This is a genomic window from Pseudomonas sp. BR20 (assembly GCF_050780135.1).
GTDB lineage: Bacteria > Pseudomonadota > Gammaproteobacteria > Pseudomonadales > Pseudomonadaceae > Aquipseudomonas.
The window spans coordinates 6,308,319-6,647,475 of sequence record NZ_CP172012.1 but is presented as its reverse complement, the minus strand read 5'-3'; the positions used below and the strand labels follow the sequence as shown (position 1 = coordinate 6,647,475).

Below are 339,157 nucleotides of genomic sequence, written 5' to 3'. Positions count from 1 at the left end.
ACGGAATTCAGGGAGTCGTTGTTCAAAAGGGCGGGCATTTTAACAGGCTGGCAAGATTCTGCTGCCCTGGATCGACGGTGTGACGTACCACTCGATCTAAATTTGCCGCTTTTGATACTTTGCCGCAGGATGTCTGGGTTTTTAAGACAATTGCTTACAGCCTGCGTATTTGATAACCCCTATCATTGGTGATTATCAGGCCGCACGTCATAATGCCCGCCGCCAACGAATTTTTGCAGAGTCTAGGGAGCTAGCTTGTCTACGCCTGTCGAACCCTTGCGTTTGCTGCTACTGGCCGATACGCCTGAGTGGGCAGCGTTGTTGCGCGAGTGCCTGGCGCCGATGGGCGATGGGGCTGTGCTGATCAGCGCACCCAACTGGGACTCGGTGAGTCGTCTGTTCGATGACGACGACAGCGCCGTGCTGTTGACCACGCCCAGCCTGCAACCCGGCCCTGGTCGTTGCAGCTTGCCGTGCGTGTTGTTGTTGGAGCAGGAACCGCTTGTTTCGCCGCTCGGCGTCAGTGACTGGCTGATCCGCAATGCGTTGGACGCCGACACCCTGCGTCGTTGCCTGCGCCATGTGCGTGAGCGTGGTGTGCTGGAAAACACCCTGCAACGCCTGGCCGAGCAGGATCCGCTCACCGGCATCGCCAACCGCCAGGGCTTTCAGACTCTGCTGGCCGCTCGGTTGGCCGAGAACGAAGGCCGCGGCTTGGCCCTCGGTCACCTGGACCTCGATAATTTCCGCCATGCCAACGATGCCCTCGGCCATCAGGCTGGCGACCGCTTGATCCTGCAAGTGGTCTCGCGGCTCAAGAGCCAGCTCGAAGCCGGTGATCAACTGGCGCGCCTGGGCAGCGACGAATTTGCCCTGCTGATTGATACGCGCCGCGCGCCCCAGCGCGCGGAGTGGATGGCCGAGCGCATCACCGAAGCGATGGCCGAGCCGTATTGGGTGGATGGCGAAAGCCTGCTGATCGGTTGCAGCCTGGGCGTGGCCCATGCCCGCGCCCGTGCCGGCGCCGACCCGCTGATGTGGCACGCCCACATCGCCATGCAGCAAGCCAAGAGCACCCAGGGCTGCACCTTTCACATCTTCAACGAGCGCATCAACCGCAACGCGCGCAGCCTGGCCGACCTGGAAAGCGAGCTGCGCCGTGCCTTGCGCCGCGATGAACTGGAACTGCATTACCAGCCGCGCCTCGACCTGGACGACGGGCATATCGTTGGCCTGGAAGCCCTGGTGCGCTGGCGCCACGGCGAGCGTGGCCTGTTGCCGCCGAGTGAATTCGTGCCACTGGCCGAACAGAGTGGGCTGATTGTACCGTTGGGTTACTGGGTGATTTCCCGGGCCTTGCGTGACATGCAAGACCTGCGCGAACGCGGCCTGCCGCCGCTGCATATGGCGGTAAACCTGTCGTTTCGCCAGTTCCAGGACAGCCAGCTGCTTTCTACGCTGAGCCGGCTGATCAGCGAGCGCGGCGTGGAAGCGCAATGGTTGGAATTCGAACTGACCGAAACCGCCGTGATGCGCCGCAGTGACCTGGTCAAGCAGACCATGGACGCCCTTGGCCGTTTGGGCGTGCGGTTTTCCCTGGATGACTTCGGCACCGGTTTCTCTTCGTTCGTGCACCTCAACAGCCTGCCGATTGCGTTGTTGAAAATCGACAAGAGCTTTGTCGGCGGCATGGAAGAGCGTGAGGAAAACCGCAAGCTGGTGCACGCCATGATCAACCTGGCGCACAACCTCAATCTGGAAGTGGTGGCCGAAGGTGTGGAAACCCCCGAGCAACTGGCGCTGTTGCGGCTGTTCGGCTGCGACCAGGCCCAGGGTTACCTGATCAGCAAGCCGCTGCCGTTGCCGGAGTTGGTGGAATACCTGACCTTCGGCAATGGCCAGCACACCTGCGTGAGCGAGGGGCTCTAGTCAACCTGTGCAGCCTGAAAGCCGGTGTCGGCTTCGGGCTCCGGGCCTTCCCGGCGAATCATCCGCTTCATCTTCGCTTCAAACGCCCAGGTCAGGCTAATCGCGGCGCAAGCCAGGCCCAGCGCCAGGCCCCACCACACGCCGGTGGGACCCCAGCCCAACGTGAAGGCCATCAACCAGGCTGAAGGCGCGCCAATCAACCAGTAGCAGCCTGCACCGATCAGGAAGGTGGTCTTGGCGTCTTTGAGCCCGCGAATGCAACCCATCGCGATGGTTTGCACGCCGTCGAACAGTTCGAACCATGCTGCGACGGCGAGCAGGCTGACGGCCAGGACGATCACATCGTGGAACGCCGGGTTGTCGTGGTCGATTAGCAGTCCAATCAGCGGGTCTGAAAACAGCCACAGCACGGCGGCAAATCCCAGCATTATTGCCGCGCCAAAGCCTATGCCGACGCGCCCGGCCATGCGCGCATGCAGCAATTGCCCGGCGCCGTAATGCTGGCCGATGCGCATGGTCACCGCGTAGGACATCCCCGCGGGCACCATAAAGGCCACCGACACGATTTGCAGGGCGATCTGGTGCGCTGCCAACTGCGTGCTGCCCATGGTGCCCATGCACAGTGCCGCAAAGGCAAACAGCCCGACCTCCACCGCATAGGTACCGCCAATCGGCAGGCCCAGGCGCCACAGCTCGCGCAAGTACTGGGTGTTGAGGCGCAGCAGCCCGGTGCCCAGCGGGTAGGCTGCATAAGCCCGGTTGCTGCGGATGTACCACATCAACGCCAGCGCCATGCTGTTGGCGACAATGGCCGTGACTAAACCAATGCCCATCAAGCCGAGCTTGGGCAGGCCGAACATGCCTTCGATCAGCGCGTGGTTGAGCAGGTAGTTGACCACCGTGCCGCCGAGGCTGATCACCATCACCGGAGTGGCCTTGCCGATGGCGCTGGTGAAACCGCGCAGGGCCATGAAGCTCAGGTAGCCAGGCAGGGCGAACGGCAGCATGGTCAGAAATTGCCCTGCCGAGTGCACGTTGGTTTCGGTCTGGCCGAACATCAGCAGCACCGGCTTGAGGTTCCACAGCAGCAGGGCCGCCGCCAAGGCCATCAGCCAGGCCAGCCACAGCCCGGCCTGAGTCAGGCGGGTGGCGCCTTCGATATCGCCCGCGCCGTGGCGGATCGCAACCAAGGTGCCCACGGCGGCAATCACGCCGATGCAGAAAATCGCGACGAACGAATAACTCGCCGCGCCCAGGCCGCCACCGGCCAGGGCTTCGGGGCTCAGGCGCGCCATCATCAGGGTGTCGGTCAACACCATCAGCATGTGTGCCAACTGTGAGGCAATCAACGGCCCTGACAGCCGCAGAATGGCCCAGAGTTCGGTACGTGCCGGATGCTGCATGATCATCACGCTCAAAAAGTCAGAGGGTTGGGGAGGGGTTGATTCTCGGCGCTTCCAGCCCATTGCACAAAGGGATAAATGCGATCGTTTGCATGATTAAAACTCATGTCTGATTGATTCTGGTAGGGTTTCAGCACTGTGCTGTCGGAGCTTTCCCAATGTCTCGTCGTCTTCCTCCTCTTTATGCGTTGCGTGCCTTTGAAGCGGCCTCGCGGCACAGCTCCTTCACCCGCGCCGCGGAGGAGCTGTCGATTACCCAAAGTGCGGTGAGCCGACATATCCGCACGCTCGAAGAGCATTTCGCCTGCCGCCTGTTCCAGCGCAACGGCCGCGCCTTGCAGCTCACTGAGGCGGCGCGCCTGTTGTTGCCCGGCGTGCGCGAAGGGTTTGCGGCGCTGGAGCGGGCCTGCCATACCTTGAATGCCGAAGATGACATCCTGCGCATGAAGGCCCCCTCCACATTGACCATGCGCTGGCTGCTCGCGCGGCTCAGCCGCTTCCGGGCGCTGCAGCCGGGCAATGAGGTGCAACTGACCAGCGCCTGGATGAGCGTGGACGAGGTGGACTTCAATCAGGAGCCTTTCGACTGTGCGGTGCTGCTGAGCGATGGGCATTTTCCAGCGGATTGGGAGGCCCGTTACCTGTTCCCGGAGCTGTTGATTCCTGTCGGCGCGCCGAACCTGCTGGAGGATGGACCTTGGGATGCCGCGCGCCTGGCCACCGCCGAGTTGCTGCACCCCACGCCCGACCGGCGAGACTGGCGCAACTGGCTGGAGCGCATGCAGCTGTCGTCCCAAGTGTCACTCAAGGGCGGGCAGGTGTTCGACACCCTGGAGCTGGGCATGATCGCTGCTGCGCGGGGCTACGGCGTGTCCATGGGCGATTTGCTGATGGTGGCTGAAGACGTCGCCCAGGGACGATTGAGCCTGCCGTGGCCGACGGCGGTGGCCAGTGGGGAAAGTTACTACCTGGTGTGGCCAAAAACCCGCCCTGGCGGCGAGCGCTTGCGACGGTTGGCGGATTTTCTGCAAGGCGAGGTGCAGGCGATGGTGTTGCCTGCGGTAGAGCGCCTCGACTGAAGGGGTGGAAGCGTTGGTTCGCAACCGTTTGCGTCATACCCCTGTGAATCGCTCAAGTATTGCTGCGGCCAGCCGAAGTAGGTGTGTTGGAACTATCGTGCACCAACGTTTCCCATCAGATAATTTGCCGAGCAGCGCTATGAGATCAGGATGATCCTGGCCTCGGCCAGGAGCTGTCATGTCTCAACCTCGCGCCCGGATTGCCTCCCAGTTAGGCCTCGCGTTAGCCGTGATTCTGGCTGTCGTTATCAGCGGCAGTACGGTGTTTGCCTTGCGTTCCCTCGACTCCGCCAACCTCGACACCCGCGAGGAACACCTGGCCAGTGAGGCGCGTCTGCTCGCCGACCAGCTCAATACCTTCCACGGCACCTTGCGCGAGAGCACTCAGCGTTTGAGCGGGCTGTTTGAAAAGCGCTTCGGCGCCGGGTTGAGCGTGCATGTGGACCAACCCGTGACCGTAGCCGGTGTTCAGACGCCCAGCCTGTACCTGGGCAGCGAGGTGCTGAATAACAACTTTGATGAAGTGGATGAGTTCAAGCAAATGTCCGGCGGCGTGGCCACCGTATTTGTGCGCAGTGGCGACGACTTCATCCGGATCAGCACGTCCCTGACCAAGCAGGATGGCAACCGCGCCATCGGCACCGTCCTCGACCGTCAGGGCCCGGCCTATCAGCGCGTTGTGGGTGGGCAGACCTACATCGGCAGGGCGGTGTTGTTCGATCGCTCCTACATGACCCAGTACAGCCCGGTGCGTGACAGCGGCGGTAAGGTCATCGCCGTGCTGTTCATCGGTTTTGACTACACCGATGCGCAGAACGCCCAATTCGAAAACCTCAAGCGTTTCCGAATTGGCCAGACCGGTTCCCTTGCGCTGCTGGATGAGCAAAAGCACTGGCTGGTGCCACCCGCCGGCGTGCAGGCGCTGGATCAATCGGTGCCGGTGATGCTGGACCTGGCCAAGACCCCAGGCAAAGGCCGCTTCTGGAGCGACAAGAACGAAGATTTCTATAGCGTTTCGGTACCGTTCGAAGGTGGTCCGTGGGCTGTAGTCGCGAGCATGCCGAAAGCTGAAATCCGTGCTGTGACCTGGGCCGTGGGTATTCGCCTGGTGATCGGCAGCGTGCTGGCGATGTTGCTGGCGGTGGGCGCCACGGTCTGGCTGCTGCGCAGCAAGTTGCAGCCCCTGAGTGACCTGGTGCGTCAGGCCGAGTCCCTGGGGGCGGGCGATCTGAGCGCGCGCTTGAACGTGTCCAGCCATGACGAAATCGGCCAACTGGCGCGCAGCTTCAACCAGATGGGCGAAGCGCTGTCGACCATGGTCTCGCATATCCGTAACGCAGCCGAAGAGGTCAACAGCCGCGCCCAGGCCTTATCCGGCTTGTCCGGCGGTGCCTATGAGGGCATGGAGCAGCAATCCGGCGAAATCACCAGCATGGCCGGCGCGGTAGAGGAGTTCAGCGCCACGTCGTTGAATATCGCCGACAACATGGGCAATACCGAACGCCTGGCCCAGGAAAACGCCCAGCAGACCCGCATTGGCCGCACCTCGATGCAGGAGGCGTCGTCGTCGCTGGAACACATCGCCACCGCCCTGAACAGCACGGCCACGGTGATCAACACCCTCGGCCAGCGCTCCCAGGAAATCGGCGGGATCGTCGGCGTGATCACCTCGATTGCCGAACAGACCAACTTGCTGGCGCTCAACGCCGCCATTGAAGCCGCCCGCGCAGGGGAGCAAGGCCGTGGGTTTGCTGTGGTGGCCGACGAAGTACGTAACCTGGCATCGCGTACCCGTGAAGCCACCGATGAAATTTCCGGCATGATCCAGAGCATTCAGAAGGAAACGGGCAACGCCATCAGCACCATGGAGCAAGGCAACGCGCTGATGCAGGAAGGCCTGTCGCGCAACGCCGACGTGGCCTCGGCCCTGGCGCGTATCGACGAGCAAAGTCGCTCGGCCGGCCAGCAATTCGCCGCGATTACCACCGCCACCCAAGAGCAGAGCAGCACCGCGACCTTGCTCAGCAGCAACCTGCAGAGCATCGCGCTGGCCAACAGCGAGCAGCGGGAAGTGGTGTCCAACCTGGCGATTACCGCCAAGGAACTGGAGACATTGGCGGCGAGCCTGCGCCATGAGGTGGATCGGTTTCGCTGAGCCACCGCTGTACAAAATGTGGGAGGTTCACCCCCTCCCACATTTGGCTCTGCGCCAAGCTTAAGTGATCGCCGCCGGGCGGTATTGCAGGGCCTCTTTCAGGTGGTCGCGGGTAATGGTATCTACCTGATCCAGATCCGCCAGGGTGCGTGCCACCTTGAGCAGTCGATGGGCCGCGCGCAACGATAGGGTCAGTCGTTCACAGGCCGTTTCCAGCCAGCTTTCATCCACCTTCGCGAGCTTGCAGTGCTCGCGCAGCCCCGGCAGATCAAGAAAGGCATTCGCACAGCCCTGGCGCTTTTGCTGATGCTCGCGAGCCTGGGCGACCCGCGCTGAGGCATGGGCGGTATCCTCGCCCACCTGTTGGATCGGGTTCAGCGCCGTCGTTTCCCTTGCCACGGTCAGGTGCAAGTCAATCCGGTCCAGCAGCGGTCCTGAGAGCTTGTTGCGATACCGCTGAATCTGCTCCGGCGTACAGCGACAGCGCCCGCTGGGTTCGCCCATATAGCCGCAAGGGCAGGGGTTCATCGCCGCGACCAGTTGGAAGCGCGCCGGGAAACTCACTCGGTCGCGAGCGCGGGAAATCACGATATGCCCCGACTCCAGCGGTTCACGCAGCACTTCCAACACCTTGCGATCAAATTCCGGCAGCTCATCGAGAAACAGCACCCCATGATGAGCCAGGGTGATTTCTCCCGGCTGTGGTTTCGAGCCGCCGCCCACCAGTGCCGGGCCTGATGCCGAGTGATGCGGTTGGCGGAACGGTCGATGGGGCCAATGGCTCAGCGGTGCCAGGCTTACAACTGATTGAATCGCGGCAACCTCAAGCGCCTCCTGTTCGCTCAACGGCGGCAACAAACCTGGCAGGCGGCTGGCGAGCAAGGTCTTGCCGGTGCCGGGCGGCCCACTGAACAAAAGGTTATGCGCGCCCGCTGCCGCAATCAGCAACGCTCGCTTGGCCGCGAGCTGGCCCTGGACTTCACTCAGGTCCGGATAGGGCTTGTTCAAGTACATCAAACCATCGGACTTGTATGGCTCGATCGGCACATGCCCATTCAGGTGCGCCACCACTTGCAGCAGGTGGTCCACCGCAATCACCTTCAACCCCGACGCCAGGCACGCCTCCTCGGCATTCGCCCGAGGCACTATCACGGTGCGCCCGGCCTTGCGCGCCGCCAGCGCGGCTGGCAACACGCCTTTTACCGCACGCACTTCGCCGGAAAGCGCCAACTCCCCCAGGCATTCCACGTCATCGAGCATCAACGCCGGCACCTGCGCGCTGGCCGCCAGGATTCCCAGGGCAATCGCCAGGTCAAAACGGCCGCCGTCCTTGGGCAGGTCGGCGGGCGCTAGATTGAGGGTGATCCGGCGGGCAGGGTATTGCAACGCGGAGTTGAGAATAGCGCTGCGTACGCGGTCCTTGCTTTCCTTGACCGCGGTTTCCGGCAGCCCCACCAGCGTCAGGGACGGCAGACCATTGGCCATATGCACCTCGACGGTGACGGCAGGGGCTTCGACGCCGATCTGGGCGCGGCTGTGGACGATGGCGAGGGACATGCTCGTTCCTTGAAAAGGGGAGGCCGCTTCCTGCGGTGTTTCAAGGGTAGACGAGGTAGGGAAGAGCGAGGCGGGGAGGTTTTACAGAACGTATCCAGAACAAAAGGTTGAGCAAATGTGCGAGGGGGCTTGCTCCCGATAGCAATGTGTCAGTCAGCATTGATACCGGCTGATACACCGCCATCGGGAGCAAGCCCCCTCCCACACTGATCGCATTTATTCAGCAGGAGGGGTCAACCGTGCTTCCAGCTCTGCAACTTTCGCCTCCAGGCTCTCCAACCGCGCACGGGTGCGGGCGAGAACCACCATCTGGCTATCAAACTCTTCACGACTCACCAGGTCGAGCTTGCTGAAACCGCTTTGCAGCAAGGCCTTGAACTGGCTTTCGATTTCATTGCGGGGCAGCGGGGTGTCGCCGCTGAACAGACGAGAGGCGTGGCCGCTCAGGGCGTCGAGGAGGTCTTTGGGCGCGAGCATGAGGAATATTCCGGAAAACTGTTGGCGGGCAGTGTATCACGCAGCGTCTATAGTCTTTTTCACGGCCTGAGTCGCACGCTTTTCGCGCATCAGGCTGGGCAGCTATGCGCTGTTTTAGTGCGCATTGCCGTCGCCAGATAGCCCCGCTGGTGGGCTTGAGTGGGCAAAGGACTGATTTCAGTGATTTTTACGGAGCTGGCAAGGTTTCTGCTTAGACGATCATGACCCATGCACTGATGCAGTCGCTGTGACGAATGCAGTGCGCCGACGGATCAGGGGTACAGGTTTCGTCACCAGTGGTTCGCTGGCGTCGCAATGGCAACTGCCCTGCGACGATGCGTTACAAAGCCAGGCACTGCGCTTAGACTTGAGACGGGTTTGTTTTCCTGGGGCAAGTCCACCAATTCGGGAGAGAGTTTTCATGAAGCTAGTCACTGCCATCATCAAGCCGTTCAAGTTGGACGATGTACGCGAGTCGTTGTCCGAGATCGGCGTGCAGGGCATTACCGTTACTGAGGTCAAGGGCTTCGGTCGGCAGAAGGGTCACACCGAGCTGTATCGCGGCGCGGAATATGTAGTCGATTTCCTGCCGAAGGTGAAGATTGATGTCGCTATTGACGACAAGGATCTTGACCGGGTTATCGAGGCGATAACCAAGGCCGCCAACACCGGCAAGATCGGTGACGGCAAGATCTTCGTGGTCAATCTGGAACAGGCTATTCGCATCCGTACCGGCGAAACCGATACCGACGCAATCTAAGCCGCCAAACCCCAACGCCCCAGGAGAAAACAATATGACTCTGCGTAAATTCGCAGGGCTCGGAGCCCTGTTGTCCATCGTAATGCCAAGCCTGGCCATGGCGGCAGACGAAGTGGCTGCTCCAGTCCTCAATTCCGGCGACACCGCCTGGATGCTCACATCCACTGCGCTGGTGCTGTTCATGACCATTCCAGGCCTGGCGCTGTTCTACGGCGGCATGGTGCGCTCCAAAAACATTCTTTCGGTAATGATGCAGTGCTTCGCCATCACGGGCCTGATCAGCATCCTGTGGGTCGTCTACGGCTATAGCATCGCGTTCGATACCACGGGTATGGAACAGGGTGTGGTCAACTTCAATTCCTTCTTCGGCGGCATGGGCAAGGCGTTCCTGGCGGGTGTGACCCCAGCCAGCATCACCGGGCCGGCTGCGCTGTTCCCGGAAGCAGTGTTCATCACCTTCCAGATGACCTTCGCCATCATCACCCCGGCACTGATCGTCGGTGCGTTCGCCGAACGCATGAAGTTCTCCGCCATGCTGATCTTCATGGCTATCTGGTTCACTCTGGTCTATGCGCCAATCGCCCACATGGTGTGGAGCGGCAACGGTGGCCTGCTATGGGACTGGGGCGTGCTGGACTTCGCCGGCGGCACCGTGGTGCACATCAATGCCGGTGTTGCTGGCCTGGTGGCGTGCATCGTGCTCGGCAAGCGTAAAGGCTTCCCGACCACTCCAATGGCGCCTCACAACCTGGGCTACACCCTGGTGGGTGCTGCCATGCTGTGGGTTGGCTGGTTCGGCTTCAACGCCGGCTCGGCGGCTGCGGCCAACGGCACCGCCGGTATGGCGATGCTGGTGACTCAGATTGCTACCGCTGCTGCAGCACTGGGCTGGATGTTCGCCGAGTGGATCACTCACGGTAAGCCAAGCGCACTGGGCATCGCCTCGGGTGTCGTGGCTGGTCTGGTAGCCGTTACGCCTGCCGCTGGCACTGTTGGCCCGATGGGCGCTCTGGTGATCGGCCTGGTGGCCGGTGTGATCTGCTTCTTCTGCGCCACCAGCCTCAAGCGCAAACTGGGCTATGACGACTCCCTGGACGCATTCGGCGTGCACGGTATCGGTGGTATCGTCGGTGCGATCCTCACCGGTGTGTTTGCAGCCCCTGCATTGGGCGGCTTCGGCACCGTGACTGACATCGCAGCTCAAGTCTGGATCCAGTGCAAAGGTGTCGGCTTCACCGTGATCTACACGGCCATCGTCACCTACGTCATCCTCAAGGTGCTGGACATGGTCATGGGCCTGCGTGTCACCGAAGAGGAAGAGGCTGTCGGCCTCGACCTGGCGCAACACAACGAACGCGGCTACAACCTGTAAGTACGCGAAAAAAAGATGCCCGGCTTGCCGGGCATTTTTTTGCCTGGCGTTTGTCAGTCATAACAAGCTGTGCCGGTTTTTGCGCAGAGTTTGTCATGCACTTTCCACCGTGCGAATGTCTTACAGGCATGTAGGCGTATTCGGCACTTTGTTTTTTCCCAGAGCGCGCTAGAATGCGCGCCGATGGGCGGAGAACTGTATGTGGCAACAGACCCTGATTACCCTGCGGGCCAAGCCCCGGGGCTTTCACCTGGTGACTGACGAGTTGCTTGCCGGTTTGCCTGAACTGAAGGCCTGCCGTGTGGGCCTGTTGCACCTGTGGCTGCAGCACACCTCGGCCTCGTTGACCGTCAACGAGAATGCCGATCCGGCGGTTCGTCGTGACTTCGAGCGTTTTTTCAACTCGCTGGTGCCGCAGGGCCGCGCCGGGTTCGAACACAACGACGAAGGTCTGGATGATCTGCCGGCGCACTTCAAGGCCAGTCTCCTGGGCTGCCAGCTGAGTTTGCCGGTCAAGGCCGGCCGCTTGGCGATAGGGACCTGGCAAGGTGTTTATCTGGGCGAGCACCGTGATCATGGCGGTGCTCGTAAAGTCCTCGCCACCTTGCACGGTGATGGGGCATAAGCCACTGGTTATCCGGTGGATGTTGATTTTTCCCCGGTGACCTCGACAGAGGATGAAGCTGGGCTATAACTAATCTGCTTTTCGCAAGTCATGAGGTAGAACATGAGCGACGATGATCTGGAAAACGACGACCTCGAAGTAGGTGACGACGACGAGGCCGAAGATAGTCTTGATGCGGCAGCAGTTGACGACGTTGCTGACGAGGCCGATGACGGTGGTGGCGATGACGCGGCTCCCAAAGCCAAGGGCAAAGCCAAGGCTGCTGTTTCGGTAGATGAATTGCCGAGCGTTGAAGCCAAGAATAAAGAGCGCGATGCGCTGGCCCGTGCGATGGAAGAGTTTCTTGCCAAAGGCGGCAAAGTGGTCGAAGTCGAGCCCAATGTGGTTGCAGACCCGCCCAAGAAGCCGGATAACAAGTACGGCAGCCGACCTATCTAAGGTCAGCCACCTGCTTGTAAGAAAAAGCCCGCCGTCGCTGCGGGTTTTTTCATGCCTGTAATAACCGGCTACAGGTCACCCCCAATCAAGTGTGGGAGGGGGCTTGCTCCCGATTACAGTAGGTCAGTCAATACATCGGGAGACTGATACACCGCTATCGGGAGCAAGCCCCCTCCCACATTTTTCTCACCCGTATTACTGCCAGCTATGAAGTAACGCCGGCAACTCCGTCAGGCTGCGAATCTGTGCGTCCGGGAGTTTATCCCCTTCCCACACCTTGCCCGACGGGTTAAACCACACCGCCCGCAGCCCCGCCTGCTGCGCCCCAGCAATGTCGTCCCCGGGGTGGTCGCCAACATGCACCGCCGCACTGGCATCTACTCCGCCGCGCTGCAGCGCTTCCTGGAACAGCCGCGCATCCGGCTTGGCGATGCCGATATCTTCAGCGCGCAGCGCAAAGTGAAAATAGTCCGCCAGGCCAACACGCTGCACATCGGCATTGCCATTGGTGATCACACCCAGCAGAAAGTGCTGGCGCAGTGCTTGCAGCATCGGCTCGGCTTCAGGGAAGGGTGTGAGCTGATGGCGGGCGTGAATGAACGCTTCGAAGCACACGTCGGCCATTTCCGTGGCCTCAGGCTGTGGGTAACCGGCCTCTTCAAACGCATGCATCAAGACTCGGTGGCGCAGGACGCTGATGCGGTGTTTGAGTTCGGGATGACGTTGCAGTACCTGCTGGCGCAGGCTGGCAAAATGCTCCAGGGGCAGGTCGCCAACTTTGGCGGCGTGGGTGGCCAGCCATTCGCGCATCGACGCTTCGGCGCCGATGATGACGGGTACGTTGTCCCAGAGCGTGTCGTCCAGGTCGAAGGTGATCAGCTTGATACTCATGAGTCGCCGCCCTTGATGCGTTTGGCCCGTGGATGGGCGCTGTCGTAGACCGTTGCCAGGTGTTGGAAGTCCAGATGGGTGTAGATCTGCGTGGTCTTGATATCGGAATGGCCGAGCAGTTCCTGCACGGCGCGCAGATCCTGGGACGATTCCAGCATATGGCTGGCAAAGGAGTGCCGCAGCATATGCGGGTGCAGGTTCTGCCCCAGCTCGCGCTCGCCCGCGGCCTTGACCCGTACCTGGATGGCGCGTGGCCCCAGGCGCCGACCTTGCTGGCTGATAAACACCGCGTCGTCCACCGGGTTGGCCAGGGCGCGCAGCGGCAGCCAGGTTTGCAGGGCTTCGCGGGCTTTCCTGCCCACCGGCAGCACCCGAGTCTTGCTGCCCTTGCCGAGCACCTGCACCAGGCCGTCGGCCAGGTCCAGTTGATCGAGGTTCAGCCCCGTCAGCTCCGATAGGCGCAGGCCTGAAGAGTAGAACAGTTCGAGGATCGCCTGGTCGCGATGGGCGAGGAAATCGTCCTCCACGGCGCCATCGAGCAACTGCAGGGTGCGGTCGGTATCCAGGGTCTTGGGCAGGCGTCGTTCGCCTTTCGGCGGAGCCAGGCCATTGGCCGGGTCGTGGTCGCAGAGGCCTTCGCGATTGAGGTAGTGATACAGGCCGCGCACCGCCGACAGCAGGCGCGACAGGCTGCGTGAGGACTGGCCCGCCTGGTGCAACCTTGCGATCAGGCTGCGCAGGCTCTGGATATCCAGGGCCTTCCAACTGCCGATCTGCTGTTTTTCGCAGTAGGCCAGGACCTTGTTCAAGTCCCGTCGGTAAGCTTCCAGCGTATGGGGCGACACCTGGCGCTCGTTGCGCAGGTGAGCGCAATAAGCGTCCAGTTGCCGTTCCATGGCTAGCGCACCGCGCGAAGGGCGGTGGTGAAGCGCGGCAATACGCGGCCCAGCACTTCGGCGATGTAGGTCAGGAACAGCGTGCCCACCGAGCTTTTGTAGTGCGCGGGATCGCGGCTGGCAATGGCCAGTACGCCGTGCAGGCCTTGATGGCTGAGGGCGACTACGGCGGTAGAGCCGATCTGCTTGCGCTGTTCGGCGCCGAACAGGAAGTCCAGTTCATGCTCGCGCAAGGTGCCGCTGATGGTCTTGCCTTCGGAAAGCAGGCCGCCGATCGCGGTTTGTGCGTCGTTGCCGCTGACCCAGCGACCTACCGGCATCGGGTTGTCGCTGAACAGGATCAGGCTGACAAAAGGCACCTGGAAGTCCTGGCGCAGGCTGTCTTCCACGGCAATCACCGTTTCTTCCAGGCTGCCGGCGTCCATCAGGGTAAGAATCAGGCGGCGGGTTTTCTCGAACAGACGGTCGTTGTCGCGGGCGACATCCATCAGGTGCGAGAGCTTGTGGCGCATTTCGATATTGCGCTCGCGCAGGATCTTCATCTGTCGCTCCACCAGCGATACGGTATCGCCACGCTGGTGGGGGATGCGCAGGGCCGGCAGCAGTTCTTCGTGTTCGACGAAGAAGTCCGGATTAGCCTCAAGGTACGCCGCGACGGCAGCGGCCTCCAGACTTTCGCTCGGGGTTGCTTGTGCGGGCACTTGAGGCTTATCGGTCATTGGCTTGGCTCACTCATAGACGGACCTGTCCTTCGTATACGCGCGAGGCCGGCCCGGTCATCATCACCGGGTGGCCAGGGCCTGCCCATTCGATGGACAAGCGTCCACCGGGCAGGTCGATCAACAGCGGCGAATCCATCCACCCCTGGCTGATCGCGGCCACGGCAGCGGCGCAAGCACCTGTACCGCAGGCCTGGGTTTCGCCGGCGCCGCGTTCCCACACACGCAATTGCGCGCGGGAACGGTCAATCACCTGCAGGAAGCCCACATTGACCCGCGCCGGAAAGCGCGGGTGGTTTTCGATCTTCGGCCCCAGTTCATGCACGGGCGCAGTGTTGATGTCGTTGACCCGCAGCACGGCATGGGGGTTGCCCATGGAGACGGCCGCCAGGTCGACGATCTCGCCGTCGACATCCACTGCATAGCTGGTGGCCTGCTCGGTGGCCTGGAACGGAATATCCGCCGGCACCAGGCGTGGCGCACCCATGTTGACGCTGATCTGGCCGTCGCTGCGGATATCCAGCTCGATCACACCGCTCTTGGTCTCGACGCGAATCTGCCGCTTGGCGGTCAGGCGCTTGTCCAGCACAAAGCGTGCAAAGCAGCGCGCACCGTTGCCGCACTGTTCCACTTCGGAGCCGTCGGAGTTGAAGATCCGATAACGGAAATCCACCTCCGGGTTGCTTGGCGCCTCGACGATCAACAATTGGTCGAAACCAATCCCGGTATGCCGGTCGCCCCACTGTTTAGCGTGCTTGGGCAGGATGTGCGCGTGCTGGCTGACCAGGTCGAGGACCATGAAATCGTTGCCCAGCCCGTGCATCTTGGTAAAACGCAGCAGCATGGCTTACTCCGGCAGCAGGCTTTCGCCAGCATACAACTCGGCTACCGTCTCGCGGCGACGCACTTCAAACGCTTGATCACCGTCCACCAGCACCTCGGCGGTACGCCCGCGGGTGTTGTAGTTGGAACTCATGACAAACCCGTAGGCACCGGCCGAATGCACGACCAGCAGGTCGCCTTCTTCCAGGGCCAGTTGACGATCCTTGGCCAGGAAGTCACCGGTCTCGCAGATCGGGCCGACGATGTCATAGGCGCGCACTTCGCTGTTGCGAGGCGTCACCGCGGTGACATTCATCCAGGCCTGGTACAGCGCAGGGCGGATCAGGTCGTTCATCGCCGCGTCGACGATGGCAAAGTCCTTGTGCTCGGTGTGCTTGAGGTACTCGACCTGGGTCAGCAGCACGCCGGCGTTGGCGACGATATAGCGGCCCGGCTCGAACATCAGCGTCAGGTCGCGGCCTTCGATGCGCTCACGCACGGCCTGGATATAGTCGGCGATCGCCGGGGGTTCTTCATCGCGATAACGCACGCCCACGCCACCGCCGAGGTCGATGTGGTGCAGGTAGATACCGCATTCGCCCAGGCGGTCGATCAATGCCAGCAGGCGGTCGAGGGCATCCAGGAACGGTGGCAGTGTGGTCAGTTGCGAGCCGATATGGCAGTCGACACCCAGCACCTCCAGGTTCGGCAGCTGGGCGGCGCGGATGTACACGTCTTCGGCGTCGGCAATGGCGATGCCGAATTTGTTCTCTTTGAGACCGGTGGAAATGTACGGGTGGGTGCCGGCATCGACGTCCGGGTTGACGCGCAGGGAGATCGGCGCACGAACGCCCATCTCGGCCGCGACGACTTGCAGGCGCTCCAACTCGTCGGTGGATTCGACATTGAAGCAATGCACGCCGACTTCCAGGGCCCGGCGCATGTCCTCGCGGCTCTTGCCGACGCCGGAGAACACGATCTTGTCGGCCTGGCCGCCGGCGGCCAGGACCCGTTCCAGCTCGCCACGGGAGACGATGTCGAAACCGGCGCCCAGACGCGCCAGGACATTCAGTACACCCAGGTTGGAGTTGGCCTTGACTGCGTAGCACACCAGGTGCGGTACGCCATCGAGAGGGTCGGTGAACGAGCGGTATTGGGCTTCGATATGCGCACGGGAGTACACGTAGGTTGGGGTACCAAAGCGCTGGGCAATCGCGGACAACGCCACGCCTTCCGCGAACAGCTCGCCGTCCCGGTAGTTAAAAGCGTCCATGGAGTTCCCTTATTCGTAGGTGTCGTGCTTATGCGCTTTGGATGGCTTTTGCGACGATTGCGCCTGTTCATTCGGGTCTTTGCTGTCATCGGGCAGGTACAGCGGGCCTTTTTGACCACAGGCACTAACGAGGCAAGCGACCGCGACGAGCGCAGCAAGGGAAGAGATCAGGCGCTTCATGGCGAAATCCTTGAATATGCATTAATTGCGCCCGAGTATACCGACCACCCGCCAGCTTGCCTATGCGCTGAAATACCCGTCCGGCGGGGGTTTGCCGAGATGACCGGGAAGCGGACTACGCTGGTTGAGGATATTTCACGCCGTCAATCGTGCTGAAATCGGTATCCTTTGCAATCGGCGAGGCTCGCCCGTATCGTGCGGCGCTTGAGCAAAACCAGACACTTTTGAGGTTGCCACAATGAGTTTGACCGAAGCCCGTTTTCACGACCTGGTGGATGCGACCCAGCAGGCGCTGGAAGATATTTTTGACGATAGCGGCCTGGATGTGGACCTGGAAAACTCGGCCGGCGTGCTGACCGTCAAGTTCGAGAACGGCACCCAGTTGATCTTCAGTCGCCAGGAGCCGTTGCGTCAGCTGTGGCTGGCTGCACGTTCCGGTGGTTTTCACTTCGACTACGACGAAGAAGAAAATCGTTGGGCACACGACACCACTGAGGAACTGCTGAGCGAAATGCTGGCTCGTCTCACGAAGGAACAGTCCGGCGCTGACCTGGACTTCGACGAGATTTGATCGTGACGCAACCTGCACCCGCACGCCCACCCAAGCCGCTGTTCAGTAATGTCAGCCCGGCGGTGCCGTCACCTTGTATCAGTTTGTGTCGCCTGGACGAGCAAAAAGTCTGCCTCGGCTGCTTCCGCCATGTGGAAGACATCCGTGAATGGCGCTCCGCCGATGATCAGCGGCGCCGAGTGATCGTGGCCCAGGCCGAGCAACGCAAGGCGGCGTCTTGAGCCCGTCTTGTTTATTTGCGCTGCTGTGATAGTGTCCGGGTACGCCTCAACTCATCGAGGCCCGTGAGAACCCCGCCTTTTCCTGGCGGGGTTTTGCTTTTTTGTGCAGAAAAAAGGAGTCTGCCTGAATCATGACCGCACCTTCCATCATCCTCACCCGTCTTGATGTGCAGCGTCTTGAGCAATTGATCGACCGTATGGACGAGACGCAGCCGGGCGTTATTGCGCTGCAAGCCGAACTCGACCGCGCCGAAGAAGTGGTTGGCCACGATGAAGTGCCTGCAACGGTCGTGACCATGAACTCCAGCGTGCATTGCCGTGAGCAAGGCAGCGGCAAGGACTACCACCTGACCCTGGTCTACCCGAAAGATGCGAACGCAGATGCAGGCAAGATTTCGGTCCTGGCCCCGGTGGGCAGTGCCTTGCTTGGCTTGCAGGTAGGGCAGCACATCGATTGGCCGGCACCGGGTGGCAAGACCCTCAAGCTTGAACTGCTCAGCGTTGAAGGCCAGCCGAAAGATGGCGGTGCCTTCCCTCTCTAAATCTGGCTCAGCGCTTCATTCAGCGCGAGCTCCAGCTCGGCCTTGTAGCGCAGATACAAATTGCTTGGGCTTTGCACATCACCGAGCAGCCCCGACAGGTCGAGGTCGGTGATGTAGCAGCGGTAGCGCTCGGCTTCCCGGCGTTGACCGACGATCTCCTGGGCGACCACGGCAAAGAGCTGGTCGCCGAATTCCAGTTCTGAAAATTCCCGCTGATTGCAGTACAGGGTAATGCCTACCTGGCCCTGCGCCGCCTTGCCGATAATCGCCTGCACGTCATAAAACGGTTTGTTGGCGGGATTTTGCGGGGCCGGCCGCGGCTCGACGCCGCGCGCGCGCGTGCCTCCCGACGGCAACAGTTGGTAGTACAAGGTTTGCACCTCGCCCAACGGTTGTTGCGTATCCAATGGCGACAGCGCTTCCCGGCGATAGATGATCGACTGCAAAAAGCGCTGCAGCGGTGCCAACAGGCTCTGCTCATCATGAAACGGCAAGCTCTGCTGCCAGAGCGCGTTGAACTCATCCAGCACATACAGCTCGGCGAAGCCTTCGTTGACCCGGTAGAACACCTGCACGCAATCGGCCATGCCCATGGGCAGCAACAGCGCCAGGTCGTGGTCTTCCAGGGCCATGGCATCCAGATGCAGCGGGCTGTAGCTGGCCAGCTCCTCGCTGAGATAGGCAACCAGTGCATCCTGGGTCGCCAGCGATACGTGGGTGGCCTGGCCCGGCATCAACTCCATCACGTGATAGTGCTGCTGCACTTGGAGCAAGTAGCGGTGGTTACCTTGACCCAGCAGCAGGTTTTGCGCGGTATCGAAGACTTCTTCCACGCGCTGGGCAATGAATTGCGCACGGTTATGGCAAAAGCAGCGCACCCGCAGGCGTGGCAAGTGATCTGACGGCAGTTGATTGAGGTAGTCGCGCAGGCAATCGAGCAGGGCGTGCGGGCCGTCGTAGCGGCTGACCATCACCTCGTTCCAACTGTTGAGCGTGACCTGGTCCAGGGTCAGTACGAGGTTGTCGCGCACACCGGCATAACTCAGGGAGTCGGTGCGCTCCGTCGTCATCAGGATATTCAGGTCGCGATGATGCTTGAGTGGGTCGACGCCGACGTTGATCAGCAACAACACTTCCTCGGGCACCGCTGAGCGCAGCAGGCGCGCTTCATCAACGCTGGCCAGGGGGAGGGCGATCGTCTGTTGCAGGCTGCCCAGCAGGTTGAACAGCTCGAATTCGGTCATGTCGCTGGTGCCGGGGTGCAGCGCCAGGCGGGTGCTGCTGTCGATGACGCCGTTACGGTGGCACCAGGTGAGCATTTCCAGCAGGTCGCGGCTGCGCTTGATCGGCGCGAAGTGCTCCCACTCCAGGGCTGTGAGGTTACCGTTGTACAGGCCCCAGTGGTGCTGGCCGGGCTCCTTGCGGTTGGGCGATTGCACCAGGGTCAGGGTGTCTTCGGCCAGGTCCGGGGCGATGCCGGGGTTGATGAATTCGACTTTGCCGGCCTTGCGTTCAAAGGCAGCATACAGGCGCCGACCGAGCACATTGAGGTCACGCTTGTTGATCAGGCTGACGGTCTGTTCGGTACGGGCGAATTGGGTCAGGAAGCGATAGCTGTAGTTCAGTTCGCTGACCAGGGCCCGGCGCTCGGAGGCCACCTGGCGTACTTTCCACTGGCTGCGGCTGTCCAGCAGCGCCAGTTGGCGCTGGTCCCAGCCCCACTCATGGGCCAGGCGTTCCAGCAACAGCCGTTGCCAGCTGGCATTGCGCTGGCCGGCGCTGAGTTTGCGGTTGACCTTCAGGTACAAGGCGCGGCGCACCAGTTCCAGGCGCTCGGGCTCGTTGCGTGCCCTGAGGTACTCCTCGATACGGCGGTACACCACGATGTACGGGTCCAGCTCATCCAGGTCCATCTGGTTGGCGAACACCGCGCGCTTGAAGCGCAGGCTCAGGCAATGCACGTTCGGGTGCTCGCTGGCGTAGACCTCGGTCAATAGCAGCTTGAGTACCGACTTGTAGGGCGACTCGATGCCCTTGAACAGTTGCCACAGCCCGGCACCAATGAATTCACCGGGAGGGATACGCGCCAGGTGGCCGAGGTCGAGGGTTTCATCGGCGCGGATAAAACGCTTTGAGATCAGTGTGTGGGTGAATTCCGCATAGCGGGTTTCTTCATACACCGGCACCAGCCACCAGATCGGCGTGCGCCCGGCCAGCCAGATGGCTGTGCGGTAGAACTCGTCCAACAACAGGTAGTGCTGGGTCGTGCCGCAGTCGTCGGAACTCAGCTGCGTATCGCGCTCGCCGAGTACGAAGCGCGTCGGCTCGATAAGGAAGAAGTGTGCCTCGGCGCCCATCGTGAGGGCCCAGGCTTCCAGCAGTTGGCATTTTTTGCGCAGCTCCGCGAGCTCGTTTTCACCCAGGTCGGGGGCGTGGCACACCCACACATCCATGTCACTCTGATCGGCCTGGGCCAGGGTGCCGAGGCTGCCCATCAGGAACAGGCCGTGGATCGGTTTGGGTTGATTGACCGGACGCGGCTTGTAAGAGAACGAGCGGGTCAAGCGCTGGGCTTCGGTCAGGGCCTGGGCGTCGGGCTCGAAGTTCGACAGCCCGGCTGGCGTGCTGCCCGATACGTAACCTGGCAACAGCGGATGATTGACGTGAAAAAACAGCGGCAGAAGGGTCAGCACGCTTTGCTGGCGCGGCGTCAGCCCTTCGACGGCACGCGCCATGCGCCCTTCATTGAGGGCCATGAAGCGCGCGCGCAATTGGGCCAGCACCTTGCGGTCGATGCCTTCGTCCAGGTCAGGGCGGATTTCATGGGTGCGGGTCATGTCGAACTCGGTGGCTCGCAGGGCCCGACATGGGCGGCCGTGTAGGAGTTTACATTCAGTAGTGCAGGAGGTTTAGAGGGAAATGGTTTTTGACGTCAGAATTTTCTCGTTCCCACAGCAACGCCCTCGGAATCCGCACGGGGCGGACTCCATGGGCGGTATCAAGTATCAGGCGGCTTCTTTGGTCGCGGCGGTCGTCAGAATAGTCAGCAGGCTTTGTGCGTGCTCGGCAGCGTCCCGGCCAAGGCTGGTCAGATAACCGCCATCTGGCTGGTCGATCAAGTCTTTGTCATACAGGCGCCGGGCAGCAGCGATGGCAGTGGGAGCGGCGGTCTGGTGGACTTTCAGACCTTCCTGGGAGCTACCCAGGTTGAAGAGTGCAAGGATTTCCAGTTCGGCAACCAACTCAGGGGTATACGACATAAGGACTCCAGACTTTCTAAAATTTATTAGAGGCTAGCAGGCCATAAGGTGAACGCACTTTGCCGAACTGTCCAGCGTGTTGCGGTGTGCCGGGATTATTCCTTTTCGGGAGGCAGCTCAGGCAGTGCCCGCAGCGCTGTTTCATACCATTCGGTATTGAATGCGCGGTCATCATCCAGCATCGCATCGATCTCGAAAGCCAACACATGAGCCATGAGGTTCAGGATCTCCTCACGCTCATAACCCACCAGAGTCAGTTTGTTGAAAGTGGCCTTGGCGGCAGGTGGGTTGTCGCTTTCGATCTGGTTTTCGATCGCTTCGATCAAGGTGTTTTCGGTGAACTCTTCTTCGTCGCTGTCGATATCGGTCGGCTCGCTCATGGCAGGCTCCTCAAGGAAAGGGCGCAAGTCTACCCCCATTCAGGCAGGTGATGCTGCTGGCCAGGCGGGCTATAACGCTTGCAGCGGCTTCATGTACAGCGTGAACCTCGCCTGTGCGGTGGGGGAGAAGCTGTTTCTGGAGAGGCTGCCTGCCATGCCCAATGCGCAGAAGGTGGCGGCGGACAGGGAAGCAGCGATGCCGGCGTTCATGGCGATGATTGCGGCCAAAAAGTGATCAAGTGTGTGAGGGGGCTTGCCCCCCTCACACATTTTTTAGCGACTGGCGAGCAGGGCCTGGCCGCGCAAGACGGCTGCCTTCACCTGCGCCGGCGCGGTACCGCCCACGTGGTTACGGGCATTCACCGAGCCTTCCAGGGTCAACACGGCAAACACGTCCTGTTCGATCTGGTCACTGAACTGGCGCAGTTCTTCCAGGCTCATTTCCGCCAGGTCCTTGCCGGTGTCCACGCCGTACTTCACCGCATGGCCAACGATCTCGTGGCAGTCGCGGAACGGCAGGCCACGGCGTACCAGGTAGTCCGCCAGGTCAGTCGCCGTGGAGAAACCGCGCAGGGCCGCTTCACGCATGATCGCGTGCTTGGGCTTGATCGCCGGGATCATGTCGGCAAACGCGCGCAGCGAGTCGCGCAGGGTGTCGGCGGCGTCGAACAGCGGTTCCTTGTCTTCCTGGTTGTCCTTGTTGTAGGCCAAAGGCTGGCCTTTCATCAGGGTCAGCAGGCCCATCAGTGCGCCGAATACACGGCCGCTTTTGCCACGCACCAGCTCGGGCACGTCGGGGTTTTTCTTTTGCGGCATGATCGAGCTGCCGGTGCAGAAGCGGTCCGGCAGGTCGATGAACTGGAATTGCGCACTGGTCCACAGCACCAGCTCTTCGGAGAAACGCGACAGGTGCATCATCGCAATGCTGGCGGCGGCGCAGAATTCGATGGCGAAATCGCGGTCCGACACGCCGTCCAGAGAGTTGCCGCCGACGGCGTCGAAGCCCAGCAGTTGTGCGGTGTACTCACGGTCGATCGGGTACGTGGTGCCGGCCAGGGCGGCGCTGCCGAGCGGCATGCGATTGGCGCGCTTGCGGCAATCCACCAGGCGCTCGTAGTCGCGGCTGAGCATTTCGAACCAGGCCAGCAGGTGGTGACCGAAGGTCACCGGTTGTGCGGTTTGCAGGTGGGTGAAGCCGGGCATGATGGTGTCCGCCTCACGCTCAGCCTGCTCCAGCAAACCTTTCTGCAAGCGGGTGATTTCGGCCAGGATCAGGTCGATTTCGTCGCGCAGCCAAAGGCGGATGTCGGTGGCCACCTGGTCGTTACGGCTACGACCGGTGTGCAGTTTCTTGCCGGTCACACCGATACGGTCGGTGAGGCGGGCCTCGATGTTCATGTGCACGTCTTCCAGGTCGACACGCCAGTCGAACGTACCGGCTTCGATCTCACCGCGGATGGTGGTCAGGCCATCGATGATGCTGTCGCGCTCGGCGTCGGTCAGCACGCCGACCTTGGCCAGCATCGTCGCATGGGCGATGGAGCCCATGATGTCGTGGCGGTACAGGCGCTGGTCAAAGGTGACGGAGGCGGTGAAGCGGGCGACGAAGGCGTCGACGGGTTCACTGAAGCGGCCGCCCCAGGACTGGTTGGTCTTGTCGGTGCTCATGGATTCGCTCGTGGTCTGCTTATTAAGAGGCATGAAAGTGTGGCGGCGATAATAACAGGGTTGCCCTTGGAGGCGGTGCTGCGGGTCGTCGGCATTTTTATTTGTGCAAAGGATGGCTAAGTGCCTTGCCGCCGACAGCGTCCAGGACGAGACTGGAGGCAGCTGCTTATTGATACGATATTTGACGATTGAGCAATATCGTCTCGGCGAGCGTCTACAGTTGGACTGATAGTGTGTGAATGCACCAAAGTCGGGTAATGCGGTCAGAGCCTGACTATCCATTTAAAAGGGGGGTATTCGGATTGTGCATCAGCAAACCCTACGACGATGCCCGAAGGCAGCAGGTCTTGGGCGCTATTGAACAGGTCCGGGTAAATATGGGTGCCGCTGTCAGGGCACTTTTTGCCGCTCGCGCTAGTCTTAGCGTGGATCGCTGTGACGCAAGTCACCGCACCTGTCTACGCTATCCTTGTGCGAGACTCACGCAGGAATCCAGCGCTATATGAATGTCCTGATCGTTGATGACGAACCCCAAGCCCGCGAGCGACTGAGCCGTTTGGTCAGTGATCTCGAGGGTTATACAGTCCTTGAACCGAGTGCCACCAGCGGAGAGGAGGCGTTGACGTTGATCGACAGCCTCAAGCCGGACGTGGTGTTGCTCGATATCCGCATGCCGGGCCTTGATGGCCTGCAAGTTGCCGCCCGACTGAGTGAGCGCGAATCGCCACCCGCCGTGGTGTTATTTGCGGCGCAGGAAGAGTTTGCCGCGCAGACACTGGAGGCCAGTGGTGTCAGCTTCGTGGTCAAGCCGGTGACTGCCGAAGCCTTGCTCAGGGCCCTGAAGAAAGCTGAACGCCCCAACCGCACCCAGCTTGCTGCCCTGACCCAGCCGGCCGCCCAAAGTGGTAACGGGCCGCGCAGCCATATCAGTGCCCGCACACGCAAAGGCATCGAGCTGATCCCTTTGAACCAGGTGGTCTACTTCATTGCCGATCACAAGTACGTGACCTTGCGACATGAGGCCGGTGAAGTGTTGCTAGATGAGCCGCTCAAGGCCCTTGAGGATGAATTCGGTGACCGCTTCGTGCGTATTCACCGTAACGCGCTAGTGGCCCGCGAGCGAATCGAGCGCCTGCAGCGCACGCCCCTCGGGCACTTTCAGTTGTTCCTCAAAGGGCTTAACGGGGATGCGTTGATCGTCAGCCGACGCCATGTCGCCGGCGTGCGCAAGATGATGCAGCAGCTTTAGCCCGGGGGTTTTGGCGAGACTGTATTCTTTATCCCGGTGCGACGTGGCCAGGGAGGCCCCGCACTTGCTGATTCAAATCAAAGCGTATTTGCCTGAGCTGTTATTATCTGCCGTATCTATTCAGTACGGATTGATCCATGTCCTCTCGCGAAATCCGCATCGCCACCCGTAAAAGCGCCCTGGCCTTGTGGCAGGCCGAATACGTCAAAGCACGCCTTGAGCAGGCCCATCCCGGCCTCAAGGTGACCCTGGTGCCCATGGTCAGTCGCGGCGACAAGCTGCTGGACTCGCCGCTGTCGAAGATCGGCGGCAAGGGCCTGTTCGTCAAGGAACTGGAAACAGCGCTGCTGGAAAACGAAGCCGACATCGCTGTGCATTCAATGAAAGATGTGCCCATGGACTTCCCCGAAGGCCTGGGCCTGTTTTGCATCTGTGAACGTGAAGACCCGCGTGATGCCTTCGTTTCCAACACCTTCGCGTCCTTGGATGACTTGCCTCTGGGCAGCATTGTCGGCACCTCCAGCCTGCGTCGCCAGGCACAATTGTTGACCCGTCGTCCGGACCTGCAGATTCGCTTCCTGCGTGGCAACGTCAACACCCGCCTGGCCAAGCTCGATGCCGGTGAGTATGACGCGATCATCCTCGCTGCCGCCGGCCTGATCCGTTTGGGCTTCGAAGACCGCATCACCTCGGCCATCAGCGTCGAAGACAGTCTGCCTGCTGGTGGGCAAGGCGCCGTGGGCATTGAATGCCGCACCGCCGACAGTGAAATCCACGCTCTGCTCAAACCCCTGGATCACCACGATACTGAAGTGCGCGTCACGGCCGAACGCGCCCTGAACAAGCACCTCAACGGTGGCTGTCAGGTGCCGATCGCCTGTTACGCCGTGCTCGAAGGTGAAAACCTGTGGCTGCGTGGCCTGGTTGGGGATCCGGAAGGGGGCACTCTGCTGACTGCCGAAGTCCGTGGTCCGCAACGTGATGCCGTCGCCCTGGGTGTCCAGGTGGCTGAAGAGCTGTTGGACAAGGGGGCTGGCGCCATTCTGCAAAAGGTCTACGGCGAGGCCGGCCCGCAGTGACCGACTGGCGAGTGCTGCTGACACGGCCTGCCGAGGAATCGACGGCCCTGGCGGCGGCGTTGTCCGAAGCCGGTATCTTCAGCAGCAGCCTGCCTTTGCTGGACATCGAGCCGTTACCCGTTACCCCCGAACAACGGGCCATCTTCGACGATCTTGGCCGCTATTGTGCGGTGATCGTGGTGAGTAAACCGGCCGCGCGGCTTGCCGTGCAACAGTTGGATCAAGCCTGGCCGCAACTGTCGTGGTTCAGCGTCGGTGCGGCCACCGCGCAGGTCCTGGCTGATCACGGCCTCTGCGTTCACTATCCCCAAACCGGCGACGACAGCGAGGCCTTGCTTCAATTGCCTGCGTTGCGCGAGGCTATCGCACGGCCCGGTGCGCGGGTGTTGATCCTGCGCGGCGAGGGGGGGCGGGAGCTGCTGGCTGAGCGTTTGCGCGAGCAAGGTGCTAGTGTCGACTACCTGGAGTTATATCGCCGTTTCCTGCCGACTTACGACACGGGTGTACTGACCCGGCGCATCCAGTTGGAACGCTTGAACGGCCTGGTGGTCAGCAGTGGGCAGGGTTTTTTGCACCTGCAAGCCTTGGCCGGACCCGATTGGCCACAGGTGGCACAGCTGCCGTTGTTCGTGCCCAGCCCGCGAGTCGCCGAGATGGCGCGGGCCGCTGGCGCAGAAAAAGTTGTGGATTGTCGCGGCGCGAGCGCCGCGGCTTTGTTAGTGGCGTTACGGAGTCATGCCGTTCCCACTCTCTGATACGCAAAGGACGGATACGTGAGCGAAACAGCCTTGCCTAAAGATGAAACCCAACCCGCACTTGATGCGCCGGTTGAGTCACCGGTCACCGCGCCGCGCCGCGGCAATGGCCTGGCAGTTGTCGCCCTGCTGCTTGGCGCTGCGGGTGTTGCCGCCGGCGGTTGGGGGATCTGGCAGGTCCGTGCCCTGCAAGCCAGCAGCCAGCAACAGCAGGGCCAAGTGCAGACCCTGGACGACCAATCCCAGACCCTCAAGCAAAGCCAGCAGCAACTGGCTGCGCGCCTGGCGCAGCTGCCGGGTGCGGATGAGCTCGAGGAGCGCCGTCGCCTGGTGGCCCAGTTGCAGGGTGACCAGCAGCGCTTGAGCCAGCGCCTGGAAACCGTGCTGGGTGCCAGCCGCAAGGATTGGCGCTTAGCTGAGGCCGAACACTTGATTCGCCTGGCGAGTTTGCGCTTGTCTGCCTTGCAGGACATCAACAGCGCCCAGGCGCTGGTCCAGGGTGCCGACGAGATTCTTCGCGAGCAAAGCGATCCAGGCTCCTACGCTGCCCGCGAACAGTTGGCCAAGAGCCTTGCCGCGTTGCGCAGTACTGAGCAGCCGGATCGCACCGGGTTGTATCTGCAATTGGCGGCCTTGCGTGATCAGGTCGTGCAACTGGCGGCCATTGCCCCCGAGTATCAACTGACCGAGCCCGCATCCCAGGGGCGCCCGAGCACCGATACCGACAACCGATGGAGCCAGTGGTGGGAGCAGATCTCCCGCTACTTCCGCATCGACTTCAACCCTGATGACAACATCCGGCCGCTGCTTGCCGGCCAGGGCTTGAACCAAGTGCGCCTGGCCCTGAGCCTGGCCCTGGAACAAGCGCAATGGGCGGCGCTCAATGGAGAGTCGGCGGTGTACAGCCGTTCGCTGGGTGAAGCACGCAGCGTGTTGCAGGACAACTTCAACCAGGACAACCCGCAGAGCAAGGCGATGCTGGCGCGTATCGCCGAGCTTGAGCCCAAAGCTGTCTCGGTAGTGACACCCGACTTGGCGGCGAGCCTGGCCGCAGTGCAGGCGTACCTCGAGCGTCGTCATCTGTCTGCTGACGAAGCCAAGGCAGCGTCCACGCCGGCGGCCACGTCGACGAAGCAGGAGTAGAGCCGATGAAGCGTTTCTATGTGATCCTGGTGCTGGCGATTGCAATCGCCCTGGCACTGGCTGTGGGCATTTCGAAACACACCGGCTACGTGCTGATTACCTACCCTCATGTGCTGCACTATGAGTCGAGCCTGTGGGCTACCCTGGTGGCGGTGTTTGTCTTCGGCCTGGCCATCTACTTGATCCGCGTATTGCTGAGCCTGGTCACCACCTCGGGTGGCGTGGTTAACCCGTGGTCGCGACGTAACCGCAGTCGCCGCGTGCAGATTGCCATCGAACAGGGCCAGATGGACCTCGCCGAAGGCCGTTGGGCCAGTGCGGAACGTCACCTGCACCGTGCCGCCGAAGCCGAGCGCCAGCCATTGCTGTACTACCTCGGCGCGGCCCGGGCGGCGAATGAGCAGGGCCGTTATGAAGAGTCGGACGGTTTGCTTGAGCGCGCCCTGGAGCGTCAGCCCCAAGCCGAGCTGGCGGTTGCCTTGAGCCATGCGCAGTTGCAGTTGGACCGTGGCGACACTGACGGCGCGCTCACCACTTTGCAGGCCATGCACGAGCGTCATCCCCACAACGGCCAAGTGCTGCGCCAATTGCAGCGCCTGCACCAGCAGCGTGGCGATTGGTCGTCGGTGATCCGCCTGTTGCCGGAGCTGCGCAAGGACAAGGTGTTGCCTGCCGGCGAATTGGCCGAACTGGAGCGTCGTGCCTGGGGGGAGAACCTGAGCCTGGCGGCCCAGCGCGAAGAGCAGGGCGAAGCCGGCTTGCAATCTCTTGAGCGGGCTTGGCAACAACTCACTTCCGCCCAGCGCCAGGAGCCGCAACTGGTCTTGGCCTATGCCGAACAACTGCGTCAATTGGGCGCCGATACCAAGGCGGAGGAGGCGTTGCGCGGTGCTATCAAACGCGGCTACGACAGCCACCTGATTCGTCTCTACGGTCTGCTGCGCGGCAGTGACCCGGCCCGGCAATTGAAATTTGCCGAAGGCTGGCTCAAGGACCATCCGAGCGATGCCAGCCTGCTGTTGACGTTGGGTCGTCTGTGTCTGCAAAACAGCCTGTGGGGCAAGGCGCGGGATTACCTGGAAAGCAGCCTGCAGGTACAGCGTAATCCCGAGGCCTGTGCCGAATTGGCGCGGCTGTTGGCCCAGTTGGGCGACACTGAGCGCAGCAACCAACTGTTCCAGGAAGGCCTGGGCTTATTGGATAACCGCTTGCTGGCGTCTCCGCTGCCAGTTCCTGCCCGAGTTTGATGTAGGAAAGAAGTCGAGGGCTGGCTCAGATCCGTCTGACAGCCAGCCCTTCAATGCTGCGCATATGCCGGCCCTGAGAGGCTTTGAAGCATACTCCTACGCTCATGCGCTTCAAGTCTTCCATCCTCTGACGGGATGTCCCTACGTTCTCACGGAATCGTCTGCTCTGGCGCGTATTGAAAGGGGTCAGGCCTTTCCTCTAACGTAACGACCTACCTCTCGCGATGCGGATAAAGCATGTCTTTGGCCCCTTCACGCTCCTTGTTTTTCCTTGCGTTCATGGCGGGTGCGCTGACGTTGGGTGCGTCCTTCTATCTTGAGTTCGGTGCCTCGTTACGCCCTTGTTTCCTGTGTCAGATGCAACGGGCCTTTCTGGCTGCCTTCACGCTGATCAATCTGGTCGCCGCCATCCACAACCCCAGGCGCTCCACTTTTTACCTGTATGGGTTTATGAGCATGGCATGTGCGCTGTTGGGTGCAATCACCGCCGTACGGCAGGTGCTGCTGCAAAATGCCGCACCAGATCAAGCCGCCGATTGTTGGCCCAGTCTCAGTCACATGATCGAAAACCTGTCGCTGTGGCAGGCGTTGCAATTGACGGTCAAAGGCACTGTCGATTGCATGGAAATAAGCTGGACGCTGTTTGACCTGAGCCTTCCCGAGTGGAGCCTGCTGTTCTTCCTGGGCATGTTGATCCTCGGTGCCATGCAGTTTTCCCGACTGTTTTTGAGTCGTCCGTTGCGCTCAGCAAGGCGCTGAGCGGAGGCCGCAGTTTGTAGGAAGGGATTAAACACTTGTATGAACTTTCTCTCCTGCGTACCTTGAAGCCATAGTCATGGGGGCATAATCTGGCCCGCACGCGTTATCGAAACCGTTTGTCAGACGCGGCCTTGTCCCGCTGCTGTTTTATCCTTGAAGTGTTGCGTGGGCATCAGGCGGCAGCGCCCCTATAGGGAAGAGAGATCATCATGCTGGAAAGTTGTCAGAATGCTCAGGAACGCTGGGGTGGGGTGCACAAGCTGATCGACAGCTGGTTGAAGGCACGTCACGAACTGGTTCGGGCCTTTGATGCTCTTGGCGCCAAGCCCGAGGCGCTGGCTGAGAATCGCAAGCCGTTGCAGGAGTTCTGTGAAGTGTTGGTGGACTATGTGTCTGCTGGCCATTTCGGTGTCTACGAGCAGCTGACCAAAGAGGCGGAAGCCTTCGATGATAAGCGTGGTCTTGACTTGGCCGACACTATTTATCCGCGCATCGATGTCATTACCGAGAAACTGCTGGCGTTCACCGACCTGTGTGATGCCGGCCAGTGCGTTGCTGAGAAATTCAAGGAGTTGGGTGGCCTGCTCCATGAGCGTTTCGAACTGGAAGATTGCCTGATCGAAGTGCTCCACAACGCTCATAAGGAAGAAGCTGCCACTCAGGCTTGATCATTGCTGGCGAGATAAAAAACGGTGCGCATGGCGCGCCGTTTTTTATTGGGTCAGTGACGGGTGTCGAGCAATTCGATCTCGAATATCAGAGGCGTATAGGGCGGGATCAACTCACCGGCACCGTCGGCACCATAGGCCTGGGTCGATGGGATCACCAGGCGCCATTTGGCCCCGACCGGCATCTGCTGCAACGCGCTGCGCCAACCGCTGATCACACTGTCCAGCCGAAACCACTGGGGTTGTGTGCTCTGATCGAAGACCGTGCCATCGGGCAATCGCCCAACGTAGTTCACTTGAACCTGATCATTCGCGCCAGGCTTGTTACCACGGCCGGGTGTCAGTTCCGTGAGCAGGATTCCATCGGCCAACTCGCGTACCCCTTTCGCAGCTTTTTCCTTGGTTAAAAACTGCTGCTCGGCGGCGAGCGCCTTTTCACTTTTTGGGGCTTGGACGTCGGCTTCGGCCTGTGCCTCATGCTGGGCAAGAATCTGTTCGATGCGCGCGTTATCCAACACCAGCGGCTTGCCTTGATAGGCTTGCTTGAGGCCGTCGATCAAGGCCTGGATCTGCAGGCCCGGGACTTCCTGGCGCAGACGCTCACCGAGGCTGGCGCCCAGGCTGTAGGCGAGGTCGTGCTGGTCTTGGGGCGTGATTTTTGACGGTGATTGCTCGCTCGCATTGGCCGCAGAAATCGCCAGGCCCAGCACAAGAAAAAGGTAACGCGACATGGGCATTCTCCTGCCGAAAGTGCGACGGATTATGCCAGTGCCGGTGCGTAAAAAGTGCCGCTTGTTTTCGTTATATCGATAAGAATTTTCGCACGTTGCAACGCAACGCAAACGATACTGTCAACATGCCCTAGCGGCGGTAAGAGCAGAGGGCTAGTATGAGCCGCACCCACGTCAGCTAGGAGGTAAACCATGTCGGCCAAACAGAAGCCTGTAAATACCCCGTTGCATTTACTCCAACAACTTTCGGGCAGCTTGCTCGAACATCTGGAAAGCGCATGTTCCCAAGCGTTGGCCGATGCAGAAAAACTGCTCGCCAAGCTGGAAAAACAACGCGGTAAAGCGCAAGAAAAGCTGCATAAATCCCGCACCAAACTGCAAGACGCTGCTACTGCCGGCAAGGCCAAGGCACAAGCCAAAGCCAAAGACGCGGTAAAAGAACTCGAAGACCTGCTGGATGCTCTCAAGGATCGTCAAGCTGAAACCCGCACCTACATTTCCCAACTCAAAAAAGATGCTCAAGAAAGCCTGAAATTGGCCCAGGGCGTTGGTCGTGTGAAGGAAGCCGTAGCGAAAGTGCTGGGTGCTCGTGCACCGGCTAAAGCGGCCGCCAAGCCAGTTGCCAAAACTGCTGCTGCAAAACCAGCCGCCAAGCCAACTGCCAAAACCGCTGCTGCAAAACCAGCCGCCAAGCCAGTTGCCAAAACCGCTGCTGCAAAACCAGCCGCGAAGCCAGTTGCTAAAACCGCTGCTGCAAAACCAGCCGCGAAGCCAGCTGCCAAAACTGCTGCTGCAAAACCAGCCGCGAAGCCAGCTGCCAAAACTGCTGCTGCAAAACCAGCCGCGAAGCCAGTTGCTAAAACTGCTGCTGCAAAACCAGCCGCGAAGCCAGTTGCTAAAACTGCTGCTGCAAAACCAGCCGCGAAGCCAGTTGCTAAAACTGCTGCTGCAAAACCAGCCGCGAAGCCAGCTGCCAAAACCGCTGCTGCAAAACCAGCCGCGAAGCCAGCTGCCAAACCTGCTGCTGCAAAACCGGCCGCGAAGCCAGTTGCCAAAACCGCCGCTGCAAAACCAGCCGCGAAGCCAGCTGCCAAAACTGCTGTTGCAAAACCAGCCGCCAAGCCGGCTGCCAAACCTGCTGCTGCCAAGCCAGCCGCCAAGCCAGTTGCAAAGCCTGCTGCTGCAAAACCAGCACCGGCCAAGCCCGCTGCACCTGCTGCAACCCCCGCAGCGTCCACTGCTCCAACCGCATCGGCCAGCAGCACTCCTGCACCGGTAGCGCCAGGCACCACCCCAACCAGCGCTTCCTAAGTGCCGGTGATCATGACGCGCAGCTGCTGCAGTGCGTCATGGTCAAGGTTGGCGGCATCCTCAGCCGCCAGTCCTTCCAACCACCTCTGTTGAGTCGTCTCCCCTTTCGGCCACGCCTGCGCCAACGCTTCCAGGCGCGTCAGCAATTGCCGTTCGGCATCCAGTTCCAGGGCTTTGACCCGCTCGCGTAACGCCCCCAGGGGCTCATCCTGCTGCGCTATGGCGCGCCATTGCACACGCAACTGCCGCAACGGTTCGATCACCTGTGCCTGCCACGGACGGGCCAACTGTTGAAGCGTTCGCATACGTTCAGGCTCAAATGCCGCACCCCGCTGTTCCAGCCATGCGCCGCAAAGCAACAGGCACACGTCCGCCCCTTGCTCCTGCAAGCGCAGGCAGACGGTTTCGACGCCCGGGCGGGCGTAAGTCGAGAGGGCAAAGCTCCACAGGTCAGCGCACATATTCACACCCAAGCCAGCGGCCAACGAAGCTGGTAGACTCCGCCGCCATTATGATCCGACTTCAAAGCCTAACATTACAGCGTGGCCCGCAACGTCTTCTCGAAGACGCCGAGCTGACCCTGCACGCCGGTCACAAAGCCGGCCTGATCGGTGCCAACGGCGCCGGCAAATCCACGTTGTTCGCCCTGCTGCTGGGTGAGCTGACCCCGGATTCCGGGGACTGCTTGCTGCCGGCCGACTGGCGCATCGCCCATATGCGCCAGGAGATCGACACTCTGGACCGCATCGCGATCGACTACGTCCTCGATGGCGACCTGCGTCTGCGCCAGGTGCAACACGACCTGGTCGAAGCCGAGAAAGCCCAGGACGGCGCCGCCCAGGCCCGCCTGCATGCGGAACTCGACAGTGCCGACGGCTACACCGCCGACGCCCGCGCCCGCAAGATGCTCGCCGGCCTTGGCTTCACCAACGAACAGATGGACCGTCCGGTCGCCGACTTCTCCGGTGGCTGGCGCATGCGCCTTAATTTGGCCCAGGCGCTGATGTGCCCCTCGGACCTGTTGCTGCTCGACGAACCGACCAACCACTTGGACCTCGATGCGATCCTGTGGCTGGAAGACTTCCTCAAGAGCTATCAGGGTACCTTGCTGCTGATTTCCCACGACCGGGATTTCCTTGACGCCGTGGTCGACAACATCGCCCACGTCGAACAGAAGAAGATCACCCTCTACCGTGGCGGCTACACCGCGTTCGAACGTGCGCGTGCCGAGCGCCTGGCCCAACAGCAGCAGGCGTTCGAGAAGCAGCAGGCGCAGCGTGCGCACATGGAAAGCTACATCGCCCGGTTCAAGGCCCAGGCCACCAAGGCCCGCCAGGCCCAGAGCCGGATCAAGGCCCTGGAGCGCATGGAAGAACTGTCGGCGGCCCACGTCGATTCGCCGTTCGACTTTGTGTTCCGCGAGTCGGTGAAGATCTCCAGCCCGTTGCTGGATCTTTCGGATGCCCGCCTGGGTTATGGCGAGAAAACCATCCTGGAGAAGGTCAAGCTGCAGCTCACCCCGGGCGCACGCATCGGTTTGCTCGGCCCTAACGGCGCGGGCAAGTCAACGCTGATCAAGAACCTCTCGGGCGAGCTGCAACCCCTGGCCGGTCGCCTGACCCGTGGCGAGAACCTGGTGGTGGGCTATTTCGCCCAGCATCAGTTGGACTCCCTCGATTCCAAGGCCAGCCCGTTGCTGCACCTGCAACGCCTGGCGCCGACCGAGCGCGAGCAAACCCTGCGCGACTTCCTCGGTGGCTTTGACTTCCGTGGCGCGCGCATCGATGAACCGGTGCTGAACTTCTCCGGTGGCGAAAAAGCCCGCCTGGCCCTGGCGCTCATTGCCTGGGACCGCCCGAACCTGCTGCTGCTCGACGAACCGACCAACCACCTCGACCTGGAAATGCGCCTGGCGCTGACCATGGCCTTGCAGGAGTTCAGCGGTGCGGTACTGGTGGTGTCTCACGATCGCCACTTGCTCAAGAGCACCACCGACAACTTCCTGCTGGTAGCGGATGGCAAAGTCGAAGAGTTCGACGGTGACCTGGACGACTACGCGCGCTGGCTCACGGATTACCGCCTGCGCAATGCGCCGGTCAGCAACACCCCGGTCAACCCGGACAAGACCGACAAGAAAGCCCAGCGCCAGGCCGCTGCCGCACTGCGCCAGCAGTTGGCGCCACACAAGCGCGAAGCCGACAAGCTGGAGGCCGAGTTGGGCAAGGTGCACGAACGCCTGGCCAGGATCGAAGCCAGCCTGGGTGACAGCGCCGTGTACGAGGCGGCACGCAAGGATGAGCTGCGCGACCTGCTGGCTGAACAGGCCAAGCTCAAGGTCCGCGAAGGGCAATTGGAGGAAACCTGGATGGAAGCCCTCGAACTGCTGGAAACCCTGCAAGCGGAGCTGGAGGCGCTGTCCTGATGGAAGCCTTGCAACTGCCGTTGCCTGCGCAATGGATCGAGCCTGTATGGATCGGCGTGCAAATCCTGCTGATCCTGCTGGCCGGCTACCTCGCCCAGCGGTTTGTCGCCAAGGGCCTGACGCGCCTGGGTGAGCGCTACCCGTTCCCGCCGCAATTGCTGATGCCGCTGCGTGGTGGATTGCGCTGGCTGATCATGGGCAGTGCGTTGATCTTTGTGCTGGGCCGGCTGGGTGTGTCCGCCACGGTATTGTGGACCGCACTGTCGGGGTTTGTCGCGGTGGCGGCAGTGGCGTTCTTCGCCATGTGGTCGGTGTTGTCCAACCTGCTGTGCGCCATTTTGATCTTTACCGTCGGGCCGTTCCGTCTGGGAGATATTGTCGAGCTGGTAGATACCGTCGATAAGCCAGGTGTGAAGGGCAGGGTAGTGGCGATCAACTTGCTCTACACCACGCTGATCGAAGTGGAAGCTGCAGGCACCGACAGCGCCATCGTACAGGTGCCCAACAGCCTGTTCTTCCAGCGCTCGGTGCGGCGTTGGCCAGGTACCCATGTGTTCTCGGGCGACCGCTAGCGTTTACATCCTGTAAAAATCAATAGCCAGCCGTTGGTCGGCAGAGTTAGCTTAAGGCATAACCGCTAACTCTCTCCCGAGGTGTGCAATGGCACTCGACACGTGGCTGGCCTTTTTCCTGGCAAGTTGGATCATCTCCCTGTCCCCTGGCGCCGGCGCCATCGCTTCGATGTCCAGCGGCCTGCAATACGGTTTCCTGCGCGGTTACTGGAACGCCATTGGCCTGCAACTGGGTCTGGCAATGCAGATTGCCGTGGTGGCGGGCGGTTTGGGTGCCATTCTGGCGGCGTCGTCGACCGCGTTCTATGCGATCAAATGGTTTGGTGTGGCGTACCTTGTGTACCTGGCCGTCAAGCAATGGCGCGCCTTGCCCATGGACATGGCCGATGACGCGGCGATACGCCCGCTCGGCAAGCCGATGGCGATGATGTTCCGGGGTTTCCTGGTCAACGCCAGCAACCCCAAGGCCCTGGTGTTCATGCTCGCGGTGCTGCCGCAGTTCGTGAATCCGCAGGCGCCGCTGCTGGTGCAGTACCTGATCATCGGTGCGACGATGATCAGCGTCGATATGGTCGTGATGGCGGGGTATACGGGGTTGGCGTCGAAAGTCCTGCGCCTGTTACGCACGCCCAAGCAGCAGAAGCGCGTGAACCGTACGTTTGCCGGGTTGTTCGTGGGGGCTGCGGGTTTCCTGGCCAGCTTGCATCGCGCAACGGCGTAAACCTCGGTACCTCTGAAGAAACCGAATTAAAAGTGTGGGAGGGGGCTTGCCCCCGATGGCAGTGTCTCAGCTACAGCTAAGCTGACTGACACCCTGCTATCGGGAGCAAGCCCCCTCCCACATTGGTTATGTGTTTCCAAAGGATTACCCTTCAGCGCAGGATCTTCGGCGCTTCATCCCTTGGCAGGTTATTACGCAACGCCGGCTGGCCAGGCTCTTGATAGCTGCCGCCCAACTGTTCCGCCAGTTGCCGTGCCACATCCTCACCCAGCGCCTTCGACACCTCCTTCACCACGCGCGGCCGATTCAGGCTCACGCGTATGTCGCGGCTGTTCACCAGCTTGGTGTCCTGGCCTTCGCCCATGGCGGTAAACGCCGAGGTGATTTCGTAGGTGCGGGTGTTGATCAGGCTGAAATCCGCCACCAGCGTCAGACCCAGCACCGCCGAGTAGCTGTTGGTGTGGTCCAGGGCGTTGATGTCCTGGGTGAAGTCGATGTCTGACAGCGTGCCGAACAGCACGTAGTCCGCGCCCTTGAAGTTACCGGCCTTGATGCGCTTGATCACGTCATAGACGTCACCTTTGGCATCGGCGGTGTAGGGCGTGCCCTGCACCAGCTGGAACTGGCGGGACTTGAGGATTTCGCCCTTGATATCACCGCTGAATTTACGCAGCTCGGTCTGTTCGATGTAGCTGCTACGGCTCTCGTACTCGCTGTAGTTCGATGCACCGCTGGCGTTGTAGCTGCTTGCCTGGAAGTTGTTGCTGGCCGAAACCTGGTGGATGTACTCCTCGACCCGCGCCTGGTAGGCCAGGTCAGTCACCGCGATTTTGGGCGCGGCCGAGGCGCCAAAGGCGCACAGCAGGCCGATCAAACCAATCCATGCACGCATCGCTTAGCGCTCCGTGGTCTTGCGGATTTCTTTTTCGTCCATCCATTCAGCCAGGCCGCTCTCGACGTCGATCAGCTGCAGGCTGAACTTGTAGAACACGTCCTTGTAGTCCGAACTGCGCTTGACGATGGAGCTGATGGAGCCTTCCAGGCGGTACTTGGCGGCGACCATGTTGCCGGTTTTGCTGACGGTGGACTTCTTGTACAAGCCGCTCTGGTTCTGCAGCTTGAGCTGGTCGACCTGGCTCTGCATGTCGGTGTTGTCACTGGCGAAGCGTGCGGTGCCGGTCTTCATCAGTTGGGTCTTGATCGACGTGGTGATCTCACGGGTGTCGATGTACTCGCTGGTCTTGTTCTTTACGTCATACACTTGCACCACCGGGCGGCCTTGCAGGATGCCGGACTGGGCCAGGGAGCGGGTCATGCTTTCGGCAATCATCTGCAGGTCGGTGGAGCCGAACTCGTTGGTCACTAGTTCCACGGCCTTGGTGTCGCCGTAGCTGATATTTTTACCGCCCAGTACCGGGGAGGTGTTCGCGCAACCGCTGGCCAGGACGGCAACCACGGCGAGAATCGAGAAACGTACAAACATGGGGAAATCTCTCAACAGCAAAAAGAATGAACGGCTCAAGGGGTTTTGACTTCAAGGCGGAAGTCCGCGGCCTGGGGCACATTGGCAATGGCGGGCAGGAAGGTCGCCTGGTTGGCGTACAGGTTCAGCACCTTCCAGGCCTCTTCATCGCCTACGGGGAAACCATCGGCGCCCAGCCAGGCGAAGCGGTAATACATCATCTGGTTACTGCTGGTGATGTTGCTCAGTTGCACCTTGGCGGTAAGGAAACCGTTCTCGCGGGCCACACGAATGGCGCCGACCGCGATGCCCTTGAACTTGCCCATCACCACGATTTTGCTCGCAGCACTGCCAGGTTCCGGTGGTGGCGGGGTGGCGCAGCCGGCAAGCAGGACCAGCGCCAGGGCGCCGAGGATGAAGTGACGCATAGCGTGCTCCTTAAGGTTGTTTGAGGGTGGCAATGGCCTGGAGCGGATTGTTCGGCACCACATGGGCGGCCAGGCCGCCGGCGAACACCTGGTTGCCGACCACGCGCAGCGTGATCACCTGGTAGCGCTGATCAGCCGTGATCGTCACCCGCGTGCCGCCCAGGGCGTTGGGCAGGCTGACCTGGTGCTCGCCGCGCTTGAGGCGCAGGCGGGTCACTTGGGTCATGTCCGGCAAGGTGCGCCAGGTGCGGGTGTCGGCGCCTTCGGTCACGGCCGAGGCGATACCCAGTACCAGGCCTGCCATGGGGTTGGTCTTGTTCAGGTTGTTCTGCGCCACTCCACGGGTTACCGCACGCACGGTGGTGCGCAGAATGATCCCTGGCATGTCGTCCCGCAGGGCACGGCGGGACATGGCCGTGGTGCTGTTGAGCGCCGTGAGGTTCTGTTGCTGGCCATCGACACCGATCTGGGCGAAGGTCGCCGTGGAGGTGTCGGCCTTGATCACCGGGAACGACAGCGGGGTGATCACCAGGTTGCCGTTGATCGGGATGGGCAGCGGCAGGCGGATCGAGTCGCGGGCGGGTGCGAGGCCGCTCTGCACCACGATCAGCACGTCGGTTTCATCGGCGCCGACCTTGGATTTGTCCAGGTCGAGCAACGCTTTTTCCAGCAGTGGCGTGTTAGGACGCAGCTCGACGGCCTTGCGATAACCGGGGGCGGCCAGGTCTTTTTCGCCCAGGGCTTCGTAGACGAAGCCGGCCAGGTAATGGCTGAACGCACTTTGGTAGCTGTTCTTCAGGCCGACCACTTCCGGCGCGTCGAGGGCTTGCACCGGGTAGCCGTGCAGGTCCTTGAGCTGGGTGGTCACGCCCTGGCGCTCGGCGTCGTCTTCGCGCTTGAGGTATTCCTTGTCGCGCAGGTCGGCGATCACCGCTTCGCGTTCGTGGGTCTTCTTGATTTCGGTGCGTGCACCGTCGAAGTCGTTCAAGGCCAGCAGGTTCAGGGCCATCTGCGTGGTCAGCATGACTTTTTCGTAGTCATAGCCTTCGTAGCGACGCACCTTGTCGTTGGCCAGGAAGCTGCCGAACTGGGACAGGTACTTTGCGCCGTCGAACTTGACCGACTCTTCCCACTTGTAGACTTGCAGGTCGGCGCTGTGCCAGGCGGTCTGGCTGCCGGTCAGGTCGCCCTTGGCCCGCAGCAACTCGCCCTTTTCGAAGAAATACAGCAGGTCTTTGTCTTCGCCGGTGTTGTTCTTTTCCAGCAGGGTCAGGGCGGCGTCGACATTGCCGGTGGCCAGTTGCTGGTTGGTAGCTTGCAGCTCTGAGTCGTAGCTGCGGAACATTGAACAGCCGGAGAGCAAGGTGACTGCCGCGAGCGTGAGCGGAGTTAAGGCGCGAAAAGCCATGTGACTTCTTCCCTGAAAGTAGCCGACCGATGTGGTAATTCCTCATAAAAACGAGGAACGAAATTCCCTTTCGCACTAACAGGGCGCGGCATTATAAGCACCGTTACTGGCAAAACAATGGCTTTTTGCTGCGATTGGTCGGCATAGATGCCACTACCGCGCGGCTGAAATTCCCCTCCCGCTCAAACGACAAATCACTAACGCCTTGAGTCAAACCCTTTAAGGCTTAACAATGTGTTACTTCGTATTTCCACTTGAGATTCATTCATGACTGGCCCCTTCCGTTTTCTCGCCTGGCTGCTGTTGCCGGCGTTGATGTCGTGCAGCTTCAACCTGTTGGCCGCGACGGCCGAGGGCGCCCCACAGGCCCTGCATTTGCTGGACTACATTGGCGCTGACTACCCGCCGACGGTGCAGGCGGGCAAGGTGGTGGATGATTCGGAATACCGTGAGCAGGTGGAGTTTCTCGGGGTATTGCAGGGGTTGGTGGCGGATTTGCCGCAAAGGCCCGAGCGTGCGGAGCTGGTGAAGGGCGTCAATGAACTGCTGGCCGCTGTCACCGCTCACGCAGATGGCGTGACCGTTGCTCGCCAGGCCCGCCAGTTGGGGGCCAAGCTGGCAGTCGCGTATGAAGTCAGCCAAGCCCCGGCCATCACGCCCGACCCGACGCGCGGCGCACCGCTCTACGCCCAGCACTGCTCGGTGTGCCACGGTACTGCCGGTGCTGGCGATGGCCCGGCCGGCGTGGGGATGACGCCGCCACCGGCCAACTTGACGGATGCAGCACGCCTGGACCGCCTGAGCCTCTACGCGATCTACAACACCCTGGGCCTGGGTGTCGAAGGCACCGACATGCCGTCTTTCGCCGACCAACTGGACGACCGCCAGCGCTGGGACCTGGCCACCTACATCGCCGGTTTCACCGCCGACCCGGCCGCAGCGAAAAGCGAACAACCCTTCAATCTCGCCGACCTGGCCCGTCAGACACCTGATGAAGTGCTGGCCGCAAGCGGCGCGGCGGCTGCCACGACCTTCCGCGCCCAGCGTGCGCAACCGCCGCAGGTCAAGCGTGGCCCGGCGCAGTTGCTCGATTACACCGCCACCACTCTGGACAAAAGCCTCGCGGCGTTCCGCAACGGTGACCACGACCAAGCCTATGACTTGTCGGTAGCGGCCTACCTCGAAGGCTTCGAGTTGGTGGAAAGCTCTCTGGATAACGTCGACGCCAATGTGCGTAAGGACACCGAGAAGGCCCTGATGGCTTACCGGCAGTCGTTACAGGACGGCCTGCCGATCGAACAGGTGCAGCAGCGCCTGGACGTGGCCAAGGGCAAGCTCGCCGAATCCGCAGGCTTGCTGGGCAGCGATGGCTTGAGCTGGTCGTTGAGCTACATCTCCGGTCTGCTGATCCTGCTGCGTGAAGGCCTGGAAGCGATCCTGGTGCTGGCGGCGATCCTCGCCTTCCTGCGCAACACCGGCCAGCAATCGGCGGTGCGCAGCGTCAACGTCGGCTGGGGCCTGGCACTATTGGCCGGCTTGGCCACCTGGGCACTGGCGGCGTATGTGATCGACGTCAGCGGCGCCCAGCGCGAATTGCTCGAAGGCTGCACGGCGCTGTTCGCCAGTGTAATGGTGCTGTGGCTTGGCGTATGGATGCACGACCGCCGCCATGCCGCGGCATGGCAGGACTACATCAAGAGCAGCCTGGTGGGCGGCGGTGGGCGTTTCGGTTTTGCGATATTGGCGTTCTTCTCGGTCTACCGCGAGCTGTTCGAAGTGATCCTGTTCTACGAAACCCTGTGGCTGCAAGCGGGCCCGGCCGGGCACAACGCGGTGCTGGCGGGTGGTGCCACGGCGTTGGTGCTGCTGGTGGGCCTGGCCTGGGTGATCCTGCGCGGTTCGGCGAAACTGCCGCTGGCGCTGTTTTTCGGCATCAATGCGGGGCTGCTGTGCGCGTTGTCGGTGGTGTTCGCCGGGCATGGCGTCAAGGCGTTGCAGGAAGCCGGCATCTTTGGCACGCGGCCGGTGGCGTTCTTTGACTTCGACTGGCTGGGCATCCATGCCGATGCGTACTCGTTGAGTGCCCAGGCCGTGGCGATCCTGGCCATTGTGGTGCTCTACGGCCGCAGCCGGCTGGCAGAGAAACAGCGAGTGGCGGCATAACATGCGCGTATGGATCGATGCGGACGCCTGCCCTAGGGCCGCCAAGGACCAAGTGGTGAAGTTCGCCCTCAAGCGCCAGTTCGAGGTCGTCCTGGTGGCCGGCCAAAGCCAGATCAAGCCGAGCTTCTCGTGTGTGAAGTTGATCGTGGTGCCCAGCGGCCCGGACGCAGCAGATGACTACCTGGTGGAGCACGCAGTGCCCGGCGAACTGGTGATCTGCAGCGATGTGCCCCTGGCCGACCGCCTGGTGAAGAATGGCGTCACCGCCCTCGACCCACGGGGCAAGGAGTTCAGCCCGGCGAACATGAGCGAACGGTTGGCGGTGCGCAACCTGTTTACCGACCTGCGTGAGCAGGGCCAGATGGGCGGTGGGCCACCGCCCCATGGGGAGAAGGACAAGCAGGCGTTTGCCAACTCACTTGACCGCATCCTGACCAAATTGATGCGCCAGGTCTGACCTTGTGGCGAGGGTACTCGCTACACCAGGCCGGCTTACTACCGTTAAGTTTACGGCTCCCTCATCAATCGTTCTCGTGGGTCAGCTCCAGCACCCGATCCACCAGCTTGTTGATGCCTGACGCCACCTCGCTGATGTTCTTGCCCAGCATATAGGCCGGCGTGCTTACCAACTTGCGTGCTTTGTCCTCGACAATGTCTTCCACTGTGCATTCGTGGTGGGTGGCGCCCATTTTGTCGAGGGCGGCGGCGGTGTCGGCATCGTTGCCGATGGTGCAGGTCACTCCCGGGCCGTAGATCTTCGCGGCCAGAGCCGGCGAAATGCAGATCAGCCCCACCGGCTTGCCGGCTTCTGCAAAGGCTTCAGCCAGCGCCAGTACCTGCGGGTTGACGCTGCAAGCGGCGCCCTCCAGGGCAAAGTCCGACAGGTTCTTCGCCGCACCAAACCCGCCGGGTACGATCAACGCATCGAAGTCTGCGGCACTCGCCTCGGCAATGTCCTGCACGGCACCTCGGGCAATGCGCGCCGATTCCACCAGCACATTGCGCGACTCGGGCATTTCCTCGCCCGTCAGGTGGTTGATCACGTGCAACTGCGCAATATTCGGTGCAAAACATTGGACCTGAGCGCCGCGCTGATCCAGGCGCAGCAAGGTGATCACGCTTTCGTGGATCTCTGCGCCGTCGTACACGCCACAGCCGGAAAGGATCACTGCAATCTTTTTGCTCATGGGCATTTCTCCTGGGGTCTTGGCGTTAAATGTCTACTAATTTGTAACCTGTTGCCAATGGGATCTCGCACCGCTGCACCTAATCTTGATGTAACAAAAATAGACCGGACCAGACCATGGACTTCGTGCCTTACGCGGTACCGTTTTTCATTGCCTTGATCGTAGTGGAGTTGCTCGCCGACCGTTGGCGTGGCCAGCGCAACTACCGGGTAGCGGACGCCATCAACAGCCTCAGCACCGGCGTACTGTCCACCACCACCGGGCTGTTGACCAAGGGTGTGGGGCTGCTGACCTACGCGTTCGCCCTCAAGCACCTGGCGCTGATCGAGCTGTCTGCCCAGAGTGTCTGGACCTGGGTGTTCGCCTTTGTGTTCTACGACTTCTGTTACTACTGGCTCCACCGGATGGGGCACGAACGCAATATCCTCTGGGCCGCGCACTCTGTGCATCACCAGAGCGAGGACTACAACCTCAGCACCGCCCTGCGCCAGACCAGCACCGGCTTCCTGCTGAGCTGGATTTTCTACCTGCCCCTTGCCGTGCTTGGCGTGCCGCTGGTGGTGTTTATCAGTGTGGCGTCCCTTAACCTGCTGTATCAATTCTGGGTGCATACCCGGCACGTGCCCAAGCTTGGCTGGTTCGAGTGGTTTTTCGTCACGCCATCCAATCATCGGGCCCACCATGCACAGAACGCTCTCTACATGGATCGCAACTACGGCGGGGTGTTCATTCTTTGGGACAGGCTGTTCGGCACTTTCCAGGAAGAAGACGACAACGAGCCGGTGATTTTCGGCGTGACCACGCCCTTGGCCAGCTGGAATCCGTTGTGGGCCAACCTGCAGTTTTATGCACAGCTTTGGCGTGATGCACGGCGTACCGAAAGTAAGTGGGACAAGCTGCGCATCTGGTTCATGCGCACCGGTTGGCGCCCGGCGGACGTAAAGGCCAAGTACCCGTTGGCCAAGCCGGATTTGAGTCAGTTCCGCAAATTCGAAGTGCCGCTGGACGCGCGCCAACAGGTCTACATCGCCCTGCAGTTCGCGGCGTATGTGGGTTTTGGCAGCTATTTGATGAATGTCGGCGAGGGTCTGCCCACCGCAGCGCTGATTGTCGGCTGGAGTGCGATGGCGCTTGGATTGTTTACCCTAGGCGTGGCCCTGGAGAATCGCCCATGTGCGTTAAAGGCCGAACTGATGCGCCTGGCGCTGAATGTGCCGCTGGTGTGGCTGGCGCCGCTGGTCGGACTGTGGCCGGCGAGCAACCTGGGTTGGTTGGGCCTGGTGAGCTACAGCCTGCTCAGCGTGATTGGCCTCTACTGTTGCAGAGGCCGGCTTACTCGACTGGTGTCTTAGGCGCTTCTACCGGAGCGGGCTCGGCGGCGGCGAGCCGCGCCTTGGCATCGGCACAGGCCTGGCGGGCGATACGGGCGTTCTTGAAACGGCGGCGCAGCCACAGGCCAAAGCCCAGCAGCAGCAAGGCGCCCAGTACCCACAGCTCGTATTTCTTGACGCTGCCCAGCATGCCTTCCAGCACGGCACCGAAGTGATAAGCCGCAGCACCCAAGGCCGCAGCCCAGATTGCAGCACCAATACCGTTGAGGATCAGGTAGCGCACTGGCGGGTAGCCTGACAGGCCGATCGCGACGGGCATTACCGTGCGTAATCCGTAGACAAAGCGGAAGCTCAGCACCCAGATATCCGGGTGCTTGCGGATATGTTCCAGGGCTTTGTCGCCCATCAATTGCCAGCGCGGCTTGCGCGCCAACAGTTTGCGGCCGTGCTTGCGGCCCATGTAATACCAAAGCTGGTCGCCGGCGTAGCTGCCGAAGAAGGCAACGACCACCACCAGGTTGATATCCATGTACCCACGGAACGCCAGGAAGCCTGCGAGAACCAGGATGGTTTCGCCTTCGAAGAACGTGCCTAGGAAGAGGGCAAAGTAGCCGAAGTCATGCAGAAATTGTTGAAGCATGGTCTGGGTGCTGGCGAAATGAACGCGCAGCCTACGCCTTCGTGAACATTCATGAAAGTATCGAGATGTGTCACGAAGTGAACAATTCCTACATTAAGCGACGAATGCGACTACAGGTCGCATCGTTAAGCACAACTGTCATACCTTCGTCATAATGCCCGCTTATAACTGCAACGCTCGCCCGTGAACCCGGGCTCAGGAGTCTGTCGTGAGTTTTACCCCTGCCAATCGCCTGTTCCCTGCTACCCGCCTGCGCCGTAATCGCCGTGATGATTTTTCTCGTCGCCTGGTTCGTGAAAACGTACTGACGACGAATGATCTGATCTTGCCGGTGTTTGTGCTCGACGGTGAAAATCGCCGGGAAGCGGTGGCGTCGATGCCGGGTGTAGAGCGTCTGACCATTGATCTGCTGCTTGAAGAGGCGGCGGGCTGGGTCGAACTGGGGATTCCGGCGTTGGCGTTGTTTCCGGTCACGCCGCCTGAACTCAAGTCCCTGGACGCTGCCGAAGCCTGGAACCCGGACGGTATTGCCCAGCGCGCCACCCGCGCGCTGCGCGAGCGTTTCCCTGAGCTGGGGGTGATCACTGACGTGGCGTTGGACCCATTCACCACTCACGGGCAGGATGGCATTCTTGACCAAGAAGGCTATGTTCAGAACGACATTACCGTCGATGCGTTGGTCAAACAGGCTTTGTCCCACGCGGCTGCAGGCGCCCAGGTGGTTGCGCCGTCGGACATGATGGACGGGCGCATCCAGGCGATTCGCGAAGCCCTGGAACTGGCCGGCCACGTCAATGTACGGATCATGGCCTATTCGGCCAAGTACGCCAGCGCCTACTACGGCCCGTTCCGCGATGCGGTGGGTTCGGCGCTGAACCTGGGCAAGGCCAACAAGGCCTCGTACCAGATGGACCCCGCCAACAGCCATGAAGCGCTGCACGAAGTGGCCGCCGACCTGGCCGAAGGCGCCGACATGGTGATGGTCAAGCCCGGGATGCCGTACCTGGACATCCTTTACCGGGTCAAAGAGGAATTCAAGGTGCCGACCTTTGTGTATCAGGTCAGTGGCGAATACGCCATGCACATGGCTGCAATACAAAATGGCTGGTTGAGTGAAGGGGTAATCCTTGAATCCTTGACGGCCTTTAAACGTGCCGGGGCGGATGGCATCCTGACCTATTTCGCCGTCCGCGCCGCCCAATTGCTTAGAGAGCAACAATAGCCCTCACAGGAACATTCGATGAATACCGAAGGACTCTCCGAAGTTGCCGTAAAAGACGCTCACCCGGTGGTGGAACAAGTCACCGAGACCCCGCCGGAGCACGAGCCGGTCGCGCCTGTGGTGGTAGCCGAAGCGCCAGCCCCTGCCCCGGTGGCCGCCGTAGTGACCAACCTGGATGACAGCAGCCTGTACATCCACCGCGAGCTGTCCCAACTGCAATTCAACATCCGCGTGCTCGAGCAGGCGCTGGATGAGTCCTACCCGTTGCTGGAACGCCTGAAGTTCCTGCTGATTTTCTCCAGCAACCTGGACGAGTTCTTCGAGATCCGTGTCGCCGGCCTCAAGAAACAGATCACCTTTGCCCGTGAACAAGCCGGCGCGGACGGCCTGCAGCCGCACCAGGCCCTGGCGCGCATCAGCGAGCTGGTGCATGGCCATGTGGACCGCCAATACGCGATTCTCAACGACATCCTGCTGCCGGAACTGGAAAAACATCAGGTCCGCTTCATTCGTCGTCGTCACTGGACCACCAAGATCAAAACCTGGGTGCGCCGTTACTTCCGTGACGAGATTTCACCGATCATCACCCCAATCGGCCTCGACCCGACGCACCCGTTCCCGTTGCTGGTGAACAAGAGCCTCAACTTTATCGTCGAGCTGGAAGGGATCGATGCCTTCGGTCGCGATTCGGGCCTGGCGATCATCCCGGCGCCGCGCTTGCTGCCACGGATCATTAAGGTACCGGAAGAGGTGGGGGGCGCTGGCGATAACTATGTATTCCTGTCGTCGATGATCCATGCCCACGCCGATGACCTGTTCCAAGGCATGAAGGTCAAGGGCTGCTACCAGTTCCGCCTGACCCGTAACGCCGACCTGGCGCTGGATTCCGAAGACGTCGAAGACTTGGCCCGTGCCCTGCGCGGCGAGCTGTTCTCGCGGCGCTACGGCGACGCGGTGCGCCTGGAAGTGGCGGATACCTGCCCCAAACATCTGTCGGACTACCTGCTCAAGCAGTTCAACCTCGCCGAGTCCGAGCTGTACCAGGTCAACGGTCCGGTGAACCTCACGCGGCTGTTCAGCATTACTGGCCTGGACAGTCATCCGGAACTGCAATACACCCCGTTCACCCCGCAGATCCCGAAACTGCTGCAAAACAGCGAGAACATCTTCAGCGTGGTGAGCAAGCAGGACATCCTGCTGCTGCACCCGTTCGAGTCCTTCACCCCGGTGGTCGACCTGCTGCGCCAGGCCGCCAAGGACCCACACGTGTTGGCTGTACGCCAGACGCTGTACCGCAGCGGCGCCAACTCGGAAATCGTCGACGCGTTGGTAGACGCCGCGCGCAACGGCAAGGAAGTCACCGCGGTGATCGAGTTGCGGGCACGCTTTGATGAAGAGTCCAACCTGCAACTGGCCAGCCGCCTGCAAGCGGCCGGTGCGGTCGTGATCTACGGCGTGGTGGGCTTCAAGACCCACGCCAAGATGATGCTGATCCTGCGCCGCGAAGCCGGTGAGATCGTGCGTTACGCCCACCTGGGTACCGGCAACTACCACGCCGGCAACGCCAAGCTCTATACCGACTACAGCCTGCTGACTTCCGACGACGCCTTGTGTGAGGACGTCGGCAAGTTGTTCAGCCAATTGATCGGCATGGGCAAGACATTGCGCATGAAGAAGCTGCTGCACGCGCCGTTCACCCTGAAGAAGGGCATGCTCGACATGATTGCCCGCGAGACCCAGTTCGCCCTCGAGGGCAAACCGGCGCACATCATCGCCAAGTTCAACTCGCTGACCGATCCGAAGATCATCCGCGCGCTGTACAAAGCCAGCCAATCCGGCGTGCGTATCGACCTGGTGGTGCGCGGCATGTGCTGCCTGCGTCCGGGCATTGTCGGCGTGTCGCATAACATCCATGTGCGCTCGATCATCGGCCGCTTCCTGGAACACACGCGGGTGTTCTACTTCCTCAACGGCGGCGAAGAGCAGATGTTCCTCTCCAGTGCCGACTGGATGGAGCGCAACCTCGACAAGCGTGTGGAGACCTGCTTCCCGGTCGAGGGCAAGAAGCTGATCATGCGGGTCAAGAAGGAGCTGGAAAGCTACCTCACCGACAACACCCATAGCTGGAGCCTGCAGTCGGATGGCCGTTACGTGCGTAACACGCCGACCGGCAACCAGAACCCGCGCAGTGCCCAGGCGACGTTGCTGGAGAAGTTGGGCAGCCCGATTCTCACGGTGAACTAAACACCGACGCGGTCTGAAAATGTGGGAGGGGGCTTGCTCCCGATGAAGGAGTGTCAGTCAACAGATTCATTGACTGGTCCACCGCCATCGGGGGCAAGCCCCCTCCCACATGTGTTTTTGCAGTGTTCTTTAGATCGGCTCAGCGCAGGTTCAGGCTGAACCCCACCCGTGTCAGCCACTCCGCTTCCTGGGCGAAGTCAGCCTGGGTCAGTTGGTTCTCATCCAGCCAGCCTTTCGGGAACACCACATCCAGGCTGTCGCCATTGGCGCGCAGGCTCACCTGGGGCATTTCCTGGGTGCCGCGAATGTGGTGGAACAGGATCGCGAAGCGCAGCAGGACGCACAGGCGGATCAGCTTGATGCCTTCATCACCGAACTCGGCAAACTTGTCCTTGGGAATATTGCGACGATGGCCGCGCACCAGCAGTGCGAGCATCTGCTGGTCTTCCCGGGAGAAACCCGCCAGGTCGGAGTGCTCGATCAGGTAGGCGCCGTGTTTGTGGTAATGGTAGTGGGCGATGTCCAGGCCCACTTCATGCACCTTGGCGGCCCAGCCCAGCAGTTCGCGCCACACGCCGTCTTCCAGGTCCCAGTCCTCGGCGACCTGATCGAAGGCATGCAGGGCTTTACGCTCCACGCGGGCTGCCTGCTCCAGATCGACGTGATAACGCTCCATCAGCGAGCTGAGGGTGCGCTCACGTACGTCCTCGTGGTGATGACGGCCCAGCAGGTCGTAGAGCACGCCTTCGCGCAGGGCGCCGTCACAGTGGTCCATGCGTTGCAGTTCGAGGGCGTCGAAGATCGCCTCGAGAATCGCCAGGCCGGCCGGGAAGATGGTGCGACGGTCGGGCTTGATGCCGTCGAAGTCGATTTTCTCTGCATCGCCCAGCTTGAACAGCTTGCGCTTGAGCCACGCGAGGCCCTCGGCGTTGACCTCGCCGGTGCCATGGCCGCCGGCCTTGAGCGCCAGGCCGATGGCACGGATGGTGCCGGACGAGCCGATGGCTTCATCCCAGGTCAGGCGGTGCAGGGCGTGTTCGATGCTCATGATCTCCAGCCGCGCCGCCGTGTAGGCCTGGGCGTAGCGTGCCGGGGTGATCTTGCCGTCCTTGAAGTAGCGCTGGGTATAGCTGACACAGCCCATCTGCAGGCTTTCACGCAGCAGCGGTTCGAAGCGCTGGCCGATGATGAACTCGGTACTGCCCCCGCCGATGTCCGCCACCAGGCGCTTGCCGGGGGTGTCGGCGAGGGTATGCGACACGCCGAGGTAGATAAGGCGTGCTTCTTCACGGCCGGAAATGACTTCCACCGGGTGCCCGAGGATCTCCTCGGCACGGCGGATGAATTCGCCACGGTTGCGGGCTTCGCGCAGGGCGTTGGTGCCGACGATTCGCACGGCGCCCAGGGGCATGCCGTTGATCAATTGGGCAAAACGCTTGAGGCAATCGAGCCCGCGCTGCATGGATTCTTCATTGAGCTGGCGTTCGTCGTCGATTCCGGCAGCCAGCTGCACTTTCTCTCCGAGCCGCTCAAGGATGCGGATTTCGCCGTTCTGGGCCTTGGCCACGACCATGTGAAAGCTGTTGGAGCCCAGGTCGATGGCGGCGATCAGGGACAGATTCTTGGCTTGGGATTGCGGCATGGTTAGGGGGTCTCGGTCGATAACCTTACCATCGTGCCACGATCGACCGCTGACGCCAACGCGTAGTGCACCGTGAATTTCTCTGCGCTCGTCTGTAGGGGATTTTTGTGGAAAGTGTAGGGTGTCTTTCCATGTTTCTGTTGACGCATACGCGTAGTTCTGTAGGGGAGTTTAACTTCGGATTTTTATAAGGCGAAATATGATTTAGCCTACAACTTTGGAGGCGGTGCGCTATTGGTTTTTATGTTCAGGACTACTGTCTTGGTGGGTTGGACCGACAGTTTGTTTTTATCGCTCCCACAATAAACACGGTATTGCCTTATTCTTTATTCGGGCCTTGAGGCGACAGACTGTCATTCGGCAATCGTGCCGTGGCGCTATTTATTTATGGCTTGTGTCTTCAAGGCAAAAATAAGTACGCCTGATAACTTTAAGTGACAGGTCGACTATGAAAAAAATTGTTGGATTGACTCTCGGTATTGCTTGGCTGGCCGCCGCCCTCAACGTCCATGCATCCACCAGTGCCGAGCTGATCGTCAGGGGGACGATCAAACCAGCCGCCTGCAACCTCAGCATGACCGGTGGTGGCATCATCAACTACGGCGACATTCCCTCTGCCCAACTGCTGCCAACGGCGTTCAATCCATTGGCGGAAAGAACCGCCCCGTTGACCGTCACTTGCGGCACCACGCCTGCTACGTTCGGACTGAAATTCGTCGACCTGCAGGCGGCCAGCAAGGTCCCGGGCATCCTCAATGTGCTCGGCTCAGGCTATACCGAGGTGCACAATTATGGCCTGGGTACTGCGAACGGCCGGCGAACCGGCGGCTTTGCGGTCACCCTCAGGGACCTCAGGTCGTCGAGTACAGTACTGTCGCCCATCATGCGTGTCGGTAACGGTGCCTGGCAGAACAGCGACGGCAAGGTCGCCCAATCGCCCACTCAGTATTCATGGCGCAGTGGCACAACCATCACCCCGGCCTCAATCGCTCAGTTGACCGGAACTATCGCGGTGCGGGCGGTGATCAACAGGGGGCAGGATCTGGACCTGAGTCGTGACATTACCCTGGATGGGCGCGCGACACTTGAGTTGAGTTACATCTAAGCGATCAAACTGCAGCCGATAAAGAAGCCGCGTGCTTCTTGTCGGCTGTTTTTATGTGGTCGTCTGGATAAACAAACAACTTCAAGGTCGTGGGGAGTACTGAGTGTTTAGTCTTTCATTAATAAATAATGCACGGTTGTTTTGTGCGGGCGCGTGTCTGTGTTTTACCGGTATTGCATTAGCCGACGGTATGTTGCCGGAAACTACGGTGGTTGTGCTTTATGAAGCCCAGGGCGAAGCCACGCTCAACATCAAGAATACCGACGCGGTGCCAGCGCTGCTTCACTCGGTCGTGGAAAATGTGCCCGAGGATATGGAGTCGCTGTTGATTGTGACGCCACCCATTACCCGCGTGGAGGCGGGGGAAACTCAATTGGTGCGTTTCATCAGCACCTTGAAGGAGCCACTGAAGACCCAGCGGTTGAAACGTGTGTCTTTCGAAGGCATCCCCCAGGCGCGCGCCGCAGGCGGTGCGACTATCGGCATCACGCTGCGACAGAATTTGCCGTTGATCCTTCACCCGAAAGATCTGCCGGTTCATCACACGCCCTGGGAACTGCTGAAGTGGGCGCGCGCAGGGGCGGGGCTGACGGTTCACAACGACAGTGCCTATGTAGTGCGCCTGATTCCGGAGGTGCGGCTGCTGCCACAAGGAGCCTTGGCAACCTTGCCGCGCACTTACGTGTTGCCGGGGGAAACGCTGACGCTGAAGGTGGAGGGCGCGTTGGAAGGGGTAACAGGCGTCGAGATCCAGCCGGCCACGCTCTACGGCTTTTCGGCGGACAGCTTCCGGGCTCCGATCAATGCCGACAGGGGTTAATCGACCCATGGCCAACCTGCCGAATAACAAACGAGTGGCTTCTTTGTGGCCGTGTCGGCCCACTCTGCTGATGGGGGTTGCGACACTATGGGGCTTGCCTGGCCTGGCCCCCGCAGTGGAACTGGGGGAGGGTTTCGACCTGGCTGCACTGACTACCCACGGCATTGATCCGAAGGTCTCCGACTACTTTCGCAGTGCGGCGCGCTTTCGCGAAGGTGTTCATGTGGTGGGGTTGCGGGTCAATGGCAACCCGCTCGGGTTGGTCGATGCCCGGTTCGACTCGCAAGGGCAGCTGTGTTTCACCCCGGGGCTGCTCGATAAAGCCGGATTGGTGAAGCCCGAAGGCATTATCCGCAAGGGCGCTACTGCAGACCTGGCCTGCCACGACTTCCTGGGTGCTTTCCCGGCCACGATGGTGCGGCTGCGCCCAGGCAATGACGAAGTGGCGCTGGTAGTGCCGACCGGATCACTGCGTGAACCGCAGTGGGAGGCTGGCCAGTTTGCCCGGGGCGGGGCGGCGGCGTTGTTCAACTATGACGTGCAGGGATTCGACAGTTATTCGAACAATGGAAGCAATCGTTTTGTTTCGGCCTATACCGAGGCGGGTTTCAACCTGGGCGATTGGATTGTCCGCAGCCGCCAATTTTATGTGTCCGACAATGGAGTGACACGCAACGAGCATCTTTATGCTTATGCGCAGCGGGATATTACCGCGTTGCAATCGACCTTTCAGGTAGGTCAGCTCTCCAGCAACAACCCGCTGTTTGGCGGTGTTCAGCTGTCCGGTGTGCAGTTTTCCCCTGATGGTCAGTCGCGCACGCCGGCGGGCAGTAACAATGCTGTGGTGGAGGGGCTGGCGCAGAGCCAGTCGCGGATTGAAGTACGTCAATCGGGAGTGTTGATCCACAGCACACTGGTGCCCGAGGGACCGTTCCGGCTGACGGGCTTGCCATTGCTCAACGGCACCAGCGACTTGGCGGTCAGCGTCATCGATGTGCGAGGTGCCAAGCGCAGCTTCGTGGTACCTGCGGCCTCATTTGCCGGGAGCGCCCCGGCGGAGCCTGGCTACTATCTCTCCTTGGGCAAGGTGCGTAGAAATGCGCATGAGGAAGGCCCGACTCCGGTCGTTGCCATGGGCAGCGGCACCTGGGGCTTGGGGCGAGACTCCTCTGCGGGCTTCGGCTTGTTGGGCTCCGATGAGTATGGGGCGGCAGGAGGCACCTTGAGCAGCGTGTTTTTCCAGCGGGTTTCTGTTGGCGCACGTCACAACGTTTCCCGGGACAGCCGTAATACGGTGTTCGGATCACGCAGCAGCGTGTCCGCGAGCAGCCCGGTGAGCGCCAACATCGATCTTAACCTCAGTGTCACTACGCAAAGCCATGGCTATCGCGAGGTCCTTGAAGCGGGCCGATCGGCCAGGACCGACGAGCTGGATGCGCGCTTCAAGCGTCAGTACACGGCGGGTGTGAGCTGGGTCGACAACACGCTGGGTGCATTTTCCGTGGGGTATACCCGCAGTTCCCAGTTTGATGGGCAGTCGGCCGACCATGTGTTTGCGGCATGGAACAAGTCGTTCCGCTATGCGGACGTCGCATTGGTCGCTGACTCTCAGGTAGGCGGTACTTCGGCACGCCGCGATGCCCTGAGTGAGGGCCGTCGGCGCGATACGGTCGAGGACAGTGATCTGTCCGTGCGGCTGCAGGTCAGCGTACCCCTGGGCAGCGACCGGCGGGTGAACAGCTATGTCAGCAAGCGTGGCAATCAGTCCCGAGCCGGTACGGCGCTCAGTGAGCGGGTCAATGAGTATGTGAATTACGAGGTCGGTGTCGAACGCGACCTCAGCGCCCGGGAGCAATCGATACGCGGCCAGGTGGACCTGATGCCACGCTACACCCGCGTGGGCCTGGGGGTCAGTCGCGACCCATCGGGCACCAGTTACACGGGGCAGCTGCAAGGTGGCGTGGTGGCTCACGCGGGCGGCGTGACCTTCTCGCCGTATGCCATCCAGGACACCTTTGGCATCGCATCGGTAGGGGATATCGGCTCTGCCAAACTCGACACGCCCTACGGTCCGGTGTGGACCGACTTCAGCGGGCAGGCCGTGATCCCAGGCTTGCCCGCCTACACGAACAGCCGCATCGAAGTGCAGACCCAGTCCTTGCCCAAGCGCGTTGACCTGAAGAACGGCACCCGGGTGCTTGCCCCTGGGCGAGGGGCCGTCAATACCGTCGCATTCGATGTGGTGACAGTGCGTCGTGTGTTAGTCACGGCCACTGATCAACAAGGGCGAACACTGCCTCAGGGTGCTTCGGTGTTCGACAAAAACAATCGCTTCCTGACCAGTGTGGTGGGTGACGGCATGATCTTTCTGAACGACTTCAATGACTCGCAACACCTGCGCGTTGCATTGCCGGACTCCTCCTCTTGCCTGCTCAACCTTGCTCCCGAGACCAAGGCCGACCATGACAAGTTTTATGAGACAACATCGGCGGTGTGCCATGGTCGTTAAGCTGAAAATCGCGGGTTTTTTCGCAGTGCTCTGCACGCTGTCGATGGCCGGTGGAGTTCGCGCCGAAAACTGCCAGCTGTCCGTCAGCCAGCCGTATATAGACTATGGCGTCATTCGCAGGGAGGCGCTTGTCGAGAGCCGTTCAATCGCGCTGGGTACGCGCAGGGTGCACCTGAACGTACTGTGCGCAGAGCCGGCAGCTATCGCATTGCGATTTACCGGCGTGGCCGACGGGCAAGGTTATCGGTTTGGGCGTCATGGGCGGTTCAGCCTGACTCTCAAGCACGCCCAGGTGGATGGGCGTGCCGTCGAATGGGCGCAGGCCCACCTTCCGGGTAAGGCCTTCGACGGGCAGTTATTGCCGGGCCAGGTCCTGGTCGCTCGGGCGGCGGGAAAGCGATTGACTGCCCAGGTTGAAGTCGACACCGACCTGCCCGCCAACGCCCTGCAAGTCAGCAATCAAGTGGTGCTGGAGGGGCGCGGCAGTTTCGAACTGGTCAGTCCGGCTGTTCCACTGAGCCGATGAAGTTGGCGAACTCGGGGGTTTGCGGGTTGGCGAACAGTACCTTGGGATCGCCGACTTCGTGCACCTTGCCTTGGTGCATGAACACCAGCTTGTCGCCGACTTCCCGGGCGAATCGCATTTCGTGGGTGACCATGATCAGGGTCATGCCGTCCTTGGCCAGTTGGCGCACCACGCTGAGCACTTCATTGACCAGCTCCGGGTCCAGGGCCGAGGTGATTTCATCGCACAGCAGCACCTTGGGCGACATGGCCAGGGCGCGGGCGATGGCAACCCGCTGTTGCTGGCCGCCGGACAGGCGATCGGGGAAAGCGTCGAATTTCTCGCCCAGCCCCACGCGCTCCAGCATCTGCCTGGCCAGTTGAGCCGCTTTGGCCTTGGGCACTTTTTGCACGACCTGTGGTGCAAGCATGACGTTTTCACCCACCGTCAGGTGCGGGAACAGGTTGAACTGTTGGAACACCATGCCGACTTTCTGCCGCAGGCTGCGCAGATCGGCCCGGGCCGCGTCGAGGTATTCACCATCGACTTCGATCACGCCGTCGTTGATCGACTCCAGGCCATTGAGGGTGCGCAGCAAGGTGGACTTGCCCGAGCCGCTGCGGCCGATGATTGCCACCACCTGGCCTTCTTCAACGGTCAGGTCGATGCCCTTGAGGACGTGGTGATCGCCGTAATACTTATGCAGAGCGGAAATTCTAAGCAGAGGCATGCAGTCTCCTTTCCAGGTAGCGCGCACTGAGGGACAAGGGGTAGCAGAGCAGGAAGTAACCGAGGGCCACCAAGCCGTAGACCATAAAGGGCTCGAAGGTGGCGTTGGCGAGCATGCCGCCGGTCTTGGTCAGTTCGGTAAAACCAATGATTGAAGTGACAGCGGTGCCTTTGACCACTTGCACCGAGAACCCAACGGTGGGCGCCACTGCAATGCGCAGGGCTTGGGGCAGGATCACGTAGCGCAGTTGTTCAAGCGGATTCAACGCCAGGCTGGCCGATGCTTCCCACTGGCCGTGGGCGATGGAGTCGACGCAGCCGCGCCAGATTTCGGCGAGGTAGGCGCTGGTAAACAGCGTCAAGGCGATCGCGGCCGCCAGCCAGGGCGAAATATCCACGCCGAGCAGGGCAATGCCGAAAAAAACCAGGAACAGCTGCATCAACAACGGTGTGCCCTGGAACAGTTCGATATAGGTGCGCGCAACATTGCGCGCGAATGCCTTGCGGCTGATGCGCAGGGTCATCACCAGCAAGCCGATCAGGCCGCCGCCGATAAACGCCACGAGCGACAGCAACAGCGTCCACTGCAGGCCCGTAAGCAGGTTGCGCACGATGTCCCAGAAGGAAAAATCACTCATCGGCTGTTCCTCATCACAAAGCGGCGGCCGATCCAGTTGAGCAACTGGCGAATCATCAACGCCATGCACAGGTACACCAGGGTGGTCAGGGCATAGGTTTCGAACGCGCGGAAATTGCGCGACTGGATAAAGTTGGCGGCAAAGCTCAGCTCCTCGGTGGCGATCTGCGAACACACCGCCGAACCGAGCATCACGATGATGATCTGGCTGCTCAGGGCCGGCCACACCTTGCCCAGCGCCGGCAGCAGCACCACATGGCGAAACGCTTCGAAGCGCGTCATCGCCAGCGCGGCGGCGGCTTCCAGTTGCCCACGTGGGATGGCCTGGATACCGGCGCGGATGATCTCCGTGGAGTAGGCTCCCAGGTTGATCACCATCGCCAATACGGCTGCTTGCCACTCGGTAATTTTCAATCCCAGGGAGGGCAGGCCGAAGAAGATGAAGAACAACTGCACCAGGAACGGCGTGTTGCGGATCAACTCGACATACACACCGAAGAACCAGGCAAATGGCTGGATCTTCCACGCCCGCACCACGGCGCCGACAGTGCCCAGGGCGACGCCCAGGATTGTGCCGATGGCAGTCAGCTCAAGGGTGAACAGCGCGCCGCGCAACAGCAGGTCCGTATTGGCCAGCACCGGCACAAAGTCGAATTGATAGGCCATCAATCAGCTCCGCTTCAGAGATCAGCAGGCAATGGTTCTTTGAGCCACTGCATCGCGTTCTTTTCCAGGCTGCCGTCAGCTTTGGCCGCGACCAGGATCTGGTTGACCTTCTCCAGAAGCGCCGGCTCGTTCTTGTTCACGCCCACGTACACCGGCGAGTCCTTGAGCTTCACTTTCAACGCTGGCACGCGTTTCGGGTTGCGTTCGCTGATTGCCACCATCACCACGTTGCCGCTGGCGATCAGGTCGACCTGGCCGGCCAGGTAGGCGGCGATGGTGGAGTTGTTGTCTTCGAAGCGCTTGATGGTGGCTTCCTTAGGCGCTACAGCGGTCAGCTCGATGTCTTCGATGGCGCCACGGGTCACGCTGATGGTCTTGCCCTTGAGGTCGTCGGTGCTGCTGATGGCGGCATCAGGCGGGCCGAACACGGCCAGATAGAACGGTGCGTAGGCCTTGGAGAAGTCGATGACCTTTTCGCGCTCGGGGTTCTTGCCCAGGCTGGAGATCACCAGGTCGACCTTGCCGGTGGTGAGGAACGGGATGCGGTTGGTGCTGTTGACCGGGGTCAGCTCCAGCTTGACCTTAAGTTGGTCGGCCAGCAGCTTGGCGGTGTCGATGTCCAGACCACGGGGCTTCATGTCGGGGCCGACCGAGCCGAACGGCGGGAAGTCCTGGGGCACGGCGACCTTGAGGGTGCCACGGGCGACGATATCGTCCAGACCGTTGGCCTGGGCGGGTGCCTGGCTCAGCATCAGGCTGGCAAACAGGGCAGTGAGCAGGGCGCTGAAGCGCTTGGTCATGGCAACTCTCCGAGAAGGGCGAAGGAATTTTCTGGATTTGCTCAGTGCATAGCCCATGCCAGTACTGCTCGGATTGTCTGTGAGGCTCGAGTTTGTTGAGGTTCAGTGGTCTTACTGGTCTGAACAGTGCTGCGCGTTTTCGCACCCTTTTCGAGCGTCGGTAAAACTCCGCGAGCCCCTTTGGGGCGTGGCTTGCCGCGGCCCCCGAATAGCTTTACAACTAGCCGCTCTGTTGACGCAAACCTTGAGTTTTTTATGAATTCCATCGCCCAAGCCGTACCGGAGGCGGCCCTGCAGGCCATCCGCAAACTGATCAAGGAGCAAGGCTTCGGGCCGGGCGATGCACTGCCGTCCCAGCGCGACCTGGCGGTGCAGTTGGGCGTCAGCCGGGCGTCGCTGCGCGAAGCGCTGTCGTCCTTGAGCGCTTTGGGGGTGGTCAGTGTGCAGCCGGGCAAAGGTGTGTTCGTGCAGGCGGTGGAGGACGCACCGGGCTTTGCCTGGCCTTTTGCCGCCCAGGCCACGCCGCTCGAAATCTTTCAGTTGCGTTACGCACTGGAAGGGTTTGCGGCGGGTTTGGCGGCTATGACGCTGACGATCGATGCGCTGGACAGCCTGGAAGACAACGTCGAAGCGATGCGCAAGGTGCTCAAGGCCGGTGACTTCGAAGCGGCTGCGCGGCTGGACTTCGAGTTCCACCAGCGCATCCTGTTGGCCAGTGGTAACCGGGCGATGGTGAGCATCCTGAGTGCCAGTGCCGAGGTGTTTCTGGAAAGTCAGAAACTACCGTTCATCCGACCGGAGCGGGCCATGGAAACCTGGCAGGAGCATCGCAAAATCCTGCGCGCCCTGGCCCGGCGGGCCAGCGCATCGGCGCAGAAAACCATGCAGGAGCATGTACGCAATGCGGCGTTGCGCACGGGTATTGCCTTCGTGACTCCCGTTGCGCCCTGAGTGGGGCTATACCCAAACTCATGCGCCATCATAGGAAGACTCAATCAGAGGCGGCTTCCTGAACGGGGGAAGGGCGGCTATGATGGGCAACGTTTTTTTTGCTTACAATCCGGAGACATCCATGAGCAACGATCTTATCAAGCACGTCACCGACGCGACCTTTGAGGCCGAAGTACTCAAGGCTGCTGGCCCGGTGCTGGTTGACTACTGGGCTGAATGGTGTGGCCCTTGCAAAATGATCGCTCCGGTCCTGGACGACATTGCAACCACCTATGAAGGCAAGCTGACCATTGCCAAGCTGAACATCGACGACAATCAGGAAACCCCGGCCAAGCATGGCGTGCGCGGTATTCCTACGCTAATGCTGTTCAAGAACGGCAACGTCGAAGCCACTAAGGTGGGCGCGCTGTCGAAGTCGCAGCTGCAAGCTTTCCTCGACGCCAACATCTGAGTGTCATCAAAAAAGCCCCGCAAATAGCGGGGCTTTTTCGTGAAACAGGGCTAGACGCTCCGAAACTCAGGTGGTACATTCGGCCCCGCACTGGTTTCTCCACTGCCCCCTGCAAGCCGTCGCCGACGCATTCCTTTTCGATTAGTACGCGATCCTGTCGCCTTCTCTGCGGCGCGGCCTCATTAAGCCAAAAGCTTAATTTCCCCCCCTCCATAAATGATTACGTCATTCCTATATGAATCTGACTGAACTCAAGCAAAAGCCGATTACCGACCTGCTCCAACTGGCCGAAGAAATGGGCATAGAAAATATGGCCCGTTCGCGCAAGCAGGACGTGATTTTCTCCCTGCTGAAAAAGCACGCGAAAAGCGGCGAGGAAATCTCCGGTGATGGCGTGCTGGAGATTCTCCAGGACGGCTTCGGCTTCCTCCGCTCTGCAGACGCCTCCTATCTCGCCGGCCCAGACGATATCTATGTCTCGCCGAGCCAGATCCGTCGCTTCAACTTGCGCACCGGTGACACCATCGTTGGCAAGATCCGCCCACCGAAGGAAGGCGAGCGTTACTTCGCCCTGCTCAAGGTCGACACGATCAACTTCGATCGTCCCGAGAACGCGAAAAACAAGATTCTCTTCGAGAACCTGACACCGCTGTTCCCGACCGTGCGCATGAAGATGGAAGCCGGTAACGGTTCCACCGAAGACTTGACCGGTCGCGTGATCGACCTGTGCGCCCCGATCGGCAAAGGCCAGCGTGGCCTGATCGTCGCTCCGCCGAAAGCCGGTAAGACCATCATGCTGCAGAACATTGCAGCGAACATCGCACGTAACAATCCTGAAGTTCACCTGATCGTCTTGCTGATCGATGAGCGTCCGGAAGAAGTAACCGAAATGCAGCGCACCGTGCGCGGCGAAGTGGTTGCCTCGACGTTCGATGAGCCGCCAACCCGCCACGTGCAGGTTGCCGAAATGGTGATCGAGAAGGCCAAGCGCCTGGTCGAACACAAGAAGGACGTGGTGATCCTGCTCGACTCCATCACCCGTCTGGCCCGTGCCTACAACACCGTGATCCCGAGCTCCGGCAAGGTATTGACCGGTGGTGTCGATGCCCACGCCCTGGAGAAACCGAAGCGTTTCTTCGGCGCTGCGCGGAATATCGAAGAAGGCGGCTCGCTGACCATTATCGCCACCGCACTGGTTGAAACCGGTTCGAAGATGGACGAAGTGATCTACGAAGAGTTCAAGGGTACCGGCAACATGGAACTGCCCCTGGACCGTCGCATCGCGGAAAAACGCGTGTTCCCGGCGATCAACATCAACCGCTCCGGCACCCGCCGCGAAGAGTTGCTGACCGCCGACGACGAACTTCAGCGCATGTGGATCCTGCGCAAGCTGCTGCACCCGATGGATGAAGTGGCGGCCATCGAGTTCCTGATCGACAAGTTGAAAACCACCAAGACCAACGACGAGTTCTTCCTGTCGATGAAACGTAAGTAATAACGACGTTTCAGGTCCAAAAGAATGGCGCCCTCGGGGGCGCCATTTTTTTTTGCGCGTTTTTTAAGCATGTTCCCGATCCAAATGCACCGCGATAAGCTGCCAGCAGCCCTCAGAGCAGGTAGGATGTACGCCTATTTTACGGGTGGCATGGTTAATGAAATTCAAGGATCTTCGGGATTTCGTGCAGCAACTTGAGCAGCGCGGAGAGTTGAAACGTATCCAGATGCCGATTTCCCCGGTGCTGGAAATGACTGAGATTTGCGACCGCACCTTGCGTAACAAGGGGCCGGCGCTGCTGTTCGAGAACCCCACCGGTTTTGATATTCCGGTGCTCGGCAACCTGTTCGGTACCCCCGAGCGTGTGGCCTTTGGCATGGGCGCCGAGGCGGTCAGCGAGTTGCGCGAGATCGGCAAGCTGCTGGCGTTCCTCAAGGAACCCGAGCCGCCCAAGGGCCTGAAGGATGCCTGGTCGAAGCTGCCGATCTTCCGCAAGATCATTGCCATGGCACCCAAGGTGGTCAAGGACGCGGTATGCCAGGAAGTGGTCATCGAAGGGGATGACGTCGATCTGGCCATGCTCCCCGTGCAAACCTGCTGGCCCGGCGATGTCGGCCCGCTGATCACCTGGGGCCTGACCGTCACCAAGGGCCCGAACAAAGACCGCCAGAACCTCGGTATCTACCGCCAGCAAGTGATCGGCCGCAACAAGGTGATCATGCGTTGGCTGAGCCACCGTGGCGGTGCCTTGGACTTCCGTGAGTGGTGCGAGAAGCATCCCGGCAAGCCGTTCCCGGTCTCCGTGGCCCTGGGCGCCGACCCTGCGACCATCCTCGGTGCCGTCACCCCTGTACCCGACAGCTTGTCCGAGTACGCTTTCGCCGGCCTGTTGCGTGGCAACCGCACCGAGCTGGTGAAGTGCCGTGGCAACGACCTGCAAGTACCGGCTACCGCTGAAATCATCCTCGAAGGCGTGATTCATCCAGGCGAGATGGCCGATGAAGGCCCTTACGGCGACCACACCGGCTATTACAACGAAGTCGACAGCTTTCCGGTGTTCACTGTCGAGCGCATCACCCACCGGATCAAGCCGATCTACCACAGCACCTACACCGGCCGTCCGCCCGATGAACCGGCGATTCTGGGTGTGGCGCTGAACGAAGTGTTCGTACCGATCCTGCAGAAGCAATTCCCGGAGATCACCGACTTCTACCTGCCGCCGGAAGGCTGTTCGTATCGCATGGCCATCGTGACCATGAAGAAGTCGTACCCGGGCCATGCCAAGCGGGTAATGCTGGGTGTGTGGTCGTTTTTGCGACAGTTCATGTACACCAAGTTCGTTATCGTTACCGACGACGACATCAACGCCCGGGACTGGAACGATGTGATCTGGGCCATCACCACGCGCATGGACCCCAAGCGCGACACGGTGATGATCGACAACACGCCGATCGACTACCTCGACTTCGCGTCGCCGGTGTCGGGCCTGGGCTCGAAGATGGGCCTGGACGCTACCCACAAATGGCCGGGTGAAACGACCCGTGAGTGGGGCCGGGTGATCGTCAAGGATGAGGCCGTCACGGCACGTGTCGATGCGATCTGGAAAGAATTGGGAATAGATTGATGCGTGTAACCCTGCAACCTTCCGGCGCCGTGCTGGAGCTGGAACCCGGCGAGCGAATCCTCGAAGGCGCGCGCCGCCTGGGCTACGAGTGCCCCCAGGCGTGCCGCAATGGCGTGTGCCACGTGTGCGCCGCACTGCTGGTGGAAGGCCGGGTGCAGCAAGCCGGCGAGGTGCGCGACCACGGTGAGTTCTACACCTGCATCGCCGAGCCGCTGGAAGATTGCATTGTGTTGTGGGATGGCGTGCTGGCGCCGGGAGAGCTGCCGTTGCGCAAGTTGTCGTGCCAATTGAGTGAGTGCGTGGAAGTGGGTGGCGACGTGTGGCGCGTGCGCCTGCGGGCCCCGGCCGGCAAGGCGGTGCGTTACCACGCCGGGCAATACCTGATGATCGAGCGGGAGAATGGCGAGAAGTCGGCATTTTCCCTGGCGTCGGCGCCCCATGCCGGTCGCGAGCTGGAACTGCATGTACTGGCCCGCGAGGACAGCGCGCGCAACTTGCTGGAGCAATTGCAGCGCAACCAGATGGCGCGCATCGAGCTGCCTTTTGGCGACACCCACCTGGCCGAGCTGCCGGACGGGCCATTGGTGCTGATCGCTGCCGGTACCGGCATGGCGCAGATGCACAGCCTGATCGAGCATTGCCGCGCTTCCGGCTTCAAGCACCCGGTGCACCTGTACTGGGGTGTGCGTCGCCCGGAAGATTTCTACGAGATCGAACACTGGGACCAATGGCTGCAACTGCCCAACCTGTTCCTGCACAAGGTGGTCAGCGACCTGTGTGGTTGGGAGGGGCGCTGCGGCCTGCTGCATGAAGCCGTGTGCGAAGACATTGCCGACCTCAAGGCGGTGCATGTCTACGCCAGCGGTTCACCGGCGATGATCTACGGCACGCTGGATGCGTTGGTTGACGCCGGCATGGATGCGCACCAGATGCGCGCCGACGTATTCGCCTACGCGCCGCGGCCCTGACGAAACCGAGCTGTGGAAGGGGGCTTGCGCCCGCTCAGAATCGTACCCCGGTCGTCACCATCGCCGCATTGAACCCCAGCAGCACCAACTCTGCTGCCACCGGCCCGTAATGGGTGCCTACCGACGGAATGATCACCGGCGCCACGCCGAAACGGTTGAGGGGGATCTTGTCGCGGTATTTGCCGCGATAGCCCTGGATCGCCCCGCCTGTGACCTTCAGGTACACCGCAGAGTCGGCCATGTCATAGCGCTTGCCTGCGTAGGCGTAGTACGAGCGCTGGCTGAACGAGTTGCGAAACGTCGCCCCGCCATACACCAATCCTGATGCCTCATTGCGCTCCAGGCCTATCAGGTCCTGGTTGTTGTTGTGGTCTTTGTCCGGCGCGAAGTGCCGGGTATAGACGCTGGTCTGCGCGTACCAGAAGCCTTTGTCGTCGTCGGCGGGCGGCGTTTCGCCAGCCAGTGCGGTGGTGGCTTGTGCCAGGAACAGCAGGCCCGGCAGTCGAATTTTCTTCATGGGTGCGACCTCAATAGTCGGTTTGATGGGCGGCTAGGTGGGTCGTGATGTGCGCGCCAGTTTGACGGCGTGACGTGTTCCCAGGCTGAACCTGGGCTGAAAGTAGTGGGATTGTCCTGTTCAATCCTGACGAACGGGACTGCGCCGCCAAAGCAGTGGCGGCAACCACCTATAGCACTTTTTCGCCGTACGGTTACAGCGGCGCGTTTTATTACGGTAAAGTTGCTTACAACTGGTAACACACAGGAGGCGCACCGCTTTTCGCCATGACCGCCATTGAATCCGATCTTTTGCAATTGGCTTACCCTCCGCGGCTCGATCTTGGGCCGCAACTCACTCACGAACAGTTAATGAGCTCGATGCAGGCCACCATGGGCCGGCACAAGGGTGGGCCGGTCTGGCTATTTGCGTATGGTTCGCTGATCTGGCGCCCGGAATGCTCGTCGACCGAACGGGTGCGGGCACGGGTGCACGGTTATCACCGCGGCTTGTACCTGTGGTCCCATGAGCATCGGGGCACGCCGGAGTTACCGGGCCTGGTCTTTGGCTTGGATCGCGGTGGCTCGTGCAGCGGGTTTGCCTATCGCTTGCCGGAAGATCAACTGGAGGCCTCGCTTTACGCCTTGTGGCAGCGCGAGATGCCTTACCCCTCGTACCGGCCACACTGGCTCAGTTGCCGTCTTGAAGATGGCAGTCAGGTGCAGGCGTTGGGGTTTGTGTTGGAGCGGCACTTGCCCAGCTACGCCGGCAACTTGCCCGATATCGTGCTGAACCATGTGCTGCAAAGCGCTTGCGGGCGTTACGGCACCACTCGCGATTATGTCGAGCAGACCGTCAACGCCCTGCGTAGCCACGCCATGCCAGACAAGAATCTGGAGGCGCGGCTCAAGCGTTGTGCCAAGGATTGCTCAGGCGATTAACGCGCTGAGCTGACGCTGTTGGTGTGCCACAGTGTTGGGATCAGGAACGCGATGGCCAGCAGGCACGCGCCGATCAGCAGCACGAAACCACCGTCCCAGCCAAAATGGTCCACGGTGTAGCCCATGGCCGCACTGGCGGCCACCGAACCGCCCAGGTAGCCGAACAGACCGGTGAAGCCCGCAGCCGTACCGGCGGCTTTCTTCGGTGCCAGTTCCAGCGCCTGCAGGCCGATCAACATCACCGGGCCGTAGATCAAAAAGCCGATCGAGAACAGCGCGATCATGTCGACCATCGGGTTGCCCGGCGGGTTGAGCCAGTACACCAGGGTCGCCACGGTCACCAGCGCCATGAACACGATGCCGGTCAGGCCACGGTTGCCACGGAAGATCTTGTCCGACATCCAGCCACACAGCAGCGTGCCCGGAATACCTGCCCATTCGTAGAAGAAGTACGCCCAGGACGATTTATCCACCGTGAAGTGCTTGGCTTCCTTGAGGTAGGTCGGCGCCCAGTCCAGTACGCCGTAGCGCAGCAGGTAGACGAACACGTTGGCGAAGGCGATGTACCAGAGCATTTTGTTGCGCAGCACGTACTTGACGAAGATTTCCTTGGCGCTGAATTCGTCTTCGTGGCTGGCGTCGTAGCCTTCCGGGTAGTCGTTCTTGTATTTCTCAATCGGTGGCAGGCCCACCGATTGCGGAGTGTCGCGCATGGTGATGAAGGCAAACGCCGCCACCGCCAAGGCCACCGTGGCCGGCACGTAGAAGGCGGCATGCCAGTCGTTGAACCAGGCCATCCCCAGCAGGAACAGCGGGCCGATCAGGCCACCGCCAACGTTGTGCGCCACGTTCCACACCGACACCACGCCGCCGCGTTCTTTCTGCGACCACCAGTGCACCATGGTCCGGCCACTGGGTGGCCAGCCCATGCCCTGGGCCCAGCCGTTGATGAACAGCAAAATGAACATCATGGTCACGCTGGACGTCGCCCAAGGTGCGAAACCGAAAATGAACATCACCCCCGCCGATACCAGCAGGCCGAAGGGCAGGAAGTAGCGCGGGTTGGAGCGGTCGGACACCAGGCCCATGAGGAACTTGGACAGGCCGTAGGCAATTGCGATGGCCGACATCGCGAGGCCCAGTTCACCTCGGGTGTAACCCTCGTCGATCAGGTAGGGCATGGCCAGAGAGAAGTTTTTGCGCAGCAGGTAGTACCCGGCATAACCGAAGAAAATACCGGCGAAGATCTGCCAGCGCAGTCGTCGATAGGTACTGTCGATTTTTTCTTCAGGCAGGGGCGCCTGGTGCGCGGCAGGACGAAAGAAAGCAAACATTCAAGAGCTCCAGATTTCTTGTTTTGACTGCGGATGCGAATGTTACAGTTTCGTTACCGAAAATAGCATCGCCTCTTATGCGCAAACAAAGGAAATGAGAGCAAGCGCGTGTTCTCTTACGAACATGTCGCTAATAGATAAATGGTGGTCGCTTAGCGTTTCTCAGACCAATGGAGAACAAATGTGGGAGGGGGCTTGCCCCCGATAGCGGTAGGTCAGCCAGCTTATCTGTAGCTCACCCACTGCCATCGGGGGCAAGCCCCCTCCCACATTTGATTGCATTTCAGGTCGGTCAGCGGGTTCGAACGACCACCTTGCCCACCGCCTTGCGCTGGCCGAGGTCATTGATTGCCTGGGCGGCCTGTTCCAGCGGATACACCTGCGACACCAGTGGCTTGAGCTTGCCCTCACCGTACCAAGTGAACAGTTGCTGGAAGTTCGCCGCATTGTCCTGCGGCTGGCGCTGGGCAAATGAACCCCAGAACACCCCGACCACCGCCGCGCCCTTGAGCAGCGCCAGGTTCACCGGCAGCTCCGGGATGCGCCCGCTGGCAAAACCCACCACCAGCAGGCGGCCATTCCAGGCGATGGCGCGGATGGCCTGGTCAAACAGGTCGCCGCCTACCGGGTCGTAGATCACATCGGCGCCGTTACCGTCAGTCAGGCGCTTGATCTCGTCCTTCAAGCTGGCTTCGCTGTAATTGATAAGTTCATCGGCACCGGCGGCCTTGGCCACGGCGAGTTTGTCGGCGCTGCTCGCGGCGGCGATCACCCGTGCGCCCATGGCCTTGCCGATTTCCACGGCGGCCAGGCCCACGCCGCCGGAAGCGCCGAGGACCAGCAGGGTTTCGCCGGGTTGCAGGTTGGCGCGTTGTTTCAGCGCGTGCATCGAGGTGCCGTAGGTCATGCTGAAGGCGGCGGCGGTGTTGAAGTCCATGCTCGGCGGGATCGGCAGCACGTTGTAGCCCGGCACCGCGACCTGCTCGGCAAAGCTGCCCCAGCCGGTGAGCGCCATGACCCGGTCGCCGACTTTCAAGTGGCTGACCTTTTCCCCGACTTCGCTGACCACGCCCGATGCCTCGCCACCCGGCGAGAACGGGAAGGGCGGCTTGAACTGGTATTTACCCTCGATGATCAGGGTGTCGGGGAAGTTGACCCCGGCGGCATGCACATCCAGCAGGATTTCGTTCTTCTTGATCGCCGGGCTGGCGATCTCTTCCAGCACCAGGGTTTCGGCGGGGCCGAAGGCTTTGCACAGCACAGCTTTCATCGGGCTATTCCTTTTGGTGTCGTGGCCGATAAGTGTAGGAGGGTAGGCCTGTGGGTCAACGAGCATGCTCGGCCCTGATAAGTCGCCATAAGCTTGTGCTCTGCCTTGCTAGCGTTATGCTACCCGGCAACCGAATGTGAGGAATGAACTGTGAAAGCGTGGATCCTGTTGATGCTGGCCCTGACCTTGCCGATGGCAGCCCAGGCCGAAGAAGCCAAAGAAGGGGCGCCGCCGAAGGTCAGCTATATCAGCCTGAGCCCGCCGTTCGTGGGTAACTACGGCCTGGATGGCACGGCCAAGCTCAAAGTGTTCAAGGCCGACATCGCCCTGCGCGTGACCGGCGAGGAAGCCGCCAAAGCGGTCAAGGCCAATGACGCATTGATCCGTAACCAGTTGGTCGCGCTATTCACCCAGCAGACCAACGAGACGATGAGCACTGTCGAGGGCAAGGAAAAACTGCGTCAGGAAGCGCTGAAGCAAACCCAGCAAGTGATGAACGACGAGACTGGCAAGCCTATGGTGGAAGACCTGTTGTTCAACAACCTGATCATCCAGTAACTGTGGCGAGCGGGCTTGCCCCGCGTTGGGCTGCGCAGCAGCCCCCTCCAAATTCACCAGTTTTCTGCAGGCACACCGAGGCGTAGGGTTTTGGGGCGGCTTCGCCACCCAACGCGGGGCAAGCCCGCTCGCCACAATCAGCGGGCTCAGCACGCTCAAGACGCCAAACTCTTCCTGAACCGCGCCAACGCCACTGCAAAAAACAACAGCCCAATCCCCGCCAGCGCCAGCAAGTCCGGCCACACCACGCTGATGCCTGCGTCGCGAAACAAAATCGCTGCGCTCAGGCTCACAAAGTGCGTCGACGGCGAGCCCTGCATCACCCATTGCAACCACTCGGGCATGCTGTCCAGCGGCGTGCTGCCGCCTGACAACAGCAGCATCGGGATAATCACCGGGATCGCCAGCAAGCCGAACTGCGGCGTGGAGCGGGCGAGGGTGGCGAGGAAGATCCCCAGTGCCGTACTGGCAAACAGATACAGGGCGGTCACAAACAGGAACAACCCCAGCGACCCGGCCAGCGGCACGCCGAGCAGCCCTTTGACCACCACCTCCAGCGATAGCCAGGTGCACAGCACCACCACCAGCATGTTGCTCCAGATTTTCGCCAGCATGATTTCCAGCGCCGTCAGCGGCAGCACCAGCAGGTGGTCGAGGGTGCCGTGCTCGCGCTCTCGCAGCAACGCGGTGCCCGTGAGCACGATGGCCAGGATGGTGATGTTGTTGACGATCTGGATTACGGCCAGGAACCAGCCGCCCTCCAGGTTGGTGTTGAACAGTGCTCGGGTTGTGAGCAGTGCGGGCGCCTGGGTTGCGGCATCGGTTTGCCCGCTGTAGTTGAGCAACTCGCGCTGGAAGATCCGCCCGATATAGCCCGCGCCCATGAACGCCTGACTCATCGCCGTGGCGTCGACGTTCACCTGCACGCCAGGCTGGCGACCGGCCAACAGGTCGGCCTGGAAGTTGGCGGGCACGTTGATTACGAAGGTGTACTGGCCGCTGTCCATCACCTTATCCAACTGGTCGTAGGCCAACGGCGCCGGTGGTTGGAACTCGGGCGGTTGCAGCGCCTCGGCCATTTGCCGTGAGAGCGCGCTGTGGTCTTCATCGACAAACGCCACGCTGGCGTTGTGCACCCCGATCACCGAGCCGGCGGCGGGCATGTAGATGGCGACGGTGAAGGCGTAGAACAGAAACAGCAGCAAGACGCTGTCGTGCCGCAGGCTGGTGAGTTCCTTAATGCCCAGCCGGAAGATGTGTGCGAGCTTGTGCATCAGGCCTCCTGCTTCTTGAGCATGACCAGGCTCAACCCGGTGAAGCCGATAAAGAAGCCGAACAGCGCCAGGCATTGTGGCCACAACTGGCGCAGGTCGAGTGCCTTGGTGAAGGTGCCCACGGCAATATCCAAAAAGTGCCCGGCCGGAAACAGTGCGCCCATCAAGGCGGCGGCGCCTTCCAGGGACGAGCGTGGCACGATCAGCCCGGAGAACTGAATGGTTGGCAGGCTGGTGATGATCATGGTGCCGAGGATGGCCGCGATCTGGGTGCGGGTGAACGCGGAAATCAGCAGGCCCATGCTGGTCGTGGCCAGCACATACAGGAGCCCGCCAAACGCCAGCGTCAGGCCGCTGCCCTTGAACGGCACACCGAACAGCCAGCGATTCATCGCCACCAGAACCGCCAGGTTGACCAGGCTCACGGCCAGGTAAGGCGCCTGCTTACCGAGCAGGAATTCCAGGCGCGTCAGGGGTGTGGCGTAGAAGTTGGTGATCGAGCCCAGCTCTTTCTCGCGCACGATGCCCAGGGCGGTGAGCATCGCCGGGATAAACGCCAGGATCAGTGCCATCACGCCCGGGCCGATGGCATTCACGCTGACCACGTCCTGGTTATAGCGAAAACGAGTCTCGAGCTTGGCGGCGGCCTGGTTGCTGCGGGGTTGGCTGCTCAGTTCAGCCAGTTGCCGCAGGTTGCCTTGGTGCACCGCCTCTACATAGTTGCGGCTGGTTTCCGCACGAAACGGCATGCCGCCATCGAGCCACGCGGCCACGGTGGGTTGGCGCCCGGCATAGAGATCGCGACCAAAGCCGGGCGGGATCTCTAGGGCCAGTTTGATTTCCGAGCGTTGCAGGCGTCGGTGCAATTCATGGGCGTCCTGGATCGGCGCCTGCTCGGCGAAGTAGCGCGAGCTGCGGAAGGCCTCCAGATAGGCGCGGCTTTGTGGCGTCTGGTCCTGGTCGTAGACGGCAAAGGCGAGGTTTTCCACGTCCAGGGAAATGCCGTAGCCGAAGATCACCATCATGAACATCGCGCCGAGCAGGGCGAAGGCCATGCGCACTTTGTCGCGCAGCAACTCCTTGCCTTCGCGGCTGGCCACGGCCAGCAGGCGAGACAGGCTGAAACCACGCTTGCTGATGGGTGGCGCATGGGTTTCGCTGACGGTTTTGGCCGACGTGGCGGGTTCGGCATCGCCTTGGGCTTGTTCAAGGCAGGTGACGAACGCGGCTTCCAAGGTGTCGCCGTTGAATTGCCGTTGCAGTGCGTCCGGCGTGTCGCAGGCCAGTACCTTGCCGGCATGCATCAAGGAGATGCGGTCACAGCGCTGGGCTTCATTCATGAAATGGGTGGACAGGAAGATCGTCACCCCTTGTTCGCGGGACAACTCGATCAGCAGCCGCCAGAAATCATCCCGCGCCGCCGGGTCGACGCCCGAGGTGGGCTCATCGAGGATCAACACTTCCGGGCGATGCAGCACCGCCACGGCCAAGGACAAGCGTTGGCGCAGGCCGAGGGGCAGCTCCCCGGATGGCTGCTCGGCCACTTCACCGAGGTCGAAGCGCTGGATCAACTCATCGATGCGCGGGCCGCTGTCGGCCTTGGGCAAATCGAACAGTTGCGCGTGCAACACCAGGTTCTGGCGCACGCTGAGTTCGCCATACAGCGAGAAACTTTGCGACATGAACCCTACGCGCTTGCGGGTGGCCAGGTCCTTGGCGTTCACCGGGTTGCCCAGCAGCGTGGCGCTGCCTTCAGTGGCCGGCATCAGCCCGGTGAGGACTTTCATGGTGGTGGTCTTGCCGCAACCGTTGGAGCCGAGGAAGCCGAAGATCTCGCCACGGCCGATGGCAAAGCTGACCTTGTTCACTGCCGTGAAGTCCCCGAAGCGCAGGGTCAGGTCGTGGGCTTCGATGGCGATATCGGTGTTGGCGTTTTCCCTTGGCGGGATCACCAGTGGCTGGTTGTCATGGGCGCTGTCGCCCTGGAAGTGGGTGAAGGCCTCATCCAGTTTGCCGCTGGGGGTCGCTGCCGCCAGTTCGCTGCTGAGCCCGTCGGCGATCAGCTTGCCACGGTCGAGCATCAGGCAATGTTCGAATTGCTCGGCTTCCTCCATATAGGCCGTGGCTACCAGCAGCGTCAGTTGCGGGCGCTCATTGCGTACGGTCTCGACCAGTTCCCAGAAGCGCCGCCGCGACAGCGGGTCGACGCCGGTGGTGGGCTCGTCGAGGATCAACAGGTCCGGGTCGTGGATCAGCGCGCAGCAGAGGCCGAGCTTCTGCTTCATGCCACCGGAGAGCTTGCCGGCCGGGCGCTCGGCGAAGCGCGCGAGGTCGGTGGCCAGCAGCAGGTTGTGCATGCGCTGGTCGTAGTCGGCTTTGGACAGGCCGAACAGCGTGGCAAAGAAGCGGATGTTTTCGCTGATGGACAGTTCGGGATACAGGTTGCCGCCCAGGCCCTGGGGCATGAAGGCGATGCGTGGGTACAGGCTGTTGCGATGGCGACGGTCCTGGATGGAGCCGCCGAGCACCTCCAGTTGGCCGTCCTGGAGCTTTTTAACCCCGGCGATCAACCCCAACAGGCTCGACTTGCCCGCCCCATCCGGGCCGATCAGCCCGCAGCGCGTGCCGGTGGGCAGGCTGAAGGCGATGTCGATCAAGGCCTGCTGCTTGCCGTAACGGTGGTTGATGGCGGTGGCGTGCAGCGCCAGGCCGGTCATTGCAGGTTGGCCGGCCAGTCTATGTCAGCCATGCGCACGTAGCCGGCGCCGGGCATGCCCGGTTTGGCCTGGGGCACGGCGCTGGGTTGGGTCAAGCGTAGCTTGACGCGAAACACCAGTTTCTGGCGTTCGTCGCGGGTTTCCACTTCCTTGGGGGTGAACTGCGACTTGGCGGCAACAAAGCTGATCTTGGCCGGCAGCGGTTGCTGGGGCAGGGCATCGAGCAGGATGCGTGCGTCACTGCCAACCGTCAGGCGACCGGTGACGGAGGCGGGCAGGTAGAGGTTCATGTACTGATCCTCGGGGTCGATCAGCAACAGCACACGTCCGCCGGCGCCGAGGACTTCGCCGGGCTCGGCCAGGCGTAGTTGGATGATGCCGTCGATGGGCGCGCGCAGGCTGCTGTCGTCGATTTCGCTGGTCAGCTGGGCGACCTGGGCCTGGGCGGCACCGATGGCGGCCTTTACCGAATTGACCTGGGCTTGCGCGGCGATCACGGCGGCGTTGCCGGTGTTCTGGCGCGCCTGCTGCTGGTCGATCAACTGGCTGCTGGCAAAGCCGCGCTTGTACAGCTCCTGGGTGCGCTTGAGTTCCTGGTTGGCCAGCAGTTGCTCGCTTTGGCGCAACTGCACGTTGGCCTCGGCGGCAGCGAAGTTTTCCTTGGCACGCAGCACTTCGGCTTCGGCCTGGGCGCGCTGGGCTTCCAGAGTGCGGGTGTCCATGCGTGCCAGCAGTTGGCCCTTGAGCACCTTGTCGCCTTCATCCACCCGCACCTCGGCCAGCCGCCCGGGGATCTTGGCGGCGATCTGTACTTCGGTGGATTCCAGGCGGCCGTTGCCCATGGCCAAGCCTTCGGGCAGGCGGTCCTGGGTGGACTTCCAGTAACCGAAGCCGCCGGCGGCGAGCAGCAAGGCAATCAACAAAACGGCAAACAGGTGGGAGGAGCGTGGCGTGATCGACATGGGGGCATCCTGCAGCGTTAGCTTCCTAGTTTGACCGAGGCAGCCCGAGGGGGCGTTGATGCCGGTCAAATGAAGCGCAAGCCTAACCCTGTTCAGGCGCAGATGCATGCGCCGGGAACGTGACCGCAGGGTTCTCGTCAGTGCAGTGCCAGCACCGCCGCCCATTGTTCTGCGGTGACCGGCATCACGGACAAGCGACTGCCTTTTTGTACCAGGGGCCATTCGGCGAGGGCGGTTTGCTGTTTCAGGTAGCCCAGGCCCAGGACCTTGGGAAAGGTCTGGATGTGCGCGACGTTGATCGCACTCCACGGGTTTTTCTCCGGGGTGGCCTTGGCGTCGAAGTAGTGGCTGTCCGGCTCCAGCGCGGTAGGGTCCGGGTAGGCGGCCTCGATGATTTTGCCGATGCCGGCAATCCCTGGCTCGGGGCAACTGGAGTGGTAGAAGAAAAATTGGTCACCCACCGCCATCGCTCGCAGGAAGTTGCGCGCCTGGTAGTTGCGCACCCCGTCCCAGCGCGCTTCGCCAAGCTTTTCCAGGCCGTTGATAGAGAGTTCGTCGGGTTCGGATTTCATTAGCCAGTAGGCCATTTTTGGACTCCTGAAAAAGGCGTTGGGCAAGTTGTCAGGCAATTTGATGACAAACCGACAGTCGGTTGGCGCCAATGTTTGCGTGTTGGTTCACGTTATCGCAGAATGCGCGGGTTTTAAGCTTGACACCGCTGCAACGGACTACTGTGGAACGTTGTTAACATCGTGTACGAGGTGCCTGAAGGGGGGCAATCGATGCAACGTAAACCGGATTTACTATGGATATTGGTGATTTTGTTTGGTCTGGGCGTCGTGACCACCGGGTATGCGCAAAGCTTGTGGTCGAACAAGACCGATGCGCCCGTTGAGCTTGCTCAACAGCAGCAGCAACCGTTCAAGCGTTAACCCTTCTTCAAGACGCCGCTGATCCCAGTGGCGTCTGTGCGATATACCATCCCTTGTCAGTCACTGTGCCAGCCAACGGCACATCCCAGCTCGCCTGCACCAGTCGTTCGACTTTCTGACATTCATGGGCCAGGCCCAGTAGCGTCGGCTTGCGCCAACGCTGGCGGCGGGACAGGTAAGCGAGGCTGCGATCATAGAAGCCGCCGCCCATGCCCAGGCGTCCACCTGTTTCGTCGAACCCCACCAATGGCAAGAACACCAGGTCCAGCGCCCACACCTCGCGTTGCCGGCTGATATTTACCTGCGGCTCAAGAATGCGAAACCGGTTGGGCCGCAGCTTTTCCCCCGGTCGCACGCGTTGGAACACCATCTTGGTCCGTGGCCAGGCGCTGAGTACCGGCAGATAGGTGGCCTTGCCCCGGCGCTGAGCCGCACGCAGCAGCAGGCGCGGATCGATTTCACCGTCCGTCGGTAGATATAAGGAAATGTGTTTGGCACGGCGAAACAGCGGGTGCTGAGCCAGTTGCCGATACAGGCCGTGGGCAGCCTGGCGCTGCTGGCTCGGCGTGAGGGCACGGCGGGCGTTGCGCAACATGCGTCGAAGTTGCGGACGGGAAGGCGGCGCAGGTTCGGTCATGATTTCAGCTCATAAAACAATGCCAGTCATCGAGACTGGCATTGAGTTTGGTATTCAGGCTCCCCGACAGCGCCGCTGTCGACTCAGCCCTTGAACCCGAAAGTTCAAGGTGGAAGAAGCAGTAGGCTTTAAGGCTTTCCGTCTAGCGGACATGCACACCAGCCCAACGTGCAACTTCCAGGGTAGTGCGAATCGGCTCCGGGACATCGCCGACTGGCAAGCACGCCAGGGAGTGGGGCGAGTATACCTTAAACAGTCGCAGCAATCAGCCCTTGGGAGCTTCCGAATCGCTGGAAAGCACCAGATCCACACGTTCGAGCAGGTCACGCACCTGTTCGCGCGTCGAGCCGCTGGCCTGCACGTCAGGGCGCTCCTGCTTATGCAGCAGGTCGTGGGTAATGTTCAACGCGGCCATCACGGCAATGCGGTCGGCACCGATGACTTTGCCGCTGCTGCGGATTTCACGCATCTTGCCATCCAGGTAGCGGGCGGCGCTCACCAGGTTGTTGCGCTCTTCCTGGGGGCAGATGATCGAATATTCTTTGTCGAGGATCTGCACGGTGACGCTATTGCTTGAACTCATGAGTCTTGCTCCAGGGCCTTCAGGCGCGAAATCATCGATTCGACCTTACGCCGGGCGATTTCGTTTTTTTCAATGAGGTGAGCGCGTTCCTCGCGCCAGGTCTTTTCCTGAGCTAATAGGAGTCCGTTTTGACTCTTAAGTTGCTCGACCCGAGTAATTAGCAGTTCGAGTCTGGCCATCAGCGCTTGCAGGTCGGTGTCTTCCATTGGGTTCCACTGGATTTGTCTGATGAATGGCAACTGCAGGATAAACGATCTGACGCCCTCGATAGTCTTGGTACGTCTGCCGGTGCTAGGATACAGCGCTCCATTCTAGACATTGCGCCGTCTGGCGCCTAGCTCACCATGCCCATTCAGAACTCCCCGTACGATGCTTTTTCCAAACTGCTGAGCACCAGCGGTCATCCTTGCTCGCCTGCCGAACTGCACGGCGTGTTGCTCGGCCGCAGTTGCACCGGTGTTGGCTTTGATGCCGACAATTGGCTGGCCGATGTGGCCGAACTGCTGGAAACCGAACCGACCGACAACGTGCGTAACGCGCTGATCGGCCTGCAAGAGATAGTCAAGGGCGAACTGACCGGTGATGACGTCACCGTGGTCCTGCTGCTGCCGACCGACGACGCGCCGCTCACCGAACGCGCCGCCGCGCTGGGCCAGTGGTGCCAGGGTTTCCTCCACGGTTTTGGCGTGAACGCCGGCGGCCTCGAGTTGAGCACCGACGCCAAGGAAGTGCTGCAGGACCTGGCAGCCATCTCCCAGGTGCAAGATGCCCTGGAAGAGTCCGAAGACGGTGAAGGCGACTACATGGAAGTCATGGAATACCTGCGCGTCGCGCCGCTGTTGCTGTTCACCGAGACCAAAAAGTCCGCTGAGCCTGCTGCCCCCAAGCCTTCGCTGCATTAAAAGAGAAAGGAAGCCCATCTGCCCATGATCCATATCCCCAAAGCGGAATACACCCGGCGCCGCAGGGCGCTCATGGCGCAGATGGAACCCAACAGCATCGCGATCCTGCCGGCCGCCGCCGTGGCCATCCGCAATCGCGATGTGGAGCACGTCTATCGTCAGGACAGCGACTTCCAGTACCTGAGCGGTTTCCCCGAACCGGAAGCGGTGATCGTGCTGATGCCCGGCCGTCAGCATGGCGAGTACGTGTTGTTCTGCCGCGAGCGTAACGCCGAACGCGAATTGTGGGACGGCCTGCGCGCCGGTACCGAAGGCGCGATTCGCGAATACGGCGCCGACGATGCCTTCCCCATCACTGATATCGACGACATCCTGCCCGGCCTGATTGAAGGCCGCGATCGGGTGTATTCAGCCATGGGCAGTAACGCCGAATTCGATCGGCACTTGATGGAGTGGATCAACGTCATCCGCTCTAAAGCGCACCTTGGCGCCCAGCCACCGAACGAATTTGTTGCCCTGGATCATCTGCTCCACGACATGCGCCTGTATAAATCGGCGGCGGAAGTGAAGGTGATGCGCGAGGCTGCGCGAATTTCCTGCGCGGCCCATGTGAAGGCGATGCAGGCCAGCCGCGCCGGCTTGCATGAGTTCAGCCTGGAAGCCGAGCTGGACTACGAATTCCGCAAGGGCGGCGCAAAGATGCCGGCCTATGGCTCTATCGTCGCCACCGGGCGCAACAGCTGCATCCTGCATTACCAGCAGAATGACGCCGTGCTCAAGGACGGCGACCTGGTGCTGATCGATGCCGGTTGCGAAATCGACTGCTACGCCAGCGACATCACGCGCACCTGGCCGGTCAACGGCAAGTTTTCAGCGGAGCAGAAGGCGATCTATGAAATCGTGCTGGCTTCCCAGGAGGCGGCCTTTGCCGAGATCGCGCCGAACAAACATTGGAACCAGGCCCATGAGGCGACAGTGCGGGTCATCACCGCCGGGCTGGTGAAGCTGGGGTTGCTGAAGGGTGACGTCGATGAACTGATCGCCAGTGAAGCCTACAAACCCTTCTATATGCACCGCGCCGGCCATTGGCTGGGGATGGATGTGCATGACGTGGGCGAGTACAAGGTGGGCGGCGAATGGCGTGTGCTGGAAGTTGGCATGGCATTGACCGTGGAGCCGGGCATTTATATCTCGCCGGATAACCAGGCCGTCGCGAAAAAATGGCGTGGCATTGGCGTACGCATCGAGGACGACGTAGTGGTGACCAAGCAAGGCTGTGAAATTCTGACCGGCGGCGCCCCCAAGGGCGTCGCCGAAATCGAAGCCCTGATGGCGGCCGCCCGATGAGTCGGGTCAACCTGGCAATTATCGGCGGCGGCCTGGTGGGCGCGAGCCTGGCGCTGGCGTTGCAGACCGGGGCCAAGGTGCGTGGATGGAAAATCGTGCTGATCGAACCCTTCGCGCCCGGCGACAGCTACCAGCCGAGCTACGATGCGCGGTCTTCGGCGCTGTCCTACGGCGCCCGGCAGATTTATCAGCGCCTGGGCCTGTGGCAACAAATCTCGCGCCGCGCCGAACCGATCAAGCAGATCCATGTGTCGGACCGTGGGCGCTTCTCCACCGCGCGGTTGTCCGCCATGGAAGAGGGCGTGCCGGCCCTCGGTTACGTGGTGGAAAACGCCTGGCTTGGCCAATGCCTGTGGCAAGGCCTGGACAAGGACGTGGTGAGCTGGCGTTGCCCGGCGGAAGTCACCCGCATGGAGCCGCTGCCCGATGGCTACCGCCTGACCCTCAACGATGAAACCGTGCTGGAATGCGACCTCGCGGTGCTGGCCGACGGCGGCCGCTCCGGCCTGCGTGAGCAACTGGGCATTGGCGTGAAAACCCGCCCGTACAACCAGAGCGCGCTGATCGCCAACATCACCCCGAGCGAGGCCCACAACGGCGAAGCGTTCGAGCGTTTCACCGATGAAGGCCCGATGGCCCTGCTGCCGCTGCCGGACAACCGCTGCGCCCTGGTGTGGACCCGTATCGGCATGGACGCACAGCGCCTGGCCAACCTTGATGAGCGCAGCTTCTTGAGTGAATTGCAGGGCGTGTTCGGCTACCGCCTGGGCACCCTCAAGCAAGTGGGCGCCCGTCATTTGTATCCGTTGACCCTGGTGGAAGCCGAAGAACAAGTGCGCTCGCACCTGGCGATCCTCGGTAATGCCGCCCACAGCCTGCACCCGATTGCCGGGCAGGGGTTCAACCTGTCCCTGCGTGATGCGCACGCTTTGGCCGAGGCCTTGCTGGCCGGGCCGGCGGTACCGGGAGACCTGGCGACGTTGCAAGCTTATCGCGAGCGCCAGCGCATGGATCAGAAGTTGACCGTGGGTTTCTCCGACCAGGTCACGCGGCTGTTTGGCAGTGCGCAACCATTGGTCGCCCTGGGCCGCAATATGGGCCTGCTGGGCCTGGATTTGTTGCCGCCGGCCAAGCGTTGGTTCGCCCGTCAGGCCATGGGCCTGGGCACCCGTCCCGATGCGTGAGACTTATCAATCCTTTTACGTGCGGCGCAAGCCGCCAGCGAGACAGGCTTAAAGCATGGACATGCGCGCAGATGTGCTGATTGTCGGGGCCGGAATGGTCGGAAGCGCCCTGGCGCTGGCGTTGCAGGGCAGTGGCCTGCAGGTGCTGCTGCTGGACGGCAGCCCGCTGAGCGTCAAACCCTTCGACCGCGAGGCGGCCTTCGAACCGCGTGTAAGCGCTTTGTCGGCTGCCAGCCAGCGCATCCTCGAGCGCCTCGGTGTGTGGGATGGCATCGTTGAACGACGCGCCAGCCCTTACGGCGAGATGCAGGTGTGGGACGGCAGCGGGACCGGGCAGATCCACTTTTCGGCGGCCAGTGTGCATGCCGAAGTGCTCGGGCATATCGTCGAGAACCGTGTGGTCCAGGATGCCTTGCTCGACCGTCTGCACGACTGCGACCTGGGCCTGCTGGCGAACGCGCGCCTGGAGCAGATGCGTCGCTCCGGCGATGACTGGCTGCTGACCCTGGCCGATGGCCGCACATTGCGCGCGCCGCTGGTGGTGGCCGCCGATGGTGCCAACTCCGCCGTGCGCCGCCTGACCGGCACCGCGACCCGTGAATGGGACTACCTGCATAACGCCATCGTTACCAGCGTGCGCAGCAGCCAGCCGCACCAGCGCACGGCCTGGCAACGCTTTACCGACACCGGCCCGCTGGCGTTTTTGCCGCTGGTGCGGGACGGGCAGGAGGATTGGTGCTCGATCGTCTGGTCGACTACGCCGGCCGAATCCGAACGCCTGATGGCATTGGATGATGAAGGCTTCTGCCGTGAGCTGGAGCGCGCCTTTGAAGGGCGCCTTGGCAGCGTGATCAGCGCCGATCCGCGCGTTTGCGTGCCTTTGCGCCAGCGCCACGCCAAACGCTATGTGGCCGAGGGCCTGGCGTTGATCGGCGACGCGGCCCACGTCATCCACCCATTGGCCGGGCAGGGCGTCAACCTGGGGTTCCTCGATGCGGCGGTGCTGGCCGAAGTGTTGTTGTCGGCCACCGAACGCGGTGAACGCCTGGCCGATGTGAAGGTGCTCAGCCGTTACGAGCGCCGACGCATGCCGCATAACCTGGCCCTGATGGCGGCGATGGAAGGCTTTGAGCGCTTGTTCCAGGCCGATCAACTGCCGCTGCGCTGGTTGCGTAATGCCGGGCTGAAGATGGTCGACCAGATGCCCGAAGCCAAGGCCGTGTTTGTGCGCCAGGCCCTCGGGTTGACCGGGGATCTGCCGGAGCTGGCCAAGCCCTGACAGGTCGGCGCAACATTTGGTAACGCCTCAGTCGAGCGTTACCAAATGTGAGTCCCTATCATTTGCGCCTACTTTGCAAATGAGAGACCGCACCCATGTTGGCACCCAAGCGCCTCCTGACTGCCCTGGCACTCACCCTGATCGGCAGCACCACCGTGCAGGCCGCCGACGAAGTGGTGGTCTACTCCTCGCGCATCGACGAACTGATCAAGCCGGTGTTCGACGCCTACACCCAAAAGACCGGTGTACAGGTGAAGTTCATCACCGACAAGGAAGCCCCGCTGATGCAGCGCATCAAGGCCGAGGGCGAAAACGCCACCGCCGACCTGCTGCTCACCGTGGATGCCGGCAACCTCTGGCAGGCCGAGCAAATGGGCATCCTGCAACCCTTCACCTCCCCGGTGATCGACAAGAACATTCCCCTGCAGTACCGCTCTTCGGCTCACGCCTGGACCGGCTTGAGCCTGCGTGCGCGGACCATCGCGTATTCCACCGACCGGGTCAAACCGGGTGACCTGACCACCTACGAAGCCCTGGCCGACAAACAGTGGGAAGGCCGCCTTTGCCTGCGCACGGCGAAAAAGGTCTACAACCAATCGCTGACCGCCACCCTGATCGAAACCCACGGTGCGGCCAAGACCGAAGAAATCGTCAAGGGGTGGGTGAATAACCTGTCCACCGACGTGTTCTCCGATGACATCGCGGTGCTGGAGGCGATCAACGCCGGGCAGTGCGACGTGGGTATCGTCAACACCTACTACTACGGCCGCCTGCACAAACAGAAGCCGGACCTGGCGGTGAAGCTGTTCTGGCCGAACCAAGGCGACCGTGGCGTGCATGTGAACCTGTCGGGCATCGGCTTGACCAAGCACGCGCCACACCCGGAAGCCGCCAAGGCGCTGGTGGAGTGGATGACCACGCCTGAGGCGCAGAAGATCTTTGCCGATGTGAACCAGGAGTTCCCGGCCAACCCGGCGGTACCGCCGTCGGCTGAAGTGGCGACCTGGGGTAAATTCGTGGCGGATACATTGCCGGTGGAAGTGGCGGGCAAGCGGCAGGCTGAAGCCATTCGCCTGATGGATCGGGCGGGCTGGAACTAAGTACAATTTGTAGGACGCCGCAGGTCAAAATGTGGGAGGGGCGGTGCGACGATTCGACTTGAATCGTCGCACCGCCCCTCCCACATTGAATTGTTGTGATTTGAAGATATTCATTATTGAGAACCAACCCTTGGCCCACCCCGCCCAACGCCGCTGGTACCTGCCGGTCTTCACCGTCGCCGCCCTGGTGCTGCTGCCGCTGAGCGTACTGTTGCTGTCCTGGCAAAGCATCGACGTGCAAATCTGGTCCCACCTCTGGGAAACCCAGATGCCCCGCCTGCTGGGCAACACCCTCACCTTGGTGCTGGGGGTCGGCGTCGGTGTAACCCTGTTGGGCGTAAGCCTGGCCTGGCTCACCAGCCTCTGCGAATTCCCCGGCCGGCGCTGGCTTGACTGGGCGTTGATGCTGCCCTTTGCCATTCCCGCCTATGTGCTGGCCTTCGTGTTTGTCGGCCTGTTGGATTTTTCGGGCCCCGTGCAGACCCTGCTGCGGGAATGGTTCGGTACCGGCTTGCGCCTGCCACGGGTGCGCTCCACCAGCGGCGTGATCATCGTGCTGGTGCTGGTGTTCTATCCCTATGTGTACCTGCTGGCGCGCAGCGCATTCCTCGCCCAGGGCAAGGGCTTGATGGAGGCGGCGCGGGTGCTGGGGCAGTCACCCTTGCGGGCGTTCTGGCATGTGGCCCTGCCCATGGCGCGGCCGGCGATAGGGGCCGGGGTGGCGTTGGCACTGATGGAGACCCTGGCGGACTTCGGTGCGGTTTCGGTGTTCAACTTCGATACCTTCACCACCGCCATCTATAAGACCTGGTACGGCTTTTTCAGCCTGTCCAGCGCGGCCCAACTGGCCAGCCTGTTACTGCTGGTGGTGATGCTGGTGCTGTACGGCGAGCGGCGTGCCCGGGGCGCCAGCCGGTCCAGCAACGAGCGTCCCCGGGGTAAGGCGCTGTACCACTTGAAGGGGATCAAAGCGGTAGCGGCCAGTGGGTGGTGTGGCCTGGTGTTCGCCTGCGCCTTTGTCATCCCGGTGCTGCAACTGGTGGTCTGGTTCTGGCAGCGTGGACGGTTCGATCTGGATGAGCGCTATTCGGGCCTGATCGTCCACACCCTTTACCTGGGCGGCATTGCGGCGCTGATCACGGTCAGCGTGGCGCTGGTACTGGCCTTCGCCAACCGTCTGGCACCGACCCGGACGATTCGCTCCGGTATCAGCCTGGCCAATGTCGGCTATGCCTTGCCGGGCTCGGTGCTGGCGGTGTCGATCATGCTGGCGTTCAGTTACCTGGACCGTGAGCTGGTGGTGCCGCTGTCCGGCTGGCTCGGAGGGGCGGGCAAGCCATTGTTGCTGGGCAGTCTGTCGGCGCTGGTGCTGGCGTATCTGGTGCGCTTTCTGGCCGTGGCCTACGGGCCGCTGGAAAACAGCCTGGCGCGCATCCGCCCTTCGTTGCCGGAAGTTGCGCGTAGTTTGGGCGTGAGTGGGCCGCGACTGTTTTGCAAAGTGTATCTACCGCTGTTGCTACCCGGCACCCTGAGTGCAGCACTGCTGGTGTTCGTAGACGTGCTCAAGGAAATGCCCGCGACCCTGCTGATGCGCCCGTTCGGCTGGGACACCCTGGCGGTGCGGATCTTTGAAATGACCAGCGAAGGCGAGTGGGCGCGGGCTTCTCTGCCAGCGTTGACACTGGTGCTGGTGGGGCTACTGCCGGTCATCGGGCTGATCCGACGCTCCGCCCGCCCCATCGGTTAGGTGCCAGTCCTACGGCTTGCGGCTACAATGCGCGGCATTCGGTGCGCTCCGTCCTTCGGATCGAGTCGCTGTACGTCGCCGCAGGCCTTGTAATTCAAGGTGTCCGGCACGGGCAACGGCCTGCGCACCTTCGCCAAGCCCGGAAGGAGAAACCCATGGGACAGCGTACGCCTCTGTATGACCTGCATCTCGCCCTCGGCGCGAAAATGGTCGATTTTGGCGGTTGGGATATGCCTTTGCATTACGGCTCGCAAGTTGAGGAGCACCATCAGGTGCGGCGCGACTGCGGGGTGTTCGATGTATCTCATATGACCGTGATCGATATCACCGGCCCCCAGGCCAAGGAATGGCTCCAGTACCTGCTGGCCAATGATGTCGAGCGTTTGCACGGCTGTGGCCGTGCGTTGTACAGCGCCATGCTCAACGAGCAGGGTGGCGTGGTAGACGACATGATTGTCTACCGCACCGAGGCCGGGTACCGGCTGGTGGTCAACGCCGCCACCCGAGACCAGGACATGGCCTGGATTCAGGCGCAACTTGGCAGCTATCAAGTGCAACTGCATGAGCGGCCCGAGTTGGCCATGCTCGCCATTCAAGGTCCCCACGCCCGGCAGAAGATTGCCGAGTTGGTCACCCAGTCTCGCGGCACCCTGATCCACCAGCTCAAGCCCTTTGAAGGGCATGCCGACGGTGATTGGTTTATCGCGCGCACGGGTTACACCGGCGAAGACGGCCTGGAAATTGTCCTGCCTGCCGATCAGGCGCCGGGTTTTTTCAACGACCTGGTAGGTGCGGGTATTTCACCTATAGGCCTCGGCGCGCGGGACACCCTGCGGCTGGAAGCCGGCATGAACCTGTATGGCCAGGACATCCACCAGAACGTTTCGCCCCTGGCGGCCAACATGGCCTGGAGCATTGCCTGGGAACCTGCCGAGCGCAATTTCATCGGGCGTGCGGCGCTGGAAGCAGAGCTGGCCGCCGGTGTGCAGTTCAAACTGGTCGGGCTGGTACTGGAAGAACGTGGGGTTTTACGCGCTCACCAGGTGGTTCGTATCGCCAATGTTGGCGAAGGGGAGATCACCAGTGGTAGTTTCTCACCTACGCTGAGCAAATCCATTGCCCTGGCGCGTGTACCGACGGCGACTGCCGATCGGGCCGAAGTGGAAATCCGCGGTAAGTGGTACCCGGTTCGAGTGGTCAAACCGACCTTCGTGCGTCATGGCAAAACCTTGATCTAACTATTTCCGGCAGGCCAATGGCTGCTGACATTTCTTCTTGAGGACACAGACTATGAGCGATATCCCTGCCGACCTGCGTTTTGCCGAAAGTCACGAATGGGCGCGTCTGGAAGCTGACGGTACTGTCACCGTCGGGATCTCCGACCATGCACAGGAAGCTCTGGGTGATGTGGTGTTTGTTGAGTTGGCCGAAGTTGGCGCTACGTTTGAAGCCGAAGGCCAGGCGGGTGTGGTTGAGTCGGTGAAGGCCGCTTCGGATATCTACGCCCCGGTTGCCGGCGAAGTGATTGCCGTCAACGAAGAGCTGAGTGGTAGCCCTGAGTTGCTGAACTCCGACCCTTACGGCGCGTGGATCTTCAAGCTCAAGCCAAGCAACCCGGCTGATCTGGAAAAACTGCTGGATGCGGCTGGCTACAAAGCGGCCATCGGCGAGTAAACGCAAGACCCATGTGGGAGGGAGCAAGCTCCCTCCCACATTCAATCGTCGGGAGCCGTGAGTGTTCAGTTCGCTTTCAGGACTGCCTTTACCGCCGCCACCGACCGCTCCACATCTGCCTCTGTCATTGCCGTAAACATCGGCAACGACACGATCAAACGTCCAACCTTTTCCGCTACCGGGAACATACCTTCCTTGAATCCCTGTGCCCGATAAAGGCTCAGCAGGTGAATAGGCGGGTAGTGATAGCCAATGCCAACACCTTGTGCCTGCATTTTCTCCATGAAGGTCGCGCGGGCGGGCAGGCCGTCCTGGCGCTCCGGCAGCACCAACTGGAACAGGTGCCAGTTGCTGTTTTCGAAGTCGACCGGCGGCAGTTGCGCGCCGTACTTTTCCTCGAAATCATGGCCGAAACATTTGAAGTAGTGCTGTGCCAGGTGCTGGCGATGGGCGGTGATCTTCTCGATGTGGGCAAACTGCCCCAGGCCGATGGCGGCGGCGATGTCGGTCATGTTGAACTTGCCGCCCAGTACATCCACGTCGAGGCCGTCGAAGCCGGTGCGGGTGACGCCCTGCAGGCGGTATTTTTCTGCCAGGCGGGCTTCTTCGGCATTGTTCAACACCAGGCAGCCGCCCTCGGAAGAGGTGATGTTCTTGTTGGCCTGGAAGCTGAACGATACAAAGTCCCCGGTAGCGCCGATGCGTTCGCCATCCCAGCTGGAACCCAGGGCCTGGGCGGCGTCTTCGACGATGCGCAGGTTGTACTTGTTGGCCAGTGCGTACAGCATCGGCATGTCCAGGGGCAGGCCGGCCAGGTACACCGGGATGATCGCCTTGGTGCGCGGGGTGATTGCGGCTTCCACCTGGGCCAGGTCGATATTGCGCGTGATCGGATCGATATCAGCGAACACCGGTGTGGCCCCCACCTCCAGAATCACGTTGGCCGTGGCCACCCAGGAGATCGGTGTGGTGATGACTTCATCCCCAGGCCCGATACCGGCGATACGCAAGGCGATTTCCATGGTGCAGGTGCCAGAGTTGAACGTGCGCACCGGCCGGCCGCCAAAGTATTCCGACAGTTGCGCCTCGAAAGCCTGCACTTTCGGCCCGCTGGTGATCCAGCCCGAGCGCAGTACATCGCCGACCGCCGAGATGGTGGCTTCATCGATGGTAGGTTTGGAGAACGGCAGAAAGGGCTGTTGGCTCATAACGACGAAGGAGTCCGTTTCAGATTGGCGATGAGTAAGCGAGGGGTCAGTACCAGCATGGTGGCACGGTAAGACTGAATATAGCCTGTCGCCTGTGAATGAATCGTCACATTGCGGGCAAAAAAATGCCGCTTCAAAAGCGGCATTCTTCAGCGTGCGGGAATCAATCGGTAACAGCGTTCTTCGCGAGGATGGCGTTGGCCAGTTCCATATCCGTGGCCTGCAGGCCAGGGTTATCGGCGCGGACTTTCTGCATGGCGGCTTCCAGGTACGGTCCGCGGATGCCGCCGTCGCTGGCAACAAAGCTGCCCGCGTCGTCTTGTGCGGCAACCACCAGCTTGTGGTCCTTGAAGGTCAGGTACGTCGAGCCGGTAGTGGCGCCCGACGAAATGACATTGCGCCAGAAACTATCGGCCATGGCTGAACCGACAGGAAGGGAAAGCACAGCGAGGGTAGCGACAGCATATTTAAGACGCATGATGGGTGACTCCGGGTGGGTGATCTGTACCGTTTGATTGCAGTTAGCCCAACCGAGTTCCATCCCTGACTAAACAGTTTCTACCTTTAAAATGACGCCATCCAGGCCTACCACACGCACTTGAGCGCCTACAGGGCTGTCAGGACCGGTCACCATCCATACGCCATCACCGACTTTCACCTTGCCCCGGCCATCCACAATCGCCTGATGCACCACGAAGACGCGGCCGACCAGCTCCGAGCCACGTTCGTTGAGCCCCGGTTGGTCACTGGCTTTGGCACTGCTGCGCTGGCGTTTCCACCAGTACACCGCTGTCAATATCGACAGCACAGCGAACAGCAACAGTTGCCACTCCAACCCGAGCGGCGGCACCAGAAACTTGATCACGCCCACGGCTGCCGCAGCTATACCCATCCACAGCAGGTAACCACCGGCGCCGAATACCTCAAGAATCAATAGCACCGTACCCAGCGCGAGCCAGTCCCAGAACGAAAGATGCTGCAGGAAATCCCACATGTCGATCGCCTCAGGCTTTCTTGTTGTCGAAGGTTGCCTTGACGATTTCGCCAATGCCGCCGACAGCGCCGATCACCTGGCTCGCTTCCAGCGGCATCAGGATCACTTTGCTGTTATTGGCCGATGCCAGCTTGCCGAGGGCATCGATGTATTTCTGCGCGACGAAGTAGTTGATGGCCTGCACGTTGCCGGTGGCGATCGCTTCGGAAACCACCTGGGTCGCGCGGGCCTCTGCCTCTGCCTGGCGCTCACGGGCTTCAGACTCCAGGAACGCGGCCTGGCGGCCACCTTCGGCTTCAAGAATCTGTGCCTGCTTCTTGCCTTCGGCCGTCAGGATCGCCGATGCCCGCAGGCCTTCGGCTTCCAGGATCTGTGCGCGCTTGATCCGCTCGGCTTTCATCTGGCCGGACATGGCGGCCATCAGGTCGGCGGGCGGGCTGATGTCCTTGATTTCGATCCGGGTGATCTTGATGCCCCACGGCGCCGTGGCTTCATCGACGGTGCGCAGCAGTTTTTCGTTGATGCCGTCGCGCTGGCTGAGCATGGCATCCAGCTCCATGGAGCCGAGCACGGTACGGATATTGGTTTGCAGCAGGTTGCGGATAGCGTGTTCGAGGTTGTTGACCTCGTAGGCGGCCTGGGCGGTATTGACCACCTGGAAGAAGCACACGGCGTCGATCTGCACGGTGGCGTTGTCGGCGGTGATGACTTCCTGGGGCGGAATATCCAGCACGCTTTCCATCACGTTGATCTTGCGGCCGATGCGGTCCATGACCGGAATGATGATGTTCAGACCCGGCTTGAGGGTGTTGGTGTAACGGCCGAAGCGCTCGACGGTCCACTGATAGCCCTGGGGTACCACCTTGAAGCCCATGAACAGGATGGCGATGGCCAAACCCACGAAAAGAAGCAGTACGGTTCCGATCTGCATAGCGATTCCCTATCTGATGGTGTCAGTTAAACGACGTTCGGCCGATTGTAACGGTCTTGTCACCGATAAGATCGGTTTCAGCACGCGGTAATCAAAGCATTTGTTACCGAATCCCCAGGTGTCACGCGCAACACCTCGGCCATCGTGGTCAGCCCCGCCTTTACTTTTCCCATGCCGGCCAGGCGCAGGCTGCACATGCCTTGCGCAACCGCCTCTCTGCGCAGTGACTGCACGTCGGTGCCTGGGGTGATCAGCGCACGGAGCGATTCATTCAACACCATGATCTCGTAGACCCCTGCACGCCCCTGAAATCCGCTGTTTCGACATTCCGCACACCCCACCGCCTCGTGGACATCGCCTGCCGCCCGCTTGCAATGAGGGCACAGCAGCCGCACCAGACGCTGCGCCATCACCCCCAATAATGTGGCCTTGATCAAATAATGAGCAATACCCAGTTCCTGCAAGCGGCTGATGGCGCTGGGCGCATCGTTGGTGTGCAGCGTCGAGAGCACCAAATGCCCGGTCAGTGCGGCCTGGATCGCCATTTCGGCGGTTTCCTGGTCGCGGATTTCGCCGATCATGATGATGTCCGGGTCCTGGCGTAGCAGGGCTCGGATGCCGCTGGCGAACGTCAGGTCGATATTGTGCTGCACCTGCATCTGGTTAAAAGCCGGCTCGACCATCTCGATCGGGTCTTCCACGGTACAGAGGTTGATTTCTCGGGACGCCAGTTGCTTGAGCGTGGTGTAGAGGGTACTCGTTTTGCCTGAACCGGTAGGGCCCGTGACCAGGATGATGCCGTTGGCCTGGCGGGTCATGGCGTGCCATCGCTGCTGGTCCTCAGCGGACAAACCGAGCTGGTCGAAGTCCTTGAGCAGCACCTGCGGATCGAAAATCCGCATCACCAGCTTTTCGCCAAAGGCGGTGGGCAAGGTCGACAGGCGCAACTCGATTTCTGCGCCTGTGGGGCTTTTGGTCTTGATCCGGCCGTCCTGGGGTTTGCGTTTTTCCGCCACGTTCATGCGGCCCAGGCTTTTCAGGCGGCTGACCACCGCCATCGTCACCTGGGGTGGAAATTGATAGACGTCGTGCAACAGCCCATCAATGCGAAAGCGCATGCGGCCCTGTTCACGGCACGGCTCGATATGAATATCACTGGCCCGCTGGGCAAAGGCGTACTGCAACAGCCAATCGACGATATTGACGATATGCGCGTCGTTGGCATCCGGCTCCTGGTCACCGGCGCCGAGGTTGAGCAACTCGAAGTTGCCAGGCGCCGCGACCTTTTGATCCGCCCCGCTGACGGACTTCGCCAACCGGTAAAACTCGCTGATACAACGCTGAATGTCCTGGGGGTTGGCAACCACGCGCTTGATCGAGCGTTTGAGTACCTGCGCCAGTCCCGATTCCCAACTGGTGACATGGGGTTGGGCGCTGGCAACGGTGACGGTCTGCGCGTCTACGGCCACTGCAAGGATGCTGTGGCGCTGGGCAAACGCCTGGGACATCAGCTGCACCACCGCCGCGACATCGATTTGCAGTGGGTCGATACGCCAATAAGGTTGCCCGGCATGCTGGGCAAGCCACTGGGTCAGGGTTTCCAGTGCCGGCCCATAGGCGGCGATACACTCCAGCGGGTGCTGGGCGTTACCGCCTGGCAGCGCCGATAAGCGCTGCGCGATGTCGGCAGTGATCAAGCCGCCCTCGACCAAGGCCGGGAGCAACTGACGCAGTTCCAATCGGTGATCAACAGACATGAAGGTTTTCCTGGGTAGCCTCGGACGAAACTTCAGGCTAGCCGGCCCTCGAAGATCCTCCTCCCAGCGTATGTTGCAGGCCTTTACTGAGCTGCTGCCGCCACTGCTGCGGGCCCTACGGAATCAACCGGCCACACGTGCAGCGTGCACACGCTGATCAGGTTTCGAATCTTTTCACCTATCACTTGGGCGCGATGCCAGCTCAGGCTTTCCATCACGATATCGATGTTCAGCAGGTCTTCTTGGCGGCTCACGGTGACCTGGCTCGGTGTTAAGAACTGCAACGCAAAATAGTTGAGTACCCGACACAACACATCGGGCTCCGCTTCGGCGACGATCTGGTAATGCGCCCGACAATGGGCGCTGTTGGCGGCCCACACATCAACGCGGGTCTGGGGGTGGGTGGTTTCGACGACATGCATGCTGATTCTCCAGATTCGACTGGAGAAATTTTTACATTCGCCTCGGGAGATTTCTTATCTAAGATGAGCCTGATTTGCGATTAATCGAATCAATCAATTCAGAATAGCCAGAATTCAAGGTATTTCTATGCACAGCGAGTTGGACGCCTACGACCGCCGCATCCTGGCCCTGTTGCAAGAGGACGCCTCGCTGTCCAGCGCGCAGATCGCCGAGCAAGTGGGCCTGTCCCAGTCGCCGTGCTGGCGGCGCATCCAGCGGCTCAAGGACGAAGGGGTGATTCGCGGCCAGGTCACCCTGTTGGATCGCAAGAAGATCGGCCTCAATACGCAGATCTTCGCCGAGGTCAAACTCAACGCCCACGGCCGATCCAACTTCACCGAGTTCACCGAAGCGATTCGTGGGTTTCCCGAAGTCTTGGAGTGCTATGTGCTGATGGGGGCGGTGGATTTTCTGCTGCGCATCGTGACGTCGGACATTGAGGCGTACGAGCGGTTTTTCTTCGAGAAGCTGTCGATGGTGCCGGGGATTCAGGAGGTCAACTCGATTGTGGCGCTGTCTGAGATCAAGTCGACCACCAGCCTGCCAGTATTGCGCTGACCGGCCTCATCGGGGCAGTCGAATCGTCGTACCGCGACGATTCCACTTGCCCTCGATGGCGATATTACAGACGCAGGAGGGTCTTCCAGGCACGGTTCTGGTACACCGCAATCGCCTGATGCATACGCGCATCCAGCGACTCATCCGTGATCGGCTGGTTGGCCAGTTGCACCAGCTTGTTCAGCTCGCCGTACAAACGATCCAGTTCCGGAATATCCACCACGTTACGCGCATGGTGCAGCCAGGCCTGGATGCGTTCGATGCGCGGCAGTTGCTCTGCCAGGTCTTCCGGTTGCTGCTGGTAGCGCGGCAGTTGCAGGGCGACGGCATCGTCAGCCAGCAGGCGCGGAAGCCAGTTGGTGATTTGCGCGGCGCCCTGGCGGTTGCCGCGCACGTTGCGGTCGGCGGTCCAGGTGCGGGCCATTAGCCAGCGCGACGTGTTCAGCGAGAAAAGGCCCCAGCGTATGTCGTCCAATTCTTCTCTGAATTGCTCGGGCGCGGCTTTGCGAATGTCTTCGTCGTCGTCACCGGCCTGGACCAGCGGGCGCCAGTCTTCCAGCAGTGCATCGAGTGCGCTGCGCAGTTCGCTGGTGGATTGACGCGGTGCGGCCTGGCCAAGGCTGCCGATCAGGGCGCGCAGTTCGCCGAGGTTGTCGACCCAGTCCTGCAGCAAACGCCAGTGGCCATTGAAGCGGTATTGCTCGGCCAGGCGCTGGCTGCTGCCGAGCAGGTGCCACATGATTGCGGCGAAGGCGTCGTCCAGCGGCATTTCGGCGTGGATCTGCGGTGCCGGCAGGCTCAAGGAGTAGCTGCTGGCGTCGTACAGGCGGTAGCCGCGCTCGGCCTTGCTGATGTCACACGGCATCAGTGCGAGGGTGGCGGCCAGCTCGGCGGCCAACTCCAGCAGGGCAGCCGGTTCGCCTTCGCGCAGTTCCAGTTCCAGCTCGCAGATTTCTTCTTTCTGCTTGCCGACCACCACATGGCCGAGGTCCAGGGCGGCTTCGATCACCACCTTGGCCTTGCCACGGCCCCAAGCGATTTCGGCGCGTTCGCGCACGAAGTCGGTGGTGAAGATCGGCTTGAGGGTCTTTTTGTCCAACTCGGCCAGCTGCTCGGGCCAGCACTCGCCGTCGAGTTTCTTTACGTCGAGCTTGGCTTTGGGCAGGTCCCAGTTGTACTCGTTGCGTTCCGACAAACCGGCGACGCTTTGGCCACGGGTCTTGAGGGTCTGGATAATGTCGTCACCGTCCTTGCGCAGGCGCAGGGCGACTTTGGCCTGGGCCAGGTCGCGATCGGGGGTGTCGAAGTACTGGTTCATCAACTCACGGCGTTCCCAGCCACTTTTGTTGCGTTTTTTCAGTAACGGGTGCTCACGCAGCGCGGCGAGTGTTTCGCGGCTGACGCGGAGCTTGATTTCGGTTTCTTTCTGCATGGCCGGAAAATCCAGAATCGGGAGCGCAGCCGGGAAAAAGAGTGGCTGCCAAGGTCGTGCAGTGTACAGGACTGAGCCCGGCAACGCGCCGCAACGGTTTATTGTGTCGTGCAGATGGCTCTATAGTGGGGCTCATCCGGGAAGTAGGGAGACCGCGCATGCCGTTACCGTCCATGAAAGAGCAGTTCGCCGCGCTGATTGCCGCGCCTTCGGTCAGTTGCACCCAAGCGTCTCTCGACCAGACTAACCGCCCGGTGATCGATCTGCTCGCCAGTTGGTTGGGCGACCTGGGTTTCGCCATCGACATCCAGCCCGTCAGCCCCGGCAAATTCAACCTGCTGGCCAGTTTCGGCACTGGCCCCGGCGGTCTGGTGTTGGCCGGCCATAGCGATACCGTTCCTTATGACGCGGCGTTGTGGAAGACCGATCCGCTCAAGCTGACGGAAGTCGACGGCCGTTGGGTAGGATTGGGCAGTTGCGACATGAAGGGCTTTTTCGCGCTGGCGATTGAAGCGGTGTTGCCGCTGCTGGATCAGCCGTTCAAGCAGCCGTTGCTGATCCTCGCCACCTGCGATGAAGAAAGCTCCATGTCCGGTGCCCGGGCATTGGCCGAAGCGGGTCGCCCGCTGGGCCGCGCGGCGGTTATCGGCGAACCGACCGGTCTCAAGCCGATCCGCCTGCACAAAGGCGTGATGATGGAGCGCATCGACATTCTCGGCCAAAGTGGCCATTCGTCTGATCCAAGCCTGGGCCACAGCGCCCTGGAAGCCATGCATGACGCCATCGGTGAGCTGCGCGGCCTGCGCCTGGCCTGGCAGCGCGAGTACCGCAATGCACAATTCAGCGTGCCGCAACCGACCATGAACTTCGGCTGTATCCATGGCGGAGACAACCCCAACCGCATCTGCGGCCAATGCTCCCTGGAATTCGACCTGCGGCCCTTGCCGGGCATGGATCCCGAAGTGCTGCGTGCGGCTATCCGGCAAAAGCTCGAACCGCTGGCCGAGCGCCATAAAGTCAAGATCGACTACGCGCCGTTGTTCCCCGCAGTGCCGCCGTTCGAACAGGCCGAAGACGCCGAGTTGGTGCGGGTCGCGGAACGATTGACCGGTCATCGTGCCGAAGCAGTAGCGTTCGGCACCGAAGCGCCTTATCTTCAGCGCCTTGGTTGTGAAACCCTGGTGCTGGGGCCTGGCGACATCGCCTGTGCCCATCAACCGGGCGAGTACCTCGAAATGTCACGCTTGACGCCTACAGTGCTTCTATTGCGGGAACTGATCGAACATTACTGCCTGAAACCTGCGTAAATTAACCCCTGTCCATTCGTACATAAGGAGAGCGAGCGTGTCGCCAAGCCTGTTCCGACGATAACCATCAGCCCGCTGTGCGTTTTCACGACTCATCCTTTTTCGGCTGCTTTTTATTACAGGCCCAGGTTCCATGCCCGACTACGTTAATTGGCTTCGTCATGCTTCGCCCTACATCAACGCCCACCGCGACTGCACCTTTGTGGTCATGTTGCCCGGCGACGGTGTGGATCATCCGAACTTCGGCAATATCGTCCACGACCTGGTGCTGCTTCACAGTCTGGGCGTGCGCCTGGTGCTGGTGCACGGTTCGCGCCCTCAGATCGAAGCGCGCCTTGAAGCGCGCGGCCTGATCCCGACTTACCACGAAGGCATGCGCATCACCGATGCCGCGACGCTGGAGTGTGTGATCGACGCGGTCGGCCACCTGCGTATCGCCATCGAAGCGCGCTTGTCGATGGACATGGCCTCGTCGCCGATGCAGGGCTCGCGCCTACGGGTGGCCAGCGGCAACCTGGTGACCGCGCGGCCTATTGGCGTGCTTGAAGGTGTGGATTACCACCACACCGGCGAAGTGCGCCGGGTCGACCGCAAGGGCATCAACCGCCTGCTGGATGAGCGCTCCATTGTGTTGTTGTCACCCCTGGGCTATTCGCCTACGGGTGAGATCTTCAACCTGGCCTGCGAAGACGTCGCCACCCGCGCCGCCATCGACTTGGGGGCCGACAAGCTGCTGCTGTTCGGCGCGGATCTCGGCCTGATCGATGAAAACGGCCGTCTGGTGCGCGAACTGCGCCCGCAACAAGTACCGGCGCATCTGCAACGCCTGGGCAGCAGCAACTACCAGTCCGAATTGCTCGATGCGGCCGCCCAGGCCTGCCGGGGTGGGGTAGGGCGCAGCCATATCGTCAGTTACGCCGAAGATGGCGCCTTGCTCACCGAGCTGTTTACCCGCGATGGCGGCGGTACGCTGGTGGCCCAGGAGCAATTCGAACTGGTGCGCGAGGCGGCGATTGAAGACGTCGGCGGTTTGCTCGACCTGATCAGCCCGCTGGAAGAGCAGGGCATCCTGGTACGCCGTTCGCGGGAAGTGCTCGAACGTGAGATCGAGCAGTTCAGCGTGGTGGAGCGCGAAGGCATGATCATCGCCTGTGCGGCGTTGTATCAGATCGCCGATTCGGACGCGGGTGAGCTGGCGTGCCTGGCGGTGAACCCGGAGTACCGCCATGGCGGGCGTGGTGATGAGCTGCTGGAGCGTATCGAAACCCGTGCCCGGGCGCAGGGTTTGAAGACCTTGTTCGTACTTACCACGCGGACTGCCCACTGGTTCCGTGAGCGCGGCTTTGTGCCGAGCAGCGTTGATCGTCTGCCGTCGGCGCGGGCCTCACTGTACAACTACCAGCGTAACTCGAAGATTTTCGAGAAGGCCTTGTAAAGCCCTACCTCCCAAGTCACTGGGCAGGCTCGTGTAAGAGCCTGCCCGCGTCGCAGGCCAATCTGGCGTGCCGTCACGCACGACTAAAGTTTAAGCATTCTTGATCTGACGCCGATAACAGGATGGCGGCTATGGGTAGATTGTGGGAGTTCCACACACACCTGAATCGTCGAAGGGGCGGCTTGGACAGCAAAAGAAACTATTAGTGACACAAAAACTGTAACAAATTGACGAGAGGATGTGCCTTTGGCCATGATGGCGTCGCCTTTTTGATCGTGGGTGACGTATGCGGCAGAGCGTCAACACTAATCGTTCTAAAAAAGCGCTAATAAATACCCTTTAGGAATTAGCTTGTGGAGCAGATGGTCTATGCTCGCCTGTCCGCATCACGGAAAGGCTTATTCCTGAATCGTATGAAAAAGAATGAAATAATTCTTTTTGGGTGTATGAAAAACTCATTACCCTGCAGGGACCAAATCAACGGTGGTTAGACGAAGGTAGTAGACACACAAGGTTACGATTGACTTGGCAGTCACTATCCGGTGCTAATCGCGCATCTGTGGATCAAGGGCGTCAGACCCGAGACCAAAGAAATACAAAAATTAGAAATGAGAGGAGCGGTACATGAAGAAGTCCACCTTGGCACTGTCTGTAGCTTTGGGCGTAATCGCCCAGCAAGCAGGCGCTGCCGGTTTCATCGAAGACAGCAAGGCCACACTGGGTCTGCGTAACTTCTACATCAACACTGATAACCGTGACGACGCTACTAAAGCGGCCGGCGCGCAGAACAAGTCGGAAGAGTGGGGCCAAGCTTTCGACCTGCGCTTCATCTCCGGTTACACCCAAGGCACCGTAGGCTTTGGTCTTGACGCTATCGGCCTGCTGGGCGTGCGTCTGGATTCGGGCGGTGGCACCAACGGCGCCACCGCGGCATCGACTGGCAACGCCGGCTCTTACGGCGGCACGGTTTTCCCGAGCAAGTCCAATGGCGAAGCCGTTGATAACTACTCCAGCCTGGGCCTGACCGCTAAAGCCAAGATTTCCCAGACCGAACTGAAACTGGGTACTTTGCAGCCTAAGCTGCCGGTAATCATCACCAACGATGGTCGTCTGCTGCCGCAGACTTTCCAGGGTGGCCAGATCACCACTAACGACATCAAGGACCTGACGCTGGTTGCCGGTCAGATCGAAAAGGCCAAGGGTCGTAACTCCAGCAACGTCGAGAACCTGTCTCTCGCAGGTGCCAACGGCCGTACCGCCGCTGGTCGCGACAGCAACAAGTTTATCTACGCCGGTGGCGACTACAAGATCACCAAAGACCTGACTGCCCAGTACTACTACGGCAATCTGGATCAGTTCTACAAACAGCACTTCCTAGGCTTGCTGCACAACTGGGCGATCGGCCCTGGTGTGTTGAAAACCGACCTGCGCTACTTCAACAGCCGCGCTGATGGTGCCAACAGCAACGACGCGAACTACTACACCAGCGGTGACTACGGTACTAACGCCGCTGGCGCGAATATCGTCAAAGGTAAAGTTGACAATAATCTGTACAGCGGCTTGTTCCTGTACACCGTTGCGGGTCACACCTTCGGTGGTGGTTACCAAGTCAGCAACGGCGACAGTGACTTCCCATGGTTGAACCAAGGCGACGGTTCGTCGGCCTACCTGACCACTGACTCGCAGATTGCCAAGTTTGCCCGCGCTGGCGAACGTACCTGGCAAGCTCGCTACGCATATGACTTCGCCAAGATTGGCGTACCTGGCTTGACCGCTGGTGTGGTTTACCTGCGTGGCGACAATATCGATACCCGCGGCCGAGTTGGTGTTGCTCAGGTCCAAACAAACTCTAATGGCGCGAACGAGTGGGAACGTGACATCACTGTTGCCTACGTCGTACCAGAAGGTCCGCTGAAGAACGTCGGTGTAGCATGGAAAAATGCCATGTGGCGCAACGACATTGCTGGCCAGCGTAACCAGGACGAAAACCGCCTGATCGTCAGCTACTCGCTGCCACTGTTCTAGTAGCGTAAAGCTGTTGTAAGACTGTAAACCTTGCCCGGCGCAACGCCGGGCAAGGTGTCTTGCTTTTCAAGTCGGGCTAAACCCCCGCAAGCCCTTCCTGAACCCCTCTTTGTACAGCGTCTCAAGGCCTTCTCGAACCTTGGAGCCGATGGTGCGCCTCCCCATTTCCCACGTCCAATGAACACATTTTTAATATTCCTTTATCGTCTAGATAAATCGATATTTATTCTTTTTAAATGATCCGTAATCCATGCACAGTGGGCTCCATAAGCACTCACCAGGAGCCACACCATGAGCCTAAGACTGGGCGACATCGCCCCCGACTTCGAACAGGATTCCAGCGCCGGCAAGATTCGTTTCCACGAATGGCTGGGCGATAGCTGGGGTGTGTTGTTTTCCCACCCGGCGGACTTCACCCCGGTGTGCACCACGGAGCTGGGCTTTACCGCCAAGCTCAAGGACGAATTCGCCAAGCGCGGCGTCAAGGCCATTGCCCTGTCGGTAGACCCGGTGGACTCTCACCACAAGTGGATCGAAGACATCAACGAAACCCAAGGCACCGTCGTCAACTTCCCGATCCTGGCTGACGCCGACCGCAAGGTTTCGGACCTCTACGACCTGATCCACCCGAACGCCAGTGACACCCTCAGCGTGCGTTCCTTGTTCGTGATCGACCCGAACAAGAAGGTCCGCCTGACCATCACCTACCCGGCCAGCACCGGCCGCAATTTCCACGAAATCCTGCGGGTCATCGACTCGCTGCAACTGACCGACAACTACAAAGTCGCCACCCCCGCCAACTGGCAGGACGGTGATGAAGTGGTGATCGTGCCGTCGCTCAAGGATGAGGAAGAGATCAAGAAGCGCTTTCCGAAGGGGTATCGGGCGGTGAAGCCGTATTTGCGGCTTACTCCACAGCCCAATCGTTGACGCGGATATCGCCATCGGGAGCAAGCCCCCTCCCACAGGGGAACGCGGTCAACTGTGGGAGGGGGCTTGCTCCCGATAGCGTCCGTAAATGCACCGCCTTTGAAGCTGAATCACGCAGGGGTTTTCAGGCCGTTTCTACGGCCTTTTTTTTCGCCTGGCGACTTATAAATCTCATATGCATTTATAGAATAAACAAATGAAAAAATAAGATTTATAGATATATGAATCTGCTGATAAGGTCTGTCCATCTTGGCGCCATCGCCACACAGCGAACCGCCGGCACTTGCTCAAGGAATTCCTGCATGTTGGTCGTAACACTTGGAGGCAGTCCCAGCCAGCGTTCCCGCTCCGGGGTCTTGCTGGAAAAAACCCGTCAGTGGTTGCAAGACAAAGGCGTTGAAGTGGTGAGTTACCAGATACGGGACTTCCCGGCTGAAGACTTGCTGCATGCGCGCTTCGACAGCCCCAAGGTCATTGACCTGCTGCAACAGGTGGCTAACGCGGATGGCCTGGTGATCGCCACGCCGGTGTACAAGGCGTCGTTCTCCGGCGCGTTGAAAACCGTGCTGGACCTGCTGCCCGAACGCGCCCTGGCCCACAAGATTGTGTTGCCGATGGCTACCGGCGGCAGCATCGCCCACATGCTGGCGGTGGACTACGCCTTGAAGCCGGTATTGTCGGCCCTCAAAGCCCAGGAATTGCTCCACGGGATTTTCGCCGAAGACAGCCAGATCGCCTACGGCGAAGGCAGTGCCCAGGCGCAACTGGTGCCGGTCCTCGAACACCGTTTGCACGAGGCCCTGGAGACGCTTTACGGCGCCATGGCCCGTCGTCCGAAACCGTTGGACCCGCATGTGTTGAATGAACGTTTGTTGAGTGCTCGCTGGAGCATTTAAGTAAGCCTCACCGCTATATAGATGTACTCACCTTACTCAGCCGCCAACGGCCAAGCAGGTGCAGCCAACCCCCTCATCGCATTATTTGGAGAGAGCGCCATGCGCACTGTCATCTTGCGTCGTGGTCTGGTCGCACTGTTTGCTGCGGCTGTGTCCTTCGGCGCCATCGTTCAGGCTCAAGCCGCCGAGACCCTGCGGATCGGTTACCAGAAATACGGCACCCTGGTGCTGCTCAAGGCCAAGGGCACCCTGGAAAAACGCCTGGCCGCCCAAGGTGTGCAGGTGCAATGGACCGAGTTTCCCGGCGGCCCGCAACTGCTCGAAGGCCTGAACGTCGGCTCCATCGACTTCGGTGTCACCGGCGAAACCCCGCCGGTCTTCGCCCAGGCCGCCGGTGCCGACCTGCTCTACGTGGCCTACGAGCCGCCAGCGCCCACCAGTGAAGCGATCCTGGTGCCGAAAGACTCGACGATCAAATCGGTGGCCGAGCTCAAGGGCAAGAAAGTCGTGCTCAACAAAGGCTCCAACGTGCACTACCTGCTGGTGCGTGCCCTGGAAGACGCCGGCCTGAAATACACCGACGTGCAGACCGTCTTCCTGCCGCCCGCCGATGCCCGTGCCGCCTTCGAGCGTGGCAGCGTGGATGCGTGGGTGATCTGGGACCCGTACCAGGCCGCCGCCGAGAAACAACTGCAAGCGCGCACCCTGCGTGACGGCACCGGCATCGCCGACAACCACCAGTTCTACCTGGCCACCAAGCCGTACGCCGAAAAGCACCCTGAAGTGGTCAAGGCGCTGATCGAAGAAGTGCGCGCGGTGGGCGAGTGGTCCAAGGCCAACCCTCAGGAAGTGACCGAGCAGGTCGCACCACTGCTCGGCCTGCCCGCTGACATCACCCTGACCTCGGTAAAACGCCAGGGCTACGGCGCGCTGTTCCTGACCCCGGAAGTGGTGGCGGCCCAGCAGAAAATCGCCGACAGCTTCTACCAACTCAAATTGATCCCCAAGCCCTTGAGCATCAAGGACGTGATCTGGACGCCACCTGCTGCCGTGGCTAAAGCGCCGTAATCCGATTTCTTCAGGAGACAACTCCATGAGCCTCACTATTTTCTGGTTCCTGCCTACCCACGGCGACGGCCATTACCTTGGCACCGCCGAAGGCGCTCGCGCCGTTGATCACGGTTATCTGCAGCAAGTGGCCCAGGCCGCTGACCGCCTGGGATTCGGCGGGGTGCTGATCCCCACTGGTCGCTCCTGCGAAGACTCGTGGTTGGTGGCCGCCTCGCTGATCCCGGTGACCCAGCGTTTGAAATTTCTTGTCGCACTGCGCCCCGGGATCATTTCCCCCACGGTGGCGGCGCGCCAGGCCGCGACCCTGGACCGCCTGTCCGGCGGCCGCGCGCTGTTCAACCTCGTGACCGGTGGTGACCCGGAAGAGCTGGCCGGCGATGGCTTGTTCCTCAGTCACGAAGAGCGTTATCAGGCTTCGGTGGAATTCACCCGTATCTGGCGCCGCGTGCTGGAAGGCGAAACCGTGGATTACGACGGCGAGCACATCAGCGTCAAAGGCGCCAAGTTGCTCTACCCACCGATCCAGCAACCACGCCCGCCGCTGTACTTCGGCGGTTCCTCCGAAGCGGCCCAGGACCTGGCCGCCGAACAAGTGGAGATGGTGCTGACCTGGGGCGAGCCACCGGCCGCGGTCGCCGAGAAGATCGAACAGGTGCGGGCCAAGGCGGCGAAACTCGGGCGCACCGTGCGCTTTGGTATTCGTCTGCATGTGATCGTGCGCGAAACCAACGATGAAGCCTGGAAAGCCGCCGACAAACTGATCTCCCATCTGGACGACGACACCATCGCCCGTGCCCAGGCTTCCCTGGCGCGTTTCGATTCCGTCGGCCAGCAGCGCATGGCGGCCTTGCATGGCGGTAACCGCGACAATCTGGAAGTCAGCCCCAACCTGTGGGCCGGCGTCGGCCTGGTGCGTGGCGGTGCGGGCACCGCGCTGGTGGGCGATGGTCCGACGGTTGCAGAACGGGTCAAGGAGTACGCAGCGCTGGGCATCGACACCTTCATCTTCTCCGGTTATCCACACCTGGAAGAGTCGTATCGGGTTGCCGAGCTGCTGTTCCCGCACCTGGATATCGAACGTCCGGAGTTGCCGAAAAGCGCCGGTTACGTGAGCCCGTTCGGCGAAATGGTCGCCAACGACATCCTTCCCAAAGCTGCGTCACAGAGCTGAGGCGGCGCCATGAATTTTGAGAAATTGAGCCATCGCGTGGCGCCTTGGGTGCTGCCGATTCTGTTGTTGGCGGTGTGGCAGTTGTCGGTGTCGGCGGGCTGGTTGTCGACGCGTATTCTGCCGGCGCCCAGCGCGGTGATTGAGGCCGGGGTCAACCTGGTGCGCAGCGGCGAAATCTGGACGCACCTGGCTATCAGTGGCTGGCGTGCCGGCCTGGGCTTTGTGATCGGTGGCAGCATCGGCCTGGCGCTGGGGTTTATCACCGGCCTGTCGACGTGGGGCGAACGCCTGCTGGACAGCTCGGTGCAGATGATCCGCAACGTGCCGCATTTGGCGCTGATTCCGCTGGTGATCCTGTGGTTCGGCATCGACGAGACCGCAAAGATTTTCCTGGTGGCCCTCGGCACGCTGTTCCCGATCTACCTCAACACTTACCACGGCATCCGCAACGTCGACCCGGCGCTGGTGGAAATGTCGCGCAGCTATGGCTTGTCCGGTTTCAGCCTGTTCTGGCAAGTGATCCTGCCGGGCGCGCTGCCGTCGATCCTGGTGGGCGTGCGCTTTGCCCTGGGCTTTATGTGGCTGACGCTGATCGTGGCGGAAACCATCTCTGCCAGCTCCGGCATTGGTTACCTGGCGATGAACGCCCGCGAATTCCTGCAAACCGACGTAGTGGTGTTGGCCATCGTGATGTACGCCATCCTCGGCAAACTGGCCGACCTGGCCGCTCGCGGTCTGGAGCGTGTTTGGCTGCGCTGGCACCCGGCGTATCAAGTCAATAAAGGAGGTGCGGCATGACCGCTCAACAACCTCCGCGCCTGCTGAAAGGGATTCCCCTGGCGGTGCGCAAATTGCGCAAGGCCTTCGGCGCGCGGGAAGTGCTCAAGGAAATCGATCTGCACATTCCAGCGGGCCAGTTCGTGGCCGTGGTCGGTCGCAGTGGCTGCGGTAAAAGTACGTTACTGCGCTTGTTGGCCGGCCTGGACAAAGCCAGCGGCGGCGAGCTGCTGGCCGGTTCGGCGCCGCTGAGCGAGGCGATTGAAGACACGCGGTTGATGTTCCAGGAAGCGCGCCTGCTGCCTTGGAAAAAGATCATCGACAACGTCGGCTTGGGCCTCAAAGGCAACTGGCGCCCTAAAGCCTTGGAAGCCCTGGAAGCGGTCGGCCTGGCCGAACGTGCCAATGAGTGGCCAGCGGCCTTGTCCGGTGGCCAGAAGCAACGCGTGGCCCTGGCTCGTGCGCTGATCCACCAGCCGCGCTTGCTGCTGCTGGATGAGCCGCTGGGTGCGTTGGACGCCCTGACCCGCATCGAGATGCAGCAACTGATCGAAAACCTTTGGCAAAAGCACGGTTTCACCGTGTTGCTGGTGACCCATGACGTCAGCGAAGCCGTGGCCATTGCCGACCGGGTAATCCTGATCGAAGACGGCGAGATCGGCCTCGACCTGATCGTCGATCTGCCGCGCCCACGGACCCGTGGCTCACATCGTCTGGCGGCGCTGGAAGCCGAAGTGCTCAACCGTGTGCTGTCGTTGCCCGGCACGCCGCCGGACCCCGAACCTGTTTCACCGCTGCCTACGCAATTGCGTTGGGCTCAATAACTCACTTGTCCCGAGAAGGAAGAACACCATGACTATTAAAGCCATCAACGTGCGTAACCAGTTCAAAGGCACCATCAAGGAAATCGTAGTCGGCGATGTGCTGTCGGAAATCGACGTGCAGACCGCGTCCGGTATCGTCACTTCCGTGATCACCACCCGCTCGGTCAAAGAGCTGGAGCTGGTGATCGGCAGTGAAGTGATTGCCTTCGTGAAGTCGACTGAGGTGTCGATCGCCAAGTTGTGATTTGCGTCGCTCTTGAGGCCGTCATCGGGGGCAAGTCGAATCGTCGCACCGCCCCTCCCACATATTGATCTGTGAACACATTCAAAATGTGGGAGGGGGCTTGCCCCCGATGAGGCCGGCCCAGCCAACCCAGGATTCAGCGCTTAGGCAGATACGCCGGCAAATACAGCCCCACATACGCATCAAAAACCCGCATCCCTTCCTCCGCCATACGCGGCGTGATGAGCCCATGCTGATGCACCGAGCGCGCATACACGCGGTCGCTCAGCTCCAGCGCCAGAGCGAACACATCCACATCGCTGGGCAGTGTCGGCACTTCGAAATGGCGGTTGAACACCTTGAACATCAGATCGCCCAGTTCCAGATCATGCTGGCGGTCGGCCTGGGTCACTTCGGTGAGGCCATGCTGCGCCAGGATCAACTGGCGCGCGGCGGCGTCCTGATCGTAGATGGTGAGCATGCGTTGTTCGACGATGCAGGACAGATCGCGCCAATGCTTGAGTGAATCGTGGTCGATGGGCGCCTGGATGGCCGCACGGAATGCGGCATGCACATCCGCCGTCAACGCCTCCAGCAGCGCCGGCACACCGGCGAAAAAGTGATACACCGACGACGGCGGAATCTGCGCGCGCTCGGCCACGCTGTAGATCGACAAACTCGCCACGCCTTCGGCGGCCAGCAAGGTGCGGGCGGCATCGAGAATCGCGTCGATCCGCGCCTGGCTGCGGGCACGGGGTTTGCGAGGGGCGGCGGGGCGGGTGGGCATGGAAGTCTCCTACAAGGCAGCGGGCATTGTATGAGCAGGAAGGAGTGTTGTCTTCCAGACCCCTCCCACACTTTGATCTGTGAATACATTCAAATGTGGGAGGGGGCTTGCCCCCGATGAGGCCAACTCGATCTACCGGAAGAAACCCATAAAAAAACGCCACAGGCCAAAGGCCCGCAGCGTTTTTTCAATGCAGCAACCGCTTACACGGTATGCAGGTACCAGTTGTACTCAAGGTCAGAGATGGAGTGTTCGAACTCTTCCAGCTCACTTTCCTTACAGGCGACGAAGATATCGATGTATTTAGGATCGATGTACTTGGCCATCACCTCGCTGTCGTCCAACTCGCGCAGGGCATCGCGCAGGTTGTTCGGCAGGCTCTGTTCGTTCTGCTCGTAGCTGTTGCCTTCCACGGGTGCGCCCGGTTCGATCTTGTTGGTCAGACCGTGGTGCACGCCTGCCAGGACCGAAGCCATCAGCAGGTAAGGGTTGGCGTCGGCACCGGCCACGCGGTGTTCGATCCGTACGGCGTCGGACGAGCCGGTCGGTACGCGAATCGCCACGGTGCGGTTGTCCAGGCCCCAGCACGGCGAGTTCGGCACGTAGAACTGTGCGCCGAAACGACGGTAGGAGTTGACGTTAGGGCACAGGAACGCCATTTGGGCGGGTAGGGTCTCGAGCACACCGCCGATCGCGTGACGCAATGCGGCGTTCTGCTCGGGATCCTCGCTGGCAAAGATGTTCTTGCCGTCCTTGTCCAGGATCGAGATGTGTACGTGCAAACCGTTACCTGCCTGGCCTGGGTAAGGCTTGGCCATGAAGGTGGTATCCATCTCATGGTCGTAGGCGATGTTCTTGATCAGGCGCTTGAGCAGTACTGCGTAGTCGCAGGCCTTGATCGGGTCGGCCACGTGGTGCAGGTTCACTTCGAACTGCGCCGGGGCACTTTCCTTGACGATGGCGTCGGCCGGGATGCCTTGCTCTTTGGCACCTTCCAGGATGTCCTGGAGGCAGTCGACATATTCGTCGAGGTCGTCGATCAGGTAGACCTGTGTCGAGTGCGGGCGTTTGCCGGAGATCGGCGAGCGGGGCGGTTGTGGGCGGCCGTTCACGTTCTCCTGGTCGATCAGGTAGAACTCAAGCTCGAAGGCGGCGCAGATGGTCAGACCGAGGTCGTCAAACTTGCTTACAACTTGGCGGAGCACTTCGCGCGGATCGGCGAAGAAAGGTTCACCTTCAAGTTCGTGCATGGTCATCAGCAGTTGCGCGGTAGGGCGCTTTTGCCAGGGTTCATTGCACAGGGTGTCAGGGATCGGATAACAGATTCGGTCAGCATCACCGATGTCCAGGCCCAGGCCGGTGCTTTCCACCGTCGAGCCATTGATATCCAGGGCAAATAAAGAGGCAGGCAGGTTAATGCCCTTCTCGTAAACCTTGTGGAGGCTGGTGCGTTCGATGCGCTTACCGCGCACCACACCATTCATATCCGCAATTAGAAGGTCTACGTACAGAACCTCAGGATGATCCTTAAGGAACGCGTTCGCTTCGTTAAGCTGAACGGCACGCGGGGGTACCGACATGATGCAACACCTTTGTTGTTAAAAATATCAATCATTGATCTTTTCTGGTTTCAGTCAACCCGAACGGCATGCCGAAGTCAAGCGAGGCCTTTTTTGCCCTAAAAAAGCGCCGTGACGGCATTTTTGGGGCTTTTTGGGGCGGTTTTTTCGGTTTGACGGCCTTGGGACTCGCAGGCTTGAGCGGGCCGTGTTGTATTTTTTACGGGGGTGTTGTGTAAAAAAATGAACAAGGCTAAGCTCGATTCAAACCCATAACAGCAATAATACCGGGGTGCTTCATGTCTCGCCTGCCGCCACTCGGCGTCTCAGCCTGCTTCAGCCAGGCTTTGTCCGCAGTCCGTTCGTCCCGTGTGAATGCCCACGCACCGGCCAATATTCTTGACGGCCCATCCGCTCTCCTCTTTGCCACTTCGACTGCCACTGACCGACTCTCCTCTGCGCGGCTGCTCATGATTCTGCACGACTTTGGCTTGAGGAATGCAACGTTGCAGCAAATGGCAGGTAAGCTCCTACCCTGAACGAAAAAACGACGCGGATGCTGCGTCAACCAACGCCTGGCCTTTAATGGATGCCAGGAAACCCAGCCCAGAGGCATTTATGAGTAACAACCTCGACCAGCTCACCGATTGGTTGAAAGACCACAAGATCACAGAAGTCGAATGCATGATTGGCGACCTGACCGGTATCACCCGGGGCAAGATCTCGCCGACCAACAAGTTCATCGCCGAAAAAGGCATGCGCCTGCCCGAGAGCGTTCTGTTGCAGACCGTGACCGGCGACTATGTCGAAGACGACATCTATTACGAATTGCTCGACCCGGCGGACATCGACATGATCTGCCGCCCCGACCAGAACGCGGTGTTCCTGGTGCCCTGGGCCATCGAGCCGACCGCCCAGGTGATCCACGACACCTACGACAAGCAAGGCAACCCGATCGAGCTGTCGCCGCGCAACGTACTCAAGAAAGTCCTCAAGCTCTACGCCGACAAAGGCTGGCAGCCCATCGTGGCGCCTGAGATGGAGTTCTACCTGACCAAACGCTGCGAAGACCCCGACTTCCCGCTGCAACCGCCGATCGGTCGTTCCGGGCGTCCGGAGACCGGCCGCCAGTCCTTCTCTATAGAAGCAGCCAACGAATTCGACCCGTTGTTCGAAGACGTCTATGACTGGTGCGAGCTGCAGGAGCTGGACCTCGACACCCTGATCCACGAAGACGGCACGGCGCAGATGGAAATCAACTTCCGTCACGGTGATGCCTTGTCCCTGGCCGACCAGATCCTGGTGTTCAAGCGCACCATGCGTGAAGCCGCGCTCAAGCACGACGTGGCGGCCACCTTCATGGCCAAGCCGATGACCGGCGAGCCCGGCAGCGCGATGCACCTGCACCAGAGCATCATCGACATCGCCACCGGCAAGAACGTCTTCTCTAACGAAGACGGGACCATGAGCCAACTGTTCCTCAACCACATTGGCGGTCTGCAGAAGTTTATCCCTGAATTGCTGCCGCTGTTTGCTCCCAACGTGAACTCGTTCCGTCGCTTCCTGCCCGACACCTCGGCGCCGGTGAACGTGGAGTGGGGCGAAGAAAACCGCACCGTCGGCCTGCGCGTCCCGGATGCCGGCCCGCAGAACCGTCGCGTGGAAAACCGCCTGCCGGGCGCCGACGCCAACCCGTACCTGGCGATTGCCGCCAGCCTGCTGTGTGGCTACATCGGCATGGTCGAAGGCCATAACCCGAGCGCCCCGGTGGTGGGGCGTGGTTACGAGCGCCGCAACCTGCGCCTGCCGTTGACCATCGAAGACGCCCTGGAGCGTATGGAAAACAGCAAGACCATCGAGAAATACCTGGGTCAGAAATTCATCACAGGCTACGTCGCGGTCAAGCGGGCCGAGCATGAAAACTTCAAGCGCGTGATCAGTTCGTGGGAGCGGGAATTCCTGCTCTTCGCCGTCTGATGCGCCGGGCGCACGGGGAAACCTGTGCGCCCTTCACTGAAAAGTCTAGGAGATTGGTATGTCCAGCAACAACCCGCAAACCCGTGAATGGCAAGCCTTGAGCAGTGATCACCACCTGGCGCCGTTCAGCGACTTCAAGCAATTGAAAGAGAAAGGCCCACGGATCATCACCAAAGCCCACGGCGTTTACCTGTGGGACAGCGAAGGCAACAAGATCCTCGACGGCATGGCCGGCCTGTGGTGCGTGGCGATCGGTTACGGTCGCGATGAACTGGCCGACGCCGCCGCCAAGCAAATGAAAGAACTGCCGTACTACAACCTGTTCTTCCAGACCGCTCACCCACCTGTACTGGAGTTGGCCAAGGCGATTTCCGACATCGCGCCTGCCGGCATGAACCACGTGTTCTTCACCGGTTCCGGCTCCGAAGGCAACGACACCATGTTGCGTATGGTCCGCCACTATTGGGCGATCAAGGGCCAGCCGAACAAGAAAACCATCATCAGCCGCAAAAATGGCTACCACGGCTCCACCGTGGCTGGCGCCAGCCTGGGCGGCATGACCTATATGCATGAACAGGGCGACTTGCCGATCCCGGGCATCGTCCATATCGCCCAGCCGTACTGGTTCGGCGAAGGCGGCGACATGAGCCCCGAAGAGTTCGGGATCTGGGCCGCCAACCAGCTGGAAGAGAAGATCCTGGAACTGGGCGTGGACAACGTCGGTGCCTTTATTGCCGAACCGATCCAGGGCGCCGGCGGCGTGATCGTACCGCCCGACAGCTACTGGCCGCGCATCAAGGAAATCCTCGCCAAGTACGACATCCTGTTTGTTGCCGACGAAGTGATCTGCGGTTTCGGCCGTACCGGTGAGTGGTTCGGTAGCGATTTCTACGACCTCAAGCCCCACATGATGACCATCGCCAAGGGCCTGACCTCCGGTTACATCCCCATGGGCGGCCTGATCGTGCGCGACGACGTGGTGGCCGTGCTCAACGAAGGCGGTGATTTCAACCACGGCTTCACCTATTCCGGCCACCCGGTGGCTGCGGCAGTGGCCCTGGAAAACATCCGCATCATGCGCGATGAAAAAATCGTTAACCGTGTCCACGACGAAACGGCACCGTATTTGCAGAAACGTCTGAGGGAGCTGGCGGATCACCCGTTGGTGGGGGAAGTGCGCGGTGTCGGCATGCTCGGTGCAATTGAGCTGGTTCAGGACAAGGCGACGCGCAAGCGTTACGAGGGCCGGGGCGTAGGTATGATCTGCCGAACCTTCTGCTTCGAGAATGGCCTGATCATGCGCGCCGTGGGCGATACCATGATCATTTCGCCGCCTCTGGTGATCAGCAAGGCTGAAATCGACGAGTTGGTGACCAAGGCTCGTCATTGCCTGGACCTGACTTTGGCGGCATTGCAGGGCTAAGTGCTAGGCTCAGTGCGCAGCGCACCGGGCAGTTATAAAAGTAGGGGCTTTGGTTGAAAGCCGGCCCCTGAACTTGCCAGACTGTCGCCCTGTTTTGTTGCCCTCTGGAAGGGTCGCTGAACATAAAAGAACGTGGCCCAAAAAAGAAAAAATTGGAGCATCACCAAATGAAGGCATTAGGTTTGAAGAACGCTGGCAAGACCCTCCTCGCCTTGTCCCTGATGGGCGCAATGGCGGGCGCGGCCCAGGCAGACGATAAAGTGCTGCACGTCTACAACTGGTCCGACTACATTGCACCGGACACCATCGCCAACTTTGAAAAAGAGTCGGGCATTAAAGTGGTGTACGACGTTTTTGACAGCAACGAGACACTCGAAGCCAAGTTGCTGGCAGGCAAGTCCGGTTACGACATCGTCGTACCGTCGAACAACTTCCTCGCCAAGCAGATCAAGGCCGGTGTCTACCAGGAGCTGGACAAGTCCAAACTGTCCAACTACGGCAACCTGAACACCTCCCTGCTTAAAGCCGTGTCGGTCAGCGACCCGGATAACAAGCATGCTTTCCCGTACATGTGGGGTTCGATCGGCATCGGCTACAACCCGGACAAGGTCAAGGCCGCGCTGGGCGTGGACAAGATCGATTCGTGGGACGTGCTGCTCAAGCCTGAAAATATCGCCAAGCTCAAGAGCTGCGGCGTGAGCTTCCTCGACTCGCCGACCGAAATGCTGCCGATCGCGCTGCATTACCTGGGCTTGCCAACCGATAGCCAGAAGAAGGCCGACCTCAAGCAAGCCGAAGACCTGTTCCTGAAAATCCGTCCTTCGATTGGCTACTTCCACTCGTCCAAGTACATCTCCGACCTGGCCAACGGCAACATCTGCGTAGCCGTGGGTTACTCGGGTGACATCCAGCAGGCCAAGTCCCGCGCGGCTGAAGCCGGGGGCAAGGTCAAGGTGGCCTACGACATTCCGAAAGAAGGCGCCGGTAGCTTCTTCGACATGGTCGCCATCCCTAAAGATGCCGAAAACGTCGACGCTGCTTATAAGTTCATGAACTACCTGCTCAAGCCGGAAGTCATGGCTTCGATCACCAACAGCGTACGTTTCCCGAACGGTAACGAGAAGGCCACCGCACTGGTCGACAAAGACATCACCAATGACCCGGGCATCTACCCGCCAGCGGATGTGCAAGCCAAACTCTACGCCATTGCAGACTTGCCGGCTGCCACCCAGCGTGAAATGACGCGCAGCTGGACCAAGATCAAGTCCGGTAAATAAACCGGTCTTTGTTAACCACCGCGCAGCCCGCGGTGGTTAATGAAACAAATAAATGACAGAAAGTTTTGCCGGATCGGTTTATCGAGGGTAAGTTGCGCGCCGGTTTTGTTGCCGGGCAACAACTTTAAGGCCCAACTATTTAAGAGGACCTCCACTTGCCAATTTCTTTATTTCGCCAAGCCTTGCTGGTAGGTGCAGGTATCACGCTGGCTGTCAGCGTGCAGGCCGCACCGACCGTGCATATTTATAACTGGTCGGACTACATCGGTCCCGACACCCTGGCCAACTTCGAAAAGGCCACCGGCATCAAACCCGTGTATGACGTGTTTGATTCCAACGAAACCCTGGAAGGCAAGTTACTGGCCGGGCGTACCGGCTATGACGTGGTGGTGCCGTCCAACCACTTCCTCGGCAAGCAGATCAAGGCCGGTGCGTTCCAGAAGCTCGACAAGTCGCTGCTGACGAATTACGCCAACCTGGATCCGGTGTTGCTCAAGCGCCTGGAGAAGAACGACCCGGGCAATCAGTACGCCGTGCCGTACCTGTGGGGTACCAATGGCATCGGTTACAACGTCGACAAAGTGAAGGAAGTGCTGGGCGTCGACAAGATCGACTCCTGGGCCGTGTTGTTCGAACCGGAAAACATGAAGAAGCTGGCCACCTGCGGTGTGTCGTTCATGGACTCGGCGGATGAAATGCTGCCGGCAGTGCTTAACTACATGGGCCTGGACCCTAACAGCACCAACCCGGACGACTACAAGAAGGCCGAAGAAAAGCTGCTCAAAGTGCGGCCCTACGTGACCTACTTCCATTCTTCCAAATACATCTCCGACCTGGCCAACGGCAACATCTGCGTAGCCGCCGGGTTCTCCGGCGATGTGTTCCAGGCCAAGGCTCGCGCAAGCGAAGCGGGCAAAGGCGTGAACATCGCCTACGCAATTCCGAAGGAAGGCGGCAACCTGTGGTTTGACGTGCTGGCGATTCCCAAGGATGCCACCAACGTCAAGGAAGCCCACGCCTTCATCAACTATTTGCTGAAACCTGAGGTGATCGCTCAGGTCAGTGACACCGTCGGCTACGCCAACCCTAACCCAGGGGCGGACAAGCTGATGGAGCAATCGATACGCACCGACGAAGCGGTTTACCCACCGCAGGCGGTTCTCGACAGGACATTCGTCAACTTCGAGCTACCCCCGAAAGTGCAGCGTTTAATGACCCGTAGCTGGACCAAGGTCAAGACGGGTAAGTAAGGCTCACACTATCCTGGGTTCGCCCGCCTCGGGCGAACTGCACTCTTTTTTGGGAGTTTCGTAAATGGCAGTTGCCTCCGGCGCCTATAAGAAAGCCCTCGAGGGCGACCAGACACCGAAAAAGGTGCTGGTCAAAATCGACCGGGTCACGAAGAAGTTCGACGAGACGATTGCCGTGGACGATGTGTCCCTGGAAATCAAGAAAGGCGAGATCTTCGCCTTGCTCGGCGGTTCGGGTTCGGGCAAGTCCACCCTGCTGCGCATGCTCGCGGGCTTCGAGCGCCCGACTGAAGGTCGGATTTACCTCGACGGTGTGGACATCACCGATATGCCGCCCTACGAGCGGCCGATCAACATGATGTTCCAGTCCTACGCCTTGTTCCCGCACATGACCGTAGCGCAGAACATCGCGTTCGGCCTGCAACAGGACAAGATTCCCAAGGCCGAGGTCGATGCCCGCGTGGCCGAAATGCTCAAGCTGGTCCAGATGAGCCAGTACGCCAAGCGCAAGCCGCACCAGTTGTCCGGTGGCCAGCGTCAGCGTGTGGCGTTGGCGCGCTCACTGGCCAAGCGCCCGAAACTGCTGCTGCTCGATGAGCCGATGGGCGCTCTCGATAAAAAGCTGCGCTCGCAGATGCAACTGGAACTGGTAGAGATCATCGAGCGCGTCGGCGTGACCTGCGTGATGGTGACGCACGACCAGGAAGAGGCCATGACCATGGCCGAGCGCATCGCGATCATGCACCTGGGCTGGATCGCCCAGATCGGCAGCCCGATCGACATCTACGAGACGCCGACCAGCCGCCTGGTGTGCGAATTCATCGGTAACGTCAACATCTTCGACACCCAGGTGGTGGACGACGCCGAAGGCCACGCGGTGCTCAAGTGCCCGGACCTGGACCGCGACATCTACGTGGGCTACGGCATCGCCACCTCGGTGGAAGACAAGTCGGTGACCTACGCCATCCGCCCGGAAAAACTGCTGGTCACCACGGAAATGCCGACCTGCGAGCACAACTGGTCCAGCGGCAAGGTGCACGACATCGCCTACCTGGGCGGCCACTCGGTGTTCTACGTCGAGCTGCCAAGCGGCAAGCTGGTGCAGTCCTTCGTCGCCAACGCCGAACGCCGTGGCCAGCGCCCAACCTGGGGTGACCAGGTGTACGTGTGGTGGGAAGACGACAGCGGCGTGGTACTGCGCACATGAACATGAAGAAGCTCAAGCGGCGCTTGCACCGCATCGTCCCCAGTGGCAAGCAGGTGGTCATCGGGATTCCGTTCCTGTGGCTGTTCCTGTTTTTCGCCCTGCCGTTTTTCATCGTCTTGAAAATCAGCTTCGCCGAAGCCGACGTAGCGATCCCGCCGTACACCGAGATCTACACCTACGTCGAACAGAAGCTGCAGGTGGTGCTGAACCTGGCCAACTACAGTTTGCTGGCAGGTGATGAGCTGTACATCGCGGCGTACCTGGGCTCGCTGAAAATGGCGTTCTTCAGCACGCTGCTGTGCCTGCTGATCGGCTACCCGATGGCCTACGCCATTGCCACTGCGCGCAAAGAGATGCAGACCGTGCTGGTGCTGCTGATCATGATGCCGACCTGGACCGCGATCCTGATCCGCGTGTATGCGTGGATGGGCATCCTCAGCAACAACGGTTTGCTCAATGGCTTCCTGATGTCCATGGGGTTGATCAACGAGCCGCTGCAGATCCTCAACACCAACATCGCGGTGTATATCGGCGTGGTCTATTCGTACCTGCCGTTCATGATCCTGCCGCTGTACGCCAACCTGGTGAAGCATGATCAGAGCCTGCTGGAAGCCGCATCGGACCTCGGTTCGAGCACCTTCAACAGCTTCTGGAAAATCACCGTGCCGCTGTCCAAGAACGGCATCATCGCCGGCTGCATGCTGGTGTTTATCCCGGTGGTGGGCGAGTTCGTGATCCCGGAACTGCTCGGCGGCCCGGAAACCCTGATGATCGGTAAAGTGTTGTGGCAAGAGTTCTTCAACAACCGTGACTGGCCGGTGGCGTCTGCCCTGGCGGTAGTGATGCTGGCGATCCTGATCGTGCCCATCATTCTGTTTAACCGCAGCCAAGCCAAAGAGATGGAGGGCAAGATATGAAGCGCGTCAGTTTCTCAAGCTTCATGCTGGTGGCGGGGTTGTTGTTCATCTACCTGCCGATGCTGATCCTGGTGATCTACTCGTTCAACGAATCCAAGCTGGTAACGGTGTGGGGCGGTTGGTCGATCAAGTGGTACGTGGGCCTGCTGGACAACACCCAGTTGATGGGCTCGGTGGCGCGCTCCCTGGAAATCGCCTGCTACACGGCGGTGGCTGCCGTTGCGCTGGGTACGTTGGCGGCGTTTGTGCTGACGCGCATCAGCCAGTTCAAGGGCCGCACGCTGTTCGGCGGCCTGGTGACCGCACCGTTGGTGATGCCGGAAGTGATCACCGGTCTGTCGCTGCTGCTGCTGTTCGTGGCCATGGCGCAGATGATCGGCTGGCCCCAGGAGCGTGGCATCGTCACCATCTGGATCGCCCACACCACGTTCTGTGCGGCGTATGTGGCGGTGGTGGTATCGGCGCGCTTGCGTGAGCTGGACCTGTCGATCGAAGAAGCGGCGATGGACCTGGGCGCGCGGCCGTGGAAGGTGTTCTTCCTGATCACCATCCCGATGATCGCGCCGTCGTTGGCGGCGGGCGGCATGATGTCGTTCGCACTGTCCCTGGATGACCTGGTACTGGCCAGCTTCGTCTCGGGCCCGGGCTCTACGACGTTGCCGATGGAAGTGTTCTCGGCCGTGCGCCTTGGGGTAAAACCCGAGATCAACGCCGTGGCCAGCCTGATTCTGCTGGCGGTGTCGCTGGTGACCTTCCTGGTGTGGTTCTTCAGCCGACGTGCCGAAGAGATGCGCAAGAAGGCCATCCAGCAAGCCATCGAAGAAGCCGCTGCCGATGGTTGGCAGCAACCAGACAAGCGTCGGGCTCCAGCGCCGGTCTAAAGGTGGGAGGGGGCTTGCTCCCGATGGCGGTGGGTCAGTCAATAGATGCAGTGACTGACACTCAGCAATCGGGGGCAAGCCCCTCCCACATTTGATCGCATTTCAACTCCGCTACGCCAACCACGGCGACTTGCGAATCACCTCGACAAAATTCATCGGCTTGAACCCCGGCTCCTGATCCACCAGCACATCCGTCTTCACGTTGCCAAACGTGGTCTGCGGGCGATGGCGCAAGCCGTCGGCAAACGCGCAGATGATGCACTCCTTGAACCCTTCACCGCGTGGATGCGCATGCACCACGGCGTCGCGCTGCACGCTGCTGAACGCGGCGTAGTCCATGCCCAGCACGTCCATTTCGACGCCGGCTGTCACCAGGGCCACGGTCGGGCGCAGGTGCTGCGGTACGCCCGGCGTGGTGTGCAGGGCGATGGACAGCCACACCTGTTCGATATCGTCGTCGCTCAGCCCGTAAGGCTTGAGAAAGGCCGCGGCGGCGTTGGCGCCGTCCACTTCGAAGCGTTCGTCGTCACTGCGATGGCCTTCCACCAGGCCCAGGTCATGGAACATGGCGCCGACGTAAAGCAGCTCCGGGTTGTAGGCCAACTGCTTGCGCTCACCGCTCAAGGCGCCGAACAGGAACACCCGGCGCGAGTGGTGGTAGAGCAGGTCGGATTCGATGTCGCGGATGTATTCGGTGGTGGCCTTGGCCAGGGCGCTGTCCGGGATCTTGATGCCGGCGATGGTGGTGGTCATGGTGTTCTCCTCTGGAAAGCATCCAGTCTGGTCGCGCGCCCGTGAAGCGGCCAGGGTGACGAGGGTGCGATCCCGGCCAATCTGCCGCCACATCGTGCCAAGGGGAAATCGGCTAGGGTGTAGCGGGCGATATCACTCTGGAAGCCTGCGAAAATCCCAGTGTGGGAGGGGGCTTGCTCCCGATTGCTGAGTACCAGGCACTGCATCTGCTGACTGATACAGCGCCATCGGGAGCAAGCCCCCTCCCACAGGGTTTGCATTTTATTCCGCTAGAAAAAGGTGTCTGTGAGCATGCACAAGACCGTCGCGATCCTGATCTTCCCCGGCGTCCAGTCACTGGATGTGACCGGTCCCATGGATGTGTTCTGCGAAGCCAACCGCTTTCTGCCGCCCCAGGATCACTACCAGATAGAGGTCATCGGGCTGGGCCACGGCACCATGGCCGCCTCCAACGGTTTGGCATTGCAGGCCCATCGGCATTACAGCGAAGCCCTGCAAGCCTATGACTTGCTGCTGGTCGCCGGTGGCCCGCAGCTGCCGTTCGAAGATTTCGGCGCGCCGTTCGATGAGTGGCTACGGGGTGCAACCGCCAGGGCGCAACGCTTCGGTTCTGTCTGCAACGGCGCTTTCATGCTGGCGCGCGCTGGATTGCTGGATGGCAAAACCGTCACTACCCACTGGAACGATGCCGCCGACCTGGCGCGTCTGTGCCCCTCGGCCCAGGTCGAAGCCGACCGCCTCTACGTGCAGGACGGCAACCTCTACACCTCGGCCGGCGTCACGGCGGGCATCGACTTGTCGCTGTACCTGCTGGCCCAGGACCACGGCCCGGAAGTGGCGTTGAGCGTGGCCAAGCGCCTGGTGGTGTTCACCCAGCGTTCGGGCGGGCAGTCGCAGTTCAGCCCGTTTCTTACACCCCACGCCGAAACCACATCGGCGGTAGCGCTGGTGCAGCTGTATGTATTGGCGAATTTGACCGGGGATCTGACCATCGCCGACCTGGCAAGGGCCGCCAATATGAGCGCGCGCAATTTTTCTCGGGTGTTTGCCCGGGAGGCGCAGGTTACGCCTGCGGAATTTGTTGAGCGGGCGCGGGTGGATGCGGCGCGGGTGATGCTTGAAAGTACTCACGCGCCATTGAAAACCGTGGCGTACCAATGCGGTTTTCGCGATGCCCAGCACATGCGCAGTGTGTTCAATCGCCGCCTGGGGGTGACGCCGCAGCAGTTTCGGCTCAACTTCGCGCCCCCAGCAACGGCGTAGACCAACTGTAGGCGTTGGCTTGCATAGGGCTACCGCGCCGGTAGTAGCTTCAAGGTGCCGCGCGTATTCGCCGTGACTTCCTCATCACTGAAATGCGCCTGCTCGTAACCGCCTTCGATATAGGTCTCTGCCTGGTCGCCATAGTGCTTGTCAAACGGCACACCGCTTTGTCCGACCGGGTTGATCGTCAGTGCATGGGCCACATCGGCGAAGTCGATCAGACGGCGGGTCGAAGGGCCGTAGGTCACTGGCCATGGCGCGGGGCCGATGACGGCCGACTGGTTGTTCGGCACTTCGTGGGTGCCGGGGGCCGGGAACGGGCCGACGTTGACGATCAGGTCCAAGGGTTTCTGTGAGCCCAGCGGATGACCGTGGGTCAGGGTATGGGCCTTGCCCCATTGCCATTGCGTCGGGTCATCGCCGAAGGTGGCCTTGAGGTGCGCGAGGCTGTTGTCCCAGGCCCGCTTGACACTGTCGGCGCGCTTGCCGTCCCACCAGGGCGAGGCCGGGTCGGCAGCCAGGCGGGGCAGGGCGGCGTCGATCACGCGGGTCGTGAGCAGGGTCTTGAACATACCGTCGCCCAGTTTCGGGTGGAAAGCCGTGTCGGCGAGGTTGAACAGGAACTGGTTGAACAGCGTGGCGCTGGTGGAATCCAGCGGGTAGTCACCCTTCCAACTGGCAAGCTGTTCCACCAGCTTCAACTGCGCCGGGTCCGTGACCACCTCGCGCAGTACCGGCAACAGCGGCGCGAGCAGGCGCGGGCCGAAGGCGGTGGTGGTGCCCAGTTGCAGGGCCTGGCTGTTGTTCACATCCCACTTCACGCTCTTGTCGCTCAACTGCGCGTTCAACTGCTGGCCACGGTCGGCGGGGTTGTAATAGCCGGGGATTTCCATGCCGGTGGGCGATACTGGCTGGGCATTGGCCGACACCACATAGCCACGCGCCGGGTTTTCTTCCTGGGGGTTGGCGCTGAAGGGGTAGAAGCCCGGCTTGTCGGCCTGGGCGGTGCTGCCGTCGAGGATAAAACCTGGGTTGGTACCTGCCGGGCGAATCGGCAACTGTGCCGCCGCCCACCAGCCGATATCGCCCTTGGCATTGGCCCACACGATATTCAGCCCCGGTGCCGACACCTTGGCCGCCGCCGCGCGCGCCTTGGCCAGGGTGTCGGCGCGGTTGAGCTGGTAGAAACCTTCGAGGATCGGGTTCTGGGTGTCAAGGAACGCCCACCACATGGCAATCGGCGTCTTGCCGCCGTTCTCGCCAAGCACGTCATTGACGATCGGGCCGTGGGGCGACTGGCGTAGGGTGAGGCTGACCGGTGCCTGGCCTTTTACGGCGATCTGTTGCTCGCTGCGGGTCATGTCGACCCACTGGCCGTGGTACCAGACCTGGTTGGCGTTGTCCGGGTTGACCTTTTCGGCGATCAGGTCGAGGTCGTCGTTCTGGAACATGGTCAGGCTCCAACCGAAATCCAGGTTGTGCCCGAGGAAGGCCACGGGAACCAGCGCGTTGTGGTAGCCATACAGCTCAAACCCCGGCGCCGACAGTTGCGCCTCGTACCACACCGATGGCACCGAGAAGCGGATATGCGGGTCACCCGCCAGCAGCGGTTTGCCGCTCTTGGTGCGACTGCCACTGATGGCCCAGGCGTTGCTGCCCTCGAATTGCGGCAAGCCGCTGTCGGCCAACGCCTGCTCGCTCAGGGCTGCGAGGGCGTCGAGGGTTTTCCAGTCACTGTCGGCGAGGTTGAGGGCGCCCTTGGGTTGCCAGTCGAGGTCGAAGACTTTCAGGTAATCGCTGCCCAATTGGTCGCGCAGGTAAGTCAGCAAGGGTTCGGTACGAAATGCAGCGGCAAAACTGTAGGCCATGTACCCGGCGACGCTGATGGTGTCCTCGGCGGTAAACGGGCGCCTGGGGATGCCCAGCACGTCGAACTCCATCGGGCGGGCGTGGCTGTCCTGATATTGGTTGATCCCGTCCAGATAGGCTTGCAGGGCCTTCCAATGCGCCGACTCATGGTCCTGCTGCGCCACGTAGGTGGCGGCGCGGTCGCGAATGCGCAGGCTGCGGAACAGCTTGTCGGTCTCCAGCAGCTTCGGCCCGAGCACCTCGGCCAACTCGCCACGGGCCAGGCGCCGCATGACCTCCATCTGGAACAGGCGGTCCTGGGCATGCACGTAGCCCAGGGCGCGATACAGGTCGGTCTCGTTCTCGGCGCGAATATGCGGCACGCCACGGTCGTCGTAGCGCACGGTGACCGAGCCTTGCAGGTTGGCCAGTTCAACCGTGCCCTGGCGGCTGGGTTGCTTGCTGTAGACGTACCAGCCCGCACCGAGGCCGATCAGCACCAGCAGAACCGCGAGAACCCGCAAGACGCGCTTCATGGACATTCCTTACCGAGAGTGGGTGGCGAGCTACAAATCTTTCGACCACGAACAATAGCAGCCCACCGCCAGGGTGTGCGTGGCATTCACCTCTCGCCCAGCTTCAAGGGCTTTCAGGATCGGCTCGATAAAACTGTTATTGGCGTTACACGTCAGCCCTTCGCTGTACGGCCCGAAATACGCGAGCTTGCCGGTTCGGTCCCAGATGCCCACGGCCGGGCTGGCCGGCACTTGGTCGGCGCCGGGCAGGGCGGTGAGGGTTTTCATCTGGCGCAGGTTATCGGGCAACTGACCGTGGCTGCCGGCTTTTTGCAGGGCATAGAACTCGACGCCCTGGGGCGCGTACTGCTCGATCAATTCGCCCAGGTGTTGCTGGTTGCCCACATTGCACGGGCAAGCCGGATCCCAGAAATGCACCAGGCGGATCGGCCCGGGGCCTGCGAGTTCGGCGGGCAGTTGCAGGGCATCGCCGGAAAACACTGCCGTGTGTTCACTGAAAGCGCGCAGGTAGCGGCCCTGGAACCAGTCATACGCCGCCCACAGCACACCGGCGCAGATGATCAGGATCAGGCTGGCGAACAGGGCGTTACGGTAAGGCTGTCGCATTCGGATCTATCCTCGCAGGTCGCGTAGCTTGCCATGCTTGTCCTGACAGATGAATATCGCAGCTCGATATTCATCTTCGCCGCAAGTCTGGAACCCTTTATGCCCGTGACCTTTGACCCTGATCACCTTCGCGAAAGCCTGCGGCCCCTGGTGGATGCGCAACCGCTTTCAGCCGAAGCGCGGGTCTACCAGCGTTTCTATGGACTGGACCTGAGCACACGCAAAGTGCCGACAGTGAGTCGGCTGGGGCGTTTCGAGGTGGCTGGGTTTGAGGTGGTCGCTCAGGTGTGGTGGCCGCCCGTGCCGGTGGCGACGATGTTTATGTTCCACGGCTTCTACGACCATATGGGCCTGTATCGCCACGTAGTGAACTGGGCGCTGGACCAGGGCTTTGTGGTGATCGCCTGCGATTTGCCGGGCCATGGCTTGTCCAGCGGCGCGCGCGCCAGCATCGATGATTTTGCCGTGTACCAGGATGTGGTGCAGGCGCTGTTCGTCCAGGCCCAAGCGCTGCAATTGCCGCAGCCCTGGCATTTGTTCGGGCAAAGCACCGGCGGCGCGGTGGTGGTAGACCACCTGCTCAACCAGGGGGCCGAGAGCCCGGCCCAAGGCAAGACCTTCCTGCTCTCACCGCTGGTGCGGCCGCGTGCGTGGGGGTGGTCGCAGGTCAGCTATTACCTGCTGCGCCCGTTCGTCAAAGGCATCGCCCGGCGTTTCAGCGAGAACACCAATGACCCGCAGTTCAAGCCGTTCCTGGAGGCCGACCCGCTTCAGCCGCGCCAATTGCCAACCGCCTGGGTAGGGGCGCTGGCGCGCTGGATCAAACGCATCGAAGCCGCCCCGCGCAGCCCACGGCGGCCGGTGATTGTGCAGGGTGAGGAAGACATGACGGTGGATTGGCAGCACAACTTGCAGGTGCTGCGGGGCAAGTTCGACCAGCCCGAGGTGTTAATGCTGCCGCGTGGCCGGCATCACCTGGCGAATGAGATTCCGGAGATTCGTGAAGAGTATTTCCGGTATTTGACAGACCATTTGAAATAACACAATCCAAATGTGGGAGGGGGCAAGTCGAATCGTCGCACCGCGCCTCCCACATTTTCTACTGCGTCAGGCTTGAAGTGCTCTGGCCGACCGCCAGCCCCGCACGAATCGCTGCCAGCGCCGCCTGGTAATACGCCTTACCCTCCGGCGACTCCGCAAACGTCGCGAACTCCTCCAGCTCAGGGTCGGACAAATCCCGATAGACGTACAGCAACGTGTTGTTCAAGTCCTTGTCGATCTGTTGCATCAGCCGCTCACGCTGCCCATTCAACATGCCCTGAGCCTGGCCACCACCCAGCAGGCCGGGGATCATCTGGCTCAAGCTGTCGGCGGCTACACCGGCAATCGCCAGGCTCACTTCGGCCCCGGCTTCACGGGCAGGCAGGGCCTGGGCCAGGTGGCCGATGATCAGGCTGCGGGTGGCGTCGGCTTCGATCTTGGGCAGGCCCTGGGCATTTTTTGCCAGTTGGTCACGGCGCGTGGCCAGCAATTCGGCGGCGACGATCTTGCGGCCCAGCGGCGACTGGAAGAACGCCAAGGCGGGCTTGGGGTCCGCCAGGTTCTTGCGCAGTTGCGCCTCGGCACGTTGGTCCATGGCCTGGGCGCCAAAGCGTTTATTGCTGTTGTCCACCAGCGCCTGGTACACCGCCGGCGGCAGGCTATTGCGGTAGCGTTGCTGGGCAGCACTGAGGGCGTCATTGAAGTGCGCACGTTGTTCGGCCCAGCCGGCGACCTTGTACAACTGGTCATGGCCGTCTGCCCAGGCGGGCAAAACGCAGAACATCAGCAAGGAAAAAAACAAACGACGCATATGGACTCCTGTCAGTCGGCCACTATTGTCCGTGTCGGGCGTAGGATTTGTCGAGAAGTCCTATCAGTCACCTGACTAAAGTGTATTCAGACGCTCGGCGGCTCTGTCGGATTCACAGGCGTATGGATACTATGCGCGCCATGCAAATACCCCTCGATCACCCCCTGCTGCAACGCATCGTTGATGACCTGGCCGAAAAAGGCTGGTCGCAGCAGAACGGCTTCCTGCCCCAGGCTCTGACCCTGGAACTGGCGGCTGAGTGCCGTAAACGTGCGGCCGAGGGCGAATTAGCCCCTGCGGCGGTGGGGCGCGGACCGGCCCAGGAGATTCGCGAGGGCATTCGCGGCGACCATATCCAGTGGCTGGAGGAGGGCGACGCGGCGGTCTGCGACAGCTATATGGCGGTGATGGACAGCCTGCGCCTGGCGATGAACCGTGGTTTGTTCCTCGGCCTGGAGAATTTCGAAAGCCACTTCGCGATGTACCCGCCCGGCGCGTTTTACCTCAGGCACCTCGACCGTTTTCGCGACGACGACCGGCGCATGGTCTCGGCGGTGATCTACTTGAACGATGCCTGGCTGCCCGAGCACGGTGGCCAGTTGCGCATGTACCTCAAGGACGGCGTCGAATACGATGTGGTGCCCACCGGCGGAAGCCTGGTGGTGTTCCTGTCGGGCGAGGTGCCCCACGAAGTCATGCCAGCCACGCGCGAACGCCTGTCCCTCACCGGGTGGTTTCGCCGGCGCGGCAACGAGCCGTTTTAACCATGCAAAAGATTCTGATCAGCCGCTGCCTGCTCGGCCACAAGGTGCGCTACGACGGCGGGGCCAGCGGGCCGTTCGACGCGTTGGCGGCGTGGCAGGCTGAAGGTCGTGTGGTTGCGATCTGCCCGGAAGTGTCGGGCGGTTTGCCGACGCCCAGGCCCTCTGCCGAGATTCCGGGCGGGCAGGGCATCGATGTGTGGGAAGGCCGCGCCCGAGTGCTGACTGCCGAGGGCGAAGACTTCAGCGCCGCCTTCCTCGACGGCGCCCGCCAAGCTCTGGCGTTGGTGCAGCGCCATGACATCCGTATCGCCATCCTCAAGGCCAATAGCCCGTCCTGCGGCAACCTGCTGACCTATGACGGTACCTTCACCAGTGTAAAGGTCAGTGGCGAGGGTGTAACGGCGGCGCTGCTCAAGCGCCATGGCGTGCAGGTGTTCAGTGAGCTGGAGTTGCCTGAGGCGGCACAGGCGTTGGCGCGCCTGTAGGGGCGTCGCCCTCGAACCACTTCTGCGACAGCGCCGTTAATCGGCCATCGTCCTTCACCCGCTTCAGTGCCCCGTCCAAGCTCGTCTTGAAGGCCGGGTTGCCCTTCTGGAACGGGATCGCCAACTCAGGCTTCTCGTGATAAGCCTCGCTGAAATCGAAACGATCCTTAAGCTCGGCAGTCATAGCGATATGGTTGATGGCCACATCGTATTTACCGGTTGAGACCCCTGGCAGCATATCGGCGTCATCGGTGGTGATAAATGAGGGGCGCACGTCCATTTCTTTTGCCAGCAGTTCACCCAGCTCGACTTCAAAGCCGGTGAGTTTGTCGCCTTCCTTGAAGTTGTAGGGCGGGGTGTTGGCTTCAAGGGCGATGCGCAGTTCGCCGCGATCATTTACATCGTCGATCAGTTCGGCGTGAGCCAGGGGGCTCAGAAGGGGTAGCAAAAGTAACAGGCCAGGCGAAAAGCGCATGGTCACTCCTAGAGAATTCGAATGTGCGAGGCGCCGTTCAGCATCGCTTTGCTATGGTGGTGAGTGCCTTGGACAGCAATTTATCGCGAAGTTGTCGAAACCCTACAGATTTCACAGAAAAACTGGAGAAGCGAATGAAAGCCCTATTGTCCCGTGCAACGATTGCCAGCCTGTTGCTGGGTGCCTCGATGTTGGCGACCGCCGCCGACGGCATCCCGCGCAGCGCTCCACCCGAAGGCGCCAAAGTGTTTATCGTCTCGCCAAAAGACGGTGCCACCGTCGATAAAACCTTCACCGTCAAATTCGGCATGGAAGGCCTGAAGCTGGCCCCGGCCACTGACCAAACCGCAGGCACCGGCCACCACCACCTGCTGATCGACCAGAAAGCGCTGCCTGACGCCAGCGTGCCGATCCCGGCCACCGACACCGTGATTCACTACGGCAAGGCCCAGACCGAGACCGAGCTGACCCTCACCCCAGGCAAACACACCCTGCAACTGGTGGCCGGCGACAAGCTGCACATGCAGTTCGACCCGACGGTAGCCTCGAAAGTCATCACGGTTAACGTCAAGTAAGATGTGTTCAGACAAAAAAATGGGAGACCCACGCGGGCCTCCCATTTTTTTGTGCCGCGTTTGCAGCGTTAGAACAACACGCGGCTACGGATAGTGCCGTTGATGTGCTGCAGCTTCTCTTGCGCCAGGTCCGAATACTCGGCATCGACGTCGATCACCACGTAGCCGACCTTCTCGTTGGTCTGCAGGAACTGACCGGAGATGTTGATGCCGTTTTCCGCGAAGACCTTGTTGATCTCCATCATCACGCCAGGGATGTTCTGGTGGATGTGCAGCAGACGGTGCTTGCCAGGGTGAGCCGGCAGGGCCACTTCCGGGAAGTTGACGGACGAGACCGACGTACCGTTGTCGCTGTACTTGACCAGCTTCTCCGACACTTCCAGGCCGATGTTGGCCTGGGCTTCAGCGGTGGAGCCGCCGATGTGCGGGGTCAGGATCACGTTGTCCAGGCCACGCAGCGGGCTTTCGAAGATGTCGTCGTTGGAGCGTGGCTCCACCGGGAACACATCGATTGCGGCGCCGATCAGGTGCTTGTCCTTGATCGCGTCGGCCAGGGCGTCCAGCTCGACCACGGTGCCGCGTGCAGCATTGATCAGGATGCCGCCTTTCTTGATGGCGCGGATTTCCTTCTCGCCGATCATCCACTGGGTCTCAGCGGTTTCCGGAACGTGCAGGGTGACGATGTCGGACATGCCCAGCAGTTCGGTCAGGCTCGACACCTGGGTGGCGTTGCCCAATGGCAGCTTGGTCAGGGTGTCGTAGAAGAACACCTGCATGCCCAGGCCTTCGGCCAGTACCGACAGTTGCGTACCGATCGAGCCGTAACCAACGATACCCAGCTTCTTGCCCCGGATTTCGAAGGAGTTGGCCGCGCTCTTGATCCAGCCGCCACGGTGGCAGGAAGCGTTCTTCTCAGGAATACCGCGCAGCAGCAGGATGGCCTCGGCCAGCACCAGTTCCGCTACGGAACGGGTGTTGGAGTACGGCGCGTTGAACACTGCAATGCCGCGCTCGCGCGCTGCGTTGAGGTCGACCTGGTTGGTGCCGATGCAGAAACAGCCGACCGCCACGAGTTTCTTGGCGTGGTCGAAGATCTCTTCGGTCAGCTGAGTGCGGGAGCGAATGCCGATAAAGTGCGCGTCGGCGATCTTTTCCTTGAGCTGGGCTTCCGGCAGAGAACTGGTGATGTACTCAATGCTGGAGTACCCGGCGGCCTTCAGTACGTCGACGGCCGATGGGTGGACGCCTTCCAGAAGAAGGAACTTGATCTTGCTCTTATCGAGAGAAGTCTTGCTCATCTGCGTAAACCTGTATCCCGGAGAAAAATGGCAGGGAATCGAGCAGCGCAAGCTGACCCGGACGGCAGGAAAGCCGTCACCGCAGAAACGCCCTTGGGCTCTGTCCTGCGGGGGCGGTATGCTAGCATACGCGCCCCGCTAAACACCTATTCCTGCGACGTGAAGCGTTCTCAGGATGACCATGAATTGTTCGAGAGTTCTGTCGATGACCCATCCTGCCCTGATTGATGAGCTAAAGACCCTGGTTGAGCCCGGCAAAGTGCTGACCGACGCCGACTCCCTGGAGGCTTACGGCAAGGATTGGACCAAGCACTTCGCGCCCGCGCCGACCGCCATCGTGTTCCCCAAGACCACCGAACAGGTGCAGGCCATTGTCCGTTGGGCCAATGAGCATAAGGTGGCGCTGGTGCCATCCGGTGGTCGTACCGGTCTGTCGGCTGCTGCCGTGGCGGCCAATGGCGAAGTGGTCGTTTCGTTCGACTATATGAACCAGATCCTCGACGTGAACCTTACCGACCGCACCGCGGTGTGCCAGCCGGGCGTGGTCACCAAGCAATTGCAGAACGTCGCCGAAGAAAAAGGCCTGTACTACCCGGTGGACTTCGCGTCGTCCGGTTCCAGCCAGATTGGCGGCAATATCGGCACCAATGCCGGCGGGATCAAGGTCATTCGCTACGGCATGACCCGCAACTGGGTGGCCGGCATGAAAGTCGTCACCGGCAAGGGTGACGTACTGGAGCTGAACCGCGACCTGATCAAGAACGCCACCGGCTATGACATGCGCCAACTGTTTATCGGCGCCGAAGGCACCCTGGGCTTTGTGGTCGAAGCCACCATGCGCCTGGACCGTGCGCCGAAAAACCTCACGGCGATGGTGCTCGGCACCACCGATTTCGACTCGATCATGCCGGTGCTGCACGCCTTCCAGAGCAAGCTGGACCTGACCGCCTTCGAGTTCTTCTCCGATAAGGCGCTGGCCAAAGTCCTCGGTCGCGGCGACGTGCCCGCGCCGTTCGAAACCGAGTGCCCGTTCTACGCGCTGCTGGAATTCGAAGCCACCACCGAAGAAGTCGCCAACCACGCCCTGGAAACCTTCGAGCACTGCGTCGAGCAGGGCTGGGTGCTGGACGGCGTGATGAGCCAGAGCGAAACCCAGCTGCACAACCTGTGGAAACTGCGCGAGTACATCTCCGAGACCATTTCCCACTGGACGCCGTACAAGAACGATATTTCGGTCACCGTTTCGAAAGTGCCGGCATTCTTGAAGGAAATTGACGCGATCGTCGGCGAACACTACCCGGACTTCGAAATTGTCTGGTTCGGCCATATAGGCGACGGCAACCTGCACCTGAACATCCTCAAGCCGGAAAACCTGAGCAAGGATGAGTTCTTCGCCAAGTGCGCCACTGTGAACAAGTGGGTGTTCGAAACCGTTCAGAAGTACAACGGTTCGATCTCCGCCGAACACGGCGTGGGCATGACCAAGCGTGATTACCTGACCTACAGCCGCTCGCCGGTTGAGATCGAATACATGAAAGCAGTGAAGGCGGTGTTCGACCCGAACGGGATCATGAACCCTGGCAAGATATTCGCTGTTTAACCGCCCCCGAAGGAGTCGTTTCATGAGCTACCAGCACAAGTATGTCGACGGCACCAACATCCACTTTCCGGTGGGTAAGGTGGTGTGCATTGGGCGTAACTACGCCGAACATGCCAAGGAACTGGACAACCCGGTGCCGACCGAGCCGTTGCTGTTCATCAAGCCGGGCAGTTGCGTAGTGCCGCTGGAAGGCGGTTTCAGCATTCCGACCGAGCGTGGTTCGGTACACTACGAGGCGGAAATCGCGGTGCTGATCGGCAAACCGCTGTCGAACAAGCCCAGCCGTGAAGAAGTGCTGGATGCCATCTCCGGCTTCGCTCCTGCCCTGGATCTGACCCTGCGCGATAAGCAATCCGAACTGAAAGCCAAGGGCCTGCCATGGGAAGTCGCCAAGTCCTTCGATGGCGCAGCGGTGCTTGCGCCGTTCGTGGTCGGCAGCACCTTCGCGGACGTGACCGACATTGGCATTCGCCTGACCATCAACGGCGAAGTGCGTCAGGACGGCAACAGCGCGAGCATGCTCAACCCGATCGTACCGATGATCCAGTACATGGCCGGTTGCTTCTCGCTGCAGGCGGGCGACGTGATCCTCACCGGTACCCCGGCCGGCGTGGGCCCGTTGAATGTGGGTGATGACCTGGTGTTGGAGCTGACGGGTGTGAACCGCTTCGAAAGCAGCGTTCGCTAAGCACCTGGTGTGGGAGGGGGCAAGTCCCCTCCCACATTGGGTCCGAGTCTATCTCGTGCATCGGCTTTTGCATTTTTTTCACACGCCATCCGGATAATCCTCAGCCTTCAGCGCGCGGGTCTGTTGATCCTGTGCTATCACCTACCGCTGACTTTCCGGAAAAAGCACCCAATGGCCGTGTCCCTGCCTTCCGCCACACCCAAGCCGCGTTCTCGTTTTGCCCTGCGCTGGTATTCCTGGCTGTTTCTGGCGGGGGTGATCGTCTATGGCGTTTCCTGGGCCATGCATTGGGACGATCGCGGCGTGCTGTGGGTGTTGGAGGGCTTTGAAACTCCCGCCGAGCGCAGCGAAAGTGTGTGGTTGCCTGACTATCACGTCGTCATCGACGCCAAGCTGTTGCCGGGTATGGAGAAGGATGAGGCTTCGGACATCTCCTACAATCCGCAGACCAAAACCCTGTTTTCCGTGATGGGCAAGAATCCCTTCCTCGTCGAACTGAGCCTGCAGGGCGATGTACTGCGCAAGATGCCGCTCAATGGCTGGGACAACCCGGAAGGCGTGACCGTGATGGAAAATGGCCTGATGGCGGTGGTCGACGAACGCCAGCACAGCCTGACCATTGTCAAGGTCGACGCCGCCACCCAGCAATTGAACAAGGCGGACTTTCCCAACTACGACCTCGGTCCGTCAAAAGACCAGAACAAAGCCTTCGAAGCCGTGGCCTGGGACAGGCGCAACCAGCAGTTGATCCTCGGCGAAGAGCGCCCGCCGGCGTTATTCACCTGGAAAAGCGATGGTAGCCAGGCCCTCGAGGGCGGCAAGCAGAAACTGGCCAGTAAAGAGTTGGACATGCGCAACCTCTCGGCCCTGGCCGTCGATCCGCGCACCGGCCATCTGCTGGTGCTGTCGGCCGATTCGCACTTGTTGCTGGAGTTGGACGAGAAGGGTGAACAAGTCAGCTTCATGACCCTGCTCGGTGGCTTCAATGGCCTCAAGAACACCATCCCCCGTGCTGAAGGGGTAACGATGGATGAGGACGGAACGCTCTACGTGGTCAGTGAGCCAAACCTGTTCTATCGTTTCGAAAAGCAGAAATAACAGACGAATCACGTCGGATATTTCTCTATTAGCGGCATTCGCCAGACACCAGGGTGCGTTTAAGTTTAAATTCAGACAGGCGTGATATTCATTCGCCACTTTTGACTTTGAGCACCCCCCCGATGCGTCGATTTGCCCGCCCCAAACCCATTCTCTTTATGCTTGTGCTGATCGCCCTGGTCAGCGCCGGGGCTGTTGCGCAGCACTTTCGCCTGTTCGAGCGCGCCTGGTTCAACTGGCAGGCCTGGCGTCAGCCGGCGGACGAGCGCTCCATCGGCCTGGCGGATTACCGAGTGACCCTTGAGGCCCAGGTTATCGAAGGGCTCGACGACGATGTCTCGGCCCTCACCTACGATCCGGTGCGCAAGAGCCTGTTTACCGTTACCAATAAAAACGCCGAGCTGATCGAGCTGTCCCTTGAGGGCAAGATCCTGCGACGTATCCCGTTGGTGGGGTTTGGTGATGCTGAGGCGGTGGAATTTATCAGCGACAACATTTACGTCATCACCGACGAACGCCAGCAGCGGCTGATCAAGGTGCATGTGGACGACGATACCCAATTCCTCGACGCCGCCGATGCGGAACAGATGACCCTGGGCCTGCATGTGGGGGGCAACAAGGGGTTTGAGGGGTTGGCCTATGACTCGGTAGGCAAGCGCCTGTTCGTGGCTAAGGAGCGCGACCCGATGCTGATCTACGAGGTCCACGGCTTTCCCCATTTCAAACCGGAAAAAACCTACTCGGTGCACGTGATCAACAACCCCAAGCGCGATGCCGGGTTGTTTGTGCGCGACCTGTCGAGCCTGCAATACGACGAGCGCAGCGGCCATTTGCTGGCGCTGTCGGATGAGTCGTTTCTGGTGTTGGAGCTGGATATCGACGGTCGCCCATTGAGCAGCTTATCTCTGCTCAATGGGCGCCATGGCCTGAAAAAACGGGTGCCCCAGGCCGAAGGAATCGCCATGGATGACGAGGGCACGTTGTATCTCGTCAGCGAGCCGAACCTGTTCTACGTGTTCAAGAAACCAGAATCCTGAAAATACCGCCGCCCAATGTGGGAGGGGGCAAGTCGAATCGTCGCACCGCCCCTCCCACATTTGGTTTTGCATCAGACCTTGAGGGTTTTGACGCCTTCAGCGGTGCCCAGCAGCAGCACATCCGCCGGACGCGCGGCGAACAGGCCGTTGGTGACCACGCCGACGATGGCGTTGATCTGGGTCTCAAGCTCCACCGGGTTGGTGATCTGCATATTGAACACGTCGAGGATGATGTTGCCGTTGTCGGTCAACACGCCTTCGCGGTACACCGGATCGCCACCGAGCTTCACCAGTTCGCGGGCTACGTGGCTGCGGGCCATCGGGATGACTTCCACCGGCAGCGGGAACGCGCCGAGCACCGGTACCAGCTTGCTGGCGTCGGCGATGCAGATAAAGGTCTTGGCCACCGCCGCGACGATCTTCTCGCGGGTCAGGGCTGCACCGCCGCCCTTGATCAGGTTCAGGTGTTCGTCGCTTTCATCGGCGCCGTCGACGTAGAACTCCAGGTCGCTCACGGTGTTGAGCTCGTACACCGGAATGCCATGGCCCTTGAGGCGCGCGGCGGTGGCTTCGGAGCTGGCCACGGCGCCGTCGAACGCGCCTTTGTGCCGGGCCAGCGCATCGATAAAGCAGTTGGCGGTGGAGCCGGTGCCGACACCGACGATGCTCTTGTCGTCGAGTTTAGGAAGGATTAAATCGACGGCGGCCTGGGCCACTGCCTGTTTGAGTTGATCCTGGGTCATGCGGGCTCCGGAACGGGCGGGGAGTAAAGAGGGGCGCGAGTATAACCCAACAAAACCTCTGGATTCGTGTGGTCGCCCGGCTAAACGCTGGGTTAGACTCCTTGGCCCTGCCCAACCCGCCCAGTGATTTCCGCCGATGCTTGAACAGTACGTCAAAAAGATCCTCACCTCGCGCGTCTATGACGTTGCCGTAGAAACCCCGCTGCAGACCGCCCGCCAGCTCTCCGAGCGGCTGGGCAACAAGGTCTGGCTCAAGCGTGAAGACCTGCAGCCGGTGTTCTCGTTCAAGATTCGCGGCGCGTATAACAAGCTGACTCAGTTGACCACCGAAGAGCGTGCGCGCGGGGTCGTGACTGCCTCGGCGGGCAACCATGCCCAGGGCCTGGCCCTGGCGGCCAAGGTGCTGGGGGTCAAGGCCACGATCGTGATGCCCAAGACCACCCCGGAGATCAAGGTCGAAGGCGTGCGCTCCCGTGGCGGCAAAGTGGTGCTGCATGGCGACTCCTTCCCGGAAGCCCTGGCCTACTCGCTGAAACTGGTCGACGAAAAAGGCTACGTCTACATTCACCCCTACGATGATCCGCACACCATTGCCGGGCAGGGCACCGTGGCGATGGAAATCCTGCGCCAGCACCCTGGGCCGCTGGACGCGATTTTCGTACCGGTAGGCGGCGGCGGGCTGATCGCCGGCATCGCGGCGTACGTGAAATACCTGCGCCCGGAGATCAAGATCATCGGCGTCGAACCGGATGACTCCAACTGCCTGCAAGCTGCCATGGCTGCCGGCGAGCGTGTGGTGCTGCCCACCGTGGGTATCTTTGCCGATGGCGTGGCGGTGGCGCAGATCGGCCAGCACACCTTCGAGATCTGCAAGCACTATGTGGATGAAGTGATCACTGTGAGCACCGATGAAATCTGTGCGGCGATCAAGGACATTTACGACGACACCCGCTCCATCACCGAGCCGGCCGGCGCGCTTGGCGTGGCAGGCATCAAGAAATACGTGGAAACCCGTGGCGTCACCGGGCAAACCCTGGTGGCCATCGACTCCGGCGCCAACGTCAACTTCGACCGCCTGCGCCATGTGGCCGAGCGCGCCGAGCTGGGTGAAGGTCGCGAAGCCATTATCGCCGTGACCATCCCTGAGAAACCGGGCAGCTTCAAGGCGTTCTGCGAGGCGGTGGGCAAGCGCCAGATCACCGAATTCAACTACCGCTACCACTCCGGCAGCGAAGCGCACATCTTTGTCGGCGTGCAGACCCACCCGGAAAACGACCCGCGCAGTGCGTTGATCGCCAGCCTCACCAGTCAGGGTTTCCCGGTGCTGGACCTGACCGAGAACGAGCTGGCCAAGTTGCACATCCGCCATATGGTCGGCGGGCATGCGGCCCAGGTCAGTGATGAAGTGGTGTTTCGCTTCGAATTCCCCGAGCGTCCGGGGGCCCTGTTCAACTTTCTTAACAAATTGGGCGGGCGCTGGAACATCTCGATGTTCCACTATCGCAACCACGGTGCCGCTGACGGCCGTGTGGTCGCCGGCCTGCAAGTGCCGGCGAACGAGCGCCATCTGGTACCGGCGGCCCTGGAGGCCATTGGCTACCCGTATTGGGATGAAAGCGATAACCCGGCCTACAAACTGTTTCTCGGTTGAGCGACTACGCTGATTGGGGCGGCCTTTAAGGAAGACGACACATGGAAACCCTGACCACCCTCAAAGTTATCCACATAGCGGCCACCGTGGTGCTGCTGCTCAGCGGCCTCGGCCTGGCGCTGCTGGCCTGGCGCAAGCGCAGCGCCGGCCCGGCCGTGACTGTGCAGCGCCCGTGGGCGTTCGTGTGGTTGCTGATGGGCGTTTGCATGGTCAGCATGCCGTTTACCGGCTGGTGGCTGGTGCACCTGGTCGGCTGGCCATTGGGGCAGACCTGGATCCTGGGTTCCAGCATCCTCTATACCGTGGCCGCGTTGGCCTGGTTCTGGCTGGTGGCACGGCTTAACCGGCTTCGTAAGGGCGAGGGCGGCAGCCTGAATTTCACCTTGGTGCTGGCGGTAGTGAGCCTGGTGGGGTTTGTGGCGATTGCGGGGCTCATGGGCGCCAAGCCGGTTTAGGGTTTTAAACCGCGTCGGCTGCATCGGGAGCAAGCCCCCTCCCGCACTCGACCGCATTCCAAAGGATGTACTCGGTTAAATGTGGGAGGGGGATTGCCCCCGATAGGGCCATCAGCTACGCAGCGTAATCACCGGCCAACCACGCTTCTCGGCTTCAGCGCGCAGATTCGGGTCGGGGTCCACCGCCACCGGATGCGTCACCTGCTCCAACAGCGGCAGGTCATTCATCGAGTCGCTATAGAAGTAACTGTCTTCCAGGCTATGCCCGGTTTCTTCCAGCCAACGATTCAAGCGCGTCACCTTGCCCTCGCGAAAGCACGGTACATCGGTGCTGCGTCCGGTGTAGCGGCCGTTTTCCATCTCGCATTCGGTGGCGATCAGGGTTTCCACGCCCAGGCGTGCGGCAATTGGCGCGGTGACGAAACGGTTGGTGGCGGTGATGATTACCAGCTTGTCGCCAGCGGTGCGGTGCTTGGCCAGCAGTTCAGCGGCCAGGGGCAGCATGATCGGCTCGATGCAGTCGCGCATATAGTCGTTATGCCATTCGTCCAACTGTGCCATCTCGGTGCGGCCGAGGATTTCCAGGCAGAAGTTCAGGTAGGCGGCGTTGTCCAGCTTGCCGGCCAGGTAGTCCTGGTAGAACTCGTCGTTGCGGGCTTTGTAGGCGACCGCGTCGAGAATTCCCCGTTCGCAGAGGTAATCGCCCCAGGCGTGGTCGCTGTCACCGCCGAGAAGGGTGTTGTCCAAGTCGAATAAAGCCAGGCGCATTGCAGTTACTCGCTGAAAAGTCTGTAAAAAGGCGTCAAGAATACGGTCTTTTCACAAGAGTGCACATAAGGTAAGAAGCCTCGTTGCCGCTGGAACAACCTTTGTGGAACAATGCGGCGACATGCGTTTGCGAGGTTGTTGCCGTGATCGACCCCGATGGTTTCCGTCCTAATGTCGGGATTATTCTTACGAATGATGCCGGACAGGTGCTATGGGCTCGCCGAATCAACCAAGATGCCTGGCAGTTTCCTCAAGGCGGGATCAACCCCGATGAAACCCCTGAAGACGCCTTGTACCGTGAGTTGAATGAAGAAGTAGGCCTTGAGCGCGAAGATGTGCAAATTCTGGCCTGTACCCGGGGCTGGTTGCGCTATCGTTTGCCGCAACGCCTAGTGCGTACCCACAGCCAACCGCTGTGCATCGGCCAGAAGCAGAAATGGTTTCTCCTGCGCCTGATCTCCAACGAGCAGCGGGTGCGGATGGATTTAACCGGTAAACCGGAGTTCGATGGCTGGCGCTGGGTCAGCTATTGGTACCCGTTGGGCCAGGTGGTGACATTCAAGCGCGAGGTTTATCGTCGCGCTCTCAAAGAGCTTGCCCCGCGCCTTTTATCGCGCGACTGACGACGGAGTTCGACCCCGAGCCATGCTCAATACGCTGCGCAAGATCGTCCAGGAAGTTAACTCCGCCAAGGATCTCAAGGCGGCGTTGGGGATTATTGTGTTGCGCGTCAAGGAAGCCATGGGCAGCCAGGTCTGCTCGGTTTACCTGCTGGACCCAGAGACCAACCGTTTTGTGCTGATGGCCACCGAGGGCTTGAACAAGCGCTCCATCGGCAAGGTCAGCATGGCGCCCAATGAAGGTCTGGTGGGCTTGGTAGGGACGCGTGAAGAACCCCTGAACCTTGAAAACGCGGCCGATCACCCGCGTTATCGCTACTTTGCCGAAACCGGCGAAGAGCGTTACGCCTCGTTCCTCGGCGCACCGATCATTCACCACCGCCGCGTCGTCGGCGTGTTGGTCATCCAGCAAAAAGAGCGTCGCCAGTTCGACGAAGGTGAAGAAGCCTTCCTCGTGACCATGAGCGCGCAGCTCGCCGGGGTTATTGCCCACGCCGAAGCCACTGGCTCGATTCGCGGCCTGGGGGGCCAGGGCAAGGGTATCCAGGAAGCCAAGTTCGTCGGCGTACCGGGTTCGCCGGGTGCGGCGGTCGGTACTGCCGTGGTCATGTTGCCGCCGGCCGACCTCGATGTGGTGCCGGACAAGCACGTCGACGACATCGACGCTGAAATCAAACTGTTCAAGACGGCCCTGGAAGGCGTGCGCGCCGACATGCGCAACCTGTCGACCAAGCTGGCTACCCAGTTGCGCCCTGAAGAGCGCGCGCTGTTCGATGTGTACCAGATGATGCTCGACGACGCGTCCCTCGGGAACGAAGTCAAGACCGTGATCAAGACCGGCCAGTGGGCCCAGGGTGCGCTGCGCCAGGTGGTCACTGATCACGTCAACCGTTTCGAATTGATGGACGACGCCTACCTGCGCGAGCGGGCCTCGGATGTGCGTGACCTCGGTCGCCGTCTGCTGGCCTACCTGCAGGAAGACCGCACCACCAACCTGGTCTACCCCGACAACACCATCCTGATCAGTGAAGAACTGACCGCCACCATGCTCGGCGAAGTGCCCGAAGGCAAATTGGTGGGCCTGGTCTCGGTCCTGGGGTCGGGTAACTCCCACGTCGCGATTCTGGCCCGGGCCATGGGCATTCCGACGGTGATGGGCCTGGTTGACCTGCCGTACTCCAAGGTCGATGGCATCGACATGATCGTCGATGGGCATCGCGGCGAGGTGTTTACCAACCCCAGCGAAGTCCTGCGCAAGCAATACGCCGAGGTGGTGGAAGAAGAGAAGCAACTGGCGCTCGGGCTCGATTCCTTGCGCGAGCTGCCGTGCGTAACCCTCGACGGCCACCGTGTACCGCTGCTGGTCAACACTGGCCTGCTGGCCGATGTGGCGCGTGCTCAACAGCGCGGCGCCGAAGGGGTGGGGCTGTACCGCACCGAAGTGCCGTTCATGATCAACCAGCGCTTCCCGAGTGAGAAGGAGCAGCTGGCGATTTATCGCGAGCAACTGTCCGCCTTCCACCCGTTGCCGGTGACCATGCGCAGCCTGGACATCGGCGGCGACAAGTCACTGTCGTATTTCCCGATCAAGGAAGACAACCCCTTCCTCGGCTGGCGCGGTATTCGCGTCACCCTCGACCACCCTGAAATCTTCCTGGTGCAGACCCGTGCCATGCTCAAGGCCAGCGAAGGCCTGAACAACCTGCGTATCCTGCTGCCGATGATCTCCGGCACCCATGAGCTGGAAGAAGCCTTGCACCTGATCCACCGCGCCTGGGGCGAAGTGCGCGACGAAGGCGCCGACGTGCCGATGCCGCCGATTGGCGTGATGATCGAAATCCCGGCGGCGGTGTACCAAGCCAAGGAACTGGCGCGGCAGGTGGACTTCCTGTCGGTGGGCTCCAACGACCTGACCCAGTACCTGCTGGCCGTGGACCGCAACAACCCACGGGTGGCCGACCTCTACGACTACCTGCACCCGGCGGTGCTGCAAGCCCTGCAACACGTGGTGCGCGACGCCCACGCCGAAGGCAAGCCGGTGAGCATCTGCGGTGAGATGGCCGGCGACCCGGCGGCGGCGGTGCTGTTGATGGCGATGGGCTTTGACAGCCTGTCGATGAACGCCACCAACCTGCCGAAGGTGAAGTGGATGCTGCGCCAGGTTGAACTGGGCATGGCCAAGGATCTGCTGGCGGAGTTGATGACCATCGACAACCCGCAGGTTATCCACAGCTCGCTGCAATTGGCGCTGAAGAACCTGGGGCTGACGCGGATGATCAATCCGGCTTCCGCCAAAACCTTGTAGGGGCGAGGGGGACGCCTAGTTCTTGCTCGCGAAGAACGTCAACGATAACGCGGGGTGCCTGATTCCCCGCGGCGTTCTCAGGTTTTTCGCGAGCAAGAACTAGGCGTCCCCCTCGCTCCTACAGGTTGATGTCTACCTCGCCCAACCGCCCACCATGCGGTCCAAAGCTTCGCTCCACCATCCGCCGCGTGCCATCGGCATTCACAATCAACGCCGTGCTCGCCCGCGTCCCATAACTGGGGCTGGCGATAAACACACTCGACAGCAGGCTCTCGGTCGCCAACCCCACGCCGGTATCCGGCAGCTCGGCAAACGGTGCAATCTGCGGATCGCTCAGAATCTCCAGTAGCGCTTCGGGCTGGGGATCGTTCAGCAACTCACTCAGCGCGGCTTTGGCCTTAAGCAGTTTCGGCCAAGGTGTATCCAGCCCTGCATTGGATAACCCATACACGCCCGCTTTCAACTGCGTCGGCTCGGTGTGATTGGCGTTGTAATGCCACAACGCTTCCCGCGTCCCCACCAGCAGGTTAAATCCGGCATATTCAATCGAACGGCCGTTAACGTCGGCCAAATACTCGTCAATCGGCAGCGAACCACTGAGAAACCGCGCCACCAGTTCCCCGCGGGACTTGCGTGCGGGTGGCTGGTGCGGGTCGCGGATGTTGGTCAGGGCAGCAAACCGCCCCTCGGCATTCACTCCCAGCCAGGTGCCGCCCGCTTCCTGATCGCGGCCGGCGTAGACTTCGGGCGCATCCGGCCACTGCGCCAGCGGCAGGCTGGGGCGGGCGTAGAACTCATCACGGTTGGCCGCGACGATCAGTGGCTGGGCATGGCCCGGCCGCCAGGCAAAAACAATCAGGCACATCAGGCGATTCCCTTTTGTGTTTTTAGCCACTCTACCCACACAGGCAGCAGCGTTCCATCGTATCCAGTTGGGTCGCATGCCTTCCATCCGTTAACATGCCGGACTTGGTTTGGGGGCTCCCATGGAATTTCTGCTGTATTTGCTGCTGGGCGCGTGCGCGGGTGTGCTCGCCGGGCTGTTTGGCGTGGGCGGCGGGATCATCATCGTGCCGGTGCTGGTGTTCAGCTTCACCTTGCAGGGCTTCGACCCGCAGGTGCTGACCCACCTGGCCGTGGGCACGTCCCTGGCAACAATCATCTTTACCTCAGTCAATGCCGTGCGTGAGCACCACCGACGTGGCGCGGTGCGTTGGCCGATCTTTGTATGGATGACCGTGGGGATCCTGCTCGGCGCCGGTTTTGGTGCGCTGACCGCCGAAGCGATTTCCGGACCCAACTTGCAGAAGATCATCGGCGTATTCGCCCTGATCATCGCCGTGCAGCTGGCCCTGGAGGTCAAGCCCAAGGCCAGCCGTACGGTGCCGGGCAAGCTTGGCCTGACCCTGGCCGGTACCGTGATCGGCTGGGCTTCGGCGATTTTCGGCATCGGCGGCGGCTCGCTGACCGTGCCGTTTTTGACCTGGCGCAGCGTGCCGATGCAACAGGCAGTGGCCACCTCGTCCGCCTGTGGCTTGCCGATTGCCCTGGCCAGTGCATTAAGTTTCATGATTCTGGGCTGGCATGACCCGCTGTTGCCCGCTCATAGTCTAGGGTTCGTGTATTTGCCGGCGCTGCTGGGCATTGCCCTGACCAGCATGGTGTTTGCCCGTTTCGGCGCACGCCTGGCGCACCGGTTGTCGCCGCGCTTGCTCAAGCGGTTGTTCGCCGGCTTGCTGTTTTGTGTCGGTTTGAATTTTTTGCTGTAACGCAGGCTTAATCGCGCCCGGGCATGGTCCGGTCGCCATAACGAATGATTTAACGAGGAGTCGCAATGCTGCCTTACCCGCAGATCGACCCGGTGGCCCTGGCCATCGGTCCGCTGAAAATCCACTGGTACGGGTTGATGTACCTGATCGGCATCGGCGGTGCATGGCTGCTGGCCTCCCGGCGCCTGAACCGTTTCGACCCGACCTGGACCAAGGAGAAGCTCTCCGACATGGTGTTCTGGTTGTCGATGGGGGTGATCGTCGGCGGGCGACTGGGGTATGTGCTGTTTTACGATCTCTCTGCCTACATCGCCAACCCGACGCTGATCTTCGAAGTGTGGAAAGGCGGCATGGCATTCCACGGTGGCTTTATCGGTGTGATGATCGCCGCCTGGTGGTTCGGCCGTCGTAACGGCAAGTCGTTCTTCCAACTGATGGACTTCGTCGCGCCCCTGGTGCCGATCGGCCTGGGTGCCGGGCGTATCGGGAACTTCATCAACGCCGAGTTGTGGGGCAAGCCGACCGACGTGCCGTGGGCCATGGTGTTCCCGCCGTTCAGCGACCCGGCGCAACTGCCGCGCCATCCGTCGCAGCTCTACCAGTTCGCGTTGGAAGGCGTGGCACTGTTCCTTATCCTGTACCTCTTCTCGCGCAAACCGCGTCCGACCATGGCCGTTTCCGGCATGTTTGCGCTGTTCTACGGGATTTTCCGTTTCATCGTCGAGTTCGTGCGCGTGCCGGATGCCCAACTGGGCTACCTGGCTTGGGGCTGGCTGACCATGGGGCAAGTGCTCAGCATTCCGATGATCCTGGTCGGCCTGGGCTTACTGTGGTGGGCGTACAACCGCCCGCAACCGCTGAAGAACACCGCGCTTTAAATTCGAATGCCGGGGCCTGCGAGGTCCCGGCTTCAACGATACAGGTAATGACATGAAGCAATATCTCGAACTACTGAACGACGTCGTGACCAATGGATTGACCAAGGGCGATCGCACCGGCACCGGCACCAAGGCCGTGTTCGCCCGTCAGTATCGGCATAACTTGGCCGACGGCTTCCCACTGCTGACCACCAAGAAGCTTCACTTCAAAAGCATCGCCAACGAGCTGATCTGGATGTTGAGCGGCAACACCAACATCAAGTGGCTGAATGAAAACGGCGTGAAAATCTGGGACGAATGGGCCACTGAAGAAGGTGACCTGGGCCCGGTGTACGGCGAACAGTGGACCGCCTGGCCGACCAAGGATGGCGGCACGATCAACCAGATCGACTACATGGTGCACACGCTCAAGACCAACCCCAACAGCCGTCGCATCCTGTTCCACGGCTGGAACGTCGAATACCTGCCGGACGAAACCAGGAGCCCGCAGGAAAACGCGCGCAATGGCAAACAAGCCCTGCCTCCGTGCCACCTGCTGTACCAGGCGTTCGTGCATGACGGCCACCTGTCGATGCAGTTGTACATCCGCAGTTCCGACGTGTTCCTTTTATCCCCCCTTAAAGAAACTGCACATTACGTAATGGTTGCGTAGAGCCAAATCCTTTCCGAGCGCTTTTAAAGTGACTAGTCAAATCTGCACATTCCGTATAGGGTGTGTGAAGGGCTTGGAGAGAGATGGAAATGAAGGTAGTAGCTGCTAGGGCTGAAGTCCTGGATCTTGGAGAGTCCCTGCTGAACGAGGTGAGCCCGACCACAGAGGGAGTGGTTCGTGTTACTGGCTGTGGCGTCTTCGATGATGATGAGCGTCTCTTGCCTCACGTCTCCGGTTTCCTCTCCGAACAAGCGTCTACGGATGGCCTTTCCATCAAATCCGTGAAGACCTACGGCCATAACCTTGGCTACATCTATGACTTCCTGCTGTCCCGTCCTGAACTGCAATCCTGCAAGCTTGATGAAGCCTTCATCGACGCAGGCACGCATATCTATCGTGAGTACTTCCGATCTCTTATTGAAGAGAGTGACCTGGAAAGCGCCACAGCCCGGAACCGTGATGCCACCCTCATGTCATTCATGGCTAACTACCTCTGCGCATCAGTGGATGGGCGAGCTCCTTTGCGCCAGAGCAACCCATATGACCGAGGGATGTTCACTCCTTCCCCGAAGTCGAAACTCATCGAAGGCTGCAGTACCGAAGAGCTGATGGCGCTCATTGAGTCCACTCCCTACGAAAGGGAACGGTGCCTCTTGCAGTTCATTTTCGATGTGGGACTGCGACGTTCCGAGGTCGAGTTTGTTAGCTTGAAGAACGTCCTTGATGCCCTGAAATTCAGCAAGGCTAAGTTCATCTCTCAGGACGAGGAGTTTCCTCTGCATGTCGATTACTGCCCCATTTGGATCAGCGGCAGCAAGGGGCGTGGCAACCAACGTAAGGCGCGATACAGCATTGTCAGTCGCGCCACGCTGGAGAGGGTCAAGCGTTACCACGATTCGTTGGTATACCGCACCCATTCCCGGAAATACGGCAAGCCTGAAGACACGCCTGCCTTTTTCAACACACACGGCGAGGCCTTCAGTGCCAGAGCCATCAGCAGTCTGTTTGAAAGGCTCTGTGAGCGCGCCTTAGCGGCCAACCGCATCGCCCGTCCCATCTCTCCTCACAAGCTCAGGCACGGTAACGCGTACGCAATCCTTTCAAGCCCAGACCTGGGCACGGATTACTTAGAGCGTCTAACCATCACCAGTAAAAGCCTGGGTCATGCTCATTTATCTACGACCGAGAAGTACAACCAAATCGCGATGGATCTCTATCGAAAATTACTCGATGACAACGCGATAACGGTGACTCGGGCGCAGGAAATGGAAGCGTTGATCGTAAAGACCTGGCTTCGAATACGCCCGTCCGATCGGAAGTGATCGAGTTGATGCGATCCACCTAGCTTTCACGACGCTCAAGGCTTGGACGGGACAATTCAGCCTCCTTGCTTCGTGACCGCTGAGACCAGGATCGCATCCTCCTCCCGAATATTTGGCAGCGCCCTTTATAGGGCTGTGGTGCCGCTGTGGATGATGAATTCATGTGTGAACAACTGAAAATCTCTGAAAGTATCGTAAGTACCAATCCGGCTTTCCCCGAGCTCAGTGCGAAGGATGCTGCGCTACAGGCAGTGAGCGCCAAGCTCCGTGACTGGGCAGAATCGGTGGTAGATGACCGCCAAGCTCTCCTGCAGGTCATGCTGCAACCTAGGAGCCTCGGAAATATTTCCACAAAGTACGTCTCCGAGGTCTTGGGGGTAGATCCGTTGCTGCTATCAACTCAGGATCCCTCTATCGCGTGCGTTTATCAGGCCATGGTTGCCGAAAATATCGTTATCGAGTCGTACCCCATCCGAGACAACGAGCTGCGTCGGAGGTTGTTGAATTGGTTTGAACCGCTCTCAGGTGACGATAAGCGAAATCTGCCTTTCACCAACGGAAAAATCGCGTTCGCGGGTGCGGTTGAGAACGCTGGCCCTGGTATGTATCGCGGGCGTGATTCTGAGCTGTTTATGTCTACCTGGGAGGACATTTCTACTCAGGTCTTGAAGCTGCAAGGCGCTGAAATCCCAGAAAGCTTCCCTGGCCGGAGGAAGAACTCGGCTGCGATCGCTGAGCTGATTCAAGAGTGGGTTGCCGAAGTCAGTGCAAGCCGTGATTTGCTGCTCCAGATTCCTTTGGTTCCGCGTGAGGGTGAGCCTCGGATACTGGTGGATTTCGTTGCCGAGCAGATTGGCGTGTCTGCCGCCGCCGTAAGAAATCACCGACATCTTGCGGAAGGCGTCATCGAAGCCATGGCCGAGCAGTTGATCGTCTTCCCTGGCCACAGCTCGTTTGAGTGTGACTGGCGCAGACGGTTGTTGCGCTGGTATGAGGGGCTGGATCAGCAGCAAAAGTGTGTCATCCCCACATTTGCCAACAAGATCAAGTGGAAGGGTTACCTCGATCAAATTGAAGAGTTCGCCAATCTCAAGGGCAATTGGAAGCTTCCTTTGATCGCGATCACCATGGACGAGATCACAACTGATCTTCTGTCTCTCGGCGTCCTCGCGAGCGAGTACAAAACCGTCGCTGAGCGCGACAGCGAGAAGCGACTCGCGGATGAGGCAGAGGCAGGTGCGGAGGCTGAGGACTCGACGCTGAAGCGTATGCAGGCCTACCGCAAAATGCTTGTCGAAAGTATTGCGGACTTGGCGCCCACGGACGGTCAGCCATTCTCACCCCTGTTGCACCTGTTTTCCGTTGCCTCGTTGGGATCGCACCGCGAATCCGGGATCACGAACTATCGGCTTGCATATTCACACTACCGCGACAGCCTCTTGGAGTCGGGACTTGAGGGGCACGAACCGCTGACCGAGATGGTCGGTGTTTACTCACTCGCCAGGTTCAAAAAATATCTTGAAACCCAGCTGATCGAGGGGAAGCTGACCACGCTCACGTGCAATTCGATTTTGAGCGGTGTGAGAAATGTCATGGAGACCGCAAAGCACACGGAGGGGCTGGGAATCGCTTCATACATTCCCGTTTCGGAGTTCGAAAAAACTTCTGAAACTGATCGTTACCGCCCTTACACCCCGAACGAGAGGAAGCGCATCAGCGATACGCTGGGCCTTGTGATTGATCGTACAAACACCTTGGCCCAGCCTTATGAGCGGCGTGGTCGAGGGGAAGATCCTCTCGATGCTTTGGGGCACGTGAAGCGGGGTTATGGCACGCTGGAGAACGCGTGGTGGATCTTTGAGAACAAGCTGGATTGCAAACCTATCGGTTTCAGTTCAAAGGACAGTGATGACCCTTACCAGGTCGCCTTTATTCGCATTATCAATAACTCGGATCAGTCGATTTACGACGTTTACCAAAGCTGGGGAGTGCTCTATACGCTTAACGCGAACACGTTGGCGCCTTATGTTGCCCGGCTGGCACAGGTGACAGGCCTTAACGCCGATTCGCTGCTTGGGTTGGACTGTGAGGACTTCGAAGAGCGCCATCGCCTTTCTAACCGACCGTGCCTCAGATACTGGAAGGAGCGTTCTACTGGCGCAAAAGAGTATCCGCTCGACATTTTTCAAGCGGAAATCTCCTGGCTTACGTCCTCTCAGGGTCGAGAAGTCCGGAAAATCTTTGCAGGCGTGATGGCGCTCACAGCCCAGCTGCGTGCTGAGGCAAGCCCTGAGGCGGCTACCCGCCTATTCATCTACAGAGATGGATCAACGAGAGCTCGTGGGGAGATCAAGGCGCTGGACGGATCTGGCCCTACCATTCTGAATAAAATGTTCAACCATTTTACGAAAAGTCACGGCTTGCTCACCGATAAGGGAGAGCCCCTCCAACTAACCGCCTCACGGCTTCGGCCAAGCTTTGTAAGTGAGTTAATCGAAAAGGGTGTCAGTCTGCGCGAGATCCAGGTGCTACTTGGTCATAAAAGCATGCGTACCACTGTGGTGTATCTGGACAGGCTCGATCTCAATCGCATGGCGCGTAAGGTGCTCGATGAAGCCCTGCGAGACATCCACAATCGAACGGTGCATACCGAGCCAATGGCCGCGCCGCGTGCAACACCGTCAGATGTCATTATCTTCAAAACTCCTTTGGGTGGGTGTCGCAATATCCTGAACCCTCCTGACTTTATCAAGAAGCTCAAAAGCTATATTCCGGGCAGACCTTGTTCGCTCTATAACAAGTGCCTGGGTTGCGATAACCGACTCATCACGAAAGCGAATCTGCCCGATCTTTTTGCGATGCGTCGAGATTATCTCCATGCCATTGAGTCATCGAGAGTCCTGGACACTCCTTACGGTGCAGTAATTTTGGAGAACCTGGCATTGCTCGAAGAGATCCTCGATCCAAAGTTCTCAGATTTTACGCCTGAAGAGCTGGCAGAGGCAGAGCAGCTGTCGGAATACATTGAAACGAGCGTGATGGTTGAGGGGACATTCCAATGAACGAAGCACATTTTGATTTGCTGTCAAAGTTCAGCTCTTTGCGCTCTTGGTTCGCTCCTCACGCTGACTCTACAGGAGTAGTGTTCAGGCAGCGGGCTGCAGACGAGACGTTAGCGGCCACGAGTGCAGTGGATGCCGCCGCGTACTATGAGGCATTGTTGATGCTGCCGGTAGCGAGGCCGAACCCAGAAACTGGAGTCCGTTCGTTGATTAAGGATATGGTCTGGGATTTCAATGGCGATTATCCCAACTCTCCCCGTAGCGTTAGAGGGGCGGCGCTACGAATGGACTGGTCTAAGTATACTGCAGTAAGCGCGTTGGTACTGCTTGAGATGAAAGTCGCGTTCTATCTTTATTACCTGGCCCCGTCGCATGTTTATGGTGGCCGAAAATCTAAGAACAAGAAAGCCACCTCGATCATCATGAATTTCTCAGCGGGCATGAGGTTTCTGGATCAAATGTCTCTCTGCGATCAAGAGGAGTTTGGGCGAGACTATGTCCAGCGTATTGAGACCGGCGTGCGGGGGTTTGACACCCTTTCTTATCGTGAAGCCGCAAAAAAAAACGAGTTTATCTTTAACTCTGCCTTGAAAGTGTTCTTTAACGTTATTCGTGCCCCGTATTTTGCTGAAAGCGTGTTCGGCGGGTTCCTGCCACATGTCGACCTGAACAAGCTTCAGTGGGCGCATATCGCTACAGAAAAGGCATCTGGGGCGACCGACAAGGTGGTAAGTGAGGTGCTGTCGAACAAAGTCTTCGAGCACTCTTCGTTAACAGCCTCCATGTTGATTGTGGATTTCTTGGCGACACTTGGTGAATCGGTAGTGGACATCGATAGCCTTCGGCGTCGTAACGCCAGGGCATTCAACCGTGCAGACGAGCATGAGCTGACCCCTCGCTTGCTCAACATGTACACGCTTATGCGTCTCAAACAGGCTGGCTATCCCGAGAATACTATCTCATCGGTCATGGGCGAGGTACCGGATGAATTGATGTGGCCTTTTCAACAGGAGGGTGCATCACTGGTCTCCGTTTCGACAGTGAAAAAGATCGCGGGCGGTCTAATCAATCGTATACTTCGTAAGTATCTTGACCAGGTCTACTACAGCTGCTGCTACATTGTGGCCCAGTACTCAGGTATGAGGCCCTCAGAGCTGTCTCAAATCACCTTTGAACATGCGCTTTCTGAGAGTGGCCAGTACTGGGTGCTCAATAGTCATGTCGTAAAGCACCGCAACGCCTACGGAAAGTTGTTCGATGATACTTGGGTGGCTATCCCGATTGTTCGCGATGCGGTGGCTGCAGCCAAAATTCTGGCTAAATATAAGCAGACGCCTTTCCTGTTTGCTCCTACAGATACAGTAGCGCCAGGCGCGAAACCGGTAGAGGTCAGCAGCGTGGGAATGAAGTACCACTTGATGTCCTTTTTTGAATATATTCTTCCTGAGGATGAGTATAAGGCGCTTGGTTTTTATCCGTATATGTTGCGCCACACCCTGGCTTATCAGCTCTACCGTGCTGAGGTAGGGTTGCCGTTCATCAGCCATCAATTAAAGCATTTTGGCGATATTATCGGTGGCTATTATAATCGGGGGTTTAGCGCTGTCACGTTGGTTTATGGGCATATTGGCGATTTAATCGAGATGGGAGGTCGTCAGGCCGGCAAGAGCAACAAATACCGGTTTATGGCAGAGAGGGAAGTAGTGCGGCTTCACTACGATCCGGAGGGCACATATGCTGGGGCAAACGGCGCTGCGCACAAAGCGAAGAACAAGGCGATGTTTAAAATGTACGAAGACGCGGGCTACACCTACGATGAAGTCATCAATGCCCTTGTAGCCCAAGGCATCGCAGTAGTGAACGTGGGTATGGGGATGTGCTACGGAGGTCGTGTTGAAGAGTTTGATGAAAGCTTGCCTTGTATCGGTGGGCTTCGCTGTAATCCTAACCGCTGCGCCAACTCGGTGATTACTAAGGCTCATGCTCCAAAGTGGAGAGAGATTTATACCCAGAATCGCGCGTTGCTCAATGACCCGTTCTATCAGGATCGCTTGGATCAAATCAATGAAGTCATTAACGAGGCCAAAGGGGTACTGGATTGGCTTGGCGAAGCTACGGAGCTTGAAGTATGAGCAGTCAACCATTTGATGCGCGCAATTCCGCCGACTACGACCGGATCACAGCTGTTCTAACAGAAGCGCTGGCCCTTATTTCGAGAGATGGCTCAATTAAGGCAACTGTTTCTGAGCTAAGCAGGATTTCTGGAGTCCATCGCAATACGATATACCTGCGTCAGTTTCCTCTGGACAAGCTTGCACTTATTAAAGAGCAACGCGCTCTAAAGAAGTTAGCACTTGCGCGTAAAAAAGTTAAACGCCAAGATCCAGTCAGTATCTTGGAAGACCGTCTAGAAAAAAGTCGTCTAGAAGTTGTATACTGGTTCAATAAGTATAGAGACTCTCAAGAGACGGCTGCTGTGCTGGATGCCCGTTTGGCTAAGGTTCGTGATGCACGAGACATGGCTCTACAGGATTCCAATGGACACCTGTCAAAAATTGGATCTCTTGAACACGAGATTGAGCGGCTCCGGGACGTCATTGCCGTCTTGGAGGCCGAAAACGCGGAGAAAGCGAATTGAAAGCATACCAAGACCTGCTAGCTGACGTGCTAAGCAATGGCGTCGAGAAAGGCGATCGCACCGGCACAGGCACACTGAGTGTCTTTGGTCGCCAATTCCGCCACAACCTGGAGGATGGCTTCCCGCTCCTCACCACCAAGAAGCTGCATTTCAAGAGCATCATCAACGAGATGATCTGGTTCCTGAACGGTGACACCAACACCAAATGGCTCAAGGAGCACGGTGTCCGCATCTGGGATGAGTGGGCGACTGAAGACGGTGACCTTGGCCCGATCTACGGTAAGCAGTGGACGGCCTGGCCTACCCAGGACGGCAAAACCATTAATCAGATCGACTATGTCGTCAATACGCTGAAGACGAACCCGAACAGCCGTCGCATCCTCTTCCATGGGTGGAACGTCGAGTACCTTCCCGATGAGTCGGTGAGCCCTCAGGAGAATGCCCGGAACGGGAAGATGGCTTTGCCACCGTGCCATCTGCTTTATCAATTCTATGTGGCAAATAATAAGTTGTCTGCGCACTTATATATTCGGTCTAGTGACCTATTGCTTGGCAATCCCTACAATTTGGCTGGAGTTAGTTTTCTAACCCATATGCTCGCACAGCAATGTGATTTGGGAGTTGGAGAAGTTATAGTTACCATGGGTGACGCGCACATTTACTTGAATCATATTGAACAAGTTAAGCTGCAACTTACTCGGGATCCGCGCCCTCTGCCGAATTTGGTTTTTAATCGTAAGCCAGCAAGTATCTATGACTACAAGTTTGAAGACTTCGAGATTGTAGGCTATGACCCACATCCTCATATTCCTGCTCCTGTATCGATCTAACTGAGTCAATGCCTGGCTAGCCAAATCTTGGTTGGCCAGGATGGGATATCGGTGGGCAAGACCAGGCCTAGCCTAATCGCTTTAGACGTCGCTCCTGCTGCGGCCTTGGAAGCGCTTAAAAACCGTTTGATCCAAGCACCTTCCTGCGGAACCTATCTCCAGGAAGGTCAGGGGATGTTGTCTATCATTGCCCAACGAACTGGAGGTTTGTGGATGTCTGATGTGCTCACAGAAGAGCAGATGCGGGATGCGCTATTCAGCGGCTTACCACCTAGCAGCTTCAAACCCAGGCAAAGCCCTGCAGCACCGAAGGCCTCTGAGCAACCGCGCCAAAGCAAATTGCGGGTTACCCTTCACGTCACCAAGGTGTTCGAAGGGCATATGGACGTTTTCGTTTATGAATCGAACACCCTGAGCCGATTGGTCGCTGAATTGGAGGCCAAGAACGCGGCGCGTAAGAAGAAGTACAAGTACATCGACGTTGTCTCCGTCCAACAGATCTGAGGATCAATGGCGGTAGCCGGGCAGGCCTGCTCCAAGTGGCTACTTCGATCTTGATATACCAGTGAGCTGCTATCTCTCGGACGACCTTCAGCGTAGGCTTCAGGTTATGCAGGACGCAATCAGGCAACCGCCAAGGAGTTCACATGTACCTCACGATCATGAAGCCACAAGCGCTTCAGCAAATCGCGGTGTTAGCCCGTGGATTGTGGATCGTTGAAGGCCCTGAAGGCTTCGTGCTTGTAATCAAGGCAGGGAAAGAGCTGATCCTAGCCGCTCAGCAAAGGCGTGAATTGAAGCTTTACCTCGCGCCATACAAGGCAGACGAGACGACGGGGCTTACGCTTCTCACAGCCTGCTTTGATGACCCACAAAGCCCGCTATTGATCAAAACCCCACTCATCCCTGGTGACCCTCTCACCGAGGCACTGCAGAGCTTCCCTGACGAGTTCAGTGTGTGCTTTTTCGACGAGCACAACCGTGAGCTGTTCAGTTGCAAGGCCCAGGCGAAGCTTGGTCAGCTCCGCAAGGAGCTCGGTACACTCAGCCCCATTGGAGCAGATCACTGGCCCAAGATGTATGAGCAGGCGGACAGATGGTTCAGCCTCACGACCTATGAGGACGACGCTCGTGCCACAACGGTGTTCCTAGAGGAGGATCTGTTCCCTTCGGACTATTTGATCACCGACCTTACCCGCCAGGACTTTCGAGGCTCCAAAGGCTTCTCCAATACACAGTTGGAGCGCACTGAGCCGGGTACGTTTCAGGAACTGGATATCATCTATCTGCTCCAGCGGGCATATACCTCCGAGCGGATCATCCATGGCCCCTTGAAGGTCTCCGATGGCGAGGAGCTGGCTGACGTAGTGGTAATGGGCGATGAAGTGACTTTACTGCTGCAGGCGAAGGACAGTCCCAATACCCCAGCGACGTTGAACACAACGCTTGAGAGAAAGCGAAAGAAGGCTACAAGTCAGTTGAAGAACGGTCTTCAGCAACTACGTGGCGCTATTTCAACGATCAAGCGAGAAGGCAATCCAGCCTTGGCGCTTGTGGACGGCACGCCCTTGGACATTGATCTTGCTGCACGCCCCCTAGTGGGAGTTGTCGTGGTCAGAGAGTTTTTTATCGACAACTACGATGAATACAGCACCATGATTTTGAAGTTCATGGATGAGGTCGGTGTCCGCGTCCTAGCCTTCGATTACAATGAGTTCGAGGTCATGACCCGCCACTGCCCTTCGGAAGATGCACTGCTGTCAGCGTTCTTCCAGATTTCCAAATGCGCTGAGGAAAGGCGCATCTATCCGAGGCTGCGCTTCACGGATCTGCCGCCGCGCTAAATCGAATCGGACAAGTGGAGAGCTTCTCTGCTCTTGCCCCACAACTCCCTTTCTAGCCAGGCAGTTCTTTGAGCCAGTAACGCCTGACAGTCGCTTCAGGCAAACCCAGCGCTCGACTCACCTCCGCCTTCGACATGCCACTGGCCTTGAGCTCTAGCACAGCTCGGATTCGGTCTGGACTGCTGGGTTTGCCTCGCGTGCGCTTCACCAGCCCTTCACCAGCGTCCCAGTGCTTCTTCAGGCCCTGCAAGCCTCCCAGGGCTATGAAGCCCTCCAAATCCTGCGAAGCCTTCGCCATGACATCGATAGGTGATGACCCATCTTGGAGGGCCTGACACAGTGCGACCAGAGCCACGAGGTCGAAATCTAGGGTCAGCGCGATCTTGCTCAGCTTGACCAAAGACACCTGCGTTTTCCCTTGCTCCAATCGCGACAGATTGGCTTGGGAACTGATCTCGGCGAGCTCCTCCTGGGCCGATCCTCTAAGGTCGCGCAGAGCTCGGACTATTGCTGCTATCTCGTTCTGCATGCTGAGCGCTCAAAACGAAGAATAGGGCCACAGCGCCATGCGTCGATAAATATCGAAAGCTGGCAATAATGGCGCTCATCGTTTATCGTGGGCCTACAGATGACAGCCTCGCCGCGTCCGGGCGACCGGCTAGGGAGTGATCAATTTATTAGAAAGTCGACGTCAGCAGGCTAGGGATGAAGCTTCACATACTGTCTGATTTACATTGTGAGTTCGCCGATTTCGTCCCCCCTGTGGTGGACTGTGACGTGGTCGTATTAGCCGGCGACATCCATGTGAAGTCCAGGGGGGCCAGATGGGCCAGCCTGGCCTTCAGCACGCCTGTCGTCTACGCCATGGGCAATCATGAGCACTACAGCGGGAATATAGATCGAACTCACAGCAAGCTGCTTGACGCTGCTGAGGCGCACGTCCACATCTTGGAAAATCAGGTTTTAGAGTACGGTGATGTGCAGTTTCTCTGTGCTACGGCTTGGACAAGCCTGGCCGCGACCGGAGACCCAGTAGCTGCTTCTTGGTGTGCTCGTGACTCACTGAATGACTTTCGCGCTATCCGTGTCGGTGAACAGTATCGGCGTTTGCGCCCTGATGACCTGATCGCGAGAAATCGAGAGACGAAGGAGTGGTTAGAGGCTCAGCTGTCGCTGCCATTCAACGGTAAGCGTGTAGTTGTGACTCACCATCCGCCCCTTATGAAGTTCGTGAGTGACCAAGGAGCCGATCCTCACTTGCGAGCAGCCTATGGCAACAATTGGGATGGCCTGATGAATTTTAAGATCGATCTATGGATCTTTGGCCATACCCACGAAGCCGTGGATGAGGTGGTTAACGGCATCCGGTTTGTGAGTAATCCTCGTGGTTATCCCAATGAAGAAACTGGCTTTCGGCCAGACCTAGTTGTCAGTGTATGAAGACTGACAGGGCTGCCGGCGTTTAGCTTTTTTCAGTAAGTGAGTAGGTTTCAAATTCGAACGTGATGGAGAATCCATGAGTTGTCTGAATTCCCAGGACTGGACGGCTGAGGGCGGAATACGACTGCCCAGTCCGGTGTCAGCTAAGTTAGCGATTGCGCAGGCCCATGATTGGGGTGCACTAGTGGACGCGTACTTGGTAGATGCAGCTGAAGTTGGCGATCGTTTCGTTGCGTATGTGTATGACGATCTTTCAGGGCAACTGGTTGATGGGATGACAATTGTCACACCCCCTAGTGAGGTGATAGCGGAGGTCGAAGGCATGGCGTTATTGCGGACAGTGTCAGGCAACGATCATTACGTCATGGTCAGCCGATTGCCTGCCGCCGCTTGAGTGCCCCCGCGTTGTCGAGGCCGCTGTCTCAGCCTGCTTCATTAGGCCCCACCATCATCTAATCCATTAATAGTTAATGTGTGTTTAAGGGAAGAAGCATGTCCGAGTTAAAAAAACTGACATTGACTGTTAAGAACTATGATGCTCAAGGGAGCGGTGATCTAGACGCTCTCTATCGACGTGTTAGATATGAAGATGAGCACGGCGCTACTCTCTATTTCAAAGAGGTTGTGATGCTGAAGTACCTTGTGAAGCATGGTGCTATGGCGACTGATGTTCCGCGAACTTGGTACTATAAGCATGCCTCAAAGAAATCGATAATTGTTGTCGCTTTTGAGAAGGCTGGTGGGAAAGTTGAGTGCGACTTGGATGATCTGCGAATTATTGCAAGGTCGACTTTGGTAAAGGGTGTGGTTATTTCGCTAGCAGCGGTTCCAGCTGGGATTATTGCTGCAACGGCAACCTTTGGAGTTGGGCTTGTCATTATTCCTATGTTTTTGTGGTATGGGTACAGGAACGTCTTCAAGCTTCCGAAAATGCTGGGTCGAAAAACGCTGGTGGATGAATTTTTAAAATTTGGCGTTACTCTGCGGTAGCTTGGTTTTTTGGTTGTTGAACTTGATTCTCGTTAGAGTGGCTGGCTGTCTTGCGGACGCTGAACAGCGAAGGAAACTCAGATGAAGACCAATGCCGTTATCTTTGACGCCTTCGGAACGCTGGTCGAGATACAGCAGCCGACACATCCGTTTCGACAGTTGCTTCGAGAGGGGCGGCGTCAAGGCCGCTTGCCTCGCGCTGATGACATTCGAACGATCATGACCCGTTGCCTTTCTCTAAGCGAGGCTGCGCTGGCCTTTGGTATCAAGATCTCGCCCTCCCAACTCGCATTTCTTGATCAATGCTTGGAGGAAGAGCTGGCAAGCATTCAGCCTTATCCAGACGCGGTTGAGGCCGTTGGGCTACTGCAAGCTGCGGGGGTGAGACTGGCCGTATGTTCAAACCTGGCAATGGCCTACGGCCCCGTAGTGGAAAGGATTTTCCCGCACCTTGGGGCCTATGGTTTCAGCTATCGCATTGGTGTTATGAAACCGCAAGCCGCCATCTACCAGCACACCTGCGATCTGCTTAATGTCCGGCCAGAAAATGAGCTCAGCGGTCAGAGACGGATCGTCATGATTGGCGACTCAGAAAGGTGTGATCGGAATGGGCCTGGCCAGGTCGGTATCAGAGGTTACCTGTTGCGCAGGAATGGAGACGGGGCTTCCAATCTTTCCCATTTTGCACGATCAGTGCTGAGTGATAGGTAGCTGCGAGCAGATCTTCAATTCGATGGTAAGCGTGGCGTCTGAGCTGATGGGCCGAGCTAGGAGGTGGCCCTGTCCATGCGTGCCAACGGTCAGTGGGTTGGGAGGCTAGTGCCTAGAACGAGGCTTGAAAGCGCGCTGGTAGCCCCAGGCGTGGATCAGGGCCGCTACGATGCGCACCACTATGACTTCAACCAACAGCCAAGCCAGGACAATGAGTGTGTCTAGGCCGCATGCGTGCAGATCATGGCTGTTCGGCACAATCGCTGAAGGGTTGAAGTCTATGGGTAATTGCACAGACTTGCCCACCCATTTGCATTCGACCTGACCAGTCATTTGCATCGGGCTTGACCAGCATAATTCGTAGACATGACCGGCAGAGATCGGCCAATGCTGTTGAAAAAGTCGGTCATCCGAAACTGCCTGATTATTGACCGGTGAAAACGCCTTTTTTGCACGCTGCTACGTCAAATCTGAGCCCTACCTCAAGCAGCCATCAACTAGTAATTCAGTTCTCATCTAAATTATATAGCTATTGCTTATAAGACTAGTTTGCCCGAGACGAACGTTTTCAATTGGGGCCGTAAATCATAAAAACCGGTACCTGATAGAGGCGCTTAAAACGCATCCGTTGCGTTTGATCCGAGTTTTTTATTGGCCGGTTTCTCATAATTGTTACAAATCACTCGCAGCTAAAATTTTTTTTGCAGGGAAGCTTGCGCTGTTTTTAAACGATGCTATACCAAAGAAAGATCATTCTGCCATCACGTTAAATATCATCCCTGGCTGAGGTTTGCGAGCATACCACGGTGGTTTCTTATCAAGGATAACTGTATGAAGTCCCATTTTCTCACAAAGCAGCCATCAATAAGTAAATATGGATATAGGTTTTTTATGGTGAGGCGATTAGCTGTATTAATACCAATTGGATTTGTTCTGGCTTCATGCGCTCACTACACCCCCTATACTATAAAAACCCAAACGAGCTCGATACAACCTACCCCAACCCCCGTTGTATTTAATAAGCCTGCATACTCCTCGCCGGAAATGTCCATATACAAAGATATTGACTCAAAATCTTATTATGTCGTTCCCGCTTTTTTTGGGGTTGTGCCTTTGAGCGGAGACCTTGCTGAGGCAATATCTCTAGAGCGCTCAGATGGAAGGCATATGATATTAATAGGAGTGGTAAGCAATACTTTCGATATGCTCAAGGATGGGGAGAACGCGATTTCTAATACAGGTGATAGTCATGCGAAAATTAAGTACTACCCAATTACTCAAGCCGCAATCCGGCCTCTAACTGAGGCTCTTGATCCTGCTTCTATAACCATATCGATAGTAGATGGAGTTCGATCGTCACAGTCCTCATATGAAATGTTGATAGCACTGCAAGTAAAGGGGGCGGATAATATTAAATCGATTAAATCAATGCTATCAATGAATAGCGGTGTGATTTTTGAACTGACGTACCCGATCCGAACAGCAACCGACTCAAGTATCCTCCAAAAACAAATTTCCACGCAAGTCAACTTAAGAAACATTGATGTTACGAGCCTTACAAAATAACTCTGAATAGGTAAAGTGCGATGACTATAATGATATACGAAACTGTTGGTATCTCAGCCTACATGACAGTATACAAGGATTCGGATGATCCCAAATTATTTTATTACTGCCCGAAATTCGCGGAAGTTTCCAAGCGCCAAAATGGCGATTTGAATTTTGGTGCAAGATTATTTGCCAAGAACAAGAATGATCCAAATGACGGATTTGCGATTTATAACTTCGGGGTGACTGGGGTTTCACCATCTGTAGATTTTAAGGATATATTGAGTCAACTTAATGCTAACTATGGCCCAGGAGTAAAGCTTGCAGTCATATCACCTGACTCTGTATCGCCCTCATTAGAGTCTCTTACTGAGGGAATTTATAGAAGCATAAAATGCCAAGCTAAAGGGGTGAATTTATATACGGACTTGGCTTGCTCCTTTACCATTGATGAGTTAATGGAACCGGACATGTCTCATTATTTCCAGAAAACAGGTGCCGGCTGGTCTGGAGTGATTTACTTCTCTGTTCGCACAAAGAAAACTGATTTTTCTTGGTCAATCACCGCGAACTGGCACAGAATTCAAGAGCATTTTCGATCTCAAGCAAGTGTTAAGTACTGGTATGTAAGCGCCAATATTTCATATGAAACGCAAAAACTTATACAGTCTGATGCACTACACATCGATATAACCGGCGGAACCCCTTCCCAAAAGGAAAAAATTTATACTTTTGCCGAGAAAATCGCAACACGCTTGTTTGAGCCTACGTTACAAGAGAATCCATTACCAGCTCACCCTTCCGGTTCAATATTTTGTTATAGCCTTAACTACTCCAAAATAGAAGAAGATAAGACTTCAGTTTGGACTGGAGTTGAACGTGACTTCGAAGTTAAAGACCTCGGGATTGCAGTGTACGTTGGCAATATCGACAAAAAATATTTCAGCGGATATGACGGCGCCTCGTTAACTTATGACAGAGACGGGCAACCCGATTTTCAAGACTATATTGATCCTTCTACAGGTAAAAGCATTAAACACTGAATTCTATTTGGAGTATTGAAATGCCGAGACCAGTCATAAATTGGCCTTTAGTTTCTGCGAATACGCCATTATTCGCAGATCTAGACAATCCAAATTTAATTCACTTTGGGCCGATCGCAACGTGGGATGCACTTGACTCACGAGCCATTGGAAATAAAGCAACAGTTCTGCATGGAGAAATAGACCTGCAAGTTACAAGCGCTGAACTTATGAGATTGCAAGGCGTATTTCCTGGGAAGCAATTTGCTCCTTTAGTCGCGCAAGACGTCACTGGAAATCTATCAGTGAAAATTGAAACTACTTATCATCACAATATCGTCGCTACACTAATCCCCTCATTCCCATTTCCCAAAGTATCTTTCAATGCAACAATTTACACAGATGACCCTTTGCATAGTAGTCTCATATCAGAAATCTCTCAGAAGTGGCTAGACAAAAACCTGATATCCGGAGGGTTAGTTCTTTCTTATTCAATGGTGAGTTGTAATTTCTCAGCACAGATATTAATTGATACTTCGCTCGCTCTTCAAGAGATTAGTGGATCAATGAGTAATCATGGTTGGAGCAAAATAAGTCTACTTAAAGGAATATCAAAAGCAATTGACAAAAACAGCTCAATTTGGATTGCAAATCGATCTCCTCTCCAAGGGCAAATCAAAAACCTCATCGAAATACAAGATTATCTGACTCAGCAGTTGTTCACGGCGCTAGCTCGGGAGGTTGGAGATGTACTTGTGTTTGACAATGGAGATAGGCTGGAGAAATTTGAATTAATTGATAAGACTCAGTTGTCGAAGACCCTTTCATGGCGAACTACAAGTTCCGAAAGTATCATTAATGAGATGATTTTTTTTAGCGAATCTTAGCGAGGATTATCTCGATGATATAAGAACGTAACGACTGACGTGCCGTTTACGTTTTTTCTTAAAATTAATTATAGGCCTCATAACGCATTTATCGGACTTGCTTGAGGCGTAGCTCATTTTCGAGTGGTAACCTACTATATTTAGGAGCGGTTTCGATAAAACCTTGACCGACCACGGTTCGATTAAGGCGGATCGATAATAGTTGTAGTGCGATTTTCTTTTAGAGCTCGAAGGTGCTGTTTAACTTGCGACGATTTTTAATCGATCGTGGGGATTCGCCACGGGCAGCTATGGGTCGAAAGCGGGCGCTCGCGTGAGGCTGTTATCCGCCCCGCTTAAGAGTGAGTGATCTCACCGCACTGCAGACCGACGGGCTGACTAGCAATTTAGCTTTTGCCCGACTACCACTCAGCTTTCGTCTCCCATGACGCTAGAAAGTCACCTCAACTGCACAATTTGAGAACCCCACTCAGGCTCTGGAGCCCCTCGTGCCCTCAATTCAGCGAAGACTTGCGCAGAACACTCACCGTAACCCGAATAGCCGAGTTTGATAGCAGACATACCATCTTCCTCCCGAACGTAGGTAGCGTCCGCTCCTGCTTGCAGAAGCAACATAGCGATCTCACTTCCCTTTTTCTTTCCGGCACTGCACGCGTGGAGCAAGGGCGTCAGCCCGTAGCGATCGACCTGGTCAATGGGTGCGCCGACCTCGATAAGAAATTTCACGAAGGCAATACGAAGCTTGTCCACTGCCGCCTCCATAGCGCCGTCCAGACTTGCGCCTGCATCCGCTAGCAACTTGGCTGCAGCAATCGTCCCGTTGTACACCGCCGATATCATTGCTGTACGGCCGAACTTATCTTTCAGGTCGACCTCTGCTCCGCGTTTGAGCAGCAACTTCCCAAGCTTTAAGTCGCCCCTTCCGCAGACCGACGCCAGCGGCGTTGAGAGTTCACCCGTACCATTGGGGTTTCCTCCATGGTCGAGCGCATGCAGGAGTATTTCCTCCCTGCCGTAATAGGCGGCTTTGTCGAGCACGCTGTGGGGATCAGCTTCAAAGTCATAGTCATGCCCAATGAAATCCAGAAGCTGCTGCAGGTCACAATCACGCATGAGGTTGCTGAGATCGTTTCTAAAACTCAATTCGCTCATTCAGACAAGTCCATTTGTTAGAAGTGAGTTTACGGGTGTTCAATGGATGGCAAAATAGTAGCAGACGATCTTGAGATATCGCTGAGTACGCACGCTCTCGATCAAAAAAATTGAAGGCTTGCATCAAGTAGGAGGGCTTGTTAACCCCATAGATTAAAGTTTACTGGGTTTTTATTGGCTTGCGCACCTAGTTCCGTAGACACCCGAAGGCCGCTTTTGGCCGTTCTCTGCCGATCATGGTTACAACGCGTGCTGGTTGAATCCGATGCAATCGTTGGTCAGAGCGAATGCACGTGACTGGTCAGGTCGAACTCAAACGGGTGGTCAAGTGGAGCGCAATTTCGCAGCCGTTGTATAGGGTGTCGGGATGCCCTATACACAGAGTACGAGAGACGACCAGACCATTATCACAAGAGGCTGAAGCATGAATGAACTTAAGATTGTCGGACGATGCGTTCGCTCCCCAATCGGCTGCTGGAGTGCTAGGTATCGCTGTTTTCAGGGGCGTTACGAGCATATGTTTTCGATCGCGCTTGAAGTGTTTGGAAGTCGGAGGAAGGCGCAGCGATGGCTTGTGAGGTCTGTAGTAGGTGTAGGCCGTCAGGCATCCTGCATGGTGCTGTGTACACCTGTGGGATACGCAGATGCCCATGGCGAGCTATTACGGATGGATCACGGTATGTATGCCTAAGCAGGTGGGCCTGTTGCAGACTTGGAATTCTGAGTCCGAGGTGTATCAGGTTTGAGCACGCATTTCAGGATGAGGGGGATTACCTCCCATTGACAGAGCTAGAGCCGCACGCCGCAAAGCCCGGAACCTGGGAGATTTGCAGTTTGCCAAGGTCTTCAGTTATCTCGCCAGGGATTACCTCAATGCAAAAGATCTCGTTTCAAGACAGTAAGATTGAAGTGTTTTCGATAAGAATTTGACCAATTATCGCATCTTTTCAAAGATTTTAAGCGTCTGGTGCCGGATTGCCAAAAAGCCAATTCTGCTACCGTTCGTCGCCAAAGACCGTTTTATTTCCACCCCCCCCTCTTGAAAATTTTTAAGCGAGACGGAGTTCTTATATTTGAGAGCAAGAGAAAAGCTGCAGTGGCCCAGGCACCGATTTTCTTACAGGATCCCACCGGCTTTACGTCTGATATTTACGGCTTCTAAATCACACGGGTTGAGGGTCTGGTGTGAAGCTGAGGTTGGAATGGGTGGGCCGGGGGCCAAGGAGAAATCGCTTTCCTTTGTAGCCGCAGGCTGCTGCTTACGCTTTGACGTCAAACCAATAGGGCTTTTTTGCTGGGATCAGTCCGTCTGAAATTCCACCCGTCTCGGACAACAGGCGTCTGCAAGCGTCCGTCGCCTTCAATGTTCTAGCAAGACGCACCCGGTGACCTACTGCGCGCTTCGAAAATTCGGATATGTAAACTAAATTTTTGATCTGTAAACCTCGGCGGTTAACACGTCAAAAAAATGGTTTACAGGTGGATCTGGATTCTCGCCGCGCTTCGGACGATGTTGCCAATTTATTGATGAATGCGAGCCCGACATCGGATCCTATGGCCCCACTGTCTGATCGTCAGCTCTGGTCTATCGTCTGCGAAGCCTATGGGGATGATCTCCCTGTAATCCTTCGATCGATTGTAAGCGCCTCATGGATTGTGTTGGCCTGTCTGCCCGATTTTGATCGCAACTGTGCGGACATCCATTCGCCTGATTCGCTGCACTCTTGCATCATTTCTGCGAACTCCAAGGGGGGTAATGGGCTCGGAGCTTTCTTGTCCTGCATCTACCCCCACATGACCTTAAGGAGACCGGTATTGTTATGGGCTAGTCTTGCCTCTACATCTACCTATGCCACAGAGCAACGGAAGGTTGACTCCTGATTGAGCACTTCAAAGCAGACTAGAGACTGAAAAACGTGACCGATACAGAAGATACTACCGGCTCGAAGGTTTCCGCTATGCGCTTTGCACGCGCCATCGTCAGCATGACCTATCCAATTGTCTCTGCGTACGAGTTCGATACCCTTCAGGAGGAGACGGTTATCCGGGGGCGGTGGGACGCATCCACTATCTACCTCATTGTTCAGCGCCCGCTCACCTACTTCGATAACGTAACGTTTGACGACAAATACATCCGGTTCGAGATAGCAGATGGGGACAAGCCGTCGCTGCCATGCAGAGTAAATCTGGTCGCCGCTGGTATCTGCCAAGATGGTGAAACGATCGACATACAGGTGGGTTTCTATTCTGACGAATCGAACGATCAGCAGCCTATTCGAAATGTAGGCGGGTTTAAGCTTTACCGGGAAAACGGTGATTTCATTGTGTGGTGGAGCCCGCAGAAATTGCTCTATGAGATGCTAGTTAAGGGGCTGGAGATTGAGGTCGCTGAGGGCTTTGACCCGCTCTGTTTCCTGGATTTCAAGGTGCACTACATCGGAAAGAGCTTCTCGCAAAAAGTCTGGGAACGACTCACCGGTCACGAGAAGATGCAGCGCATCTTGACCCGCGAACGCGAGGTAGGGAAAGCGCCTGAGGCGCGTGTTCAACTTGAGACATCTCTTGTGATCCTCCAGATTACTGGAGTGGATGACATGCCAATGTTAGGCGGTGCGGCTGACCATCCTATGGCCGGCCCTGATCCTATTGTGCTTTCACTGGATGATAATGAAGAATCAGTTGAACGGTTTATGGCTGAGCCAAACGTCGTACTAGGTGACGAGGCTCTGACTCGCGAGGTGGAGGCATATCTCATAAGTCTATTCAAACCGAGCTACAACGGAATTCTGTTCGATAAATACCCGTATATCAAAGGAGGGATGCGCTCACTAGGATACAGTTGGACAGAGATTGATCTCGAATCAGTGCCTGCGTTTCTGTATACCAGCAGCTTTTCAATGGTGCCGAAGATCGATTGAGACTGCCACCTAGCCTAGAGCTCATCCGAAAGCATGAACGTAGGATCTATTTCGCTACGAAGCCCAGTATCTGCGCTGTCTGCACAATGGCGTGATCCATGGGAGGCCCGTTCGAACTTCCAATCGTTATCTCTCAGGGGCCACGGAGCTTTCTTGTTCTGCATGTGATCTCCGATGACCTCAGGCAGTGGCGCGGATCGCCATCGGAATCTTTCATTGATCTCAAAACGGAATCGAGCTCTTGACCAGAAATCCAGTTGAACGGGCCCTCATGTCACGAGGGGTAGACAGTGCGTTGGCCAGGAAGCTTCGGGAGGAGAAGTGGACGCTCGCAAAGCTCCAAATGCAACGTCCGGAGAAACTGCTCGAACTGGGGCTCAGTGAAAGCGCCGTGCCCGTGATTCTCGGGAAGGGCAGGCCGCCGATACCACCGGACGTCCTCATCAAGACGCTTTATGACAATCGCTGGCTTTGCTGTGTGTGTCGAGACGCTGAGAGCCCAGTCATCGTTCATCACATCAAACCATGGGCGGAAAGTCGCGATCATTCTCCGGCCAACCTCGCAGTTCTTTGCTCCATCCATCATGGGGAGGCGCATTCCACGCATTCTCTGGAACTTACGCTCACAGCTGACCGACTCAAGGCGCAGAAGGCGGTCTGGGAACAGGAGGTGAGTCGACTCGATCCCCTGGCCATATTCACATCTACCCAGCTGATGAGCTGTCAGTGGTGGTACTTCAACCATTTCAGAGTGTTCGAAATCGCTCAGCAGGTTGGAGTGGACATCACTCAGCTCGATGGCTTTCAGAGTGCGTTGCGCAACGCCGCGTGTGATGAGGACGGCTTCCTTTCCTCTAGGGCGGGCGTTTTGTACGTGGGACAAGCGCTCTCGCTCTCACTGTATCGATACATGACCAACATGTTGCGGGCCATCATGGCGTTCGCCTGCGTCAGGAATATTTCGGATGACTTAGACCGGGGCACTCTCGGTTTTCTTGTCACACCTGGCGACCTGGTGTTCATCCAGGGGGCATATACCTTCTCTGGCATGTCAGATTGCGGCTCGGGAGCTGACTTGGTCAGGGGGCGTCGATCCGTCAACAATGTCGAAATCTCCTTCGTGTTCGATAGAAATGAGGGAACTTCGGGTTCAGCCCGCACCAACTGGCTCTTGGGGGTGCAGACCTTGGGCTGTCTGCTGCGTGTAAACAGCATCCAAAGGAATGTTCAGGGAGACCTGATTATCGAGGCTACAGTCTTGGCGATCCGTAGCGCCCATCATGAGCTTAAGGGAAGGCTCTACGAGATTGGTCTCTACCAAAGCGGCCTCATAGGTCATGAGGCTGAAGATGAGGAATTGTAGGATTTCGATTTTGAGGGCGATGAAGACAGTGGCGAAAGTGACGCCGCGCTTCACTTGTAGTTCGGGCTCCTCTGTCCTATCCCAATGCCTGAATGTCAGGCATTATCGAGCTAGCTCGCTGTGGTGATTTGCCATCGGACTAGTTGAGGCGGAGGGTAAGGATGAAGGACTCATTTTCAAGGCGTCACGGTTTTTCGCAGGTCGATGAAGCCGAAATCACCGTCCGGGAAGACGCACCGCAAGCGCTGCAGGAGTACCTGATTCAATTGAGCTACGAATGTGGTCTCAAGCCCTCAGACCTTCGCCAAATCATCTGTCAGACCTTGAAAGTTTTGCCCGATAAGCAGAACTGGAGTGAGAGACCCAATATCCATGAGGAAAACGTTCAGCGGCTTGAGCAGTGCAGGTGGTTCAAGGTGTATGACGTCATTGAGCGGCTCGATGACTACCTCGGCAACCGTAGATATGATTCTGGCGTGTACGAACACTTCACTACTGATTTGAACGAGTTCTTCATCGAGCACGGTATAGGGTGGAAGCTGCTTGATGGTCGAATCGAAATCCGTGGTTCTGAATCCTTTGAGCAGGTTTTGACCTCGGCAAAAGACACAGAGCATCAACACGGGCACGTCACGGCCAGCAAAGAATTGCACCAGGCGATCGCCGACCTCTCACGCCGACCGTCTCCAGACCCTACGGGAGCCATTCAGCACGCCATGGCCTCGCTGGAGTGCGTCGCTCGGCAGGTCACTGGTGACCAACAAGCGACCTTGGGCAAGATCATGAATGATTGCCGAACGTTGATTCCAACACCGTTGGATCAGGCAGTCATTAAAACCTGGGCGTACGCCTCGGAGTTCGGACGGCACATCCAAGAAGGGCGTGAACCTTCTTTTGAGGATGCTGAGCTCGTTGTTGGCCTGTGCGCCTCGGTCAGCAGCTATCTGATCAAAAAATCGAAGTGATTCCAACCGGTAGCCTTTCCATCGTAGATTGGGAATGATCCGCCGATGCCTGCATCGGTTTAAGAAGCCTGGTCACGCTTATCCGTTGCGACCCAAGCATAACGGACTCAAGATACTGGAGAAGCAAGCCCGAGCTCAATCAGCGCTGGGACTCGCCAGGCAATTCGAGCGTCAAATGGGGTGGTTTTTGTCCCTGTTTTGGTGGCTTATGCTTCATCTGAAATAACCAGTCCTCACTTCCCATCATGGGATTTCACCTTGTATAACGCAGGTCGTGACGCTATAGTGGGTGTGCGGGAAATAAGAGCAGGGCTCCGAGATCATCAGGCGAAATTGGATCTGGAGTGTGGATTGCACGGAGACGCCATCCGTGTGGTAGCGGCATCAGACTTCGGTCTGTTGGCATGTGACCCAACCCCTAGGGGTTAGCTAAGCAAGCGCTGCGACTACCATCCCGCATATCTTCTTCAGTCAAGGGCGCCAAATCTGGCGCCTTTGGCGTTTCTGGGATTTGAAAATCCTCAATCATCCCGACAGCTTTCCCGTTCGGCGTACGGTTGCGATAAGCCGTCACCACGCTGTAATAGAGCTGGTCATCGCCGATAGGCCAAGCTGCTAATACTGCACACCCTTTGCGACCCCGGAGCACGATCAGTCGCTCGTTCCCCTTCATCGAGTCAAACTCACAAACGATGTTTGTGCCATGCACGATGATGTCGGACACAAAACGCGGTACGTCATAGACCGTTGGGTAGCCCCACTTTACCAGGTCATGGCCACGCTCTTGCCAGATGTGGCGTACACCGAAGCCTTTGTGGGGCCCGATGTGCTTGCCCGCCCTGAGGTAGATATCCCCGCCAGGCTGTTGCAATAACTGGCTGGTGACCTTCACCAATCCCCAGGATTCCAGGCCTGTGGAGGGGTGAGCAATATTGAAATCTTCGTGATGGTCGAACTCGACCGGTATCGCCTGAGGCGGCGGCGCCTTGAAACGTGACATGCCAGCAATCCTTAACTACCTGATGGCTCCATTCTCACGTCACCACTGGCCGTGTCAGAACCGCACTTTCCCATTTTACAGAATTTAGTGATGCCGATGGTCATTGGGTTTCTGCGGCGAGTACTCTGGATGGAGACGCTGAGTAGGGGTGATCCCTAGAATCGTGCAGGTGGCTCGACGACTCAAGGGGGGGGATACCTCAGAGGTCGCCGAGCACTGCTAACACGATAGCCATTAAGGCTTAGGTACTTTGCGGGCTGATTCGCAAGCCTCCATCGTCGAGTCGAGTATGAATTGGCATGGAGACTTGTTCAGCATGTTGGCCGCTTTGTTGACCTTGCTGGTCTGGTTGACCCCAAAGGTAACCAAAATGGGTTTGCCAGCGATGGCGGGTGGAGCGGATTTGCGGCTCATTTATTTTTCCCCTGTTCCAAAACCTGTTCCGCTTTCTGCAAAGTCGCCTGCTTAATGAGCTTGTTCACGGAAATACGTTTGCCGGTGCATCGCTCCATCAAATCAAGTTGGCGGTTTACCGAATCGGCTTCCTCCTGGGTGAGTGACAGGCGTTGCTGGCGCTTCATCGTGTATTGCTCTGAGTATTCACCGGCAGCGGGGGCAGGCGCTGCTGCCTGTTGTGCTGCAGGATCTGCAGCGATGTGGGGGTTGAATGTCGTCATTCGTGAAGTCCTGTAGTGGGCTTGGCCCAGTTTTTTGCTGAATGGGTGAGCCAGTCCATGGGGGGCTTGGCTCAGCTGCCCTGCCGGTGCGGCGAGACGTTTGCGGCGTGGGCTCGACATCGGCGGGTGAGGCAACCATAATCGCTGCTCATGGGTTTGTCACCTGTTTTAAAAAGTAGACGTAAAGAGGTGCGTAAACGTGTCTGAGAACAAAGTCAAAAAGGCAATCAGCGTCCGATTCGATCCAGTGGAGTACGCGAATTACTCGGCTATGGTCGAAAATGCGGGGGTAGCCGTGAGCGACAGCCTTCGCTACCTGGTGACGGAAAAGCTGCAGCAAGCGGAAGAGGCCGACATGAAGAAATTTCATATCAGCTTCGATTTTCGATGGAAGGAGCGTGACGTTGCTTTTCCTGAGCACATCGGGAATATGCTGGTGACGGTAACCCCTCCCCGCGAGCTATCGGACGATTTCTTACAGCGGCTCATTTTTGTCATCCCAGAGTTTTGGGATGACTCAGGGTCGGGATTGAAGGAGATGTTCCGTATCGACTCAGCCTATTTCCACAGAGTCACGGCAGAGCCCCACCATAGAACGAGCGCCAAGGCCTCAAGAAATGTCCTGAGCTTCCATCTCCTCAAAAGCCGATGGAGATCTGCCATATTCGACTATGGCAGCGGGTACAAAGCAGAGGAGCTAGAAGATCGAATTCGCTCAGCGGTTACGTCTCACTTTACCCAGACTATCCGGCTTTACCTCATCGATCATCTTCCAGCGTCTCGGGTACTGCCAGAGGAGCTGTTCAACGAGATGATGAGTTTTCGCGACGAAAGCACCCTCGATCAGATTATGGCTTTAGGGTAGATGTCGTTTGGTGTCGCGAGAAGACGTCCCTGGCCAGCGGGGGGTGTGTACCCCTGCCAAGGATGCATCGAGTCTCTCTGGTGTATTGAGCGCCCCTGCGGGAGGCTGCGTGTGGCCGCCACTAATCTATAGAACGCCGGCTCCAGCTGATTTCAGCTGTTACGCCGCCGGGTATCAATCTTGTGGTGTAGCGGCTGGAGAATTGCATTCCACTTGGCCGCCCGTTTGCATTGCCACTGACCAGTCGTTTGCATTCGACGTGACCAGGCGTTTGCACGAGACTTGACCGGCGAACTGCATGCCCTCGTCCGGCTGGAGTCGACCCAAAGCCGACTCTGGCCAAAGTAGATATGCGGTCGGCGTAATGTCCTATTCGGACGCATCGGCAGCAGGTACAAAATAGCCCAAACGCTTTGATCTTCGGTTTGGGCGATTTTATGGAGGCGATCGAACAACATCGGTGTCAGTGGTTTCTAATATGAAACTATACAAACTCAGGCGGTTTTTTGCACCCATTGCGCCACCAGCCGATCTAACAAGACCGGAGAGTTGCTAATAAATAATTTGAGCCAGTGTGTGCGTTCATCACTTGGTAATATTCTTGACGAATTCAGAACGGCTCTGCGAGCCTTTCCGCCAAGATTATAAACAGTCGCTTTATGATTTCGTACCCAAGCTACATTTTTGTTAGTGATTGCAGCCTGAGCCTGGTTTTCAATGTTCGGCCCATTGAAAATAAACGCGTGTAGTGCCGGCGATTTCAATAAGATGAGGTTTTGGGCAATGTACCATTCGAGCCAAAAACGGCATATCTGGCTATCGACAGAGGATTTTTCGATTATTTCTTCAATGACGGACAGGAATTGCTTCGCAAAATAATCGTCTGTAACTTCATGCAGATATAGTACGACGTCGTTTATGACGGGTGCGAAGAAATCAAAGTTTGAGAAGATCACGGTGGCAATATTTGCCTGCTTGTTGCGGCGAGCGGATCTGATAATGCTTCTTGCAAGGCCTAAGTCAAGGTGCTCATAAGTAATGATTTTTTCTATCGCTGCCAATAATTGAATCTCTAATATTAAATCTTCGTCTTCTATTTCTATTTCTACCTCTTCCATTTCGTTAGTATATGAGTTGAAGATCTCCAGAGTTTCAAGGAGCTGAACCTTCTCTTCGGCATAGTGATTGTGTAGGTGTTTTTCAATGAACTCTTTGGAGTTCATTAAAAATGTCTTCTCAGAAGACACTGTTAGGCGGTGATTTTCATATAAATACAATGTAAGGCATTCAAGTACACTGGATAGCTGCCTAGTCGAATTTGAAAAAATTCGTATATCATCGACGTACCGTGTATGGTGCACTCCTTGATCTTTCAAGAAACGATCAATGTCTATAAATATCGCCTCGGCCATTATGATGCTAGCAGCGGGGCCAACCGGGATTCCCTGAGAAGACTTACTGTTTTGTGTTGAAAGAAAAGTCTCTATGTCATCACCAAGAGGTTTTAGCGCGGAGTCAGCGATCTCGATCGCGTTATTCAGACGGTGAAGATAAATCTGATTGTAAAAATCAGTGATGTCGGTAATTAGCACGGTACTGTACTGTTCAGCGAGTTCTTCAGTTTTTTGGGTGAAATTTGCCCATCCTGATCCTGCCCCAAAAAAATTTCCGTCTGAAATTTGAAGGCGGTACGAGCAAGCAATATTTTCTTCGCTGGGTATGCGTGCTTTTTCGACCGCCTCTGTGACCTCGCAAGCCAAGGCGGTGTAAATCACGGAGTCGATGGGTTCAAGCTGATGAACGATTCGAAAACCACCCTTAGGTTTTGCTATGGTCATGGCTCGTGGTTGGGTTACCCACAATTTAGCAATGTTCTTTGCCATCAGCTCTTTTTTCACGTCCTCCCAGTGATACCAGAGGGCCTCGTACTCGATTGGCTTAGGAAAGAAATCTGAGTCGTAGTACTTGCTTATGTGTTCGCGTGCAAAGTCAAGCGATTTTTCGCTAAGTATTGCCATAATTTATGCCTTCCATTGAAGTATTGAGGTTTTCCGTTAACTCCCAAAATTGTGCCTAGATTTGTCGGTAAGCCATAACATTATTTTTCCGGCCGCCGCCAGTACTAACTGTCCGCTCTTGGCCCAGGCTGTGTAAAAACGTTTTTGAGCGCGTCAGGTACTCCAAACCGGACTGGAAATCGCGTTTCTACGCGAAGTCCACATCTGCAGACTTGCCGATAAGTTTCAGATTTAACGTAGACGCGCGCACTTCAATTTTGGCGAAGCGTTTTTACACACTCTGGGCCGATTGCTGTCTATCGCGATCGGCTGAAAACGACCCAGAGCACGACATCTAGCATCAGGCGGAGCCGCGCCTTGCCATGGATTCCAATGAAGAGATCGGCGACCATAGTCCAGTCCTCATCCGAGAGTTCGTAACGCTTAGCCATTACAGAATTCCTTTCCGTAGATAGCCGAGAACCCGACAGAATTTAAGCTTCCTAAGGAAGCCATGGCGTTTCTCGGGATTTCGTACAGAGCCTAGGCATCCCAGAAGCCTACCCGGCAGAACAGTCAAAACGAAGTTTTTCCAGTAGGGCGATGTCTTTTTGATATCATGGGTGGGCCGCTCAGACGTAGGTATCTTGGCGCAAGCAATGGGCCCGTGAGGCTTTGAGATTTCGGATTCGGAGAGAAGGGATGCTTGATATCAACAAAATGGCAAATGCGGAAATTTTATTGTCGCATGCTAAGTTTTATCAAAGGCCACGTAGTTTCAAAAACATTTTGGAAAATGGTCAACGTGTCGAGTTACTGAACGTACTTTCTTGGCTTTCCTTCGTTCATGGTCAAGAAAGAACTTTTCGGCAATGGGCGCTTGCAGCACTCTGTAAGTCTGAGGCTCAGCGCAAGCAATATGCAAATCTCTGTATTTTTTCACGACTTCAGTGCTGGCGGCTTTGGAGTGTTATTTTTAGCGAATGGGATGGAAGTGCCAGCATTCATGGGCATCGCCCTGTACGCGAGATACTTCATGAAGCATTTACGCTGCTTAACGATCGAGGAGATGACACTAAGGACAACACTTTACATGCTTTGATTAAGGCATATGCGAGCAACAGTCGGGATAATAGAGTATCAAAGTTAAGACGCGCTCAGCACATATTCCTTGGGTCAGATTCTCTTGCACCTTACATCAAGGTTTTTGAAAAAAATCTTGGCGTACCCTTGAAGATGTATGTCAACGTTATCTATCATCTCATAGATTACTGGCATAACTTGGGTTCTAGCAGACAATCGCCGCCAAGCATTAACGAATGGGCTATTTCCGCTGAGTGGCTCAGCAATCGTACCAATACCTCCGTTGATCAGATAAAGTCTATCCTGAAGGAAATTTCCTTCTCTGCTGATCAGGGGCGAGCCTTTGCAGAATCCACTATTGATCAACCGAACGAGTTCTTGCTGTACCGAGAAACCCCTCTATTTGAAATTAGTGATGGGCGCTATGTTCCTGTTGAAGGAAAGCTTTTAGAGGAACTACTTTTCGAAAACCTCCTCTATCGAATTCACAAGGCAAATGGCGAGGAACGTGAGTTTCTATCGCTCTTCGGCTTTGAGTTCGAGAAATACGCTCAGGAATATGCATTTACCTTCATGAAAAACCTGCCACAATATGAGGTCATTGAAGAGTTTGTGTTTGGAGACAAGAAAAATAAGATTTTATCCCCCGACGTTATTATCTCAGTTCCAGGCAAGTCAGCCTTGGCTGTTTTTGAGATGAAATCAGCAAGGCCACTCTATAACAGCCTTTCCACAGAAAACAACCAAGAGGCCGTAGACAAAAGCGTTGACAAGCTGTACGTAACACCTTTAAAGCAAGCATTCAAGGCCGTGCAAAATATTTTGAAGCACGAAGCTCACCCGTCGTTTAACGCCGACTCACGCTATACCATTGTGAGTGTTACCATGAATAATTACCCGATGAACTTTATGGAATTCAACGTCGAGGATGGTCATGGCAATAATCTTGCCCCTGGACTGCACTCTTTTGACATTGAGACTTTCGAAGTCTTAATGCACGCTTCACGTTATTCAGGGCAACACAACATTCTTGATATGCTTTTAGAATGCTATAGAAGGCGCTACGAAATGTCCGCCAAAACAGTTATCAAGCGTCTAATTGATCAAATGTACAAGCAAGGATTTCGAACGGACAACGTCTACAATAAAATCCAGAACGAAGCCCTTGAAAGACACCGTTCATACTTCCAAGGCTTCGCACTGTGAGGGAGAGTCACCCACGGTTGCCTTGGATTGTATAGGCGGCGGGCCCTGCAAAAACTAGAGACGAAACCCCGGGCCGGACGCATGCACCATCAGATCTATGAGCAATTCTATGTTTGTGTAAGCGTCCGCTTCTGGCCCAGAGTGTGTAAAAACGTATTCGATCAGCAGCATCGTAAGGCGCGGGGTCAAACCACGTTCTGTGTAGATGCCCGACAGACCGAAAACCATCGAACGATGGGGTCGTCTAAAACCAGTGCTCGTTCATTTTCGAAAGAAACTCTGGGTTAACCGGCGCGCTGGATGCTGAGCCGATGACCGCGTCAATCCCACACTTCGGACACAAAGCGGTGGTATCCAGATCGACCCACTCTGTGATTTCTGCGGACGAAAACACACTTAAGCAGTAAAAACAGCCACAACGATCACTTGCTTCAATTTGGGCTCGGTGATTTTTACAAAATCGGTGCGCTGAAATTACATCCATGGGTAAGCCCTTCAACTTCAAATTCAGTAGCATATCGTGCTTACGTCAGAGTACGTGAAGACCCGGCTAACGTTGCTATGATTACCCAAAGTGTTAACGCAGGATTGCCCATGAAACGTTTCATTCAAGGTGAGCATCGCGGACAAAGCACTTTGCTTCCCGAAAGCCTTGACGACTACGTCAGTGACACAAATCCGGTGCGAGTAGTCGACGTTTTCGTCGACGAACTCGACCTGGTCAATCTACGTTTTGAAGGCGTCATTCCAGCTGATACCGGCCGACCTGCTTACCACCCCGCAATCTTGCTGAAGATCTACATCTACGGCTATCTCAACCGCATTCAATCGAGCCGGCGTCTTGAACGAGAAGCCCAACGCAACGTCGAGTTGATGTGGCTGACAGGGCGTTTGATGCCCGATTTCAAGACCATCGCCAACTTCCGAAAAGACAACAGCAAGGCCATCCGAGGCGTCTGCCGCCATTTCGTGGTGCTGTGCCAGCAGTTGGGACTGTTCGGAGAAAATCTGGTTGCCATTGACGGCAGTAAATTCAAGGCCGTCAACAACCGCGACCGCAATTTCACCAGCGCCAAGCTGAAGCGGCGGATGGAAGAAATTGAATCGAGTATCAATCGGTACCTGAATGCGCTCGACGAAGCCGATCGGCAAGAACCCTCGATTGCTCAGCCCACGGCTGCTCGTCTGCAAGAGAAAATCGACAAGCTCAAAGCTCAGATGAAAGAGTTACGGGTCATTGAAACTCAGCTCAACGAATCGTCGGATAAACAGGTCTCACTGACCGATCCAGACGCCCGCTCCATGATGACTCGCGGCACGGGCATCGTCGGTTACAACGTGCAGACAGCGGTCGATACCCAGCACCATTTGATCGTTGCGCATGAGGTGACCAACGTCGGTTACGACCGCGACCAACTCAGCTCGATGGCCAAGCAGGCCCGCGAGGCGATGGCGTCAGAAACGCTGTCGGTAGTGGCTGACCGAGGTTACTTCAAAAGCGAAGAAATCTTGGCTTGTCACGATGCAGGAATCACTGCCTATGTGCCTAAGCCGATGACCTCTGGAGCCAAGGCAGACGGGCGCTTTAATAACGATGCCTTCATCTATGACGCGGCAAAAAACGAATACATTTGCCCGGCTGGAGAAACACTGATCTGGCGCTATACCAACGTTGAAAAAGGCCTGACGTTGCACCGTTACTGGAGTTCGAAATGCCGGGGCTGCGTAATGAAACCGCAGTGCACACCGAGCACGGAACGACGGGTTCGGCGCTGGGAGCATGAAGCCGTACTGGAGGAAATGCAGAATAGGCTGAGCAACGCGCCGGAAATGATGCGGATCCGAAAACGAACGGTTGAGCATCCCTTCGGGACGCTCAAGCAATGGATGGGCGCGACGCACTTCCTGACCCGAAAGCTTAACGGGGTGAGTGCAGAGATGAGCCTGAATGTGCTCGCCTACAACCTGAAACGGGTGATGAAAATCATCGGCACCACTGGCTTGATGAAAGCGTTAACGGCGTAAAAACCGGTCTTTTTTACCCCATCCGAAGGACCTTAAGAGGCTACTGAGCCGTTTTAACTGTTCTTGAAAACGTCGTGGCCTTGATCAGTTTGCAAAACCCGAGCACGGTCTCCTGGCGTCGCTATAGAAAACCCGATTTAGCGTTTTTACACACCCTGGGCCGATCAGAGTCGGCAAGCGGCCTGGTCAAATCCGACGCAAACGACTGGTCAAGTCGAATGCAAATGGGTGGTCAAGTCCATGCAATTACTCGGCGGCTACAGTTGGATGCCAATAGGGGATCTGTGAGGCCCCTGGCTTATCCAAGACAATCGCCACGCTTTGCTCGGCCCGTGTGACCGCCACATAAAAATCGGCTGCGGATAGGGGCAAGAGATACTCTCCTTTGCTGATGAACTTGCCGATAGGTTCGGTTGGATAAATCAGCACGCGGTTGAAGGTCTGTCCTTTGGATACCCCGAAGTTCATGTAGTTGAGGTCGAACTCCGTACCCGAGCGAATGCTGTTGCGCAGGCACTGGGGTTGGAATGTCTCAACGTAATGACGGACATGAGTCTTTCTCACGAGGAAAACGCCGTCGTGGGGTGTGATCGCGTGGTTCTGTGAGGTCGTTTCCGGAAACTCCCAGATTGCCTCGAAGATGGTGTCGGAAAAGGTAGCTATTGTCTGGCAGCACCTCCACGTGACAGAGCTGTAGTTGATTTCCAGGCGGCCTGCTTTCTGCTGTTTTCTGAACCATGCAATGGATTTCGAGTAGGCAAAGGCCTTCTTCATTTGACCACGAGGATTGGTGGACAAGACTGCCTGCCGGACGTCCCCGACGAGCCGTATCTCAATGCGCGTGCCGAACAGCACCTCCAGGATGTCCCAGTCGTAACCTGAAAGATCCTGAACCTCGTCGATGAGTATTTCGTCGTAAAGGCATTCGAGGCGTTGAATCAAGGCCCCGCCGCTTTGGCCAATCAGTTGGTGGGCCAAGCGTGCTAATTCCTTCGCATACACACTGTCCGACGAATCGAAAAATCGATTCTCACCGCTGGCATATCGTCCTGGATCACCTTCGAAGTTGAAGCCCCTGCAGCGCTTGCCGGGGAATGCGAATGGGACGAAGGGTTTGACGAAATGACGCAGCAAAAAGCTGAACCAGCCAGAGACTTCCAAGCCGGGTCGGTCGCCGGCATACCGCCTTACGCGCTCGCGCAACTCGATCTGATTGGCCTGGGCGAAGGTGATGAGCAGAACTTTGCGATCGGCTGCTAATGCTTTGCAATGTTCCACCAGGCCTTGAGTCTTGCGAGCGCCCGCAACTGCCAGGGTCAGGTAGTTTTTAGCCATGAATGAACGCCGCAGCCGCAGCCATATATGGTGGCGGTGTGACCGTCTCCTTGGATTTGGCGATTAGAAGTGCTGCTTCCGTTTTCTCTCTCGACATCCATTTCTCAAGGCTGGCCCTATCAGTGGCCCCAAGAATCTTGCGCAGAGACTCTTCGCTGTTGCACGCCCTCAATTGTGGTTCCAATGTCCTGCCCGCTTCCTTTGCACCAATAAAGAGTTCGCGCTTTCCTGTTTCGAGCAGTTCGCTAACAGTTTCCTTAAGGGTTTCTGGGGCTTCCCCGTCGTTGTCTCGAAGCACTGCAACTGGGCGATCGATGGCAGTACACAGTTCCAGGCAGCGCTTCAATGTCAGTCCGTGCATGCTCATCACATCAATCCCCAGCTCCATCGGGTGCTTACCGTAGAGGTCTTTGAAGAAGCGCTCAAACAAGATCTCGTCCGAGGGGCCTTCCACCAGCACGAGCTTGTGAGCCAGTACCATACGCAACGTGTCGAAGCCTGGCAGCTTTTGGAAATAGCCGACGGTGTCCGGATCAAGCGTCTCGATGTGAGATGCCTTGCCGCGATGCAGGAGGAGCAAGGAGCTCAGGCCGAGCCGATTTAGCACATAGGCACTGTGAGTGGAGATGAACAGCTGACGCTCGCCTGCAGCTTCCTCGATGCGCGACAGCAGCGTGGTCAAGCTCGTATGCGACAGATGGTTTTCTGGCTCTTCGATCATCACGATGCTGGTGTGCTCGGACAGGCGCTGCATGGCCAGCGAAATCTTAATCGAAGCTTGCTGCCCTTGGCCTGCCAGCGCGAAGGGCACATGATCCACATGTGGTGTAACCGACCCCTCCCAGGAGGATTGAGCGCTTTGATCCATGGCCAAGGCCATTACCTGGTTATCCAGTGGCGCTCGAATATCCTTCAGGCGTTTGTTCACGTCTCCCAACGAGTTAGAGGTCATGGACTCTTTGATCTCGCGGTAATGCTGGGAGATCTTGGCTTTCTCGCCAGGCTCCAAGTGGTCGCTGAGGATTTGTCGCAGGTGATAGTCAATGCCAGAGGTCGAGCGGACAGTACGGGAATCGATAGTCGCAACGGCGAGCTGCCGGGGGCGCCGAGTCAGTACCTCATCCCCAAAGGTACGCCATTCAATCTTGTAGTACTCAACGGGTATCAGCGCGCTGGGTTTGATACGCCATTGAGTCAGCTCCTCATCATACTCAGGGTTGGGGATGACCTTGAACGAGATACCAGGGCAGGCATTCGTCTTCCTTTCGCTGTTGATCGCTCCGCAGAGAAACTGCAACTCTGGCCGATTTTCTAGAAATAGCTCAATCAGGATCTCGGGCAGGGCTGGGCTATCATCCCAAGCGCAATCCTCTAGAAATTGATTAACCAGCTCTTTGTTGAACCAGTAGGGGTTCAATTCCTCCTGAGCAGAGCGGCCACCGATTCGTCCGTTTAGTGCGAGACCAATCGCTTCCATCAGAGTCGACTTCCCCGCGTCGTTACCGCCCACAAGGATGTTCAGATCCTTGTTGGGCAGCAGCGTGAAGTCGCCGTAGATCCGATAGCCCTGGATTTTGATCTTCGTGATCATCTGCTGTCCTTAGGTGCTGGGTGGAGGACTGGAAGTTACGGTGTTTTAATTTCGGATCTCTAATCTTCCCATGCGCTGTGCATGAGGTTAAAACCAGTGTAAAGCAACGTTATAAAAGTTGAACGTCCCCGACACTCAGCCCTAGTGCCTAGACTGGTTTTGAAGACGCTGATATCGAGGATCGTTCATCAAGGCCGGCTCGCTATCACTGATGCGTTTCAGGCACGCTCGAAGCTCTTCAAACACCCAGCGGTTATCGTCGATTATCGAGCTGAGAAGCTTCAACGCGGCAGCAGGGAAGCGCTCACAGAATGTCGATTCTTTCAGAGTCGATACTATGAAAAAGGGATGCTCCAACGGGCCAAGCCAATCCTCGACCATTTCCACGGCAGAAGGAAATCTTCCTCCGGCAGCGAGCGCTAATCGAGCCAGTGATTCGGCAATCCCCACGGTTTTCCGATTTCGATCCTTAGGCCAAATTTCCTGCCAAAATGGCACAATCCGATTGTCCCAGTATTCTTCACGCTGATCTGCAGCCCCCTCAAGAGCTTGGGGGAGAGCTTGGGCTGCCTCATCAAGCCCCTCAGGCGGCAATGCACGGAGGGCGGTTCGTAGCTCGTCGACTGAGTAACCTTCGATCGGGCCTATGGCTGCAAAGGTGAAGAAGTTGGCAAATTGCTGGCTATGCTCACCGAGCTCATTATAGTGCTGCGTGGTTTGTAAGAGCTCCGTTTTGAATGCTTTCAGCAGAGGGGCATAGAGCCGAGGAGACCACAGAAACCCCTCCCAGGCGCCCTTGGCCTCGACTGGGTCTTGATCCCAATTCAGAAGAGAAAGCAGCTGGCGGGTCGTCCATTCCCTGTCCACGCGAAAGAGCGCGATCAGGTGCGATGCGAGGATGATTCGCGCATAGCGATAGTGCGGTATGCTGGTGTCAGCAAGAGTGGTGAAAAAGTCAGCAAACAGCGGTGACAGTTTGCCGCCATCGTGCAGAGGCTGTTTGAACCATCTGCTCACAAGTGCTTGGGTGACCATTCCAATGGGGTGGTTGATGGCCTCTGTCACAGGACGGGCAATGGAGTCATCGTCCTGCAAGAGGGCGTCAGCATCTTGTGGCAAAACCATCAATCGGCGGCACAGTGTGAACAGCACGTCCTCGGTCGTAATGGCGTGATCAGATACGGCTTCTAGCCAAGCCGATACGCTATACGTAAGCTGGGCCAAGGCGCGATCAGGCAGCGCCTGAATGATTGGGGCTGCATGAGTCCAGAACCGAATGTTCGACGCCTTGTTGCTCCACACCCGAAAAAATTCACGCCAGCGCTCGACCGGTATAATGTCCTGTCGAACGAGGTCGTTCAGGGCATAGAGGCTGTTCAAGGGGTGCCTGCGGCAGGTATCGCCCCAGTCGTCGCGGTTGATCCCAAACGGATTCTTGGGGGGCGCCTTCAGCCAATCCACCAATTGTGCTCGCTTGGTGGGGGCGATTGTCACGACGATACTGCTCTCAAAATCAGCATCGCCGGTTCCGCTCATCCAGCGCGAGAATTCATCTCTCTGGTTATCGGCAAGCCCCCATGCAGGGTGCGCCCTGGATAATTTGGCTAAGCTTTTTGTCGAAGTTGCATTCAGCCGGAACCCTGAGCTTTCAAGCTTTGCCAGCGTGAGCCACATCATGCGGTCAGCATGCTGTTGCAGGCGCTCAGGCTCGACATCCTCTCTGAATAGCTCGCGTGGCGGGCCTTTCAAGATCGCTTGCTGAAGCTTAGTGGCGGCGACACCACTAAGTTGGCTACCTTGCAGAACCAAAAGGCGTAGCGTCTCTCGCCTGGTGTCTCCTGCCCATAGCCACCAACTCTCGTCAGCAGTCAGCCATGACACCCAAAGCTTAGGAGCGATGCAGGCATTCTGACTGGCGGCAAAGAGAGCCAGACGTTTGAATGTCGGATAGGGAATCTCGAACCACCGCACAGCAATCCGAGTCGCTCTTGCAGGATCATTCGCTCGGATAGCGAGCCAGGCATCGCGCAGGAGCTCGATTAGCGCGACCCAGTCCCGAGCTCGTCGATTTTGATCATGATCCAGGATCGAGGGTAAGTCCCAATTCGAGAGGTCAGAGCGGTCGGTTGCTCCACCCAGAACGCTCAGAAGATTCAGGGCCTCCAGCAAGAGATGCTCGAAATCATCAGTCAAGCCGGGCAGAAACTCTTCTAAGTCCCCGTTGAAAAGCTCTTTGAGTGTTGAGCGAACATCATCTGCTGCCAGGACAAGTTTCCAGTCTACGATGCCCCGGATGGTTTTTGGCGTGCCTGTATCACTCGCATCTTCGTTCCAGCGAAATGGTTTATTCAGCACAAGCTTCGGAGTGAGCAGCTCGCGCAGTTCGAGCTTCATCAACAACGTAAGGCCTTCCAGCTTCAACCGCCCTGCCCACCGGTACAAGTCCAGATCCCGCCAAGGCGACTTCACCCGCCCGCTAAGCACTAATCGCCAGAGAATTTCCATCTCGTGAGATGGTATGCCGTTGGGGGAGTGGGTTTGGATTTCTCTGAGTTCTGAGCTTGATCCGCTGAGCCTGAGAGTGGCCAGCTCACTCAGTCGGTAATCGATCATCGACCGTAGTTCGTCATGCAGGTGCCCACCTTGACTGACGACCCATAAGATCAGCTCTGGGTCGTTCAGGTGTCTGAGCAGCCATCGCGAAAGCTGGAACATCACCTTGTCCCACTTCGTGCTTTCCAAGCCTGCGGAGACAAGCCGCATGTGCGGGGCTAGGGCGTAAGGGGTGGGGCGGGCAATCAGATTGAACAGCAGTTTTGGGTCGGTTTCCTGCCGGGCAATCACGCCAAATCGATTCAGGTCGCTGTGTTTGAATCGAAGCTCTGAGAACGCTGCGTTCAACCATTCGAGGGCAGGTGCTGGATTGAACTCCGCAAATCTTTTTGCGGGAATGCCGGATTTGTCTGAGAGCGCCCAGAGCATTCGGCCTACAAAGTCATCTTCCTTGGTACTGGCGGATGGTCGTGCAAGCGCATTCGCCGAGACCATTCGCTCCTTTCCAGTGGTTCCTTCCCTGTAGGTCTCACTCCATGCGAGTAGGGTGGAGTGCAAGCGATAGTGATCGTTAGTGCCTGGTAAAACTTTGTAGAGTATCGGAGTGACCCCCTTCGCTTCCCACTCGATGGTTTTGAGAGCTTCCTGACCTGGTTCACACTCACCAAAGGCCCATGCTTGTGGTGTGACTTCTCCTAACCTACGGTCGGCAGCCAGCGCGTCCATCATGTACCGCAGTACGGGATCGTTGATGCTGTACCCGATGAAGCAGACGATGTAGTTCCGGAACAACTCGCCAACAAATCGTGCAGCCCACCGCTCGGCCAGGTATGCCAGTCCAAAATCTCCACTGGTAACCACCAGCCGGTTCAACGCGTGTTCGTCTGCTTTTTTGGGTAACAGGCCATGTAGAAACACCAAGCCGTCCCATCGACTGTTTTTCGGAATTGGCAGCATCGGAGCGGTATGGTTCACGTATTTCAGGCGATCGCGCTTGGCTGCTGCCTCGAATATTCGGTCAAAGTTAGTAGTCACCAGCCGGAGCGTTCCAGACCGCGTCCGAGCAAGGTGGAGCAAGGCCGCATGGGTGTCGGTGGCCCCCTTGAGTTTAAGATTGGGTTTCAACGCCTTGAACAAGGCTGCCCTGAGAGTCTTGTGCTGGCCGGTGATCCGTTGCTCCAGTAGGTCGAGCACGGCATCGTATTGCTCCCTCTTGTAGGCTTGCTCCTCGATTTCGTTTCGTGAAGTGCCCGCATTGGTGTAGATCTTGTCCACCAATCCTCTGAATCCTGGCAGCCCAGCAGGATATGAGATTCCTGCGCCGCAAAAAATTACGACTCGTCCTTCCTCATGCGCCTGCAAAAGCTCTTCCGGGACATCTGGCCCATCTGCTAAAAATTGCATTCCGTTGCTCCCAGAGCGTTAGTCGCTGAAACACCTCAGCAGTTGTTGAGCAGAGTATCTAATCGCGAGCGCCCGGTGAGCGCACCGTCTGAATTGGAATAGCCCACATGAGTCTATGGGCCTAGCTCGCGGTTATTCACACGCTGGAGGCAGTCTTCTGCGGTGAGCCAGGATTCAGGAATTTCTGATAGGAAGGGTTCATTACCCTGAAATTCGGTTGGCCCTTCCTCCCGCAATGTCTGCATCTGCGATGCGACGCAATCTGCGAACCATCGGAGTGACTCAAATTGCATTGCTGAGCGCAGAAGGTGAAATTCGCTGATTCGGAAAATGCCCACCGCCTCCGACGGAGCCTTTCCTGATTTCCGGCTATCACAAGCTTGTCGATCAGGACTCATTTTGGGAGCTATCTGAATCGCACTCGTGCCGTCCATGACCATCACCGGGTTTAAATCTCTTTCCTCAAGAAGCTGCTTGAGCACTGCCAGGTCGATGAGAACGCCGCAGGTGTATTTCTCTTGCATGAACAGCACGGCATTGGCAGGTGTCATCGTCACTGTAAAGGACTTCGCTGGCAGCCAAGAGGCATCAGGCGTCAGCCCGAGAAGTAGGGTGCTGTCATTGAGATGGTTGTTTAATGCCTTCACGATAGCTCGGTCGTCACGCGAGACATTCCATCCGCAAATATAGGTCAGTCCTGGCTCTGGTGAACGGAAGTCAACTCCATTCACCTGGGCTTGAACCATGCACTCGTTGAACACGGCTTCATAGCTCAAAACAGGATCAACGGTCTCAATCCGCCGAACGTTAGGTACACCTCGAAAAATAGCGGCACCATCGTTGTCATAAAACTCCCGCAGCAGGCGCAGCTGTTCAAGCTGCCGGCGAACCCTGGCATTGGTGTTTTTCGAGCTTTTGACCTCTATGGGCACCGGATCCGCAGCGCCCATCAGGCAAACATCGCCGTGCCTGATGATATTCGTCAAATCCGACAGGATTGCGGGAACCCCCCAGCGAATTCCTTTACGCATGAGGCGGTATTCCTGCACAAACCCCGCCTTGCCGGTTATGAACCCAGGATCGCTCTTGATCCCGTAATCAGCATCGAAATAGAGGTGTTTCAGGCTATATGAGCTCTGATACGTGCAGGCAATACCATCACCGAAGCATTTCCAGAGAAAGAGGAGTTGATGAAGGTCTTCCGTGCGGGCTTGAGTCTTCGAGATCAAGGCTTTCAGAGCCGAGGAGCACTCTTTGCTTGAGCCTTTTCGCAGCAGAGACAGCATCCGTCCTCGGGCCGATTTCAGCCTTTTGATCCTGTATTCAACCCTGAAAATTTGCCTCAGCAGGAAGCGCTGAAGCCCCAGCAGAGGCACGAGATCGGACGGGTTTTGTCGAATTTTGTCCAACAGTAATGCGGCCATCCCTAACCGCTCTGTCTCTCTGGGGTGCCTCATTTTCATGTCTCTCCATGTTTAGAAAAAAACTAGCTAAGCCCATAGCTGCGGTGCAAGACCCCCAATTCATCGAGGCCTCGGGCAAGCATCTGGTTGTACCCGTTCCTGTCGGAGATGAACGTTGAGAACAAGCTGTGCCCAAGCCACTGCTCGAAGCCATGATCAGCGACGCTCGCTAACGCCATTCCCATTGATCGAACGTCCTCAAAACCCCGGTACTGAGGGCTGTCGATGGAGAGATCGTCATACACGTACTTCGTCGTATCAGTTAACGATCCCCAGCGCTTGAATGATGCGCGCCGGACTTGGCAAGGTACGCATCGCCCGCAGTGCTTGTATCCGAATCGCTGGAACCGCCCGCAGCTGGTGGATGCGACTGCATGCTGCGCGAGCACAGCCTGGTTTTCGCAGTTAACCAGCATTTCCCCCTTGGTCATGAGGGCATAGGGGTTGCTGATCTTGACGTTGATGCCAGCGGCGTCGAAGACCTGCTGCAGCCTGCCAAGATATTCTGGATGGGCTGTTCGCGTGCTCAGGCTGCCGAGCCTTGTGGCGGTGAGCGGCGGGTTAATAGCGATAAACCCGTTTTCGCAGATGTAGAGCGGAACGGTCTCCCCTCGATGATAACGGTCAAGCGATGTCGCGACGGCCAGTCCAAACGCAAGGAATATGATTGACCTCGCTCGCTGGGATGGTTCCTGTGGGCCCGGTGATTTTGTGACGTGATTCAGCCCGATTCTAGATAGCCCGAGGCTGCTAGCGAACCGATCCTGTTTTTCTCCGTCGCCACGGACAATTTGGCTGACGGCATAGGGCTTGATTCCCTGTTCAACTAAATCGATTGACCCGATCAGGCTGTCCAACCCGCCTGAGAGCAGAACCACGGAGTCCTCTTTAGGATGCAACGCTTGCAGCTGTGCCGGTGGCCCAAACCCGCCTGCATGGAATGAGAGCGTCCACTGATCAGTGGTGAGGAAGCGCAACGCACCCTCCAGCGCACGCGCTTGGTTGTTCCAGAGCGCGGGATCTTGTACGGCGATTTCAAGGTCGATCACCCGTGTCCAGCCGTCTGGGCTTTTTGCTCGCAAAGCAGTGAAGTCTGCCGCAACCACAGAGAGTGCGATACTGACGAAATCCCACGCTCGGGGGCTGATCTCAAGGTGTGCTCGTTCGAGCAGCTCTCGGGCATAACCACCTACACTGACTTGTCCTTTTTCTGCTTTGCCGTACACCACAACCTGCATGGCATCACTGATGCCAGGCACTCGAAACCCTGCTGGGCCGCAAAGAAACCTCATTCCACGTACCCCTCAAACACGTCAAAGGTGTCACGCAGTGCCTGCGACACCACTTGGGTAATTCGGCCCGTCGTCAGGCGCGCGCCGGACAAGGCGATCTTGCGAAACGAAGCTGAGACGCACTCTTTGATGTAGTCCTTGATTTCTTTCAGACGGCGCATGGCCAACGTCGCGGACTTGGCTTTTTCCTGGATGGTTTTCCCCAGGTCGAGCTCGTACCGGTGAAACACGTCCATGGCAGTGAAGCGCTCAATCGCAAAAGCGCGTTGATCTGCGGAAAGATTCAGCAGGTCGGCGTCGGGATAGCGCACCAGTACATCGGACAGTGAACCTCGAATCGACGCTCGCTCGGCTTCTGCATCCTGTGTTCCGTCTACGGGACGCACCGCCTCAACGAGCGCATCCATGACCTCGGAGGCAGATCGACCGCTCCAGAGCGCAGGATCCAGAGAGCTTGCCGCTGGTTGATTGCCCTCTGCGACAGCTGCCAGAGCATTGCCGAGAACGCCTGCAACTGCTGCAGTGCCACCGAAGCGAGCTGCCGTTGTCTTGGCGCCGCCATAGCCGTGTCTAACATACTCGCGCAGGCTTTTCCGGAGGCTGTCGCGGTTTCCATTGCTCGCATAATCTCCGAGTCCACGTCGAGCCCCACCGAACCGCCCCGGTGGTGCTATTGGAACTGGATTCTCAGGTACCGGTTTTGGGCCACGGTCGCCCTGATCGCTATCATCTGGTTGACCACCATCCGAATCCGGCTTGTCGTGCGAGTCTGGCATGCCATCCGGTGGGTGATCTCCAGGCTCGTCCTCAGGCGGAACAGGAGGCTCCGGTGGCGCAGGGCGCTGAGGTGGCGCGGGAGGTGGGGGCACCTGAGGCAGCGGCGGTGTCCATGGCGGTATTACCGGAACGCCCTTGCCCGGCCCATCGCTATTTTGTGAGGTTCCCATTTAACTTCCTTATTGCGCCCTTGACGGGCGGGCCGACCTCGGCGCTCATCCAATGGTCATAAACCGATTTTGACCATGCCTCATCGGTCAGTTTTGGCACGATGCTCGCCTGGATCTGGGCAGGGGGACGGTCTTTCAGGAATGCCGCCAGTCGATGCCCTTGCTGTGCATCCAGCCTTGCAACTACCAGCAACGCATCGAGAATGGCAGGCACTCCCCATTCTTGTTCACCGCCAGCCTTATCAAGCAGGCGATCCATCAAAACGTTGATCTCGACCGGTGCTATGGCAGTCAGCCGATCTTTGAGCTGTGGTGCCATCTCGGGCATGTCTAACAGAGCAGTCAGCAGCTCTGCCGCTTCAGAGGACAATCGATCTTCGTCGGTGATAATCGGCGCATGCTCCCGGCTGACGTAGATGGCTCCGCGCAGATCTTTATCAGCCAGTGCAGGTGGTAATGCCAGCCATTCCTTCACAAATGGCTGATCCCAATGTTGGGAGAGATTGAGTGCCTTACCTTTCCTGACATCGGCTTCCCAGTCCCCGAGCATCAGGGGCTTGCCGTTCTTCTCAGCGGCGACATCCTTCATCAACTCTTCATATGCCTTGGGGTTGCCACTACGCTCAAACAGCATGAGTTTGACGAGTACAGCCTCGTCGACGCCCACACCTTGGGCGCGAGAGATGCTCATGCGGATAGCCAGGGCATTGAGGAAACGCTTGATGAGCCTTGGGTTGCCCTGGATTCCGGACGCCGACGTCATCACGGCTGCGAGACGCTCGGCAGTGTCGAATTTGCCGATAAGCTCCGGCGGATAGTCACCGTACAGCCCTTGCATAAAGGCCCTGTCCACCCGGTTACCTTGCCAGGTTGTCCGAAGCTGGCCGCGCACTTTGATCCGAATGTCCTCCAGCACAGCTTTGGGTAGAGCGCTGTTCTCCAGGAAGAGCATCATCATGTACGCCCTGACTTCCTGAGTGCCGAGGGGCGGAACACGAATAGGTACCTGGATCAGTTTGTCGAAGTAGCTGGTCACCAACACATCGTCGGGCACGCCGCTGAAATGCCTACGCACCGCGTGCTTGATCATCTCGTTGTCGGCTGCGATAACGAACGCCGTACTGCGCAGAAACAGGAAGAGCCGAATGGCTTCCAGGGTCGATATCGTGGTCTCAGGTAGGCACCGATCCAGATCGTCGATCAGCACGACCAATGTCACGCCAAGCTCATCCAAGATGGACTCAAAACTGTCTCGCAGCGCCTGGATCTCTTTCGGGGGCGATTTCTTAGGCGGAGCGCTGCGCCACAGTTTCTTGGCCTCGTCTTTCGCCTGCTCGGCAGTGTCATGCACGCCATCAATCGTTTCCTGACCAACCTCTCCCGACCGGAGCCGGTCGACCAAACCGACGATTTCACCGATCAGGCCAGGCGGTGGGGCGCCCGTGGCTAGAGAGAGCGCCGCGCTACCCGCAAGCTTTGCGGCGCGCAACCAATCAACGCGTGCGGCTAGGTCTGTGACCTTCTCAAGACCTTTCTTTCGGGCTTGAGCCTCAGCCTCCAGGCGTGTCGCGATGACATCCATGAGTGCTGCGCGCGCATCGTCGTAGCCCTGGTAGAGCCAGGCGTTGAACTCAACGAATACGAAGTCCTTGGTCGGCTTTTCATCCGAAACCTGTGGATCCTTCAACGAGGCCTGGATGAGTTTGATCATTGAGGACTTGCCCGCTCCCCAAGCGCCGGAGACGCCGATCGAGATAGGCCGGCCATCAGCGGAGTAAATGATCTCCGCTACCGTATCTGCAACACCCGAGAAGTTGAGGAAGTCTTTTTCCGTTTCGTTGTCGACCCACATAGCGATCCTCCCTGAATGTCTTCGGCGTCACCCTGATCACGAATCACCATAGTATCGGATCCAACATGGCTCTGGGCAACTAGCCATCACGCTGATTGTCGGTGTCTTTTATCGGATATTGGTGATGGCGTTTTGACGCGTATGAGGTGAAGCGCTAGGAGCTTGGAGCTCGGAATCGGACTGAATATTGGATGATGATCTTTTCCAATGATCACTTGCGCAGAAATGTGCAAGTAGTTATAATTTACACATACAAAATAGCTCTGAATTGGTTTAGTTTAGCGGTAATGTGCAGATTATCTAGGGGACAAAATTGCTCGGCCTGCCGTACAACACCGCCGCCCTGGCGCTGCTGACCCACATGCTGGCCCAGCAATGCGACCTGATCCCCCACGAGATCATCGTCACCACCGGCGACACCCACGCCTACAGCAACCACATGGAACAGATCCAGACCCAGCTGGCGCGCACGCCGAAGAAGCTGCCGGAACTGGTGATCAAGCGTAAGCCTGCGTCGATCTACGATTACAAGTTCGAAGACTTTGAAATCGTGGGCTATGACGCTGATCCAAGCATCAAGGCCGATGTCGCTATCTAGGGCCTGACGCTGGCCAATGTGGGAGGGGGCTTGCCCCCGATAGCGGTGGATCAGTTAAGTGAAGAGTGACTGACACACCGCCATCGGGGGCAAGCCCCCTCCCACATTTGAACCGTGTTCGCATTGAGTTAATGCCCGTGGCTTCTGCCCACATGTGAAGGCTCGGCCTCGCTGGCGGCAACACCTCCGCTGACCTCCAGCTGCTGCAAAATCCCACAGTGGTCCCCGCCGCCACAGCGTTGACGCAGGTCCAGCAACTGCTCCTGCAACGCCAACAGCCCATCAATCCGCGCTTTCACATGGTGGATATGCTCATCAATCAAGGCATTCACGTTTTCGCACTGGTCCTGGGGGCTGTCCCGTAAGCCGAGCAAACTGCGGATTTCTTCCAGGGTCATGTCGAGGCTGCGGCAGTTGCGTATGAAGATCAGCCGCTCGGTGTGCGCCTGGGTATACACGCGGTAGTTGGCCTCGGTGCGTGCCGGGGGTGGCAGCAGGCCTTCTTTCTCGTAATAACGGATGGTTTCCACCGGGCAGTCGGTCAGTTTGGCCAGTTCGCCGATCTTCATTGCAGCAATCTCCAAATGGGTGCTTGACCCTATAGTGGCTACAGGGTCTTTACTTGGCAACAGGCACCTTTACGGACGCGACAGAATGAGCGACTCCCTCCATACCCCGCACAAACATGACCACGAACATGATCATGGCCCGAAGAAACTCACGCCTGTGCATGACCACGGTCATGGCGGTTCGTGCTGTTCCGGCACGCCCGCGCCTGCACTGGTGCAGTTGAGCGAGGCGCCCACCGCCGGTTCACGCCTGAGCACCTTCCGCATCGAAGCCATGGACTGTCCCACCGAGCAGACGCTGATCCAGAACAAACTGGGCAAGCTGGCCGGTGTGCAGCAGCTGGAATTCAACCTGATCAACCGCATCCTCGGCGTCACCCATGACCTGCCGAGCACCGCGCCGATCATCGATGCGATCAAGTCCCTGGGTATGCAGGCCGACCCGATCGTGGAGGGCACCCCGGCCGCCGAGCCGCCCGCCAAGAAGCATTGGTGGCCGTTGGCGTTGTCCGGTGTGGGGGCGTTGGGCGCAGAAATACTGCATTTCACCAACGCCGCGCCGACCTGGGTCATCGCCATCGTGGCACTGGTGTCGATCCTCAGCGGTGGCCTCACCACCTACAAGAAGGGCTGGATCGCCCTGAAAAACCTCAACCTGAACATCAACGCGCTGATGAGTATCGCGGTCACCGGCGCGATCCTGATTGGCCAGTGGCCGGAAGCGGCGATGGTGATGTTCCTGTTCACCGTGGCCGAGTTGATCGAAGCCAAGTCCCTGGACCGTGCGCGCAATGCCATCAGTGGCTTGATGCAGATGACTCCGGAACAGGCCACGGTTCAGCAGGCTGATGGCAGCTGGGTTGAAACGGAGGTCAAAAGCATTGAACTGGGCGCAATCGTGCGGGTAAAACCCGGCGAGCGTATCGGCCTTGACGGTGAAGTCACCGCCGGCCAATCCACCATCGACCAGGCGCCGATCACCGGTGAAAGCCTGCCGATTGAAAAGACCGTGGGCGATAAAGTCTTCGCCGGCACCATCAACCAGGCCGGTTCCCTGGAGTACAAGGTCACGGCGGCCGCCAACAACTCCACCCTGGCCCGCATCATCCATGCGGTGGAACAGGCTCAGGGCGCACGGGCACCGACCCAGCGTTTTGTCGACAGCTTCTCGAAAATCTACACCCCGGCCGTGTTCCTGTTCGCCCTTGGCTTGGCCGTAATCCCACCGCTGTTCATGGCTGGCGCCTGGTTCGACTGGATCTACCGCGCCTTGGTGCTGCTGGTGGTGGCGTGCCCTTGCGCGTTGGTGATTTCCACCCCGGTGACCATCGTCAGCGGCCTGGCGGCTGCGGCGCGCAAAGGCATCCTGATCAAGGGTGGCGTGTACCTGGAGGGCGGATACAAGCTGGACTACCTGGCGCTGGACAAGACCGGCACCATTACCCACGGCAAGCCGGTGCAAACCGACTACCTGGCGCTCTTCCCGAATGTCGAAGACAGCGCTCCGGCCCTGGCTGCCAGTTTGGCCGGGCGCTCCGACCACCCGGTGTCCTTGGCAATCGCCAACGCTGCTGTGGATAAAAACCTGCCTGTGCACGTTGTGGATAACTTCGAAGCCCTGGCCGGTCGCGGCGTGCGTGGCGATATCAATGGCCAGACCTACCACTTGGGCAACCACCGCCTCGTGGAAGACCTGGGCTTATGCTCGCCGGCGCTGGAGGAAAAACTGTTCGCCCTGGAGAAGCAAGGCAAGTCCGTGGTGCTGTTACTCGACAAGTCCGGCCCGCTGGCACTGTTCGCGGTGGCCGACACGGTCAAGGACAGCAGCCGCGAAGCCATCCAGCAATTGCATGAGCTGGGCATCAAAACCCTGATGCTCACCGGCGACAACACCCATACCGCCCAGGCGATTGCCGCTCAGGTCGGCATTGATCAAGCCCAGGGCGACCTGTTGCCCACCGACAAACTGCACGCCATCGAAACCCTCTACGGCCAAGGCTACCGGGTTGGCATGGTCGGCGACGGCATCAACGACGCTCCGGCCCTGGCGCGCGCCGAGATTGGCTTCGCGATGGCTGCAGCAGGTACCGACACCGCTATCGAGACCGCCGACGTCGCCTTGATGGACGATGATTTGCGCAAGATTCCGGCATTCATTCGTTTGTCGCGGCAAACGTCGAGTATCCTCAAGCAGAACATCACCCTGGCGCTGGTGATCAAGGCGATCTTCCTGGTGGTCACGTTCCTGGGCATGGCTACCATGTGGATGGCGGTGTTCGCCGACATGGGCGTGGCCCTGCTGGTGGTGTTCAATGGCCTGCGCCTGTTGCGCAAATAGAGGATGAGAGGGTGGTGTGCTGAGTGCCGAGCTGAAGGCGTTTTTTATGGTTGCCCGCCTGGGCAGCATCACCCAGGCGGCGAAAAAACTCGGCCTGAGCCAGCCCACGGTCACCACCCAGATTCGCAACCTGGAAAGCCAGTACGGCGTTGAGCTGTTCTACCGTGGCGGGCGCCGCCTCACCGTCAGCGACGAGGGCGCGCGCCTGCTGCCGATGGTCAAGACGCTGCTGCAGCAGGAAGCGGACATCGAGTTTTTCCTGCGCAACAGCGGCCAGGTCCAGGGGGCGCTGAGAATCGCCGCGACGGCGCCGTACTACATCCTCGACCTGGTCAAAGCCTTTCGCGAACGCCTGCCGCACGTGGAGGTGTCGGTGGAAATCGGCAACTCCCAGCAGGTACTCGAAGCGCTGGACGATTACCGCGTCGATGTCGCCGCGTCCTCGCAGTTGCTCGAAGACCCGCGCCTGATCCGCCGCGTATTGGGCACCGATCCCCTGGTGTTGGCGGTGCACCGCAATCACCCACTGGCCAAGCTCGACCATGTACCGCTCAGTGCGTTGGCGGGGCATACGCTGTTGATGCGTGAAGCGGGCTCCACCACGCGACGGCTTACGGAAGAGATGCTGCAAGGCGCCGGCGTGAGCTACGGGCCGCTGCTGGAAATCGGCAGCCGTGAATCGATCCGCGAAGCGGTGCTGCGCAATATCGGCATCAGCATCATCGCCCGCCAGGAAGTGCCCCATGATCCACAGTTGCGGGTGCTGACCATCGAGAATGCGCCGCAGATTCCGGAGTACCTGTACTGCCTCAAGGAAAGAAAAGGCGCTCGCCTACCGGCGGCGTTTTTGGGGTTGGCGCAGGAAATGTCGCCGATTTAAAGCCTTGTAGTGGAGACCAATCGGGAGCAAGCCCCCTCCCACCGGTGACCGCATTTCCATGTTGGAACTCGGTCAAATGTGGGAGGGGGCTTGCCCCCGATGGCGATGTACCCAGCAACTCAGCTCTTAGAGTCCTACACAAATCTGCGAATACCACTATCGCCGCGTTTTGCCTTTCTGCCACAAGAGGGACGCATTGCCTGCCTAGCATGGCCTTCATCAGTTTGATGAGGTGCCACCATGAACACAGTCCTGACCCAACCCGGCGCGCCGATGAAAGTGCGCGGTATCCAGAAACGCTTCGGCGCTTTTACTGCGCTCGACAACGTGTCCCTGGACGTGGCTGCCGGCGAGCTGGTGTGCCTGCTGGGCCCTTCCGGCTGCGGCAAGACCACGTTGCTGCGCTGCATCGCCGGCCTGGAACGCCAGGACAGCGGCGAACTTTACCTGGGTGATCGCGATGTTTCCCTGCTGCCGCCCCAGGCGCGGGACTACGGCATTTTGTTCCAGTCCTACGCGCTGTTTCCCAATCTCACCGTCGAAGCGAACATCGGCTACGGCCTCACCGGCAGCGGTCGCGATGAAGTGCGCCAGCGTGTCGGACAGATGCTTGAACTGGTGGGGCTACTCGGCAGTGAAAAGAAATACCCCGGCCAACTCTCCGGCGGTCAGCAGCAGCGCGTCGCCCTGGCCCGTGCGCTGGCGCCGGCCCCGTCGTTGCTGTTGCTGGATGAGCCGATGTCGGCCCTCGATGCCCGCGTGCGCGAACATCTGTGCACCGAGCTGCGCCAGCTGCAACGGCGCCTCGGTATCACCACCCTGATGGTCACGCACAACCAGGACGAAGCGATGTTGATGGCCGACCGCATCGCCGTGATGAACAACGGCAAGGTCGAGCAATACGCTACGCCCCAGGAAATCTACGACCGCCCGGCCACGCCGTTTGTGGCGGAGTTTGTCGGCCAGGGCAATTGGCTGCCGTTCAGCCGCAACAGTGCCAGCCATGCCCAGGTCGGCGGGATGAACATGCGCCTGGCCGAGGATGCCGGCGGGGCCAAGTCCGGCCGGCTGTTCTGCCGCCCGGAAGCCATCAGCGTCAACCCGCCGGTGCATGAAGAAAACCTGTTCCCGGCCAAGGTCCGCGAGATCACCTTCCTCGGCAACCGCTGCCGCATGAGTTTCGAGCTAGAGCAACTGCCCGGCCATCCGCTGCTTGCCGAACTGGCCCCGGAAGCCATGCCGCGCCTGGGCGCCCAGGACATCTGGGTTGCCCTGCCGCCGCGCAGCCTGCAGGTGTTTGCCTGAGATGGCCGCTGTCATGACGCTGCCGCGCCAGGTGTCCCGCGCAGAAACCGGCGACCGTATTTTCGTGGTCGGCGGCAAGCTGCTCTGGCTGTTGCTGCTGGGCATCGCCGTATTGCTGCCACTGTTGGCGATCTTCTGGCGTGGCTTCAGCAGTGAAGCCGGGCAGGGCGGTGGCCTGGTCGCCGCACGGGCGTTGGTCACCAGTGCCAACTTCCACTGGCTGCTGGGCAATAGCCTGAAAGTCTCCCTCAGCGTAGCGGCCATTGTCGTACCGCTGGCCTACCTGTTTGCCTACGCCCTGCAACGCACGTTGATTCCCGGCAAGGCCATCTGGCGAGGCCTGTCGCTGCTGCCGCTGATGGCACCGTCGATGCTGCCGGGCATTACGCTGGTCTATCTGTTCGGTAACCAGGGCCTGTTGCGCGGGCTGCTCTCGGACAACATCTACGGCTTCTGGGGCATTGTGCTCGGTGAAGTGATCTACACCTTCCCCCATGCCCTGATGATTTTGCTCTCGGCGCTGTCCCTGGCCGATGCGCGTTTGTTCGACGCGGCCTCGAGCATGGGCGCCAGCCCTGCGCGGGCGTTCCGCAGCATCACCTGGCCGGCCACGCGTCAGGCGGTGTTTGCGGCGTTTTGCCTGGTGTTCACCCTGACCATCACGGATTTCGGCGTGCCCGTGGTGGTCGGTGGGGATTATCAAGTGCTGGCGCTGGAAGCCTACAAGGCGGTGGTCGGCCAGCAACAGTTTGGTCGGGGGGCGTTGATCGGCATGGTGTTGCTGCTGCCGGCGCTGTTCAGCTTTGGCGTCGACGCCTGGTTGCGCCGTCGCCAAGGTGACGGCATGAGTGGCCGCGCCCAAGTCTTCCAGCCGGTGCCGTCGCGTTTACGGGATGGCTGCTACCTGCTCATCGTGTTGTTGATCTGTGCCGTGTTGCTGCTGGTGTTCGGCATGGCGGTGTACTCCTCGCTGGTGAAGTTCTGGCCGTACAACCTGTCGCTGTCGCTCAGCCACTACCAGTTCGAAGACACGGCCGGCGGCGGTTGGCTGGCCTATCGCAACAGCTTGACCCTGGCGTTGTGCACGGCGTTGATCGGCAGCGTGTTGATCTTCACCGGCGCCTACCTGATGGAAAAGACCAAGGGCCAGAAGGGCCTGAACCTGGCGCTGCGCATGCTCAGCTTTGTGCCGATGGCCGTGCCGGGGTTGGTGTTGGGCCTGGGCTACGTGTTCTTTTTCAACCTGAGTGGCAACCCGCTGCATGTGTTCTACGGCACCATGACCCTGCTGGTGGTGTGCACCATTGCTCACTATCTGACCACCGCACAGATGACCGCCACCACCGCGCTGCGCCAGCTGGACACCGAGTTCGAGGCGGCCGCGCTGTCGCTCAAGGCGCCGCTGTATCGCCATTACTTGAAAGTCACGGTGCCGATCTGCCTGCCGGCGCTGCTGGACATCGTGCGCTACCTGTTTGTGTCGGCGATGACCACCGTGTCCGCCGCGATCTTCCTCTACAGCCCCGACACCCTCCTCGCCGCCGTCGCCGTGCTGAACATGGACGACGCCGGCAACGTGGGCGGCGCGGCGGCCATGTCGACCCTGATCCTGTTCACCTCGGCCGGCGTTTCGCTGCTGCTGGCGTGGGCTTCACGTGGCGCGCTGCGCCGCTCCCAAGCCTGGCGCCAGACCGCGCCCGGCCAATAAACATCCCTGAAGGAGGTGCTCCATGTTCAAGCCCCTGGCGCTGGTCGCTGCCGTACTCACTGCATTCAGCCTGAATGCTTTCGCCAAGACCGAGTTGACCGTGTACACGGCCCTTGAAGCCGAGCAGTTGAAGACCTACAAAAAAGCCTTCGAACAGGCCAACCCCGACGTCGAGATCAAATGGGTGCGCGACTCCACCGGCATCATTACCGCCAAGTTGCTGGCCGAAAAAGACCGCCCGCAAGCCGACGTGGTCTGGGGCCTGGCCGCGTCGAGCCTGGCGATCCTCGATCAGCAAGGCATGCTGGACAACTACGCCCCCAAGGACCTGGACAAGATCGGCAAGCATTACCGTGACGCCGCCAACCCACCGGCCTGGGTCGGCATGGATGTGTGGGCCGCGACCATTTGCTTCAATACGGTCGAAGCCGAGAAACAGGGCCTGACCAAGCCGGTGAGCTGGCAAGACCTGACCAAGCCCGAGTACAAGGGCAAGATCGTAATGCCTAACCCGGCATCGTCCGGCACCGGCTTCCTGGATGTGAGCGCCTGGCTGCAAACCTTCGGCGAGAAGCAGGGCTGGCAGTACATGGACGACTTGCACCAGAACATCGGCCAGTACGTACATTCGGGCTCCAAGCCCTGCAAGCTGGCGGCTGCCGGTGAGTTCCCGATCGGTATTTCCTTTGAGTATCCGGCCGTGCAGCTGAAGCGCCAGGGCGCACCGCTGGACATCATCCTGCCGAAGGAAGGCCTGGGCTGGGACATCGAAGCCACCGCCGTGATCAAGGGCACCACCCATGCGGACGCCGCCAGAAAGCTCGCCGACTTTTCCGCCAGTACAGCGGCGATGGACCTGTACAAGGACAATTTCGCCGTGCTCGCCCAGCCGGGGATCGCCAAGCCGCAGACCGAATTGCCGGCCGACTACGAGCAGCGTTTGATCAAGAACGACTTTGCCTGGGCGTCGAAGAATCGCGACAGCATTTTGACCGAGTGGCGTAAGCGCTATGACGGGAAGTCGGAGAAGGTGGCGGGGCAGTAAGGTTTTCGTTAGGGCTACTGGCCTCATCGGGAGCAAGCCCCCTCCCACATTTGGAATGCGTACTCCTGTGGGAGGGGGCTTGCCCCCGATGGCGGTCTTGAAAACAGGACATCACTTCATGACACAACTACTGATCATCGGCGCCGGCATCCTCGGCCTGTCCCACGCCTACGCCGCCGCCAGGCGTGGCCTCAAGGTCAAGGTGTTCGAGCGCAGCGCCACGCCGTTGGGCGCCTCGGTACGCAACTTCGGCCAGGCGCTGGTCACCGGGCAGCCGCCGGGGCCGATGCTCGACCTGGCGCGGGAAAGCCGCGAGATCTGGGGCCACTGGGCACAAACCGCCGGCCTGCAGCTCAAGCGCAACGGCTCGTATCTATTCGCCCGCACCGAAGCCGAAGAGCATCTGCTGGAAGTCTTCTGCGCCGGCCGCGCGCGTGAACACGGCTACAACGTCGACCTGTTGCAAGGCGCGGCGTTGAAGGATCTGTATGGCGGCCAGTTCCGCCATCACCGCGCCGCGCTGCATGGCAGGGACGACCAGCAACTGTATTCGCGCGAGGCGATACCGGCGCTGATCCACTACCTGAGCCAGCAACTGGGTGTGGAATTTTACTTCTCCACCCTGGTGCGTGACGTGGAGCCGGGCCAGGTGCACACCACGGCGGGCAGTTTTCGTGGCGAGCAGGTCATCGTCTGTTCCGGCCACGATTATCAAACTCTGTTGGCCGAGGTCATCGCCGAACTCAACCCGCAGATCTGCCGCCTGCAAATGCTGCGCGCCCGGCCTGCGCTCAATCTCAACCTGCAACACGCGTTGCTCACCGGCCTCAGTTGCGTGCATTACGGCGCCTTTGCCGACCTGCCTGAAGCCGCGCCGGTACAGGCGCAGATCCTGCGCGATGCGCCGCACCTGCATGCACACGGGATTCACCTGCTGATCAGCCCGACGCCCCATGGCGAACTGATCATCGGCGACTCCCACGACTACGGCAGCGATGCCTCGCCGTTCAATGCCGAGCAGGTGGATGACTGGATGATCGAGTTGGCCGAGCAGACCTTGGGTTGCAAGATCCAGGTGATGGAACGCTGGCAGGGCGTCTACGGTGCCAGGGGCCCGGCGCCGTTTTCATTTGTGCAGGCCGCACCTGGCGTGAGCGCTGCCTTGATGCACACCGGCGTGGGCATGAGCGTGGGGCCGGCGATGGCCGAGCGCAATATCACCACACTGTGGGGGCAAGCGTGATGAACCCGGAACAGGCGATTGCCGCAGTCTTCGCTTTGTACGAGCAGCACGGCACAGCGGATTACATCGGCGAGCCGGTGTCGCAGATCGAGCACATGTCCCAGGCCGCGCAGTTGGCCATGGCCGAGGGCTTCGATGATGAGGTGGTCCTGGCGGCGTTCTTCCACGACATCGGCCATCTCTGTGGCCAGGATGGCGAGAACATGGGCGGTTATGGCGTGGTCAGCCATGAACGGTTGGGCGCCGACTATTTGCGTCGCGCAGGCTTCAGTGAGCGCCTGGCCAGGCTGGTGGAGTACCACGTCCAGGCCAAGCGCTACCTGACGTTCAGCCAGCCGGACTACTACGCACGCTTGAGCGAGGCCAGCCGCCGCACCCTGGGTTACCAGGGCGGTGTGATGACGGCCGAGGAGGCTCGGGCGTTTGAGCAAGACCCGCTGTGTCAGGTCAGCCTGCGCATGCGCCACTGGGACGAACAGGCCAAGGCAATGCACGTGCCGGTGCTCGACCTGCAAGTGCTCAAGGCCAAGGCCCGGCAGCTGCTGGCGGCTTAAGTCTCGTCGAGGCGCTGGGCGAGGGCTTCGACCTGTTCCTGGCGCTCGGCCTGGCTCAGTTTGGCGTGGGGGTTGAGGGACGACCACTGCGGGTGGGCGCGGGCCTTGTGCAACGCGTCCGGCAATTTGCCTTCGCGCCAGGTCTTGTCCTGGGGCGTATCGACCTTGATGCTGTGCATCGCCGCATGGCCGCGCAGGTTCAAGGCCTTGAGCAACTGGCGCTGGCGCAGGGCGAGCAGGCGCAGCACGCTGTCGTCCACGGTCAGCTCGCGTTGGCCTTTGATCTTGCCCAGCAGGCGGCTGCCGTAGCTGCGCGCGGTCTGCAACGCGCCACCGGCGATGGCGCCCGCCAGGGCTGCGGCGCCGAGGGTCAGCCCGCCGACCAGCAGGTCCACACCGGCCCCGGCCGCCGCGCCCGCCGCGATACCACCACCCACGCGTACGCCGAGTTGCTTGAGGGTTTCCGGGTTGAACAGGTCATCACCCCAGCGGCCGTCGAGCAACGGCAGGTCGCTGGCGGCGGCATCCTGGGGGCGGAAGCCGAACAGCTTGAGCAAGGCCTCCACGCATTTTTGTTCGCGCTGACGCACCGCCTTGCGCAAATCGCTGATGGCTTGTTGCTCATCTTCAGTCACCACGCTGCGTCGGCACGCGGCGCAGTCGATCAGCAATTCGGCAATCAACCGCGCGGCGCTCTGTTGACGGGCCTGGCGTTGGGCATCCTGGTCGAGGATCAGGCGCTGCAACTGCGGCCGGGCGTTTTCCAGCAGCAGGGCGAGGCTTTCATACAAGCGACGTTCGCCGTCTTCCGGCGGCGCGACGCTGTCGAAACGCACCAGCGCATGCAGGCCCAGGCGTGCCAGCGCTTCGCGCCAGTCCGGTTCGCGGTGGTCGCTGCTGCTGACGAAGTTGAGCACCGGCAGCAACGGTTTGCCGCAACTGGCCAGCACTTGCAGCTCATCACGGTACTTGGCCAGCACCGGTTCGCGAGCGTCGATCACATACAGGCCGGCGTCCGAGGCCAGCAGTTGGCGCAGCACCTTGGCTTCCTGCTCGAAACGCTGGCGGGCTTCGCTGCCTTCCAGGAACCGCCCCAGGCGAGCCGGGCCGTCCAGGCGTTCACCGGGGCGATCCAGGCGTTCCAGGTAATCGAGCAGAGCGATAGCGTCTTCCAGGCCGGGCGTGTCGTACAGCTCCAGCAAGGCTTCGCCGTCGACCGACAAGCGCGCGCCTTCGACATGCCGCGTGGTGCTGGGGCGATGGGAGACTTCACCGAAACCGACGTCACGGGTGAGGGTGCGCAGCAACGAGGTCTTGCCGACGTTGGTGTGGCCGACCACGGCGAGCTTCAGTGGCTTAGTCATGACCGCTCTCCAGCCATTTCAACGGCGCGCAGTCGGCGAACGGCAGTTCCAGTTGTTGCAGCGCGCTGTGCCAGTCGCCCAGGCGCTCGGCATCCAGCGCCTGGCCTGGCGGGGCTTGCAGCAGCCATACACGGGTGGCGGCGGCGCTGCGTGCGAGTTCGGCGACCAGCGCCAGGCTGCCACGGTCGGGCGAGCGGCGCGGGTCGCAGGCGATGGCCAGGCGTGCGGGTGGGAAGCGACTGAGTTGCTCCAGGAGCTTGTTGCGCGATTCGCGGCTGTCGAGGATGCCGGCGTTCTTCACATTGGCCGGCAGCTTGGGCGGCCAGGGGTGCTGATCGTCCAGTTCGATGGCGACCAGTAAGGCGCCGTCGCTGTCCAGCTCACTGATGCCTCCGGTGACGTGGTGCAGTTGTTCCGGCGCGGCGTCGTTGACGCCAAGGCGCTCGCTGCTGGGCATCAGGCGTTCGCGCAGTGGGCTGTAGCTGGGCAGGTTGAGGTCCAGGCGCAAGGCGGCGCGCCCGCGTTTCCAGTGCCACAGGCACAGCAGGGCGAGGATCAACCTTGGCAGCAGGCCGTAGACCAGCAATACGCCGACCAACCAGGCGGCCCACGCCTGGCGGGCGCTTTCGATGTTGAGGGCGGAATCGCCGCTGGCGCGGATCATCTCGACGGTCGGCACATTGAAGCCCAGCAGGGCGGGCAGGGTGCCGAGGGCCTGGGTCACGGCGACGAAGGTGTCGGCGCCGAGGATAGTGGTTTCCCACACAAAGCCGTAACGGCGGGTGGCGAGCAGCGTCAGCAGAATCACCAGCGCGCTGAGCAGCGCCAGCAACCACAGGCTGTTGACCAGCACACCGACCGCCCAGCGATTGAGTTTCTGCCGTTGCAGCAACAGCAGCAACGCCGGGGCCAACTGGGCGGCCTTGGCATCGCGCGCAAGTTTTTCACTCAACCACAACCACAGGCGCCCGAGGCTGGCGCCGTGCTCGCCGGCAAACAGCAGGCCCAACGCCCAGCTCAACAGCAGGATCAGGTTCAGGCCGAGCAGGCTGCCCAGGGCCCAGAACACATTCACCGGGGTCAAGCCGTTGCCCAGCGCAGCAAAGGCCAGGCCCGCGCCGCTGATGACGGCCACCATCGCCAGCAGCACCAGCGCCAGGCGTGCGCCTTGCAGCCAGCGCGTGAGGGCGGCGGTCAACCCATCGCGCTCGGCCAGGTGCAGGGCGCGCTGTTGAATGCGCGTCGGCAGGTCGCCGCCCGCCGTGCGGGCGAGGCGATTGGCTTCCTGGTCTTCCAGGGGGCCGGCGTGTTCTTCGCGCAGGCGCACGGTTTCCGTCAGCCAGAGTTTGTGCAGGGGGGTCAGTGCTGTCACGCGCCATCCTGTTGTGTTCGTGAGCCTGGAGCATAACTGCTGACTCGTACCTCTGGTATTCTCGTCGCCATGAAAAAAACTCTCCCTTTAAGCCTGATCGCAGCCCTCGGTGAAAACCGCGTGATCGGCGTCGACAACAGCATGCCCTGGCATTTGCCGGGGGATTTCAAATATTTCAAGGCCACCACGCTCGGCAAGCCGATCATCATGGGGCGCAAGACCTGGGACTCCCTGGGCCGACCGCTGCCGGGGCGCTTGAACATTGTGGTCAGCCGTCAGACCGACCTGGCGCTGGAAGGTGCGGAAGTTTTTCCGTCACTCGATGCCGCCGTGGCGCGGGCTGAAGCCTGGGCGCTGGAGCAGGGCGCGGATGAGCTGATGCTGATCGGCGGCGCGCAGTTGTATGCGCAGGGGCTCGAACAGGCGGATCGCCTGTACCTGACACGCGTGGCGCTGAGCCCGGAGGGGGATGCGTGGTTTCCGGCGTTTGATGCGAGCCAGTGGAAGTTGGTTTCCAATCTGCCGAACCCCGCCGAAGGTGATAAGCCGGCTTACAACTTCGAAGTCTGGGAAAAAGCCTAAAAGCATCGGGGGCAAGCCACCTCCCACACTCGACCGCATTCTCATGTGGGAACTCGATCAACTGTGGGAGGGGGCTTGCCCCCGATGGCGGCCTATCAGGCCTGCGCTAACTCCGCATGCTCATCCGCATCCAACAACGCTTTATCCGTCTGCCCCATGATCTGGCTGGTAATTGCCCCCGCCGTCATCGAACCATTCACGTTCAGCGCCGTGCGACCCATGTCGATCAGTGGCTCCACGGAAATCAGCAGCGCCACCAGTGACACCGGCAAGCCCATGGCCGGTAGCACGATCAACGCGGCAAAGGTCGCGCCGCCGCCCACGCCCGCCACACCGGCCGAACTCAGGGTCACAATCGCTACCAGGGTCGCGATCCACAGTGGGTCCAGCGGGTTGATGCCCACGGTCGGCGCTACCATCACCGCCAACATGGCAGGGTAGAGACCCGCGCAACCGTTCTGGCCGATGGTCGCGCCAAATGAGGCGGCGAAGCCTGCGATGGATTGCGGGATGCCCAGGCGGCGGGTCTGCGCCTCAATGCTCAGCGGGATGGCCGCCGCGCTGGAGCGGCTGGTGAAGGCAAAGGTCAGCACCGGCCAGACTTTGCGGAAGAAGCGCAGTGGGTTGATCCCGGCCAGGGACAGCAACAGGCCGTGCACCACAAACATCAGGCCCAGGGCCAGGTACGACACCACGACAAAACTGCCGAGCTTGATGATGTCCTGCAGGTTGGAACCGGCGACCACCTTGGTCATCAGCGCCAGTACACCGTAAGGGGTCAGCTTCATCACCAGGCGCACCAGACGCATCACCCAGGCTTGCAGGGTGTCGATGGCGTTGAGGGCTTTCTGGCCTTTTTCCACGTCATCCTTGAGCAGTTGCAGTGCGGCAACCCCGAGGAATGCCGCGAAAATCACCACGCTGATGATCGACGTCGGCTTGGCCCGAGCCAGGTCGGCGAACGGGTTGGCCGGCACGAACGAGAGCAGCAACTGCGGGATATTCAGGTCGGCAACCTTGCCGGCGTAATCGCTCTGGATCACTTGCAGGCGCGCCATTTCCTGGGTGCCGGCCACCAGGCCTTCGGCGGTGAGGCCGAACAGGTTGGTCAGGCCGATACCGATCAGCGCTGCAATCGCGGTGGTGAACAGCAGTGTGCCGATGGTCAGGAAGCTGATCTTGCCCAGGGACGAGGCGTTATGCAGGCGCGCCACGGCGCTGAGGATCGAGGCGAATACCAGCGGTATCACGATCATTTGCAGCAGTTGCACGTAACCGTTGCCGACCAGGTCGAACCAGCCAATGGAGGCCTTGAGCACGGGGTTGCCGTCGCCGTAAATGGCGTGCAAGGCCGTACCGAACGCTACGCCGAGGACCAGGGCGAACAGAACCTTCTTGGCGAGGCTCCAATTTGTGCGACGGGTTTGTGCCAGGCCCAGCAACAGGGCCACGAACACCAGTAAGTTGAGAATCAGGGGCAGATTCATTGAAGCTCCGTTGAGAAAGCAGCCAATCGCGTGAGCCTGCGATTGCGAACCGGAAATGCTAACAGCTTGAAATATATTGATTTAATACCGATATGGAATGGTACCTGTCGTTTTCGGAATAAGGCGCTGACGCTCTGACGTATGCCCGTGACGGAATTGGGACGCACACCGTCGTGCTCGTGTTGGGAACTGTCACAGTGATTTGTTAGCGTCCATGTCTTTCACTCAGGGAGACAACGCCTATGAAGCTCGCGCCGAAATTACTAGCCGCCGCATTCTGCCTCGGACTCGCCAGCCAGGCGTTCGCCGCCACCGAGTTGAAACACTGGCCGGCACCCGCCGCCAAACAACTGAACGAGATGATCGCCGCCAACGCCAACAAGGGTAACTTCGCGGTGTTCGACATGGACAACACCAGCTACCGCTACGACCTCGAAGAGTCCCTGCTGCCCTACATGGAAAACAAGGGCCTGATCACCCGCGACAGCCTCGATCCGTCGCTCAAGCTTATGCCGTTCAAAGACACCGCCGACCATAAGGAAAGTCTGTTCAGCTACTACTATCGCCTCTGCGAAGTCGACGACATGGTCTGCTACCCGTGGGTTGCGCAGGTGTTTTCCGGCTTCACCCTCAAGGAACTCAAAGTCCAGGTGGATGAGTTGATGGCCTCCGGCAAACCGGTGCCGGTCAGCTATTTCGAAGGCGACGTGGTGAAGCAGTCCGAGGTACAGCCGCCGAAGGTCTTCACCGGCCAGGCCGAGCTGTACAACAAGCTGATGGAAAATGGCATCGAGGTGTACGTAATGACCGCCGCATCGGAAGAACTGGTGCGCATGGTCGCCGCCGATCCGAAGTACGGCTACAACGTCAAACCCGAGAATGTCATCGGCGTGACGACCTTGCTCAAGGACCGCAAGACCGGCGAACTGACCACCGCACGCAAACAGATCGCCGCCGGCAAATATGACGAAAAAGCCAACCTCGGCCTGGAGCTGACCCCGCACCTGTGGACCCCGGCGACTTGGATGGCCGGCAAACACGCGGCGATCCTGACTTACATCGATGAATGGAAAAAACCGGTGATCGTCGGCGGCGATACGCCGACCAGCGACGGCTACATGCTGTTCCACGATGTGGACGTGGCCAAGGGCGGCATCCACCTGTGGATCAACCGCAAGGACAAATACATGGCCCAACTCAACGGCATGATGGCCAAGCATGCGGCGGCGCAAGCCAAGGAAGGGTTGCCGGTGACGGCGGACAAGAACTGGGTGATCGTCAAGCCTGACGAGATTCAGTAACACCGAGTCGCCTGCATCGCAGGCAAGCCAGCTCCCACATTTGAAGGTGTGCACACATCAAAATGTGGGAGGGGGCTTGCCGCTGATGGCGGCTTCAAGAACACCACAAAACCCAGGCAAAAATAGATATCAATTGCGAGTCAATCTCATCCTCTGCTAGCGTGCGCACTTCTTGAACCCGACGTTCTTCTCAAGGTAGTGCTGTGTCCTCCTGGAATTCGCAGATTGCGCGCCTGTTCGCGGAGCAGAAGAAAGCCCTCGAAGCCTTCGTCACTCGCCGCACCGGCAGCGCCCAGGTGGCCGCCGACCTGACTCAGGAGTCGTTCCTGCGCCTGGCTCGCATGGACTGCGGCGAAAAGATCGATAACCTCCCAGCCTTCCTCTTCACCATCGCCAGCAACCTGGTGCGCGATCACCAGCGCCAGGCCATCCGCCGTGAGCGCCTGGACGCCGGCGAGCCCAGCGAAGAGCTGCCGTGCAGCAACCCAGGTGCCGACGAGCAATTGGCCGCCTACCAACAGCAACAACTGATGCAGGACGCGATCCTGGCGTTGCCTGAAGCGACTCGGCAGATCTTCCTGCTCTATCATGTTGACGAACTTTCCTACCGCGAGATTGGCGAACGCCTGTCGATCACGGCCCGCAGTGTGGAATACCAACTGCGCCGCGCCTTGATTGAATGCCGCGCCTACATCAAGACGCGGCTTGCCTGCGATGAACAAGGACGTCGGTCATGACCGCCACCCCCACTGCCGACGTGTTGTTCGACGAAGCGTCCGGCTGGTATTTCCGCCTGCAGGCCGAGGACGTGACGACGGCCGACATGGACGCCTTTGCCGCCTGGCTGGGGCAAGGCCCGGCCCAGGATGACGCCTGGCAGGAAGTGCAGGCGATGCTCGGCGGCCTGCGCGAACCGGCGCGGGTGATTCGCCGCGCCGAACAGGCCGCCTGGCACAAACCGGCGCGAGCCTGGCAGCGTTGGGCGTGTGCTGCGGCGGTGTTGCTGGCCGTGGGGCTTACCGTCCAGAACACGCCATGGCTCGACCGCCTGCGCGCGGACTACGCCACCGGCACCGGCGAGTCGCGCAGCATCGAGCTGGCCGACGGCTCGCACCTGCAACTCAACACCGACAGCGCGGTGCAGATCCGTTTGAGCGGGGGCGAACGGCAAATCCGTTTGCTGCGTGGCGAAGGCTTTTTCGACGTCACTAAGGATCCGGCACGGCCGTTCGTGGTGCAGTCCGGCGACGGCTGGGTGAGGGTGGTCGGGACGCAGTTCAGCGTTGCGCGGCGCGATGCGCAAACACGCGTGCAGGTGGCGCAGGGCATGGTGCAGGTCAGTGCCGGCAGCGGTGAGCCGGTATACCTGGAGCCAGGGCGGGCCGTTGAATATCAAGGCCAACGCCTGGCCGAGGTCCATGCTTTCGACCCGGCCAGTGGCTTTGCCTGGCGCCAACGGCAACTGGTGTTTCGCCAGCAACCGCTGTCGGAAGTGGTCAGCGAGTTGAATCGCTATTGGCCCGGCAAGACCCTGGTGCTCGGTGATGCGCTGCGCAACCGCGTGGTGTCGGGTGTGTTTGAAATCGACAAGCCCGACGCCGTGATCAAAGCGCTGGAGTACACCCTCAATCTGCACGCCGAGCACTACACCCCTTATTTACTGGTGTTGCGCGAAGGTAAGGCATCGTAATCGCAACTTTTTGAAAAAAATTTCAGGGTTTCTCCCCAAGCACTCGTCCTTGATCACTGAGGCGTAAATAGTAAGCACTCTCAAGTAGTGCGGCGCCGATCACAGACTTTTTGCACCGGGGAGCACCATCCATGGCACACCGATTCGCCGCACGGTCCTTGTTGGCACTGGCCATTTCCATGGCCTTTGGCACTGCGCCGCTGTATTTGCAGGCCGCCGAAACCACCCAGGCCCAGAGCTACCGCTTCGATATTGCGGGGCAAAGCCTGGACGGTGCGCTGGCGGCGTTTTCGGCGGTGACGCGAGTTCAGGTGCTGGTGTCGGGTGAGTTGACTCAGGGCGTGCTATCGCCGGGTGTCAAAGGCAACCTCGGCCAGCGCGAAGCCTTGGGGCAACTGCTCGGCGGCACCGGGCTGAGTGCGGCGTTTATCAACGCGGACACCGTGACCCTGGAAAAGCACATGGACACAGGCTCCGCCATCGAAGTCGGCGCCACCACCATCAGCGCCGAACACCTGGGCGCCACCACCGAAGGCAGCGGCTCCTACACCACCGGCGCGGTGACCCTGGGCAAGGGCGAGCAAAAGCTCAAGGACATCCCGCAATCGGTCAGCGTCATGACCCGCAAGCAGATGGACGACCAGAACACCACCAAGCTCTCCGAAGTGGTTAAGCGCACGCCCGGCCTGACCGCGACCAAATCCCCCGGCCCCGGTATGTTCATCTTCTCCCGTGGCTTCGAGATCGGCACCCTGCAATACGACGGTGTCGGCATTCCGCGTAATACCTACGCGCTGGGCAGCTATCTAACCGAAAACATGGCGATCTACGACCGCGTCGAAACCCTGCGCGGCCCGGCCGCTTTGCTGCAAGGCGCGAACAGCCCCGGCGGCACCATGAACCTGGTGCGCAAACGCGGCCAGCAGGCGCCAACGGTGACCATCACCGCCAAGGCCGGCTCCTGGGATCACTACGGCACCCAGGTCGATGCCGGCGGCCCGCTGAACGCTGAAGGCACGTTGCGCGGCCGGTTTGTGGCGGATTACGACACCACCGACTCCTTTGTCGATTATGTGGGCGGCTGGAATCAGACGGTCTACGCGGCGGTGGACTACGACTTCACGCCTGATACCACCGTGGGCGTGGGCATCAGCAACCAGAAAGGCCATTCGCGCCCCAACTTCATGTCGCTGCCCCGTTACGCCAACGGCAACGATATTGGGCTGTCACGCTCGACCTTCGTCGGTGCCAGCTGGAACCGCGCCGTCAACAACCAAACCCAGGTGTTTGCCGACATCGAGCATCGCTTCAACGACGACTGGAAAGTGAAAGCCGCCCTCGTGGCGATGGACGAACATAACGACGCGACATACCAAGCGACATGGGACGCCATCCCCAACCCCGGCGACTCCGGTAACGTGCGCTATGTGGACTGGGTTACTGACTTCAATACCAAAAGTCGCGGTGCGGATGTGTATGTCAACGGCGAGTTTGAAGGCCTGGGTTTCCAACAGGAGATGGTGTTGGGCGCCAACTATTCCAAACTCACCACCACCGACCAGTGGGCGCGGGCGGCAACGGCTGGCGCGGATATTTTCAACATCGACCACAACCGTCCGCAGCGCGATAAGTACCAGCTGTTTCAGGCAGGAAATGCGTCGAGGAGCTGGTACGACATTCGTCAGAAAGGCATCTACGGCACCTGGCGCGTGAAAGTGCTCGATCCGCTGACCTTGATCGTTGGTGCGCGTACCAGTTGGTATGACTATTCCTACATCGACCAAAGTGGTTCCAGGGGGGCGTACGGCAGCCCGTCTGGAAGCGCCACTCAGACTAATGGCAAGGTCACGCCGTATGCGGGCCTGGTATATGCCCTCAATGACCAATGGTCTGCCTATGCCAGTTACGCCGATGCGTTCGAACCACAAACCAACCGGACAACTTCCGGCTCCTTGCTCAAGCCTATCGAGGGCAAGAACTACGAGTTGGGTCTCAAGGGTGAGTTGGCGGATGGTCGTCTCAATACCTCGTTTGCGATCTTCCGTTATGACCAGGAAAATCGCGGCGTCCAAGACCTTCAAGGGCCAATGAACTGCGATGGCTGGTACTGCTCGGTCGCCTCGGGCAAGGTCCGCAGTCAAGGCCTGGAAGCCACCTTGGGCGGCGAAGTGCTGCCGGGTTTGCAACTGGTCTCCAGCTACACCTACAACACCACCAAATTTCTCAAGGACGACACCTACGAAGGCAAGATATTCAGCACTTGGACACCCAAGCACTTGCTCAAGGTCTGGGGCGATTACCAGCTGCCGGGTGACTGGAACAAAGTCAGCGTCGGCGCCGGGGTGACCGCGCAAAGCAGTACCGTGGCCTACGACCGCACCTTCAGCGTGCCGGGCAATGCGCTGTGGGATTCGCGGGTGGCCTACAAGATCAACCAGGAGTTCACCGTCGCGGCGAACCTGTACAACCTGTTCGACAAGAAGTACTACATCCCTGCCTACAACGCGAACTGGGGCAGCAACTACTACGGCGATCCGCGTAATGTGATGTTCACCATGACCTACACACCGCAGTTCTGATTACATCCGGATATAAAAATGCCCCGCATGTGGCGGGGCATTTTCATGTGTGGCGGTTAGCCCTTACAGCCCATCCAGCATGGCCTTGTTACGTACCGCACCCTTGTCGGCACTGGTCGCCAACAGCGCGTAGGCCTTCAACGCGGTCGTAACTTTGCGCGGACGCTTCTCCACCGGCTTCCAACCTTTCTTGTCCTGCTCGACCCGGCGCGCTGCCAGTTCTTCATCGCTGATCAACAGGTTGATCGAGCGGTTCGGAATGTCGATCAGGACCTTGTCGCCGTCCTGCACCAGGCCAATCGCACCGCCGGCGGCGGCTTCAGGTGAAGCGTGGCCGATGGACAGGCCCGAGGTGCCGCCGGAGAAACGGCCGTCGGTGAGCAGGGCGCAGGCTTTGCCCAGGCCTTTGGATTTCAAGTACGACGTCGGGTAGAGCATCTCTTGCATACCCGGGCCGCCTTTAGGGCCTTCGTAGCGGATGATCACGATGTCGCCTTCTTTCACTTCGTCGGCGAGGATGCCGCGTACCGAGCTGTCCTGGCTTTCGTAGATCTTGGCGCGGCCTTCGAAGACGTGGATGGATTCATCCACGCCGGCGGTTTTCACCACGCAGCCGTCGAGGGCAATGTTGCCGTACAGCACGGCCAGGCCGCCTTCTTTGGAGTAGGCGTGTTCGACACTGCGGATGCAGCCGTTTTCACGGTCGGCGTCGAGGGTGTCCCAACGGGTCGACTGGCTGAACGCAGTTTGCGTCGGGATGCCTGCCGGGCCTGCCTTGAAGAAGGTGTGCACGGCTTCGTCGTCAGTCTGGGTGATGTCCCACTTGGCGATGCCTTCGGCCAGGGATTTGCTGTGCACGGTCGGCAGGTCGGTGTGCAGCAGGCCGCCACGGGCCAGGGAGCCTAAGATCGAGAAGATCCCGCCGGCGCGGTGCACGTCTTCCATGTGGTACTTCTGGATGTTCGGCGCGACTTTGCACAGTTGCGGCACATGGCGGGACAGACGGTCGATGTCGCGCAGGTCGAAATCGATCTCGGCTTCCTGGGCCGCGGCCAGCAAGTGCAGGATGGTGTTGGTGGACCCGCCCATGGCGATGTCCAGGGTCATGGCGTTTTCGAACGCCTTGAAGTTGGCGATATTGCGCGGCAACACCGACTCATCGTTCTCGCCGTAATAGCGCTTGCACAGCTCGACGATGGTGCGGCCGGCCTGCAGGAACAGCTGCTCGCGGTCGCTGTGGGTGGCCAGGGTCGAACCGTTGCCAGGCAACGCCAGGCCGAGGGCTTCCACCAGGCAGTTCATCGAGTTGGCGGTGAACATGCCGGAGCACGAACCGCAGGTCGGGCAGGCGCTGCGCTCGTATTCCGCAACCTTCTCGTCAGAAGCGCTGGAATCGGCGGCGATGACCATGGCGTCGACCAGGTCCAGGCCATGGGAGGCGAGCTTGGTCTTGCCGGCTTCCATCGGGCCGCCGGAGACGAAGATCACCGGGACGTTCAGGCGCAGGGCAGCCATCAGCATGCCGGGGGTGATCTTGTCGCAGTTCGAGATGCACACGATGGCGTCGGCGCAGTGGGCGTTGACCATGTACTCCACGGAGTCGGCGATGATCTCGCGGCTCGGCAGGGAATACAGCATGCCGTCATGGCCCATGGCGATGCCGTCGTCCACGGCGATGGTGTTGAATTCCTTGGCTACAGCGCCAGCGCGCTCGATCTCGCGGGCGACCAGTTGGCCCAGGTCCTTGAGGTGCACGTGGCCCGGTACGAACTGGGTAAAGGAGTTGGCAATGGCGATGATCGGCTTCTTGAAGTCGTCATCTTTCATCCCCGTGGCACGCCACAGTGCGCGGGCGCCGGCCATGTTGCGGCCGTGGGTGGATGTTTTCGAGCGGTAATCAGGCATTGGAGCACTCCGGGCGGCTAATCGGTATCAAAGGGGAGTGAGCTTCTATTGACGTCTGGAACACCCGAAAAGTGGCACTGGTGTCCGGAAGTTGCCGCAAACGTGACGGGATCGCCGTGCGCATTGGCTTTGAGCTCATAAACCCGCCGGGGGATGACTGGCGATGAATAGGGCCGATTCTACACCGCTGGCGGCTGGAGGGAACGGGGCAATACTCAGGGCCGCAGGCTTTGTTTAGACTGGCGGCTCTTTGCCCCCACCCCTCTCCAAAGGAATTGGAATGCCCGGTATCCATCGTTTTCTTGGGTTCTACCTGCTGATCGGTCTGATCCAGGGAATTGTCTTCTATTACTCCGATCAGCTCTATCGGTTGAGCGAAACCGTGTTTTTTGTCACCTACACCGTGGTGTTGGTGGGCGGTACCATCTTGCAGTTGCTGGGGGAAAAAGCCCGACAGTGGCGGTCGTTGCTACCTACGCTGGCATTCACCCTGTTGATGGGTGGCATGACGCTGTGGGTCTGCTACGGCCTCGACCATGTCGGCAATAACCGCTGGGCGATCAATTCCTGGTTTATCAGCGTGATGGTGTTGAGCTATGTCTGTGCCACGTTTCTGTTCGCCTGGCCCGCCGAAAAAGGGCAACGCTGGCGTTATGAAGACCTGTTCCAGCAAGCCTGGAACAGCGTATTCATTGTGCTGTATGCCCTGATCCTGGTGGGGGTGTTCATGTTGCTGCTCAAGCTCTGGGGCCGACTGTTCCTGATGCTGGGCATCGAATTTTTTGAGCGCCACTTCTGGAGCCAGCTATTCCTGTGCATCAGCTTGCCGTTGGTGTTCGCCTTAGGCATGTACCTGGCGGCGCGCAACGAGAAAGTCATCGGCCAGATGCGCGGCATGCTGTTCAGCGCCTGTGGTTTGTTGTTGCCGTTGATCGCCCTGATCAGCCTGCTGTTTACCCTGACCTTGCCGTTCACCGGGCTCGGGCGGATTTGGGCGACGGGTTATTCCACGCCGATTCTGCTGGTGCTGGCGGGGGCGCAGCTGTTCTTGCTCAATGGTGTTTTTCAGGAGGGCGTTCAACCTCCGCCGTACCCCAAATGGTTAACGCGGTTTATCGAATTGAGCCTGCTGTGCCTGCCGATTCTCGCCGCCCTGGCGTTTTATTCGAGCTGGCTGCGGGTCGAGCAATATGCCTTATCGCCACAGCGCTTCATTGCACTAGCGGCGGCGTTACTCTGTGGTTTGTATGGCCTGGCGGCCGTGTGGGCGGTGGTGTTGCGTTCGCCGGTCTGGCTGGCCAACCTGCGTGTTACCAACCCGGCCTTGGCGCTGCTGTTTTGTGGGCTGGTGGTGTTGGTCAACACGCCGATCCTCGATCCTGTGCGCCTGAGCGTCGACGATCAGGTCCGGCGTTTGCTCGACGGGCGTACCAAGGCTGAAGCGTTTGACGCGCACTACCTGCGTTTTGGCCTGGAGAAGGCTGGGGAGGCAGCGTATGCCAAGTTGCAGGTCGACCTGGATCAGGAGCGCATTCTGGACCCGGAATCGCGCCGTGCCTTGCGTGAGCGGATGGAAGACACCTCGCTGAGTTTCAGTGAACAGTATGAAAAAGAGCGTGCCCGCCGGCCCAAGCCCGAGCTGGAATGGATCGGCCCTGAGCCCAAGGGCAGCGAGCAGTTTGCCGAGCTCAGCCTGAACACTGACTCTGGGTGCGAGCCTGGCTGTGTGTTGTGGGCGGTGGACTTCGATCAGGACGGGCAGCCCGAAGTGCTTGCGATACCACGCACCAGTTATCGCGATGACTTCAAGCCGCCGCGCATTTTTGTCCTGGACGATAAGGGCGAATGGGACGATCGCGGCCCTCTCGTGTGGACGCAACTGCCCGACGGCTATGTGGACACCGAGACCCTGATCCACGATATCCGTGAGGGCAAGATCTCGTTGGTCAAGCCTCGCTACCGGCAGTTGCAGTCCAGTGACATGTTGCTCACGCCGGTGGTTCGTGAGCCGTAGTCCGCCGATTGGTCACCAGCCCCCAGAGGCTGAATCCGATAAAACTGAGGGCGATGCTCATCAATAGATGATCGCCTGCCTGGGCCAGTGCCGCGCTGCCGACAGCGGCAGTGAGAAACATGATGCTATTGCCCGCCGACGCCGCCGTGCCCGCGCTGCTGGAGAACAACAGCATTGCTGCGGAAATCGCGGCGGGCCTGACCAGGGTGACGGCCAGGGCGCTGATCAGCATTGGGATCAACAAGGTCACGGTGGTCATGGCTTCAACGCTGACGATCAGCGTTAACAGCGCGCCTGCGACGAGCAGCAAGCCAAGACCGATATTGATTTGCCGGGACAGCGCCATGCGTTTTTGCAGGTACGAGGCTGCCACCCCGCCGAGCAAATAAGCGATGCCGTACACCATCAGCACCAGCGCGTACTGGTATTCGGACAGTTTCAGCGCATCCATGAAAATCAGCGGCGTCACGCTGATCAAGGCGAAGTAGCAGGCAAACACCAGGGCTGCGATCCACCAGTAGCGCAGGAAGTCGCGATTGGCGGCGACCGTTCTGAGCGTGCCCAGGATCGAGACTGGCGTGTGGTGCGGGCTGGCAGCCTTGGAAGGCAGGATGCAAAACGCATGGATCAACATGCCCAATGCCATGAGCGCAAACCCATAAAAGCTTCCTTGCCAGTCGAAGGTGGTTTGCAGCCAGGAGCCGATCAGCGGCGACAGCGCGACAAACGAGCCGCTCAGGGTCATGTAATAGAGGCGCACCCGGGCTCGGTCCTGTTCGTCGAACAGGTCTTCCACCAGTGCATGGCCCAATACGAAGAAGCCGCAGCCCATGGCCTGGACCGTGCGAAACAGCAGGAAGGTCAGGTAATCCGGGGCCATTGCGCAGCCTATCGCCCCGAGGATCGACAGCGTGATGCAGCCGAGCAGCACTTCCTTGCGCCCCCATTTATCCGAAAGCGGGCCGGCGACCAGTTGGGAGATGGAAAAGACCAGAGTGAACAGGCTGATGGACAGCGCGATGTCTGCGCTGGGCGTTTCGAAGCGGGTTGCCAGCGCGGGGAAGGAGGGCAGCAGGATATTGATCGGGAAGAAGCTGATCAGTGAAATGCAGGTGATGAGGATAAAGCGGGAGAGGGAGGGCCCAGACATTGTTTTTGTTTTCCGGAGTAAAACCAGAAACCGATACTAGTCTGCGAAAAGTGGAATTCAATCAAAAGCGTTGAGAGAAACTTCCTGAATTGACGTGGCTTGCTTGGGTAGGAAAAGTTTTCACGGCAACCACAAAACAAATGTGGGAGGGGGCTTGCCCCCGATTGCGTAGTGTCAGCCCCCTATTAGCTGGCTGACACACGGCTATCGGGGGCAAGCCCCCTCCCACATTTTTATCTGTGCTTGGCTTTAGCTGTTTGGCAACAACCGGCACGTAATGCTCTTGATATAGCGCGTCTCGACAATCGCCGGATGCACCGGATGATCCGGGCCCTGGCCGCCACGTTCCAGCATCTGGATATTGCGGTCCAGGTGGCGGGCGCTGGTCAGCAGGATGTTCTGCAGGTCGTCTTCCGGCAGGTGCATGGAGCACGAGGCGCTGACCAGGATGCCGTCCTTGCTGAGCAGGCGCATGGCTTGCTCGTTCAGGCGGCGGTAGGCGCCTTCGCCGTTCTTCATGTCTTTTTTGCGTTTGATGAAGGCCGGTGGGTCGGCGACGATCACGTCGAAGCGTTCTTCGCTGGCTTTCAGTTCTTTGAGGGCTTCGAAGACGTCGCCTTCGATGCAGGTCATCTTCTCGGCGACGCCGTTCAGCGCGGCGTTGCGCTCCACGCCATCGAGGGCGAAGGCCGAGGCGTCGACGCAGAACACTTCACTGGCGCCGAAGGCCGCGGCTTGTACGCCCCAGCCGCCGATGTAGCTGTACAGGTCGAGCACGCGTTTGCCTTTGGCGTATGGGGCCAGGCGCGCGCGGTTCATGCGGTGGTCGTAGAACCAGCCGGTTTTCTGGCCCTGGATCACCGGGGCCTCGAATTTCACGCCGTTTTCTTCCAGCGCTACCCACTCCGGCACCAGGCCGAACACGGTTTCGACGTAGCGGTTGAGGCCTTCGGCGTCGCGCGCGGCGGAGTCGTTCTTGAACAGGATGCCGCTCGGCTTGAGCACTTGGGTCAGTGCGGCGATCACGTCTTCCTTATGGGCTTCCATGGTCGCCGAAGCGATCTGCACCACCAGGATGTCGCCGAAACGGTCGACTACCAGGCCCGGCAGCAGGTCGGAATCGCCGTAGACCAGGCGGTAGAACGGCTTGTCGAACAGGCGATCACGCAGGGACAGGGCGACGTTGATGCGGTGCACCAGCAGCGACTTGTCCAGCGGCAACTTGATGTCGCGCGACAGCAGGCGTGCGCAGATCAGGTTGTTCGGGCTCATGGCCACGATGCCGAGGGTCTTGCCGCCGGCCGCTTCCAGGATAGCCTGGTCGCCCGCCTGGAAGCCGTGGAGAGGGGTGGCGGCCACGTCGATTTCGTTGCTGTAGACCCACAGGTGGCCGTTGCGCAAACGACGATCGGCGTTGGCTTTGAGACGCAGGCTTGGCAGGGACATGACGTCGCTCCGGAAAAAAGAGCGGGAGTATACCGTGTTGCGCCCCTGTTGGCCGCGCCGCCGGACATGTGGGAGCTGGCACCCACATTTGGTCCGGTTCCAATCCGGTTTTTGAGGTGTCGGTGAGCTTCCCATCGGGGTTAGAATCCCCGTCTATCCCAGAGTATGTACTTATGTCCCAAGAGCTTTCCGCCGAACAGATCCAGCAGGCCCTCCAAGGCATCAGCGTGCCGCCCCAGCCGCAAATCATGGTGGATTTGCAGATGGAGCAGTACATGCCCGACCCGGACCTGGAAGTGATCGCTCGGTTGATCTCCCAGGACCCGGGCCTGTCCGGCGCGTTGCTGAAGATCGTCAATTCGTCCTATTACGGCCTGAGCAACAAGATCGCCTCGATCCAGCGCGCGGTGAACCTGCTGGGCAGCCGGTCGATCATCAACCTGATCAACGCCCTGTCGATCAGGGGCGAGATGAGCGACGACACCATCGTCACCCTCAACCGCTTCTGGGATACCGCCCAGGACGTGGCCATGACCTGCCTGACCCTGGCCAAGCGCACCGGCGCCCAGGCGGTGGACGAGGCTTATGCCCTGGGGCTGTTCCACGATTGCGGCGTGCCGCTGATGCTCAAGCGCTTCCCCAATTACATGACGGTGCTGGAGCAGGCCTACGCCAACGCCGGCCCCGACTGCCGCGTGGTCGACACCGAAAACAACGCGTTCAACACCAACCATGCGGTGGTCGGCTACTACACCGCCAAATCGTGGCGCCTGCCGGAGCATGTGACCGATGCCATCGCCAACCACCACAATGCCTTGGCGGTCTTCAGCGATGAATCGTCGCGCAATCCGCAGCTGAAAAACCTGCTGGCGATCCTGAAGATGGCCGAGCACATCTGCTCGTCCTACCGCGTGCTGGGTAATCAGTCGGTGGATCATGAGTGGAATGCCGTCGGCCACCTGGTGCTGGACTACGTGGGCCTGTCGGACTACGACTTCGAAAGCCTGAAGTTGTCGATCCGCGAACTGGGCGCGCACTGATCCCCCCTTCACGAGGTACACATGCCCGAGTTACCAGAAGTCGAAACCACCCGGCGCGGCATTGCGCCGCACCTGGAAGGCCAGCGGGTCAGCCGCGTGGTGGTGCGTGAGCGGCGCCTGCGCTGGCCGATCCCGGAAGACCTCGATGTGCGCCTTTCCGGCCAGCGCATTGTGCTGGTGGAGCGGCGGGCGAAGTACCTGTTGATCAACGCCGAAGTGGGCACCTTGATCAGCCACCTGGGCATGTCGGGCAACCTGCGCCTGGTGGAGGTCGGCATGCCGGCGGCCAAGCATGAACATGTGGATATCGAGCTGGAGTCCGGCCTGGCCCTGCGCTACACCGACCCTCGGCGTTTCGGCGCGATGCTCTGGAGCCAGGACCCGCACAACCATGAACTGCTGATCCGCCTGGGGCCGGAACCGCTGACGGACCTGTTTGATGGCGAGCGCTTGTTTCAGTTGTCTCGCGGCAAGTCCATGGCGGTGAAGCCGTTCATCATGGACAACGCGGTGGTGGTCGGTGTGGGCAATATCTATGCGACTGAGGCGTTGTTTGCGGCGGGGATTGATCCGCGTCGCGCCGCCGGCGGCATTTCACGCGGGCGTTATTTGAAGCTGGCGATCGAGATCAAGCGCATTCTGGCGGCGGCGATCGAGCGTGGCGGCACCACGTTGCGGGACTTTATCGGTGGTGACGGGCAGCCGGGGTATTTCCAGCAGGAATTGTTCGTCTACGGCCGCGGTGGCGAGGCGTGCAAGGTCTGCGGGACTGAGCTGCGCAATGTGGTGCTGGGGCAGCGGGCGAGTGTGTTTTGCCCCAGGTGCCAGAGCTGATTGCTGGGTGATGGCTGATATGGCCATCGGGGGCTTGCCCCCGATGAGGCCCTGATAGGCGCTGAAGAACCTTAGGCTTTACCGGTAATCTTCCGGTACTTCTCCATCAACTGCTCTTCCGACTCCGGATGAGCTTCATCCAGCGGAATGCAATCTACCGGGCACACCTGCTGGCACTGCGGCTCGTCGTAGTGACCGACGCACTGGGTGCACAGGTTAGGGTCGATCACGTAGATCTCTTCGCCCTGGGAGATGGCGGCGTTCGGGCACTCGGGTTCGCAGACGTCGCAATTGATGCAATCGTCGGTGATGATCAGGGACATGGAAACTCCTGCCAGGGCTGTCAGCCAAGGCATCTGAAAACTAATGCGCGCAATTGTGCCGCATTGGCGCTCGCAGTGCGAGCTGTGGTGAGCGGGCTTGCCCCGCGTTGGGCAGCGAAGCGGCCCCAAAACCAGACGACCGGTTATTCACCTGAGGCGACGCGAGTCTTTATTAGGGCTGCTACGCAGCCCAACGCGGGGGAAGCCCGCTCACCACATTACTTCTTGAAGCGCAGCGTCAGCGCATCGGCCACGGCCGGATGCACGAACTTGGTGATATCCCCGCCTAAAGCGGCAATTTCACGCACCAACGTCGAGGAAATGAACGAATAACGCTCCGACGGCGTGAGGAACAGGCTTTCCACGTCCGGCGCCAGTTGGCGGTTCATGTTGGCCAGCTGGAATTCGTATTCGAAGTCCGACACCGCGCGCAGGCCACGCAGGAACACATTGGCGTTCTGCTCTTTGGCGAAATGCGCGAGCAACGTGGAAAAGCCCACCACTTCCACGTTGGGCAAGTGCTTGGTGACCTCACGCGCCAGCTCCACGCGCTGTTCCAGGGGAAACAGCGGGTTTTTCTTGGGGCTGGCCGCGACTGCGATGATCACATGGTCGAACAAACGAGAGGCGCGTTCGACCAGATCGCCATGGCCTTTGGTAATCGGGTCGAAGGTACCTGGGTACAACACTCGGTTCATCGCGTCGTCCTGGCGGAGTCCGTTGGGGAACCGGATGGTATCGCAGCCATCCCGGTCGGCCAAGTCAACTTATGCATAAGAAAGCCGTATAGACACCGTGAATAGCGTGTTTTTTCACGCTGTTTTCAGACGTTCGGCCAAGGCTGTCGCCAGTTGAGCGGTTAATCCGTACACCGACAATTGCGGGTTAGCCCCAATACTGGTGGGGAATAACGAGCCATCGTGGATCGACAGGTTGCGCAACTGGTGATGGCGACCAAGGCTGTCAGCCACCGCGTTTTTCGGATCTTCCCCCATGGCACAGCCGCCCATCACATGGGCGCTGCCCAGGGTTGTCCGGTGCAACTCCAGATTCAAACCGTCAATCACGCTACGCGCCTCGGCCAAGGTATTCACGAACCGTGCGTCGTGGTGCAGGGGCTTGACCGACTTGGCGCCCGCCGCGAACTGGATCTCGGCCATGCTGTGAAAGGCCCGGCGCAGGCCGTCCCAGGCATAGGGTGAGACCTGATAGTCGAGCACCGGCGTACCGTCACCGCGTAAATCCACGCTGCCGCCCTGGCTGTCGGGGTGAAAGCCGTCACGCAACAGCGCGAGCATGGCGTGGGTGTGAGGCAATTGGCCCATGTCCAAGGCGTTCTGTGTGCCATAGCCGCCGAACAAGGTGCTGGCCAAGCCAGGATGCAGGGGCGGTGCTTCCAGCTTGTAGGACATTTTGCCGGTGGTGCCGTCCTGCCATTGGAAGTGATCGGAATAGATCGACTGCGGCGCGCCGTAGAACGGGTTGATCACTTCATCGAACAGCCCGGCAGAGAAGTTCACCAAGTGCAAAAAGGTCCGCTTGCCCAGACGCGAATGCGGATCGGGGGCATCCGAGCGCATCAGCAGCGCCGGGCTATTGATGCCGCCGCCCGACAGCACGTAATGCTTGGCCTTCACGGTGATCTTGCGCCCGGTAGGCGCCACGCAACGCGCGTCCATCGCCACGCATTCCAGGCTGCTGATGGTGTCGCCGCTGTATTTGAGCTGCTCGGCGCGGGCCAGGTACAGCAGTTCGCCGCCTTTTTCCAGGGTGGATGGGATGGTGGTCACCAGCATCGACTGCTTGGCGTTGACCGGGCAGCCCATGCCGCAATAACCCAGGTTGAAGCAGCCACGTACGTTGCGCGGGATCACATGCCAGCTGTAGCCGAGCTTTTCGCAGCCTTTGCGGATCACATCATTGTTGGCATTCGGGGGGATGGCCCACGGCGCGATGCCCAGGCGCTGCTCCATCTTTTCGAACCACGGTGCCATTTCCGCGCTGCTGTGGCCTTTTACCGCGTACTCGCTGGCCCAATGGCTAAGAGTGGCGTCCGGGGTGCGGAAGCTGGAGGTCCAGTTGATCAGCGTGGTACCGCCCACCGCGCGGCCCTGCAGGATGGTGATCGCGCCGTCCTTGCTCATGCGGCCGATACCTTCCTGATACAGGCTGGCGTAGGCCTCGTCCTCCAGCAGCTTGAAGTCGCTGCTGGTCTTGAGCGGGCCTTCTTCGATCAGCAGCACTTTATAGCCCGCAGCGCTGAGGATTTCGGCGGTGGTGCCGCCACCGGCGCCGCTGCCGATAATGGCCACGTCGGCTTCGAGGGTCAGGTCGCTGTCGAGGGCGGCGCCATTGTGGGTTTTCCAGCCGCGGGCGAGGCCGTCGCGGAACAGATCGGGTACGGGCATCAGTGTCGTCTCTTGTTTTTATTGTGAGGGATGCAAATCAGATCTTCGGCGGGCCGGGGTAGCCGCAATGCGCCCAGGCGGCGGGCCGGAAGTACCAAGCCATGATCACCAGCTTGAGCAGCGAGCCCTGGCCCATGCGCAGCAGGTTCAGGTAGCTGTTTTCCCAGCGGTGCAGGAAGTTGCGGATCTGCTCCGCGCTGGCGTTTTCCCAACTGCCCCAGATGCCGGTCAACGGGCCGCGCGTAATGCCCATGCCGAGCACATCGAACAGTTGCTGGGTGAGCTTGAACATCTCCGGCGACAGGTGCTGCAGGCTGTAGTCGAGTTTTTTCAGCGTGTCTTCAATCCCGGCGACCACATCCTCTGCGTTGGCAACGCCTTCGAGCAGCACCGGGATCACCGCGCGCAGGAACGGCAAGTCACTGCTGCGCAACATGGCAAAGCCGCTGGCCGGGGTGCTGCTGGAGCAGCCACTGAGGCTGGCGCCCAGCCCGGCCGTGGCCAGGAAGGCGCTGGCGCACAGGCCGATCTTCAAGACGCCGCGCCGCGACAGCGCGGGTGAATCCATGAGGCTAGGGTTCATTGTTATTGTTATCCCGTGGGTGGCGGTGTCAGCGGACAAACAACTTCTGGATCAGTTTCTGGATCGATTTGCCGTAGGGCGGGTAGATCAATTTCGCCGCGTTCAGGCGCTGTTTCACCAGCACGCCCTTGGCTTTGCTGAACGTCAGGAACCCTTCATGGCCGTGGTAGTGGCCCATGCCTGACGGTCCGATGCCGCCAAAGGGCATGTCGTCCTGGGCCACGTGCAGGAGGGTGTCGTTCAGGCAGACACCGCCGGAATGGGTCTCGTGGAGTACCCGATCCTGTTCGCGTTTGTTGTAGCCGAAGTAATACAGGGCCAGCGGGCGAGGGCGTTGGTTGATGTAGGCAAAGGCTTGGTCGATGCCGCGATAAGGCACGATTGGCAGCACCGGGCCGAAAATTTCGTCCTGCATCACCGTCATGTCGTCACTGACATTCAGCAGCAGGCTATGGGCCATGCGCCGCGCCTGGCCCTGGTCGTACAACGGGATCAGGGTGGCGCCCTTTTCGGTAGCGTCCTTGACGTAGGCATTGAGCCGGGCCAGTTGCCGCTCATTGATGATGGCGGTGTAGTCCGGGTTGTCGGCCAACGTCGGATAAAACCCGCGAACCGCCTTGCTGTAGGCCTCGACGAAACCCTCCACGCGGTCCTCCGGCACCAGCACGTAGTCCGGGGCCACGCAGGTTTGCCCGGCGTTCAAGGCTTTGCCGAAGGCGATGCGTTCGGCGGCGTCCTTGAGCGGGACGTCGGCGGAGACGATGGCCGGCGACTTGCCGCCCAGTTCCAGCGTGACCGGCGTGAGGTGCTCGGCAGCGGCGCGCATCACGTGTTTGCCGATACTGGTAGCGCCGGTAAACAGCAGGTGATCGAAGCGCAGCTTGGAAAACGCCATGCCCACTTCGGCCTCGCCGAGCACCACGCACACCAGGTCCTCGGGGAAAATCCTGGCCAGCAAGGTCTTGAGCAGTTCGCCGGTAGCGGGCGTGGATTCGCTGAGCTTGAGCATCACCCGGTTGCCCGCCGCCAACGCGCCGACCAGTGGGCCGATGGCCAGGTACAGCGGGTAGTTCCACGGCACGATCACGCCGACCACGCCCAGCGGTTGGTAAATGACTTTGGCTGACGCGGGTTGGAAGGCCAGGCCTACAGCGCGGCGGGAAGGTTTCATCCAGCCTTTGAGGTGTTTGCTGGCGTAGTGAATGCCATGCAGGCTGGGCATCAATTCGGCGAGCAGGGTTTCATCGGCGCTGCGGTGGCTGAAATCTTGGCTGATGGCATTGATCAGTGCCTGGCGCTCGTCACTGAGCACCTCCCGCAAGGCCTTGAGCCACTGCTGGCGCTGTGCGGCTGGCGGCATCGGGTGAGCGGCGTAGGCGCGGCGTTGGGCGTCGAACAGGTCCTGGAGTTGATCCAGCGCCTGGGAATCTTGCAGATAGGCAACGTTGGCAGACATGGCGCAGCACCGATTGTTATTGGTCTGCCTGGATTTTTAGAGTCATTACTCTAAATTGTCAAATGACATTGCAGCAACATGCAGATTTATCCTGGTAAGGATAGGCCGTAAGATGCCCTATCACGTGTACAGAAGCTGATTCCCCTATGGCACCACGAGTAAAGACCAGCGAACGCATTGTGCAAACCAGCCTGGAGCTTTTTAACCAGCAGGGTGAGCGCAGTGTCAGCACCAACCATATCGCCGCCCATATGGAAATTTCGCCGGGCAACCTGTACTACCACTTCCCCAACAAGCAGGCGATCATCGCCGTGCTGTTTCGCGAATATGAAGCGTTGGTGGACACTTTCCTGCGTCCGCCCCAGGGGCGAGCCATGTTGGTGGAAGACAAGCGCTTCTACCTCCAGGCCTTGCTGGCCGGCATGTGGCGCTACCGTTTTCTGCACCGCGACCTTGAACACCTGCTGGAGAGCGACCCGGAACTGGCCACCGGCTATCGGCGTTTTTCCCAGCGTTGCCTGATCCAGGGCGGCGCCATCTACCAGGGGTTTGTCGATGCGGGCATCCTGAATATGGACCCGGTGCAAACCGAAGCCCTGACCCTCAATGCCTGGATCATCCTCACCTCCTGGGTGCGTTTTCTGTGCACCACCAATGAAAACTCCGCCCACCTGAGTGCCGAAGCCATCAAGCGCGGGGTGTATCAGGTGCTGGTGCTGGAGGCGGGCTTTGTCACGCCCCAGGCAAAAGAGGCGGTGGATGCATTGTTCAAAGAGTTTTACGTGCCGTTGAACCAGGCACTGGAAGACGTGAAGTAGGACCTTTCCCGAATCTGTTCACAGGAGTCCATCATGCCGCTTGCCCAACTGATCAACCCCCAGCAATTGGCCGAGCGCCAGAAGACCGCCGGGCTGGTGATCCTGGATTGCCGTTTTGCCCTGGAAGACCCGGATTACGGGCGTTGCAGCTACGCCGAAGGGCATATCGAAGGTGCGCAGTACGCTGACTTGGAGCGCCACCTTAGTGGGCCGGTAATCAAAGGTGTGACCGGTCGTCACCCGTTGCCGGCAGCGAATACCTTCGCCGAGCAACTGCGGGCGTGGGGTGTGAGTGCCGATACCGACGTGGTGCTTTACGACGACGGTCCTGGTGCCTATGCCGCCCGCGCCTGGTGGTTGCTGGCCTGGCTGGGCAAGCGCGACGGCGTATTTATCCTGGATGGGGGGCTCAAGGCCTGGCATGCGGCGGGTTTCCCGTTGAGCCTGGATGCGCCGGTCGTCGAGCGCGGGACGTTTGCCGGTACACCGGACAATCGTCTGCTGCTGGATGCCGAACACCTGCAAAAACGCCTGGGCCAACCCGGCCTGACCCTGATTGATGCCCGCGCCCAACCGCGTTTTCGCGGCGAGGTGGAGCCTATCGACCCGATTGCCGGACACATTCCCGGTGCGCAATGTGCGGCGTTCAACGAAAACCTGGGCAGTGACGGGCGTTTCCTCCCGGCCGAGCAACTCAAGCAACGCTTCGCCGCGCAGTTGCAGGGCCGCTCGCCGGAAGAACTGGTGGCGTATTGCGGCTCGGGCGTGACGGCCTGCCACAACCTGTTCGCCCTGAGCCTGGCGGGTTACCCGTTGGGCAAGTTGTATGCGGGGTCGTGGAGCGAGTGGATTACCGATCCTGCGCGGGCAATTGCTACGGGTGACTGAGTTCCCGGTGGGGTAAACCCTCCCACATGTTCAACCGTGGTGTGCCAGTAACCATTGGGGGATGCGCCGCTCCAGGTAGTAGCTGGGGCGTTTCAGTGAGCCATCGACGAAGCCCACGTGCCCACCTTTGGCCGTCAGTTCAAACTCGGTGCACGCCGACAGCTCGCTGGTCTCCGGCAAGCTGTGGGCGAATACGAACGGGTCATCGGCAGCCTGGATAATCAGCGTCGGCGTGCGGATCGCGCCCAGGTAGTAGCGACTCGAGGCGCGGCGGTAGTAATCCTCGGCACTGAGGAACCCGTGCAGCGGCGCGGTGACCCGGCCATCGAAGTCCCAGAAGGTGCGCATCTTCTCCAGCGAGCCAAGCGCTTCCAGGGCCTTCAGCCCGTCCGCGCGGCCATCCTGTAAAAAACGGCTTTGTTTGACGCGGATATACGCGAGCATTTCACGCATGAAGTGCTTTTGGTAAACCCGCGAGAAACCTATCCCGATGCGGTCCGCACACTGGTCCAGGCGAAACGGCACCGACACCGCCGCCGCGCCTTGCAGCCCGGATGCCTCGCCGGTTTCCCCCAGGTGCTTAAGCAGCACATTGCCCCCCAGCGAATAACCCACCGCATACAGCGGCGCCAGCGGCCGCTTGGCGCGTAGATGCGCAATGGCGGCGGCCAGGTCTTCGCTGGCGCCCGAGTGATAGCTGCGCGCCAACAGGTTGGGCTCGCCCGAACAGCCACGCCAGTTCAAGGCTGCACTGGCCCAGCCTTGGGCGGCGAGGACTTTTTGCAGGCCGGCCACATAGGGGGAATTGGATGAGCCGGTCAGCCCATGCAGCACCAGCACCAACGGCGCCAGCGCGTCATGGGGGCCATGCCAGTCGAGGTCGAGAAAGTCGCCGTCTTCCAGCCACAGGCGTTCGCGTTGGCGTTCGATATGAGTGGTAGGGCGCCACAGCGGCCCCCACAGTGTTTGCAGGTGAGGGTTGCCGAGGCCGAAGGCGGGGGTGAAGAGGTCGGAGGACGGTGTCATGAAACTCTCAGTCTGTGGCAAGCCCGCTCACCACAATTGAAGCCAGTCTGAAAAATCAGGCGACGCTTTCGACCAATCGATGCCACAACGCGTAATACACACGACCGGACTTCTGCTCCCGGTGCAGGCGCCACGCGCCCGGCAAGCCCAGGGTAGACGGCGCGGTCTCGCTCTCAGTGTAGATCCACGCATCCGGCGCCAGCCACTGGCGTTCTTCCAGCAACGCGCACACGGTCGGCAACAGGTTCTGGTTGAACGGTGGGTCGAGGAACACCACGTCATAGGCGCTGGCAGCCTGGGTTTCCAGGTAGCGCAGGGCGTCGGCGGTCTGCACCTGGCCGTTGGTGCAGCGCAGGGTGCCCAGGTGTTCCTTGAGGCTGGACACCGCGACATTGCTGGCATCCAGCGCCTGGGCCTGGGCCGCGCCACGGGACAGCGCCTCCAGGAACAGCGCGCCACTGCCCGCGAACGGGTCCAGCACCTTGGCGCCGGCAATGTAAGGCGCGAGCCAGTTGAACAGGGTTTCACGCACGCGATCCGGCGTCGGGCGCAGGCCCACGACGTCGGGGAAGCTCAGCTTGCGGCTGCCCCATTCACCGCCAATGATGCGCAGTTGGCCCACACCGTTATGCACGTTGTGGACAGGTTTTTTTGGGCGAGATGAACTGGCCATTAATGCTCCGGAACCCCGAGCGGCTGCTCGGCAGGTTTATCAGTGGGGGGCGGTAGTGGCTTTTGCGCAGTCGTTGGGCCGGCAGTCACGATGACCATCTTGTCGGCGCTCAAGTGTTTGTTCAAGGCAGCCTTGACCTGCTCTACGGTCAGTGCCTGGGATTGTTTCATGAAATCTTCCAGATAGCTCAGCGGCAGGTTGTAGAAACCCATGGCGCCCAGCTGCCCGACGATATCGGCGTTGCTCGCAGTGGACAGCGGGAAGCTGCCGGCCAGCTCGCGCTTGGCGTCATCCAGTTCCTTTTGCGTCGGGCCGGTCTTGAGGTAGTCGGCCAGCACGTCTTCGACCAGGCGCAAGGTGCCGCCGCTCATTTCGGCGCGGGTTTGCAGGTTGATCATGAACGGGCCACGCACTTGCATCGGCGAGAAGCCGGAATACACACCGTAGGTCAGGCCACGTTTCTCGCGCACTTCGCTCATCAAACGGGTGCCGAAGCCACCGCCGCCGAGGATCTGGTTGCCCAGGGACAGCGCTGCGTAGTCCGGGTCGGCGCGGTCGATGCCCAATTGGGCGAACAGCAGGTGAGTCTGTTTGGACGGGAACTCGATATGGCTCAGGCCGGGCTTCGGCTCGGTCGGCTGGGCGATTTTCGCCATGGCCGGGCCCTTGGGCAGCGAGGCCGACACTTTGGCGGTCATCGCTTCGGCTTCGGCGCGGGTCAAATCACCGACCACGGCAATCACCGCATTACCCGCCGCATAAGCCTTGGCGTGGAACGCCTGCAACTGTGCGAGGGTAATCTTCGGAACGCTTTCTGGCGTGCCTTCGCTCGGGTGAGCGTATGGGTGGTCGCCGTACAGGCGCTTGAACAGCTCCAGGCTCGCCAGTTTGCCGGGGTTCTGCTTCTGGTATTCAAAGCCGGCGAGGATCTGGTTCTTGATCCGCGCCAGGGAATCGGCGGGGAAGGTCGGTTTGCCGATCACCTCGTCAAACAGCGCCAGGGCGGCGTCGCGTTTAGCGCTGTCGCTGAGGCTGCGCAGGGACACCAGCGCCATATCGCGATAAGCACCATTGCCAAAGTCGGCGCCCAGGCCCTCAAAACCACTGGCAATCTGGCTCACATCCTTGCCCGGCACGCCCTCATTGAGCATGGCGTTGGTCATCAGTGCCAGGCCCGGCACGTTGCCGTCCTGGCTGCTGCCGGCGGCGAACAGGATGCGCATGTCGAACATCGGCAGCTCATGGGCTTCGACAAACAGCACCTTGGCGCCTTCGGCGGTGGTCCAGGTTTGCACGTCGAGCTTGCGGTTGGTCGGCGCCTTGCCGTCCAGCTCCGCCAGGGATTGCAGTTTGTTGGCCGATTGCGCCTTGTCCAGCGCCTGGCTGGCGACGGACTCACTTGGGCGCAGGAAGTACACGGCGCTTGCCGCGATCAACGTAACGACGATCAGGCCCGGCAGGATCAGGCGGCTGCTTTTGCGATCACTCATGAGCGGTCTCCTCAGGCAAAACATGGGCGACGCTCAGACGTTCGCGGGTGAAATAGGTGCGCGCGGCCTTCTGGATATCTTCCGGGGTCACGCTTTGCAGGTCGGCCAGTTCGGTGTCCATGAGTTTCCAGGACAGGCCCACGGTTTCCAGCGAGCCGATGGCGGTGGCCTGGCTGGTGATCGAGTCACGCTGGTACACCAGGCCGGCGATGACCTGGGCACGGATGCGCTCCAGTTCTTCGGCGGTCGGTGGCTTGGCCTTCAACTCTTCCAGCAGGCGCCACAGGCCGGCTTCGGCTTGGGCAACGGTTTTTTTCTTTTGCTGGTTCGGAGTGGCCGAGAGGGTGAACAGGCTGTCGCCGCGGGTATAGGCGTCGTAGTTGGTGGATGCGGCGGAAACCAGCTCTTCACCACGCTCCAACTGTTCGGAGATCCGTGCGCTGTAGCCGCCGTCCAGCAGGGCCGAGATCAGGCGCAAGGCCTGGACCGAGCGTTTGTCTTCGGCGGTGGCCAGGCCAGGTACGTTGAAGCCCAGGATCACGCTCGGCAATTGGGTCTGCACATGCATGGTCAGCAGGCGCTCGCCGGGCTCGGCCAGCTCCATCGGAATCTTGGCGGGCGGTACGTCACGCTTGGGGATCGGGCCGAAGTAGCGCTGGGCGAGGTTTTTCACCTCGTCCGGGGTCACATCGCCGACTACTACCAGGGTGGCGTTGTTCGGCACGTACCAGGACTGGTACCAGTGGCGCAGTTCCTCAACCTTCATACGGTCGAGGTCGGCCATCCAGCCGATGGTCGGTGTGTGGTAGCCGCTGGCCGGGAAAGCCATCGCCTTGAAGCGCTCGAAGGCCTTGGACATCGGATTGTCGTCGGTGCGCAGGCGGCGTTCTTCCTTGATTACCTCGATTTCGCGGCTGAATTCGTCGGCCGGCAGGCGCAGGCTGGCCATGCGGTCGGCTTCCAGCTCAAAGGCAACGCCCAGGCGGTCACGGGCCAGCACCTGGTAGTAGGCGGTGTAGTCATCGCTGGTGAAGGCGTTTTCTTCGGCGCCCAGGTCTCGCAGGATCAGCGAGGCTTCGCCGGGGCCGACCTTGGCGCTGCCCTTGAACATCATGTGCTCCAGGGCGTGGGACAAACCGGTCTGGCCCGGGGTTTCGTAGCTCGAACCGACCTTGTACCAGACCTGTGAAACCACCACCGGCGCGCGATGGTCTTCGCGCACGACCACCTTGAGGCCGTTATCCAGGGTGAATTCATGGGTGGGTTGTGGGTCGGCAGCCAAGGCTGAAAGTGGCAGACAAACTGTGCTGAGCAGCAGGCCTGCGGCGTGGCGGGCTAGAGCATTCATTCGTTTTTAAACCTGTTGGGCTGCCCGCTTGGTCTTAGCGTCGGCGGGCGAGGAGGTGCTAGGATACTGATCCGACCTAGGGACGGCCACTATGGCTGTCTTGTTAAGGCCCTATTTAGGCCTTACAAAATGTTGCGCATGAACGAGCTGGCTAAAAAACAGTCTGTTACGCATCGAATTTTATTTACCGATGTGCCCCTTGGCGCGTCGCTACCTTGAGATAGCCGTCTCCATGTTTGGTTCCAACGACGACAAGAAGACCCCAGCTGCGGCTGGCGAGAAGAAAGGCCTGTTCGGATGGCTGCGCAAAAAGCCGCAGGAAACCGTCGCTGAACAGCCACAGGTTCAAGCTGAGCCGATCCACGAGCCTATAGTAGAAGCCGAACCGGTAGTCGAAGCGCCGGCGCCGGTCGTTTTGCCGATGGCTGAGCCGGTGTTGCAGCCGGTGGCCGAAGTGGTGCCGGAACCTGAGCCCGAGCATAAGCCGTGGCCGGAACTGCCGGTGGCCGAAGAGCCCGTGGCGCTGGTTGACGACGTGCAGGCCGAGCATGTGACGCCGCCGATTCCGGTGGTTATCGAGCCGGTTCCTGTCGTGATCGAAGAGCCTGCGCCTGTAGCTGTGATCGAGCCGGCACCCGTTGCGGTTGTCGCGCCAGTGGTTGAGCCGGCTCCCGTCGTGGTTGCCGCTCCCGCCGTTATCGAATCGCCCGTCGAGCCCGCGCCCGTCGCTCCTGTCGAAACCAGCAAGACCGGCTTCTTCGCTCGCCTCAAGCAAGGCCTGAGCAAGACCAGCGCCAGCATCGGCGAAGGCATGGCCAGCCTGTTCCTCGGCAAAAAGGTGATTGACGACGAACTGCTGGAAGACATCGAAACCCGCCTGCTGACCGCCGACGTGGGCGTCGAAGCCACCGCCGTGATCATCCAGAGCTTGACCCAGAAGGTCGCGCGCAAGCAGTTGACCGATGCCGACGCCCTCTACAAATCCTTGCAGGCCGAGCTGGCGGCGATGCTCAAACCCGTGGAAGCGCCACTGGTGATCACCCCGAACAAGCCGTTCGTGATCCTGGTCGTGGGCGTCAACGGCGCCGGCAAGACCACCACCATCGGCAAACTGGCCAAGAAGCTGCAGTCGGAAGGCAAGAAAGTCATGCTCGCCGCCGGCGACACCTTCCGCGCCGCTGCCGTCGAGCAATTGCAGGTCTGGGGTGAGCGCAACAAGATCCCGGTCATCGCCCAGCACACCGGTGCCGATTCCGCCTCGGTGATCTTCGACGCCGTGCAAGCCGCCAAGGCTCGTAACATCGACGTGCTGATTGCGGATACCGCCGGTCGCCTGCACACCAAAGACAACCTGATGGAAGAGCTGAAGAAAGTCCGCCGCGTGATCGGCAAGCTCGACGCAGACGCCCCGCACGAAGTGCTGCTGGTGCTGGACGCCGGTACTGGCCAGAACGCCATCAGCCAGGCCAAACAATTCAACCAGACGGTCCAACTGACCGGCCTGGCGTTGACTAAGCTCGACGGCACGGCCAAAGGCGGCGTGATCTTCGCCCTGGCCAAGCAGTTCGGGTTGCCGATTCGTTACATCGGCGTCGGTGAAGGCATCGACGACCTGCGCACCTTTGAAGCCGAACCCTTTGTACAGGCACTGTTTGCCGAGCGGGAGCGTTCATGATTCGATTCGAACAGGTCGGTAAACGCTATGCCAACGGGCATGTCGGCTTGCATGAGCTGAGCTTTCGAGTGCGTCGCGGCGAGTTCTTGTTTGTCACCGGTCACTCGGGGGCCGGCAAAAGTACGCTGTTGCGCTTGTTGCTGGCCATGGAGCGCCCAACCACCGGCAAATTGCTGCTGGCGGGCCAGGACCTGGCCACCATCAGTAATGCGCAGATCCCGTTCCTGCGCCGGCAGATCGGCGTGGTGTTCCAGAATCACCAGTTGCTGTTCGATCGTACGGTGTTCAACAACGTTGCCTTGCCGTTGCAGATTCTTGGATTGTCCAAGGCCGAAATCGTAAAGCGCGTGGATTCGGCCCTGGAGCGCGTGGCGCTGTCGGACAAGACCGACCTCTACCCCGGCGACCTGTCCACCGGCCAGCAACAGCGCGTCGGCATTGCCCGCGCGATCGTTCACCGTCCGGCCTTGCTGCTGGCGGACGAACCCACCGGTAACCTCGACCCGCGCCTGGCGGCCGAGATCATGGGTGTGTTCGAAGACATCAACCGTCTGGGTACCAGCGTACTGATCGCCAGCCACGACCTGGCGCTGATCGCACGTATGCGCCACCGCATGCTGACCCTGCAACGCGGTCGCCTGATCGGTGACGGGGAGGCTGGCGTATGAGTGCGACACGTAGCCCCAAGGTTTCCGAGCGCGTGGCGCCGAAACCGGCCGATCCGCAACCGAAAAAGAAAAAACACGACGACGATGACGGCCCGGACTTCAGCACCCTGCTGCGCGCCTGGATCGAAAGCCATCGCGCCAGCCTGCTGGACAGCCTGCGTCGCCTGGGCAAGCAGCCGATCGGCAGCTTTTTTACCTGCCTGGTGATGGCCGTGGCCCTGAGCCTGCCGATGGGCTTGTCGTTGCTGCTTAATAATGTCGAGCGCCTGGGTGGCTCCTGGCAGCGTGCGGCGCAGATTTCGCTGTACCTGAACCTGGATGCCAGTACCAAGGAAGGCGAAGCGCTACGGGACGATATCAAGAACATGCCGGGCGTCGCGGACGCCGAGTACGTCAGTCGCGACCAGGCCCTTGAGGAGTTCCAGCAACAGTCCGGCCTGGGCGAGGCGCTTAAGGAGCTGCCGCAGAACCCGTTGCCGGGTGTGGTCCTGGTGACGCCGAATGAAGTCGACAAGGCGGGCCTTGAAGCCCTGCGACAAAAACTCGCAGAGATGCCCAAGGTGCAACAGGCGCAACTTGATCTAGTCTGGGTAGAGCGCCTGGCGGCGATCCTCAAGCTGGGCGACCGCTTTGTGTTCGGCCTGACGGTGCTGTTGGTGTCTGCATTACTTTTGGTGATAGGTAATACCATTCGTCTTCATATTGAAAACCGTCGCACCGAGATAGAAGTGATTAAACTGGTCGGCGGCACGGACAGCTATGTGCGTCGGCCTTTTCTGTACATGGGCGCGCTTTATGGCCTGGGTGCGGGGATTTTGTCCTGGGGCGTGCTGGCGTTCGGCCTGAACTGGCTGAACGACGCAGTCGTTGGGCTTGCCGGCTTGTATGGCAGTGATTTTGCCTTGGCCGGGGTACCGGTGGCCGATGGTCTGTCGCTCTTGCTTGGCGCGGTATTGTTGGGTTATATCGGTGCCTGGATTGCGGTCGCACGGCATTTACGTGAGCTGGCACCGAAGTAGTTAATGTCAGATTAATGTGGTTTCGTTTGTATTGACCGTATCAGTGGTTTAGGGAACTTGTCCTACGGTTCCCGGTCAATTTTCGCAGTGCTGAACTGCACGAGTTATGTGAGTCGGAGGTTTTTTCGTATGACCACTTCTTTGCAACCTGCTTATGCCTTGGTCCCGGGTGCGAACCTGGAAGCCTATGTGCACACGGTCAACAGCATTCCATTGCTGACCCCCGAGCAGGAGCGTGAACTGGCCGAGAGTCTCTACTATGAGCAGGATTTGGGGGCGGCTCGGCAGATGGTGCTCGCCCACCTGCGTTTTGTCGTACATATCGCCCGTAGCTATAGCGGCTACGGGCTGGCCCAGGCTGACCTGATCCAGGAAGGCAACGTCGGCCTGATGAAGGCTGTAAAGCGCTTCAACCCTGAGATGGGCGTGCGCCTGGTGTCGTTTGCCGTGCACTGGATCAAGGCGGAAATCCACGAGTTCATCCTGCGCAACTGGCGCATCGTGAAAGTCGCGACCACCAAGGCCCAGCGCAAGCTGTTCTTCAACCTGCGCAGCCAGAAAAAACGCCTGGCGTGGCTGAACAACGAGGAAGTCCACCGCGTGGCCGAAAGCCTCGGCGTGGAGCCCCGTGAAGTGCGCGAAATGGAAAGCCGCCTGACCGGCCATGACATGGCCTTCGACCCGGCCGCCGAAGCGGACGACGACAGCGCCTTCCAATCGCCGGCCAACTACCTGGAAGACCACCGGTACGACCCGGCGCGTCAACTGGAAGATGCCGACTGGAGCGACAACTCCAACCACAACCTGCACGAAGCGCTGGAAGTGCTGGACGACCGCAGCCGTGACATCCTCTACCAGCGCTGGCTGGCGGAAGAAAAAGCCACGCTGCACGACCTGGCACAGAAGTACAACGTGTCGGCCGAGCGGATTCGTCAGCTTGAAAAGAGCGCGATGAACAAGCTGAAACTGTCCATCGCTGCTTAAAAGTGTGGGAGGGGCGCAAGCCCCTCCCACATTTGTTTGTTGTATCAGTCGGACCAAGGCGCTTTGCGAGAGTTGTTCAGTTCCGCCAGATAACCATCCCCACCCAGCTGGCTCATCTGCTGGCGAATCCACGCCGCTCGCCGCGCCACATACGCGGTCGGATGACTGGCACTCCACACCCGTGGATTAGGCAACACCGCCGCCAGATAGCTGGCCTGTTGCCGGGACAATCCCTTGGCACTCACGCCAAAGTGATGTCGCGCCGCCGCTTGTGCGCCAAACACGCCTTCATCCCATTCCACGCTGTTGAGGTACACCTCAAGAATCCGCTGCTTGGGCCAAAACACCTCGATCAGCCCGGTAAACCAGGCCTCCAGGCCTTTGCGCAAATAACTGCGACCCGCCCACAGGAACAGGTTTTTCGACACCTGCTGGCTCAGCGTACTCGCGCCACGGATCGAACCGCCGCGTTCGTTGTGCAGGAGTGCTGCCTGGATCGCACCGAAATCAAAGCCCCAATGCTGCGGGAAGCGCTGGTCTTCACCGGCCATCACCGCCACTTTCAGGTCGTCGGAGATTTCTTCCCACGGCACCCAGGTGCGTTGCAGGTCAATGGGTTCGCCGTCGAACCAGGATTCGACCTTGCGCTCCACCATCAATGCGGTGAAGGGCGGCGGGACGACACGGAACAGCAGCACCAGCAGAACACTGCCAATGGCGAACCATTTCACGACGGTGAGAAAGCGTTTGAAGAGGACACGCAGCATAGAGATGGCTTGGCCGAACCCGTTGAGCGGGCCATTATACAGACCCTGCCCAATGAGTCTGACTGGAGTTCCTCATGCTGCGTAGCTTTCTGATGCTGGCTGCCTTTTTCGGCTTCACCGGTGTCGCCCTCGGTGCGTTCGCCGCCCATGGCCTGAAAAGCCGCCTGAGCGCCGAGTACCTGGCGATCTTTCACACCGGCGTGACCTATCAGTTGGTGCACACCCTGGCGCTGTTCGGCGTAGCGCTGCTGCTGGCGCATATTCCGGGGCGCCTGGTGACGTGGGCGGGCGTGTCCTTTGTCGTCGGTATCCTGCTGTTCTCCGGCAGCCTGTACGTGCTGACCACCACGGGGATCAGCAAACTCGGCATCATCACTCCCTTCGGCGGATTGGCGTTCCTGCTGGGTTGGTTCTTCCTGGGCTTGGCTGCCTGGCGCTTGCAGCTGACCGCTTGACGCTTGGAGCTGACCTTCAGGTCCCAATCGAGCTAGAATGCTGGCCCCTAAAATCGATGGCGGCCCGTGGCATGCGCATTCAGTTGAACGGCGAATCCCTTGAACTGCCCGACGGTGAAACCGTTGCGGCCCTGCTGACCCGCCTGGACCTGACCGGGCGTCGCGTCGCAGTGGAACTCAACCTGGATATCGTCCCGCGTAGCCTGCATGCCGAGACCGCGCTCACCGACGGTGACCAGGTCGAAGTGGTTCACGCCATCGGCGGCGGCTAGTCCCGCACGTTTATGTAGCCCCGGATTCTGCAGAACCTCACCCCATTTCGAGGATTTCCCATGAGCATCGTTCGTAGCGACAAGCCCTTCGTCCTGGCCGGTCGTACCTACCAGTCCCGCCTGCTGGTCGGCACCGGCAAGTACCGCGACATGGAAGAAACCCGCCAGGCAATCGAAGCCTCGGGCGCCGAGATCGTGACCTTCGCCGTGCGCCGCACCAACCTCGGCCAGATCGAAGGCGAGCCGAACCTGCTCGAAGTGCTGTCGCCGGATCGCTACACTTTCCTGCCGAACACCGCCGGTTGCTACGACGCCGTCGAAGCCGTGCGCACCTGCCGCCTGGCCCGTGAACTGCTCGACGGCCACAACCTGGTGAAGCTGGAAGTGCTGGCCGACCAGAAAACCCTGTTCCCCAACGTGATCGAAACCCTCAAGGCCGCTGAAACCCTGGTCAAGGAAGGTTTCGACGTGATGGTCTACACCAGCGATGACCCGATCATCGCCCGCCAGCTTGCCGAAATCGGCTGTATCGCCGTGATGCCGCTGGCCGGCCTGATCGGTTCCGGGCTGGGCATCTGCAATCCGTACAACCTGCAGATCATCCTCGAAGAAGCCAGGATCCCGGTACTGGTGGACGCCGGTGTCGGTACCGCTTCCGACGCCACCATCGCCATGGAACTGGGCTGCGACGCGGTGCTGATGAACTCGGCCATCGCCCACGCCCAGCAACCGATCATGATGGCCGAAGCCATGAAACACGCCATCGTCGCCGGCCGCCTGGCCTACCTCGCCGGGCGCATGCCGAAAAAACTATACGCCAGCGCCTCTTCGCCGCTGGATGGTCTGATCAAGTAAGAGCCATTGATGACTGAATCAAACGAAACGCCGAACACCGTGGAAGAAGGCGACGAGTCCAAGCACCGCCGCATCAAGAGTTTTGTGATGCGCGCCGGCCGCATGACCGAAGGCCAGCAAAAAGGCCTGGAGCAAGGTACGCCGCTGTTCGTCCTGCCCCTGGCCGACGCCCCGGTGGACTATGACCAGGTGTTTGGTCGTTCGGCCCCGCGGTCCCTGGAAATCGGTTTTGGCATGGGGCACTCCCTGCTGGAAATGGCGGCGGCCTCGCCGGAACAGGATTTTATCGGCGTGGAAGTCCACCGCCCGGGTGTCGGCGCGCTGCTCAACGGTGTTCTGACTCAAGGCCTGACCAACCTGCGGGTTTATGACTGCGACGCGATCGAAGTGCTCAACCGCTGCATCGCCGACAACAGCCTCGACCGCCTGATGCTGTTTTTCCCCGATCCATGGCACAAGAGCCGTCACCACAAGCGCCGCATCGTCCAGGCCTCCTTTGCGGAGCTGGTGCGCAGCAAGCTGAAAGTCGGCGGTATCCTGCACATGGCCACCGACTGGGAACCGTACGCCGAATACATGCTGGAAGTGATGGACGTTGCCCCTGGCTACCGCAACCTGGCGGAAGACGGCAAATGCGTACCACGCCCGGCCGAACGCCCGATCACCAAGTTCGAGCGTCGTGGCGAGCGACTCGGGCATGGGGTTTGGGATTTGAAGTTCGAGAAGCTGGCGTAACTCGCCACTGACTTGAAATGCAATTCAATGTGGGAGGGGGCTTGCCCCCGATAGCGGTGTATCAGTCACTTTGATGTCGACTGACCCTCAGCTATCGGGGGGCAAGCCCCCTCCCACAGTTGTTTTGTGTTGGATTTGAGGTCAGCGGCGATCGGCGACGACGCCAATCAACACCAGCACCACCACCAGCACCGGCGCCAGGCTGTAGTTATTGAACTGGCTCAACCCACGCACAATCCACGGCGTGGCGTAGATCAGCGCCGCACCGCTGCCGATCATGCACAGCAGGGCCATCAACGGTACGCGCAACGCGCCGGCAACGCTGCCCAGGCGTGCTTCGACCCAGCCCTTGATGTCGGCGCCAAACAGCACCAGCAAACAGCCCACAAGGGCCAGGGAGATTTCCGACAGGTTGCTGCGGCTCCAGCGGGATACGGTGGCGAGCAGGTCGAGTACCAAATCCATTCGATTTCCTTAGAGCGATCAGCTCAAAAACTTCTGCAACAGGTCATTGAGAAAGAGTTGCCCGCGATCAGTGGCCGCCAGGCGTGACGGTTCGACCTGCATTAAGCCACTTTGTTCTGCCTCGCGCCGCGCCTCGTCAAGGCTCGCCAGGTCGAGGCCGGTGCGTTCGGCGTAGAGCGTGGCGTCGACGCCCTCGGTGAGGCGCAGGGCGTTCATCAGGAACTCGAACGGCAGCTCTTCGTTGGTCAGCTCCTTCGCCCCGGCCTGGAAGCTTTTGGCCGGGTTGAGGTAGTCCTTCGGTGCGCGGGTCTTCCAGGTGCGCACAATCCGCCCGTCGGGGTGGCTGAGCTTGCCGTGGGCGCCGGCGCCGATGCCGATAAAGTCGCCAAAGCTCCAGTAGTTGAGGTTATGTCGCGCCGGGTGCCCGGGTTGGGCGTAGGCCGACACTTCATATTGTGCGTAACCGTGTTCGGCCAGCAGCGCCTGGCCAGCTTCCTGGATGTCCCACAGGGTGTCGTCTTCCGGCAGCGCCGGTGGCTGGTTCCAGAACACAGTGTTGGGTTCCAGGGTTAACTGGTACCAGGACAGGTGCGTCGGCTTCAGTGCGATGGCCTGGCGCAGGTCGCTCAACGCGTCCTCCAGGGACTGATCGGGCAAACCGTGCATCAGGTCCAGGTTGAAGTTATCGAACCCGGCCTGGCGTGCCATCCCGGCGGCGCGTACGGCTTCGTCGCCGTTGTGGATGCGACCCAGGGCCTCGAGCTTTTCCTGCTGGAAGCTCTGGATACCGATGGACAGCCGATTGATCCCCAGCGTGCGGTAAGCGACGAACTTTTCTTGCTCGAAAGTACCGGGGTTGGCTTCCAGGGTGATCTCGATGTCGCCGGCAAACGGGATGCGTGCTTCCACGCCTTTGAGCAATCGGCCCAGCGCCGCAGCGCTGAACAGGCTTGGCGTGCCGCCGCCGAAGAAGATCGAACTCAGTTCGCGCCCATACACCGCGTGCAGGTCCTGATCGAGGTCGGCCAGCAAGGCGTCGACATACTCTTCTTCCGGCAGCACTTTGCTGGCGGTGTGGGAGTTGAAGTCGCAGTAAGGGCATTTGCGCACGCACCACGGAATGTGGATATACAGCGCCAGGGGAGGCAGCACCGGCATGGCCGCCCGTGGTGTTTGCGCGCCACCGTGGATCAGCGGCTGCGCGGAGGTGTTCCGGGTCATTTCAAGCTCAGGCGTTGGCGCAGCAAATCCATTGCGCGGGCGCGGTGGCTGATCTGGTTCTTGTCGGCCGGGCTCAATTCAGCGCTGGAAACATTGCGTTCCGGCACCCAGAACAGCGGGTCATAACCAAAACCGTGCTCGCCACTGGCCGCATGCAGGATGCGCCCGTGCCACAGGCCTTCGCAGAGGATCGGCAGCGGGTCATCGGCATGTCGCACCAAGGCCAGCACGCAGACGAACTGCGCGCCACGCATCGCGTCCGGCACGTCCTTGAGGGCGTCCAGCAGCTTGGCATTGTTGGCCGCGTCGCCCTTGCCATCGGCATAACGCGCCGAGTAGATGCCCGGCGCGCCGCCGAGGAAGTCCACCGCCAGGCCAGAGTCATCGGCCAGCGCCGGAAGGCCCGAGATGCGTGCGGCATTGCGCGCTTTGAGGATGGCGTTCTCGACGAACGACAGGCCGGTCTCTTCCGGCTCCACCTGGCTGAACTCGCCGATCGAGCGCAACTGCACGGAGTCGCCGAGCATGGCCTGGAGTTCTTTGAGCTTGCCGGCGTTATGGCTGGCCAGTACGAGTTGAGTAAGGTTCATCATTCCGCCGGAAACAGTTCCTGGTTGAATTGGAAGCTATGGGCTTTGCCGCCGGTTTCAACATTGATGGTAAACGTCTTGTATTCCCGCTGTGTCACAGAGTACGGCGCGAGGTAATTAATCCCGCCTTTCTCGTCGATTTGCTTGAACGTCAGAATCTCGCTCTTGCCGCCCAGGTCCTTGATGGTGCCTGTCACCTGAGCTGCCACCGGGGTTACGCCCTTGATCACGGTCACATTGATCAAGCCTTTCTCCTTGCTGCGCACCACGCCAACTTTCTGGGCGGTTTCCGGCTGCAGGAAGCTGGAGGTGAAGGTGTTGTAATGAACGGTGATATCACCGAAGTCTTTCTTGCGATTAGCGTCGATAGTGTCCGCCGCCATGGCGCTGGCGCCCAGGCATGCAGTCAGTAGAAAAATGGCCAAGCGACTCATGATCGTCCCTCTTGAAAATGATTAGACGGCAATCTTGTGATCCGTCAGGCCAGGGCTGCTGACCCGGTAGATACCAATTTCGCCCAACAGATTGGGCCATAGCTTACTTGCCCAGCCGTGACGGTGCTGTTGATCGACGGCCAGGCGGTTGATCACCTTGGCTTCACGCTCGCCACACAGGGCTTCGAAGTCTTCGAAAGTACAGAAGTGGATGTTCGGCGTGTTGTACCAGGTGTACGGCAGGAAATCCGAGACCGGCATACGCCCCTTGGTCGCCAGGTACCAGCGGCAGCGCCAGTGCCCGAAGTTGGGGAAGGTGATGATGCACTGGCGGCCCACGCGCAGCATTTCGTCGAGAATGCGGTCCGGGTAGTGCACCGCTTGCAGGGCCTGGGTCATCACCACGATGTCGAAACTGTTGCTGGCAAAGTTGCCCAGGCCCTTGTCCAGGTCCTGTTCGATCACGTTGATGCCCTTGGCCACGCACTGGGCGATATTGTCCGGATCGTTTTCCAGGCCATAGCCGGTGACTTGCTTGTTGTCCCGCAGCCAGCTCAGCAGTTCGCCATCGCCGCAGCCCAGGTCAAGCACGCGGCTGCCGGCGGGGATCCAGTCTTGGATGATGTCCAGGTCGGCTCTCATGGCGTTCTCACAAAGTAATTCGGTTCATGTAGTTGCTGAACGCTTGCAGGTAACGCGGGATCGGGATCAGGAAGGCGTCATGGCCTTGCGGAGCGTCGATCTCCAGGTAGCAGACGTCTTTTTTTGCAGCCATCAAGGCATCCACCAGCTCTCGGGAGCGGGCCGGCGAGAAGCGCCAATCGGTGGTAAACGACATGACGCAGAACTTGGCCGTGGCGCCCTCGAATGTTTTCGCCAGGTCGTCGTCATGGTTGGCTGCCGGGTCGAAGTAGTCCAGGGCCTTGGTCATCAGCAGGTAGGTGTTGGCGTCGAAACGCCCCGAGAACTCCTCGCCCTGATAACGCAGGTAGCTTTCCACCTGGAACTCGACGCTGTGGAAGTCGTAGTTGAGCTTCTCGCTCTTGAGGCCACGGCCGAATTTCTCGCCCATGGAGTCATCGGACAGGTAGGTGATGTGCCCGACCATCCGTGCCAGCATCAAGCCGCGCTTGGGGATCACACCGGCTTCCTGGAACGAACCGCCGTGGAACTCGGGATCGGTGAGGATGGCCTGGCGCGCCACTTCGTTGAAGGCGATGTTCTGCGCCGACAATTTGGGGGCCGAGGCGATGGCCAGGCAATGGCGCACGCGATCCGGGTAGGTGATGGTCCATTGCAGGGCCTGCATGCCGCCCAGGCTGCCGCCGATCACGGCGGCCCATTGCTGGATGCCCAACAGGTCGGCGAGGCGTGCCTGGCTGTGCACCCAGTCTTCCACGGTGAGTACCGGGAAGTCGGCGCCGAATGGCCTGCCGGTTTCCGGGTTGAGGCTGCTGGGGCCGGTGGAGCCGTTGCAGCCACCTAGGTTATTCAGGCTGACCACAAAGAACTTATTGGTGTCGATGGGCTTGCCGGGGCCGATGCAACTGTCCCACCAACCGGGCTTGCGCTCGTCAACGCTGTGGAAACCAGCGGCGTGATGATGGCCGGAGAGGGCGTGGCAGATCAGCACGGCGTTGCTCGCCGTGGCGTTCAGTTGGCCGTAGGTTTCATAAATCAGGTCATAGGCAGGCAGCGAACGACCACAGGCCAAGGCCAGCGGTTCGCTGAAGTGCGCCACTTGGGGCACGACCAGTCCAACAGAATCGGGGGGAAAGGCAGTTGGCATCGACCCTGCTCTCGTTTAAATGAGGCGTAAGTCTAAAGACCGATGCACCCAGCGGCAAGCAAAGGCCAAATGTGGGAGGGAGCAGGTCGAATCGTCGCACCACCCCCCCCCTGCATTTGCTCCGCCTGTCAGATCAGCCCGAACAGTAACTTGGGCATGTTCGCGAAGTCAGCCAGGTACGGGATTCCCCAGCCTTGTATCAGCTGGATCGCGATAAACGCGAAGATCGGCGAAATATCCAGGCCGCCGAGGTTGGGGACCCAGCGACGGAACGGCGCGAGCACCGGCTCGGTGATCTGAGACACCAGCTCGGCACCTGGGCTACGGCTACCCGGTGCGACCCAGGACAGGATCACGCTGATGATCATCGACCAGAAGATGATCTTCAAAAACAACGAGAAGAGCCCGATCAGTGCCCATGGCAACAGCAGCACAGTGTAAGGCAGGTAGCCTTTGAGCATCAGGACCAGCGCGAACAGCAGAATCTGCAGCAGCAATGCCAGTACCAGCGACGACATGTCCAGGCCGAACATGCTCGGGACCACCCGACGCAGGGGCTTGAGCAGCGGTTGCGTGGCCTTCACCACGAATTGGCACAGCGGGTTGTAGAAGTTTGCCCGCACCAATTGCAGGATAAAACGCATCAGCACGATCAGCAGGTACAGGCTGCCCAAGGTCTGGATGATGAAGATGACGGCGTCATTGAGTCCAAGCATCATTTATTCCTTCGTAGGGGTACGACTATTTGCCCAGCTGCTCGGCCATTTCAGCCGAACGATGTGCTGCGGCACCCAGTGCTTTTTCCACCAGGGCTTCAAAGCCCCCGGCCTGGAATGATTCGATGGCAGCCTGCGTGGTGCCGCCCGGGGAGGTGACGCGACGGCGCAACTCGGCAGCGTCCACCTCACTGGAGACGGCCATTTTCGCGGCGCCCAGGGCGGTTTGCTCGGCCAGTTGCTCAGCGACTTGCTGTGGCAGGCCCAGTTTTACGCCGGCGGCGGTCATGGCTTCGATCAGCAGGAAGAAGTAAGCCGGGCCACTGCCCGAGACGGCGGTGACCGCGTCCAGTTGTTGCTCCTGCTCCAGCCACAGGGCGATGCCCACGGCGGACAGCAGTTCCAGGGCCTGGGCACGCTGTTCGGCTGTCACCTCGTGGGTGGCATACAAACCGCTCACGCCCTGGCGCAGCAGCGCCGGGGTGTTGGGCATGCAGCGTACGATCGGCTGGGCACCGAGCCAGTTGTTCATGCTGGCGCAGGTGATGCCGGCGGCGATCGACACCACCAGTTGGTGCGGCTGCAGGCTTGGGCGCAGGCTTTCGCACACAGCCTTCATGGCCTGTGGCTTGACCGCCAGCACGATCACATCGACACCTTGTATGGCTTCGGCGTTATCGGCGAAGGTTTCGATACCGTGCTCGGTGCTGACGCGGGCACGGGTCTCGGCGCCCGGGTCGCTGGCGCGGATCTGCGCGGCGTCCAGGCCCTTGGCCCGCAGGCCACCGATCAGGCTGGCCGCCATGTTGCCGGCGCCGATAAAGGCAATACGCGTGTTGCTCATGACAGGTCCTTACTTAGATGGATGTCAGCCATTTCATGGCTGGCCGTAGTCGCGGGCGCCAAACAGGGCGGTACCGATCCGCACCCAGGTGGCGCCTTGGGCGATGGCCGACTCAAGGTCGTGGCTCATGCCCATGGAAAGAGTGTCGAGCGGCAGGTTCAGGCTGTTTTGCAGGTCGCGCACGCGGGCGAACGCTGCATCTTGCTCGGCCCGGTCTTCCGTCGGCTCGGGAATGGCCATCAAGCCCCGCAGCTTCAGGCGCGGCAGGGCGCTGATGGCATTGGCCAGGGCCGGCAGGTCGGCGGGTGTGCAGCCGGACTTGCTGGCTTCGCCACTGACATTGACCTGGATGCAGATATTCAGCGGTGGCAGGTCGGCCGGGCGTTGCTCGGACAGGCGTTGTGCAATTTTGAGGCGGTCCACGGAATGCACCCAAGCGAAGTGCTCGGCGATGGCACGAGTCTTGTTCGATTGAATGGGGCCGATGAAGTGCCAACTCAAGGGCAGGTCGGTTAATTCGGCCTGTTTGCCCAGGGCTTCCTGCAGGTAGTTTTCGCCAAAATCACGCATCCCGGCGGCATAGGCTTCGCGCAGGGCTTGGGCGGGTTTGGTCTTGCTCACGGCCAGCAGGTGGATGCTGTGTGCGTCACGTTGCACGGCGTCGGCTGCGGCGCGGATGCGCTGGCTAACCTGGCCGATATTGTCTGCTATCGTCGACATTCAAGATGCGCCCGTGGATATGGAGTCCGCGGCATTCTACTGGAAATGGAAAGCCCTATGGATATCACTGAATTACTGGTGGCCGGCGTGCGTCGCGGCGCCTCCGACCTGCATTTGTCGGCCGGTGTGGCACCCATGCTGCGCATTGACGGTGAGGTCTGGCCGTTGGATTGGCCGGTGCTTTCACCCCCGCAAGTGGCGGATTTATTGAGCCCGCTGCTCAACCGCTACCAACAAAAGGATTTCGAAACATCTCTTGAAACGGATTTTGCCTTCGAGCTGCCAGGCGTGGCACGGTTCCGGGCGAATGTGTTCCAGCAGGATCGCGGCATGGGTGCGGTGTTTCGCACCATCCCGGCCGAGGTCCAGAGCCTGGAAAACCTCGGCCTGGGGGAGGTGTTCCGACGTATCGCCCTGCTTCCGCGCGGCCTGGTGCTGGTGACGGGCCCTACCGGCTCCGGCAAGTCCACTACCCTGGCGGCGATGATCGATTACCTCAATCAACATCGGCGCCAGCACATCCTCACGCTGGAAGACCCCATCGAATTTATCCACACGCCGAAAATCGCCCTGATCAACCAGCGGCAGGTGCATCGAGATACCCATAGTTTCTCGCTGGCCTTGCGTTCGGCGCTGCGCGAAGACCCTGACGTGATCCTGGTGGGCGAACTGCGCGACCTGGAAACCATCCGCCTGGCCCTGACGGCCGCTGAGACCGGACATCTGGTATTTGGCACCCTGCACACCACCTCGGCGGCAAAGACCGTGGACAGGCTAGTGGACGTGTTCCCTGCGGGGGAAAAGGCCATGGTCCGCTCGATGCTGTCGGAGTCGTTGCAGGCGGTGGTGTCTCAGGTACTGGTCAAGAAGGTTGGCGGCGGGCGGGTGGCGGCCCATGAAATCATGCTGGGCACGCAAGCCATTCGAAATTTGATCCGCGAGGACAAGGTGGCGCAGATAGTCTCGGCGATTCAGACCGGCGGTGCGCTGGGCATGAAGACGTTGGATATGAGCTTGAAGGCGTTGGTCACGGAAGGCGTGATCAGTCGGGAAGAGGCACGGGAGAAGGCGAGGGTGCCTGGGGATATATAAGATCGGGAGATATAAGCACGTCTTAATGTGGGAGGGGGCTTGCCCCCGATAGCAGTGGGTCAGGTACAGATAAGCTGACTGATCCACCGCTATCGGGAGCAAGCCCCCTCCCATATTTACTGCTGCATTTCAGCTGAAGATCAGCGTTGCACGATCCGCAGGTTGCTGTTCTGCTCTTTCGGCAGAACCCGCTTGGCAATCACGTAGTTCTTGTCCCAGAACGGCTTTTTCAGCGTGTCGATACTGACCGACTTGCCACGACGTGGTGCGTGGATAAAGCGGTCGTTGCCCAGGTAAATGGCAACGTGGTTCACCTGGCGGCTCTTCAGTTTGAAGAACAACAGGTCACCCGGTTTCAGGTCCTTGCGATCAACCTTCTGCCCATGGCCGGCGGCCATGGCGTTGGAGGTGCGCGGCAGATCCACGGCGGCTACGTCGTTAAACGCATATTTCACCAGGCCACTGCAGTCGAACCCTTTACTTGGGCTGCTGCCGCCCCAACGATAAGGAGTACCCAGCACGTTTACGGCGCGGCTGAGGACGGTGCTGCTCTGCTTGGTGTTGACTGCCATCAGGCCTGGAACTGCCTTACCGTGGGCCTTGCTCAGTTGAGTCGGGCGGCTGACGGTCGGCTTTGCCGATTTGGCGGTGCTTGGCGTGCTGTGGACTTTAGGGGTGAAACCGTTGACGTTTGGAAGTCGTTGCTCACGATTGGTGGCGTGGGCGGCCAGTGGCATTAATAGGCAAATGGTTAGCCATGTCTTGAAAAATGGTCGCATTAGGCGTGGCTCTTATGGGTTTGCGCGCAACTTTATAACAGCTTTTTGTGTCGTTCTCAGGCCGTTTGTCGACTGAACCTTGGGGTCAAACTCAGGAAAAACGCGACGATTAGCCGCGATTGTCCTACACAAGTCAGGTGGCATAAGGCTTTCAGGGGAGGGAAGATACCATTTGCCGTACGTCGGGCGCCTGTAAAAAAGTCACAAAGAAAGTGAAAAAATTTATCTATCGAAGCAAATGAGGTACTCCATGAACACCTATCAACAGGTTGGTCCGCAGCAAGACACCCACAGCAAGGTGATCGGTTACCTGCTCTGGATTTTCGGGTTTACCGGGGCTCATCGCTTCTATTACGGCAAGCCGGTGACCGGCACGATCTGGTTTTTCACCCTGGGTTTGCTTGGGATCGGCTGGCTGATCGATCTGTTCCTGATCCCGGCCATGGACCGTGAAGCGGACCTGCGTTTTACCGCTGGCCCTATCGAATACAACGTCGCGTGGATTCTGTTGGCGTTTCTGGGGGTATTCGGCGTGCACCGCATGTACCAGGGCAAATGGATCACCGGGCTGATCTACCTGCTGACCGGTGGTTTGTTCCTGGTGGGGGTGCTGTATGACTTCTGGACGTTGAATACCCAGGTTTCGATCCGCAATGCCGAGCGCAATGGCGGCCGGTAGATCATAAAGAACTGTAGGAGCGAGCAAGCTCGCTCCTACAGTTTTTTATGGCTCAAGCCTGGTAGCTGATGCGCCCATCCACCAAGGTGTAGCGCACGCTCGCCGGCAGGCTATGGCCGATGAACGGGCAGTTCTCACCTTTGGACAGCCAGTGCTCCCCGGCAACCGTGGAGCCGGCCGGGTCAAACAACACCAGGTCTGCCGCCGCACCTACCGCCAGTTTCCCCGCCGGCAGGCGCAAGGCCTTGGCCGGGCCGGTGCTCAGGCGTGCCAGCAACGTCGGCAAGTCGAGCAAACCGTCTTCCACCAACGTCATCGCCAGTGGCAGCAGCAGCTCCACGCTACTGATGCCTGGCTCTGTGGCGCCAAACGGTGCCAGCTTGGCATCCCGCTCGTGGGGCTGGTGGTGGCTGGAAATCGCCGAGACCACACCGGATTGGACTGCCGCACGCAAACCGTCACGATCGGCCTGTGTGCGCAGCGGCGGTTGTACGTGGTAAAGGCTGGAGAAGTCGATCAGCGCCTCATCCGTCAGCAGCAGCTGATACAACGCCACATCCGCCGTCACCGGCAGGCCACGGGCCTGGGCCTGGGCGATCAGGGCCACGCCCCGGGCGCTGGTCAGCTGGCTGAAGTGCGCGCGCACGCCACTTTGTTCCACCAGCAACAGGTCACGGGCCAGGGCTACGGTTTCAGCGGTTTCCGGAATGCCCGGCAAGCCGAGGAAGCTGGCGACCGCACCTTCATGGGCCAGGCCGCCTTCGGCCAGGTCGCGGTCCTGGGAGTGGAAGATCACCGTCAAGTCGAAGGTGGCCGCGTATTCCAGGGCGCGGCACAGGGTGCGGGTGCTGCGGAAACTCTCCAGGCCGTTGCCGAATGCCACGCAACCGGCGTCGCGCAGGGCAATCAGTTCGGCGAGTTGTTCGCCTTCCAGGCCTTTGCTCAGGGCGCCGATGGGAAACACTTTGCAATTGCCAGCTTCGCGCGCACGGTCGAGGATCAGCTCGGTCACGGCCGATGTGTCGAGCACCGGTTTGGTGTGCGGTGGGCAGCACAGGCTGGTGACGCCACCGGCCGCGGCCGCGCGGGTCTCGCTGGTGATATTGCCTTTGCGGCTGTAGCCCGGCTCGCGCAGGGCGACGTTCAGGTCCACCAGGCCGGGCGCGGCCACCAGACCTTTGGCATCGATCGTCTCGCTGGGGCTGAAATCATGGGGCGCGGCGCCGATGGCGATGATCTTGCCGGCTTCCAGATGCAGATCGGTAATGTGATCCAGGCCGCTGGCCGGATCGATGACTCGGGCGCCGAGAATGCTGAGCTTCACTGGGCCTTCTCCTGCTCGAATTGACGTTGCGCGGTTTGCCCGCTCATGGCCATGGACAACACCGCCATGCGCACGGCGATGCCATACGTGACCTGGTTGAGAATCACCGACTGGTTACCGTCGGCCACCGCCGACTCAATCTCCACGCCTCGGTTGATCGGCCCCGGGTGCATCACGATGGCATCCGGCTTGGCGCCGGCCAGGCGTGCGGTGGTCAGGCCGAACAGGCGGTAGAACTCGCCCTCGCTCGGCAGCAGACCACCCGACATGCGTTCGCGCTGCAGGCGCAGCATGATCACCACGTCCACATCCTTGAGGCCTTCGGTCATGTCGGTGTAGACCTTCACGCCGTATTGCTCGATGCCGATGGGCAGCAGGGTTTTCGGCGCGATCACGCGAATGTCCGGGCAACCCAGGGTTTTCAGGGCCAGCATGTTCGAGCGTGCCACCCGCGAATGCAGGATGTCGCCGACGATGGCCACCGAGAGGTTTTCAAAGCTGCCCTTGTGCCGACGAATGGTGAGCATGTCGAGCATGCCCTGGGTCGGGTGGGCGTGACGGCCGTCGCCGCCGTTGATGATCGCCACCTGCGGGCATACATGCTCGGCAATGAAGTGCGCGGCACCGGAGTCGCCGTGGCGCACCACGAACATGTCGGCGGCCATGGCTTCCAGATTGCGCAGGGTGTCGAGCAGGGTCTCGCCCTTGCTCGCCGAAGAGGTGGACACGTTCAGCGTGATCACGTCGGCCGACAGTCGTTGGGCCGCCAGTTCAAAGGTGGTCCGTGTACGGGTGGAGTTCTCGAAGAACACGTTGCAGATGGTCTTGCCGCGCAGCAGCGGGACTTTCTTCACCGCCCGGCCGCCCACTTCGAGGAACGAGTCGGCGGTGTCGAGGATTTCGGTGAGCAGTTCGCGGGGCAAACCGTCGAGGGACAAGAAGTGTTGCAACTGGCCCTGAGCATTGAGCTGCAGCGGGCGCTTGGCATCTAGAGGCGTCATCGCGGGGACTCTTTACAAGGCGGTTTAAAGGGCAAGGTCTTGCAGTTCGAGTTCGAGCGGCGTGGGACCGGACAATTTTACTCGCTGGCTGGCCTCAAGGGACAGCGTGGCGCCAACCACGTCCGGGCTGATAGGCAGTTCGCCTGCCTCCAGGTCCAGCAGGCAGACCAGGGTGATGCTGGCCGGGCGCCCGTAATCGAACAATTCATTCATGGCGGCGCGGATGGTACGGCCGCTCATCAGCACGTCGTCGATCAGCACCAGGTGCTGGCCTTCAATCTCGAACGGCAGGGCGGACGGGCGCACTTGTGGGTGCAGGCCGTTCTGGCTGAAGTCGTCGCGGTAGAAGGACACGTCCAGGGTGCCCAAGGGTGAGTCGCTGCCCAGTTCGTCCAGCAACGCTTGGGCGACCCACACACCGCCGGTGCGAATACCGATAAAGCGCGGTTCGCTGATGCCACGGTGTTCCAGGTGCGTCTTGAGGCTAACCGCCATCTGGCGGATCAGTTCGGCGGGGTTTGGCAGACTCATGGTGGCTCCTTCAAGGCCTTGCGCGGCGGGGGCGACGACAAGGTCCGGGCTCAAACGTAAGAAGACGCGGCAAGCCGCGTCAGTCAGGATTCAAATAAAGCAGGGTTTTCGTCCAGCCAGCCCTGCAACAGCAAGGCGGCGGCGATGGCGTCCACCGGGTTGTCGCGGTAGCTGCCCTTCTGGCCGCCACGGTCACGGCGCTCGCCCTTGGCTTCAAAGGTGGTCAGGCGTTCATCGTGGGTATAGAAGGGCAGGTTGTAGCGGCCGTTAAGGCGGCGGGCGAACTTTTCGGCGCGCAGGCACATGTCGCTGGGGGTGCCGTCCATGTTGAGGGGCAGGCCGACCACCACGGCGTCGGGCTTCCACTCTTTAATGAGGGCTTCGACCTGGTTCCAGTCCGGTATGCCGTTCTGGGCCTTGAGGGTGCACAGCTCGCGGGCCTGGCCGGTGATCACCTGGCCAACCGCTACGCCGATCTGCTTGGTGCCGTAGTCAAAGCCGAGGATCAGACGCAAGGCCATCAGGCGTGCCCCGCCTGGCTGGTCAGCAGGCTGAGGTTGACCCGCAGCTTGGCCGCGGCGGCTTCCAGGCGCAATTCGCTTGCGGTATTGAACAGGATGTCGGCATCGAACGGGCAGGTCAGCCAGGCATTGCTGGCCAGTTCGGCTTCCAGCTGCCCGGCTTCCCAACCGGCGTAACCCAGGGTGATCACACTTTGCTCAGGGCCCACACCGTCGGCGATGGCGAATAACACGTCCTGGGAGGTGGACAGTGAGACCCCGTCCAGGTCCACCGTGGCCTGGAACTTCGGCCCGGTCGGGTGCAGTACAAAGCCGCGATCGGTCTGCACCGGCCCGCCGATGTAGATCTGTACGCCCTGGCAACGGGCCGGTGGGTCGACCTCCGGGCGCAGTTGTTCAAGGATATCGGCCAGGTTCAGCGCCTGCGGGCGGTTCACCACCAACCCCATGGCACCATTGGCCGTGTGCTCGACGATGTAGGTCAAGGTCTGCGCAAAGTTCGGGTCGGCCATATGGGGCATGGCGATCAGGAATTGGTGCTTGAGGTAGGTCGGGCTGACATTTTTCATGTCCGCTAGTGTGGCGTTGGAGGGGCGAACTGACAAGCTGGACGTGACCCGAATACAGTGCTGTCGGCTTTTCTGTAGGAGGGCGCTTTCAGTTGCTGGAGAGGCGGTCACCCTTGGCAAACTTCCAGGTGCGGATGATTTCCAGGCGGTCCACATCGTTCAAGTCCCCGGTAAACGGGGCAAAGGGCGCGGCGAGGCGCACGATGCGTTGGGCGGCCTGGTCCAGCAGCGGCTGGCCGGACGACTCCAGCACCTGCACTTCATATAACGTACCGTCGCGGTTGATCGACACTAATAGGCGTAAATTGCCGTAAATCTGCTGGCGCCGTGCCTCTTCCGGGTAGTTGAGGTTACCGATGCGCTCGACCTTCTTACGCCACTCGTCCTTATACCAGGCGCCCTTGTCACGCATGGTCGAGGCCGCGTTCAAGCGATAGATGCGCGGACGCTTGGCATAAAGCTGTTGTTCATGGGCCAGTTCGGCCTCCAGGCTGGAAATTTCGTCAGACAGTGTCGAGCTATCGAACGTCGGCGCTGGCTTCACGGGATCCGGCTGCGGCTCGGTCTTGGTTTTCTCGCGCTGGACCGGGGCTTTTTGCGGCTTGGGTGCGACGGTGGTCACCGTGGGCTTGGGCGTGGCCTGTTTGACTTCAGGCTTGGGCGCCGGCGGCGGTGTGACCTTATTGACCTTGTTGTCCTGGAAGGGCGCCACTTCGGTAGTCTTGGGAATCGCCTTTTTGTCCAGGGTGCCACTGCCCTGTTGGTTGTCCTGGGCAAGAAAATCCGCCTTCTCGGGCTTCTTTTCACTCTTGAACGTGGCGAGGGTGATTTCCAGGGTCTTGGTGATCTGCTTGGGCTCGACCATGGTGAAACCCACGCCGAGGATCAATGCCAGGTGAATCAACGCGGCCAGGAACAGGGTAAATCCGAGCCGATCAGCCGGGCGCACGCCGCTGTGGGAGAGTTCGGGGGGCAGATCGGACGGGAGTGTCATGACAAGAAAACCAACATCGCGCGTTTCACAGGTCGGGCATGATAGCGCAATGTTGGTGTGTGTCCGGCTGTTCTATATCACTTGGCCTGCAGCTTGCGCTCGATGGCAGCCATCAACATTTCACCGATGTTGGTGCCAAATGCGTTGTCGATCTCGCGAATGCAGGTCGGGCTGGTGACGTTGATTTCGGTGAGGTTTTCACCAATCACGTCAAGGCCAACAAACAGCAAACCCTTTTCCCGCAGGGTCGGACCAACTTGGCTGGCGATCCAGCGGTCCTTGTCGGACAACGGCCGCGCTTCGCCACGACCGCCGGCCGCCAGGTTGCCACGGGTCTCGCCCGCCGCCGGGATACGCGCCAGGCAGTAATCCACCGGCTCGCCGTCGATCATCAGGATGCGTTTGTCGCCGTCCTTGATCGCCGGCAGGTAGGCCTGGCCCATGATCTGCTGGGTGCCCAGGGCGGTCAGGGTTTCGAGGATCACCGACAGGTTGGGGTCGCCGGCGCGGTGCCGGAAGATCGAGGTGCCACCCATGCCGTCCAGCGGCTTGAGGATCACATCGCCGTGCTTGGCGGCGAATTCACGCAGCACATCGGCGCGGCGGCTGACCACGGTAGGCGGCGTGCACTGCGGGAACAACGTGGCGAACAGCTTTTCATTGCAGTCGCGCAGGCTCTGGGGTTTGTTGACGATCAGCACGCCAGCGCGCTCGGCCTGCTCCAGCAGGTAGGTGGAATAGACGAACTCCATGTCGAACGGCGGGTCCTTGCGCATCAGGATCACGTCGAGGTCGCTCAGGGGGCTGTCGATTTCGTCCTGCAGTTCGAACCACTTCTCGGGGTTGGCAAACACCTGCAGTGGGCGCATGCGTGCACGGGCCTCGCCGTCGCCCTGGTAAAGGTCGCGCTGTTCCATATAGAACAGGGTCCAGCCGCGGGCCTGGGCGGCCAGGAGCATGGCCAGCGAGCTGTCCTTTTTATAGGAAATGCTGGCGATAGGGTCCATGACAATGCCGACGCGAACGCTCATGGGGGATTTCCTCTAGCAAATTAGGGCGCATAAAAGTGGCGTCAGAGTGGCGCTGCGGTTGTTGTGGGTCAAGGAAAAACCACCGGGCGGGTGCCTCGATAGATTGCTCCCCGAGACTGTGCTAAAAAGACTGCCACGGCGCAGCAGCCCTTGAAATCCAAGGCCTGCGGCGCTCATCCTGTGCAACATAAGGCAGTACGCACCGAAAACCGATTCGCTGTGGCGATGGTAGAGCAGATATGGAACAGCATTCCAACGCCTTGAGAGTGATGGTGATCGACGATTCGAAAACGATCCGCCGCACCGCCGAGACGCTGTTGAAGAACGTGGGCTGCGATGTCATCACGGCCATCGACGGTTTCGATGCCCTGGCCCGGATTGTGGATCATCACCCGCACATTATCTTTGTCGACATCATGATGCCGCGCCTGGATGGCTATCAGACCTGCGCCCTGGTGAAGAACAACCCGGTGTTCAAGTCGATCCCGGTGATCATGCTGTCCTCCAAGGACGGCCTGTTCGACAAGGCCAAGGGGCGCATCGTGGGTGTCGATCAGTTTTTGACCAAGCCTTTCAGCAAGGAAGAACTGCTGAGTGCGATCAAGGCCTATGTGCCTGGGTTCGCCGCAGTGGAACAAGCACACTGACGTCGCCTCACAAGGGCCGGCGCTGACCAATGTAGCGGGGAAAACCATGGCACGAGTTCTGATCGTCGACGATTCGCCGACCGAAATGTACAAATTGACCGGCATGCTCGAAAAGCATGGTCACGAGGTTCTCAAGGCCGCCAACGGCGGCGATGGCGTGGCGCTTGCCCGCCAGGAAAAACCTGACGCGGTATTGATGGACATCGTGATGCCGGGCCTCAATGGGTTCCAGGCCACGCGCCAACTGACCAAAGACAAGGAAACCGAGCACATCCCTGTGATCATCATCACCACTAAAGACCAGGAAACCGACAAGGTGTGGGGTACTCGCCAGGGCGCCAAGGATTACCTGACCAAGCCTGTGGACGAGGAAACCCTGATCGCCACCCTGAACAAGGTGTTGGCCGGCTGACGGCACGCCATCATGACCGAGTCGCAAACCGCCTTCGAGTTGCTGCTGGACATCGACCGCCGCTGCCGCCTGCTGGCCGCCGACCTGCCATCCCAGGAAACCCGCCTGCAACGCTGGAGCGGGATTGGCTTTCGCCTTGGGCAGCATTGGTATGTCGCGCCCATGGGCGAAGTCGCCGAAGTCCTGCATGAGCCACGCTGCACTTTAATGCCTGGGGTCAAGGCCTGGGTCAAGGGTGTTGCTAACCTGCGCGGGCGTTTGCTGCCGGTGATGGACCTGGGCGGCTTCCTTGGCCTTGAGCTGTCCAAGGCGCGCAAGCAACGGCGGGTGTTGGTGGTGGAATACAACGATCTGTTTGTCGGGCTGCTGGTAGACGAGGTGGTGGGGATGCAGCATTTTGCACAAGACGCCTTGCTGGCGAACACCAGCCTCAGTGCGCCGTTTATTCAGGGTCACTTCGATGGTGAGCCGCTGTGGCAGGTCTTCAGCCCCTTCGCCCTGGCCCAGGCCCCTGGCTTCATGGATGTCGCCGCATGACCACCGCGACTACGCCCAAACCCCAGGCCGGCTCACGCAGCCGCTCACAGATCATCGTGCTGTTTATCGCGCTGATCGTGTTCATCATGCTGCTGTTCGCCAACTTCGCGTACCTCAACACCCAGTCCACCTACGACAAACAGTACATCGGCCACGCCGGTGAACTGCGCGTGCTGTCCCAACGCATCGCCAAGAACGCTACCGAGGCCGCCGCCGGCAAGGCCGCCGCATTCAAGCTGTTGGGCGAAGCGCGCAACGATTTTGCCCAACGCTGGGGTTACCTGAAAAAAGGCGACCCGCAAACCGGCCTGCCCGCTGCGCCCAGTGCGGTCCGCGCTGAAATGCGCGCGGTGCAGACGGACTGGGAAGCGCTGCTGAAAAACACCGACGCGATCCTCGCCAGCGAACAGACCGTGCTGTCCTTGCACCAAGTGGCCGCGACCCTCGCCGAAACCGTCCCGCAATTGCAGATGGAATCGGAGAAGGTCGTCGAGATCCTGCTGCAACGGGGCGCGCCGGCCAGCCAAGTGGCCGTGGCCCAGCGCCAGTCGCTGCTGGCCGAGCGTATCCTGGGCGCGGTCAACACCGTGCTGGCCGGCGACGAAACCGCCGTACAGGCCGCCGATACCTTTGGTCGCGACGCCAATCGCTTCGGGCAGGTGCTCAATGGCATGCTCAACGGCAACCCCGGGCTGCGCATCACCCAGGTTGAAGACCACGATGCCCGTGCGCGGCTGGCGGAAATCGCCGAGCTGTTCGAGTTTGTCTCCGGCTCCGTGGATGAAATCCTCGAAACCTCGCCGCAGCTGTTCCAGGTGCGCGCCTCGGCGAGCAATATTTTCAACTTGTCGCAAACCCTGCTCGATGAAGCCTCGCACCTGGCCACCGGTTTTGAAAACCTGGCCAGCGGACGCAGCTTCGACACCATCGGCGGGTATGTGCTGGGCCTGCTGGCGTTGACCTCGATCATCCTGATCGGCCTGGTGATGGTGCGCGAAACCAACCGCCAACTGCACGAGACCGCCGAGAAGAACGAGCGCAACCAGAATGCGATCATGCGCCTGCTCGATGAGATCGAAGACCTGGCCGACGGCGACCTCACCGTGACCGCCTCGGTGACTGAAGACTTCACCGGCACCATCGCCGACTCCATCAACTATTCCGTGGACCAACTGCGCGACCTGGTGGCCACCATTAACCTCACCGCCGGGCAAGTGGCGGGTGCCGTGCAGGAGACGCAGGCCACCGCCATGCACCTGGCCCAGGCGTCGGAGCATCAGGCCCAGCAGATCGCCGAAGCCTCCACCGCAATCAACCAGATGGCCCAATCCATCGACCAGGTATCGGCCAACGCGGCCGAATCCTCGGCGGTGGCGGAGCGTTCGGTAGAAATCGCCAACAAAGGCAACGAGGTGGTGCATAACACCATCCACGGCATGGACAACATCCGCGAACAGATCCAGGACACCGCCAAGCGCATCAAGCGCCTGGGCGAGTCGTCCCAGGAGATTGGCGACATCGTCAGCCTGATCGACGACATTGCCGACCAGACCAATATCCTCGCTCTCAACGCCGCGATCCAGGCCAGCATGGCCGGGGATGCCGGACGCGGCTTTGCAGTGGTGGCCGATGAAGTGCAACGGCTGGCCGAGCGTTCATCGGCGGCCACGCGGCAGATTGAAACCCTGGTACGCGCAATCCAGGCCGACACCAACGAAGCCGTTATCTCCATGGAACAGACCACCACCGAAGTGGTGCGGGGGGCGCGGTTGGCCCAGGACGCCGGAGTGGCGCTGGAAGAAATCGAAGGTGTGTCGAAAACCCTGGCCGCGCTGATCCAGAGCATCTCCAACGCGGCGCAGCAACAGACCTCGTCGGCGGGGCAGATCTCCCTGACCATGAACGTGATCCAGCAGATCACCACGCAGACGTCATCGGGCTCCACCGCCACCGCTGAAAGCATCGGCAACCTGGCGAAGATGGCGAGCCAGTTGCGCAGGTCGGTGTCGGGTTTCACCTTGCCTGCGGCCAAACAGGCCGATGATTGAAATGCGATCCAAATGTGGGAGGGGCTTGCCACCTCCCACACTAGATCTCCATTGGCTTTGAGATCCAAGCAACCCACGAATTCTAAGCGGAGCAGTTATGGTTGATCGGCACGACTACGTGGCCCTCGAATGGGTCAAGGGCGACATTGCCGAAACCCTGAAACAGGCCCGTTCGGCGCTGGATGCGTTTGTCGAGACCCGCGACGATGACGTGATCAGCCAATGCCTGGCCGCCATCCACCAGGTGCATGGCGCGCTGCAAATGGTCGAGTTCTACGGCGCGGCGCTGCTGGCCGAAGAGATCGAAGAGCTGGCCCTGGCGCTCCAGGCCGGGCAGGTCAGTCAGCGCGAGGAAAGTATCCGCCTGCTGCAACAGGCCCTGGGCCAACTGCCGTTGTACCTCGACCGTGTGCACAGCGCCCGCCGTGATTTACCGCTGGTGGTGCTGCCGCTGCTCAACGACCTGCGCAGTGCCCGCGGTGAAAGCCTGCTGTCGGAGACCAGCTTGTTCAGCCCGCAACTGCTGTCGATTGCGCCGCTTCCCGAGGACGCCCTGGCCCAACGCGCGCCGGCCGACGTTCAGGAGCAACTGCGCCAGTGGCACCAACTGCTGCAACAAGCCCTCGCCGGGCTGCTGCGTGAAGACCACGGCCCGAGCAACCTGGAAGACATGGCGCGGGTGTTCGCGCGCCTTGAAGCGCTGTGCCAGGGCGCGCCGCTGTTGCCGCTGTGGCAAGTGGCGTCGGCACTGGTCGAGGGCATGCTCACCGGCGTGGTCGCCAACAGCCCGGCACTGCGCAGCCTGCTCAAGGCCAGCGACAAGCAGCTCAAGCGCCTGCTGGCACAAGGCATCGGCGGGATCAACCAGCCGGCACCGGATGAGCTGCTCAAGAGCTTGTTGTTTTACGTCGCCAAAGTCACTCGACCGACCCCGCGCATGCAGAGTTTGAAAGAACGCTACAGCCTGGATGAGGCCTTGCCCGACAGCGCGGTGGTGGATGCCGAACGCGCGCGCCTCGCCGGGCCGGATCGTAACGCCATGGGCTCGGTGCTCGGTGCGTTGTGTGAAGAATTGGTGCGGGTCAAAGAGCGCCTCGACCTGTTCGTGCGCAGCGACCGCCAGCACACGAGCGACCTCGACGCGCTGCTGGCGCCCCTGCGACAGATTGCCGATACCCTTGCGGTGCTGGGGTTTGGCCAGCCGCGCAAAGTCATCATCGACCAGTTGGCCGTGGTATTGAGCCTGGCCCAGGGGCATCGTGAGCCCAACGACGCGGTGTTGATGGACGTCGCTGGCGCGCTGCTTTATGTGGAAGCCACGCTGGCGGGAATGGTCGGTACCGTTGAGCCGGAAGGCCACGAAGAAAGCCGTCTGCCCACCACCGACCTGACCCAGATCCACCAGTTGGTCATCCGCGAATCCTGCCAGTGCCTGCGGCAAGCCAAGGAGTTGGTGATCGACTGTATCGAAGCCGATTGGGACCGTCAGCGACTGGAATCCCTGCCGGAACTGCTGAGCCAGGTGCGCGGCGCGCTGGCGATGATCCCCTTGCCCCGTGCGGCAAGCCTGATGCGTGGTTGTACCGATTACGTCGACGAACAGTTGATGGTCAGCGATAGCCCGCCGTCGGAGGTGCAACTGGAGCACTTCGCTGACGTGATCAGCAGCCTGGAGTACTACCTTGAGCGCATGCTCCAGGACCCTGACGCAGCCGGTGAACGGGTGTTGGAACTGGCCACCCAAAGCCTGGCTGCGCTGGGCTACCTGCCCGCCGAAAAACCCTGGCGCCAGGCGCTGGCAGCACCCGATGGCGCGCTGTCGAGCGAGGTTGCGCCCAGCCAGTCCCAGTTCGACGCACTGGCCAACCCCACTTCGCGCCTCAATCCACCTGCCTTGCAACGCCCCGGTAGCCTGCTGCCGCCGCCGGCCGATGAAGCGCCCATCGACGATGAACTGCGCGACGTCTTCCTCGAAGAAACCGACGAAGTCCTTGAGGTGCTGCACCGCCACCTGCCCAACAGCGCAGACAAAACTGCCCAGGGCGAAATGCGCCGCGCCTTCCACACCTTGAAAGGCAGCGGTCGCATGGTGCGTGCCCTGGTGCTGGCGGAGCTGGCCTGGGCCGTGGAAAACCTGCTGAACCGTGTGCTCGAGCGCAGCATAGCCCTCGGCCCCGAGATACAGCAGGTGCTGGATGACGCCGTGGCCCTGCTGCCGGCATTGATCGCCGACTTCGCGACGGGCGACCAACACCAGCGCGATGAGGTCGACTCGCTGGCCGCCCGTGCCCACGCCTGGGCCAACGGCGCTGCCGCATCGGCCGCCGAACCCCACGATCCGATGTTGCTGGAGATCTTCCGCAACGAAGCTCAGAGCCATCTGGACAGCCTCAACCACTTCCTGCAACAGGCCGCCGAGCATGTGCCGCTGCAAGTCAGCGATGAGCTGCAACGCGCCCTGCACACCCTCAAGGGCAGCGCCTACATGGCCGGTGTGCTGCCCATCGCCGAGCTGGTACGCCCACTGGATCACCTGACCCGCGAATACAAAGCTCATCGCCTGCCGCTGGACCTGGACGAAGTCGAGTTGCTGCTGGAAGCCGAAGGCCTGTTCCAGCGTGGGTTGCGCCAACTGGACCGCGATCCCCTGGTGCCGATCAAGGGGGCGGATGACTTGATCCACCGTACCCAGGCCCTGCTCGACCATCAACTGGCCGCGCAGCTGGACGCACCCAACACGGGCTCGCGAATCAAGCGCGACCCGCAACTGATCGCCAACTTCCTGGCCCAGGGCATGGACATTCTGCTCGACGCCGAAAGCCTGCTGCGCCGCTGGCAACAACACCCCGGCGAACGCCAGGAACTCACCGCGTTGCTGGATGAATTGACCACACTGGGGGAGGGCGCGCACGTCGCCGACCTGCACGCCATCGATGAACTCTGCGAAGCCTTGCTCGACCTCTACGGCGCCGTGGAAGAAAGCAGCCTGGCGGTCAGCGAGCGGTTTTTCCATGAGGCCGAGCAGGCCCATGAAGCGCTGATCAACATGCTCGATCAATTGGCCGCCGGCCAGGAAATCATTCCGGCACCGGCCCGCGTAAACGCCCTGCGCGAACTGTTGGACGATGCTCTGGACCCTGCTGCCACCGGCCTGATCAAAAGCGACGGCAGCCGCGCCCTGAGCATCTCTGAACTGGGCGCCGCCACGGCGCAACTGCAGCATGAAACAGCGATTGACGATGAGCTCGTGGAGATCTTCCTCGAAGAAGCCGTGGATATCCTCGACAGTGCGGGGCAGTCCCTGAAACGCTGGCTGCTGGAGCCGGAGAGTGCGGCGCCGTTGTCGTCACTGCAACGCGACCTGCACACCCTCAAGGGCGGCGCGCGCATGGCCGACATCGGGCCGGTGGGCGACCTGGCGCATGAGTTGGAGTGCTTGTACGAAGGCCTGGTGGATCGGCGCTACAGCTACTCCAGCGAGCTGTCTCAGGTGCTGATGGCCAGCCATGAGCGGTTGGCCTTGCAACTGGAGGAGCTGCAGCACCATCAACCCTTGAGCGACAGTGCCGAGCTGGTCGCCAGGTTGCGCGCGCTACGCCAGGGCGGCATGCCGGCTGCACAGGCCGCCCCACCTACGGAAACGCCGGGCACCGACCCGGAGTTGCTGGACATCTTCCTCGAAGAAGCCGCCGACATTCTCGACAGCTCCGGCAGCGCCTTGCTGCGCTGGCAGGCCGAGCCGAACAATCGCCAGGAAGTGGAAACCCTGCTGCGTGATTTGCACACCCTCAAGGGCGGCGCACGCATGGTCGAGATCGGACCGATTGGTGACCTGGCCCATGAGCTGGAATTTCTCTACGAAGGGCTGTCCGCCGGTTTGCTCGCGCCGTCCGCCGAACTGTTCGCGTTGCTGCAAGGTTGCCACGACCGCCTGGCACAGATGATCGACGCCGTGGCGGACGGGCTGCCGGTGGGTTCGGTGGACAGGCTTATCGAACGGATCAAGAGCCTGGTTCACCCCAGCGATGAGCCAGTGGTGCCATTGGCGTTGCCCGCAGGCAAGGCCGATGCGGTGGTTGATCCCGCCGCCGACATGGTGAAAATCTCCGCCGACCTGCTCGACGACCTGGTCAATCTGGCGGGAGAAACGTCGATCTTTCGTGGCCGTATCGAGCAGCAAGTCAACGACGCGCGCATTGCCCTGCATGAAGTGGAAACCACCATCGAGCGTATGCGCGACCAACTGCGTCGCCTCGATACCGAAACCCAGGGGCGCATTCTCAGCCGTCAACAGGCCGAGGCCGAGCGCCTGGGCTACGAAGAATTCGACCCGCTGGAAATGGACCGTCATTCGCAGTTGCAGCAACTGTCCCGCGCGCTGTCCGAATCCGCCTCGGACCTGCTCGACCTCAAGGACACCCTCGACCGCCGCAACGAAGATGCCCATGACCTGTTGCAGCAACAGGCGCGCATCAATACCGAGTTGCAGGAAGGCCTGATGCGCACGCGCATGGTGCCCTTCGAGCGCATGCTGCCGCGCCTCAAACGCATCGTGCGCCAGGTGGCGGGCGAGTTGGGCAAGGACGTGGAGTTCATCGTCGGCAATGCCGAGGGCGAGATGGACCGCAATGTGCTGGAGCGCATGGCGGCGCCGCTGGAACACATGCTGCGCAACGCCGTCGACCATGGCCTGGAATCACGTGATGCGCGGTTGCTGGCCGGCAAACCGGAGAAGGGCCGCATCACCCTGGACCTGACCCACGAAGGCGGCGATATCGTTTTCGACATGCGCGACGACGGTGCCGGTGTGCCTCTGGAAGCGGTGCGGCGCAAGGCGATCAAGCGCGGTTTGCTCGCCCCTCATCAAGAGATGAGCGACCGTGATGTGTTGCAGTTCATCCTGCAGCCGGGGTTCTCCACGGCGGAAAAGATCACGCAGATTTCCGGGCGTGGCGTGGGCATGGACGTGGTGCATGAAGAAGTGCGTCAGCTCGGCGGCTCGATGGTCATTGACTCGACACCGGGGGAGGGCGTGCACTTTCGCATTCGCCTGCCGTTTACCGTGTCAGTCAACCGGGCGTTGATGGTGCAGTGCGCAGACGACCAATACGCGATCCCGCTCAATACCATCGAAGGGTTGGTGCGTGTGTTGCCCCATGAACTGGCGGGGCACTACCAGCAGGATCCGCCGCGTTATGAATATGCCGGCCAACGCTACGAGTTGTTTTACCTGGGCGACCTGCTGCACACCGTCGGCCGCCCGAAACTATTGGGCCAATATCAACCCGTGCCGGTGTTGCTGGTGCAGTGCAATGAGCGCCGCGTAGCAGTGCATGTGGACGCGATGGCCGGCACCCGGGAGATTGTGGTCAAGGGCCTGGGCCCGCAATTCTCCGGGGTGCAGGGGTTATCCGGCGCGACCATCCTGGGTGATGGGCGCGTGGTCTTGATTATCGACTTGCTGGCGCATATCCGCGCCCGGCAACCGGCCTTGCCGGCGCAGCCGGTGGATGCTCCGTTGATTCTCAACGACCCGCTGAAAAAACGCCCGCTGCTGGTGCTGGTGGTGGACGACTCGGTCACCGTGCGCAAAGTCACCAGCCGCTTGCTGGAGCGCAACGGCATGAACGTACTCACCGCCAAAGACGGCATCGACGCCCTGGCCGTGCTCGAGGAACATACGCCCGACCTGATGCTGCTCGACATCGAAATGCCGCGCATGGACGGCTTCGAAGTCGCCATCCATGTGCGCAGCGACCCCCGGCTGATGCGCCTGCCGATCATCATGATCACCTCCCGCACCGGCCAGAAACACCGCGACCGTGCCATGGCCATCGGCGTCAACGACTACCTGGGCAAGCCGTACCAGGAATCGGTGCTGCTCGAAAGCATCGCCTACTGGAGCAAATCCCGTGCTTGACCACCGCACCAGCCAACTCACCGGCCTGCTCCTGCCCCTGGCCGACCGCCACCTGGTACTGCCCAACGTCGCCATCGCCGAGTTGATCGACTTCCAACGCGGCGAACCGGCCAGCGACGCACCGCCGTGGTATTTGCGGCAAGTGACGTGGCGGGATCGGCAAATCCCGTTGATCAGCTTTGAAGCGGTGTGCGGCGAGGCCAGCGTGACCGGCGAACGCTCGCGGATCGTGGTGTTGAATGCGCTGGGCGGGCGGCCGACGTTGAAGTTTATTGCAGTGGTGATCCAGGGAATTCCGCGCTCGTACAAGCTCGATAGCGAATTGAGCTATGTGGACGTGCCGCTGTGCCCATTGGAACTGGCAGCGGTGCAGGTGGGGGAGCATGTGGCGAAGGTGCCGGATTTGATGGGGCTCGAGGCTCTGCTGGTGGAGTCCGGGTTGGCCTGAGCGGCGCATTCTCCATGAGAAATGAAAGGCACCTGTGGTGAGGGCGCTTTCCCGTTCAGAGACGCTGCAGCAGATGAAAATCAGCAATCAGCATACCCGCCAGGTACACCATCAAAATCACCACACCCGCGTCCAATAAACGCCAGACCTTTGCCGAACGAAATAGCCCCGTCAACCTTTGGCATCCCAACGCCAAAACCACAAACCACACCAGCGACGCGGTCATTGCTCCGCCGGCAAAGAACGCTTGTTGATGGATATTCATCTGCGTAGCCTGCACAGCGAGCTCCCCATTGCCGATACGCTGCCGGGCCAGCCGGTGCATATCAGTGTGGAGTTTGCAGCACCCAAGGAGACCTGCACGGTGGCTTCAGTCTGGAGAATCGAGGATGAGCGGGGGAAGCCTTGTTACGGGCCTGCGTTCATTTTGCATGTAGTGGTTAACGTCATGGCGCGTTGAGCGTCCGGTTGGCTTTTTCCTTAGTCAATCCGCGCAAACCGCTCAATCATCGGCTGCTCCCGATGCTCGGCCTGCCACAAGTCGTGGGCACTTTGCATCGACAACCATAACTGCGCAGTACTTACGCCGGCTCGCTCCAACCGGACGGCAAGGTCTGGGCTGACGGGGGCGTGGCCATGCAAGATCCTTGAAAAAGTCTCGCGGGCGAAGCCAAGGCGTCTGGCCATTTCGGTGATGGTAATACCGAGGGCCGGGACTACATCCTCAAGCAGAATTTCGCCTGGGTGAGGTGGGTTGTGCATACCCATATCGATACCTCTACTCAGTGGTAATCAAGATAATCAACCAGTTCGACCTGATCGTCGAACATCCGAAAAATGATGCGCCAGTTACCACTTATGCTGACTGACCAGTAGTCGATCGGGTCGCCCTTCAAACGGTGGAAGCGCCAGCCGGGCAGGTCCAGTGCATCTGGCTGCTCGGCCTTGTCCAGAATGAGCAGCACGCGGCGCAAGCGCTTTGCATGATTTGCGTTGATGCCTCTGGTTGAACCGGTCTCATAGAACGCCCTGAGTCCTTTATGTTTCCAGCTGACGATCATGGCGCGATTGTGATGTGATACATCACGCTCTGCAATGGCCTTGCATCGGGATTAACGGTCGGTTTCATGAGGCCTGCCCGTAGCTATTCGGAGCGAAAAGGCTAGGGACAACGGTTCCGAGCAACAACCTGAAAAGTCTGTCAGATAATTCTCTTCTGAGTGTCGATGATCGTTCCCACGCTCCGCGTCACCCTATTGCAGGGCTTTGGCCTTGCGCTGGCTGGCGGCTGCGGCTGGGGCTTCGGATTTTTCCTGCAAGATTTTGGGTTGTGCATGAACTTGTCGCGTGCAGTCAGCGCGCCTAGTCTTCGTCCCGTCATCGCAAAAAACGGTGACACGGACGTGCAAGTCCGACGAAACTGTTTAGGCGTACAAACGCCCTGCCAACCAACGGGCGTTTTTTGTGCTCGCTGCTTTATGGCGGCTGCGCGCAGGAGGTCTTCGGACCTGCTGGGTGTCCTAAACAGGCCCGGTCTTGCACACCTGCGCACGGTCGCCACCCTCATTCGCGTGCAAGCGAACGGTGGCGCTCCTTACTGACTGTTTAGGAGTTTCATCATGATCAAACCTACCCCTAATCCGCCTCTCTTCACCGTAAACCCCCACCAAAACACCGAAACCCTGCTGGTCAACGCCAGCGAAACCCTGTCCTCCCTCAACGCACTCACCTGCAACCTGGCCTTCGACCTGGACACTTCCCAGCGCGCCATCATGCTCGGGATCCAGCAAATGGCCGAGTTGGGACAGTTGCTGGTGGATCGGGCGCTGGAGCAGGTCAGCCCTTCGCTGGAAAAGGTCCCAAACAGGGACTGATCAGTCCCTTTTTGGGACCGCTATCTCACAGACACCGTAGAGCAAAATGTGGGAGGGGGCTTGCCCCCGATAGCGGGGGGGCAGCTAAGTGATGTATCAACTGACACTCAGCCATCGGGGGCAAGTCGAATCGTCGCACCGCCCCTCCCACATTTTTGATCTTCACTGGGCTAGGCTAAGCGTTTGCTGATGCTCCATTACTCCAGCCGTAATGATTCGCCGCCCAGCTTGATTGATGGCCCCCTGAATCACTCCTAAGGTACAGCCCACGACAGCAAACCCGTGGAGCGACCATGACAACAACAATAAACCCCGACTCGCGCTGGACGCGGCGGCGCGACGAGAAGCATCGGCGGCTCGGGCTGGTCAAAAAGTACGCAGACGGCGCGGTGCTGCCCAGCGACAAGATTGTTGAGGCGCTTGAGGCGCTGATCCTTCCCGGCGACCGCGTGGTACTGGAAGGCAACAACCAGAAGCAAGCCGACTTCCTCTCGCGCTCCCTGGCCAAGGCCGACCCGGCCAAGCTCCACGATTTGCACATGATCATGCCCAGCGTCGGGCGGTCCGAGCACTTGGACCTGTTTGAAAAGGGCATCGCGCGCAAGCTGGACTTTTCCTTCGCCGGCACGCAATCCCTGCGCATCAGCCAGTTGCTCGAAGACGGCCTGCTGGAAATCGGTGCGATCCATACCTACATCGAACTCTATGCACGACTGGTGGTGGACCTGATCCCCAACGTCGTACTTTCCGCCGGTTTCATGGCCGACCGTGCCGGCAATATCTACACCGGTGCCAGCACCGAAGACACTCCCGCGCTGATCGAGCCCGCCGCGTTCAGCGATGGCATCGTGATCGTGCAGGTCAACCAGTTGGTGGATGACGTCACCGACTTGCCGCGCGTCGACATCCCCGCCAGTTGGGTGGATTTTGTGGTGGTGGCCGACAAGCCGTTCTACATCGAGCCGCTGTTCACCCGCGACCCGCGCCATATCAAACCCGTGCATGTGTTGATGGCGATGATGGCGATCCGTGGCATCTACGAAAAACACAATGTGCAATCGCTCAACCACGGCATCGGTTTCAACACCGCCGCCATCGAATTGATCCTGCCCACCTACGGCGAATCCCTGGGCCTGAAGGGCAAGATCTGCCGCAACTGGACCCTCAACCCGCACCCTACGCTGATCCCCGCCATCGAAAGCGGTTGGGTGGAAAGCGTGCACTGCTTCGGCACCGAACTGGGCATGGAGAACTACATCGCCGCCCGCCCGGATGTGTTCTTCACCGGCCGCGACGGTTCGATGCGCTCCAACCGGATGTTCTGCCAATTGGCCGGCCAGTACGCGGTGGACCTGTTTATCGGCGCCACCCTGCAAGTCGACGGCGACGGCCATTCCAGCACCGTGACCCGTGGCCGCCTCGCCGGTTTCGGTGGGGCGCCGAACATGGGCCACGACCCGCGCGGTCGCCGTCATGGCACGCCGGCGTGGCTGGATATGCGTCACGACGATGCGCCGGTTGCGCTGCTGGAGCGCGGCAAAAAGCTCGTGGTGCAGATGGTCGAGACCTTCCAGGAAGGCGGCAAGCCCACCTTCGTCGACACCCTCGACGCCGTGGAAGTGGCGCGTAAAAGCGGCATGCCCCTGGCACCGATCATGATCTATGGCGACGACGTCACCCACCTGCTCACCGAAGAAGGCATCGCCTACCTGTACAAGGCGCGGTCCCTGGAAGAGCGCCAGGCGATGATCGCCGCCGTCGCCGGGGTAACCGCCATCGGCATGCGCCATAACCCCAAGGACACCGCGCGCATGCGCCGCGAAGGCCTGATCGCCTTGCCCGAAGACTTGGGTATCCGCCGCACCGACGCCACCCGCGAGTTGTTGGCCGCCAAGAGCGTGGCCGACCTGGTGGAGTGGTCCGGTGGCCTGTACAACCCGCCCGCCAAATTCAGGAGCTGGTAAATGCGCGCCCTTAAACTGCACGAACTCAGCCTCGCGGATCGCCTGGCGGATATGGCCGTCGATGCGCTGATCGATGAAGCCGACCTGTCGCCCAAGCCTGCCCTGGTGGACCGTCGCGGCAACGGCGCCCACAGTGATTTGCACCTGGGGCTGATGCACGCGTCGGCGCTGTCGCTGTGGCCGATGTTCAAGGAAATGGCGGAGGCCGCGCTTGAGTTCGGTGAAGTCGGCTTGCCCTTGCGCGAAGCCCTCGGCCGTATCGGGCGCGAAGGTGAACAAGCGATGCTCGCCACCACCCACGGCGTGAACACCCATCGTGGCGCGATCTGGGCCCTCGGCCTGCTGACTGCAGCGGCGGCGCTGGAACCCCGCGCCATACCGCTGAATGCCGCCAGACTCGCCCTGCTTAACGACCGCTACGCGCCGCAAACCGCGAGCCACGGCGCCCAGGTTGCCCAGCGCTATGGCGCGCGCGGTGCCCGTGAAGAAGCGCAACTGGGCTTCCCGTCGGTGCTGCAACGCGGCCTGCCGCAACTGCACAAAAGCCGCCAACAAAACGCCGGTGAACAGAACGCGCGCCTGGACGCCTTGCTCGCGATCATGACCGACCTGGCCGACACCTGCGTGCTCTATCGCGCCGGCCTGGAAGGCCTGCATGCCATGCAGCGCGGTGCCCAGGCCGTGCTCGACGCCGGCGGCAGTGCAAGCCTCGCCGGGCGCCGCCAATTGCATGAGCTGGACCACCAACTGCTGGCCCTGAATGCCTCCCCCGGTGGCGCCGCCGACCTGTTGGCCGCCTGCCTGTTTATCGACCGCCTCGACGGAGCGTTGTGATGGAAACCTTATCCTTTGAATTCCCCGCCGGGCAGCCGCCAAAAGGCCGTGCGCTGGTGGGTTGCGTCGGCTCGGGCGACCTGGAAGTGCTGCTGGAACCAGGCACGGCCGGCACGTTGACCATCCAGGTACAGACCTCGGTGAATGGCGCCGAACAACGCTGGCAACACCTGTTCGAACGCATCTTCCAAGAGCAGACACCGCCGGCCCTGAACATTGATATTCACGATTTCGGCGCCACCCCCGGCGTGGTGCGCCTGCGCCTGGAGCAGGGTTTCGAGGAGATCGGCCATGACTGACTTGCTCGCTAAACACAGCTTCGTGGAACTGGGGGCGCGGCAGCGGGCCAAGGCCTTGTTGGATGCCGGCACCTTTCGCGAACTGATCGACCCGTTCCAGCGTGTCATGTCGCCCTGGCTCAGCCGCCAAGGTGTGGTGCCCCAGGCCGATGACGGGGTGGTGATCGCCAAGGGCAGCATCGGCGACTTGCCTGTGGTGATTGCAGCCATTGAAGGCAACTTCCAGGGCGGCAGCCTCGGTGAAGTGGGCGGCGCGAAAATCGCCGGCGCCCTGGAACTGGCCGCCGAAGACAACCGCAAGGGCATCCCGACCCGCGCGGTGCTGCTGCTGGAAACCGGCGGCGTGCGCTTGCAGGAAGCCAACCTCGGCCTGGCCGCGATTGCCGATATACACGCGGCGATTGTCGACCTGCGCCAGTACCAGCCGGTGATCGGCGTGGTGGCGGGCAGCGTTGGCTGTTTCGGCGGCATGTCCATCGCGGCCGGGCTGTGCAGTTACCTCGTCGTGACCCGCGAAGCGCGTCTGGGGCTCAATGGTCCGCAGGTGATCGAACAGGAAGCCGGGTTGGAAGAATACGACTCCCGCGACCGTCCCTTTATCTGGAGCCTCACGGGTGGCGAACAGCGTTTCAACAGCGGCCTGGCCGACCGTTACGTGGCCGACGATGCGGCGCAGATCCAGCAGACTGTCAGCGCGTTGTTGCAGCAAGGCGTGCCCGCACAACAACGCAGTCGCCAGGCTGATTATTACCTCACACGCTTGGCCGAGTTGGACGCCGTACCGCAAATCGACCCGGCGACGGTGCGCGAGCTGTATCAAGGAGAACGCTCATGAGAGGCTTGCAGTGGTTCAACGCATTGAGCGCCGGCGCTCCACCTGTAGAAGGTTTGCCGGCGTCGCTGAGGGTTGCCGACGGTGTATTGGGTGAGCAAAAGGTGCGCTTTGTCGCCGTGGTTACCGACGCGCAAAACCGCTTCCCTCGGGCGCGCAATGGCGAAGTCGGCCTGCTCGAAGGCTGGGGCCTGGCCAAGGCCGTCGATGAGGCCATCGCCCGCGGCGACAAGCGCCCCATCATCGCCATCGTCGATGTGCCCAGCCAAGCCTACGGCCGTCGCGAAGAGGCCCTCGGCATCCATCAGGCCCTGGCCGCTGCCGCCGACAGCTATGCCCGCGCTCGCCTCGCCGGCCACCCGGTGATTGCGCTGCTGGTGGGCAAGGCCATGTCCGGTGCGTTCCTGGCCCACGGTTATCAGGCCAACCGCCTGATCGCCCTGCGCGATCCCGGTGTGATGGTGCACGCCATGGGCAAGGCGTCGGCCGCGCGGGTGACCTTGCGCAGCGTCGAAGAGCTGGAAGCCCTGGCCGCCAGTGTGCCGCCCATGGCCTATGACATCGACAGCTATGCCAGCCTCGGTTTGCTGTGGGAGACCTTGTCGGTCAGCCAGATTGAACAGCCCACCGCGGATGATGTAGCGCGGGTCACTGATTGCCTGGTGCATGCGATCAAGGATGTCGGCAGCACCGATTTGCGCGGGCGCCTCGGCGCGACAAATCGCGCAGCCTCCAGCCACGTTCGCCAACTGCTGCGGGAACAATGGTGAACGCCCACGACTTGCTCTGGGGCATGACCCCGGCGCATGTGCCCGCCGATGCACCGGCATGGGTGCTGGAGGCGCTTGGCGCCGGCCACCCGGTGGTAGTGCGCCGCGCCATTGCCGAACCGGGTTATGTGGCGGTCGGCGTGCGCGGGCGTTTGCGTGAGCAACGTTTTGCTGCGCGGATGCCGCTGGCGGCAGTGCAGCGGCGAGTGATACCGGAAGCGTTGCGCGGGGTGATCTCTCCGAGGGATTTACCCGCGTTGCGCGCGCTCGACCAACTGCGGCCGGTGCTGGCGCAGGAGACGTGGGGCGTCACAGGCAGCGCGGGTTTCGAGTTGGCCTGTGGGGTGGAAGCGCTGCATGCCCAGAGTGATCTGGATTTGATGCTGCGCACGCCCGAGCCTTTGGCCCGAGGTGATGCCGAAGATCTCCTGGCGATGCTTGATAGGGCTGAGTGCGCCGTCGACCTGCAACTGCAAACCCCGTTCGGCGCCGTCGCCTTGCGCGAATGGGCCAGCGGCTCACGCCGTGTGCTGCTGAAAACCGCCAGCGGGGCGCATCTTGTGCTCGACCCTTGGCAGGCCGTGGCATGAGCAGCCTTCTGGTGTTTCCGGGGCAGGGTGCCCAGCGACCAGGCATGCTCCAGTCGCTGCCCGAACCTGTGCTGGAAGAAGCCAGCGATGCCCTGGGCGAAGACGTGCGCCTGCTCGATTCCGCGCAAGCCCTGGCCAGTACCCGCGCCGTGCAACTGTGCCTGTTGATTTCCGGCGTGGCCCACGCCCGTCTGTTGGATCGCACCCCGGATTACGTGGCGGGCCTGTCCATCGGTGCCTACCCGGCTGCGGTCATCGCCGGTGCCCTGGCGTTTGCCGAGGCGGTAAAACTGGTGAGCCTGCGCGGCCAACTGATGCAAAACGCTTATCCACACGGCTACGGCATGACCGCGATCATCGGCGTGGAGTTATCCACCGTCGAAAAAATCCTCGCCGACATCCACAGCCCCGAAACCCCGGTGTACCTGGCCAATATCAACGCCGATAACCAGAGCGTGATCGCCGGCAGCGACGAGGCCATGAAGCGTGTTGCCGCGCGCATCAAGGGCAACGGCATCGCCAAACGCCTGGCCGTCAGTGTGCCGTCCCATTGCGCGCTGCTGGCGCAACCGGCCGAGGCCCTGGCCCAGGCATTTGTCCCGCTCAAGGCGCCGCGTATCACCTACCTGAGCAGCACCCGTGCGCGGCCGATCCACAACCCCGAACACCTTTGCGACGACCTGGCCTTCAACATGTGCCGCGTCGTTGACTGGCGCGGCACCGTGCAAAGTGCCTACGAGCGCGGTGTGCGCCTGCAAATCGAACTGCCCCCGGGCGCCGTGCTCACCGGCCTGTCACGCCGCGTGTTCGAGCAAGGCACGGTGATCGCCTGCGAAGGCGCACGCCTGGATACCTTGCAGGCCCTGCTGGAAGAGGAGGAGCGCCGCCACCGATAAAGCACTACCCAAGGCTGTCGAAGCACAAAAACAACAATTTCGATCGAGCACTTCGAGGACAACAACAATGATTATTTACGGTGTGGCATTGCTGGCGATCTGCACGCTTGCAGGCGTGATCATGGGCGACATGCTCGGCGTGTTGCTCGGCGTCAAATCCAACGTGGGCGGGGTGGGGATCGCCATGATCCTGCTGATTTGCGCCCGCCTGTGGATGCAAAAGCGCGGCGGCATGACCAAGGAATGCGAGATGGGCGTGGGCTTTTGGGGCGCCATGTATATCCCCGTAGTGGTGGCGATGGCCGCGCAACAAAATGTGGTGACCGCTCTGCACGGCGGTCCGGTTGCGGTGCTGGCGGCGATTGGTTCGGTGGTGGTCTGTGGTTGCACCATCGCCTTGATCAGCCGTACTCACAAGGGCGAGCCTCTACCCGCCGAAGAGCCGTTGATCGTGCCTGCGGGAGGTCGCTGATATGTGGGATCTCATCGAAAAAGGCTTGGAACATAACGGCCTGATCACCGCGTTTGCCTTTGTTGGCGTGGTGATGTGGATTTCTGTGGTGCTGTCCAAGCGCTTGACGTTCGGGCGTATCCACGGCTCGGCGATTGCCATCGTCATCGGCCTGGTCCTGGCCTGGGTCGGCGGCACCATTACCGGCGGGCAAAAAGGCCTGGCAGACCTGGCGCTGTTCTCCGGCATCGGCCTGATGGGCGGCGCGATGCTGCGCGACTTCGCCATCGTTGCCACGGCGTTTGAGGTGCAAGCCACCGAAGCGCGCAAAGCCGGGATGATCGGTGTGATTGCGCTGCTGCTGGGCACGATCCTGCCGTTTATCGTCGGCGCCAGCATGGCCTGGGTGTTTGGCTATCGCGACGCGATCAGCATGACCACCATCGGCGCGGGTGCCGTGACCTACATCGTCGGCCCGGTGACCGGTGCGGCGATTGGCGCGACTTCGGATGTGATGGCGCTGTCCATCGCGACCGGGTTGATCAAGGCGATCCTGGTGATGGTCGGCACACCGGTGGCGGCGCGTTGGATGGGCTTGGATAACCCGCGTTCGGCGATGGTGTTCGGTGGCTTGGCCGGCACCGTGAGCGGCGTGACGGCAGGGCTGGCGGCGACGGATCGGCGCTTGGTGCCGTATGGCGCGTTGACGGCGACGTTCCATACCGGGCTTGGGTGTTTGCTTGGGCCTTCGTTGCTGTACTTCATTGTGCGTGGGTTGGTCGGCTGACCCCCAATCGCGGAGTGTCAGGCTGTCCCCTGCCGATTGGCGTACATCCGACACTCCGCCAACAACGCCAGCAAGTTCGGATCACGCTCCTTGGCCTTCAGAAACACCACCCCGATATGCTGCTGCAACCGATACCGGGGTTGCAGCGGTATCAGCTTCACGCGGTTCTCGTACACCGCCGCAATCCGCCCCGGCAGCAACGCATAACCCACTCCCGAACTGACCATGCTCAGCAGTGTGAAGATGTCATTCACCTGCATCGCCACCTTCGGTTCGAACCCCGCCTGCTTGAACACACGGTTGCCGTCCTGGTGGGTGGCGAAGCCTTGGGTGAGGGTGATGAAGGTGGCATCGCGCACGTCGGCCAGGTCGATTTCCTGGTCGCGGTCGAAGGGCGAGTCGGCCGGGGTGGCGAGGAAAATGTCGTCGGAGAACAGCGCAATCTGTTCGCAGTCGGGGTCGTTGGCGTGTTCGTCGAGGGAGATGAGGATCGCGTCGACTTCCATGTTCTTGAGCTTGTACAGCAGGTCGAAATTGGAGCCGAGGATCAGGTCGATATTGAGTTCGCTGCGCCTGATTTTCAGGCCCATGATCAGTTGCGGCACGGTCTTGACCGTCAGCGAATACAGCGAGCCGAGCTTGAAGCGTTCGGCGGAGAAACCGGCGGCTTCGCGGGTCAGGCGTACGCTGTCGACCACATCGGCGATCAGTTTCTGCGCGCGTTCTTCTAACACGTAGGCGCTTTCCAGCGGGGTGAGGTTGCGGCCCTCGTGTTTGAACAGCGGGCAGCGCAGGGCATTTTCCAGGGAGTGGATGGCGCGGTGTACGCTGACATTGCTGGTTTGCAGTTCGGCGGCGGCGCGGGCCAGGTTGCCGGTGCGCATGAATGCCAGGAAGATTTCCAGCTTTTTGAGGGTGAATTCTTCGTCGATCAGCATGGCCGTGGGCTCTTGTTCGAATGCGTCCGATTGTGCCCGCAAAACCGTGCGGCGTCCTCGGAACGTCACAAGACGCTTGCACTCTTATGCGCAAGGCTGGACGCTTGCCAGCCAGTTCCAGCGGCTACAGGAGGTCAGTGACAGATGTATCACGGGGAACGATTCAACGCCTGGAGCCATTTGCTCGGTGCGGTCGCGGCGTGTATTGGTGCCGTGTGGATGTTGGTGGTGGCGAGCCTGGACGGCAGCCCCTGGAAGATCGTCAGCGTGGCGATTTATGGCTTTACGCTGATGGTGCTGTACAGCGCGTCGACCGTGTACCACAGCGTCCAGGGGCGGCGAAAAGAGATCATGCAGAAGGTCGATCACTTTTCGATCTACCTGTTGATCGCCGGCAGCTACACGCCGTTTTGCCTGGTGACGCTGAGAGGCCCGTGGGGGTGGACGTTGTTCGGCATCGTGTGGGGGCTGGCGGTGATCGGCATCCTGCAAGAGATCAAGCCGCGCTCCGAGGCGCGCATCCTGTCCATCGTGATCTACGCGGTGATGGGCTGGATCGTGCTGGTGGCGGTCAAGCCGCTGATTGCCGCGCTGGGGACGGCGGGGTTTACCTGGCTGGCGGCGGGCGGGGTGTTGTACACCGTCGGCATCATCTTCTTTGCCCTGGAGGATCGCCTGCGGCATTCCCATGGGATTTGGCATTTGTTTGTGATCGGCGGCAGCCTGCTGCACTTTGTGGCGATCATGCATTACGTGCTCTGAATGTGGGAGGGGCGGTGTCCTTAGAGGCGCCCCAATAACTCGCCTGCGCGCTTGCCCAGGATCTCCAGCAGGTTTGCCAGCATATGCGGCGGCGGTTCATCGGCGCGGGTCAGGGCGTAGAGGGTGATCGGCAGCGGCGGTGTGAGCGTGCGGATACAGGTGGTAGCCGTTGAGGCGCCCAACGCCGTGAACGGATCGATGACCGTCAAGCCGGCGCCGGATTCCACCATCGCCCGGGCCAGGGAATAGGTTTGCACTGAAATCGTCACTCGAGGCGGTGGGTCGACATGTTCCAGGTAGCTGTCGAGTTTCGCCGCCAGCGGGTCGGCGCTGGACAGGCCAATCAACGGCGCACCCGCCAGCTCAGCCAGTGGCAGGGCCTGATGCAGTGCTGCGTCTGGCCAGTAGTTTTTCGACGCCAGGGCCACCAACACGCCATTGGCCAGCACTTGTGTGGTCAACCCAGGATGGCCGGAGAAGTTGAGGGTCAGCGCCAGGTCGATCTCGCGCATCAACAGCTTGTGCACCAGCTCGCGGCTATGGTCGCTGGACAGCTCGCACGCGATGTCCGGGTAGTCGCGCTTCCATTCCAGAATCGCCGGTGGCAGCAGCGACAGCGCCAATGCCGGTATCGCACCAATCCGCACGCTTTGCCCTGGGGCGCGGCGCAAGCTCTTGGCCAGGCGCCGCACACCTTGCAGGCTCTCGGTGACTTTCTCGACCTCGCTTTCCAGCGCCAGGGCTTCCGGCGTGGGCTGCAATTTACCGCGCACCCGCAGGAACAGCGGAAAGCCCAGCTGCAACTCGGCATGCTGCAACACCTTGGTCACCGCCGGTTGCGACACATGCAGCAACTGCGCGGCGGCGCTGATGGAGCCGGTCTGGCGGATGGCCTGGAAGATTTCGATATGACGCAAGCGCATGGCAAGTCCATAACCTTTATTTATAGGTGGTCCATCTTTATTCATTGTCGCTGGCCTGTCACCTGCGCCTACGCTTGAGCCTACTTATTCAAGGGCTGGAGGTCGGGATGGCCGGGCAGGTTTGCATCGTTGGTGGTGGCGTTATTGGCCTGGCGAGCGCTTATGCGCTGGTGCGTGCCGGCCATGAAGTGACGGTGATCGATGCGCGCGACACCTTGGGCAGCGAAACCAGTTTCGCCAATGGCGGGCAATTGTCCTACCGCTATGTCGCACCGCTGGCTGATGCGGGCGTGCCGTTGCAGGCGATTGGCTGGTTGCTGCGCGGTGACTCGCCGCTGAAGCTGCGCCCACGCCTGGACCCTCAGCAATGGCGCTGGATGGCCGCCTTCATCGGCGCCTGCCGGGGCTCGGTGAACAAGCGTAATGCCGCCCATTTGCTGCGCCTGGCAAGCCTGAGTCAAAACACCTTGCAGCAATGGCGCGTCGACGATCGCCTGGACGCTTTCAACTGGCGGCGTAATGGCAAGCTGGTGACCTTTCGTAATGCCGCCACCTTTGAGCGCGCGCGCAGCAAGGTCACCGATATCCTGCAACAACAGGTACTGTCGACACTGGATTGTGCGCGCCTGGAGCCGGCCCTGGCGCAGACGGCGGAGGAGTTTGTCGGGGGGATCTACACGCCGAATGAGGAAGTGGCGGACTGTCATGCCTTCTGCCAACAGCTGGCGGCACGCCTTGAAGCGTCGGGGCGCTGCACCTTTTTGCTGGGGCGCAAGGTCACCAGGATTCGCCATGCGGGTGGCGCGGTGCAGGCCATCGAGTTGGGTGGCGAAGTGATGCCGGTGGAGCACCTGGTGCTCGCGGCCGGTCATCGCAGCGCCGAGTTGGCGTTGCCTGGGTTGTCATTGCCACTGTATCCGCTCAAGGGCTACAGCCTCAGCGTGCCGATTGGCGCCCAGCACCAAGCGCCGAATGTAAGCATCACCGACTACGACCGCAAGATTGTCTACGCGCGTATTGGCGAACAACTGCGGGTGGCGGCTATGGTGGATATCGTCGGCTTTGACGCCAGCCTTGAGCCCAAGCGCCTGGCGCTGATGAAACGTCAGGCGATCGAGACATTTCCTGCGGCTGGCGACTATGCCCATGCCGTGGAATGGGCCGGTATGCGCCCGGCCACCCCGACCGGTGTGCCGCTGATTGGCGCCAGCGTCTATCGCAACCTGTGGCTGAACCTGGGCCACGGCGCCCTCGGCTTTACCCTGGCGTGTGGCAGCGGCCAATTGCTGGCCGAACTGATCGACCACCACCTACCTTCCATTGATATGCAGGGCCTGGCGCCCCGCGCTGCATAAGGATGCTTCCATGACCATCAACCGAATCAGCAGCAACGACCGACTGTCCGGCGCCGTCACGTTCAAGGATCTGGTATTCCTTTCGGGCCAGGTGCCCGGCGAAGGCCAGGATGTGGCGACGCAAACCCGCGAAGTGCTGGCCAAGGTCGATGCGCTGCTGGCCCAGGCCGGCAGTGACAAGGATCATTTGCTCAATGCGACCATTTACTTGAAAGACATTGGCAGCGGTTTCGCGCCGATGAACGACGTATGGGCCGCCTGGCTATCGCCGGGGATGGCGCCGACGCGCACCACCTTGCAGGCGGAACTGGCACGGCCGAGTGTGCTGGTGGAAATCAGCGTGATTGCAGTACGTAAATAACGTTAAAGACCAACGGAGAATAACAATGAAAAAAATCCTGTTGACCGGCTGCACCCTGGGCCTTTTGCTGGGGGCACATGCCCATGCCAATCAGGCGCCGCTGGACGGTACGCTGGGCAAGATCGCCAACGCCAAGTCCATCACCCTGGGTTATCGCGACGCGTCGGTGCCGTTTTCCTACGTGGGCGATCACAGCGGCAAGCCGATGGGCTATTCGGTGGACCTGGCCAGCAAGATCGTTGAGCGTATCCAGCAGAAAACCGGAGTGGCCGACCTTAAGGTGAAGTACAACCTGGTGACCTCTCAGACGCGCATTCCGCTGGTGCAGAACGGCACTGTCGACCTGGAGTGCGGTTCCACCGGGGTGACCGCCGAGCGGCAGAAACAGGTGGCGTTTTCCTACGGGTTTATTTACGTGAAAGGCCAGTTGCTGACGGCTAAAGACAGCGGCATCAAGGGCTTCGCCGATCTGGGGGGCAAGAACGTGGTGACCACCGCCGGCACCACCAACGAGCGTTTTCTCAAGCGTTACAACGCCGAGCACAAGAGCAATATGTTCGTCATCAGCGCCAAGGACCACGGCGAGGCATTCAAGATGCTCGAGACGGGCCGCGCGGCCGCGTTCTATATGGACGATGCATTGCTCTACGGCGAACGCGCCAAAGCCCGCGACCCGCACAACTGGGTGGTGGTGGGCGAGGAACAGTCGCGGGAGATCTACAGCTGCATGGTGCGCAAGGATGACCCGCAGTTTCTCGCGGTGGTCAACGAGACCCTCGGCGACCTGTACCGCTCGGGGGAGATCAACGGGATTTACCAGCGCTGGTTTGAACAGCCGATTCCGCCCAAGGGCTTGAACCTGGAATTCCCGATGACCAGTGAGTTGAAGGCGATCATTGCCAAGCCGATCAGCGATCCGGTGGACTGATCTCCTCCCACAGTTAGAAGTCGCCCCAGAGTTGTTGGGCGACGGCCAACGCGACGACGGGCGCAGTCTCGGTGCGCAACACGCGCGGGCCGAGGCGGGCGGCGTGGAAGCCGGCGCCTTGGGCGGTGTCGACTTCGTTGTCGGTCAGCCCACCCTCCGGCCCGATCAGAAACGCCAGGCTCGCAGGCTTGGCATGGCTGACCATTGGCTCGGCCACCGGGTGCAGCACCAGCTTCAGATCCGCCTCGACCTGCTTCAACCAGTCTGCCAGCAGCAACGGCGGATGAATCACCGGCACCGTCGAACGCCCGCATTGCTCACACGCGCTGATCGCCACCTGGCGCCAGTGCAGCAGGCGTTTGTCGGCGCGTTCGTCCTTGAGGCGCACTTCGCAGCGGTCGCTGAAGATCGGCGTGATGGCGTTGACGCCCAGCTCGGTGGCTTTCTGGATCGCCCAATCCATGCGCTCGCCCCGGGACAGGCCCTGGCCGAGGTGGATGTGCAGCGGCGATTCGGCCTGGCCGGCGAAGCTTTCCGTCAGTTGCACGGTGACGCGTTTTTTACCGACTTCCAGCAGACTGCCCAGGAACTCCTGGCCGGAACCGTCGAACAATTGCACGGCGTCACCTTCGCCCATGCGCAGTACGCGGCTGATGTAGTGCGCCTGGGCTTCGGGCAGTTCGTGATCGCCGAGGCTCAGCGGGGTGTCGGTGAAAAAGCGGGACAGTCTCATTTCTGTTCTCTGGAAAAAGGTGTAGGTGTGCCGGCAATCAACCCGGATCGCGGAAGCCGGGGTGGAAGTCTTTCGGCACCGCCACGCTGACTTTGCTGTTGGTGGCGATGTCGATGCCTTCGCTGGCAACTTCGGCGAGGAAGTCGATTTGCTCCGGCGTAATCACATAGGGCGGCAGGAAATACACCACGCTGCCCAGCGGCCGCAACAGCGCGCCGCGTTCCAGGGCGTGTTCGAATACCTTCAGGCCACGGCGTTCCTGCCACGGGTAAGCGGTCTTGGTGGCCTTGTCCTGGACCATTTCGATGGCCAGCACCATGCCGGTCTGGCGTACTTCCGAGACATGCGGATGGTCGACCAGGTGCGCCGTTGCCGTGGTCATGCGCTGGGCCAGGGCCTTGTTGTTTTCGATGACGTTGTCTTCTTCGAAAATATCCAGGGTTGCCAGGGCCGCCGCGCACGCCAGCGGGTTGCCGGTGTAGCTGTGGGAGTGCAGGAAGGCGCGCAGGGTCGGGTAGTCGTCGTAGAACGCGTCGTAGACGTCATCGGTGGTGACCACGGCGGCCAACGGCAGGTAGCCGCCAGTCAGGGCCTTGGACAAACACAGGAAGTCCGGACGGATGCCGGCCTGTTCACAGGCGAACATGGTCCCGGTGCGGCCGAAGCCCACGGCGATTTCATCGTGGATCAGGTGCACGCCATAGCGGTCGCAGGCCTCGCGCAGCAGCTTGAGGTACACCGGGTGGTACATGCGCATGCCGCCGGCGCCCTGGATCAGCGGCTCGACGATCACGGCGGCGACGGTGTCGTGGTGCTCGGCGAGGGTCTGCTCCATGGCCATGAACAGGTTGCGCGAATGTTCTTCCCAGCTCATGCCCTCGGGGCGCAGGTAGCAGTCCGGGCTCGGCACCTTGAGGGTGTCCAGCAGCAGCGCCTTGTAGGTTTCGGTAAACAGCGGCACGTCGCCCACCGACATCGCGGCGATGGTTTCGCCGTGGTAGCTGTTGGTCAGGGTGACGAAGCGTTTTTTGTTTGGCAGGCCACGGTTGAGCCAATAGTGAAAGCTCATCTTCAGCGCGACTTCGATGCACGACGAACCGTTATCGGCGTAGAAGCAGCGGGTCAGGCCCTCGGGGGTCATCTTTACCAGGCGCTCGGACAACTCGATCACCGGCTGGTGGCTGAAACCGGCGAGGATCACGTGTTCCAGTCGGTCGACCTGGTCCTTGATGCGCTGGTTGATGCGCGGGTTGGCGTGGCCGAAGACGTTGACCCACCAGGAGCTGACGGCGTCGAGGTAGCGCTTGCCTTCGAAGTCTTCCAGCCAGACGCCTTCCCCGCGCTTGATCGGGATCAGCGGCAGTTGCTGGTGGTCTTTCATCTGGGTGCAGGGATGCCACAGCACCGCGAGGTCGCGTTGCATCCACTGGTTGTTCAAGCCCATCGGTGATCTCCTCGAAGCGGTCCTGCGAGCGGCGCAGGTGAAACAATCGCGCAAGCCTATGCAATGGTGGCCCGGGTCACAAGCCATTGTGGGGAATTCGGAGTAAACGTAGGACGGACTGTCACGTTTCTTAGGAATAGTCCTTAATCCTTGGTTAACTTACTGTGCATACGCTCCAGATCGTATTTCTCGATATTTCAAAGCGAAATTTTCCGCTTTAATTCGATAGGTAAATCGCTAGTCTGGGCGCAGCTCTTACGGGATTAAGTACATGCAGCTACGTAACTCACCGGCCCGTTATGGCTGGGTCAGTATGGTTTTGCACTGGGGCGTGGCCCTGGTGGTGTTCGGCCTGTTCGCCCTGGGCTTGTGGATGGTCGGTCTCGACTATTACAGCGCCTGGCGCAAAGAAGCACCGGACCTGCACAAGAGCATTGGCATCACGCTGTTCGCCATCATGCTGGTACGAATCGTCTGGCGCCTGATCAGCCCGCCGCCTCCGCCGCTGGCCAGTTACAGCCGCTTGACCCGCATCGGTGCCGCGTTCGGCCACGCGTTCCTTTATCTCGGGCTGTTTGCCGTGATGATCGCCGGTTACCTGATTTCCACCGCAGACGGTGTCGGTATCCCGGTGTTTGGCCTGTTTGAAATTCCTGCCGTGGTTTCCGGTCTACCGGACCAGGCAGACACCGCTGGCGTGGTGCACCTGTACCTCGCCTGGGTGTTGGTAGTCTTCGCCGGCTTGCACGGCGTGGCTGCGTTGAAACACCACTTTATCGATCGTGATGCGACCCTCACGCGAATGCTGGGGCGCAAAGCCTGATGTTCAACCTCGACTCACAAGGAATAGAAAGCATGTTGAAAAAGACACTCGCTGCTCTGGCAATCGGTACTGCACTGCTGTCGGCAGGCCAGGTGATGGCCGCTGACTACAAGATCGACAAAGAAGGCCAGCACGCCTTCATCGACTGGAAAATCAGCCACCTGGGCTACAGCTACATCCACGGTACCTTCAAGGACTGGGATGGTACGTTCAGCTGGGATGCCGCCAAGCCTGAAGCCAGCAAAATCGCAGTCGACGTGAAAACCGCCAGCCTGTGGTCCAACCACGCTGAACGTGACAAGCACATCGCCAGCAAGGATTTCCTGGACGTTGCCAAGTTCGCGGACGCCAAGTTCGTGTCCACCGCGGTTAAATCCACCGGCGAAAAAACTGCTGACGTGACGGGCGACCTGACCTTCCACGGCGTGACCAAGCCTGTGACCTTCAAGGCTACGTTCAACGGTGAAGGCAAGGATCCATGGGGCGGCGAACGTGCTGGCTTCAACGCCAAGACCACGCTGGACCTGAACGACTTCGGGATCAAAGGCCCAGGCCCGACTTCCCAGACTGTCGACCTGGACATCTCGCTGGAAGGCGTGAAAGCGAAGTAATGCTTCGCAGGCAGGAGCGAGCTTGCTCGCGAAAAACGTAGAGACACCGCGTTTTTCAGGCTGCCAGCGTTATCGTTGACGACCTTCGCGAGCAAGAACTAGGCGTCCCCCTCGCTCCTACAGGCAAAAAAAACCCGTATCTCGCGATACGGGTTTTTTTTATGCCTCGCGGTTGCGGGTCAGCAGCGCTGGTTTTTCACCACGAGGACGGCCTGGCAGTTGATCCAGCTGCTCAGGTGTCGGGAAGCGATCAGCCTTCGACTCCTTGTGGATGATCTTTGGCGCCGGACCACCGCGCGGGTTCTGCACGGCTGGCTCGGACAAACGCGGCTGGTCATCACGGGCCGGGCGGCGGTTGTTGCTGCGCGAATCTTCGCGACGTGCCTGGCCATCACGAGGTGCACCGTTACGCGGGCCGCTGCGCTTGGCCGGCGGGGTGCCGGTCGTGCCGCCGCTGCTGTTGCGCGGACCGTTCTGACGACCGCCCTGAGGCTGGCCGCCACGTGGAGCGCCAGTCCCGGCAGCTGCGCCCGGCGCCGGAGCACCTGGACGACGGCCACGGCCCTGGGCTGGTTTGGCCTGGGGCACGTAGTCAACGCGGTTACCAAAGTTATCCACGTCGTCGTCGAGGAACTCGTCCGGGGCGCGGTCGGCTGTGGCACGTGGCGGCTGGCTCGGCTGGCGCTGTTCGCGGGCCGGGGTGCCTTCACGGGGCTTCTGCTCGCGGGCTGGGCGTTCGCCACGGCCGTTGGTGGGCGCTTTTTCCTTGCCGCCTTTGTCTTTGCCCTTGTCGCGACGACCACCGCCACCGCCGCCGCCGTTCGGGCCATCGCCCTTTGGACCGCGAGGGTTACGTGGGTTGCGCACGTCCGGACGCTCGCGCACTTCAGGCTTCTCGGCCTCAACGGCGCTGGCATCGAAGCCCATCAGGTCACCATCGGCGATTTTCTGCTTGGTCATGCGCTCGATGCTTTTCAGCAGTTTCTCTTCGTCCGGAGCAACCAGGGAAATGGCTTCACCCGAACGACCGGCACGGCCGGTACGGCCGATACGGTGCACGTAGTCTTCGTCGACGTTTGGCAGCTCGAAGTTGACCACGTGTGGCAACTGGTCGATGTCCAGGCCGCGTGCGGCAATATCGGTGGCGACCAGGATGCGCACTTCACCGGCCTTGAAGTCGGCCAGGGCTTTGGTGCGGGCGTTCTGGCTCTTGTTGCCGTGGATGGCGACGGCGGTGAGGCCGTGCTTGTCCAGATACTCGGCCAGGCGGTTGGCGCCGTGCTTGGTGCGGGTGAACACCAGCACCTGTTCCCAGGCGCCGGCAGTGATCAGGTGCGCCAGCAATGAACGCTTGTGGCTGGCAGCCAGGCGGAAGACGCGTTGCTCGATACGCTCGACCGTGGTGTTCGGCGGCGTGACTTCGATGCGCTCCGGGTTGTGCAGCAGCTTGCCGGCCAGGGCAGTGATGTCTTGGGAGAACGTTGCCGAGAACAGCAGGTTCTGACGTTTGGCCGGCAGGCGGGCGAGGACCTTCTTCACGTCATGGACAAAGCCCATGTCGAGCATGCGGTCGGCTTCGTCCAGCACGAGGATTTCCACGTGGGACAAATCGACGCTGCCTTGGCCGCACAGGTCGAGCAAACGACCGGGGCACGCCACCAGCACGTCAACACCGCGGGACATGGCCTGAACCTGTGGGTTCATGCCGACGCCGCCGAAGATACAGGCGCTGACGAACTTCAGGTCGCGGGCGTACAGCTTGAAGCTGTCGTGCACCTGGGCGGCGAGTTCGCGGGTAGGGGTCAGGACCAGTACGCGCGGTTGGCGCGGGCCGTGACGCTGGGATTTGTCCGGGTGACCGTTGGGAAACAACCGCTCCAGAATCGGGAGGGCGAAGCCGCCGGTTTTACCAGTACCTGTCTGAGCCGCAACCATCAGGTCGCGACCTTGCAACACGGCGGGAATAGCCCGCTGTTGCACCGGAGTAGGCTCGGTATAGCCCGCTGCCTCGATGGCGCGGACTAAAGCCTCGGAGAGACCGAGGGAAGCAAAGGACATGAGTAATCCTGTTTTAGTTAGGGCTTGGCCCAAAGGGATAATCTTGCCGGGCGTGAATGGCGCTTAGGGGAGCGCAATCCCGTCCGGTCCTGCTGCGTCTGGCGGGCACTCCACCGGCTCGCGCGGGCTGAAAGCTGCGCAGTAGCGGGGTTGGGTGCCTTTTTCAGGACCTCAGCGGCCGGGCGTGAGCCTGGCGGAAAGGCCGGAGTATAACAGAGCAATCACGGCGCGCTGCTTTCCTGCTGCTCAACGGTGCCTCCAGGCGCTGTTTTGGCTTGGATTCCACCATATTTGGCGCTCAAGGCGGCGTAGGCCGGCTCCTGTTTGAAACGCTTGAGTTCGGCGGCAAAGCGTTGCACCAGCAGGTCCATCCCCGCGCCACGGCGAACGGCAAGGTATTGCTGCTGGCGGCTGACCACGACGGGAGCCTGGCTGACCTTGCCCTCCAGGCCCAGCGTCTTGATCACATGCTGGCCGACCCGGCGGTCGGTGATCGCCAGGTCGATGCGCCCCAGCAGCAATTTGCCGAAGTTGGCCTCATGGCTGGGGGCCGGCTCGCGGTTGAACGCGGCAGAGTCGCTGAAGGGGGCGCTGTACAGGTAGCCTGGGGACGTGCCGACAGTCAGGCCGCCAAGGTCGTCAAGGCTTTGGACCGGGTAAGGGCGCTCGTTGGCGTAGAACATCACGAACTCCACTTCCGACAACGGTTCGCTGGGGTACAGCAGCAGCGCGTCGCGGTCGTGACTGTGGAAAATATCCAGTGCGCCATCGGCATTGCCCTGGTCAAGCATGGCCAGACAGCGCTTCCAGGGCAGGAACTGCCATTGCACATCGACCCCCAGGCGCTGGAACACGATCACCGTGGTTTCGTAGTCCAGCCCGCGCATGGCGCCGTGTTCTTCATACACGTAAGGCGCCCAGGGCTCGGTGACAATGCGCAATTTCTCGCCATAAGCGGCCAGGCTCAAGCAAGTAAAAAGCGCAGCGGTCAACAGCTTCAGAATGACGGGCATGCCCCGAGGTTACGACGCCCGCGCGCTAAAGAGAAGCTCTGGCACACGCATCTGCGGGCAGCGCTATTTTGTCGGTGAAGTCATCAGGTGTGCGTAGATGGCTGCACGTCGTTCGCCCAGAATCAGGCGCACCACAGGGTTGGCGAACCAATGTTCGAGCTGGTGCGCGTCGACCGGGCATTTTTGCCGCTCTTCCTGATTCTGCAGGGCCTTGTCCCACCAGACCGGGCCACAGGCCTGGTCGAATTCATTTTCGTGCTCGTAGCAGCCGTAGAGGATTTCGCGGATGAACTGCTGCTTGCGTTTGGGCAAGGCCAGGGTGATCAGCTTGTACATCAAGCGCTGCAGGCGCGGCGGACGAGGCAGGTGGGCAGACACATTGCGGGTGTCGGCCAGGGCCTTGGCGCAGATGGGGTCTGCGGCGTGCTTGGTGATCCACGCCTTGACCTTGGCGCGGAACAGCTGCTTGCGGCTCCAGTAATGGTGGATCAGGTCGGGACACTGGCGCACGTTGAGCGTGCGGTACACGGCCACCGACAGGCAGAATTCTTCCAGGGTGTAGGCGCCCCGGGCCATAGGGAACAGTTCGTCCATCAACTCGATCGAGCGATCAAGGATGTGCGCGTCTTGCCGGGTCAGGCCCATGACGCCGGAGTTGAGCAGCCACATGTCGTCGTCGGCCAGGCCTTTGTCTGCGAGGTGCTTGGCCATGGTTTCATACAGCACGCTTTCGCGGTTGTCGCCGTACTTGGCCTGGAAGGCATTGCACAGCACGGTACCGGGCGCGACGCGTTCGAACAGCGCCATGGGCGAGTCGTGGAAAAAAGTGTCGGTGTCGATCAACAGCGCGCGCTCCGCTGTTTCCAGCACCTGGCGCAACAGCACATGTTTGGTGCGGAAATGGTAGCCGTGGGGCTCGCTCCAGCGTCTGCGCGTGGCGTCGTCCAGCGTGTGAACCTGTACCGGCAAGCCGCGATAGGGGGCCGGGTTGTCGCTGAACACCTGGATGTCCAATGGCATGTTCTGGGGGCCGCCCAGTTGGGCCAGGGCGCTGGCGATGCTGAATACGGCTTCCTGATGATAGGTCTCGGCGCCGAATACCAAGTACACCAGCTGCGGGCGGGGAGTCGGGGACGCTGTATTCATGTACTGCAGGCTTCCTTTCCGGAGATATATAGACGAAAAAAACCCCCGTAATAACGAGGGCCGGGTACAGCGATTAAACCAGCCTAGCGTGGCAGTTTAAGGTTGTTCCAGATCGCGAGGCTTGGTTCAGCCTGGTTCAGGGTATAGAAGTGCAGGCCTGGCGCGCCACCTTGCAACAATTTTTCACACATATTGCTGATCACCTGCTCGCCGAACGCCTGGATGCTCTTAACGTCATCGCCATAGGCTTCCAGTTGCTTGCGCACCCAGCGTGGGATCTCTGCACCGCAGGCGTCAGAGAAGCGCGCCAGCTTGCTGTAGTTGGTGATCGGCATGATGCCCGGCACGATCGGGATGTTCACACCCATGGCCTGTACACGCTCGACGAAGTAGAAATAGCTTTCGGCGTTGAAGAAGTACTGGGTGATCGCGCTGTCGGCGCCGGCGTTGGCCTTGCGTACGAAATTCTGCAGATCGTCTTCGAAATTGCGCGCCTGGGGGTGCATCTCCGGGTAAGCGGCCACTTCGATATGGAAGTGATCGCCGCTTTCTTCGCGAATGAAGCTCACCAGGTCATTGGCGTGGCGCAGCTCACCGCTGGCCATGCCCATGCCGGACGGCAAGTCGCCACGCAGGGCAACGATGCGCTTGATGCCGGCGCCCTTGTATTGGGTGAGCAGGCCGCGCAGATCGGCCTTGCTGTCGCCCACGCAGGACAAATGCGGAGCGGCGGGAATTTTGACTTCGCTTTCAAGTTGCAACACGGTGTTGATCGTACGATCACGCGTCGAACCGCCCGCGCCGTAGGTGCAGGAGAAGAAGTCGGGGTTGTAAGTGGCCAACTGCTTGGCAGTCGCCATCAGTTTTTCATGCCCAGCATCGGTCTTGGTGGGAAAGAACTCGAAGCTGTAGCGACGGTCTTGGGACATGGTCATACCCTTTGAAACTCAGAAGCCGACTGTGCAACCCATCTGCACTGTAGGCGCGAGCTTGCTCGCGAAGAACGTCAACGATAACGCGTAGAAACAGGATGTACGCGGTGTCCTTGAGTTTTTCGCGAGCAGGCTCGCTCCTACAGGTAGAGCAGGTTGGGCTGATTACTTAGTAGCGATAAGCGTGCGGCTTGAACGGACCTTCGACGGTCACGCCGATGTAGTCGGCCTGGGTCTTGGTCAGCTGAGTCACCACGCCGCCGAAGCCGCGGACCATTTCCAGGGCCACTTCTTCGTCGAGTTTCTTCGGCAGTACTTCCACGGTCAGGCGCTCGGCTTTCTGGGCTGGCGACAGGTCGGCGTATTTTTGGCCGAACAGGAAGATCTGGGCCAGTACCTGATTGGCGAACGAGCCGTCCATGATGCGGCTTGGGTGGCCGGTGGCGTTGCCCAGGTTGACCAGGCGGCCTTCAGCCAGCAGGATCAGGTAGTCGTCGTTCTGTGGGTCGAAAGCGCCAGCGCCGGTACGGTGAACCTTGTGCACCTGCGGCTTCACTTCTTCCCACGCCCAGTTCTTGCGCATGAAAGCGGTGTCGATCTCGTTGTCGAAGTGACCGATGTTGCACACCACGGCACGCTTTTTCAGGGCCTTGAGCATGTTGGCATCGCAGACGTTGACGTTACCGGTGGTGGTCACGATCAGGTCGATCTTGCCCAGCAGGGCCTTGTCGATGCTTGCTTCGGTGCCGTCATTGACGCCATCGATGAACGGCGAAACCACTTCGAAACCGTCCATGCAGGCTTGCATGGCGCAGATCGGGTCGACTTCGGAGACTTTAACGATCATGCCTTCCTGGCGCAGGGACTGGGACGAACCCTTGCCCACGTCGCCGTAGCCGATCACCAGGGCTTGCTTGCCCGACAGCAGGTGGTCGGTGCCGCGCTTGATGGCATCGTTCAGGCTGTGACGGCAGCCGTACTTGTTGTCGTTCTTGCTCTTGGTCACCGAGTCGTTGACGTTGATGGCCGGGATTTTCAGCTCGCCCTTGGCCAGCATGTCCAACAGGCGGTGCACGCCGGTGGTGGTCTCTTCGGTCACGCCGTGGACGCGGTCGAGGATCTGCGGGTATTTCTTGTGCAGCAGCTCGGTCAGGTCGCCGCCGTCGTCGAGGATCATGTTGGCATCCCAAGGCGCGCCATCTTTCAGGATGGTTTGCTCCAGGCACCACTCGTACTCTTCTTCGGTCTCGCCTTTCCAGGCGAATACCGGGATACCGGCAGCGGCGATGGCGGCAGCGGCCTGGTCTTGAGTCGAGAAAATGTTGCAGGACGACCAGCGCACTTCGGCACCCAGGGCCACCAGGGTTTCGATCAGTACGGCAGTCTGGATGGTCATGTGGATGCAGCCGAGGATCTTCGCGCCCTTGAGCGGTTGCTCGGCGGCGTACTTGCGACGCAGGCCCATCAAGGCTGGCATTTCGGATTCGGCGATAAAGGTTTCGCGACGGCCCCAGGCGGCGAGGGACATGTCGGCGACTTTGTAGTCGTTGAAATCTGCAGGCGTAATTACAGCGCTCATGAAGAGCCTCCATTCGTAGTGTGCGAATGGGCGCCGTTGTGCGTTTAGTATCAGGCCAGGGCAACCAGGCCGGACAACGCCCCATCCGAGCCTGACAGGTTGAACCTGCTGCAGCGCCCCTCGGACAGGTGGCGGGAGAAACGGTATCAACTGAAGATGACCGTTTTGAAGCGGTGGCGATTATAGCCGTGTACGCGATACTTCCCAAGCCTTTCTGTCGGCGGCATGCAGATCGCGCATGGGGTTGATAGGCAATGGCGCATAGAGCTTGGGGGCAGGCTCTGCCATTATGTTGCCCATCATTTGGCAAGACGCTTTGGAGTGACCATGAACTTCCACACCCGCAAATGGGTAAAACCTGAAGACCTCAACCCCAACGGCACCCTGTTCGGCGGCAGCCTGCTGCGCTGGATCGACGAAGAAGCGGCCATCTACGCCATCGTCCAACTGGGCAACCAGCGCGTGGTGACCAAATACATTTCCGAAATCAACTTTGTCAGCGCCTCGCGCCAGGGCGACATCATCGAACTCGGGATCACTGCCACCGAATTTGGCCGCACCTCCATCACCCTCACCTGTGAAGTGCGCAACAAGATCACCCGTAAAAGCATCCTGACTGTAGAGAAGATGGTCTTCGTCAACCTCGGCGAAGACGGCTTGCCCGCGCCCCACGGCCGTACCGAGATCAAGTATGTAAAGGACCAGTTCCAGGAAGATGACATGCGCGAATAATTACATGCCACCGGTTTGATTTCTGTTGCCAGGTTGTTCCGGGTGGATCTTTTCCAGGCTCTCTCGTCACTCAGGATTACACCCCCGCAGAGAGAGTCAGTGCATGAAAGTGCTCAATCCGGTCACTCCTGTTCAGTCTCATTTGCATGGAAATGCCGGAGTCAGCGCCGATCACACGGCGAAGACGTTGTTGGTGGACAGTGGCGGCGAGCGCAATCTGACCCTCCTTCGCGATCCTCAAGGGCGGGTGGAGGTGGTGTTATCGCCGCCGCCCGTCACGCATTTGGTGCTCAGTGGTGGTGGGGCCAAGGGCGTCGCTTTCTCGGGAGGCGTGCAGGCACTTGAAGACGCAGGGACACTGGAAGGCATTCGGGTGATCTCCGGTTCCTCCGCCGGCGCGATTTCCGCAGCTTTGGTTGCCAGTGGCATGGGGGCGGCAGCATTCGATGGGCTGTCGGACAACATCAATCTGCCCAGTCTGCTGAACAGCAAAGACCCTGTGACGGCCTGGTTGCAGGAAGCCAGTTCGACGATTGGTAAGCAGGTGGGGCGCTTGCCGGGCCTGGTCGGCAACATTTCCCAGTTGCTGATGACCCTGCTGCCACGTCTGAAAACCGCTGCCGTTCCGCTGGAGGAAATGATCCGCGACGAGTCGCGCAAGGCGCTTCTTGGTCATATTGCCGACACTCCCAGAGAAACCCGTCCCGCCGACGTCATGCGCATTGCTGACAAGCTCAGTGCAGGTGGCGCGCCCACGTTTGCCGACCTTGAGGTGTTAAGTCGCAATATTCCAGCGGTCAAGCAACTCAATATCACGGGTACTGGCATGTTTGGTGGGCGCCCACAGTTGGTAGTGTTCAACAGCAGTTTGACTCCGGACATGGATATCGCCCGCGCCGCGCGTATTTCGGGTTCGTTGCCTGTACTGTTCAAAAGCCCTGTGGAACAAGGGCATGGCTTCCAGATGGCATCTGAAACCACGGCCTTTCAGGACGGTGGCCTGCTGCTCAATACACCAGCGTCGGGCGTGGTGGACCGTTTGTTTTCCGAGAGCCCCCTGAGTAAGTCTGAGTCGCTGATCATCAAGTTCGAGTCAGACCCCGTCGGGGCGCCAGCCCAACGTGGCGGTTTTTTCAGCAGCCTGGTCGACTGCATCACGGGAACACCCCACTCGGCCGCCGAGGCTTACCAGGATAAAAGGCTCGAAGCATTTGCCGACCAGACGCTGGCGTTGCCACTTAATACCGAAAAAGGCGATTTTCGCGGCCTGCTCAACGGTACGGTCAACTTCACCATGAAGGATGAGTACAAGCAGCACCTGCAGGAGAGGGCGCGTGAAGCGGTGGAGGGGCATCTGCAGCGTCGTGCCACGACGCGTGAGTCTCACTCGTTCGGTACGCTGGATGAAGCGGTGCTGGCGATGGATGATAAAACACTGGCCAGTGTGCAGCCGGCATTGCAGAAAGACACGGCCGCTGCCAGTGTGCTGATGTTTCGAGAAGAAGCGAAGCAGGTGTTGCACGCCCTGGACCGTGCGATTACTGCGGTCGAGAAGTCCCATGATGGCTTGCTGTTCACACCGAAGCTGTCGTCGGCAGTTCGTAATCTGGATGCACTTGCCCGCAGTCCCGAGAAAATCGAATGGTTGGGACGGCGCTTGAATGACCCTGACCAACATAATTTCCAGGCGTTGCTGCAAGTGGCTGCCAAACGGAGTGCCGGCGATGCTTCACCCTCTTCCAGGGTCATGACCTGCGCTGTCGCTGAAATGAAGCGGCGCGATATCGCGGTGAGTGCCGAGAGCTTTACGCGGGAGGTCATCTACCCATCGTTGTTCCGACCAGGCCAGCCTGCGTCGAATGTTGAACTGTTACAGCGCGCAGCCCGAGACTTGGCCAAGGCCACTACGCCACTCGCGTTCAACCGTGTGCTTGATGACCTCAGCGAAAAATACCAGGCGCGCAACAAACCCTGGAGCACGCCTTCCAGTTCCACCACTGTGGAGATGGCCAAGGCTTGGCGCATGCCGGTTTAGTTGTCTGGTCACTGAACAGCTACCGCGCCAGCATGTCGTAGCTACAGGCACCCCTCGGACTCTGGAACATCATGGCTACCCACGAAGACGGCAAGACCCCCAACCTGTCGCAGGAAGAGCAACAGGACGTGGACAAGAACCAGCCACCCCGCGCTGCGGTGCTCCACGAAATCATCCGAACCCAGGGCGACCAGGAGTTGGAGCGCAGCGTCGCCGCCTTGTGGTGGTCGGCCCTGGCCGCAGGCTTGACCATGGGCCTGTCGTTGATGGCCATGGGGCTGCTCAATTCACGCCTGCCGGACGGCGAAGCGTTCAAGGTGATCGCCAGCTTCGGCTACTGCGCAGGCTTCCTCGCGGTGATCCTGGCGCGTCAGCAACTGTTCACCGAAAACACCCTGACCGCCGTGTTGCCGGTGATGAGCAAGCCTACACTGGCCAATGCCGGGCGGCTGATAAGGCTCTGGAGCGTGGTACTGGTGGGCAACCTGTGCGGCACGCTGTTGGTGGCGTATGTGATGCTGCACCTGCCGATCTTCGACACCAAGACCGACATGGCCTTCCTGGACATCGGGCGCAAGATCATGGAAAACGACGCCGGCCAGATGTTCGCCAAAGGCATCGTCTCCGGCTGGATGATCGCCACCATGGTGTGGATGATCCCTTCGATGGAAAGCGCCAAGATGTGGATCATCATTCTGATCACCTACCTGATGGCCCTGGGGGATTTCACCCATATCGTGGTGGGTTCGGCGGAAGTGTCATACCTGGTGTTTGCCGGTGAGCTGCCGTGGAAAGACTTCTGGCTGGTGTTTGCCGGCCCCACACTGGCCGGCAACATCATCGGTGGCAGCTTCATCTTTGCGCTGATCAGCCATGCGCAGATTCGTAGCGAAACCAAGGCACCTTCTGCAACTCACTCCGGCGCACGGGGGCAGCTTTCTCAGAGTAAGAAAAAGGCCTGATATTGCCCCGCAAAGACTCAAACGCGTTCTTTGCGAGGCACCTGGATCAGGACTTTCAGACTTTGAGCGACGCGCCGGCAGAATCGGCGGCAATTGTGCGGTCAGGTGTCTTCAGTTGACCCTCCCACCGGGCAATCACCAATGGCGCCAGCGCGTTGCCCAGCACATTCAACGCTGTGACCGGCATATCCATCAGGCGATACACGCCTGCAATGATCGCCACTCCTTCCACGGGCAGACCCGCCGCAGTCAAGGTCGCGGTAAGGATGATAAACATGAAACCTGGCACGCCCGCCGCGCCCTTTGACGTCAACACCATGATCAATACCAGCATCCCCTGATCCGCCAGACTCAGGTCGATGCCATATGCCTGGGCGATGAACAACGTGCCCAACGCAGCAAAAAGCGATGCGCCATCCAGGTTGAACGAGTAGCCCAGCGGGATAACCATGCTGGTAATAGGGCGCGGAGCGCCGTAGCGCTCCATTTTTTCGATCAATTGAGGCATTACTGTTGCTGACGCGGCGCTGCTGTAGGCCAGCAACAATTCACTGCGTATCTCCCGCACCAGGTGGAAAAAGCCGACCCCCGCCAATCGTGCAACTGCGCCCAATACGCACAATGCAAATAACAGCACTGCGACATAAGTTGTGCCGATCAGTTTGGCCAGCGGCAGCAAGGCACTCAGGCCAAAGCTGGCGACGGTGACTGCGATCAGCCCGAAAATGCCGATCGGCGAGTAATGCATGACCAGATGGGTGACTTTGAACATGGTGTCGGAGATGCCCTGCATCACGCTGATCAGGGGGGCCTTGCGCTGCTCGGGCAGCATAGACAAGGCGCAGCCGAACAGGATGGCGAAAAACAGCACGGAGAGCAGCTTGCCCTGCGACATGGCCAAGACGATGTTATCCGGCACGATCGCCAATAGCGTTTGCCCCAGATTCTGCGTTTTGCCGTTGGCGGCCAGTTCTGTTACTGGCGTCTGCAACGTACTGCCAAATTCGGCACCTGAGCCGGGCTCGACGACGTTTCCAACGATCAGACCAAAGACGATTGCAATACTGGTGATCGTGAAGAAGTAAACGAAGGTCTTCACGCCAACGCGTCCCAAGGCGGCAGGATTTCCCATCCCGGCAATGCCGACGGTCATGCAAGCAAAGACCAAAGGTACGACGATCATCTTCATCAGCTTGATAAACAAGTCGCCTGCCGGTTGCAGCAGATTGTCAATGAACCACGTCTTGTGTTCGGGAAACTGGTTGAGAAGGATGCCGACGATTATCCCGGCAGCCAGGCCGATCATGATGCGAGTCACAAGGCTGGTTGGTTTTTTGGTGGTCATGTAGGTGCCCCTTATTGTTGTAGATGTCAGGGATTTATTGAGCGAACAGCGCGGCGAAGTCCTTGAACCCTTTCACCTCGATGGGGTTGCCGCTGGGATCAAGAAAAAACATCGTGCGTTGCTCGCCTGGCTCGCCGGCAAAGCGGATCACTGGCGGAATCTCGAAACATGTACCCAGGTGGGTAAGGCGTTCGGCAAGCGTCAGCCATTCCTCAAGCGGTAACACCACGCCGAGATGCGGCATCAGGACATGATGCTCACCGACCAGCCCGGTACGTGTGGTGGGAAACGGCGTGCCCAGGTGCAGTGAAAGCTGGTTCCCGAAAAAATCGAAGTCGATCCAGGTCTCGCTGCTACGGCCTTCCGTGCAGCCCAAAACATCTCGATAAAAAATGCGCGCCTGATTTAGGTCATAAACATGATATGCAGCGTGGAAAGGTCTGTTCATGGGGGGGGCATCTCTGTGTGGGAGAACCCTCAAATTAAACAGGTCGTGTACCTGGGTAAAACGGGTTCGCCTTGGTCTGAGCGAAAGGAAAACTTATGGATGTTCGATTCCTGAGAAGTCTGGTCGCCGTCATTGAAACCGGCTCCATTGCTGCGGCCGCGCGACGTGAAAACCGTACCGCAGCGGCGATCAGCCAACGGGTCAAGACGCTTGAGCGAACACTGGGGTGCACGCTGCTTATGCGCACTGCGCATGCCGCATGGCCCTCAGACCAGTGCCTGCTGTTGCTGCCAAAAATTCAGGCGGTCATTGAACAGGCGCGCGAGTTGCAGGAGGACCTGAGCCAAGATGGCTTATCGGGAGAGATCAAGATCGGTGCCATTTCGACGGCATTGACCGGGGTCTTGCCGGGAGCGATTGAGCGACTGGCGCTTTCGGCACCAGGGCTGAGACTGAAGATCACACCGGGTGACTCCAGAAGCCTCTATGAGAGATTGCTGGCCCAGGAGCTGGACGCGGCGATTCTTGTCAGGCCACCCTTTCAGCCACCCAAGGCTTTGGCGACGACCTTGTTGCGGGCTGAACCTCTGATATTGATTGCCCCCGCTGGGTTTGGCACGCAAACGTTAGAAGCATTGCTGCGCGAGCGGCCATTCATCCGCTATGACGCTCGTTCGTGGGGTGGGCAGATTGCCCAGCGTTTCCTCGATGAACAGTCCTTTGATCCGCAGGTGTTGTGTGAGCTGGATGCCTTGGAAACCATCGTCATACTGGTCGCCCAAGGCATGGGTGTATCACTGGTGCCGCAGTGGGCAGGGATGTCTCGCAATGGCCTGTGTGTCTTGCCGGTCGACGACGCGCCGCGCTATGCGCGGGATCTGGTCGTCATGCATAGCTCGACGCCGCGGCGCCCACTGGCGATGCGGCACTTGCTTGAACACCTGGGCAATCGCAGTGCGCCCTTAGGCAAATGTGTGATGTAGCGACGTAATTGCTCACAGCTTCACAGAGGCTCGGCTATGCGCTTTACGACTCGGCCAATGGTCAAGCCCTGCACCAGGATCGACGACAGCACCACGATGTAGGTGATGCTCAGCAGCAGATCGCGCTCCGGACCCAGTGGCAGGGCCAGCGCCAGTGCCACTGAAACCCCGCCGCGCAAACCGCCCCAGGTCAGGATACGGATGGTGCCGCGCGGCACCGTGCGCCAGCGGCGCAGCAACAGGATCGCCGGGGCCACGGTCAGCAGGCGAGACAGCAGGATCGCCACCGCCAGCAAACTGGCCGCGAACACGTGCAGCCAGTTGAACGGCAACAGCAGCAACTCCATGCCGATCAGCGCAAAGAGCAACGCGTTGAGCATGTCATCGAGCAGTTCCCAGAAGCCGTCCAGGTAGCGCCGGGTCATGTCGTTCATCGCCAGCTTGCGCCCCAGGTTGCCGATGATCAGCCCCGCCACCACCATCGCGATCGGTGCGGAGACGTGCAGTTCGGTGGCCATCGCCGAGCCGCCGATCACCAGGGCGAGAGTCAGCATCACTTCGATCTGGTGCTGTTCGATGCTCTTGATCATCAGGTACACCAAGTAGCCGATCAGCCCGCCGAAGACCACGCCGCCAATTGCCTCATGGGCGAACAGCATGGCCGTGGCGCCCACGGTCGGCGTCTCGCCCAACTGTGCGATACCCAGCAATACGGTAAACACCACCACCGCCGTGCCGTCGTTGAACAGGCTCTCGCCCACAATCGTGGTCTTCAGCGGTTTCGACGCATTGGCGGTTCGCAGCACGCCCAGCACCGCAATGGGGTCGGTGGGTGAGATCAGTGCGCCGAACAGCAGGCAGTAAAGGAAGCTCACGTGCCAGCCAAACAGGGCGAAGATGTAATAGGCCAGGCTGCCGATCACCACGGTGGCGATCAACACGCCGAAGGTTGCCAGCAGGCCGATGGGCCAGCGGTAGCTGCGCAGGTCGTTCAAGTTGACGTGCAAGGCGCCCGCGAACAGCAGGAATGACAGCATCCAGTTCATCAGCAGGTCGCCGAAGTCGATCTGGCCGATCAGTTGCTGGATGCGCTCCTCCAGGCCTGGGTAGCCGAGCAGGCTCAGGCCTTGCAGGAGCAGGGAAAACAGCAGGGCCGTGACCATGACACCGATGGTGGGCGGCAAGCCGATAAAACGGAAGTTCACGTAGGTGAGCAGGGTGGTGAGGCAAATGAAGGCGGCGACAAGTTCAAGCATCCGGGGTCCTTGGAAGGTGGGTGGTGGAGTGTTAGTGGGGGGATGGACCGCAGTGGCGGCTTGAGGTTGCAAGGTCTTGGGCGAAAGTGCGGTAGAACCTTTCGGTGTCGCGCGGCTCATAGCGGTTAGGTGCGATATTGGGTTTTTAGTGCTAGAACTCTAATCGCTGCATAAAACTACAAAAGGAATGAGTGATGACGGCTGCTTTCTGGTGTGTGTTGATCGCGATTTTTCTGCCTTACCTGTGTACGGGGGTGGCCAAGTTCAGTGGCGGCAAGTTCGGGCTCCGGCAGAACCACGACCCGCGTACTTTCCTGGATACACTCGACGGGTTTGCCAAGCGGGCCCACAGTGCGCAGCTCAACAGCTTTGAAGTGACGCCAGCGTTTGCGGCGGCGGTGATTATCGCCCATTTGGCCGGCACGGCCGAACTGGTGACCATCAATGTGCTGGCCGTGCTGTTTATCACCAGCCGCCTGCTGTACATCATTTGCTACTTGGCCGACTGGGCGATATTGCGTTCGCTGGTGTGGGCGGTGGGTATGGCGTTGATTGCGAGTTTCTTCTTCGTCTCGATCTGACCCGATTTCTGTAGGAGCGAGCTTGCTCGCGAAGAATGAACAGACGACGCGGGCTGCCAGAAAGCGCTGCGTTATCGTTGACGTTTTTCGCGAGCTAGCTCGCTCCTACGGGGTGTTTTCGGCGAGTGTCAGGTTCCGGTAGGTGCATCCGGCACCTGCGGCAATGCCGCGCCCTTGGGCCACAGCATCCAGATCTGCCCTTGCTGCTTCATGTTTCCCGCCAACTCTCCGGCAGCATCACCCGTGCCCCAGAACAAATCCGCGCGCACTTCACCGGTGATTGCACCGCCGGTGTCCTGCGCGGCGACGGGGCGTGCCAATGGCGAGCCGTCGGGCTTGGTAGTCGACAGCCACAACAGGCTGCCCAGCGGAATCACCTTGCGATCCACCGCCACGCTGTAACCGGCCGTCAACGGCACATTCAGCGAACCGCGTGGACCTTCATTACTGTCGGGGCGTGCGCTGAAAAACACGTAGCTGGGGTTGCTCGCCAGCAGTTCCGGGATGCGCTCCGGGTGCGCTTTGGCCCAAGCGCTGATGGCGCCCATGGTCACGTCTTCTTTCTTCAACTCGCCTTGCTCCACCAGCCAACGGCCGATAGGGCGATAGGGGTAGCCGTTCTGGTCGCCGTAACCGACGCGCAGCTGGCGCCCGTCCTTGAGTTGAATGCGGCCCGAGCCCTGGATCTGCAGAAATTGCAGGTCCATCGGGTTGGTCAGCCAGGCAATCGGCTTGGCGGTGGAGCCCTGGCCGTTGATCGCGCTGGCATCGTCATAGGGCTTGAGCACACGGCCTTCAAGGCGACCGCGCAGGCGTTTGCCCTTGAGTTCCGGGTAGATGCTTTCCAGATTGACGATGATCAGGTCGTCCGGCACGCCATACACAGGAACATGGGCGGTGGCGGTCTTGGTCAGGCTGCCGGGGTAGACCGGTTCGTAGTAACCGGTGATCAAGCCGTTGGGGGTGTTGTCGGCCGAACGCAGGCCGAACACATCCAGGCGCTCCTTGAGAAAACCGCGCACCGCCACGGCATCGGCGGGCACGCTGGCTGCTGCGGCACAGGTCGCGCCCCATACCGGGTCTGCCTTGAGGCGTTGACAGGCGCTGCGCCAGGATTCAAAACCGGCCAGCAAGTCGGAGTCGGACACGCTCGGCAAAGCCTCCCAAGTGGCATTCACGTAGGTGGCCACGGCGTGGGGTTTAACAGTTTCATCTTTGCCGGCGTCTTTGCCCGCGTCACAGCCTGCCAGCAGTGCAATTATCGGCAGAGCCCACGCCAGGCGGCGGCTCCAGTGTTTCAATGTGAAATTCATGCAAACAGTTCCTGAAGCGATTGCCTGCGCCGCAGCGCCTGTGGGCAATCCTTATTATTAATAGGGCTATTGGTCTTTACGGGCGGGGCGAGGATACTGGCCGCCGTTTCCCGTGACCCTGAGCCACCATGACTTTTAAAAAAATTACACTTGTGCTGTTGGCCTGCCTGACGCTGTCCGCCTGCGGCGGTGTCGACCCGAATTCGCCCCTGGGCCAGCGTAAGGCGATCTTCAAGCAGATGCTCAAGACCGGCGAAGACCTGGGCGGCATGCTGCGTGGGCGCATCCCCTTCGATGGCGCGAAATTCGCCGAAGGCGCGGTCAAGCTCGATGCGCTGTCCCATGAACCGTGGAAACACTTTCCGAGCGTACGCGAAGAGGATCACACCAGTGCCAAGGACGACGTGTGGCAAAAGCAGGCGCAGTTTCAGCAACTGGCTCGCGACCTGGAAGCGGCCACCGGTGAGTTGGTGATCGCCAGCCAGGTGCAGCCCTACAAGGCCAGCAACCTTACGCCTGCCGTACAGAAAGTCGAAGATGCCTGCAGTGCCTGCCATAAACAATTTCGGGATCACTGACCGGTTTTACTGGTCGAGTTCTTCCACGGCGTCCTGCAGTTCCTTGCGTGACTCGGCGAGTTTGTCCTTACGCTTGTTGATCTTGTCCGCGTCGCCTTTTTTCATCGCCTTGTCGAGGTCGGCCTGACGGCGGCTAACCTCATGCTTGGCGTCGAGTACCTTGTTTTCGCGCTCCTTCCTCAAGGAGGCATCCGTGCAGTTGGCGGTGACTTCGCTCAGGGCTTTTTCCAGGCCGGCTTGCTGGTCGCTGTTGCCGTGGGCCTTGGCTTGTTCGATCTGTGTGCTGATGGCCTGGCGCTTGGCGGCGCAGCCGGTGAGTGGGGTGGCTTCTTCGGCGGCCAGCAGTGGCGTGGCCATGAAGCTTGCGACGGTCAACAGGGCGAAAGGGGCGAGGAATTTCATGTGGAGCTCCAGGTGCGCAAATAGCAGGGTGAATTCTGCTGTGATTCAAAGGTGGCTGGGTTGGGTTCAAAAACCATCTATTCCGGTCACGCGTAATGTTTCAGCCAGGGTCTGTACGTGTGGGTCGCGAAAAAAAGCGCTCAGTTGCGCCGCGCGGCCCGGGCCGATGCCATCGATGGCCAGCCAGGCCTGGGTGTCTCTGGCGACCAGCGTCTGCCAGTCGCCTTCCAGGTTGTTACGTGCCGCCGGCGGTACACCCAAGGCCTTGAGCCATTGCGCAAAGGGGCGTTGCCGAGCGCTGTGAAGGCTGTGGAGCAGCCGCGTGCGGCTGCGCTCACCGAAGCCATCAATGTTAGCAAGCTCTGCCGCATCCAGGGTTAACCAATCGAGAAAGCCTGCGATTAGACCGGCCTGGATCAATATGTTCCACGTCTCGCGGCCTATGTGTGGCAATGCCAGGCCCTGGTTGCCGCTCAGCCAGGTAAGGCGTGCGAGCAGCTGTTCTTCGCAGCCGGGGTCCAGTTGCCAGCAACTCAAGGCGTGAAAGTCCCGAGGGTCGGGCACTGGCAGCTCGACCCTGGTGGTATTGCGCAGAATCACTTGGTCCAGCCGAGGGATCACTTGGCCCGCCAGGCTGATGGACACTTGGTCGCCCGGGCGAATATCCAAGGCTTGCCAGCGCTTCAAGGAGCCGGCGTTGACCCGGCTGATCTGGCGGTCGTCCAGGTGCACAGGCTCCAGTTCCAGAATGGGCGTGATGCGTCCGGTGCGGCCGATCTTGAACTGCACCTGGCGCACCAGAGCCAGGGCTTTGGAGGCTGGGTACTTCCAGGCGACCGCCCAATAAGGCGCGCTGACCTGCCAGCGCTCGGCAGGTGCGCGTAATGCCTGGTGCAGCACCACCCCGTCGCTGGCGAAGGGCAGTGGGTGGTTGTACCAATAAGTGCGCCAGTGCCCGGCTTCGGCGATGTTCTGGACTGGCTGGCTATAGCGCTGGCTGTCGGTGAACCCCCAGCGTGCCAGGGTGGCCAGGCGTTCGGCAAAGACAGCGGGGCCGTTCGGCCAGGCCCAGACAAACAGGCCGATGCCCGCGGCGTCGGTGTCGCTCAACTGCCGGCGGTTCATCAGTCCAGCCACCTTGCTGCGCGCGTTGAGCCCGCCACGAGCCGATTGCACATGCTCGTCAAGGCGCCAGTAGAGCTCGCCTTGCAGCACCAGATCGATGGGTTCCGGCAGTTGCTGGACAATGGCGGGGATCTTGCGCGCGGAGGCTGACCAGTCCTGGCCGAGCGCTCCATCGCCTCGGCTGATCAACTGCTTCAACTGGCCCTGGCGATACACCAGGGTCACCGCCACGCCGTCGACCTTGGGTTGAATCCACACGTCTTGTCGTGTGTTCAGCCAGGCGCCGACGGCTTGTTCATCCAGCAGTTTTTTCAGGCCGGTATGGGCGACCGGATGCGGCAAGGTGCCCCGGGCGCTGGCCAGTGGGTTGTCAGGTTGGGTGGTGACTTGTGAGAAACACTGGCGCCAAAGGGTCAGGCGCTGGAGGGCCTGGTCGTAGAGTTCATCGCTGACGGGGGATTGGCCGAGGCGGTGGTAACTGTCGTCCCACAGGCGGATTTGTTCGGCCAGGGTGTCGACCTGGGTCCGGGCCTCATCGGAGCAGTTTTCAGCCCAGGCCGAAAAGGGTAGAACGCTGAGTAGAAGAGCAATCAATAAACGCATCATGAGCATCCTTGCTCGAAAGGGGCGCCCAGCCTAAATGATCCCTTCACCCACAAAAAAGCCCCGACGATGCGGGGCTTTTTACCGGGTGTTTCGGCTTACTTGAACAGACCGCCCAGTGCTTTCACGGCATCAGGCTTATCAGCCTTGGCTTCCTGGGTTTGCTGCTTGGCGTCGGCTTTGGCTTGGGCTTCAGAGAGTTTGTCACAACCTTTGTTGATCTGGTCTTGCGCCGCTTTGAAGGCCTTCACTTTCAAGCTGTCTTTGCTGGCTTCGGCCGCATCGATCTTGGTTTGCAGGTCTGCGGATTGCTTTTGGCAGTCGCCAGCGTTGCTGACACCCAACTGGGAGCCCAGGGCGCCGCTCAGTGCGCTCAGGTCGGCGGCGTGGGCCGACAGGGCGAACAGGCTGATCAAAAGGGCGGCAGGGGCGAGCGTGGAGATGCGCATGAAAAACCTCAATGTTCGATTGCCTGCGCACTTAGGAATCCCGGGCTGGCGCAGGGCAATATCCAAATAAGGTAGAGGCCCGAGAGGGCGCGGATTCTAGAGGGCCATTATTTCGCCTGCAAGCATTGGATCCAAAAAATGTGAAGAGAGTCCCGCAATAAAAAAGCCCCGCCGGGCAAACCCGGCGAGGCTTTATGTACCGTGAGCGGTTACAGGCCGGCGGCAGTGCGCAGGTCGTTGGCGCGGTCGGTTTTTTCCCAGGTGAAGGTAGTGAAGGTGTCGTCACCGACGGTCTTCTGCGCAGGGGTACGACCGAAGTGGCCGTAGGCTGCGGTTTCCTGGTACATCGGGTGCAGCAGGTCGAGCATGGTGGTGATCGCGTAAGGGCGCAGGTCGAAGATCTCACGCACCAGCTTGACGATCTTGTCATCGCTGATCTTGCCGGTGCCGAAGGTATTCAGCGAGATCGACGTAGGCTGGGCCACGCCGATGGCGTAGGACACCTGAATCTCGCAACGCTCGGCGAGGCCGGCAGCTACGATGTTCTTGGCCACGTAGCGACCGGCGTAAGCGGCCGAACGGTCAACCTTGGATGGGTCTTTACCGGAGAACGCGCCACCGCCGTGACGGGCCATGCCGCCGTAGCTGTCGACGATGATCTTGCGACCGGTCAGGCCGCAGTCACCTACCGGGCCGCCAATGATGAACTGGCCGGTGGGATTGATGTGGAACTGGGTGTCCTTGCTCAGCAGTTCGGCCGGCAGCACGTGCTTGACGATCAGCTCCATTACGCCTTCGCGCAGGTCGGCGTAGGAAACGTCCGGGTTGTGCTGGGTCGACAGTACAACGGCGTCGATACCGACCACTTTTCCGCCTTCGTAGCGGCAGGTCACCTGGGACTTGGCATCCGGGCGCAGCCAAGGCAGCAGGCCGGATTTACGCGCTTCGGCCTGACGCTGCACCAGCTGGTGCGAGAAGGTGATCGGTGCCGGCATCAGCACGTCGGTTTCGTTGCTGGCGTAGCCGAACATCAGGCCTTGGTCGCCGGCGCCCTGGTCTTCCGGCTTGGCACGGTCGACGCCCTGGTTGATGTCGGGCGACTGCTTGCCAATGATGTTCATCACGCCGCAGGTCGCACCGTCGAAACCGACGTCGGAGCTGTTGTAGCCGATGTCGGTGATCACGTCACGAACGATCTGCTCCAAGTCAACCCAGGCGGTAGTGGTCACTTCGCCAGCGATGATCGCTACACCGGTTTTCACCAGGGTCTCGCACGCCACACGGGCGAACTTGTCTTCAGCGATGATGGCGTCCAGCACCGCATCAGAAATCTGGTCGGCGATTTTGTCCGGATGCCCTTCAGACACGGACTCGGAGGTGAAAAGGGAGTATTCGCTCATCTCGATGTTTTCCTGATATTTACCGATGGTGAGTGTCGCCAGTCGGTCGCTGAAAGTGGCGGACCTGGATCTGGAAACCATTACGTAAACCTACATAGAGGCTTTCCCCGGGAACGAGTCCCGCAGCGGTGGCCCAACGGGCCAGATCGTCCTGTTCAAAACCCAACCAGAGATCACCGCAGGCCTCCCTGGCCCAATTCTGGTTGTGGCTGCATAAATCCGTAACCAACAGGCTACCGCCGGGTTGCAGCAACCCGGCCATTTGCTTTAAGGCGTCGGCGGGGGCAGCGAAATGGTGCAGGACCATGTTCAGCACCACGCAATCGGCCTTGATCGTTGTGCTGCTCAGAGCATCAGCCAACTGCAGGCTGACATTGCCTAACGCCTCGCGCTCACAGAGCTGGCGCGCCAGTTCGAGCATCGCCGGGCTGTTGTCCAGCGCCGTGACTTGCTGAAAGCGGCGCGCCAGTTCCGGCAGGAAACCGCCATCCCCAGGCCCAACTTCCAGTGCCGTGGCCCCTTCACTGAAGCTCAGCTTGTCCAGCAGCGCCAGTACGCTGTCGCGGTATTGGGTCAGGCCTGCGATCAGGTCCTGTTGGGCGCGAAATTTGTCGGCAACCCGTGCGAAAAAGTCCTGGCTCGCGGCGGCCCGTTGCCCGTGGACCTGGCCGATGCGTGACTGCACGTCATTTGGCAGGCTCAGGCTGTCCACTTCCTCAAGTAAGGCGGCGTGCAGCTTGCCGCCGAGCAGGTCGGTGTGGGGCAGGGCGCGGCGGTAGAAAATCGCATTGCCTTCGCGGCGGGTGGCGACCAGGTCGGCCTGGGACAGCACCTTCAGATGGTGGCTCATGCCGGACTGGCCGATGGCGAAGATCTGTGCCAGTTCCAGCACGCCGAATGAATCGTTGGTCAGTGCGCGCAGTACGTTCAGACGCAATGGGTCGCCAGCGGCCTTGCACAAGGCTGCCAGGTCTTCGCCGTCGTCAGGACGCAGGGTGGGCACGGGTAGGTTCATAAGACCAGCAGTCTAGTGACGGGTGGGTATCCTCGCAAGGCCAATATCAAAAAGTTTTGATATTGGTCGATAAGTGGCGGTTATAAGCAGCCGCTATAACCTTTAGACGAAGCGGTTAAAGGTTTCTGCAAGCGATTGCCGCCCAAAGCACAGGAAAAACACCTGCAAGTGACTATCTGTCATTGCCCGCAGGCGGTGGCTGAGGGAAAATGCCGGTCCTTTTTTCCGTTTCTTTTAATCATTCACTCTTCAAAATCCTCAGGAGAACAGCGATGCCCAGCCGTCGTGAGCGTGCCAACGCCATTCGTGCCCTCAGCATGGATGCCGTGCAAAAAGCCAACAGCGGCCATCCCGGTGCCCCGATGGGCATGGCGGATATCGCCGAGGTACTTTGGCGTGATTACCTGAAACACAACCCGAGCAACCCGTCGTTCGCCGATCGTGACCGCTTCGTGCTGTCCAACGGCCACGGCTCGATGCTGATCTACTCGCTGCTGCACCTGACCGGCTACGACGTCACCATCGATGACCTCAAGAGCTTCCGCCAGCTGCACAGCCGCACTCCGGGTCACCCTGAATTCGGCTACACCCCAGGCGTCGAGACCACCACCGGTCCCCTGGGCCAAGGCCTGGCCAACGCCGTAGGTTTCGCGCTGGCAGAAAAAGTCCTGGGCGCGCAATTCAACCGTCCTGGCCACGACATCGTCGATCACCACACCTACGTGTTCCTGGGTGATGGCTGCATGATGGAAGGCATTTCCCACGAAGTTGCTTCCCTGGCCGGCACCCTGGGCCTGGGCAAGCTGATCGCCTTCTACGATGACAACGGTATCTCCATCGACGGCGAAGTCGAAGGCTGGTTCACCGACGACACCCCTAAGCGTTTCGAAGCCTACAACTGGCAGGTAATCCGCAATGTCGACGGCCACGATCCGGAAGAAATCAAGATCGCCATCGACACTGCCCGCAAGAGCACGCAGCCGACCCTGATCTGCTGCAAGACCACCATCGGCTTCGGCTCGCCGAACAAGCAAGGTAAAGAAGACTGCCACGGCGCCCCACTGGGTGACGCGGAAATCGCCCTGACCCGCGAAGCGCTGAAGTGGAACCACGGCCCGTTCGAAATCCCGGCCGACATCTACGCCGAATGGGATGCCAAGGAAAAAGGCCTGGCCACCGAAGCCGAGTGGGACCAGCGCTTCGCTGCCTACTCCGCTGAGTTCCCTGAATTGGCCAATGAGCTGGTGCGCCGCCTGGCCGGTGATCTGCCTGCCGACTTCTCGGAAAAAGCCTCGGCCTACATCGCCGAAGTCGCGGCCAAGGGCGAGACCATCGCCAGCCGTAAAGCCAGCCAGAACACCCTGAACGCCTTTGGCCCGCTGCTGCCTGAGTTCCTCGGCGGTTCGGCTGACCTGGCCGGTTCCAACCTGACCCTGTGGAAGGGCTGCAAAGGTGTCTCGGCCGAAGACGCCAGCGGCAACTACATGTACTACGGCGTGCGCGAATTCGGCATGAGCGCCATCATGAACGGCGTGTCCCTGCACGGCGGCCTGGTGCCTTACGGCGCGACGTTCCTGATGTTCATGGAATACGCGCGCAACGCCGTACGCATGGCTGCGCTGATGAAGAAGCGTGTGATCCATGTGTACACCCACGACTCCATCGGCCTCGGCGAAGACGGCCCGACGCACCAGCCGGTCGAGCAACTGACCAGCCTGCGTACCACGCCGAACCTGGATTGCTGGCGCCCAGCCGACGCGGTGGAATCCGCGGTGGCCTGGAAGCACGCGATCGAGCGCAAGGACGGTCCTTCGGCGCTGATCTTCTCCCGTCAGAACCTGCAACACCAGGTGCGTACCGACGCGCAGATCGCCGACATCAGTCGTGGCGGCTACGTGCTCAAGGACTGCATCGGCGAGCCGGAGCTGATCCTGATCTCCACCGGTTCCGAAGTGGGCCTGACCGTTCAGGCGTACGACAAGCTGACTGCCCAAGGCCGTAACGTGCGCGTTGTGTCCATGCCGTGCACCAGCGTGTTCGAAGCCCAGGACGCCGGCTACAAGCAATCGGTGCTGCCGTTGCAGGTCAGCGCGCGTATCGCCATCGAAGCGGCTCACGCCGACTACTGGTACAAGTACGTGGGCCTGGAAGGCCGCGTGATCGGCATGACCACCTACGGTGAGTCGGCGCCGGCGCCAGCGTTGTTCGAAGAGTTCGGTTTCACCCTGGAAAACATCCTGGGTCAGGCTGAAGAGCTGCTGGAAGACTAAGTCAGTCTGCGTTGTCTGTACTGGCGCTATCGCGGGCAAGCCCGCTCCCACATTTGGATCTCGGTCTGATGTGGGAGCGGGCTTGCCCGCGATGGCGATACTGCATTCAACACCGAACTAACCTTGATCGAGAACCCCATGCCCCAAACGCGTCCCTACAAAGTTGCACTCAACGGCTACGGCCGCATTGGTCGTTGCGTCTTGCGTGCTCTGTTCGAGCGAGGGGCGGCAGCCGGGTTTGAAATTGTCGCGATCAACGATCTGGCTGACATGGCCAGCATCGAATACCTGACACGCTTTGACTCCACCCACGGCCGCTTCCCCGGCGAAGTGCGGGTCGAAGGCGATTGTCTGCATATCAACGGCAACTGCGTGAAAGTATTGCGCAGTGCCACCCCCGAGGGCATCGACTGGGCGGCGCTGGGCGTCGACCTGGTGTTGGAATGCTCCGGTGCTTATCACACCCGTGCCGATGGCCAGCGTTTCCTCGATGCCGGCGCTCCGCGTGTGCTGTTTTCCCAGCCGATGGCCAGCGAGGCGGATGTCGACGCCACCATCGTCTTCGGCATCAACCAGGATTGCCTGACCGGCAATGAGCTGCTGGTGTCCAACGCCTCCTGCACCACCAACTGCAGCGTGCCGCTGTTGCGCCTGCTGGATCAGGCGATCGGCCTGGACTACGTGTCGATCACCACCATCCACTCGGCGATGAACGACCAGCCCGTGATCGACGCCTATCACCATGAAGACCTGCGCCGCACGCGCTCGGCGTTCCAGTCGGTGATTCCGGTGTCCACAGGCCTCGCCCGCGGCATTGAACGCCTGCTGCCGGAACTTGCCGGGCGAATCCAGGCCAAAGCCGTACGGGTGCCGACGGTGAACGTGTCCTGCCTGGACATCACCATGCAAACCGTCAGCGACACCGATGCAGTGGAGGTCAACCGGATCCTGCGCGACGCCGCCACCAGCGGCCCGCTCAAAGGCTTGTTGGCCTACACCGAGTTGCCCCACGCCAGTTGTGATTTCAACCATGACCCGCATTCGGCAATTGTCGATGCCAGCCAGACCCGCGTTTCCGGCCCGAGGCTGGTGAACATCCTGGCCTGGTTCGACAACGAATGGGGCTTTGCCAACCGAATGCTCGACGTTGCGGAACATTATCTGCATATCGCCTCTAAACAACCTCAACAGTAATTCAGGAACTGCCACCCATGACCGTGTTGAAGATGACCGACCTCGATCTGCAAGGTAAGCGCGTACTGATCCGCGAAGACCTCAACGTCCCCGTCAAGGACGGTGTTGTCACCAGCGATGCGCGAATCCTGGCCTCGCTGCCGACCATCAAGCTGGCCCTGGAAAAAGGCGCGGCCGTGATGGTCTGCTCCCACCTGGGTCGCCCGACCGAAGGTGAGTTCTCCGCCGAAAACAGCCTCAAGCCGGTAGCCGACTACCTGAGCAAGGCCTTGGGCCGTGACGTGCCGTTGGTGGCTGACTACCTGGGCGGCGTTGACGTTAAGCCTGGCGACATCGTGTTGTTTGAAAACGTGCGCTTCAACAAAGGCGAGAAAAAGAACAGCGACGAACTGGCCCAGCAATACGCCGCCCTGTGCGACGTGTTCGTGATGGACGCTTTCGGCACTGCCCACCGCGCCGAGGGTTCGACCCACGGCGTGGCCAAGTTCGCCAAGGTGGCGGCTGCCGGCCCATTGCTGGCGGCTGAACTGGATGCGCTGGGCAAGGCCCTGGGCGCTCCGGCCCAACCAATGGCTGCCATCGTTGCCGGCTCCAAGGTGTCCACCAAGTTGGACGTGCTCAACAGCCTGAGCCAGATCTGCAACCAGTTGATCGTCGGCGGCGGCATTGCCAACACCTTCCTGGCTGCAGCAGGCCACCCGGTGGGCAAGTCCCTGTACGAGCCGGACCTGCTCGATACCGCCCGCGCCATTGCCGCCAAGGTCAGCGTGCCGCTGCCGGTGGACGTGGTGGTGGCCAAGGAATTCGCTGAAACCGCCGAGGCCACCGTCAAGCTCATCGCCGACGTGGCCGCCGACGACATGATCCTCGACATCGGCCCGCAAACCGCAGCCAACTTCGCAGAACTGCTGAAAGCCTCCCAGACCATCCTGTGGAATGGTCCGGTCGGCGTGTTCGAGTTCGACCAGTTCGGCAACGGCACCAAAGTGTTGGCGAAGGCCATCGCAGAAAGCTCGGCATTCTCCATCGCCGGTGGCGGCGACACCCTGGCGGCCATCGATAAATATGGCGTCGCTGACCAGATCTCCTACATTTCTACCGGTGGCGGCGCATTCCTTGAGTTCGTCGAAGGCAAAGTCCTGCCGGCCGTTGAAGTGCTGGAAACCCGAGCCAAAGGCTAAGGCTCGTGATCCGGAAAAGGAGCATTCCCATGATCAAGTCGTTGGCAATGGTGATCGCAGCGGGCCTGTTAGCCGGCTGCGGCAGCACGCCAAGCGCCGCTCCACCGGCAGGGAAACCTGCCTCGGAGCAGAAAAAAACCTGCTACCAGGCTGACTGGCAAGCCGAGACCATGCCGGTGATCAACAAGCGTATCGGCAACGAACGGCTGGAGAAATACGACTCTGCGCCCAACGGTCAGGAACAGGGTTGCCCTTGACGGGTCTGATCAACTAACCGACGGCATCGGCGGCCTTTGGCCCCGCTGCGAGGATTGGCAATGAAAGGCGTTTTCGCCCTGGCAGCCCTGGCCCTATTGGCCGGTTGCAGCAGCATGAACATGTTCAACAAGGCAGAGCCGGAAGGTAAGTGGACCACCTGGACCTGCGACAGCAAGGCCGAGGTCAACTGGCGCTTCGCCAACCAGGCCCGCAGTGAGGTGGATGTACGCCTCGGCGGTTCCGACCAGGTTTATCGCCTCAAACAGGATGTGGCGGCTTCGGGCGTGCTGTATAGCAACGACCAGTTGGCGTTTCACACAAAAGGTGAGGAAGGCCTGGTTTACTGGGTTGCCACCGACGATTTGATCGGGCGCGGCTGCAAGGCCCAGTAAATAGAACGCGGTCTCAATATCGATGGGACCAAAATGTGGGAGGGGGCTTGCCCCCGATAGCGGTGGATCAGCCAACAGAGTCATCACTGACAGGCTGTCATCGGGGGCAAGCCCCCTCCCACATCAGCAATAACGATTCAGCACGCCAGGCATGCAAAGCCTGACCTGCAATAACTTGAATAGCAGCCGCCGCTACGGCAGGCTTGCACGATTAACGACCCTCGACCGGGAGAGACAACACAATGGCACTTATCAGCATGCGTCAAATGCTGGACCACGCAGCCGAGTTCGGCTACGGCGTCCCAGCCTTTAACGTCAACAACCTTGAGCAGATGCGCGCCATCATGGAAGCCGCTGACAAGACCGACTCCCCAGTGATCGTCCAGGCTTCGGCCGGTGCGCGCAAATACGCCGGTGCTCCTTTCCTGCGTCACCTGATCCTCGCTGCGATCGAAGAATTCCCGCACATCCCTGTGTGCATGCACCAGGACCACGGCACCAGCCCTGACGTGTGCCAGCGCTCCATCCAACTGGGCTTCAGCTCGGTGATGATGGACGGCTCCCTCGGCGAAGACGGCAAGACCCCGACCGACTACGAGTACAACGTACGCGTAACCCAACAAACCGTGGCCATGGCCCACGCCTGCGGCGTTTCGGTTGAAGGCGAACTGGGTTGCCTGGGTTCCCTGGAAACCGGCATGGCCGGTGAAGAAGACGGCATCGGCGCCGAAGGCGTGCTGGATCACAGTCAGATGCTGACCGACCCGGAAGAAGCTGCCGACTTCGTCAAGAAGACCCAAGTGGACGCCCTGGCAATCGCCATCGGCACCAGCCACGGCGCCTACAAGTTCACCAAGCCACCGACCGGCGACGTACTGGCCATCGACCGCATCAAGGAAATCCACAAACGTATTCCCAACACCCACCTGGTGATGCACGGTTCTTCCTCGGTACCGCAAGAGTGGCTGGCGATCATCAACCAGTACGGCGGCGACATCAAAGAAACCTACGGCGTACCGGTTGAAGAAATCGTCGAAGGCATCAAGTACGGCGTGCGCAAGGTCAACATCGACACCGACTTGCGCCTGGCGTCCACCGGCGCGATGCGTCGCCTGATGGCCACCAACCCGAGCGAGTTCGACCCACGTAAATTCTTCGGCGCAACCGTGACTGCGATGCGTGACGTATGTATCGCACGTTATGAAGCCTTCGGTACTGCGGGCAATGCTTCGAAGATCAAGCCGGTTTCGTTGGAAGCGATGTACCAGCGGTATTTGAAGGGTGAGTTGAACGCTAAGGTCAACTAAGCCTAACGCGTTAATTAAGAAGCCCGCAGCGATGCGGGCTTTTTTTGTTTTTGATTAGGTAAGTTTGAGAGACAGAAGATTCGCGGGATGATCGTTTGATTCCGCACTAGCTGACAGGTGCGTTCGGTTGTTTTCTGTACAAATATAAATAGACCGCAATGGACAGCGATGCAGTTAAAAATGCCATGCCCGCAGCCACAACAAAAGGTGCTGGGCGACCACCTGCGATTATTAACATTGTTCCTAAAGAAGGTCCCGTTATTACGCATAGTATTTGGATGCTTCTGAAGGACATGGATACTCTTCCGATATTGTCAGTAGGGCATAATTGCTGAAGGATTATATTTGAAGATATTATTAGCGTTTCATAACCGAAGCCATTCAAAAACCAAACCAATGGATAGAGATAGGCTCTTCCAGGTAATTGAAAAAATACTAAAACTGCGGTCAGGATTAATGCGGTAGAGAAAACAACTAATGCGCCTGACCGAAGAAGAATCTCATCGAAACTGCTCAATTTGAATTTCATCAGCAATGCGGCACATATTGCACCTCCGGCTGTTGCTGAGACGATTATTGAAAAATTAACTGGAGGTAAACCTTCATAGGCTAGAAAGGACGCCAAATGCGAGTCGTAAATTCCTAAAGCCAGCGACGTAAGCAGGGAGTACAAAAAACCTATGCGTAGTTGAAAGGGCAAGGCATTGAATATAGAGAGTCCTCTTATAATGTCGCGATAAAGTGGCAGGGCGTTGGTAGCGGTGCCATTCATTTGCGTTCGGGATGTCAGGCAAATAGACCTTAGGAGTGGGAAGGTTAATAAAACGGCGACTGCCGAAAAAAAGAATAAATCCTTAGGTGATAATGCTACCGTTAACATCCCTGCAAGTAACGGCGCAAAAATTTTGGAAGATTGATCAAATACACTTACGTGGCTGAAAAAAGATTTGCGCTCCTCAGCATGTATCAGTTGCCGAACTATAATGGTTATCGAAGGAAAGTAAAATAAATTTGACACGCCTTTGAAAATGACGAAAAGCAAAAAGCTCTGAAGATCTGGAGACACTGCTAGCCCTACGGTAGACAGTGTGCGGAGTAAGACGCCGGATACTAGTGTTTTCCTTACGTCATATCGATCTATCAGCGTTCCTACGATAGGACCTAGAAACAACATAGGGGCACCCAGGCAAAAAGCCAAGAACGCTATTGATGAAGGAGAGGCATGCCATAGATAAACGGGAACCGTGAAGATTAAAAAAATATCAAGCCATAGTGAGAAACTGGATAGCGCTTGCACGCAAATAAGCTTACTTGACGTTTTCATCAGGTCTATCTGAATGTAGGAAAAGTGTGTTTTCAAATACGTAGCTGTCGAGTTCATGTTTACTGGCGAATCGATACAAGTCGCTAAGTCTATTTATAAAGCCGCGTCCGTTAAAATTTAAGGATGTGTTACAAAGTACGCCGACTCCTGACACGGCACGATAGGCGCTTAGCAATTGATGTATACGAAAATTTTGCGATTTATTGACTGATTGAGGATGCGCTGAGTTATCAACGTGCGTCACCGCCGGAATGCTAGCTGAAATAACTTTGCGAAACTCCAGCATGTAGGGTGAGGGGGTAGATGGGCAGAAGTATTCAGCCATACATTCTTCTAAACATATCGGTGCTATAGGGCGAAATCCTTCGCGCCTCTTGATTTTGTTCAACCTAATGAGATTTGTTCACTTATATAATGATAAATACCGGGGGCAAGATCCTCGACATTTCGCACCCATACATAACCCTCCGTCGCTTGTAAGCCTCCGGCCGAAGGTGATGTCCTTCTGAAACCGAATTTTTGAGCGCCAATCGGAGCGTCGTACTCGGTCTCTTTCTTATCCGCTAAAGTTCCATACAGTGTGGTTGCCAGTGATGAGATTGATACTGAAGTGTCAAAAAAATCTCGGCAGGTATGACGCGCCAAAAGCGTTTCCCAAAGACTCGCTTCTTTAATAGCCGACAGGTTTGGAGGTGGTAGTAATGTCTTTTTTTCTCCTTTTGTTAAAGAAATATTTGGTTCGTTTTTATGAATTGACTTGCAAAAGTTTAAGTGGCTTTTGGCATATTCAATGTACATTTCAGGCTTGTCGGGGGTTGGCGAACTCGGGTGAGATGTCCCAATATAGAATATTTTTGATAGCACGTCTCAGCCCCACTCATCGGCTGGTTTCACTTCATACAGTACCCCGGAGGTGTCTATGGACATGTCATCGGCTGTATCCGATACGAAATCGCCTGCAAAAAAATTCACTAACCGCTCAAATTTTCTTGTGCTTATTTGATATTGGACGTGATTTCTATAGTCCCACAAATAAGCTGCGCCATCTTTAGGCACTAAAAATATGTCGTTCGAGAGCCATTTTTTTTTCGCAGTACACATAGCCGCCTGACCACCCATGAGTGAGGTTCATTTTTAGTGGCTGCCTGCGCCGAAGCCCAGGCGGTACATCATTATTTAATTGCTAGCTTTCTGCTGTCAGAAGCTTTGATAACACTACCCTATTGTTGGGAGTAAATTTGTAGTGGGGTACAGTCACCGTCTTAATTGAGAAGTGAGGAGTCTGGTACGCGTCGTTTGACTGATTGTTGAGCGTCGGTTCTATAATGACACGTTTTATATATAGTTCCTCAGTGTTATTGCCCTCGCAGATTTGTGATGCACTTATAAACCGTATGAGGGCTTATTGTGAATGTCAATTTCTATTTTTTGAATTGTATTGTTTTTCAGCTGAGTCTTTGTGTGTTTTTGTAGGGGGTTGTCGGATAGTTCTGATTGGTATTTCCTACATATCGCTCTATTGCGGATATCTAAAAATACTGATTAATACACAAGGCTGTAACATCCAGTTGCACATATGCCGAAGATTCGGTGGTCGTTGTGGTTCACATGTTTTTCTTCGCGGGTGCTCAATTTAGAACGTTCAGTCGGGGACACCAAGTGCGGCGTATGGAATGACTACGTTGATATTGACCTGTATCTGGGGTTTACCCTAGTGGCCGTGAACGCCGTACTGGGGGGAACTCTTCGAAGATCCAGGCGATCTTTCAGGGAGCGCTGTACCAGCGCTCAGCAAAATCTAGTACAGCGCTTAAATCCCGAGCAACAGTCATAAAAAGTCCTGAGTTCTTATCAGACTCCGGATTTTCCGGCTGCTTGAGGATTAGTCAACAATCCTTAAGTGAACAGCATTGCGCGTTACTGCAGGCTTGTTGTTAGGATTTGATTACCACCGCGGGTGGGGTATCAAAGCCTCGCCGCTCAATCACATGAAAGACATCGCTCACGTCCTGCACCAGAATGCGTGCGGTATTGGCCACGTTATTCAGATCACGCTCGGCGAAGTCCGGCAGGTTGGAGCAGGCGATCAGGTTGAGGTGTTCAAGGGCGGCGTTGAGGCGTTCACGCAGGCAGGCGTGGAGGTCGCTGTCGATTAACAGCACCGGGTAATCGGTGGCGGTTTCGGTGCAGGGGGTGAAACGACGGGGTGGCAGTTGTGTGCGGGTTCGCAAACCGAGGATACGAGGAACCCGGCAGACCCGAAGGTCTCCCACACACAGCCACCATAAAATAAACGTTGGGCGCAAAAGCGCTCGTCGTTTAGCGGGGTGGCGAAGTGTCAGTCGCGGGAAATAGTGGCTGACACTCCGCCATCGCGGGTAAGCCAGGCTCCTACAGGGTTAGTGGCTGTTCAAGAGGGGGGAATAGTCTCTGACGCCATCAGACAATCCCTGCTCGAAATGAGGCCAGTCCCTTCACTCGTGATCAATATCCAACTTCGCAAACGTCACCTTTGCGCCTTCCTTGCTGTCCCCGCTGTTGTCCTGCACATAAGCGCCCGCCTTGAAGTACAGCGGCTTGGCCGCCCACGCTGCACCGATGCGTTCGTTCCACTCACTGTCGGCGGCGTACACGCTGAGCAGCCCGGCTTTGTTGAGGTTGATCACGTAGGTAAAGCTTTTCTCCAGCGGCACATTGGACGCGACGATGATCACGCGGCTTTCATCTTCATCCGGGCGCATGCGCACCTTGGCGACGATGTTGCCGGTCTGGGTCTTTTCCTTGAACTGGTATTCGAGTTTGATCAGCGGTTTCTGGCTGTCGTAGGCGTGGATCTGGCCGATGACGATCTTGCCGCTGGAGGGCACCTGGTTGACCGCCAGGGTGGCGCGCAGGAAGTTATCGGCTTCGGGGTAGGTCCAGTTGCGCAGGCGGCCGTCGGCGTAGGTTTCGCGCAGTTCGCTGCGCGGGTACACGGCGTTTTCGGTGCGGGTGCCGGTGACCGGTGTCCAGAATTGCACGTTGCTGCCTTCGGCCTGGAAATATTGGTCATTGAAGCCGCTGAGCAGCTTCGGCGTGTCGATGGTCGCGGGGGGCGAGCCGACCGGAATGCTCAGGTTCCAAGTGGAGAGGTCGATCATGGCATTGGCCTTTTACAGGGGGTGAAGGCTTTGGCCCGGGGGCCTGACAGGTTCTTTATAGGCGGTGGTCGGCCAGTTGTTAAACATTTACTGGCAATTTATTGGCGCCAAGGGAATGCCAAAAAGCCATGTTTCCCATGAAACGTGGGCTGTAGAGGTTGACCGTTAGTCGGCTGACTGAACTTTGGCGCAATGATGGCATCCACGTCACTTCTGATTTTCAGGATCCGGGGCTAGAGTGAGGCCTCAATGTTTGTCCGGGGTTTCTCTCAGAAGTGACCGGAGTAGACCCAAGGAAGAGACCTAGCATGGAATGCGCTCCACCTCATGGCGATGGCAGTTCGGTTCTTCTGGTGGTCGATGACTACCCGGAAAATCTGATCAGCATGCGCGCGCTTCTGCAACGTGATGATTGGGTGGTGGTCACCGCCGCGTCCGGCGTGGAAGCCCTGGAGTTGCTGCTGCAGCATGACGTCGACCTGGTGCTGCTGGATGTGATGATGCCCGGCATGGACGGTTTCGAAGTCGCCCGCTTGATGCGCGGCAGTCACCGCACGCGCATGACCCCGATCATCTTTCTAAGCGCCAACGCCCAATCGCCCGCCGCCGTGCTGGAAGGCTATGCCAGCGGCGCTATCGACTACCTGTTCAAGCCCTTCGACCCGCACATTCTCAAGCCCAAGGTCCAGGCGTTGCTGGAGCACCAACGCAACCGTCGGGCCTTGCAGCGCCTGAGCCATGACCTGGAGTCCGCCCGGGCGTTCAATGCGTCGGTGTTGGATAACGCCGCCGAGGGCATCCTGGTGGTGAGTGAAGAGGGCGTGATCGAATACGCCAACCCGGCGATTTCGCGCCTGCTCAATGCCACGATCCAGGAACTGCAAGGCCAGGAATTCCTGAGTTTCCTGCAAAAACCCCATGTGCCCACTTGGCCGGATTCGCAAATGTACGCCGGCTACCGCCGGGGGGAAACCTGGCGCCTGCATGATGCACTCCTGCGCACCGGCCGCGGTCAACAAGTGCCGGTGGCGTTGTCCTGTGCGCCGCTGCCCGCTGAACAGAAGGCCATGGTAGTGACGGTGCTGGATATGTCCGAAGTGCGCCACCTGCATCAGCAACTGGAGTTTCAGGCCGTGACCGACCCGCTGACCGGTCTGCTGAACCGGCGCGGTTTCTACCAGGCGGTGGAAAACACGTTATCGCGCAGCGACCGGACAGAGCAGTCCCTGGTATTGCTGTACCTGGACCTCGACGGTTTCAAGCGGGTCAACGATTCCCTGGGCCATGATGCCGGCGACCGTGTATTGCGCTGGGTTTCGGAGCAATTGCAGGGCTGTCTGCGTTCTTACGACGTTATCGGCCGCATGGGCGGCGATGAATTCACGGCGTTGCTTGAGCTGGAGTTCCCGGAGCAGGCGGCAAAAATTTCAGAAAAGCTGATCGAGCGAGTGTCGGTGTGCCAGCTGGTCGACGGTTTGGATGTAATGCTCGGCGTCAGTATCGGTATTGCCACCTTCCCGGATTGCGGCGCGGATTTGAGTGGGTTGCTGCGCGCAGCCGACATCGCCATGTACGAAGCCAAGCGTGCCGGCCGTCAGCAGTATCGCTATTACGACCAGGAAATGAATGGCCGCGCCCGCTCGCGGCTGATGCTTGAAGACAGCGTGCGCACGGCGATTCAAAACAAGGATTTCACCCTGGTCTATCAGCCCCAGGTCTCGCTGGTGGATGGGCGTTTGCGCGGCGTTGAGGTGTTGTTGCGTTGGCAGCATCCCAGCGTCGGCGATGTGCCGCCGGGGCTGTTTTTACCGTTGCTGGAAGAGGCGCGGCTGATCAGCCAACTGAGCACGTGGATCTACCAGCAGATCGCCGCCCAGCGCCAGGCATGGCAAGCCGCGTTTGACGATGCGTTGGTGCTGAGCGTGAGCCTGAGCAGCAGCCAGTTCAATATGCCTAACCTGGTGAACCAACTGCAGCAGATGCTGGAGCGCTATGGGCTGGAGGGCTACCAGCTGGAGGTGGAAATCAGCGAGGACTGCCTGATGAGTAACCTGGAAGAGGCCGCCAAGCAGCTCAAGTTGCTGCGCCGTATCGGGGTGCGTATCGCCCTGGATGACTTCGGTTCGGGGCAGTGTTCCCTGGCACATTTGCGCGACCTGGCGTTCGACACGCTCAAGCTTGATCCGCAATTGGTTGCGCGGCTGCCGGGCTCGGTGCGGGACGCGGCAATGGCGCGCAGCATTATCGAGCTGTGCGGGCATTTTGAGGTGGTCGTGGTGGCCGAGGGTGTAGAAACCCAGGAGCAGGCCCAGTGGCTCAAGGCCCAGGGTTGCCCGTTTATCCAGGGGCCGTGGGCGGCGCAGCCGTTGATGGCCGAAGAAGTGGTCGACTGGTCACGCGCCCGCGTGCGCTGAATTCGCTACACTGGCGCTCATCCGAATCCTGTTGCAGACCCCAATGACCGCGCTGAAATACCTCCAGGCCTACCCCGCAGCCCTCCAGGAGCAAGTACGCCAACTGATCGCCAAGGACCAGTTGGGCGCCTATCTGGAGCAGCGTTACCCCGACCGCCATGGGGTGCAGAGCGACAAAGCCCTGTACGCCTATGCCCAGGCCTTGAAGCAGGAACACCTGCGCAACGCGCCGGCCATCGACAAAGTGCTGTTCGATAACCGCCTGGACCTGACCCACCGCGCCCTGGGCCTGCACACCACAATTTCACGGGTGCAGGGCGGCAACCTCAAATCCAAGAAAGAGATCCGCATTGCCTCGCTGTTCAAAGAGGCCGCACCGCAATTCCTGCGCATGATCGTGGTTCACGAGCTGGCGCACTTCAAGGAATCGGACCACAACAAAGCGTTCTACAAACTCTGCGACTACATGATGCCCGGCTACCATCAGGTGGAATTTGACCTGCGGGTGTACCTCACGTATCGCGACCTGCAGGGCAAACCCTGACCGCACAAGGCGACTGACCATGGATGTGAGCAAGACCAAAAGCAGCTTCTACCGCCGCCTGTACGTGGCGTACCTGATCGACAGTGGGCTGGCCAGCAGCGTCCCGGCGTTGACCGACGTCACCGGCATGCCCCGGCGCACCGCGCAGGACACGATTGCGGCGCTGGCCGACTTGGATATCGTGTGTGAGTTCGAGCAGGAAGACGGCGCCCGCAACCATGCCGGGCACTATCGGATTCGCGACTGGGGCGCGATTGATCGGGGGTGGATCGAGGTGAATCTCAGTCAGATCAAGCGGGTTCTGGATTACCCCTGAGTTCAGCGGTGGCTGGGCCGACGCTATCGGGAGCAAGCCCCCTCCCACAGTTTGAACGGTGAATACATTCAAAATGTGGGAGGGGGCTTGTCGAATCGTCGCACCGCCCCGATGGCAGCCTCAAGCGCGCCGCATTCCGATATGTGGAATGTCATCCTCCAGGTACTCCTCACCCGCCACCACAAACCCATACCGCCCGTAATACCCCTGCAAATGTGCCTGGGCTGACAGGAAGATCGGCGTCTCTGGCCAGATATCCTCAATCTGCCTGAGGGTTTCTTCCATCATCTGGTGCCCCAGCCCGGTGCCCCGTGCAACAGGCGCAACGACCACCCGGCCGATCACCACGTCGCCGCCCTGGGACTCCGGGTCCAGCAGGCGCAGGTAGGCCACCAGGTCGTCGTCTTTCCAAGCCATCAGGTGGTGGGTATCGCCCGCCAGGTCTTGCCCGTCGATGTCCTGGTAGATGCACTTCTGTTCGACAACGAAGACCTCGCCGCGCAAACGCAAAATGGCGTACAGCTGCTCCTTGCCCAGGTCAGTGTGATGCTTGCAGACCCAATCGACTGTCATGGTGTGTTCTCACGTAAATGTCTGTTCTGGATAGTAGGCGCGACGGGCAGCGGTGTCTAAATCAACTATTTTTGTGAATGAAATCAATTTGCCATCATTGAGTGCTCTCGACGTCCGTTTCTTTGTGTAATCTGAGCTAATGTTAGAACCTCAGGCACTGCCTGAGCTAAGGCCACCGCCTGCCCCCAAGGACGTTGAGCATGCCGCGATTGTCTCGTGCCGTTGCTTTGATTGGAGTGTTTTTGCTGGCGATGCCTGTGTACGCAGAGCGTTTGCGCCTGGTCGCGGATGCCTGGCCACCCTTTACCGATTCCACCTTGATCAATGGTGGGTTGGCGACCGACATTGTCACCACGGCCTTGGCCCGCGCGGGTTACGCCAGTGACTTCGAACAGGTGCCCTGGGCCCGGGCGCTGATGGGCGTGGGCGACGGGCGTTATGACGTGCTGGTCAACGCCTGGTACGACGAGGCGCGTACGCATTTGGGGCAGTTCTCCGGTGAATACCTGCTCAATCGCGTGCGTTTCATCAAGCGCCGTGACGATCCCATTGAATTTCAGAACCTGGAACAGTTGCACGACTATCCCATTGCCGTGGTGCGCGGTTATGCCTATTCGGCGGCGTTCGATGGGGATGTGCAGTTGCAGAAAGTGCCGGTGCATAACTTCGCCATGGCGGTGCGGATGTTGGCGGCGCAGCGGGTGCGGCTGACGGTGGAGGATGAGTATGTGGCGCGCTATTACCTGTCGCGGGAATCGGCGCGGGTGCGCAATTCGGTGGAGTTTTTACCCAAGGCGCTGAGCGAAAACAGCCTGCATATTCTGGTGAGCCTGAAGCACCCTGAGCATGCGCAGATCGTTGCCGGTTTTGACCGCGAGATTGCCAGGATGAAGGCGGATGGCAGTTATGAGCGGTTGAGGAAAGCCCATGGTATGTAGTGCCTGTGCGGGCCCCCGATAGCGGCCTAAGCCGCGCTGGTGTCTTTGATCAAATGCGCCGCCAAGGTGCGCAACGGTCCCAACTGTCTGCATATCAACGCCAACTGCGTCTGCACCAACCGCTGCCCTTCATCAATCTCATCCGGCATCTGCTCCAGGTCCGCCGCTAAGGCCTCCTCGGCATCGCTCTGAATCGCAATCGGCTGCTTGTTCGCCAGGCCCGTGGCGATTTCATCAATGCTCGCCGCCAGGCTATTGCCGGCGCCATCGATCAAGTGTTCACGCACCTCGGCCGGCAGCTGGGTTTCGCGGTGTGCGCCGAGCCCCGACAGGTAGCTTAGCAAGGTGTGCGACAGCACCAGGAAGCGGAAGCCCACATCCGCTTCCTTACGGAAATGACCAGGTTCCATCAGCATATTCGCCAAGGTGGTGGACAGCGCCGCATCGGCGTTGTGGGCATTGCGCCGGGCCAGGCGGTAAGCCAGGTCGTCGCTCTTGCCGGCGGCGTATTGCTGCATGATCTGGCGCAGGTAAATGCTGTTGCAGGTCAGGGTGTTGGCCAGCACCTTGTTCAGCCGCCGACCTTGCCAGTCCGGCAGGAACAGGAAGACCGCCAGGCCTGCAATCAAACTGCCGAGCAAGGTATCGAACAGCCTTGGTAAAAACAGCCCGTAGCCATCGCCCACCTGGTTGAAGCAGAACAACACCATCAGGGTGATGGCTGCCGTGGCCAGGGTGTAGCGGGTGGTGCGGTTGATAAAGAACACCAGGCCGGCGGCGATGGCGAACATCGACTGCACCAGAGGGCTGGGGAACAGATCGAACAGCGCCCACGCCACGGTGAGGCCGATGGCGGTGCCGATGATCCGCTGGCCGAGCTTGCGCCGCGTGGCGCCGTAGTTCGGTTGGCAAACAAACAGCGTGGTGAGGATGATCCAGTAGCCCTGGGAGGCGTGGATCGCATGCAGCATGCCGTAGCCGACGGTCAGCGCTAGGGACAGGCGCAGCGCATGGCGGAACAGCAGCGACGTCGGCGTCAGTTGCGTACGCAGGCGCGTCCACATTTCCTTCAGGTTACGTGGGGCGCGGTCCAGCAGGTTGCTGTCGGTGGCATCGGCCAGGGCATCGGGGTTGCTCGCGTCGCCGAGCAGGCGGTCGAGTGTGGACAGGTTGGCCGCCAGGGCGCGCAACGAACGCAGCAGGCCGCGCCAGGCCGGGTTGCTCTGGATGCGCAGGTGTTCCAAGGAGGCATTCAGGTCGCTGAGGGCTTCGGCGAAGCTGTCGTCATAGATGAACGGCTGGCGCAGCTGGATCGACTCGGCCAGGGCCTGGCAGGCCTTGCCTTGCTGGCGTAGCAGGCGTTGGCAGCGGAACAGCACATCGCTGTGGAAGAACGCATCGGCCAGGGCGTTGTAAGGATAGTGGGACGAGCTGGCACGTTCGTGGATGTCCTGGGCCAGGAAGTACAGCTTGAGGTAGCGACTGACCTTCGACCCCGGCCGGCCATTGCCTACACGGTGCAGGATGATTTCCTTCGCCGCATTCAGCGCCGCCACCACCCGGCCATTTTGCTGGGCCAGTTCCAGGCGGCGAGCTTCCACGTCCAGTTGGCGAATCGGTTCGAACAACGATGATTTGAGCTTGAGGTAACGCCCCAGCTCGCGGAACAACCGCGCCAGGCTCTGCTGCACCGGCTGGTTGGAAAACAGCGCCTGCCACAGCACCGACAACGCGCCGTACCAGGCGGCACCGGCCACCAGCAGCAACGGCTCATGCCAGAAATCACTGACGGCGCCGCCGCGCTGGTCCACACCGATCATGGTGTAGACCGACAGGATCAAGGTGGCAGAAGCAATTGCACCATAGCGTTCGCCCAAGGCGCCGAGCATGGTCAGGCAGAACGTGGCCAGGGCCAGGGAGATGGCGAAAATCCAGGGGTAGGGGAACAGCAGCTCCACCGACAGCGCGGCAATGCTGAAACACACCAGCGTCACTGCCAGGGCGTTGAGGCGGCCTTGCCAGCTGTCGTCGGTCTCGGCCAGGGCGCTGGCGATAATTCCCAGGAACAGCGGGATCAGCAGGGTCATCTCATCCTGATACCAGCACAGCGTCATGCTGCCGGTGAGGGCGATGAACACCCGGATGCTGTAGCTGAATTTATCCAGCGCCCACAGGCGCCGCATGGACTGCTTGAACGAGGTCGATGACATGAAGTCTGGAGTCTTCCGGGACGATGCCGCTAAATTGAGCCATCAGTGACGCCACGGCAAGGGTGGTGATCACATCTGGCAGCAAATTATTCTCAGGCATACCGCAAATCAAAATGTGGGAGGGAGCAAGCCCCCTCCCACATTCTTCAGGCGTACTGCGCTGCGGCGTAACCCGACGCCCACGCCCACTGGAAGTTAAACCCGCCCAGATGCCCGGTCACATCCAGCACTTCGCCAATAAAGTACAAGCCCGGGCTTTTCAGCGATTCCATGGTCTTGGACGACACTTCCCGCGTATCCACCCCGCCCAAGGTCACCTCGGCCGTGCGGTAGCCCTCGGTGCCGGCCGGCACCAGTTGCCAGCTCGAGAGTTTTTGCGCGATGTCGGCCACTTCGGCGTGGGTGTACTGCTTCATGGGCTTGGACACGAACCAGGTTTCCGCCAGCAGGTTGGCCATCTTCTTGGTGAAGATTTCACCCAGCAGGGTTTTCAGCTCGCTGTTGGGGCGTTCGACCTGCTGCTGTTGCAGCCAGGTGTGGGCGTCGTGGTCGGGCAACAGGTTGATCTCCACCGTGTCGCCGGACTCCCAGTAGGAGGAAATCTGCAGAATCGCCGGGCCGCTGAGGCCGCGATGGGTAAACAGGATGTTCTCGCGAAAGCTCTGGTCGTTGCAGCTGACCAGGCAATCCACCGAGGTGCCGGACAACTCGCCGCACAAGTCCTTGAGCTGGTCGGTGATGGTGAACGGCACCAGCCCGGCGCGGGTCGGTAACAGCTCATGGCCGAACTGCCTGGCGACTTGATAGCCAAAACCGGTGGCGCCCAGAGTCGGGATCGACAGGCCGCCAGTGGCGATCACCAGGGATTCGCAGCGCAGTTCACCCAAGGTGGTCTGCAACTGGTAGCCGCTGTCGACCTTGGCGATTTCTTCAATCGAGGTGTCCAGGTGCAGGCTTACGCCGGTCTGGATGCACTCGTCCAACAGCATGCCGAGGATGTCACTGGATTTGTTATCGCAGAACAGCTGGCCGAGTTTCTTCTCGTGGTACGGCACACCGTGCTTGGCCACCAGCCCGATAAAGTCCCACTGGGTATAGCGGGCCAGGGCCGACTTGCAGAAGTGCGCGTTGTGCGACAGGAAGTTGGCCGGCTCGGTGTACAGATTGGTGAAATTGCAGCGGCCACCGCCGGACATCAGGATCTTCTTGCCGGCCTTGTTCGCATGGTCGAGCAACATCACCTTGCGCCCACGCCCGGCGGCGGTCAGTGCGCACATCAAGCCTGCGGCGCCGGCGCCAATGATCACAACTTCGGTCGAGCGCACAGCAATGTCCTCATACAAATTCTGAATTGGAATACAGTCAAATGTGGGAAGGGGCTTGCCCCCGATGGCGGTGTATCAGTGACAGATGTACTGACTGATACACTGCAATCGGGGGCAAGCCCCCTCCCACATTGGATCTCCATATAGGTCGGAGATCGTGTTACAGGATCCGAACGCGCAACGAACGGCCTTTGATCTTGCCGTCATTCAAACGCTGCAACGCCTGCTTGGCGATGCCGCGTTCCACGGCCACGAAAGCCTGGAAGTCAAAGATCGCGATCTTGCCGACCTGGGCACCGGGGATGCCGGCTTCGCCGGTCAATGCGCCGAGGATGTCGCCTGGGCGCACCTTGTCTTTACGGCCGGCGGCGATGCATAGGGTGCTCATCACCGGCAGCAGCGGGCCACCGCTTTGCGGCTTGAGGTTGTCCAGTTGGTCCCAGTTCAGCGGCGACTTCTGCAGCTGCTCGATGGCCTGGGCGCGGTGCGCTTCGGACGGCGCCACCAGGCTGATAGCGATGCCGGTCTCACCGGCGCGACCGGTACGGCCCACGCGGTGGATGTGGATTTCCGAGTCGCGGGCCAGTTCGACGTTGATCACCATGTCCAGCGCGTCAATGTCCAGGCCGCGGGCGGCGACGTCGGTGGCCACCAGCACCGAGGTACTGCGGTTGGCGAACATCGCCAACACCTGATCACGGTCGCGCTGTTCCAGGTCGCCATGCAGGCCGACGGCGGAAATGCCCTTGGACGTCAGGTGATCCACGGTTTCCTGCACTTGCTGCTTGGTGAAGCAGAACGCCACGCAAGAGGCCGGGCGGAAATGCGCCAGCACCTTGGTCACGGCGTCCATGCGCTCTTCCGGGGAGATCTCGTAGAAACGCTGCTCGATCTGGTCGTCGGAGTGGAACGCTTCGGCTTTCACTTGCTGCGGCGCGCGCATGAACTTCGAGGCCAACTGCTTGATGCTCACCGGGTAGGTGGCCGAGAACAGCAGGGTCTGGCGGCGCGGCGGGGTCTTGCTGATGATGTCTTCGATGGCGTCGTAGAAGCCCATGTCAAGCATGCGGTCGGCTTCGTCGAGGATCAGGGTGTTCAAGCCGTCCAGCACCAGCGAACCTTTGCGCAGGTGTTGCTGGATACGGCCCGGGGTGCCGACGATCACGTGGGCGCCGTGCTCAAGGGAGGCGATCTGCGGGCCGAGGGACACGCCGCCACACAGGGTCAGGACCTTGATGTTGTCTTCGGCGCGGGCCAGGCGGCGGATTTCCTTGGCGACCTGGTCGGCCAGCTCACGGGTCGGGCACATCACCAGGGCCTGGCAGCCGAAGTAGCGCGGGTTGATCGGGTTCAGCAGGCCGATGCCGAACGCAGCGGTCTTGCCGCTGCCGGTCTTGGCCTGGGCAATCAGGTCCAGCCCCTTGAGGATCACCGGCAAGCTTTGCGCCTGGATCTGCGTCATCTCGACATAACCCAGCGAGTCGAGGTTAGCCAGCATGGCGGCGGACAGGGGCAAAGTATTAAAAGCGGTGGCGATGGTAGTCACGGGACTGGCTCTGCAAAACAAAATGTCGCGCAGTGTACCAGCCCTGTGGGAATTTCCCCGCAAGTTCTAGACGAGACGCCCGTTAATGCTCGATATGCTGTTCCGGGTTGGCCGCCCGTTTGCCGTCTTGGGGCGACAGTTGCAGGAAGATCGCCGCCGCCAGCATCGCCATGATGCCCACGGTGAGGAAGGTCAGCTGGAACGCGCCGAGCACCGTGCTCACGCCGTCGTTGCCCGCTTCGGCGGTAAACCCGCCGAGCAGCGCACCGGCGCAGGCCACCCCCAGGCTCAGGGACAGTTGCGCCACCACCGACAGCAAACTGTTGCCGCTGCTGGCCTGGGCGTCGTCGAGGTCGATCAGGGTGACGGTGTTCATCGCGGTAAATTGCAGCGAGTTGATCGCCCCCAGCACCGCCAGCATGGCCAGCAGCAGCGGGTAGGGCGTCTGTTCGCTGACCAGGCCCATGCTCGCCAACATGATGCCCAGGGCCAGGGTATTGCTGGTCAATACCACGCGATAACCCAGGCGCTCGATCAACGGGCGCGCCACCGACTTGGCGAACATCGCCGCCGCTGCCAGGGGCAGCATGCTCATGCCGGCCTGGGACGGTGAATAACCCAGGGCCACTTGCAGCAGCAACGGCACCAGGAACGGCAACGCACCGCTGCCCAGGCGCGCAAACAGGTTGCCGAGGATGCCCACGGCAAAGGTGCGGGTCTTGAACAGCGCCGGCGAGAACAGTGGGTTATCGATATGCCCGGCGCGCAGCCAATACGCCGCCAGGCACGCCAACCCGCCGAACAGCAGCAACATCACCCGCAGGTGCGGCAGGTGCAGCTCGCCCAAGCCTTCCATGGCAATGGTGATCAGCACCATCGCCGCACCGAACAATAGAAAACCGATGCCATCGAAGCGCGTGCGCTCGCTGCCGCGCAGGTCGGGGATGAACTTCCACACGGCGTAGCAACCGATCATGCCCACCGGCAGGTTGATCAGGAAGATCCAGTGCCACGTCAGGTACTGCACCATCCAGCCGCCCATGGTCGGGCCGAGCAAGGGCCCGAGCAGGCCGGGGATGGTGATGAAGCCCATGATCCGCACCAGCTCGGAGCGGGGGTAGGCGCGTAGAACCACGAGTCGGCCGACCGGCAGCATCAGCGCACCACCCAGCCCCTGGATGACCCGTGCGCCCACCAGCATGGTCAGGCTGCTGGACAGCGCGCACAGCAAGGAGCCGATGCTGAACAGCATGATCGCGCCGAAGAAGATTTTCTTGGTGCCGAAGCGGTCGGCGATCCAGCCCGAGGCCGGGATCAGCAAGGCGACGGTGAGCATGTAGGCGATCACCACCCCTTGCATGCGCAGCGGGTTTTCCGCCAGGTCTCGGGCCATGGCCGGCAGTGCAGTGTTGAGAATCGTCCCATCCAGCGATTGCATGAAGAAGGCAATCGCTACCACCCAGGGGAGCCAGCGGGCGGTCTTGGCATCGAGAGGGGCACGATCTGGCATGGGGTACCTTTTTGTTAGCCGGCTATGTGTCGGCGATTATGCGCCATTCGTCGCTCCTTTTCCCACTGGCGGTTCGTCTAAGTCCGACAAGTTCGCGTGCTCTCCCACCAGGAAATCCAACAACGCACGGTGCACCGCCAAAGCGGCCTCGCGGGACTCCAGGTCGAGTAAATGCCCGGTGTGTTCGGCCACGGCAAAGCTGCTGCGGTCGACGTAGTGTTTGAACAGTTGGGCATCAGCGGCGGGGGTGTATTCGTCCAGCGTGCCGTTGAGAAAGTGCACCGGGGTTTCGATCTGTCGCAGTGCCGGCAGGTAGTTGCCATCACCCAATGCCAGCACCTGGTGGATATGAAAGCGCGCCTGGCGGTACTCGGTGGTGGCCATGTTCGACAGGTGCCGGTGGTTGTTGCGCTTGAGCCGGGGCGACAGGTATTTGCCCACGGTCTCGTTGAGCAGGTGCCCGACTGCGGATTTGTCATCGGCCTCGATCAGCACACGCACGCGCTCTACATAGTCGAGCATTGCCTGGTTGAGGTTGGGCGCCAGGGCCATCACCACCGAGCTTTCGATAGACGGCGGGTTGTGCGCCAGGGTCAGCAGCGTCGAGATACCGCCCCAAGAGGCCGAGACCAGATGGTTGACCTGGAAGCGCTCCACCAGGGCGCGCAGGATTTGCACCTCGTCGTCCTTGGTCACCAGGTCCAGGTCGGTGTTGTGTTCGCGGGAATAGCCCGAGAAGGGCAGGTCGAACAACAGCACATTGAAATGCTCGGCCAGGCACTTGCTGGTACGCGCGAATGAACGTGTGGTGGACAGTGCGCCATTGACCATCAGGATGGTCTTCTTTTCCGAATCGTTTCCCAGCTGCTCAACATGAACGTTGTAGTGCTTGAACAGCTTTTCTATGACAAAACTTCCATGGTTCATGTCAACGCTCCAGCTTGCCCTTCCCGGGCAAGGTCATGCTCTCGTGGGTGGGGTGGCGGGGGGCCACTAACCGTTATAACGAGGTTTTTCACAGGCGACAACAGGCTGCCCGTGCAGACTGGGAGGAAGAGAATTTACGGTAGGAAGGGCCGAAACCGAGGTGTCTGAAATCAGCACAAGACAATGTGGGAGGGGGCAAGGCCCCTTCCCACAGGGGGGTTGTATTTACAGGGTCAGGGTCAGGCGTTTTACCAAGGCCCCCGGCAACAGGTTGGAGGCGGTATTGCGCTGGCTATAGGTGCTGGCCGACAGCAGCAGTTCGCGCTCAGCGGTCAGCGCTTCCAGTTGCGAACCGAGCAACTGGTAGACGCTGTCATCAAAACGCATGGTGCTGACCGGCGCCTTGATCTCGCCGTCTTCCACCCAGAACGTGGCGAAGCGCGTCATGCCGGTCAGGCGTGCGGCGGGCAGGTCGGAGTAGTTCAGGTACCACAGGTTGCTGATGTAGAGCCCGGTGCCCAGTTGCTTGAGGATATCGGCCTGGGCCAGGTTGCCCGCTGCGATCTGCAAGGCGCTGGGTGATTCGTCGCCGCTGGCGCCGTTGGCGCTGAGGCCATATTCGGCGGCGCTGCGCGAGTTCACCAGTTGGCCGTCGGCCTGGCCGGCGTTGATCAGCGTGACGTCACTGCGCGGGTAGCCTTCGCTGGAGAACGCCTGGCTCAGGGAGTCGGTGATGTGTTCTTTCACCGTCACCAGCGGGCTCAAGGACTGCTCGCCGGCATACAGCCGTTGCAACGAGCTGCCTTTGCTGGCGATAGCCTGGGCGGAAAAACCGCCCCAGGTGATGATGCTGAGGATTTCTTCCAATGCCGCCGGGGCGAGGTAGGCGCGGTACTGTCCGGGCGTCAATGGGTGCAGCGGGCGGCCGAGGAATTCCAGCTGTTCACGCGCCAGCTGGAAGCGTCGGGCGAACTCGGCGCTGTCCCAGGCGTCGCCGGCGTAGCTGGCTTTTACCGCCTCGCCATTGGCGTGGAACAGGCTGAAATCGAAGTTGAAGCTATTGGCCTGATGCCAGCCAAACGCGCCGTCCGAACTGGCAAAGCCCCGGCTGATCGGGCCGGCGGCGTAGAAACCGACCAAGTCGACGCCATCGGCCGCCCGGCTGATTTCTTCCAGCACCTGGACCAGGTCGGGCAGGGGGCGGGCCTGTTCGTTGTGGCTTTGCCAGGCGTTGTGGTTGAGCAACAGGTACGGGTCATGGGGCAGCAGCGGCAGGGTTTCGCGCAGTTGCTGCAGGCCGTCGGCGAGGCGCTGGCGATCCAGCTCGGGCTCGCCGGCCAGGGTGATGCCGAGGTCGGCATGGCGGCCATCGTTGATCAGCTTGAGGTTGAGGCTGGCCTGCTGCACTTGGCCGGCCTGACGCACCTTGGCGTGGTTGAAGCGCACGAACTCGGACGATTCTGCCGCGTAGCCCAAGTGGAATCGTTCCTTGTCGGTGATGGCCTGCTTGAGCCACTGCACCAATGCCTTGAAGGTGTTCATCAGGCATCTCCCCCAAATACATCAACGTTGCTGAACACGCAGGCCGGCGATGCATGACCGACGCGGATCACCTGGTTGGGCTCGCCCTTGCCGCAGTTCGGCGTGCCCAACACCTTGAAGGTGCTGGCGTCGCCCACGGCGCTGAGGTTGCGCCAGAACTGCGCGGAAATCGCCCGGTAGTTGGGGTTTTTCACCACGCCCTTGAGTTCGCCGTTTTCAATCAACTGGCCCCACTCGCAGCCGAACTGGAACTTGTTGCGGGCATCGTCGATGGACCACGAACGGTTGGTCGACATCAGGATGCCGTGTTCGATGCCGCCAATCAGTTGCGCCAGGCTCTTATCGCCGGCTTCGATATTCAGGTTGGCCATGCGGTCGATCGGCGGGCGGTTCCAGCTGCTGGCGCGGCTATTGGCCACGCCGCCCATGCCCGAGCGGAACTGCGACAACGCCCCACCCAGCGGCTTGAGCAGCAGCCCTTCGCGGATCAGGAATTGCTTGCTGGCCGCGGTGCCGTCGTCGTCATGGCCGTAGCTGGCCAGTTGCTCGGGAATGTCCGGGTCGAACGTCACGTTCAACAGCTTGGAGCCGTATTGCAGCTGGCCGAAGTCGCTGGCCTTCACAAAACTGGTACCGGCGTAATTGCGCTCATCGCCGAGGATGCGGTCGAGTTCCAGCGGGTGGCCGATGGACTCGTGGATCTGCAGGATCATCTGGTCGGGCATCAGCAGCAGGTCGCGCGGGCCCTGGGGCGTGTTTGGCGCCAGCAGCAGTTGCAGGGCTTCGTCGGCAATGCGCGGCGCGGCGCCGACCAGGCCGAAGCGGCTGATCACGTCAAACCCGCCTTGCTGGCCGAAGTTGCTGCCACCGAGGGTGCGCGACTGGCTGTCGTTGCCGTCGTAGGCCGTGACATTGACGCCGGGGAACACAAACCGCTGGGCCTGGCGCAGTTCGGCGCCGGCACTGTTGAGGTAGATCTGCTCGACATGGGTCAGGCCGAGGCTGACTTCCCAGTTCACCAGGCGCTCGTCCTGGGGCACTGCCGAGGACTCATCGCCGAGCAGTTGGTAGCAGTCGCTCAGGGACGGGAAGGCGTGCTCGAGGTTTGGCGACAGGTAGTCGGCGACGTCGCTGGACACCTGTTGGTCGCGCAGGTCGAGCAGGGCGTGCGGTTTTATCAGGCGGGCTTGCTGCTCGGCGCGCTCAAGGGCGGCTTGCAGGCCGGCAAGGGAAATATCGTGGGTGGCGGCGTAGGCCTCCGCACCGTTGACACGCACGGTGAGCATGACGCCTTCGTCGTGGTTCAGGTGGGGCGGTTCGGCGACGTTCTTGCGCACCGACAGGTACTGGCCGGATTCGCGCACGTAGCGCAGGGAGAAGAAGTCGGCGGTGGTGCGCAGGGCACTGAAATGCTTTTTGAGTGTGGCGTGGTGTTCGAACATGGGGCCTTCCTTGTGGGCGGCTCAGCGCGGGCAGGCAAACAGAGTAGGCCTGGGCTGGGGGCTGATCAAGGAAAGTGTAGAGGCAAGGTTTGCAGTGCCTGATCGGGCCCTATCGGGGGCAAGCCCCCTCCCACACTTGATTTGTGAATACATTCAAATGTGGGAGGGGGCTTGCCCCCGATGAAGGCACCGCAGTGAATCAGTTACTGCGCAGTCGGCCCCACTTCACGCAACGGCTTGCCCCGCACCGGCGCATCGCCGGCCACGTAGTAGTCGGCAGTGCTGCGCGGCAGCGGCTGGCGGCCACGGATCTTGTCGGCGATTTTCTCGGCGATCATGATCGTCGGCGCGTTCAGGTTGCCGGTGGTGATGATCGGCATGATCGACGCATCGACTACGCGCAGACCCTGCATGCCGTGCACGCGGCCTTCGCCATCGACCACGGCCATCTCGTCGTCGCCCATCTTGCACGAGCAGGACGGATGGAATGCGGTTTCGGCGTGCTCGCGGATGAACTTGTCCAACTGCTCATCGGTTTGCACCTCGATGCCCGGACTGATTTCGCGGCCACGGTAGGGATCGAGTGCCGGCTGCTGCATGATTTCACGGGTCAGGCGGATGCCGTCGCGGAATTCCTGCCAGTCCTGCTCGGTGGCCATGTAGTTGAAGAGGATGCTCGGGTAGTCCCGTGGGTTCTTCGACTTCAGTTGCACGCGGCCACGGCTCGGCGAGCGCATGGAGCCCATGTGCGCCTGGAAACCGTGCTCTTTCACACCGTTGCTGCCGTTGTAGTTAATCGCGACCGGCAGGAAGTGGTACTGGATGTTCGGCCATTCGAATTCTTCACGGGTCCGGATAAAACCGCCCGCTTCGAACTGGTTGCTGGCGCCGATGCCGGTGCCGTTGAACAGCCATTCGGCACCGATGGCCGGCTGGTTGTACCAGAGCAGCGACGGGTACAGCGACACCGGCTGGGTGCACGCATATTGCAGGTACAGCTCAAGGTGGTCCTGCAGGTTTTCGCCGACGCCAGGCAGGTCGTGGACCACCGGGATGTCGAGGCTTTCCAGCAGTTTGGCCGGGCCCACGCCGGAGCGTTGCAGCAGTTGCGGCGAAGCGATTGCGCCGCTGCACACCAGTACTTCTTTACGCGCACGGGCTTCAACGCGCTCTTCGGCGGCACCGATCAGGTAACGCACGCCCACGGCACGCTTGCCTTCGAACAACACTTTGTCGGTGAGGGCGTGGGTGACGATGGTCAGTGTGGAACGCTTCTTGGCGGTGTCCAGGTAACCGCGCGCGGTGCTGGCGCGACGGCCATTAGGCGTGACGGTACGGTCCATCGGGCCGAAGCCTTCCTGCTGGTAGCCGTTCAAGTCTTCGGTGCGCGGGTAACCGGCCTGCACGCCCGCTTCAACCATGGCGTGGAACAGCGGGTTATTGCCCGCTTTAGGCGTGGTCACGCTCACCGGACCATCGCCGCCGTGCCAGTCGTTCGGGCCGATGTCGCGGGTTTCGGCCTTGCGGAAATACGGCAGGCAATCGAGGTAGCTCCAGTCTTCCAGGCCTGGCAGCTTCGACCAGTTGTCGTAGTCCATGGCGTTGCCACGGATGTAGCACATGCCGTTGATCAGCGAAGAGCCACCCAGGCCCTTGCCGCGACCGCATTCCATCCGGCGGCCGTCCATGTGTGGCTCCGGATCGGTTTCGTAGGCCCAGTTGTAGCGGCGGCCTTGCAGCGGGAAGGCCAGGGCGGCGGGCATTTGGGTACGGAAATCGAGGCGGTAGTCGGGGCCGCCGGCTTCCAGCAGCAGGACGGTGACGCCTTCGTCTTCGGTCAGACGGGTCGCCAGGGTGTTACCGGCGGAGCCGGCACCCACAATGATGTAGTCGTATTCTTGGGACATAAATGCACCCTCTTTGGAGATGGTCAGGTCAGTCAAACAGTGGTGTCCGGGATGGGGCTGCTGCGCAGCCCAGCGCGGGGCAAGCCCGCTCACCACAAAGGCGAATCCCGGATCTGTTAGAACACCGAGGCGTAGTCGCCCAGCTCAACCTGTACCGATTTGATGCGGGTGAAGTTGTTCAGCGAGCTGATGCCGTTCTCACGGCCCACACCGGATTGCTTGTAGCCGCCGACCGGCATCTTCGCGTCGGATTCGCCCCAGGCGTTGATCCAGCAGATGCCCGCTTCCAGCTGATGAATCACGCGGTGGGCGCGGTTCAGGTCCTTGGTCACCAGGCCCGCGGCCAGGCCGAAGTCGGTGTCGTTGGCGCGGCGGATCACTTCTTCTTCGGTTTCGTAGGTGAGGATGCTCATCACCGGGCCGAAGATTTCTTCACGGACGATGGTCATCTCGTCGGTGCAGTCGGTGAACACGGTCGGGGCCACGAAGGCGCCTTTGGCGAAGTCGCCGTCGGTCAGGCGGTCGCCGCCGCACAGTACGCGGGCACCTTCTTCCTTACCTTTGGCGATGTAGCCCAGCACGCTTTCCATGTGGGCGAAGCTGACCAGCGGACCGAAGTTGGTGTTGGCGTCTTGCGGGTCGCCGACGCGGATACGGGCAACACGTTCAACGATCTTGGCTTCGAACGCGGCTTGCAGGTGCTTGGGCACGAACACACGAGTGCCGTTGGTGCAGACCTGGCCGGAGCTGTAGAAGTTGGCCATCATCGCGATGTCGGCGGCACGATCCAGGTCGGCGTCTTCGAACACGATCAGCGGCGATTTGCCGCCCAGTTCCATGGTCACTTCCTTGAGCGAAGAGCTCGACGCGCTGGCCATGACTTTCTTGCCGGTGTCGGTGCCGCCGGTGAACGAGACTTTCTCGATGCGCGGGTGCTCGGTCAGCCAGGTGCCGACTTCACGGCCGCTGCCGGTCAAGACGTTGAACACGCCTGCTGGAACGCCGGCTTCGGTGTAGATCTCGGCCAGTTTCAGGGTGGTCAGCGAGGTAACTTCGCTTGGCTTGAAGATCATCGCGTTACCGGCGGCCAGGGCCGGTGCGGATTTCCACAGGGCAATCTGGATCGGGTAGTTCCAGGCGCCGATACCGGCGACCACGCCCAGCGGCTCGCGGCGGGTGTAGACGAACGAAGTGTCGCGCAGTGGGATCTGCTCGCCTTCGATGGCCGGCACCAGGCCTGCGTAGTATTCCAGCACGTCAGCGCCGGTAACGATGTCGACGTACTGGGTTTCGGAGAAGGCTTTACCGGTGTCCAGGGTTTCCAGGGCGGCCAGCTCGTCGTTGCGCTCGCGCAGGATGTCGACGGCACGACGCAGGATGCGCGAACGCTCCATGGCGGTCATCGCAGCCCAGATTTTCTGGCCTTTTTCGGCGCTGACCACGGCACGTTCAACGTCTTCTTTCGTTGCGCGTTGCACTTGGGCGAGAACTTCACCGTTAGCCGGGTTGATGGCTTCGAAGGTGGCATCGCTGCCAGCGTCGCTGTAGCCGCCGTCAATGTAGAGTTTTTGCAGGTCGAAACGGGCCATAAAGTCCTCGCAAGTGCATAAGTGGTTGGCGTTACCCGCCGCACAGTGGGCCATAAGGGTGTGGCAACACTGAGCGGCGGACGTTCAGGGGCTGAGCGTTTGTAAGGGCTCTAACTCACCTGCTTGGCCAATTGGAAATCCATGTATTCGTAAGCGATCCGTTGCGCCTGCGCCGTGTCGAAAGCGTCTCCCGACAGGGCACCGCGCAACCACAAACCGTCGATCAGGGCCGCCAGGCCTCTGGCTGCTTTGCGTGCGTGCGGCAGCGGCAGCACTCGGCGGAACTGGCAGCACAGGTTGGAATACAGACGTTGATCGTTGATCCGCTGCAACCTGTGCAATGACGGGTGATGCATGCTGGCGGCCCAGAAGGCCAGCCAGGTTTTCATTGCCGGGCCATTGACCTGGCTGGCGTCGAAGTTGCCCTCGATGATCACCCGAAGGTGCGCCCGTGGGCTGTCGTCCTTCAGCGCAAGCCTGCGTTCGTGGACGTTCTCGATCAGCACATTCATCAAGTACCGCATCGTCGCGGCGATCAGGCCGTTCTTGTCCTGAAAGTAGTGACTGATGATGCCGTTCGAGACCCCGGCCAAACGGGCGATCAGCGCAATGCTGGCATCTCCCATTCCGACCTGATCGATGGCCGTCAACGTGGCTTCGATCAACTGTTGGCGGCGTATGGGTTGCATACCGACCTTGGGCATCTAGCACCTCTCCTTAGGCCTGCCGACGGGCGATGAACGTTCGTCGACTTGAAGGCCAGTCTATTTTGTTTTGATTGAACGTTCAATCAACAAAGAATAAGCTCTGCGACAAATGGTCGCTGCCTACAGGTATTTCCTACGTGAAGGCCGCGACATCTGACACCTGCAAAAACCTTTGAAACAGGCGGTATCAAGGCCTGCCCACTGCCTGGTGGGGCTCAAGGATTTTCGGGGTGTCTTTATAACACCCGTCCGTCGACTGCCGAAAAATCGATAGGTCGGGATAACCGTTGCCTTGTGTTTCTCTCTCGCACTGCCTGGAGCATCTGCGCCATGAGTTCTGCCTCTCTTATAAAGACCCCGCCGGAAAAGGTGCGGGTCAACGGTTGGGTGTTCTACACCTCCACCGCGCTGATTCTGTTGTTGACTGCCATTCTGATCATCGCCCCGCAGGAGGCCGGGCGCATGCTCGGCGTAGCCCAGGCCTGGCTTTCCAAAAGCTTTGGCTGGTACTACATGGTGGTCATCGCCGCCTACCTGGTGTTTGTGGTCGGCCTGGCGTTTTCGTCCTACGGCAAATTGAAACTGGGCAGCAAGGACGACACCCCGGACTTCAGCTACGGCGCCTGGGCCGGCATGTTGTTCTCGTCGGGCATCGGTATCTCGTTGCTGTACTTCGGCGCTTCGGAGCCGCTGGATCACTACTTCAACCCGCCGGAAGGCGCCGCCGCCAGCAACGGCGCGGCACGTCAGGCGCTGCAGTTGACTTTCCTGCACTGGGGCCTGCATGGCTGGGCGATCTATGCGCTGGTCGGCCTGGCCGTGGCGTACTTTGCCTACCGGCATAACCAGCCGCTGGCCCTGCGTTCGGCGTTGTACCCGCTGGTGGGCGAGCGTTGGGTCAAGGGCGCCGCTGGTCACGCGGTGGATGGTTTCGGCATGTTCGTGACCCTGCTGGGCCTGGTGACTAACCTGGGCATCGGTTCGATGCAGGTGTCGTCCGGCCTGGAAAACCTGTTCGGCATGGCGCACAGCAACACCAACCTGCTGATCGTGATCATTGTGATGAGCACCGTGGCGACCATCGCCGCCGTGTCGGGCGTGGAGAACGGCATCCGCCGCCTGTCCAACCTCAACATCGTGCTGTTCAGCGGTTTGCTGATCTTCGTGCTGCTGTTCGGCCCGACCCTGCACCTGCTCAACGGCCTGGTGCAGAACACCGGTGACTACCTCAACGGCATCGTGCTGAAAACCTTCGACCTCTATGTGTACGAAGGCGATGGTGACAAGACCGAACGCTGGATGGGCCTGTGGACCCTGTTCTACTGGGCCTGGTGGATTTCCTGGGCGCCATTCGTGGGCATGTTCATCGCGCGTATTTCCCGTGGCCGCACGGTGCGTGAACTGGTGGCCGGCGTGCTGCTGATTCCGCTGGGCTTTACCCTGGCGTGGCTGTCGATCTTCGGTAACTCGGCGTTGGACCTGGTGCTCAACCACGGTGCGGTGGAGTTGGGCAAGACGGCGCTGGAACAACCGTCCATGGCCATCTACCAACTGCTGGAGCATTACCCTGCGTCGAAAGTCGTCATCGGCGTGTCGATCTTTGTGGGCTTTGTGTTGTTCCTGACCCCGGCGGATTCCGGTGCGGTGATGATGGCCAACCTTTCCTGCAAGGGCGGCAATGTGGATGAAGATGCGCCGCACTGGTTGCGCATCTTCTGGTCGGCGGTGATCACCCTGGTGACCATCGGCCTGCTGTTTGCCGGCAACTTCGAAGCCATGCAAACCATGGTGGTGCTGGCGGGGCTGCCGTTCTCGGTGGTGCTGATTGTCTTTATGTTCGGTTTGCACAAGGCGATGCGCCAGGACGTGGCGATCGAACAGGAGCAGGCGCAACTGGCTGAACGCGGGCGTCGTGGCTTCAGCGAGCGCTTGACGGCACTCGACCTGCAACCGAGCCAGGGCACTGTGCAGCGCTTTATGGACAAGCATGTCACGCCGGCGCTGGAAGAGGCGGCGGTCGCGTTGCGAGAGCAAGGGTTGGAAGTGCAGACGCTGTTGGGTAAGTCCAAGCGCTGCATCGGTGTGCGCATCGAGATGGAAGAGGGCAATCCGTTTGTTTACGAAGTGAGCCTGGATGCCTACTCGTCGGCACCGAGCGACCTGCCTGAAGAAGAGCGCACCCGCTATTACCGTGCCGAGGTGTACCTGCACAACGGGCCTCAGGAGTACGACCTGATGGGCTTCGCCCAGGAACAGATCACCCGGGACGTGCTCGATCAGTTTGAAAGCCATCGGCAGCTCCTTGGCCGTGTCTATAGCTGATAGTTGAGCCAGGTGGTGCTTTAAATGTGGGAGGGGGCTTGCTCCCGATAGCGGTGTGTCAGTCAGTCCATCTGTTACTGATCCACCGCTATCGGGAGCAAGCCCCCTCCCACATTTTTGACCCAGTTTCTCTAATGGCTGCTAGCCCAGGTTTTTGCCCAGCAAGGCATGGTAGAGCTCGCTGTCGCCCAGGATCCCCACCACCTGGTTGTTGTCATGCAACACCAGCTTGTTCCCCGTCTGATAACGAATCTGCAGCGCATCACGCATGCCGATATTCGAATCCACCAGTGTCGGTACCCGGCCCAAACCTTCCACCGGTTGCCCCGGTGCCCAGTTCTGCAAATTCATCACCACGCCATTCTGCCGCGCGCCCTGGATGGTGTTGCCTTCAGCCAGGTCCAGCCATGAGTCGCCACCCGGATCCAGGCACACCGAACCGTTGACGCGTTTGCAGTTGTCCAGCGTGCGCATCAGGCTGCGGCCGCACAGTACGTTCAGCGGGTTGGTGTGGGCGACGAAGGTGCGTACGTAGTCGTCCGCCGGGTTCAGCACGATCTCTTCCGGCACGCTGTACTGGATGATCTTGCCGTCTTTCATGATCGCGATACGGCTGCCCAGTTTCAGCGCCTCGTCGAGGTCGTGGCTGACGAACACGATGGTCTTGCTCAGCTTGCTTTGCAGTTCCAGCAATTCGTCCTGCAGGCCTTGGCGGATCAGCGGGTCGAGGGCGGAGAAGGGCTCGTCCATCAACAGGATGTCGGCGTCCATCGCCAACGCGCGGGCCAGGCCGACGCGCTGTTGCATGCCGCCGGACAGTTCATCCGGCTTCTTGTTGCGCCACTGGGTCAGGCCCACCAGCTCAAGTTTTTCATCCACCAGCTTGCGCCGTTCTTTTTCCGGACGGCCCTGCATTTCCAGACCAAAGCTGATGTTCTCGCGCACCGTCAGCCAAGGCATCAGGGCGAACTTCTGGAACACCATGGCGATGCGCTTGGTGCGCATCATTTTCAGCTCGGCGGGGGTGCAGGAGGCGATGTCGATCTGGCGACCTTCATGCTCCACGAACAGCTGGCCACGGCTGACGGTATTGAGGCCGTTGATGCAGCGCAGCAGGCTCGACTTGCCGGAGCCCGACAGGCCCATCAGCACGCAGATCTCGCCTTTTTCCACATCCAGGCTGGCTTTTTCAACGCCGACAATCTGCCCGGTTTTTTTCAGGATTTCGTTACGGCTCATGCCCTGGTCCAGCAGCTTGAGCGCTTCACGTGGGTCTTTGGAGAAGATTACGTCGACATTGTCGAATCGGATAATGCTCATGCATCACCCCCTACTTTGGCGTCGGGTTGTTTGCAGATGCGGTCGAGCATGATGGCCAGCAGCACAATCGCCAGGCCGGCTTCAAAGCCCAGGGCGATGTCGGCGGTGTTCAGCGCGTTGACCACCGGCTTGCCGAGGCCATCGGCGCCCACCAGGGCGGCGATCACCACCATCGACAACGACAGCATGATGCATTGGGTAATACCGGCAGCGATGCTCGGCATGGCGTGGGGCAGTTCAATGCGCGAGAGCAACTGACGGCGCGAGCAGCCAAAGGCCTTGCCGGCGTCCATCAACTCTTGCGGTACATCACGGATACCCAGGTAGGTCAGGCGGATGGGCGCGGCAATCGCGAACACCACCGTGGAGATCAAACCAGGCACCACACCCAGCCCGAAGAGGGTCAGGGTAGGGATGAGGTAGACGAAGGTCGGTACGGTCTGCATCAGATCGAGCACCGGCCGCATCAGGGTGTAGAACATGGGTTTGTGCGCGGCAACAATGCCCAGCGGCACACCAATGACCACGCAGACCAGGGTGGCGAACAGCACCTGGGCGAGGGTTTCCATGGTTTCCTGCCAGTACCCAAGGTTCAGGATCAGCAGGAAGGAGGCGATGACAAAAACAGTCAGTCCCCATTTACGTTGAATAAAGTGAGCCAGCAGCGCAATCAGACCGATCAATGCCAGCGGATTGAACCAGGTCAGCGCAAACGTCACGCCGTGGATCATCGTTTCCAGTGTCGATGCGATTGCGTCGAAGTAGTTGGCGCCGTGTTGGGTCAACCATTCGACGAAGGCAGCGATGTACTGGCCTAGTGGGATTTTCTGTTCAGTCAGCATGGTAGTGAATGTCCACATGCGAAGAGGGAAAACATCCCGGGGCAGCGTACCGCCCCGGGGTCAGCAGTTACTTGTTTAGATACGCTTTGACGGCTTCCAGGCCTGGTTTGCCATCGACGGTGTTGACACCAGCAAGCCAGGTGTCGAGGACTTGCGGGTTCTTTTTCAGCCAGGCCTTGGCGGCGGCGTCGGGCTTCATCTTGTCGTCCAGGACATTACCCATCAGGGTGCTTTCCATGTTCAAGGTGAACACCAGGTTCTTCAGCAACTGACCGACGTTGCTGCATTCCTCGGTGTAGCCCTTGCGGGTGTTGGTGTAGATGGTGGCCTGGCCGTAGTTGGGGCCGAACGAGTCGTCACCCCCGGTCAGGTATTTCATCTTGAAGCGGGTGTTCATCGGGTGCGGTTCCCAGCCAAGGAACACAATGGCCTGGTCACGCTTGGTGGCGCGCTCCACCTGGGAGAGCATCCCGGCTTCGCTGGATTCGACGACTTTGAAGCCGGCGGTCTTGAGGCCGAAGGCGTCTTTGTCGATCAGGGTCTGAATGGTGCGGTTGCCGTCGTTACCCGGCTCGATGCCGTAGATCTTGCCGCCCAGCTCTTCCTTGAATTTGGCGATATCGGCGAAGTCTTTCAGGCCTTTGTTGTACAGCGCCTCGGGTACCGCCAGGGTGTACTTGGCGTTTTCCAGGTTGGCGCGCACGGTTTCCACGGTGCCGGCATCACGGTACTGCTTGATGTCGTTTTCCATGGTCGGCATCCAGTTGCCGAGGAACACGTCCATGTTCTTGCCGTCGGCCAGGGACTTGTAGGTCACTGGAACGGAAATCATCGTGGTCTTGGTCTTGTAGCCCAGGCCCTTGAGGATTTCGCTGGTGGTTGCGGTGGTGACAGTGATGTCGGTCCAGCCGACATCGGAGAAGTTGACGGTCTTGCACTGTTCCGGTTCTGCGGCGTGCGCCATGACTGGCAGACTCAGCATGGCGGCCAACAACAACGAGGGTGAACCTTTCATCTGGGTAGACTCCTGTGTTTTTTCTGGCGGCATTCGCCGCGCTTTATAAGTGTTGCGGTTGGAGCGTGCGGCAACAGCTCTGCCACGGTGCCTTGCAAACGAGTCGAGACTGATCATGTACCAGCGAAAATCTGACGCCTACAGGGGGCGTCGTATCCAGTACAGGGAGGGTCGTATCCAGTGTCGGTGACGTCGCTTACAGGTTTTTCCCAAGTCAAAACTGCTGTTTTTGCCCATCTGCACCGCTGAAAACGGCCAAAACAGGCGATCGCACGGGAGCGACGCTGGTGAGCATGGGTGCGTCGGTGTGAGACGCCGTGGCAGCGAATAAAACCTTGATGATGCCGCCATCTGGGCGATCTGAGCGTAGCACCTCGTTCAAGCCTGGCCGTGCTTATCGAGGAGTTCTACCGCAATGGCTATCAGTGTTTTCGACCTGTTCAAGATCGGCATCGGGCCTTCTAGTTCTCACACCGTCGGCCCCATGCGCGCCGCGGCGTTGTTCGTTCAAGGGTTACGTGAACGTGAACTGTTGGAACAGGTCAGGCGCGTCGAAGTTCAGCTCTACGGCTCATTGTCGGCCACCGGCATCGGCCACGGCAGCGACACCGCCACCATCATGGGCCTGATGGGCGAGTGGCCGGACGCGATCGATCCGTCGCAAATCGGCCTGCGTATCCACACCCTGCGTGAGACCGACACCCTGCTGCTGGATGGGCGTTTGCCGGTGCCTTTCGTGTGGGCCCGGGACATGCGCCTGCTTGACGAAAACCTGCCGTTCCACCCCAACGCCATGACCCTGGTGGTGTTTGGCGCTGATGGCGAGCTGCATCGCGACACCTATTACTCAGTGGGCGGTGGTTTCGTGGTGGATGAAGCCCAGGCGCAGAGCGGCGTGGCGGACATGGACCGCACCGAGTTGCCGTATGATTTTTCCAGCGCCGTGGAGTTGTTACAGCTGTGCAAGACCCACAACCTGCGCGTCGCCGAACTGATGCTGGCCAACGAAAAGGTCTGGCGCTCCGAAGACGAAATCCGCAGTGGCCTGATGAAGCTCTGGCGCGCCATGCAGGCGTGCGTGGAGGAGGGACTCAAGCACGAAGGCATTCTGCCTGGCGGCCTCAACGTGCGCCGTCGCGCCGCCAAGTTGCACCGCAGCCTGCAGGAGTTGAACAAGCCCAATGTGATCGGCTCGACCTTGAGTGCGATGGAATGGGTCAACCTGTTCGCCCTGGCGGTGAATGAAGAAAACGCCGCCGGTGGACGCATGGTCACGGCGCCCACCAACGGTGCGGCGGGGATCATTCCGGCGGTGTTGCACTACTTCATGAAGTTCAGCGACGAAGTCACCGAAGCCAACGTGGTCGACTACCTGCTCAGCGCTGCGGCGGTGGGGATCCTGTGCAAGAAAAACGCCTCGATCTCCGGGGCCGAAGTCGGTTGCCAGGGTGAAGTGGGTTCGGCCTGCGCCATGGCCGCTGCCGGGCTGGCCGAGATCCTCGGCGCAACCCCGGAGCAGCTGTGCAACGCCGCTGAAATCGGCCTGGAACACAACCTCGGCCTGACCTGCGACCCGGTGGGCGGGTTGGTGCAAGTGCCGTGCATCGAGCGCAATGCAATTGCAGCGGTGAAGGCGATCAACGCGGCGCAGATGGCCCTGCGCGGTGATGGCCAGCACTTTATCTCCCTGGACCGGGTGATCCGCACCATGCGCGATACCGGGGCGGATATGCATGACAAATACAAAGAGACGTCGCGAGGTGGCTTGGCGGTCAGTGCGGTGGAGTGCTGAGACCGAGTCGCCGGTATCGGGGGCTTGCCCCCGATGGCTGTCATCCAGACGATGCTGCTCAAAAAGTGAACACTCCAACCAAAAGCGCCACCTTTTAGCGCGTCGCAAACAGATAAGTAGCTTCCAAACGATTTTCCCCGCGACCACCCGTCACCTGTGCGTGCGGTGACAGACTTTTCCTACGCGCTGAAAGCGCCTTCCCACAAGTGATACCGAACTGCTCACACACGTTGAGCAGGGCCGCTCCGACGTCTATTTCAGCCTTATCCCGTACTCCTCGCGCGGGCTTATTTAGACGCGTCATCAGGTCGTTTTCAGGATTTGTTGAATAGCCATTCAAATTTAGGCATGGCATTTGCTCTACCAATTCAAAGCCTCTCGCCTTGCCGGATGAAGAGCGCAATAACAAGAGCCTCGCCTGAGGCCATCACCTGCTTTGTGTGAGGAGATACCGCCATGACGTCGTTCAACTCCGGGGCCCAACCCCAGAACCGTGCGCCTCAATCCATCGGCTTTTTGCTGCTGGACAATTTCACGCTGATTTCCCTGGCTTCGGCCGTGGAGCCGCTGCGCATGGCCAACCAGCTGTCCGGCCGCGAGCTGTATCGCTGGACAACCCTGAGTGTCGACGGCAACCAGGTGTGGGCCAGCGACGGTCTGCAAATCACCCCCGATGCTTCCATGCACAAAGCCCCAGCCCTGGACACTGTGATTGTGTGCGGCGGCGTGGGTATCCAGCGTACCGTGACCCGTGAGCATGTGTCGTGGCTGCAAAGCCAGGCGCGCCAGTCCCGTCGCCTTGGCGCGGTGTGCACCGGCAGTTGGGCCCTGGCCTGTGCCGGCCTGCTCGACGGTTTTGATTGCAGCGTGCACTGGGAATGCCTGGCGTCGATGCAGGAAGCCTTCCCGCGTGTGTCGATGAGCACCCGTTTGTTCACCCTCGACCGCAACCGCTTCACCAGTTCGGGCGGTACCGCGCCGCTGGACATGATGCTGCACCTGATCAGCCGCGACCACGGCCGTGAACTGTCGGCGGCGATCTCCGAAATGTTCGTGTACGAGCGCATCCGCAATGAACAGGATCACCAGCGTGTGCCGCTTAAGCACATGCTTGGCACCAACCAGCCGAAGCTGCAAGAAATCGTGGCGCTGATGGAAGCCAACCTCGAAGAGCCGATCGACCTGGACGAACTGGCGGTGTACGTCGCCGTGTCGCGTCGCCAGCTGGAGCGGCTGTTCCAGAAATACCTGCACTGCTCGCCGTCGCGCTACTACCTCAAGCTGCGCCTGATTCGCGCGCGGCAGTTGCTCAAGCAAACGCCGATGTCGATCATCGAAGTGGCATCGGTATGCGGTTTTGTGTCCACGCCGCACTTCTCCAAGTGCTACCGCGAATACTTCGGCATTCCGCCACGGGATGAGCGCGTAGGCTCCAATACCGCCCAGCAGGTGGCGATGATGCCGATTCCGCAGGCGCTGGTGTTGTCACCGTTGTCGGGGCCGATGTCGGCGTTGAGTCAGGCGCGCAATGAGTCGACTTTCGCGAGTGTACGGCTTTAAACCGAGTTGACTGCATCGGGGGCAAGCCCCCTCCCATACTTGACCGAGTTGTCATGACGAACATGGCCAGATGTGGGAGGGGGTTTGCCCCCGATAGCGGTCTGTCAGGCGCCAGAGTTCTGCTTGAACTGCATCAGCGCCGGCAACAACTGCTTATCGATCGCCTGACGCACCGCCGGCAAAATCGTCGCGCTGCCGGTGTACATCTGCTCAACCATACCCTTGAGCGCCTTGGCCCGCGCTTCGCTCAAACCGCGTACCGCGCACTCGCAAGCCTGTTCGGCGCTGGCGCCGCTGGATACCTCGAAACCCAGCGAGCGCAGTTGGCTCAGCAGGTCATCCTGGTCAATCAAATCCGCGTGCATCATGACGTTTATCCTGGTGAAGGGAGCGGGGATTGACTTGGATTCTGGTAGGCCCCCGGCCGGTCGGCAAGGGCAGAATGCACGAATGGCTCAGATGGCTATGAACGTGTCGTTTTCGGGTCATTTACCCGCTGCAGTAATAGGCACACTGGTTGCCAGCAAGCAGCTTGAAGGTTTGGTCACCCTCGGGATGTACGGCTCACACAAGGCACTCTGCCCCGATCCAGTCACGGCTGGACCGGGGCTTTTTTAGCGCTGCAGCACCAGGATTCGTGAAAGCAGTTCGTCCCGGTCGATATAGCAACCCTGAAAGTGCCGCGCCCCCGAAGTGGGATCAAACGCATTGCGCGCATGCAACGTGCGGCGATTATCGAAGCACCACAGCTCGCCCGGGTTCAGGCGCTTGACCAGCCGAAAGCGCGCCTCGCGCGTCATCGCGATAAACCGCCGATAAGCCCGATACAGCAACGGCATCTGCGCCACCGATGTCTCGAACGGCCCGCGCAGAAAATTGGCCATGCGAATCTCTGCCACATCCCCCAAGGCGTCCAATGCGATGATCGGCGCGAGGCGGCGGTAGTCGCTGTGACGGTCTTTGTTGCGAAACTCCACGGGTATTTCACACAGCGCACGAAATGCTTCGGGATCCTCCTGGCGCAGGGCATTGGCGATGGCAAACCCATCGACAAAAATACTCTCGCCGCCGTCGGCATCGTTGACCAGGCAATGCAGAAACTGCAGCCCCGGTTGCAGCTCCCGGGTCGGCAAATCACTGTGCAAGGGCAGGTTGAAAGCGGTGTAGGCATTGCTGTCAGCATCGGTCTTGGATTGCACGTTGAACAACACACCGAAATTGCTCTCGCGGATAAACGAAATGCGCTCGGCAACACACGCCAGGGAGCCGGGTTCGGTGGGTACGCCACGTACTTGGGTGAGGCCTCCATCGCGCAGTGCCAACAGCCATTGCAGCAGGGCTTTCGGGTCTTGCATCACGGCTGAGTAATCGAATACCGGCAGGTCGAAGCTGCTGTCCCACAGTCGGGCTTCGGGTTTGGCGGCCCGGCGTTCGGCGCGGGATTCATCGTCATAGGCATGGGCCCGCAGCCAGCCGGGATCGTACTGGCTGTGATGACCGCCGCGCCATTCAACGCTGAGAAAACCCTGGTCGATACGCGCGCTGATGGCGCCGAGGTTTTCATCCACATCGACAATTTCCAGCACTTGCTCGCGGGTCACGCTGTACACGCATTGCGTGCACGGACAGTTGTCCCGCAACCACTGATGATGAAACGGGCTGACCCGGCCATCGGCCCATTGCACGCGAATCTGATCGTCGAGCACCTGCGTATCGGCGAGCTCGCAAAGCTTGGGGTAAGTACGGAAATCGGCAACAGCGGCGGCGGTTTGCATGATGGCTCCTTATTTTTTCGGTGGCAGTCCAATCACTCGGCCGAGGAGGGCGGGCCTTGGCAGGTCGGCTTGCTCGGTACTGATGGCAGCGAGTTTCTCCAGCGTCGCCTCGGTAAATGGCGCCGAATGCGGACCTGCCAGGTCAACGTGCAGCAGCATCTGTTCGTTGCCGGCCAGTTCTTTCTCATCGCCCACCAAATGCAGGCTGTGATAGAGGTGCAGGCGCTTGGCGTCGTGGGCGATCAGTTGGGTGTGCACCTCCACTTCGGCACCGAGTTTCACTTCGTGCAGGTAGTTCAGGTGCAGTTCCAGGGTGAACAACGAATGGCCGCTGGCTTCGCGGTTTTCACTGTCCAAGCCGAGGGTGTCCATCAGCGCGTCGGTGGCGTAGCTGAAGATCAGCAGGTAGAACGCATCGCGCAGGTGGCCGTTGTAGTCCACCCAGTCGGCAAGGACTGGGGTGGTGTAGGTGGTCAGTGCAGGCATGGTGAGGGTTCCGTTATTCGGCGAAGGTCATGCCGTGCTTGGCTTTGGTGGTTTTCACCGCGTCGAGCACCGCCAGCAGGCAATCATCACGATAGCGTTCCAGCGCCGAAATGCTGTGTTTACCCAACTGGTCGCTGGTGCCGTCGACCACATCGTCAATCAACTTGTCGGTCAACTCCGGTGCCGGCAGATAGGTCCACGGCAACTGCAATGCCGGACCGAACTGCGCCATGAAGTGCCGCATGCCCGCATCACCGCCCGCCAGGGTGTAGGTGAGGAAGGTGCCCATGAACGACCAGCGCAGGCCGGCGCCAAAGCGGATCGCATCGTCGATCTCGCCGGTGGTGGCCACGCCGTCATTGACCAGGTGCAGCGCCTCGCGCCACAGCGCTTCGAGCAAGCGGTCGGCGATAAAGCCGGGGACTTCCTTGCGCACATGCAGCGGCCGCATGCCGAGGGATTCATACACCTTGATCGCGGCCTGGATCGCTTCCGGTGCGGTGCGCTTGCCGCCGACCACTTCCACCAGCGGCAACAGATAGACCGGGTTGAATGGATGGCCGACCACACAGCGTTCCGGGTGGGTCGACCCCTCGTAGAACTCGCTCGGCAACAGCCCGGAGGTACTCGAGCCGATCAGCGCATTCGGCTTGGCGGCGGCGCTGATCTTGCTGTGCAATTCCAGTTTCAGCTCCAGGCGTTCCGGGGCGCTTTCCTGGATGAAGTCGGCGTCTTTCACGCATTCTTCGATGGTGGGGACAAAGCGTAGGCGGTCCTGGGATGCGCCGGGCGCGAGGCCCTGTTTTTCCAGGGCGCCCCAGGCATTGGCGACGCGTTTGCGCAGCGCCGCTTCGGCACCCGGCGCCGGGTCCCAGGCGACCACATCGAGGCCGTGGGCCAGGGCACGGGACACCCAGCCGCTGCCGATGACACCGCTGCCGAGGGCGGCGAAGGTTTTGATCTCAGTGATAAAGCGCATGGCAAATTCCTAAAGCGTTCGGTGATTCCCTGTGGGAGGGGGCAAGCCCCTCCCACATTTTTTTTGATTCGGTTTCGACCGGGGGTCAGCCGCGTTTGGTAAGGCCCATCTTGATGCGGCCTTCCGCCGGGCTCATGACCCGCGCGCCCAGGCGGCTGAGGATTTCACTGGCGCGTTCCACCAGTTGGCCGTTGGTGGCGAGTACGCCCTTGTCCAGCCACAGGTTGTCCTCCAGGCCGACTCGAACGTTGCCGCCCAGCAGCACCGCTTGCGCGGCCATGGGCATTTGCATGCGGCCGATCCCGAACCCGGCCCACACCGCGTCGGCCGGCAGGTTGTCGACCATGGCTTTCATCGTGGTGGTGTCGGCCGGCGCGCCCCATGGGATGCCCAGGCACAGTTGGAACAGCGGGTTGTCGAGCAGGCCTTCCTTGATCATCTGCTTGGCGAACCACAGGTGGCCGGTGTCGAAAATTTCCAGCTCGGCCTTTACGCCCAATTCCTGGATGCGCTTGGCACCCGCCCGCAGCTGCGCCGGGGTGGAGACGTAAATCGTGTCGCCATCGCCGAAGTTCAGGGTGCCGCAGTCCAGGGTGCAGATTTCCGGCAGCAGTTCTTCTACATGGGCCAGGCGGGTCAGTGGGCCGACCAGATCGGTATTGGGACCGAATTCCATCGGGTTCTCGCCGCCGCCGATCTCGAGGTCGCCGCCCATGCCGGCGGTGAGGTTGACGATGATGTCGATGTCAGCCTCGCGGATGCGCTCCATCACTTCGCGGTACAGGGCGACGTCGCGGCTGAACTTGCCGGTCTCGGGGTCGCGCACATGGCAGTGCACCACGGTAGCGCCGGCCTTGGCGGCCTCCACGGCGGCGGCGGCGATTTGTTTGGGAGTGACCGGCACGTGTGGGCTTCTGGCGGTCGTGTCGCCAGCACCGGTGAGTGCGCAGGTGATGATGACGTCGTGGTTCATGAGGCAGGTTCCTTACAGGCGTGGTGATGCCGTTCGCGGTCGGTAGTGACCGCGAAACGGTGATTCGAAGAAGGTTATTTGCTGGTCAATTGCAGGTTGGCCGCCGCCGGTTTGCCGTCGAAGGTGGTCACACCTTCCAGCCAGCGGGCTTGGTCCTGCGGGTGATCCTTGAGCCACTGCTTGGCAGATTCCAGCGCGTCCTTGTGATCCAGCAGCGGCTGCATCATCCGGCTCTCGTCGGCGGCGGTGAAGGTCAGGTTGGTCAGCAGTTTGTGCACGTTGGGGCACTGTTCGGCGTAGGTCGGCGCGGTCACGGTCCAGACGGTGGCCATGCCTTCGTTCGGGCCCAGGGCGTCGTCGCTGCCGGTGAGGTAAGTCATCGCGATATTGACGTTCATCGGGTGCGGCGCCCAGCCGAAGAACACCACGGCTTCCTTGCGACGTACCGCACGGTCCACGGCGGCAAGCATGCCGGCCTCGCTGGATTCCACCAGTTGGAATTTGCCCAGGCCGAACTGGTTCTTGGTAATCATGGCCTTGATCTGGGTGTTGGCCCCCGAGCCTGGCTCGATGCCGTAGATCTTGCCGCCCAGCTCCTTCTCGAACTTGGCGATGTCAGCGAAAGTTTTCAGGCCCTTGTCCGCCAGGTAAGTCGGCACCGCGAGGGTGGCACGGGCGTCTTCCAGGCTGGGTTTGTCGAGGACTTTGACTTGCTTGGCGTCGACGAACGGCGTGATGGTCTGGGTCATCAACGGGTTCCAGTAGCCCAGGAACAGGTCCAGCCGCTGGTCGCGGATACCGGCGAAGATGATTTGCTGGGAAGCGCTGGTTTGTTTGGTCTTGTAGCCGAGGCCGTCGAGCAACACTTG

Annotated in this window: 317 protein-coding genes, 1 other RNA gene, 4 pseudogenes and 1 riboswitch (1 of these 323 running past the window's edge); of the genes and pseudogenes, 172 read left to right on the top strand and 150 right to left on the bottom strand. The window is 59.9% G+C overall.

Going from position 1 to position 339,157, the window contains the following annotated elements; translation table 11 throughout:
- Positions 1-255 precede the first annotated feature (255 nt).
- Complete coding sequence (locus ACHPFG_RS30735) at positions 256-1,929, top strand: putative bifunctional diguanylate cyclase/phosphodiesterase (RefSeq protein ID WP_431701278.1); 1,674 nt, start codon at positions 256-258, stop codon at positions 1,927-1,929.
- Here ACHPFG_RS30735 and ACHPFG_RS30730 read toward each other — a convergent pair.
- Entirely contained in the window at positions 1,926-3,338 is a 1,413-nt protein-coding gene (locus tag ACHPFG_RS30730) for a NorM family multidrug efflux MATE transporter (protein ID WP_431701277.1), read from the bottom strand. The two genes, ACHPFG_RS30735 and ACHPFG_RS30730, sit on opposite strands and share 4 nt — an antisense overlap.
- Positions 3,339-3,490: 152 nt before the next feature.
- Here ACHPFG_RS30730 and ACHPFG_RS30725 point away from each other — a divergent pair, with 152 nt between their 5' ends.
- Together ACHPFG_RS30725 and ACHPFG_RS30720 are read left to right on the top strand one after the other, a co-directional pair.
- Complete coding sequence (locus ACHPFG_RS30725) at positions 3,491-4,411, top strand: LysR substrate-binding domain-containing protein (protein WP_431701276.1); 921 nt, start codon at positions 3,491-3,493, stop codon at positions 4,409-4,411.
- Between the two features lie 178 nt (positions 4,412-4,589).
- A complete protein-coding gene (locus ACHPFG_RS30720) occupies positions 4,590-6,566 on the top strand; it encodes a methyl-accepting chemotaxis protein (protein ID WP_431701275.1) in 1,977 nt (658 codons plus the stop codon).
- A 60-nt stretch (positions 6,567-6,626) separates the two neighbouring features.
- On the opposite strand, the gene ACHPFG_RS30715 is transcribed toward ACHPFG_RS30720, so the two are convergent.
- A complete protein-coding gene (locus ACHPFG_RS30715; RefSeq protein ID WP_431701274.1) occupies positions 6,627-8,123 on the bottom strand; it encodes a YifB family Mg chelatase-like AAA ATPase in 1,497 nt (498 codons plus the stop codon).
- 216 nt (positions 8,124-8,339) lie between these two features.
- Complete coding sequence (locus ACHPFG_RS30710) at positions 8,340-8,600, bottom strand: accessory factor UbiK family protein (protein WP_027608312.1); 261 nt, start codon at positions 8,598-8,600, stop codon at positions 8,340-8,342.
- 421 nt (positions 8,601-9,021) lie between these two features.
- On the opposite strand from ACHPFG_RS30710, the gene glnK reads away from it, so the two are divergent.
- From glnK to sutA, 4 genes are all read left to right on the top strand, one after another.
- Entirely contained in the window at positions 9,022-9,360 is a 339-nt protein-coding gene (gene glnK / locus ACHPFG_RS30705) for a P-II family nitrogen regulator (protein WP_002555808.1), read from the top strand.
- A gap of 34 nt (positions 9,361-9,394) precedes the next feature.
- On the top strand, positions 9,395-10,732 hold the full coding sequence (locus tag ACHPFG_RS30700) for an ammonium transporter (RefSeq protein ID WP_131697627.1): 1,338 nt from the start codon (positions 9,395-9,397) through the stop codon (positions 10,730-10,732).
- 199 nt (positions 10,733-10,931) lie between these two features.
- Positions 10,932-11,357, top strand: coding sequence for a secondary thiamine-phosphate synthase enzyme YjbQ (locus ACHPFG_RS30695; RefSeq protein ID WP_431701273.1), 426 nt, complete (start codon positions 10,932-10,934; stop codon positions 11,355-11,357).
- Positions 11,358-11,459: 102 nt separating this feature from the next.
- A complete protein-coding gene (sutA, locus tag ACHPFG_RS30690; protein WP_131697626.1) occupies positions 11,460-11,795 on the top strand; it encodes a transcriptional regulator SutA in 336 nt (111 codons plus the stop codon).
- Positions 11,796-11,990: 195 nt separating this feature from the next.
- Here sutA and ACHPFG_RS30685 read toward each other — a convergent pair whose 3' ends face one another.
- Genes ACHPFG_RS30685 through lptM form a run of 6 tightly spaced genes read right to left on the bottom strand, consistent with a single transcriptional unit; the run spans position 11,991 to position 16,576 of the window.
- The gene (locus tag ACHPFG_RS30685; protein WP_431701272.1) at positions 11,991-12,686 is read right to left on the bottom strand and encodes an HAD family hydrolase; all 696 of its coding nucleotides are present in this window, start codon (positions 12,684-12,686) and stop codon (positions 11,991-11,993) included.
- A complete protein-coding gene (gene xerC / locus ACHPFG_RS30680; protein WP_431701271.1) occupies positions 12,683-13,582 on the bottom strand; it encodes a tyrosine recombinase XerC in 900 nt (299 codons plus the stop codon). Before xerC ends, ACHPFG_RS30685 begins: the two co-directional genes overlap by 4 nt.
- 2 nt (positions 13,583-13,584) lie before the next feature.
- Positions 13,585-14,301: a DUF484 family protein gene (locus ACHPFG_RS30675; RefSeq protein ID WP_131697623.1), complete on the bottom strand. Its 717-nt coding sequence runs from the start codon at positions 14,299-14,301 to the stop codon at positions 13,585-13,587.
- 13 nt (positions 14,302-14,314) lie between these two features.
- Positions 14,315-15,145 carry a diaminopimelate epimerase gene (gene dapF / locus ACHPFG_RS30670; protein ID WP_431701270.1) on the bottom strand — a complete coding sequence of 277 codons (831 nt, stop codon included), beginning with the start codon at positions 15,143-15,145 and terminating at the stop codon, positions 14,315-14,317.
- Between the two features lie 3 nt (positions 15,146-15,148).
- Complete coding sequence (gene lysA, locus ACHPFG_RS30665) at positions 15,149-16,396, bottom strand: diaminopimelate decarboxylase (RefSeq protein ID WP_431701269.1); 1,248 nt, start codon at positions 16,394-16,396, stop codon at positions 15,149-15,151.
- 9 nt (positions 16,397-16,405) lie between these two features.
- The gene (gene lptM, locus ACHPFG_RS30660) at positions 16,406-16,576 is read right to left on the bottom strand and encodes an LPS translocon maturation chaperone LptM (protein WP_010207449.1); all 171 of its coding nucleotides are present in this window, start codon (positions 16,574-16,576) and stop codon (positions 16,406-16,408) included.
- Positions 16,577-16,814: 238 nt separating this feature from the next.
- Between lptM and cyaY the strand changes: the two genes are divergently transcribed.
- The 3 genes from cyaY (at position 16,815) to rnk (ending at position 17,910) form a co-directional block, all read left to right on the top strand.
- Positions 16,815-17,147: an iron donor protein CyaY gene (gene cyaY / locus ACHPFG_RS30655; protein ID WP_223014022.1), complete on the top strand. Its 333-nt coding sequence runs from the start codon at positions 16,815-16,817 to the stop codon at positions 17,145-17,147.
- A 2-nt stretch (positions 17,148-17,149) separates the two neighbouring features.
- Positions 17,150-17,368: a DUF1289 domain-containing protein gene (locus ACHPFG_RS30650; RefSeq protein WP_431701268.1), complete on the top strand. Its 219-nt coding sequence runs from the start codon at positions 17,150-17,152 to the stop codon at positions 17,366-17,368.
- Positions 17,369-17,499: 131 nt separating this feature from the next.
- Positions 17,500-17,910 carry a nucleoside diphosphate kinase regulator gene (rnk, locus tag ACHPFG_RS30645; RefSeq protein ID WP_131697619.1) on the top strand — a complete coding sequence of 137 codons (411 nt, stop codon included), beginning with the start codon at positions 17,500-17,502 and terminating at the stop codon, positions 17,908-17,910.
- Here rnk and ACHPFG_RS30640 read toward each other — a convergent pair.
- From ACHPFG_RS30640 to ACHPFG_RS30630, 3 genes are all read right to left on the bottom strand, one after another.
- Entirely contained in the window at positions 17,907-20,747 is a 2,841-nt protein-coding gene (locus ACHPFG_RS30640; RefSeq protein WP_145337428.1) for a class I adenylate cyclase, read from the bottom strand. The two genes, rnk and ACHPFG_RS30640, sit on opposite strands and share 4 nt — an antisense overlap.
- A 168-nt stretch (positions 20,748-20,915) precedes the next feature.
- Positions 20,916-21,170 carry a TIGR02647 family protein gene (locus tag ACHPFG_RS30635; RefSeq protein WP_145337429.1) on the bottom strand — a complete coding sequence of 85 codons (255 nt, stop codon included), beginning with the start codon at positions 21,168-21,170 and terminating at the stop codon, positions 20,916-20,918.
- A 95-nt stretch (positions 21,171-21,265) separates the two neighbouring features.
- Positions 21,266-21,550 (bottom strand): hypothetical protein, encoded by a 285-nt coding sequence (locus ACHPFG_RS30630; RefSeq protein WP_065926681.1) that lies wholly within the window; start codon positions 21,548-21,550, stop codon positions 21,266-21,268.
- 91 nt (positions 21,551-21,641) lie between these two features.
- Here ACHPFG_RS30630 and ACHPFG_RS30625 point away from each other — a divergent pair, with 91 nt between their 5' ends.
- Positions 21,642-21,785, top strand: a complete 144-nt coding sequence (locus ACHPFG_RS30625; RefSeq protein WP_431701267.1) for a hypothetical protein — start codon at positions 21,642-21,644, stop codon at positions 21,783-21,785.
- 38 nt (positions 21,786-21,823) lie between these two features.
- On the opposite strand, the gene argH is transcribed toward ACHPFG_RS30625, so the two are convergent.
- The gene (argH, locus tag ACHPFG_RS30620) at positions 21,824-23,218 is read right to left on the bottom strand and encodes an argininosuccinate lyase (protein WP_131697616.1); all 1,395 of its coding nucleotides are present in this window, start codon (positions 23,216-23,218) and stop codon (positions 21,824-21,826) included.
- A gap of 389 nt (positions 23,219-23,607) precedes the next feature.
- Here argH and ACHPFG_RS30615 point away from each other — a divergent pair.
- From ACHPFG_RS30615 to rsd, 8 genes and pseudogenes are all read left to right on the top strand, one after another.
- A pseudogene (locus ACHPFG_RS30615) lies at positions 23,608-23,724 on the top strand (sensor histidine kinase); the annotation flags it as partial.
- Positions 23,721-24,467, top strand: coding sequence for a LytR/AlgR family response regulator transcription factor (locus ACHPFG_RS30610; protein WP_131697615.1), 747 nt, complete (start codon positions 23,721-23,723; stop codon positions 24,465-24,467). The pseudogene ACHPFG_RS30615 and the gene ACHPFG_RS30610, both read left to right, overlap by 4 nt.
- A gap of 137 nt (positions 24,468-24,604) precedes the next feature.
- On the top strand, positions 24,605-25,546 hold the full coding sequence (gene hemC, locus ACHPFG_RS30605) for a hydroxymethylbilane synthase (protein WP_131697614.1): 942 nt from the start codon (positions 24,605-24,607) through the stop codon (positions 25,544-25,546).
- Positions 25,543-26,301, top strand: coding sequence for a uroporphyrinogen-III synthase (locus ACHPFG_RS30600; protein ID WP_431701266.1), 759 nt, complete (start codon positions 25,543-25,545; stop codon positions 26,299-26,301). The genes hemC and ACHPFG_RS30600 overlap by 4 nt, the downstream gene beginning before the upstream one ends.
- Before the next feature lie 18 nt (positions 26,302-26,319).
- Entirely contained in the window at positions 26,320-27,444 is a 1,125-nt protein-coding gene (locus ACHPFG_RS30595; RefSeq protein ID WP_431701265.1) for a uroporphyrinogen-III C-methyltransferase, read from the top strand.
- A gap of 5 nt (positions 27,445-27,449) precedes the next feature.
- A complete protein-coding gene (locus ACHPFG_RS30590) occupies positions 27,450-28,691 on the top strand; it encodes a heme biosynthesis protein HemY (protein WP_431701264.1) in 1,242 nt (413 codons plus the stop codon).
- A gap of 237 nt (positions 28,692-28,928) precedes the next feature.
- Positions 28,929-29,450: a disulfide bond formation protein B gene (locus tag ACHPFG_RS30585; protein WP_431701263.1), complete on the top strand. Its 522-nt coding sequence runs from the start codon at positions 28,929-28,931 to the stop codon at positions 29,448-29,450.
- A 209-nt stretch (positions 29,451-29,659) separates the two neighbouring features.
- On the top strand, positions 29,660-30,118 hold the full coding sequence (gene rsd, locus ACHPFG_RS30580) for a sigma D regulator (protein ID WP_431701262.1): 459 nt from the start codon (positions 29,660-29,662) through the stop codon (positions 30,116-30,118).
- Positions 30,119-30,171: 53 nt separating this feature from the next.
- On the opposite strand, the gene ACHPFG_RS30575 is transcribed toward rsd, so the two are convergent.
- On the bottom strand, positions 30,172-30,849 hold the full coding sequence (locus ACHPFG_RS30575; protein WP_431701261.1) for an FKBP-type peptidyl-prolyl cis-trans isomerase: 678 nt from the start codon (positions 30,847-30,849) through the stop codon (positions 30,172-30,174).
- A 192-nt stretch (positions 30,850-31,041) separates the two neighbouring features.
- On the opposite strand from ACHPFG_RS30575, the gene ACHPFG_RS30570 reads away from it, so the two are divergent.
- Positions 31,042-32,160, top strand: a complete 1,119-nt coding sequence (locus ACHPFG_RS30570; protein WP_431701260.1) for an AlgP family protein — start codon at positions 31,042-31,044, stop codon at positions 32,158-32,160.
- On the opposite strand, the gene ACHPFG_RS30565 is transcribed toward ACHPFG_RS30570, so the two are convergent.
- Positions 32,157-32,621 carry a TIGR02444 family protein gene (locus ACHPFG_RS30565; protein ID WP_431701259.1) on the bottom strand — a complete coding sequence of 155 codons (465 nt, stop codon included), beginning with the start codon at positions 32,619-32,621 and terminating at the stop codon, positions 32,157-32,159. The two genes, ACHPFG_RS30570 and ACHPFG_RS30565, sit on opposite strands and share 4 nt — an antisense overlap.
- Before the next feature lie 50 nt (positions 32,622-32,671).
- On the opposite strand from ACHPFG_RS30565, the gene ACHPFG_RS30560 reads away from it, so the two are divergent.
- The 3 genes from ACHPFG_RS30560 to ACHPFG_RS30550 all read left to right on the top strand — a co-directional run bounded on the left by ACHPFG_RS30560 (position 32,672) and on the right by ACHPFG_RS30550 (position 35,875).
- A complete protein-coding gene (locus tag ACHPFG_RS30560) occupies positions 32,672-34,582 on the top strand; it encodes an ATP-binding cassette domain-containing protein (protein WP_431701258.1) in 1,911 nt (636 codons plus the stop codon).
- Complete coding sequence (locus tag ACHPFG_RS30555) at positions 34,582-35,154, top strand: mechanosensitive ion channel family protein (protein ID WP_145337436.1); 573 nt, start codon at positions 34,582-34,584, stop codon at positions 35,152-35,154. The genes ACHPFG_RS30560 and ACHPFG_RS30555 overlap by 1 nt, the downstream gene beginning before the upstream one ends.
- Positions 35,155-35,242: 88 nt before the next feature.
- Positions 35,243-35,875, top strand: coding sequence for a LysE family transporter (locus tag ACHPFG_RS30550; protein WP_131697605.1), 633 nt, complete (start codon positions 35,243-35,245; stop codon positions 35,873-35,875).
- A 151-nt stretch (positions 35,876-36,026) separates the two neighbouring features.
- On the opposite strand, the gene ACHPFG_RS30545 is transcribed toward ACHPFG_RS30550, so the two are convergent.
- From ACHPFG_RS30545 to ACHPFG_RS30530, 4 genes are read right to left on the bottom strand one after another with little or no spacing between them, the layout of a single operon-like run.
- The gene (locus ACHPFG_RS30545) at positions 36,027-36,767 is read right to left on the bottom strand and encodes a penicillin-binding protein activator LpoB (protein ID WP_431701257.1); all 741 of its coding nucleotides are present in this window, start codon (positions 36,765-36,767) and stop codon (positions 36,027-36,029) included.
- Positions 36,768-36,770: 3 nt separating this feature from the next.
- A complete protein-coding gene (gene lpoB, locus ACHPFG_RS30540; RefSeq protein WP_131697603.1) occupies positions 36,771-37,358 on the bottom strand; it encodes a penicillin-binding protein activator LpoB in 588 nt (195 codons plus the stop codon).
- 35 nt (positions 37,359-37,393) lie between these two features.
- Complete coding sequence (locus tag ACHPFG_RS30535) at positions 37,394-37,765, bottom strand: YcfL family protein (RefSeq protein WP_131697602.1); 372 nt, start codon at positions 37,763-37,765, stop codon at positions 37,394-37,396.
- A gap of 10 nt (positions 37,766-37,775) precedes the next feature.
- Positions 37,776-39,173: a COG3014 family protein gene (locus tag ACHPFG_RS30530; protein WP_431701256.1), complete on the bottom strand. Its 1,398-nt coding sequence runs from the start codon at positions 39,171-39,173 to the stop codon at positions 37,776-37,778.
- Between the two features lie 267 nt (positions 39,174-39,440).
- On the opposite strand from ACHPFG_RS30530, the gene ACHPFG_RS30525 reads away from it, so the two are divergent.
- Both ACHPFG_RS30525 and ACHPFG_RS30520 read left to right on the top strand, forming a co-directional pair.
- On the top strand, positions 39,441-41,336 hold the full coding sequence (locus tag ACHPFG_RS30525) for an FTR1 family protein (RefSeq protein ID WP_431701255.1): 1,896 nt from the start codon (positions 39,441-39,443) through the stop codon (positions 41,334-41,336).
- A 1-nt stretch (position 41,337) separates the two neighbouring features.
- Positions 41,338-41,793, top strand: coding sequence for a YaiI/YqxD family protein (locus ACHPFG_RS30520; RefSeq protein ID WP_431701254.1), 456 nt, complete (start codon positions 41,338-41,340; stop codon positions 41,791-41,793).
- A gap of 64 nt (positions 41,794-41,857) precedes the next feature.
- On the opposite strand, the gene elbB is transcribed toward ACHPFG_RS30520, so the two are convergent.
- Positions 41,858-42,523 carry an isoprenoid biosynthesis glyoxalase ElbB gene (elbB, locus tag ACHPFG_RS30515; RefSeq protein ID WP_184745179.1) on the bottom strand — a complete coding sequence of 222 codons (666 nt, stop codon included), beginning with the start codon at positions 42,521-42,523 and terminating at the stop codon, positions 41,858-41,860.
- A 116-nt stretch (positions 42,524-42,639) separates the two neighbouring features.
- Here elbB and ACHPFG_RS30510 point away from each other — a divergent pair, with 116 nt between their 5' ends.
- Positions 42,640-43,875 (top strand): sterol desaturase family protein, encoded by a 1,236-nt coding sequence (locus ACHPFG_RS30510; protein ID WP_431701253.1) that lies wholly within the window; start codon positions 42,640-42,642, stop codon positions 43,873-43,875.
- Here ACHPFG_RS30510 and ACHPFG_RS30505 read toward each other — a convergent pair.
- Positions 43,856-44,494: a DedA family protein gene (locus ACHPFG_RS30505; RefSeq protein ID WP_131697596.1), complete on the bottom strand. Its 639-nt coding sequence runs from the start codon at positions 44,492-44,494 to the stop codon at positions 43,856-43,858. The genes ACHPFG_RS30510 and ACHPFG_RS30505 overlap by 20 nt on opposite strands.
- A gap of 208 nt (positions 44,495-44,702) precedes the next feature.
- Here ACHPFG_RS30505 and hemB point away from each other — a divergent pair, with 208 nt between their 5' ends.
- Positions 44,703-45,716: a porphobilinogen synthase gene (gene hemB / locus ACHPFG_RS30500; protein WP_431701252.1), complete on the top strand. Its 1,014-nt coding sequence runs from the start codon at positions 44,703-44,705 to the stop codon at positions 45,714-45,716.
- An 18-nt stretch (positions 45,717-45,734) separates the two neighbouring features.
- Complete coding sequence (gene ppk1, locus ACHPFG_RS30495) at positions 45,735-47,960, top strand: polyphosphate kinase 1 (RefSeq protein WP_431701251.1); 2,226 nt, start codon at positions 45,735-45,737, stop codon at positions 47,958-47,960.
- 139 nt (positions 47,961-48,099) lie between these two features.
- Here the strand turns inward: ppk1 and ppx are convergent, their stop codons facing one another.
- Positions 48,100-49,602: an exopolyphosphatase gene (gene ppx, locus ACHPFG_RS30490; RefSeq protein WP_167656799.1), complete on the bottom strand. Its 1,503-nt coding sequence runs from the start codon at positions 49,600-49,602 to the stop codon at positions 48,100-48,102.
- Positions 49,603-50,050: 448 nt separating this feature from the next.
- Between ppx and ACHPFG_RS30485 the strand changes: the two genes are divergently transcribed.
- The 4 genes from ACHPFG_RS30485 (at position 50,051) to ACHPFG_RS30470 (ending at position 54,562) form a co-directional block, all read left to right on the top strand.
- Positions 50,051-50,707, top strand: coding sequence for a DUF1120 domain-containing protein (locus ACHPFG_RS30485; protein ID WP_431701250.1), 657 nt, complete (start codon positions 50,051-50,053; stop codon positions 50,705-50,707).
- 103 nt (positions 50,708-50,810) lie between these two features.
- Complete coding sequence (locus ACHPFG_RS30480; protein ID WP_431701249.1) at positions 50,811-51,527, top strand: fimbria/pilus chaperone family protein; 717 nt, start codon at positions 50,811-50,813, stop codon at positions 51,525-51,527.
- A gap of 70 nt (positions 51,528-51,597) precedes the next feature.
- Positions 51,598-54,036, top strand: a complete 2,439-nt coding sequence (locus ACHPFG_RS30475; protein WP_431701248.1) for a fimbria/pilus outer membrane usher protein — start codon at positions 51,598-51,600, stop codon at positions 54,034-54,036.
- A complete protein-coding gene (locus tag ACHPFG_RS30470) occupies positions 54,026-54,562 on the top strand; it encodes a hypothetical protein (protein WP_431701247.1) in 537 nt (178 codons plus the stop codon). The genes ACHPFG_RS30475 and ACHPFG_RS30470 overlap by 11 nt, the downstream gene beginning before the upstream one ends.
- On the opposite strand, the gene ACHPFG_RS30465 is transcribed toward ACHPFG_RS30470, so the two are convergent.
- From ACHPFG_RS30465 to ACHPFG_RS30450, 4 genes are read right to left on the bottom strand one after another with little or no spacing between them, the layout of a single operon-like run.
- Positions 54,534-55,271 (bottom strand): amino acid ABC transporter ATP-binding protein, encoded by a 738-nt coding sequence (locus ACHPFG_RS30465; RefSeq protein ID WP_065938032.1) that lies wholly within the window; start codon positions 55,269-55,271, stop codon positions 54,534-54,536. The genes ACHPFG_RS30470 and ACHPFG_RS30465 overlap by 29 nt on opposite strands.
- Positions 55,258-55,908, bottom strand: a complete 651-nt coding sequence (locus ACHPFG_RS30460) for an amino acid ABC transporter permease (protein WP_115485519.1) — start codon at positions 55,906-55,908, stop codon at positions 55,258-55,260. Before ACHPFG_RS30460 ends, ACHPFG_RS30465 begins: the two co-directional genes overlap by 14 nt.
- Positions 55,905-56,573 carry an amino acid ABC transporter permease gene (locus tag ACHPFG_RS30455; RefSeq protein WP_431701246.1) on the bottom strand — a complete coding sequence of 223 codons (669 nt, stop codon included), beginning with the start codon at positions 56,571-56,573 and terminating at the stop codon, positions 55,905-55,907. The genes ACHPFG_RS30460 and ACHPFG_RS30455 overlap by 4 nt, the downstream gene beginning before the upstream one ends.
- 14 nt (positions 56,574-56,587) lie before the next feature.
- Entirely contained in the window at positions 56,588-57,373 is a 786-nt protein-coding gene (locus ACHPFG_RS30450) for a transporter substrate-binding domain-containing protein (protein ID WP_131697588.1), read from the bottom strand.
- A gap of 255 nt (positions 57,374-57,628) precedes the next feature.
- On the opposite strand from ACHPFG_RS30450, the gene ACHPFG_RS30445 reads away from it, so the two are divergent.
- From ACHPFG_RS30445 to ACHPFG_RS30425, 5 genes are all read left to right on the top strand, one after another.
- Positions 57,629-58,324: a FadR/GntR family transcriptional regulator gene (locus ACHPFG_RS30445; protein ID WP_431701245.1), complete on the top strand. Its 696-nt coding sequence runs from the start codon at positions 57,629-57,631 to the stop codon at positions 58,322-58,324.
- A 121-nt stretch (positions 58,325-58,445) separates the two neighbouring features.
- The gene (gene trxA, locus ACHPFG_RS30440; protein ID WP_015886460.1) at positions 58,446-58,775 is read left to right on the top strand and encodes a thioredoxin TrxA; all 330 of its coding nucleotides are present in this window, start codon (positions 58,446-58,448) and stop codon (positions 58,773-58,775) included.
- 235 nt (positions 58,776-59,010) lie between these two features.
- Complete coding sequence (gene rho / locus ACHPFG_RS30435; RefSeq protein WP_003176825.1) at positions 59,011-60,270, top strand: transcription termination factor Rho; 1,260 nt, start codon at positions 59,011-59,013, stop codon at positions 60,268-60,270.
- 157 nt (positions 60,271-60,427) lie between these two features.
- Positions 60,428-61,894: a 4-hydroxy-3-polyprenylbenzoate decarboxylase gene (gene ubiD / locus ACHPFG_RS30430; RefSeq protein ID WP_027608362.1), complete on the top strand. Its 1,467-nt coding sequence runs from the start codon at positions 60,428-60,430 to the stop codon at positions 61,892-61,894.
- Positions 61,894-62,862, top strand: a complete 969-nt coding sequence (locus tag ACHPFG_RS30425) for a CDP-6-deoxy-delta-3,4-glucoseen reductase (protein WP_131697586.1) — start codon at positions 61,894-61,896, stop codon at positions 62,860-62,862. Before ubiD ends, ACHPFG_RS30425 begins: the two co-directional genes overlap by 1 nt.
- Positions 62,863-62,896: 34 nt before the next feature.
- Here the strand turns inward: ACHPFG_RS30425 and ACHPFG_RS30420 are convergent, their stop codons facing one another.
- The gene (locus tag ACHPFG_RS30420; RefSeq protein WP_131697585.1) at positions 62,897-63,379 is read right to left on the bottom strand and encodes a sn-glycerol-3-phosphate transporter; all 483 of its coding nucleotides are present in this window, start codon (positions 63,377-63,379) and stop codon (positions 62,897-62,899) included.
- A gap of 266 nt (positions 63,380-63,645) precedes the next feature.
- On the opposite strand from ACHPFG_RS30420, the gene ACHPFG_RS30415 reads away from it, so the two are divergent.
- Entirely contained in the window at positions 63,646-64,299 is a 654-nt protein-coding gene (locus tag ACHPFG_RS30415; protein WP_065926652.1) for a gamma-glutamylcyclotransferase, read from the top strand.
- Here the strand turns inward: ACHPFG_RS30415 and glpT are convergent.
- Positions 64,296-65,633, bottom strand: coding sequence for a glycerol-3-phosphate transporter (gene glpT / locus ACHPFG_RS30410; RefSeq protein WP_092489833.1), 1,338 nt, complete (start codon positions 65,631-65,633; stop codon positions 64,296-64,298). The two genes, ACHPFG_RS30415 and glpT, sit on opposite strands and share 4 nt — an antisense overlap.
- Positions 65,634-65,925: 292 nt before the next feature.
- The gene (locus tag ACHPFG_RS30405) at positions 65,926-66,903 is read right to left on the bottom strand and encodes an NADPH:quinone oxidoreductase family protein (RefSeq protein WP_131697583.1); all 978 of its coding nucleotides are present in this window, start codon (positions 66,901-66,903) and stop codon (positions 65,926-65,928) included.
- A 150-nt stretch (positions 66,904-67,053) separates the two neighbouring features.
- Here ACHPFG_RS30405 and ACHPFG_RS30400 point away from each other — a divergent pair, with 150 nt between their 5' ends.
- Positions 67,054-67,461, top strand: a complete 408-nt coding sequence (locus ACHPFG_RS30400; protein WP_131697582.1) for a flagellar basal body-associated protein FliL — start codon at positions 67,054-67,056, stop codon at positions 67,459-67,461.
- Between the two features lie 155 nt (positions 67,462-67,616).
- On the opposite strand, the gene ACHPFG_RS30395 is transcribed toward ACHPFG_RS30400, so the two are convergent.
- The 4 genes from ACHPFG_RS30395 to ACHPFG_RS30380 form a co-directional block, all read right to left on the bottom strand.
- A complete protein-coding gene (locus ACHPFG_RS30395; protein WP_431701244.1) occupies positions 67,617-68,735 on the bottom strand; it encodes an ABC transporter permease in 1,119 nt (372 codons plus the stop codon).
- Positions 68,735-71,452 (bottom strand): ribosome-associated ATPase/putative transporter RbbA, encoded by a 2,718-nt coding sequence (gene rbbA, locus ACHPFG_RS30390; RefSeq protein ID WP_431701243.1) that lies wholly within the window; start codon positions 71,450-71,452, stop codon positions 68,735-68,737. Before rbbA ends, ACHPFG_RS30395 begins: the two co-directional genes overlap by 1 nt.
- On the bottom strand, positions 71,449-72,414 hold the full coding sequence (locus ACHPFG_RS30385) for an HlyD family secretion protein (RefSeq protein ID WP_431701242.1): 966 nt from the start codon (positions 72,412-72,414) through the stop codon (positions 71,449-71,451). The genes rbbA and ACHPFG_RS30385 overlap by 4 nt, the downstream gene beginning before the upstream one ends.
- Before the next feature lie 137 nt (positions 72,415-72,551).
- Entirely contained in the window at positions 72,552-73,001 is a 450-nt protein-coding gene (locus ACHPFG_RS30380; RefSeq protein ID WP_431701241.1) for an EVE domain-containing protein, read from the bottom strand.
- Between the two features lie 195 nt (positions 73,002-73,196).
- Between ACHPFG_RS30380 and ACHPFG_RS30375 the strand changes: the two genes are divergently transcribed.
- Positions 73,197-73,346 carry a hypothetical protein gene (locus tag ACHPFG_RS30375; protein WP_164299887.1) on the top strand — a complete coding sequence of 50 codons (150 nt, stop codon included), beginning with the start codon at positions 73,197-73,199 and terminating at the stop codon, positions 73,344-73,346.
- A 7-nt stretch (positions 73,347-73,353) separates the two neighbouring features.
- On the opposite strand, the gene ACHPFG_RS30370 is transcribed toward ACHPFG_RS30375, so the two are convergent.
- From ACHPFG_RS30370 to ACHPFG_RS30355, 4 genes are all read right to left on the bottom strand, one after another.
- Positions 73,354-73,983 (bottom strand): 5-formyltetrahydrofolate cyclo-ligase, encoded by a 630-nt coding sequence (locus tag ACHPFG_RS30370; RefSeq protein ID WP_131697577.1) that lies wholly within the window; start codon positions 73,981-73,983, stop codon positions 73,354-73,356.
- Between the two features lie 56 nt (positions 73,984-74,039).
- Positions 74,040-74,218: non-coding RNA, 6S RNA (gene ssrS / locus ACHPFG_RS30365), on the bottom strand.
- 30 nt (positions 74,219-74,248) lie between these two features.
- A complete protein-coding gene (locus ACHPFG_RS30360; protein ID WP_131697576.1) occupies positions 74,249-74,566 on the bottom strand; it encodes a cell division protein ZapA in 318 nt (105 codons plus the stop codon).
- Entirely contained in the window at positions 74,563-74,772 is a 210-nt protein-coding gene (locus tag ACHPFG_RS30355; protein ID WP_007982902.1) for a TIGR02449 family protein, read from the bottom strand. Before ACHPFG_RS30355 ends, ACHPFG_RS30360 begins: the two co-directional genes overlap by 4 nt.
- A gap of 138 nt (positions 74,773-74,910) precedes the next feature.
- Between ACHPFG_RS30355 and ACHPFG_RS30350 the strand changes: the two genes are divergently transcribed.
- The 8 genes from ACHPFG_RS30350 to gcvH all read left to right on the top strand — a co-directional run bounded on the left by ACHPFG_RS30350 (position 74,911) and on the right by gcvH (position 83,799).
- Positions 74,911-75,468 (top strand): YecA family protein, encoded by a 558-nt coding sequence (locus tag ACHPFG_RS30350; protein WP_431701240.1) that lies wholly within the window; start codon positions 74,911-74,913, stop codon positions 75,466-75,468.
- Positions 75,469-75,492: 24 nt separating this feature from the next.
- Positions 75,493-76,815 (top strand): Xaa-Pro aminopeptidase, encoded by a 1,323-nt coding sequence (gene pepP / locus ACHPFG_RS30345; RefSeq protein WP_145337450.1) that lies wholly within the window; start codon positions 75,493-75,495, stop codon positions 76,813-76,815.
- Complete coding sequence (gene ubiH / locus ACHPFG_RS30340; RefSeq protein ID WP_431701239.1) at positions 76,812-77,999, top strand: 2-octaprenyl-6-methoxyphenyl hydroxylase; 1,188 nt, start codon at positions 76,812-76,814, stop codon at positions 77,997-77,999. The genes pepP and ubiH overlap by 4 nt, the downstream gene beginning before the upstream one ends.
- 61 nt (positions 78,000-78,060) lie before the next feature.
- Complete coding sequence (locus ACHPFG_RS30335; RefSeq protein WP_167656808.1) at positions 78,061-79,278, top strand: 2-octaprenyl-3-methyl-6-methoxy-1,4-benzoquinol hydroxylase; 1,218 nt, start codon at positions 78,061-78,063, stop codon at positions 79,276-79,278.
- A gap of 95 nt (positions 79,279-79,373) precedes the next feature.
- Entirely contained in the window at positions 79,374-80,378 is a 1,005-nt protein-coding gene (locus ACHPFG_RS30330; protein ID WP_053127831.1) for an extracellular solute-binding protein, read from the top strand.
- A 130-nt stretch (positions 80,379-80,508) separates the two neighbouring features.
- On the top strand, positions 80,509-82,125 hold the full coding sequence (locus ACHPFG_RS30325; RefSeq protein ID WP_431701238.1) for an ABC transporter permease: 1,617 nt from the start codon (positions 80,509-80,511) through the stop codon (positions 82,123-82,125).
- A 155-nt stretch (positions 82,126-82,280) separates the two neighbouring features.
- On the top strand, positions 82,281-83,363 hold the full coding sequence (gcvT, locus tag ACHPFG_RS30320) for a glycine cleavage system aminomethyltransferase GcvT (RefSeq protein WP_131697571.1): 1,083 nt from the start codon (positions 82,281-82,283) through the stop codon (positions 83,361-83,363).
- 52 nt (positions 83,364-83,415) lie between these two features.
- The gene (gene gcvH / locus ACHPFG_RS30315) at positions 83,416-83,799 is read left to right on the top strand and encodes a glycine cleavage system protein GcvH (protein ID WP_028618385.1); all 384 of its coding nucleotides are present in this window, start codon (positions 83,416-83,418) and stop codon (positions 83,797-83,799) included.
- Positions 83,800-83,864: 65 nt separating this feature from the next.
- Here the strand turns inward: gcvH and ACHPFG_RS30310 are convergent, their stop codons facing one another.
- The 6 genes from ACHPFG_RS30310 to ACHPFG_RS30285 all read right to left on the bottom strand — a co-directional run bounded on the left by ACHPFG_RS30310 (position 83,865) and on the right by ACHPFG_RS30285 (position 89,111).
- Positions 83,865-85,007: a DegT/DnrJ/EryC1/StrS family aminotransferase gene (locus ACHPFG_RS30310; protein ID WP_431701237.1), complete on the bottom strand. Its 1,143-nt coding sequence runs from the start codon at positions 85,005-85,007 to the stop codon at positions 83,865-83,867.
- A gap of 163 nt (positions 85,008-85,170) precedes the next feature.
- A complete protein-coding gene (locus ACHPFG_RS30305; protein WP_431701236.1) occupies positions 85,171-85,485 on the bottom strand; it encodes a DUF2388 domain-containing protein in 315 nt (104 codons plus the stop codon).
- A gap of 69 nt (positions 85,486-85,554) precedes the next feature.
- A complete protein-coding gene (locus ACHPFG_RS30300) occupies positions 85,555-86,001 on the bottom strand; it encodes an NfeD family protein (RefSeq protein WP_145336945.1) in 447 nt (148 codons plus the stop codon).
- A 10-nt stretch (positions 86,002-86,011) separates the two neighbouring features.
- On the bottom strand, positions 86,012-86,932 hold the full coding sequence (locus tag ACHPFG_RS30295; protein WP_027608388.1) for an SPFH domain-containing protein: 921 nt from the start codon (positions 86,930-86,932) through the stop codon (positions 86,012-86,014).
- 77 nt (positions 86,933-87,009) lie between these two features.
- Positions 87,010-88,689, bottom strand: coding sequence for a GspE/PulE family protein (locus tag ACHPFG_RS30290; protein ID WP_431701235.1), 1,680 nt, complete (start codon positions 88,687-88,689; stop codon positions 87,010-87,012).
- Between the two features lie 83 nt (positions 88,690-88,772).
- Complete coding sequence (locus ACHPFG_RS30285) at positions 88,773-89,111, bottom strand: hypothetical protein (protein WP_431701234.1); 339 nt, start codon at positions 89,109-89,111, stop codon at positions 88,773-88,775.
- A 127-nt stretch (positions 89,112-89,238) separates the two neighbouring features.
- Here ACHPFG_RS30285 and ACHPFG_RS30280 point away from each other — a divergent pair, with 127 nt between their 5' ends.
- Positions 89,239-89,709, top strand: a complete 471-nt coding sequence (locus ACHPFG_RS30280) for an Lrp/AsnC family transcriptional regulator (protein ID WP_069558544.1) — start codon at positions 89,239-89,241, stop codon at positions 89,707-89,709.
- Between the two features lie 64 nt (positions 89,710-89,773).
- On the opposite strand, the gene ACHPFG_RS30275 is transcribed toward ACHPFG_RS30280, so the two are convergent.
- A complete protein-coding gene (locus tag ACHPFG_RS30275) occupies positions 89,774-91,141 on the bottom strand; it encodes an inorganic triphosphatase (protein ID WP_431701233.1) in 1,368 nt (455 codons plus the stop codon).
- Positions 91,142-91,299: 158 nt separating this feature from the next.
- On the opposite strand from ACHPFG_RS30275, the gene argE reads away from it, so the two are divergent.
- The 10 genes from argE (at position 91,300) to ACHPFG_RS30225 (ending at position 101,821) form a co-directional block, all read left to right on the top strand.
- Complete coding sequence (gene argE, locus ACHPFG_RS30270; RefSeq protein WP_431701232.1) at positions 91,300-92,448, top strand: acetylornithine deacetylase; 1,149 nt, start codon at positions 91,300-91,302, stop codon at positions 92,446-92,448.
- Between the two features lie 133 nt (positions 92,449-92,581).
- The gene (argA, locus tag ACHPFG_RS30265) at positions 92,582-93,883 is read left to right on the top strand and encodes an amino-acid N-acetyltransferase (protein ID WP_090401578.1); all 1,302 of its coding nucleotides are present in this window, start codon (positions 92,582-92,584) and stop codon (positions 93,881-93,883) included.
- Between the two features lie 624 nt (positions 93,884-94,507).
- Positions 94,508-95,908 (top strand): OprD family porin, encoded by a 1,401-nt coding sequence (locus ACHPFG_RS30260; RefSeq protein WP_431701231.1) that lies wholly within the window; start codon positions 94,508-94,510, stop codon positions 95,906-95,908.
- Positions 95,909-96,199: 291 nt separating this feature from the next.
- Positions 96,200-96,838, top strand: a complete 639-nt coding sequence (locus ACHPFG_RS30255) for a peroxiredoxin (RefSeq protein ID WP_431701230.1) — start codon at positions 96,200-96,202, stop codon at positions 96,836-96,838.
- A gap of 302 nt (positions 96,839-97,140) precedes the next feature.
- Complete coding sequence (ssuE, locus tag ACHPFG_RS30250; protein ID WP_090401581.1) at positions 97,141-97,734, top strand: NADPH-dependent FMN reductase; 594 nt, start codon at positions 97,141-97,143, stop codon at positions 97,732-97,734.
- 99 nt (positions 97,735-97,833) lie between these two features.
- Positions 97,834-98,802: a sulfonate ABC transporter substrate-binding protein gene (locus tag ACHPFG_RS30245; RefSeq protein WP_027608397.1), complete on the top strand. Its 969-nt coding sequence runs from the start codon at positions 97,834-97,836 to the stop codon at positions 98,800-98,802.
- A gap of 25 nt (positions 98,803-98,827) precedes the next feature.
- A complete protein-coding gene (ssuD, locus tag ACHPFG_RS30240) occupies positions 98,828-99,976 on the top strand; it encodes an FMNH2-dependent alkanesulfonate monooxygenase (protein WP_065874422.1) in 1,149 nt (382 codons plus the stop codon).
- A gap of 9 nt (positions 99,977-99,985) precedes the next feature.
- Positions 99,986-100,774, top strand: a complete 789-nt coding sequence (gene ssuC / locus ACHPFG_RS30235) for an aliphatic sulfonate ABC transporter permease SsuC (protein WP_053127863.1) — start codon at positions 99,986-99,988, stop codon at positions 100,772-100,774.
- Complete coding sequence (gene ssuB / locus ACHPFG_RS30230) at positions 100,771-101,577, top strand: aliphatic sulfonates ABC transporter ATP-binding protein (RefSeq protein WP_431701229.1); 807 nt, start codon at positions 100,771-100,773, stop codon at positions 101,575-101,577. Before ssuC ends, ssuB begins: the two co-directional genes overlap by 4 nt.
- 28 nt (positions 101,578-101,605) lie before the next feature.
- Complete coding sequence (locus ACHPFG_RS30225; protein ID WP_003176783.1) at positions 101,606-101,821, top strand: TOBE domain-containing protein; 216 nt, start codon at positions 101,606-101,608, stop codon at positions 101,819-101,821.
- A gap of 136 nt (positions 101,822-101,957) precedes the next feature.
- Here the strand turns inward: ACHPFG_RS30225 and ACHPFG_RS30220 are convergent, their stop codons facing one another.
- A complete protein-coding gene (locus ACHPFG_RS30220) occupies positions 101,958-102,587 on the bottom strand; it encodes a TetR/AcrR family transcriptional regulator (protein WP_431701228.1) in 630 nt (209 codons plus the stop codon).
- Between the two features lie 203 nt (positions 102,588-102,790).
- Positions 102,791-104,167 (bottom strand): glutamine synthetase family protein, encoded by a 1,377-nt coding sequence (locus ACHPFG_RS30215; RefSeq protein ID WP_003213894.1) that lies wholly within the window; start codon positions 104,165-104,167, stop codon positions 102,791-102,793.
- Between the two features lie 597 nt (positions 104,168-104,764).
- Between ACHPFG_RS30215 and ACHPFG_RS30210 the strand changes: the two genes are divergently transcribed.
- The 7 genes from ACHPFG_RS30210 (at position 104,765) to ACHPFG_RS30180 (ending at position 113,078) form a co-directional block, all read left to right on the top strand.
- Positions 104,765-106,123, top strand: a complete 1,359-nt coding sequence (locus ACHPFG_RS30210) for a glutamine synthetase family protein (protein ID WP_003176780.1) — start codon at positions 104,765-104,767, stop codon at positions 106,121-106,123.
- A 58-nt stretch (positions 106,124-106,181) separates the two neighbouring features.
- Entirely contained in the window at positions 106,182-107,546 is a 1,365-nt protein-coding gene (locus ACHPFG_RS30205; RefSeq protein WP_145336938.1) for an aspartate aminotransferase family protein, read from the top strand.
- Between the two features lie 182 nt (positions 107,547-107,728).
- On the top strand, positions 107,729-108,823 hold the full coding sequence (locus ACHPFG_RS30200) for a polyamine ABC transporter substrate-binding protein (RefSeq protein ID WP_431703535.1): 1,095 nt from the start codon (positions 107,729-107,731) through the stop codon (positions 108,821-108,823).
- Between the two features lie 155 nt (positions 108,824-108,978).
- Positions 108,979-110,073, top strand: a complete 1,095-nt coding sequence (locus tag ACHPFG_RS30195; protein ID WP_131697559.1) for an extracellular solute-binding protein — start codon at positions 108,979-108,981, stop codon at positions 110,071-110,073.
- Positions 110,074-110,137: 64 nt separating this feature from the next.
- Positions 110,138-111,280: an ABC transporter ATP-binding protein gene (locus ACHPFG_RS30190; protein WP_027608405.1), complete on the top strand. Its 1,143-nt coding sequence runs from the start codon at positions 110,138-110,140 to the stop codon at positions 111,278-111,280.
- The gene (locus ACHPFG_RS30185) at positions 111,277-112,197 is read left to right on the top strand and encodes an ABC transporter permease subunit (protein ID WP_027608406.1); all 921 of its coding nucleotides are present in this window, start codon (positions 111,277-111,279) and stop codon (positions 112,195-112,197) included. Before ACHPFG_RS30190 ends, ACHPFG_RS30185 begins: the two co-directional genes overlap by 4 nt.
- Positions 112,194-113,078: an ABC transporter permease subunit gene (locus ACHPFG_RS30180; RefSeq protein WP_015886412.1), complete on the top strand. Its 885-nt coding sequence runs from the start codon at positions 112,194-112,196 to the stop codon at positions 113,076-113,078. The genes ACHPFG_RS30185 and ACHPFG_RS30180 overlap by 4 nt, the downstream gene beginning before the upstream one ends.
- A gap of 111 nt (positions 113,079-113,189) precedes the next feature.
- Here ACHPFG_RS30180 and ACHPFG_RS30175 read toward each other — a convergent pair whose 3' ends face one another.
- Positions 113,190-113,831 carry an HD domain-containing protein gene (locus ACHPFG_RS30175; RefSeq protein WP_131697558.1) on the bottom strand — a complete coding sequence of 214 codons (642 nt, stop codon included), beginning with the start codon at positions 113,829-113,831 and terminating at the stop codon, positions 113,190-113,192.
- 291 nt (positions 113,832-114,122) lie between these two features.
- Here ACHPFG_RS30175 and ACHPFG_RS30170 point away from each other — a divergent pair, with 291 nt between their 5' ends.
- On the top strand, positions 114,123-115,094 hold the full coding sequence (locus ACHPFG_RS30170; RefSeq protein ID WP_431701227.1) for a GlxA family transcriptional regulator: 972 nt from the start codon (positions 114,123-114,125) through the stop codon (positions 115,092-115,094).
- A gap of 29 nt (positions 115,095-115,123) precedes the next feature.
- On the opposite strand, the gene ACHPFG_RS30165 is transcribed toward ACHPFG_RS30170, so the two are convergent.
- On the bottom strand, positions 115,124-117,478 hold the full coding sequence (locus tag ACHPFG_RS30165; RefSeq protein WP_431701226.1) for a penicillin acylase family protein: 2,355 nt from the start codon (positions 117,476-117,478) through the stop codon (positions 115,124-115,126).
- A 30-nt stretch (positions 117,479-117,508) separates the two neighbouring features.
- Complete coding sequence (locus tag ACHPFG_RS30160; RefSeq protein WP_131697555.1) at positions 117,509-118,084, bottom strand: DUF6436 domain-containing protein; 576 nt, start codon at positions 118,082-118,084, stop codon at positions 117,509-117,511.
- Between the two features lie 99 nt (positions 118,085-118,183).
- Between ACHPFG_RS30160 and ACHPFG_RS30155 the strand changes: the two genes are divergently transcribed.
- A complete protein-coding gene (locus ACHPFG_RS30155; protein ID WP_431701225.1) occupies positions 118,184-119,125 on the top strand; it encodes an alpha/beta hydrolase in 942 nt (313 codons plus the stop codon).
- Between the two features lie 58 nt (positions 119,126-119,183).
- Here ACHPFG_RS30155 and ACHPFG_RS30150 read toward each other — a convergent pair whose 3' ends face one another.
- A complete protein-coding gene (locus ACHPFG_RS30150; RefSeq protein WP_131697553.1) occupies positions 119,184-119,936 on the bottom strand; it encodes a DUF2059 domain-containing protein in 753 nt (250 codons plus the stop codon).
- A gap of 131 nt (positions 119,937-120,067) precedes the next feature.
- On the opposite strand from ACHPFG_RS30150, the gene ACHPFG_RS30145 reads away from it, so the two are divergent.
- Positions 120,068-120,700 (top strand): 2OG-Fe(II) oxygenase, encoded by a 633-nt coding sequence (locus ACHPFG_RS30145; RefSeq protein ID WP_431703534.1) that lies wholly within the window; start codon positions 120,068-120,070, stop codon positions 120,698-120,700.
- Positions 120,701-120,702: 2 nt separating this feature from the next.
- A complete protein-coding gene (locus tag ACHPFG_RS30140; RefSeq protein ID WP_431701224.1) occupies positions 120,703-121,185 on the top strand; it encodes a DUF523 domain-containing protein in 483 nt (160 codons plus the stop codon).
- Here the strand turns inward: ACHPFG_RS30140 and ACHPFG_RS30135 are convergent.
- Positions 121,136-121,660, bottom strand: coding sequence for a transporter substrate-binding domain-containing protein (locus ACHPFG_RS30135; RefSeq protein WP_431701223.1), 525 nt, complete (start codon positions 121,658-121,660; stop codon positions 121,136-121,138). The genes ACHPFG_RS30140 and ACHPFG_RS30135 overlap by 50 nt on opposite strands.
- Before the next feature lie 134 nt (positions 121,661-121,794).
- Here ACHPFG_RS30135 and ACHPFG_RS30130 point away from each other — a divergent pair, with 134 nt between their 5' ends.
- Positions 121,795-122,235: a DUF4399 domain-containing protein gene (locus ACHPFG_RS30130; RefSeq protein ID WP_131697550.1), complete on the top strand. Its 441-nt coding sequence runs from the start codon at positions 121,795-121,797 to the stop codon at positions 122,233-122,235.
- A gap of 68 nt (positions 122,236-122,303) precedes the next feature.
- Here the strand turns inward: ACHPFG_RS30130 and serA are convergent, their stop codons facing one another.
- Entirely contained in the window at positions 122,304-123,533 is a 1,230-nt protein-coding gene (serA, locus tag ACHPFG_RS30125) for a phosphoglycerate dehydrogenase (protein ID WP_010167810.1), read from the bottom strand.
- 205 nt (positions 123,534-123,738) lie between these two features.
- Between serA and ACHPFG_RS30120 the strand changes: the two genes are divergently transcribed.
- From ACHPFG_RS30120 to ACHPFG_RS30105, 4 genes are all read left to right on the top strand, one after another.
- On the top strand, positions 123,739-125,133 hold the full coding sequence (locus tag ACHPFG_RS30120) for an FAD-binding oxidoreductase (RefSeq protein ID WP_053127893.1): 1,395 nt from the start codon (positions 123,739-123,741) through the stop codon (positions 125,131-125,133).
- A gap of 22 nt (positions 125,134-125,155) precedes the next feature.
- A complete protein-coding gene (locus tag ACHPFG_RS30115) occupies positions 125,156-125,821 on the top strand; it encodes a fumarylacetoacetate hydrolase family protein (RefSeq protein WP_431701222.1) in 666 nt (221 codons plus the stop codon).
- A 171-nt stretch (positions 125,822-125,992) separates the two neighbouring features.
- On the top strand, positions 125,993-126,919 hold the full coding sequence (locus ACHPFG_RS30110) for an SdiA-regulated domain-containing protein (RefSeq protein ID WP_431701221.1): 927 nt from the start codon (positions 125,993-125,995) through the stop codon (positions 126,917-126,919).
- A gap of 122 nt (positions 126,920-127,041) precedes the next feature.
- Positions 127,042-127,956 (top strand): SdiA-regulated domain-containing protein, encoded by a 915-nt coding sequence (locus tag ACHPFG_RS30105; protein WP_131697547.1) that lies wholly within the window; start codon positions 127,042-127,044, stop codon positions 127,954-127,956.
- Positions 127,957-128,027: 71 nt separating this feature from the next.
- On the opposite strand, the gene rpiA is transcribed toward ACHPFG_RS30105, so the two are convergent.
- Positions 128,028-128,699, bottom strand: coding sequence for a ribose-5-phosphate isomerase RpiA (gene rpiA, locus ACHPFG_RS30100; RefSeq protein WP_431701220.1), 672 nt, complete (start codon positions 128,697-128,699; stop codon positions 128,028-128,030).
- A gap of 136 nt (positions 128,700-128,835) precedes the next feature.
- Here rpiA and ilvA point away from each other — a divergent pair, with 136 nt between their 5' ends.
- Together ilvA and ACHPFG_RS30090 are read left to right on the top strand one after the other, a co-directional pair.
- Positions 128,836-130,350 carry a threonine ammonia-lyase, biosynthetic gene (gene ilvA, locus ACHPFG_RS30095; protein WP_431701219.1) on the top strand — a complete coding sequence of 505 codons (1,515 nt, stop codon included), beginning with the start codon at positions 128,836-128,838 and terminating at the stop codon, positions 130,348-130,350.
- A gap of 41 nt (positions 130,351-130,391) precedes the next feature.
- Positions 130,392-130,805: a DUF2269 family protein gene (locus ACHPFG_RS30090; protein ID WP_131697544.1), complete on the top strand. Its 414-nt coding sequence runs from the start codon at positions 130,392-130,394 to the stop codon at positions 130,803-130,805.
- A 111-nt stretch (positions 130,806-130,916) separates the two neighbouring features.
- Here the strand turns inward: ACHPFG_RS30090 and ACHPFG_RS30085 are convergent, their stop codons facing one another.
- A complete protein-coding gene (locus tag ACHPFG_RS30085; RefSeq protein WP_431701218.1) occupies positions 130,917-131,573 on the bottom strand; it encodes an HAD family hydrolase in 657 nt (218 codons plus the stop codon).
- Positions 131,574-131,716: 143 nt separating this feature from the next.
- Here ACHPFG_RS30085 and ACHPFG_RS30080 point away from each other — a divergent pair, with 143 nt between their 5' ends.
- Positions 131,717-132,196, top strand: coding sequence for an RNA pyrophosphohydrolase (locus ACHPFG_RS30080; protein WP_053128161.1), 480 nt, complete (start codon positions 131,717-131,719; stop codon positions 132,194-132,196).
- A 22-nt stretch (positions 132,197-132,218) separates the two neighbouring features.
- Positions 132,219-134,498, top strand: coding sequence for a phosphoenolpyruvate--protein phosphotransferase (gene ptsP / locus ACHPFG_RS30075; RefSeq protein ID WP_339451887.1), 2,280 nt, complete (start codon positions 132,219-132,221; stop codon positions 134,496-134,498).
- Between the two features lie 118 nt (positions 134,499-134,616).
- Here ptsP and ACHPFG_RS30070 read toward each other — a convergent pair whose 3' ends face one another.
- On the bottom strand, positions 134,617-135,363 hold the full coding sequence (locus ACHPFG_RS30070) for an NRDE family protein (RefSeq protein WP_431701217.1): 747 nt from the start codon (positions 135,361-135,363) through the stop codon (positions 134,617-134,619).
- A 121-nt stretch (positions 135,364-135,484) separates the two neighbouring features.
- Between ACHPFG_RS30070 and ACHPFG_RS30065 the strand changes: the two genes are divergently transcribed.
- The 10 genes and pseudogenes from ACHPFG_RS30065 (at position 135,485) to ACHPFG_RS30020 (ending at position 147,493) form a co-directional block, all read left to right on the top strand.
- On the top strand, positions 135,485-136,267 hold the full coding sequence (locus ACHPFG_RS30065) for a sulfite exporter TauE/SafE family protein (protein ID WP_431701216.1): 783 nt from the start codon (positions 135,485-135,487) through the stop codon (positions 136,265-136,267).
- A gap of 65 nt (positions 136,268-136,332) precedes the next feature.
- A complete protein-coding gene (gene lgt / locus ACHPFG_RS30060; RefSeq protein WP_090401608.1) occupies positions 136,333-137,145 on the top strand; it encodes a prolipoprotein diacylglyceryl transferase in 813 nt (270 codons plus the stop codon).
- A 52-nt stretch (positions 137,146-137,197) separates the two neighbouring features.
- A pseudogene (thyA, locus tag ACHPFG_RS30055) lies at positions 137,198-137,776 on the top strand (thymidylate synthase); the annotation flags it as partial.
- A gap of 104 nt (positions 137,777-137,880) precedes the next feature.
- Positions 137,881-139,119, top strand: coding sequence for a tyrosine-type recombinase/integrase (locus tag ACHPFG_RS30050; RefSeq protein ID WP_431701215.1), 1,239 nt, complete (start codon positions 137,881-137,883; stop codon positions 139,117-139,119).
- Positions 139,120-139,265: 146 nt separating this feature from the next.
- Positions 139,266-142,181 carry a tyrosine-type recombinase/integrase gene (locus tag ACHPFG_RS30045; RefSeq protein WP_431701214.1) on the top strand — a complete coding sequence of 972 codons (2,916 nt, stop codon included), beginning with the start codon at positions 139,266-139,268 and terminating at the stop codon, positions 142,179-142,181.
- Positions 142,178-144,313, top strand: a complete 2,136-nt coding sequence (locus ACHPFG_RS30040; RefSeq protein ID WP_431701213.1) for a tyrosine-type recombinase/integrase — start codon at positions 142,178-142,180, stop codon at positions 144,311-144,313. The genes ACHPFG_RS30045 and ACHPFG_RS30040 overlap by 4 nt, the downstream gene beginning before the upstream one ends.
- The gene (locus ACHPFG_RS30035; protein ID WP_186607217.1) at positions 144,310-144,819 is read left to right on the top strand and encodes a hypothetical protein; all 510 of its coding nucleotides are present in this window, start codon (positions 144,310-144,312) and stop codon (positions 144,817-144,819) included. The genes ACHPFG_RS30040 and ACHPFG_RS30035 overlap by 4 nt, the downstream gene beginning before the upstream one ends.
- A complete protein-coding gene (locus ACHPFG_RS30030; protein WP_431701212.1) occupies positions 144,816-145,649 on the top strand; it encodes a thymidylate synthase in 834 nt (277 codons plus the stop codon). The genes ACHPFG_RS30035 and ACHPFG_RS30030 overlap by 4 nt, the downstream gene beginning before the upstream one ends.
- A 213-nt stretch (positions 145,650-145,862) precedes the next feature.
- Positions 145,863-146,153 (top strand): hypothetical protein, encoded by a 291-nt coding sequence (locus ACHPFG_RS30025; protein WP_431701211.1) that lies wholly within the window; start codon positions 145,863-145,865, stop codon positions 146,151-146,153.
- Between the two features lie 143 nt (positions 146,154-146,296).
- Positions 146,297-147,493, top strand: coding sequence for a hypothetical protein (locus ACHPFG_RS30020; protein WP_431701210.1), 1,197 nt, complete (start codon positions 146,297-146,299; stop codon positions 147,491-147,493).
- Positions 147,494-147,545: 52 nt separating this feature from the next.
- Here the strand turns inward: ACHPFG_RS30020 and ACHPFG_RS30015 are convergent, their stop codons facing one another.
- Positions 147,546-148,022: a helix-turn-helix domain-containing protein gene (locus tag ACHPFG_RS30015; RefSeq protein WP_093466079.1), complete on the bottom strand. Its 477-nt coding sequence runs from the start codon at positions 148,020-148,022 to the stop codon at positions 147,546-147,548.
- 176 nt (positions 148,023-148,198) lie between these two features.
- On the opposite strand from ACHPFG_RS30015, the gene ACHPFG_RS30010 reads away from it, so the two are divergent.
- The 7 genes from ACHPFG_RS30010 to ACHPFG_RS29980 all read left to right on the top strand — a co-directional run bounded on the left by ACHPFG_RS30010 (position 148,199) and on the right by ACHPFG_RS29980 (position 154,091).
- Positions 148,199-148,933, top strand: coding sequence for a metallophosphoesterase (locus tag ACHPFG_RS30010; RefSeq protein ID WP_260368226.1), 735 nt, complete (start codon positions 148,199-148,201; stop codon positions 148,931-148,933).
- Between the two features lie 76 nt (positions 148,934-149,009).
- Entirely contained in the window at positions 149,010-149,327 is a 318-nt protein-coding gene (locus tag ACHPFG_RS30005; RefSeq protein WP_431701209.1) for a hypothetical protein, read from the top strand.
- A gap of 98 nt (positions 149,328-149,425) precedes the next feature.
- Positions 149,426-149,923 (top strand): hypothetical protein, encoded by a 498-nt coding sequence (locus tag ACHPFG_RS30000; RefSeq protein ID WP_431701208.1) that lies wholly within the window; start codon positions 149,426-149,428, stop codon positions 149,921-149,923.
- A gap of 81 nt (positions 149,924-150,004) precedes the next feature.
- Positions 150,005-150,634: an HAD family hydrolase gene (locus ACHPFG_RS29995; RefSeq protein ID WP_431701207.1), complete on the top strand. Its 630-nt coding sequence runs from the start codon at positions 150,005-150,007 to the stop codon at positions 150,632-150,634.
- A gap of 831 nt (positions 150,635-151,465) precedes the next feature.
- Positions 151,466-152,200, top strand: coding sequence for a hypothetical protein (locus ACHPFG_RS29990; RefSeq protein WP_431701206.1), 735 nt, complete (start codon positions 151,466-151,468; stop codon positions 152,198-152,200).
- A gap of 20 nt (positions 152,201-152,220) precedes the next feature.
- Positions 152,221-153,225, top strand: coding sequence for a hypothetical protein (locus ACHPFG_RS29985; protein ID WP_431701205.1), 1,005 nt, complete (start codon positions 152,221-152,223; stop codon positions 153,223-153,225).
- Positions 153,226-153,245: 20 nt separating this feature from the next.
- On the top strand, positions 153,246-154,091 hold the full coding sequence (locus ACHPFG_RS29980; RefSeq protein WP_431701204.1) for a hypothetical protein: 846 nt from the start codon (positions 153,246-153,248) through the stop codon (positions 154,089-154,091).
- Positions 154,092-154,529: 438 nt separating this feature from the next.
- Here ACHPFG_RS29980 and ACHPFG_RS29975 read toward each other — a convergent pair whose 3' ends face one another.
- Positions 154,530-155,243, bottom strand: coding sequence for an ankyrin repeat domain-containing protein (locus tag ACHPFG_RS29975; RefSeq protein WP_431701203.1), 714 nt, complete (start codon positions 155,241-155,243; stop codon positions 154,530-154,532).
- A gap of 1,916 nt (positions 155,244-157,159) precedes the next feature.
- Between ACHPFG_RS29975 and ACHPFG_RS29970 the strand changes: the two genes are divergently transcribed.
- The 3 genes from ACHPFG_RS29970 (at position 157,160) to ACHPFG_RS29960 (ending at position 160,489) form a co-directional block, all read left to right on the top strand.
- Positions 157,160-158,161, top strand: a complete 1,002-nt coding sequence (locus ACHPFG_RS29970; RefSeq protein WP_431701202.1) for a hypothetical protein — start codon at positions 157,160-157,162, stop codon at positions 158,159-158,161.
- 343 nt (positions 158,162-158,504) lie between these two features.
- Positions 158,505-159,524: an HNH endonuclease gene (locus ACHPFG_RS29965; protein ID WP_431701201.1), complete on the top strand. Its 1,020-nt coding sequence runs from the start codon at positions 158,505-158,507 to the stop codon at positions 159,522-159,524.
- Between the two features lie 161 nt (positions 159,525-159,685).
- The gene (locus ACHPFG_RS29960) at positions 159,686-160,489 is read left to right on the top strand and encodes an AbiJ-NTD4 domain-containing protein (RefSeq protein ID WP_431701200.1); all 804 of its coding nucleotides are present in this window, start codon (positions 159,686-159,688) and stop codon (positions 160,487-160,489) included.
- 418 nt (positions 160,490-160,907) lie between these two features.
- On the opposite strand, the gene ACHPFG_RS29955 is transcribed toward ACHPFG_RS29960, so the two are convergent.
- The 3 genes from ACHPFG_RS29955 to ACHPFG_RS29945 all read right to left on the bottom strand — a co-directional run bounded on the left by ACHPFG_RS29955 (position 160,908) and on the right by ACHPFG_RS29945 (position 162,166).
- Entirely contained in the window at positions 160,908-161,489 is a 582-nt protein-coding gene (locus ACHPFG_RS29955; RefSeq protein WP_431701199.1) for a hypothetical protein, read from the bottom strand.
- A gap of 234 nt (positions 161,490-161,723) precedes the next feature.
- Positions 161,724-161,903: a hypothetical protein gene (locus tag ACHPFG_RS29950; protein WP_431701198.1), complete on the bottom strand. Its 180-nt coding sequence runs from the start codon at positions 161,901-161,903 to the stop codon at positions 161,724-161,726.
- Positions 161,900-162,166: a hypothetical protein gene (locus tag ACHPFG_RS29945; protein ID WP_431701197.1), complete on the bottom strand. Its 267-nt coding sequence runs from the start codon at positions 162,164-162,166 to the stop codon at positions 161,900-161,902. The genes ACHPFG_RS29950 and ACHPFG_RS29945 overlap by 4 nt, the downstream gene beginning before the upstream one ends.
- Positions 162,167-162,365: 199 nt before the next feature.
- On the opposite strand from ACHPFG_RS29945, the gene ACHPFG_RS29940 reads away from it, so the two are divergent.
- On the top strand, positions 162,366-163,031 hold the full coding sequence (locus tag ACHPFG_RS29940; RefSeq protein WP_431701196.1) for a hypothetical protein: 666 nt from the start codon (positions 162,366-162,368) through the stop codon (positions 163,029-163,031).
- Between the two features lie 494 nt (positions 163,032-163,525).
- On the opposite strand, the gene ACHPFG_RS29935 is transcribed toward ACHPFG_RS29940, so the two are convergent.
- Both ACHPFG_RS29935 and ACHPFG_RS29930 read right to left on the bottom strand, forming a co-directional pair.
- A complete protein-coding gene (locus tag ACHPFG_RS29935; protein ID WP_431701195.1) occupies positions 163,526-165,049 on the bottom strand; it encodes an RNA-directed DNA polymerase in 1,524 nt (507 codons plus the stop codon).
- 308 nt (positions 165,050-165,357) lie between these two features.
- Positions 165,358-165,480: pseudogene (locus ACHPFG_RS29930) on the bottom strand (IS5/IS1182 family transposase); the annotation flags it as partial.
- 250 nt (positions 165,481-165,730) lie between these two features.
- On the opposite strand from ACHPFG_RS29930, the gene ACHPFG_RS29925 reads away from it, so the two are divergent.
- Together ACHPFG_RS29925 and ACHPFG_RS29920 are read left to right on the top strand one after the other, a co-directional pair.
- Entirely contained in the window at positions 165,731-167,317 is a 1,587-nt protein-coding gene (locus ACHPFG_RS29925) for a hypothetical protein (RefSeq protein WP_431701194.1), read from the top strand.
- A gap of 594 nt (positions 167,318-167,911) precedes the next feature.
- Entirely contained in the window at positions 167,912-169,342 is a 1,431-nt protein-coding gene (locus ACHPFG_RS29920; protein WP_431700200.1) for an IS1182 family transposase, read from the top strand.
- A gap of 246 nt (positions 169,343-169,588) precedes the next feature.
- Here the strand turns inward: ACHPFG_RS29920 and ACHPFG_RS29915 are convergent, their stop codons facing one another.
- The 7 genes from ACHPFG_RS29915 to ACHPFG_RS29885 all read right to left on the bottom strand — a co-directional run bounded on the left by ACHPFG_RS29915 (position 169,589) and on the right by ACHPFG_RS29885 (position 181,779).
- On the bottom strand, positions 169,589-170,677 hold the full coding sequence (locus tag ACHPFG_RS29915) for a UvrD-helicase domain-containing protein (RefSeq protein ID WP_431701193.1): 1,089 nt from the start codon (positions 170,675-170,677) through the stop codon (positions 169,589-169,591).
- On the bottom strand, positions 170,670-172,268 hold the full coding sequence (locus ACHPFG_RS29910; protein WP_431701192.1) for an ATP-dependent nuclease: 1,599 nt from the start codon (positions 172,266-172,268) through the stop codon (positions 170,670-170,672). Before ACHPFG_RS29910 ends, ACHPFG_RS29915 begins: the two co-directional genes overlap by 8 nt.
- Before the next feature lie 141 nt (positions 172,269-172,409).
- Positions 172,410-176,225 carry an anti-phage defense-associated sirtuin Dsr1 gene (dsr1, locus tag ACHPFG_RS29905; RefSeq protein WP_431701191.1) on the bottom strand — a complete coding sequence of 1,272 codons (3,816 nt, stop codon included), beginning with the start codon at positions 176,223-176,225 and terminating at the stop codon, positions 172,410-172,412.
- 113 nt (positions 176,226-176,338) lie between these two features.
- A complete protein-coding gene (locus tag ACHPFG_RS29900) occupies positions 176,339-177,649 on the bottom strand; it encodes a hypothetical protein (RefSeq protein ID WP_431701190.1) in 1,311 nt (436 codons plus the stop codon).
- Positions 177,650-177,711: 62 nt separating this feature from the next.
- A complete protein-coding gene (gene qatC / locus ACHPFG_RS29895; protein ID WP_431701189.1) occupies positions 177,712-178,980 on the bottom strand; it encodes a Qat anti-phage system QueC-like protein QatC in 1,269 nt (422 codons plus the stop codon).
- Positions 178,977-179,756: a Qat anti-phage system associated protein QatB gene (gene qatB / locus ACHPFG_RS29890; RefSeq protein WP_431701188.1), complete on the bottom strand. Its 780-nt coding sequence runs from the start codon at positions 179,754-179,756 to the stop codon at positions 178,977-178,979. Before qatB ends, qatC begins: the two co-directional genes overlap by 4 nt.
- A 151-nt stretch (positions 179,757-179,907) precedes the next feature.
- A complete protein-coding gene (locus ACHPFG_RS29885; protein WP_431701187.1) occupies positions 179,908-181,779 on the bottom strand; it encodes a KAP family P-loop NTPase fold protein in 1,872 nt (623 codons plus the stop codon).
- Between the two features lie 316 nt (positions 181,780-182,095).
- Here ACHPFG_RS29885 and thyA (ACHPFG_RS29880) point away from each other — a divergent pair.
- Positions 182,096-182,377, top strand: a pseudogene (thyA, locus tag ACHPFG_RS29880) (thymidylate synthase); the annotation flags it as partial.
- A gap of 128 nt (positions 182,378-182,505) precedes the next feature.
- Here the strand turns inward: thyA (ACHPFG_RS29880) and cadR are convergent.
- Positions 182,506-182,946 carry a Cd(II)/Pb(II)-responsive transcriptional regulator gene (cadR, locus tag ACHPFG_RS29875; RefSeq protein WP_131697539.1) on the bottom strand — a complete coding sequence of 147 codons (441 nt, stop codon included), beginning with the start codon at positions 182,944-182,946 and terminating at the stop codon, positions 182,506-182,508.
- 85 nt (positions 182,947-183,031) lie between these two features.
- On the opposite strand from cadR, the gene ACHPFG_RS29870 reads away from it, so the two are divergent.
- The 7 genes from ACHPFG_RS29870 to ACHPFG_RS29840 all read left to right on the top strand — a co-directional run bounded on the left by ACHPFG_RS29870 (position 183,032) and on the right by ACHPFG_RS29840 (position 192,019).
- A complete protein-coding gene (locus ACHPFG_RS29870; protein ID WP_431701186.1) occupies positions 183,032-185,284 on the top strand; it encodes a heavy metal translocating P-type ATPase in 2,253 nt (750 codons plus the stop codon).
- Between the two features lie 16 nt (positions 185,285-185,300).
- On the top strand, positions 185,301-186,164 hold the full coding sequence (locus ACHPFG_RS29865) for a LysR family transcriptional regulator (protein ID WP_145336922.1): 864 nt from the start codon (positions 185,301-185,303) through the stop codon (positions 186,162-186,164).
- A 240-nt stretch (positions 186,165-186,404) separates the two neighbouring features.
- Positions 186,405-187,469: a putative 2-aminoethylphosphonate ABC transporter ATP-binding protein gene (locus ACHPFG_RS29860; RefSeq protein ID WP_431701185.1), complete on the top strand. Its 1,065-nt coding sequence runs from the start codon at positions 186,405-186,407 to the stop codon at positions 187,467-187,469.
- 1 nt (position 187,470) lies between these two features.
- Positions 187,471-189,177 (top strand): putative 2-aminoethylphosphonate ABC transporter permease subunit, encoded by a 1,707-nt coding sequence (locus ACHPFG_RS29855; RefSeq protein WP_431701184.1) that lies wholly within the window; start codon positions 187,471-187,473, stop codon positions 189,175-189,177.
- Positions 189,178-189,199: 22 nt separating this feature from the next.
- The gene (locus tag ACHPFG_RS29850; protein WP_431701183.1) at positions 189,200-190,222 is read left to right on the top strand and encodes a putative 2-aminoethylphosphonate ABC transporter substrate-binding protein; all 1,023 of its coding nucleotides are present in this window, start codon (positions 189,200-189,202) and stop codon (positions 190,220-190,222) included.
- A gap of 118 nt (positions 190,223-190,340) precedes the next feature.
- On the top strand, positions 190,341-191,465 hold the full coding sequence (locus tag ACHPFG_RS29845) for a TIGR03364 family FAD-dependent oxidoreductase (RefSeq protein WP_431701182.1): 1,125 nt from the start codon (positions 190,341-190,343) through the stop codon (positions 191,463-191,465).
- Positions 191,465-192,019, top strand: a complete 555-nt coding sequence (locus tag ACHPFG_RS29840; protein WP_431701181.1) for a phosphonate degradation HD-domain oxygenase — start codon at positions 191,465-191,467, stop codon at positions 192,017-192,019. The genes ACHPFG_RS29845 and ACHPFG_RS29840 overlap by 1 nt, the downstream gene beginning before the upstream one ends.
- On the opposite strand, the gene ACHPFG_RS29835 is transcribed toward ACHPFG_RS29840, so the two are convergent.
- Both ACHPFG_RS29835 and ACHPFG_RS29830 read right to left on the bottom strand, forming a co-directional pair.
- A complete protein-coding gene (locus ACHPFG_RS29835) occupies positions 192,016-193,383 on the bottom strand; it encodes a DUF3482 domain-containing protein (protein ID WP_431701180.1) in 1,368 nt (455 codons plus the stop codon). The genes ACHPFG_RS29840 and ACHPFG_RS29835 overlap by 4 nt on opposite strands.
- Entirely contained in the window at positions 193,376-194,755 is a 1,380-nt protein-coding gene (locus tag ACHPFG_RS29830; RefSeq protein WP_431701179.1) for a DUF2868 domain-containing protein, read from the bottom strand. Before ACHPFG_RS29830 ends, ACHPFG_RS29835 begins: the two co-directional genes overlap by 8 nt.
- A 69-nt stretch (positions 194,756-194,824) precedes the next feature.
- Here ACHPFG_RS29830 and ACHPFG_RS29825 point away from each other — a divergent pair, with 69 nt between their 5' ends.
- Entirely contained in the window at positions 194,825-195,337 is a 513-nt protein-coding gene (locus ACHPFG_RS29825) for a dihydrofolate reductase (RefSeq protein WP_027606124.1), read from the top strand.
- A 95-nt stretch (positions 195,338-195,432) separates the two neighbouring features.
- Here ACHPFG_RS29825 and ACHPFG_RS29820 read toward each other — a convergent pair whose 3' ends face one another.
- The gene (locus ACHPFG_RS29820; RefSeq protein ID WP_431701178.1) at positions 195,433-196,824 is read right to left on the bottom strand and encodes an L-cystine transporter; all 1,392 of its coding nucleotides are present in this window, start codon (positions 196,822-196,824) and stop codon (positions 195,433-195,435) included.
- Positions 196,825-197,066: 242 nt separating this feature from the next.
- Here ACHPFG_RS29820 and ACHPFG_RS29815 point away from each other — a divergent pair, with 242 nt between their 5' ends.
- The 4 genes from ACHPFG_RS29815 to ACHPFG_RS29800 all read left to right on the top strand — a co-directional run bounded on the left by ACHPFG_RS29815 (position 197,067) and on the right by ACHPFG_RS29800 (position 202,394).
- Positions 197,067-198,125: a haloacid dehalogenase-like hydrolase gene (locus ACHPFG_RS29815; RefSeq protein ID WP_431701177.1), complete on the top strand. Its 1,059-nt coding sequence runs from the start codon at positions 197,067-197,069 to the stop codon at positions 198,123-198,125.
- A gap of 203 nt (positions 198,126-198,328) precedes the next feature.
- Positions 198,329-198,862 (top strand): RNA polymerase sigma factor, encoded by a 534-nt coding sequence (locus ACHPFG_RS29810; RefSeq protein WP_340052713.1) that lies wholly within the window; start codon positions 198,329-198,331, stop codon positions 198,860-198,862.
- Positions 198,859-199,815 (top strand): FecR family protein, encoded by a 957-nt coding sequence (locus tag ACHPFG_RS29805; protein ID WP_431701176.1) that lies wholly within the window; start codon positions 198,859-198,861, stop codon positions 199,813-199,815. Before ACHPFG_RS29810 ends, ACHPFG_RS29805 begins: the two co-directional genes overlap by 4 nt.
- Before the next feature lie 131 nt (positions 199,816-199,946).
- Positions 199,947-202,394 (top strand): TonB-dependent siderophore receptor, encoded by a 2,448-nt coding sequence (locus ACHPFG_RS29800; protein ID WP_431701175.1) that lies wholly within the window; start codon positions 199,947-199,949, stop codon positions 202,392-202,394.
- Positions 202,395-202,457: 63 nt separating this feature from the next.
- On the opposite strand, the gene ilvD is transcribed toward ACHPFG_RS29800, so the two are convergent.
- Positions 202,458-204,299, bottom strand: coding sequence for a dihydroxy-acid dehydratase (gene ilvD / locus ACHPFG_RS29795; RefSeq protein ID WP_431701174.1), 1,842 nt, complete (start codon positions 204,297-204,299; stop codon positions 202,458-202,460).
- Between the two features lie 280 nt (positions 204,300-204,579).
- Between ilvD and ACHPFG_RS29790 the strand changes: the two genes are divergently transcribed.
- Positions 204,580-206,313: a DUF4153 domain-containing protein gene (locus ACHPFG_RS29790; RefSeq protein ID WP_431701173.1), complete on the top strand. Its 1,734-nt coding sequence runs from the start codon at positions 204,580-204,582 to the stop codon at positions 206,311-206,313.
- Here the strand turns inward: ACHPFG_RS29790 and ACHPFG_RS29785 are convergent.
- Together ACHPFG_RS29785 and ACHPFG_RS29780 are read right to left on the bottom strand one after the other, a co-directional pair.
- Positions 206,288-207,463: an MFS transporter gene (locus ACHPFG_RS29785; protein WP_431701172.1), complete on the bottom strand. Its 1,176-nt coding sequence runs from the start codon at positions 207,461-207,463 to the stop codon at positions 206,288-206,290. The genes ACHPFG_RS29790 and ACHPFG_RS29785 overlap by 26 nt on opposite strands.
- 249 nt (positions 207,464-207,712) lie before the next feature.
- A complete protein-coding gene (locus ACHPFG_RS29780; protein WP_053127951.1) occupies positions 207,713-208,909 on the bottom strand; it encodes a class I SAM-dependent rRNA methyltransferase in 1,197 nt (398 codons plus the stop codon).
- Between the two features lie 227 nt (positions 208,910-209,136).
- Here ACHPFG_RS29780 and ACHPFG_RS29775 point away from each other — a divergent pair, with 227 nt between their 5' ends.
- Together ACHPFG_RS29775 and mutM are read left to right on the top strand one after the other, a co-directional pair.
- On the top strand, positions 209,137-209,949 hold the full coding sequence (locus ACHPFG_RS29775) for an HDOD domain-containing protein (protein WP_431703533.1): 813 nt from the start codon (positions 209,137-209,139) through the stop codon (positions 209,947-209,949).
- Positions 209,950-209,970: 21 nt separating this feature from the next.
- Entirely contained in the window at positions 209,971-210,783 is an 813-nt protein-coding gene (gene mutM / locus ACHPFG_RS29770; protein WP_184745105.1) for a bifunctional DNA-formamidopyrimidine glycosylase/DNA-(apurinic or apyrimidinic site) lyase, read from the top strand.
- A gap of 71 nt (positions 210,784-210,854) precedes the next feature.
- Here the strand turns inward: mutM and ACHPFG_RS29765 are convergent, their stop codons facing one another.
- The 5 genes from ACHPFG_RS29765 to ACHPFG_RS29745 all read right to left on the bottom strand — a co-directional run bounded on the left by ACHPFG_RS29765 (position 210,855) and on the right by ACHPFG_RS29745 (position 215,553).
- Positions 210,855-211,106, bottom strand: a complete 252-nt coding sequence (locus ACHPFG_RS29765) for a YfhL family 4Fe-4S dicluster ferredoxin (protein ID WP_008364838.1) — start codon at positions 211,104-211,106, stop codon at positions 210,855-210,857.
- A gap of 218 nt (positions 211,107-211,324) precedes the next feature.
- Complete coding sequence (gene coaD / locus ACHPFG_RS29760) at positions 211,325-211,804, bottom strand: pantetheine-phosphate adenylyltransferase (protein ID WP_003176711.1); 480 nt, start codon at positions 211,802-211,804, stop codon at positions 211,325-211,327.
- 114 nt (positions 211,805-211,918) lie between these two features.
- The gene (locus ACHPFG_RS29755; RefSeq protein ID WP_431701171.1) at positions 211,919-213,514 is read right to left on the bottom strand and encodes a GMC family oxidoreductase N-terminal domain-containing protein; all 1,596 of its coding nucleotides are present in this window, start codon (positions 213,512-213,514) and stop codon (positions 211,919-211,921) included.
- Between the two features lie 37 nt (positions 213,515-213,551).
- Positions 213,552-214,097 (bottom strand): twin-arginine translocation pathway signal protein, encoded by a 546-nt coding sequence (locus tag ACHPFG_RS29750; RefSeq protein WP_431701170.1) that lies wholly within the window; start codon positions 214,095-214,097, stop codon positions 213,552-213,554.
- 28 nt (positions 214,098-214,125) lie between these two features.
- Positions 214,126-215,553 carry a coniferyl aldehyde dehydrogenase gene (locus ACHPFG_RS29745; RefSeq protein WP_431701169.1) on the bottom strand — a complete coding sequence of 476 codons (1,428 nt, stop codon included), beginning with the start codon at positions 215,551-215,553 and terminating at the stop codon, positions 214,126-214,128.
- Between the two features lie 146 nt (positions 215,554-215,699).
- Between ACHPFG_RS29745 and ACHPFG_RS29740 the strand changes: the two genes are divergently transcribed.
- Together ACHPFG_RS29740 and ACHPFG_RS29735 are read left to right on the top strand one after the other, a co-directional pair.
- Complete coding sequence (locus ACHPFG_RS29740) at positions 215,700-216,371, top strand: TetR/AcrR family transcriptional regulator (protein WP_131697520.1); 672 nt, start codon at positions 215,700-215,702, stop codon at positions 216,369-216,371.
- Between the two features lie 33 nt (positions 216,372-216,404).
- Positions 216,405-217,259, top strand: a complete 855-nt coding sequence (locus tag ACHPFG_RS29735; protein ID WP_431701168.1) for a sulfurtransferase — start codon at positions 216,405-216,407, stop codon at positions 217,257-217,259.
- Positions 217,260-217,289: 30 nt separating this feature from the next.
- Here ACHPFG_RS29735 and ACHPFG_RS29730 read toward each other — a convergent pair whose 3' ends face one another.
- From ACHPFG_RS29730 to ACHPFG_RS29715, 4 genes are read right to left on the bottom strand one after another with little or no spacing between them, the layout of a single operon-like run.
- Positions 217,290-218,285 carry a hydrolase gene (locus tag ACHPFG_RS29730; protein WP_431701167.1) on the bottom strand — a complete coding sequence of 332 codons (996 nt, stop codon included), beginning with the start codon at positions 218,283-218,285 and terminating at the stop codon, positions 217,290-217,292.
- A gap of 55 nt (positions 218,286-218,340) precedes the next feature.
- Positions 218,341-218,958, bottom strand: coding sequence for a 16S rRNA (guanine(966)-N(2))-methyltransferase RsmD (gene rsmD, locus ACHPFG_RS29725; RefSeq protein WP_131697517.1), 618 nt, complete (start codon positions 218,956-218,958; stop codon positions 218,341-218,343).
- Positions 218,958-220,448: a M16 family metallopeptidase gene (locus tag ACHPFG_RS29720; RefSeq protein ID WP_431701166.1), complete on the bottom strand. Its 1,491-nt coding sequence runs from the start codon at positions 220,446-220,448 to the stop codon at positions 218,958-218,960. The genes rsmD and ACHPFG_RS29720 overlap by 1 nt, the downstream gene beginning before the upstream one ends.
- Complete coding sequence (locus ACHPFG_RS29715) at positions 220,441-221,796, bottom strand: M16 family metallopeptidase (protein ID WP_131697515.1); 1,356 nt, start codon at positions 221,794-221,796, stop codon at positions 220,441-220,443. Before ACHPFG_RS29715 ends, ACHPFG_RS29720 begins: the two co-directional genes overlap by 8 nt.
- A 232-nt stretch (positions 221,797-222,028) precedes the next feature.
- Here ACHPFG_RS29715 and ftsY point away from each other — a divergent pair, with 232 nt between their 5' ends.
- The 4 genes from ftsY (at position 222,029) to rpoH (ending at position 226,142) form a co-directional block, all read left to right on the top strand.
- Complete coding sequence (gene ftsY, locus ACHPFG_RS29710; protein ID WP_431701165.1) at positions 222,029-223,471, top strand: signal recognition particle-docking protein FtsY; 1,443 nt, start codon at positions 222,029-222,031, stop codon at positions 223,469-223,471.
- Positions 223,468-224,139: a cell division ATP-binding protein FtsE gene (ftsE, locus tag ACHPFG_RS29705; protein WP_003234627.1), complete on the top strand. Its 672-nt coding sequence runs from the start codon at positions 223,468-223,470 to the stop codon at positions 224,137-224,139. The genes ftsY and ftsE overlap by 4 nt, the downstream gene beginning before the upstream one ends.
- Complete coding sequence (gene ftsX, locus ACHPFG_RS29700) at positions 224,136-225,158, top strand: permease-like cell division protein FtsX (protein ID WP_065923857.1); 1,023 nt, start codon at positions 224,136-224,138, stop codon at positions 225,156-225,158. The genes ftsE and ftsX overlap by 4 nt, the downstream gene beginning before the upstream one ends.
- A gap of 129 nt (positions 225,159-225,287) precedes the next feature.
- Positions 225,288-226,142 (top strand): RNA polymerase sigma factor RpoH, encoded by an 855-nt coding sequence (rpoH, locus tag ACHPFG_RS29695; RefSeq protein ID WP_003176698.1) that lies wholly within the window; start codon positions 225,288-225,290, stop codon positions 226,140-226,142.
- A gap of 44 nt (positions 226,143-226,186) precedes the next feature.
- Here rpoH and mtgA read toward each other — a convergent pair whose 3' ends face one another.
- Positions 226,187-226,909, bottom strand: coding sequence for a monofunctional biosynthetic peptidoglycan transglycosylase (gene mtgA, locus ACHPFG_RS29690; RefSeq protein WP_431701164.1), 723 nt, complete (start codon positions 226,907-226,909; stop codon positions 226,187-226,189).
- Between the two features lie 74 nt (positions 226,910-226,983).
- On the opposite strand from mtgA, the gene ACHPFG_RS29685 reads away from it, so the two are divergent.
- The 4 genes from ACHPFG_RS29685 (at position 226,984) to trmB (ending at position 229,226) form a co-directional block, all read left to right on the top strand.
- A complete protein-coding gene (locus ACHPFG_RS29685) occupies positions 226,984-227,364 on the top strand; it encodes a DUF423 domain-containing protein (RefSeq protein WP_131697512.1) in 381 nt (126 codons plus the stop codon).
- Between the two features lie 71 nt (positions 227,365-227,435).
- Positions 227,436-227,636, top strand: coding sequence for a sulfur carrier protein ThiS (gene thiS / locus ACHPFG_RS29680; RefSeq protein ID WP_167656957.1), 201 nt, complete (start codon positions 227,436-227,438; stop codon positions 227,634-227,636).
- 60 nt (positions 227,637-227,696) lie between these two features.
- On the top strand, positions 227,697-228,491 hold the full coding sequence (locus ACHPFG_RS29675; protein WP_431701163.1) for a thiazole synthase: 795 nt from the start codon (positions 227,697-227,699) through the stop codon (positions 228,489-228,491).
- 9 nt (positions 228,492-228,500) lie between these two features.
- The gene (trmB, locus tag ACHPFG_RS29670) at positions 228,501-229,226 is read left to right on the top strand and encodes a tRNA (guanosine(46)-N7)-methyltransferase TrmB (protein ID WP_131697509.1); all 726 of its coding nucleotides are present in this window, start codon (positions 228,501-228,503) and stop codon (positions 229,224-229,226) included.
- Between the two features lie 141 nt (positions 229,227-229,367).
- On the opposite strand, the gene ACHPFG_RS29665 is transcribed toward trmB, so the two are convergent.
- The 9 genes from ACHPFG_RS29665 to ACHPFG_RS29625 all read right to left on the bottom strand — a co-directional run bounded on the left by ACHPFG_RS29665 (position 229,368) and on the right by ACHPFG_RS29625 (position 236,005).
- A complete protein-coding gene (locus tag ACHPFG_RS29665; RefSeq protein WP_010207241.1) occupies positions 229,368-229,691 on the bottom strand; it encodes a DUF3392 domain-containing protein in 324 nt (107 codons plus the stop codon).
- 18 nt (positions 229,692-229,709) lie between these two features.
- Positions 229,710-230,849, bottom strand: coding sequence for a radical SAM family heme chaperone HemW (gene hemW, locus ACHPFG_RS29660; protein ID WP_431703532.1), 1,140 nt, complete (start codon positions 230,847-230,849; stop codon positions 229,710-229,712).
- A gap of 59 nt (positions 230,850-230,908) precedes the next feature.
- Positions 230,909-231,505, bottom strand: coding sequence for an RdgB/HAM1 family non-canonical purine NTP pyrophosphatase (rdgB, locus tag ACHPFG_RS29655; protein WP_049711104.1), 597 nt, complete (start codon positions 231,503-231,505; stop codon positions 230,909-230,911).
- Positions 231,502-231,936 (bottom strand): DUF4426 domain-containing protein, encoded by a 435-nt coding sequence (locus ACHPFG_RS29650; RefSeq protein WP_027606095.1) that lies wholly within the window; start codon positions 231,934-231,936, stop codon positions 231,502-231,504. Before ACHPFG_RS29650 ends, rdgB begins: the two co-directional genes overlap by 4 nt.
- Positions 231,937-231,957: 21 nt before the next feature.
- Positions 231,958-232,578: a methionine biosynthesis protein MetW gene (metW, locus tag ACHPFG_RS29645; protein ID WP_017735309.1), complete on the bottom strand. Its 621-nt coding sequence runs from the start codon at positions 232,576-232,578 to the stop codon at positions 231,958-231,960.
- A 7-nt stretch (positions 232,579-232,585) separates the two neighbouring features.
- Complete coding sequence (gene metX, locus ACHPFG_RS29640; RefSeq protein WP_184745098.1) at positions 232,586-233,725, bottom strand: homoserine O-succinyltransferase MetX; 1,140 nt, start codon at positions 233,723-233,725, stop codon at positions 232,586-232,588.
- A gap of 128 nt (positions 233,726-233,853) precedes the next feature.
- A complete protein-coding gene (locus ACHPFG_RS29635; protein WP_131697506.1) occupies positions 233,854-234,441 on the bottom strand; it encodes a YggT family protein in 588 nt (195 codons plus the stop codon).
- A 25-nt stretch (positions 234,442-234,466) separates the two neighbouring features.
- Positions 234,467-235,285 carry a pyrroline-5-carboxylate reductase gene (proC, locus tag ACHPFG_RS29630; protein ID WP_131697505.1) on the bottom strand — a complete coding sequence of 273 codons (819 nt, stop codon included), beginning with the start codon at positions 235,283-235,285 and terminating at the stop codon, positions 234,467-234,469.
- A 33-nt stretch (positions 235,286-235,318) separates the two neighbouring features.
- Positions 235,319-236,005 (bottom strand): YggS family pyridoxal phosphate-dependent enzyme, encoded by a 687-nt coding sequence (locus tag ACHPFG_RS29625; protein ID WP_131697504.1) that lies wholly within the window; start codon positions 236,003-236,005, stop codon positions 235,319-235,321.
- A 57-nt stretch (positions 236,006-236,062) separates the two neighbouring features.
- Between ACHPFG_RS29625 and ACHPFG_RS29620 the strand changes: the two genes are divergently transcribed.
- Positions 236,063-237,097 carry a type IV pilus twitching motility protein PilT gene (locus tag ACHPFG_RS29620; RefSeq protein WP_431701162.1) on the top strand — a complete coding sequence of 345 codons (1,035 nt, stop codon included), beginning with the start codon at positions 236,063-236,065 and terminating at the stop codon, positions 237,095-237,097.
- 140 nt (positions 237,098-237,237) lie between these two features.
- On the opposite strand, the gene ACHPFG_RS29615 is transcribed toward ACHPFG_RS29620, so the two are convergent.
- On the bottom strand, positions 237,238-237,876 hold the full coding sequence (locus ACHPFG_RS29615; protein ID WP_431701161.1) for a C40 family peptidase: 639 nt from the start codon (positions 237,874-237,876) through the stop codon (positions 237,238-237,240).
- Between the two features lie 250 nt (positions 237,877-238,126).
- Here ACHPFG_RS29615 and ACHPFG_RS29610 point away from each other — a divergent pair, with 250 nt between their 5' ends.
- Entirely contained in the window at positions 238,127-238,555 is a 429-nt protein-coding gene (locus tag ACHPFG_RS29610; protein WP_027606088.1) for an NINE protein, read from the top strand.
- A 52-nt stretch (positions 238,556-238,607) separates the two neighbouring features.
- Here the strand turns inward: ACHPFG_RS29610 and ACHPFG_RS29605 are convergent, their stop codons facing one another.
- The 7 genes from ACHPFG_RS29605 to gshB form a co-directional block, all read right to left on the bottom strand.
- On the bottom strand, positions 238,608-239,879 hold the full coding sequence (locus ACHPFG_RS29605) for a dihydroorotase (RefSeq protein ID WP_431701160.1): 1,272 nt from the start codon (positions 239,877-239,879) through the stop codon (positions 238,608-238,610).
- Positions 239,876-240,880: an aspartate carbamoyltransferase catalytic subunit gene (locus tag ACHPFG_RS29600; RefSeq protein ID WP_048722533.1), complete on the bottom strand. Its 1,005-nt coding sequence runs from the start codon at positions 240,878-240,880 to the stop codon at positions 239,876-239,878. Before ACHPFG_RS29600 ends, ACHPFG_RS29605 begins: the two co-directional genes overlap by 4 nt.
- 24 nt (positions 240,881-240,904) lie before the next feature.
- Positions 240,905-241,411: a bifunctional pyr operon transcriptional regulator/uracil phosphoribosyltransferase PyrR gene (gene pyrR, locus ACHPFG_RS29595; RefSeq protein WP_027606085.1), complete on the bottom strand. Its 507-nt coding sequence runs from the start codon at positions 241,409-241,411 to the stop codon at positions 240,905-240,907.
- Between the two features lie 83 nt (positions 241,412-241,494).
- On the bottom strand, positions 241,495-241,932 hold the full coding sequence (ruvX, locus tag ACHPFG_RS29590; protein ID WP_431701159.1) for a Holliday junction resolvase RuvX: 438 nt from the start codon (positions 241,930-241,932) through the stop codon (positions 241,495-241,497).
- Complete coding sequence (locus ACHPFG_RS29585) at positions 241,932-242,501, bottom strand: YqgE/AlgH family protein (protein WP_090401661.1); 570 nt, start codon at positions 242,499-242,501, stop codon at positions 241,932-241,934. The genes ruvX and ACHPFG_RS29585 overlap by 1 nt, the downstream gene beginning before the upstream one ends.
- A gap of 88 nt (positions 242,502-242,589) precedes the next feature.
- Positions 242,590-243,495 carry a TonB family protein gene (locus tag ACHPFG_RS29580; RefSeq protein ID WP_431701158.1) on the bottom strand — a complete coding sequence of 302 codons (906 nt, stop codon included), beginning with the start codon at positions 243,493-243,495 and terminating at the stop codon, positions 242,590-242,592.
- Positions 243,496-243,572: 77 nt separating this feature from the next.
- Complete coding sequence (gene gshB / locus ACHPFG_RS29575) at positions 243,573-244,526, bottom strand: glutathione synthase (protein ID WP_053128013.1); 954 nt, start codon at positions 244,524-244,526, stop codon at positions 243,573-243,575.
- A gap of 239 nt (positions 244,527-244,765) precedes the next feature.
- On the opposite strand from gshB, the gene pilG reads away from it, so the two are divergent.
- The 6 genes from pilG to ACHPFG_RS29545 all read left to right on the top strand — a co-directional run bounded on the left by pilG (position 244,766) and on the right by ACHPFG_RS29545 (position 254,538).
- Entirely contained in the window at positions 244,766-245,173 is a 408-nt protein-coding gene (gene pilG, locus ACHPFG_RS29570; protein WP_027606081.1) for a twitching motility response regulator PilG, read from the top strand.
- A 46-nt stretch (positions 245,174-245,219) separates the two neighbouring features.
- The gene (pilH, locus tag ACHPFG_RS29565; protein ID WP_034116227.1) at positions 245,220-245,585 is read left to right on the top strand and encodes a twitching motility response regulator PilH; all 366 of its coding nucleotides are present in this window, start codon (positions 245,220-245,222) and stop codon (positions 245,583-245,585) included.
- Between the two features lie 12 nt (positions 245,586-245,597).
- Complete coding sequence (locus ACHPFG_RS29560) at positions 245,598-246,122, top strand: chemotaxis protein CheW (RefSeq protein WP_131697496.1); 525 nt, start codon at positions 245,598-245,600, stop codon at positions 246,120-246,122.
- Positions 246,119-248,170, top strand: coding sequence for a methyl-accepting chemotaxis protein (locus ACHPFG_RS29555; protein WP_431701157.1), 2,052 nt, complete (start codon positions 246,119-246,121; stop codon positions 248,168-248,170). Before ACHPFG_RS29560 ends, ACHPFG_RS29555 begins: the two co-directional genes overlap by 4 nt.
- A 97-nt stretch (positions 248,171-248,267) precedes the next feature.
- A complete protein-coding gene (locus ACHPFG_RS29550; RefSeq protein WP_431701156.1) occupies positions 248,268-254,090 on the top strand; it encodes an Hpt domain-containing protein in 5,823 nt (1,940 codons plus the stop codon).
- Positions 254,083-254,538, top strand: a complete 456-nt coding sequence (locus ACHPFG_RS29545) for a chemotaxis protein CheW (RefSeq protein WP_131697493.1) — start codon at positions 254,083-254,085, stop codon at positions 254,536-254,538. Before ACHPFG_RS29550 ends, ACHPFG_RS29545 begins: the two co-directional genes overlap by 8 nt.
- A gap of 55 nt (positions 254,539-254,593) precedes the next feature.
- Here ACHPFG_RS29545 and ACHPFG_RS29540 read toward each other — a convergent pair whose 3' ends face one another.
- Positions 254,594-254,803 (bottom strand): LysE family transporter, encoded by a 210-nt coding sequence (locus ACHPFG_RS29540; protein ID WP_431701155.1) that lies wholly within the window; start codon positions 254,801-254,803, stop codon positions 254,594-254,596.
- Here ACHPFG_RS29540 and ACHPFG_RS29535 point away from each other — a divergent pair.
- On the top strand, positions 254,792-254,998 hold the full coding sequence (locus tag ACHPFG_RS29535) for an NBR1-Ig-like domain-containing protein (protein ID WP_431701154.1): 207 nt from the start codon (positions 254,792-254,794) through the stop codon (positions 254,996-254,998). The two genes, ACHPFG_RS29540 and ACHPFG_RS29535, sit on opposite strands and share 12 nt — an antisense overlap.
- A gap of 20 nt (positions 254,999-255,018) precedes the next feature.
- Here ACHPFG_RS29535 and ACHPFG_RS29530 read toward each other — a convergent pair whose 3' ends face one another.
- Together ACHPFG_RS29530 and ACHPFG_RS29525 are read right to left on the bottom strand one after the other, a co-directional pair.
- Complete coding sequence (locus tag ACHPFG_RS29530) at positions 255,019-255,306, bottom strand: HigA family addiction module antitoxin (protein ID WP_078826442.1); 288 nt, start codon at positions 255,304-255,306, stop codon at positions 255,019-255,021.
- 14 nt (positions 255,307-255,320) lie between these two features.
- On the bottom strand, positions 255,321-255,599 hold the full coding sequence (locus ACHPFG_RS29525; RefSeq protein WP_431701153.1) for a type II toxin-antitoxin system RelE/ParE family toxin: 279 nt from the start codon (positions 255,597-255,599) through the stop codon (positions 255,321-255,323).
- 558 nt (positions 255,600-256,157) lie between these two features.
- Between ACHPFG_RS29525 and ACHPFG_RS29520 the strand changes: the two genes are divergently transcribed.
- From ACHPFG_RS29520 to madM, 10 genes are all read left to right on the top strand, one after another.
- Positions 256,158-256,412 carry a DUF6124 family protein gene (locus tag ACHPFG_RS29520; protein ID WP_150095334.1) on the top strand — a complete coding sequence of 85 codons (255 nt, stop codon included), beginning with the start codon at positions 256,158-256,160 and terminating at the stop codon, positions 256,410-256,412.
- A gap of 293 nt (positions 256,413-256,705) precedes the next feature.
- Positions 256,706-258,376 (top strand): malonate decarboxylase subunit alpha, encoded by a 1,671-nt coding sequence (gene mdcA, locus ACHPFG_RS29515; RefSeq protein WP_431701152.1) that lies wholly within the window; start codon positions 256,706-256,708, stop codon positions 258,374-258,376.
- Positions 258,377-259,210 (top strand): triphosphoribosyl-dephospho-CoA synthase, encoded by an 834-nt coding sequence (locus tag ACHPFG_RS29510; RefSeq protein WP_131697489.1) that lies wholly within the window; start codon positions 258,377-258,379, stop codon positions 259,208-259,210.
- A complete protein-coding gene (locus ACHPFG_RS29505; protein WP_032884109.1) occupies positions 259,210-259,509 on the top strand; it encodes a malonate decarboxylase subunit delta in 300 nt (99 codons plus the stop codon). Before ACHPFG_RS29510 ends, ACHPFG_RS29505 begins: the two co-directional genes overlap by 1 nt.
- The gene (locus ACHPFG_RS29500; RefSeq protein ID WP_131697488.1) at positions 259,502-260,344 is read left to right on the top strand and encodes a biotin-independent malonate decarboxylase subunit beta; all 843 of its coding nucleotides are present in this window, start codon (positions 259,502-259,504) and stop codon (positions 260,342-260,344) included. Before ACHPFG_RS29505 ends, ACHPFG_RS29500 begins: the two co-directional genes overlap by 8 nt.
- Positions 260,341-261,111: a biotin-independent malonate decarboxylase subunit gamma gene (gene mdcE, locus ACHPFG_RS29495; RefSeq protein ID WP_145336893.1), complete on the top strand. Its 771-nt coding sequence runs from the start codon at positions 260,341-260,343 to the stop codon at positions 261,109-261,111. Before ACHPFG_RS29500 ends, mdcE begins: the two co-directional genes overlap by 4 nt.
- Positions 261,105-261,701, top strand: a complete 597-nt coding sequence (locus ACHPFG_RS29490; protein WP_167656782.1) for a malonate decarboxylase holo-ACP synthase — start codon at positions 261,105-261,107, stop codon at positions 261,699-261,701. The genes mdcE and ACHPFG_RS29490 overlap by 7 nt, the downstream gene beginning before the upstream one ends.
- Entirely contained in the window at positions 261,698-262,597 is a 900-nt protein-coding gene (mdcH, locus tag ACHPFG_RS29485) for a malonate decarboxylase subunit epsilon (protein WP_431701151.1), read from the top strand. Before ACHPFG_RS29490 ends, mdcH begins: the two co-directional genes overlap by 4 nt.
- A 67-nt stretch (positions 262,598-262,664) precedes the next feature.
- Complete coding sequence (gene madL, locus ACHPFG_RS29480; protein WP_027606068.1) at positions 262,665-263,069, top strand: malonate transporter subunit MadL; 405 nt, start codon at positions 262,665-262,667, stop codon at positions 263,067-263,069.
- Position 263,070: 1 nt separating this feature from the next.
- Positions 263,071-263,835 (top strand): malonate transporter subunit MadM, encoded by a 765-nt coding sequence (gene madM, locus ACHPFG_RS29475; RefSeq protein WP_058426582.1) that lies wholly within the window; start codon positions 263,071-263,073, stop codon positions 263,833-263,835.
- A 17-nt stretch (positions 263,836-263,852) separates the two neighbouring features.
- Here the strand turns inward: madM and ACHPFG_RS29470 are convergent, their stop codons facing one another.
- Positions 263,853-264,773: a LysR family transcriptional regulator gene (locus ACHPFG_RS29470; protein ID WP_131697482.1), complete on the bottom strand. Its 921-nt coding sequence runs from the start codon at positions 264,771-264,773 to the stop codon at positions 263,853-263,855.
- A 144-nt stretch (positions 264,774-264,917) separates the two neighbouring features.
- Between ACHPFG_RS29470 and trhA the strand changes: the two genes are divergently transcribed.
- Entirely contained in the window at positions 264,918-265,535 is a 618-nt protein-coding gene (gene trhA, locus ACHPFG_RS29465; protein ID WP_032884097.1) for a PAQR family membrane homeostasis protein TrhA, read from the top strand.
- A 20-nt stretch (positions 265,536-265,555) separates the two neighbouring features.
- Here trhA and ACHPFG_RS29460 read toward each other — a convergent pair whose 3' ends face one another.
- Positions 265,556-266,458, bottom strand: a complete 903-nt coding sequence (locus tag ACHPFG_RS29460) for a LysR family transcriptional regulator (protein WP_431701150.1) — start codon at positions 266,456-266,458, stop codon at positions 265,556-265,558.
- Positions 266,459-266,565: 107 nt separating this feature from the next.
- Between ACHPFG_RS29460 and ACHPFG_RS29455 the strand changes: the two genes are divergently transcribed.
- Genes ACHPFG_RS29455 through ACHPFG_RS29445 form a run of 3 tightly spaced genes read left to right on the top strand, consistent with a single transcriptional unit; the run spans position 266,566 to position 269,102 of the window.
- Positions 266,566-267,813 carry a D-amino acid dehydrogenase gene (locus ACHPFG_RS29455; RefSeq protein WP_431701149.1) on the top strand — a complete coding sequence of 416 codons (1,248 nt, stop codon included), beginning with the start codon at positions 266,566-266,568 and terminating at the stop codon, positions 267,811-267,813.
- A gap of 10 nt (positions 267,814-267,823) precedes the next feature.
- Positions 267,824-268,174, top strand: a complete 351-nt coding sequence (locus tag ACHPFG_RS29450; protein ID WP_167656780.1) for a RidA family protein — start codon at positions 267,824-267,826, stop codon at positions 268,172-268,174.
- Between the two features lie 25 nt (positions 268,175-268,199).
- Positions 268,200-269,102: a transporter substrate-binding domain-containing protein gene (locus ACHPFG_RS29445; protein ID WP_131697477.1), complete on the top strand. Its 903-nt coding sequence runs from the start codon at positions 268,200-268,202 to the stop codon at positions 269,100-269,102.
- Positions 269,103-269,115: 13 nt separating this feature from the next.
- Here ACHPFG_RS29445 and ACHPFG_RS29440 read toward each other — a convergent pair whose 3' ends face one another.
- Together ACHPFG_RS29440 and ACHPFG_RS29435 are read right to left on the bottom strand one after the other, a co-directional pair.
- Positions 269,116-269,835 carry a 16S rRNA (uracil(1498)-N(3))-methyltransferase gene (locus ACHPFG_RS29440; RefSeq protein ID WP_131697476.1) on the bottom strand — a complete coding sequence of 240 codons (720 nt, stop codon included), beginning with the start codon at positions 269,833-269,835 and terminating at the stop codon, positions 269,116-269,118.
- A 37-nt stretch (positions 269,836-269,872) separates the two neighbouring features.
- The gene (locus ACHPFG_RS29435) at positions 269,873-271,279 is read right to left on the bottom strand and encodes an adenosylmethionine--8-amino-7-oxononanoate transaminase (protein ID WP_431701148.1); all 1,407 of its coding nucleotides are present in this window, start codon (positions 271,277-271,279) and stop codon (positions 269,873-269,875) included.
- Positions 271,280-271,550: 271 nt separating this feature from the next.
- On the opposite strand from ACHPFG_RS29435, the gene ACHPFG_RS29430 reads away from it, so the two are divergent.
- A complete protein-coding gene (locus ACHPFG_RS29430) occupies positions 271,551-272,102 on the top strand; it encodes a cytochrome b (RefSeq protein ID WP_141607511.1) in 552 nt (183 codons plus the stop codon).
- Between the two features lie 32 nt (positions 272,103-272,134).
- On the top strand, positions 272,135-272,713 hold the full coding sequence (locus ACHPFG_RS29425; RefSeq protein ID WP_131697473.1) for a YceI family protein: 579 nt from the start codon (positions 272,135-272,137) through the stop codon (positions 272,711-272,713).
- Positions 272,714-272,872: 159 nt separating this feature from the next.
- Here the strand turns inward: ACHPFG_RS29425 and ACHPFG_RS29420 are convergent, their stop codons facing one another.
- The 5 genes from ACHPFG_RS29420 to ahcY form a co-directional block, all read right to left on the bottom strand.
- Positions 272,873-274,771 carry a DEAD/DEAH box helicase gene (locus ACHPFG_RS29420; protein WP_131697472.1) on the bottom strand — a complete coding sequence of 633 codons (1,899 nt, stop codon included), beginning with the start codon at positions 274,769-274,771 and terminating at the stop codon, positions 272,873-272,875.
- A 221-nt stretch (positions 274,772-274,992) separates the two neighbouring features.
- Entirely contained in the window at positions 274,993-275,784 is a 792-nt protein-coding gene (locus ACHPFG_RS29415; RefSeq protein WP_431701147.1) for a substrate-binding periplasmic protein, read from the bottom strand.
- 63 nt (positions 275,785-275,847) lie between these two features.
- Positions 275,848-276,930, bottom strand: coding sequence for a hypothetical protein (locus ACHPFG_RS29410; protein WP_431701146.1), 1,083 nt, complete (start codon positions 276,928-276,930; stop codon positions 275,848-275,850).
- 83 nt (positions 276,931-277,013) lie between these two features.
- Positions 277,014-277,859, bottom strand: a complete 846-nt coding sequence (gene metF / locus ACHPFG_RS29405; RefSeq protein ID WP_431701145.1) for a methylenetetrahydrofolate reductase [NAD(P)H] — start codon at positions 277,857-277,859, stop codon at positions 277,014-277,016.
- A gap of 172 nt (positions 277,860-278,031) precedes the next feature.
- Entirely contained in the window at positions 278,032-279,441 is a 1,410-nt protein-coding gene (ahcY, locus tag ACHPFG_RS29400) for an adenosylhomocysteinase (protein WP_053128057.1), read from the bottom strand.
- A 21-nt stretch (positions 279,442-279,462) separates the two neighbouring features.
- Positions 279,463-279,569: riboswitch (S-adenosyl-L-homocysteine riboswitch) on the bottom strand.
- 199 nt (positions 279,570-279,768) lie between these two features.
- Here ahcY and ACHPFG_RS29395 point away from each other — a divergent pair.
- The 3 genes from ACHPFG_RS29395 to ACHPFG_RS29385 all read left to right on the top strand — a co-directional run bounded on the left by ACHPFG_RS29395 (position 279,769) and on the right by ACHPFG_RS29385 (position 283,170).
- A complete protein-coding gene (locus ACHPFG_RS29395) occupies positions 279,769-280,173 on the top strand; it encodes an acyl-CoA thioesterase (protein ID WP_131697469.1) in 405 nt (134 codons plus the stop codon).
- A 103-nt stretch (positions 280,174-280,276) separates the two neighbouring features.
- Entirely contained in the window at positions 280,277-282,208 is a 1,932-nt protein-coding gene (locus tag ACHPFG_RS29390; RefSeq protein WP_431701144.1) for a patatin-like phospholipase family protein, read from the top strand.
- 71 nt (positions 282,209-282,279) lie between these two features.
- Positions 282,280-283,170, top strand: a complete 891-nt coding sequence (locus ACHPFG_RS29385) for a formate/nitrite transporter family protein (protein WP_131697467.1) — start codon at positions 282,280-282,282, stop codon at positions 283,168-283,170.
- Positions 283,171-283,225: 55 nt separating this feature from the next.
- On the opposite strand, the gene ACHPFG_RS29380 is transcribed toward ACHPFG_RS29385, so the two are convergent.
- Together ACHPFG_RS29380 and ACHPFG_RS29375 are read right to left on the bottom strand one after the other, a co-directional pair.
- The gene (locus ACHPFG_RS29380) at positions 283,226-284,515 is read right to left on the bottom strand and encodes a cation:dicarboxylate symporter family transporter (protein ID WP_431701143.1); all 1,290 of its coding nucleotides are present in this window, start codon (positions 284,513-284,515) and stop codon (positions 283,226-283,228) included.
- A gap of 34 nt (positions 284,516-284,549) precedes the next feature.
- A complete protein-coding gene (locus ACHPFG_RS29375; RefSeq protein ID WP_184745073.1) occupies positions 284,550-284,963 on the bottom strand; it encodes a VOC family protein in 414 nt (137 codons plus the stop codon).
- 95 nt (positions 284,964-285,058) lie between these two features.
- Between ACHPFG_RS29375 and ACHPFG_RS29370 the strand changes: the two genes are divergently transcribed.
- Complete coding sequence (locus ACHPFG_RS29370) at positions 285,059-285,946, top strand: LysR family transcriptional regulator (protein ID WP_431701142.1); 888 nt, start codon at positions 285,059-285,061, stop codon at positions 285,944-285,946.
- A gap of 20 nt (positions 285,947-285,966) precedes the next feature.
- Here ACHPFG_RS29370 and ACHPFG_RS29365 read toward each other — a convergent pair whose 3' ends face one another.
- Positions 285,967-287,202 carry a cation:proton antiporter gene (locus ACHPFG_RS29365; protein ID WP_431701141.1) on the bottom strand — a complete coding sequence of 412 codons (1,236 nt, stop codon included), beginning with the start codon at positions 287,200-287,202 and terminating at the stop codon, positions 285,967-285,969.
- 194 nt (positions 287,203-287,396) lie between these two features.
- Here ACHPFG_RS29365 and ACHPFG_RS29360 point away from each other — a divergent pair, with 194 nt between their 5' ends.
- Positions 287,397-287,783 carry an MAPEG family protein gene (locus ACHPFG_RS29360; protein ID WP_431701140.1) on the top strand — a complete coding sequence of 129 codons (387 nt, stop codon included), beginning with the start codon at positions 287,397-287,399 and terminating at the stop codon, positions 287,781-287,783.
- A 128-nt stretch (positions 287,784-287,911) separates the two neighbouring features.
- Here ACHPFG_RS29360 and mltA read toward each other — a convergent pair whose 3' ends face one another.
- Positions 287,912-289,096 carry a murein transglycosylase A gene (gene mltA / locus ACHPFG_RS29355; RefSeq protein WP_431701139.1) on the bottom strand — a complete coding sequence of 395 codons (1,185 nt, stop codon included), beginning with the start codon at positions 289,094-289,096 and terminating at the stop codon, positions 287,912-287,914.
- A 128-nt stretch (positions 289,097-289,224) separates the two neighbouring features.
- Here mltA and ACHPFG_RS29350 point away from each other — a divergent pair, with 128 nt between their 5' ends.
- Positions 289,225-289,674, top strand: a complete 450-nt coding sequence (locus ACHPFG_RS29350; RefSeq protein WP_131697461.1) for a c-type cytochrome — start codon at positions 289,225-289,227, stop codon at positions 289,672-289,674.
- 6 nt (positions 289,675-289,680) lie between these two features.
- Here the strand turns inward: ACHPFG_RS29350 and ACHPFG_RS29345 are convergent, their stop codons facing one another.
- The 5 genes from ACHPFG_RS29345 to ACHPFG_RS29325 form a co-directional block, all read right to left on the bottom strand.
- Positions 289,681-290,076 (bottom strand): DUF1090 domain-containing protein, encoded by a 396-nt coding sequence (locus ACHPFG_RS29345; RefSeq protein ID WP_131697460.1) that lies wholly within the window; start codon positions 290,074-290,076, stop codon positions 289,681-289,683.
- A gap of 66 nt (positions 290,077-290,142) precedes the next feature.
- Entirely contained in the window at positions 290,143-291,807 is a 1,665-nt protein-coding gene (gene ligB, locus ACHPFG_RS29340) for an NAD-dependent DNA ligase LigB (RefSeq protein ID WP_431701138.1), read from the bottom strand.
- A gap of 95 nt (positions 291,808-291,902) precedes the next feature.
- Entirely contained in the window at positions 291,903-292,253 is a 351-nt protein-coding gene (locus ACHPFG_RS29335) for a hypothetical protein (protein ID WP_431701137.1), read from the bottom strand.
- A 209-nt stretch (positions 292,254-292,462) separates the two neighbouring features.
- The gene (metK, locus tag ACHPFG_RS29330; RefSeq protein ID WP_083356355.1) at positions 292,463-293,653 is read right to left on the bottom strand and encodes a methionine adenosyltransferase; all 1,191 of its coding nucleotides are present in this window, start codon (positions 293,651-293,653) and stop codon (positions 292,463-292,465) included.
- A 19-nt stretch (positions 293,654-293,672) separates the two neighbouring features.
- The gene (locus ACHPFG_RS29325; RefSeq protein WP_131697456.1) at positions 293,673-294,668 is read right to left on the bottom strand and encodes an ArsR/SmtB family transcription factor; all 996 of its coding nucleotides are present in this window, start codon (positions 294,666-294,668) and stop codon (positions 293,673-293,675) included.
- Positions 294,669-294,940: 272 nt separating this feature from the next.
- Here ACHPFG_RS29325 and tkt point away from each other — a divergent pair, with 272 nt between their 5' ends.
- The 6 genes from tkt (at position 294,941) to fba (ending at position 301,270) form a co-directional block, all read left to right on the top strand.
- Positions 294,941-296,938 (top strand): transketolase, encoded by a 1,998-nt coding sequence (gene tkt / locus ACHPFG_RS29320; protein ID WP_431701136.1) that lies wholly within the window; start codon positions 294,941-294,943, stop codon positions 296,936-296,938.
- A 138-nt stretch (positions 296,939-297,076) separates the two neighbouring features.
- Positions 297,077-298,132: an erythrose-4-phosphate dehydrogenase gene (epd, locus tag ACHPFG_RS29315; RefSeq protein ID WP_431701135.1), complete on the top strand. Its 1,056-nt coding sequence runs from the start codon at positions 297,077-297,079 to the stop codon at positions 298,130-298,132.
- Positions 298,133-298,149: 17 nt separating this feature from the next.
- The gene (locus tag ACHPFG_RS29310; RefSeq protein ID WP_223015467.1) at positions 298,150-299,313 is read left to right on the top strand and encodes a phosphoglycerate kinase; all 1,164 of its coding nucleotides are present in this window, start codon (positions 298,150-298,152) and stop codon (positions 299,311-299,313) included.
- 29 nt (positions 299,314-299,342) lie between these two features.
- Entirely contained in the window at positions 299,343-299,570 is a 228-nt protein-coding gene (locus tag ACHPFG_RS29305; protein WP_431701134.1) for a hypothetical protein, read from the top strand.
- Between the two features lie 60 nt (positions 299,571-299,630).
- Complete coding sequence (locus ACHPFG_RS29300; RefSeq protein WP_027606036.1) at positions 299,631-299,963, top strand: MliC family protein; 333 nt, start codon at positions 299,631-299,633, stop codon at positions 299,961-299,963.
- Positions 299,964-300,205: 242 nt separating this feature from the next.
- Positions 300,206-301,270: a class II fructose-bisphosphate aldolase gene (gene fba, locus ACHPFG_RS29295; protein ID WP_053128086.1), complete on the top strand. Its 1,065-nt coding sequence runs from the start codon at positions 300,206-300,208 to the stop codon at positions 301,268-301,270.
- Between the two features lie 106 nt (positions 301,271-301,376).
- On the opposite strand, the gene ACHPFG_RS29290 is transcribed toward fba, so the two are convergent.
- The 6 genes from ACHPFG_RS29290 to ACHPFG_RS29265 form a co-directional block, all read right to left on the bottom strand.
- The gene (locus ACHPFG_RS29290) at positions 301,377-302,594 is read right to left on the bottom strand and encodes an MFS transporter (RefSeq protein WP_431701133.1); all 1,218 of its coding nucleotides are present in this window, start codon (positions 302,592-302,594) and stop codon (positions 301,377-301,379) included.
- Complete coding sequence (locus ACHPFG_RS29285; protein ID WP_431701132.1) at positions 302,578-302,982, bottom strand: carbamoyltransferase C-terminal domain-containing protein; 405 nt, start codon at positions 302,980-302,982, stop codon at positions 302,578-302,580. Before ACHPFG_RS29285 ends, ACHPFG_RS29290 begins: the two co-directional genes overlap by 17 nt.
- A complete protein-coding gene (locus ACHPFG_RS29280) occupies positions 302,979-303,392 on the bottom strand; it encodes a hypothetical protein (RefSeq protein ID WP_431701131.1) in 414 nt (137 codons plus the stop codon). The genes ACHPFG_RS29285 and ACHPFG_RS29280 overlap by 4 nt, the downstream gene beginning before the upstream one ends.
- 69 nt (positions 303,393-303,461) lie before the next feature.
- The gene (locus tag ACHPFG_RS29275; RefSeq protein ID WP_431701130.1) at positions 303,462-303,713 is read right to left on the bottom strand and encodes a hypothetical protein; all 252 of its coding nucleotides are present in this window, start codon (positions 303,711-303,713) and stop codon (positions 303,462-303,464) included.
- Between the two features lie 815 nt (positions 303,714-304,528).
- Positions 304,529-304,825: a fructose-bisphosphate aldolase gene (locus ACHPFG_RS29270; protein WP_431701129.1), complete on the bottom strand. Its 297-nt coding sequence runs from the start codon at positions 304,823-304,825 to the stop codon at positions 304,529-304,531.
- A gap of 243 nt (positions 304,826-305,068) precedes the next feature.
- Positions 305,069-305,734: a polysaccharide lyase family 7 protein gene (locus ACHPFG_RS29265; RefSeq protein WP_027606035.1), complete on the bottom strand. Its 666-nt coding sequence runs from the start codon at positions 305,732-305,734 to the stop codon at positions 305,069-305,071.
- A gap of 308 nt (positions 305,735-306,042) precedes the next feature.
- Between ACHPFG_RS29265 and ACHPFG_RS29260 the strand changes: the two genes are divergently transcribed.
- Genes ACHPFG_RS29260 through ACHPFG_RS29250 form a run of 3 tightly spaced genes read left to right on the top strand, consistent with a single transcriptional unit; the run spans position 306,043 to position 309,008 of the window.
- Positions 306,043-308,148 (top strand): putative bifunctional diguanylate cyclase/phosphodiesterase, encoded by a 2,106-nt coding sequence (locus ACHPFG_RS29260; RefSeq protein ID WP_431701128.1) that lies wholly within the window; start codon positions 306,043-306,045, stop codon positions 308,146-308,148.
- A 43-nt stretch (positions 308,149-308,191) separates the two neighbouring features.
- Complete coding sequence (locus ACHPFG_RS29255) at positions 308,192-308,692, top strand: M48 metallopeptidase family protein (protein WP_027606033.1); 501 nt, start codon at positions 308,192-308,194, stop codon at positions 308,690-308,692.
- Between the two features lie 19 nt (positions 308,693-308,711).
- Positions 308,712-309,008 carry a winged helix-turn-helix domain-containing protein gene (locus ACHPFG_RS29250; RefSeq protein WP_053128093.1) on the top strand — a complete coding sequence of 99 codons (297 nt, stop codon included), beginning with the start codon at positions 308,712-308,714 and terminating at the stop codon, positions 309,006-309,008.
- Between the two features lie 120 nt (positions 309,009-309,128).
- Here the strand turns inward: ACHPFG_RS29250 and ACHPFG_RS29245 are convergent, their stop codons facing one another.
- Positions 309,129-309,581 (bottom strand): GNAT family N-acetyltransferase, encoded by a 453-nt coding sequence (locus tag ACHPFG_RS29245; RefSeq protein WP_431701127.1) that lies wholly within the window; start codon positions 309,579-309,581, stop codon positions 309,129-309,131.
- A 200-nt stretch (positions 309,582-309,781) separates the two neighbouring features.
- Here ACHPFG_RS29245 and ACHPFG_RS29240 point away from each other — a divergent pair, with 200 nt between their 5' ends.
- Positions 309,782-310,519 (top strand): substrate-binding periplasmic protein, encoded by a 738-nt coding sequence (locus ACHPFG_RS29240; RefSeq protein WP_431701126.1) that lies wholly within the window; start codon positions 309,782-309,784, stop codon positions 310,517-310,519.
- A gap of 26 nt (positions 310,520-310,545) precedes the next feature.
- On the opposite strand, the gene yccS is transcribed toward ACHPFG_RS29240, so the two are convergent.
- From yccS to betI, 10 genes are all read right to left on the bottom strand, one after another.
- A complete protein-coding gene (gene yccS, locus ACHPFG_RS29235; RefSeq protein WP_131699049.1) occupies positions 310,546-312,729 on the bottom strand; it encodes a YccS family putative transporter in 2,184 nt (727 codons plus the stop codon).
- A 146-nt stretch (positions 312,730-312,875) separates the two neighbouring features.
- On the bottom strand, positions 312,876-314,054 hold the full coding sequence (locus ACHPFG_RS29230) for an aminoacetone oxidase family FAD-binding enzyme (protein ID WP_131699050.1): 1,179 nt from the start codon (positions 314,052-314,054) through the stop codon (positions 312,876-312,878).
- Positions 314,055-314,214: 160 nt separating this feature from the next.
- Positions 314,215-315,552, bottom strand: a complete 1,338-nt coding sequence (gene dbpA, locus ACHPFG_RS29225; RefSeq protein WP_233897098.1) for an ATP-dependent RNA helicase DbpA — start codon at positions 315,550-315,552, stop codon at positions 314,215-314,217.
- Between the two features lie 130 nt (positions 315,553-315,682).
- The gene (gene mdtD / locus ACHPFG_RS29220; RefSeq protein WP_431701125.1) at positions 315,683-317,110 is read right to left on the bottom strand and encodes a multidrug transporter subunit MdtD; all 1,428 of its coding nucleotides are present in this window, start codon (positions 317,108-317,110) and stop codon (positions 315,683-315,685) included.
- 36 nt (positions 317,111-317,146) lie between these two features.
- Positions 317,147-318,037, bottom strand: a complete 891-nt coding sequence (locus ACHPFG_RS29215) for an alpha/beta fold hydrolase (protein WP_431701124.1) — start codon at positions 318,035-318,037, stop codon at positions 317,147-317,149.
- A 225-nt stretch (positions 318,038-318,262) separates the two neighbouring features.
- Positions 318,263-319,579, bottom strand: coding sequence for a TldD/PmbA family protein (locus ACHPFG_RS29210; protein WP_431701123.1), 1,317 nt, complete (start codon positions 319,577-319,579; stop codon positions 318,263-318,265).
- Complete coding sequence (locus ACHPFG_RS29205; protein WP_431701122.1) at positions 319,579-321,021, bottom strand: TldD/PmbA family protein; 1,443 nt, start codon at positions 321,019-321,021, stop codon at positions 319,579-319,581. Before ACHPFG_RS29205 ends, ACHPFG_RS29210 begins: the two co-directional genes overlap by 1 nt.
- Positions 321,022-321,224: 203 nt before the next feature.
- A complete protein-coding gene (betA, locus tag ACHPFG_RS29200; RefSeq protein ID WP_053128108.1) occupies positions 321,225-322,928 on the bottom strand; it encodes a choline dehydrogenase in 1,704 nt (567 codons plus the stop codon).
- Positions 322,929-323,044: 116 nt separating this feature from the next.
- Complete coding sequence (betB, locus tag ACHPFG_RS29195; protein ID WP_131699055.1) at positions 323,045-324,517, bottom strand: betaine-aldehyde dehydrogenase; 1,473 nt, start codon at positions 324,515-324,517, stop codon at positions 323,045-323,047.
- Positions 324,518-324,627: 110 nt separating this feature from the next.
- A complete protein-coding gene (gene betI, locus ACHPFG_RS29190; protein WP_259244348.1) occupies positions 324,628-325,221 on the bottom strand; it encodes a transcriptional regulator BetI in 594 nt (197 codons plus the stop codon).
- 390 nt (positions 325,222-325,611) lie between these two features.
- On the opposite strand from betI, the gene ACHPFG_RS29185 reads away from it, so the two are divergent.
- Positions 325,612-327,546: a BCCT family transporter gene (locus tag ACHPFG_RS29185; RefSeq protein WP_431703531.1), complete on the top strand. Its 1,935-nt coding sequence runs from the start codon at positions 325,612-325,614 to the stop codon at positions 327,544-327,546.
- A 141-nt stretch (positions 327,547-327,687) separates the two neighbouring features.
- Here the strand turns inward: ACHPFG_RS29185 and choV are convergent, their stop codons facing one another.
- From choV to ACHPFG_RS29170, 3 genes are all read right to left on the bottom strand, one after another.
- A complete protein-coding gene (gene choV / locus ACHPFG_RS29180; protein WP_053128117.1) occupies positions 327,688-328,866 on the bottom strand; it encodes a choline ABC transporter ATP-binding protein in 1,179 nt (392 codons plus the stop codon).
- Positions 328,863-329,708, bottom strand: a complete 846-nt coding sequence (gene choW / locus ACHPFG_RS29175; protein WP_015886271.1) for a choline ABC transporter permease subunit — start codon at positions 329,706-329,708, stop codon at positions 328,863-328,865. The genes choV and choW overlap by 4 nt, the downstream gene beginning before the upstream one ends.
- A gap of 67 nt (positions 329,709-329,775) precedes the next feature.
- Positions 329,776-330,723, bottom strand: coding sequence for a choline ABC transporter substrate-binding protein (locus ACHPFG_RS29170; RefSeq protein ID WP_431701121.1), 948 nt, complete (start codon positions 330,721-330,723; stop codon positions 329,776-329,778).
- Between the two features lie 415 nt (positions 330,724-331,138).
- Here ACHPFG_RS29170 and ACHPFG_RS29165 point away from each other — a divergent pair, with 415 nt between their 5' ends.
- Both ACHPFG_RS29165 and ACHPFG_RS29160 read left to right on the top strand, forming a co-directional pair.
- The gene (locus ACHPFG_RS29165) at positions 331,139-332,515 is read left to right on the top strand and encodes an L-serine ammonia-lyase (RefSeq protein WP_431701120.1); all 1,377 of its coding nucleotides are present in this window, start codon (positions 331,139-331,141) and stop codon (positions 332,513-332,515) included.
- 456 nt (positions 332,516-332,971) lie between these two features.
- Positions 332,972-334,075, top strand: a complete 1,104-nt coding sequence (locus tag ACHPFG_RS29160; protein ID WP_431701119.1) for a GlxA family transcriptional regulator — start codon at positions 332,972-332,974, stop codon at positions 334,073-334,075.
- 104 nt (positions 334,076-334,179) lie between these two features.
- Here the strand turns inward: ACHPFG_RS29160 and ACHPFG_RS29155 are convergent, their stop codons facing one another.
- The 6 genes from ACHPFG_RS29155 to ACHPFG_RS29130 all read right to left on the bottom strand — a co-directional run.
- Complete coding sequence (locus ACHPFG_RS29155) at positions 334,180-334,443, bottom strand: hypothetical protein (RefSeq protein WP_027606014.1); 264 nt, start codon at positions 334,441-334,443, stop codon at positions 334,180-334,182.
- A 246-nt stretch (positions 334,444-334,689) separates the two neighbouring features.
- Positions 334,690-335,850: a gamma-butyrobetaine dioxygenase gene (locus ACHPFG_RS29150; RefSeq protein ID WP_431701118.1), complete on the bottom strand. Its 1,161-nt coding sequence runs from the start codon at positions 335,848-335,850 to the stop codon at positions 334,690-334,692.
- Positions 335,851-335,859: 9 nt separating this feature from the next.
- On the bottom strand, positions 335,860-336,336 hold the full coding sequence (locus ACHPFG_RS29145; protein WP_259244345.1) for a thioesterase family protein: 477 nt from the start codon (positions 336,334-336,336) through the stop codon (positions 335,860-335,862).
- A 13-nt stretch (positions 336,337-336,349) separates the two neighbouring features.
- Complete coding sequence (locus ACHPFG_RS29140) at positions 336,350-337,315, bottom strand: L-carnitine dehydrogenase (RefSeq protein WP_431701117.1); 966 nt, start codon at positions 337,313-337,315, stop codon at positions 336,350-336,352.
- Between the two features lie 85 nt (positions 337,316-337,400).
- Positions 337,401-338,288, bottom strand: coding sequence for a 3-keto-5-aminohexanoate cleavage protein (locus tag ACHPFG_RS29135; protein WP_131699063.1), 888 nt, complete (start codon positions 338,286-338,288; stop codon positions 337,401-337,403).
- A 74-nt stretch (positions 338,289-338,362) separates the two neighbouring features.
- Positions 338,363-339,157 carry the 3' portion of a choline ABC transporter substrate-binding protein gene (locus tag ACHPFG_RS29130; protein WP_431701116.1) on the bottom strand. Its footprint extends 150 nt past the window's final position, so 795 of the gene's 945 nt are visible here — the last part of the coding sequence; the start codon falls outside the window, past its right edge — the gene reads right to left on this strand; it ends in the stop codon at positions 338,363-338,365.

What these genes read in the sequence shown, in the direction of transcription:
- ACHPFG_RS30730 (WP_431701277.1), bottom strand. Translation starts at nt 3,338, where the DNA reads ATGATCATGCAGCATCCGGCACGTACCGAACTCTGGGCCATTCTGCGG.
- ACHPFG_RS30725 (WP_431701276.1), top strand. Translation starts at nt 3,491, where the DNA reads ATGTCTCGTCGTCTTCCTCCTCTTTATGCGTTGCGTGCCTTTGAAGCG.
- ACHPFG_RS30720 (WP_431701275.1), top strand. Translation starts at nt 4,590, where the DNA reads ATGTCTCAACCTCGCGCCCGGATTGCCTCCCAGTTAGGCCTCGCGTTA.
- ACHPFG_RS30715 (WP_431701274.1), bottom strand. Translation starts at nt 8,123, where the DNA reads ATGTCCCTCGCCATCGTCCACAGCCGCGCCCAGATCGGCGTCGAAGCC.
- ACHPFG_RS30710 (WP_027608312.1), bottom strand. Translation starts at nt 8,600, where the DNA reads ATGCTCGCGCCCAAAGACCTCCTCGACGCCCTGAGCGGCCACGCCTCT.
- glnK (WP_002555808.1), top strand. Translation starts at nt 9,022, where the DNA reads ATGAAGCTAGTCACTGCCATCATCAAGCCGTTCAAGTTGGACGATGTA.
- ACHPFG_RS30700 (WP_131697627.1), top strand. Translation starts at nt 9,395, where the DNA reads ATGACTCTGCGTAAATTCGCAGGGCTCGGAGCCCTGTTGTCCATCGTA.
- ACHPFG_RS30695 (WP_431701273.1), top strand. Translation starts at nt 10,932, where the DNA reads ATGTGGCAACAGACCCTGATTACCCTGCGGGCCAAGCCCCGGGGCTTT.
- sutA (WP_131697626.1), top strand. Translation starts at nt 11,460, where the DNA reads ATGAGCGACGATGATCTGGAAAACGACGACCTCGAAGTAGGTGACGAC.
- ACHPFG_RS30685 (WP_431701272.1), bottom strand. Translation starts at nt 12,686, where the DNA reads ATGAGTATCAAGCTGATCACCTTCGACCTGGACGACACGCTCTGGGAC.
- xerC (WP_431701271.1), bottom strand. Translation starts at nt 13,582, where the DNA reads ATGGAACGGCAACTGGACGCTTATTGCGCTCACCTGCGCAACGAGCGC.
- ACHPFG_RS30675 (WP_131697623.1), bottom strand. Translation starts at nt 14,301, where the DNA reads ATGACCGATAAGCCTCAAGTGCCCGCACAAGCAACCCCGAGCGAAAGT.
- dapF (WP_431701270.1), bottom strand. Translation starts at nt 15,145, where the DNA reads ATGCTGCTGCGTTTTACCAAGATGCACGGGCTGGGCAACGATTTCATG.
- lysA (WP_431701269.1), bottom strand. Translation starts at nt 16,396, where the DNA reads ATGGACGCTTTTAACTACCGGGACGGCGAGCTGTTCGCGGAAGGCGTG.
- lptM (WP_010207449.1), bottom strand. Translation starts at nt 16,576, where the DNA reads ATGAAGCGCCTGATCTCTTCCCTTGCTGCGCTCGTCGCGGTCGCTTGC.
- cyaY (WP_223014022.1), top strand. Translation starts at nt 16,815, where the DNA reads ATGAGTTTGACCGAAGCCCGTTTTCACGACCTGGTGGATGCGACCCAG.
- rnk (WP_131697619.1), top strand. Translation starts at nt 17,500, where the DNA reads ATGACCGCACCTTCCATCATCCTCACCCGTCTTGATGTGCAGCGTCTT.
- ACHPFG_RS30640 (WP_145337428.1), bottom strand. Translation starts at nt 20,747, where the DNA reads ATGACCCGCACCCATGAAATCCGCCCTGACCTGGACGAAGGCATCGAC.
- ACHPFG_RS30635 (WP_145337429.1), bottom strand. Translation starts at nt 21,170, where the DNA reads ATGTCGTATACCCCTGAGTTGGTTGCCGAACTGGAAATCCTTGCACTC.
- ACHPFG_RS30630 (WP_065926681.1), bottom strand. Translation starts at nt 21,550, where the DNA reads ATGAGCGAGCCGACCGATATCGACAGCGACGAAGAAGAGTTCACCGAA.
- ACHPFG_RS30625 (WP_431701267.1), top strand. Translation starts at nt 21,642, where the DNA reads ATGTACAGCGTGAACCTCGCCTGTGCGGTGGGGGAGAAGCTGTTTCTG.
- argH (WP_131697616.1), bottom strand. Translation starts at nt 23,218, where the DNA reads ATGAGCACCGACAAGACCAACCAGTCCTGGGGCGGCCGCTTCAGTGAA.
- ACHPFG_RS30610 (WP_131697615.1), top strand. Translation starts at nt 23,721, where the DNA reads ATGAATGTCCTGATCGTTGATGACGAACCCCAAGCCCGCGAGCGACTG.
- hemC (WP_131697614.1), top strand. Translation starts at nt 24,605, where the DNA reads ATGTCCTCTCGCGAAATCCGCATCGCCACCCGTAAAAGCGCCCTGGCC.
- ACHPFG_RS30590 (WP_431701264.1), top strand. Translation starts at nt 27,450, where the DNA reads ATGAAGCGTTTCTATGTGATCCTGGTGCTGGCGATTGCAATCGCCCTG.
- ACHPFG_RS30585 (WP_431701263.1), top strand. Translation starts at nt 28,929, where the DNA reads ATGTCTTTGGCCCCTTCACGCTCCTTGTTTTTCCTTGCGTTCATGGCG.
- rsd (WP_431701262.1), top strand. Translation starts at nt 29,660, where the DNA reads ATGCTGGAAAGTTGTCAGAATGCTCAGGAACGCTGGGGTGGGGTGCAC.
- ACHPFG_RS30575 (WP_431701261.1), bottom strand. Translation starts at nt 30,849, where the DNA reads ATGTCGCGTTACCTTTTTCTTGTGCTGGGCCTGGCGATTTCTGCGGCC.
- ACHPFG_RS30570 (WP_431701260.1), top strand. Translation starts at nt 31,042, where the DNA reads ATGTCGGCCAAACAGAAGCCTGTAAATACCCCGTTGCATTTACTCCAA.
- ACHPFG_RS30565 (WP_431701259.1), bottom strand. Translation starts at nt 32,621, where the DNA reads ATGTGCGCTGACCTGTGGAGCTTTGCCCTCTCGACTTACGCCCGCCCG.
- ACHPFG_RS30560 (WP_431701258.1), top strand. Translation starts at nt 32,672, where the DNA reads ATGATCCGACTTCAAAGCCTAACATTACAGCGTGGCCCGCAACGTCTT.
- ACHPFG_RS30555 (WP_145337436.1), top strand. Translation starts at nt 34,582, where the DNA reads ATGGAAGCCTTGCAACTGCCGTTGCCTGCGCAATGGATCGAGCCTGTA.
- ACHPFG_RS30550 (WP_131697605.1), top strand. Translation starts at nt 35,243, where the DNA reads ATGGCACTCGACACGTGGCTGGCCTTTTTCCTGGCAAGTTGGATCATC.
- ACHPFG_RS30545 (WP_431701257.1), bottom strand. Translation starts at nt 36,767, where the DNA reads ATGCGTGCATGGATTGGTTTGATCGGCCTGCTGTGCGCCTTTGGCGCC.
- lpoB (WP_131697603.1), bottom strand. Translation starts at nt 37,358, where the DNA reads ATGTTTGTACGTTTCTCGATTCTCGCCGTGGTTGCCGTCCTGGCCAGC.
- ACHPFG_RS30535 (WP_131697602.1), bottom strand. Translation starts at nt 37,765, where the DNA reads ATGCGTCACTTCATCCTCGGCGCCCTGGCGCTGGTCCTGCTTGCCGGC.
- ACHPFG_RS30530 (WP_431701256.1), bottom strand. Translation starts at nt 39,173, where the DNA reads ATGGCTTTTCGCGCCTTAACTCCGCTCACGCTCGCGGCAGTCACCTTG.
- ACHPFG_RS30525 (WP_431701255.1), top strand. Translation starts at nt 39,441, where the DNA reads ATGACTGGCCCCTTCCGTTTTCTCGCCTGGCTGCTGTTGCCGGCGTTG.
- ACHPFG_RS30520 (WP_431701254.1), top strand. Translation starts at nt 41,338, where the DNA reads ATGCGCGTATGGATCGATGCGGACGCCTGCCCTAGGGCCGCCAAGGAC.
- elbB (WP_184745179.1), bottom strand. Translation starts at nt 42,523, where the DNA reads ATGAGCAAAAAGATTGCAGTGATCCTTTCCGGCTGTGGCGTGTACGAC.
- ACHPFG_RS30510 (WP_431701253.1), top strand. Translation starts at nt 42,640, where the DNA reads ATGGACTTCGTGCCTTACGCGGTACCGTTTTTCATTGCCTTGATCGTA.
- ACHPFG_RS30505 (WP_131697596.1), bottom strand. Translation starts at nt 44,494, where the DNA reads ATGCTTCAACAATTTCTGCATGACTTCGGCTACTTTGCCCTCTTCCTA.
- ppk1 (WP_431701251.1), top strand. Translation starts at nt 45,735, where the DNA reads ATGAATACCGAAGGACTCTCCGAAGTTGCCGTAAAAGACGCTCACCCG.
- ppx (WP_167656799.1), bottom strand. Translation starts at nt 49,602, where the DNA reads ATGCCGCAATCCCAAGCCAAGAATCTGTCCCTGATCGCCGCCATCGAC.
- ACHPFG_RS30485 (WP_431701250.1), top strand. Translation starts at nt 50,051, where the DNA reads ATGAAAAAAATTGTTGGATTGACTCTCGGTATTGCTTGGCTGGCCGCC.
- ACHPFG_RS30475 (WP_431701248.1), top strand. Translation starts at nt 51,598, where the DNA reads ATGGGGGTTGCGACACTATGGGGCTTGCCTGGCCTGGCCCCCGCAGTG.
- ACHPFG_RS30470 (WP_431701247.1), top strand. Translation starts at nt 54,026, where the DNA reads ATGGTCGTTAAGCTGAAAATCGCGGGTTTTTTCGCAGTGCTCTGCACG.
- ACHPFG_RS30465 (WP_065938032.1), bottom strand. Translation starts at nt 55,271, where the DNA reads ATGCCTCTGCTTAGAATTTCCGCTCTGCATAAGTATTACGGCGATCAC.
- ACHPFG_RS30460 (WP_115485519.1), bottom strand. Translation starts at nt 55,908, where the DNA reads ATGAGTGATTTTTCCTTCTGGGACATCGTGCGCAACCTGCTTACGGGC.
- ACHPFG_RS30455 (WP_431701246.1), bottom strand. Translation starts at nt 56,573, where the DNA reads ATGGCCTATCAATTCGACTTTGTGCCGGTGCTGGCCAATACGGACCTG.
- ACHPFG_RS30450 (WP_131697588.1), bottom strand. Translation starts at nt 57,373, where the DNA reads ATGACCAAGCGCTTCAGCGCCCTGCTCACTGCCCTGTTTGCCAGCCTG.
- ACHPFG_RS30445 (WP_431701245.1), top strand. Translation starts at nt 57,629, where the DNA reads ATGAATTCCATCGCCCAAGCCGTACCGGAGGCGGCCCTGCAGGCCATC.
- trxA (WP_015886460.1), top strand. Translation starts at nt 58,446, where the DNA reads ATGAGCAACGATCTTATCAAGCACGTCACCGACGCGACCTTTGAGGCC.
- rho (WP_003176825.1), top strand. Translation starts at nt 59,011, where the DNA reads ATGAATCTGACTGAACTCAAGCAAAAGCCGATTACCGACCTGCTCCAA.
- ubiD (WP_027608362.1), top strand. Translation starts at nt 60,428, where the DNA reads ATGAAATTCAAGGATCTTCGGGATTTCGTGCAGCAACTTGAGCAGCGC.
- ACHPFG_RS30425 (WP_131697586.1), top strand. Translation starts at nt 61,894, where the DNA reads ATGCGTGTAACCCTGCAACCTTCCGGCGCCGTGCTGGAGCTGGAACCC.
- ACHPFG_RS30420 (WP_131697585.1), bottom strand. Translation starts at nt 63,379, where the DNA reads ATGAAGAAAATTCGACTGCCGGGCCTGCTGTTCCTGGCACAAGCCACC.
- ACHPFG_RS30415 (WP_065926652.1), top strand. Translation starts at nt 63,646, where the DNA reads ATGACCGCCATTGAATCCGATCTTTTGCAATTGGCTTACCCTCCGCGG.
- glpT (WP_092489833.1), bottom strand. Translation starts at nt 65,633, where the DNA reads ATGTTTGCTTTCTTTCGTCCTGCCGCGCACCAGGCGCCCCTGCCTGAA.
- ACHPFG_RS30405 (WP_131697583.1), bottom strand. Translation starts at nt 66,903, where the DNA reads ATGAAAGCTGTGCTGTGCAAAGCCTTCGGCCCCGCCGAAACCCTGGTG.
- ACHPFG_RS30395 (WP_431701244.1), bottom strand. Translation starts at nt 68,735, where the DNA reads ATGCACAAGCTCGCACACATCTTCCGGCTGGGCATTAAGGAACTCACC.
- rbbA (WP_431701243.1), bottom strand. Translation starts at nt 71,452, where the DNA reads ATGACCGGCCTGGCGCTGCACGCCACCGCCATCAACCACCGTTACGGC.
- ACHPFG_RS30385 (WP_431701242.1), bottom strand. Translation starts at nt 72,414, where the DNA reads ATGTCGATCACGCCACGCTCCTCCCACCTGTTTGCCGTTTTGTTGATT.
- ACHPFG_RS30380 (WP_431701241.1), bottom strand. Translation starts at nt 73,001, where the DNA reads ATGGCCTACTGGCTAATGAAATCCGAACCCGACGAACTCTCTATCAAC.
- ACHPFG_RS30375 (WP_164299887.1), top strand. Translation starts at nt 73,197, where the DNA reads ATGCAACGTAAACCGGATTTACTATGGATATTGGTGATTTTGTTTGGT.
- ACHPFG_RS30370 (WP_131697577.1), bottom strand. Translation starts at nt 73,983, where the DNA reads ATGACCGAACCTGCGCCGCCTTCCCGTCCGCAACTTCGACGCATGTTG.
- ACHPFG_RS30360 (WP_131697576.1), bottom strand. Translation starts at nt 74,566, where the DNA reads ATGAGTTCAAGCAATAGCGTCACCGTGCAGATCCTCGACAAAGAATAT.
- ACHPFG_RS30355 (WP_007982902.1), bottom strand. Translation starts at nt 74,772, where the DNA reads ATGGAAGACACCGACCTGCAAGCGCTGATGGCCAGACTCGAACTGCTA.
- ACHPFG_RS30350 (WP_431701240.1), top strand. Translation starts at nt 74,911, where the DNA reads ATGCCCATTCAGAACTCCCCGTACGATGCTTTTTCCAAACTGCTGAGC.
- pepP (WP_145337450.1), top strand. Translation starts at nt 75,493, where the DNA reads ATGATCCATATCCCCAAAGCGGAATACACCCGGCGCCGCAGGGCGCTC.
- ubiH (WP_431701239.1), top strand. Translation starts at nt 76,812, where the DNA reads ATGAGTCGGGTCAACCTGGCAATTATCGGCGGCGGCCTGGTGGGCGCG.
- ACHPFG_RS30335 (WP_167656808.1), top strand. Translation starts at nt 78,061, where the DNA reads ATGCGCGCAGATGTGCTGATTGTCGGGGCCGGAATGGTCGGAAGCGCC.
- ACHPFG_RS30330 (WP_053127831.1), top strand. Translation starts at nt 79,374, where the DNA reads ATGTTGGCACCCAAGCGCCTCCTGACTGCCCTGGCACTCACCCTGATC.
- gcvT (WP_131697571.1), top strand. Translation starts at nt 82,281, where the DNA reads ATGGGACAGCGTACGCCTCTGTATGACCTGCATCTCGCCCTCGGCGCG.
- gcvH (WP_028618385.1), top strand. Translation starts at nt 83,416, where the DNA reads ATGAGCGATATCCCTGCCGACCTGCGTTTTGCCGAAAGTCACGAATGG.
- ACHPFG_RS30310 (WP_431701237.1), bottom strand. Translation starts at nt 85,007, where the DNA reads ATGAGCCAACAGCCCTTTCTGCCGTTCTCCAAACCTACCATCGATGAA.
- ACHPFG_RS30305 (WP_431701236.1), bottom strand. Translation starts at nt 85,485, where the DNA reads ATGCGTCTTAAATATGCTGTCGCTACCCTCGCTGTGCTTTCCCTTCCT.
- ACHPFG_RS30300 (WP_145336945.1), bottom strand. Translation starts at nt 86,001, where the DNA reads ATGTGGGATTTCCTGCAGCATCTTTCGTTCTGGGACTGGCTCGCGCTG.
- ACHPFG_RS30295 (WP_027608388.1), bottom strand. Translation starts at nt 86,932, where the DNA reads ATGCAGATCGGAACCGTACTGCTTCTTTTCGTGGGTTTGGCCATCGCC.
- ACHPFG_RS30290 (WP_431701235.1), bottom strand. Translation starts at nt 88,689, where the DNA reads ATGTCTGTTGATCACCGATTGGAACTGCGTCAGTTGCTCCCGGCCTTG.
- ACHPFG_RS30285 (WP_431701234.1), bottom strand. Translation starts at nt 89,111, where the DNA reads ATGCATGTCGTCGAAACCACCCACCCCCAGACCCGCGTTGATGTGTGG.
- ACHPFG_RS30280 (WP_069558544.1), top strand. Translation starts at nt 89,239, where the DNA reads ATGCACAGCGAGTTGGACGCCTACGACCGCCGCATCCTGGCCCTGTTG.
- ACHPFG_RS30275 (WP_431701233.1), bottom strand. Translation starts at nt 91,141, where the DNA reads ATGCAGAAAGAAACCGAAATCAAGCTCCGCGTCAGCCGCGAAACACTC.
- argE (WP_431701232.1), top strand. Translation starts at nt 91,300, where the DNA reads ATGCCGTTACCGTCCATGAAAGAGCAGTTCGCCGCGCTGATTGCCGCG.
- argA (WP_090401578.1), top strand. Translation starts at nt 92,582, where the DNA reads ATGCCCGACTACGTTAATTGGCTTCGTCATGCTTCGCCCTACATCAAC.
- ACHPFG_RS30260 (WP_431701231.1), top strand. Translation starts at nt 94,508, where the DNA reads ATGAAGAAGTCCACCTTGGCACTGTCTGTAGCTTTGGGCGTAATCGCC.
- ACHPFG_RS30255 (WP_431701230.1), top strand. Translation starts at nt 96,200, where the DNA reads ATGAGCCTAAGACTGGGCGACATCGCCCCCGACTTCGAACAGGATTCC.
- ssuE (WP_090401581.1), top strand. Translation starts at nt 97,141, where the DNA reads ATGTTGGTCGTAACACTTGGAGGCAGTCCCAGCCAGCGTTCCCGCTCC.
- ACHPFG_RS30245 (WP_027608397.1), top strand. Translation starts at nt 97,834, where the DNA reads ATGCGCACTGTCATCTTGCGTCGTGGTCTGGTCGCACTGTTTGCTGCG.
- ssuD (WP_065874422.1), top strand. Translation starts at nt 98,828, where the DNA reads ATGAGCCTCACTATTTTCTGGTTCCTGCCTACCCACGGCGACGGCCAT.
- ssuC (WP_053127863.1), top strand. Translation starts at nt 99,986, where the DNA reads ATGAATTTTGAGAAATTGAGCCATCGCGTGGCGCCTTGGGTGCTGCCG.
- ssuB (WP_431701229.1), top strand. Translation starts at nt 100,771, where the DNA reads ATGACCGCTCAACAACCTCCGCGCCTGCTGAAAGGGATTCCCCTGGCG.
- ACHPFG_RS30225 (WP_003176783.1), top strand. Translation starts at nt 101,606, where the DNA reads ATGACTATTAAAGCCATCAACGTGCGTAACCAGTTCAAAGGCACCATC.
- ACHPFG_RS30220 (WP_431701228.1), bottom strand. Translation starts at nt 102,587, where the DNA reads ATGCCCACCCGCCCCGCCGCCCCTCGCAAACCCCGTGCCCGCAGCCAG.
- ACHPFG_RS30215 (WP_003213894.1), bottom strand. Translation starts at nt 104,167, where the DNA reads ATGTCGGTACCCCCGCGTGCCGTTCAGCTTAACGAAGCGAACGCGTTC.
- ACHPFG_RS30210 (WP_003176780.1), top strand. Translation starts at nt 104,765, where the DNA reads ATGAGTAACAACCTCGACCAGCTCACCGATTGGTTGAAAGACCACAAG.
- ACHPFG_RS30205 (WP_145336938.1), top strand. Translation starts at nt 106,182, where the DNA reads ATGTCCAGCAACAACCCGCAAACCCGTGAATGGCAAGCCTTGAGCAGT.
- ACHPFG_RS30190 (WP_027608405.1), top strand. Translation starts at nt 110,138, where the DNA reads ATGGCAGTTGCCTCCGGCGCCTATAAGAAAGCCCTCGAGGGCGACCAG.
- ACHPFG_RS30185 (WP_027608406.1), top strand. Translation starts at nt 111,277, where the DNA reads ATGAACATGAAGAAGCTCAAGCGGCGCTTGCACCGCATCGTCCCCAGT.
- ACHPFG_RS30180 (WP_015886412.1), top strand. Translation starts at nt 112,194, where the DNA reads ATGAAGCGCGTCAGTTTCTCAAGCTTCATGCTGGTGGCGGGGTTGTTG.
- ACHPFG_RS30175 (WP_131697558.1), bottom strand. Translation starts at nt 113,831, where the DNA reads ATGACCACCACCATCGCCGGCATCAAGATCCCGGACAGCGCCCTGGCC.
- ACHPFG_RS30170 (WP_431701227.1), top strand. Translation starts at nt 114,123, where the DNA reads ATGCACAAGACCGTCGCGATCCTGATCTTCCCCGGCGTCCAGTCACTG.
- ACHPFG_RS30165 (WP_431701226.1), bottom strand. Translation starts at nt 117,478, where the DNA reads ATGAAGCGCGTCTTGCGGGTTCTCGCGGTTCTGCTGGTGCTGATCGGC.
- ACHPFG_RS30160 (WP_131697555.1), bottom strand. Translation starts at nt 118,084, where the DNA reads ATGCGACAGCCTTACCGTAACGCCCTGTTCGCCAGCCTGATCCTGATC.
- ACHPFG_RS30155 (WP_431701225.1), top strand. Translation starts at nt 118,184, where the DNA reads ATGCCCGTGACCTTTGACCCTGATCACCTTCGCGAAAGCCTGCGGCCC.
- ACHPFG_RS30150 (WP_131697553.1), bottom strand. Translation starts at nt 119,936, where the DNA reads ATGCGTCGTTTGTTTTTTTCCTTGCTGATGTTCTGCGTTTTGCCCGCC.
- ACHPFG_RS30145 (WP_431703534.1), top strand. Translation starts at nt 120,068, where the DNA reads ATGCGCGCCATGCAAATACCCCTCGATCACCCCCTGCTGCAACGCATC.
- ACHPFG_RS30140 (WP_431701224.1), top strand. Translation starts at nt 120,703, where the DNA reads ATGCAAAAGATTCTGATCAGCCGCTGCCTGCTCGGCCACAAGGTGCGC.
- ACHPFG_RS30135 (WP_431701223.1), bottom strand. Translation starts at nt 121,660, where the DNA reads ATGCGCTTTTCGCCTGGCCTGTTACTTTTGCTACCCCTTCTGAGCCCC.
- ACHPFG_RS30130 (WP_131697550.1), top strand. Translation starts at nt 121,795, where the DNA reads ATGAAAGCCCTATTGTCCCGTGCAACGATTGCCAGCCTGTTGCTGGGT.
- serA (WP_010167810.1), bottom strand. Translation starts at nt 123,533, where the DNA reads ATGAGCAAGACTTCTCTCGATAAGAGCAAGATCAAGTTCCTTCTTCTG.
- ACHPFG_RS30120 (WP_053127893.1), top strand. Translation starts at nt 123,739, where the DNA reads ATGACCCATCCTGCCCTGATTGATGAGCTAAAGACCCTGGTTGAGCCC.
- ACHPFG_RS30115 (WP_431701222.1), top strand. Translation starts at nt 125,156, where the DNA reads ATGAGCTACCAGCACAAGTATGTCGACGGCACCAACATCCACTTTCCG.
- ACHPFG_RS30110 (WP_431701221.1), top strand. Translation starts at nt 125,993, where the DNA reads ATGGCCGTGTCCCTGCCTTCCGCCACACCCAAGCCGCGTTCTCGTTTT.
- ACHPFG_RS30105 (WP_131697547.1), top strand. Translation starts at nt 127,042, where the DNA reads ATGCGTCGATTTGCCCGCCCCAAACCCATTCTCTTTATGCTTGTGCTG.
- rpiA (WP_431701220.1), bottom strand. Translation starts at nt 128,699, where the DNA reads ATGACCCAGGATCAACTCAAACAGGCAGTGGCCCAGGCCGCCGTCGAT.
- ilvA (WP_431701219.1), top strand. Translation starts at nt 128,836, where the DNA reads ATGCTTGAACAGTACGTCAAAAAGATCCTCACCTCGCGCGTCTATGAC.
- ACHPFG_RS30090 (WP_131697544.1), top strand. Translation starts at nt 130,392, where the DNA reads ATGGAAACCCTGACCACCCTCAAAGTTATCCACATAGCGGCCACCGTG.
- ACHPFG_RS30085 (WP_431701218.1), bottom strand. Translation starts at nt 131,573, where the DNA reads ATGCGCCTGGCTTTATTCGACTTGGACAACACCCTTCTCGGCGGTGAC.
- ptsP (WP_339451887.1), top strand. Translation starts at nt 132,219, where the DNA reads ATGCTCAATACGCTGCGCAAGATCGTCCAGGAAGTTAACTCCGCCAAG.
- ACHPFG_RS30070 (WP_431701217.1), bottom strand. Translation starts at nt 135,363, where the DNA reads ATGTGCCTGATTGTTTTTGCCTGGCGGCCGGGCCATGCCCAGCCACTG.
- ACHPFG_RS30065 (WP_431701216.1), top strand. Translation starts at nt 135,485, where the DNA reads ATGGAATTTCTGCTGTATTTGCTGCTGGGCGCGTGCGCGGGTGTGCTC.
- lgt (WP_090401608.1), top strand. Translation starts at nt 136,333, where the DNA reads ATGCTGCCTTACCCGCAGATCGACCCGGTGGCCCTGGCCATCGGTCCG.
- ACHPFG_RS30050 (WP_431701215.1), top strand. Translation starts at nt 137,881, where the DNA reads ATGGAAATGAAGGTAGTAGCTGCTAGGGCTGAAGTCCTGGATCTTGGA.
- ACHPFG_RS30040 (WP_431701213.1), top strand. Translation starts at nt 142,178, where the DNA reads ATGAACGAAGCACATTTTGATTTGCTGTCAAAGTTCAGCTCTTTGCGC.
- ACHPFG_RS30035 (WP_186607217.1), top strand. Translation starts at nt 144,310, where the DNA reads ATGAGCAGTCAACCATTTGATGCGCGCAATTCCGCCGACTACGACCGG.
- ACHPFG_RS30025 (WP_431701211.1), top strand. Translation starts at nt 145,863, where the DNA reads ATGTCTGATGTGCTCACAGAAGAGCAGATGCGGGATGCGCTATTCAGC.
- ACHPFG_RS30020 (WP_431701210.1), top strand. Translation starts at nt 146,297, where the DNA reads ATGTACCTCACGATCATGAAGCCACAAGCGCTTCAGCAAATCGCGGTG.
- ACHPFG_RS30015 (WP_093466079.1), bottom strand. Translation starts at nt 148,022, where the DNA reads ATGCAGAACGAGATAGCAGCAATAGTCCGAGCTCTGCGCGACCTTAGA.
- ACHPFG_RS30010 (WP_260368226.1), top strand. Translation starts at nt 148,199, where the DNA reads ATGAAGCTTCACATACTGTCTGATTTACATTGTGAGTTCGCCGATTTC.
- ACHPFG_RS30005 (WP_431701209.1), top strand. Translation starts at nt 149,010, where the DNA reads ATGAGTTGTCTGAATTCCCAGGACTGGACGGCTGAGGGCGGAATACGA.
- ACHPFG_RS30000 (WP_431701208.1), top strand. Translation starts at nt 149,426, where the DNA reads ATGTCCGAGTTAAAAAAACTGACATTGACTGTTAAGAACTATGATGCT.
- ACHPFG_RS29995 (WP_431701207.1), top strand. Translation starts at nt 150,005, where the DNA reads ATGAAGACCAATGCCGTTATCTTTGACGCCTTCGGAACGCTGGTCGAG.
- ACHPFG_RS29990 (WP_431701206.1), top strand. Translation starts at nt 151,466, where the DNA reads ATGAAGTCCCATTTTCTCACAAAGCAGCCATCAATAAGTAAATATGGA.
- ACHPFG_RS29985 (WP_431701205.1), top strand. Translation starts at nt 152,221, where the DNA reads ATGACTATAATGATATACGAAACTGTTGGTATCTCAGCCTACATGACA.
- ACHPFG_RS29980 (WP_431701204.1), top strand. Translation starts at nt 153,246, where the DNA reads ATGCCGAGACCAGTCATAAATTGGCCTTTAGTTTCTGCGAATACGCCA.
- ACHPFG_RS29975 (WP_431701203.1), bottom strand. Translation starts at nt 155,243, where the DNA reads ATGAGCGAATTGAGTTTTAGAAACGATCTCAGCAACCTCATGCGTGAT.
- ACHPFG_RS29965 (WP_431701201.1), top strand. Translation starts at nt 158,505, where the DNA reads ATGCAACGTCCGGAGAAACTGCTCGAACTGGGGCTCAGTGAAAGCGCC.
- ACHPFG_RS29960 (WP_431701200.1), top strand. Translation starts at nt 159,686, where the DNA reads ATGAAGGACTCATTTTCAAGGCGTCACGGTTTTTCGCAGGTCGATGAA.
- ACHPFG_RS29955 (WP_431701199.1), bottom strand. Translation starts at nt 161,489, where the DNA reads ATGTCACGTTTCAAGGCGCCGCCGCCTCAGGCGATACCGGTCGAGTTC.
- ACHPFG_RS29950 (WP_431701198.1), bottom strand. Translation starts at nt 161,903, where the DNA reads ATGAGCCGCAAATCCGCTCCACCCGCCATCGCTGGCAAACCCATTTTG.
- ACHPFG_RS29945 (WP_431701197.1), bottom strand. Translation starts at nt 162,166, where the DNA reads ATGACGACATTCAACCCCCACATCGCTGCAGATCCTGCAGCACAACAG.
- ACHPFG_RS29935 (WP_431701195.1), bottom strand. Translation starts at nt 165,049, where the DNA reads ATGGCAATACTTAGCGAAAAATCGCTTGACTTTGCACGCGAACACATA.
- ACHPFG_RS29925 (WP_431701194.1), top strand. Translation starts at nt 165,731, where the DNA reads ATGCTTGATATCAACAAAATGGCAAATGCGGAAATTTTATTGTCGCAT.
- ACHPFG_RS29920 (WP_431700200.1), top strand. Translation starts at nt 167,912, where the DNA reads ATGAAACGTTTCATTCAAGGTGAGCATCGCGGACAAAGCACTTTGCTT.
- ACHPFG_RS29915 (WP_431701193.1), bottom strand. Translation starts at nt 170,677, where the DNA reads ATGGCTAAAAACTACCTGACCCTGGCAGTTGCGGGCGCTCGCAAGACT.
- ACHPFG_RS29910 (WP_431701192.1), bottom strand. Translation starts at nt 172,268, where the DNA reads ATGATCACGAAGATCAAAATCCAGGGCTATCGGATCTACGGCGACTTC.
- dsr1 (WP_431701191.1), bottom strand. Translation starts at nt 176,225, where the DNA reads ATGCAATTTTTAGCAGATGGGCCAGATGTCCCGGAAGAGCTTTTGCAG.
- ACHPFG_RS29900 (WP_431701190.1), bottom strand. Translation starts at nt 177,649, where the DNA reads ATGGCCGCATTACTGTTGGACAAAATTCGACAAAACCCGTCCGATCTC.
- qatC (WP_431701189.1), bottom strand. Translation starts at nt 178,980, where the DNA reads ATGAGGTTTCTTTGCGGCCCAGCAGGGTTTCGAGTGCCTGGCATCAGT.
- qatB (WP_431701188.1), bottom strand. Translation starts at nt 179,756, where the DNA reads ATGCCAGACTCGCACGACAAGCCGGATTCGGATGGTGGTCAACCAGAT.
- ACHPFG_RS29885 (WP_431701187.1), bottom strand. Translation starts at nt 181,779, where the DNA reads ATGTGGGTCGACAACGAAACGGAAAAAGACTTCCTCAACTTCTCGGGT.
- cadR (WP_131697539.1), bottom strand. Translation starts at nt 182,946, where the DNA reads ATGAAGATCGGCGAACTGGCCAAACTGACCGACTGCCCGGTGGAAACC.
- ACHPFG_RS29870 (WP_431701186.1), top strand. Translation starts at nt 183,032, where the DNA reads ATGAGCGACTCCCTCCATACCCCGCACAAACATGACCACGAACATGAT.
- ACHPFG_RS29860 (WP_431701185.1), top strand. Translation starts at nt 186,405, where the DNA reads ATGAACACAGTCCTGACCCAACCCGGCGCGCCGATGAAAGTGCGCGGT.
- ACHPFG_RS29855 (WP_431701184.1), top strand. Translation starts at nt 187,471, where the DNA reads ATGGCCGCTGTCATGACGCTGCCGCGCCAGGTGTCCCGCGCAGAAACC.
- ACHPFG_RS29850 (WP_431701183.1), top strand. Translation starts at nt 189,200, where the DNA reads ATGTTCAAGCCCCTGGCGCTGGTCGCTGCCGTACTCACTGCATTCAGC.
- ACHPFG_RS29845 (WP_431701182.1), top strand. Translation starts at nt 190,341, where the DNA reads ATGACACAACTACTGATCATCGGCGCCGGCATCCTCGGCCTGTCCCAC.
- ACHPFG_RS29840 (WP_431701181.1), top strand. Translation starts at nt 191,465, where the DNA reads ATGAACCCGGAACAGGCGATTGCCGCAGTCTTCGCTTTGTACGAGCAG.
- ACHPFG_RS29835 (WP_431701180.1), bottom strand. Translation starts at nt 193,383, where the DNA reads ATGACTAAGCCACTGAAGCTCGCCGTGGTCGGCCACACCAACGTCGGC.
- ACHPFG_RS29825 (WP_027606124.1), top strand. Translation starts at nt 194,825, where the DNA reads ATGAAAAAAACTCTCCCTTTAAGCCTGATCGCAGCCCTCGGTGAAAAC.
- ACHPFG_RS29820 (WP_431701178.1), bottom strand. Translation starts at nt 196,824, where the DNA reads ATGAATCTGCCCCTGATTCTCAACTTACTGGTGTTCGTGGCCCTGTTG.
- ACHPFG_RS29815 (WP_431701177.1), top strand. Translation starts at nt 197,067, where the DNA reads ATGAAGCTCGCGCCGAAATTACTAGCCGCCGCATTCTGCCTCGGACTC.
- ACHPFG_RS29805 (WP_431701176.1), top strand. Translation starts at nt 198,859, where the DNA reads ATGACCGCCACCCCCACTGCCGACGTGTTGTTCGACGAAGCGTCCGGC.
- ACHPFG_RS29800 (WP_431701175.1), top strand. Translation starts at nt 199,947, where the DNA reads ATGGCACACCGATTCGCCGCACGGTCCTTGTTGGCACTGGCCATTTCC.
- ilvD (WP_431701174.1), bottom strand. Translation starts at nt 204,299, where the DNA reads ATGCCTGATTACCGCTCGAAAACATCCACCCACGGCCGCAACATGGCC.
- ACHPFG_RS29790 (WP_431701173.1), top strand. Translation starts at nt 204,580, where the DNA reads ATGCCCGGTATCCATCGTTTTCTTGGGTTCTACCTGCTGATCGGTCTG.
- ACHPFG_RS29785 (WP_431701172.1), bottom strand. Translation starts at nt 207,463, where the DNA reads ATGTCTGGGCCCTCCCTCTCCCGCTTTATCCTCATCACCTGCATTTCA.
- ACHPFG_RS29780 (WP_053127951.1), bottom strand. Translation starts at nt 208,909, where the DNA reads ATGTCCCTGCCAAGCCTGCGTCTCAAAGCCAACGCCGATCGTCGTTTG.
- mutM (WP_184745105.1), top strand. Translation starts at nt 209,971, where the DNA reads ATGCCCGAGTTACCAGAAGTCGAAACCACCCGGCGCGGCATTGCGCCG.
- ACHPFG_RS29765 (WP_008364838.1), bottom strand. Translation starts at nt 211,106, where the DNA reads ATGTCCCTGATCATCACCGACGATTGCATCAATTGCGACGTCTGCGAA.
- coaD (WP_003176711.1), bottom strand. Translation starts at nt 211,804, where the DNA reads ATGAACCGAGTGTTGTACCCAGGTACCTTCGACCCGATTACCAAAGGC.
- ACHPFG_RS29755 (WP_431701171.1), bottom strand. Translation starts at nt 213,514, where the DNA reads ATGCCCGTACCCGATCTGTTCCGCGACGGCCTCGCCCGCGGCTGGAAA.
- ACHPFG_RS29750 (WP_431701170.1), bottom strand. Translation starts at nt 214,097, where the DNA reads ATGAACCCTAGCCTCATGGATTCACCCGCGCTGTCGCGGCGCGGCGTC.
- ACHPFG_RS29745 (WP_431701169.1), bottom strand. Translation starts at nt 215,553, where the DNA reads ATGTCTGCCAACGTTGCCTATCTGCAAGATTCCCAGGCGCTGGATCAA.
- ACHPFG_RS29740 (WP_131697520.1), top strand. Translation starts at nt 215,700, where the DNA reads ATGGCACCACGAGTAAAGACCAGCGAACGCATTGTGCAAACCAGCCTG.
- ACHPFG_RS29735 (WP_431701168.1), top strand. Translation starts at nt 216,405, where the DNA reads ATGCCGCTTGCCCAACTGATCAACCCCCAGCAATTGGCCGAGCGCCAG.
- ACHPFG_RS29730 (WP_431701167.1), bottom strand. Translation starts at nt 218,285, where the DNA reads ATGACACCGTCCTCCGACCTCTTCACCCCCGCCTTCGGCCTCGGCAAC.
- rsmD (WP_131697517.1), bottom strand. Translation starts at nt 218,958, where the DNA reads ATGGCCAGTTCATCTCGCCCAAAAAAACCTGTCCACAACGTGCATAAC.
- ACHPFG_RS29720 (WP_431701166.1), bottom strand. Translation starts at nt 220,448, where the DNA reads ATGAGTGATCGCAAAAGCAGCCGCCTGATCCTGCCGGGCCTGATCGTC.
- ACHPFG_RS29715 (WP_131697515.1), bottom strand. Translation starts at nt 221,796, where the DNA reads ATGAATGCTCTAGCCCGCCACGCCGCAGGCCTGCTGCTCAGCACAGTT.
- ftsY (WP_431701165.1), top strand. Translation starts at nt 222,029, where the DNA reads ATGTTTGGTTCCAACGACGACAAGAAGACCCCAGCTGCGGCTGGCGAG.
- ftsE (WP_003234627.1), top strand. Translation starts at nt 223,468, where the DNA reads ATGATTCGATTCGAACAGGTCGGTAAACGCTATGCCAACGGGCATGTC.
- ftsX (WP_065923857.1), top strand. Translation starts at nt 224,136, where the DNA reads ATGAGTGCGACACGTAGCCCCAAGGTTTCCGAGCGCGTGGCGCCGAAA.
- rpoH (WP_003176698.1), top strand. Translation starts at nt 225,288, where the DNA reads ATGACCACTTCTTTGCAACCTGCTTATGCCTTGGTCCCGGGTGCGAAC.
- mtgA (WP_431701164.1), bottom strand. Translation starts at nt 226,909, where the DNA reads ATGCTGCGTGTCCTCTTCAAACGCTTTCTCACCGTCGTGAAATGGTTC.
- ACHPFG_RS29685 (WP_131697512.1), top strand. Translation starts at nt 226,984, where the DNA reads ATGCTGCGTAGCTTTCTGATGCTGGCTGCCTTTTTCGGCTTCACCGGT.
- thiS (WP_167656957.1), top strand. Translation starts at nt 227,436, where the DNA reads ATGCGCATTCAGTTGAACGGCGAATCCCTTGAACTGCCCGACGGTGAA.
- ACHPFG_RS29675 (WP_431701163.1), top strand. Translation starts at nt 227,697, where the DNA reads ATGAGCATCGTTCGTAGCGACAAGCCCTTCGTCCTGGCCGGTCGTACC.
- trmB (WP_131697509.1), top strand. Translation starts at nt 228,501, where the DNA reads ATGACTGAATCAAACGAAACGCCGAACACCGTGGAAGAAGGCGACGAG.
- ACHPFG_RS29665 (WP_010207241.1), bottom strand. Translation starts at nt 229,691, where the DNA reads ATGGATTTGGTACTCGACCTGCTCGCCACCGTATCCCGCTGGAGCCGC.
- hemW (WP_431703532.1), bottom strand. Translation starts at nt 230,849, where the DNA reads ATGCCGGTGCTGCCTCCCCTGGCGCTGTATATCCACATTCCGTGGTGC.
- rdgB (WP_049711104.1), bottom strand. Translation starts at nt 231,505, where the DNA reads ATGATGAACCTTACTCAACTCGTACTGGCCAGCCATAACGCCGGCAAG.
- ACHPFG_RS29650 (WP_027606095.1), bottom strand. Translation starts at nt 231,936, where the DNA reads ATGAGTCGCTTGGCCATTTTTCTACTGACTGCATGCCTGGGCGCCAGC.
- metW (WP_017735309.1), bottom strand. Translation starts at nt 232,578, where the DNA reads ATGAGAGCCGACCTGGACATCATCCAAGACTGGATCCCCGCCGGCAGC.
- metX (WP_184745098.1), bottom strand. Translation starts at nt 233,725, where the DNA reads ATGCCAACTGCCTTTCCCCCCGATTCTGTTGGACTGGTCGTGCCCCAA.
- ACHPFG_RS29635 (WP_131697506.1), bottom strand. Translation starts at nt 234,441, where the DNA reads ATGCTTGGACTCAATGACGCCGTCATCTTCATCATCCAGACCTTGGGC.
- proC (WP_131697505.1), bottom strand. Translation starts at nt 235,285, where the DNA reads ATGAGCAACACGCGTATTGCCTTTATCGGCGCCGGCAACATGGCGGCC.
- ACHPFG_RS29625 (WP_131697504.1), bottom strand. Translation starts at nt 236,005, where the DNA reads ATGTCGACGATAGCAGACAATATCGGCCAGGTTAGCCAGCGCATCCGC.
- ACHPFG_RS29620 (WP_431701162.1), top strand. Translation starts at nt 236,063, where the DNA reads ATGGATATCACTGAATTACTGGTGGCCGGCGTGCGTCGCGGCGCCTCC.
- ACHPFG_RS29615 (WP_431701161.1), bottom strand. Translation starts at nt 237,876, where the DNA reads ATGCGACCATTTTTCAAGACATGGCTAACCATTTGCCTATTAATGCCA.
- ACHPFG_RS29610 (WP_027606088.1), top strand. Translation starts at nt 238,127, where the DNA reads ATGAACACCTATCAACAGGTTGGTCCGCAGCAAGACACCCACAGCAAG.
- ACHPFG_RS29600 (WP_048722533.1), bottom strand. Translation starts at nt 240,880, where the DNA reads ATGACGCCTCTAGATGCCAAGCGCCCGCTGCAGCTCAATGCTCAGGGC.
- pyrR (WP_027606085.1), bottom strand. Translation starts at nt 241,411, where the DNA reads ATGAGTCTGCCAAACCCCGCCGAACTGATCCGCCAGATGGCGGTTAGC.
- ruvX (WP_431701159.1), bottom strand. Translation starts at nt 241,932, where the DNA reads ATGGCCTTGCGTCTGATCCTCGGCTTTGACTACGGCACCAAGCAGATC.
- ACHPFG_RS29585 (WP_090401661.1), bottom strand. Translation starts at nt 242,501, where the DNA reads ATGAAAAATGTCAGCCCGACCTACCTCAAGCACCAATTCCTGATCGCC.
- ACHPFG_RS29580 (WP_431701158.1), bottom strand. Translation starts at nt 243,495, where the DNA reads ATGACACTCCCGTCCGATCTGCCCCCCGAACTCTCCCACAGCGGCGTG.
- gshB (WP_053128013.1), bottom strand. Translation starts at nt 244,526, where the DNA reads ATGAGCGTTCGCGTCGGCATTGTCATGGACCCTATCGCCAGCATTTCC.
- pilG (WP_027606081.1), top strand. Translation starts at nt 244,766, where the DNA reads ATGGAACAGCATTCCAACGCCTTGAGAGTGATGGTGATCGACGATTCG.
- pilH (WP_034116227.1), top strand. Translation starts at nt 245,220, where the DNA reads ATGGCACGAGTTCTGATCGTCGACGATTCGCCGACCGAAATGTACAAA.
- ACHPFG_RS29560 (WP_131697496.1), top strand. Translation starts at nt 245,598, where the DNA reads ATGACCGAGTCGCAAACCGCCTTCGAGTTGCTGCTGGACATCGACCGC.
- ACHPFG_RS29555 (WP_431701157.1), top strand. Translation starts at nt 246,119, where the DNA reads ATGACCACCGCGACTACGCCCAAACCCCAGGCCGGCTCACGCAGCCGC.
- ACHPFG_RS29550 (WP_431701156.1), top strand. Translation starts at nt 248,268, where the DNA reads ATGGTTGATCGGCACGACTACGTGGCCCTCGAATGGGTCAAGGGCGAC.
- ACHPFG_RS29535 (WP_431701154.1), top strand. Translation starts at nt 254,792, where the DNA reads ATGGATATTCATCTGCGTAGCCTGCACAGCGAGCTCCCCATTGCCGAT.
- ACHPFG_RS29540 (WP_431701155.1), bottom strand. Translation starts at nt 254,803, where the DNA reads ATGAATATCCATCAACAAGCGTTCTTTGCCGGCGGAGCAATGACCGCG.
- ACHPFG_RS29530 (WP_078826442.1), bottom strand. Translation starts at nt 255,306, where the DNA reads ATGGGTATGCACAACCCACCTCACCCAGGCGAAATTCTGCTTGAGGAT.
- ACHPFG_RS29525 (WP_431701153.1), bottom strand. Translation starts at nt 255,599, where the DNA reads ATGATCGTCAGCTGGAAACATAAAGGACTCAGGGCGTTCTATGAGACC.
- ACHPFG_RS29520 (WP_150095334.1), top strand. Translation starts at nt 256,158, where the DNA reads ATGATCAAACCTACCCCTAATCCGCCTCTCTTCACCGTAAACCCCCAC.
- mdcA (WP_431701152.1), top strand. Translation starts at nt 256,706, where the DNA reads ATGACAACAACAATAAACCCCGACTCGCGCTGGACGCGGCGGCGCGAC.
- ACHPFG_RS29510 (WP_131697489.1), top strand. Translation starts at nt 258,377, where the DNA reads ATGCGCGCCCTTAAACTGCACGAACTCAGCCTCGCGGATCGCCTGGCG.
- ACHPFG_RS29505 (WP_032884109.1), top strand. Translation starts at nt 259,210, where the DNA reads ATGGAAACCTTATCCTTTGAATTCCCCGCCGGGCAGCCGCCAAAAGGC.
- ACHPFG_RS29500 (WP_131697488.1), top strand. Translation starts at nt 259,502, where the DNA reads ATGACTGACTTGCTCGCTAAACACAGCTTCGTGGAACTGGGGGCGCGG.
- mdcE (WP_145336893.1), top strand. Translation starts at nt 260,341, where the DNA reads ATGAGAGGCTTGCAGTGGTTCAACGCATTGAGCGCCGGCGCTCCACCT.
- ACHPFG_RS29490 (WP_167656782.1), top strand. Translation starts at nt 261,105, where the DNA reads ATGGTGAACGCCCACGACTTGCTCTGGGGCATGACCCCGGCGCATGTG.
- mdcH (WP_431701151.1), top strand. Translation starts at nt 261,698, where the DNA reads ATGAGCAGCCTTCTGGTGTTTCCGGGGCAGGGTGCCCAGCGACCAGGC.
- madL (WP_027606068.1), top strand. Translation starts at nt 262,665, where the DNA reads ATGATTATTTACGGTGTGGCATTGCTGGCGATCTGCACGCTTGCAGGC.
- madM (WP_058426582.1), top strand. Translation starts at nt 263,071, where the DNA reads ATGTGGGATCTCATCGAAAAAGGCTTGGAACATAACGGCCTGATCACC.
- ACHPFG_RS29470 (WP_131697482.1), bottom strand. Translation starts at nt 264,773, where the DNA reads ATGCTGATCGACGAAGAATTCACCCTCAAAAAGCTGGAAATCTTCCTG.
- trhA (WP_032884097.1), top strand. Translation starts at nt 264,918, where the DNA reads ATGTATCACGGGGAACGATTCAACGCCTGGAGCCATTTGCTCGGTGCG.
- ACHPFG_RS29460 (WP_431701150.1), bottom strand. Translation starts at nt 266,458, where the DNA reads ATGCGCTTGCGTCATATCGAAATCTTCCAGGCCATCCGCCAGACCGGC.
- ACHPFG_RS29455 (WP_431701149.1), top strand. Translation starts at nt 266,566, where the DNA reads ATGGCCGGGCAGGTTTGCATCGTTGGTGGTGGCGTTATTGGCCTGGCG.
- ACHPFG_RS29450 (WP_167656780.1), top strand. Translation starts at nt 267,824, where the DNA reads ATGACCATCAACCGAATCAGCAGCAACGACCGACTGTCCGGCGCCGTC.
- ACHPFG_RS29445 (WP_131697477.1), top strand. Translation starts at nt 268,200, where the DNA reads ATGAAAAAAATCCTGTTGACCGGCTGCACCCTGGGCCTTTTGCTGGGG.
- ACHPFG_RS29440 (WP_131697476.1), bottom strand. Translation starts at nt 269,835, where the DNA reads ATGAGACTGTCCCGCTTTTTCACCGACACCCCGCTGAGCCTCGGCGAT.
- ACHPFG_RS29435 (WP_431701148.1), bottom strand. Translation starts at nt 271,279, where the DNA reads ATGGGCTTGAACAACCAGTGGATGCAACGCGACCTCGCGGTGCTGTGG.
- ACHPFG_RS29430 (WP_141607511.1), top strand. Translation starts at nt 271,551, where the DNA reads ATGCAGCTACGTAACTCACCGGCCCGTTATGGCTGGGTCAGTATGGTT.
- ACHPFG_RS29425 (WP_131697473.1), top strand. Translation starts at nt 272,135, where the DNA reads ATGTTGAAAAAGACACTCGCTGCTCTGGCAATCGGTACTGCACTGCTG.
- ACHPFG_RS29420 (WP_131697472.1), bottom strand. Translation starts at nt 274,771, where the DNA reads ATGTCCTTTGCTTCCCTCGGTCTCTCCGAGGCTTTAGTCCGCGCCATC.
- ACHPFG_RS29415 (WP_431701147.1), bottom strand. Translation starts at nt 275,784, where the DNA reads ATGCCCGTCATTCTGAAGCTGTTGACCGCTGCGCTTTTTACTTGCTTG.
- ACHPFG_RS29410 (WP_431701146.1), bottom strand. Translation starts at nt 276,930, where the DNA reads ATGAATACAGCGTCCCCGACTCCCCGCCCGCAGCTGGTGTACTTGGTA.
- metF (WP_431701145.1), bottom strand. Translation starts at nt 277,859, where the DNA reads ATGTCCCAAGACCGTCGCTACAGCTTCGAGTTCTTTCCCACCAAGACC.
- ahcY (WP_053128057.1), bottom strand. Translation starts at nt 279,441, where the DNA reads ATGAGCGCTGTAATTACGCCTGCAGATTTCAACGACTACAAAGTCGCC.
- ACHPFG_RS29395 (WP_131697469.1), top strand. Translation starts at nt 279,769, where the DNA reads ATGAACTTCCACACCCGCAAATGGGTAAAACCTGAAGACCTCAACCCC.
- ACHPFG_RS29390 (WP_431701144.1), top strand. Translation starts at nt 280,277, where the DNA reads ATGAAAGTGCTCAATCCGGTCACTCCTGTTCAGTCTCATTTGCATGGA.
- ACHPFG_RS29385 (WP_131697467.1), top strand. Translation starts at nt 282,280, where the DNA reads ATGGCTACCCACGAAGACGGCAAGACCCCCAACCTGTCGCAGGAAGAG.
- ACHPFG_RS29380 (WP_431701143.1), bottom strand. Translation starts at nt 284,515, where the DNA reads ATGACCACCAAAAAACCAACCAGCCTTGTGACTCGCATCATGATCGGC.
- ACHPFG_RS29375 (WP_184745073.1), bottom strand. Translation starts at nt 284,963, where the DNA reads ATGAACAGACCTTTCCACGCTGCATATCATGTTTATGACCTAAATCAG.
- ACHPFG_RS29370 (WP_431701142.1), top strand. Translation starts at nt 285,059, where the DNA reads ATGGATGTTCGATTCCTGAGAAGTCTGGTCGCCGTCATTGAAACCGGC.
- ACHPFG_RS29365 (WP_431701141.1), bottom strand. Translation starts at nt 287,202, where the DNA reads ATGCTTGAACTTGTCGCCGCCTTCATTTGCCTCACCACCCTGCTCACC.
- ACHPFG_RS29360 (WP_431701140.1), top strand. Translation starts at nt 287,397, where the DNA reads ATGACGGCTGCTTTCTGGTGTGTGTTGATCGCGATTTTTCTGCCTTAC.
- mltA (WP_431701139.1), bottom strand. Translation starts at nt 289,096, where the DNA reads ATGAATTTCACATTGAAACACTGGAGCCGCCGCCTGGCGTGGGCTCTG.
- ACHPFG_RS29350 (WP_131697461.1), top strand. Translation starts at nt 289,225, where the DNA reads ATGACTTTTAAAAAAATTACACTTGTGCTGTTGGCCTGCCTGACGCTG.
- ACHPFG_RS29345 (WP_131697460.1), bottom strand. Translation starts at nt 290,076, where the DNA reads ATGAAATTCCTCGCCCCTTTCGCCCTGTTGACCGTCGCAAGCTTCATG.
- ligB (WP_431701138.1), bottom strand. Translation starts at nt 291,807, where the DNA reads ATGATGCGTTTATTGATTGCTCTTCTACTCAGCGTTCTACCCTTTTCG.
- ACHPFG_RS29335 (WP_431701137.1), bottom strand. Translation starts at nt 292,253, where the DNA reads ATGCGCATCTCCACGCTCGCCCCTGCCGCCCTTTTGATCAGCCTGTTC.
- metK (WP_083356355.1), bottom strand. Translation starts at nt 293,653, where the DNA reads ATGAGCGAATACTCCCTTTTCACCTCCGAGTCCGTGTCTGAAGGGCAT.
- ACHPFG_RS29325 (WP_131697456.1), bottom strand. Translation starts at nt 294,668, where the DNA reads ATGAACCTACCCGTGCCCACCCTGCGTCCTGACGACGGCGAAGACCTG.
- tkt (WP_431701136.1), top strand. Translation starts at nt 294,941, where the DNA reads ATGCCCAGCCGTCGTGAGCGTGCCAACGCCATTCGTGCCCTCAGCATG.
- epd (WP_431701135.1), top strand. Translation starts at nt 297,077, where the DNA reads ATGCCCCAAACGCGTCCCTACAAAGTTGCACTCAACGGCTACGGCCGC.
- ACHPFG_RS29310 (WP_223015467.1), top strand. Translation starts at nt 298,150, where the DNA reads ATGACCGTGTTGAAGATGACCGACCTCGATCTGCAAGGTAAGCGCGTA.
- ACHPFG_RS29305 (WP_431701134.1), top strand. Translation starts at nt 299,343, where the DNA reads ATGATCAAGTCGTTGGCAATGGTGATCGCAGCGGGCCTGTTAGCCGGC.
- ACHPFG_RS29300 (WP_027606036.1), top strand. Translation starts at nt 299,631, where the DNA reads ATGAAAGGCGTTTTCGCCCTGGCAGCCCTGGCCCTATTGGCCGGTTGC.
- fba (WP_053128086.1), top strand. Translation starts at nt 300,206, where the DNA reads ATGGCACTTATCAGCATGCGTCAAATGCTGGACCACGCAGCCGAGTTC.
- ACHPFG_RS29290 (WP_431701133.1), bottom strand. Translation starts at nt 302,594, where the DNA reads ATGAAAACGTCAAGTAAGCTTATTTGCGTGCAAGCGCTATCCAGTTTC.
- ACHPFG_RS29280 (WP_431701131.1), bottom strand. Translation starts at nt 303,392, where the DNA reads ATGTACATTGAATATGCCAAAAGCCACTTAAACTTTTGCAAGTCAATT.
- ACHPFG_RS29275 (WP_431701130.1), bottom strand. Translation starts at nt 303,713, where the DNA reads ATGGGTGGTCAGGCGGCTATGTGTACTGCGAAAAAAAAATGGCTCTCG.
- ACHPFG_RS29265 (WP_027606035.1), bottom strand. Translation starts at nt 305,734, where the DNA reads ATGATCGACCTCTCCACTTGGAACCTGAGCATTCCGGTCGGCTCGCCC.
- ACHPFG_RS29260 (WP_431701128.1), top strand. Translation starts at nt 306,043, where the DNA reads ATGGAATGCGCTCCACCTCATGGCGATGGCAGTTCGGTTCTTCTGGTG.
- ACHPFG_RS29255 (WP_027606033.1), top strand. Translation starts at nt 308,192, where the DNA reads ATGACCGCGCTGAAATACCTCCAGGCCTACCCCGCAGCCCTCCAGGAG.
- ACHPFG_RS29250 (WP_053128093.1), top strand. Translation starts at nt 308,712, where the DNA reads ATGGATGTGAGCAAGACCAAAAGCAGCTTCTACCGCCGCCTGTACGTG.
- ACHPFG_RS29245 (WP_431701127.1), bottom strand. Translation starts at nt 309,581, where the DNA reads ATGACAGTCGATTGGGTCTGCAAGCATCACACTGACCTGGGCAAGGAG.
- ACHPFG_RS29240 (WP_431701126.1), top strand. Translation starts at nt 309,782, where the DNA reads ATGCCGCGATTGTCTCGTGCCGTTGCTTTGATTGGAGTGTTTTTGCTG.
- yccS (WP_131699049.1), bottom strand. Translation starts at nt 312,729, where the DNA reads ATGTCATCGACCTCGTTCAAGCAGTCCATGCGGCGCCTGTGGGCGCTG.
- dbpA (WP_233897098.1), bottom strand. Translation starts at nt 315,552, where the DNA reads ATGCTGGCTAACCTCGACTCGCTGGGTTATGTCGAGATGACGCAGATC.
- mdtD (WP_431701125.1), bottom strand. Translation starts at nt 317,110, where the DNA reads ATGCCAGATCGTGCCCCTCTCGATGCCAAGACCGCCCGCTGGCTCCCC.
- ACHPFG_RS29215 (WP_431701124.1), bottom strand. Translation starts at nt 318,037, where the DNA reads ATGAACCATGGAAGTTTTGTCATAGAAAAGCTGTTCAAGCACTACAAC.
- ACHPFG_RS29210 (WP_431701123.1), bottom strand. Translation starts at nt 319,579, where the DNA reads ATGAACACCTTCAAGGCATTGGTGCAGTGGCTCAAGCAGGCCATCACC.
- ACHPFG_RS29205 (WP_431701122.1), bottom strand. Translation starts at nt 321,021, where the DNA reads ATGTTCGAACACCACGCCACACTCAAAAAGCATTTCAGTGCCCTGCGC.
- betA (WP_053128108.1), bottom strand. Translation starts at nt 322,928, where the DNA reads ATGTCCCAAGAATACGACTACATCATTGTGGGTGCCGGCTCCGCCGGT.
- betB (WP_131699055.1), bottom strand. Translation starts at nt 324,517, where the DNA reads ATGGCCCGTTTCGACCTGCAAAAACTCTACATTGACGGCGGCTACAGC.
- betI (WP_259244348.1), bottom strand. Translation starts at nt 325,221, where the DNA reads ATGCCCAAGGTCGGTATGCAACCCATACGCCGCCAACAGTTGATCGAA.
- choV (WP_053128117.1), bottom strand. Translation starts at nt 328,866, where the DNA reads ATGAGCATTATCCGATTCGACAATGTCGACGTAATCTTCTCCAAAGAC.
- choW (WP_015886271.1), bottom strand. Translation starts at nt 329,708, where the DNA reads ATGCTGACTGAACAGAAAATCCCACTAGGCCAGTACATCGCTGCCTTC.
- ACHPFG_RS29170 (WP_431701121.1), bottom strand. Translation starts at nt 330,723, where the DNA reads ATGAAAGGTTCACCCTCGTTGTTGTTGGCCGCCATGCTGAGTCTGCCA.
- ACHPFG_RS29165 (WP_431701120.1), top strand. Translation starts at nt 331,139, where the DNA reads ATGGCTATCAGTGTTTTCGACCTGTTCAAGATCGGCATCGGGCCTTCT.
- ACHPFG_RS29160 (WP_431701119.1), top strand. Translation starts at nt 332,972, where the DNA reads ATGACGTCGTTCAACTCCGGGGCCCAACCCCAGAACCGTGCGCCTCAA.
- ACHPFG_RS29155 (WP_027606014.1), bottom strand. Translation starts at nt 334,443, where the DNA reads ATGATGCACGCGGATTTGATTGACCAGGATGACCTGCTGAGCCAACTG.
- ACHPFG_RS29150 (WP_431701118.1), bottom strand. Translation starts at nt 335,850, where the DNA reads ATGCAAACCGCCGCCGCTGTTGCCGATTTCCGTACTTACCCCAAGCTT.
- ACHPFG_RS29145 (WP_259244345.1), bottom strand. Translation starts at nt 336,336, where the DNA reads ATGCCTGCACTGACCACCTACACCACCCCAGTCCTTGCCGACTGGGTG.
- ACHPFG_RS29140 (WP_431701117.1), bottom strand. Translation starts at nt 337,315, where the DNA reads ATGCGCTTTATCACTGAGATCAAAACCTTCGCCGCCCTCGGCAGCGGT.
- ACHPFG_RS29135 (WP_131699063.1), bottom strand. Translation starts at nt 338,288, where the DNA reads ATGAACCACGACGTCATCATCACCTGCGCACTCACCGGTGCTGGCGAC.